The following is a 458,121-nucleotide window of genomic DNA, read 5'->3' on the forward strand; positions in this document are numbered from 1 at the left end:
CAGTGTGTACGTGACCTGACCGTCCGGCCCGGTCCGCGCGTCCTTGACGTGCACGTGGGCGACGTGGTCGATGATCTCGTCCAGCAGCGCGCGGGCGTCGTAGCCGTACGGCACTCCGTTGCCGGTGTCGAACAGCAGCCGCAGCGCGGGACCGCCGGCGCGGTCGAGGAGCTCCCGCATCCGGTCGGCCCGGGTGCCGGCCCAACCACTGCAGTTCTCGTGCAGCAGCACCAGGCCCTCCTGCTCGGCCAGCCGGACCAACCGGGCCATCCGGTCCAGCGCCCGCCTGCCCCACTCCTCTTCGTCCAGGCCGTTGTTGGGGTAGGACATCACCCGGACGAACCGGGTGCCCAGGGTGGCGCAGCGCCGGGCCAGTCGCCGCAGCTCCCGGACATCGTCCTCGAAGCGCCCGGTGATCGGGCGGCTCCAGTCGGCGATCCGGGAATCGACGCAGACGACGTCGAGACCGGCTGCCGCGATCCGGTCGGCCAGGCCGGCGAAGGCACGGTCGTCGAGGTCGGCGACCGCGACGCCGTCGACGGTGCGCAACTCGATCGCCGTCCAGCCGAGCCGGCGCAGTGCGTCCAGTTGCCCGGTGAGATCCGCCGCGGCCTCGTCCCCGATGCCCGCGAACCGGATACCGGGAGCCGTCCGCCCGCTCGGGGCGTTCTCGGTCGCGCCGCACCGGGAGTCCTCAGCGCCCGCTCCGGAAAGGTCAACGTCCATACGACAGTGCCTCCTTGTGGGGGTGCGTGCCGCCGGCGGGAGACAGGTCCGCCAGCCGTTTGGCCTCGTCGAGCAGCTCGACCGTCCGCACGTGCAGGCCAAGGTCACCGGCACCGGCTCCGTCGCCGCCCTCGGCGTAGCCGCGATAGGCGTGGGTCAGACATGCCGTGAGGGAGTCGTCGCGGAAGACCTCGCGGGTGGTGTGGCCGTCACGTGTGATCTCCAACTGTGCGAAGTCGTCGTCCTGGCCGACCGCGTAGTGCCCGACGACGCTTCCGTCCGCCATGCCGAGGACGATCCGCCGCTGACGCACCGGGGCGGACAGGTCGGACAGCACCGCGCTGCGGATCCCGCCCGTGTGCAGCAGTTCGAGGTGTGCACCGCCCATGTTGGGCACCGTCGTCGTTCCCACCCGCAGGTCGGCGCAGCGCGCGCCGCTCAACTGCGCGTCGCCCAGCAGGCGCAGGAGGAGACCCACCGCGTGCGGCGCCTCCACGTCGAAGGCGGAGGTGTGACTGCCGGTGCTCAGGGTGCGCCGGAACCGGGGCTTGTGCTGGGTGACGGACACGGAACGAACGGCGCCGAGCCTCCGGCTGCCCACCAGCTGGACGAGACGCCGGGTCAGCGTGCTGTGCAGCCAGGGCGCCACCACGGCCAGGCGCAGCTCCTGTTCCCGCGCGAGCCGCAGGACGCGCCGCAGCGTCTCCAGGTCACCGGCCAGCGGCTTCTCCATGAGGATCCGCGAGAACCCGAGCGCGGCCACCTCGCGGAGCACCTCGGCGCGCACGGCGGGGGGAGTGCACAGATGAACGACGGTCCGCGCCGGGTCGAGAAGATCGCGCGCCCGGCGCAGGGAATCGGCGATCAGCAGATCCTGCCGCTCGGCACGGGCGGTGTCACCCGGATCCACTCCCACGATGGGGTGGTCGGCGAAGGTGCCGGGGACTTGGGAGCGGGCGCGCGACAGCACCGGCACATGCAGCCCCAGTCCCGAGCGGCCCAGGCCGACGATCAACGTGTACAGCAAGGCTCGACCCCTTTTTCCGCGCGGCCTTTCCGGAATTCGCACACCGGTATGATTTCGCGTGCGAATGCGACGTGAAGTGCACCGGGTGCAGGCCGGCGAATGGAATCGAAATTCTTCTGCATACCCACCCCTTCCGTCCCTGAAACGCATGGCAGTCCTCATGGAATGCGCGAAGAAGGATTGGTCACGGCCTCAGCGGATCGTATCCGATAGTGGCGTGCCGTGTGAGGGGACGCCATTTTCGAGTCCCCGGGGAGTATGGCTGAAATTCACGGCGGAGGTGGCTGTGGCGTCCGGCCGGACCGACCGATGCGGCTCAGGCTGGCGACTCCGGCTTCCAGGCCGAACCCGTGGACGAAAACAATCGGCCGTGACCCGGTGGCCGACGAGCAGAAAAAATGTTCCTGCGCTCTTTGCGCGGCACTTCACTCCGTTGACAGGCCCGGAAGGCTGCGAGTACCCATGTATCTAGCAGCGAGGCTGAATCACCCTTGCGGAATCCGAAAAGTCACTTTTTCGGATTCCCGCTTTTTCGGGGTGCGAGACAGGCGGATCTCTCCGCAGCTTTTCGACGACGAGGAGTCAGATGTCCGACAAGACTGCCCAGGCCGAGCGGCTCCGACAGCGCTTCGCGCTGTACGACACCAACGGGGACGGGCGTATCGAGCGCGGCGACCTGGAGGCGGAGGCCCGGCGCATCGTCGAGGCCTTCGGCGAGCAGGAGAACTCCCCCAAGGCGCAGGCGCTGCTGGATGCGTACCCGAAGATGTGGGACTACATGATGGAGCAGGCCGGCGTCGACGCCGGTGAGGCCCTGACGGTCGAGCAGTTCGTCGAGATCGCCGACGCCCAGATGCTGAGCAAGGGAGCCGTCGGCTTCAGCACCGTGCTCCGGCCCAGCATCCGCGCGATGGTCGACCTGTGCGACATCGACGGCGACGGGCAGGTCGATCCACAGGAGTTCCGGAAGTGGCTCGGGGCCATCGGCGGTGACCAGATCGACGCGGACGCGGCGTTCCGCCAGGTGGACACCGACGGAAACGGGCGGCTGTCCGTCGACGAACTCGTAGCCGCTGTGGGCAAGTACCACGCGGGTGAGCTCGACGCTCCGCTTCTGGGTGTCTGACGCGCGGACCCACGGCAGGGCCCGCTGCGAAGGAGGGTCGCCCGCAGCGGGCCCCCGTTCGCCGACACTGATGAGCCCCGCGGGCGCCAAGGACGGGCTCAGGTCCGCCGAGGCCCGTGGAACCGGCCGACGGGGCGTGTCCGCGGGGCCGGCGCCGGAAACCGGGGGCCTCCTGATGCGCGCCGCACTGGTGCTGCTGTCCCTGGGGCAGGGGGTGCCCGGCGCATGGGCTCTGTTCGCGCCCCGATCGTTCCACGACGCGTTTCCTCTCCCGGCTTTCGCGTGGCTGACCAAATTCCCCCCGTACAACGAACACCTCGTGCGTGACCTCGGTGCTCTGTCACTCGGTCTGACGACGGTCCTGCTGTGGGCCGCTGTTCGTCCCGAGCGGTCTCTGGTGCGGGCGGCGGCCTTCGGGTGCCTCGCCTTCACGGTTCCGCACCTGGTGTTCCACGTGACGCATCTCGGGCGCTTCGAGACCGTGGACGTCGTCGGGCAACTCATCTCCCAGGTCGCCCCGATCGTCGTGGCGGGAATGGTCATTTTTCTGTGTCGGCGAAGTAGTGGTGCCGGCATATGAATACCGCTTTTCTTCTCACTCTTAAGAGTGGGTTGGAGAGGCTGCTTCAGGTAAGTATCTGAAGCGCACGTCCCGAAAAGGAAAACGAAAGGAAGAAGCGTGAGCACTTCCGTACCGGAGCAGCGACTGCGTCGCCGTTTCGACATGTGGGACAAGAACGGCGACGGCACCATCGATCGCAGTGACTGGGAAGGCGAGGCAAAGCGCATTCTGCTCTCGTTCGGGGAAAGCGAGAATTCTCCGAAGGGCCGGGCTCTCACCGACGCCTACCTCGGCATGTGGGATCACCTCGCGGGGCAGGCGGGGGTCGGTGGCGACGGCGCCCTGGACTTCGACAAGTTCAAGGCCGTGGCGGCGGAGGAGGTGCTCGACCGCGGGCAGGACGGCTTCGACCAGGTGCTGCGTCCGACGATCAGTGCGATCGCCGACCTGTGCGACACCGATGGTGACGGCCAGGTCAGCCCTCAGGAATTCCAGCGCTGGATCGTGGCCATCGGCAGTAACGAGACCACGGCGGGCACGGCGTTCAAGCTGATCGACACCGACGGCGACGGTCAGCTGTCCGTCGACGAGCTGATCGCGGCCGTACACCGCTACCACTCCGGCGAGCTGGAGTTCTCCCTGCTCTGACCCGTCCGGACCACCGGTCCCCGCGTCCGGCGCTCCCCGGCCCACGAGGAGCGCCGGCGTGACCCCCTGGCCGGCCGTCCGATCCGCCGCGGCGCCACGAAAGGAACCATGTCCAGCGCATCCCCCGGACCGAGGAACGGCAGGCGCGGCCGGGCGACCGGTACCGCGGACGACCCCTCGGTACAGGTGCCCTTCTTCACCCAGGCCCGGACCTTCGAAGCGCTCTGGCCGGAGATCCGGGCCCGGCTCACCGAAGTCTTCGACGACGGCAAGTTCTCGCACGGCCGTCAGGTCGCCCGGTTCGAGGAGGCACTGGCCCGGTGGACCGGCGCACGCCACGCGGTCGGCGTGAACAGCGGCACCGACGCCCTGGTGCTGTTGCTGCGCGCCTGCGGCCTGCGGCCCGGCGACGAAGTCGTCGTCCCCGCCTTCACGTTCGTGGCCTCGGCCTCCTCCGTCGTACTGGCCGGCGGCCGCCCGGTCTTCGCCGACATCGACCCCGTCACCTACACGATCGACCCCAAGTCCGTGGCCGCCGCCGTCACTCCACGCACCCGCGTGATCATGCCCGTCCACCTGTTCTGCCAGATGGCCGACATGGACGCGCTGCTCGACGTCGCGCACCACCACCGGCTGACCGTGGTGGAGGACAGCGCCGAGGCCGTCGGCATGCGGTGGAACGGCGTCCATGCCGGGCTGCTCGGAGCCGGTGGCGTGCTCTCGTTCTTCCCCACCAAGACTCTGGGGGCCATCGGCGATGCCGGGGCGATCCTCACCGACGACCCCGAACTCGCCGAGACCGCGGCGGCGTTGCGCCACCACGGGCGCTTCGGCCGGACCCTGGCCCACTTCCCGGGCATCAGCAACGAGACCGCCGTCAACGGCGTCAACAGCAAGATGGACGACATCCAGGCGGCCGTCCTCCTCGCCAAACTGACCCGGCTGCACGAGGACATCGCGCGCAGGGCCCGCCTCGCCGCCGCCTACACCGAACGGCTGGCAGGCACGCCCGGCGTCCTCCGGCTGCCCACCGTGGTGCCCCGCACCGCGCGGACCGACCCCGTCTTCTACGTCTACCTCGTCGAGGTCGAGCGGCGCGACGAACTGGCCCGGTACCTGGCCGGGCACGGCGTGGGCACCGAGACGTACTATCCGGCTCCGCTGCACCTCCAGGAGTGCTTCGCCCATCTGGGGTACCGGCGCGGCGACTTCCCCCATGCCGAGAGGGCCTGTGAGCGCACCATCGCCCTCCCGCTCTACCCCGACATGGGCCTCGACGACGTCGACACGGTGTGCGACCTCGTCCGCCGCTTCACGACGAGGAGGCAGGCGTGACGGTTCCCTTCTTTCCTCCGGACCTCTTCGAGGACGACCGAGAGCTGTTCATGGACCTCGTCCACGACATCGGCACCGCACCGGAGCAGAGGTTCCTGCTCGGCGAGCGCACCGCCCGCTTCGAGGAGGCCCTGCGCGACTCGCTCGGCGCCGCCGACGCCGTCGCCTGCTCCAGCGGCACCTCCGCGCTGACCCTCGTCCTGCACGCCATGGGCGTCGGACCCGGCGACGAGGTCGTCGTGCCGGCCTACGGCTGTGCTCCGCTGGCCAATACCGTGGCAGGGCTGGGGGCGACACCGGTGTTCGCGGACATCGACCCGTGGACGATGGTGGCCGATCCGGACGAGGTGGAACGGGCGATCACCGACCGGACCAGGGCGATCATGCCCGCGCACATGTTCTCGGTGATGGCTGACATGCCCCGCATGCGCGAGATCGCCCGGCGTCACGAAGTGCGCCTCGTCGAGGACTCGGCGGTCGCCCAGGGCGGTGTCCTCGACGGCCGCCCCGCCGGGACCTGGGGCGAGGCCGGAGTGTTCTCCTTCGTCCAGGTCAAGACCTTCGGGACAGCCGGCGAGGGCGGCGCCGTCGTCACCATGGATCCCGAACTCGCCCGTACGGTCAGGTCGTTGCGCAACCACGGGCAGAGTGAGCGGTTCGTCTACCCGCGCACCGGCTACAACAGCCGGTTCGACGAAGTGCTCGCCGCCTTCCAGCTTCACCGGCTCCCCCGCCTCCCTGAGCTGCTGGAGCGCCGGGCCCGCATCGCCGACCACTACACCGAACGCTTCACGCCGCTCGGCGAGCGTGGTGTGCTGCCCCCTCCGCCAGGCCGCAACGGCCGCTGCTTCTACGTGTACTCGCTGCTCGTCGAGGAGCGGGACGAACTGCAGCGGTATCTGGCCGACCGGGGCATCGAGAGCCACGTCTACTACCCGCTCCCGCTGCCGCACCAGGCTGCTTTCACCCGGTTCGCACCCGCGGACCGGAGCTGGCCGCACGCGGAGAGCGCCGCCCGACGCCAACTGGCCATCCCGGTCCACCCCCGCCTCACCGACGCCCAGGTGGAGCACATCGCGGACACGGTCTGCGCCTACGCCGGGCTGAGCGGCAGCCGCTGACCGAACACACTCGAAGGAGCGGAGCAGATGACGACCCGCACCGAAGCCGGACCGTTCCCGTCGGGAACGGCACGTCCCGAGAGCAAGCTGCGCAGCTATGCCCGGCTGGGCAAACTCGACGTCTACGACTACTACCCGAGCGTCGCCGTGGCACTGTCCGCGGTGCTGCTGCCCGTCTCCGGTCTGCGACCCACGACCATCGTGACGCTCACCCTGTTCCTCTTCGGCGCGGTCTGCGTCGTCGTGGCGATGGTCGCCCTCGACGACGTGACCGGATATCGCGACGGCAGCGACGCCGCGAACTACGGTCCGGACGACCCGCTGCGCAACAAGCTGCGCAAGCCGCTGGTGGCGGGGACGCTGACCCTGCGCGAAGCGCTCGGTTTCGCGTGGGCCACCGCCGCTGCCGGCGCCGTCCTGTGGGCCGCCGCCGTCGCGATCGCACCGCACCCGCCCACCTGGACCGTGGTGCTGGTCGTGGTCCTGTTCGTGGTCTCCGTCCAGTACTCCTACGGGCTGAAGATCAGCTACCACGGCTTCCAGGAGATCTTCCTCGCCGGGCTGGGCGCGGCCCTGGTGATGGGCGCGTACGGGCTCGCGGCCGGTCACTTCTCCGGGTTCGTGCTGGTGCAAGGGGTGCTCTTCGGTTTCGGACCGCTGCTGTTCGGCGTGTACTCCAACACCAACGACATCCCCGGGGACCGGGCCGTCGGGCGTCGCACCGTGGCGTGCCTGGTGTCACCCAAGGGCAACGCCCTCTTCATCGGGTCGCTCTGCGCGGCGGAGTTCCTGACCGGCGCCGTCGCCTCCGCCACCGGGATCGCCCCGTGGTGGTTCGTGTTCCTGATGCTGCCCGTCACCGCGCTGCGCGTGCGGCAGTTCCTCACCGGCTTCCGCCAGGGGGACATCATGCGGGCCCGCAAGCTCGGGTTCCCCGCACACCGCGCCGGCACCGTGCTGCTGATCACGGCGAACCTGATCGTCGGCGCGGGGGCCACCGGATGAGCCCTGATCTCGACGTGGCCGTGGTCGGCGCGGGCATGGCGGGACTGACCACCGCGCACGAACTGCGGCGCGCGGGCCTCGAGGTACGGGTCTACGAGCAGCACGAGCACGTCGGCGGCAGGATGCGCGGCTTCCGGCACGACGGATACACCATCGACGAGGGTGCCGAACAGATCTCGGAGCAGGGCTACCGCGCGACCTGGGAACTGCTGTCGCGGCTGGGCGTGCCCCGCGGAGACGTGCCACGTATCGGCAAGTCGGTCGGTGTGTGGCGCGGCGGACGGGCCCACCCCGGAGTCGCGGACCCCTCCGCGGTGCTCACCGGTGCCGGGCTCTCGCCCCGGGCCCGGCTCGATCTCGCCCGGATCCTGGCCTGGACGGGTTCGCACCGCCGGGAGTTCGACGCCGACCACCCCGAACGGACCCCGGCCGGACACCTGACGGTCAGGGAGTTCGCGCGCCGGTACCACAGGGACGTGCACGACTACCTGTTGCAGCCGGTCGCCGGAAGCTTCTTCGGCTGGGACACGGCGCGCTCCGCCGTCGCACCGATGCTCAGCCTCCTCCAGGAGGTGGGTCCGGCCACCGGCTGGCGGACGTACCGCGACGGCATGGACCTGCTCGCGCGGCGACTGGCCGAGGGACTCGACGTGGTCACCGGCCGTCAGGTGCACGAGGTCGTCACCGAGGAAGGCCGCGTGCGGCTGCGCGTCGGGAACGACAGCGTCACGGCGCGCTCGGCGGTCCTCTGCGTGCCCGCCCCGGTCGCGGCGCGCCTGCATGTCAACGCCCCCGCCGACGAGTTGTCGTTCCTGTCGGCCTGCACCTTCACCCCCACGCTCAAGGTCAGCTGCCTGCTGGACCGGCCGCTCGCACCCCCGTCCCGCAAGCCCCTGTACGTCCTGCTGACACCGGACGCGGAGGACGACGTGCTCTCCGCGATCATCGTGGACCACGCCAAACACCCGGACCGGGCGCCCGCCGGCAAGGGACTGCTGACCCTGATGGCCGACGCCCGCAGCATCCCCGAACTGCTGACCGCGCCCGAGCGGCAGACGGCCGAGCGGCTCGTGCGGGCGGCCACCCGGTATGTCCCCGGCCTGGAGAAGAGCGCCGGGCGCCACTTCGTGCACGCCTTCACCCATGGCCTGCCGGAGGCCACTCCCGACGCCCTGCGCCGACGCGGGCCGTTCATGGGGCGTGCCGTACGGCCGGTCGAGTACGCCGGGGACTGGGTGATGCTGCGGCCGGCCAGCGAAGGCGCCGTGCGCTCGGGCGCGCTTGCCGCCTCTCGCGTCCTCAGCCGGCTGCGGCCCCCGCGGTCGGCCGGACGGACCCGCCCCGCCTCCCGCCCGACCGAGGAGAACGTCTCGTGAAACCGCACGACATGGGCGTCCTGCTCGACGAGTGCGCCGAGCAACAGCTCGGCACGCGCGTCCACCTGGACCGGCCGTTCGACATCGACGCGGGCGCCCGGACCCACCACACGCTCCCGCAACTCGCCACGCTCGTACGGGAAGCGGCCGGCTGGCTGGCCGCCGCCGGGGCCGGTCCCGGCGACCGGGTGGCGATCGTCAAGGACAACCACTGGGACTACGACCTGCTGGCCTGCGCCGCCGTACGCGTCGGCGCCGTCCCCGCGCAGCTGTCCGCGCACCTGTCCGGGGAGGTGCTGGGCACGCTGCTGGCCAGGCTCGGCCCCGCCCTGCTCGTCACGACGGCACACGTGCTGGAACGCGGCCGGAAGGAGGGCACCGACCTGGCCTCGACCGCTCGGGCCACCCTGGTGCTGGACGGCGCCGTGCCGGGGACGCTGGGCATGGACGACGTACGCGGACACACCGCTCCCGGGCCGCACCGCCGCCACGACGACGAGCCGCTGGTGATCCACCACACGTCGGGCACCACCGGTGTGCCCAAGCTGGTGGTGCACTCCACCCGCACGATCATCGGGAAGCTGGCGCGGTTCGAGAGCGTGCGGTTGCCGCGGATCGGCCTGCGACGCACGGACGTCCTCGCCAACGCGAGCGCCTTCGCCCACGGCAGGACGTTCTGCTGGACGGCGAGCGCGCTGTGCATGGGCCCTGCCGCGATCTCGATCATCACCACGCAGGACCCGAACCTCGCCGACCCCGTGCTGCGCGCCCGTCCGCCGACCGTCCTGGAGGCGCTGCCCGCCTCGTTCGTGCGCTTCCAGCCGCTGACCGAAGGACTGGACAATCCGTTCCGGCGCGTCCGCATGGTCATCAGCACGTACGACGCCGTGCATCCCCCCACCGTCCGTGCCTACCTCGGCGCGAGCCGGCACAAGAGGCCCGTGTGGCTGGAGGGATGGGGGCAGACCGAGACGGGACCGCTGACCTTCCGCTTCCACACCCGGCAATCCGTCCGCCGGGCGTCGGGCGGGGCCGGAACCAGGAACCTCGGACGTCCGGTGCCCGTCAAGACACGGCTGCGGGTGGTCGACCCCGACACCTTCCGGCCCCTGCCGTCGGGGCAGGCGGGTCTGGTGCTGGCCAGGACCGCCGCCTGTGCCCTGGGCTACGTCGGAGAGGAGGAGCGCTGGTCGGCCAAGCGCCACGGTGGCTGGTGGAACACCGGCGACATCGGCGCGCGCAACCGCGACGGCAGCTTCGAGCTCCTCGACCGGGAGGTGGACCGCACCCCGCAGCTCAGCTGCCTGCGCACCGAGGACCTCCTTCAGGCCCGGCTGCCGAACGCCCTGGAGTGCGTCGTCCTCGCAGAGCCCGGCCGGGATCCGCTGCCCGTCGTGGTCACCGCCGACGGCCGTGTGGACCCGGCCCGCTGGAAGGAAGCGGTGCGTGACCTGCCGCCGCTGCGCGAACCGGTCGCCCTCACCTGGGACCAGGTGCCGCGCACCGGCACCGGCAAGGTGCGGCGCCGGGAACTGCTGCACCGCCTGACCGGACGTACCGGCACCTACGGCTCCGGCCGGTGGACCTGACACCGGGACAAGGGGGAGACGACATGCGCGACAGCCAGGGCCGGGCCCCGGGCTACGCCTTCGACAACGACAGCCTGCACAGCGACGAACTGCACCGCTGCCTCACCGAGGCCTACGACGCCATGACCTTCGCACGGCTCGCCGAGACCGGCGTCACCACCGGCTGGCGGTGCCTGGATGTCGGCTCCGGGAGCGGCAGCGTGGCCCGGTGGCTCGCCGAACGCGTCGCCCCCACCGGCGAGGTCACGGCCACCGACGTCAAGCCGCACCACCTCCAGGAAGGGCCGTGCCTGACCGCGGTCGAGCACGACGTGGTGAGCGATCCGCTCCCCGAGGCGGCTTTCGACCTCGTCGTCGCCCGTCTCGTCCTCCAGCACCTGCCCGAGCGGCTCGCCGTCCTCGGCAAACTGGTGCGCGCCCTCAAGCCCGGAGGGTGGCTGCACATCGAGGAGTTCGACGCCTCCTACGAACCGCCTCTGCTCACCCCGGACGAGGCCTCCGCGCGGCTCTACACGGCCTTCCTCGACGCCAAGTGCGCCGTCCTGCGGGCCCGTGGCGGAGACCCCCACTGGGCCCGGAACGCGCCGGCCGCCATGCGCGCCGCGGGGCTCGTCGACATCGACCCGCGACCCCGCATCGAACTGCGCACCCCGGGGTCGCCGGGCCTGCGCATGCAGCTCAACCACACGTACCACCTGCGGGACGAACTCCTGGCCGCGGGCCTGACCGAGGCGCAGCTGACGGACGTACGGGCGCTGATGCGGGACCCGTCGTTCTGCGCCGCGTCCAGCGTCGTCTACTCGGTACACGGCCGGCGCCCGCAGGCGGACGAGACGGACGACGGCCCGCGGCCGCTACCGGAGGACGCCCGATGACGCTCTGCGTGCCGCGCGCCGGAGACCCGGCCACGGCCACGGCGCCGGTGGCCGTCGGGGTCGCGGCACACCTCCTCGACCTGGTGGGCGACCCGGCCACCGCCACCGTCGGCTGGGAGATCGACTGGCAGGGCCCGCTCTCCGTCCCCTTGGCCGATGAGCGGGCCGTCCAGGCGGCCTGCGGGATCATGCACGTCCACGGCCGGGCGGCCGGACGCCCGGCCCCGCTCGCCGTCGACTACGCCTCCACGGTGGCGGGCCTCCTGGCGGCCCAGGGAGTCTGCGCGGCACTCCTCGCGCGGGCCGGCGGCGCCGACGTGACGCAGGTGCGGACGTCGGTCGGTCAGGCCGCGCTGCTGGCCCTCGCCCAGTACCTCGCGGCGGCGACCGCGGACGGCGACGACCCGGCGGAGGGCCTGCCGTCACGCGCCGGCTCGGGGGAGGAGCCCGCGCCTGCCGGCTGCTCCTTCGTCTCCGCCGACGGCGTGCGCTTCGAACTCGAAGCCCTCGACGCCGGGCGATGGCTGGACTTCTGGCGTTTGCTCGGGGCGGACCGGGCCGACACCGGACGCGGATGGCGGTCGTTCCAGCAGCGGTTCGCCACCGCCACCTGCATGCTGCCTCCCGCGCTGTCCGCGACCGTGCGGCAAGCCTCGTTCACGACCGTCCGATCGGCGGCGGACCGGTCGGGCGCCACCGTGCTGCCCGTACGGCAAGATCCCCTCCCACCCACGGTGGCGCCGCCGTGGACCCTTACACCGTTTCCGGAGCCGGGCGGCACCACGACCGCCAGGGCGTGCAGGGCTGCGGCGCCCCTGGCGGGACTGCGGGTCGTCGAGTCGGCACGACGGGTCCAGGGGCCCATGGCCGGCCACGTCCTGCGGCTCCTGGGCGCCGACGTCGTACGGATCGAACCGCCCGGCGGTGACCCGATGCGCGGCATCCCCCCGACGGCGGGCACGACGTCGGCCCGCTTCAGCGCCCTCAACGCCGGCAAAGCCGTCGCGGAGATCGACTTCACCACGGACGCGGGACGGCGGGCCGTCCGCGCACTCGTGTCCGAGGCCGACGTCTTCCTGCACAACTGGGCGCCGGGCAAGGCGGCCCGGCTCGGGCTGGACGCCGAGGACCTGCGTACGGCGCGCCCCGGGCTGGTGTACGCGTGGGCATCCGGCTGGGGCGACGCCCTGGGGCCGCAACCACCCGTGGGGACCGACTACCTGGTCCAGGCGCACAGCGGCCTCGCCGCCGCCGTGCGGCCCGCGGACGAGCCGCCTGCGCCCTCCCTGATGACGCTCACCGACGTCCTCGGCGGACTGACCTGCGCGCAAGGCGTACTGGCGGCACTGCTGGCACGGCGTCGTACCGGAAGGGGCGTTCGCGTGGACTCCTCCCTGTACTCCGCCGCCGCCCTCGTTCCCCGCGGGCGGAGACGGCCCGAAGCGCTGGACCGCCCGCTGCGCACACGGGACGGGTACATCTGGCTCGGACCGCAGGCCCGGGAGCGGCCGGAGCTCCTCGCGCGAGCGCTCGGCCTCGGCGCCTCGGCGGGCGCGGACGCGATCGCCTCCCGCGCCCGGGTGCGGCCCACCGCCGACTGGCTGCCCGGGCTGGCGGCAGCGGGCGTGGCCGCCACGCCGGTGTGCACCAGCCTCGCGGACCTGGCCCGCGACCCACGGTTCGCTCCGGCGCTGACCGTCGGGGAGTACGCGGCACCCCTCGCACCCTGGGAGTTCTCATGAGGGCCGGATGGACATCCAACGCCGGCGTCGAGATCCGTGACCTGGTGCCGGCCTCGGTGCGGCGCGCCTGGTCCGAAGCGGGCCGGTGCCCCGACCGTGACCTGTACACGCTGTTCTCCGGGCACGTACGGCGTCACCCCGGCCGGACCGCCGTCATCGACTCGGCGGGCACAGTGGACTACGCCGAACTCGACGCCCGGGTACGGCACATCGCGGCCCGGCTCGCCGAACGCGGCCTGGGCGAACGGGACATCATCGCCGTACGGATGCCGAACGGGCGCGACGCGGTGGCCGCGGAACTCGCGGTCGCCGCGATCGGAGCGGTGGCACTGCCCTATCCGCCGGGGCCCGGCAGCCGGGGGCCGGCGAGCCTGCTCGCCCGCGCCCGTGCCCGCGCGGTCATCGTCGCCGATTTCTCCGACGCGGTCACACACGCTCACCTCCGCCACCTCGAGACGGTGTTCACCTTCGGGGAAGGCCATCGGACGGCGCAGTCACTCGTGGCGCCGGCGCTGCGGCCCTTCGTTCCGCGCCCCGTCGACCCCGAGGCGCCCGCCCGGATTCTGGTCTCCTCCGGCTCGGAGGCCGAACCCAAGATGGTCGCCTACTCCCACAACGCGATGGCCGGCGGCCGCGCCGCCTACGTACGCGCCCTGCACGCCGGGGACGGCCCGATGCGCAACCTCGTGCTCGTCCCGCTGGCCTCCTCCTTCGGCTCCTGCGGCACATCCGTCACCCTCGCCGCCCTCGGCGGAACGCTGCTGGTGCAGGCGTCCTTCGACCCGGCCGCGGCCCTCCGCATGATCGTCGAGCACCGTCCCACGCACGTCTTCGGCGTGCCCACGATGCTGCACCGCATCGCCGAACAACCCCCCACACCCGGCGAGGACTTCACCGGCCTCCAGGCCGTCGTGTCCAGCGGAGCGGCTCTCCCGGAAGCCACCGCCGAGGCGTGCCGCGCCCGGTTCGGCCGCCGTGTCATCACCGTCTACGGATCGTCCGACGGCGTGAACTGCCACACCGCCGCCACCGGGCTCCGGCCCGAGGCGGGCACCGGACGTCCCGACCCGGCCGTGGCGCGGATCCGCATCACCGACGACACCGGTGCACCCCTGCCGGCCGGACAGCCCGGTGAGATCTGCGCCAGAGGCCCCATGACACCCCTGTGCTACGTCGCCGACCCCGGCCTGGACGCCCGGTACCGCACTGCGACCGGCTGGGTGCGCACCGGTGACCGCGGGTTCCTGGACGAACACGGCAGGCTCCACGTACTGGGCCGCATCAAGCAGATCGTCGTGCGAGGCGGCTACAACATCAGCCCGGCGGAGGTGGAACGCGAACTCGCCGCGCATACCGCCGTGGCCGAGGTGGCCTGCGTCGGTGTGCCCGACCCGGAACTGGGGGAGCGCCTGTGCGCCTGCATCCGAGAGAGGCCGGGCGCGCCCGTGCCCGACCTGAGCGAACTCGCTGTCTTCCTGGAGTCCCAGCGCGGCCTCGAACGCCGCAAGCTCCCCGAACTCCTGCTGCGCGTCGTGGAGATGCCCCTCGGGCCCACCGGAAAGATCTGCCGCAGCACCCTCGCGCTCCTGGCCGCCCGCGCGACCTCCGCCGGCCGCTGACCGCCCACAATCAGGGAGCGACATGAACAGCGTTGCCGTCATCGGACTCGGATACACCGGCCTCCCCCTGGCCCGCGAGGCGTGCCGCGCCGGTATGCGTGTCACAGGGATCGATGAGAACCCGTCCGTCACCGCATCCCTGAACTCGGGCCGCTCACACGTCCCCGACGTCACCGATGCCGACCTCGCCGCCATGCTGGACGACGGTTTCCGGGCCTCCGTCGACGAGAGTCCGCTGGCGGAGGCCTCGGTCGCCGTGATCTGCGTGCCCACACCACTGGACGACACGGGCGGACCCGATCTCTCCCATGTGCGGCGCGCCGCCTCCGCTCTCGGGGACCGTCTGAAACCCGGCACCCTCGTCGTCCTGGAGTCCACGTCCTTCCCGGGCACCACGGACGACGTCGTCCGTGACATCGTGGAGCAGGCCTCCGGACTCAGTGCCGGAACGGACTTCTCCCTCGCCTTCTCACCCGAGCGCATCGACCCGGGCAACCAGACCTTCGGTGTGCGCAACACCCCGCGCGTCGTGGGTGGCTGCACCCGAAGGTGCACGACGGTCGCGGCCGACTTCTTCCGGCGCTTGTGCGACCGAGTCGTGGAGGCAGGCTCCGCACGCGAGGCCGAACTGGCGAAACTCCTGGAGAACACCTACCGCAACGTGAACATCGCCCTGGTCAACGAACTCGCCGTCGCCGCCCGGGCGCTGGGAGTCGATGTGTGGGAGGCTCTGGACTGCGCGCGTACGAAACCATTCGGTTTCCAGGAGTTCCGGCCGGGACCGGGGGTGGGTGGGCACTGCATCCCGGTCGATCCCGTCTATCTCACGCACTGGGCGCGCACCGGCGGGACCCCGCTGCGGCTGGTCGAGCTCTCGCAGGAGGTCAATGCCGGGATGCCGGCGCATGTCGTGCGGCGTGCCGAGCACTTGCTGAAGGAGCGGGGAACCGCCCTGGGGGAGGCGCGGGTGCTGCTCGTCGGAGTGACCTACAAGCGCAACAGCACGGATCTGCGGGCCACCCCGGCCGCCGCGATCGTCCGGCTGATGCGGCAGAGCGGCACCGACGTCACGTATCACGACCCGTTCGTGGACGCCTGGTCGCCGGACGGCGAACCGGTGCAGCGGTCCGTCGACGCACTGGCCGCCGCCAAGGACGCCGACCTCACGATTCTGGTGCAGGACCACGACGCCGTTCCGCTCGACCGGTTGCCCGAGTACGCCCGACTGCTGCTGGACACCCGGGGCCGGCTGCGCGGCACCCGCGCCCATCAGCTCTGACACGGCCCTACAACTCGGGTACCACACACCACTGTTGTGTCATTCCAAGGGTGGAGAGGAGGTACAGCCCGGCGAGGGATCCGCATGCGCGCCCGGTTCCTGAAAGATCCTTCCTGTCCGAACACGCGACCGGAAGGATCGAATCGTGCGCAGACGACGTCTCGCGCCCCTGTTGGCCGTGAGTGTCACGGCGACGCTGGCTCCCGTATTGGCCACCTCGACGGCCACCGCCGCTCCCGCCACCCCGTCGACCGCCTCCTTATCCGCTGCCGAAGGCGGCGCGCTGGACCGGTACGTGAAGCAGAAGCCGCGGTGGAAGCGGTGCGAAGCCGACTCCCCGGCGGAGTTCCAGTGCGCCACGATCAAGGCCCCGCTGGACTACCGGGTTCCCGGGGGCAAGCGGATCGAGTTGGCCATATCCCGGATCAGGAGCACCGCGCCCGGCAAGCGGCACGGTGTCCTGTTCTCCAACCCCGGCGGCCCCGGGGGACAGGGGCTCTACATGCCGCTCGACCTGCAGGAGCTGCTCCCCGAGTCCGCACGGCGGAAGTACGACCTGATCGGCTTCGACCCACGCGGTGTGGGACGGAGCAACCCGGTCTCCTGCGACCTGGAGCCGGAGGAGGAGAACTGGCTGCGGCCGTACAAGGAGGAGACGTTCGCCAAGGACGTCTCCTGGGCACGCGTCGTCGCGGACAAGTGCCGGGACAAGGCGGGCGACACGCTCGCGCACATCACCACGCGCAACACCGCGCGCGACATGGACCTGCTCCGGGCGATCCTCGGTGAGAAGAAGATCTCGTACCTGGGCTACTCGTACGGCACCTACCTGGGCGCCGTTTACACCCAGCTCTTCCCGGGGCGGGCAGACCGGTTCGTGCTGGACAGCGCGGTCGATCCGGCGCGCGCCTGGCGAGGGATGATCCAGTGGTGGGCGGAGGGCGCCGAGCCCGCGTTCGACCGGTGGACCGAGTGGGCCGCCGACCGTTCGGAGAAGTACGGCCTCGGCGGCACCCCGAAGGAGGTCGACCGGACGTTCTGGGACCTGGTCGCGCAGGCCGACGAGAAGCCCATCGAGGTAGACGGGCAGCCGACCACCGGTGATGACATCCGCAGCGGTATGCGCAGGGCGGTCTTCAGCCCGGAGTACGCCACCGAGGTGGTCGTGGAACTGATGAAGGCCGCGACCGGCCGGCCCGCCTCCGCGGAGAAGCTCGCGGCGTTCACTGGGCCCGGGCGGACCGGGACATCACGCGCCGCCGATGCCGCCGAGGTGCCGGCCGACAACATGACGGCGAGCTTCTGGGCCGTGGTCTGCGGCGACAACTCGGCCGCCTGGTCCCGCGATCCCGAGAGCTACCGGCGGGACGCCATCGAGGACAAGGGCCGTTACCCGCTCTACGGTGACTTCGCCTCCAGCATCAAGCCCTGTGCGTTCTGGGACAGGTCCGTGGAACGGGCCACCAAGGTGAACAACAAGGTCGGCTCCCTGGTCGTCCAGAACGAGTGGGACTCGCAGACCCCGCTGCCCAGCGGTCAGGCCCTGCACGCCGACCTGAAGGGCTCGAAGATGGTCACCGTCCTCGGCGGCGAGGGCCATGGCGTCTATCCGAGCGGCAACGCATGCACGGACGGCACGGTCACGACCTACCTGCTCACCGGCAGGCTGCCGGGGAAGGACGTGACCTGTGAGGCGACGGCCGACTCGAACGCGGAGGCACGGAAGAACCAGAAGCAGGACGTGCTGCCAGGATCTCCGCTCCCGGAGCGTGCACCGGACCGTTTCTGAGCCCGGTCGCACGGCCCATCGCCGCATGACCCACGGCCGCATGACCCACGGCCGCACGACCCATTGAAGGCGGGGCGGGGCCTCCTGGCGGGGTCCCCCTCGTGCGACGGTCCGGCCTGTCGCAGGCCGCCGAAGCGCGGCATCGGCGGGCGGGGACGCGGCGCAGGACGTAGCCGGGTGGATACCTCTACCGCGCGATGAGCCGCTGTTCGAGGTCGCGCAGGTCCTTGCGGAGGGAGGAGCGCACCTGGCGGGCCAGGAGCGGCGAGGCCAGCCGGTAGAAGCCGCCTCCGCCGCCCCGGACGCGAATGCGGGCGCACGTGCCCCGGGCGTCCGGCTCGAAGGCGTACGTGACGTGCATGGGCATCGGGCCGGCCACGGAGATCATGTCCAGCAGGTGGGGCGGTTCGTACGCGGCCACCCGCAGGACGTAGTCGATGCGCCGGCCGAGGAAGAAGGCCGTCCGGGTGATCTCGGCGTCCACTCCGAACCCGCCCGCGTCCGCCTCCCGGGTCAGCTCCGCGGTGCGGATGCCCTGCGTCCACTCGGCGTCAGGGCGCCAGTCCATGGCGTACTCGGCCACCTGTTCGGGCGGGAGCGGGATCACGCGCTCCACGGACACGTCGATCGTCATGGCGCTGCCGCCCTTGTCCTCGACTGGCTGGATCCGGGGGTTGCAGCGACAGTGTTAACACATCTTGCGAGATGTTTTCCGTCCGGCGCCTGGCACGGCTGCGCTCCCGGCAGTGAGTACGCGTACTCAGTCACCCCCGCGCACCTACCGATTCGCACGGCCGGCCGCCATGAGAAGGTCCCTCCATGTCCACCTCAACGCCCGTCGGCCGTGGCCCACTTGCCGCTGTCGCCCTGGTTCTCGTCGCCGCGCTCTCCGCATGCGGTGACCTGCACGCCTCGGGCTCGACGGCCCGGGCCGCCACTCCCGGCGCGTCCGAGGGCGCCGCCTCGCCGTACGTGGAGCCGGGGGCCGGTGACGGGGCCCCGCACGACAACGAGAACAACGCGTACCGCCGCTCGCGCGAGATGTCCCCCGCCCACGCGAAGGACGCCGAGCGGGAGGCCGGCCGCATCAGGCCGGTGCTCGAGCGGCTGTGGGAGCAGCGGAAGTGGGACCCCGCGACGGTGCGGGCGGCCCTGCTGCGGCTCGGATACGAGGAGGAGCGCGTCACGAAGGACGGAAAGCTGCTCGGCGGGACGCTCACCGTCAGCGAGATGCCCTCGCGCTGGAAGGACGACGGTTACGTGACGCCCGAGGGGACACGGGTGGCGCTGCGCGTGCACCGCGACGCCTGCGTCACGGCGTTCCTGCAGAAGTCGAACTTCGACGTACGGACCAACGGGCCGTACCTGGAGACCGGTTGCTTCGAGCCGCCCTACGGCCACTGACCAGGGCGTCGCATCGCACCGGGTCCCGGGGCCGTCTCCTCAGGGGCGAGGAGACGGCCTCCGGCCCGCGCCGTCGTTCAGAGCACCTCGGCCCGCCCCGTCGTGTCGTCGAGGAACCCGCCCGACTGGTGCTGCCACAGCTTCGCGTAGGCGCCGTCGATCGCGAGCAACTCCTGGTGCGTGCCCTGCTCGACGATCCGTCCGCGGTCGAGGACGACGAGCTGGTCCATGGAGGCGACCGTGCTCAGCCGGTGCGCCACGACCAGCGCGGTCCGCCCGTCCATGAGCCGCCACAGCGCCTCCTGCACGAGGAGTTCGCTCTCCGAGTCCAGCGCGCTGGTCGCCTCGTCGAGCAGCAGGATCGGCGCGTCGCGCAGGATCGCCCGGGCGAGAGCGACGCGCTGGCGCTGACCGCCGGACAGCTTGATGCCGCGCTCGCCCACCATGGTGTCGAAGCCGTCCGGCAGCGCGTCGGCGAACTCCGTGACGTGGGCCGCCTCGGCCGCGCGGCGGATCTCGGCCTCGGTGGCGTCCGGCCGGGCGAACGCGATGTTGTCCCGCAGGGTGCGGTGGAACATCGCCGGGTCCTGCGGCACGTACGCGATCTGGCCGCGCAGGTCGGCCTGGCGCAGCCGGCTGATGTCCTGACCGCCGACGAGGATGCGGCCGCCGTCGATGTCCGTCATCCGCAGCAGCAGCCGGGTCAGGGAGGTCTTGCCGCCGCCCGACCGGCCGACCAGGCCGATCCTCGCCCCGCTCGGCACGTCCAGGTCGAGGCCCTCGAACAGCCGCCTGCCGCCCCGGTGCGCGAAGGTCACCTTCTCGAAGCGGATACCGGCGGACCGGGGCCGCAGCGGCTCCGGCGACGGCGGGTCGAGCACGGTGGGAGGCGTCAGGAGCAGCTCGGTGAACTGCGCGGCCTCCGTCATCGAGCTCTCCAGCCGGCGGTAGATCTGGTTGAACTCGAACATGATCCGGGTCGCGTTGCTGTAGTAGGTGAAGGCGACCACGATCGCCTCCACGCCGTTCCCGCCCCCGGCGAGCGTGACCGCGAGCAACAGCCCCATCGCGTTGGTCAGCACCGACATCGGCGCCACCAGCGTGTCGATGCGGAGGTTGCCGTAGTCCCACGACCGCAGCGTGAGCCGGCGCGAGGTGGCGACCCGGGAACGGTGCTCGGCGGCCTCGCGTTCCTCCGCGGCGAACGCCCGCACCGTGTCCATGTTCATCAGGCTGTCGGCGACGTGGCCCGACACCCGGGCGATCGCCTCCTCACGCAGGTCGACCAGCGCCTGACGGCGCCGGATGAGAGGCACGACCAGTACCCCGGTCAGCGCGATCATCACCAGCAGTCCGACCACGAGCAGGGGTTCGTAGCGCCACAGCACCACCGCCCCGAACGCCAGCGGCACGAAGCTGCCCACGATCTGGAACGTCAGCGTGTCCACGAACTGCTCGAAACGCGAGGCGAAGCTCAGGACGCGCTTGGTCAGCGAACCGGCGAAGTTGTCGTGGAAGAACGCGGCGTCCTTGGCGAACAGCTCGTCCATCCCGATCACGTACAAGTGCTCGATGCCCAGGGCGTCGAGGCGGTTGAGGCAGTGCAGGGCGACGCGCCACAGTGCCTCCGCGAACAGCAGGACCCCGGCGAAGCCGAGGACGTACGGCAGTGTCGAGTCGACCGTGACGTCCCTGTCGTCGGCGATGTCGCCGACGAGCTTGGCGACGATCAGCGGCGCGACGTAGTTGATTCCGATGTTGCCCAGCGCCATGAGCAGCATCGCGGGTGCCGTCAGCCGGCGCAGCCGGGCCAACTCCCGTCCGTAGTAACGAAGTGCGAGAAGCACCGAGCGTTTGCCCGGCTGAACCCTGCGCGTTCCAGGCGTTTCCATCCCACCCCTGTGTCGTTCTGTGGCCGCCCGCCACGCGCTGGTGCGGGCAGGGGCCATCGCCGCAACGGATGTGTGGAGATTCGGGTCGAGTCCGGAAGTGTCCCGCGATAGTGCCCGCGGCGTCCAAGTGTTTTCCGGCCCGGCGGTGGTGCGCAGGGAGCGCCAAGAGGCACGGTCGGCGGACTCGGGGCGGTACGGGGCGGTGGTGCGGGGCCGGCCGGGCGGTTCAGGACGTGAGTGCGCGGGGGTGTCGGTAAGGCCACCCCCGCATCGGGTGTCCAGGCCCAGGGACGGGCCGTGCCGGGGGCGGCAGCATGTGTGTCGTCGGCGACCGGCCGACGAGCGATCCGCCACCGGACTTCGGGGGGACCCCCCATGAACGAGACCTTCGCCAGGCGCCTGACGGGCCTCGCCGGCATCGCCGCCGCGGCCGCCCTCATCATCGAGGTACCGCTGTACTTCGTCTACTCCGGTCCGCCGCCGGACGCGAACGTCCTCAGCAGGCTGCTGCTCGCGATCTTCTCGCTGGCGTTCCTGATCGTGTTCGTGACGGCCTTCCGCGAGCTGGTCAAGCGGGTGAACCCGGCCTACGACTGGGTGGGTTCGCTGGCGTTCGCCGTCGGGCTGGTCTACGTGGCGGTCACCCTGGTCTCCAGCGGGCTGGAGGCCGGCGCGGTCATCGCCGCCGACCGTGCGATCGATCCGACCATCGCGGTCAGCGGCACCTACGTCCTGTACGGGACGATCGGCAAGGTGCTGATGGCTCTGTTCCTGACCGTGGTGGGCTTCGGCATCTCCCGCACGAACCTGCTGCCGCGCTGGACCGGCCGCTCCGCCTACGTCCTGGCCGGGGTCAATCTGGCCTTCGTGCCGTCCTTGTTCTTCGGCAACGACCCGGCGGACTTCTACGCGGCGAACGGCTGGGGCACCACCGCGTCGCTGGGCGCGATCCTCAGCTACTGGCTGCTCGCGCTGGGCATCACGACGTACCGCAGTGCCACTGCGCGGGCCGGTCTCCCCGCTCAGCCCAGGTAGACCGGCACCGTCGAGGCCAGATCGCCCAGTTCAGCCCGCTCCGCCTCGGTCGGCGCCCGCCGTCCTGTGCCCACCAGCAGCGCGTCCGCGTCGGAGAACGACGGGGGGAACGCGCTCCCGGCGATCCGCTCCAGCATCTCGCGGGACCGGGCGAGCCCCTCCGCGGGCGGCGGCGCGGCGTCCGGGAGGTGGGCGATCAGGTCGAGATGGTGCAGCGTCCACTCCATGACGTACGTGGAGAGGTAGTCGCCCACGGTGAGAACCTCGTCGCGGGTGCCGACCCGGAGACCGGGGTCGGCGAGCTCCGCCGCGCGGCCCGCGGCGGAGCCGACGTCGTCCAGGTGGAACTTGAGCAGGTGCGGTTCCCCGTACGCGGCGGCCAGCCGGACGGTCAGCGCGTCGAGCGGGTCGTCTCCGGTCGGCGGCGTGTCGGAGACCTCCCAGTAGGTCAGCGCGTCACGGGTCGGTTCCCCGTCGGCGGGGGTGGCGAGGGTGATCAGGACGTCCTGCGCGTCGATGACCAGATGGCACACCAGGTCCCGCACCAGCCAGCCGGTACAGCCGGACGGCCGGGCGAAGTCCTCGTCGGCCAGCTCGGCGACCGCCGCGCGCAACGCCGTCCAGGAGCTTGAGAAGAGATCCACACCGGCAACGTAGGCCGTGCCCCGCGGGCGGACAAGCGGATTGCGGACGGCAGGACCGCACGAGCGGCAGCGCCGTCGAGCACGACTGTTGACGCCGACCCGGCCGCCGCGCCACGGTGAGTGACGTGGCAAGCGCGGTGCATCACCGAAGCCTGACATCCGAAGGTGGTGAGCATGGCCATCATGGAGAGGCCCGAAACGCCGGCCGCGACGGCCGCGGACGTGGAGCGCCTCGTCTCGCCGGTCAACTCGCACACCGAGTGGGATCCGCTGGAGGAGATCATCGTCGGGCGTCTCGAGGGCGCGACGATCCCTTCGGACCACCCGGTGGTGAGCTGCAACGTGCCGCCCTGGGCCGGGCGGCTGCAGGGACTCGCCGCCGGCTTCCGGTACCCGCGCGTGCTCGTCGAGCAGGCGCAGCAGGAGATCGACGGGTTCGTCGCCCTGCTGGAGTCCCTCGGCGTCACGGTCAGGCGGCCGGACGTGGTCGACCACCGGCGCCGCTTCGCCACCCCCGACTGGTCCTCCCGGGGCTTCTGCAACACCTGTCCGCGGGACAGCATGCTCGTGATCGGCGACGAGATCATCGAAACTCCGATGGCCTGGCCGTGCCGGTACTTCGAGACCCACTCCTACCGCCCGCTCCTCAAGGACTACTTCCGCCGCGGCGCGCGCTGGACGGCGGCACCCAGGCCGCAGCTCACGGACGAACTGTTCGATCCGGACTTCCAGGTGCCGAAGGACGGCGAGCCCATGCGGTACATCCTCACCGAGTTCGAGCCGGTCTTCGACGCGGCGGACTTCGTCCGGGCCGGGCGGGACCTTTTCGTCACGCGCAGCAACGTCACCAACCGGATGGGCATCGACTGGCTGCGCCGCCATCTCGGGCAGGGGTACCGCATCCACGAGATCGAGAGCCGCTGCCGTACGCCCATGCACATCGACACGACCTTCGTCCTGCTCGCGCCCGGAAAGGTGCTGGTCAACCCGGAGTACGTCGACGTCGACCGGCTGCCCGGCATCCTGAGCTCCTGGGACGTCCTGGTCGCCCCCGAGCCCGACCCGATCGACGAGACGCTGCTCAAGGTCACGTCGATGTGCGGCCAGTGGCTCAGCATGAACGTGCTCATGATCGACGAACGGCGGGTGATCGCGGAGCGGCACCACACCGGCATGCTGCGCGCCCTGGAGAAGTGGGGTTTCGAGCCGATCCCGTGCGACCTGCTGCACTACGCGCCGTTCGGCGGCTCGTTCCACTGCGCGACGCTCGACGTCCGGCGCCGCGGCTCACTCGAGTCCTACTTCGACTGACCGAGGCCTCCGGGCGCCCCTCAGACTCCAGGCGCGCCCAGCCGTCCGGCCGCGAGGGCGGCGAGTTCCGTGGGCGTTCGCGGCCCCGGCTCCGTGCCCGTCAGCCACCCCTGCGCGCGGAGGAGTTCCGCCGCGGCGGCTCCCCACGGCAGCCGCAGGCCCGCCTCTTGGAGGAGGTCGGGGCGGGCCAGTGCCACGGGAGCGGGCCCGGTGCGGACTCCGGACGGGGTGAGGAGCGCCGCGTCGTCGGCCCAGCGCAGGGCGAGGTCGACGTCGTGGGTGGCCATCACCACCGTGGTGCCGGCCGCACGGAGTCCGTCGAGCGTGCTGAGGAGCCGTTCCTGGCCGTCGGGGTCGAGCCCGGCCGTCGGCTCGTCGAGGATGAGGACACGGGGGCGCATGGCGACCGCGCCCGCGATGGCGGTGCGTTTGCGCTGCCCGTAGGAGAGCAGATGGGTGGGCCGGTCGGCCAGGGCGGTGATGTCCAGGGCGGCGAGCGCCTCCGCCACCCGCGCCCGCACCTCCGTGTCGTCCAGGCCGAGGTTCAGCGGCCCGAACGACACGTCCTGCTCGACGGACGCCGCGAAGAGCTGGTCGTCCGGGTCCTGCACCACCAGCTGGACGGTCGTCCGCAGCCGGGTCAGGCCCTTGCGGTCGTACGTCACCGGCTGCCCGTCGACCGTCAGCCGGCCCTCGTGGGGCCGCAGTCCGCCGCTGAGGAGCCGCATCAGCGTGGTCTTGCCGCTGCCGTTGCGGCCGAGCAGCGCGAGCGCGCGACCCTCGCGGATCCCGAAGTCGAGGCCGCTGAGCACGGCCGGGCCGTCCTCGTAGGCGAAGGACGCGCCCCGCAGGGCGACGAGGGCGGGCTCGCTCATGTCAGCGGCCTTTCCAGTACGAAGGTGAGGACGGCCAGCGCCGCGAGGAGTACGCAACTGGCCGTCGTGAAGCGGACGGAGACACGGGCCTCGGGCACCAGGACGCGCAGGGTGCCGTCGTAGCCGCGCCCGGCGAGACCGGCCTGGAGGCGGACCGCCCGGTCGAAGGCCCGGACGAACGCGGTGGCGCCGAGACCGCCCAGGGAACGCCAGGCGGCGGCCCGCGTGGTGTGCCCGAGCCGGGCCGCCTGCGCGTCACGGACCCGGCGCACGGAGTCCAGCAGCAGGAAGCTCATCCGGTACGTCACGAGCGCCACGTCGACGACCGGCGCGGGCACCCCGGCCCGGACCAGCCGCGGCAACAGGTCGGACATGGGCGTGGTGAACGCGAACAGCAGCACCCCCAGGGATGCCGCCGAGGTGCGCAGCAGCAACTCCCCGGCCCGGACCGGCCCGTCACCGGCGAGGGAGACGAAGCCGCCCGGCCCGCCGACCTGCACGAGCAGCGTCAGCGCGCCGGTCACGCAGAAACCCAGCGGCACCCGGTAGGCCCGCCACAGCCGGCGCCAGGGCACGCCCGCCGGACCCAGCAGCACCACCAGGGCGGTCAGCAGCACCAGAGCCGCGCCCGGCCAGGGCGGCAGCGAGATCGCCAGCAGGGTCAGACCCAGCCCGAGCACGGCCTTGTCCACGGGATGGCGGCGGCGCCAGCGACTGCTGTGCGCCGCCGCGTCGATCGGCAGCACGCGGCTCAGGCCCCTTCGGCCGTGGACTCCTCGGCGGCGCCCCCGGCCGCACGGCTCTCGGAGTCCCGCTCCCGCGCCCGCTGCTCACCCTGCCGCCTGCCCCGGCGCAGGCCGAAGTAGTAGGCGAGGACACCGGAGCCGAGGGCCGCCTGGAGGGAGAACAGCGCCGACTCGATCTCACCGGACGGCGGTTCGTACAGGGGTGAGAACCAGGGCTTGTAGTCCGGCTCGATCTCGGTGATCGCCGTCTCCGCCTCGCCGTCGGCGCCCGTGAACGGCTCCTTCTTGTGGTCGCCGAGGCCGAGCGCGAGCGGCAGCACGGCGAGCGCGGCCACGGCGAGCAGCAGCAGAAGGTTGATCTTCGTGTTCCTGCTCATCGGGCCACCGCCTCGGTCTCGCTCCGGGACTCCTTCTCGGCCAGGAACACACCCAGCCGGGTCAGTTCGCCCTTGCTGGACTGCACCAGCAGCCGCATCACGAGCACCGTCAGCAGTCCCTCGCTCACCGCGAGCGGGATCTGGGTGACGGCGAAGATGGAGCCGAACTTGCCGAGCGCGCCCAGGAACCCGCTGCCCGGGTCGGGGAACGCGAGCGCCAGCTGCACGCTGGTGACGCAGTAGGTGGACAGGTCGGCGACGAACGCGGCGCAGAACACGGCGACCATCAGCGGCACGCCGTAGCGGCGCAGCAGTCGGTACACCGCGTAACCGGCCCAGGGCCCGACGATCGCCATGGAGAAGATGTTGGCGCCGAGCGTCGTCAGACCGCCGTGCGCGAGCAGCAGCGCCTGGAAGAGCAGGGTGATGGTGCCCAGCACCGCCATGACGGGCGGCCGGAACAGGATGGCGCCCAGGCCCGTGCCGGTGGGGTGGGAGCAGCTGCCGGTGACGGACGGCAGTTTCAGGGCGGACAGGACGAACGTGAAGGCGCCTGAGGCGCCGAGGAGCAGGGTGCTCTCGGGGTGCTCGCGCACCTCACGGGTGAGCGACCGGACCCCGTGGAGGACGAACGGCGCAGACGCGACGCCCCAGGCGACCGCGTGCGCCGGAGGCAGGAAACCCTCGGCAATGTGCATGGCTCAGCAGACCCTCTCCAGCACCTCGTGGATGGTTGACGCGCCTTGGCCGGTCTCCTGGCTCACGGGTCCCACCGCCCGTACTCCGCCTTCCCGGGTCCGTGAGGACCCAGTGGCTGCCCGCTAGGGCTGGAGCCGGACTTCCCGATCACAGTGGCGAGGGCCGCACCGGCATCACACCGGATTTCCCGTTCACCAAGGCGTGGTGACAGTAATGCCGAGATAAGGGCCATGACAAGCCAGCCGAGGGGGCGCGCGGAGGGGCGCGTGAGGGGGCGACCGCTCACACACCGGCGCAGGACGGCTCAGTCGTCACCCTCGTCGTCCTCGTCCTCCCCGTTCCCCCAGGACCGCGGAGCCTGCTCCTGCTTGGGCTTGTCCGTCTTCTCCGGCGGGCTGCTGTTCGTCTCCTGCGCCGGGCTCTCGGAGGCGGTCGTCGCTTCGGCCGGGGTCGGGGAATCGGGTGCCGTGGCGGAGGGGGTGACATCGGCCACTGCGCCGGCGGTCGGAGTCGTGGCGGCCGCCGGGGCGGAGGCCAGGGGGTCGGCGGAGGCGGCGGAGCCGCCGGGCGAGGGGGCGGCCGGGCTGCTCGCGGACGGGGACGCGTCGGGTTCTGTGCCCTCCGTCGCGGTGTTGTCGGGCGAGAACCACAGCATGCCGGCGAGCATCGCGGCGAGGAAGACGGCCGCCGCGGCCACCACCGCTGCCGTTCTCCGGTGGTCGCCGAGACCGCCTCGGGGCGCGGCGCGACGGGAACGCCCGCCGCGGGCGGTACGAGACCCCGTGGGCAGCGCGTACGTGGCCGGGGCGCCGGTGTCGGCTGCCGCGTACGGTCTCGGCCCGGCGGACGGCACCGGGGACGCAGCCTCCGGCAGCGGCTCGGGCAGCCCTCGCCAGGCGCCGCCGGCGAACCACTCGGCCGCCTGCTGCGCCGTGGGCCGGTCCTCGGGCTGCTTGGCGAGCAGGGCGAGGAGGTAGCTCTCGAAGGCGGGCGGCAGACCGGCGACACCGAGTTCCCGGGGAGGTACGGGGGCGTTGTCGAGATGCTGGTGGAGGAGCGCGACGGCGGTGTCGGCCTGGAACGGGGGGCGGCCGCTCAGGAGCTGGTAGAGCACGCACCCCAGGGAGTACATGTCGGAGGCGGGACCGGCGGGCCGGCCCAGGGCCCGTTCGGGCGCGAGGTAGAGGCCGGTGCCGACGATCTGGCCGGTGGCGGTGAGCGCGGCGCCCGGGTCGTCGAGGAAGCGCGCGATGCCGAAGTCGCCGATCTTCAGTGTGCCGCCCGCGTCCAGCAGGAGGTTGGCGGGTTTGACGTCCCGGTGCACGATGCCCTGCTGGTGCGCGGCGGCGAGTCCCGCGGCGGCCTGCGCGGCGAGTTGCGCCACGCGCTCAGCGGGGAGCGCGCCGGAGACGGACAGCACCCGGGCGAGGCTGTCGCCCTCGACCAGCTCCATCACCAGGTACAGCCGGTTGTCGTACTCGCCGAAGTCCAGCACCCCTACCAGGTTGGGGTGGTTGAGACGCCCGGCCGTCTGGGCCTCCAGGCGGAACCGGGAGGCCGCCGTGGCGTCGGTGTCCTGGGGCAGCAGCAGCTTGACGGCCACCGCTCTGGCGAGTGTCTCGTCGTACGCACGCCAGACCTCTCCCATTCCGCCGCGCCCGATCTCAACGTCCAGCCGGTAGCGGCCCGCTAGCAGCACTCGTCCTCGTCCTATGCTCGTGGGAAGGTCCTCGCCGCAGGCCGCAACTCCCCGCGTCGGAGCGGGGGTTGGTGGGGGGTGCCGCAGCCGACCCAGGATACTGGCGCCGCGTGACCACAGTTCCCCGGTGCGGTGTCGTGGGACGGTACGGTCCCGGAAATCGGGGAGCGGAGGACCGTCCCGCCGGGGTGAAGCTGCGGCGCGCGGGGTTGCCACGGCTGTGGCTGCCACGCCTTTCCCCGCTGCCGGCGGGCGCCGGATCGGGCCGCCGCGCGCCTGCCTCCCGCGTCTGCGCGGTCGTCGGGCGCGTGCCGTCGGGCCGTCGCGTGCTCCGCCCCTCTGGGCCTGGGTCAGGTTGCCGCGCCCCCGCCTGCTGCGCCTGGCCTGTGGTCGGGCTGCCGCGTGCCCGGCCCCCGCGTCTCCGCCTGCTGTCGGGTCTCCGCGTGCCCGCCTCCCGCGTCTGCGCGTGCCGTCAGGCCGTCGCGCCCGCCCCCTGCGCCCGTTCCTCCCGGCGCGGCAGCAGTGCCACCGCCAGGGCGGGTACGGCCGCGAGCACCAGCCAGGGCACGGCGGCCGGGAGGCCCGTGTCGAGCAGGGAGCCGGTGGCCGCGCTGCCGGCGAGGACGATCAGGCCCGAGACCGACGACAGCGCACCCATGTAGAGGCCGATCCGGCCCTCCTCGGCGAGGTCGGGCACCCAGGCTCGGGCGGCGGGCACGACCAGCATCTGCCCCACGGTGAGCAGTACGACGAAGCCCGCGGCCGGCAGCAGCCCGGCGGTACCGGTCCAGCCGGCGGGGCGCGCCGCGGCGACCACCGCGAAGCCGGACGCGATCAGCAGCAGCCCGGCGGTCATGGAGCGGCGCAGGCCGAGCCGGTCGCCCGCCCAGCGGGTCACCGGCAGCTGTGCGCACACCACCAGCACCGAGGACAGGGCGAACAGCCAGGACAGCGGCGCCTGGGAGCCCGCCGCGCGCTGCACCTCGTCCGGCAGGGCCAGATACAGCTGGTTGTAGGCGAGAAGGTACGTGCCGTACGCGCAGCACAGGGCCAGGAAGCGGCGGTTGCGCAGCAGCAGGCGCGCCCCGCCCCCCTCCCGGACGCGTACCCTGCCGGGGATGTGCTGCGGCATCAGCCACACGTGCCCGGCGAGGACGAGCACGAACACCGCGGCACCCGCGAGGCACGCGGTGCGGAAGTCGACGGCGAGCAGCAGCGCGCCGAGCAGCGGTCCGACGAAGGCCCCGGCCTGGCCTGCCACGCTGAACAGGCCCAGGAGACGGGTGCGTGAGCCGTGGCCTTCCTCCTCCCAGACCACCGCCTGGCGGGCCACCTCGGACTCCACGGCGGGGGAGAACAGCGCCGCGGCGAAGCCGATCACCAGCACGGCGCCGATCACCGTCCAGCTCGCCTCCGCGTACCCGAGCCACGCGAACCCGGCGATCCGCAGTACGCAGCCGGCCAGCACGACCGGGCGTACGCCGTAGCGGTCGACGAGCGAGCCGCCGACCACGAACAGGCCCTGCTGGCTGAAAGTGCGCAGGCCGAGGACGAAGCCGACCAGCCAGCCCGCCATGCCGATCGCGGTGCCGAGGTGCTCGGCGAGGAACGGCAGCACGGCGTAGAAGCCGATGTTGAAGGCGAGCTGGGTCACGATCAGCAGCCGCAGCAGCGGGGACAGGTCCTGCCAGAGTCTCCAGGTGCTCTCGCGCGCGGCCTTGGGCGTCGCGCCGCCGGGTGTCTCGTCGCCGGACGTCGGGGCGGCCCGGCGGGCCAGGACGCGGGATATGAGGCCTGTCATCGTTCTTCTCTCGGTGAGAGGGGAGCGGGGGTCAGGAGGGTGTCGCCGTGGTTCGGCCGCTGCCGCGGTGCGGGCACGACCCGGTCGCCGGACGGCCTCGCAGGGCGGTCGGCCCGCCCACGCCGCCGGGGCAGTCGTACGCCGCCGGCGGCCGTCACGGCGAGCGCACCCAGCAGGGCGAGTACGGCGGCCGGGAAGAGGACGGCCCACGGGGCGCGTTCGGCGTACGGCTGGTTCTCGGCGAGCAGCAGGCCCCATTCGGGGGACGGCGGCTGCGCGCCCAGGCCGAGGAAGCCGAGCGCGGCGAGGCTCAGTGCGACGCCGGGCAGCCGGAGCAGGGCATGCCGGGCCACCGGCGGCAGTACGGCGGGCAGCAGTTCGTGCCGGAGCAGGTACCAACGCCCGGCGCCCAGCGCACGGGTGGCAGCCAGGTGGGTGGTCGCCCGCTCCTGACGCAGCAGGGAGGACGTGTGGGCGGCCAGTGGGGACCAGGCCACGACGCCGACGGCCAGGGCGGGCGCCCAGGGGCCGCTGCCCGTGACGCCGGCGACGAGGAGCCCGGCCAGGACGGGCGGTACGGCACTGACGGTGTCGGCCAGCGGCCCGGACAGCCGCGGCAGCAGCCCCAGCAGCAACCCGGCCACGAGGGCGGCGGCACTCACCGCGAGCGCCGTGCCGAGGGTGTTCAGCGCTCCGTCGGCGACGCGGGCGAGGACGTCCCGGCCCAGCGCGTCCGTCCCGAACGGGTGTGCGGGAGAGGGGGGTTGCAGCCGGGCGAGGGTGTCCAGGGCGAGCGCGTCGCGCGGCAGGCCGAGGCCGATGACCGCGGCGAGCAGTGCCCCGTACAACAGGGGCAGGGCGCGGGGCGCGGGCGGGGCCGGCCGGTGCAGGGAGGACAGGGCGCTGTCGCGCAGCGCGGGCCCGATCAGCAGCCGGGCCGTGACCCGGGCGATGACGCCGGCGGTGGCCGCGAGTAGGACGAGGGCGAGCGTGCCGGTCTGCAGGACGGGCAGGTCCTGGGCGAGCGCGGCCTGCAGGGTGAGCCGGCCCAGGCCGGGGATGTCGAAGATCTGCTCGACGGCGACCGAGCCGCCGGTCAGACCGACCACGAACAGGCCCAGGTTGGGCAGCAGCCCGGGCACACAGCGGCGCACCGCCCGCCGCGCCAGGGACTTCGGCGGGACACCGCGGGCCGCGGCGGCCAGCGCCCAGGGTTCGGCGAACGCGCCGGGCAGCAGGTCGTCCAGCATCCGCCCGAGGACCGCGCCGGCCGGCAGGCCGAGGGCCAGCGAGGGCAGCACCATCCACTGCGGCCCGTACCAGCCCAGGGCCGGCAGCCAGCCCAGCTGCACGCCGAGCACCGAGGCGAGCACCGAGGCGACGAGGAACTCGGGCAGCGCGGCCAGCACCGCGGTCGCCGTGCCGCCGGCCCCGCGCGTGCCGAGCCGGCCCCGCGAGCCGAGCCGGAGTGTACGGGCGCACACGGCCGTCACCGTGACCGCGGCGACGACGAGGGCGCCGGACATCAGGAGCAACGACACGCCGAGCGCCTGCGCGACGGAGGGCAGCACCTGGGCGCCGGAGACCCACGACGTGCCCGCGTCCCCGTGCAGCAGCCCGCCCAGCCAGCGGCCGAGCAGCACCAACGGGCCGTCGTCGAGCCCGAGTTCGTCGCGGATGGCGCGCAGCGTCCCGGGGGCCGGGTCGCGGTCGGCCGAGCGGGCCTTCAGCACGGTCAGCGCCGGGTCGGTGCGCGACAGCCACGGCAGCAGGCCGATCGCGCCCACCAGGCCGGCCGTGAGCACGACCCGCCACAGCAGCGTCGGGCCGCCGCCGCGCACGACAACGCGCAGGGCGGCCAGGCTCTTGGTCAGGGGTGACATCGAGGGGTTCACCGTCGTCCCCGCGCCGCTCAGGCGAAGGGGATCTCGAAGTGCACCACGCCGCTGCCCCCGCCGGGCACGTCCTCCCGCTCGTCGCACACCACCTTGCCCAGCGTCCGCCACAGGCCCATCGCACCGGGCGAGTGCGGATACGTGTGCAGATACACCGACCGGTAACCACCGTCGGCCCGCGCGAAGTCCAGCAGGCCCTCCACCAGCCGCCGGGCCAGACCCCGCCGCCGGTACTCGGGGCGCACGTACACCCGCCGGAGCTGTGCGGTCTCGCCCGAGGGGAACCGCTCGGCCAGCCAGCGCGGGTTCGGCGGATGCGCCGGGCCGCGCGCGTCCAGGGCCGCCGTGGCCGCCACCGTCCCGTCCCGCTCGTCCACGGCGACCAGGAGCGTGTGCCGCGGCGGTACGACGTAGAAGGACGAGGGGTCGATGATGTCGGTGTGCCACCCTGGCACGTATCCCGTCCCGAAGTCGCGGTACACCGCGTCGAGCATCACCACCCGGGCCCCGTCGAGGTCCTCCGCCGCGGCTTGCCTGATGGTGATGTCGTGCATTTGCACATCATATGCAAGAAGCTGCTCCGGCTCGCCAGGGGGTGTCCACCGGGCTCAGCTCCCGGACGGGGTGAGCACCACGAAGTCCGCGTTCGCCGGGTCGACGCAGACGGCCAGCCGGCCGACGCCCTCCGCGTCCTCGGGCCCCATCTGCACGCTGCCGCCGTTCTCGGTGGCCTTGGCCACCGCGGCGTCGCAGTCCTCCACGGCGAAGACCGGGTGCCAGTACGGCCGGCCGTTCGTCAGCGACAGGTTCTCCTTGCCCATCTCCATGAGGCCGCCGTGCATGCGCTCCTCGGGCAGTCCCGCGGGGGTGATGAGCGTGTACGTACCCCCGCCTCCCGGCAGCTCCATGTCGCTGAACTGCCAGCCGAACAGGCCGCCGTAGAACTCCTTCGCGGCCGCCGCGTCGCTCGTCATCAGCTCGGTCCACGACAGCGAGCCCGGCTGGTCGACCAGGTCGACGCCCTTGGTCGTCCCCGGCTGCCAGACGGCGAACTGGCCGCCCAGCGGGTCGCTGTACTGCGCCATCCGGCCCCAGTCGTCGAGGTCCATCGGCGCCACCCGGACGGTGCCGCCCGCCTGCTGGACGGCCTCGGTGGTGGCGTCCGCGTCGGGGACGCTGAAGTAGAGCATCCAGGCCGAGCGCGCTCCCTCCTCCGTGAGCTTGCCGAGGCCGGCGACGATCTTGCCGTCCTTCCGGAACATGCCGCCTTCGAAGTCCTCGCTCCCGCCCATGGACTCGTAGTCCCACCCGAGCACGGCGCCGTAGAAGGCCGCGGCGGCCCGCACGTCCGGAGTGCCGAGGTCGAGCCAGCAGGGGGAACCGGGGGCGAACTCCGTGGTGATCATGGCGATGCATCCCTTCCGCAGATTCGGTGTCCCCAGCGTGGCACCGGGCACTGACAACCGCCCGTCGGCCGGACCCCGGTCGGCGGATCCCCGGCCGTCCGCCCCTGGTGGGTGGTACGGCCGTGGAATCATCGGGGGCATCGCCCGGTCGGGTGATCGCGGAATCCTGTGCGGTGAGGTGGTGGGCGGCGTGGTGACCGGCTGGGAGTGGGACGACACGTTGTTCTCGGGGACCGCCGCCTACTACGAGCGGGGGCGGCTGCCGTACGCCGCGGGGCTGGCGGACGCGCTCGCCGAGGCGCTGCGGCCCGACGGGGAGGGGCGCCTCGTCGACGTCGGCTGCGGGCCCGGGACCATCGCCCTGAGCCTCGCGCATCTGTTCGGCGAGGTCGTCGGCGTGGACCCCGACCGCGGGATGATCGCCGAAGCCGGACGCCGGGCCGCGGACCGGGGAGTGGGGGAGAAGACCCGTTGGGTGCGGGCCCGCGCCGAGGACCTCCCGGCGGGGCTCGGCACGTTCGCCGTCGCCGCCTTCGCGCAGTCCTTCCACTGGATGGACCGCGACCTCGTCGCGGCGACCGTGAGGGACATGCTCCAGCCGGGCGGGGCCCTGGTGCACATCTCGGACCTGAAGACGGAACACCTCCCCCTGGACGGCCTGCCGCACCCGGCGGTCCCCTACGCGGCCGTGGACGACCTGGTCAAGCGGTACCTGGGTCCCGTGCGGCGAGCGGGCCGCGGAGTCCTGGCGCAGGGCACACCGGGCGGCGAGGCCGAGGTGTTCGCCCGGGCGGGATTCTCCGGTCCCCGGCGTCTGGTCGTACCCGGCGGGCAGGTGCTGGAGCGGACCTTCGACGATGTCGTCGCCTGGGTGTTCTCGATGTCGTTCTCGGCGCCGCATCTGTTCGAAGGGCGCCGGGACGACTTCGAAGGGGACCTGCGCCGGCTGCTGCGGCAGGCCTCTCCGGCGGGGCGGTTCTCCGAACGCGGCCCGAGCACGGAGGTCTTCGTATGGAGGAAGGACTCCTGCGGGCACTGACCGCCACCGCGCCGGGACGGCGTCAGTGCACCGACATGCCGCCGTCGACGAAGACCGCCTGCCCGGTGATGTAGGCGGACGCGGGGCTCGCCAGGAAGACCGCCGCTCCCGCGAAGTCCTCGGCCAGTCCGTTCCGCCCGATCAGCGTGCGTTCGGCGAGGGCGGCCACCTTCTCCGGATCCGACGACAGCCGCGCGTTGAGCGGTGTCATGACGAATCCCGGCACCAGCACGTTGCACGTGACGCCGCGCGGCGACCACGCCTCGGCCTGGGACCGCGCCAGCGATTCCAGGCCGCCCTTGGAGGCACCGTAGGCACCGCTCTGGACGAACGCCCGGTGCGCCTGCTGCGAGCTGATGTGCAGGATCCGCCCGTAACCGCGCTCCGCCATGCCGGGCCCGAAACGCTGGCCCAGCAGGAAGGGCGCGTCCAGGTTGACGGCCATCGTGACGTCCCAGACGTCCTCGGTGAGTTCGTCCATGGGCGGACGCACGTTGATTCCGGCGCTGTTGACGAGGATGTCGGGTTCCCCGAACGCCTCGACGGCTCGCTCGGCGGCCGTCCGCACACCTTCGCGCGTGCTCAGGTCCGCGCTGACCCACGCGGCGCGGCAGCCCTCGGCCGTCAGCTCCTCGACCGCCGCGGTCAGTCCGGCCTCGCCGCGGGCCACGACGACCACGCTCGCCCCGGCGCGCGCGAGGGCACCGGTGATGGCACGCCCGATGCCCGAACTGCCGCCCGTGACCACCGCGGTCCGGCCGTGCAGGGAGAACAACTCGGAGAGATAAGCCTGTGTGGCCGGCGTGGCTGCTGTCGTCATGCCGAGCACTCTAGATCGCCCTCACTCCCGGCCCGATGGACGACCGTCTGATGCACGGACAGTGGTCCGGATCACATGGCGTGGATTGAGTACCCGGCACGGACGACGTCCGTACCCCTGGGTGACGGAGCGGGGCCGGGTGCGAGGATGAGGCGCCATGACAGCTGGGCGGTGTGCTCGCACGATACGGGCCGCGGTGTTCGCGGCCGTCTGTGTCGTGCTCGCCGCCCTGGGGCACGTCATGATGTCCGGCGACCACGTGCCGCTCCGGACGCTGTTGGCCGGCTGGGCCGTGACGGGCGTGGCGGGCTGGTGCCTGGCGGGCCGCGAGCGCGGACTCCGGCTGGTCGTCGCCGTCGCGGTAGCCGTCCAGACGGCCCTGCACTCGGCGTTCTCGCTCGCCCCGGCGGCGCCGGACTCCATGGACATGGGATCCGCGGAGTCCATGCCCATGCCCATGCACATGTCCGCGTCCATGTCCGCGCACATGGGGCACGCGGGACACACCCCCGACGGTGACTCGTCCCTCGGCATGCTCGCCGCCCACCTGCTCGCCGCCCTGCTGTGCGGCCTGTGGCTGGGGCACGGGGAGCGGGCCGTCTTCCGTCTCCTGCGTGCCGTGGGCGGCCGGTTGGCCGCGCCGCTGCGGCTCCTGTTCGCGCTGCCCGCACCGCCGCCCCCGCCCGTGCGCGCACGGCGGTGGTCCTCGGACCGGGCGCCGCGCCTCCTCCTGCTCGTCCACGCGATCACCTCTCGAGGGCCACCCGTGGGGGCCGCTGCCGTCTGACGGCAGCCGGTAGGTCCCGGGGCGCCCCTGCGCGCCCCGGTGCCGTACGGGTACGGCCCATCGGGTACGGCCCGTCCCTCACTCACCGGACCGCGCAGCCCCGCGCGCACGCCCGGCATCACGTACGCCCGCGTGCTCGCCCGCCCGTGGTCCCGGATTCCCGAGAAGGACATCAGGTGATCACTCCTGCCCTGCCCCTTTCGCACGAGAGAAGAGAACCGCCGGCGTCGGCCGATGAGTCGATAACCGCCTGGGCGCTGGCCGCCCGGGGCGGTGACCCTGCCGCCGTCGACCGTTTCGTGCGTGCCCTTCACCGAGACGTCATCCGCTACGTCGCCCATCTGTGCGCCGATCCGCAGGCCGTGGACGATCTGGCGCAGGACACGTTCCTGCGGGCGCTCGGCAGCCTGCACCGGTTCGAGGGCCGTTCCTCGGCACGTACCTGGCTGCTGGCGATCGCCCGGCGTGCGGTGGCCGACAGCCTCCGGAACACCGCCGTACGCCCCCGCCCGGCCGACCTGTCCGACTGGGAGCCGGCGGTCGAGCTCGCCCAGCCGCGCGGCCTGCCCGGCTTCGACGACGGCGTGGCGCTGCTGGAGCTGCTGGCCTCACTGCCGGACGAGCGGCGCGAGGCGTTCGTGCTCACGCAGCTGCTAGGCCTGCCGTACGCGGAGGCCGCCGAGCTGAGCGACTGTCCGGTCGGCACCGTCCGCTCCCGCGTGGCCCGCGCCCGGGCGACGCTGATGGCCCTGCTCGCCGAGGCGGAGCAACCGCCACCGGTCGCGTCACCGGCCCTGGCCGTGGCCTGACGCGTCCCGGCCCGCGGCGTCCGCCGGCTCCAACCCGCGCCCGCCCGATCCAACCCGCGCCCGCCGGACCCGTCCGGCGGGCGCGGGCCCGCGTGCGAGCGGTTCAGGGGGCCGGGGTGCCGGCGGACAGGAAGTGGAACCCGGGCCGGGGATGCATCAGGAAATCGTGGTGCGAGATGTTCCACGCGTATGCACCCGCCAGCGAGAACACCACCCGGTCCCCGGCCCTGAGGTCCGGCACGGGCACCCGGCGGGCCAGCAGGTCCTTCGGCGTGCACAGCTGACCGGCGAGGGTCACGCGACCGCTCTCGGCCGACGGCCGGGGCCAGGGGTGCGGCCAGGCTTCCACCGGGAGGACGGAGCAGGGCTGGTCGTGTCCCTTCGTCGCCGGGGTGCGCAGATGGTGGGTGCCGCCCCGCAGGACGGCGAACTCCTCGCCGTGGCTGTGCTTCACGTCCAGCACCTCCGTGGCGTACCAGCCGCAGTACGCGGTGAGCGCCCGCCCGGGCTCGATCCGCAGCGTCAACCCCGGGTGGGCCTCGGCGAGCCGGGCCAGGCCCTCGCCGTACGCGGCCCAGTCGAAGCGGCGCTCGGGGTCCGCGTAGTCGACGCTCATGCCGCCTCCTACGTTCACCTCCGCGATCGGCACACCGAGTCCTGTGGCCCAGCCGACCACGCCCTCCGCGACCGTCAGCAACTCGGCCGCTTCCAGCCCGCTCACCAGGTGGGCGTGTACGCCGCGCAGCCGGAGCTGTGGGTACGTCCCGTCGGCGAGGGCCCGGAGCACCGGCTCGGCCCGGGCCGGGTCCATGCCGAAGGGCGTCGGCCGCCCGCCCATCGCCAGTGAGCTCCCCGCCAGTGAGCGGTCGGGCACCGGCAGGTTGACGCGTGGCAGCACCGCGACCCGGCGCCGGGGCACGACGCGCCGCGCCAGCTCGGCCAGCACACGCAGTTCGTGTTCGCTCTCGACGTGGAACCGTCCGACGCCCAGCTCCAGCGCGGCCGTCACCTCGTCCGGGGTCTTGCCCGGTCCGCCGAAGGCCAGCGGCCGGCCCGGCACCACCTTGGCGACATGGGCGAGTTCACCGCCCGACGCGACCTCGTAACCGTCGACGCAGGGGTCCAGCGCGGCCAGGATCTCCGGCTCGGGGTTGGCCTTCGCCGCGTAGTACAGCTCGACCCGCCCGGGCAGCGCGGACCGGACCCGGGCGGCGTGCGCGCGCAGCGCCGCCAGGTCGTAGACGTAGGCGGGCAGCCGCGGCGACGGCAGCGAGAGGACTCGATCACGCACCGCCGGCGTCGGGTGGGCCGTGGTCATCGGGAGCTTCTCTTCGCCTCGTGCAGCACGTCCTCGCCCAGCGGCGACGGCAGCCGGACGTAGCCCGCCGCGCGGTCCGCCTTGCGCTCCCAGCGGGTGAGCAGATTGGCCTTGGCGGGCAGCGGCACCCCGGCGAGCAGGGCGGCCAGGCGGGGCGGGCAGCCGTGCCGCCCGGCGTACGCCCGCAGCGTGTCGCGCACCCGCGCCCACATCGCCGGCTCCGCCTGCGGATACAGGTCGGCGAGGGCCGCGAGCAACTCGGCGACATGGTTGACCAGCAGGCAGTACACGACCCGGTCCCAGCCGCGCCGCGCGTCGTACGTCAGCGGCCCGGCCACCTCGGGCGGCAGCGCGGCCAGCGTGTCCGCGTGCTGCTCGGGCAGCAGCTTGGTGCCCTCCAGGTCCCGGAAGAGGACCTGGGCGGGCCGTCCGGCGTCGTCGACGCAGAGCAGCACGTTCTGGAGGTGCGGCTCCAGCACCACGCCGTGGTCGAAGTAGGCGGCCAGGACAGGCGGCAGGAGGAGGTCCAGGTACGCCGACCACCAGTCGAGCGCCGCCGCCGCGTCCGCTCCGGCGAGCAGGCGGGAGACATGGGCGGCACTGGTCGGGTACTCGTCGGCGACGGCTGCCGCGAGCAGGGGAGTGGTGCCCGGCGCGAGCCGCCGGGACAGGCCCTCGCGGACGATCACGCCGAAGCCCTCCAGAAGGTCGCGGTCCGGTGCGCCGCCGGGCCCCGGCAGGGCGAGCGTGCGATAGGCGGGCTCGCGGAGCACGGCACTCCCGGGGAAGCGCCCGCCGAGGCCGGACAGCACCGGGGCCAGCGCCCGGGTGAGCGCGACAGCCCCCGACAGTTCGTAACTGCTGTTCTTGCGCAGACAGTTGGTGATCCGCACGTTCAGGCTGAACTTCAGGAACGTGTCCCCGTCGTACAGCGTGCGCACGGACGCGGTGGCTGCGAAGGGCCGCCCACCCGGCCCCAGGTCGAGCACGTCACCACGGTCCAGGGCGGCGCGCAGCAGCGGGTGCTCCCGGAGCGTGCCGTACTGCCAGGGGTGGGCGGGCAGCAGCCGATATCCGTCCGGGACGTCCGCGCGCTGCCGGTCCAGGACGGCCGTCGCCGACGGTTCGGCGCTCTCCTGCGCGATCAGGTGCTCCCGCACGGCGAGGTGCCGCAGCGGGAAGGAGGCGCCCGCTTCGGGCGCGTACGCGGCCCAGGAACGCGGGTCGCCGCTGCGGGCCTTGGGTGTGGGATGAAAACGGTGCCCGAAGAGCAGGGACTGCTCGGAGGCGACGTAGGCGGACCGCGGGTCGTCCGGATCGCACCGGTTCACCGGCCCGGTGGCGAGGGCGGCGGCGACGGCCGCGTGGCTGGAGTCGACCTGCTCCAGGAACTCCTCGTTGCGCACCCCGGTGCGCAGTGACAGCTCGTCGCACGTGTACTCGGCGAGTCGCCGCCAGTCCACGTCCCGCCGTCCGCCGTCCCGCTGCTCGCACACCGGGCCGGTGAACCGGTGCGCGCCGAGCAGCGACGTCCGGCGCAGGGCGACCCGCAGCAGCACCCCGCGGCGGGGCAACCGCAGCAGCAGATGCCCGTCGGCGACGACGGTCTGGCGCTCGGGCCCGGACACCTCGCGCAGCAGGCAGTTGAGCAGGGTGTGCGCCACCACGTCGTCGGCGGTGGGCAGGGAGACCGGGGCGGCGGTGGTGCCGGGCGATTCGGTCTGCGAGTGCATGGCAGGCTCCAGCGGGGGGCGCGAGTTCGATGCGGGCAGGTGGTGAGTGAGGGGGATGAGCGCGGCAGCACCGGTCCGGCTCCCGGTTCTCATGACGTGCTCCGGGAGGACAGCAGGTAGTTGGGGCCTGTGGTGTAGTGCTTGTTGATGTCGGCGGCGCCCGACCGCTGCTTGGTCAGCAGCGTCCCGGCCGTGACCATCGCCTTCACGGGCAGCTCCGGTGCGTCGAGCACCCGGGTGCGCAGGACGTCCCCCGCCTCGCCGCCGAGCCGTGCCACGGCCTCGGCCAGCCGTTCGCGCACCAGCCGAAGCAGCACCGGGAGCGGGGCGCGCCCGTGCCGGGCGAGTCCGAACGCGTAGGCGCCCGCGCACAGATGGACGGTGATGGTGGTGAACAGGTCGGCCACCGGCCGGTCGTCCGTGCCGAGGACCCGCGCGTCGTCGAACTCCCACGCGCCGGGCAGCCGGGCGCGCAGCCGCCGCGCATTGATGCGTGGCCCGTCGTTGTCCTTGAACAGCAGCCGGAGGCTGCCCGGCCGCAGGACAAGAGAGATGTTCTGCTGGTGCGACTCCAGCGCGACGCCGTACCCGAACAGTGTGGTCTGCCAGTCGAACAGCAGCGTCAGGCAGGTGTCGAGCAGCGCCATGGGATCGCCGTCGTGGAAGCGGTCGGCGAGATGGTCGAGGACCAGCCGCCCGTCCGGTGCCTCGGCGAGCAGCGCCGCCATCGGCACGACGACCGAGTCCGCGAGACCGGCCGGGTAGCGGCGGCACAGCACGGCCAGCAGCTCGTGACCCGCGTGGGCGTACGTCGTCTCGTCGGCGTGCAGGATCGTGTCCCGGAAACGCGGCTCGCGGGCGACGATCCGCTGGACCAGCCGCTGCCCGACGGCCCCGTCGACGAGGGTGCCGGGCTTGACGGACCGCTTGTTGCGCAGTCCCAACGAGGAGGTGGCCAGGGGAAGTTTGAGGTGCAGTGCCGGATCCGCCGCCGTCGCCACCGTCCGCATCGACAGGGTCGGAACGACCTCGAGGGCGCCGTGCTCGGCCAGTACCGCTTGACCACGCAGGCCGGTCGCCCGTAACGCCTCGTCGAGCGGAGGGCCGACCGTCAGCGGGTGCACCGGCAGGGCGAGGTGTGTGCGGTCCAGCCTGGGCAGACCGAGGCGCGCCGGCGTGGGCCACGGCTCGGGGAGGGCGCCCGTCACATGGACCGCGTCCCGCGGCACGGCCAGCCAGCGCAGCGGGAACCGCGGATGGAACTCGGGTGCGTAGGACCGTAGTTGCTCCTCGTGCAGTCCCGCGCGGCCGCGCCCGGTCGGATACACCGGATGGTCCAGACGGGCGGCGAGCGCGTCGAAGGCCAGGCCACCGTCGAGGCCCGTCCAGGACGCGGGGTCGGCCCCGTGGCGGGTGGTCGTCTCCGCCGCGATGTCATCGCGCGTCCCGGCGTGCAGCCGCACGGTGGCCAGCGTCTGCCGGCACTCCTCGGCGAAGGCGTCGAAGCCGGCCCGGTCCTCGGGCTCGGCGAGCGCGCGCAGCGCGTCCAGCACGTCGGCGAACGACGTCAGCTCGGTGCCGTCCGACGCGCGGCGCAGGAGCGGCAGCCTGGCGGCGTACGCGCACTGGAAGCCGTCCTCGGTGACGGGCAGCAGCAGTGCGTCGTGCCCGGCGGCGCGCCGCAGCCAGGGCCCGTCCGGGCGGTGGACGAGGGTGCTCCGGGAGCGCAGTCCGACGACGTCCTCGCGCAGCAGAGCGCTCAGCACCCGGGTGAGCAGCCCGGCCGCGCAGGTGTCCGGCGGGGGCGGCAGTACGGTCACGGCCGGATCTCCCAGCGGCAGGTGGCCAGGAAGCCGGCCGCCGCCCGGTCCACGGTCTCCTGGCCGGTGCCGGTGGCCCGCAGGACGCCGAGGTAGTCCCGGTTGGTGCGGTACAGCGCGTGCCGCTCGCCCACGGCCCGCAGGGGACGGTACGTCAGACGCACGCCGTCGACGGTGAGGTCGGTGGCGTCCGGGGCGTCGGTCAGGGTCCCGGGCCGGTCGGCACACGGGTACTGCACGAGGGCGGCGCCGTCGCGGCGGGCGCCCAGCTCGGCCGGGAGCGGTTCGCCCAGGTGGGTGCGGAGCACGAGCTCGAACAGCGGGATGCCGAGGAGCCGGGCGAGCAGCAGGTCGCACTGGTCGCCGATGTTCCGGTAGTTGACCTCGATGATCCGCGCCCTGCCCTCGTGCACCACGAACTCGGTGTGACAGGCGCCGAACCCGGCACCGAGCGCGTCGAGTTGCCCGAGGACCTGGTCCACGACCGGCTCGGGGTGGGCGGGGACGAAGGTGAGGCGTTCCTCGACGAAGTACGGCGGCGGCGACAGCTCGGTACGGAAGCCGCCCAGGACATGGCGGACCCGGCCGTCGCCCAGGGTCTCCAGCGTGTACAACTCGCCGGGGAGATACTCCTCGACCACCAGAGTGCTGCCGGGACGGCGGTCCAGGATCTCCTCGGCGCGGATCACCAAGTCCTCGGGGCCGTCGACGAGGACCACGTCCTCGCCGGCCACGCCCTCGCGGGGCTTGACGACACACGGGTAGGGCGCGTCGAGCGGGGCCGGTTCGGTGAGTTCGGCCGACCAGACGCTGTCCAGCCCGGCGGCGGCCAGCCGGCGGCGCATCTCCGCCTTGTCCTTGCAGCGCAGGGCGGCGCGCCAGTCCTTGCCCGGCAGGCCGAAGTAGGCGGCGGCCAGGGCGGCCTGGGTCTGGAGGTGGTCGCTGTTGGTGAAGACCGCGCCGGGACGGTGACGGGCCGACAGGAGCGCCACGACCGCCCGGAAGTCCCGCACGTCACACTCCAGAACCTCGATGTCCGGGCAGGTTCTGCGGTGTGGGCCGGGCTGGTCGGTGAGAACGGTGACGTCCAGGCCCAGCCGGGCGGCGGCGGGCAGGAAACCCTCGGTGACGGAGTCGGTCGGGTTGAGGGCGAGAAGGTACAGGCGCATGGCGGTCTTCCGGGAGGGGCGGGGTCGGCGGCGGGCCGCTCGGCCAAGGCGCGGACGGCGTGCCGCGGCACCCTGTGACATGGACAGCCCTTGATCGGCGGACGTTCATGAGCACGCCGACGATCTTGTACCTTAGGTTAGCCTTGCCTATCCAACCACGGGTTGCAACTGCCCGGAGGAGTGATCGATGCGCACTGTCCTGGAGTCACCGCCGGCCCTCACCTCCGTCCTCGCCGCCGCTTACCGGCGGTTGACCGGCGTCTGTGAGGCACTGGACGTCGAGGTCGCGGACCCCGGGACGGCTGCCCGCCGACACACGCTCTCCGCTGCTGAACTGACGTCTGATCAGCACACTCTCGACGCCTTCGTGGACGCCGAGGCGACACGCATCCGCACGCGCCACGGCCACACCCCGCGCCCCCACGTCGCAGCCTCACGGGCCCTGCACGACTACGCCTGGTCGATCGCCCTGCTGATGAGCGGCGTCTGGTACCTGGAGCGCCGCGTGCCCCGCGTACGCCCCCAGTCGGTGCGCCTGGACCTCGCGGCCGGGACGTACGCGATCACGCCCGAGCCCCGCGTCGCCTGTCTGCCCGGTGACCCCGTCGCCGCGCTGCCCGGGGCGGTGGCCGTCGCGGACGAGGAGGCCCTGCGGGCCGAACTGCGCGCCGCGGTCGCCGACCACATGCGCCCGCTGCTCACCGCCCTCGGCCCCGCCGTACGCCGCGGCCCGCGCGCCCTGTGGGGCCTGGTCGGCGATGATCTCGTCTCCGGGATCTGGTACCTCGGCCGCACCCTCGGCCGCGAGGACGACGCCGTACGCGCCGCCACCGCCCTGCTCCCCGAACCCGTCAGCCCCTACCCGGCCGGAGCGGACTTCCGCCTCCTGGCCGGCACCGACGGCCGCCACCACCCGACCCGCACCCGCACGGGCTGCTGCCTCTACTACGCCATCCGTCCCGACGAGGCCTGCGCCACCTGCCCCCGCACCTGCGACGCGGAACGGCTGCGCAGGCTCGAGTCCTGACGGGCCATCAGCCCCCTGCCTCCACTCCACGCCAGAACGCGTCGACCCGGCTGTTGAACACGTCCGGCACCTCCTGGAACGGCTGATGGGCCTCCCCGGGCAGCACCTCGAACGCGGCGCCCGGGATGCTGTCCGCGACCACGCGGCCCAGGCGCGGCGGCGTCGCGAGGTCGAGTTCGCCGGCGAGGACGAGGGTCGGCGCGGTGATCCGGCCGAGCCGGTCGAGCGTGTCGTGCTCGGCGAACGCCGCGAGCTGGCGCTGGAAGTCCTCGACGGACTGCGCGTGTTCGAAGGCGAGCGTCTCCTCGACGAACCGGTCGGCCATGCCGTCGGCGTGGGCGCGAGGTGTGTAGATCCACAGGAAGAACGCCTCGAGCATGGCCCGCTCGTCCGGGGCGCGTTCGACCATCCAGTGCCAGAAGCGCGTCATGGCACGGAAGTAGGGGTCCGGGCGAGCCATCGTGCTCATGAGGACGAGGCTGCGGACCACGCCGGGATGGCGGAGCGCCAGCTCCTGCGCGATGAAGCTGCCCCCGGAGAAACCGGCGACGTGGGCGGCCGGCACCTGGAGCGCCCGGAGCAGTGCCGCGGCGTCGTCGGCCATCCGCGCCACGGAGAGCGGCCCCTCGGGCAGCGGCGTACGCCCGGCGCCACGGTTGTCGAAGGCCGTGAGCCGGTAGCGGTCCGCGAGCCCGTCGAGCTGCGGCTGCCAGGCCTCGGCGGGATCCCCGAGCCCCGAGACGAGCAGCACGTCGGGTCCCTCGCCCCGTTGTTCGACCCAGAGTTCCACACCGTCGGCGTCGATCATTTGTCCCATGGCCGGCCTCCTGGAGCGGGATCCGTCGTCGTCACACCTGCGCCGGCGCGATGTTCTGGTTGGCGTGGAACAGGTTGTCCGGGTCGTACGTCCGCTTGACCCGGGCGAGCCGGTCGTAGTGGTCACGGTATGTCGCCCGGACCCGTTCCTGGCCCTCCCCGGTGCCCATGAAGTTCACGTACGAGCCGCCCATGGAGTACGGGTGCAGCTCCTCCTGGTAGCCGACGCACCACTGCCTGATGATCCCGGCGTTGGCCGGATCGGGATCGACACCTGCGAAGACGCCGGACCAGACGGCGTCCCGGTAGCTCCACGCGGTGTCGTCCGGGCCCACCCGGTGGGCGGCTCCGTCGACCGGGTAGAGGTGCATCAGCGAGAGCTGTGTCGGATTGTTCTCGCCGTACTTGAGGTGGATGTCCAGGGCGGCGTCGGGGATGTCGTCGAAGAAGTCGCCGCGCCAGTACCACTGGTAGCCGGTCGGGATCAGTTCGTCGAACATGCTCTGCAGCGCGACATAGGGCATCTGTGCCGCGAAGTGGAAGGCCGGCGGGCCGGGCTCCCGGACCACGGAGAGAGCCTCGTCGAGCCGGTCGGGATCGCCGGTGTGGCACCACACGATGCCGCACACCTTCTGCCGGTGGATCTCCTCGGGGAAGGGCGGCCCGGGCGGGACGACGAAGACGGTGAAGAACCCGTACACGTCCTCCGGCGCCTGGGGGAGGAACTCGCGGTACCACCCCAGCACTTCGCGGGTGTGCCCGACCGGCCAGACGGTCACCCCGGCCCCGACCGTGTCCACCGGGTGCAGCCGGTAGGTGAGGGACGTCGCGATGCCGAAGTTGCCGCCGCCGCCACGCAACGCCCAGAACAGATCCGGGTGTTCGGTCGCGTTCGCGGTGACGAAGCTGCCGTCGGCCAGCACGACGTCCGCGCTGATCAGGTTGTCCGCCGTCAGGCCGTACTTGCGGGTGAGATAGCCGTGTCCGCCGCCGAGGGTCAGGCCTCCGACGCCCGTCATGGAGATGATGCCCGTGGGAGTGGCGAGACCGAAGGCGTGTGTGGCGTGGTCCAGGTCGCCGAGCCGGCTGCCCCCGTCGGCCTGCGCGGTCTTCGCGACCGGGTCGACGCGCACCCCGCGCATCGGCGAGAGGTCGATGGTCACGCCGTCGTCCACCAGGCAAAGGCCCGGGCCGCTGTGCCCGCCGCCCCGTACGGCCAGTTCCAGACCGTGATCGCGGACGAAGGTCACCGCGGCCATGACGTCCGCGGCGTCCGCGCACCGCACGATGGCGGCGGGGCGTTTGTCGATCATCGCGTTGTAGATCTTGCGGGCCTGGTCGTACCCGGCGTCCCGCGGGCCCGTGACCGGCCCCCGCAATGCCGTCCGCATGTCTTCCAGAGTGGCGCTGTCCATGACGATCTCCTCCGGACGCCCGACCGTGCTGACATGACCAGCCTCCCGCCGACGGCCGAGCGGCGCATGTCCGGCGGCGTACCGCTCTCAGGCGCGATCATGCTGGTGGACCGCCCTGTTGCCGGGCGGCGCGCCCTTCCACCTCGCGAGTACGACGACTGCCTCGTCGCCGAAAGGAGAAGCCCGTGCCCGACCCCGGCCGCGTCCGCCTCTTCAGTACGACGCTCGGCGCCGCCGGCGCCCCTGCCGTGCTGCTGGTGCACGGCTGGGGCGGGGACGGCCGTGAGTGGTCCCCGCACGCCGAGGCCCTGGCCGGAGACTTCCGGGTGATCGTGCCCGATCTGCGCGGACACGGCCGCTCGGAGGTGCCGGACGAGGGCAACACACCCGCCGAGATGGCGGACGACCTGGCCGCGCTGCTGGACACCCTCGACCCAGGGCCGGTGACGGCCGTCGGCCATTCGATGGGCGGCCAGGTCGTCAACCTGCTCGCCGTACGGCACCCGCATCCGGTCCGCTCGGTCGTCGCCCTGTACCCGGCCCATGGCGCCCACGGCACCGAGGTGGCGGAGATCCCCGCCCGGCTCGCGGACTACCGGGCGAACGGCGCCCGCGCCGCGGCGGCCTTCGTCGCCGCCGCCTTCGGCCCCACCGCACCGCCCGGACTGCGCACGGCGCACCTGCGCACCCTGCTCGGCACCCCCGGCCACGTCATCGCGCAGTCCTATGCCGGCATGTACACCGTCCCCGGCGCGGTCGGCATCCGTCCGCACAGCGAGGCGTACCTGCGCCGCCGCACCCGGCCCGCGCTCACGGTGTGGACCTCGGCGGAGGCGGCCGCCTGGGAGCGCGGCACCCTGACCGTGCCCGGCTCCCGGCGTCGACCACTGGCCGGACAGCGGGCACTACCTGCACGAGGAGCACGTCGAGCGGACGATCCGGCTGCTGCGCGAGTGGATGAACCGCGTCAGACCATCGTGACCTCGACCGGCAGTTTCTTGATGCCGTTGACGAAGTTGGAGCGCACCCGCGGCACCTCGCCCGCCAGGCGGATGTCCGCAAGGCGCGGGATCAGTTCCTCGAACATGATCCGGATCTCGGTGCGCGCGAGCAGGTTGCCCAGGCACAGATGGGGGCTGCCCTTGCCGAAGGTGACGTGGTCGTTGTCCGTCCGTGTGACGTCGAAGTCGTACGGGTCGCCGAAGACCTCCTCGTCGCGGTTGCCGGAGGCGAACCACATGACCACCTTGTCGCCCTCCCTGATCCGCCTGCCCCCCAGCTCGACGTCGCGGGTGGCGGTGCGGCGGAAGTGGTAGACGGGGGAGGCCCAGCGCAGGAACTCCTCGACCGCGCCCGGGATCAGTGAGGGGTCCTCGTGGAGGCGGGCCAACTGCTCGGGGTGCTGGATGAGGGCCAGCATGGAGTGGGAGATGGTGTGGCGGGTCGTCTCGTTGCCGGCGACGACCAGGAGCAGGAAGTAGTTGTCGAAGTCCTGCGGGGAGAGCGGGACTCCGTCCCGGGGTGTGGTGTTGACCAGCCGGGAGATCAGGTCCGTGCCGTCGCCGCCACGGCGCTGCCGCGCCAGCTCCCGCCCGTACTCGAAGACCTCCAGCGACGCGGGGGAGCGGAAGGGCAGGTCGCGGTACTGCTCGCTCTCCTCGCTGTGCAGCAGGACGTCCGCGTAGTCGGGGTCGGTGTGGCCGATGATGCGGTTGCCCCAGTCGATGAGCTTCTGGTTGTCCTGCGGGGGCACGTCCAGCAGCCGGGCGAGGACGTTGATCGGGAAGTCCGCCGAGACGTCCGCCACGAAGTCGAAACGGCCCTTGGCGAGGGCGGCGTCGAGGGTCCGCGCGGTCAGTCCGCGCAGGAAGTCGCTGTAGCCGCTGATCACGCTCGCGCCGAACTGCCGCTGGATCAGGCTGCGCAGCGCCCGGTGCCGGACCCCGTCCAGTTCGAGGATGGAGGCGCGTTTCTTGATCTGGTCGTCGTCGACCTCTTCCAGGTTGACGAACTTCGTGGACGTGAAGGTCTCGGAGTCACGGTCGACCCGGACGATGTCCCGGTGCCGGGTCACCGCCCAGAACCCGGAGTTGGGCGCCTCCTCGGGCTGCCAGTGCACCGGGTCCTCGTGGCGCAGGGTGTGGAACATGCGCCAGGGGGTGACGCCGTCCGTGAAGCGGTCCAGGTCGGCGAGGTTCACGTCGGCCAGGGGCAGCGGCTCGCGCACGGCGTCGGGCGGGGTCTCGGTCGTCATCGGCAGGCTCCTCGGCGTCACGGGTGGCGTCACAGGTGGTAGGCGTACTCGGTGAACTCCCAGTCGGTGACGTGCCGGTGGAAGCGTTCGACCTCGTCGCGCTTGTAGGAGAGGAAGGACGTGGTGAAGCCCTTGCCGAGCAGGCCGGTCAGGGCGGTGTCCGCCTCCAGCGCGTCCAGCGCGCCGGACAGGGTCTGCGGCAGGACGGCGGAGCGGGCGGTGTCGTAGCCGTAGCCCTCCAGCGGCGCGGGCGGTTCCTCGCCGGCCAGGACGCCCAGCAGGGCGGCGGCCGTCGTCCCGGCGATCGCCAGGTAGGGGTTGGCGCTCGCGTCGCCCAGCCGCAGTTCGAGCCGGGCGCCGGAGCCTCGCTCGGGCGGGATGCGCACCATGGCGCTGCGGTTGTCCAGCCCCCAGTCGATCAGCCAGGGCGCGAGCGTGTCCGGGCCGAAGCGTTTGTACGAGTTCACGGTGGGGTTGAGCAGCGCGGCCAGGGCGGGCGCGTGGGCGAGGATGCCGGCGACGGCGTGCCGGGCGGTGGCGGACAGGCCGTAGGGGCCCGACGGGTCGTCGAAGGTGTTGCGGCCCTCGGTGTCGTCGCAGGAGAGGTGGAGATGGAAGCCGGAGCCGCCCGCGTCGTTGAAGGGCTTGGCCATGAAGGTGGCCAGTCTGCCTTCCTTGCGGGCCAGTTCCTTGATCGCGGCCTTGAAGCGGAAGGACCGGTCGGCGGCCGACACGGCGTCGGAGTGCGCCAGGTTGATCTCGATCTGGCCGCCGTCGAACTCGTGGTTGCCGCTGATCGCCCCGACCCTCAGATCGCGCACGTGGCGCAGGGTGCGCAGCAGGTGGTTGTCCGGGTCGGCGCGCAGCCCGGCCGTGTAGACGACCCCGGGATCGGGTGCGTAGCGGCGCCAGCCGCCGGCCGGGTCCCGTTCGCACAGGAAGTACTCCAGCTCGGGTCCGACCACCGGCCGCAGCCCGTGCTCGGCGCACCGGGCGAGGACGGCGCGCAGCAGGTCACGAGGTGACTCCGGCGCGGGTGCGCCGGTCGCCGGGTCGAGGACCTCCCCCAGACAGACGGCCACCCCCGGCTCCCAGGGCAGCGGCACCAGCGTGTCGAGGTCCGGGCGTACGCAGATGTCGGGCAGCCCCGCGTCGAGCCCGCCGCTGACCGGGACCACGTCGCCCTGCGGGCTGGTGTGGTAGACGGCCCGGCAGAACGCGAGACCGTGCTCACAGGCCCGGGGCAGCTCCTCCAGCAGCACGTCACGCGCCCGGTCGGTGCCGATGAGGTCGGGATAGGTCACCCGGACCACGTCGATGCCGTCGGCGGCGAGCCGCTCCATGTGGCGGCGGACTTCTGCAAGGTCGTGAGCGCTCACCGTTGTCTCCTCGGGCGGATGTCGGGACACCTCCGGGACCAGGAGGCCGGGGAGGCGGGTGGCGTGGGGAACGAGCGCCCGGGCGCGGCGGAGCCAGGGACCGCCCGGAGCTTTGTTTGATGCCAAACGGTAGGGGTGGGCCGAGGGTGCCGCAAGAGGGCGGGGCAAGAATTTATCCATCCGGATAGCTATTGACCAGAGCCCTGCCCCTACCTACCTTGTTTGAAGCCAAACGAGTTCGGGTTGCGGTGATCGCACCCCGTTGGCCGGGGCCCGGCCCCTTCCGGCCGGGCCCCTTTCACCCCGCTTCGACGCCCTCACATTCAGGAGGACCGGCCATGAAGGTCGTCGTCGACATGAACAAGTGCCAGGACCACGGCCAGTGCGTCTTCGCGGCCCCCGACGTCTTCCGGATGGACGACGACGGCAGGCTTGCCCACGTCCCCGACCCCGACGACGCCCTGCGCGACGAGGTCGAGGAGGCCGCGGACGTCTGCCCGCTCCAGGCCATCCGGATCGAGGACTGACATGAGCGGTCGCATCGTCGTCGCCGGCGCCTCCCTCGGCGGACTCCGGGCGGCCGAGCAGCTGCGCGCCGCGGGCTGGACCGGCGGCATCACGGTGATCGGCGACGAGCCGCACCGGCCGTACAACCGGCCCCCGCTGTCCAAGGAGGTCCTCGCGGGCAAGGCGTCCTTCGCGTCGCTCGCCTTCACCCCGAAGCCGTCCGCGGCCGACGTGGAGTGGCGGCTGGGCACGAGGGTCACCACGGTCCGGCTCGCCGAGCGGACCGTCGAGCTCCACGACGGCGCGGTGCTCTCCTACGACGGGCTGGTCGTCGCCACCGGGATGCGGCCCCGGCGGCTGCGCTGCCCCGGGCCGGTCGAGGGCCGTCACACGGTCCGGACGATCGACGACGCCCAGGTCCTGCGGGACGAGCTGACCCGGCCCGGCGTGCGCGTGGTCGTGATCGGCGCCGGGTTCATCGGCTGCGAGGTCGCCGCGACGGCCGTCGGGCTCGGTGCGGCCGAGGTGACCGTCGTCGATCCGCTGCCGCTGCCCATGGTGGGGCCGCTCGGCGAGATGCTCGCGCGTGTGCTGCTCACGCGGCACGAGGAGCGCGGGGTCGCTTTCGTGCTGGGTCAGGGTGTGACCGCGTTCGAAGGGGACGACCGTGTCACCGGTGTCGTGCTGAGTGACGGATCCGTGCTTCCCGCCGATGTGGTGGTGGAGTCCGTGGGCTCGGTCGCCAACACCGAGTGGCTGGACGGCAACGGGCTGGATCTGAGCGACGGGGTTCTCACCGATCAGCACCTGCGGGTCGGAGGCCGGCCGGACGTCGTCGCGGTCGGGGATGTCGCCCGCTTCCCGAACGCCCGCTACGACGGTGTGCCGCGGCGGGTCGAGCACTGGTCCGTGCCGACCGACTCGGCCAAGCACGCCGCGAAGGTACTGGTCGGCGGCGAGGCCGGCCTGGCGCCCTTCGCGCCGCTGCCCACCTTCTGGAGCGACCAGCACGACTTCCGGTTGCAGTCTTTCGGCGCGCCCGCCCTGGGGCTCGGTGACGTCCGGGTCCTGGACGGTGACATCGCGGGGGACGTGCTGGTCGGTTACCACCGCGACGGACGGCTGGTCGGCGTCGTCGCCCTCGGGGGGCCTTCCGTCACCCGTGCCGCGGCCCGGTTCCGCGCCGAACTGCTGAAGCAGCCCGCCCTCATCTCCCAAGGAGCCCTCTCGTGACCGGTCTTCGTGGTTACTTCCATCCCAAGACGGCGACGGGTGCGTCGTCGCTGATTCCCTCTCCACCCTGGCGGTACTCCGGTGACCTGTTGACGGTCGAGTACCGGACCGACCCGGCGCGGGTGCGTGAACTGCTCCCCGAGCCACTGGAGTTGGCCGAGGAGGATCCCGGGGCGGTCGCTCTGATCTGGGCCGACTGGCAGTCCTGCTCGGCGTCGGGGGAGGAGCTGCTGGATCCGGTGCGGGCGCAGTACAAGGAGGTGTTCGCGGTGGTGCGCTGCACGTACCGGGGGCGGACGTACTCGCGGTGCGTCTACATCTGGGTGGACAAGGACTTCGCGATCGCGCGCGGGCTGCATCAGGGATATCCGAAGAAGCTCGGCTCCATCCATCAGACGCGGCCGCATCCGTACGGGCCCGCTCCGCGGATCGAGGCGGGGGCGCGCTTCGGGGCGACGCTGGCGGCTGCGGATCGGCGTATCGCGCAGGCCGTGGTGACGCTGCGGGAGCCTTCCGAGAGCGGCGGGTTCGTCAATGCCCATCCTATGGCGCATCACCGGTGGCTGCCGTCGATCGAGAAGGGGAAGGGGCTGGCGCTCGATGAGTTGATCGAGTCGGGGGCGGCTTCCTTCGAGGGCGGCCGGCCGTGGGTCGGGGAAGCGGAGTTGGAGTTGTTCGAGGCGCCGACCGAGGAGCTGGCCCGGCTGGAGATCCGGGAGCCCATCGCCGCGTATTACAGCCAGGTTGGCGTGGTCTGGGACGGCGGGCGGCTGCTGGAGGCCGGTATGTCGGGGGCGTCTGCCGAGTGATGCCGGTGGGCGGGTGCAGGTTCGCCGTGGTCGTTCGCGCGGTTCCCCACGCCCCTGAGGGCACGAACCCGCCCCCTGTCAAAAAGAGGAGCTCATTTCATGCTTGACAAGATCACCGTCGCCGGTGTCTCCGTCGACACCCGGCACTGGATCGGCGGTCGGCGCGTTGCCTCCGCCAGTACCTTCACCGACCACTCTCCGATCGACGGCAGTGAGCTCGGCGAGATCGCCCGAGGCGGCCCCGCCGAGGCCCGGGCCGCTGTCGCCGCCGCCCGGGACGCGTTCCCCGCCTGGGCCGGCACCTCGCACGCCGAACGCGCCCGCATCCTGCACGCCATCGCCGATGGCGTCGAGAAGCGGATCGAGGAGCTGGCGATCGTCGAGACCACCGACAACGGTGCGCTGCTGCGGTCGCATCGGCGGGGCGTGATGCCCCGTGTCGCCCACAACTTCCGCTTCTTCGCCGACTGGTTGCTCACGCTCGACCACGAGGACTTCGAGACGCGGGGGCACACCAACCACGTCAGCTGGGACCCGGCCGGACCCTGCGTGCTGATCACCCCGTGGAACGCGCCCCTGATGCTGGCCACCTGGAAGGTGGCCCCTGCCCTCGCCGCCGGCGACACCGTCGTCCTCAAGCCCGCCGAGTGGTCGCCGCTGACCGCCTCGCTGCTGGCCGACATCGCCGCCGAGGCGGGACTGCCCGCCGGTGTCCTCAATGTCGTCCAGGGCCATGGCTCCGAGGTCGGTGACGCCCTCACCTCGCATCCGGACGTACGCCGCATCAGCTTCACCGGCTCGGTGCCGACGGCCCGGCGCATCGCCGCGTCGGCAGCCGCGAACCTCACCCCGCTGAGCCTCGAACTCGGCGGAAAGTCGCCCCTGTTGGTCTTCGCCGACGCCGATCTCGACCTGGCCGTCGACCTCGCCGTCGAGCAGTACGACAACGCCGGGCAGGTGTGTCTCGCGGGCACCCGGCTGCTCGTCGAGGAGTCGGTCGCCGAGGAGTTCACCCGCCGGTTCGTTCAGAGGGCGTCCGCCCTCACCCAAGGCGACCCCCGCGACGAGGCCACCGACGTCGGGCCCACCATCCATCCGCGCCAGCTGGAGAAGATCGACGGATTCGTGCGGCGGGCCGTTGCCGCCGGGGCACGGGCGGTCATCGGGGGGCATCGCAAGGACGGGCAGTACTACGCGCCGACCCTGCTCACCGACGTCGCGCAGAACTCGGAGATCGTGCAGGAAGAGGTCTTCGGGCCGGTCCTGACCCTCCAGACCTTCGCCGGCGAGGACGAAGCCGTCCGGCTCGCCGACGACACCCGCTTCGGGCTGGCCGCCACCGTCGTCACCGGCGACCGGGAACGCGCCGAGCGGGTCGGCGGGCAGCTGGTCGCCGGGACCGTCTGGGTCAACTGCTTCTTCGTACGCGACCTCCGGGCGCCCTTCGGCGGCTCCCGGCAGTCCGGTGTCGGACGTGAGGGCGGCACCTGGAGCTTCGACTTCTACTGCGACCTGAAGAACACCGTCACCGCCCCGAAGGGATGGAACCAGGACCATGGGTGAGATCGCCGGGGCCGGGCTGCTCGCCCACGTGCCCACCATCGTGCTGCCCGAGGAGGAGCGGCTGGAGCTGAACGAGGGCAAGGAGATCACCCTCGTCACCGGGCTCCGGGAGCTCCGCAGGGACGTCTTCGAGCGTGCCGACTACGACACCGTGGTGGTGCTCGACTCCCACTGGGCGACCACCGTCGAGTTCGTCGTGACCGCGCAGCAGCGGCGCGCGGGGCTGTTCACCTCGGAGGAGCTGCCGCGTGGCATGTGCCGGATGCCGTACGACTTCCCGGGCGATCCGGAACTCGCGCACAACGTGGCGAAGTTCGCGGACAGGCACGGCACCTGGATCACCCCGATCGACGACGAGTACCTGCCGATCTACTACGCCACCCTCAACCTCTGGAAGTACCTGGGCGAGGGCCTTCCCGACAAGCGGTGGATCACCATCGGGGTCTGCCAGACCGGTGACATGGAGGACCATCTGCGGCTCGGGCGGGCGCTCGCCGACGGCATCGCCGCCACCCCGGGACGCCGGGTGCTGCTCATCGCCTCCGGCGCCCTCTCGCACACCTTCTGGCCGCTGCGCGAACTGCGCGACCACGAGGCCAGCGACCCGGTGCACATCCGTACGCCCGAGGCCCGCGAGGCAGACCTGGAACGCATCGCCTGGTTCAGGGAGGGCCGTCACGACAAGGTCCTCGACACCATGGACGAGTTCTGGACGTACAAGCCCGAGGCGAAGTTCTTCCACTACCTGATGCTGGCCGGTGCCCTCGGCGAGCGGGGCTGCGTCGCCCGGGCCCGGCAGTACGGCGCATACGAGAACTCCGTCGGCACCGGCCAGGTCCACCTCTGGTTCGACCGGCCGGCCGACGGCTGGACCGCAGACCACACCCCCGCGCAGGAGTCCGCCCATGCCTGAGTACCGCCGCATCCTCCTCGACGGCGCCGCCGTCCAGGTCACCGTCGACGGTGACGAACTCGTCGCGGGGGACGGCCGCCGCGTCAAGACCGACGACGCGCGGCATCTGCCGCCGGTCGTGCCCTCCAAGGTCATCGCCGTTCATCTCAACCACCGCAGCCGGGTGGACGAGTTCCGGATCGGGTTGCCCGACACCCCCACCTACTTCCACAAGCCGGTCTCCGCCCTCAACGCCCACGGGGGCGCCATCGTCCGCCCCGAGGGCTGCAAGTGGCTCAACTACGAGGGCGAGGTCGCCATCGTCATCGGCAGGACGGCACGGAACGTCTCCCCGGCCGAGGCAGGCGAGTACATCGCCGGCTACACCGTCGCCAACGACTACGGCCTGCACGACTTCCGCGACACCGACGCCGGCTCCATGCTCCGCGTCAAGGGCTCCGACACGCTCTGCCCGCTCGGCCCCGGACTGGTCACCGACTGGGACTTCCACGGCAAGCGGCTGCGGACCTACGTCAACGGACAGGTGGTGCAGGACGGTTCGACCGACGAGATGACGTGGGACATGCACTACCTCGTCGCCGACATCGCCCGCACCATCACGCTGCAGCCCGGAGACGTACTGCTGTCCGGCACACCCGCCAACTCGCGTCCCGTACAGCCCGGGGACGTCGTGGAGGTGGAGGTCGAGGGGCTCGGGCGGCTCACCAACCACATCGTGACCGGGCCGACCGCCATCCGCACGGACGTGGGCGCCCAGCCCACCGAGTCGGAGGAGGTGCTGTCGACCGCGCTCGGCGGAGACTGGGAGTTCCGTGGCATCCGGCCACCGCGTCGCTGACGCGGGCTGCGGCCACCGCGTCGGGGAGCGGAGCGCCCCGGGTAGGGTCGCGGGCATGACCGAGCCCGCCGGCCGCCGCCCCCGCAAGCGCGTGCACTACGGCACGGGCCGCGAGGCCCTGCTGGAGGCCGCCGTGCGTGTCGTGGCCCGGGGTGGGCTGCGCAGGCTCACCTACCGGGCGGTGGCGGAGGAGGCCGGTGTCACCCACGGACTGGTCGTGCACCACTTCGGTTCCCGTGACGCCCTGATCGAGGAAGCCCTCACCCACGCCATCCGGTCCTCCCTGAGCAGCAGCGCCCTCGAACCGGGCACGGGCGAGGCCGCCGACTTCTCGGTGGGCCTGACGGACATGGTGGAGTCCGGGCCCGACCTCCAGGCGTTCCAGTACGAACTGCTGCTGGAGTCCCGGCGCCGCCCCGAGCTCCTGGCCCACCTGCGGTCGCTGTACGACGAGTACTTCGACGCGACCCGGCGCGAGCTCACCCAGATGCTGCCCGGCCCGGTGGACGAGGGCCTGTCCCGGATGGTCTTCGCCACGCTGGAGGGACTCGTCCTGCATCAGCTGGTCTTCGGCGAGCGCGAGGTCATCGACGAGGCCCTGGAGGAGCTGCGCTCGGTGCTGCGCCTGCTCGCCGAGCGCCGCGGCGACGAGGCCTGACCCGCACCGGTCCCCGCACGCCCCGCCGCGCTGGAATTCCTCGTCCCTCACCCCTTGCCAAACGGATAGTTCCGCCCCACGATGAGGCAACTCGTTTGGCCTGAAACGATCCGTCCTCCCTCTGGCAGGTGATCCGAGTGGACAGTCAGACGGTCTCCCGGCACACGGCGACCCCGGACGCGCCCACCGCAGGCACGCTCAAGCCCAACGCCCTCGGCGTCCTGGGCATCCTCTTCTTCGTCCTGTCCGCCCAGGCCCCGCTGACCGGCATCGCCGGCGCGGCCCCCATCGCCGTGGCCCTCGGCAACGGCCCCGGCGTGCCCGCCGCCTACCTGGTGGCGGGCCTGGTGATCCTGCTGTTCTCGGTGGGCTTCGTCGCCATGGGCCGCCACGTGGTGGACGCGGGCGCCTTCTACACGTACATCGGCAAGGGCCTCGGCCGCACCACCGGCACCGGCAGTGCCGGTCTCGCGCTCTTCGCCTACTGCACCATCCAGGCCGCCATGTACGGCCTCTACGGCGCCATCGCCAGCGGCCTGGTCGCGAGCCACACCGGCCTCGACCTGCCGTGGTGGGTCTGGACGCTGGCCACCATGGCCGTCGTCCAGGCGCTCGGGGCGGCCGGTGTCGAGATGGGCGCCAAGGTCCTCGCCGTGTTCGTCCTCGCGGAGTTCAGCATCCTGTCGGTCTTCGCCCTGGTCACCCTCGTCAAGGGCGGCGGACCCGAGGGGCTCGGCCTCGCCGACAGCTTCTCCCCGTCCGCGGCCCTGGACGGCGCCCCGGGCGTGGCCGTGATGTTCGCCGTGGCCTCCATGTTCGGCTTCGAGGCCACCGCCATCTACGGCGAGGAGGCCCGCGAGCCGAAGAAGACCGTGCCGCGGGCCACGTACCTCGCGGTCGCCGTCGTCACCGGCTTCTTCGCCCTGGTCTCCTGGATGCTCATCTCCTCCTACGGCGCCTCCCGGGCCACCGCGGCCGCGGGCAAGGCCCTGGAGGGCGGTGACGGTGCCGGGTTCGTCTTCGCGCCCATCGCGGCCGACTTCGGCGGCTGGGTGGGAGACGTGCTGCCCGTCCTGCTCGCCACGTCCCTCTTCGCCGGCATCCTCACCTTCCACAACTCGGCCAACCGCTACCTGTTCTCCCTCGGCCGCGACCGGCTGCTGCCGCTGCGGCTGTGCCGGCTCAACCGGCGCCACGCGCCCTGGACCGCCGGGTGCGCCCAGACGGTGCTCGCCGTCCTCCTGGTCGTGCCTTTCGCGCTGGCCGGCAAGGACCCGGTGCTGACGCTGTTCTCCTGGTTCAGCGGCGTCGCCGTCCTGGCGATGATGCTGCTGTACCTGCTGACCTCGGTGTCGGTCGTCGTCTTCTTCCGCCGCGCCCGTCTCGACACCCGCCCCTGGAACACGCTCATCGCACCCGCCCTGGGCGCGCTCGGCATCGCGGGCGCGATCTGGCTCATCCTGGCCAACTTCACCACCCTCATCGGCGGCGAACGCACCACCGCCCTGTGGCTCACGCTGTCCGTCCCGGTCGTCATGGCGCTGGGCCTCGTCGCCGCACGGGTGCGGGGCAGGGCCGCCGGCGGCTGACCACGAGCGCGGTCGTCCGCGGACAGCCCCGCCCCTATCGTTTGAGACCAAAGGAGGAACCTTCATGCCGGCCGTCCCCCACGACGAGTGGCTGCGCCGCGCCAAGGCGTTCCAGCTCTCCGGTGCCCATCACATCGACGGCGCCGAGGAGGCCGGCGGAGGGGCGGTGTTCCCGGTCGTGTCCCCGCGGGACGGCCGGGTCGTCGCCGACGTCGCGGACGGCGGCGCCGCCGAGGTCGACGCGGCCGTCGCCGCCGCCCGGCGCGCCTTCGACACCGGCCCGTGGCCGCGCCTGGCACCCGCCGAGCGCGGCCGGGCCCTGCTCCGCCTCGCCGATCTGCTCGAAGAGCGGCGCGAGGAACTCGCCCTCACGGTCAGCCTGGAGATGGGCAAACCGATCTCGGACGCGTACGGCATCGAACTGCGGGCCGTCATCAGCACCTTCCGCTGGTACGGGCAGCTCGCGGACAAGCTCACCGACTCCGCCCCGCACACCGCCCCGGACGCCCTCGCCCTGGTCACCCGGGAACCCGCCGGCGTGGTCGGGGCGGTCGTCCCCTGGAACTTCCCGCTGACCCTGGCCGGCTGGAAGATCGCCCCGGCACTGGCCGCCGGCTGCACGGTCGTCCTGAAACCCTCGGAGAACGCCCCGCTGTCCGCCCTGCTCCTGGGCCGTCTCGCCACCGAGGCCGGAATCCCGCCCGGCGTGCTCAACGTCGTGACCGGCGACGGCCCCACCGCCGGACGCGCCCTCGGCCTCCACCCGGACGTCGACGTCCTGGCGTTCACCGGCTCCACCGCCGTCGGCCGCCACTTCCTGCGCTACGCCGCCGACTCCAACCTCAAGCGCGTCTGGCTGGAACTCGGCGGCAAGTCGCCCAACATCGTCCTGCCCGACGCCCCCGACCTGGACCGGGCCGCCGCCACCGCCGCCTGGGGCATCTTCTTCAACCAGGGCGAGATGTGCACGGCCCCCTCCCGGCTGCTCGTGCACACCTCGATCGCCGAGCGGGTCACCGAGGCCGTGGTCCGGCGGGCCCGCGAACTGAAGGTCGGCGACCCGCTCGACCCGGAGACGGAGATGGGCGCTCTCGTCGGCCGGGCACACCTGGACCGCGTGGCCGGTCACATCCGTCACGGCGTCGACGAGGGCGCCCGGCTGCGCACCGGCGGCGACCGCGTCCTCGCCGAGACGGGCGGGACGTACCTGGAGCCGACCGTCTTCGACCGCGTTGACCCCGGGTCGCGCCTGGCGCGGGAGGAGATCTTCGGCCCCGTCCTGTCGGTGCTCGCCTTCGACGACCTCGACGAGGCGGTCCGGCTGGCCAACGCCACCGAGTACGGCCTCGCCGCCGGCCTGTGGACCTCCGACCTGTCCACCGCCCACCGGGTCTCCCGTGCGCTGAGGGCCGGGACAGTCTGGGTCAACTGCTACGAGGAGGGCGACCTGACCGTGCCCTTCGGCGGCATGAAGCAGTCCGGCAACGGGCGTGACAAGTCCGTCCACGCGCTGGAGAAGTACACCGAGCTCAAGACCACCTGGATCCAGCTGTGAGGCCGCTGATCGCGATCCCCGCCCGGTTCTCCGCGCGGACCTCCGCCCTCCGCTACGCCGCAGAGGTCAACGCCCGCTCCCTGATCGAGGCCGTCTGGCGGGCCGGCGGCGAACCGGTCGGCATCCACCCGGCGGACACCGGCACCGCCGCCCGGCTCGCCCGCTTCGACGGAGTCCTGCTCCCCGGCGGCGGCGACCTCGCCCCCTCCCGCTACGGCGCCACCGACACCCACGACACCGTCTACGACGTCGACACCCTCCAGGACACCTTCGACCTCGACGTCGCCCGGCACGCCCTGGAGTCGGGCCTGCCCCTGCTCGCGGTCTGCCGCGGCCTCCAGGCCGTGAACGTGGCCCTCGGCGGCACCCTGGAGCAGGACATGGGCGGCCCGCAGCGCGAGCACCGGCACCTCGTGCACCCCGTCGCCCTGGAACCCGGCTCGGTCGTCGCCCGGTCCACCGGTGTCGAGAAGACCGACGCGTCCTGCTATCACCACCAGCGCGTCGACCGCCTGGGCACGGGCCTCCACGTCACCGCCCGAGCGGCGGACGGCACCGTCGAGGCCCTCGAACTCCCGGGCGCCAGGGGCTGGTTCACCGCCGTCCAGTGGCACCCGGAGGACACCGCACACGAGGACCCCGCCCAGCAGGGCCTGTTCGACGCCCTCGTCCGGGCCGCGGCCCGGTGAGTCGCGGCGGGAGTCGGTCAGGCCCGGGGCCGCCGCCCGCTGCGCCGCGGTGCGGGCTCGGCACCGCCCAGCAGGGACTGCCGCCGCTCCTCGCCCTGCTCCTCGACCTGGAGCACCACACTCCGGAGCCCTTCGGCGAGGCTGCGGCACTCCGCGTCGCTGAGCCGGGCCGTGACGAACGCCTCCTCCGCGTTGAACGCCGGGAAGACCCGCTGCATGAACGCGTCGCCCTCCTCGGTGAGGCTCAGCAGCACCAGCCGCCCGTCGCTCGGATGGTCCGCCCGCCGCAACAGGCCCCGCGACTCCAGTGTGCGCGCCACACCCGTCAGCGTGCCCTTGGAGATCCCCGCCTCCTCCGCCACGTGCCGGGTCTCCGACTCGCCCCACACCCAGACCACCCACAGCACCACGAAGGCGGTCCACGTCAGGTCGGAGCCGCGCAGCACCGAGTTCTCCAGGTGCTGCCGCACGGCGGACGCGGCCCGGTAGATGTTCGCCACCGCCGCCATCTGCTCCCGGCGGATCGGAGCACCGCCGAGCTTCGCCGCTGCGAGCTTCTCGGCCTCGGTGATGGATCGATGGCCCGGCACGGGCGGCTCCTTCGTCTGGTCGCGAGGCGTCACACCCGGGCGGCGCATCCTCGCCGTCCGGTCGTTCGGACTCAAATTGTACGGAGACGAAAGGGAAATCCGACATGCCCACTCCCCGCATGCTCCTCGTCCTCAGCGAGAACTGGACGCTGACCGGCGGCCGGGCCGACCTGCCCGCCGCCGTCCGCTGGGCCCGCGAGGCCGAGGACGCCGGCTTCGACGCCGTCATGGTGAGCGAGCACATCGTCCTCGGCCCCGACGCGGCGGCCGCCGGAATCATGGGCAACCCCCGCGACTACGCCCTCCCGGGCAACCAGGACCCGTACACCCCCTGGCCCAACTCCCTGCTGCTGCTCGCCGCCATCGCCTCCGTCACCTCCCGGCTGCGCCTGGCCGCCGCGGCCGTCCTCGCCCCGCTGCGCCATCCCCTGCTGCTCGCCCGCGAGCTCGGCACCCTGGACCTCCTCAGTCAGGGGCGTCTCGTCGTGCAGCCCACGGTCAGCTGGAGCAAGGACGAGTACGACGCCCTCGGTGTGCCCTTCGCCCGGCGCGGGCGGCTCCTCGACGAGCACCTGGAGGTCTGGGCCAAGGCCTGGGGACCGTCGCCGCTCTCCCATGACGGGCCGCACTACCCCTTCCAGGACGTCTACTTCGAGCCCAAGGCGCACCGCCCGGACGGCCCCCGGCTCTGGTTCGGCGGACAGCGGCTGCACGGGCCCGTACTGCGCCGCCTCGTGCGGTACGGCCACGGTTTCCATCCGCTCGGCCGGCCCACACCGGAGGACCTCCAGGCGCTCAAGGAGGCGATGGCCGCGGCAGGGCGGGACGTCGCCGACCTGGAGATGATCGGCGGCACCCGGGCCGTCTTCCCCGACGACCGCTCGCCGGCCGACCTCGGCGCGGCGCTCGCCGTCATCCCCGAGCAGCTGGAGCAGGGCTTCACCACCTTCTGCGTCAAGCCCAACCAGTTCATCGACGACCCCGACGGGGTGGGGGAGTTCTGCCGGGACGTCATGCGGCGTGTGGAGAAGCTGACGTCCTGACCGCCACGGCCCGGATCACCGCTCGACGAACCGTGTCAGGTGGTCCGGGTCCGGCCGCAGCAGCCCGTCCCGGACCGCGAGCGCGGTCGCCTGCGCACGGGAGGCGCATCCGGTCTTGCGCAGCAGATGCTCGACATGGCTGTGCACGGTCCGCGGGGACAGGAACAGCGCCTGCGCGATGGCCTGGTTGGTCTGCCCCGTGGCCGCCCGGGTGAGCACGTCCAGCTCCCGTGGGCTCAGCCCGTACGGCAGTTCCGTGGGCGTCTCGTGCACCAGCACCGCCGCCGACGCGAGGCCGGGCCCCGCGGGGTGCCGGTGCAGTAGGACCCGCTGCCAGCCGCCGCCGGCCGGCCACAGCAGGCGCAGCCGCCGGCCGCCCGTGCCGGTGAAGGCGTCGAGCAGCGCGCGGAACCCGTCGGCCTCCCGCAGCACCCGCGGCCGGTCCCGGCCCGGCAGGTCGATCACCCCGCCGTCGCCGGTGACCAGGCTCGCCGCATCCTCCGCCGCCAGGCCGTGCAGGTCCCCGGCGTGGGCGAGCGGGTCGGCGAGTGCGGCCAGGGCGGGCATCACGGAGGCGAGGAGCCGGCGGGCGTCCGTGTCGTAGGCGTCCGCGCTCTCGGTGGAGAGGTGGACCAGGCCGACCAGCCGGCCCCGGTGCCGCAGCGCGCCCGTGACGCCGTCCCGGAAGCCGGCCGGCCGGACCCGCTCGGCGTAGAACCAGCCGTGCCGGAAGCGCGGCCCGGCGTCGTCGGTGTCCTCCGCGTCCTCGGAGATGGACGGTGGCAGCTCGCGCCGTACGACGTTGCGGTACCACGGCGTCGCGACGAACTCCCCGGCCATGGCCTGCGAGGCCGCGGCCGTGTAGCCGATGCTCGCGACCTGGACGTGGGAGCCGGTCAGCGGGTCGATCGTGAGCAGGGTCGCCGCGTCCAGCGGCAGGGCGCGGGCGAGTTCGCGCAGGGCCTGCGCGGAGGCCGACGTGGTGTCGCGCTCGCGGGTGAGCATGCCGATGCGTGCTGCTGCCGCGATCTGGTGGTGGCTGGGCATGGCGAGCCTCCGGGCGGCTCGGGCGCGATATCGTTTGGGGTCTAACGATAGGGGGGTCGGTCCGGCTCCGGCAAGGGGGCCACCGTCTTGTCGTGCGAAGGGCCCGTGATCCGCCGGCTGTCGTTCGCAGTCGGTATTTGTACGGATGGTGCGGCGGGCCCGGCGGGTCTTTCCTGTTCGGCACACCCGGACGCCCGCTCCAGTCGGGCCCGCCCCTCGGAGAGCCCCCGCCATGACCCCACCCCTGTCCACACCCTCACGCCGGCACTTCTTCGCTCTCTCCGCCGCCACAGCCCTGGCGGCCGCCGGATGTTCGGCGCCACGGAACACGGCCGCGTCGGCCGAGCCGTCGCCCTCCGGCGGCACGCGCCTGACGAAGATCGGACTCGACTACCCCTTCACCCAACTCCCGCTCTACTCCACCCTGGTGAAGCTCTCCACCGCCCAGGCCAAGAAGCACGGCATCTCGCTGCTCACGACCAGCGACAACGCCAGCGCCGACACACAGGCGAGCAACCTCAACACCTGGGTCGCCCGCAAGGTCCCGGCGATCGTGTCCTTCCCGATGGTCTTCGAGGCCGCCGAGCCCGTCGCCAAGGCGGCACTGGACGCGGGACTGATCTGGGTCACCTACGGTGGTTCCCTGCAACACCAGAGCGCCGACATCCAGTTCAGCTTCCGCAGGGGCGGCACCCTGCTAGGCGAGGCCGCGGCGAAGTGGGCCGAGGAGCACCTCGACGGCAAGGGCAAGATCGCCTTCCTCACCGACAGCACCATCGAGCTGGGACGCGAACGCACCAAGGGCATGATCGACGCCTTCACCAGGCTGGCGCCCGGCGTCGACGTGGTGGCGCGGGAACAGGCCATCGACCCGGACACGGGCCTGTCGAAGACGAAGGCGATCCTCGCCAAGCACCCCGACCTCAACCTCGTCCTCGGTGTCACGGACGCTGCCGCGTACGGCGGATTCAAGGCCCTCCAGCAGACGGGCCGCGCCGCCGACGACGCCAGGACCTTCGTCGGCGGCCAGGACGGGTCCGCGCCCTCCCTCCTCGCCGTCAAGCAGGGCACCTTCTACCGGGCCTCCGCGGCCCTGGCCCCGAAGGACATAGCCGCCGCCATCGTCGACGTGCCGCGCGCCGTCGCCGCCGGCAAGGCGAACCCCAGCGTCCAGGTGCCGGTCGCGCTCGTCCAGCACGCCGACACCGCCGAGATCGACGCCCTGCTCGCGCAGAACGCCTGAGGCCCCCCTCATGACGACCACGAACCTCCGCATCCGCGGCCTGACCAAGTCCTTCGGCGGCGTCCGCGCTCTCGACGGCGTGGACCTCACCGTGCCCGCCGGGCAGGTGCACGCCCTGCTCGGCCACAACGGCGCCGGCAAGTCCACCCTCATCAAGTGCCTCGGCGGCGCCTACCCGCCCGACGCGGGCACCATCGAGGTGGGCGGCACGTCGTACAGCCGCCTCACCCCGCGCGAGTCGATCGCGGCCGGCGTGGCGATCATCTTCCAGTCCCTGAGCGTGGTCGACGCTCTGACCGTGGCGGAGAACATCTTCCTCGGCCAGGAGTGGACCCGGTACGGCCGCATCGACCGCCGCGCCCAGGAGGAGGTCGCGGCCGGGCTGCTGGAGCGGGTCGCGGCCCGGTGTTCCCCGCGCGACCGGGTGGGCGATCTGCCCATGGGGCAGCGGCAGTTGGTCGAGATCGCCAAGGCCCTCAGCCGCAGCGCCGCCGTCCTGGTCCTCGACGAGCCGACCGCGGCCCTGTCCGGCGCGGAGACCGACGCCCTGGCCGAACGTGTCGAGGACCTCCGCGCGCAGGGCCTCGCCATCGTCTACGTCACCCACCTGCTGTCGGAGGTGGAACGGCTCGCGGACGCGGTGACCGTACTGCGCGACGGCCGGGTGACCCACCAGGCGACGGTGGCGGGACAGACCCGGCGCGACCTGGTCGAGGCGATCGCGGGCAGGCCGACTCAGGCCGCGCACGGGCCTCGGTGCGCCACGGGCACGGACGCGCCGGAGCCGCCGCGCAGGACCGGCCCGGACGCCCGGCGGCCGCGGTACGCGCCCGGAGCGGACGGGGACGAGACGCGTGGCATGCCGAGCCCGGACGCCCAAGGGCCGCAGCACGTGTCCGGCTCGGCGGGCTCCGACGCCGGTCGCACGCCGAGCCCGGACGCCCAAGGGCCGCAGCACGTGTCCGGCCCGGCAGGGCACGACGCGGGTCGCACGCCGAGCCCGGACGCCCAGGAGCCGCCGCGCACTCCCGACCGGTACGAGTACACGCCGGGCCTCGACACGCCCGAGCCGGGGCGCGCACCGACCCCGCCCCGGCTGATCGTCGAAGCCCTGCGCGGTCCCGGCTTCGGGCCCGTCGGTCTGACGGTCGCCGAGGGCGAACGCGTCGGTCTGTTCGGGCTGATCGGCTCCGGCCGGACCCGCATCCTGGAGACGCTCTACGGCCGGCGCCGAGCCACCGCCGGAACCCTCCGGGTCGGCGAACACACCGTCAGCCCCGCCCGGCCGGCCGACGCGCTCGGCGCCGGAATCGCGCTCGTACCGGCGGACCGGCGCGCACAGGGCCTGTTCCCGTCGCTGTCCGCGCAGGACAACACGCTGCTGCCGGCCGTCCGGACCCTGGCCCGGTGCCACGTACGGGCGTTGCGCACCGAACGGCGCGTGTTCGACGCGCTGGCCACGGCGGTGGGGCTGCGCCCGGCCCGGCCCGGGCTGCCGGTGGGCGCGTTCTCCGGCGGCAACCAGCAGAAGCTCGTCCTGGGCCGGTGGATCAACGACGCCCGGCACGTGGACGTGCTGCTGCTGGACGAGCCGACCCAGGGCGTCGACGTGGGGGCCCGTCAGGAGATCTACCGGGTGGTGTCCGGGCTCGCCGCCGAGCGCGGCACCGCCGTGCTGTTCGCGTCCAGCGACCCCGAGGAGATCGTGGCGCTCGCCGACCGCTGCCTGATCGTCGCCCGGGGACGGATCGTCGGCGAGCTCTCCGGCCCGGGACTCACCGAACAGGCCCTGCTCTCGGCGGTCCACGACGCCGATCCCGACCCCCTGCCCGCCGAAGGAGCAGCATGACCACCGCCGACCGCGTCCTCACGCGCCCGCGTCTGATCGCCACGGGCGGGCTGACCACCGTGCGCCGCAACCCCCTGCTCCTCGTGCTCGTCGCGATGGTGGTGGTCTTCCAGCTGACCACGGGCAGCTTCCTCGACCCGGCCAACCTCGGCGGCATCGCCACCGACGCCGCCACCCTCGCGATCGTCGCCGTCCCGCTGGCCCTGCTCGTCATCAGCGGATACCTCGACCTGTCGGTCGGCTCCACGCTCGCCCTCGGCGGTCTTGTCGCGGGCTGGCTGGCCGGGCAGCACCACCAGTCGCCCGCCGTCGCCCTGCTCGGGGCGCTCGCCGCCGGGGCGGTGGTCGGTGCCGTGAACGGCGTCCTGTGCTGCTACTTCGGCCTGTCCGCGTTCATCGTCACGCTCGGCATGCTGACCGCCGTACGCGGGCTGGCGCAGCAGTTGTTCCCGCTGCCGCTGAGCGGCTTCGGCTCCGGGTTCGCCTGGATCGGCGGGGCGCGGATCGCCGGGATCGCGGCACCGGTCGTCATCGCGGCGGTGGTCCTGGCGGCGGGCGCGCTGTTCCTCGCGGTCACCCCGGCCGGACGGCACGTCTTCGCCATCGGCGTCAACCGGGAGGCCGCCCACCTCTCCGGCATCCAGGTCCGCCGCACCCCGTTCGCGCTGTTCGTCGTGACCGGCGTGGCCGCCGCCCTGGCCGGTGCCGTCAAGGCGTCGGTCCTGGACAGCGTGGTGGCCGGAACCTCAGGGGCCGGTTTTGAGCTGGCCGTGCTCACCGCCGTGCTGGTCGGCGGAGTGGCCCTCAGCGGCGGTTCCGGCTCGATCCTCGGCGTCCTGCTCGGCGTGCTCTTCCTCGGCGGCCTGCAGAACGGGCTGACCCTGCTGAACGTGCCGACGTTCTGGCAGCAGATGGCCCAGGGCGTCGCGCTGGTGGCCGGCGCGGCCCTGGCGTACTTCGCACCCCGCACGGGGCGCTGATCCCCCCCATGGGGTGCTGTTCCCCTTCCCCCTGAGAAAGAGGTCACCGTGAGCGACACCGCTCCCACTCTCGTCCTGACCGGCGGCCAGGTCCTGACCGTCGACACCGGCTTCACCGTCGCCGAAGGCGTCGCCGTACGCGGCCGGGACATCCTGGCCGTGGGCAGCGACGCGGAGATGCGCGCCCTGGCCGGGCCCGGCACCCGGATCGTCGAACTGGACGGTCGGACCGTGCTGCCCGGCATCAACGACTCGCATCTGCACGGAGCCGCCTACGGGATGACGAAGCCGCCGTTCGCCATCGACGTCGGCCATCCGGCGGTGGGGTCCATCGGCGACATCGCCGCGGCCGTGGCCCGGGCGGCACGGGACGTCCCGGACGGAGCGTGGATCGTCGGCCTGGGCTGGGATCCCGGTTACCTCGCCGAGTGCCTGGCCGACCCGGGCCGCTTCCCGCACCGCCGGGACCTGGACGCGGTGGCGCCGGGCCACCCGGTCTGCCTGACCGACTTCTCCTCGCACATGGTGTGGGCCAACTCCGCGGCCCTGCGCCGCTGCGGCATCGACGCGGACACCATGCCCCCGCCCGGCGGCGTCATCGACCACGACCCCGACGGCCGGCCGACCGGCATCCTGCGCGAGGCCGCCGGGCGGCTCGTCCAGGCCGCCCTGCCCGCCCCCACCCTCGCCCAGCGCCGCCAGGCCATCCAGAACGTGATCCGCGAACTGCATTCCCGCGGCATCACCAGCTACACCGAGCCCGGCCTCGGCCCCGGCGGCTCCGGCACCCTCTTCGGCGGCCTGAGCACCGACAACTGGACCGCGTACGCGGACCTCGCGGCGAGCGGCGAACTCCGGGCGCGCGTCAGCGTCCTGCTGCTGCCCGCCCCCATGGGCGGCTCCGCCGACGACGTCCGCAAGGGCCTGGCGGAACTGCGCCGCCCCGAGTCCGCCGACCCCCGGCTGCTGCGGGCCATCGGCGTCAAGATCTTCGGCGACGGCGTGCCGCCCAACCGCACGGCCTGGATGAACGAGCCCTACCCTCAGGGCGGGCACGGCGCCCTGTGCGTGCACGGCGACACCCCGGCGCTCCAGGCCGACGAACTGCGCGAGATGATCCGGGTCGCCCACGAGGCCGGGTTCCAGCTCGGCGTGCACGTCACCGGCGACCGCGCCATCGACACGGTGGTGGACGCCTTCGTCGCCGCCGACCGGGCCGCGCCCCGACCCGACGCCCGCCACTACGTCATCCACGGAGACTTCATCGGCCCCGGCAGCCTGGCCGAACTCGCCGCGCACGGCTACGGCGTCAACATGAACCCCGCCATCAAGTGGACCATCTCCGACCTGATGGACGAGGTGGTGGGCCCCGAACGCTCCGCCTACCAGTGGCCGGTGCGCTCCGCGCTCGACGCCGGGGTACGGGTCTGCGCCAGCTCCGACGCGCCGATCACCGAGCCCGACTGGCGACAGGGCGTCGCCTCGATGATGCTCCGCGAGTCCAAGGCCAGCGGACGCGCCAGCGGTCCCGAACAGTGCGTGCCGCTCGCCGACGCCCTGCGCGCCTACACGGCCACCCCGGCCTGGCAGGACTTCGCCGACGACTGGAAGGGCACCGTCGAGCCGGGCAGGGCCGCCGACCTGTGCGTCCTGGACCGACCACTGCTGGGCCTCGACCCGCACGACATCACCGAGGTCCAGGTGGATCTCACGGTGTTCGACGGGCGGGTGGTCTTCGAACGCTGAGCCGACGCGGGCCGAGAAGCGATCACCGAGTCACGCCGCCCCCACCGCCGTCCCCCGCGACCCCCACCGCCGGGTCCGGTACGTCCCGGCCACCCGGCACACCGCGTAGATGCCGAACGAGATCGTCGTGACGTACGGGCTGATGGGAATGCTGCTGCCCAGCGCGAGCAGGATGCCGCCCTCGATCGAGGCCACGGCGAACAGCACGCTCAGCACGGGCAGCAGCACCGGCGACGCGGTGACGCGGGCGGCGGCCGCGGCCGGCGTGACGACCAGCGTGAGCACCAGCAGCGCCCCGACGACCTGCACCGACAGGGCGACCGCGAGCCCGAGCACCAGCATGAACGCGAAGGACAGGGCACGCACCGGCACCCCGCGGGCCTGAGCCACATCCGGGTCCGTGCTGGCGAAGGCGAGCGGACGCCACATGACCGCCAGGGCGATCAGCACCAGCACGGACGTGCCGAGCAGCCACGACATCTGCGGGGTGTCCACGGCGACGATCTGACCGGTGAGCAGGCCGAACTTGTTGGCCGCCCGGCCCTTGTAGAGGGCGAGGAAGAGGACGCCGAGCCCCAGTCCGAACGGCATGATGATGCCGATCACCGAGTTGCGGTCCCGGGCCCGGGTCCCCAGCACCCCGATGGCCCCGGCCGCGAGGAGCGAACCGGCGATCGAGCCCGCCACGATGTTCGCGCCCAGCAGCAACGCGGCCGACGCGCCCGCGAAGGACAGCTCGCTGATGCCGTGCACCGCGAACGGCAGGTCCCGCATCAGGACGAAGACCCCGGCCAGCCCGCCCACGAGCCCCAGTGCCACGCCCGCGATGAGCGAGTTGCGGACCAGGGCCAGGAGTTCGCCGTAGTCCGTGAAGTCGAAGATCTGGTGCCAGACCCCGTCGGCGAGCGTCATGCGCGCACTCCGTCCGTCTCGTGAACCTGCCCGGGATGGTGCGGCGGCGCGGCCGGCTCGTCGGGGGCCCCGGCGACGACGACCCGGCCCCGCACGCGCACCACGTCGACCTGCGTGCCGTAGAGCCCGGACAGCGACTCGGAGGTCAGTACCTCGTCCGGGGAGCCGACCCGGTGGCCGCCCGGGGCCAGGTACAGCACCCGGTCGACCATCCCCAGCACCGGGTTGATCTCGTGCGTCACGAAGACCACCGCCGTGCCGTGGGAGCGGCGCCGGGCGTCGATCAGACCGGTGACGGCCCGCTGGTGGTGCAGGTCGAGCGACAGCAGCGGCTCGTCGCACAGCAGAATGCGCGGTTCGGTCGCCAGGGCCTGCCCGATGCGCACGCGTTGCCGCTCGCCGCCGGACAGCATGCCGAGCGGGACGTCGGCGTAGGCCGCGGCCCCGACCGACTCGAGGATCTCGTCCACCCGGCGGCGGACCGGGCCGGTGCGCAGACGCGGGCCGAAGCGGTGCCCGTCGATGCCGAACCGCACGAGGTCCCGGGCACGCAGCATGGCCTGCGCGGACAGCGCCGCCTGCTGCGGGACGTAGCCGATGTGCCGGGCGGCGTCCCGAGCGGGCCGGCCGAGGACGGTCAGCGTCCCGGCGGACAGCGGCCGACGGCCCAGCAGCGCCCGTACGAAACTGGTCTTGCCCGCCCCGTTCGGCCCCAGCACGGCCAGGAACTCCCCGGGCCGTACGTCGAGGTCGAGGCCGCTCCACACCGTGCGGTCGCCGTAGGACAGGGCCCCGTCGCGCAGACTGACGACGGGCGTGCCGTCCTGCCGGGACACCGGGGTCACTTGGCCAGCGCGCTCGCGAGCGCGTCGACGTTGGCGGTCATCCAGCCGAGGTAGTCCTTGCCCTTCGGCAGGGTCTCGGTGACGGGCACGACGGGGATGCCGGCCGCCTTGGCCGCCGCTTCGGACTTCTCGGTCTGCGGGCCGGAGGTCTGCTCGTTGTAGACGAGCACCTTGACCTTCCCGCCGCTGAACAGGGCCAGACTCTCCTGGAGGACCCGGGGCGAGACGTCGTCGCCCTCCTCGATCGCCTCGCTGAACGCCGCGGGCGTCCTGTTCACCAGGCCGCTCGCCTCTGTCATGTACAGCGGTACGGGCTCGGTGATCGCCACCGCCGCACCGCCGTGCTCCTTCTTGATCCGGGCCTCCTTCGCCTCCAATGGCGTGAGCTCGGCCTTGAAGGCCGTGGCGTTCTTCCTGAAGGCGGACGCGTCGGCCGGGTCGGCCTTGGCGAGGGCCGCGGATATGCGGTCGGCGACGCGGGCGACGGTGGGGAAGTCGTACCAGACGTGCTCGTTCAGCTCGCCGCCCTTCGGTGCGGTCTTGCCGGACACCCGCACGGCGTTGATCACCTGGGCGGAGTCGTTGTGGCCGCTCTTGAGCATGCGGTCGACGAAGTCGTCGTAGCCGCCGCCGTTCTCGACGACGACCTTCGCCTTGGAGAGGGCCAACTGGTTCTGCGTGTCGGCCTCGTAGGAGTGCGGGTCCTGGTCGGGGTCGCTGATGACCGAGGTGACGTCGACCTTGTCGGCGCCGATGCTGCGCACGATGTCGCCGTAGACGTTCGTGGAGGCCACCACGGGCACCTTGGCCGAGGTGCTCTTGGCGTCGGCGGAGTCCGCAGAGCTGCCGCAGCCCGCGAGAAGGGCCAGTGACGCGCTGGTCAGCAGCGCCAGGCGGCGGGACGTGGACAGGGGCATGGCTCCTCCATGACGGATGTGCAGAGGGGGTGCCGGGTGTTCGGCACGCGCCACGCTAGATGGGAATGAATGTCAAGAGCAGGTTCTGGCCGAAGTCATGTGAAAACCATTGCCATTCGTTGGGGGAGATCTGGACTGGTGGTCCAGCACCTGGATCTGTAGTCTAGATTCATGAGAGAGGCTCTGACCGCGGAACGGGATGCGATCCTCGCCGCGCTGAAACCGGTCGTCGACGGGATCGCCGCGACCTTCGGGCCGGTCTGCGAAGTCGTGCTGCACGACTACCGGAAGCCGGAGCAGTCGGTCGTCGCCGTGGCCGGATCGGTGACCGGGCGGACGGTGGGCGGCGCGATGAGCGAGATCGGCATGCGTGTCCTCTCCCACGGGGACGAGGCGGCCGACGAACTGAACTACGTCACCCGCACCCGGAACGGGACGCTGGTGAAGTCCTCCACGATGGTCCTGAGGGACTCCGCGGGAGCCGTCTTCGGCGCGCTCTGCGTCAACGTGGACGTCGGCGCCGTCAGCCAGGTCCACGGCCTGCTCGGCGCCCTCGCCGGACTCGGCGCGGCCCCCGCGGAGCTGCCGACCACCACCTTCGGCAACGACATCGACTCCGTCGTCGACGCCCTCGTCGACGCCCACCAGTCGAAACAGCGGGGCAGCTGGGCGGAGCTCGACCGCGCCGAGCGCCTTGAACTGTTCGGCGGACTCGACACGCGCGGGGTCTTCGCCGTGCGCGGCGCGGTCGAGCAGGTCGCCGCCCGGCTCGGCATCTCCCGCGCCTCCGCCTACAACTACCTTTCCCAGGCCCGGGCCGCCCGCAGTGCGGCTGCCGGCACTTCCGCTGGAGGACACGCGTGACGACCATCACCCCACCGGTCACCCTCGACGACGTCCGGGACGCCGCCGCCCGGCTCCAGGGCGTCGCCCACCGCACGCCCGTCCTGCGCTCCCGCACTCTGGACGCGCTCGCCGGCGCCGAGATTCACCTCAAGTGCGAGAACTTCCAGCGCGTCGGCGCCTTCAAGTTCCGCGGCGCCTACAACGCCGCCTCCCGCCTCGCCCCAGACCAGCTGTCCCGGGGGATCGCCGCCTACTCCTCCGGCAACCACGCCCAGGCCGTCGCCCTGGCCGCCCGCGAGCTCGGCACCACGGCCGTGATCGTCATGCCGGAGGACGCCCCGCCCTCGAAGCGGGCGGCCACCGCCGGCTACGGCGCCGAGATCGTCACCTACGACCGCTACACCGGCGACCGCGTCGCCATCGCCGAGGCCCTGGCCGCCGAGCGGGGTCTCGCCGTCATCCCGCCGTACGAGCATCCGCACGTCATGGCCGGACAGGGCACGGCGGCACTCGAACTTCTCGAAGACGTGGGGGAGTTGGGGGCGCTGCTGACACCGGTCGGTGGTGGCGGGCTTATGGCCGGCAGTGCCACGGTGGCCAAGGGGCTGCACCCGGACATCCGCATGATCGGTGTCGAACCGGAGGCCGGGGACGACACCAAGCGCTCGCTGGAGGCGGGCCGGCGCATCAGTATCCCGGTCCCGTACACCATCGCCGACGGCCAGGCCCTGCACACGCCCGGCGAACTCACCTTCTCCGTCAACCGGCGGCTCGTCGACGACGTCGTCCTGGTCACCGACGACGAGATCCGGGACGCCATGAGGTTCGCCTTCGAACGCCTGAAGATCGTCCTCGAGCCGAGCGGCGCCACCCCGCTGGCGGCCCTGCTCACCGGCCGCGCGGGCCCGCTCCCGCACCGCGTCGGCGTCATCCTCTCCGGCGGCAACATCGACGCCGGGCGCTTCGCCGAGCTCTGCGGAAGCGAGGCCTGATCAGGCATTCCCCCGGTTGGCGGCCCCGGATGGACCGGCGGACGATTGAGGGGTAGGGGGCCGGCCGCCGACGGCGGTGTCCAGGGCCGCCGGGTGACCGGGCCCGGCCGCGGGGCACCGCGGCCTGAAGGGAGCGCGTCATGCTGGAAGTGAAGACGCTCGACAAGCCGGACGAGCGGCGTGATTTCCCCCGCGGTCACATGGAAGCCGTCCACATGACGGATCTCGACTTCGCCGTGGCGACGTTCGAGCCCGGCTGGCGCTGGACCGAGTCCGTGGCCCCGATCGCGGGCACCGCCACCTGCCAGATGCACCACAACGGCTACGTCCTCCAAGGCCGCATGCACATCCGCATGGACGACGGCGGCGAGACCGAGGTCGGCCCCGGCGACGTCTACGTCGTCTCGCCCGGACACGACGCCTGGGTCGTGGGCGACGAGCAGGCCGTGGTCTACGACTTCCAGGGGCAGACGGCGAGGGAGTTCGCGAAGAAGGAGTAGCCCGCGTCCACCGAGGCCGAGGGGCCGTCCTTGCTCTGAGAAACCGATCGGTTTACACTTCCCGGGAAGGGAAACCGATCGGTTTCTAGTGTTGATGATGCGAGGGAGACCCATGACCGCCATCGAAGGTTCCGTAGCCCTGGTCACCGGCGGCAGCCGCGGCATCGGCCGGGCCCTGGTCGCGGAACTGTACGAGCGGGGCGCGAAGAAGGTGTACGCCACCGCCCGCGACCCGCGCACCGTCACGCACCCCGACGCCGTGCCGCTCGCGCTGGAGGTGACCGACCCGGCGTCCATCGCGGCGGCCGCCGAGCAGGCGCAGGACGTCACCCTGCTGATCAACAACGCGGGCGCGTCGGTGAACGCGAACTTCCTCGACTCGCCCGTCGAGGACGTCCGGCGCGAGTTCGAGACCAACTTCTACGGGCCGCTCCTGGTGACCCGGGCCTTCGTCCCCGTCATCGAGCGCAACGGCGGCGGCCACCTCCTCAACGTCCACTCCGTGCTGTCGTGGATCGGACTCGCCGGCTCCTACAGTGCGTCCAAGGCCGCCTTCTGGTCCCAGACCAACTCGCTGCGACTCGACCTGAAGCCGCGTGGCATCGAGGTCACCGGCCTGCACGTCGGGTACGTCGACACCGATCTGACCGCCGGCGTCGACGCCCCGAAGTCCACCGCCGAGAGTGTCGCGGCCCAGGCCCTCGACGGGATCGCGTCGGGTGCCTTCGAGGTCCTGGCCGACGACATCTCGCGGCAGGTCAAGGCGGGGCTGGCGGCCGACCCCGCCGCCCTCTACCCGCAGCTCGCCGCCGCCTGATCACACCGGCAGCAGCCGCCCCACCAGGGCACTCAGCTGCCGGGCGGTGCGGCACTCGTGCATCTCGACCAGCTCGGCGTAGGCGGGCGCGGCGGAATCGCCCGTGCCCCAGCGCGAACGCTGCTCGGGGTTCAACCAGTAGACACGGCGGGCCCGTTCGGCGATCTGCCGGACGGTCGGCAGGTTCGGATCGCTCATGTTCGTACGGGCGTCACCGAGGACGAACACGGTCGTGCGCGGGCCGACCGCGTCGCCGTACCGCTCCGCGAACTCGCCCAGTGCCATGCCGTAGTCGCTGCTGCCGTGCCAGCCCGTGAGCGTGGCCTCCGCCTGGATACGGGCGCTGAGTCCTTCCGGGTCAGCGGTGCCGTGCCGGAGGAGTCCGGTCACCTCGTCGATCCGGTTGACGAAGGCGAACACCCGCACCTTGCTGAACTGGTCGTGCACCGCCTGCACCAGCAGCATCGTGAAGTCGGAGAAGCCGGACACCGATCCCGACACATCGCACAGCAACACCAGTTCGGGTCGGGCGGGACGCCGTCTGCGCAGCACCGGCTTCATCGGCACGCCGCCCGTCGACAGCGAACCGCGCAGGGTCCGCCGGAGGTCGATCGCGCCCCGGGAAGCGCGGCGGCGGCGGGCCGCGAGCCGGGTCGCGAGCTTGCGGGCGAGCGGCTGAACCGTCCTGCGCAGCTCGGCCAGCCGGGCCTTCCCGGCGAACAGGAAGTCGACCTGGTCGGCGGTCGGGGCCACCGCCCGCCGGGCGATCTCGTCCCGGCCGCGCCGCTCGGCGACCCGGCGCCGCGCCTCCGCCGCCACCAGCGCGCGGAAGGTCTCGATACGCCGCCGGATCTCGTCCTCCAGCAGCCGGTCCGCGAAACCGGAACTCCCGCCCTGGCCGCGCACGTCGTCGCGGACCCGGGCGAGCAGGGTCTGCGGGCGCAGCCGTTCCAGCGTCTGGTACGACGACCAGCCGTCCGACTCCGGCGCGGAACCGTAGCCGCCGAAACCGTCGACCGCCTCGACCGCCAGCCGCCCCAGCAGCGCCTGGTCGTCGGCGGCGAGTGCGGCCGCCAGCCGGTCGCGCAGATCCTCCCGTCCCGCGGCCCGCTGCTCCGGGCCGCCGACGCCGCGCGGGAAGTACAGGTCGAAGACCGGGTCGAACACCTGCCGTTGCCCGGTGCCGTGCAGCAGAGTCGCCGCGAGCCCCTCGCGCAGCAGCTCCCGGTCCGCGAGGCCGAGCGCCTCGACCGCCCGCGCCGCGTCGACCGTCTCGCCGGTGCCGATCCGGATTCCGTGCGCGCGCAGCGCCCCGACCAGGGAGGTCAGCCGCTCCGCGACACCCGCCGCCGTGGTCACAGGGCGTCCAGGTCGAGCTTGGCGGTCGCCTTGAGCACGTCGTCCTGGTGCTTGAGGAGCACACCGAGGGTGGCCCGCACGACCGTCTCGTCCAGGGTGTCCGCGCCGAGCGCGAGCAGCGTGCGCGCCCAGTCGATGGTCTCGGCGACCGACGGCACCTTGCGCAGGTCCATCGCCCGCAGCGCGCCCACGACCCGGACGATCGAGCGGGCCAGCGTCTCGTCGAGGGCCGGCACCTTCAGCCGTACGATCCGGCGCTCCAGCTCCTCCTCGGGGAAACCGATGTGGAGGAAGAGACAGCGGCGGCGCAGCGCCTCGGACAGCTCCCGGCTCGCGTTGGACGTGAGGACGACGAAGGGGCGGCGCGTCGCGGTGATGGTGCCCAGCTCGGGCACGGTCACCTGGAAGTCGCTGAGCACCTCCAGGAGCAGGCCCTCCACCTCGACGTCCGCCTTGTCGGTCTCGTCGATCAGCAGCACCTTCGGGTCGTCGCCCCGGATGGCGGTCAGCAGCGGCCGTGTGAGCAGGAACTCCTCGCTGAAGATGTCGGTGCGCGTCTCGTCCCACGTCTCGTCGCGGCCCGCGCTGATGCGCAGGAGCTGCTTGGCGTGGTTCCACTCGTACAGGGCCCGGGACTCGTCGACCCCCTCGTAGCACTGGAGGCGCACCAGCCGCGCTCCCGCCACCTCGGCCACGGCCTTGGCGAGCTCCGTCTTGCCGACGCCTGCCGGGCCCTCCACCAGCAGCGGCTTGCCCAGCCGGTCGGCGAGGAAGACGGTCGTGGCGACGGCGGGCGAGGCGAGATAGCCGGTCTCGGCCAGACGTGCGGAGACGTCGTCGACGGTTTTGAACAACGGGGGCCTCCCGGGTCGGCGGCGACAGCGGACGGAGTACCTGTCTGACGGCGTACCTATCTAAGCGCTTGTTCACCGAGGCTGTCACGGGGGTCGGCCGCCGAAGCGGCCGACCCTCGCCGTGCCGTGGGTCACGCCGCCGAGGTCACCGCCCGCACCGCGGGAGTGCGCAGCACCCGCCGGGCCGTGCCCAGACCCGTCCCCAGCGTCACCGCCGCCGCGACCGCCACGACCCCGAGCCACACGCCGAACGCCTGGTCCGGCAGCACCGCGTCGGTGCGGACCACGGTGAACGGGACGATCCCCGCCAGCGCCGCCAGCGTGCCGAAGCACACACCGGTGACCGTCAGGACCAGCCCCTCGGCCCCCACCACGCCCAGCACCTGCCCGGGGGTGGCCCCGGCGAGGCGCTGCTGCCCGAACTCCCGGTCCCGGTACGTGGTCGCCGCGTAGAGGGAGTTGACCAGCATCAGGCAGACGAAGACCACGATGATGCCGACGACCGTGAAGTTGAGCGTCTCCAGGTTCTTCGCGTCGACCGACTTCACGGACCCCGAGGCCGCGAGGGCGTCGCTCTCCACGGCCTGCATGGTCAGCGTCGCCGTGGCGACGGCGGTGAACAGGATCAGTGACATCAGGATCCCGGCGAGCTGCCCGGCCCGCTCACGCAGATTGCGCACCGCCAGCCAGCCGCTCGCGCCGCCGAGCGGCAGCCGGTCCAGCACCGCCGCCAGCAGTCGCGGTGCCTTCAGCGCGCATCCGACGGACAGCAGGATCGCCCCGTAGGCCGGCGGCGCCATCAGTGCCGCGTCCGTCGCCGAGAACACGAACGTCGAGGTCACGGACACCGCACCGGCCACCAGAGCCGCATAGGCGAGGACCCTCCGCGCCCTGCCCCGCCGCCGGCTCCCGCCCGTCGCCCGCCGCACGGCGAGGAACGCGGCACCGGCGGCGGCCAGCAGCGTGATGCCGGCACCGGTCTGCAACGCCACCGGACCGAAGGAGTGGTCGACGGACCGGGCGACCTGTCCGCTGTCCTGGAACACGCCGAGCAGCGCCCGGCCGCCGAGCATCGCCGGTCCGATCGCCAGGGCCGCGCCCACCAGGGCCACGGCCACCGCCTCGCCCACCACCATCCGCTTGAGCTGCGCCGGAGTCGCCCCCGAACAGCGCAACAGCTCCATCTCGGCGGCCCGCTGACGCACGTTCACCGTCAGCGTCGAGGCGATCGCGAAGAACACCAGCAGGGTGCCGTAGCCGCCGACCACGCCCGCAGCGGTGGACAACGTCTCCGAGCTCACCGGGTCCACACCCGGCTGCCCGGCCGTGTCGTGCATCGAGTTGAACGTCATGATGACCGCCGCGCCCAGGAACGCGGACAGCAGGGTTGCGAGGAACCGCCCCGGCCGCTGCCGTATCGACCGCATCGCGAGAACGAACACGGCTCACACCCCCGCCGGCACGTCGTCGCCCAGGTGCGCGAGCCGCTCGGCGACCGCGTCCGCCGTCGGGCCGTCCATCCGGCCCGCCAGCCGGCCGTCCGCGAGGAACAGCACGCTGTCGGCGTACGAGGCGGCGACCGGGTCGTGCGTCACCATCACCACCGTCCGGCCGTGCTCTCGCACCGCCTCCCGCAGCAGCCGCAGCACGTCCCGCGCGCTGCGGGTGTCCAGCGCGCCCGTCGGCTCGTCCGCGAAGATCACCCGCGGCTCGGTGACCAGCGCCCGGGCGATGGCGACCCGCTGGCGCTGACCGCCCGACAACTGGTCCGGTCGATGCCCGAGCCGGTCGCCCAGCCCCACGGCCGTCAGCACCTCCCGGACCCGCCGCCGGTCCACGCGCCGCCCCGCCAGCTTCAGCGGCAGCACCGTGTTCTGCGCGACGGTCAGCGTCTCCAGCAGGTTGTACTGCTGGAACACGAACCCGATCCGGCCGCGCCGGAACTTCGTCAGCTCGGCCTCACCGCCGCCCGTCAGCTCAGTGCCGTCGACCCGCACGATCCCGCTGTCGGGCCGGTCGAGACCCGCAGCGCACTGCAACAGCGTCGACTTGCCGGAACCGGACGGCCCCATCACCGCCGTGAACGTGCCCCGCCCCAGACCGAGCGTCACACCGTCCAGCGCGGTCACGGCGCTGTCGGCGCTCCCGTACGTCTTGGTGACCTTGACCAGCCGCAGCGCTTCGGCCGCGGGTCCCGGGCCCTGGTCCTGTCGTGAGCCGTTGCGCAACATCGTCGTCCCCCTTCGGCCGGCACGCCCTGTGCCTCGCCGACGACGCTACGGAGAACGAGACTCGCCCACACTGGCCGCAGAACCCGTATCGCGGGGTGTACTCAGCGACACCCCGCGGCTCGGGACAGGGTGCAGGGCCGCGAGCGGGCCCCGGCGACGAGTCAGGCCTCTCCCACCAGGATCACCTCCAGCGTGCGCGGCCCGTGCACCCCCTCGACCCGGTCGAGTTCGATGTCACTGGTCGCCGACGGCCCGGAGATCCAGGTCAACGGCCGTGCCGGGTCCAGGCGTTCCAGGCCCTGCGGTACGGACGACACGACCTGGCCGGGGACGCGCACGACACAGACGTGGTGGTCCGGGACGAGGGTGATCCGGCGGCGGCCCTGGTCGGGCGAGCCGTCCAGCACGATCGTCCCGGTCTCCGCGATCGCGACCGCACAGGCCGTCACCACGCTGTCCACCCGGTCGAGTTCGTGCGGCGTGCTCTCCGCCCGGTCCGCCACCCGCGTCACACCGGTCGCCGCCAGCCACCCCTCGTCCAGCCCGGGCGGCGCGAGCACCGACGTCGACCCGCGCTTCTCCAGCAGCCCCGCGATCAGCCCGGCCAGCCCCTCGGCGTCCGTACGGTGCACGATCGCCCGATAGTCCGCCAGGTTCTCGGCGAGCAGTTCGACGGTCTCCTCGACACTCCGATCCCCGTGCTCGCGCGCGTAGTCACGCGCAACCGCCTGCTCGTACGGCCGATCGTCCCGCGGTACGTCCGCCAGCGCGCGCCGCACCCGGCCCAGAATCCGTTCCTTGCTGTTCACTCGGCCCCGCCCTTCCCACCACGCGTGCGCTGCCACCAGTCCCGGAACGGCTCGGCCGGCACCGGCGGCAGATCCCGGGTCCCGCTCCACGCCTTGCCCGGGCCCGGCAGCGTACGGGGATGGAAGCGCCGGGTCCGGGAGGCGGCGCGCTGGCCGGTGCGCAGCGCGCCCGGGTGCGTGAACGCCCAGCGGGCCGCGCGCATCGCCGCCCGCTCGGCGGCATGCCCCTTCGCGGGCCGCAGCACGACCTTGTTGCCCTCCCGGGTGACCTCCCCGCCCTCCACGACCCGTTCCCGCAGGTGCACCAGCACCTCGGGGATGTCGATGGCGACCGGGCACACCTCGTAGCACGCCCCGCACAGCGAGGACGCGTACGGCAGCGAGGCGTCGATCTCACTGCCCGTGCCCCGCAGTTGGGGGCTGAGGATCGCGCCGATCGGCCCCGGGTACACCGAGCCGTAGGCGTGGCCGCCGGCCCGTTCGTACACCGGGCACACGTTGAGACACGCCGAGCAGCGGATGCAGCGCAGCGCCTGCCGGCCGACCTCGTCGGCGAGGGTGTCGGTGCGGCCGTTGTCCAGCAGCACCAGATGGAAGGTGCTCGGCCCGTCCCCTTCGGTCGTGCCGGTCCACGTCGACGTGTACGGGTTCATGCGCTCCGCCGTCGAGGAGCGGGGGAGGGTCTGGAGGAACACCTCCAGGTCCCGCCACGTCGGCACGATCTTCTCGATGCCGACGACCGAGATCAGCGTCTCGGGCAGCGTCAGGCACATCCGGCCGTTGCCCTCCGACTCGACGACGACCAGCGTGCCCGTCTCGGCGACCATGAAGTTGGCCCCGGAGATGCCGACCTTGGCCCGCAGGAACTTCTCCCGCAGGTGCAGCCGGGCCGCTTCGGCGAGTTCGGCGGGCGTGTCGGTGAGCCCCTCGGGGGCCGGGCGGCCCCACTCGCTCATCTCCCGGGAGAAGATGTCGCGGATCTCGCCGCGGTTGCGGTGGATGGCCGGGACGAGGATGTGCGAGGGCCGGTCCTTGCCCAACTGCACGATCAGCTCGGCGAGATCCGTCTCGTAGGCGCGGATGCCCTCGGCCTGAAGCGCCTCGTTGAGCCCGATCTCCTGCGTGGCCATCGACTTGACCTTGACGACCTCCGACTCCCCGGTCATCTTCACGAGCTGGGTGACGATCTCGTTGGCCTCGGCCGCGTCGGCGGCCCAGTGGACGATGCCGCCGGCCGCGGTCACCGCCTCCTCCAACTGCTCCAAGTAGCGGTCGAGATGACGCAGCGTGTGGTCCTTGATCCGCTTGCCCGCCTCGCGCAGCTCGGCCCAGTCGGACACCTCCGTCACGGCCTTGGCCCGCTTGGCGCGGATGGTGTGCGTGGCGTGCCGCAGATTGCCGCGCAGGGTCGTGTTGCCCACGGCCTCCCGCGCGGCCTCCGGAAACGCCGGCATCCCGACGAACGTTCCGCTCATACGGCCGGTTCCTCCTCCGTGCTCGCCAGGATCTCCGCGATGTGCACCGGCCGCATGCCGGTCCGCAGCCGGGTCATGGTCCCGCCGATGTGCATCAGACAGGAGTTGTCGGCCGCGCACAGCACCTCGGCGCCCGTCGACTCGGCGTTGCGCACCTTGTCGGCGCCCATGGCCGCCGAGACGTCGGCGTTCTTCAGCGCGAAGGTGCCGCCGAACCCGCAGCACTCGTCCGCCCCCGGCAGCTCGGCCAGCTCCAGCCCCTTCACGGCCTGCAGCAGCCGCCGCGGCCGGTCGCCGAGGCCCAGCCCGCGCAGGCCGTGACAGGTCGGGTGGTACGTCACCTTGTGCGGGTAGTACGCCCCGACGTCCGTCACGCCCAGCACGTCGACCAGGAACTCCGTGAGCTCGTACGTCTTCGGCACCACCGGCGCCAGCGTGGCCGCGAGGGTGTCCCCGTGCCCCTCGGCCCGGGCCCGCTCGCCCATCCGCGGATACAGCTCGCGCACCATCGCCCCGCACGACCCGGACGGCGTCACGATCGCCTCGTACTCGCCGAAGACATCGGAGAAGTGCCGGGCGAGCGGCTCCGCCTCGTGACGGTATCCGGTGTTGTAGTGCGCCTGGCCGCAGCAGGTCTGCGCCATCGGGAAGTCGACGTCGACGCCCAGTCTGGTCAGCAGTTTCACCACGGCGCGACCGGTGTCCGGATACAGCGTGTCGTTGACGCAGGTCAGGAACAGGGCGACACGCATCGCGGCTCCTTGTGGTCGATCATCGGATGAGTTGCAGCGTAGTCCGGGGACGGGGCCCGGGGGAGACCCCGTCAGTCCCCGGCGAGCCGGTCCTGCGCGGCGCGACCGGCGAGCCGGTCCTGCGCGGCGCGCCACCGCTCGGCCCCGCCGCGCGGCTCGTACCGCGTGAGCGGCTGGGTACGGACGAGCAGCCGCCGCATCCCCGCGAGGTCACCGGCCAGACCGTGGGCCCGCGCCTGCACGAGCACGTTCCCCAGGGCGGCGGCCTCGGTCGGCCCCGCCACCACCGGCAGCCCGCAGGCGTCGGCGGTCAGCTGGCACAGCAGCGCGTTGCGCGTCCCGCCGCCCACCACGTGCACCACGTCGACCGGATGCCCGGCGAGCCGCTGCGCGTCCTGGATCGCCTTGCGGTGGGCGAGGGCGAGGGAGTCGAGGATGCAGCGCGTCACCTCGGCCGGCGACTCCGGCACCGGTTGCCCCGAAGCCCGGCACGCCTCGGCGATCCGCTCCGGCATCCGCCCCGGCGCGAGAAACGCCGGGTCACCGGCGTCCACGACCGACCGCAGCGCCTCCACCTTGGACGCCTCCAGCAGCAGCGCGCCGAGGTCCGGGTCGCCCCAGGCCCGCACGCACTCCTGGAGCAGCCACAGCCCCATGATGTTGCGCAGATACCGGACGGTGCCGTCCAGACCCAGCTCGTTGGTGAAGTTGGCCGTCCGGCTCTCCTCGGTCAGCACCGGCGCGTCCAGCTCCAGACCGGCCAGGGACCAGGTGCCGGTGCAGATGTACGCGAACCGCTCCCGCCCGGCGGGTACGGCGGCCACCGCCGACGCGGTGTCGTGCGACCCGACCGCCGTCACGGGCACGGGCCCGGTCAGCCCGGTCTCCTCCAGCACCGCCTCCCGCAACACACCCGCCGGATCACCGGGCTGCCGCAGCGGCGCGAACAGGCTCAGGTCGATACCCAGCCGCGAGGCGACGTCGTACGACCAGTCGCGCGTCCGGGGGTCGATCAACTGGGTCGTCGAGGCGTTGGTGAGCTCGGTGCCCTGCTCGCCGGTGAGCCAGTACGTCAGGAGGTCGGGCATGAGCAGCAGCCGCCGGGCGGAGGACAGCTGGGCCGAGGAGCGGGCCGCCGTCAGCTGGTACACGGTGTTGAAGGGCGCGTACTGCAACCCGGTCGCCGCGTACAGCTCGTCCGCCGGTACGGTCGCCCACACCTTCTCCGCGACCCCCTCCGTCCGGGCGTCCCGGTAGTGCACGGGATTGCCGAGCAGCGCCCCGTCCGCGTCGAGCAGCCCGTAGTCCACGGCCCAGCTGTCGATCCCGACGGAGTCGACCTGCCCGGCCGCCTTCAGCCCCTCCAGCACCCCCGCGTACAGACCGAGCACGTCCCAGCGCAGCCCCTCGGGCACGCGCACGGGCCGGTTCGGGAAGCGGTGTGCCTCGGTCAGCTCCAGGCTGTCGGGTCCGACGCGGCCGGCCATGACGCGCCCGCTGGACGCGCCGAGGTCGACCGCGGCGTACGACATCACGGCCGCGCTCACCGCAGGAAGGCGGCCGCGACGCCGGCGTCGACCGGGATGTGCAGCCCGGTGGTGTGGGTCAGGTCGCCGCCGGTGAGGGCGAAGACCGCGTTCGCGACATGCTCGGGGAGCACCTCACGCTTGAGGATGGTCCGCTGGGCGTAGAACTCGCCGAGCTTCTCCTCCTCGACCCCGTACACGGCGGCCCGCTTGGCGCCCCAGCCGCCGGCGAAGATCCCGGAGCCGCGCACCACACCGTCGGGGTTCACGCCGTTGACGCGGATGCCGTGCTCCCCCAGCTCGGCGGCGAGCAGCCGCACCTGATGGGCCTGGTCGGCCTTGGTGGCCGAGTAGGCGATGTTGTTGGGCCCGGCGAACACGGCGTTCTTCGACGCGATGTAGACGATGTCGCCGCCCAGCTCCTGCGCGATCATCACCCGCGCCGCTTCCCGCGACACGAGGAAGGACCCGCGCGCCATGATGTCGTGCTGGAGGTCCCAGTCCTTCGCCGAGGTCTCCAGCAGCGGCTTGGAGATCGAGATACCGGCGTTGTTGAGGACCAGATCGACACCGCCGAACGCCAGCACGGCAGCCTTGAACGCCTCGGCGATCTGCTCCTCGGACGTCACGTCCACGGTCACGGCGACGGCCTTGTCCGGACCGCCCAGCTCCTCGGCGACGGCCTGGGCGTTGTCACCGTTGAGGTCCGCGACGACCACACACGCTCCCTCGGCCGCGAGCCGGTGCGCGATGGCCTTCCCGATCCCGCTGCCGGCACCGGTCACCAGCGCCACCCGCGTCGCGAGCGCCTTGGGCTTCGGCATCCGCTGGAGCTTGGCCTCCTCCAGCGCCCAGTACTCGATGCGGAACTTCTCGGACTCCTCGATCGGCGCGTACGTGGACACGGCCTCCGCCCCGTGCATCACATTGATGGCGTTGACGTAGAACTCGCCGGCCACCCGGGCGGTCTGCTTGTCCTTGCCGAAGCTGAACATGCCCACGCCCGGGACCAGCACGATCGCCGGGTCGGCGCCGCGCATGGCGGGGGAGTCGGGCAAGGCGTGCCGCTGGTAGTAGGCGGCGTACTCCTCGCGGTACTCCGCGTGCAGCTCCTTCAGCCGGGCGATCGCCTCGTCGAGCGGAGCCGTCGGCGGCAGGTCGAGGACCAGCGGCCGCACCTTGGTCCGCAGGAAGTGGTCCGGGCAGGAGGTGCCCAGCGCGGCAAGCCGCGGATGCTCGGCGCTCGCGAGGAAGTCGAGGACCACCTCGGAGTCGTTGAAGTGCCCGACGTGAGGCCGGTCCTGGGAGGCGAGGGCACGGACGTACGGCGCGAGTGCGGCGGCCCGCTCCCGGCGCTCCCCGGCACCCAGCGCGGCGTACCCCTCGATCACCGGCCCGAAGGGCTCGTCCTTGCCGCGCTCGGCGAGGAACTTCTCCGCGGTCCGGATGATGTGCAGCGAGTTCCGCTCGCACTCCTCGGACGTGTCGCCCCAGGCGGTGATCCCGTGTCCGCCGAGAATGCACCCGATGGCCTGCGGATTGGCCTCCTTCACGGCGGCGATGTCCAGCCCCAGCTGGAATCCGGGCCGCCGCCACGGCACCCACACGACACTGTCCCCGAAACACTCGGCGGTCAGCTTCTCCCCGTCGGCGGCACACGCCAGCGCGATACCGGAGTCCGGGTGGAGGTGATCGACGTGGGCGGCCTCGACCAGCCCGTGCATGGCCGTGTCGATGGAGGGAGCCGCGCCGCCCTTCCCGTGCAGGCAGTAGTCGAACGCGGCGACCATCTCGTCCTCGCGCTCCACGCCCGGGTAGACGTCGACGAGCGCCCGCATCCGGTCCAGCCGCAGCACGGCGAGCCCGGCCTCGGTCAGCGTCCCGAGATCCCCACCGGACCCCTTGACCCACATCAACTCGACGTCACCACCGGTCACGGGGTCGGTCTCGGTGCCCTTGGCGGAGGCGTTGCCTCCGGCGTAGTTGGTGTTACGCGGATCGGCCCCGAGCCGGTGCGACCGGGCCAGCAGAGCGGCAGCTTCGGGATGGGTTGCCATGACAGTTCCTTTGCAACGGAGGGTGTGTAGTTCAGGGGCGCGGGGAACTGCGCGACCAGCCACAACCGGCCCGCAGCCCGAAATCAAACAGAACCCGGCAGACGCTCACGCTCCCCAGCCGGCCTGCTGCCCACCAACCCGCTCGGCCACGATCTGCTCGGCCCACCCGGACCGCCGGTACGCCGCAATGGGCTCGGGGTCCAACCCCATCTCCTCCCGCACCTCCCGCAGCAACGGCCGCACATCCGTGTTGTACGCATCCATCAGCACGGCATTCGCCTCCAGCACATCCCCGCTGCGCTGCGCCGCACCCAACGCGTCCCCGTCGACCAGAAGCGCCTTCGCCGTCGCCTCCTGCACGTTCATCACCGACCGGATGATCGCCGGGATCTTCGCCTCGATGTTGTGGCACTGGTCGAGCATGAACGCGACGTCGGGCGAGAACCCGCCGCCCCGCACGACCTCGTACATGATCCGGAACAGCTGGAAGGGGTCCGCCGCACCCACCATCAGGTCGTCATCCGCGTAGAACCGCGAGTTGAAGTCGAACCCTCCGAGCTTCCCCTCCCGCAAAAGCGTCGCCACGATGAACTCGATATTGGTGCCCGGCGCGTGATGCCCGGTGTCGACGACGACCTGCGCCTTCGGCCCGAGCTTCAGGCAGTGGGCGTACGCGGTGCCCCAGTCCGGCACATCGGTCGAGTAGAAGGCCGGCTCGAAGAACTTGTACTCCAGCAGCATCCGCTGCCCGTCGCCCAGCCGCTCGTAGACCTCCGCGAGCCCCTCGGCGAGCCGGTCCTGCCGGGCCCGGATGTCGTCCTGCCCGGGATAGTTCGTCCCGTCGGCGAACCACAGCTTCAGGTCCGTCGAACCCGTCGCATCCATGATGTCGACACACTCCAGCAGATGGTCGACGGCCTTGCGGCGCACAGAAGCCTCCGGGTGGCAGATGCTCCCGAGCTTGTAGTCGTCGTCCTGGAACGTGTTGGAGTTGATCGCGCCGAGCTTCACCCCGCTCTGCTCCGCGTGCTTCGCCAGCGCCGCGTAGTCGTCGACCTTGTCCCACGGAATGTGCAGGGCGACCGTCGGGGCGACACCCGTGAACTCGTGCACCTTCGCCGCGTCGTCCAGTTTCTCGTACGGATTGCGCGGCACACCCGCTTGCGCGAACACCTTGAAGCGCGTGCCCGAGTTCCCGTACGCCCACGACGGCGTCTCGACTGCCTGGGTCTTGAGAGCGGCCTTCACCGCGGCGAGCTCGGTCACGTCAGGGCTCCTGAGGCATCGGGTCGTAACGACCACCGAATGAAACGATTCAGGACGCGAAGTTATGGGCCCCCCGAAGGGGTGTCAACCCCTCCGGTCGACACGGTTACTCGTGACCAGGGCGTGACCTTCTGTCCTCGAAACATTTTCGACCGGAACCCATTGACGTGACATGCGCGACCCGCCTAACGTCCCGGCAACCCAGTTGAAACCTTTCACGACGCCCACGACGCCGAGAGGCCGTCCCGCCGGCGTCGTCGAGGAGCCCTCATGACCCACCCGTCCACCACGGGTCCGGCCCCGGTTCTGGCACTGAAGGACGTCTCTAAGTCCTTCGGCGCGGTCCGCGCACTGCGGGACGTCTCCCTGGAGCTGTTCCCCGGGGAGGTGCACGCGCTCGCCGGTGAGAACGGTGCCGGCAAGTCCACCCTCATCAAGGCACTCGCCGGAGTGCACCGGCCGGACGCCGGCCAGGTGCTGCTCGACGGTGCGCCCGTCACCTTCCACGGCCCCGGCGACGCCCGCGACGCCGGCATCGCCGTGATCTACCAGGAGCCCACGCTTTTCCCCGATCTGTCGATCGCCGAGAACATCTACATGGGCCGCCAGCCCCGGCGCGCCCTCGGCCGGATCGACCACAAGGCCACGCACAACGCGACCGCCGCCCTCATGGAGCGCCTCGGAGTCGAACTCGACCCCGACCGGCCCGCCCGCGGCCTGTCCATCGCCGACCAGCAGATCGTCGAGATCGCCAAGGCCCTCTCCTTCGACGCCCGCGTCCTGATCATGGACGAGCCGACCGCCGCGCTCACCGGCAGCGAGGTCGCCCGCCTCTTCGGCGTCGTACGCACCCTGCGCGACCAGGGCGCCGCCGTGCTGTTCATCTCCCACCGGCTGGAGGAGATCTTCGAGATCTGCCGGCGGGTCACCACCCTGCGCGACGGCGCCCTGGTCGGCAGCGAGCCGCTGGAGGGCATGACCGAGGACGACCTGGTGCGCCGCATGGTCGGCCGCGACCTCGACGAGCTCTACCCCAAGCAGGACGTGCAGCCGGGCGAGGTCGCCCTGAGCGTGCGCCGCCTGACCCGCGAGGGTGTGTTCACGGGCGTCTCCTTCGAGGTACGGCACGGCGAGATCGTCGGCCTCGCCGGACTCGTCGGCGCCGGACGCACGGAGGTCGCCCGGGCCGTGTTCGGCATCGACCGCTGGGACGCCGGCGAGGTCTCGGTGGACGGCAAGGCCCTGGTCAACGGCGCCCCGTCCACGGCGATGTCCGCCGGACTCGCCCTGGTCCCCGAGGACCGGCGCGCCCAGGGCCTGGTGATGGACATGTCCATCGAGCGGAACATCGGGCTCACCGGACTGCGCACGACGGTGAAGGCGGGCCTGATGGACCGCGGCGCCGAGCGCAGCCGCTCCCTCGACTGGGCCGTCAAGCTCCAGGTCAAGTACGCCCGGATCGCCGACACCGTCAACACCCTGTCCGGCGGCAACCAGCAGAAGGTCGTGCTCGCCAAGTGGCTCGCCACCGCGCCCAGGGTGCTGATCGTCGACGAGCCGACCCGCGGCATCGACGTCGGCACGAAGGCCGAGGTGCACCGGCTGCTGTCCCAGCTGGCCGCCGAAGGCGTGGCCGTCCTGATGATCTCCTCCGACCTGCCCGAGATCCTCGGCATGGCCGACCGCGTGCTGGTCATGCACGAGGGCCGGCTCACCGCCGAGATCCCACGCTCCGACGCCACCGAGGAAACCGTGATGGCCGCAGCCACCGGGAGGGCCGCCGCATGACGGTCGTCACTCCCCAAGAGGCCCCCGTGGCCGACGTGCCCAAGTCGAGCGGCACGCGGCTGGTCGACCGCGTCTTCAAGATGCGCGAACTCGCCATCCTCGTCGTCTTCCTGGTGATGATCGCCGTCACCCAGGCCGGCAACAGCGAGTTCCTCTCCGAACAGGGCATCAAGGACCTGCTGCTGAACGCGACGATCCTCGTGCTCGTCGCCACCGGCCAGTCCCTCGTCGTCATCACCCGCAACGTCGACCTGTCCGTCGGGTCCACGCTCGGCATCAGCGCCTTCGCCGCCGGAACGTATCTCCAGGGCGGCGGCAACCCGGTCGTGGCGATCGCGCTGGCGGTCCTGCTCGGCATCGGCTTCGGACTGCTCAACGGCCTGCTCGTCAGCCTCGGCCAGGTGCCCGCGCTCGTCGTCACCCTCGGCACGCTCTACATCATCCGCGGCATCGACTCCATCTGGGTCGGCTCCAGCCAGATCACCGCGGCCGATCTGCCCGGCGGGTTCGTCGACTTCGGCTCCGGCGGCATCTCGGCGGTGCCGTACCTGGCGCTGATCGCCGTGGCGGTGCTCGTCGCCACCGCCTACTACCTCAAGCACTTCGCCAGCGGCCGCGAGCTCTACGCACTGGGCTCCAACCCCGAGGCCGCCCGTCTCGCCGGCATTCCGGTGCGCAAGCGGATCCTCGCCGCGTACACCTTCTGCGGCGCACTCGCCGGACTCGCCGGCGCGATGTACCTCGCGCGGTTCGGCAACGTCGACTCCGGCACCGGCAACGGCTACGAACTGACCGTCGTCAGCGCGGTCGTGGTCGGCGGCGTCGTCTTCACCGGCGGCTCCGGCAGCGTCTACGGAGCGGCCCTCGGCGCGCTGCTGCTGACGTCGATCAACAGTGTGCTGCCCGCCCTCGGCGTCAGCTCCGTGTGGGTGCTCGCGATCAACGGCATCCTGCTCATCCTCGCCATCGCGGTCGACCGGATCGTCGCGCTGCGCGTGGCCTCCGCCCTGAAGAAGAGGAACGCCCGCCATGGCTGACATCTCCCTGAGCCGAGCGGTCCGCTGGGACACGGTCGTCGGCGCCCTGCTGATCGTGGTGCTGCTGTTCTCCTTCGGCTTCGTCGACGGGTTCAGCAACGCGCTCAACCTGTCGTTCCTGATCGGCAACACGCTGCCGATCGCGCTGATCGCCCTGCCGATGACGCTGTTGGTGGTGTCCGGCGAGATCGACCTGTCGGTGGCCTCGACGGCGGGTCTGTCCGGTGCCGTGATGGGCGCCCTGTGGAACCAGGGCATGGCCATCGAGACGATCATCCCGATCTGCCTGCTGCTGGGTGTCGTCTGCGGGCTGATCAACGGCCTGCTGGTGACCAGGCTGGGGCTGCCGTCCCTCGCCGTCACCATCGGCACGCTCGCCGCGTACCGGGGTGTCGCGCAGATCGTGCTCGGCTCGGACGCGGTGACCGACTTCCCCACCCAGTACCTGGACTTCGCGTCCGGGCGCATCGGCGACACGTTCATCCCGTATGCCTTCCTGCCGTTCCTCGTCCTGCTCGCCATCGCCGTGGTCGCGCTGCACGCCACGCCGTTCGGGCGGTCGCTGTTCGCGATCGGGGCGAGTGAGGAGGCGGCGCGGTTCGCCGGCATCCGGGTCAAGCGGCAGAAGCTGCTGCTGTTCACGGTGACGGGGCTGATGGCTTCCCTCACGGGCATCTTCTGGGCGTTGCACTACGCGAGTGCGCGGTACGACAACGCGACGGGGCTCGAACTGTCGGTCGTGGCCGCGGTGTTGCTCGGGGGGATCGACTTCGACGGTGGCAAGGGAACGCTGGGCGGTGCGATTGCCGGAGTGTTCCTGCTCGGGGCGCTGCAGAACGTGATGAGTCTCCAGGATGTTTCCGCCCAGTCGCAGATCGTCGTCACCGGTGTGTTGCTCGTTCTTTCCGTGCTCGGGCCTCGGGTGGCTCGGCAGATCGCCGTCCTGCGTGCTCAATCTTCCGGCTGACCGTTCGTTGTGGCTGGTCGCGCAGTTCCCCGCGCCCCTGAAGAAGGGGCGCATCCCTCAACCCCGTTCAAAGGAAACCGTCATGCGTAAGTCAACGCTCCGCCGCAGCTGCGCGGCGCTCGCCACCGCCACCTCGCTCGCCCTGGCGCTCACCGCCTGCGGCGGTGGTACCACCAAGAAGGACGTCGCGAACGAGGGCGGCTCCGCCGCCACCGCCGGCAAGGCCGACCCGAACGCCGAGCTGAAGAAGGGGCTGACCGTCGGCTTCCTGCCCAAGCAGGTCAACAACCCGTACTTCACCTCCGCCGACAAGGGCGGCGAGAAGGCGCTGAAGGAGCTCGGCTCCAGCTACAAGGAGGTCGGTCCCTCCAGCGCGACCGACACCGCCGGCCAGGTCTCCTACGTCAACACGCTCACGCAGCAGCAGGTCGACGCGATGGCCGTCTCCGCGCAGGACCCGGGCGCCCTGTGCACCGCGCTCAAGCAGGCCATGAAGAACGGCATCAAGGTCGTCACCTACGACTCCGACACCACGCCCGACTGCCGCAACGCCTTCGTCTCGCAGGCCTCCGCCGAGGACCTGGGCCGTACCGAGGTGCAGCTGCTCGCCAAGCAGATCGGCTACAAGGGCGAGATCGCGATCCTGTCCGCCGCGCAGACCGCGACGAACCAGAACACCTGGATCGACTTCATGAAGGACGAGCTGAAGAAGCCCGAGTACAAGAACATGAAGCTGGTGAAGACCGCGTACGGCAACGACGACGCCCAGCAGTCCTTCCAGCAGACCCAGGGCCTGCTCCAGGAGTACCCGAACCTGAAGGGGATCATCTCCCCGACCACCGTCGGCATCAAGGCCGCCGCCCAGTACCTGTCGGGCTCCAAGTACAAGGGCAAGGTCAAGCTGACCGGCCTCGGCACCCCCAACGACATGCGCAAGTACGTCAAGAACGGCACCGTCGAGGCGTTCGAGCTGTGGGACCCGGCGAAGCTCGGCGAGCTGGCCGCCCGTACCGCCGTCGCCCTGTCCTCCGGGCAGATCACCGGCAAGGAGGGCGAGACCTTCAAGGCCGGCTCCATGGGCGAGTACACCATCGGCAAGGACGGCGTGATCAGCCTCGGCAAGCCGACCGTGTTCGACGCCAAGAACATCGACCAGTTCAACTTCTGATTCGCGGAGGGTTGTTGATGCAGCGCGTGTGCTTCCTGCTGAAGGTCAGGGCGGACCGCCTCGACGAGTACCGCGAGCGGCACGCCGCCGTGTGGCCCGAGATGCTCGACGCCCTGAAGGCGACCGGCTGGCACAACTACTCGCTCTTCCTGCGCGAGGACGGACTGCTCGTCGGCTACCTGGAGACCGAGGACTTCGCGGCCGCCCAGGCCGGTATGGAAGCCACCGACGTCAACGCCCGCTGGCAGGCGGAGATGGCGCCGTTCTTCGAGTCGCTGGACGGCGCCCGGCCCGACGAAGCCATGAAACCGCTCACCGAAGTGTTCCACCTCGCCTGAACAATGGAGTTCATGAGATGCGCAGACGTACGTTGCTGGCCGCCGCGTTCGCCGGAGCCGTGGTGACCCCCGCCCTCGCCTCCGGCACCGCGCGAGCCGCCGACCCCGGCCCCTCCGTCACCAGGACCGGCACCACGACGCTCGACAGCCAGGCCATCTTCTTCGTGTCGTACGACGGCCTGGTCAACAACAACGCGTTCCAGAAGAACGGCCTGCTGACCTACAAGGGCTACCAGTACGCCGCCTGGTACACCGCCGACCGCAACGCCGTCGTCGGACGCCGGGCCCTCGGAGCCAGTACCTGGTCGACGGTCAAGGTCGGCCACACCCTGCGGTACAACGACTCCCACAACGTGATCTCCATGGGCGTCTCCAGGGTCGACGGCCGGCTGCACCTCAACATGGACTCCCACAGCGACGGCTTCACCTACGTCAAGTCGGCCGCCGGGCTCATGGACAACCCCGGCGGGCTGAGCTGGACCGCGAGCCGCTTCGGCGCACCCCAGTCCACCCTGGACGGCCTCGCGCTGACCTCGCAGTTCACGTACCCGCAGTTCGTGTCCACGCCCGACGGCAAGCTCCAGCTCAGCTACCGCGTCGCCGTCTCCGGCAACGGCCGCAACGCCCTTGCCGAGTACGACGGCACGAAGTGGACCAACCTGGGGGAGTGGTCCAGCTCCACCGGCACGTACAGCAGCGAGCACGGCTCGTCGACCGCCCGCAACATGTACCTGCACGGCATCGACTACGACCGGAACGGCCGGCTGCACTCCTTCTTCACCTGGCGCGAGCAGAACGGCGCCGTGATGTGCAACGGCGGCGGCATCACCAACCACGACACGGGCTACGTCTACTCCGACGACCGCGGCCGCACCTGGCGCAACAACGCGGGCACCGTCGTCGGCGTCACCGGCGGCTCCGACAAGGTGTCCGTGAACGACGCCGGGCTGGTCGTCGACCCGCTCAACCCGGACCACTCCCTGATGAACCAGGAGAGCCAGTTCACGGACTCGGCGGGCCGGCCGCACGCGATCATCTCCTACGTCCCGGGCCGGTTCGGGCAGTGCACCACGAACTACGTCACCGACCGGACGCGCAACGGCCGTGCCTTCCACGTCCGCAGGAACGCCTCCGGGACCTGGCAGAAGACCGAGATCCCGGTCCCGCTGAACTCCAGCCAGCGGACCAAGCTGATCCTGGACAAGTACGACAACGCCTACGCGATCTTCCCCTTCGGGCGGATCGCCGGCGCCTCGGCGGCCTCCGGGTACACCGACTGGAAGATCCTCTTCGACGGCAGCGGACTCAACGCCTTCGGCGAGGTCGTCATCGACGAGATGCGCGTCGCGCAGGACGGGGTGCTGTCCTTCATGTACCAGGAGAAGTCCAGCGGTACGACGCCCTCGGCGCTGCACGTGATCGACTTCCGGCTGCCCGCCTGACCGCGCCCGGTTCCCGGGGCGGCGTGCCGTAATGTGAAGCCGCCCCGGCCGCCGCCCCCCTCGTCTCCCCCTGGAGGTCCCTGCCCGATGGCCCAGTCGGTGGGTATCAAGGACGTCGCCCGTGCCGCCGGAGTCTCCGTCGGCACGGTCTCGAACGTGATCAACCGCCCGGACACGGTCGCCACCGAGACCCGGGCCCGCGTGCTGTCCGCGATAGACCGGCTCGGCTACGTCCGCAGCGAGTCCGCGCGCCAGCTGCGCGCGGGCCGCAGCCGCATCATGGGGCTGCTCGTCCTCGACATGGGCAACCCCTTCTTCGTCGACGTGGCCCGCGGCGCCGAACGCGCCGCACGCCAGGCCGGACTCGGCGTGATGGTCTGCAACAGCGCCCAGAACCCGGGCGAGGAGGCCGAGTACCTGTCGCTCTTCGCCGAGCAGCGCGTGCGCGGCGTGCTGCTCACCCCGGCCGACGCCACCGGCCGCAACATCGAGGCGTTCCGCCGGCACGGCATCCCGTTCGTCCTGGTCGACCGGGTCGCCGAGGGCACCACCGAGTGCTCGGTCTCCGTCGACGACGTCGCGGGCGGCGCCCTGGCCGTACGCCATCTCGTCGACGCCGGGCACCGCACCATCGCCTACGTCAGCGGCCCGCCCGGCCTCAACCAGGTCCGCGACCGGCGCACGGGCGCCCTCGAAGCGCTCTTGGAGGCCGGGCTCGGCCCCGACGCGCTGCGCGAGCTGCCCACCGAACGGCTCGACGTCGCCGCCGGCCGGGACGCCGGCGCCCGCCTGCTGGGCCTCGCCGACCGGCCGACCGCCGTGTTCTGCGCCAACGACCTGCTGGCGCTCGGTGTCCTCCAGGCCATGTACGCGGCCGGTGTCGGCGTCCCGGACGACCTCGCCATCGTCGGCTACGACGACATCGAGTTCGCGGCGGCCGCCGCCGTCCCCCTCACCTCGGTACGGCAGCCCGCGGTCACCATGGGCGCCATGGCGGCCGACCTGCTGCTGGAGGAGACGGAGGAGGAGGGCCCGGCCCGGCCGCACGAGCACCGGCGGGTCGTGCTCCAGCCGGAGCTGGTGGTCCGCCGCTCCAGTCTGTCCGCCCGCTGAGCCTGAATCGCCGTTCAGGAAGATTTCATGATCCGAAGGGGCCACCCGCGGACGCCCGCTGTGATGAACTGGGACGCGGTCCGAAAATCCGTCCGTCCCGGGAGCCCTGTTGACCCTCAGCTACCGCCAGCCCGGAGTCGTCCTCACCGACCGCCGCTTCACCGTCCCCCTCGACCACAGCCGCCCCGGGGACGAGACGATCGAGCTGTACGCCCGCGAGGTCGTCGCGAGCGACAAGGCGCACCAGGACCTGCCGTGGCTGCTCTACCTCCAGGGCGGGCCCGGCTTCGGCGCGGACCGCTCCGTCGGCAGGCCCGGCTGGCTAGGCCGCGCGCTCAAGGAGTACCGCGTCCTCCTCCTCGACCAGCGCGGCACCGGCCACAGCACGCCCGCCAACAGGCAGACGCTCCCGCTGCGCGGCGGCCCCGCCGAACAGGCCGGCTACCTCACCCACTTCCGCGCCGACTCGATCGTCCGCGACTGCGAGGCCATCCGCGCCCAGGTCACCGGCGGTGCCCCCTGGGCCGTCCTCGGCCAGAGCTTCGGCGGCTTCTGCCTGACCACCTACCTGTCCCTCGCGCCCGAGGGCCTGGCCACCGCCGTCATCACCGGCGGACTGCCCTCCCTGGACGCCCACGCCGACGACGTCTACCGGGCCGCCTTCCCGCGCATCGAACGCAAGGTCACCGCGCACTACGCCCGCTACCCGCAGGACGCCGAACGCGCCCGCCGGATCGCCGATCACCTCCTGACGCACGACGTGGTCCTGCCGAACGGCTACCGGCTCACCGTCGAGGCCTTCCAGTCCCTCGGCATCGTCCTCGGCACCGGCGACGGCACCCACCGCCTGCACTACCTCCTGGAGAACGCCTTCGTCCGCACCCCGCAGGGCTTCACGCTCTCCGACGCGTTCCAGGAGCAGGCGCAGGGCATGCTGTCCTACGCCCGCCACCCGCTGTACGCCCTCGTCCACGAGGCGATCTACGGCCAGGACGCCCGGCCCACCGCCTGGTCGGCCGAGCGGGTCCGCGCCGAGTTCCCGCAGTTCGACGCCGCGAAGGCCCTCGCGGGCGACGAACCGCTGCTCTTCACCGGCGAGTCGATCCACCCCTGGATGTTCGACTGCGACCCGGCGCTGCGCCCCCTGCGCGAGACCGCCGACCTGCTCGCCGCCCGTACCGACTGGACACCCCTGTACGACCCGGCCCGCCTCGCCGCGAACGACGTCCCGGTCGTCGCCGCCGTCTACCACGACGACATGTACGTGGACACCGCCCACTCCCTGCGGACCGCCCGTACGATCCGCGGCCTGCGCACGTGGGTCACGGACGAGTTCGAGCACGACGGCGTGCGCACCGGCGGCGGGCGGGTCCTGGACCGGCTGCTGGCGCTCGTGCGGAACGAGGCGTGATGCCGTGCCGGACGCGTGGTGATGTCCGGGGCGCGGATTAGTCTGCCGACATGACGACCACTCAACTCCAGCCCATGCCGGACGACTGGCGGCGCGCCCTCGCGGTCGTGGCCCACCCCGACGACCTCGAGTACGGCTGCTCGGCGGCGATCGCGGCCTGGACCGACGGGGGCCGCGAGGTCGCCTATGTGCTGGCGACCCGGGGCGAGGCGGGCATCGACACACTGGAGCCCGAGCGGTGCGGGCCGCTGCGCGAGCGGGAGCAGCGGGCGAGCGCGGCGGTGGTCGGCGTGTCGGCCGTGGAGTTCCTCGACCACAAGGACGGTGTCATCGAGTACGGCACCGCGCTGCGCCGCGACATCGCCGCCGCGATCCGCCGGCACCGTCCCGAGCTGGTCATCACGCTCAACCACCGCGACACCTGGGGCGGCGTCGCCTGGAACACCCCGGACCACGTGGCGGTCGGCCGGGCCACGCTCGACGCGGCCGGCGACGCCGGCAACCGGTGGATCTTCCCGGACCTCACCGAGCAGGGCCTTCAGCCGTGGGACGGCGTGCGCTGGGTCGCCGTCGCCGGTTCCAGCACCCCCACGCACGCGGTCGACGCGACGTCCGGCTTGGAACGCGCGGTGCACTCACTGCTGGAACACCGCACCTACATCGAGGCCTTGACCGACGAGGACCCGGAGACCTACGTCCGCGGCTTCCTCACCCAGCACGCCGAAGCCACCGGGGAGCGGTTCGGGGGCAGGCCGGCGGTGGCGTTCGAACTGTTCGGCAGATGAAGCGGATGACAGGGGAGACGGGGGAGACCATGGCAGACAGCGAGGAACTGGCCGACCGGTTCGAGGAGCACCGGGGGCGGCTGAAAGCCGTCGCCTACCGCATGCTCGGATCGCTCGCCGAGGCGGAAGACGCCGTCCAGGAGGCCTGGCTGAAGCTCAGCCGCACCGACGCGGACGACATACAGAACCTTGGCGGCTGGCTCACCACGGTGACCGGCCGGGTCTGCCTGGACCTGCTGCGCTCGCGTGCCGTGCGCCGTGAGGAGCCGATGGGCGACACCCAGGACACGGTGGGGGCCTTCGTCCCGGACCCCGTGCTCAGGCCGCTGTCGCACATCGACCCGGCGGAGGAGGTGCTGCAGGCCGACGCGGTGGGCCTGGCCCTGCTCGTCGTCCTGGAGAACCTGGAGCCCGCCGAGCGGCTCGCGTTCGTGCTGCACGACATGTTCGCCGTGCCGTTCGACGACATCGCGCCGATCGTGGAGCGCAGCCCGGCCGCGACCCGGCAGCTGGCGAGCCGGGCCCGGCGCCGGGTGCGCGGCGCCACCCCGGCGGCCGAGCCGGACCTCGGCCGGCAGAAGGAGGTCCTCGACGCCTTCCTGGCCGCCTCGCGCGGCGGGGACTTCGAGGCCCTGCTCGCGCTGCTGCACCCGGACGTGGTGCTGCGGGCCGACTCGGGTGCCCTGGTGCGCGGCGCGGCCGCGTCCAAGGTCGTCCAGGGGGCGAAGACGGTGGCGGAGCAGGCGCTCATGTTCGCCCGGTTCGCAAAGTCCGCGGAGCTGGTGCTGGTCAACGGCTCGGTCGGCGTCGTCAACGCGCCGGGGGGACACGTGCAGTCGGTCATGGGCGTCACGATCGCCGACGGCCGGATCACCGGCATGTACATCCTGGCCGACCCCGAGCGGCTGGAGCGCCTGGAGGCGCCCGGACTCACGGGGTGACTCAGGCGGCCATCACCAGGTGAGTTCTCATTTCGTATGCTGAACGTCATGCGAGATCACAAGGCCGCTCGGGCGGAACTGCGCGGCGACTGCGAGCGGTGCTTCGGACTGTGCTGCGTCGCCCTGCCGTTCGCGGCCTCGGCCGACTTCGCCGTCGACAAGGACGCCGGCACCCCCTGCCGCAACCTCCAGAGCGACCACCGCTGCGGCATCCACGCCCGGCTGCGGCAGAAGGGGTTCACCGGCTGCACGGTCTACGACTGCTTCGGCGCCGGCCAGCAGGTCTCGCAGATCACCTTCGGCGGCCAGGACTGGAGGTCCGGACCGCCCGAGCACGCCCGCCGCATGTTCGACGTCTTCCCGGTCGTCCGCCAGTTGCACGAGCTGCTCTGGTATCTGACCGAGGCGCTCGCCCTGCCCGCGGCCCGTCCCGTCCACGCCGATCTGAGGGGTGCCCTGGAGAAGACCGAGGAGCTGACCGGGCTGACCCCCGAGGAGCTTGCCGGGCTGGACGTGGCGGCGCACCGCCAGGAGGTCAACGTCCTGCTGCTGAGGACGAGCGAACTGGCCAGGTCCGGCACCAAGGGCCGTAAGAAGAACCGCCGGGGCGCGGACCTCATGGGCGCCCGCCTGAAGGGGGCCGACCTGCGCGGCGCCAACCTCCGCGGCGCCTACCTCATCGCCGCCGATCTCACCGGCGCGGACCTGCGGGGCGCGGACCTGATCGGTGCCGACCTGCGCGACGCGGACCTCACGGACGCCGACCTGACCGGGGCGTTCTTCCTCACCCAGCCGCAGCTGAACGCGGCCCGGGGGAGTGCCGGGACCCGGCTGCCCGAGTCAGTCACCCGACCCGGGCACTGGACGGCGCAGGTCTGAGGCCGGCTCCCGCACCGGCGTCCGGCGCTCCGGGTGCAGCCGCAGCTCCTCCGGCATCAGCGTCAGCCGCTCGGTCACGCGCAGCCGGTACGCCGGGTCGGGCCGCAACTCGTAGCGGCGCAGCAGCAGGCCCAGCACCAGCGTCGCCTCGTGCAGGGCGAACTGGCGTCCGATGCAGGCCCGCGCCCCGGTCCCGAACGGCTTGAAGGTGTGCGGGGCCCGGGACCGTACGGCCTGCGCCTCGAAGCGGTCCGGGTCGAACCGCTCGGCGTCCGCGCCCCACACCTCCGGGTCCCGGTGCAGCATCGGCGTCAGCACCAGCGCCCACGCCCCGCGCCGCATGGGATGCTCCCCGGCCAGCACGGTGTCCTCCCGGGCCTCCCGGGCGAAGGCCGGCGCGGTCGGCCACAGCCGCAGCGACTCGTCCAGCACCCGGCGGACGTAGCGCAGCCTGGCCACCTGCTCGTAGGCCGGTTCCGCCGTGTCGCCCCAGACGCGGTCCACCTCGGCGCGCGCCCGGGCCGCGACCTCGGGGTGGCGGGAGAGGTAGTGCAGCGCGAAGGAGAGCGCGCCGGACGTCGTCTCGTGGCCGGCGACGAGGAAGGTGATGACCTGACGGCGGACGTTCCGCGGCTCCAGCCGCTCCCCGGTCTCGGGGTGGGCCGTCTCCAGCATCCGGTCGAGCAGGTCCCCGTCCCCGCGGCCGGAGGCGCGCCGGGCCCGGATCAGCTCGTCGACCGTGTGGTTGAGATGGGCGATGTCGGCGGCGTTGCGGCGGCTCGCGCTGCGCAGCAGCAGCGGGGCCAGCGGGAAGGGCACCGTGTTGAGCCGCTGCGCGTACGTCAGCGTGCCGACCATCGCGGTCACGAAGGGATGCGGCCGGGAGCGTTCGAACGACCCGAAGTCGTGGCCGAAGCCGGTGCGCGCGATCGTCTCCAGCGTCAGTTTCGTCATGTCGCCGGGCACGTCCACCGCCCGCCCGGCCGCCGCCGCCCGGTCCCAGTGCTCCGTCAGCCGCCGCGCGACGGCCAGCATCATCGGGTGGTATCCGGCCATGGCCTCGCGGCTGAACCCCGGGGCGAGCACGTCGTGCGCCAGCTGCCAGTTCGGCTCGTGGTTGTACGCCGTGAACAGGCCGTCCCCGGCGACCGGCCGCAGGTTCGCTATGCCGAGGCCCACGTGCTTGGCGAACCGCGACTCGTCCGCGAGGTCGGCCGCGTGCCGGGCGCCCCACACGAACACGAACTCCTTGCCGAAGGCCTTCCGTCGGAAGACCGGGCCCAGTTCGCGGGCGTACCGCAGCGAGTCCTGCAGGGGAGTGCGCCGGTTCACGCCCACCACGTCACCGAGCAGCGGGATCCGGCGCGGCGGGTGCGGAATGCGCTCCAGCTCCGGCCAGCCCTGCTCGGCACCGCGGAAACCCTTGGGCAGCCCGTCCCGTGTCGGCGCCTCCGTCATGACGCGATCTCCCTTGATCCAGCGGCGGGTTCGCACGTGTTGTACGTGGGTTCAATAGCGCCGTTCAGTCTGGTCCCGTTGTTGAACCGGCGTCAAGTAAAGTGCGGGCATGGCCGCGAACCAGAGCGGACGCACGCGCCGCCGGCTCAGCACCGAGGAGCGCCGTGAGCAGCTTCTGTCGGTCGGGGCACGGCTGTTCTCGGAGAGCCCGTACGACGACGTGTGGATCGAGCAGGTCGCCGAGATCGCCGGGGTGTCGCGCGGGCTGCTGTACCACTACTTCCCGACCAAGCGGGACTTCTTCGCGGCGGTCGTCGAGCGCGAGAGCGAGCGGATGCTGCGCATGACGGCGGCGGTGCCCGGCGTCCCGGTGCGCGAGCAACTCGCGGGCGGTCTGGACACGTTCCTGGAGTACGTCCAGGCCCACGCCCATGGCTACCGCGCCTTCCACCGTGCCGACGCGGCAGGGGACCAGGCGGTGCGCCGCGTCTACCAGCGGGCCCTGGCGGCGCAGGAGCGGCAGATCCTCGCGGCGCTCGCCGCGGACCCCGAGTTCGGCCCGGCCTTCCAGGAGCGGCCGGAGGTGCGGCTGGCCGTGCGCGGCTGGCTGGCGTTCACCACGTCCGTCTGTCTGGAGTGGCTGCGCGGCACGGAGTTGAGCCGGGATCAGGTGCGCGAGCTGTGCGCCCGTGCCCTGCTGGGCGTCCTCACTCCCTGAAAGGCCTCGTAAAGATCACGTGACGTGGTTGGCGCACGCCCCGATCTTCGATAGGTTAGGCAAGGCTTACCTAAGGAGGTCTGGGATGGGTGACGACAGCCACAGCTGGACGGCGGCCCCTGCCGCTGCGGAGCGGGCACGCTCGGTGCTCGCCGCCGCGTGGTCCTGCTCGGTGACCGCGGAAGGCACGCGGGAGGAGCTGGTCGGGGCGCACACGGTGACCGAGGACGGCCGGGTGCTGGTGGACGTGCCCGGGGACAGTGCCCTGCTCGGGGCGGCGATCTGCGCGCCCCGCGGCGAGCCGTCCGCGGTGCTGGAGTTCGCCGACGTGGCGCCCGTCCCCGTGCGCAGCCGGATCCGCGCCCGGCTGTGGCTCGCGGGCTGGTTCACCGTCGAGGAGGAGGGCCGGCTGGCCTTCCGGGCCACGCGCGTGGTGCTGCGGCAGCCGTCCGGGGCCGTGGTCGTGGACCTCGACGACTTCGCCGCCGCGACGCCCGACCCGCTCACCACGGCCGAGGCCCGGCTGCTGACGCACCTCGCCGACTGCCACGCGGACGCGGTCGAGCGGCTCACCCGGCTCGTCGACTCCGACAGTCTGCACGGCGCGGTCCGCGTCCAGCCGCTCGCCGTCGACCGGCACGGACTGACCCTGCGCATCGAACGCGCCCGCGCCCACGGCGACGTACGACTCGCCTTCCACACACCCGCCGACGACGTCTCGCAGCTCACCGAGCGCATGCACGTCCTGCTCAGCCAGGCGACCGCCGCGGCCTGCCCGCGGGCCCTACAGTGGCAGCGCACAGACGGCGACCGGTGACGGAAACGGTTCACCGGTGCGCCGCAGCGCGCCGCTCGCCTCGTCCACGCCGAAGACGGTCACCGTGCCGGACCTCTGGTTCGCCGCGAACAGCAGCGTGCCCTCCGGCGAGAGGGCGATCTGGCGCGGGAAGTCCCCGCCCACCGGCACGGTGTCCAGCAGCTCGAGCCGGGCGCCGTCCGCCTCGACGGCGTAACGCGTGAGGCTGTTGTCGCCGCGGTTGGCGAGAAAGGCGTAGCGGCCGTTCGGGGTCACCAGGAACTGCGCCGGGTAGTTGGTGCCCGGGCCGGTGCCCGTGGACTGCGGCTCACCGACCGTGACGCGGCCGGAGGCGGGGTCGTACGCGCAGACCGCCACCGTGTTGTCGACCTCGTTCGCGAGGTAGGCGTACCGGCCGCCGGGGTGGAACGTCAGGTGACGCGGGCCCGCACCGGGCCGGGTCCGCGCCTGGGCGACCTCCGTGAGCGTGCCGGCCTTCGCGTCCAGCCGGTACGTGTAGACGGTGTCCGTGCCCAGGTCCACGGCGAGCACGTGCCCGCCGTCGGGGCTGGTGAAGATCTGGTGGGCGTGCGGACCCTCCTGGCCCGGCCCCGGCGCCGGACGGGAGTGCCGGACGAGATCGGTCCGCTCGCCCAGGGTGCCCGAGGCGTCGATCGGATGCACCGCCACACTGCCCGAGCCGTAGTCCGCGCTGAACAGCCAGCGCCCGCCCGGATGCACCGACAGGTGGCAGGGGCCCGCGCCGCCGGTGCTCCGGCTGCCCAGGATCTTCCGGTCGGACAGCCGGACGGCCGTCACGGCGCCGTCGTCGCGCTCGTTCACCGCGTACAGCGTGTGGCGGTCCGGGTGGATCGCGAGGTACGAGGGGTTGCCGACGCCGGTGAGCGTGCCGGTGCCGGTGATCCGGCCCGTCGCCGCGTCGTACGTGGCCAGGCCGATGCCCTTGCCGCCGCCCTCGACTGAGGTGTACGTGCCGAGGTAGAGGGGGCGCGGGCCGGACGGACGCCGGGCCTCGCGGGACGGGCTCACGCTCGCCCCGGGTGCCGTCGGACTCGTCGGGTCCGCCGGCGCGGGCGCGTCGTCACAGCCGGGCAGCGCCGCCGCGGCGGCTCCACCCGCCAGCGCGCCGACGAACCTGCGCCTGCTCCAGCCACCACTGCCCATATCGCCCCTCAGGTCGTCACTCGTCCCCGCCGCGACAGCCACCTTGGCGTGGATCACCCGCCGGGTGCAACAACGGCACCGGGCGTTGCGCGGGACGCAATCGACTCCAGCTGGCCGCTCAGCGATAACGCCCGCCGACCCCCGTACGGTTCCGCCACATCTGCTCCTGAACGCCGAGGCGCTCCCGCAGCCGCGTCAGGCGCGGCAGCCGCACGCGCTGCTCCCGCGACACACGGTCCAGTTCCTCGAACAGGCGCCGGGTGCGGTGCTCGGTGTCGAGCTCGTCGAGGATCCGGTTGACCTCCGTCAGGACGGCACCGAGCAATTGCCAGTGCTCCGTCTCACGCTCGGCCTCCTCGCGCAGCAGCAGGGCCAGCTTGTCGCGGGTGCCCGCCGCGGTGCGCAGTTCCGCGGCGAGACGTTCCTCCGCCGACTCGGCGCTGGCACTGAGGTGAGTGGTCACCAGCACCGCGAAACTCACCACGGCGTCGGCGATCTCGGACAGCAGCTGCTCCAGCGCGGCACCCGTCTCGGAATCGAACAGCGGCTCCGGCTCGCGCTCCTTCGCGAGGTCGGTGAAGGAGCGCGCGAGCACGCGCAGGACGACCGTGCAGATCTCCAGCGTGTCCAGGCCGGTGCGCAGCACCACCCGGTGCAGCAGGCCCTCCCGCACGCGCGGATTCAGCCGCAGGCTGTCCTCCGCCTGCCGGAGCGCCGCGTCCACCTCGACGATGTCGTGGTCCAGGCGCCGCGCCTCGTGCAGCCGCTCCACCGCCTGGTCCGGGGGCGTACCGCCGGCGGCCTCCTCGCCCATGCGCAGCATCAGCTGCCGCAGTCGGCGCGCCAGCCCCTCGATCGACTCGCCCGCCTCCTCCACCCACACCGGGGGAGCCAGCAGCAGATTGCAGCCGAGCCCGACGACCGCGCCGATCAGCGTCTCCACCACCCGGGCCCAGGCGGTGTCCCCGACGGTGGTGACCCCGAGCACCAGCATCGCGCTGATCGCGACCTCGGGTACGTACTCCTCCACCCGGACCAGCCGTCCCACGGCCAGCGAGGCCACGAGGAGCAGTGCCAGGCTCCACCAGGTCAGGCCCACCAGAAGGCTGAACGCGATGGCGACGAGGACGCCGGTCACCACGGCGTTCACCCGCCGGAAGCCGTTGGTGAGCGTGGCGTACAGGGTCACCTGGACGACCAGCAGTGCCGTCAGGGGAGCGGTGAGCGGTGCCGGCTCGGGGCTCAGCCGGAGCGCGATGACGTACGCGATCGTCGCCGCGAACGCGGACCGCAGCGTCTGGACGACCACCGGGTCCCGGCGCTTGTGCAGGATCCGTCTGGCGTGCGCCGTCCACTCACGTACCTCTCGCATCCTCGGGCTGTTCCCCTTCCCCTGGCGCATCGAACGCGTTCATGAAGGACGTTAACGCCGGGGGAAACCGCGGGCGACCGAGGGCCTCAGGCGTGCACCTTGTCGAGGAAGGCGGCGAGATGGCTCCGGGTCCGCTCGATCTGCTCCTGAAGGGTGAGGCTCTCGTCGAAGCGGGTCCCGCTCTCCGGCACCTTCTTCCCGCGCAGGTACAGCGAGCAGGCGAGGTCGGTGCACATGTACGCCCCGACGGAGTTGCCCTCACGTCCGGCCGCTCCCGCCTTCCGGGCGGTCATCAGCGACACACCGCCGCGGGGATGCGTCGTCAGGCACAGCGAACACATGCTGCGCTGCAGAAAGCCCCGCTGCGCCGCCTGGAACCGCATCGCCAGCCCCACGAGCCGCCCCTCGCGCTCGGCGACCAGATAACTCCGGTCGGGCGCCCCCGGATCGCGCCACCCGAGGAAGCCGAGATCGTCCCAGGGCCGCTCGGCGAGGTCCCGGGGGACGGTCAGACGCTTGGCCTCTCCCTTGGAGCAGTTGACAAACGAGTTGCGGATGTCGTGTTCGGTGAGTGATCTCATGGGAGGGCTCCTGGTCGTCGTCGGGCGAAACCTAGGGGTCCTAGGTTTTGTGGTGTCAGGGTAAAAGCATCGACGGAGGGGGAGCCAGTGGATTTTCGTGAGGTCGCGTCGGTTCGGGCCCGGGCGGCGCTGCGCCATGTGGCGGGCGGCTCGTCGGGGCCCGCCGTCGATCCGGACGTGCGGATCACACTGAACTTCCACCCGGACCGGTCGGCGGGCGGGGTGCCGATCCTCGTGGCGCTCGCCCGGGACGGCGCCTACCACTCGCAGTTCGTCACCGGCACCGGCAACGGCGGTCTGACGGCCCGCCCCGGCGGCGACCGGTGGCGCTGGGAGAGCCGTATCTTCGGCGGGGTGTACGACGAGGCGACCGCCCACGAGCGGCCCGTCTACGGCGCCCTGAACTTCCGCCGGCAAGTGGTCGGCGCGGCGCCGCGCTTCGGCTCCTCGCACTTCCGGCTGCGCGCCGGCGCCCTGACCCGCGCCACGTTCTGCTACCCCGACAGCGCCGCCGAGCCCGCCGACTTCGGCGTGGCGGCCGGCATGTCGCTCATCGCGCTGGCCGAGGCGGACGAGCGGGACGCCCTCGACGACTACATCGAGGCGCACGTGCACGGCGGCGTCGACCTCGCCCGGGACGTGGAGGCACTGGTGCTGGACGCCTGCTACCGCGGCACACCGGTCGAGGCCGCGGCCCGGCGCCTGCCCTGCCCCGTCGAGTGGCACCCCGGCTACCGGATCACGGTGGCCGGACTGCGGCGCCACGCCGACTACCGCGGCCGGGAGTACGCCGAACTGGGGGCGCGGATCGCCCGGGACGGCCTCGTCGACCCGCGGGTCATCGGCGACGCGGCCCGGACGGGCCGGTACGAACTCCAGGACCTGAAGAAGGTGTGGCACACCCTCGCCCGCTTCGGAGCCCCGGAGGGAGCGGGCACCGCCTACTCCGCGGCCGGGGCCTCCGGCGGCCAGACCCCCGGGGTGAGCACCCCCAGCGCATAGGCGCGGGCCACCAGCTGGGTGCGGTTGGCGGCGTGCCAGCGGGAGGACAGGCGGCGCAGGTGGTAGGTGACGCCGTCGGTGGTGAGGCCGGTCTCGCGGGCGGCCCGGGCCGTGGTGGCGCCGGCCGCCAGCAGGGCCAGGATGCGGGCCTCCATGGGCGTGACCCGGTCCTGCTCGGCGGGCGGGGCGGGGGAGGGGGCGCGCTCGCCCTCCACGCGCAGCATCACCAGCAGCGCCGGTGTGTCCTCCGCCGTGTCGCTCACCGGGTCCGCCGTCAGCTCCCCGTACCGCTCCGTGCCGCCGGGTGCCTCCCAGCAGACCGACACCTGGTAGCGCGAGCGGTGCCGCAGCCGCAGGGCCTCGGCGATGCGCTCCACCTGTGTGGCCTCCCGCGGGCTGAACAGGTCCAGCACGTCACGGCCGCGCAGCCGCCCCGGCGTCGTACCGCACTCCGCGGCCATCGCCGGATTGGCCAAAAGCACCGCGCCGTACACATCGCACACCGCGACCGGCATCGCGATCCGGTCGAAGAGGAGCAGGGCGCGGTTGCGCCATGTCACGGCCTCCTGCCGGGGCTGGTCCACGAGCTTCTCCTGCCATGCCGGGCCGCCCCGCGCAAGAGCGACGCATCTGCTTGTACTACACAATCATGTAGGGGGGCGGCGCGGCCCGCCGGGTCCCGTGGATCACGCTGGATCGCAGTACTTCCGTACCGCGAAAGGCAGTTGTCGCGTCATGCGCCCCACCGCACAGACCCCCCGGCCCGCAGACGGCCTCTCCGGCGTCCCCGTCGCCGACATCTCCGGCACCGGACCCGGGGACGCGCCCATCCAGCAGGCCATGGACCTGATGCGCGAGCACGGGCCCGTGTTCGTGCGGCGGCTGTACGGACGCGACACCCTGTTCGTGGGCGACCTGGACCTCGTGGCCGAGCTCGCGGACGAGCAGCGGTTCGCCAAGCACATCGGGCCCGGCCTGGAGAACGTCCGCGAGTTCGCCGCCGACGGCCTGTTCACCGCGTACAACGACGAGCCCAACTGGGCCAAGGCGCACGACATCCTCATGCCCGCCTTCGCGCTCGGCTCGATGCGGACCTACCACCCCGTGATGCTGAAGGTGGCCCGCCGGCTCATCGCGTCCTGGGACCGCGACGCCCGCGCCGGGCAGCCCGTCGACGTGCCCGGCGACATGACCCGCATGACCCTCGACACCATCGGACTGTCCGGGTTCGGCTACGACTTCGGCTCCTTCGAGCGCTCCGAGCCGCACCCCTTCGTCGAGTCGATGGTCCGCTGCCTGGAGTGGAGCATGACCCGCCTCGCGCGCGTCCCGGGCAAGGACTACTCGGCGCAGGACGCGGCCTTCCGCGACGACTCCGCCTATCTCGCCCAGGTCGTCGACGACGTCATCGCCGCCCGCACCGGCACCGACCAGAGCCAGGCCGACGACCTGCTCGGCCTCATGCTCACCGCCGAGCACCCCGCCGACGGCAGCACGCTGGACGCCGCCAACATCCGCAACCAGGTCATCACCTTCCTCATCGCCGGCCACGAGACCACCTCCGGCGCCATGTCCTTCGCCCTGTACTACCTCGCCAAGCACCCGACCGCACTCCAGCTCGTGCAGCGCGAGGTCGACGAGCTGTGGGGCGACCAGGACGATCCCGAGCCGACGTACGACGAGATCGGCCGGCTCACCTACACCCGCCAGGTCCTCAACGAGGCGCTCCGGCTGTGGCCCACGGCCGCCGTCTTCTCCCGGGAGGCCCGCGAGGACACGCTGCTCGGCGGCCGCGTCCCGCTGCGCGCCGGGCAGTCCGCCCTGGTGCTCACGCCGATGCTGCACCGGCAGCCGGTGTGGGGGGACAACCCCGAGCTGTTCGACCCGTCCCGCTTCTCCGCGGAGGCGGAGGCGGAGCGCCCGGTGCACGCCTTCAAGCCGTTCGGCACCGGCGAGCGCGCCTGCATCGGACGGCAGTTCGCCCTGCACGAGGCGACCATGCTGCTGGCCATGCTCGTCCACCGCTACCGGCTGAGCGACCACGCCGACTACCGGCTCCACGTCAAGGAGACCCTCACCCTCAAGCCCGAGGGCTTCACCCTCACGCTCACCCCGCGCACGGCCGCCGACCGTGCCCACACGCCGCTGCCCGGCGCCGCCCCGGCCCAGGACTCCCGGTCGGCCGAACCGCAGGGCCTGCCCGCGCGCGTCCGTCCCGGCACCGCCGCCCTCTTCCTGCACGGCAGCAACTACGGCACCTGCCGCGACTTCGCCGCCCAACTCGCCGACGAAGCCGCCGCCGTCGGCTGCGAAACCCACGTCGCACCCCTGGACGCCTGCGCGGGCGGCCTGCCCACCGACCGGCCCGTCGTCATCACGGCCGCCTCCTACAACGGCCGCCCCACCGACGACGCCACCGCCTTCGCCGCCTGGCTGGAGGAGACCCACGACCTGTCCGGCGTGACGTACGCCGTCCTCGGCGTCGGCGACCGCAACTGGGCCGCCACCTACCAGCACGTCCCCACCCGGATCGACGAGCGGCTCGCGGAGTCCGGCGCCGCCCGGCTGCTCGACCGCGCCGCCGCCGACGCCTCCGGTGACCTCACCGGCACGGTACGGGAGTTCACGACGGCCCTCCGCATCGCCCTGCTGGAGCGGTACGGCGACCCGGACGCCACGACCCCGGAACCCCAGCCGACGGCCGCCTACGAGGTCCGCGCCCTGACCGGCGGCCCACTGGACGCCCTCGCCGAACGGCACGAGCTCGTCCCCATGCGGGTCACCGAGGCGTACGACCTCACCGCACCCGGCTACGCACGCCGCAAGCGGTTCGTCCGCGTCGCGCTCCCGGACGGCGTCACCTACGGCACGGCCGACCACCTCACCGTGCTGCCCGCCAACCACCCGGACCTCGTCACCCGCGCCGCCGCCGCGCTCGGCGCCGACCTCGACACCGTCCTGGACATCCGCGCCACCCGCCCGCGCCGCGACTCAATCGCCGTCGACCGCCCCGTGACGGTACGTCAGCTCCTCACCCATCACGTGGAGTTGCAGGAGCGCCCCAGCGCCGGGCAACTGGCCGTGCTCGCCGCCGCCAACCCGTGCCCGCCGGAGCGCACGGCCCTGGCCGCCCTCACCGACGACCCGCGCACCCTCGTGGAGATCATCGAGGACCACCCGGCCCTGCGCGGCGCCCTGGACTGGCCGCAGCTCCTCGACCTCCTCACGCCGCTGCGCCCCCGCCACTACTCCATCTCCTCCTCGCCCGCCGTCGACGCCGGCCACGTGGACCTGATGGTGTCGCTGCTGGAGGCACCGGCCCGCTCGGGCAGGGGCGTATACCGGGGCACCGGATCAGGCCACCTGGCCACGGTCGAGCCCGGCGACACGGTGTACGCGCGCGTGCAGCCGTGCCGCGAGGCCTTCCGCATCGACGCCACCGGCGGATCCGCACCCGTCGTCATGGTCGCGGCGGGCACCGGCCTCGCCCCGTTCCGCGGCGCCATCGCCGACCGCGCGGCCGCCCTCGCGGCAGGTGCCGAACTCGGCCCGGCCGTCTGTTACTTCGGGTGTGACGCGCCCGACGCCGACTTCCTGCACGCCGACGAGCTGCGCGCCGCCGAGACCGCCGGAGCCGTCTCGCTCCGCCCCGCCTTCAGCGAGACCCCCGAGGGCGAGGTGCGGTTCGTGCAGCACCGCATCGCCGCCGAGGCCGAGGAGGTCTGGGCCCTGCTGGCCGCCGGAGCGCGGGTGTACGTCTGCGGTGACGGTTCGCGGATGGCGCCCGGAGTGCGGGAGGCGTTCCGTACGCTGTACCGCAAGCACACGCCCGGCGCCGACGAGACGGCCGCCGAGCAGTGGCTCGACGGGCTGGTCGCGGACGGGCGTTACGTCGAGGACGTGTACGCGGCCGGCTGACCGGAGGCGAAGGGGAGGGGTGGGCACACAGTGGTGGACTCCTGGGAACGGGCCCGGCACATCCTGGAGGCGGCGGGCCTTGATCCCGGCCACCTCGCCCACCTCGCCCCGCTGACCGGCGGCACGTACAACACCGTCGAGGAACTCCGCCTCACCGACGGCACCCGCTATGTACTCAAGATCCCGCCCGCCGCGGCCACCCCCGGCCTCCGGCACGAGCGCCGGCTCCTCGTCTCGGAGGCCGAGTTCTACCACTCGGCCGCCCAGGCCGGAGTCCCCGCACCGCGGCTGGTGTCCATGGGGGACGACTTCCTGCTCATGACGGCCTGCCCGGGCGACACCTGGGACGGCACGCTCACCGACGCGGAACAGACCGCACTGCGCAGGGAGCTGGGAAGCCGGACGGCCCGGCTGCACCGCGTGACCGGCCCCGGCTTCGGCTATCCCTCCGGCGCCCTGGGCCCGCTCGCCCCCGACTGGCGGACCGCGTTCACGACGATGTTCGACGCCGTCCTCGACGACGCCCGGCGCTACGGGGCGCGGCTGCCCCGCCCCGTCGACGCGGTGGCCCGGACCGCCCGGTCGGCGTACGGCGCCCTCGACGAGGTCACCGTCCCGTGCCTCGTGCACTTCGACCTGTGGCGGGGCAACATCCTGGTCGACCGCTCGGGCGGCGACGCCCGCATCGGCGGCCTCATCGACGGGGAGCGCATGTTCTGGGGCGATCCCCTGGCCGACTTCGTCTCCCTGGCGCTGCTGGGTGACATCAGGCAGGACGAGGCGTTCCTGGCGGGCTACCGGGAGGCCGGCGGCAGGGCCCGCTTCGACACTCCGGCCCGCCTCCGGCTGGCCCTGTACCGCGCCTACCTGTACCTGATCATGCTCACCGAGACGATTCCGCGCGAGGTCGGAGAGGAACAGGAGCGCTGGGTGCAGGAGGCGGTCGCTCCGGAGCTGGTCGCGGCTCTGGACGAGATCGAGGGGGCCTCTCGGCCTCCCCGTGAGCGGACATCGTGAACACCCTGCTGGAGCGGGCTCCGCGCTGAGGTTTCTCAGGTCACCGCGGAGGTACTCGCGTGGCGCCCGGACCAGTGAAGGGAGCACGCCGTGACCGACCACCGCTTCGAGGGACCCGGCGAGAACGGTGACCCCGTGCCGCGGGACATGCCGGACCAGCAGGCCGACGCCGGCGAGGACCCGTGGGAGGTCGCCCCGCGCTTCACGGGCACCGGCAAGGACCGCGAGGACGACGGGGACGAGGCCGACGAGCCTGTCGACGATGTTCCCGACACCGACGAAGCGGGGACGGGACGGCAGGGAGAACCGCGCTCGGGAGCCGTCCACCCCGAGCATCCGGCGCCGGACGAGTCCTCCGCCTGATCCTCCGCCTGAGCGCCGATGGCCGCAGCCGACCGTGAGGGCCGGCTGCGGCCATCGGTCGTCTCGGTGGCCATCAGCCGTCTCGGTGGTGGCGGGGACCTGCGGTCAGCCCACCTTGCGTCCCCGCATCGGTTCCGTGCGGGCGCCCGCGCCCTGCTGGAGGCCCTGGAAGAACTCCTCCAGCACCTCCGTCGCCGTACGCTCCGGCCGCCAGCCGAGTTCCGCACGCGCACGCGTGCAGTCCATCAGGGGCAGCCGCAGCACCGCGTCGAACAGGTGCGGGGAGGCGGGCAGCAGGTGCAGGCCCCAGGCGGCGGCGATCGCCGAACGGGCCGCGGTGCGCGGCAGTCGTACCGGGCGTGCACCGAGCATCTCGCCCAGCACCTGTGCGTCGACCGACGGCTCGGCCGCCAGGTTGAAGGCACCCCGGGCGTCGGAGTGCACGGCCAGCCGGTACGCGTTCGCCGCGTCGTCCGTGTGCAGCGCCTGCACTCGCAGCCCCGGGATGTCGGGCAGGAAGGGCAGCAGTTCCGGGCGGACGAGCGGGCCGGGCAGGAAACGCCCGCCGAAGATCCGGCGCTGCTCGCTCGCGGACTGCCGCTTGAAGAGGAAGGCGGGCCGCATCCGCACCACCCGCGTCTCGGGGTGGTCGCGCTCGAACGTGTCCAGCGCGCGCTCCAGATAGGCCTTCTCCCGGCAGTACGCGGCGTCCGGCCAGCCGTGCGTCGGCCACGACTCGTCCACCGCCCGGTCCTTCGGGCCCGGTGAGTACGCGCCGACCGACGAGGCGTGCACCAGCGCCGGCACGCCCGCGGCGGCCACCGCCTCGAACACCCGCATGCTGCCGAGCACATTGGTGCGCCAGGTCGCCGCCGGGTCGTGCGTCGGCTGGAACGCCCAGGCCAGATGGACCACCGCGGCGGCACCCTGGAACTGCTCGTCCAGATCGGACTCCTCGGAGGCCAGGTCGACCGCCGACCAGTCCGTCTTCGGCGGCGACCAGTCGGGGATCCGCCGGGCCAGGCCCAGCACGGACGTGACCTCCGGATCCTCCGAGAGGAGGCGCACGACGCTGGTGCCCACGTTGCCGGTGGCGCCCGTGACGACGATCCTCATGCCCGTTCCGCTGCTCACGATCCGCTCCTCTCGGCCGCGACCGTCCTCGGGGATGACCGAGTACCCGGGTCGGGCCGAATGCACCTGCGCAGCCGATCGCGCGCGGGCAGAGGAAAGCCCCGGCCGGACGGGGGAATCACGGCCGGGGCGGCTCTGGAGGTGGGCGTGAGTCCCGGGACACTGTCCCGTCCACACCCACGTGTTGTTCAACGAGGAACTACCTTGGGGTGTTCCGGGCTCGGACCTCCTTAGCGGTGATGTGTGTCACCGCTCCTCGTGCCCCGGAAGGATCTCGGCCCACAGGTTCTCGGCCTGGAGCAGCAGCGTGCCGAGCACCGCCGTGTGCGCGGCGCCCAGCCCGGCGTGCTCCCGCAGCCTTTCCTGCAAGTATTGGTGCAGCTCCCGCATCCTCTCCTCCCTCTCGTCGTCCGGGCGGGGGTCCACGCTGCCGTTGAGCAGGCGGTCGGCCTCCGCGTTGCAGACGCCCCCGAGCAGGTCCAGCAGATCCGCGTACGAGCGAAGGGCCGCGGCCTCGGGCGGGGCGGGCGTGCGGTTGTCGTCCACGGCCACCGCGAGCGCCCGGGTCAGGGCGGTGACGTGCCCGGTGACGCGGCCGAGGCGTTCGTCCTCGTCCGGCGGCGGCAGGGGCATGTGCGGAACGCGGTGCAGGGCGCGCAGCGGGCCGTAGGTCAGGCGCAGGCTCTCCTGGCTCCAGCGGCGTGCCGAGCGCAATGCGTCCAGATGGTGCTCCAGCCGTGCCGAGGCGTTGAGCCAGCCTGCGGCGGTCTGTGCGTCCCAGTCGCCGTCGTACAGGTCCGCGGCGACGGAGCGCAGCACGTCGCCCGACTGCCGGGCGAGGGTCGCCAGGTTCTCCCGGACGTCCCGCAGATGGATCGGCGGCAGGACGATCGCGTTGACGGCGACGCCGATGACCGCGCCGAGCGCCGCCTGCCCCACCCGGTGTCCGACGCCGTCCAGGCCGGCCATGCCCGAGGTGAGGGTGAACAGGGCCGTGGTCGCCGCGTAGATGCCCTGGTCGCCGAAGCGGGGCCAGTTCGAGAGCAGCATCAGCACCGGGACGGACAGGGCGAGCGCGCCCGTCGTGTCGCCGGTGAGGGCCAGCGCCGCCGAGGCCAGCACGGTGCCGACGCAGATCGCCCCGAACTGCCGTGCGCCCTGCACCAGCGAGCTGTAGACGGTGGCCTGCACCAGCACCAGCGCGACCCACGGCGCCATCAGGGCCAGCGGGTCGCCCATCCAGACGCCGCCCACCAGCCAGGCGATCACCGCCGCAGCGGCGGCCTTGAGCGACTGGACGACCAGGTCCCGCTCCCGCCCGGGCTTCCGCCAGGCGGCCCGCACGGCATGCACGGCCGTCCGCGCCTCCCGCCGCACGGCATCCAGCGGCCGCATGGAGCGGACCCCCTGCCCGAGATCCTCCATACGCGCCCGCAACGCATCGGCGGTCACCCGGCTGTCCGCCGCCGTCCGGGCCCGCCCCTCCCGGGCCGACGAGCTGTCCGTCACCCGGCCGGACGACGCCTCCCCGGCCGCCCGGCCGTCCGTCGCGTTGTGGGGCCGTGTCCCCTGCGCCGTCCGGCTGCCACGCGTCTCGTCGCGCTCCGCCCCCCGGGCCGAGGGGTTGGCTGTCGCCCTGTCCGGCCGTTCCTCCGGGGCCGTCCGGCTGCTGTTCGTCTCGTGGGGTCCCGCCTTGCGGGCCGAGGGGTTGGCTGTCGCCCTGTCCGGCCGTTCCTCCGGGGCCGTCCGGTCGCCGCTCGTCCCGTCGGGCCCCGTCTCCCGGGCCGACAGGCTGTCCTCCGGGTCGTCGGACCGCTTCCCCCGGGCCGTCCGGCTGTCCGTCGCCTCGTCGGGTCCCGCCCCCCGGGTCGGCCCCCCGGAGGGGCCGGTGTCGTTCGCCGTCGCGGATTCGTCCTTGCGGCGGCCGAAGGCGTGAGCCGCCCGTCGAACCACACTCCTCACACGCGTCATGCGCGGCGAGTATCCGCGTGACCGGGGGTTTCACGCCGCCTCATGCAAGCGGACCGTCCCGCAGGGACGACAGCAGGTGCGCGGGGTCGGCGTAGACGGCGTCCGCGCCGGACTGCTCCAGGTCGGTGCGCGGGATGCCGCCGCACAGGACGCCCACACAGCGCACCCCGGCGCGGCTGCCCGCCCGCATGTCCCACACGGTGTCCCCGACGAAGACCGCCCGCTCCGCCGGCACCCCGGCCAGGCCCAGGGCGTGCTCGACCGGCTCGGGCGCGGGCTTGCCCGCGTCCACGTCGTCGGCGCTGGCCGTGGCGGTGATGGCGTCGTCCGCGTCGATGGCCCGGCGCAGCGCGCTCAGCTCCGCGCCACCGGCAGAGGTGGCCAGCACCACCGTCCAGCCGTCCCGGTGCAGCCGCCGCAGCAGCGCCCCCGCCTCCGGCAGCGCCGGCAACCGGTCGAAGTACTGCCCGTACAGAGCCTTGTGCGCCGCGCTGATCCCCGCGTCCTGGTCCGTGTCCCGGTCCTCGCCGAGCAGGTGCGCGACGAGGTCGGTGGAGGCCAGGCCCACGGCCCGGTGAATGGCGTGCATCGGCACGTCGTGGCCCGCCTGCCGGAAGGCCTCCCACCACGTCACGACGTGCAGGTGGTTGGTGTCGACCAGTGTGCCGTCGACGTCGAACACGGCCGCCCGTCCCGACTTCGCCATGCCTACGATCCCTTCCTCTCGGCCCGCTCTCCGGCCCGCCCGGGTACCACCTCAGCCGCCCGTCACGCCGGACGGCACCCGCCGCTCACGGGTCCAGGCCAGCAGCTCCTCCAGGGACCACGTCGTCACCACCCGCTCCGACGGCACCCCGCACTCCTCGGCCCGCGCGCACCCGTTGATCTGCCAGTCCAGCTGCCCCGGCGCGTGCGCGTCGGTGTCGACGGAGAACAGCACTCCCGCGTCCACCGCCCGGCGCAGCAGCCGCCGCGGCGGGTCGAGCCGCTCCGGCCGGCTGTTGATCTCCAGGGCCGTGCCCGTCTCCGCGAGCGCCGCGAACACCTCGTCCGCGTCGAACTCCGACTCGGGCCGCCCCCGCCCGGTCAGCAGCCGCCCCGTGCAGTGCCCGAGCACGTCCGAGTGCGGATCACGGACGGCGGCCACCATCCGCCGGGTCATCGAACGGGCGTCCATGCGCAGCTTGGAGTGCACGGACACCACGACGACGTCGAGCCGGTCCAGCAGCTCCGGCTCCTGGTCGAGCGAGCCGTCCTCGAGGATGTCGCACTCGATGCCGGTCAGCAGCCGGAACGGCGCCCAGGTCTCGTTCAGCTCCGCCACCACGTCCAGCTGCTCCCGCAGTCGCTCGGCCGACAGCCCGCGGGCCACCGTCAGGCGCGGCGAGTGATCGGTCAGCGCCGCCCACTCGTGCCCCAGCGCCGCCGCGGCCCGGCCCATCTCCTCGATCGGGCTGCCGCCGTCCGACCAGTCGGAGTGCAGATGGCAGTCGCCGCGCAGCAGCGCCCGCAGCCGCTCGCCGCCCCGTACGGCCGGCGGCTCCTTGGCCTCGCCCTCCAGCTTGCGCAGATAGCCCGGCACCTCACCGGCCAGGGCCTCCCGCACCACCTGCGCGGTCTTCGGGCCGACCCCCTTGAGCGACTCCAGCGAGCCGGCGTCCGCCCGTCGGCGCACCTCGTCCGCGCCCAGTTCCTTCAGCACCCGGGACGCCGTACGGAAGGCGCGCACGCGGTACGTCGGTGCCAGGGACCGCTCCAGCAGGAAGGCGATCCGGTCCAGTGCCTCGACGGGATCCATCGCCACCTCCACCGTCAAGGGTTCCCCAGCGCCCGGCGGGCCGCACGACGGGCGCGCGGTTTGCCCGGTAGGCACCCGGGTACTGCGATGCCTCGTCCCGAACGCCCCGACGAGGAGGCCCCGCCATGTCCGCTCCCACCGCGCCGCCCAGCAAGGTCGCCGTGATCACCGGCGCCGACTCCGGCATCGGCAGGGCCACCGCCGTACGGCTGGCCCAGGCGGGCATGGACGTCGGCATCACCTGGCACAGCGACCACAAGGGAGCGGAGGAGACGGCCGAGGAGGTCCGGGCGTACGGGCAGCGGGCCGAGGTCGCCCGGATGGACCTCACCCGGCTGCCCGACGCCGCCGACACCGTCGACGAGCTGTGCGAGCGCCTCGGCCGTCTCGACGTGCTGGTCAACAACGCCGGCACCGGCACCATGACGCCCTTCCTCGACCTGGAGCTCTCCGACGTGCGCGAGGTCCTGGACGTCGATCTGGTCGGGCCGTTCCTGTGCGGGCAGAAGGCGGCCCGGCAGATGATCCGGCAGGGCGACGGCGGGCGGATCGTCAACGTCACGTCCGTGCACGAGCACCAGCCGCGCGTGGGCGCCGCCCCGTACTGCGCGGCCAAGGGCGGTCTCGGTCTGCTCACGCAGGTCATGGCGCTCGAACTCGCGGAGTACCGCATCACCGTCAACGCCGTCGCCCCCGGCGAGATCTCCACGCCCATGACCGGGCAGGAGGACACCGACCCGCACACCGAGAACCGCCCCGGCGTGCCGCTGGGACGGCCCGGCGACGCCCGCGAGGTCGCCGCCGTCATCGCCTTCCTCGCCGGCCCGGACGCCTCGTACGTCACCGGCGCCTCCTGGAGCGTCGACGGCGGCATGCTCCGTATGGGCCCGCAGGCCGGCTCGCACCTGACGAGCGACGACTGGCGCCGCCCCTGACTGAACCCGGCACTACCGCCGGTTGCGTTCTACGCTCGATGCATGACCGAAAGCTGGAGCCCGTACATATCCCACCCGCGGATCATGGTGCTCGGGGTACAGCCGGGCACACCGCCGTTCCGGATCGTGCAGATCGACGGCCAGGTGGTCGGGGAGGCCAAGGCCATCACCGACGTACTGTCGGCCGCCGCCGCGTTCGGCATCACGGTCCACGACCTGGACGATCCGGACGTGGTCCGCTGGGTCGGCGGCGACAAGTTCACCTGGACAGTGCACTAGGCCCCGACAGTGCACCAGGTCCCCACCGTGCACCAGGCTTCGACCGTGCGCTAGGACTTCCCGGGCGCCGGCTTCCGCCCCGCCCGGCCGCGGCGCGGCCCGCGCGCGTGGACCACGCGGCTCAGCCGGCGGCCCAGGAGCAGGTAACCGATCAGCGCGCCCGCGGTGTTCAGGATGACGTCGTCGATGTCGAAGGCGCGGCCGGTGACCAGCGCGCCCTGGGCGAACTCCACCAGCAGCATCACCACGGCGGTCAGCAGCAGCACGCGCAGGATGCCGCGCGTGCGCGGGGCGACGACGGGCACGAGCACGCCGAAGGGGACGCCCAGCAGGATGTTGCCGCCGATCTGCCGGACGGCGTCCCGCAGTTCCGGCTGGTCGAGATAGGCCCTCAGCGAGCGGCCCGGATGAAGATTGGTGTGGGTCAGCGCCTCCGACGCGGGCGAGGGCTGGAGCGTGAGCCGGGCCAGCACCACGGCGAAGGCCACCATGAACGTGAAGGCGCACAGCATCGCCAGCAGCCGGACGGGCAGCGGCAACTGGCGTCGCTCGCGGCCGGAGCCGGCCGTACGGGGACGTGAGGCTGCACCGGCCATTGTGTCCTCCAGTCTTCAACTTCCCTGCGTGATAAGGCGGTTACCCACGGGCGCCCCGACGATGCCGCCGGGGGCCGTTCCCAGCCACGGTTTCCCCGCCTTCCGCCGGGGCACTCCGCCCTGGGAGCCGCCGCGCGCCGTCGCGTCCCGCAGCCGGGGCGGTGCTTGGATGACCGCCACAACGATCAGCGCCCGTGGAGGTGGCGTGTGAACCGGCGCACGACGCTCCTCGCCGTGGCCGAGGTACCGCTGTGGTGGGCCGCGCTCACCGCGCTGTGGCTGGTGTTCGTCACCACCGTCGACCCGCTGGAACTCGCGGTCGGCGCGGGCGCGGCCCTCCTCGGGGCGCTCGCGGCGCGCGCCGCGCGACGGGCGGTGACCGGACGGTGAACGGCTGGATCCTTGCCGCGACGCTCACCCTCGCCGCAGGCCTGACGGCGGCCCTGTGGGGCGTCGCCACCGGACCGCTGCGGCGCCGGGTCGTCGCCCAGAACCTGTCCACCGCGGTGGCCTGCCCGGGGCTGCTGCTCCTCGCCCAGGGCTACGACCGCCCCTCCTACGTCGATCTCGCCCTGGTTCTCGCCCTGCTCGGCCCGGTCGGCACGCTCGTCTTCGCCCGGCTGCTCGCCGCGGAACTGGCCGAGGACCCGCCCCGCGCCCGGGGCGTGACCTGGGCGGCGGCCGGCCTCGGAGCCGTGGTCGTGCTGGCGCTGTGCGCGGTCACCGGGCCGGGCCGGGCGATGGCCAAGCTCCTGGTGACGGGAGCCCTGCTGATCGGCGGCAACCTCGTCGGGGGCGGGCACGGCACCGTCGACCCCGACGAACTCTCCGAGCTGCGCGGCTGATGCACCACCTGCTGCCGCTCCTCGTCGCCGTCCCGCTGCTCGGTGCCGCCCTGCTGGCCGCCGGGGGCCGCCGAGTGCCCCGGGCCGTCGCCGAGTCCGCCGGCTGCGCGGTCTCCGCCGCAACCGCGGCCCTCGCGGTCGTGCTCCTGCTCGACTCCTTGCCACCGCAGGTGGAGTGGGTGGGCGGCTGGGTGCCCGTGCGCGGCGAGAGCGTCGGGATCGTCCTGGTGGGGGACGGGCCGGGGCTCGGCATGGCAGCGCTCGCCTCGACGCTGACCCGGGCCGCCCTGGTGTACTCATGGCACTACTTCGAGGAACCGCCGCGCGGGCATCCCGGATCGTTCCCGGCGCTGCTGCTGCTCTTCCAGGCGGGCATGTGCGGTTTCGCGATGGCGGGCGACCTGTTCAACGCGTTCGTGTGGTTCGAGCTGATGAGCGTCGTCGCCTACGCGCTGACCGGCCACCGGGTCGAGGAGGCCCGGGCCGTGCAGGGCGCGCTGACCTTCGGTGTCGTCAACTCGCTGGGCGCGTACGCGATGCTGATGGGCATCGGGCTGCTGTACGCCCGCACCGGCGAGCTGGGCATGACGCGGATCGGGCAGGAGCTGGACGTGCACGGCCCGCCCGACGCGCTGGTCCTCGCGGGATTCGTCCTGGTCCTGACCGGGCTGCTGGTCAAGGGCGCCGCCGTCCCGTTCCACTTCTGGCTGCCGGACGCGCACGCGGTGGCCCCCACCCCCGTCTGCATGCTGCTGTCGGGCGTCATGGTGGAGCTCGGCGCCTTCGGCGTGTGGCGGGTCCACGACACCGTCTTCTCCGGACCGGGCGGGCTGCCCGCCGCCGACGTGGAGCGGGCCCTGGTGGCACTCGGCGTGCTGACGGCGGTCGTCGGCGCGGTCATGTGCTGGTACCAGCGGCACGTCAAACGGCTGCTGGCCTACTCGACCGTCGCCCACATGGGGCTGTTCCTCACCGGCATCGGCACCCTCACCCCGGAGGCGGACGACGGGGTCGCCCTGTACATCCTCGGGCACGCCGGTGTGAAGGCGGCGCTGTTCGCCTGCACGGGCATCCTCCTCGACCGGTACGGCTCGGTCGACGAGCACGCGCTGTACGGCCGGGCGCGGCGGCTGCGCGGAGTGGCCGTCCTGTTCGCCCTGGGCGGTCTCGGCCTCGCCGGGCTGCCGCCCTTCGGCACGGTGCTCGGCAAGTCGGTCACGGAGGAGGCCGTGGGCGGCCCGCTCACCGTGCTGTACGTCCTGGCGAGCGCGGTGACCGCCGGGGCGGTTCTGCGGGTCGCCGCGCGCGTGTTCCTCGGCCTCGGCCCCAGGCCGGAGGAAGGGGACGCGTACGAGACGACCGGCTCCGGGCGAGGAGCCCGAGACCCGGCAGCGGCTGAGCCGGATCCCGGACACCATGACGGCGGTCCCGGCGGTGCTGCTCGCCGGATCCCTCGCCGTCGGTGTGGTCCCCGGCTTCGGCGGCGCGGTGGGTCACGCCGTGCAGGAGGCCGGAACCGGCGGCCTGGTGCACGTCTCCGTGCACTGGACCCCGCCCGGCGTCCTGCTCGGCCTCGCCTCCACCGCGCTGGCGCTCGCCCTCGCGGCGGTGGCCGTCACCCGGCCGCGGCTGCTCGCCGCGCCGGACCGGGCGCTGCCGCTGCGGCGCCTGCAGTCCGGGCACGTCGGGGACTACGTGGCGTGGCTGCTGGTGGGCACCACGCTGCTGGGCGCGCTGGCCCTGCCCGGGGTCCTCGGGAGCTGATCAGTTCCCGTACGAGACGCGCACCTCCTTGAAGCCCAGGGAACGCAGCAGGCCTTCGAGCATGCCCCTGGTGTTGGTCTCGGCGCGGGCGGTCAGCTCGCTCTCCTTCGCCGCGTCGCCGATGTGCCGTACCGCGAGTTTCTGCACGGCCTGTTCGCCGTTGGGATTGTCCGAGAAGAGGTCGCCGAGGCGGTCGAAGAGACCGCGCTGCTTGGAGACCGCGTAGGAACGGTCGGGGTCCAGGGCCGGCTTGCCCAGTCGCGCGTGCGGCAGCCGGAGCGTGGCGGACGTGCGGTCGCCGTTGACCTGCACGTCGTCGTCGCCGACCTTGCCCAGGTCGACGTAGGCGTCGACGGTGCCCGCACCGACGTACAGGGTGCGGGTCCCGCGGATCGCGTCGGGGAGGAACTTGGCGTCCTTCTCCAGGTCCACGACGACCTGGAAGTTGCCGGAGGCGGCGTCGTAACGGCTGAGGTCCTGGATGGACTTCAGCAGCGCGGGGCCGGACCGGTCGTGGGTCTCGGTGCCGAACAGGTCCTTCAGGCCCGGGATCACGCTCAGCCGGATCCCGGCGAAGAACACCACGAGCACCAGCACGAGCGCGCCCACGACCTTCGCCCAGCCGGGCACGCGCCGGGGGAGACGCTTGACGGGAGTCGTCATGCGACGGCCCTCCTTCCTACTGTCCGGATGCCCGCCACGGGCCTTGCCAGACCGGCGGGTTGAGGACGGGAGGACGTCAGCGGAAGCACGGGAGGGCGCACCCGGGCATCACACCGGGCCGGACGCGGCCTCCGGCTGCTCCAGGGCCGCGTCCAGCGTCGGCTGCGGGGGCAGCAGCCGGGACAGGCCGGTGATCCGCAGGACGCGCAGCGTCAGCGGGTGGGCGCAGACGAGGAGGAGCTGCCCGTCCCGGTCGAGCACCCGGCTCCTGGCCCGGTACAGCAGCCGCAGGCCCGAGCAGTCGAAGAACTCGATCCGGCTGAGGTCGATCACGACCCGGGCGGCGCGGCGGTTCGTCTCCCGGTCCAGGTGCGGGGCGATCTCCGTGGCCGCGGCGAGATCGATCTCGCCACGGAACTCCAGCACCGTGTGTCCCCGTTCCTGGCGGACGCGCAGATGCCGGGTGAGCGGTGCAGGTTCCTGCCGCACGACGAGATCGCCTCCAGCCTGCTCCGTGCGTGGGGAGGGGCCGCGGTCCTCAGAACCGTTCCCCGCCCTGCAAGTTACCCTCCAACGAGTGAATTTGAGCATGTTCGATTGACATATGTCTCTGAATTGCGGCCGAGTTGGCCGAGGTTCGCGCGGGGGCGTGCGCGGGGGCATGCGCGGGCGTGATTCCCGGCGTGCGCCTCGGGCTCCGACAGGGCGTCTCCGGGTTGCGACAGGACGTCCCCGTGCTACGAAAGGGCGTGCCAGGCCTTGATCAGGGCCTGGCGGAACTGCTCGGTCTGGTGTGCCGTGAGGTCGCGCACCATTCGCTCCTCCAGCTCCCGGACGGGCCCGGCGTACTGTGAGAGCAGCTCCCGCCCGGCGTCGGTGAGCAGGATCAGCAGCTCGCGGCGGTTGCGGGGGTTGCGCTCCCGGCGCACCAGCCCGCGGCCCTCCAGGGAGCGGACGAGGTCGGCGATGGACTGCGCGGTGACGAAGGAGTCGCGCGCCAGCTGGGCCGCCGACAGTCCGTCGTGCCGCTCCAGGACGGTCAGAGCGGTGTACTGCAGAGCGGTGATCCCGGAGGGTCTGACCAGGTCGTCCAGGTGGGAGCGCACGACGAGCTCCACCTGCTTGACCATGTAGAGCAGGGAAGGGGGCGCCTTGGTCACCTGTGCCTCGAGCATGGATGCAGGTTAGAGCATTGACAGGAAACCTGTCTGTAATGAGACTGCGAACCAACAGGAATCCTGTTTGTTGAAATCTTGGCGACGACGCTGAGGAGCGGCGATGACCACCTTCGAGAGGGAACCCGGACAGCTGTTCATCGGGGGACGGTGGCGCGAGGCCGCCGACGGAGCGCGTACCGAGGTGGTCGACCCGTCCCGGGGCACGGTCGTCACCACCGTCGCGGAGGCGGGCCCGGCCGACGTCGACGCGGCCGTGCGGGCCGCCCGCGAGGCCTACGACGACGGCGCCTGGTCCGGCCTGAGCGGCCGCGAGCGTGGCCGGGTGCTGCACCGCGTCGCCCAGCTGATCCGTGAGAACGCCGACGAGATCGCCGCACTGGAGAGCCTCGACGTCGGCAAGCCGATCACACTGTGCGGCGCGGTCGACGTGACGAACGCGGCCAACGACTACGAGTACTTCGCCAACCTCGCCCAGAGCCAGGACGGCGCCCTGCGCGACACCCCCATGAACGCCCTCGCCTACACCAGGCGCGAGCCGCTCGGCGTGGTCGCCGCGATCACCCCGTTCAACTTCCCGCTGATCCTCGCAGGCAGCAAGCTCGGCCCCGCGCTGGCGGCCGGCAACACCGTCGTCCACAAGCCGGCCGACGAGACCCCGCTGAGCGCCCTGTACATGGCCCGGCTGTTCCAGGAGGCGGGGGTGCCCGACGGCGTGGTCAACGTCGTGACCGGCAGCGGCCCGGTGGCCGGCGAGGCGCTGCTGCGCCACCGCGGTGTCGACAAGGTCGCCTTCACCGGCTCCACCGCGATCGGCCGGCACGTGGCGAGCGTCGCCGGCGAGGCCCTCAAGCCGGTCACCATGGAGCTCGGCGGGAACGCGGCCCACCTCGTCTTCGAGGACGCCGACCTGGAGAAGGCGGTGGGCGCGGTCATCAAGGGCTTCGTCTTCAACACCGGCCAGTTCTGCATGGGCGGACCGCGCCTGCTGGTGGCCCGCTCGGTGTACCCCACGCTGCTCGGCATCCTCGCTGATGCCGTGCCCGGTGTGCCGGTCGGCGACCCGCGCGACCCGGCCACCGTCATCGGCCCGATGGCGGCCGAGAAGCACCTGAAGAAGGTCGAGGAGTACGTCGCCCTGGCCCGCAAGGAGGGCGCCCGGATCGTCTGCGGCGGGGAGCGGCTCGACCTGGACGGCGGCTACTACTACAAGCCGACCGTCATCGCCGACCTGTCCAACGACTCCCGGGTGATCCAGGAGGAGATCTTCGGCCCGGTCCTCACCGTGCAGCCCTTCGACGACGAGGACGAGGCCGTCGCCCTAGCCAACTCCACGCCCTACGGCCTGGCCTCGGGCGTCCAGACCACCAACCTCGCCCGCGCGCACCGGGTCGCCGACCGGCTCCAGGCCGGCATCGTCTGGGTCAACGACTGGGCGATGCTCGACCCCGCGGTGCCCTTCGGCGGCGTGAAGGACTCCGGCTACGGCCGCGAGTACGGGCCCGAGGCCCTCGCCGGTTACACCAAGGTCAAGTCCGTCGTCGTCTCGCTCGACTGAGACAGTCGTCAAGGAGTTCTTGCGATGCCCACCACCACCCGTGCCGCGGTCGTCGAGACCGGCGGCGCGCCCTTCACCCTCTCCGACGTCGTCCTCGACGAACCCGGCCCGCACGAGGCGCTGGTCCGCATGGTCGCCACCGGCCTGTGTCACACCGACCTCGGTGTGGCGAGCGGCGGACTGCCCTTCCCGTTGCCCGGGGTCCTCGGCCACGAGGGCGCGGGCGTCGTCGAGGCCGTCGGCTCCGCCGTCACCGGCGTCACGCCCGGCGACCACGTCCTGCTCTCCTTCACCTCCTGCGGGGACTGCCGCAACTGCCGCGGCGGGCACCCCGCGTACTGCGCGACCTGGCTGCCGCTGAATCTGCTCGGCGGCAGCCGGGCCGACGGCACGAACACCATCAGCCGCGAGGGCCAGGCCCTGGGCGGGCACTTCTTCGGCCAGTCCTCCTTCGCCGAGCGGGCGCTGGCGGACGAGCGCAGCCTCGTCAAGGTCGACCCGGACGTGCCGCTGGAGTCCATCGCCCCGCTGGGCTGCGGCGTACAGACGGGTGTGGGTGCCGTCTGGAACGTCCTGAAGCCGGACACGGGCAGCACGGTCGTCGTCCTGGGCGCCGGGGCGGTCGGCCTGTCGGCCGTGATGGCGGCGGCCCTCACCCCGGCCACGCGGATCGTCGCCGTCGACCGGGTCGCCGAACGCCTCTCCCTGGCGACGGAACTGGGCGCCACGCACACCGTCGACACGAGCGGGACGGACCTCGCCCCGGCCCTCGCCGAGATCACCGGCGGCCAGGGCGCGGACGGTGTCGTGGAGACCACGGGCAACGTCGGCGTCCTGCGCCAGGGCGTCGACGCGCTCGCCGCCCGCGGCACCCTGGTCGTGGTCGGCGCCCCGCCCTTCGGCACCGAGGTCGCCCTGGACGTCAACGGACTGCTCGGCGGCAAGCGGATCGTGGGCCTCACCCTCGGAGACAGCGAGACCCAGACCATGATCCCCGCGCTGGTCCGCCTGGTGAAGGACGGCCGGCTGCCGCTGCACCGGCTGATCGGTACGTATCCCTTCGGGGACATCGACCGCGCGGTCCAGGACATGAGGTCGGGCAAGACGATCAAGCCGGTTCTGATGTTCTGACGCGGCCGGCCTTCATGGCCGGTTCGCATGAGAGCTCGGGGGGCGCGGTGGACCGGCGTGTGCGGCTTTGCCGTGACTTGTCGCGCAGTTCCCCGCGCCCCTCTGGGGCCTCTCGCCTCAGTCGTTCACCAGGACCAGCTTGCCCGTCGTCCGGCCCGTGTCGCCCGAGGCGTGGGCCTGCGCGGCGGCGGACAGCGGGAAGGTTCCGGCGATCGTGGCGCGGAGCCTGCCCGTTTCGGCGAGTTCCGCGACCGTCTCCATACCGGCGCGGTCGGCGTCGACCAGCATCCGGACCGCGCGTACACCGAGCCGCTCGGCCTCCTCGTAGAAGTCGTCCGAGCCTCCCGGCAGGATCGACACCACGACACCGCCCGGGCGCAGCACGCGCAGTGAGCGCAGGGCGGTGTCCCCGCCGATCGTGTCCAGGACGACGTCGGCGTCCTTCACGGCCTCGGCGAAGTCCGCCTCCCGGTAGTCCACCGTCTCGTCCACGCCGATCCCGCGCAGGAACTCGTGCTTGCCCGCGCTCGCCGTGCCGATCACGTACGCGCCGCGCGCCTTCGCGATCTGCACCGCCACATGCCCGACCCCGCCCGCCGCGGCGTGGATCAGCACCCGCTGCCCGGACTTCAGGTCCGCGTGCTCGACGAGCGCCTGCCACGCGGTCAGCGACACCAGCGGCAGCGCGCCCGCCTGGACGTGGTCGATCCCGGCCGGCTTGCGGGCCAGGGCCCGCACCGGGGCGATGACGTACTCGGCGTGCGAGCCGTGCCCGTACGGATACGGCAGCATGCCGAAGACCTCGTCACCCGGTGCGAACGCCGCGACGCCGATGCCGACCGCCTCCACCACCCCGGAGACGTCCCAGCCGAGGACGAAGGGCGGCTCGCCCAGGAAGCCGCCCGTGGCGCGGTGCTTCCAGTCGGTCGGGTTGACCCCGGCGGCCCGCACCCGGACCAGCACCTCGTTCGGCCGGGGCGCCGGGCGCTCGACTTCCACTTCCTTCAGGACCTCGGGACCGCCGAGGACGTCCTGGCTGATGGCTCGCATCGTGTTCTGTGTGCTCATGGTCATCCAGCGTGCCCGCCCGCGCCCGGCCCGCCAATGGCAGGATGGTCAACCTTCGATAGGATCGTGCCATGCGACGTGAGCGAGTGGTGGTCCTGGCCCTGGACGGCGTGTACCCGTTCGAACTGGGCATCCCCAGCCGGATCCTGGGCGCGGCCGACGGCCGGTACGAGGTGCTGACCTGCTCGGTCGACGGCGGTCCGGTGCGGACGAACGCGGACTTCGGCGTCACCGTGGAGCACGGCCCCGAGGCCCTGGCCACCGCCGACACCGTGGTGATCGCGCCCGTCGCCCCCGCCCACCTGAGCGACGAGGTGCCCGGCGACGTCCTGGCCGCGCTCGCCCTCATCCGCCCCGGGACGCGCATCGTCTCCATCTGCACCGGCGCCTTCGTCCTCGCCGCCGCCGGGCTCCTCGACGGTCGCAGGGCGACCACCCACTGGCAGGTCGCCGACCGCTTCCGCCGCATGTTCCCGCACGTCGACCTCGACCCGGACGTGCTGTTCGTCGACGACCACCCGGTCCTCACCTCCGCCGGAGCCGCCTCCGGCGTGGACGTCTGCCTGCACCTGGTCCGCAAGGACCACGGCAGCCGCCTGGCCAACACCGTCGCCCGCTGCTGCGTGGTCCCGCCGTTCCGGGACGGCGGCCAGGCCCAGTACATCGAACAGCCCGTCCCCGAACAGGGCGCCGCGAGTACCGCGGCCACCCGCTCATGGGCCCTGGAACGCCTCGGCGAACCGCTCACCCTGGCCGACCTCGCCGGCCACGCCCGGATGAGCCTGCGCACCTTCGCCCGCCGCTTCCACGACGAGGTGGGTCTCAGCCCCGGCCGCTGGCTGATCCAGCAGCGGGTGGCCCGGGCCCGGCATCTGCTGGAGTCCAGCGATCTCACGGTCGACCAGATCGCGGGCCGGGTCGGCTTCGCGACCGGCGCCTCCCTGCGCCAGCACCTGAACGCGGCGATCGGGGTGACCCCGCAGGCCTACCGCCGCACGTTCCAGACCACCCGCTGACCCGGCCCCGCCAGGCATCCGCTCAACTGGGCGGGCAGCAAAGCCATTTGTCGACCTGTTGCTTCCTGTCGGAGCGTGATGGAACCCTCACCTCCGCCAAGGGGACGAGGTTGATCCTCTCGGGTTCAAACCCGATAAGGTTCCGAACGGCGCTGCGAGTTGACGCGATCGCGTCCGGTCGACTCGCGGTGCGTACTCATGAGTGCGGTCCACACCCCCCTGTTCGATCGTGTTGCCTCGAAGGATGCAGATGGAACTCGCCACTCCGCCACCGGCGGCGCGGGCCCCTGTCGCCTGGTACAGCTGGTGGTTGATGCCGCTGGGCTTGGGAGGCGGGACCGTTGCCGCCACGTTCATGAGCTCGGAGCGAATAACCACGGCCGTCGCCGGTGTCGCGGCGACGGCGGCCGGTGCCGCGTGCGTACGCCTGCTGCTGCGTACCCGCGCCCAACTGCACCGGGCGGAGGGCTCCTTCCGCACCACGCAGGCCGAGCACAACCAGCAGTGGCAGCAGCATGTCGCGGGCCTGGAACGGAAGTTCTCCGCCGAGCGCGCCACCCTGGAGTCCCAGCTCTCCGAGCAGAACGCCTCGTACGAGCGGCGTCTCGCCGAGCAGAGCGCCACGTACGAGTCGGAGCTCGCCGACCGCTCCCGGGCCTACGAGGAACGGCTGACCGAGCAGGCCAGGTCCTACGAGGCCCAGCTCGCCGACCAGGCCGAGGTCTGGCAGGAGCAGCTCTCCCACCAGCTCGCCGCGGTCGCCCGGCTCGCCGACGAGCAGCTGCCCGACGCCATGGAGAAGCTGCGCTCCGGCGAGGCCATCGACGACGTCCTGCCGACCGTCAACCAGTGCGCGAAGGTCAGCGCCGACCTCCAGGCCGAACTGCGCAAGCTGCTGCGCACCGCCCTGATCGGCCTGGAGGCGGAGTTCGACCGCTCCACCACCGCCGAGCAGGCCGTGATCAGCATCGGCAACCGCATCCACGTCCTGACCAGCAAGCTGCGCGGCCGGCTGCACGAGATGCAGGGCGAGCACGGCAGGCTCCCGGCCGTCGCACGCGGCCTGATGGAGCTCGACCAGGAACTCGGCCCCGCCGACTCGCTCGCCGCGAGCATCGGTGTGCTCGGCGGCTCGGACCGCCCGGGACGCCAGTGGCAGGAACCGCAGCGGCTGCTGAGCGTGGTGCGCGGCGGCATCGGCCGCATCAAGGACTTCCACCGCGTCCAGGTGCGCCACCTGCCCGAACTCGGCGTCGACGGCGGACTGGTGGACCACCTGACGCTGATCTTCGCCCACCTCCTGGACAACGCGGCCCGCTACTCGCCGCCCACCGAGCCGGTGCTCATCTCCGGCAAGGAGGTCCCCAACGGCGTCGGCATCGAGATCCAGGACTCCGGCAAGGGCCTGAGCGAGGAGAAGAAGCGCGAGGCCGAGCACGCCCTCGCGGGCACCGCGCCCGGCGCGGGCCTCGGCGGCATCACCGAGGACGCCAGCATCGGCCTGCGCGTCGTCGGCGCCCTCGCCCGCCGCTACGGCATCCGGGTCACCTTCGCGGACTCGCCCTGGCTCGGCACCTCCGTGGTGGTCGTGGTCCCCCACAAGTACTTCAGCCCGCTGCCCGCGGCCCCGGCCGCGCAGGCCGCGCCCGCCCCGGAGACGCGCACCGCCTCGGCCGCCCCGGCCCGCGAGACGGTCACCGCACCGGCGGCGGCCGCGCAGACGGAAAACGTGGAGACCACACCCGGCGGACTGCCCCGGCGCCGCAGCAAGCGGAACGAGACGGACGCGCCCAGGCAGGCCGAGCGGACCGACCGGAGCACCGTCTCCGCCGTTCCGCCGGACGCCTCCTTCTCCGGCCTCGCGGCCTTCGCCACCGCCGGACGCGACGCCGCAGCGGCTTCCCAGGCGGCCGACGACCGCGAGACCCCCGCCGGACGCGAGTCCACCGAGCACCGCACCGAAGAGAGCGACTAGTCCTCATGACGCAGCAAGGAACAGATGTGAGCTGGGCGCTCCGCGATCTCGTCGAGAGCATCCAGGAGATCCGTTTCGCCCTCGTGGCCTCCAGCGACGGCAAGGCCATCACCTCCTACGGCGCCGAAGACCCCGACGACGTCGACCGCTTCGCCGCGGTGGTGGCCGGCCTCCAGGCCCTGGCCCAGCCGGTCGCCGAACAGTTCCCCAAGTACGCCGGGCAGTTGCGCCTCGCGATGATCGAGGTCGACGGCGGGCACCTCTTCGTCGTCCGCGCCGGTGTGGAGACGTACCTCGGTGTCCTCGCCAGGGAGGGCCTCGACCAGGGCCTGCTCGGACACCAGATGAGGGACCTGGCCCGCAGGATGGGTGAGCTCCTCGGCACCACTCCGCGCCTGGAGGAGCACTCTGGATGAGTGCTCCCCGCAGGCCGTCGGACCCGTCCGGTCTCGAGCGCTACTACGTCCTCACGGGAGGGCGCAGCGGACCGGGCGGTTCGGCGTCGAGCCTCGACGTGGCGACTCTCGTCGTTTCCCGCGCCGCCCCGTTACCGGGCATGCAGCACGAGCACGAGGAGATCCTCCGGCGCTGCCGCGATCCGCTGTCGGTCGCCGAACTCGGCGCCCACCTCGGGCTGCCCTTCAACATTCTCGCGGTGCTGCTGTCGGACCTGCTGGACGCAGGTCGTGTCGAAGCCCGTGATCCCATCCCGGCGCACGACGCCGGCCGCGGGCCCGACCTCGCGCTCCTTGAGGAGGTACTCAGTGGACTTGAAAGGCTTTGACCAACCCGGAGGGCGGGCGGCCGGGGACACCCGCTCGGTGAAGGTGATGATCGCCGGCGGGTTCGGCACCGGGAAGACCACCATGGTCCGGTCGGTCAGCGACATCAAGCCGCTCACCACCGAGGAGACCCTCACCCAGGCCAGCGTCGACGTCGACCACCTCATCGGTGTAGCCGACAAGACGCAGACCACCGTCAGCCTGGATTTCGGCAAGATCGGCATCAACGAGAGCCTGGTGCTGTACCTGTTCGGCACGCCGGGCCAGGAGCGGTTCTGGTTCCTGTGGAACGGGCTGTTCAAGGGTGCGCTCGGCGCGATCGTCCTGGTGGACACGCGCCGCCTGGAATCCAGTTTCCGGGCGATCGAGGAGATGGAGCGGCAGGACGTCCCCTTCGTCGTCGCGCTGAACGTCTTCCCGGACTCCCGGAACTATCCGGTCGAGGAGATCCGGGACGCCCTGGACATCCCCGAGCACACCCCGGTCGTGGCCTTCGACGCCCGCGACCGGGCCTCCAGCCGTGACGTCCTCGTCGCCCTGATCCACCACCTGAAGGAACGCTCGGCCGTGGCCCTGGAGCCCCGATGAACGATCAGACCGAAAACCCCCTCCAGGCACCGAGCGGCTGCCCCGTCGCCCACCACGCGTCCGAACTCACCCGGCTCTACGGGCCGGAGGCCTCGACGGATCCGGTGGGTATCTACGAGCGGCTGCGCAAGGAGCACGGCTCGGTCGCGCCGGTCCTGCTCGAAGGCGACGTGGCCGCCTGGCTGGTCCTCGGCTACCGCGACAACCGCCGGGTGCTCGACAACCCCCGCCAGTTCAGCCGGGACGCGCGGATCTGGCGGGACTGGGCGCAGGGGCGCGTCGAGGAGACCTCGCCGCTGATCCCGATGCTCGGCTGGCGGCCGGACTGCGTCTCCCAGGACGGCGAGCCGCACCGCAGGCTGCGGGCCGCCGTCACCGACGGACTCCAGGCGGCCTCGGCCCGGGGCATCCGGCGCCACGCGACCCACTTCGCGAACAAGCAGATCAACGCGTTCGCGGACACCGGACGCGCCGACCTCGTGTCCGACTACGCCGAGTACCTGCCGATGCTCGTCCTCTCCCGCATCCTCGGGCTGCCCGAGGCGGAGGGGCGGGACCTGGTCGAGTCCTGCGCCCAGGTCCTCAAGGGCGGTGAGGACGCCCTCGCGCACAACGACCGCATCATGGCGATCCTCGGGGAACTGGCCGAGCGCAAGCGGGCCGAGCCCGGTGGTGACTTCACCACCGCCCTGCTCGGGCACGCGGCCGGCCTCGACGAGGAGGAGGTGGTCAGCCATCTGCGCCTGGTGCTGATCGCAGCGCACACCACGACCAGCAACCTGCTGGCCCGGGTCCTCCAGCTGATCCTCACCGACACCGCCCGGCTCTCCGGTCTGATCAGCGGGCAGCTGAACATCTCGGCCGTGGTGGAGGAGGTCATGTGGAACAGCCCTCCGCTGGCCGTGCTGCCGGGCCGGTTCGCCGCCGGCGACCTGGAACTCGGCGGCCACCAGATCCAGGAGGGCGACCTGCTGGTCCTCGGCCTCGCGGCGGGCAACACCGACCCGGAGATCCGGCCGGACACCGGCGTCTCGGTCCAGGGCAACCAGGCGCATCTGGCGTTCAGTTCCGGTCCGCACGAGTGCCCCGGGCAGAGCATCGGCCAGTCCATCATCGAGATCGCCGTGGACGTCCTGCTGCACCGCCTGCCGGGCCTGACCCTGGCCGTGCCCCCGGAGGAGCTCACCTCGACCGCCTCCACGTGGGAGTCGCGGCTGGACAGCCTGCCGGTCGAGTTCCCCGTCTGACGCCGTGCCCGGCCGGATGTCCGGCCGGGCACCGGCCCGTCGTCACACGGTCAGCAGGTCGTCCACCGAGCCCCGCCCGGCCAGCTCGGCCGTCGCCACCGCGCCCTCCTTCGCCGCCGCGTAACGGCCGCTGGTCAGCGCCCACTCGTAGTTGCCGTTGATCCAGTGCTGGATGGCCTCGACCCCCATCCGCACCCGGTCGCGCTCCGCCTCGTCGAGCCGCAGTTCGTCGCACATCTGCGGGACGCGCTCCTGGAGTTCGAGGTACTCGTCGAGACAGGCGATCGTCATCCGGTACGCCTCGTCGGTGGCCTCCTGCCAGGAGCAGCCCCGCTCCCGGCGCAGCACGGCGATCAGGTTGTGGCCGTCGCCGCGCCGCTTCTCCCGCTCGAAGGAGTGGATGTCGTTCATGAAGCCGATGGTGTCCGCGGCCAGGTCACGCATCCGCTCCATCACCGGATGCCCCATGGCCTGAGCGGGCACCTCGAAGCCGCGGCTGCGCTCGCCCGCGTCGATGCTGTGGTGGATGCCGACCGTACGGCGCCGGAACTCGGCGTACTCGTCGAGCCCGAGCGTGCCCTCCAGACCCCGGGCCGCCAGGTCGACCTCCTCGCAGTGCGCGACCAGGAACCGCCCCCACGAGGCGGCGAACCGCGTCTGCCATGTCAGGGACATGCCATGCGAGAGATGTTTCCAGACCTCCGCCCACGCCAGGGTGATCGGGCAGACCACCCGGGGCGGACTGCCCGCCGGTCGCAGGGGAGTGACGATCAGCTCCCGGGCGACCTCCGCTATGCGGTCGGCGCGGTCGGGCCGGCTGGCGTCGAACTGGTCGTCGAAGAGAAAGGCCAGCGAGAACCAGTTCATCAGGACGACCATGTCGTCCGCCGACGCGTGCGGATAGGTGCGCGCGGCGGCCTGAGGCAGGTCCCAGGACTTGTACTCCTCGAACCCGTCCCGGCTGCGGACCAGGCGCATCTCCCACACCCAGCGCAGATGGCGTGCCCGGGCGTACTCCAGATGCTCGCTGACCGGGGTGTCGAAGGGGAGGTCGAACCGGACGTCCTGAGGCATGTGCTTCCTTTCGGGAGACGGACCGCAGAGTCCCCCCACCCCTGCGAACGGACGGCGCCGTGGACCGCCCGCACACTCGAACTCGGCTTCGCAGTCCGAAAGTTGAACCGAGAAGCGGTACGAGGCTGCCCAGGGCGGGAATCAGCCATTCCGTGACCCTGCCGTGATCTCCGTTACTGCCCAAACCGCTTGAGCTGCGTACACTCCCTCCTCCCTCACCCGGCATCTGCTTGTCCGGCGGGCCTGCGCAGCCTCGGAACGTCACACTGGTAGGCGTCCGTCGACCACGTTTCAGGAGGACTGCCGACGATGACGTCCGCACCCGTACGCAGCGCTGAGCAGCGCAAGAAGGACACCCTGCACCGTCTGGAGCACGACGTGGACGCCTGGGTCGCCACGGCCGGCAGCGCGTCGGGGACGCCGTACCTCGTCCCGCTGTCGTTCCTGTGGAACGGCTCGTACCTGCTGTTCGCCACCCCCGCGTCGAGCCCCACCGGACGGAATCTGGCGGCGACCGGACGGGCCCGCGTCGGAATCGGACCGACCCGTGACGTCGTCCTGGTCGACGGCTCCGTCGAGACCGTCCAGCCCTCCGACCTGACCGAGCAGGACGCCGAACTCTTCGCAGCCAAGACCGGGTTCGACCCGCGCCGGCTGGCCACGCCGTACCTCTACTTCCGCGTCGTGCCGCAGCGCGTACAGGCCTGGCGGGAGGCCGACGAGCTGGACGGCCGCGAACTCATGCGCGACGGACGGTGGTTGACGGCCGACTGAATCGGCCCGGCCGGGATAACCGCAAGGTACGGGTCCGCGGGGCACGACCGCCCCGCGGCCGGAATCCTGCGGAGGAGACATGGCACTGGTGAAAGCGGGTGTCCTGGTGCTCGACTGTGCCGAGCCCGAGAAGCTCGCCGTGTTCTACAAGGAGCTGCTGGAGGGGGAGGAGGCGGACGCGACCGCCAACCGGGTGGAGATCAAGGGCGCGGACGGCTTCCGCATCGCCCTGCGCCGGGACGTCAACGCGACCCCGCCCAGCTGGCCCCGCCCCGAGAACTCCCTCCAGGCCCACCTGGAGTTCGTGGTGGACGACCTCGACGCGGTGGAACGCCGGGTCATCTCTCTCGGCGGCCGCCCCCTGGAGGCCAAGGAGGCCTCGGGCCCCCTGGAGGAGCGCGGCTACGCCGACCCGGCAGGCCACTCCTTCACCCTGCGCCGCACCCCACCGACCGCACCGAAGCAGGGCTGACCGGGGCGGCGGAGGGCGCGGGGCGCGCGATACCCGCGCAGGCGGTCCTGCCCCGCCCGCCGCACCGGCGGGCGGGGCCGTGCCGTTCTCAGTCGCGGCCGCCCTTCTCCCCGGCCGGCCAGGTGCCGGTGGAGCGCTCGATGGCCTTGGCGCCCGCGCGGTCCACGGCGCTGCGCACCACGGCGAAGATGGCGCCCTGGACCGCGGCGGCCAGCAGGATCTCCCCCCAGCCGCGGTCCTTGTCCAGCGCGTCGGGCGCGTCTTCCTCGTGACGGATCGCCATCCATGTCTTGCGGAAGGCCAGCCCGGCCAGCCAACCGCTCGACCAGCCCAGCACGAACCCGAGGGGCTGGTAGGCGAAGGGCAGCTTCTTCTTCTTCTTGGCCACGTGAATCTCCTTGGTCGGTGAGGGGTGGACGGTGGTGGTCAGGGGGTGTGGGCTGCCGGGACCCGCTCCTCGGCGCGTACCGGCCCGGGCGGCGTACCGTCACCGAACGGCCGCCCGCCCAGCTCCTCGCGGTGGTGCGGGGTCAGCCAGCCGGACAGGTCCGGGCCCAGCGGCACGACGCGGGTCGGGTTGATGCCCGTGTGCACCTGGTAGTAGTGGCGCTTGATGTGGTCGAAGTCGACGGTGTCCCCGAAGCCGGGCGTCTGGTAGAGGTCCCGGACGTATCCCCACAGCGCCCGGTTCTCCGTCAGTTTCCAGCGGTTGCACTTGAAGTGACCGTGGTAGACCGCGTCGAAGCGGACCAGCGTGGTGAACAGCCGGATGTCCGCCTCGGTGATGGTGTCGCCGACGAGGTACCGCTGCCGCTCCAGCCGGTCCGCGAGCAGCTCCAGCCGCCGGAACACGGCCGCGCAGGCGGTCTCGTACTCCTCCTGCCCGGTGGCGAAACCCGCCCGGTACACGCCGTTGTTGACGTCCTCGTAGACGTCCGCCATCACCTCGTCGATCTCGTCGCGCAGCTTGTCCGGGTACAGGTCGGGCGCGCCCTGTCGGTGCAGGGCCGTCCATTCGGTCGCGAGGTCGAGCGTCAGCTGCTGGTAGTCGTTGGTGACCAGCTTTCCGCTGGGCACGTCCACCATCGCCGGCACGCTGACCCCGCCGGGGTAGTCCGTCTCCCGGCGGTCGTACGCCTCACTCAGATAGCGGATGCCGAGGACCGGGTCGCGGCCGTCCTCGTCCAGCGTGAAGCGCCAGCTGCGGTCGTCCTGGATCGGGTCGGCGACGGCCAGGGACAGCGCGTCCTCCAGGCCGAGCAGCCGCCGGGAGACCAGCGACCGGCTCGCCCACGGGCAGGCGCGGCTGACGACCAGACGGTAGCGGCCGGCCTCCACCGGCCAGCCGTCCCGGCCGTCGGCGGTGATCCGGTCCGTGAAATGCGCCTTGGACCGCTTGAACCTGCTCCTTCCGTAGGCGCTGTTGCCGTCGTCGCCGTCGTCGCGGCTCATCGGGATGACCTCCTTCGGCGTGCGTGTGGCCTGCTTGTCGTGCGTGTGTCCTGGTGAACGCGTTCCCCTTTTTCCGCCGACGGCACGGTGTGAGCACCGCCGACCGGGGCAATCGGCGTGGGTGAGTGCAGAAGGATCTGATCGGAGGACACGCGTCACCGTGCTGGTGGCGCTCGCTGCCAATCTGGTGATCGCGGCAGCCAAGGCGGTCGGCGGCCTGGCCGCGGGATCACCGGCACTGCTGTCGGAGGCGGCCCACTCGGTGGCCGACAGCATGAACGAGGTGTTCTTACTGGCGGCACTGCGCCGCAGCCGCCGCCCCGCCGACCGGCGTCACCCCTTCGGCTACGGCAAGGAGCGGTTCTTCTGGTCGCTCCTCGCGGCCGTCGGGATCTTCGTCATGGGCGGGTGCTTCTCCTTCTTCCAGGGCATCGAGGCCCTCGTGAGCGGAGGGGAGGAGAAATTCGGCGGCTATGTGGCCGGTCTGGTCGTGCTCGGTATCGCCCTCCTCGCGGAGGGCGCCTCTCTGCTGCGGGCGCTGTACCAGGTGCGCCGGCAGGGCGGCGCGCGCGCCGGGATGCGCGACCCCGCCCTGCGTACGGTCGTCGCCGAGGACGGCACGGCGGTGCTCGGCGTCACGCTGGCCATCGCCGGCATGGCGCTGCACATGGTCACGGGCCAGGTGGTGTGGGAGGCGTCCGCGTCCCTGGCGATCGGCGCGCTGCTGGTCTACGTCGCCTACCGGCTGGGCCGGGACGCCCGCGACCAGCTGATCGGGGAGGCGGCCGACCGGGAGGCGAGCGGGAAGATCCGGGAGTTGCTGCGGGCACAGCCGGAGATCGACAGCGTGGAGGCCCTGTTCACCATGAAGACGGGCCTCGACTCGGCCCTCGTGGCCGCCCGCGTCGACCTCGTGCCCGGTCTGGACAGCGAGCGCGTCGAGGACGTCGCCGTGCGCATCAAGCGCTCCATCGCCCGGACGGTCCCCGAGGCCGACCAGATCTTCCTCGATGTCACCGACCGTCGCGCGGAGGAGGCAGCAGAAAGCCCCGCCGCGACGGGGGAACGCGGCGGGGCCTGACCCACGCGTGCCCCGTCGCCGACGGTTCATGCACGCCCTCGGGGAAGTTTTTTCGCCGACCACCCGGACGGGGCGGCAGGCTCCTCCGGCCCGCTCCGTGCGGTCGTCGTTCCGGCGGGTCCGGAGGAAGCGACTACGGGGGGGGAGAACCCGGAGTTCCGGTGCCTCGCCGCAGGGGCGGCGTTTCGCGGGCCCCGGCGGCGTGCGGCGTTCCGGGTCTCACCGGGGGGTTGGGCTCCCGTGTCCGGCGGGCGGTCGGCGTCCCGTGTCCGGCGGGCGGGCGAGGGCCGCTTCGCCCGCCTTCGGCCGGAGACCGGGTGCCTGGCCGCTGTCGGCCCGCCCGGAAGGCCCACCCTCACCCGGCCGGAGTGCACCCGGGGGCGCGCCCGAACGTCTCCCGCGTCACCCGCCGTCAGCCGGCTCCAGCACGAACACCGGGATCTCCCGGTCCGTCTTCTTCTGGTAGTCGGCGTACGGCGGATACGCCGCGACGGCGCGTTCCCACCAGTCGGCCTTCTCCTGGCCCGTGACCTCCCGGGCGATCATGTCCTGCTTCACCGGACCGTCCTGGAGCTCCACGTGCGGATCGGCCTTGATGTTGAAGTACCAGACCGGGTGCTTGGGTGAGCCGCCGAGGGAGGCGACCGCGGCGTAACGCCCCTCGTGCTCCACCCGCATCACCGGCGTCTTGCGCAGCTTGCCGCTCCGGGCACCCCGTGAGGTCAGGACGACCACCGGCATCTTCGAGCCCTGGAGGGTCGTGCCCTCTGTGCCGCCGGAGCTCTCGTACAGCTCCACCTGCTTGCGCACCCACTGTGTCGGGCTGGGTTCGTACTCGCCCTGGAGAGGCATGGCATCCGTCCCATCGTGTCGCGGCTGACCGGCATCCGCCTTCAACACCGATACGCCCGCGAATCATCCGCACCGCGACAGATCCCGGCCGACCCGCGCGTCTCACCCGGGCGCCATCGCCATCCGCACGGCCAGGACCGTCATCACCGCGCTCGCCACCAGCCCCGTCCCCAGCCGGCCCCGGTGGCCGGTCAGCGCCCGCCCCAGCAGGGCTCCGCTCCCGGCGAGCAGCACCTGCCAGCTTGCCGAGGCGGCGAAGGCGGCGAGCACGAAGACGCCCTGCTCCAGGGGGCCGGACGGGCCCGCAGCCCGGGAGCCGAGCACGAGTACCGCGAAGTAGATCACGGTGGTGGGGTTGAGGAGGGTGACGCCGAGCAGCCCCAGGTAGGCCCGGGCGGGCCCCGGGGGAGCGGGGACCGTCCGCGTGGGGAGCCGGTGGCCGCGGTACTCGCGAACGGCGGTGACCGCGCCCCAGGCCGCCAGCGCGAGCAGCACCAGGACACAGACCCACCGCAGCGGCCCGAGCACCGGCCGCAGCGCACCGGCCAGGGCCGTGCCCCCGAGCGTGGCCGCGAGGGCGTACAGCCCGTCGGCGGTGGCGACGCCGAGCGCCGCGCAGACACCGGTGCGCAGGGACGTACGGGAGGTGAGGGAGACGAGGTACGTCCCGACCGCGCCGACGGGGACGGCGATGCCGTACCCGGCGAGCAGCCCCGCGAGGAGCGCGGCCGTCATGACCGCGGCGGCGTCGGCCCTCCACGGCGGCCGGACCGCTGCTGTCGGCGCGCGGCGGGAGCGGCGGCGGACAGCGGCAGGAGGACGGCGAACGCAGACATGGCTGGATCCTGGGGCCTGTCCCGTCCACCGGCAACCGGTTTTCGAACCGGCACCGGCGCACCCCCGCTTCCGGTAAGGGGCCGGCTCCCGCTGCGGCCCCCGACGCCGCGGCGTTCGAACGGGAAGACGGCGTTCCTCGGCCATGTTGCCGCCGCCACCGATCTGGCCGAACTTCACGTCGCCCCATAGGTGCCTGGGGCATCTAATGAAGATCGGCACGACGCACACTTCGTCTGCGAGGTCTTCATGACGGAAACGACCGCACCCGTCGCCTTCCCCCAGAGCCGGACCTGCCCCTACCAGCCGCCCGCCGCCTACGATCCGCTGCGCGGCGAGCGCCCCCTGACCCGTATCACCCTCTTCGACGGCCGTGAGGCGTGGCTGGTCAGCGGGCACGCGACCGCCCGCGCGCTGCTGGCCGACCCGCGCCTGTCGTCCAACCGCAGCCGCCCCGGCTTCCCCGCCCCGACCCGGCGATTCGCCGGGATCACGAACCGCAGAACAGCCCTCCTCGGCGTCGACGACCCCGAGCACCGCACCCAGCGGCGGATGGTCGTCGGCGACTTCACCCTCAAACGAGCCGTCGAACTCCGGCCACGGATCCAGCAGATCGTGGACGAACGGCTCGACGCGATGATCGCCCAGGGCCCGCCCGCGGACCTGGTGAGCGCCTTCGCGCTGCCCGTGCCGTCCATGGTGATCTGCGCGCTGCTCGGCGTCCCGTACGCCGACCACGACTTCTTCGAGACCCAGTCACGACGGCTGCTGCGCGGCCCGGAGACCGCCGACGTGGAGGATGCCCGCGACCGGCTGGAGGCGTACTTCGGCGAGCTGATCGACCGCAAGCAGCAAGACCCCGGCACCGGCCTGCTGGACGACCTGGTCCACCGGCAGCTGCGCGAGGGCGCGCTCGACCGCGAGGGCCTGATCGCCCTGGCGCTCATCCTGCTGGTCGCGGGCCACGAGACGACCGCCAACATGATCTCGCTCGGCACCTTCACCCTGCTCCAGCACCCCGAGCGGCTCGCCGAGCTGCGCGCCGACCCGCGGCTGCTGCCGGCCGCGGTCGAGGAGCTGATGCGGATGCTGTCGATCGCGGACGGCCTGCTGCGCCTGGCCGTCGAGGACATCGAGGTGGCCGGGACGACGATCCGCAAGGGCGACGGCGTGGTCTTCGCGACCTCCGTCATCAACCGCGACGAGACGGTCTACCCCGAGCCGGACACGCTCGACTGGAGCCGCCCGGCCCGGCACCACGTCGCCTTCGGCTTCGGCATCCACCAGTGCCTCGGCCAGAACCTCGCCCGCGCCGAACTGGAGATCGCCCTGCACAGCCTCTTCGACCGGCTGCCCACATTGCGGCTGGCCGCCCCGGCCGAGGAGATCCCCTTCAAACCGGGCGACACGATCCAGGGGATGCTGGAACTCCCCGTGACCTGGTAAGAGGATTCCGGACATGCACATCGACATCGACAAGGACGTCTGCATCGGCGCGGGCCAGTGTGCCCTGACCGCCCCGGACGTGTTCACCCAGGACGACGACGGCTACAGCGCCCTGCTGCCCGGCCACGAGGACGGCGGCGGCAGCCCCCTGGTGCGGGAGGCGGCCCGGGCCTGTCCGGTGAGCGCCATCACCGTGTCGGAGACGGTGAGCTGACGCCCGGCCTCACAGGGTCCGCAGGAGCAGCCGGGCGGCCTCCCGCGCCTCGGCCGCGGGCTCGGCGCTCCTGGTGACACCCGCCGTGACCATGGCACCCTCGGCGAGCAGGAACAGCTGTCCGGCCAGCGCGCCGGGCAGCCCCGCCGCGTCGACGAGCGAGGCGAGGTAGTCCCGGAAAGCCCGCTTGTGCGCGCGCACCTGGCCGGCCACGCGCGCGGACGTCGCGCCGAGCTCCCCGTAGGCGTTGATCCACGCACAGCCCCGGAAGCCCGGCTCGCCGAACCACCGGCCCAGCCAGTCGAACACGGCCAGGATCCGCTCCCGCGGCTCCCCGTACTGCTCGACGTACTCGGCCAGTCGGCCGCGCCAGCGCCCGTCACGCCGCTCCAGATACGCCTCCACCAGCTGCTCCTTCGACGGGAAGAGCTGGTAGAGCCGCTTGAGCGAGACTCCGGACGCGCTGCGGACGTCGTCCATGCCGACCGACTGCACACCCCGCCCGTAGAACAGCTCCTCGGCGGCGTCCAGCGCCCGATCCCGGATCCCTGCGCTGTCCATGTACGACCACTCCTTGACGCGAGAACGAGCGTTCTCCTACCGTAGCAGCCGCTGCGGAGAACGCGCGTTCTCCAGCTGCTGACCAGGGAGGATCCATGACCGACCGCCCGCCGCTGCCGCCCTTCGACCGGGACACCGCCGCGCAGAAGGTCCAGGCCGCCGAGGACGCCTGGAACACCCGCGACCCGCACAAGGTCGCCCTCGCCTACTCGGAAAACTCCGTCTGGCGCAACCGCGAAACCTTCCTCACCGGACGCGCCGAGATCGTCGAGTTCCTGACCGGGAAGTGGGAGCGGGAGCGGGAGTACGCGCTGCGCAAGGACCTGTGGGCCTTCGACGGCAACCGCATCGCGGTCCGCTTCCAGTACGAGTGCCGGGACGCGGAAGGCCGGTGGTGGCGCTCCTACGGCAACGAACTGTGGGAGTTCGACGAGCACGGCCTGATGACCCGCCGCGAGGCGAGCATCAACGACGTACCGATCGAGGAGCGGGAGCGCCGCATCTTCGGCCCGCGGCCGGAGCGGGAGCGCGGAGCCACGTTCCCCGTCCGGTGAGCACGGCGGAGTGACTAGGGTTTCCGGGATGACCGAACAGGCCGCCCGGAAGCCCTTCCTCTACATCGTCGTCTGCGCCGCCGGTATCGCCGCGGACGTGAGCAAACTGATCACCGCCGCGCAGGAGCGCGACTGGGAGGTCGGTGTCATCGCGACGCCCGTCGCCATGAACGGCTTCTTCGACACCGCGGCCGTCGAGGCACAGACGGGCCGCCCGATCCGGTCCGCCTGGCGCACCCCGGGCGAGCCGCGCCCGTTCCCGGCGCCCGACGCCGTGGTCGTCGCGCCCGCCACCTTCAACACCGTCAACAAGTGGGCGGCCGGCATCGCCGACACCCTCGCCCTGGGCACCCTGTGCGAGGTCGCGGGGCTCGGTGTGCCCGTCGCCGTCCTGCCGTGCGTGGCCGGCGCGCTGGCCTCCCACCCCGCCTACCGGGACAGTCTCGAACGGCTGCGGGGGATGGGCGTGCGGTTCGGGCAGCCGTACACCGGAGAACCGGACGAGGACGGCGGGCGGCCGGAGTTCGGCTGGGAACGGGCGCTGGACCTGGTCGAACGCGGCTGACGCCTTCGAGTGCGCACGAGCACGTACGCTCGCCGTGGAACACCTCCCGAAGGCAGGAGCAGCAACGATGCAGTACGTGAAGCTCGGTTCGACGGGCCTGGACGTCTCGCGGATCTGTCTGGGGTGCATGACCTACGGCCTGCCGGACCGGGGCCGGCACGAGTGGACCCTCGACGAGGAGGCCTCGCGTCCGCTGATCCGGCAGGCGGTCGAGGCGGGGGTCAACTTCTTCGACACGGCGAACGTCTACTCCGACGGCACCAGCGAGGAGATCGTCGGCCGGGCCCTGCGCGACTTCGCCCGCCGCGACGACATCGTGCTCGCGACGAAGGTGCACGGCCGGATGCGGCCCGGGCCCAACGGCGGCGGACTGTCCCGCAAGGCGATCATCACCGAGCTCGACCAGAGCCTCACCCGTCTCGGCACCGACTACGTCGACCTCTACCAGATCCACCGCTTCGACCCGCACACGCCGGTCGAGGAGACGATGGAGGCGCTGCACGACGTCGTCAAGGCCGGCAAGGTCCGCTACATCGGGGCGAGTTCGATGTACGCCTGGCAGTTCTCCAAGGCCCAGTACACCGCCCGGCTGAACGGCTGGACCCGCTTCGTCTCCATGCAGAACCACTACAACCTCCTCTACCGCGAAGAGGAGCGCGAGATGCTGCCCCTGTGCGCGGACCAGGGCGTCGGCGTGCTGCCCTGGAGCCCGCTCGCCCGCGGCCGCCTCACCCGCGACTGGGACACCACGACCGAGCGCAGCGCCACCGACACCTTCGGCAGCAACCTGTACCAGGAGGGCGACCGCACCATCGTCGAGGCGGTGACCCGCATCGCAGGGGAGCGCGGCGTGCCCCGGGCCCAGGTCGCGCTCGCCTGGCTCCTCCGCCAGGACACGGTGACGGCACCGATCGTGGGAGCGTCCAAGCCGCAGCACCTGGAGGATGCGGTGGCAGCGGTGGAGCTGGAGCTCAGCGACAAGGAACTCGAGGAACTGGAGCGGCCCTACACGCCGCATCCGATCGCGGGCCACTAGGAAAGCAGGGGCGCCCTTCAGCCGAGCGCTCAGTGGGGCCCCTGCGGCGCGAACTCCGTCCCGCAGGGCCCCGCCCCCTCGCTCTCCGGGAGCACCACCCGCGCTCCGCTCATCGTCAGCGTCCGGTAGAACCGCCCGATCCGCTCCGCCGACCGCCCCACGTAATGCCCGATGAACGACCGCCGGAACCGATCCACCGCACGGTTCGGCTGCGACCCGTGCACCAGACTGCCGTTGAAGAACAGAACATCCCCCGGCTCCATGTCCACGGGCACGGCGGCCAGACCGGGCGGCGGCGGCACGTACTCCCGCGCGAAGGACACCCCCGCGTCCGCCTCCTCCGGGCAGAACAGGTCCATCCGGTGCGTGCCCGGCACGACCTCCAGCCCGCCGTTCTCCCGGTCGATCACCTCACAGGCCAGCCACGCCGCCACACACGTGCCCGGCTCCACCCGCAGATAGAAGTTGTCCTGGTGCAGCGCCTGCCCCCGGGCACCCGGCGGCTTGAAGTAGAACATGCTCTGCGCGGCCAGGACGTCCTCCCCGAGGAGCTCCTCCAGAACCGTCCGCAGCCGGGCGTCCAGCAGGACGTCGCGAGCGAGGTCGTTGATCTCGTGCGGGTGCATCACCCGCGGCCAGACGTGCAGCGGATCGGCGCCCGGCCCGGAGGCGCGCGGCTCGAAGTGTCCGGGAACCGGGCCGGCCGCACGCAGCGCCTCGAACTCGTCGCACAGCCGCTCGGCCTCGTGGGCCCCGAAGAGCCCGCGCACGACCGTGAAACCGTCCTCCTCGAAACCCTCCCGGTGTCGCCGGAGCGCGGCAGCGTCCAGGATGGGAGAGCCGGCGGCGCCGTTGCCCGTGACTGTCATGAGCGCACTCCTCGGTCAGTGGTCCCCGGCACGACACGCTAGGCCACCGAGCCGCCGAGGGGGATGCCCGTGCGTGCTGACGGATTGCCCGGTACTGCTGAGCCCGAGTCCGACGGGGACCCCGCACCGCCGCCCGGTCTGGTCGTGCTCGGCCACTTCGACCAGCCGCCCGGATACGGCGTCAACCGGCCGGGCGGATCTGCGAGTTGGCTCTTCACCTGGACCACCGGAGGCCGGGGGCGGCTCTGGCAGGGCGGGGTGGAGACCTCGGCGGGCGCGGGCCACCTGGTGGTACTCGCCCCGGGTGCCCCGCACCGTTACGCCGTCGAGCCCGGTGCCCGGCGCTGGCGGTTCTGGTGGGTGCACTGCCAGGCCCGCCCGTCGTGGGCCGCGTGGCTGCGGCCGTACGACGCCGGTGACGGGGTGTACGCGGTCACGTCCGCCCCGGCCGGAGTGCACGGCCGTGTCGAGGCGGCGTTCCGACGGATGCAGGCCGATGCCCGCTGGACCGGGGGCGGGGCAACACCGCCCGAGGCGGTGGCCTCGGACGACGCGGCCCCGCCCTACGCGTCCGCCCCGCCCTACGCCGCGCCCGTAGACGGGCAGATCGCCGTCGCGCACGGCAGTGCCGCCCGCGAACTGGCCCTGTGCGCTCTGGAGGAGATCGTCCTCCTCACCACCGCCGGTGCCCGGCCGGCGGCACCCCGTCCCGGCCTCGACGCACGGATCCAACGGGCCCAGGAGCTGATCGACGCCGACCCGGGCGCCCCCCACACCGTCCGCTCGCTGGCCGAGCAGGTCTCCCTGTCGCCGTCCCGCTTCGCCCATCTGTTCAGCCGGCAGCGCGGCCGGTCGCCCATGCGCGCCCTGCGCGAGGCGCGGCTGCGCCACGCCGCCCGGCTGCTGGAGGGCACCGACCTGCCCGTGGAACGCGTCGCCGCGGCCTCGGGTTTCGCCAGCCCGTTCCACTTCAACCGTGTCTTCCGCGAGCGCTACGGGACACCTCCCGGGGCGTACCGGAACGCCGCTCACGGCGGCCCGTGGGGCTGAGCGGCGGTGTGGTCATTGGTTCCGGGCGGAGTCGCCGAAAGGGCCGTGCCGGGAAGGCCCGAGGGCGTGAGCTGCTGTGCAGGCGGCAGTTCAATGGTTTTGGGTCGACGCCCGAAGCCGGGCGAAAACGCTCCGCAAAAAACAGAACGGACAGTGCGGAAATCCCTTTCGCACCGCACATTGACGTTTTGTCAAAAGGCCCTGGCCGACTACACAATGCACGAAACCGTGAGATCCCTTGTTCCCTGTCGCTGACCTGTGCAAAGGTGTGCCTTGTCGGCGTCCGGACAACACGCCTTTCTTCGCATGCGCGGGGCCACCGGGCCGACATACCCCTTGGTATGGACTTTATTCCGCATGTCCTTGAGAGGAATGCAGCCGTGAACGACGCAGGCCCGCCGAATTCTCCGGGTCCGGCCCGCAGGATCGGCGCGACGGACGAGCAACTGAGCGCCGAGCTCAGGAAGTGGACGGGCGCGACCCCCGCACTTCACCCCGTCGGCGAACTGCTGGACCGGCACTGGGAGGCGGCCTCCGCCTACGCCCGGCTGTGCACCGACGGGCCGCGTTCCGCCGGAATACTCACGACTGCCGCATTCACCCGGATCTTCGGCGAGACCCTGCGCCAGACCGGCCCCACCTCGGCGTGGCGGCCCCATCTGCTCGTCACCGTACGGCGTATCGCCGCCGAGTGGGCCACCGACCACCGACGCGACATGCTCCACCCGGAACTGCTGTCCGGGGCCGGCGAGGGGGAGCGGGTGGCCGCCCGGCTGCTGCCGCAGCAGCACCGGCGCCTGCTGTCCGGCGCCTTCCAGCGGCTGCCCCAGTCGGCGCGCTGTCTGCTGTGGCACGTCGAGGTCGAGACCGAACCGCTCACCGCCCCCGCCGGGCTGCTCGGCCTGGACGAGGAGGGCGCCAGTGTCGAACTGGACCGGGCCCGTGACCGGCTGCGCGAGGAAAGCCTCCAACTGCACCGCGAACTCGCTCCCGACGAGGAGTGCCGGCGCTATCTCCGCCTGCTCGACGTGACGTACCGGCGTGGCGCCCTCGACATCGACCCCGATCTACGCGCGCATATCCAGGGCTGTGGGCACTGCGCCGCTGCCGCGGACCAGCTCGGCCGGTTCAACCACGGGCTCGGCGTCGCGCTGGCGGAGGCGGTACTCGGCTGGGGCGGGCGGGAGTACGCGGAGAGCAGATCGAGCGGCGCCGCGGAGAGAGACATGACGGACGCCCCGGGGCCCGGCAGGGAGGCGGCCGCGACGGGGACCGGACTCCCCGGACGTGTGGCCGTCGAGGAAGCCTTCCCCGACCCCGTCGTCCTCGCGGGCATGGCCGGGGAGTCGTTCACCGACCCGGTCGGCACGTCGACCGCGCCGCCCGCCCCCGTGACAGCGGAAACGGCGCACGCTCGCGACGGCTTCCCGACTCCGCCCGATGCCCCGCCGTCCGGTGGAACCACTCCCGGCCGGCGTGCCGCAGGTTCCCGTCCCGGCCGGCGTGCCGCGGGCCCCCGCACCGCGGCCCGCAGGTCCGCCCACAAGGCGGCCCGCGGTGCCGCACGCCGCCGCAACCTCACCGCGAGCATCCTGACCGTCAGCGGCCTGGTCGTCATCCCGCTGGTCCTGTGGTCCCTGGGCAACTCCGGCGAGGGCCCCCAGGCCGGTGCGGGGCGGCCCTCGGAGACGCCCGGCTCGGGCGCGGGCGAGTCGACGGGCGACCCGTCCTGGATCGGGTCGGGCGACGCCGAGAAGGGTGCCCTGCGCGGCCGGCTGCACAACGTGGACTCGGGACTGTGCGTCGGTGTCGAGGACAACAAGGCCGTCGAGGACGCGGAGGCCGAGCTCACCGCCTGCTCCTCGGCCGCCGCCCAGCAGTGGACGTACGAGACCGACGGCCTGCTGCGCAACGGCGCCGCTCCCGGCCTGTGCCTGGACTCGCAACTCGGCTACTCGGTGCGGCTGGCTCCCTGCACGGGCGCGTCCCGGCCGGACTCCAAGAACATCCGCTACGACTTCACCCTCCAGGGCGCTCTGGTGCCCCGCTGGAACCAGGACCTCGCCCTGGCTCCGGCCGCGACCGACGGCTCGGGGGCCCTGGTCCTCAAGACCCGGGCGGACGACGAGGACCAGCGGTGGGCTATCGACACCTCCAAGGCGGACCTCCAGATGGAGGCCGTCAACTGGAAGGCCGCCGCCCCGGCGCCGCGCCCCACCCCGACACCCACACCCACACCCACGCCCTCGAAGACCCCCACGGCGTCACCGACACCGACCCCGTCCGCCACCCCGTCGGCAGCGCGGCCGACACCGACCGGCGCGGCCCCCACCGAGTCGGCCTGCTACCGCTACGGCTATCCCTGCGACGGGGACGGCCAGAACGGCTATCCCGGCTACGGCTACGGCTACCCCGGTTACGGGTACGGCGGCTACGGCTACCCCGGCTACGGCGGCTACGGCGGCTACGGCGGCTACGGCGGCTACGGAGGCGGCCGCCGCTGACCGGACGCGCGCTCAGCCCCCGACGACACGCAGCGACAGCCACAGCGCCACCACGGCCGGCACCAGCGCCGCCGGTACCGCGAGCAGCCCGAGCCGGGTGAACTCCCCGACCCCGACCCGGTGTCCGTGCTGCTGCACGATCCGCCGCCACAGCAGGGTCGCCAGCGATCCGGCGTAGGTCAGGTTGGGGCCGATGTTGACGCCGAGCAGCACCGCCAGCACGGCACCGGGACCGGCCCCCGCGGTCAGCGGCAGCAGCACCAGGACCGCGGGGAGGTTGTTGACGATGTTCGCCAGGACGGCGGCCAGCGCGGCCACGCCGAGCAGCGTGAGCAGGCCCGAGCCGTCGGGCAGCACCCGGTGGAGCGCGTCGGCGAGCCCGTGGTCGACGACCGCCCGCACCACGACGCCGAGGGCGAGCACGAACGCCAGGAACGCCGGGGCCGCGGACCGCACCACCGTCAGCGGGGTGGCCCGCCGCCGCAGCAGCGCCCGCACGGCCAGTACGAGCGCGCCGGCCAGGGCGGCCCACGCCGGTGCGATCCCCAGGGCGGAGGCCACGACGAACCCGGCCAGCGTGCAGCCCACGGTGATCAGGGCGAACAGGGGCAGCTCGGGAGGTCGCGCGGGGTCGGGTGAGGGGAGCGGGGCGGTCAGTTCCTCGTCGAAGAAGCGCCGGAACACCAGGTACTCCGCGCCGATCGCCACCAGCCACGGCAACGCCATCAGCGCCGCGAACCGGGTGAAGCTCAGCCCGCTCGCCGTGAAGGCCAGCAGGTTGGTGAGGTTGGAGACCGGCAGCAGCAGCGAGGCGGTGTTGGACAGATGGGCGCACGCGTAGAGGTGCGGCCGGGCCTGGACGCCCATCCGGGTGGCCGTGGCGAGCACCACCGGTGTCAGCAGGACGACGGTGGCGTCCAGACTGAGCACGGCCGTGATCACGGAGGCCAGCGCGAACACCGCGGTCAGCAGCCGCGCGGGACGCCCCGCCGCCCAGCGGGCCATCCACGCCCCGCACGCCGTGAACAGCCCCTCGACGTCACAGAAGTGCGCGAGCACCAGCACGGCCGCGAGGAAGCCCACCACGGGCCCCAGCCGCTGGATCTCCTCCCAGGCGTGGTCCGGCGAGATCACTCCGACGGCGACCGCGAGCCCGGCGGCCGGAACCGCCAGCACGGCCTCGGGGAGCCCCCGCGGACGGAGCACGGCCCAGACGAGCACGGCGGCCAGCAGCGCCACGGACAGGACTTCGGCGAGCGGGGTGTTCAGGGCGGAGTCCTCCGGGGCGTGATCACAGCGTGCCCGCCCATGAAACCAGGGGCTGGTAAGAAAGCTACGAGAACCCCGTCGGCCTCACGGCCCGCTGCCCGCCTCGAACGCCGTCAGGAACACCGAGGACGCGTTCCCGCCGACCGGCACCTCACCCGCCGTCCACCGCACCTTCAGCGGCTTGCGTTCGTCCGGGGGAGTCACCAGCAGCGCCGCCGGAGTGGCGGCGTGGGCGCCGCTGACCTCGGGGTCGGCATACCGCAGCCCCGCCCAGGCACTCCTGCCCGGCGCCAGGGTCACGGTCGCCGGCTCGCCGGGGGTGCGCTTCGGATCGGGGCCCAGCTGCCGGCCGGACGCGTCCACGAACGCGGCACCCGGATAGCCGTGCAGGGTGCAGGTCCGCGAGGAGACGTTGGTCAGCACGACCGGGAAGTTGCGCTGCCCGGCGCCCGGATCCATCCGGCCGACAAAGGCACGCAGCTCGTAGGTGTGACAGCGGGTATCGGTGTCGGCGGCGGACACCTGTTGCGCGGCGGTCTCCGCACGGTGCTCGGTGCCGCAGGCGGTCAGTGAGCCGAGAGCCGCGAGCGCGCTCCCGAGTAAGGCCGCCCGGCGTACGGACTGAGATGTTGTGGCCATGCCTCGCGGGTGTCCGCCGCGGTACCGGGGAAACCGCGTCCGCTCACAGCTCGTCGAGCAGTGCCAGCTCGGCCCAGATCGTCTTGCCCTCGGTGGTGTGCCTGCTGCCCCAGCGCTGGGTGAGCTGCGCGACCAGGAGCAGACCGCGGCCCCCCTCGTCCCAGGTCTTGGCGCGGCGCAGGTGGGGCGCCGTGTGGTTGGTGTCGGACACTTCGCAGATCAGCGTGGACGCGTCGTGGATCAGCCGCAGCCGGATGGGCTGGGCGCCGTAGCGGATGGCGTTGGTGACCAGCTCGCTCACCACCAGTTCCGCGGTGAACGTGGCATCGGTGAGCTGCCAGCGGTCGAGCTGGTCGACGACCTGCTTGCGGATGGGGGCCACCAGCGCCGGGTCGGCGGGAATGTCCCAGGTCGCCACCTGGGAGGACGGCAGGCCGCGGGTGCGGGCCAGCAGCAGGGCCACGTCGTCGGCGGAGCCGCTCGGCGGGAGCAGCGCGTGCAGCACGCGGTCGCAGATCTCGTCCAGGGAGTCGGAGGGAGCCGACAGGGCCTCGCGCAGCATCCGCTGGCTCGCGTCGAGGTCCCGCTCGCGGCTCGCGAGCAGCCCGTCCGTGTGGAACGCCAGGACGCTGCCCTCCCGCAGCTCCACCTCGGCGGACTCGAACGGCAGCCCCCCGACCCCGAGCGGGGGCCCCGAGGGCAGGTCGAGCTGGTGGGCCGGGCCGTCCGGCGGGACGACGAGGGGCAGCGGGTGCCCGGCCCGGGCCAGCGTGCAGCGCCGCGACACGGGGTCGTACACCGCGTACAGGCAGGTCGCGCCCACCTCCCCGGTGCCGGCGTCGACACCGGACTCCTGGGACAGCCGGACGACCAGGTCGTCGAGGTGGGTGAGCAGCTCGTCGGGGGCCAGGTCGATGTCGGCGAGGGTGCGGACGGCCGTGCGCAGCCGGCCCATGGTGGCCGAGGCCTGGATGCCGTGCCCGACGACGTCGCCGACGACCATCGCGATGCGCATCCCGGACAGCGGGATCACGTCGAACCAGTCGCCGCCCACGCCGGAGCGGGTGGCGGGCAGATAACGGGAGGCCGCCTCCACGGCGGCCGTGCGCGGCAGCGTGCGGGGCAGCAGGCTGCGTTGCAGCGTGAGCGTCGTCTCACGCTCGCGGGAGTAGCGGCGGGCGTTGTCGATGCAGACGGCGGCGCGTGCCGTGACCTCCTCGGCCAGCAGCACGTCGTCGTCGGTGAAGGGCTCGGGGCGCCGGAAACGGGTGAAGACCGCGACTCCGAGCGTCGAACCCCTGGCCTGGAGCGGCACGGACATCGTGGAGTGGATGCCGTACTCGCGTATCCGCCGGAACCGGACCGGGTCCCAGGCCAGCCACTTCTCGAGGTCGCCGTTGTCCACTCCTGACGCCACGACCGCGCGCCCCGCGATGAGCGAGGCGGCCTGCGGGGAGTTCTCCGGATAGACGTCCACCTGCCCCGGTTTGGCGACGGCCTCGGGGCTGCCCGAGTTGACCGACTGGTGGGCGGCCCTGCGCAGGCTCACGGGTGGGGTCGGCGGGCCGGCGGACTCGCCACCGTGCTCCTGTACGTCGAGCAGGTCGACGCTGACGAAGTCGGCGAGCGCCGGGACGCACACGTCCGCCAGCTCCTGGGCCGTACGGGTGACGTCGAGGGTGGTGCCGATGCGCACGCTCGCCTCGTTGACCAGCTGGAGCCGCTCCCGTGCCCGGTACTGGTCGCTGAAGTCGTGGGCCGTCACGCACACGCCGCGCACCCGGCCTCCGTCGTCGGTGAGCGGTGCGAGCCGGGCCAGCCAGGCGTGCGCACCCCGGCTCTCGCCGCTGGCCTTCATGTACGTCTGCATGTCCTGCCGCCGGCCGGTGCTCAGCACGCGGCGCAGATACTCCTCCAGCTCCGTGTTCTGCGGCCGGCTGCCGACGTCGGTGGGCCGCAGGCCCCGCAGCCGGTCGGCGGGCAGCCCGAGGAGGTCCGCCATGGCGTCGTTGACGCCGCGCAGCCGCAGCCGCTCGTCGAAGATCATCGTGGCGCAGGGCGACTGCGTGAGGGCCGCCCGCACCAGCGGGTCGTCCGGCAGCTCCGGGCCAGGGGCCTCCGGCGGGGACACGGCGAGCCACTCGGCGGTCTCGGGGCCGTCCGGCGGTCTGCGGTGGGCGAGCACCCACGCCGAGACCGTGTGCCCGTCACGGTGACGCAGCGTGAGCGTACCGTTCCAGCGGGCGTCCGCGGGCACGGGCGGCGGGGCCGCCCCGTCGGCCAGCAGCTCGACGGCCGGGCGGCCCAGGACTTCGGCGGCCGTGTGGCCCAGCAGACGGTGTGCGCCCTCGCTCCACTCGGTGAGCGTGCCGTCGGCGGCGATGACGGCACGGGCGGCCACGTCATCGTCGAACAGCTCGTCCGGGCTCATCGTCGCCACTCCATACGGACACTCACAGTGATCAGGGAGGTCGCTTGAGTTCCAGACTAGTGCGTGGGCGCCCGACGTGGCCCGGTAACCCCTGCGCCGCCCGGCCGCGTGCGGTCAAGGCGCAATTCCGGCCGATGTGACCCGTGAGGCAGAACGACGCTGCCGCACCCTTGACGGCCCTGTGTGACACCTCGACAGAATCTGTTTGTTCACGATCAGTTGTGAGTACTTCTGGGATTTAATGAGGGAGAGCCGCCATGTCGGTCACGCGCAGATCGGTCCTGCTCGCCTCCGCCGCCGCGCCCGCGGCCGGAACACTGCTGGGCGCCCCCGAGGCATGGGCCGCCGATGCGGCGCGCGGAGGGTCCGGCCGCCGCACCGTCGCACTGCGCGACGGCTGGCGCTTCGCGCTGGTCAACCCGGGCGGGATCACCGACCCTACCGGCGCCTATGCCGACGCCGCGCAGCCCGGCTACGACGACTCCCGGTGGCGCGAGGTCGCCGTCCCGCACGACTGGAGCATCGAGCAGACCCCCACGACCGACCACGGCACCACCAGCGGCACCGGCTTCCTGCCCGGCGGCCTCGGCTGGTACCGCCTCGCCTTCACCCTGCCGCCCGCGCTCGCCGGCAAGCGGATCTCGGTGGAGTTCGACGGCGTCTACATGGATTCCACCGTCCACTGCAACGGCAAGGAGGCCGGGCGCCACCCCTACGGCTACACCGGCTTCGCCCTCGACCTCACCGATCTGGTGCACACCGACGGCACCACCGAGAACGTGCTCGCCGTCAAGGTCCAGAACCGGCTCCCCAGCAGCCGCTGGTACTCGGGCAGCGGCATCTACCGCGAGGCCCGCCTGGTGATCACCGAGCCGGTGCACGTGGCCCGCTGGGGCACCCGTGTCACCACACCCGAGATCTCCGCCGAACGGGCCGTCGTACGGGTCGACACGTCGGTCGTCAACGCGTCGGGCGCGGGCGCCGACGTTGAGGTCGTGTCCCGGATCGTCGACCCGAAGGGCCGGACGGTCGCCCGTGCCTCCTCCACGGCCGCCGTCACCGGTGAGAAGACCGAGACCCACGAGCTCACCGTCCGGCGCCCCCTGCTCTGGGACATCGCGGCCCCGCACCGCTACACCCTGCACACCGAACTGCGCGTCGGCGGCAGAACCACCGACACCTACCGCACGCCCTTCGGCTTCCGCACCTTCCGCTTCGACCCGGACGAGGGCTTCTTCCTCAACGGCACCCACCACAAGCTCAAGGGCGTCGACCTCCACCACGACCTGGGCGCGCTCGGCGCCGCGGTCAGCATCGACGCCGTCCGCCGCCAGCTGGAGATCATGCGGTCCATGGGCGTCAACGCCCTGCGCACCTCCCACAACCCGCCCGCGCCCGAAGTGATCCAGGTCTGCGAGGAGCTGGGCGTCGTCATGCTGGTGGAGGCGTTCGACTGCTGGCGCACCGGGAAGAACCGGTACGACTACGGCCGGTTCTTCGACGAGTGGTGCGAGAAGGACGCCACCGAGATGGTGCTCGCGGCCCGCAACTCGCCCGCCGTGCTGATGTGGTCCATCGGCAACGAGGTCCCCGACTCCACCTCCACCGCCGGCCTCGCCATGGCCGACCGGATCATCGCCGCGATCAGGGCCGCCGACGACACCCGTCCGCTGGTCATCGGCTCCGACAAGTACCGCCGCCTCCCCGCCAAGGGCTCCGCGGCCGACCTGATGCTGGCCAAGCTGGACGGCCTCGGCCTCAACTACAACACCGCCAAGTCGGTGGACCAGCTGCACGCGGCCTACCCGCACCTCTTCCTCTTCGAGTCCGAGTCCTCCTCGGAGACCTCGACGCGGGGCGAGTACCAGGAGCCCGAACACCTCAACACCGGCGAGAACTACACCCCCGGACGGCGCGGCACCTCCTCCTACGACAACAACCTCGCCTCCTGGACCATGAGCGGCGAGTACGGCCACAAGAAGGACCGGGACCGCAAGTGGTTCGCCGGGCAGTTCCTGTGGTCGGGCATCGACTACATCGGCGAGCCCACGCCGTACGACGTCTTCCCGGTCAAGGCGTCCTTCTTCGGCGCGGTCGACACCGCGGGCTTCCCGAAGGACATGTACTACCTGTTCCAAAGCCAGTGGACCAGCGAGCCGATGGTCCATCTGCTGCCGATGACCTGGAACCACGCCGAGGGCGACACGGTCGAGGTCTGGGCGTACGCCAACGTCGACACCGTCGAGCTGTTCCTCAACGGAAAGTCCCTGGGCGTACGGCGGTTCGACACCAAGAAGACCGTCGACGGCCGCACGTACCTGGAGACGACCGAGGCGACCGGCGACGACAAGACCTTCACCGACGGCCCCTACCCCGGCAGCTACACCAGCCCGAACGGCAGCGCCGGCAAGCTCCACCTGACCTGGAAGGTGCCCTACCGGCCGGGCGAGCTGAAGGCCGTCGCGCGGCGGGACGGCAGGGTGGTCGCCACCGACGTGCTGCGCACCGCCGGCGCCCCGCACGCGATACGCCTGACACCGGACCGCGACTCCGTCGCTGCCGACGGGCGTTCGCTGGTCTTCGTGACCGCCGAAGTGGTCGACCGGCGTGGAGTGGTGGTGCCGGACGCGGAGCACCTGCTCTCCTTCGAGGTGGCGAACGGCTCCCTCGCCGGGCTCGACAACGGCCGCCAGGAGAGCGCCGAGCGCTACCAGGCGAGCACCCGCACCGCCTTCCACGGCAAGGCCCTCGCCATCGTCCGCTCCGGCACGAAGACGGGCGCGGTGAAGGTGACCGCCCGCGCCGACGGCCTGCGCGCCGGCACCGTGACCGTACGCGCCACCCGGGCAGCGGACCGGGCAAAGACAGCCCCGCCCGCTTTCGCGCCGGAGCACCCGGCGCCCGTCGACTACCCGCACGCGGACGCCAGTTACTCCGGCCGCCCGGACACCCTGCCCGCCGCCATGCTCGACGGCGACCCGGCCACCGGCTGGTCCAACGGCTTCTTCAAGCAGGCCACGGCCCTGCTGCCCGCCTTCGACGGCGCGCGCACCGAGGACTGGGTCACGGTCGATCACGGACGCACCCGCGGCTTCGACCGGGTGGACGTCTCCTTCACCGTGGACGCCACGCACAGCCTGCCCGCGGCGATCGAGGTGGCGGTGTGGGACGGCCGGACGTGGCGGGCCGTGGGGGACACGGCGATCGACTGGGCCACCGCCTCCGACACCCCGACCGTGATCACCTTCAAGGCAGTCCGGGGGTCCCGGATCCGGCTCACGATGACGAGCCGCCACCCCGACGAGGCCCGGGGCGCCCTGCGCATCAGCCGGCTGGAGACCCCGGCCGCCTGAGACCCCTTGCCACGACGGTCCGGACGGGCGGCGAACAGCCAGTCCCGTCCGGACCGTTGACGGCATGTCACATCAGCAACAACCATGGCGGGCATCCACATCTGGGAGCGCTCCCACGCATCGAGCGCCACCCGCACCTCTCCAGAGGAGCCCGGACGTGAAACGACGCAGAACCGCCCTGTTGTCCCTGACGGCCCTGCTGGCGACCGCGCTCACCGCGCTGCCCTCCGCACCGGCCGGGGCCGAAGAGGCCGAGCAGGTCAGGAACGGCACCTTCGACACCACCACGGACCCCTGGTGGGCCACCAGCAACGTCACCGCGGGGCTGTCCGACGGCCGGCTCTGCGCCGACGTCCCCGGCGGCACCACCAACCGCTGGGACGCCGCCGTCGGGCAGAACGACATCACCCTCGTGAAGGGGGAGTCGTACCGCTTCTCCTTCAGCGCGACCGGCACACCCGCCGGGCACGTCGTGCGGGCGATCATGGGCCTTTCGGTGTCGCCCTACGACACCTACCACGAGGTGACACCGCAGCTCAGCGTCTCCGGCGACACCTACTCCTACACCTTCACCTCGCCCGTCGACACCACCCAGGGCCAGGTCGGCTTCCAGCTCGGCGGCAGTGCGGATCCCTGGCGCTTCTGCATGGACGACGTCTCCCTGCTCGGCGGGGTGACGCCGGAGCCGTACGAGCCCGACACCGGGCCCCGGGTCCGCGTCAACCAGGTCGCCTACCTGCCCGCCGGGCCGAAGAACGCCACCCTCGTCACCGACGCCACGGCGAAACTGCCCTGGGAGCTGAGGACCTCCGGCGGGAAGACGGTCGCCCGGGGCACGACCGTGCCGCGCGGCGTCGACGCCTCCTCCGGGCAGAACGTCCACTCGATCGACTTCGGCGCGTACCGCAAGAAGGGCACGGGCCTCACGCTCGTGGCCGACGGCGAGACCAGCCGCCCCTTCGACATCGACGCGAGCGCCTACGAGCGGCTCCGGCTGGACTCGGCGAAGTACTACTACCCCCAGCGCAGCGGCATCGCGATACGAGAGGACCTGCGGCCCGGCTACGGCCGCCCGGCCGGGCACGTGGGCGTGGCGCCCAACAAGGGCGACACGGCCGTCCCCTGCCAGCCCGGCGTCTGCGACTACACCCTGGACGTCAGCGGCGGCTGGTACGACGCCGGCGACCACGGCAAGTACGTCGTCAACGGCGGCATCTCCACCTGGGAGGTGCTGAGCACCCACGAACGCGCGCTGCACGCCCGCACCGGCGACCCCGCCAAGCTCGGCGACGGCACGCTCGACATCCCCGAGAGCGGCAACAAGGTCCCCGACATCCTTGACGAGGCCCGCTGGGAACTGGAGTTCCTGCTCAGGATGCAGGTGCCCGACGGCAAGCCGCTGGCCGGCATGGCCCACCACAAGATGCACGACGAGCAGTGGACCGGACTGCCGCTGCTGCCCGGTGACGACCCGCAGAAGCGCGAACTGCACCCGCCGTCCACCGCGGCCACCCTGAACCTCGCGGCCACGGCCGCACAGGCGGCCCGCCTCTACCGGTCCCACGACAAGGCGTTCGCCGACAGGGCGCTGGCGGCCGCCCGCAAGGCCTGGTCGGCGGCGCTCGCCCACCCCGACCGCTACGCCTCCGAGAGCGACGGCGTCGGCGGCGGCGCCTACGCCGACAGCGACGTCACCGACGACTTCTACTGGGCGGCGGCCGAGCTGTACCTCACCACGGGCGAGAAGCCGTTCCAGGAGTACGTCCTGAAGTCGCCGGTCCACACGGCCGACATCTTCGGGCCCATCGGCTTCGACTGGGCCCGCACGGGCGCGGCGGGACGGCTCGACCTCGCCACGGTGCCGAACAAGCTGCCCGGCCGTGACAAGGTCCGCGAGTCCGTCGTCAAGGCCGCCGACCGCTACCTGGCCACGCTGAAGGCACAGCCCTACGGCATGCCGTACGCCCCGGAGGGCAATAAATACGACTGGGGCTCCAGCCACCAGGTCCTCAACAACGCCGTCGTCCTCGCCACCGCGTACGACATCACCGGCGCCTCGAAGTACCGCGACGGCGCGCTCCAGAGCATGGACTACATCCTGGGCCGCAACGCGCTGAACATCTCCTACGTCACCGGCTACGGCGAGGTCAGCGCCCAGAACCAGCACAGCCGCTGGTACGCCCGCCAGCTCGACCCGAACCTGCCGAACCCGCCGAAGGGCACCCTGGCGGGCGGGCCGAACTCGAGCATCCAGGACCCCTACGCACAGAGCAAACTCCAGGGCTGCGTCGGCCAGTTCTGCTACATCGACGACATCCAGTCCTGGTCGACCAACGAGCACACGATCAACTGGAACGCCGCCCTGACCCGCATGGCCGCCTTCGTGGCGGACCAGGGATGACGAGGGGGTGACCCCGCCGCGTGCCGGGGGAGTCCACCGACAGGACGCCCCCGGCACGTGCGCGTAGCCTGGTGTCATGCCAGCGGTGCGGGTCGACGGCATCGAGGTCGCGTACGACCGGGTGGGCCAGGGCCCGCCCCTCGTGCTCGCGCACGGCGCCACGACGGACGCCCGCTTGTTCCGTCCGCAGACCGAGGACCTGGCCGACGAGTTCACCGTCGTCGCCTGGGACGAACCGGGTGCCGGCCGCTCCGCCGACGTACCGCCGTCCTTCACACTGGCCGGCTACGCCCGCTGTCTGGCGGCCGTCATCGAGGACGTGGACCTCGGTCCGGCGCACGTCCTCGGCCTGTCGTGGGGCGGGACCGTGGTGCTGGAGCTCTACCGGCACCACGCCGAGCTCGTCCGGACGCTGCTCCTCGTGGACACCTACGCGGGCTGGAAGGGCTCGCTTCCCCCGGCGGAGGTGCGGTCGCGGGTCGAGGGGGCGGAGCGGTTGCTCGCGGTGCCGGCCGAGGAGTTCGCGCCGACCGTTCCCGGCCTGTTCGCCGGGCGGCCACCGGCCGAAGCCGTCCGCCTGCTGTCCGTGATGTCCGCCGAGACCCGGCCCCGGAGCATGCGGACGCAGCTCACCGTCATGGCCGAGGCCGACCAGCGCGACCTGCTGCCCGGGATCACGGTGCCGACCCTGCTGCTGTGGGGCGAACTCGACGCACGCTCGCCGGTGGACCTCGTCGCCCGTCCCCTCCTGGAGGCGATCCCGGAGGCCACCCTGGTCGTGCTGCCCGGCACCGGGCACCTCAGCAACATCGAGGCCCCGGAGCCGTTCAACCGGACTGTTCGGGAGTTCTGTCGGGCTCATTCCTGAGCACGAGTTCCGGGGGCCGCTCGTGGGCGGTCAGAGTGTGCAGCCGGGCCCGGTCGAGCGGCTCGTGCACCTCGACGTACTCGCCGTGCGGCAGCCGCTTGATCACGCCGGTCTCCCGGCCGTGCAGCACCAGCTCCCGGTCGCGGAGCTGCAGCCCCAGGCAGATCCGGCGGGTGACGACGAAGACGGCCGCCGGGAGGGCGAACATCGCGATCCGCACCGCCCAGGTCACCGTGTTGATCGACAGGTGGAGGCGGGTCGCCACGATGTCGTTGCCGCCGCCCGCCAGCAGCACCAGGTAGAGGCTGATCCAGGCCGCCCCGATCCCCGTGCGGACCGGCCGGTTGCGCGGCCGGTCCAGCAGATGGTGCTCGTGCCTCGCGCCCGTGAACCTCGCCTCCAGGAACGGGTACACGCCGATGAAGAGCAGCAGCAGCGGGAACACCACGATCGGGATGAACACGCCCAGCACCAGCGTGTGGCCCCACAGCGTGATCTCCCAGCCGGGCATGATCCGCACCAGTCCCTCGGCGAAGCCGAGGTACCAGTCGGGCTGGGCACCCGTCGACACCTGGTCGGCGCGGTAGGGGCCGTACGACCAGACGGGGTTGATCGTCGCCACCGCCGCCATCAGCGCGAGCACCCCGAACACCAGGAAGAAGAAGCCGCCCGCCTTCGCGAGGTACACCGGCATGAAGGGCGCGCCCACGACATTGCGTTCGGTGCGCCCGGGGCCGGCGAACTGGGTGTGCTTGTGGTAGACGACCAGCAGCACGTGGACCACGATCAGCGCCGCCATCACCCCGGGGATCAGCAGGACGTGCAGCGAGTAGAAGCGGGCCACGATGTCGTCGCCGGGGAACTCGCCGCCGAACAGGAACATCGCCAGGTACGTCCCCACGATCGGCACCGACAGCAGCGCGCCGTGCACGAACCTCAGGCCCGTGCCCGACAGCAGGTCGTCCGGCAGCGAGTAGCCGAACAGGCCCTCGAACAGGCCGAGGAAGAGCAGCAGCCAGCCGAACAGCCAGTTGACCTCCCGCGGCTTGCGGAACGAGCCGGTGAAGAAGTGCCGCATCATGTGCGTCAGCATCCCGGCGACGAAGACCAGCGCCGCCCAGTGGTGGAGCTGCCGGATCAGCAGACCGCCGCGCACGTCGAAGCTGATGTCCAGCGTGGACGCGTACGCCTCGGACATGCGCACGCCGTTCAGCGGCGTGTAACTCCCCTGGTAGGTCACCTCGTTCATCGACGGATGGAAGAACAGCGTCAGGTACACGCCGGTGAGGACCAGCACGACGAAGCTGTACAGGCAGATCTCGCCGAGGAGGAAGGACCAGTGGTCGGGGAACACCTTGCGCAGGTACTTCCGGCCGAGCGTGTGGGTCCCGAGCCGGCCGTCGAACCAGTCGGCGATGCGCTCGCCCCTCCCGGGCCGCCCGGCTGCGCTCACGCCGCCTCCTTGGGCAGGTGGGCGAGCTTGTCCGGGTTGGCGACGACGTAGATCCCGCACACCCGGTCGCCCTCCGGGGTGAGGTCCAGGACCAGGACGGCGTACGGCGCGTCGCCGTCGAACAGCACCGCCGCGTCGTCGCCGTTGACGCGCCGGTAGCGGAACACGGGGTTGCTCGGGCCGCCCCGCCCGGAAGTGAGCAGGCGGGCCACCTTGTCCCGGCCGTGCACCGGGCGCAGACTCGCCGGCCTGCGCTTGCCGCCGGCGTCCGTCCACGCCGTGACGTCCGGCGCGAGGACCTCCATCAGCTCGGCGATGTCCCCGCCGAGCGCCGCCCGCACGAACCGCTCGGTCGCCTCCCGCCGCACCCGCGGATGCGCCTCGTACCGGGGCCGCCGCGCATTGACATGCTCCCGGGCCCGGTGTGCCAACTGCCGTACGGCGGCGGGGGAGCGGTCGATGATCCCGGCTATCTCGGCGTGCGGATAGCCGAACACCTCGCCCAGGACGAACACGGCCCGCTCCAGCGGGGTCAGCGACTCCAGGACCACCAGCATCGCCAGCGACACCGACTCCGAGCGCAGGGCCGGGCCGTCGGCGGTGTCGGCGCCCTCGTCGGCGACCAGGGGTTCGGGCAGCCACGAGCCCACGTACGTCTCCTGCCTGCGGCTGATCACGGCACGGCGCCGCAGCGCGTGGTTGACCGCCACCCGGACGAGATAGGCCCGGGGGTTGTCGACGCCGGCCAGGGGAGCGCCCCCGCCGCGGGCCGTCCAGGACAGCCATGTCTCCTGCAGGACGTCCTCGGTGTCGGCGACGCTGCCCAGCATGTTGTAGACGACGCCGAACAGCAGCTCGCGGTGGTCGACGAACACCCCGGTCGCCTCGTCGAGCGGGGCTGCGGTGCCGGGTACGGGGATCTCGGTCATGCGTGGTCCTCCCAGAGACGCGCTCACTACTGCGAGCCGGGCAGAGCGCCGGAATGTGACATCACGCGGTGCGATGTGATGCAGATCTCAGCGGACGGCCAGGGGTGCACCCCCTTCGGTACCGTCAGCCCACCCCTCTGACCTGGTGATATTTACGAGTCAGTACCCGAGCGGTACCGTGAAGGCATGCCAGCTCTCAACGTGGAGTTCAGCGACCGCGAGCTTGAGGACCTGCGGCAGATCGCCAAGGAGCGCGGTACGTCCATGAAGGCGCTCGTGCGGGAGGCGGCCGCCGCCGACATAGCCCGCCACCGGGCGCTGCAGGAGGGCGCGGAGGCCTTCCGCAGGTTCTTCGCGACCCACGCCGACGAGTTCGCCGCCGCCTTCCCGGACGACGAACCGCCCGCCAAGGGCGAGGGGCGGGCTGCCTGACCGATGGCACCCGTCCTCCATATCGACGTGCCCTGGCTGCTCCAGCGCCACGAAGAGGTCCTGCCGGACCAGCCCACCATCAATGACTTCTCCGCGTTGGTGGCCGCAGTCGCCCGGCACCGTGTCGACCCGCCACGCCTCGGCGTGAACTCCGACCCGGCCTGGCGAGCCGCCGCGCTGCTGCACACCATCACCCTGCTTCGGCCGCTGCCCTCGGCCAACGCACGCTTCGCATGTGCGACGGCCGTGGCGTACATGTTCGTCAGCGGCGTCGGCATCGACCCGCCCTACGGTGCCCTCGTCGACCTCGCCCGCGATCTGATGTCCGGCGCGACCGACGTCTACGGCGCGGCGGACCGGCTGCGGTCATGGCAGATCTGAAATGTCGAAAACCGGTGCGATCGGCGCGCGTCCGTTCCTATTTCTGACTTTCTGTCAATGGGCTTGATTTGCACCGGCGCCTTGTTGGTCGTGTGGGGGTTGTGCAAGAGTGAAACACACGTGCGGGGGGAATGGCCGGGTGTCGCACGCGCTTTGCAGACCGGGTCCGATTCGCCGTCGGTGAATTCGCACCTCCCGCGCCGCGCCAAAAAGGTACGCACCAACCGGGCTCCTTTTTCGGCGTCAGGACTTCTGTGTGCCACATGCGCGTGGGAAGGAACCATCTCAGTGCCCACCCCCACCCCCTCGTCCCCCGTATCCCCCGCCCGGCGGGGATCCCGGGGAATCCGATGAATCTCTCGCCGCCCCGCTGAGAGGCAGCCCGGAAGGCGGGGTCGCCGCCCATTCCGTCGCGCTTCTGATGGCCCGGCACTGGCAGCCGGTGTACGAGTACGCGGTCATCTGTCTCGCCTCGTCGGCGCAGGTCGCCGAGATGGTGACGGGGACCGCCTTCCACCGGACCCTGAACCGCCTCGCCTTCGGCGAGTCGGCCGTCGCGCTGCGCCCGGCGCTTCTGGTGACCGTGCGCGACACGGTCCGGGAGTGGTCCGGCGACGATCGAATATCCGCCGTACTGCCGGCGTTGCAGAAACCGGCCGGAGGGCGCGGGCTGCGCGCGGCGACGTCCATGACGCCCGAAAATCGCGTCCTCGCGGAGCGGGCATTTCAGGCACTTCCCGCAGCCGCGCGCTGTTTGCTCTGGCACGTCGAGGTCGAGGCCGATCCTTTAAGCGTCCCGGCCGGTCTGCTGGGCATGGATACCGACATCGCGTCGGCCGCACTCGAACAAGCGCGTGACACATTCCGTGAGGGTTGTGTACATGCCCATCGTGAACTCGCTCCGACCCAGGATTGCCGCTTCTACAACCGCCTCCTCGATGTGCCGATCCGCCGGGGTGGCGCTCTGCTGCCCGACGTCCAGGAGCATCTGGCGGAGTGCCGCTACTGCCGCAACGCGGCCGAACAACTGAGCCATTTCGAGGGCGGGCTGGGCCCGTTGATCGCCGAAGCGGTGCTCGGCTGGGGCGTCCGCCGCTACCTCGACTCGCGCCCGGGCCGGTCCTCGCAGGGCACGCGGGGCGGACGCGCGGGCCGGCGCGGCGGAGGGCGCGGTGACGGGCGGCTCGGGGCCGGACGCCACCGCCTGCTGTCCCGGATCCCCGCGCAGGTCCGCCGGGTGCAGGGCGTGCGCATCCCGGACGCGCTGCGCTCCTCACGGGCGCTGCTCTCGGGTGTCGGCGCGGTGTCGGCCGGGGTGCTGGCCACCGTGCTCATCATCAGCGCGTCGTCCTACGACGGGGGCCAGGCCGACCCGGCCGGCTCCAACAGCGCCGCCGGCGGCAACGGCGCCGGGTCCGCGACCCCGCCCGACACGGCCGGGCTTCCCACGGCACCGGGCGTGACACGGCTGCGCAACGCCTCCGCCGACCTGTGCCTCGACGTCCGGGACCTGCCGAAGGAGGGCTCGGGGACGAAGCTGGCGGAGTGCTCGACGGCGTGGACCCAGCAGTGGACGTACGAGAACGACGGGCTGCTGCGCAGCGTCGCCGATCCCGGCCTGTGCCTGGACTCCCACAAGGACGCCGGCGTCGTCGTCCTCGGCACCTGCGCCGAGGAGGACGCCGAGCGGGCCGACGACGTGCGCTACGACCTCACCGTGCAAGGGCAGTTGCTGCCCCGCTGGGACGAGCAGCTCGCCCTCGCCTCCACCACCGGCGATCCCGGAGCCGACGTCGTCGTCAAGGTCCGCGACCGCTCCGACGAACAGCGCTGGCAGGCCGAGCCCGTGCCGACGACGGCGGGTTCCCTGTCGATCGAGGAGCAGGAGGGGCCGACGGCCCGGCAGGTGACCGCGCTCCGCGGCCGGACGATGTGACCACCGGCCCGGGGGCCTGAGCGGGGCTGCGCGGCGCACGGGTCGCGCAGCCCGCTTGTCAGGCCGCGTCCTCGATGAGGTCGGCCGGACCGATCGTGCCCGGCGTGGCGTGGCCCGACAGGGCGAGGGTGAGGTCGAGTTCGGCCAGCAGACAGCGGATGACGTGTTCGACGCCCGGCCGGCCGTCGAGGCCCAGACCGTAGACGTACGGGCGGCCCACGAGGACGGTGCGGGCGCCGAGGGCGAGCGCTTTGAAGATGTCGTCGCCGGTGCGGATGCCGCTGTCGAACAGGACGGTGAGCCGGTCGCCGACGGCCTGCGCGACGCGGGGCAGCGCGTCGGCCGCCGCGACGGACCCGGACACCTGGCGCCCGCCGTGGTTGGAGACGACGACGCCGTCCATGCCCGCCTCCGCGGCCTGCCGGGCGTCGTCCGGGTGCAGCACGCCCTTGAGGACGATCGGGCCGTCCCAGTTCTCCCGCAGGAACGCCAGGTCCGGCCAGGTCTTCGCCGGGTCGGCGAACATCCCGACGAAGTGCATCACGGCCGCGTTCGGATCCTCGTGCACCGGCTTGGCCAGACCCGCCTGGAAGGCCGGGTCCGAGAAGTAGTTGGCCGTGCCGACGCCGTGCAGGAACGGCAGATACGCCTGGTCGAGATCGCGCGGCCGCCACGCCAGCAGCGGCGTGTCCAGGGTGACCACGAGGACGCTGAACCCGGCCGCCTTCGCCCGGTTCAGGAAACTGCGGGCCACTTCCGGGTCCCTGGGCCAGTACAGCTGGAACCACCGCTCGGCGTCGCCCATCGCCTCGGCGACCTGCTCCATGGGCGTGCTCGACGCGGACGACAGGATGAACGGCACGCCCTGCGCGGCGGCGGCCCGGGCCGCGGCGGACTCGGCGTCCGGGTGCATGATCGACAGCACACCGACCGGGGCCAGCGCCAGCGGGGCCGGCAGGGCACGGCCCAGCACCTCGACCGACAGGTCCCGTTCGTGCACGTCCCGCAGCATGCGCGGCACGATCCGACGACGCTCCAGGGCCGCCCGGTTGGCGCGGGCCGTGCTGCCGTTGCCCGCGCTGCCGGCCACATAGCCGACCGGGCCGGGCCCGAGCCGCTGCTCGGTCAGCTCCTCCAGCCGGGTCAGATCGGTGGGCAGCCGCGGTACGGCACCCGTCATCCCGTTCAGATAGATCTCGTACTGGAAGTCCGCCCAGTGCTTGCCCACCGTACGCAGCCGCCTCTCGTCGTCTCCTCGCTGAGACCGTGCTCCACGGGCGACGATACCGAGCGGTATGCGCGACGGCGGATCAGGGGCGGACCGCCGCGTCCAGGAGGCGGGCCAGTTCGCGCGGTTGCGAGAACATCGGCCAGTGGCCGGTGTCCAGCTCCACCAGCTCCCAGCTGTCGCTCTTGAGCAGCTCGGCCACCGCCGGCATCGGCTCGTCCCCGTCGAGGAGGCACTTCACATACGTCGCCGGGAGCTCGGCCAACGGACGGGTGAGCACGGCCGGTTCGGTGAGTGCGGCGCCCGGATGCGGGGAACCGTCGACGATCCGGGCGATCTGCTCGTCCGTCAGCCCCTGCCCCGCGTACTCCGGCGCGCCGAGCGGCGGCCAGAACCCGTCGTGCTCTGCGATCGACTGCCGAACGTGCTCGCTCGGCCAGCCCGACAGGAACGACTCCCCGTCCACGGGCACGTTCGCGTCGACGAACACCACGCGCCGCAGCCGGTCCCCGATCCGCTCGGCGGCCTGCCCCACCGGTATGCCCGCGTAGCTGTGCCCCACGAGGACGACGTCGCGCAGGGCGAGGCGCTCCACCTCGCCGACGATGTCCCGCACGTGCGTCTGCTGCCCGGCCGCCACACCCTGCTTCTCGGCGAGGCCCGACAGCGTCAGCGGATGGACGTCATGCCCGGCGCCGCGCAGCTCCGCGGCCACCTCGTCCCACGCCCACGCCCCGAGCCATGTCCCTGCCACCAGTACGAAGTTGGTCATGCCGGCAACCTAGCCGAAGGGTCTGACAACGCCCCCTCGGCGCCGGGCCCGGTGATCGGCGGCACCGGCGCCTCGACGGTCCTGGCCAGCCGTGCGCCCTCGGGCCCGTACACCGCCCGGGGTTCGGGGAACAGCCACAGCAACGTCAGGAACAGCACCGCCGCCACGACCAGCGACACGGGCAGTCCGATGTCGACGCCGTTCGCGAGGTCGCCGAGCGGCCCGACGAACTGCCCGGGCATGTTGGTGAAGAGCACGCCGGTCAGCGCCGAGATCCACCAGGCGGTCATGCCCCGCCAGTTCCAGCCGTGCGCGAACCAGTAACGGCCGCCGCGCTGGCGGCGGTTGAAGACCTGGAGCGCCTCCGGGTCGTACCAGCCGCGCCGGGTCCAGTAGCCCAGCATCATCACGACCATCCACGGCGTGGTGCAGGTGATGATCACTGTGGCGAAGGTGGAGATGGACCGGACGAGGTCGAGCCCGAACCGGCCGGCGAAGATGAACCCGGTCGACAACGTACCGACCAGCAATGTCGCCTGGACCCGGGACAGCCTCGGGAACACCGACGAGAAGTCGAGCCCGGTCCCGTACAGCGCCGTCGTGCCCGTCGCCATGCCGCCGATCAGCGCGAGCAGGCAGACCGGCAGGAAGAACCAGCCCGGCGAGATCGCGAGCAGGCCGCCCACGAAGTCGGGGGCCGCCGGATCGACGTACTGCGGCGCCTTGTCCGCGATGATGCTCGCCGTCGTCAGGCCGAACAGGAACGGCAGCAGTGTCGCGAGCTGCGACAGGAACGCGGCCCCCATCACTTTCCGGCGCGAGGTGCTCGCCGGGATGTAGCGCGACCAGTCGCCGAGGAACGCCCCGAACGACACCGGGTTCGACAGCACGATCAGCGCCGCCCCGATGAACGACGGCCAGAACAGGGCCGTCGTCGCCGCGTCCGCCGAGTCGGTGAAGACGCCCGCGTACGAGGGGTCGAAGTCACCCGCGAACGCCACGGCGCCGAGCAGGAACAGCGCGCTCGCCGAAATCACCGCGATCTTGTTGACGAACAGCATGAACCGGAAGCCGTAGACGCACACCGCGAGGACCAGCACCGCGAACGCCGCGTACGCGACGGCGTAGGACAGGTCGCTCCGGTCGAGGCCGAACAGCCGGTGGGCGCCGCCGACCAGGGCGTCGCCGGAGCTCCACACCGAGATGGAGAAGAACGCGACGGCCGTCAGCAGGGAGAGGAACGAGCCGACCACGCGGCCGTGCACGCCCAGGTGCGCCGACGACGACACGGCGTTGTTGGTGCCGTTGACCGGGCCGAACACCGCCATCGGGCACAGGATCAGCGCGCCCGCGACGACGCCGAGGAGCGTGGCCGCGAGGCCCTGCCGGAAGGAGAGGCCGAACAGGATCGGGAAGGCGCCGAGGACGCAGGTGGAAAAGGTGTTGGCGCCGCCGAAGGCGAGCCGGAACAGGTCCAGCGGGGTGGCGGTGCGCTCGGCGTCGGGGATGCGGTCGACACCGTGGGTCTCGACCTCCGTCAGGGACGGGGGAGACGCGGCGGGGGAGGGGAGGTCGGCGCCCGGGGGACGTTCGGCCGGCGAGGACAAGAGGGCTCCAGCGGGGACGGGGCGGTGGAGCGCGGGATGGCGCGGCGGCAAGCGGACGGCCGCTCGCCGGCGCGAGGGTGTGCGACGGCGTGCGGATCCCGTCCTCTGGGGTGCTGCCGACGGTAGGGCGCCGCGGGCGGGCGACACCAGAGGACGGTTCATCCATTCTCGGTGCTGTGAGTGGACCAATCCTCCACTCTGTGGTCACTCCTCGTCATCCGTGTGCTCAGCGTGATCCGCTTGATCCGGCTCGGCGTCCGGTCCCTGGGCCCGGACCCGCTGCACGTGTTCCAGGGAGTCGCGCAACTCCGCGAGCCAGTCGTCGGTGTGGCGCTGGACCAGGCGCACGCACCAGGCCAGCGCGTCACTGCGGCTGCGGGCGACGCCGCCGGCGATCAGGGTGTCGAGGACCTGGCGCTCCGGCTGGCGCAGCCGCGTCATGACGGGTGCGGCCACGTGCGTGAAGAGCGTCCGCCGCCCGCCGCACTCCACACCCCAGGACACCTTCCGGCGGAACCGGTGCTCGGCCTCCCGGGCCACGGCCATCCGGTCCTCACGCGTGCGTTCCCGGAAATCCTGCACCCGGCTCTCCAGGGCCGCCTCCCGCTCGGCGGCCGGGGCGTCCTCGGCCAGCCGCGGTTCGGGGATGCGGCCGATGACGGTGATCTCCTCGCGGTCGACCGTGACCTCGGTCAGTTCCTCGAAGAGGTCGTCCGGAAGGCGGCCGGCGAACCAGCCGCGCAGTTTCTCTCGCTGCTCTGTCGTAATCATGTAATGACGATTACTCGACCCGAGCATGAACACAAGGGGCAACAAAGCAGTCGGCCGAGAGCGGAATCGGAATGTTTCAGGCCTATTAACGAGCATGCGGGAATCGGCCATCTGGCCGCTTCGTGTCCCTGTGGCCCGTGCGGTTACGGGCTTCGCGCGGGCGGATTCCGTAACTTCGCGCCACTGATTCAATACGCAAGGTTACTGAAACCCGTGGGGTCGATGTGTGCTTCGGCGGCGGACTCGGCAGACTCGCGTTCGCCGTCCCGGGCACCGACCGAGCACGGGCCGGCACACCCTGTAATCGAGCGGAAGGATGCACACAATGCGGAACACCGCGCGCTGGGCCATGACCCTCGGACTGACGGCCACCGCCGTCTGCGGACCCCTCACCGGGGCCGCCCTCGCCACTCCGGGTCAGGCCCCCACCGCGCTCTACGCCCCGTCGGCCCTCGTCCTCACGGTGGGCCACGGTGAGAGCGCGGCCGCCGCGACTCCGGAACGCGCGGTCACCCTGACCTGTGCCCCGACGCCCTCCGGCACGCACCCGGTCGCCGGCTCCGCCTGCGCGGAACTGCGCGGCGTCGGCGGCGACATCCACGCCCTGACCGCGAGGGACGGCGTGATGTGCACCAAGCAGTACGACCCGGTGGTCGTCACCGTCGACGGTGTCTGGCAGGGCCAGCGGGTCTCGTACGAGCGCACGTTCTCCAACGAGTGCGTGAAGAACGCCTACGGTTCCGGCGTCTTCGCGTTCTGAGGGACCGGGATCGCGCTGTTCCCGTGAGGTACAGCGGTTCGAGGCTGGGGAGCCGGGCCGCTGTCGCGGGGACCTGCGATCTCGTACAAGGGGGCCGGCGGGCGGAGTGGGGCCATCCGCCGGCCCCTGGACTCACCGGCCACCGCGCACCGGGCTCAGGCCCGGTCGCGGTGGCTCGTGTCGCACCAGGGGTAGCGGCGGCTGCGGCGGCAGGTGCACAGGGCCACGCGGAAGCGGTCCGAGGTGACGACGGAACCGTCCTCCAGCTCCACCTCGACCGGGCCCTCCATCAGCAGCGGGCCCTTGCGCTGGACCGTGACGCGGCGCGGCTCCGCGGACCGGTCAGACGGGGAGTTCGGCACGGACGACCACCAGCTCTTCCTTGTTCTCGGCGGCGGACAGCAGCCCCCGCTCCCGCAGCCAGCGTTCCCGGCCGCGCAGCACCGGGCCGAACGCGATCCGCCGCCGGCACGTCACCGCGGCCTTCAGGCCCGACGAGCGCAGATGGCCGACGGTCAGGTCCGGGCCGCTGAGCGCGGACTGCACCAGCAGCAGCACCCCGCCCGGACGCAGCAGGTCAGGTGCCTCCCGGCAGATCCGGTCCACGACCAGCCGTCCGTCGCCGCCCGCGTCCCAGGCACGGGCCGCGCCACGCGGCCGCCCGGTGCCGTCCGGCGCCGGCACGTACGGCGGGTTCGCCAGGACCAGGTCGAACGACTCGCCACGCACCGGATCGAAGAGGTTCCCGTGCCGGATGCGGACCGGGAACCCCGCCCGCACGGCGTTCAGCCGTGCGGCCCACACCGCCCTGCGGGACACGTCCACCGCGGTCACACGGAAACCCCGGCGCGCGGCCTCCAGGGCCAGGGCACCGGTGCCGGTGCCGACGTCCAGGACCTCCGCGCCGGGCGGCAACGGCTCGTCGGACAGGGCACCGGCCAGCAGCTCGGTGTCCTCCTGCGGGGCGTACACGCCCGGGGGTACCAGTGGGTTCACGGCGCTCGGGTACCCGGGTATTCAGGAGATATGGGTGGTTTCACGCTCAAGCGGTGCACACAATGACGAACGTGACGCACGCCAGTCGGCGAGCAGCCGGGCGCCGAAGCGGTCCTCGACGAACCCGGTGGCATCGATCCCGAATGCGACATCCGGGGCGAGGTGCGGCTCGGCCTCCAGCAGACCGCCGATGACCTCGTGGCGCACCACCTGCTCGTGCACCGCGTCGGCCTCGACGTGCTCGTCGTAGAAGTGCTCGGCCGCCCGCCCGGCGCCGGTGCGGCGCATCGCCTCGGCAAGCCGCCGCGAACCCGGCGACGAGGTGATCTCGACCGTCGCGAAGTGGCCGACCAGGCCGCCCCTGAGTGCCCGGTGCAGGCCGAAGAGGGACATGAGGTTCACCGTGACCAGGGCTTCCGCGGACGCCGCGTCGAGATAGCGGCCGTACGTGGTGTCCAGGCCCAGGTCCGTCATCAGGTCGGCGAACAGCCGGGCGTGCACGCGCTCGGCTCGGCCACCGCCCCACTCGTCGAACTCCACCGCAGCCATTCCCGCCTTCGCCCGGCCCCACAGCCGCGGCAGCACCCAGGCGTGCGGGTCCGCCTCCTTGAGGTGGTACAGGGAGCGCTGGGCCGCGTACTCGCGCAGGTGCCACAGCTCGCCCTCGTCGCGCAGGAAGTGGCTGACGCCCGTGCCGTCGACGGGCTCGACCAGGAGGTCCGCCAGCGCCTCGTCCACGCTGTCGTGGACCCGGGCGTCGGAGCGCAGGGCGGACAGGAAGCGGTGCTCCAGGGCCGCCCGGGTGCGCAGCAGCTCCGGGTCCCACTCGTGGTCGGGGGACACCCCCGCGAACCCGCGGTAGTGCAGCTCGTAGCACAGGTACAGGGCCAGCTGGAGATCCTCGCCGTACACCGCGGCCCTGGCGACGTCCTCGAGGCGGGGCAGCCGGCCCGCGCCCCGCAGGTAGTCCTCCACGCCCCCGCTCAGCGGGCCGCGCGGGGCGGGCAGTGCCGGTTCTCCACGGTCGTGCTCCATGCGCGCCGGGTACCCGGCCGGCGTCCGGAGTCACCTACCCGCGTAGTTCCTGCGCGGAAGAGGGACTCGGGCAGGCCATGAAGGGGCCGGACCGGGCCCGGCCCCCTCCGCTCAGTCCCCGTGGGACTCGTCCTGGGCGCGCCTGTTGGGGGTGATGGCCTCTCCGGCCTCGCCCCGGTGGCGTCGCTGCTCGGCGGAGTCCTGCGTGCGGTTCTCGGCCTCCTCGATCTCGCGCAGGACCTCCTCCAGCGCCGTCTCGGGCTTCTTGTCGGAGCCGTCGTGGTTGTTGTCCTGGGACACGGGGGTCTCCTTTCTGCGTTCGGTGTGTCCGCTGCCGTCTGCCGGCGATCAGGTGGAGGCGGTGGCGATGCGCAGCGGCACCGGGTCGGGAGGGGCCGCCTCCTCGGTGCGGCGGGTGACCTCCGCCCACCAGGCCGGGCCGTCCTCGATGTGCCGCAGCAGCACGCCCTCGCGGATCGCCCAGGGGCAGACCGTGACGGACCTGAGGCCGGTCAGTTTCATCGCGGTGTGCGCGACCACCGCCCCGGCCAGGCTCTGCGCGGCCCGCGGGGCGGAGATGCCGGGCAGCAGCGCGCGTTCGGCGGCGGGCAGGGCGGCCAGCCGCGGAATCGCCTCCCGCAGCGCCGAGCGGTGCAACTGCCGGTCCACGAACGGGCCGTGGCGTCCGGGCGCCGTACCGCACAGCCGTCCCAGCTGCTGGAAGGTGCGTGAGGTGGCGACCGCGGTGCGCGGGCCCTCCCAGCGGATCCGCGCCGCGACGTCCCGCAGCTGGTGGCGGACCTTGCGGCGCAGTGCCCGCACCCGCTCCGGCGACGGCGGGTCCTCGTCCTGGAAGAACTCGTGCGTGAGCCGCCCCGCGCCCAGCGGCAGCGAGGCCACGAAGTCGGGCAACCGGCCGCGCCCGAAGGCGACTTCGAGCGAGCCGCCGCCGATGTCGAGCAGGGCGAGCGGCCCCGACCGCCAGCCCATCCAGCGCCGGGCCCCGAGGAACGTCAGTTCCGCCTCGACCTCGCCCGGCAGGGTGCACAGGTCCACGCCGGTACGGGCCCGGACGGTGTGCAGCACCTCGTGCCGGTTCGACGCGCCGCGCACCACGGCGGTCGCGAACGCCGGTGGGGGCGCCGCGCCCCACCGGGCGGCGGTCCGGCTCGCCTCGGCGACCGCGTGCACCAGCTGTTCGACGGCCTGCTCAGGGATGGGTCCCCCCGGTGTGACCTGCTCGGACAGCCTGAGCCGCCACTTGGCGGTGTGCACCGGAAGCGGTACGCCGCCGTCCGCGTCCGCGACCACCAGTCTGACCGTGTTCGATCCCACGTCCACCACGCTGATTCGCATGGGCCGTGGGTACCCACTTCCGGCAGAGCCCAACGGTCAGGGCCCCGGGGTACGGCGAAGTCACGCCACCGGGCGGAGGGGGCATCCTCACGCCATCTGGCGCCGCACCAGCTCGTGCAGCCGGCCGCCGGTGTCGGCGAGCAGCTGGGCGGGCGGGCCCTGCTGGACGACCTTGCCGTCCTCCATCACCACGACCCGGTCGGCGTCCATCACGGTCGACAGCCGGTGGGCGATGACGATCCGGGTGGCGTTGAGGGCCTTGGTGCTCTCGATGACCGTGCGCTGGGTCTCGTTGTCGAGGGCGCTGGTCGCCTCGTCGAAGAAGAGGATGCGCGGCCGGCGGATCAGCGCCTGGGCGATCATCAGCCGCTGGCGCTGGCCGCCGGAGACGGCGCCGCTGCCCGAGACGATGGTGTGCAGGCCCATCGGCATCCGCTTGATGTCCTCGGCGAGCCCGGCCATCTCGGCCGCCGCCATCGCCTCCTCCGGCGTGTACGGCTCGGTGCCGCAGATCACGTCCAGGATCGAACCGGTGAACGGCTGCGCGTGCTGGAGCACCACACCGCACTGGCGGCGCACCGCCGACTGGTCCAGCGCGGCCAGGTCCTGACCGTCGTACAGGACGCTGCCCGACACCGGGCGGTCGAAGCCGATCAGCAGGCGCAGCAGCGTCGACTTGCCGCAGCCGCTCGGGCCGACGACCGCGACGAACTCGCCCGGCCGCACCTCGAACGACACGTCGTCCAGCACCAGCGGACCATCGTCCGAGTAACGGAAGGACAGCCGCCGCGCCTCGAGCGCCCCGGACAGCGGGCCCGGACGCGTGCTCGCCGTGCGCACCTCCGGCGTCGCGTCCAACACCGGCTTGATCTCTTCGAACAGCGGCAGCGCCGCCACGGCCGAGACGAACGCGCCCGTCAGCTGGGTCACCGAGGTCAGCACCATCGTCACCGAGGTGTTGAAGGTGAGGAACGCGGCCGCCGACATCGAGCCCCGGGCCGGACCCGCCAGCAGCATGAACATCAGCAGCGTGCACAGCGGCAGGTACACCGCGCCCAGCACCGACGTGAGGTTCTTGATGCGGCCGACCTTCTGCTGGAGCTCACGGCTGCGCGCGAACTGGGACGCCCACGCGGCGTACGCGTAGTTCTCGGCGGCGGCCACCCGCAGCTTGGGCAGACCGCGCAGCGTCTGGAACGCCTGGTTGTTCAGCTTGTTGCTGAGCACGACCAGTCGCCGCTGCCACCGCACCTGCCACAGCCCGAGCCCCAGGAACACGGCCGCGATGACCACGAGCATGCCGATCGCGGCCATCGCCATCGGCACGCTGAACCACAGCAGCAGCCCCAGGTTCATCGCCCCGACCGTCACCGACTGGGCGACCGTCGGCCCGACGCCCGCGAGCAGTCTGCGGATCGAGCTGATGCCCATGGCCGCGCTGGCCAGTTCGCCGGTGGAGCGCTCGGTGAAGAACCTCGTCGGCAGCCTGAGCAGCCGGTCCCACACGGCCGGCTGGAGCGTGGCCTCGACCCGGCCCTCCAGCCGCAGGATGGTGAGGTTCTGCAACAACATGAAGGCCGCCGACACCACGCTGCTGAGCATCACCGCCATACAGACCTGCACGATGAGGTCCGTCTGCGCCTTCGGCACGAACTCGCCCAGCACCTTGCCGGTCGCGATGGGCACCAGGGCGCCGATCGCCACCGTGACCAGTCCGCTGAGCAGCAGCCCCGTCAGGTCCCCGCGCGTGCCCTGCATGCAGAACCGCAGCAGCCTCAGCGGGCTGAGACCGCGCTCGGGCAGCGGGCGGTAGAACATCACCGCGCGCGGCTCGAACTCGTCGGCGTTGGCCTTCTCGATCGGCGTCTCACGGCCGGTGGACGGATGGACGGCGACGTATCCGCCGCGCCGCCACAGCAGCGCCACCGGCGCGCCGGACAGGGCCCGGTGACCGACCAGCGGCCCGACGTTGTCCCGCCACCAGCGGCCGTCCAGGCGCACGGCCCGGGTGCGGACGCGGGAGGCCAGCGCCACCTGCTCGACCGGGTCGAGGCGGTCGCCGCCCGTGCCCTTCTGGGTGGGCTCGGTGAGGCTGATCCCGGCCGCCTGCGCGACGAGCTTGCACGCCGCGTACGTGGCGTCGGCGTCGGCCGAGGTCGTGCGCTTCGACGACCGCTTGCCGATGGAGGCGAGCAGGGTCCGGTCGGCCTGGGCGCGCACCGCCTCACCGGCCTTGATGCCCTCGGCCGTGCGCGACTCGTGGGTGCGCTCCAGCTGCTCGATCCAGCGGTCCAGCGTGGTGAGCAGCCGGTACTGCTGGTCGACCATGCTCTGCCACAGCGCCGGGTCCATCAGCAGGTCGGCCGCGGCCTCCGCGCCGTACAGCGAGCCGTACTGCACGCTGCCCGGCGGCACCTGCATCCAGAACACGTCGTCGTCCGTGGGCGCGGCGGCCCGCTCGGTGGCCATCGGCGCCTGGAAGAGGATCGACAGGCTGCGGCCGACGCCCAGGGCGAGGGCGTACTCCAGCGGGCTCGTCGTCGGCGGCACGTACTGCGGGTTGCCGTACTCGTCGTACGACCAGGTGGCGGTGTTGGCGGGCTGGTACAGCTCGCGCAGGCCGATGCGGTGCACCACGCAGTCCCGCAGCGGGCGGGCCACCAGCGTGTGCTGGGGTCCCGGCACCGGCCCGAGCACCAGCGAGCCCGCCTCCAGGCGGCCCAGGTGGTGCCAGTGGCCCTGCTGGCCGGCGTCCACCGCGAACAGGTCGACGGCACCCGAGGCGACCAGCCACAGCACCTGCGGACCTTCCAGATCGAGGCGGTTGAACCCGGCGCAGTCGATGCGCGAGCCCATCTGCCCGAACGCGTTGAGGACGAGGTCGCCCTCGTGTCCCTGAACGGCCGTCATCTCACCGCTCCCTGACCAGTGCCGCGTACGCTCCGCCGCGCGCCACCAGGTCCTCGTGCCGTCCCCGCTCCACGACCGTGCCGTGCTGGAGGACGACGATCTCGTCGCTGTCGCGGACGGTGCTGAGCCGGTGGGCGATCACCACACAGGCACAGCCGCGCCTGCGCAGGTTGTCCATGACGACCAGCTCGGTCTCCGCGTCCAGCGCGCTCGTCACCTCGTCGAGCACCAGGATGCTCGGCCGGCGCACCAGCGCCCGCGCGATCTCCAGGCGCTGGCGCTGCCCGCCGGAGAAGTTGCGCCCGTCCTGCTCGACCTTGCTGTGGATGCCGCCGGGGCGCCGCGTGATCACGTCGAGCAGGGCGGCGTCCCGCAGCGCGTCCTCCACTGCCTCGTCCGGGATGGACGGGTCCCACAGCGCCACGTTGTCGCGGACCGTGCCCTCGAAGAGGAACACGTCCTGGTCGACGAAGGAGACGGAGGCGGCCAGCGCCCCGCGCGGGATGTCCTCGATGCGCTGCCCGTCGATGCGGATCACGCCCTCCCACGGCGCGTACAGACCGGAGATCAGCCTGGACACCGTGGACTTGCCGCTTCCGGACCCGCCGACCAGCGCGACCTGCTGCCCGGGACCGACGGTGAGGTCGAAGCCGGTGAGCAGCGGCTTGTCGAGCGGGCTGTAGCCGAAGGTGATGTTCTCCAGCTCGACATGGCCCTGCAGACGGCGCGTCGACTCGCCGGACTCGGGGCGGCCGTAGAGCGGATCGGCCTTGAAGTTCTCCACGTCCTTCAGCCGCGCCACGTCGGCCGCGAAGTCCTGGATGCGGCCCGCGACGCCGTTGAGCCGGGTCAGCGGGGCGGTGAACCGGGTGACCAGGGCCTGGAAGGCGACCAGCAGACCGACCGAGATGTGGCCCTCGATCGCCCGCATGCCGCCGATCCAGAGGATCAGCGCGCTGTTGAGGGTGGCCAGCGTCGGCGCGACCACGCCCAGCCAGGCGCTCGGCACACCGAGCCGCTGCTGCTCCTCCAGCGTGGTGGCGTGCTGCCCGGCCCACTTGCGGAAGTAGCCGTCCTCGCCGCCGGTCGCCTTCATCGTCTCGATCAGCTGAAGGCCGGTGTAGGCGGTGTTGGTGAGCCGGGCCGTGTCGGCGCGCAGCTTCGCCGTGCGCGTGGCCCGCAGCCGGATGACGACCCGCATGGCCACGACGTTCAGCAGCGCCACGCCGATGCCCACGAACGTCAGCTGCGGGTCGTACGTGTACAGCAGTACCGCGTACAGGACGACGACGACCGCGTCCACGCCCGCCGCCGCGAGGTCGCGGGACAGGGTCTCGGCGACCGCGTCGTTGGACTGCAGCCGCTGCACCAGGTCGGCCGGGCTGCGCTGGGAGAAGAACGTCACCGGCAGCCGCAGCAGATGGCGCAGGAAGCGGGCGCTGGAGAGGGTCGAGGAGATGATGCGGCCGTGCAGCAGGTTGGCCTGCTGGAGCCAGGTGAGGAGGACGGTGAGCAGGACGCACGCCGCCATCGCCGTGAACAGCGTCGGCAGCAGTGAGGTCTGGTTGCCGATCAGGAACTCGTCGATGTAGGTGCGGCTGAGCGCGGGCACCGCCGCGCCGACCGCCACCAGCAGCAGACTCGCCAGGACGGCGGCGGGCATCGTGCCCGCGGTGCCACGCAGCCGGGCGGGCATGGCGCCCAGGATGCCGGGCTTGCGGCCGCCCCGGGTGAAGTCCTCGCCGGGTTCCATGACCAGCACGACACCGGTGAAGCTGCCGTCGAAGTCCTCCATGGGGACGAAGCGGCGGCCCTTGCCGGGGTCGTTGATGTAGACGCCACGGCGGCCGAAGCGGCGGCCCATGCCGTCGTAGACGACGTAGTGGTTGAACTCCCAGAACAGGATGGCCGGCGACTTCACCTCGGCGAGGGCGGCCAGGTCCATCTGCATGCCCTTGGCCGTCAGGCCGTAACTGCGGGCCGCCTTGAGGAGGTTGCTGGCGCGCGAGCCGTCGCGGGAGACGCCGCAGGCGATCCGCAGCTCCTCCAGCGGGACGTGCTTGCCGTAGTGGCCGAGCACCATCGCCAGGGAGGCGGCGCCGCACTCCACGGCCTCCATCTGGAGCACGGTGGGTGTGCGGACGGTCTTGGCCGCGGCCTTGGGAACCTTGCGCTTGGGCGGGGCGGCGCGGCGCCGGCCCCGGGTGTCCGGTGCGGTCGCGGTCACGGCAGCAGCCAGTCGACGGGACGCTGGTCGGCCAGCCGGATCGACCCCGATGCCAGCGTCATGGAGTTCAGCTTGAACGGCGGCCCGTCCGCGGACGACCACTTGTAACCGCTCTTCGTGGCGGAGGACTTGTCCAGCCGGACCGTCACGGCCACCGGCCTGCCCTTCTTCGTGAACTGCTCGCCCAGCTGGCTGTCCCCGAGGAACGCGGCGATCTGCTGCGGGGACTGGGCCGAGCGGTCCACCGACTTCACATGGCCGCGCAGTACGCCGTACTCCTGGGTCGGCACCGACTGCACGGTCAGGTCGACGGCGGCGTCGTCAGGGATCGAGGCGGCGTTCTCGGCGGGGACGTAGACCGTCGCGTACAGCGCGTCCTTGGTGTGGGCGACCTTCTCGACGGAGGCGACGTTCGCGCCGGTCTGGATGATCTGCCCGACGGTCGCGGCGAGCGCGGAGACACGGCCCGCGTCGAGCGTGCGGACGACGGTTTCGCCCTTGGGCGTACGGACCTTGAGCACCGGGGAGTCGGCCGGCAGCGTCTCGCCCTGCTTCGCGAGCACCGCGGTGACCTGGCCCGCGACGGGGCTCTGCAGGAGGTAACTGCCCTGCCCGTGCGTGAGGATGGCGGGTGCGCTGACCGTGGAGGTCACCGAGCCGGTCACCGCCCACACCGAGGCGGCCGCCATCGCGACGACCGTCACCGAGAGCACCAGCCAGCCCTGCGGGCGGGCGAAACGCACCGGAAGGTCGAGTTCCTCCGGTGACTGGAGCTTGGCGAGGGCCTGTTGGCGGAACTGCAAGGAACTTCCCTCACCCGTAGAAGAGGTTCTTACGGCCGCAGCAGAAGCTGCTACGGCACCCGAAGATCCCGGAACCGCCGGCTGCGGCTCCGGGAGTCAACGGCACTGGGGCTCGATCAGAGACCGGAGACCAGGTTGGTGACCGGGGCCGTGTTCAGGCCGGTGACGCCCTCGACCGTGCCGACGGCGGTGTCGACCAGGCCGGAAACCGGAGCGATGCCGTCGACGGTGTCGGTGACGGTGTTGACAGCGTTCACGGACAGGCCGCCGGAGATGGCGTCGAGCTGGGCGTCAGCGATCTCGACGGTCTCAACCTGGGGGGTGGAGTTCATGATGGAACTTCCCTTCGTATGGATATCTCACAAGGGGGGAGCGGCCCCCTCTGGGGACAGATGACGGCCGCGACCGCGGGTGCCGGACTCTCGTTTCCGAGTGCCCTGTGCGGCCCCCGCGGTGCGATGGATCAAAGCACGCTGCGGGCGCGGGCTTCCAATCAACCAGCCGTCTCACCAGGCAACTTGCGCCCCAGCCGCACCGAAGCGTGCAGGTCTGCGCACGCCTTCGTGGCCAGTTCTTCACATGCGCCACGGCATCGGCTCATCCGGCCCCTTGTTCCGGGGGGCGGCGAATCCGGCACTCCCGCCCCAAAGGCATGACCGACGCGGTCGGCGCGATGCCAACCCTCGACTCGGTGACCGGGTTGAGCATTCGGTGTGCAGATTCACTGAAGGTGGGATTCGACTCCGCGATCACAACAGATCGTTTCCAGACGGATACGGATCGTGTTCGTTCGGCGGGTCGTCACTGGAGCTGTGGCTGAAACGCCGTCATCCGGCCATGGGTGGTCGTGGGCCGTCGCGCGTCACCTTCTCCGGAGTGCCGCTGCGACCAGGACCGTCGCAGACCGTGCGGTCGGTGCGCGGGCGGCGGGAGTTGGCTGATTCCGCGATGCGAACGGATCACTTGCAAACGGAATTGAACGCCTCAGGAAGCCCGTGCGTACCAACAGCCATCCAGGCGCCCCCAAAGCTGCCGGACGGCGGCACCTACTCCGTTCCCCAGGAGGAGAGAAGTTTGAGTCACAAGCGAATTCCGAAGCGCAAGGCCGCGATAGCGGCGGGCAGCGTGGTGGCGCTCGGCGCGGCCGCGATCCTGCTCCCCAACGCCAACGCCTCGCAGGACGGTTCGTCCGACGACGCGGCGGCCGCGCCGAAGACCCTGAAGGCGGGCGACGCCTCGGATCTCGCCTCGCAGCTCTCCGGGCTCCTCGGTGAGGCGTTCGGCGGCTCCTACTACGACAGCGACAGCCAGCAGCTCGTCGTCAACGTCGTACCGGGCGACAACAACAACGTGGTCGTGCAGGCGAAGGCGGCGGGCGCCAAGGTCCGCGAGGTCGACAACAGCTGGTCGGAGCTCCAGAGCGGGGCGCAGACCCTGAAGTCGGACGCGACCATCGCGGGCACCTCGTGGTCGATCGACCCGGTCACCAACAAGCTCCTGGTGACGGCCGACAGCACCGTGACCGGTGCCAAGTGGGACAGACTGGAGTCCACCGTGCAGAGCCTCGGCTCCGGCATGGCGACCATCAAGAAGTCCGCGGGCACCTTCAAGCCGTTCGTCTCGGGCGGTGACGCCATCTTCGCGGGCGGCTCGCGCTGCTCCCTCGGCTTCAACGTCACGGCGGGCGACGGCTCGCCGGCCTTCCTGACGGCCGGTCACTGCACCCTCGGCGGCAACGAGTGGTCGGACACGCAGGGCGGCCAGCCGATCGCCACCGTCGACCAGTCGACCTTCCCGGGCGACGGCGACTTCGCGCTCGTGAAGTACGACGACCCGGCGACCGAGGCGCCCAGCGAGGTCAACACCGGCGACCAGACCGTCCAGATCACCGAGGCCGCGGAGGCGACCGTCGGCCAGGAGGTCTTCCGGATGGGCAGCACCACCGGGCTCAACGACGGCCAGGTCCTCGGCCTCGACGCCACGGTGAACTACCCGGAGGGCACGGTCACCGGCCTCATCCAGACCAATGTCTGTGCCGAGCCCGGCGACAGCGGCGGCTCGCTGTTCACCCAGGACGGTCTCGCGATCGGCCTGACCTCGGGCGGCAGCGGCGACTGCACGGCCGGCGGGGAGACGTTCTTCCAGCCGGTGACCACCGCCCTGGAGGCGGTCGGCGCGACCCTCGGCGCGGGCGGCGCGGCCGGCGGCGCGGGTGAAGAGGCCGGTGCCGGTGAGGAAGCCGGTGCCGGTGAGGAAGCCGGTGCGGGCGAGGACGCCGGCGCCGGTGAGGAGGCCGGAGCCGGCGCTGGTGCCGGTGCGGGCGAGGAAGCAGGTGCCGGTGAAGAGGCCGGTGCCGGTGCCGGTGAGCAGGCCGGAGGCGAGGAAGCGGGCGCCGGAGCCGGTGCGGGCGCCGGTCAGGACACGGGCCAGGGTGTCGAGGACAACTCCGGTCTGACCGAGTCCCGCTGACCCGAAGACGTCGGCAGCCGGTCCGACGATGCCGGCCCGGTTCCGCCCCCTTCCTGGCGGGACCGGGCCGGCCCACCGGCGTTCCCAGCCACCCACCGGCCCCAGCAGTGACTCCGGCCGGTCGGTGGACCGGGCCGGCCCTCCGGCGGGAGGACCGGCCCGTCCGCGCGTCAGCGGAGCTCACCGGAAGAACGGAACGTCCGGGGCCCTACCCCACGGCCCTGAGCAGCAACAGGGCGATGTCGTCGAGCCGTTCCTCCCCGTCCGTGCGGTGGCGCTCCGGGCGGACGAGGCTGTCGGCCAGTTCGTCCAGCGGCTGGTCCCCCGCGTCGGCCAGGCGACGGCCCAGGCCCGCGAGGGCCTCCTCGAAGTCGGTGCCGGGGGACTCGACCAGCCCGTCGGTGTAGAGGACGAGCAGGGAGCCGGGGGCGAAGGCGACCTCGGTCGTCGGGTACACCGCGGAGGCGTCGATGCCCAGCAGCGGGCCGCCGGCCAGGTCGAGCACGCGCACCCGCCCGTCCGGGCGCCTCAGCAGCGGCGGCGGATGACCCGCCCGGGACATCACGGCCCGGCCGTGCGCCGGGTCGAGCCGCAGGTACAGGCAGCTGGCGAACAGGTCGGACCCCAGGTCGAGCAGCAGCCGGTTGGTGCTGCGCATGACCTCCTCGGGCGCCTGGCCCACGGCCGTGTACGCGCGCACCGCGGTGCGGACCTGCCCCATCAGCCCGGCCGCCGTGACGTTGTGGCCCTGCACGTCCCCGATCACCGCCGCCGCCATGCCCTGGGTGCGCACCAGGTCGTAGAAGTCGCCGCCGATGTCCATGCCCTGCGTGGCCGGCACATAGCGGGCGGCCGCCTCGATGCCGGGCAGCGACGGCAGGGAGTGCGGCAGCAGCGCCTCCTGGAGGCCGTGCGCGAGCCGGTGCTTGGCGTCGTAGAGCAGCGCCCGCTCCAGCGCCTGGGCGATCAGTCCGGCCAGGCTGGTCATCACCGCCCGTTCCTCCGTCGGGAAGGGGTGCGGCTCGGCGTAGGAGAGCACGCACGTCCCCACCGGCCGGCCCTGGGCGATCAGCGGCAGATACGCCCAGGCCGCGAACCCGTCGGGCGTCGCGCCCCGCGCCGGGTAGAGGCGCTCCAGCTCTTCCTGCGACTCGAAGAACGCCGGTACGCCCGTCCGCAGCACCTGTGTGCCGGGGGTCGGTTCGGTCAGCGGCATCCCGTCGAACCGTTCCACCACGGTCGCGTCCCGGTACCCGCGGTGTCCGAGCACCCGCAGCCGGTTGGCCCGCGAGCCCAGCACGACCAGGGCCTGGCTGCCCACGGCCGGGGCGATCTCGTCCGCGACCAGCTGCACCACGTCCTGCACCCCCACCGCCTCGGTGAGCGCACTGGCCAGGTTCAGCACCTGCGTGATGGTGACCAGCCGGGTCGGCGTCCCGTCGGGCGGCGGTGCGGTCCGGTTCATCTCCGCCACGGCCCGGGCCCTGGTGATCCGGACGCTGAGGCCCGTCGTGCTCGGATACAGCCGGAACGACAGCCACTCGCCGGGCGGGCGCAGCGCCACGAACGAGGCGGTGTGCTGGCTCATCAGCGCGGCCCGGTAACGGTCCTCGTACACCGGGTCGTTGAGCCACGGCACCGACGCCCACAGCTGCGTGCCGAGCAGCCGGCTGACCGGGACGTTCAGCAGTTCGGCCGCCGCCGCGTTGACGAACCCGATCCGCCCGTGCAGATCCAGCGAGACCAGCCCGTACGGCAGCCGGCTCACCATCCGGGCCGCCTCGACCGTGCCGAGCGTGCCGGCCATCCCGCCGACCAGGGGCGAGGCGACCAGATCCGTCTCGGGGTGCGGCGGGATGCTGTGCTCGGCGGCCCGCTCCAGCCGGACCGCCAGCCGCCCGCAGGCCGCCGTCAGATGCTCGCGCTCCCGGTCGGACAGCTCCGGAGGATGCCCGCCCGGCCAGGTCACGAACACCGCGCCGTACACCGTGGACTCGGTGGCCACCGGCACCGCGGCCAGGGCGAACGGATACGGCAGCACCATGGCGATCCGCGGGTAGCGGCGGGCCATCTCCTCCTCGCCGCCGACCCACACCAGCCGCCGTTCACGCGCCGCGTCGGCGACCGGGATCGGCGCGCTCAGCCCCACCCGCTCCCAGGGCGCCGCGAACGCCCGCGGCAGCCCCGCCATCACCGCCATCTCCAGCACCGGGTGGTCCCGCGCCAGCAGGTACACCGCGCCGGAGTGGGCGTGCACCTCGTCCATCATCGAGGCCAGCGCCAGGGACAGCAGGGGACGGCCGACCGGCGTCCTGGCGGCTGCCGGCGCCTGCGCGGACGACTGTCCCTCGGACACGCCGACCACCTCCTCGCACGGCCGCGCGACCGGACTCAGGAACAAATGTCCCCCCTTGCGGGGCGTCGCGCACGACGAGCGGCCCGGGGGACAGACTTGGTTACCGTCGGTCACACTCACGCGGCCCCGTTGCAGGCGCCCGCGTACCCCGACCGCCGCGTCCCATGCCGCCGAAGTCGAAGCGCGGCAGGGTGTAAGGGCGCCGCGCGTGCGCCCCCACGCACCCTGATGGCTGGATCATCGCGCCCACGCAGGGTCACGGTCGCGAACAATGGGGCACGCGCCCAACACGACGACGTGGCGTACGGCGAGCCGAGGGGGTGGCAGTGATCCGGGTGCTTCTGGTGCACGACGAGTGTCTGGTGCGATCGGTGCTGGCGGAGTGGCTGCGGGGGGAGTCCGATCTCGTGGTGCACGACACGTCGTGGCGGGGCGCGCCCAAACTGCTGCCGTCCGTGCGGCCGGACGTGTGTGCGGCGGACCTGGAGTGCGCGGACTCCTACGGCATCCCTCCGCTGGGCGAGCTGTGCCGCCCGGGCCCGGACCGGACGCGCCCGCGCTTGCTGGTGCTCGCCACTGCGAACAGACCCGGGCTGCTGAAACGGGCGGTCGAGGCGGGGGCGCTCGGCTACGTCGACAAGGAGGGCTCGCCGCAGAACCTGCTGCGCGGAATCCGCCGGGTCGCCGAGGGGGAACGTTTCGTCAACGACTCGCTGGGCTTCGGTTTCCTCAAGGCGGCCGAGATGCCGCTGACCCGAAGAGAGCTGAGCGTGTTATCCCTCGCGGCCGAGGGAGCCTCCATCGCGGAGATCGCCGGGAGCCTGCACCTGTCCCACGGGACCGTGCGGAACTACATGGCGGCCATCACCCGCAAGACCGGGGCCCGCAACCGCATCGACGCGATCCGCATCTCGCAGGGCCAGGGCTGGCTCTGACCGCCGGGCCGGCACCGGCGTCCAGCTCCCGACGAGGTCCCGGTACAGCGGCGAGCACCGCATCAGCTCCTCGTGACCGCCGCAGGCCGTGCTCCGGCCGTCCATGACCAGCACGCGTCCGGCGCGGCGGGCCGAGCTGATGCGGTGGGCGACGACCACCAGGGTCCCGCCCGGCCGCGCGGCGAAGGCCCGCTCCGCGCGCTCCTCCGTCTCGGCGTCCAGATGGCAGGTCGCCTCGTCGAGCAGGGCGAGCGGGGCGTACGACAGGTAGGCCCGGGCCAGCGCGACCAGTTGCCGTTCGCCGGCCGACAGGGCGGCCGGATCGAGCCGGGCGCCGAGGCCGCCGAGCCGGTCGGCCAGCGGGGCGAGCCCGACCGCCTCGGCCGCGGCCCGCAGTTCCTCCTCCGGCACGGGGTCCGGACGCAGGTACGCGAGGTTCTCGGCCAGGGTGCCGCCGAAGACGTAGGCCTCCTGCGGGATGAGCACGCGCGCGGCGGCCGCCTCCGGCCCGGGCACGGGATGTCCGCCCACCGTGATGGTGCCCCGCTGCGGGGTGAGAAGCCCGGCCACGAGGGCGGTGAGCGTGGACTTGCCTGCGCCGCTGGGCCCGACGACGGCCAGGTGCGAGCCGGCCGGGAGGGTGAGGTCGAGCCCGTTGACGACGGGAGTGCTGGCGGGGCCGTAGGCGAAGGTGACGGAGGAGAGGGACAGGGCCGGGGGAGAGAGGGAGGGCGAGGGCGAGGGGGCGGCGGGGTCGGTCCGGCCGGTGGCGGAGGACCGGCGGCGTGTGCCGTCTGTGGCGGTGGGCGTGCGGGATGTGTCCCCGGTGACGATGGCGGTGGGCGTGTGGCGTGTGCCGTCGGTCTCGGAAGGCGTGTGGCGTGTGTCGTCGGCGGCCCGTACCGCTCCCGGGAGCGCGCCGCGGGGCCCGTCGGCCCGGGTGCCGGGACCGGGGCGTGGCCCCTCGTGCTGCTGTGTCGCGTCCGCGGGGCGGCGGGGTTCCACGCGCCGGCCCGACCCCGACCGCCGTCCGTCCTCGCCGGCGCCCTCGGTCTCGACGCCATCCGCCGCGGTCAGCCTGCGCAGCACCACCGTCAGGCGGGAGCCGCTGGTGCCCAGGCCGTGGACAAGGTTGCGCAGGGCGGGCAGCAGGGACTGGGTGACGTAGGCGAGGGCGCCGACCAGGGCGCCCGGGGTGACGTCGTGGGCCAGGAGCCACGGGGCGGTGGCGAGCAGCAGCACGATCGGCAGCTGGCCGCCGATCGCCAGGGACGCCACCCGCGGTACGCCCCAGCGGGCCAGGGCACGCGCCGCCCGCAGTTCGGCCTCGACCCGTTCGCCGGTGCCGGCGGCGATGTGCGACTCGGCGCCGGTCGCCGTGACGTCCCGCAGGCCCGGGCAGACGGCGCCCAGGTGTCCCGCGAGGGCCTCGTCGGCGACGAGGAACGCCTCCTGCCGCCGGGCGAGGGGCCGCAGTGTCGCCGCGAACAGCGCCACTCCCGCGGCCAGGGGCGGCCCGACGACCAGCAGGAGCGGCGGGGCGAGCGTGAAGAGCCCGGCCAGGGCACCGGCGGCGGTGAACACGAACGAGCGGGAGACCATGACCAGCCCGGCGAAGGTGTCCCGCGCGATCTCCACCTGCTGGGTGAGCCCCGACAGGGAGCCCGCGTCACCCGTCCGCACCCCGCGGGACACCACCCGCTCCACGAGCCGGTCCCGGAACGGTTCGACCAGCGCGGCGACGGCGGCGTACACCCGCGCGGTCCCGTACGCCCCGGCCAGGACACCGAGCCCGGTCACCGCCAGCCAGGCCAGCCCGACACCCGGCCGCCCCCGCAGGAACCCCTCGTCCAGGGCGCGGGCGGGCCCGTACCCGATGAGGAAGGTCTGCCCGGTCTCCAGTACCGACCAGGCGGTGAGCCGCAGCAGGACCCGCCACCGGGCGAGCAGGAACCGCAAGCCCCGCGAGGACAGTCCGCCCCGCACGGGGCTGTCCGTCATGCCCGTCACGCCTCCGCCCCGCTCCCGGCCCCGGCGGGCGCCGGTTCCGCCCCCTCCCCGAACACCGCGCGGTACTCCGCGAGCCGCCACAGCTCCTCGTGCCGTCCCACCGCCCGCACCCGCCCTGCGTCGAGCCAGGCCACCGCGTCGGCGCACGCGGCCGTGGCGCTGCGGTGGGCGACCAGGAGCCGGGTGCCGGCCGGGCCGTCGCCGAGGAGGGCGTCGGTGATGTGGCGTTCCGTCACCGTGTCCAGGCTGGAGAGGGCGTCGTCGAGGATCAGCAGCCGGCCGCCGTGTGCGAACGCCCGGGCGAGACCCAGCCGTTGGGACTCGCCGCCGGAGCGCGGGGCGTCGGCGACGGCCGTGTCGTATCCGTCGGGGAGGCGGCGGACGAAGTCGTCGGCGAGGGCCGTGCGGGCCGCCTCGCGGATGCGGTCGGGCGAAGGGGACGCCAGGCCGAGGCCGATCGCCTGCTCCACCGTGTCGCCGAGGAGGGCCGGGCGGGCGAAGGCGTAGCCGACGGCGCGCCGCAGGCCGTCGTGCGGCAACTCGCGGAGCGGCACACCGTCGAGGAGCACCTCGCCCGCGTCCGGGTCGGCCAGCCGCCCGGCGAGCGAGGCCAGCAGCGACTTGCCCGCGCCCGAGCGGCCCACCACGGCCAGGGTCGTTCCGCCCGGTACGACAAGGTCCACCCCGTCGAGCACGGTGCGTCCGCCGCGCCGGGCCGTCACGCCGCGCAGCTCCAGCCGTCCGGGCCCGTCGGGCAGCCGCCGTTCGCCGAACCCGGTGGCGGGCTCGGCCCGGATCTCGCCGAGGCGCCGGGCCGCCGCACGGGCCCGGGCCAGGCCCGCGAGCCGGCCCACCAGGACGCCGACGCCCGTCGCGAGCACGGCGTACCGCGAGGCCGCGAGCACCTCGCCCACCGACAGCCGGTCCCGGGTCAGCAGCACACCGGCCACGGCGACGACCCCGAGCTGGAGCAGCGGCGCCACGGCGACCGCCTGTGCGGCGGCGCGCCCCTGCACCCGCCACATGCGGTGCCCGGCCTCCGACAGGCCGGGCAGCGGCCGCAGCACCCGGGCCGTCTCCCGGCCCTCCGTACCCGCCGCCCGGACGGTGCGGAAGCCCTCGACGGCCTCGGCCAGCGCGGCGGCGATCCGGCCCTGGGTCCGCTGGTAACGCGTCGCGCTCTCAGTGGTGTCCCGGGCCACGGCACGCAGCAGGAACGTCAGAACGGGCGCCCCGGCGAGAAAGACCGCCGCGAGCCGCCAGTCGATCAGGCCGAGCGCGACCACACCCCCGAGCGGACCGGCGAGGGCGGCGAGCAGCGCCGCACGGGCCGCCGGAGTGGTCCCCGCCTCGGCGGCGTTGCCGACCAGGCGCGCGACGAGGTCACCGGAGCCGAAGCGGTCGGCGGCCCGCGGGCCGACGCCCAGGACGTGCCCGGTCAGACGGTGGCGCAGCCACGCGGTGCTGCGGGCGTCGACGGTCCCGGTCAGGACGGTCTGGGCCGCGTCCAGCAGGGCGAGCAGCAGAACGAGGCCGGCGCAGTACAGCACCCAGCGGGTCGCCGGTGCCTGCGCCAGCAGAAGATCGAGCGCGCGGCCCAGCGCGGTCGGCAGCAGCAGTCCCGCACCGGCCGCGGCGGTGCTGACCAGGCACAGCGCCGCACAACGGGCCCCGCTGTACCGGGTGGCCGTACGCAGCAGCGCGCGGGCGTGTCCGGTCGCCGGGTCGTCGTCACCACGCGTGGTCATACGGGCCTTTCGGGAAACGGGAGGACCCCGGGCGGCCCCTCCCCGAAGGGAGCGAGCCGCCCGGAGCCATGCCGCGGACCGTCGGTCAGAGACAGAGCAGGACGCTCGCCGCGCTGATGCAGGAGAGCAGGCTCACCGTGCTGGCGCCGCCACCGTCCGTCCGCTCCTCGGACTCGATGGTCTGCAGGTCGAGAAGTGCCATGGTGTGTCCTTCCGTTGGGTGTCCGTCCGTGGTCATCCGTGGGGACGGGGTGGTGTCACGACTCCGCCGGATCGCGGAGCCGCGTATCGGTGGGCCGCCGGTGCGGCGGCGGGAGGAACGGCAGGTGGGCGTCGGTCGCCGGGTCGAGGGCCGCGCCGAGCGCCAGCAGGCACCCTGCCGTTCCGGTGGCGAGGTCCATGGACAGCCGCATCATCTGGTGGCCCGGGAAGGCGAGTTGGCCCTCGTAGGCCATCGCGAACCAGCCGAGCCCCGCGATCTGTCCGGCCAGCCGGTCCGCGGTCGCGTCCGGCGTGGTCGTGCGGCCGAGGTGCAGGATCATTCCGGCGCGGCCCTGGAACAGCCCGGGCTGCGCGTAGAAGCGTGAGGTGGCCGCGGTGAGCACACCGGAGCGAGCCGGCCCGAACTCCCCGGCCAGGTGCGGGGCGTGGGCCACGAGGTCGTCGAGGACCATGCCGATCCCCGCGCTGCCGTCGCCGAGGTAGGGCAGGGTGCGCCAGCCCTCGTCGACCTCCAGCGCACCGCCCTCGCGGGTCACGCACGACTCCAGGTCCCGGCGCAGTGCCACGGCCGCCGCCTGAAGCCATTCGGCCCGGCCGGTCCACTCGTACTGCCGCAGCATCAGGAGCGCCGGACCGGTCGCGCCCCGCAGCAGCCCGGCGCGCCGCCGGGGCGTGGCCGGGAGCGGCTCGGCGAGCCGTCGCACGAGGATCCGGGCGGCCTCGTCGGCCCGCTCGCGCAGCACCGCTTCCCCGGTGGTGCGCGCCAGGTGGCCCAGGACGAGGCCGAGTCCGGCCAGTCCGCCGTGCAGGTCGGAGGAGAGGTTCTGCCAGCGCTCCGCGAGGATGCCCTCGACCAGGTCCAGCGCCCGCTGCCGGTGCCCGAGCCGGTCCAGGACCAGGGCGACCCCCGCGAGCCCGTCGTACAGGCCGAGCGGCGTGCCGACCGGGGCCGGTGCCGTCCGGGCCAGCAGCCAGCGCTCGCCCTCCTCGTACCGCTCGGCGCCGATCGCGTCCAGCGCGTACAGCACCCCGGCCGCGCCGTGGGCGATCCCCAGCCCGCCGCCGTCGGAGAACTGGGCGACGTCGCCCGGGAAGAGCCGGTCGTCGCGCTCCGGGGTGGCCGAGGCGAGGATCGCCTTGACCATCGAGTCGCGGCTGTACGGCCAGTCGGCGGGGTCCACCGGCGAGGACGGAGCGGCCACCGTACGGCCGGACACCTCCCGCGTGATCTCCGCGACCGCCTCGTCGAGGAACTCCCGCGGCACGTCCGGGAACTGCTCCGTGATCACCTCGGCCAGATGCGCCGCCTTGCCGCGGTCGACCACGAACAGAGTGGTCACGGGCAGGAACAGGGCCAGCCGCAGACAGGCCAGGGCGTAGCGGTCGACGTCGGCGCCCCGGCGGTCCGGCGGCGCGAAGAAGCCCGGATGGGCGACGACCTGGCGGCCGTTCTCCCCGACCGGGGCCGCGGCCTCGAAGTCGAGGAGGAAGACCGTCTCCTCGTCCGGCGCGACCATGATGTTGAAGACGTGCAGGTCGTTGAAGACGATGCCGCGCGCGTGCACCGCCGCCACGGCCTCCTCCACCCTGCGGTGGATGCGCAGCGCCCACGCCGTGTACGCGGCGACGGCCTCCGGCTCGGGATCCTGGGCCAGCAGCGGATGCCGCTCGGCGAAGAACGAGTTGAGCGGACGGCCCTGAAGGAAGTCCATCACCAGGAAACGGTGGCCGCCGAGCTCGAACCAGTCGCGCACCTCCGGGACCACACCCGTGCCCGCGACCTGCTCCAGCGCCCGCTTCTCCCGCTCCAGCCGGGCGATCGCGTCCGCGCCGTCCGAGGCGAGCCCCGCGTGCGGCCGGCCCTCCTTCAGCACGACCTTGCGCCCGTCGCGCGTGTCGGTGCCCGCGTACACACCGCCGCCGTTGGAGAAGTGCAGCGCCTTCTCGATGCGGTACGGCAGGTCGCCCGTCGTCGTGTTGTTGCGCGCGTCCAGATGGGGCTTGAGGAACTCCGGCAGCGTCACCCACTCCGGCACCTGGAAGGACGGCGTCCGCCGGTCCGGCACCAGCCGTCCCTCGCCGTCCCGCACCGCCGGCACCAGCGAGCCCCGCTCGTCCACGACGAACGAGCGCGCGAAGGCGCCGTACCGGACGTACAGCGGACCCTCGCCCCACCGCAAATCGGTCAGGATGTACGGCCCCTCGAACCCCGCCAGCAGCGCGCCCAGCTCGCGCAGCACCTGGTGCAGCTGCTCCTCGCCGGCCGGATAGACGGTGACGAACTTGCCGCTGCCGTCGCGCGGCGCGTATTTGGTGTTGCGCAGGTGCAGCAGGTGCGGTCCCGGCACGAACTTGAAGGGGATCCGCCGCTCGACGCAGTAGTCCCACACGGTCCCGGCGATCTGCTCCGCGTTCGCCCGGGTCGCCGAGGCGTGGATCTTCCAGCCCTGCGCCGGGCCCTGCACCGGCTCGCCGTCCGGGCCGAGCGGCGTCATCGTCAGCCAGTCGCCGATCCGTGCGGCCTCCCAGCCCTCGGGCACCGGCCGGCGGGCCGTCTCGTAGAGGTGTGCGGCCGCTCCCTGCGCGGCCTCCTGCCCGCCGCGCGCCAGCCGGTCCGGCGTCTCGTAGAAATGCCGGTCGGCGAGCGCGTACACCTCGTACCGCTTGTCCATGCGTCCCCCTGTCGTGACGGGCACCGAGCTTTCCAGCCACGCGACGGGCCCGGACAGTCACGGCTGTCACGAGAACACCGTGCGGAACGCATGGGTCAAGACATGTTCGGTGGCTTTCGAGCGTCCGTGCCGCTTGGGCTCCACGGAACGCTCACAGGGGCTGCGCAGGTGTCTCATAAGCGCTGTAATGGCCAACGTGGTCAGTGAGGGCGCCGAAGAGCGCGGAACGCGAACGCTGCGTGCCGAAGGTGCCCTCAAAGCGATCGCGGTCGATCAGGAGTCGCCCGAACGGGTGCACCGCGCCCTCGAACAGGCACTCGTCTTCGCCGGTGCCGCGTTCGTCGCCGTGTACACGCCCGGTCAGGACGGCGAACTGCTCTGCCTCGTCGAGTCGGCCGGCGTGCCCAGGACGCTGTACGGGCTGCGCGACAGCTACCCGCGCGCCGGGCGCTCTCCGGTCGCCGAGGCCCACCGCGGCGGACGGCCGGTCTCGATGGGCCCGGCGGAACTCGCCGGGCACGCCCAGGCGCGGCGCGTGCCGTCCCGGGATTTCCATCTGGTCGCCCTGCCCGTGCAGGGGGACGGCGGCGGCTGCCTGCTCGCGGTGAGCGAGCGCCCCGCCGGGTTCGACACCGACGACCGCACATGCCTGGAACTCATCTCAGAGGCGATCGCCTTCACCGCCCCGGCCGCGGCCGCCGAGGGCGGTGAACTGCCGCCGGGCGCCTTCAGCCTCGCCATGGACACCGGCCGCGTCCGGGCCGGCGACGATCTGCTGGACCTGTTCGGCCTGGACCCCGTGGAGTTCGACGGCCGCGTCGAGACCCTGCTCGGCCTGACCGTGCCCGAGGACCTGCCCTCGCTGATGTCCGTCGTGGAGGCGGACCACATGTCCATCGGCGACCGGGAGCTGGAGTTCCGCGTGCTCCAGCCCACCGGCCCGCCGAAGTGGCTCCGGCTGACCGGGCGTCTCCTGCCCGGCGGCGAGGGCCACCCGGCGCGGCTCGTGGGCACCGTCGCCGACGCCTCCACGCTGCGCTCCGACGTCACCGACGTGGCGCGCGTCCAGCGCCTGGCCACCGCGCTGGCCACCGCCGTCACCGTCCGCGACGTCGGCAACGCCGTGGTCGCCGCCCTCCGCCGGCCGCTCAGGGCCGACCGGATCGCCCTCGCCGAACTGGAGAGCGACCGGCTCGTCGTCACCGTCCTCGACCCGCCCGAACCCGACGTCTGGCCCGAGCTGTGGCGCAGGGAGTGGCGCAGCGAGTGGCCCGACGCGCCCGTGCGCGCCATGCCCACCCTCGCCGCCGCGCTGCGCGAGGGCCGCGCCCGGATCTGGCCCGCCGGCAGCCCCCTGGAACGCGCCCTGGCCGAGGTCGGCCCCGGCGGCCTCGCCGTCCTGCCGCTGCCCGCCGGGAACCGCATGGCCGGAGCCTGCCTGATCGGCTGGGACACCCCGCACGACTTCGGCACCGACGAACGCGCCCTGCTCACCGCCTGCGCCGGCCTCGCCGGACAGGCCCTGGTGCGGGCCCGGGCCTTCGACGCCGAGCACGAACTCGTCGGCATGCTCCAGCGCCAGCTGCTGCCGCGCCGACTGCCCCGGCTGCCCGGCGCGGAGGCCGTCGCCCGCTACCTGCCCAGCACGGCGGGACTGGAGCTCGGCGGCGACTGGTACGACGTCATCCCGCTGCCCGACCACCACGTCGCCCTGATCATCGGCGACGTCCAGGGCCACAGTGCCGGCGCCGCCACCCTCATGGGCCAGATGCGCACCGCCCTGCGCGCCTACGCCGTCGAAGGGCACCCGCCCGACGTGGTGGTCGCGCACGCCAACCGGCTGCTCATGGACATGGAGAGCGACCTCTTCGCCACCTGCGCCTACGTCGACGTCGACCTGGAGGAGGGCTCCGCCTGGTGCGTGCGCGCCGGGCACCTGCCGCCGGTGCTGCGGTACCCGGACGGCCGGACCGAGATCGCGGAGGCCGAGGGCGGGCCGCCCCTCGGGGTGATCACCCAGGCCGACTTCCCCATGAGCCCGCTGCGCCTCCCGCCCGGCACGGTGATCGCCCTGGCCACGGACGGGCTCGTCGAGACGCCCGGCACCGACATCGACGAGAACATGGACCGCCTCGCCGAACGGCTGGCCGAAGCCGCCCCCGCCGACCTGGGGCTCGTCGCCGACGCCCTCCTCGGCAACGCCCCGCGCAGCGACGACGTCGCCCTGCTCCTCATGCGCTACGACGGCATGGACCTGCGCCCGCTGCGGGAGAGCTGGACGGTGTGGCGCGTGCCGCAGGCGGTCGGGCACGCCCGCCGCTTCGCCCGGCGCACCCTGCGCTCCTGGGGCGTCACCGAGAACGTCGACGCCGTCCTGCTCGTCGTCTCCGAACTCGTCACCAACGCCCTCGTCCACACCGACGGCCGGGTCCGCATGGACCTCACGCTCATCAACAACCGCCTGCGCGTCGCCATCGCCGACGCCTCCCCGCGCAGCCCGGTCCGGCCGACCAGCATCGGCTGGGAGGCCACGGGCGGCCGGGGCATCCTCCTCGTCGAGGCCCTGTCGGCGACGTGGGGGACTCTGCCGGTCAGCGGCGGCAAGCAGGTGTGGGCGGAGATCGTGCTCGGGCGGTGAACACCGTCCACGATCACCTGGTGACCTGGCCGGTTCGCCGGGTACCCGGGCGGCGCAAGACGGAGAACCCGCAACGAGCCGAAGGAGGAGGAACGTCATGGCTCAGCATGTCCGCGACATCATGACCAGCGATCCGGCCATGGTCGAGCCGCAGACCTCCGTCGCCGAGGTGGCCCGCATCATGCGCGACGAGGACCTCGGCGTCGTCCTGGTGACGGACGGCGACGATCTGCGCGGTGTGGTCACCGACCGTGACCTGGTGGTCCGGTCGATCAGCCAGGGCGGGGACCCGGAGCGGACCACCGTGGCCGGCGCGTGCAGTGACGACCTGGTCACCGTCAGCCCCGACGACGACCTGGACCAGGCGGTGCAGCTGATGCGCGAGCACTCCGTGCGCCGCATCCCGGTCGTCGACCACGGCCACCCCGTGGGCATCGTCTCCCTGGGCGACATGGCCATGGAGCGCGACCCGGACTCGGCGCTGGGCGACATCAGCGCCGCGCGCCCCAACACGTGACGAGATACCCGGCAGGCCGGTCCCGCGCACGCACGGTGCGCGGGACCGTCGTCTGGTGGCGGGCAACAGCCTTGGGGCGCGCGGGACTTCGGAGCCCGGCCGGGACATCACGACCCGGGTTTGTCCGGATGGTTCATGGGGACTCGAACGGCAGCGGATCCGGAAGGAAGATGATGAGCCGTGACGACCATGGAGACCAGTGACAAGCCCCTCGCCCGTCGGCCCGAGACCGGCTGGTCGAAGGCACGCCGCCTGCGCGGAAAGGCCGCGCTGCGGACCTGCCTCCCCGCCGTGGAGGACCGGGCCACCACCAGGACCGCGCGCTCCGAGCCGGACTGGAACATCGTCAGGGGCGAGGACTGACCGCTCCCCGGGGGGCCGCGCGGTGACGAGGGGCGTAACTGCGCGCATCGACAACTAAAAGAAGTGATGTTCACATCCGCCGGATCACGACTAAGGTGAACCGAATGAAGGCTCTCGTGCTGTCCGGCGGCGCAGGAACAAGACTGAGGCCGATCACACACACGTCGGCCAAGCAACTGGTGCCAGTGGCCAACAAGGCCGTGCTTTTCTATGGGTTGGAGTCGATCGCCGAGGCCGGCATCACCGACGTGGGCATGATCGTCGGGGACACGGCCGCGGAGATCGAGGAAGCGGTGGGCGACGGGTCGCAGTTCGGCCTCAAGGTCACCTACATCCCTCAGGAGCGGCCCCTGGGGCTGGCCCACGCGGTACTGATCGCCCGGGACTACCTGGGCGACGACGACTTCGTGATGTATCTCGGCGACAACTTCATCGTCGGCGGCATCACCGACCTCGTCGACGAGTTCCGCGGCAACCGGCCCGACGCCCAGATCCTGCTCACGCGCGTGGCCGACCCACGCGCCTTCGGTGTCGCCGAACTCGACCCCTCCGGCCAGGTCATCGGCCTGGAGGAGAAACCCGACCGGCCCAAGAGCGATCTGGCCCTGGTCGGCGTCTACCTGTTCACCCCCCTGATCCACGAAGCGGTCCGCGCCATCGAACCGTCCTGGCGCGGCGAACTGGAGATCACCCACGCCATCCAGCACCTGATCGACTCCCGCGCCGACGTGCGCTCCACGGTCATCACGGGCTATTGGAAGGACACCGGCAACGTCGGCGACATGCTCGAGGTGAACCGCATGGTTCTCGAGGGCATGGACCGCCGGATCGACGGCGACGCGGACACCGCGTCGGAGACCATCGGGCGCGTGGTGGTGGAGGAGGGCGCGCGGATCGTCAACTCCCGCATCGTCGGCCCCGCCGTCATCGGTGCCGGAACCGTCATCAGCAACTCCTACGTGGGTCCCTTCACCTCCATCGCGGAGAACTGCCGGATCACCGACAGTGAACTGGAGTTCTCCATCGTGCTGCGGGACTCCTCGATCCAGGGCGTCGGCCGGATCGAGGCCTCGCTGATAGGCCGGCACGTCGAGGTGACGCCGGCCCCCAGTGTCCCCAGCGCCCACCGCTTCGTCCTCGGAGACCACAGCAAGGTGCAGATCACTTCATGAACCTCCTCGTCACCGGCGCAGCCGGGTTCATCGGCTCCCGCTACGTCCGCACAACTCTCGCCTCGGACGCGCCCGACGCGCCGCGCATCACCGTGCTGGACAAGCTCACCTACGCCGGCACCCTCGACAACCTCGAACTCGGCCATCCCAGGCTGGAGTTCGTGCAGGGCGACATCTGCGACGCCGAACTGGTCGACAAACTCATGGCCGACGCGGACCAGGTCGTGCACCTCGCCGCCGAGTCCCATGTGGACCGCTCGATCACCGGCGCGGCCGACTTCGTCCGCACCAACGTGCTGGGCACCCAGACCCTGCTGGACGCCGCCCTGCGCCACGGCGTGGGCCCCTTCGTGCACGTCTCCACCGACGAGGTCTACGGCTCCATCGAGACCGGCTCGTGGCCGGAGGACCACCCGCTGCAACCCAACTCCCCGTACTCGGCCTCCAAGGCCTCCTCCGACCTGCTCGCCCTGGCCTACCACCGCACCCACGGCCTGGACGTGCGCGTCACCCGCTGCTCCAACAACTACGGCCCGCACCAGTTCCCCGAGAAGGTCATCCCGCTCTTCGTCACCAACCTCCTCGACGGCCACAAGGTGCCGCTGTACGGCGAGGGCCGCAACGTGCGCGACTGGCTGCACGTGGACGACCACTGCCAGGGGATCGACCTCGTCCGCACCAAGGGCCGGCCCGGCGAGGTCTACAACATCGGCGGCGGCACCGAGCTCACCAACAAGGAGCTCACCGGGCTGCTCCTCGACGCCTGCGGCGCGGACTGGGACCGGGTGGAGTACGTCGAGGACCGCAAGGGCCACGACCTGCGCTACTCCGTCGACTGGTCCAAGGCCCGCGACGAACTCGGTTACAGTCCCCGCCACGACTTCACCACCGGCCTCGCCGAGACCGTCGCCTGGTACCGCGACAACCGTGCCTGGTGGGAGCCCCTGAAGCAGCGCGTCGCCCAGGAGCGGGCATGAGGTGGCTGATCACCGGGGCGGGCGGGATGCTCGGCCATGACGTGGTCGAGGAACTCACCCGGCGCGGCGAGGACGTGGTGGGCCTGGACCGGGCGGCCCTGGACATCACCCGGCCCGCGGCCGTCGACACGGCTGTCCGCGAGCACCGGCCCGACCTGGTCGTGAACTGCGCCGCGTACACGGCCGTCGACGACGCCGAGAGCGACGAGGCACGCGCCCTGGGGATCAACGGCGACGGACCGCGACTGCTGGCCCGGGCCTGTGCCGCGCACGGCGCCCGCATGATCCACGTCTCCACGGATTACGTCTTCTCCGGCGAGGCCCGCACCACCCCCTACCCGGAGGATCATCCGACGGGTCCGCGCACCGCCTACGGCCGCACCAAGCTGGCCGGGGAGCGGGCCGTGCTGGAGGAGCTGCCCGGGTCGAGCGCGGTCGTGCGCACGGCTTGGCTCTACGGGGTCCACGGCGCTAACTTCGTGCGGACCATGATCGGTCTCGAAGCCCGCCGCGACACCGTCGACGTCGTCGACGACCAGTGCGGGCAGCCCTCGTGGAGCGCGGACGTCGCCGAGCGGATCGCCGACCTCGGCGTACGGCTCGGACCGGACGCGCACGGTGTCTTCCACGCCACCAATTCCGGCGAGGCCACCTGGTACGAGCTGGCCCGCGAGGTGTTCGCCCTCGTCGGCGCCGACCCGGACCGGGTGCGCCCCACCAGCAGCGCGGCCTTCCCCCGGCCCGCGCCCCGCCCGGCGTACAGCGTCCTCGCGCACCGCCGGTGGCAGGAGATCGGCCTGCCGCTGCCGCGTGACTGGCGCTCCGCCCTGCACGAAGCACTGCCCCGTATCCGCAAGGAAGGTCCCCTTCGTGAAACGCCATGAGTTCCTCCGGGAACTGCACAAGGTCAGCGCCAATCGCAACTACCTGGAGATCGGCGTCAACGACGGCCGCAGCCTGACGTTGTCCCGCGTCCCCAGCATCGCGATCGACCCCGCCTTCAAGGTGGTCTCGGAGCTGAGGTGCGACGTCCACCTGGTGAAGGCCACCAGCGACGACTTCTTCGCGCGCGACAACCCGCTCCAGCACCTCAAGGGCGGCCGCCACCCGCTGCGCAACCTGCGCCGCGGCCGCAGTCCGATCGGCTACTGGCGCAAGACGACGCTGGACCTGTCGTTCATCGACGGCATGCACCTGTTCGAGTTCGCACTGCGCGACTTCATGAACGTCGAGAAGTACTCGGACTGGTCCAGCGTGATCGTCCTCGACGACATGCTGCCGCGCAGCGTCGACGAGGCGGCCCGGGACCGGCACACCAACGCCTGGACCGGCGACGTCTTCAAGATCACCGAGGTGCTGGCGCGCTACCGCCCCGACCTGGTCACGGTCCAGGTGGACACCGCGCCCACCGGCCAGCTCGTCGTCTTCGGCGCCGACCCGAACAACCGGGTCCTGCACGACAAGTACGACGAGATCATGGCCGAGTACAAGATCCCCGACCCCCAGAAGGTCCCCGAGGCGATCCTGGAACGGGCCGGCGCGGTACGCCCCGAGGCCCTCGTGGAAGCAGGCTTCTGGCGTCCCCTCGTCCAGGCCCGCAACCGCGGCCTGCCCCGCTCCATCGGCTGGGAGCCCCTGCGCAAGGCCCTGGAACAGGTGGGCGTCAGCCGCTGAGGCCTCCGGCGCCTTGCGGATCCGGGCCCGGGCGCTGCGTGCGCCCGGGCCCCTCGAGCATCGCCCCCCGAGGGGCGTCGTTACGTCAGCCGTCCTGCCGCCGGCCCCGCAGTTCCTCGTAATACGCCAGGCAGGTCTCGTACGAGGGCAACAAGCCCTGGTGTTCCGCCTCGGCCAGGGTCGGGGCCTGGTCGTCCTTCGGGGAGAGGAGCGGCTCGATTCCCTCGGGCCATTCGATGCCCAGGGCCGGGTCGAGCGGGTGGATGCCGTGTTCCCGTTCCGGGGCGTAGCCCGCCGAGCACAGGTACACGACCGTCGCGTCGTCGGTCAGGGCCATGAACGCGTGGCCCAGCCCCTCCGCGAGGAACACCGCGTGCCGGGTGTCCTCGTCGAGCCGTACGGCCTCCCACCGCCGGTAGGTGGGGGAACCCACGCGGATGTCGATCACCACGTCCAGGACGGCACCGCGCACACACGTGACGTACTTGGCCTGGCTGGGCGGCACGTCCGCGAAGTGCACGCCCCGCAGCACGCCCCGCCGGGAGACCGAGCAGTTCGCCTGGGCCAGGGACAGGTCGTAGCCCGTGGCCTCACGGAACTCCGCGCCCCGGTACCACTCGTGGAAGCTGCCCCGGTCGTCCGGGAAGACCTTGGGCTCCAGAACCCAGGCGCCCTCTATCCCCAGTGGTCGCATGCTGTCACTGCCCTCCGATCCTGAGACGGGAAACCTTCCGGCGCGCGGCACCGAGCACGCGCCGCGCACGCCGCGCCACCCGCAGTGCGACACCGGGCTGCGGCACGGGCGCCACCTGCACACTCCCACCCGCGGCGCGCAAGGCGAACGGCAGCCCGGTGTACAGCGGCCGGGCGGCGTCCGGGGCCAGGCACAGGGCCACCCGCCAGACCCCGCCCGAGTGGCTCTCCGCGGGCGGCGCCGCCGTCAGCACCGCCTCTGTCCCGCCCGCGGCGGGGGAGAGCGTGCCGGGCGCCTCGAGGATCTGCTGGGCGGAGACGAACCGCAGCCGCACCTCCGTGTCGCCGGGGACGTACAGCGGAAGCCGCGCCCGCACCTGGTCCCCGGTGACGGTGACGGCGGACGGCTGCACGCGGCCCAGCCCGAGGCGCTTGCCGCGCGGGCCGAGCTCCAGGGAGAGGTTGCCGTGCGGCTGCGTCCAGTACGGCAGCGCCGTACGGCCTGCGACGACCCCGGCATCCGGCGTGGGCCGGCTCTCCGTCGGCGCCGGGCCCAGCCGGCACTCCTTGGTCCAGCCGCCCAGCTTGACCCGGACGAGCGCGTCCCAGACGCCGTCCCGCGGCAGGCCGGCCGGATCGACGGTGGCGGTCGCCCGCAGCACCAGCCGGACCTCCTCGCCGTCCCCGACGGGCACGGTCTCGCGGGTGAACCGCACGGGCTGGAAGTACTGCGCGGCACTGGACCGCTCCCGCAGCAGCAGGTCGGCGGTGGCCTGGCCGAAGCGCGCGGCGGTCTGCGCGGCCACCCACTCCACCGCCTCCGTGACGTCCTTGGGCGCGTCGTCCAGCGGTGTCGCCTCGGCGTCGGCCGGGAAGGTCATCGGCTCGCCGCCGGAGGTGTACTCGGCCGTGAAGCCGATGCTGAGGGAGCCGTCCCGCCACTCCACGTGCCCGGGGGCCGCCTTGGGGGCGACACCCGCCTCCCACTGGGCGAAGGACACGACGTCCTCGTACCGGTCGGCCGCGGTCAGCGCGGCGACGACCTGCTGCGTCGGCTGGAGCCCGGCCGCGACGCCCGGACCGAACCGCTCGACGACGACCTCGTGGATCTCGGCGAACAGCTCCCTGCGGTAGTCGTCCGGCAGCTTCAGCAGGCGCCGGGCCCGCAGCCGCTCGACCATCTCCACGCGCAGCCAGCGCCGGAAGAGCTTGTCCCGCACCGGCCCCGGCTCGGTGTACCGCTCGACGACGTCGAGGGCCTCACGGAGGTTCTTGAAGTAGCCGACCGGATCGAAGCGTTCGAAGCCGGCGTTGGAGCTGTCCTCCCGCCGGAGGTGGTAGTAGCAGACGTAGTCGCTGAGCACGGAGACGTTATCCGCGCGCAGATACGCCTCGGCGATGAAGACGTGGTCCTCCAGGCGCCGCCGGCCCTCGGGGAAGCGCAGGCCGATGCGGTCCAGGAAGGCACGGCGGAACATCTTGTGCGGGGTGAGACTGTCGATGAGCGGGGCGTTCTCGACGGTGGCGCGCGGATGGTTGCGGCGGAACAGCTCCACCGGCACCCCGCGGCCCTTGCCGGCCATCTTGCCCACGATGACATCGGCGCCGTTGGCGACGCCGTAGTCGTACATCCGCTCCAGGGCCTCGTCGCCCAGGTAGTCGTCGTTGTCGACGAACATGACGAACTCGCCCCGGGAGGCCTCGATGCCGACGTTGCGGGGCTTGCCCGACCAGCCCGAGTTCTCCTGGTGGATGACCTTCATCCGGGAGTCCTCGGCGGCGAGCGCGTCGAGCCGGGCCGGTGTCTCGTCGGTCGAGCCGTCGTCGACGAAGATCACCTCGAACTCTTCGGGAGGCAGGGACTGCCTCTGGAGCGAGGCGATGCAGTCCTCGATGTAGATCCCCGGGTTGTACACGGGGACGATGACGCTGACCTTGACCGGCATCGGGTTTCCGGGCCCCTTCGGGTCGCTTGCCGTAGACGTCCTGTTGTCTTGCGTGATGCCCGATGCTAACCCGGTCGGCGATGCCGCCTCACCTTTCGAGACCTGGCCGTGATCATCTCCGGCCACGAGGCAACTGAGCTGCGGAGTCGGCATGTTCGAAGATCGGCCGGGTTCCCGGGCGCGGCGGCGGTAAGCCTCTAGGGTGAGGACGTGCGCCTGCTTTTCATGTCCGATACTCACCTGCCCAAGCGGGCCAAGGCCCTGCCCGCCCCGCTGGTGGCCGAACTCCCGCACGCGGACGTCGTGTTCCACGCCGGCGACTGGGTCGACACGGCCACCCTCGACCTGCTGGAGGACCGCTGCCGCAGGCTCGTCGGCGTGTACGGCAACAACGACGGACCGGACCTGCGCGCCAGGCTGCCCGAGGTGGCGTACGCGGAGCTGGGCGGGCTGCGCTTCGGCGTGGTCCACGAGACGGGCCCCGCGCAGGGCCGGGAGAAGCGCTGCGCCGCCCGCTTCCCCGACCTCGACGTGCTGGTCTTCGGCCACAGCCACATCCCCTGGGACACCACGGCACCCACCGGCCTGCGCCTGCTCAACCCGGGTTCCCCGACGGACCGCCGCCGCCAGCCGCACTGCACGTACCTGACCGCCACGGTCGCCGACGGCCGGCTCACCGATGTCGAACTGCACCGGCTGCCGCCCCGCACCCCCGGCTAGGGGGTGTCCGACCGCCGTACGAACCGCCATGCCATGATCGGCGCATGGCTCGGGATGACGGATACCTCCTGGACAACCGGCAGGCCGAGGCCGGTACGCGCTTCGACGCGCTGGCCGCCCTGTTCGACGCCTCGACGTTCCGGCACTTCGAGCAGGTCGGGATCGCCGAGGGGTGGCTGTGCTGGGAGGTCGGAGCCGGCGGGCCCAGCGTCGCCGCGTGGCTCCGCGAGCGCGTCGGGCCGCGCGGACGCGTGCTCGCCACCGACATCGACGTGTCCTGGACCGAGGCGGCCGCCACCGAGGGAGTCGAGGTGCTCCGCCACGACGTCGGCCGCGACGAACCCCCGGCCGGGCCCTTCGACCTGATCCACGCCCGCCTCGTCCTGGTCCATGTGGCCGAGCGCGACGCCGCGCTGCGCACCCTGGTCCGGGCCTTGCGCCCCGGCGGTTGGCTGCTGGTCGAGGACGCCGACCCCGCACTCCAGCCGCTGATCTGCCCCGACGAGTACGGACCCGAGCAGGAGCTGGCCAACCGGCTCCGCACCGGCTTCCGTGAGCTGCTGCGGCAGCGTGGCGCCGATCTCTCCTACGGACGCAGGCTGCCGCGACTGCTGCGCGAGGCCGGACTCACCGAGGTCGAGGCCGACGCCTACTTCCCGATCACCTCGCCCGCGTGCGACCGCCTGGAGGCGGCCACCGTCCGGCAGGTGCGGGACCGGCTCGTCGCCGAGGGTCTCGCCACGGACGAGGAGATCGAGCGGCACCTCGCCAACGTGGAGGCCGGGCGCCTCGACCTCGCCACCTCGCCGATGATCTCGGCCTGGGGCCGACGGCCCGCCGACGACGGCCCGCGGTCCTGACTCACCGGGGCGGATGCACCGCTCCCTCCGTGGCGGTGAGCGGGGCCCCGCTGCCGCCCCAGCGCAGCGCGACGATCTCCGCGGCGACGGACACCGCCACCTCCTCGGGCGTACGGGCCCCGAGGTCGAGCCCGACCGGTGAGCGCAGCCGGGACAGCTCCCGCTCGGTGAGCCCGGCCTCGGCCAGCCGCTCCGCCCGATCGGCGTGGGTACGGCGGCTGCCCATCGCCCCGATGTAGGCGGCGGGCCGGCGCAGTGCCTCCTGGAGCAGCGGCACGTCGAACTTGGGGTCGTGCGTGAGGACGCAGACGACCGTGCGCTCGTCGGTGTCCGTGTCCCGCAGGTAGCGGTGAGGCCACTCGGCGACCACCTCGACGCCCTCGGGGAAGCGGCGGGGCGTGGCGAAGACGGGGCGGGCGTCACAGACGGTGACCCGGTAGCCCAGGAAGTCACCGATGCGGGCGACGGCCGCCGCGTAGTCGATCGCGCCGAAGACCAGCATCCGCGGCGGCGGAGCGAAGGACTGCAGGAAGACGCTGACCGAGTCCTCGCGGCGCTGCCCCTGCGGCCCGTAGTGCCGCAGTCCGGTGGCACCGAGGGCGAGCTCGCCGCGCGCGTCGGCGGTGACGGCCGCGTCCAGGCCGCCGGCGCCCAGCGTGCCGGCCACCCGGTCCGGCCGGACGGCGAGCGTCGCCCCGCGCGGGGCCGGACCGTCGGTCACCGTCGCCACGGTCACCGGCTCACCGGCCGCGACGCAGTCCACGACCGAGCCGAAGGCGGGATCCAGCTCGGGCGTGACGGGCCGCACGAGCAGCGTGATCTCACCGCCGCAGGTCAGACCGACGGCGAAGGCGTCCTCGTCGCTGTAGCCGAAGGTCTCCAGCCGGGCCTCACCGCTCGCCAGGACCTCCTGCGCCAGCTCGAACACCGCACCCTCGACACAGCCCCCGGACACACTGCCCACGACCTCCTCGTCCGGACCCACCGCCATCGCCGCGCCCGGGTCGCGTGGCGCACTGCGGCTGACCTCGACGACCGTCGCCAGGCCGAACGGGAGCCCGGCGGCGTACCAGCGGCCGAGCACCGGGAGGATGTCACGCACGAGCAGCTCCTTCCAGACACCCCACGGGTACCCCGTCGGCGGTAATTCCGTTGTGGCCCACCGGGCCGGTCTGCTGCACTGCACGGGTCCACGACGTCATCGAGTCACAAGAGGAGCAGCAGATGCGCCCTGCGTCCATGTCCCCCCAGACAGGAACGGCTCTCTCTCCGAAGGACATGACGCTTCGTGCAGTTGCTCAACCTTGGAATCCTCGCCCATGTCGACGCAGGTAAGACCAGCCTGACCGAGCGGCTCCTCCATTCGGCCGGGGTGATCGACGAGGTCGGCCGTGTCGACGACGGGAACACCCGCACCGACACCCTCGCGCTGGAGCGGCAGCGTGGTATCACCATCAAGTCCGCCGTCGTCTCGTTCCCGCTCGACGGTGTGACGGTCAACCTCATCGACACACCCGGTCACCCGGACTTCATCGCCGAGGTGGAGCGCGTGCTCGGCGTGCTGGACGGCGCCGTCCTGGTGATCTCCGCCGTCGAAGGGGTGCAGGCGCAGACGCGGGTGCTGATGCGGACCCTCCAGCGGCTGCGCATCCCGACCCTGCTCTTCGTCAACAAGATCGACCGGCGCGGGGCGCGGGACGAGGAGGTGCTGCGGTCGGTCGCGGCCCGCCTGACACCCGCGATCGTGCCGATGGGAACGGTCACCGGCCTCGGCACGCGCGGAGCCCGCTTCACCCAGGGGCCCGGCCCGGCCGCCGCCCTCGACGTCCTGACAGAGAACGACGACGCCCTGCTGTCCGCCTACGTCGAGGGCACCGTGACGGACGCTCTCCTGCGCGGGTCGCTCGTCGCGCAGACCCGGGAGGCCCTGGTCCACCCGGTCTACTTCGGCTCCGCCGCCACGGGCGCCGGCGTGGACGCGCTCCTGTCCGGCATCGAGGAACTGCTGCCGGCCGCCGACGGGGACGCCGACGGGCCGGTCTCCGGCACCGTGTTCAAGGTCGAGCGGGGCCAGGCGGGGGAGAAGGTCGCCTACGCCCGGATGTTCTCCGGCACCCTGCGCACCCGTGACCGGATCCCCTGCGGAGCGGACGGCGCCGAGGGCCGGATCACCGGGATCAGCGTCTTCGGCCACGGCACGGACACCCGCGCGGACACCGTCCACGCCGGACAGATCGCCCGGCTGTGGGGTCTCGCCGACATCAGGATCGGCGACGCGATCGGCGAACCCCGCAAGGCGTACGAGCACGTCTTCGCCCCGCCCACCCTGGAGACGGTCGTCGTCCCGGGGCCCGGTGTGAACAGAGGCGCACTGCACCTCGCGCTCACCCAGCTCGCCGAACAGGACCCGCTGATCGGCCTGCGCCACGACGAACGCCGGCAGGAGACCTCCGTCTCCCTCTACGGCGAGGTGCAGAAGGAAGTCGTCCAGGCCACCCTCGCCGACGAGTACGGTCTGCACGTCAGCTTCCGCGAGACCACCCCGCTGTGCGTCGAACGGCTCGTCGGCACCGGGCATGCCGTGGAGTTCAACAAGAAGGACCCGAACCCGTTCCTCGCGACGGTCGGCCTGCGCGTGGAGCCCGCACCGGTCGGCTCGGGTGTCGCCTTCCGGCTGGAGGTGGAGCTCGGCTCCATGCCGTACGCCTTCTTCAAGGCCGTCGAGGACACCGTGCGCGAGACCCTCGGCCAGGGGCTGCACGGCTGGCAGGTCCCCGACTGCACCGTCACCATGACCCACAGCGGCTACTCACCCCGCCAGAGCCACGCCCACCAGGGCTTCGACAAGAGCATGTCGAGCACCGGAGCCGACTTCCGGGGCGTCACCCCGCTGGTGCTCGTCGAGGCGCTGCGGCGGGCCGGCACACGGGTCCACGAGCCGATGCACCGCTTCCGCGTCGAGGCCCCGGCCGACACCCTCGGCGGCCTGCTGCCGGCCCTCGCCGCCCTCGCGGCGGTACCGGAGACGACGCGCAACCGTGGCGACCTCTGCGTCCTCGAAGGCACCGTGCCGGCCGCCCGGGTGCACGCCCTCGGACACCTGCTGCCGGGACTGACCCGCGGTGAGGGAGAACTGGAGAGCGCCTTCGACCACTATGCGCCAGTCACGCACGGCACGATTCCCGAGCGTCCGCGCACCGACCACAACCCGCTGAACAGGAAGGAGTACTTGTTGAACGTGACACGAAGGGTGGGCGGTTGAGGTGTGCGCGTTGGCCGAGAGGGAACTTACTCCAGAGTCAGGGGTGTTGACGGTGTCCTGAAATCACCGGACTGTAGTGGACATGCCGACTATCCGAGTACGTCTGCTGGTTGTCCTGGCTGTCCTCTTCGGCTCCCTGTCGGTGGCGGGCGTCCCGCCCGCCACCGCCGCGCCCCCTCCCGGCTCCCTCTGGTTCGACGACCCAACCGTCACCGTGAAGAACGGCCGCTTCACCGACGCCTCCGGACGCGAGGTCGTCCTGCGCGGCTACAACGTCTCCGGTGAGACCAAGCTCGCGGAGAACAAGGGCCTGCCCTTCGCCTCCGTCGCCGACGCCCGCAAGTCGGCGACCGCCCTGCGCGCCCTCGGCGGCGGCAACACCGTCCGCTTCCTGCTCTCCTGGGCCTACGCCGAGCCCGAGCGCGGCACAGTGGACACCGCCTATCTGGCCGCCGCCACCGACCAGATGAAGGCATTCCTCGACGCCGGCATCCGCGTCTACCCCGACTTTCACCAGGACCTCTACTCCCGGCACCTCTTCGACGCCGACAGCTGGTACACCGGCGACGGCGCGCCCAAGTGGGCGGTGGACGCCGGGAACTACCCGGACGAGTCCTGCGGGATCTGCCTCTTCTGGGGGCAGAACATCACCCAGAACGAGGCCGTGAAGCGTGCCACCCACGACTTCTGGCACAACGCGCACGGCGTGCAGGACGCCTTCCTCGCCACCGCCGAGAAGACCATGGCATACGTCGAACAGCACCTGAGCGCCGACCAGTTCAAGGGCGTCGCCGGCTTCGACCCCTACAACGAGCCGCACGCCGGCGTCTACGACTCCGGGCAGACCAGCCGCGCCTGGGAGAAGGACGTGCTGTGGCCGTTCTTCGAGAAGTTCCGGGCCCGCATGGACGCGGCCGGCTGGCGGGACAAGCCCGCCTTCGTGGAACCGAACCTCTTCTGGAACGCCAACATCGACTTCCAGAAGCAGGAAGGCGGCCTGCTCGACGCGGGCAAGCTCGGACCCCGCTACGTCTTCAACACCCACTTCTACGACCAGAAGGCCATCTCCGGCGTCTTCATGTGGGGCAAGGCGGCCGACGGCCAGTACGCGAACGACTTCCGCACGGTCCGCGACCGGGCCGCGGCCGCGCAGACCGCCGCCGTGGTCAGCGAGTTCGGGCATCCCCTGGCGGGCAACGTCTCCGACAAGGCGCCGACCGTCCTCAAGGCGATGTACCAGGCGCTCGACTCCCGCCTGAAGGGTGCCGACTGGTGGTCCGACCCCGCGGCCTCGGGGCCGGTGCTCTCCGGTTCGCAGTGGCAGTGGGACATCTACAACGGCCGCCACCGCGAGCTGATGAACGGCAACCCCGACAAGGTGCTCACCGCCGGTGACGCCTGGAACGACGAGGACCTGTCCGCCGTACGCCTCGACGACTCGGGCAAACCGGTGCTGCGCCAGGACGCCCGGCTCCTGGACCGCCTCTACCCGAGCGCCACGGCCGGCACGACCGTCGGCTTCACCTACGAGGACCGCTCCCGCGACGGCTCGACGACCCTGACCTGGAACCCGGTGCCCGACACACTGCCGAACGTGAAGCGGCTGGTGGGCTCCGGACAGTACGGGCTGCTGCTGTGGCGCTCGGACGGCGGCCGGGCACCCACCGAACTGCACCTGCCGGCGAGCTTCCCGACCGCGTCCACCACGGTCGTCTCCGACCTGGGCACGGTCCACGCCCCGCCCGCGTACACCTCGACCACCCCGGTCGGCGTCGCCCAGGAGCCCGGTGGCACGGGAAGCCGCCGCCTGCTGCTCACCGCGCCGGACTCGGGCGTCCTGCACTACGCGCTGGTGACCAACGGGGCGACGGCTCCCTCGGCGGACCTGCTGAAGGCGGCCCGCTCCGAGCTGGCGGCGTGGGCCGCGAAGGAGGTCAGCTAGCGGACGGGCTCGTCCAGCCGGCCTCCACATGACCGAGCCGGACGCGCTGCGGGTGGTCCCCGACCGGCACGGACACGGTCTTCTTCCCAGTGGCGAAGTCGATGGCCGTGACCTGGTCGGATCCGCTCTCGGAGACGACGCAACTCTTGCCGTCACCGCTGACCGTGGCCCAGTAGGGCTTGGCGGCGGTGACGAGCGGGCCCTCCTGGAGGGTGCCGCGGTCGACGACCGTGGCGTAGTCGTCCATGGTCCCGGCGACGCACAGCTTCTTGCCGTCCGGGCTCATCGAGAGGCCGTGGTGGCGCGAGTCGTTGACGAAGCTGGTGCGGTCGTCGCTGGTCGCCGGGTTCTTCGGCAGGGTCTTCGTGCGGGTGATCTTGTCGGAGGCCAGGTCGTACTCGAAGAACCCGTTGAAGAACGACACCTGGAAGTACAGCTTCGACTCGTCCGGCGAGAACACCGCCGGCCGGACCGCGTCGGAGAAGTCCTTCAGACCGATCGCGTCCAGGCGCGAGCGCATGTCGATGACCTTGACCTGCTGATAGGTGGTCGCGTCGATGACCGTGATGCGGCGGTCGCCCTTCGTCCAGTCCAGCCACGGGGCGTCGGTCTGCGTGTTCACGTCGCCGATCGACATGTTGTAGATGTACTTGCCGTCCTTGGTGAAGATGTTCTCGTGCGGCTTGTCACCGGTGGTGGCCTTGCCGAGCTGCCTGCCGGTCACGATGTCCAGGACGTGCACCGTGTTGCCGGTGGACGCCGACACGGCGACCCGCTTGCCGTCGGGGGAGACGGCCATGTGGTCGGCGCGGAAACCGGACACCGGGAAGCGCCAGTTGATCCGCCCGGAGGCGAGATCGATCGAGACGACGTCGGCGAAGCTGGGCCGGGAGACGACCACCGACTTCCCGTCCGGCGTGGAGTACATGTCGTCGACGAACTGGTCGTGTCCCTCGCCGACGCTGTTGCGGATCGTCATGAAGGCGATCCATCTGATCGGATCGGCGTTGATCTCCGCCATCCGCTCGTCCTTGTCGGGAACGACGTCGATCCGGCCGATCTTCGCGAAGTCCCCGGTGGACTTGATGACTTCGGCAGTGCCGTCCCAGTTGTTGCCCACGAACAGCACCTGGCGCAGCGCGGCGGAGGCGTCGGGGGCGTCCGCGTGGGCGGCGGTCGCGGGAACGGTGGCGGTCAGGGCCAGGGCGGCGGTCAGGGAGCACAGGTGCCGTCGTCGGAATGCAGGCATGGCTGATCCCTCCTCTGCGGGTGGGGTGAGGAATCTGAACACACGTACTTTCAGAGTCAACTTACTGCAAAGTAAGGAAGGGGTGGCCTTCTCCACAAGACCGCGGCCACGACAAAATCGCGTGCGAGCGAAGACGGGTGTTCGGGCGCAGATGGTGTTCGAGTGACAGAGGGGGAGCCGGTGCCGGGCAGACTCAGAGCGCCGACCGGCCGCTACGGCGGCAAGACCGCCGAGGAGCGGCAGGCCGAGCGGCGCCGGCGGTTCCTGGACGCCGCGCTCCAACTGTTCGGCGACACCCCCGGCTTCCGCGCCACCACCGTCGCGGCGCTCAGCGAAGCGGCCGGGCTGTCGACCCGTCAGTTCTACGAGGAGTTCCGCACCCTGGAGGACGTGCTCGCGGCGCTGCACCTCCAGGTCAACGACTGGGCCGAGACGGCGGTGCTGGAGGCGGCGGCCGGTGCGGCGGACCTGCCGCTCGTCGAGCGCGCTACCGCCATCTTCCGGGCCTACGCCGGGAACGTCACCGCCGATCCGCGCCGGATCCGCATCACCTTCGTCGAGATCATCGGCGTCAGCCCGCGCCTGGAGGAGCAGCGGCTCGCCCGCCGGGCCGGCTGGGTAGACCTCATCTGCGCCGAGGCCCGGGCGGCCGCCGCGCGCGGGGAGGCGGCCCCCCGCGACTACCGCCTCGCGGCGACCGGTTTCATCGGCAGCGTCAACGGCCTGCTGCACGACTGGAGCGCCGGCTGGGTCGACGCGACGCTGGACGAGGTCGTCGACGAACTGGTCCGGCAACTGCTGGGGATCCTGCGGCCCCCGGGGTGGAGCCCGGGGCGATGACTCAGACCCGTGTGCGTGTACGTCCGGTTCCGTTCGCCCGGGCTCCGGGGAAGGCCCGCCGGTAGTCGCCGGGTGACACCCCGAGGTGCCTGAGGAAGTGGTGGCGGAGATTGTTGGCCGTGCCGAGGCCGCTCAGCTCCCCGACCTTCTCGATGGGCAGGTCCGTGGACTCCAGCAGTGACCGGGCGCGCCCGAGGCGCTGGTCGAGAAGCCACTGGAGCGGTGTCGTCCCGGTGGCGGCCTGGAGCCGCCGGTAGAACGTGCGGGGGCTCATCGCGGCCCGGCGCGCCAGGTCGGCCACGGTCAGGGGGCGGTCCAGGTTGGCCCGCGCCCAGGCGAGGACGGGCGCCAGGCCCTCGTCGTCGTCGGCCGGCACGGGCAGCTCGATGAACTGCGCCTGTCCGCCCGGCCGGTGGGCGGGCACCACCATGCGGCGCGCCAACTGGTTGGCGACGTGCGCCCCGAGATCGCGCCGCACCAGGTGAAGGCACAGGTCGAGTCCGGCGGTCAGTCCCGCGCTGGTGAGCACGTCGCCGTCGTCCACGTACAGCACCGACGCGTCGACGTGCACCTTCGGGTAGCGCTCGGCCAGCTGTGCGGTGTGCATCCAGTGGGCGGTGGCGCGCCGCCCGTCGAGCAGCCCCGCCTCGGCGAGCGCGAAGGCACCGGTGCACAGGGAGACCATGCGGGCGCCCGCCTCATGAGCCCGGCGCAGGGCGGCGATCAGTTCCCACGGCAGCGGCCTGCCCTCTTCGACGCACGGGTCGGGCACCGACGGCACGATGACCGTATCGGCACCGATCAGGTCGTCCAGCCCGTAGCGGGTGCGCAGGCTCAGTCCGTGGCCGCCCGCCGTACCGTCCCCCTCCTCCTCAGGCCCGGCCCCGGTCCCGCACAGCCGCAGGTCGTACCAGGGATCGGCCAGATCGGGCTGCGGCTTGCCGAACACGGTGCACGGGATGCTCAGTTCGTACAGATCCCACGAGGGGACCCCGATCTCCTCGGTCACGACCACGGCGACAGAACCGGCACTCATGCCCCGCAGCCTATGGCAGGAATTTGGTGGAGGCCGTCACTGCTGTCACTGTTCCCGATCTTCGTGCCCTGCGACCGTGGTCCTACGTGATCACACGTCATCTCGTCATCATCTACGAGGAGTTGAGCATGAACGCAGGACACCGCCCGCCGGTCACCGTCGTCGGACTGGGCTCGATGGGCTCGGCACTGGCCGCCGCGCTGCTGGACCGGGGACACCCCACCACCGTGTGGAACCGTTCCCCGGACAAGGCCCGCCCCCTCGTCGACCGCGGCGCCCGCCTGGCCGGCACCCCCCAGGAGGCGATCGCCGCCTCACCCCTGACCATCGCCTGTGTGCTGGACTACGAGGCGCTGTACACCGTCCTCGACCCGGCCACCGGCGAGCTGGCGGGCAGAACCCTGGTCAACCTCACCTCCGGGTCCCCCGAGCAGGCCCAGGAGGCGGTCAAGTGGGCCGACTCCCACGGGGCCGGTTACCTCGACGGCGCCATCATGACCACCCCGCCCGGCGTCGGCGACCCCGCCATGATGTTCCTCTACAGCGGCTCGCAGGAGGTCTTCGACGCCCACCGCTCCACCCTGGCGTCCCTCGGCGACCCCCTCCACCTCGGCACCGAACCCGGCCTCGCCTCCCTCTACGACGCCGCCCTGCTCGGACTGATGTGGTCCGCCATGACCGGCTGGCTGCACGGCACCGCACTGGTCGGCGCCGAGGGGACGTCCGCCACCGCCTTCACCCCGGTGGCGATCCGCTGGCTGGGCGCGGTGGCGGGCTTCCTCACCACGTACGCGCCCCAGGTGGACGCCGGCCGTTACCCGGGCGACGACGCCACCGTCGACGTGCAGATCGCGGCCATCGACCACCTCATCCACGCGGCGGCGGCCCGCGGCATCGACAACGCGCTGCCCGAGCTCCTGAAGGCCGCCATGCAGAAGGCCGCCGCAGCAGGCCACGGACAGGACAGTTACGCCAGCCTGATCGAGGTCCTGAGGAATCCCGCAGGCAGGGGGGCCTGACGCCGCTACAGCGACACCAGCACCACGAGAGTCACCGCGACCAGAACCGCGCATCCCAGCAGCAGACCGGCCAGCAGCCGTGCGCGAAGCATGCGGTACACCTCCTCGTACTCGCCCCGCAGTTCCTGTCCCCGCCGCGCCGTCCGCTCCCACGAGGCCCGGGCGAGGGCGAGGTGCTCCGCCGCGAACAGCCGCTCCACCTCCTCCCGTTGGGCTTCCGGCAGCCGGTCGAGCCGGGCGGCGAAGCGCGCGGCGGCCGCGCGGGCCTCCTCGTGTGCGGCGGCGGCGAGCAGATGGCCCTCGACGTCGTTGTGGAACGCCCGCAGGTCCACGTCCGCGGGCAGACCCTCCATCGCGGTCATCGGAGCGTCAGTTCCCGCTCCGCCGCCGCGCCGTCCGCATGGTGCAGGTCGAACGCCGGGGACTCACTGCGGATCCGCGGCAGGGTGATGAAGTTGTGCCGCGGCGGCGGGCAGGAGGTCGCCCACTCCAGGGAACGGCCGTAGCCCCACGGGTCGTCGGCCGTGACCCGCTCGCCGTACTTCGCCGTCTTCCACACGTTGTAGAAGAACGGCAGCATCGACATGCCGAGCAGGAACGAGCTGACCGTCGACACCGTGTTCAGCGTCGTCAGGCCCTCCACCGCCAGGTAGTCGGGAATCCGCCGCTGCATGCCCTGAGCGCCCAGCCAGTGCTGGACGAGGAACGTGCCGTGGAAGCCGGTGAACAGCGTCCAGAAAGTGATCTTGCCGAGGCGCTCGTCCAGCATCTTGCCGGTGAACTTCGGCCACCAGAAGTGGAAGCCGGAGAACATCGCGAACACGACCGTCCCGAAGATGACGTAGTGGAAGTGCGCGACCACGAAGTACGAGTCGGAGACGTGGAAGTCGATGGGCGGCGAGGCGAGCAGCACGCCCGTGAGCCCGCCGAACACGAACGTGATCAGGAAGCCGGTCGCCCACAGCATGGGCGTCTCGAACGAGAGGCTTCCGCGCCACATGGTGCCGATCCAGTTGAAGAACTTCACACCGGTCGGGACCGCGATCAGGAAGGTCATGAAGGAGAAGAACGGCAGCAGCACACCGCCGGTGACGTACATGTGGTGCGCCCACACCGTCACGGACAGACCCGCGATCGCGATGGTCGCGCCGATCAGACCCGTGTAACCGAACATCGGCTTGCGGGAGAAGACCGGAATGACCTCGGAGATGATGCCGAAGAACGGCAGCGCGATGATGTACACCTCTGGATGGCCGAAGAACCAGAAGAGGTGTTGCCACAGCAACGCGCCGCCGTTGGCGGAGTCGAAGACGTGCGCACCGAACTTGCGGTCCGCCTCCAGGGCGAACAGCGCCGCGGCCAGGACCGGGAAGGCCAGCAGGACCAGCACACCGGTCAGCAGCACGTTCCAGGTGAAGATCGGCATGCGGAACATGGTCATGCCCGGGGCGCGCATGCAGATGATCGTGGTGATGAAGTTGACCGAGCCGAGGATGGTGCCGAAGCCGGAGAAGGCCAGACCCATGATCCACATGTCGGCGCCGATGCCCGGGGAGCGGACCGCGTCCGAGAGCGGGCTGTAGGCGAACCAGCCGAAGTCGGCCGCGCCCTGCGGCGTGAGGAAGCCCCCGACGGCGATGAGCGAGCCGAACAGGTACAGCCAGTAGGCGAACATGTTCAGCCGGGGGAAGGCCACGTCCGGCGCGCCGATCTGCAGCGGCATGATCCAGTTCGCGAAGCCGGCGAACAGCGGCGTCGCGAACATCAGCAGCATGATCGTGCCGTGCATCGTGAACGCCTGGTTGAACTGCTCGTTCGACATGATCTGCAGACCGGGCCGGGCGAGCTCGGCGCGCATGAACAGCGCCATCACGCCGCCGATGACGAAGAACGCGAACGACGTGGCCAGGTACAGCGTGCCGATCGTCTTGTGATCCGTGGTGGTCAGCCACTTCAGGTGCCTCATGCCCCGCCTGTGTCCGAGCCCCGCCCGGACGTCACACTTCATGGACGCGACGAGCATCACGAGAACCGGGTGTGACGATCGGGAAGGTGCCGGACACGAACGGGACATGAGCAACGACGAGATCTTCGCCGCTGCCTATCGCGAGCACTACTGGGCGGTCAGCCGCTATGTCGCGCGGCGACTGGACGGGCGGGCCGGCGAGGTGGAAGAAGTGGTGGCGGAGGTGTTCACGGTCGCCTGGCGGCGCCGGGCCGACCTGCCCTCCTCCCCGCTGCCCTGGCTGTACGGCGTGGCACGCAACTGCCTGGCCAACGCGGTGCGCGGCCACGGACGCCGCCGCCGGCTCGTCGACCGGCTCGGCAACGAAGACACGGCGCACGGACGGCACATCGCGGCGGGCCCCGAAGCCGACACGCCCGGCGGCTGGGTGCACGAGGCACTCGCGCGGCTGTCCGCGGCCGACCAGGAGGTGCTGCGCCTGACGGCCTGGGAGGAACTCGGCATCGACGAGGTCGCGATCGCCCTCGGCTGCGGCAGGCGGGCCGCCGCGATGCGGCTGCACCGGGCCCGCCGCCGCCTCAGAGCCGAGATCGACGGGATGCGTCCCGCGGGCATGGCGGGCATGGCGGGAACGGGACGCTCACTGGGCGAGGGAGAACGACGATGACCGACGTCCACTCCGCGCCCGGCGTCGCGACGGATGACTGCCCACCGACGGCACGCCTTGTCAGCGCATCGCACGCGCGTGCGCTGCCCGGGGCCGGGGTTGAGTGCGCCGCGTGCCTGCTGTCCGGGACCGGGGTTGAGTGCGCCGCGTGCCTGCTGTCCGGGACCGGGGTTGCTTGCTCCGTTGGCTCCGTTGGCTCCGTTGGTGCCGTTGGTGCCGTTGGTGCCGTTGGTGCCGTTGGTGCCGTGGGTGCGGTGGGTGCCGTGGCCGGGGCCGGCCGTGTCGCACGCGCCCTGTCCGGACATGTCGCACGCGCCCTGACCGCGCCCCCGGCCGGCCGCCGCACTCGGGCCCCGCGCCCTCTGCCCGCCGCCCACGTGAACGCCCCTAAGGAACACGGCCATGGCTGACGAACTCGAACTGCTGCGCGGTGCCAACCCGGTGCCGTCCGACGGCCCCCACTTCGGCGACGGCCCCCTGGACCACGGCGCCGAGCGCCGGCTGGAGCGGCTGCTGCGTGAGCGGCCCTCCCGGCGTCTGCGGGACCGGCTGCTGCCCGGCTCCGGCCGGCCCCGGCCGGCCTGGGGGCTCGTCGCCACGGCCGTCGTCGCCGCCCTCGCGCTGACCCTCGTACTGAGCGGCCCGAACACCACACCGGCGGTCGCCGCACCCCGACCGCTGGTCGTGCAGACCGGATCCACACCCCTGCCCCTGGGCCGGCTGGCCGAGCGCGCCGAACAGGCCGCCGCCGACGGCTCGCCCCGTCTGCGCAAGGGCACGCACGTGCAGTCCTGGAGCATGGGCATGTCGGACGACAAGGCCCCGATCACCCTGCCCGAGGAGCGCATCGTGCGCTGGCAGGCCGACGGCAGTCACACGGAGCTCGTCGTCGCGACCGACCCGAGACACCCGGGTCGCCCCGTCCTCTCCGGCGCGGGCGGCGAGCCGCACCTCGTCGACGACGGGCACGTCCTCAGCGACCAGACCTATCCGCCGAGCTGGAGCGACGCCCCGCCCCAGTCCCCGCCGCCGCACGACCCCGCCCGGCTGCGCGCCTATCTGACGGAGGCTCAGTACACGGACACTCCGCTGACCACGCCGCAGCTGCTGGACGCCGTCAAGGTGCTGCTCGACCACTGGACCCTCGGCGCCCGGGAGACCGCGGCCCTGGCCCGTCTCCTTGCCGGCGCCGAGGGGCTGCGGCCCGTCGGCCAGGTGACCGACCGCCTCGGGCGACGCGGTCAGGCGTACGTGTACGACGGCCCCGGCGCCCACCACATGCTGATCATGGACCCGGTCACCGGTGCCGTCCTCGGCCTGGAGACGACCTTCTCCACCGCCGAACCCGAGTACGGCGTCAAGAAGGGCGACGTCATGTCGTACAGCGCATGGATGCGCTGATCACACCCGGGCGGCAGCGTCGCGATGGCCATCGGGCCGGCGGTGACCCGGGCTCTGTCAGGCCGACGAGCCGTGACTGCCTACGAGGGGGTGGCGAGGAACTCGAGCGTGTCGATCACGCGGTTCGAGAAGCCCCACTCGTTGTCGTACCAGGCGACCACCTTGACGTGGCGGCCGTCGACGCGGGTGAGGGCCGAGTCGAAGATCGACGAGGCGGGATTGCCCGTGATGTCGGACGACACGAGCGGGTCGTCCGAGTACTCGAGGATGCCGGCGAGCGGCCCCTGCGCCGCGGCGCGGTATGCCGCCAGCACGTCGTCGCGCGTCACGTCGCGGGCGACGGACGTGTTGAGTTCGACGATCGAGCCCACCGGCACCGGCACGCGGATCGAGTCGCCCGACAGCTTGCCTTCGAGGTTCGGCAGCACCAGGCCGATCGCCTTGGCGGCGCCGGTCGTGGTCGGCACGATGTTGACGCCTGCGGCCCGGGCGCGACGGGCGTCGCGGTGCGGACCGTCCTGCAGGTTCTGCTCCTGCGTGTAGGCGTGCACCGTCGTCATGAACCCGTGCTCGATACCGGCGAGTTCATCGAGGACCGCGGCCAGCGGCGCGAGTGCGTTGGTGGTGCAGGAGGCGTTCGAGACGATCGTGTGCAGGTCCGGGTCGTAGGCGTCGGTGTTGACCCCGAACGCGAGCGTGACGTCGGCGCCGTCCGACGGCGCGCTGACGAGGACCTTCTTCGCGCCCGCGTCGAGGTGGGCCCGGGCGGCCTTGGCCGAGGTGAAGCGGCCGGTGGCCTCCAGGACGATGTCGACGCCGAGTTCGGCCCACGGCAGCTGCGCCGGTTCGCGCTCGGCCAGCACCGTGATCCGGCGGCCGTCGACGACGAGGGCGTCCCCGTCGGCGGTCACCGGGCGCCCGAGCCGGCCGGCCGTGCTGTCGTAGGCGAGCAGCCGGGCGAGAGTGGCGGGCTCCGTCAGGTCGTTGACGGCGACGACCTCGAGGGCGCTGTCGCGCTCCAGCAGTGCGCGCAGCACATTGCGTCCGATGCGGCCGAACCCATTGATGGCGATGCGAGTCATGTGTGATGTCCCTTCCCTTCCCCACCAGGCTCGCCCGCGGCCGGCGCCGCTGACAGTGGCGGAATCGCCACGGTTCAAAAGGATCCCGCCACAGCCCGCCACACGACCGCCACACCCCGTCACACGGTGCCGGGCGGGTCACTCACCCCGGGTGAAGGTCCGCCGGTACTCACTCGGTGTGGTGCCGAGGATGCGCTGGAAGTGCAGGCGCAGGTTCGCACCGGTGCCGAGCCCGACGTCGGTGGCGATCTGTTCGACACTGAGCTGCGAGCGCTCCAGCAGTTCGCGGGCCAGGTCGATGCGGGCGCGCATCACCCACTGCATCGGCGTGTAGCCGGTCTCCTCGACGAAGCGCCGGGAGAACGTGCGCGGCGAGACCCCCGCCTGCCGCGCCAGTACGTCGAGGGTGAGGGGCTCGCCGAGCCGGTGCAGCGCCCACTCGCGGGTGGCGGCGAACCGCTCGCCGAGCGGCTCGGGGACGCTGCGCGGCACGTACTGGGCCTGGCCGCCGCTGCGGTAGGGGGCGGCGACCAGACGCCGGGCCGCGTGGTTGGACGCGGCCACTCCGAGGTCGCCGCGCAGGATGTGCAGGCACAGGTCGATGCCGGAGGCGGCGCCGGCCGAGGTGAGCACGCTGCCCTCGTCGACGAACAGCACGTTCTCGTCGACCCGGACGAGCGGATGCCTGGCCATGAGGGCCCGCGTGTAGTGCCAGTGCGTCGTGGCACGCCTGCCGTCGAGCAGGCCCGTGGCGGCGAGCGCGAAGGCACCCGTCGAGATGGCGGCGAGCCGGGCGCCCCGGTCATGGGCGGCGATCAGTGCCTCGACGACGGCCTGAGGCGGGTCGTCGCGGTCCGGGAACCGGTAGCCGGGGACGAAGACGATGTCGGCCCACGCCAGCGCGTCGAGGCCGTCGGCGACGTAGTACGCGAGGCCGTCGCCGCCGGTCACGAGACCGGGTGTCGCCCCGCACACCCGCACCTCGTACGGCATGCTCGCGCGGGTCGTGAAGACCTGCGCGGGAATTCCGACATCGAGCGGCTTCGCACCCTCGAGCACAAGGACGGCGACGCGATGCAGGCGGGAGGCTGGCACAGGAAGAGGTTACGTTGATCTCCTCCTGCTCCTACTCGTCCCAGGCCTGGACCAGGGTCTGCTCGGTGATCTTGCCGTCCCGCAGCGACAGCATGGACTCGGACAGGACGCGCACACCGTCCGCGTACTCGCAGCTCTCGCTGTAGGCGGCCTCGTCGCCCTGGATGACGCAGCGCTCCAGCTTGTGCGTCATGTCGCGGCTGTAGACGTCCTCCAGCATCCGGCTGATCTCGTCCCGGCCGTGCAGGACCTTGGGGTGGCTGGGCTGGGTCGTGTGGTCGACGATGCGGAACTCCGCGTCGTCCGCGTAGAGCGAGAGCAGAATGTCCGGGCTCTGTTCGACACCCTGGCGCAGGGTCTCTCTGTCGAAGGCGGGGTCTGCCGCGGTTCCCATGATGACCTCCTTCGAAGGGCCGCGACCCGGTCGGAAGCGGGCCGCGAGGGGTCCCTCCTGTCGAGGCTCCTCCCGTCCGGCGGGCTCGGCAAACGGAGCCGGACCACTGAGCCTGAGAGGGGAGCGGAACCGCCCGCCCGTGTCCCCGCCCGCAGTCTCAGTCCTCCGCGGCCAGGAACTGCGTCGCGGCCAGCTCGGCGTAGAGCGGGTCGGCGGTCACGAGCTCACGGTGCGTGCCGACCGCCCGGACCCGGCCCGCGTCCATCACCACGATCCGGTCGGCCATCGTCACCGTGGACAGCCGGTGCGCCACCACGAGGACCGTGGTCGTACGGGCCACGGCCGCGACGGTGTCGCGCAGCGCCGCCTCGTTGACCGCGTCCAACTGCGAGGTCGCCTCGTCGAGCAGGAGCAGCCGGGGGTGGCGCAGCAGCGCCCGGGCGATGGCGACCCGCTGGCGCTCGCCGCCCGACAGCTTGGTGCCACGATGCCCGACGAGCGTGTCGAGGCCGGCGGGCAGCCGGGAGACCAGACCGTCGAGACGGGTCGTCTTCAAAACCCGCGCGAGGGCGTCGTCGTCCGCCTCCGGGTTGCCCAGCAGCAGGTTGTCGCGCAGGGAGCCCGACAGGACCGGCGCGTCCTGCTCCACGTAGCCGATCGCGGCGCGCAGTTGCGTCAGCTCCCAGTCGGCGAGGTCGCGTCCGTCGAGCGTGATCACCCCGGAATCCGGCTCGTAGAACCGCTCGATCAGCGAGAAGACGGTGGTCTTGCCGGCGCCGGACGGGCCCACGAACGCCGTCATGCCCTGCGCGGGTACGGCGAAGGTCACGCCGTGGTGGACGTACGGCAGATCGTCGGCGTAGCGGAAGCGGACGTCGTCGAAGGCGAGGGCGGCGGGCCGCGCGCCGGGGGAGGGGAGCGGGGCGGACGCGGTCGTCGGCTCGGCGGGCAGCCGCAGCGCCTCCTGGATGCGGGTGAGGGCCGCGGCGCCCGTCTGGTACTGCGTGACGGCGCCGACGACCTGCTGTATCGGCGACATCAGGTAGAAGACGAACAGCAGGAACGCGACCAGCGTGCCCACGTCGATCGCGCCGGTCGCCACGCGCGCGCCGCCCACCGCGAGCACCGTGATGAAGGCGATCTGCATGGCGAGCCCCGCCGTGTTGCCCGCGGCCGCCGACCACTTGGCGGCCCGCACGCTCTGCCGCCACGACTCCTGCGCCGCCTCGTGCAGCGTGCGTTCCTCCCGGTGCTCGGCACCGGACGCCTTCACGGTGCGCAGGGCGCCGAGGATCCGCTCCAGCGAGGCACCCATGACACCCACCGCGTCCTGCGCCTGCCGGCTCGCCTTGTTGATACGCGGCACGATCACGCCGAGGATCACGCCCGCGCCCACGATCACGGCCAGGGTGACGCCCAGCAGCACGGGCTCCACGAGGCCCATCATCACCACCGTCGCGACGAGCGTGAGTCCGCCCGTGCCCAGCCCGACCAGCGAGTCGGTGGTGACCGCACGCAGCAGGGTGGTGTCCGAGGTGATGCGGGCCATCAGGTCGCCGGGTTCGCTGCGGTCCACGGCCGTGATCCGCAGCCTCAGCAGATACGACGACAGGGCGCGCCGCGCGCCGAGCACCACCGACTCGGCGGTGCGCTGCAACACGTACGAACCCAGCGCGCCGACCGCCGCGTTGGTCACGACCAGGGCCGACATCGCCAGCAGCGCGCCGGTGATCGCCCTGTCGTGCGCCAGATCGTCGATCAGGCCCCGCGCCACGAGCGGCAGCATCAGCCCGGTCGCCCCGGTGACCAGCGAGAGCACGGCACCGGCGAACAGGGAACGGCGGTGCGGCCGTACGTATCCGAGGAGCAGCCGCCAGGCGGGTGTCCCGGTCTCGGTCTCTGCGATGCTCACGTCGCTCCTTCGGCGTCGGGCGGAGCTGTCAGGTTACGGGGCCCGCCAGGGGCGGTGCCCCGCCTTTTCGGGCACCGTGTGAGCTGGGGATACGGCGCCGCGGGTGGCCGATCCTCATCCCTTACCGATCAGTCGCGCGTAGGGTCGGAAAGGAAGGCATCCGGGCCGACGAAGGAGTCAGCATGGCGCAGGAAGTACGCGGTGTGATCGCACCGGGCAAGGACGAGCCGGTACGGATCGAGACCATCGTCGTGCCCGATCCCGGCCCGGGGGAGGCGGTGGTGCGCGTCCAGGCCTGCGGGGTGTGCCACACCGATCTGCACTACAAGCAGGGCGGCATCAGCGACGACTTCCCCTTCCTGCTCGGCCACGAGGCCGCGGGCGTGGTCGAGGCGGTCGGCGACGGCGTCACCGACGTCGAACCCGGTGACTTCGTGATCCTCAACTGGCGTGCCGTGTGCGGGAAATGCCGCGCCTGTCTACGCGGGCGGCCCTGGTACTGCTTCGACACCCACAACGCCGGGCAGAAGATGACCCTGAGCGACGGTACCGAGCTGTCCCCTGCCCTCGGCATCGGTGCCTTCGCCGAGAAGACCCTCGTCGCGGCCGGGCAGTGCACCAAGGTCGACCCGACCGTCGCCCCGCAGGTGGCCGGGCTGCTCGGCTGCGGCGTCATGGCCGGCATCGGCGCCGCGATCAACACCGGGAACGTCGGCCGGGGCGACACGGTCGCCGTCATCGGCTGCGGAGGCGTCGGCGACGCCGCCATCGCCGGCTCGCACCTGGCCGGAGCAGCGAAGATCATCGCCGTCGACATCGACGACCGCAAGCTGGAGACCGCCCGGACCATGGGCGCCACCCACACCGTCAACTCCCGCGAGACCGACCCGGTCGAGGCGATCCGCGAACTCACCGGCGGCTTCGGCGCCGACGTCGTCATCGAGGCCGTCGGCCGCCCGGAGACGTACAAGCAGGCCTTCTACGCCCGCGACCTCGCCGGCACGGTCGTCCTGGTCGGCGTGCCCACCCCCGAGATGAAACTCGAACTGCCGCTGCTGGACGTGTTCGGCCGGGGCGGGGCGCTGAAGTCGTCGTGGTACGGCGACTGCCTGCCCTCCCGCGACTTCCCCATGCTGATCGACCTGCACCTGCAAGGACGCCTGGACCTCGGGGCGTTCGTCACCGAGACCATCCAGCTCGACGAGGTGGAGAAGGCGTTCGAGCGGATGCACCACGGCGACGTGCTGCGCTCGGTGGTGGTGCTGTGATGGCCCCGCGCGTCGAACACCTCGTCACCTCCGGGCAGTTCAGCCTCGACGGCGGCACCTGGGACGTCGACAACAACGTCTGGATCGTCGGCGACGACCACGAGGCGATCGTCATCGACGCCGCGCACGACGCCGACGCCATCGCCGCGGCTGTCGGGGACCGCCGGCTCGCGGCCATCGTGTGCACCCACGCCCACAACGACCACATCGACGCCGCCCCCGCCCTCGCCGAGCGCACCGGGGCCACCATCTGGCTGCACCACGACGACCTGCCGCTGTGGAAGCAGACCCACCCGGACCGCGAGCCCGACGCCTGGCTGGTCGACGGCCAGGTGATCGAGGCCGGCGGCGCCGACCTGCGCGTCCTGCACACCCCGGGGCACGCGCCCGGCGCGGTGTGCCTGTACGACCCCGGGCTCGCCACCGTCTTCACCGGCGACACCCTCTTCCAGGGCGGCCCCGGCGCCACCGGCCGGTCCTTCTCGCACTTCCCGACGATCATCGACTCGATCCGCGACCGCCTCCTCACGCTGCCGCCCGAGACGAAGGTCCTCACCGGCCACGGAGACTCCACGACCATCGGGGCGGAGGCCCCCCACCTCCAGGAGTGGATCGCCCGCGGCCACTGACCGCGTGTCGCCCGTAAAAGGCGACAGAAGATGTCGGGCTTACCCGTCACCCTGGAAGCGACAAGCAGCCACGGTCACGGGAGGTCGGACATGTCAGCTCCACTGAAGGGCAAGGTCGCACTGGTCGCCGGAGCGACCCGGGGCGCGGGACGGGGCATGGCGGTGGAACTCGGAGCGGCAGGCGCCACCGTCTACGTCACCGGCCGCAGCACCCGCGCCCGCCGCTCGGAGTACGACCGGCCCGAGACCATCGAGGACACCGCCGACCTGGTCACCGAGGCCGGCGGGCAGGGCATCGCCGTACCCACCGACCACCTCGACCCGGCGCAGGTCCGCGCCCTCGTCGACCGCATCGCCGACGAACAGGGCCGCCTCGACGTCCTGGTCAACGACATCTGGGGCGGCGAGAAGCTCTTCGAGTGGGAGAGCCGGCTCTGGGAGCACGACCTCGACAACGGCCTGCGCCTGCTCAGACTCGCGGTCGAGACGCACGCCATCACCAGCCACCACGCCCTGCCCCTGCTGCTGCGCAACCCCGGCGGCCTGGTCGTCGAGGTCACCGACGGAACCGCCGACTACAACGGCGACCACTACCGCGTGAACTTCTTCTACGACCTCGCCAAGGCGTCCGTCCTGCGCATGGCCTTCGCCCTCGCCCACGAACTCGGCCCGCGCGGCGCCACCGCCGTCGCCCTCACCCCCGGCTGGCTGCGCTCGGAGATCATGCTGGAGACCTACGGGGTACGCGAGGACAACTGGCGCGACGCACTGGAGCGCGTCCCCCACTTCGCCATCTCGGAGACCCCGCGCTACGTGGGGCGGGCCGTCGCGGCGCTCGCCGCCGACCCGGACGTGGCGCGCTGGAACGGCCGCTCCCTCTCCAGCGGCGGCCTCGCCCAGGAGTACGGCTTCACCGACCTCGACGGCAGCCGCCCGGACGCCTGGCGCTACCTCGTCGAGGTGCAGGACGCGGGCAAGCCGGCCGACACGACCGGCTACCGGTGAGAAGCCGGCCGAGTGGTGAGGTATGTCACCGTTTCGTCGCAGGCTGGAACACCGCACAACCGAACGCCCCGCACGCCCGTCTAGCTGGCAGGGATCGCAGACCATGTGACCACTTCCGAAAGGGCATGACCAACCATGGGGGACGTACGCAGACGGGGCGCCGTCGCACTCGGGATCACCGCGCTGGTGGCACCGCTCACACTCGCACTCGGTGCCAGTCCGGCCGCGGCCGCGAGCTGCACCACGCAGACCGGGCCGTACCAGAAGCAGGTCGAGAAGTTCCTGGGCCGCCCGGTCGACGGCAAGCAGTCCGCCGCCGACTGCAAGGCGATCCAGGCCTTCCAGACCAAGCACGGCATCTCCCCGAACGCCGGCTACGCCGGGCCCGTCACCTGGGGCGTGATGGACCTGATGCAGAAGCAGAAGGCCGTCGGGAAGAACCCCAACAAGGACGGCAAGTGCCCGGTGAACAAGGGCCGGATCGCCTGTGTGAACCTGAGCCTCCAGCTGAGCTGGATCCAGGACGGCAAGAAGCTCGTCTACGGCCCCGTCCCCGTCCGCACCGGCCGCAACGGCTACGAGACCCGCACCGGCCTGAAGAAGATCTACTGGCGCAACATCGACCACGTCTCGTCCATCTACGACGTGCCGATGCCCTACGCCCAGTTCTTCGACGGCGGCCAGGCCTTCCACTCGGTCGGCGTCAGCATGTGGAACCCGCCGGGCTCGCACGGCTGCGTCAACATGACCAAGACCGACGCGAAGAAGTACTGGTCGCTGCTGAAGAAGAACGACGACGTCTTCGTGTACGGCCGCAAGCCGGGCACCTGATCCAGGCACCCGGCTCGGACCGGCCCCTTACTGCGGTGCGTCCCCGAAGTCCGGGATGTCCAGCCGTACTCCACCCTGCCGCGCGGACTCGTGCGCGATGATGCCCGGCAGGGTGTAGCGGGCGGCCACCCACGCGTTCACCGACGGCAGGGTGCGCGTGTTGACGGCGGTCACGAAGTCGTCCACCAGGAAGTGGTGGCTGCCCTCGTGGCCGTTGTGGAGATTGTCGAACTCCCTCGGCAGCCGCGCACGGTCGTGCACGGGAGCCGATCCGGAGGTGAACGCGGCCCGCAGCTCCGGCGCGATGTGCTGCAGCGACGGGTCGTCGGGCGCCATGGTGGGCTTGGGCTCCAGCAGTTCGCTGATGTCCTTCACGCCCTGTTTGTCCTGCCACAGGGCGACCGTGGCGAGCTGCTCCATGCTCGCCTCGGTCCCGAAGAAGCGGAAGCGCGACTCCCGTATGTGCGAGGGGTAGCCGACCCGCCGGAACTCGTTCGTCCGGAACGAGCCGCCGCCCGCCACCTCGAACAGCGCCGTGGCGTTGGAGAAGTCGTTGCCGAACTGGCTGATCTCCTTGTCGAAGACGCCGTCGCCGCGGTCGTCGACGACACCGATCGCGGACACGCTGACCGCGTGCGTCCGCCAGGCGCCCAGCACCCCGCCGACCGCGTGCGTCGGGTACAGCAGTGGGGGATAGCTGGCGGTGGCCTTCCAGTTCTCGCCGCCGCTGTACTGGTATGCCTCGTAGAACCCGAGGTCCATGTCGTGGACGTAGTCGCCCTCGGCGTAGAACAGCCGCCCGAAGGCGCCCTCGGCGATCTGGTTGCGGGCGTGGACCGTCGCCGGGTTGTACTCGCTGGTCTCGCCCATCATGTACGTCAGCCCGGTGGCCTTGACGGCGTCGATGATCGCCGCGATCTCCTCCGTGCTGATCGCCATGGGGACCGCGGAGTACACGTGCTTGCCGGCGTTGAGACCCTGGATCACCAGCGGCCCGTGCGTCCACCGCTGGGTGAAGATCGCGACGGCGTCGACGTCCTCCGACTCCAGCATGGCCTGGTACGACGGGAAGGTGCCGGCGAGGCCCTGCGCGGCGGCGAGTTGTTCGGCCCTCTCGGGCAGCAGGTCGGTGACGTAGACGGCGCTGACGCCGGGATGGGCCTGGAACAGCGTGGCGAACTGGCCCGAGAACTGTCCGGCGCCGACGATGCCGATGGAGAACGTCATGTAAGGCGTGCCCTTCTTAGGTCGGTGGTGATCACTGCGAGAGGATCAGGTTGATCTGTTCGTTGGTCTCGTCGAGGCTGCTGACCGGCTTGCCGTTGCCGTAGATGTCCTCCATCGCCGGTGACATGAGCGCCGTCATGTCCGCCGAATAGCTGGCGATCGGGTAGGAGAAGGTCCGGAAGTTCTCCTTGTCGGCCACGGGCTTCGTGAACGACGAGACGTCGATGCCCTTCTTCCGGTACGCGGCGACGGCGGCCTCGGTCCCGGCCTTCGTCGCGGGGAAGACCACGCCGTAACGGCCGACGACCTTCTGGCACTCGTCCGAGGCCAGGTACTTCACCCACTTCTTGGCGCCCGCCTTGTTCTTGGAGGCCTTGGTGACGGAGTCGGCGAGCCCGTTCATCATCGTGGCGCGCTTGCCGGTCGGGCCGACCGGCGTCAGGGCGGTCTTGATGTCCCGGCCCTTGAAGCCCGCGTACGTGGAGATCATCCAGGCCCCGTCGAAGGCGGTGGCGGCCTTGCCCGCCGCGACCTGGGTGTTCGCCTGGTTGGACTGGACGTTGTAGTCGGACAGCGGCGGCATGTAGCCCTTCTTCGCCAGACCGAAGTACCACTGGACGACCGACTGGAAGGTCTTGCTGTCGTACTGGTACTTCGTGCCCCAGCGTGGCTTGTCCAGGTAGCTCCACCCGGCGGAGGCGGCGAAGTTGCTCCACTGGGTCTGGCCGTCGCCGAACCCGCCGCCGTTGGAGGCCAGGCCGTACACCTTGACGTTGTTCTTGTCGAAGCCCGGCTCGTCGCCCCGCTTGCCGTTCCGGTCGATCGTGAGGTGGGCGATGGCCTTCTCGAAGGTGCCGCCGTCCTTGGGGTTCCAGGCGAGGTTGTTCAGCTGCTCGGCGGTGAGCCCTGCTTCCTCCGTCATCTTCGAGTTGTAGAACAGCGCGACGGTGTCCCAGTCCTTCGGGGCGCCGTAGCGGTGGCCGTCCTTCCCGATCCAGTTGGCGGCGAGGCCCGGCTGGTAGTCGGAGTTCTCGATGCCGAGGTCGTCGAGCGGTTCGAGGACCTTCAGGTCGGCGTACTGGCCGAAGTTCTGGATGTGGTCGGTGAACACGTCCGGCTGGGTGCCGGCGATGAACCCGGCGGTGAGCTTGGTCCAGTAGTCGCTCCAGCCCAACTGGGTGATCTTGACGTTCAGTCCGGGGTTCTCCTTCTCGAACCCCTTGGCGCAGGCCTGGTAGGCGGGCAGCTGGTTGGCGTCCCACAGCCAGTACGTGACCGTGTGCGCGGAGGATCCGGCGGCCCCTCCCTGCGCGCATCCGCTGACCAGGGACAGCGCCAGCGCTCCGGACGCCGCGACGAGCGTACGCAGACGAATTCGCATCACAGTCCCCTTACTTGATCCCGGTGAAGCCGATGGAGCTGACGATGCGGCGCGCGAAGCAGGCGAACAGCACCAGCATCGGCAGCGCGGCGATCAGCGTCGCCGCCATGAGCCCGGACCAGTCGACGCCGGTCGCCGGGGTCTGCGCCCGGAAGATCGCCAGCGCCACGGTCAGCACCCGCGAGCTGTCGCTGTAGGAGACCATCAGCGGCCAGAAGTAGTCGTTCCAGGAGGTGATGTACGTCAGCACACCCAGCGTGACGATCGGCGTGGACGCCATCGGCAGCACCACCCGGAAGAAGATCTTGATCTTCCCGGCGCCGTCCAGCAGCGCGGCTTCCTCGACCTCCTGAGGGATGTTCATGAAGAACTGCCGCAGGAAGAACACCGCGAACGGGGTCATGAACATGGTGGGCAGCGCTATGCCGAGGAGCGAGTCCACCAGGTGCAGTTGCTTGATGAGCACGAAGTTCGGCAGCAGGGTGAAGATGGTGGGCACCATCATCCCGGCCAGGAACAGGCCGAACACCTTGTCCCTCCCGCGCCAGCGCAGCCGTGAGAAGGCGTACGCGGCCATCGCGGAGAAGAAGAGCTGACAGCCGGTGATCAGGGTCGATACCAGCACGGAGTTGAGCAGATAGCGCCAGAAGTCGAGCCCGCCGCCGGCACCACCCTGTTTGACGGCCTCCTCGGCCGACTGCATGCCGAGGGCCCGTTCGAAGCCGCTCGTGGTGAGGTCCACGGGCAGGGGGTTGGTCGGATCGGCGTTGAGCCCCGCGTTCGTGGACAGCGCGGTGCGCAGGATCCAGTAGAACGGCAGCAGGGTGATGAGGACGATCAGCCCCATCACGGTCCAGGCGGCGGCCCGCCCGAAGGGGAACCTGCGCCGGACCGGTCGCAGGGTCGTCGACGTCGTTGCCGTCACGGCAGCCATACCGGTGTCTCCTTTCCGTCAGCCGAGGTCGGTCCGGCCGGCCCGGGTGAGCCGGTACTGGAGGACGGTGATCGCGCTCAGCACGACCAGCAGGGCGACGGACATGGCCGAGGCGTAGCCGAACTGGAAGCGCCCGAAGGCGGAGCCGTAGATGTAGTACTGGAGCACGTTGGTCGCGTTCGCCGGACCGCCCGCGGTGGTCACGGCCACGGTGTCGAACACCTGGAACGAACCGATCACCGTCATGATCAGCACGACCGCGAGCACCGGCCGCAGCAGCGGCATGGTGATCCGCCAGAACATCCGCCACTCGCTCGCGCCGTCCACCCGGGCCGCCTCGTACATGTCGCCCGGGATCGCCTGGAGACCGGCGAACAGCAGCAGCGCGGTGTACCCGACGTGCCGCCACACGTTGATGAGCGCGATCGTCGGGATCGCCCAGGTCTCGTCGGCGAGGAACGGGATGCGTTCGACGCCCACGGCGCTGATGATCTCGTTGCCGATGCCGAGCTGGGTGTCGAGGATCCAGAGCCAGACGAGGCCGGCGACGACGTTCGACATCAGGTACGGCGTGAGCACGATGCCGCGCAGCATCGCCGACTGGGTCAGCCGCTGGAGGAGGACGGCGATGGCGAGCGCCGCGACCGTCTGCACACCGATGTTGATGACGACGTACTCGACGGTGACCGTCAACGAGTCCCAGAAGATGGGGTCGTTGACCATGCGGACGTAGTTGTCCAGGCCCACCCACTCGGCCGGCGTCAGCAGGTTGAAGCGGGTGAAGCTCAGGTAGATGCCCCGGAGCGTCGGCCAGAGCAGGAAGACGACGAAGCCGAGCAGCGCCGGCGCGATGAAGAGCGCGGCCAGCCGTCCGTCACCCCGGTTCTCGCCCGTCTCGGTCCGTCGTGTCCTGGGCTTGCTGTGGGCCTCCGCCGCGCCGCCCACGGGCAGACGCGACGGAGGGCTGCTGGAGGCGATGGTCATCGGGAGACTCCCTCGCTGCGGCGGCTCGTCCTCTGGCGGGACTTACTTTTGGCGCGAAACAATTGCCGCGTCAAGAGGGGTGCAAACATCTTTTCGCAGGAACCATCATCGCCTTAGAGTGGTCATGTTGGTTTCAGTGCGAAAGAAAAGGGCGAGGGGAGTCGCACCGACATGACCGCAGGCATCGCCAGCTGGCCGCCGCTGAGCCCGGGGGAGCGCTCGGTGGCGATCGAGGTGCTCGTGCACGGCCCGCTGTCGCGTACCGAACTCGCCCGCAGGCTGGGACTGTCGGCCGGCAGCCTCACCCGGCTGACCAAACCGCTGATCGAGTCCGGCCTGCTGGTCGAGGTGGCCGAGGCGGGCGTGCCGGCCGAGGCGCGCCAGGGCCGCCCCTCGACACCGCTGGACGTCGTCGCCGACTCCTGGTCCTTCCTCGGCTTCAAGATCACCGAGGACATGGTCTACGGGGTCGTCACCACGCTCAGAAGCGACATCGTCGCCCGCCACGACCGTCCGCTCACCACCCACGACCCCGCCGAAGTCGCCGACGTGCTCGGGGGGATGACCGCCGAGCTGCTCCGCGACCACCCCCGGCTCGCCGGGATCGGCATCGGAGTCGGCGGTTTCGTCCAGGACCGCGCCGTCGTCGGCGAGTCCCCCTTCCTGCTGTGGCGGGACGTCCCCCTGGCCGAACTCGTCGAGGAGCGCACCGGGCTGCCCGTGGTCGTCGAGAATGACGTCGCCGCCCTGGTCGAGGCCGAGACCTGGTTCGGCGCCGGACGCGGCCTGGACCGCTTCGTCGTCCTCACCATCGGCGCCGGCATCGGCTACGGGCTCGTCCTGGGCGGCGAGCGGGTGGCCTACGCCGAGGAGGACCGCGGCTTCGGACGGCACTGGATCGTCGACCCCAACGGCCCGCTCACCCCGGACGGCCGGCGCGGCAGCGCCGTCTCGCTGCTGACCATCCCCAACATCCGCTACCAGGTCCAGGCCGCCACCGGCCGCGACCGGACCTACGAGGAGATCCTCGCGGCGGCCGCCGCCGGGGACCCGATGCCCGCCCGGGTCGTCGACGAGGCGGCCCGGGCGCTGGGCACGCTCGTCGCGCAGATCTCCAACTTCGTGATGCCGCAGAAGATCCTGCTCGCGGGGGAGGGGGTCGGGCTGATGGACGTGGCCGGCAAGACGGTCGAGGACACCGTCCGCGACAACCGGCACCCCCTGGCCGCCCCGGTCGAACTGGAGACGAAGGTGTCCGATTTTCACGACTGGGCGCGCGGCGCGGCCGTGCTGGCCATCAAGGTGCTGGTGCTGGGATCGGCCGAAGCGTGAACAGGCTCACGTTTACTGGGAGATGGACGTGATCAGCAACACTGTCCGGAATGCCCGTTTAACTCACGATTACTCACATCGTCTTCACCTGCGGCGACGTATGCTTCACAGCATGTCCACCACTGTTGAATCCTCTTCCCAGCGCACGGCTGACGAGGTCAACGAGGAGATCCGGGCCCTGTGGCGCCGGTCGGGCGGGACACTGAGCGTCGAGCAGCGTGAGGAATACCAGCGGCTCGTCCTGGAGTGGGCCGCCGCGGCCCCGCAGTCCGCGCCCGCGGCCTGAGCGTCAGCCAGGTCCGCTGACGCATCGGACCCTCGTCCCTGGGCACCCCTGATCGAATGGGTGCCCTTCTCGCACTTTCCTCGGCCGTCGTCTACGGCATCGTCGACTTCGCCGGCGGCCTGCTGTCCCGGCACATCCACCACGCCGCCGTCACCTTCCTCGGCCAGCTCGGCGGACTGCTGCTCGCCTGCGCCGCCGCGCTCCTCATCCCCGCCGACACCGTACACACCGCCGACCTGCTGTGGGGGGCACTGTCCGGCGTCGGCAGCGGCGTCGCCATGCGGTTCCTCAACCGCGGGCTGAGCAGCGGCGCGATGAGCGTCGTGGTGCCCGTGAGCGCCGTCACCGGCGTCGCGCTGTCGGTGCTGTGCGGGGTGCTCGTCCTCGGCGACCGCCCGGGGGCACTGGCCTGGCTGGGCATCGGCGTCACGGTGCCCGCGCTGTGGTTCGTCTCCGGAGGCAGGCGCGGTTCGGGCAAGGGGACGGCGGACGGGCTGCTCGCCAGCGCGGGCGTGGCCGTGCAGTACCTCGCCCTCGGGCAGGCAGCCTCCGCGAGCGGACTGTGGCCCGTCGCCGCGGGCCGTGCCGCCGCGGTCCTCGTCCTCCTCCCGGACGCCGTCCGCCACGCCCGCCGGCTGAGGCTGCCGCCGGGCCGCTGCGTCCAGGCCCTGCTCATCGGGGCCGGGGCGGCCCTCGGCCTCGTGCTGTATCTGCTCGCCGCGCAGCGCCAGTTGCTCGCCATCGCCGTCGTCCTCGCGTCCCTCTACCCGGCCCTGCCCGTCATCCTCGGCCTCGCCCTCCTGCACGAACGGATCAGCCGCCGCCAGGCGCTGGGGCTGCTGGGAGCGGGGGTGGCGACAGTGCTGCTCACGCTGGGGTGAGGCAGAGCCGCACCGGTGTCGGCGTGCTCACGCGTCACCCTCGTCCTGCGGCCGCGCGTGGAACCGGAAGCCGACGCCGACCCCGTCCCGTAGCGCTGCCTCGTAGGCGGCCCAGGAGAGTGCGAGATCCTGCCAGGGCAGACCGACCGGGGTGTAGACGGTCACCTGCCCGGCATCGGTGCGCGCCGGGACGGTCCCGTCGACGACCCGGCCCAGTACGGCCGCGGCATCCTCCCGGCGCAGGCCCGCACTGCCCAGCGCGCCGGCCGTCATGGCCAGGTCGAGGTCGTCCACGATGACTCGCGCATGCCGCAACAGCCCGGCATCCAGTTCCGCCTTGCCCGGTTCGTCCGCGCCCAGTGAGGTGATGTGCGCGCCCGGCCGGACATCCGGACGGTGCAGCAGCGGGCGGCGGGACCAGGTCGCCGTGAAGATGCAGTCACAGGTCCGGGCGACCTCCCGCGCACTGCCGACGACCTCGCATGCGAGTCCGGCCCGTTGCCAGACCTCGGCCATCCGGTGGGCCCGTTCGCCGTCGACATCGTGGATGACGAGTCGCTCGACCGTGCGCAACCGGGTCAGCCCGCGCAGCGCCATGTCCGCCTGGGCCCCGGCCCCGACGATCCCCACGGTGCGCGCTCCGGCCGGGCTGAGCAGGTCCGTGGCCAGCGCCGCCGACAGCCCGGTCCGCCACGCGGTCACGAAGGCGGAGTCCAGCAGCGCGAGCAACTCCCCGGTCTCCAGGTCGTGGAGACAGACGACGCCGGAGATCGCCGGGTCGGAGCCCGGGAACTTGGCGTTCACCTTGACCGTGTAGGCGGGGATGTCCGGCAGCAGCCCCGGAAGCAGCACGGCGATGCTCCCGGCGGACGTCGGCAGGCTCTGGCGCACGCGCTGCGGGGCCGTCTGAACGCCGAGGGCCGCGACAAAGCCCTGGCGCAGAGCTCGTAGCATGTCCTGCGGTCTTACCACCCGCTGAAGCTCGGTGGCATCGAGCAGTACGGTCATGAGGCGTCCTCACCCGCAGCGGGCGGCGTCATCCCCAAGTGGCCGAGTAGTGCTGCCGATACGCCTTGCGGTCCTGCTCCGCGCGGATCCACCGGGTCGCCACCAGGGCGACGAGGCTGCCCGCGATGACCAGCAGGCCGGGGCCCACGTTGCGCGGGTCGGTCAGGCGGGTCAGCAGGCCCGACACGTCCTCGCCCGTCACCGGCGCCGACGAGCCGGGCGAGGCGGCGCCCTGCGAGGCCGCCGGCGCGGGGGAGGCGCCTGTGCCGCCGGCCTGCTTGGCCACGATCAGCTTGACGCCCAGCTCGGTCAGCGCCTTCGTCACCGGTTGGAAGAACGTCGTACCGCCCGCCGTGCAGTCCCCGCTGCCGCCCGACGTCACACCGAGCGCGACGCCGTCGGCGAACATCGGGCCGCCGCTGTCGCCGGGTTCGGCGCACACGTTCGTCTCGATGAGGCCGGTGACCGTGCCCTCCGGGTAGTTGACCGTCGCGTTCAGCGCGGTCACCTCCCCCTCGCGCAGCCCGCTCGTGCTGCCGCTGCGGAAGATCTTCTGACCGACCTCCGCGTCGGCCACGCCCGTGATCCGCACACCCTTGCCGTCACCGACCGCCACGACGTCCGCACCCTCGCCCGCGCGGCCGCTGTCGTACTTCACCAGGGAGTAGTCGTCACCGGGGAAGCTCCCCTTGAGCGACGAGCCGACCTGCTCCCGGCCCCGGTCGTCGGCGAACCAGACGGAACCGTCGGGCCCGCAGTGCCCGGCCGTGAGGATGTAGTCCGTCGTCCCGTCGGTCACGTTGAAGCCCGCCGAACAGCGCCCGGCGGTCGACAGGATCGGCTGCGCGCCGTTGACCCGCGTCGTGAACGTGCCCTCGGTGCGCTCCATGCGCACGAAGCCGCCGATGTCCTCCGCGACATCGGTCAGCCGCGACCAGTCGGAGGCGGAGACGGTGCTGTCGCCCCGGACCACCACCTCGTTGCTCTTGTAGTCCAGGGCCCAGGCGGTACCGGGCACCCGGCGCGCCGAACGCAGCGTCGCCGTGGCGGACTTGAGGTCGCTCATGCTGTGGCGCACCATCTTCGCCCGCGCACCGGCGCGCTCGACCTCGTCGGCCGCCTTCTCGTCCGTGACCGCGACGACCGGCCGGCCGGCGGAGTCGACCCAGCTGCCCGCCGTACGGGAGGTGCCGAGCCGGGACACGAGATCGGTGCCCATGCTCGTGGCCGGTCGCGCGGAGTACGGGACGCCGATCGATGGGTCGGGGGGCTCGCTCGCCACGGCGTTTGTGACCATCGCTCCTCCGAGAAGGAGTCCGCCGACGGCCGCCAGCCGTGTCACTCGCCGGACGACCCGTCGTCGTGCGTGCCTCATGCATGGCTCCCGAACCCGAACATCACGGTGTGAACACCGCGGGGCACTCCTTGAGTTGAGTGCCCTCTTCCCATACGGGGCGCGGCCGCACCGTGTTCACCGCACGCGTGATCTCTTCACCGCCGGCCGGCAGCGGGAACGGTCGGATCCAGGTCCGCCGGGGCGGCGAGCAGGGCCCGGCTGCGCGCGTCGCCCCACACCGAGCCCGGATCGACGTAGGGCCGCAGCAGGGCGGTGAGCACGGGGTCCCCGCGTCCGTTCAGCACGTCGGAGGCGATCTTGCGGGCGATCCCGGCGAGGAAGTCCGCCACCTGCACGCGCGCGTCCTCGCGTGCGACGACCAGCCGCAACCCGGCCAGTCCGACCCCCGATCGCCGGGCCGTCTCCTCGATCCAGGCGATGCGGTCCGGCGTCAGCATGTTCTGCCGGTCGTGCACCAGACGGACCGGCCGCCCGTCGCCGCTCCACAGCGCTGCCGTCCGGACGATCGCCGGCAGCAGCGGGTTGAGCACCGGGATCAGGGGCGGCCCGTCCAGGAACGCCGCCCGATAGGACACCGCGCGGGCCCGGGTCGCGGCCAGCCGCTCCAGGATCGCTGTTGCGTCCGAATCCGGACGGGCCCGCCGCAGGGTGTCGACCGTGCCGTAGAAGACCTCCACGGGGGCGCCCGGTTCCCCGTTGTTGCGCACCCGCAGCAGCTGGTTGGCCGCCTCCAGGAACGCCCGCCAGCCGTCCTCGCCGAAGGTCCGGCGACCCCCGCGGAACAGGGTGAGGGCCGCGCCCGGGTCGCCCAGCAGCACACCGACGGCCCGGTCCACCACGAAGAAGGACTTCTCCATGAGATGCACCCGCGCCCGACCGTGGATCGGCCCGTCCGGCGCGAGCAGCCACTCCAGCACCGCGCGGTGCTTCTCCCGCAGCAGGTGGTTCGCCTTGTACTCCTCGGCCGGCGAGCGGATCCGGTCCCGGATCTCCCGCACGGCCGCGGCTGCCGTCGCCACCGACAGCGACACGCTGGCGTGCGCGAACACGTCGGTGTTCCCGGCGGTGAGGTTCTCGCCGTCCGACCCGGACTCGTCGCAGGCGATCTCCAGGAACGGGCCTTCGGCCCGTCCCCGCTCCCCGTCCTCACGATTCCCGCTCACTGCACAGCCCCCTATCGTGTGCCCATGACCAGGATCCCGCACGAGACGTCCGGTGAACCGAATCCCCTGCAAGCCCTCACGCTCGACCATCTGCGCCGCCGCACGAGCATGAAGTGGCGCACCTATCCCGAGGACGTGCTGCTGGTCTGGGTGGCGGAGATGGACGTGCCGCTCGCCGAGCCCGTCGTGCGCGCCGTCACCGACGCGCTCCGCCTCGGCGACACCGGCTACCCCGCCGGTACGGATTACGCGCAGGCGCTGGCCGGCTTCGCCGGGAAGCGCTGGAACTGGGACGGGCTCGCCGTGGAGCGCACCGCGATCGTGCCCGACGTCATGCTGGGCGTCGTCGAGATGCTCAAGCTGGTCACCGGACACGGGGACGCGGTGGTCGTGAACCCGCCGGTGTACCCGCCGTTCTACCACTTCGTCGAGCACATGGACCGGCGCGTGGTTCAGGCCCCGCTCGGGGCGGACGGGCGCATCGACCTCGGCGCCCTGGAGGAGACCTTCCGCCAGGTGGCCGCGGGCGGAGCACGGGCCGCCTACCTGCTCTGCAGCCCCCACAACCCGACCGGCACCGTGCACACCGCAGAGGAACTGTCCGCCGTCGCCGCACTCGCCGAGCGGTACGGCGTCCGCGTCGTCGCCGACGAGATCCACGCGCCGCTCGTGGTCGGCGGCACCGGCTTCGTGCCGTACCTCAGTGTGCCCGGCGCCGAACGCGGACTGTCGCTGATGTCGGCCTCGAAGGCGTGGAACCTGGCCGGGCTCAAGGCCGCCCTCGCGATCGCCGGTCCCGGGGCCGCCGACGACCTGGCCCGGATGCCCGAGGAGGTCGGGCACGGCCCGAGCCACGTCGGCATCATCGCCCACACCGCCGCCCTGCGCGACGGCGTCGCCTGGCTGGCCGCCCTGCTGTCCGGCCTGGACGCCAACCGGCGGCTGCTCGCGGACCTGCTGGCCGAGCATCTGCCCGAGATCCGCTACCGCCCGGGCGACGCCACCTACCTCGCCTGGCTCGACTGCCGCGCCCTCGGCCTCGGCGACGACCCGGCGGACGCCTTCCTGCACCGCGGCCGGGTGGCCGTCAACTCCGGCCTGCCCTTCGGCAGGGGCGGTGCCGGACACGTCCGATTCAACCTGGCGACCTCGCCCGAGGTGATCGGGGAGGCGGTACGGAGAATGGCCGCCGCGCTGCACTGAAAGCCGGGGGCACGCCGCGCGGGACGCGCTCGTAGACTGCCCGCCATGGACGACAGTGCGCTGGACGACCTGGGCGCGGGCAAGTACCTGCTGATCACCAGCTACCGCAGGAACGGTACGCCGGTCGCCACCCCGGTCTGGGTGGTGCGCGACGGGAGCGCGCTCGGCGCCTGGACGCCGGCCGACTCCTGGAAGGTCAAGCGGATCCGCAACCGCGCCGACGTCCTGGTCGGCCCCTGCGACCTGCGCGGCAACCCCACCGGCGAGCAGGTGCCCGCGACGGCGGAGATCTGCGACGCGGCCACCACCGCCCGCTACCGGCAGCTGATCGCCCGCAAGTACGGCCTCGTCGGCCGGCTCACCCTGCTCGGCAGCCGGCTGCGCCGGGGCGTGGACGGCACGGTGGGCATCCGCCTCACTTTGACGCGCTGACCCCGGCTTGGGCACGCGCCTTCCCGCGCTGACCCCGGCATCGGCGCGCGGGATTCCCGCCCCGCCCGCCTGCCCGGCCCGCCTGCGGTGACGCCGTACGAGGCGATGCCGTACGGGGCCCCCGGCTTCGCCGCACGCGCCCTGTCGCGCTGCCCCCGGCTTCGGCACCCGCCCTGTCGCGCTGACACCGCTTCGGCACACACTTCCGGCAAGCGCTTTCCGCGCCGAGGGAGTGGACGGCCCGCCCCCGGGACAGATCACCTGTCATGAGCCGAAATCCCGTCCTGCGCGCAGCCGTCGTCGGCACGGGCCACCGGGCCCAGCTGTTCACCAGGGGCCTCGCCGAACGCCCCGGCCACCGCGTGGCCGCGCTGTGCGACCCCAGCCCGACCCGGATGGCCTTCCACAACCGGCTGCTGGCCGAGGCCGGCGCACCGCCGGCCACCGAGTGGGAGCCCGACCGCTTCACCGACCTGCTCACCGAGGAGGACATCGACGAGGTCGTCGTCACCACCGTCGACGCCGAGCACGACCGCTACATCGTCCCGGCGCTGAAGGCGGGCTGCCGGGTCGTCACCGAGAAGCCGATGACCGTCGACGCCGAGCGTTGCACCCGCATCCTCGACACCGTCCGCGAGACCGGCAACTGTCTGACCGTCGCCTTCAACTACCGCTTCAACCCCGTGCACGAGCAGGTCCGCGCCCTGCTCGCCGACGGAGCGATCGGCGAGGTGCTCTCCGTCCACTTCGAGTGGCTGCTCGACGTGCGGCACGGCGCCGACTACTTCCGCCGCTGGCATCGCGAGAAGCACCACAGCGGCGGCCTGATGGTGCACAAGTCCTCGCACCACTTCGACCTGGTGAACTGGTGGCTCGCCGACGAGCCCCGGGAGGTCTTCGGCTACGGGCGGCTCGGCTTCTACGGCCGTGAGGCGGGGGAGCGGCACGGACTGCGCCGGGAGTACGACCGCGCCCACGGCGCCGACCGGGCCGCCGACGACCCCTTCGCCCTGGACCTCGCGGCCAACGACACCCTGCGCGCCCTCTATCTGGACGCCGAACGCGACGACGGCTACCTGCGCGACCGGAACGTCTTCGACGGGCCGATCACCATCGAGGACGACATGTCCGTCCTCGTGCGCTACGCGCGCGGCGCGACGATGACGTACCACCTGACCGCCTACTCCCCGTGGGAGGGCTACCGGGTGATGTTCAACGGCAGCGCGGGCCGGCTGGAACTGGAGGTCGAGGAGAGCCGCTGGCAGCCGCCGCTGACCCGGGTCACCTCGGCCGCGGGTGCCCTGCACGGGGACACGGCGGCGGAGCACGCGGGCGGCGCCCGCCTCACCCTGCGCCCGCTGTGGCAGCCCCCGGTGGAGGTGCCGCTCGCGGTCGCCCACGAGGCCCACGGAGGCGGCGACCCGCGCATGCTCGACGCGCTGTTCGGCCCCGCCGACCTCACCCGTCCGGCGCACACCGGGGCGGCGACCCACCCGACGGCCACCGAACGCGACGGGGCACTCGCCCTGGCGGTCGGTCTCGCCGCCAACCGCAGCTTCGAGACGGGACGGCCCGTGCGTACCGGCGAACTGCTCCCCGGGATCCGGTGACCGGACCGCCCGTCAGGTCCAGGCCCGGTACGGCTCGTCGATCAGCTGGAAGACCGGCTCACCCCGCACCGGGTCCTTGGCGGTCGACAGCCGCACCCGGTCCCCGCTGTGGATGCCGATGGGCGGGCCCATGACCCGGCCGCGTACGACGAAGCCCTCGGCCATCTCGACCAGGGACACGTTGCGGGCCGCCGGGGTGTTGCGGTGCACCACCGTGGAGTGGCGGACGGTGCCCACGCCCTCGCTGCGCTCCGTCCGCAGCTCGCTGCCGCGGCAGACCGGACACAGCACCCGGTGGTACATGGCGGTGCCGCACCAGGTGCAGCGCTGGTAGAGGATGGCCTCGGTGTCCGGGCCCCTCGGGTCGAGCAGACCCGTCGAGGAGCCGGCTGCCTGCTGAGTGACGGTTCCTGAGTGGTGGTACACGCTGGTCAACTCCCTGCACTCGGCCGGAATCCCGTGTGCGAGGTCACCCGCGCACACGCGTGCCCGGTTCGCCGTGCCACCGTGCACGCAGCACAGAGTATGGCACTCAGTGCCACTCGTAAAGGCACTCCGTTCCCTCAATGTGTGGACCTTCAGCCGCGCCCCAGCGTCGCCTCGATCTCCTGCACGACCCGCCACAAGGGCGCGTCACGCCGGGACACGACGACCACCACGTCCTCGGGCTGCTCCCCGGCCGGGGGCACCGGCGTGCCGCCGAACGCGGACTGCACGTACGCCAGTGCGTGGTCCACCGTGGCGCCGGCGTCGTCCTGGCCGTCCGAACGCAGCCAGGAGCGCAGCGCGTTGTTGTGCGCCGCGACCACAGCCGCCGCGATCACATCGGCCTGGAGGGTCCCGTCCCGGCGGGCCGCGAAGCGCCGGCGCAGATACTCGGCGAGGGCGCGCTCGTAGCGCCACACCACCGACAGCTCGTAGGCGCGCAGCCCCGGGACCTGCTTGGTGAGGCGGTAGCGCTGCACGGAGAACGTCGGGTTCTCGGCGTACATCCGCAGCACGAGCCGGGCCGCGTCGCAGACCCGCCGCACGGGTTCCTCGTCGCCGGATCCCGCCGCCAGGAAGGCGGTCATGTCGGCCAGGCACCGCTCGTGGTCCGGGAAGACCACGTCCTCCTTGGACGGGAAGTAGCGGAAGAACGAGCGCCGTCCGACCCCGGCCAGCGCCACGATGTCGTCGATGGTGGTCTGCTCGTAACCCCGCTCGAGGAACAGCTGGAAGGCAGCCGCCACGAGGGCGTCCCGCATGGGCGGCTTTCCGGTCCCGGCGCCGGCTTTCTCGGAGCTCATGAGCGGGAACGTAGCACCCGGAAGGGTACGCATGGCACTCAGTGCACTCCTTGGGAGGAACCGAGTTCCCTCTGAACCCGAGGCGCGCAAGCCGCGTATCTAGCGGCAGCCGCGCATGCGGCGGCAGGACGATCCCCGAAGACGGGCACCCCCGAGCCCGGACGGAAGGAGAGCAGCGTGTCGACACCGTCCGAGCCCCGGCAGTCGCCCGACGGCCCGGCCCTCGAGCCCATCCGCGTCCTGCGGCCCCGCCGCACCGACGCACTCGCGGAACTGATGCGGGAGTACCGGGAGGAGATCGGCTACGCACGGGACGGCGACGAGCCCGGCGGCCACGAACCCGGCGGTTACGGAACCAGCGGTCACAGGCCCGGCCGTCACACGCCCGGCGGTTACGAGTCCGTCGTACTGCCCCGGCGGCCGGCCGGCTCCGAGGACCTGACCCAGGAACTCCCGCCCCTCACCCGCGCGAACGGCGACGGCCGTGCCGGGCCCGGACCGGGACTGCGCCGCGCCGCCGTCGCGGTGGCCGTCGCCGCGGCGGCGGTGATCGGCTTCGGCGGCGCCGCCCTCCTGCTCCCCGGCGCGAAGACCGAGGACAACGCGGCACCCGCTCCCCAGCCCACCGCGTCCGCCCCCGCCCCGACCTCCACGCCCACCCCGCCCGCCGCCGATCCCGACGGGCCCGGCACTCTGCGCGAGGGAGCCACCGGCCCCGAGGTGACCGAGCTCCAGGAACGCCTCCTGCGCATCCCGGACGTCTACCGGGACGGCTCCACCAGTGGCAGCTACGACCCCACACTGACCGCGGCGGTCGCCCGCTTCCAGCTCTGGTACGGCATCCGCGGCGACGAAACCGGCGTCTACGGCAACGACACCCGGCTCGCCCTGGAGTCCCGCACGGCACCCGGCGCCGGCTGACCGCCCCCTCGGGACGGCACCCGGGATGGCAACCGCACCCCCGGCATGGTGAGGTGATGGGTGGTGAGGAGTCAGTGGCCGCGCGGGTCGAGGGAGTGGTGTGGGCATGGCGGGCATGGACGCGTTCATCGGGCGGCTGGACCCCGACATGTGCGTCGTCACGGCCGTCGCGGGCGGTGAACGGGCGGGGTGCCTGGTCGGATTCGCCTCGCAGTGCTCGATACAGCCCGTGCGGTTCGTGGTGTGGCTGTCCGAGGTGAACCACACCTTCCGGGTGGCGCGGGACGCCGAGGTGCTCGCGGTGCACCTGCTCGCCCGTGACCAGCACGGCCTCGCGGAGCGGTTCGGCGGCCGGACCGGCGACCGGACGGACAAATTCGAGGGCATCCCGCTGCGGGAGGGCTACGGCGGGGCCGTCGTGCTGGCGGACGCGCCGGCCTGGTTCGTCGGCCGGATCGTGACGCGCGCGGGCGGCGGTGACCACATCGGCTTCGTCCTCGACCCGGTCGAGTGGGGCGGGGACGAGACGTACGACGGGCCGCTGCTGCGCCTTTCCGGCGCCCACACCATCAAGCCCGGTCACCCGGTCGACTGAGCCGCATCCCGCCTCCCGAAGCCGCCAGGGTCTGTCCGGCGGATCAGGTCGCAGGGAATCGGCGGTGCCTTGTCCACGCCGCAGATCGGCGCACCAGGCCCCGCCTCTGCGGCATGATCCGCCGGACAGGCCCTAAGCCTCCGGAACTCTCGGCACCCGGACGTCCACGACACACACGTCGTCCCGCCGCTCGTCCGGCAGCATCCGCGCCAGCAACGGCCCCAGTGCCCCGGGCCCGTCCGCGTGCGAGGCCGCCACGGCCTCGGCGAGACGGTCCATACCCCGGTCGATGCTCTCCGGAGGGTGCTCGACCAGACCGTCGGTGAACAGGATGAGCCGGTCACCCGGTTCGAGACGGCACTCCGCCTCCTCGAAGACCGGCATCGTGGTCGCGCCGAGCAGCATGCCTCTGGGTCGGCTCAGATACCGCGCCTCGCCGTTCCGCAGCAGCAGGGGCGGGGGGTGCCCCGCCTGGGCCCAGACCAGACGGCGCGGTCCGGGGTCGTACCGGGCCAGCACCATGGTGGCCGTCGCGTGGGAATCGCGGGAGTGCAGCAGCAGCGTGTTCAGCCGGGCCAGCGCGCCCGTCAATGACGAACCCGTGATGACCATGCCCTTCGCCGTGAAGCGGAGCTGGGCCATCGTGGCGACGGCGTCGACGCCGTGCCCGGCGACGTCGCCGACCACCAGCAGCGCGTCCCGGTCGGGCAGTTCCACGGCGCTGAACCAGTCACCGCCGACGTGCACCCCCGACTGGGCGGGCAGATACGCGACCTCGACGCGCAGCCCCGCCAGGTGCACGGGCCGGTTCGCCAGTGGCAGCAACGCGTGCTGGAGCCGGGAGGCCAGGGTCCGCTCGGCCTGGAGCACGTCGTGCTGCGTGAGGATCGCCTGCTCGCTCTCGACCAGGGCCAGCTCCGCCCGCCGCCGGGCCGTCATGTCCTGGACGACACCGTGCACCTCGACGGGCGTGCCGTGCATGTCGGTCACGGCCTCGGCCACGAGCCGCAGATGCCGGATGCCGCCGCTCGTCCTGACCCGGAACGGCAGGTCGAACGCCCGCCCCTGGCGGACGAGTTCGCGCACGGCCCGGGTCAGCGCGGGCGCGTCCTCGGGCAGCGCGAGCTCCGGCATCCCGGTGAGCCGGACCGGACCGAGCGCGGGGTCCCGGCCGAAGATGGCGAACACCTGGGTCGACCAGGAGGCCTCCTGCGTGGCCAGGTTCCAGTTCGCCCAGCCGAGGTTGCCCAGCCGCTGGAGGTCCGCCAGCCGCTGCTCCTGCCGGTCGGAGGAGCCGTGCCGGATCCAGCTGACGACCAGCGCGTCGTCCAGCCGCGCCACCCGCGCCGAGTACGTGGACAGCGCCGCGATGCCGGCCACGACCTCCTCGTGCGCGAACGGTTCACTCTCGTACGGCTCCCGGGTGGTCAGGGTGCGCAGGCAGCCCTGCCACAGCGGCTCCTCCGTCAGGGCGGGCCGGAACTCCAGCAGCCGCCGGCCGGCCAGCTCCTCACCGGGGCGGCCCAGCAGGTCACCCGCCCGCGCGGTCGCCGCCTCCACCCGGAAGTCCTCGGTCTCGCCCGACGCGGCCCGCAGCGGGCTGAGCAGCATCGCGGCGATCGGCAGCGCGTCGAACAGTGTCTGCACCGCGTCCGTGGCGGCGTCGCCGGCCCGCTCGGGCGGTGCGTCGAAGGCGCGCAGCCGGCCGGCGCACAGCCCGGTGACGCCCCGCAGATGTGCGCGGTCGCGGGGCGTGAACGCCCCGGCGCGGGTGCGCAGCACACCGATGCAGACCTGGGCCGAGCCCGCCGTGAGCACGGGCAGCCAGGCGCGCGACCCCCACCGCTCGGGCGGGTCACCGATCAGCAGTTCCCGCCGCTCGTGCGAGGCGACGTCCTCCAGCCAGCACGGTTCGCCCGTCCGCAGCGCGTCCAGCGCCGCGATCCCGCTCAGCGGCGGCACCTGGCTCCACTGGGCGGCCAGCTGGTCGTCGATGCCGGCGTGCCCGATCAGTTCGAGTCCGCCGTCGGGCCTGCGGGCGTACATCATGATCGCGTCGGCCGCCATGTCGGGCGCGAGATGCTCCAGCAGACACCGGGCGAGGTCGTGCGGTGTCATCACCCGAACGAGGGCCTGCCCGAGGCGGGCCAGGGCGGCGGAGACGTCGTCCGGCGCGGATGTCTCCACCAGGGCGGCGGTGCCGGAGCCGGGGGTGTCGGCATCGAGGGGCTCGGTCGCCTCGCCGGGTCCGGGTGCCGTGGGCGCCAGGGACCCGAGCGTGATCCAGCACTCCTCCAGCAGGGTGTGACGCGCCGCCTTGGCCCGCTGGAGCAACCGCTCGTCCGCCGCGTCAGCGGAACACCCGGTCAGCGCCATCACGGCACCCTTGGCCCGTTCGACGACAGCCGACGTCGCCGCCTGGTCGCGCAGCCGGTCCAGTTCCGCGCGCTGCCGGGCGACGATTTTGGCCAGTTCGACCAGGTCCGGTGCGGCACCGGGCTCCGCCGGTGTCACGGGCTCGCTCGTCACGGGTTGAGCATCGCACACGCGGGCCCGTTCGAAGACTGCCTTGTACGCACGGGCAGCTCCCGCTTCCCAGGGGCCACGTCCGTCACAGCAGCCCCCGGGCCCTCAGTCGCCGTCGCGCGGATACAGCCACAGCCGCAGCAGCCGGCTGAGCCTCGGCATCACCAGATAGGTCAGCACCGGCAGCAGTACCAGCGGGAACACGGCCGCCCGCAGCGGCAGCGGCCACCCGGTGGTGTGCGGCGTCACCAGCCACTGGATGAGCAGCGTGAAGGGATAGGCGCCGAGGAACGTCGTGAGGACCATCTTCCACCGGGGCGGGGCCTGCACGGTGGTGCCGGGCAGGCTGAACCACGTCTCCATCCCGGTGGTCGACTGGCGTTCGCTGCTGACCTCGGTGGCGATGTCCTCGATCCGCCGGTGCCAGTGCGCGCGCTCCTCGGACTCCAGCCAGGCGGCCAGCCGGTGCCGGTCGGACCAGCGCAGCACCGCGTGGTAGCGGTGGCCGTCCTCGGGCGTGAGCCAGGAGACGCCCTCGTTGCCCGGGAACTGTCTGGCGCAGCGGGTGATGCCGCGCGTCCACTCCTCGAACTGCCGCTCCCGGCCGGGACGCACCTGCCAGGTCAGAACCGTTGTCACCGGCTCGGCGCGCCGGATTTCGGTGGTGCTCATCCCTCTGCGGGTGCCACGCCTGACGCGCGTCATGCCCCGAGGCTCACGGCTGGCGATTGGCCTCCACGAGCGCCGTGGTGACCGCCCGGACGCTGCGCGCGATGTGCTGCAACTGCATGACCTCGGCCGCGTACAGCTTGATGGTGTGCTCGATGACGCCCTCGTGCAGACCGAGTCCCGGCAGGTCGGCGCGGGCGGTCTGGAGGGCGGTGCGGGCCACCCTGAGCTCCTGCTGGACCTGGATCTGGGCATGCCGGGCGAGCAGGACGGGGTGGCGGACGAACACGGGGTAGCCGGCGTAGCGCGCGGGCACCAGCTCGCGCAGCCACTTGGCCGCCGAGCGCTCCCAGTCGTAGCTGCCGGGGGTTTTGACCTGGCAGGGCCAGTCCGGGCTGATGCGCGTGGACGTCAGGGGCATGATCATCGCTTCCGGGTGTGCGGCGTCGTGAGGGTGGACGACGGGTCGGGGCGGCCCCGGCCTAGGGGATGACCGGGGCCGCCACGGACACCCGGGACGCCGAGGCGGGTAGGAGCCGGCCCCTCGGGTGCGGAACGGAACCGGAAGGCCGGGTCGCGATCCGTGTGCAGTATTTATATATGCCATCCGGTTTTCAAGCCGCATGAAAACATTCATGCGCGCTTTGTTGTGGACTGCCGCTCAGTCCCGCAGGAAGAAATGGTGCTGGTCGGCGACCTGTTCGTACTCCTCAAGCCGGGCCTGCGTCCGTTCCGGGTCCGCGTCCGTCATGGCCTGGAGCAGCGCCGAGCACATCACGCCCGGGGCGGCGTAGGAGTCGAAGACCAGGCGCGACCCGGTCCCGAGGGCGAAGGCGACGTCGGCCTCGTCCGCGAGCGGCCCGAGCGCCAGGTCGGTGATGAGAGCGACCTTGAGTCCGGCGCCCCGCGCGACCCGGACGGCCGTCAGGGTCTCCTGGGCGTGCCGGGGCATGGAGAACGCCAGCACCCAGGTGCCGCCCGCCTCGCGCGACTGGAGCAGCGCGTCGTAGGCGACGCTGCCGCCCCGTGTCACGAGCCGTACGTCCGGGTGGATCCGGCGGGCGGCGTAGGCGAAGTACTCGGCCAGCGAGACGGAGATGCGCAGGCCGAGGACCGTCAGCGGGGTCGAGGACGACAGCTTGCGGCCGATGTCGATCACCAGGTTCGGGTCGGCGAAGTCCCGCCGCAGGTTCTCCAGGTTCTCGATCTCCGCGTCGACCGCCGCCTGCAGCTCGTTGCCCCGGTTCTCCTCGGCCGGGCCGCCGCCCGCGAGGGTGCCGAGCGCGATGGACTGGAGCTTCTCCCGCAGCGCCGGGTAGCCGCTGAAGCCGACCGCCGAGGCGAAACGCGTCACCGAGGGCTGGCTCACGCCGACCCGGTCGGCGAGATCCGTGATGGACAGGAACGCCGCCTCGGTGATGTTCTCGATCAGGTACTGGGCGATGCGCCGCTGGCCCGGGGACAGCCGGGGCCGGTCGAAGAGCGCTCTGAGCTGGGCGGACGGGGAGACCTCCGCTTCCGGGGCGGCCTTCCCCGAGGTGATCGCGGATGCCTGTGCGCGTGCCTGCTGCGGCGATGGCACCGGTTCGCCTCCTTCGTCTCCCAGGGACGTTCAACATAGCTCACGCACCGTGGTGACCAGGGCTTCTCCGTACAGCACATGAGGTGCCCGGCAGGGGGATACCCGGACGCCGGGCGGGAACCCGCCGCGGCAGAAGATCGACACGACCGACGAGGAGCCGACGTCATGACCGTCCCCGAGGAGAACCGGCCGAAGACGCAGACCACGGACGAGGTCCTGGAACAGCAGGACGAGAACCAGCCTCGGCCGCCGGGCGCGACCGGCCGCACGATGCGTGAGGCCCTGGAGGAGGCCGAGGTGCGACCCGACGACTACGACGAGCATTAGCACGCTCCAGGCCGCCGCAACCGAACCGACGACGCTTCCGGCAGGTGAGACCGCATGGGCGCACTGAGTGCGCTGGAGGAGACACTGGAAAACCGATGGGAGGCCCTGTGGGCACGGGTCCTCGACAAGGAGCCGGTCGAGGTTCTCGACGCCCTGCGACACGAGTGCGACGACAACGCCGTGGTGTGCCGGGCGGGCCGGATCATGGTCCCCAACGCCTACGACGTGGAACTCGCCGATGAGGTGCACGACCAGTTGACGCGCCACGGCACCAGCGTGGGCCAGGCCCTCACCGACAGCCTGTCCCGTCACGCGGAACGCAGGGGATACGAGTTCGCGGGCCCGCTCGCGGTACACGTCGCGAGGTGCCCCGACGTGCCCAACGGCCGTTACCGAGTGGCGAGTCGCGTCATGCAGCACGTGAGCACGGACGGCTTCTTCCACGCGGCCCACTGAAGCGCCCCAAAGGGGCGCGGGGAACTGCGCGAGCAACCACGATGCACCCGCGGACGACCCGGAACGGACGTTCAACGGCGATAGATCGTGATCGAGTGCCCCACATCGTCGACCGGGCGGCTGCTCCCGATCAACTCGGCCAGCCGCCCGGTCGCTTTCGCGGCCGCGGAGTCCGACACCACCAGCACCCCCCGCACGTCACCGGCCGGCACCTTGCGAGGATCACCGGCCCGGATGCCGTAAAAGGACGGCACACCGCTGCCCTTGTACACGAGCCACACCCGCTCACCCGGATACCGCTCGCGCAGCCGCTGCGCGAGCCGCCCCAGATCCTGCCCCCAGTCCACGTTGGAGTCGTGCAGGAACTCCCGCGTCCTGCCCGGCCCGCCGAACGCCTCATTGGAGTACGGCAGGTAGTAGGGGTACGTCCGCAGCGAACTGACCGCGACGAACGCCACCAGCACCCCCACCCCGACGGGGACCCACCGCCGCCGCACCACGAGGACGCACCCCGCCGCCACCCCGAGAGACAGCGGCAGGAAGACGGCGTACCGCGTGCCGAAGTCCCGCGCCCCCTGCATGGCCGCCGCCAGCAGCACCAGGGGAGGAGCCAGCACATAGGGTGCGGCCGGACGCAGGCGGCGCACCGCGACCACGACGACCGCCCCGGCGACCCACAGCGCCAGCGTCCCGAGCGGTGTCTTCACCAGCAGCGCGGCCGGCAGGTAGTACCAGAGCGAGCCCGAGTACAGCCGGCCGAACAGAAAACCCTGCCAGGGCCGGTTCTCCAGCCCGAACTGGACCCGCATCCCGTCCCGGTACGCCTCCGGGAACGGCAGGAACCGGACCAGCAGCCCGCGCAGCCCGCGCACCACGGGAACATGCTGCTCCGGAGTCCAGCGCAGCCGCGGATCGACCAGCAGATACGTGACCCACACGACCGCGATCGCCACCAGAGCCACCACACCCGCCCCGACGGCCGCACGCACGAGGCGCCGGCCTCCTCCGGACGCGTGCCACACCGAGACGGCGGCCAGAGCCATGAGGACCGGTACGGCCGGGAGCGTGCTCATCTTCGTGGCCAGGGCCGCCCCCAGCGCCACGCCGGCGAGCGGCACGTACAGCCGGGGCCTGCGGCGCGCCCGCCACAGCAGCCACGCCGACGTCAGCACGAACCCGGCGGCCGGCACGTCGAGCGTGGCGAGCGAGCCGTGCGCGATGACGTCGGGGGAGCAGCAGTACAGGGCGAGCGCGGCCAACGCCCCCGCTCTCGCGGCCAGTTCACGGGTGAAGGCGAAGACGACCAGCCCGAAGAGCAGCGTCAGCGCGATCACGGGGAGACGGGCCCACAGCATCAGCCGCCAGGGGTCGTTGCCCGTCTCGTAGAGCAAGTGCCGCCCCACCGCGCCCTGGTCCCCGGTGAAGGACGGGTCGACGCGCGGATGTGCGAGGGCCACCCCGGCGCCGATGAGGAGTTTGCCGAGGGGCGGGTGCTCGGGGTTGTGGCGCAGCCGGTGCTCGTGCGTGTACTCGGCGGCCGCGCCCACGTACACCGGTTCGTCGATCGTCGGGGTCTGCCGCACGGCGGTGGTGACCATCGCGAAGGCCATCGCCGCGAGCAGCACGGACACCAGGAGCGGCAGCGGCCACCGTGCGCCGGGCCGCCGGGTGGCCCCCGCCGTCGCCGGCGGGGGGAGCGACAGCGGACGCGGGACGGCGGGAGCGGTCCAGAGGTCCCTCATGGAGCCACTCTGCACCAGCCCCCGCCGCTCGGGGTGTCACCGCTTCACGAGTCGCACCGACAGACCGTCAGCGGTGTGCACGGGCACGGCCCGCAGCGTCGTCGAGTCCAGTTCGACACGGTCGAACCGGCCGCGCAGCGCCGGAGCCGACAGGACCGGGACGGTGGTCCCCGCGACCGGCGGCCGATCGGCGTCGAGCCGCAGCGACAGCACGCTGCCCCGGCCGAGCACCACGCGCCGGCTCACCGTGAGCGCCGGGCCGTGGTTCCCGCGCAGCCCCAGCTCCAGCGTCGACTCGCCCTCCTGGACGTACGAGCCGCGCACCCGAAGGACCTGGTCCGCGCGCAGGGTGCCGCCCGTGACCCGGACGTCGCCCTGCCCCAGGGCGTTGGGGGACGCGGCGACCAGCGTGCCGTCCTCGACGACGGTCCCGCCGCGGTAACGGTTGTGGCCGGTCAGCGTGAGCGTGCCCGTGCCGCGCTTGGTCAGCCCGCCGTCGCCCTCGATGTCGTTGCGCCAGCTGTCCGCCGCGTGGAAGCCACCGGCCGCCGCGTCCAGCGTCACCGTGACGTCGGTGTCGAAGGCGCCGTACCCGTCCGCCGCCGCGAACAGGTTCAGCCGGCCCCACTGCTCGAAGGCGTCCAGCAGGACGTATCCGGAGGGCAGCGCGGTCGTGCGCAGCACCTCGCGGCGCTGGGCCGCGCTCAGGTACGGCAGCCGTGTCTCCAGCAGGACCTCCGCGCCCTTCGGCACGGTGAGCGGGTCCTTGCGGCCGCGGCGGGGCAGGACGTACGTCAACCGGTGCCCGACCGCCCGGGCGTTGGCCTCGCGGTCGGCGTACGCGTCGTCGGCGTCCGAGTGGGCGTAGGTGTACAGCGTGTCCGGCGTCGTGCCGGTCTTCCCGGTGAAGTAGGCGAGGGCCTGGGCGCGTGCCGCCGCCTTGAGCTCCGCGTTCGCCGGGTCGGCCAGCGTCGCCGCGGTCAGGGCGGTCGCCATGATCCGGCCGCCGATGACGTCGACGGTGGAGTGCATGCCCGACATGATCCGGGTGTGGCTCAGCTCGAACGCCCGCGTCACCAGCTCCTGGAAACGCTCGGGCACCGCGTACGCGTAGGCCAGACCGGCCAGATGGAAGGCGTTGGTGTGGCCGCTCGGGAACCCCCCGTCCTCCTCCGGGGTCTCGGAGCGCTGGCGCAGCAGCTGCGGGGCGACCACCACGTCCGAGTCGTACACCGGGTAGCCGAGGGCGTCCTTCTTCCCGGTGTCCACGACCTCGCTGTCCTCGTTCATCCGCCACGGACGCGGGTACTGGAAGGCGAACTTGGCCGGGTTGCCCGAGGCGAACGGCCCGCGCACGGTGTCGACCAGCTTGGCCACCTTGCCGAGGTCCGAGTCGTAGGAGCCCGCGCCGAGCGCGGATCCGGCGGGGGCGTCGGCGGGCAGGGTGTCGTTGATCTTCCCTGCGGGCGTGCCGTCCGGAGCGGTGGTGATGGACGTGACCGCCTTGGCACCCGACCTGTACAGGCCGGCGAGCGGGCCCAGGCCGCCGATCATGGCGTAGCTCTGGTGCTGGCGGTCGTAGAGGAAGGCCTCCTTCGCCTGCGCGTCGGTGCGGGACGTCGTGATCCGGGCGCAGTAGCGCATGTTGGCGCGCAGCACCTCGCGGTCCAGGACGCGGCCGGTGTCCCAGGCGCCGCCGGTCTTCCACACCTTTGCCATGCCGCCCAGGATCCGGACGACGGCGTTGGTCTCCGGGGTCTGGTTCGCGACGACGTTCGACTTGTAGTCGTCGACGAACGCGGCGGGGCCCGTGGCGGCTTTCGCGTCGGCGGCGGCGAGCCACGTGGCGAAGGTCGGTGCGGCGAGCAGACCCGCCGAGGCACCGAGGGAGGTCCTGAGGAAGCCCCGCCGGTCGACGGTGGCGGGGGAGCGGTGCCCGGCTGATGACGGCATGGGTGCGCCTCTCTGGAGTTCAGCGAAGAAGGTGTCGTGCCGTTGTGCGACGTGCTTCGGCCGTGTGCGGCCGGAAAGGTGATGCAGCGTGTGCGACTTCTGGTGCCTGTGATGGCTTCTGTGGCACCTGGTGCCTACGAGCGAAGATCTACTGCCGTGCTGTGACCCTTCGGAGAGGGTCCGGCCACCAGCCGGTGTCCGGCACGTGAACGGCGCCCGCCCGGCTCACAGCAGCGAACGGGCCAGCGCCACCGCGCCCTCGACCGGCGGCACCCGCAGCGGCTGCGGCCGGGCCCCGGGCAGGGACTCGGCGAGCGCGGAGGTGAACGCCTCGTACAGCGCGGGCTGGGCGAGGACCGTGCCGCCCGCCACCACCACGTCGTCCACCGGGACCCCGCGCGCGGCGAGCCGTACGACGAGCGCGGCGAGCGCCCGCCCGCCGTCGGCGATCACCGCCCGGGCGAGTGGCGAGCCCGCCTCGGCGGCGTCGAACACGGCGGGGGAGCGGCGGCCCCACTCGGCGGAGACGTCCGTGGCGGCCTCCAGCGCGGCGCCGAGTGCGGGCACCTCGGCCACCCCGAACGCGGCGACCAGCCCGGTCGCCAGCGCGTCGGGCTCCTCGCCCCGGTCGTGCGCGGCCCAGACGGCACGCGCGGCCTCACGGACGAGGCCGGCCGCGCCGCCCTCGTCCCCGAGCACCGCGCCCCAGCCGCCGACCTGGACCGCAGCGCCGTCGGGCAGCCGCCCCACCGCGACCGAACCGGTACCGGCGACCAGTCCGACGCCCTTGTCCAGCCCCGCGGCGGGAACGAGCAGTTCGGCATCGCCCACGACGAGCGCGGGCACCCCCAGCCGCTCCTGAAGGGCGGCGCGGATGCCCGCGCACTGGCGTGGGGTCTCGCAGGCGTGACCGCCCACGGCGAGAGCGGACGGTCGTACGTGAGAAGGCAGGGCGCCGGCGACCAGAGCGGCCAGCCAGTCGGCGGCGGCCCCGGGGTCGTGCGGCCGCCATCCCGAACTGCTGCGGACATGGTCGACGACGTCCTCGTCGCCCGCGAAGGCGCGCAGATGTGTCTTGGTGCCGCCCACGTCGATACCGACCGCGTAAGGCGTGGAGTCCTGCACGGGTCCTCTTTCGTCGTTGCGCGGTCACGACGACGGCAGGCGAACCGCCCGTCGGACCACGGCAGTTGAAGAGGTAGGGAAGCCCCGGGACGGGCTTCTGCGGAACACGGCAGGCGAGTACCGTGAAGTTCGTTAGGAAGTTAACTAACGAAGTAGGGTGCGCGTCAAGAGGCACGGAATCCCGATGCCGCGCGACCCCTGCCGCCGCCTTTCACGGCCGCAGCACGACCTGGGGAGACCATGCACCTGAGCGAGAGTGCCCGTGTGGTGTTCGACGTACTGGCCGGGACGGGCACGGCCACCCGCCCCCAGCTGGCGGCCGGTGCGGGCCTTTCCAAGCCGACCGTCTCCTCCGCCGTGGCCGAGCTCGAAGCCGTCGAGCTCGCCGCCCACTCCGGCAGGGCCTCCGGCGGCACCGGCCGCAGCGCCGCGATCTACCGTCTCGGACCGGCCGCCGGTGCCGTGCTCGCGGTCGACCTGGGACCCGCCGTGACCCGGGTGCGCGGCTGCGCCCTGGACGGCACCCTGCTCGCCGAGGGCACGGGCTCCCGCCGGGACGCGGCCGACACCGTCCGCAAGGTCCTCGACGCCCTGCCCGCCGGGGCCCCGCTGCGGGCCGTCGTCGTCGCCGTCGGTGACGTCCCTACCCGGGACCGCGCCGGGGAGCGCCCCGCGACCGCCAAGGCCGGCCCCGTCTTCGACGCCATGGCCGTCGCCCTGCCCGAGGGTGTCCCCGTCCACCTGGAGAACAACGTCAACTGCGCCGCCCTCGCCGAGCTCCACGAGGGCGCCGCCGTCGGCCGGGACACCTTCGGCTACCTGCGCATCGGCGTCGGCATCGGTCTCGCCGTCGTCATCGGCGGCCGGGTGCTGCGCGGCGCGAACGGCGCCGCCGGTGAGGTGGCCCGGCTGCCCTACCCGTGGGACGACGACCACGCACCGCGCCACGAGGGCCTGGAGCGGCGCATGGGCTCGCGCACCCTGCTGCGCCGGGCGGCCGAGGCGTGGCAGGAGACCGACGGTCCTCGCCCGCGCACCGCCGAGCGGCTCCTCGCCCTCGCCGGGCAGGGGCATGCCACGGCCGGTGCCGTGGTCGCCTCGCACGCCGCCGACGTGGGCCGGCTAGCCGCCGCCGTCGCCGCCGTATTGGACCCCGGGCTGATCGTCCTGGGCGGCGGTACCGGAGCGGATCCGCAGCTCCTGCCCGGGGTACGGGCCGAGCTGGCCCGGCTGAGCTGGCCCACCGAGGTGGTCAGCAGCGTGGTGGGTGACACCGGCACGGTGGCGGGCGCCAGCAGGCTCGCGGTCGCCCATGGAATTCAAACCGTGACCGGAGCTGTGCGGGCGAAGCATTGACGGCTGCGCCATCGGTCTGCCAATGTCCGGACAAGCGCTTTCTGAGTCGGCCGGGACGCCGACTCCGGGTGAGCCTCCCGCCCGTACGAGAAGTACGGCAGCCGCACGAGGGCGTGCTTGTGCGACGCCGGCCGTCATGGCCGGGGACCCCACCCGTCAAGGCGTCGCGGCCGGGCGAGGCCGTGCCCCCGGAAAGCGAATTTTCCCGCAAACTGCACCCGTGCCGCCTCGGCTGGCGCCGTGCTTCCTCCGCTACGACGAAAAGGGATCGAAGATGACCAGTGTGGGTGTGCGGCGCTCCCGCCGACTCGGCCGCGGCGGCATACGCCGCGTGGTTCCCCTCGCTGCCGTGGCCACGGCAGGTGCCCTTCTGCTCTCCGCCTGCGGGTCGGGGTCCGACTCGGGCGGGACCTCCAAGTCGCTGACGTTCTGGATCTCCACCGTTCCGGGGCAGGACGCGGGCTGGAAGAAGATGGTGGCGCAGTACAAGAAGGAAACCGGCGTCAAGATCAACCTCGTCAACATCCCCTACGACGGGTACCCGACGAAGCTGCACAACGCCGCGCAGGCGAACTCCCTGCCCGACGTGGCGGCCGTGCCGGCGCTGGACCCGATCTGGGCGAACAAGCTGATCGACCTCAGGTCCATCGCCAACAAGAAGAGCAACAAGATCAACCCCAACTTCCTCGCCAAGGACTCGTCCGGGAAGGTGCTGTCCATCCCCTCGGACGTCACCGCGTCCGGCATGTTCATCAACAAGACGCTGTTCAAGAAGGCCGGTGTCTCCTTCCCGACCTCGCCCCAGAAGACCTGGACCTGGACCGAATTCATCAAGGCGGCGGACAAGGTCCGGGAGAAGACCGGTGCCAAGTACTCCCTGACCTTCGACCAGTCGCCGTCCCGGCTCCGCGCCATGGTGTACGAGCTCGGAGGCAAGTACGTCCACGCGGACTCCTCCGGCAAGTTCTCCGTGGACGCCGCGACCAGGAAGGCCGTGAAGCGCTTCGTCGGGCTGAACGACGACAAGACCATGCCGAAGTCGGTGTGGACCAGCGGCGCCGACCCGTCGGCCATGTTCCAGAGCGGTGACGTGGTCGCCTACTGGTCCGGCGTGTGGCAGGTGCCCGCCTTCGCGGAGAGCATCAAGAAGTTCGACTGGGCGAGCGTCCCGACTCCCGCCGAGCCGGTGCAGGCCAGCGACGTCAACAGCGGCGGCATGACGGTGGGCTTCAACAACAACGCCGCCGCGGCCGACGCCGCGACGAAGTTCCTGACCTGGCTGTACGAGCCGGCGCACTACCAGGAGCTGTGCGAGACGTCCGGCTTCCTGCCGGTCGAGAGCGGCCTGAACCCGAAGTACCCCTTCAAGTCCGAGGCGGCGCAGGCGGCGTTCAAGCTGTACAACGAGTCGATCCCGCTCTACGCCCCGATCTCCGGCTACTTCAACACCGCGCAGACGAAGTGGGTGCTGAAGGGCAAGAGCCTCCCCGAAGACCCGACCAAGACGGAGCTCGGCAAGGCGATCAACGGCCAGCAGTCGGTCGACAAGGCGCTGGACAACATCGTGGACGTCTACAACCAGCAGGTCGGCGGCTGAGCGCAGCCCGGCAAGCCCGGGCGGCGGGGTCGAGACACCGCCGCCCGGCCTCGGGGCCCCGCGTGATGCCGGGCTCGTGGCCTGAGCCCACAGGAACCCATTCCACCAGCACGGAGTCAGGAAGATGACCAAACGCGCCCCGGACGTGTCCGCGAGCCCGCCCAGGAGACGCAGCAAGTACACCCTCGCGCCGCTCGTGCTCATCGCGGCCAATGTCGTGCTCTTCGCGCTGTTCTTCGTCTGGCCTGCGGTGATCGGGCTCGTCTACTCGTTCACGAACTACACGGGCGTAGGGGTGTTCCAGTTCGTCGGACTGGACAACTACCAGAACCTGTTCGGGGACTCCACCTTCTACGACGCGCTGACCCGGACGCTGCTGTACGCCGTGCTCTTCGTCCCGCTGAACTTCGCGTTCTCGCTGCTCATCGCCAACATGGTGGTGAGCAGGCACGCCAAGGGCGCCTCGGTCGCCCGCGTCATCTTCTTCATCCCGTGGCTGCTGTCGCCCATCGTCGTGGGTGTCCTGTGGCGGTGGCTGTTCGGTGAGAACTTCGGACTGGTCAACTACCTCATCCACGAGCTCGGCGGGAGCGCCGTGCCCTGGCAGTCGAACGCCGACCTGTCGCTGCTGGTGGTGGTGATGGCGGCGTCCTGGGCCTGGACGGGCTTCTCGATGCTGCTGTTCATCGCGGCGATCAAGAACGTACCGGTGTCGTACTACGAGGCGGCCTCGCTCGACGGCGCCGGTCCGTGGCGCCAGTTCTTCCACATCACGCTGCCGAGCATCGCGCCCACCTCGTTCATCGTCATCCTGCTCAACACGATCAACGCGATGAAGGAATACCCGGTGTTCGTCGCCCTCAACAACGGCGGACCCGGAACGTCGAACAACCTGATGGTCCAGTACATCTATGAGACCGGCTTCAAACGGGGCCAGATCGGCTACGCGAGCGCCGCGTCATTCGTGCTCATGCTCATCCTGATGGCCGTCGCGATCATCCAGCTGATCGTCAACCGGCGGGTGGAGAACCGATGACAACCACAGACATGCCACGCCCGGTCGACGCCGGATCCGGACGGCCCGTCTCCAAGAAGCGACCCCGCGGCGCGGCCACCGGTGGGCTCCGGCAGGCGGTGTCCGCGACGACACTGCTGTGGCTCCTGGCCTGCCTCTACGGGCTGCCGGTGCTGTGGTTCATCCTCAGCTCCCTCAAGCCGGCCGGCGACCTGTTCTCCTATCCGCTGACGCTGGTTCCGCACGACCCCACCCTGTCGGGTTTCAAGGCAGCGTGGAACAGCGCCAACTTCTCCCAGTACTTCATCAACACGACCATCGTGTGCGTGATCACGACGATCCTCACGGTGGGTGTCAGCTGCTGCACCGGGTACGCGCTGGCCAAGTACGACAACAGGTGGCTCAAGGTCTTCTTCCTCTGCATCCTGGCCACCACGATGCTGCCGTCCGAGGTCATGCTCGCCCCGGAGTTCCTCGTGGTCCGTGACCTCGGCCTCTACAACTCGTTCGCCGGCATCATCCTCCCGGCCGTCCTCACCGCGACCGGATGCTTCATGTTCCGCCAGTTCTTCCTGACGGTTCCCGACGAACTCGTGGAAGCCGCACGCATCGACGGCGCCCGCGAACTGTCGATCTTCCTGCGGATCATGGTGCCGCTCTCCCGGCCCATCATGCTGACCCTCGCCATCCTGTCCTTCCAGTGGCGGTGGAACGACTACATCTGGCCGCTCCTGATGCTGAACGACCCCAACAAGTTCACCGTGCAGATCGGTATCCAGAGCATCGTCGGGGCGCAGAACATCAACTGGTCGGTACTGCTCGGCGCATCGGTCATCTCCATGATCCCTCTGATCGCCATCTTCCTGGTCTTCCAGCGTTACGTCATGGGCGCCGACATCAATGCCGGACTGAAGGACTGACCCCAGGCATGAAGGGCTGATCCACCCGTGCACCTCCCTCACCAGCGCGGCCCGTTGCACGACCTCCCCGACACCCCGGAGGCGTACGACGCCGTCCTCGCCGACGTCACCGAGCAGGCCCTGGCCCGCATGACGCCGGAGGGCAACCTCGAGCACCCGGACTGCGTCGACGACATCGGCGACACGTCCCTCGGCGTCACCTCGCTGCTGGCCCTCGCCTGGCAGCGGGGCAAGGACCCGCGGCTGCCCGACGCGGTTCGCCGCAGTCTCGCCTTCCACCTGGACGAGCGGGTCTACACCGAGGACAACCCGGGCTACCCCAACCTCCGGGTGCGCAACTCCGGCCTGCCGTATGCCCGTTACACCCTGGCGGCAGGAGCGCACCCCATCGGTGACTGGCCGAGCACGGTGTGGGCGCTGCTCCAGGCGGTCAACGTCCTGGACGCGGCGGAGGGCCTCGTCGACGACGCACAGCGCGCCCGGCTCCTCGAAGTGGCGCACGGCTACTGGCGCTGGCTCACGGAAGCCACGTTCTTCAACCCGCAGGAGGCCGGCAACCAGGCGATCGGCTGCATCGTCGGCGGCCTGATGCTGGCCCGGCACCTGCCGCCCGCCGAGGGCGACCCGGTCCGCCGGGAGGCCCTGCGGCTGTACGAGGACGAGATCCGCGCCCACCGTGTCCGTGACCGCGGCGCGCTCCTGCCGCCCGAGCACGGCGGCGCCTACGACAACAACTACGGCCCGATCTCCCTGTCCTTCCTCGCCCAGGCCCACCGGGTCAGCGGCGCGCAGGTCTTCGCCGAGGACGGCGACGCGCTCGCCCGCTACATCGACGCCCGGCTGACGAACGGCGGCTTCGACAACGGCGGCCCCCGCTACAGCGAGCAGCACTCCGCCTTCGAGTCGGTGCTGGGCCTGCGCTACTTCAGCGCCCGCATCGGCTCCGACCTGGGCCGCTACCGGGGCGACAGCCGCTGGGCCCGGCACGCGGTCAAGGCGGACGGCGGCGTCGACGGCCACTTCGCGTGGATGCTGGTCTGGCAGATCCAGGACACCACGCCCTGGCACCGTGCCCCGTCCACGGCTCCGGCCCGGCACCAACTGCGCGCGGGTACGGTGTCGGTGGCGTTCGACGACCGGATGACGCCCGCACTGGTCGAGGCCGCGGGCACCTACTACCTGCCGGCCGCCGTCAACCGCCAGCACGGCTTCGGACCGGTGACCGACGGCTTCCTGCTGACCCGCCCGATGGGCGAGGTCCGCGTCCGGGACGTCACCGCCGACGGACTGGCGGCGAAACTGGTCACCAAGCCGGTCGTCGGCCGCGACCACGTCCTGCGGCACGTCCGGTCCCTGTACGTCACCGACGGCACGAGCCTGTGGACCACGGTCGCCGTGGAACGGCTCCCGGGCGTGCCGTACCTGCTGGCCGGCCTGCCGTACGCCGCCGACGACGGCGACCGGGTGCGCAGGACCGCCGAGCCCCGGGTGACGTCGGCGGGCACTCTGCGGCTGACCCACCCGGGCCCGGACGACCCGCACCACTTCGACGCCCGCACGGACACCACCCAGGAGCAGGCCGCCTTCGCCCTGGCCCTCGACCCGCGCGGCTACGGCAACCCCGACGAGGGCTGGCGCCACCTGGTCGCCTCGACCGCCCTGGAGGCCGGACCGGCCCCCGGCGCACCCGAGGACCTGCACGTCTTCGCGGTCCGCTACGGCCAGGGCGACGACGAGTTCACACCGGCGTTCGAGCGTGAGGGCACGGCTCTCGCGGTCCGCACCGAGGCGTTCACGGCGGTGATCGGCGAGGTGGCGGGCGACGCGAACGCCGAACCGGAGCTGACGCTGTCCTGCGGAACGGACGCCTGAGAGCGGTTCCTTCGGAAGGTCACCGGACGGACGAGGTGGGCCTGCTACGCGTCGGGGGCGGGGCGCCCGACGTCCGGTGCCTGAGCGGCGAGTTCACTGAGGGGCTCACCGCTGAGCCGGCACACCTTCCACTCCTCCATGAGTTCCACCCCGAGCGATTTGTAGAAGTCGATCGTCGGTGTGTTCCAGGCCAGGACCCACCACTCGAAGCGGTCGTAGCCGCTCCGCCGGCAGGTCGCGGCCAGGGCGGCGAGGAGAGCCTTCCCGTGTCCCGCGCCGCGCGCCCGCGGCCGTACGTAGAGGTCTTCCAGGTGCATGCCGCGCGTGCCCGTCCAGGTCGAGAAGCGCGGGAACCACAGGGCGTAGCCCACGGCCTCACCCGTGCCGTCGTCCTCGGCGATCAGCGCGTGGGCGGCCGGGTGCTCACCGAACAGCGCCTCACGCAGCTGCTCCTCGGAGGCCCGGGCCTGCTCGGCGGCCCGTTCGTAGGCGGCGAGTTCGCGGATCATGGCCCGGATCTCGGGGACGTCGTTCACAGTGGCGGACCTGATCATGCGACCGATCATGCCTCATCGCGACGCGGCCGGGAATCGGGTTTCCGGGCACCGGTGACTCCGGGCCGCTGCTCGCCCCTCGGACGGCCAGGGGAGGCCGTGGGCAGTGTTCACGCCCGCACCCGCGGCAGTGCCGACTCCGGCACCACCAGGTCGGCCCGCGCCCGGGTCGTCTCGACCAGTTCGGCGTTGCGCTGGTCCGAGCGCAGCACCCACGCCACGGCCTCCTCGTGGTCCTTGCCGAACTCCTCGTGCCGGGCGACAAGTCGCCGCAGCCGCTCCGGCTCGGGGAGTTCGCAGAACCACACCTCGTCGAGCTCGGGGCGGACCCGGGCCCAGGCGCCGGTCTCCAGCAGCAGGTAGTTCCCCTCGGTCACCACGAGCCGGGCCGTCGGCGGCACCGGGATCGCCCCCGCGACCGGCTGCTCCAGGACACGTTCGAAGCCGGGCGCGTACACGACGTCGTGCGTCTCCTCCCGCAGCCGTCGCAGCAGCGCCGCGTACCCGGCCGCGTCGAACGTGTCGGGCGCGCCCTTGCGGTCGCGGCGGCCGAGCCGCTCCAGTTCGGCGTCGGCCAGATGGAAGCCGTCCATGGGGACGTGCGCCACCCACGGGTCACCGGGTCCGTTCAGTTCCCGCACCAGCCGCTCGGCGAGCGTCGACTTGCCCGCACCGGGGCTGCCGGCGATACCGAGGAGCGCGCGCCGGCCGCCCCGGGGCAGAGTTCGGGCGCGGCGGACGAGGTCGTCGAAGGTGAGCGGCACACAGCAGAGTCTGTCACCCCGCCGAGTGTGGCGTGCGCCACTCACTGGACATCGCCGGCCGGGGAACCGGACCTGTATGACGCAGCTCGGTCTTCCCGAAGACATCCACGCCTGCCTCTTCGACCTCGACGGTGTCGTCACCAAGACGGCCGTCGTGCACGCGGCCGCCTGGAAGGAGATGTTCGACGCGTTCCTGCGCGAGCGCGACGGCGCGGACTTCCGGCCGTTCGACGCGTCCGACTACGACGAGTACGTCGACGGCCGGCCACGCGCTGACGGCGTGCGCACCTTCCTCGCGTCCCGCGGCATCGACCTGCCCGACGGCGACCCGGACGACCCACCCGGCGCGCAGACCGTGCACGGACTGGGCAACCGCAAGAACGAGCTGGTCCTGGAGAAGATCCGCACCGACGGCGTCGAGGCCTACGACGGCACCCTGCGCTACCTGGAGGCGGTCCGCGCCCATGGACTGAGCACCGCGATCGTCTCCTCCAGCGCCAACTGCCGGGACGTGCTGCGCTCGATCGGCGCCGAGCACTTCTTCGACGTACGCATCGACGGCGTGGTCGCCGCCGAGCGCAAACTGCCCGGCAAGCCGCACCCCGACACGTTCCTGGCCGCCGCCGAGGACCTCGGCATCGAACCGGCCGAGGCCGCCGTCTTCGAGGACGCCCTGGCCGGCATGGACGCGGGCCGCGCGGGCCGGTTCGGGTACGTCGTCGGCGTCGACCGGGTGGGACAGACCGACGCGCTGTACGCACACGGCGCCGACGTCGTGGTGAAGGACCTCGCCGAACTGGGGGGCACGGAGTGATCACACAGCGGGCGTACAACGTCGAACCCTGGACGGTGCGCGAGACGGAGCTCAACCTCGACGTCCTGGCCCAGAGCGAGTCCGTGTTCGCCCTGTCCAACGGCCACGTCGGCTGGCGCGGCAACCTCGACGAGGGCGAACCGCACGGCCTGCCCGGCTCCTACCTCAACGGCGTCCACGAACTGCACCCGCTGCCCTACGCCGAGGCCGGATACGGCTACCCGGAGTCCGGCCAGACGTCCATCAACGTCACCAACGGCAAGGTGCTGCGCCTCCTGGTCGACGACGAGCCGTTCGACCTGCGCTACGGGCGGCTCGTCACCCACGAGCGGACCCTGGACCTGCGGCGCGGCGTGCTGGAACGGGTCTGCGAGTGGACCTCCCCGGCCGGCTCGACGATCCGGGTGCGCTCCACGCGGCTGGTGTCCCTGACCCAGCGGGCGATCGCCGCCGTGGCGTACGAGGTGGAGCCCGTCGACAGCCGTACCCGCGTGGTCGTGCAGTCGGAGCTCGTCGCCAATGAGAGCCTGCCCGAGCCGGACGGCGACCCGCGCGCCGCACGGGCGCTGAAGTCGCCGCTGGAACCGGAGGAGGACCTCGCCTCGGGCAGCAGGCTGCGCCTGGTCCACCGCACCCGGCGCAGCGGCCTCAGGGTCGCCGTGGCCGCCGACCACCTCGTCACCGGCCCGGAACGGACCACCACCAGCAGCGAGAGCAATGTGGACGTGGCCCGGCTGACCATCACCTCCGTCCTGGAACCGGGGGAACGGCTGCGGGTGGAGAAGCTCGTCGCGCACGGCTGGTCCAGCGCGCGCTCCCGGCCCGCGATGAGCGACCAGGTCGAGGCGGCCCTGGCGGCGGCCGCGCAGAGCGGCTGGTGGGGGCTCCTGAAGGACCAGCGGGCCTACCTCGACGACTTCTGGGGGCGCGCCGACGTCGAGGTCGACGGCGACGAGGAGATCCAGCAGGCCGTCCGCTTCGCCCTCTTCCACGTCCTGCAGGCCGGCGCCCGCGCCGAACAGCGCGCCATCCCCGCCAAGGGACTCACCGGCTCCGGCTACGACGGCCACGCCTTCTGGGACACCGAGGCGTTCGTGCTGCCGCTGCTGACCTACACCGCGCCGGCCGCGGCCGCCGAGGCCCTGCGCTGGCGCCTGGACACCCTGCCCGCCGCCCGGGAGCGCGCGGCCCAGCTCGGCCTGCGCGGCGCCGCGTTCCCCTGGCGCACCATCGAGGGCTCGGAGGGCTCCGCGTACTGGCCGGCCGGCACGGCCGCCTTCCACGTCGGCGCCGACATCGCGGACGCCGTGGCGCGGTACGTGGCGGCCACCGGCGACGAGGAGTTCGAGCGCGAGGTCGGCGTGGAGCTGCTGGTGGAGACCGCCCGCCTGTGGCGCTCCCTCGGCCACCACGACGACCGGGGCGTCTTCCACATCGACGGCGTCACCGGACCGGACGAGTACAGTGCGATCGCCGACGACAACACGTACACCAACCTCATGGCCCGGGCGAACCTGCTGGCCGCCGCCGACGCCTGCAAACGCCACCCCGACGAGGCGGCCCGGCTCGGCGCCGACGAGGAGGAGCGGGCCGCCTGGCGGGACGCCGCCGAGGCCGTGCACGTCCCCTACAACGACGAACTCGGCGTGCACGAACAACACGCCGGTTTCACCCGCTACCAGCGCTGGGACTTCGACCGCACCGGCCCGGACCAGTACCCGCTGATGCTGCACTTCCCGTACTTCGACCTGTACCGCAAGCAGGTGATCAAGCAGGCGGACCTGGTGCTGGCGATGTACACCTGCGGCAGCTTCTTCGAGGAGTACTCCGACGAGGAGCAGATCGCCCGCAACTTCGCCTACTACGAGCCGCTGACCGTACGGGACTCCTCCCTGTCGGCCTGCGTCCAGGCCGTCATGGCCGCCCGGACCGGCCATCTGGACCTGGCCTGCGCCTACACGGCCGAGGCCGCGCTGATGGACCTCGGGGACCTGGAGCACAACACCCGCGACGGACTGCACATCGCCTCGCTGGCCGGCACCTGGATGGCGCTGGTCGCCGGGTTCGGCGGTATGCGGTGCGCCGACGGCAGCCTGCGGTTCACGCCGCGCCTGCCCGAGAGGTACAGCCGGCTGGCCTTCTCGGTCGGGTTCCTCGGCCGGTGCCTGCGAGTGGAGCTGACCGCCGGTCAGGCCACGTACACCCTGCGCTCGGGCCCGCCCCTGACGATCCGCCATCACGGCACGGAGGTGACGGTGCGTGAGGACGCCCCCGTCACCCGCCCGGTTCCCCCGGAGCCCCGGCGTCCGGCCCTGAATCAGCCACCGCACCGCTCCCCGAACACCCGCTGACCTCCAGATCGCGTCAGGCACTTGGCCGAATTCCGGTCTGCACGTCCCCACCCCGCGGGTTAGCTTGACCATGTTTTCCGATCATCGGACCTCCGTCTTCGGCCCGCGGGCCCTGGAGGTCGCAGCGGCCCTACGCGCGTAGTAGGGGTAAGGGGTGGACGATGTCCGACGGAGCGAACGCCATTCTCGTTCGCAGACGAAGACGCGCACAGACGGCCGCGTCGGGCACCCGCCGCAGGATCCGCGTCGACGGACCGCTCGCCGCGGTGGCCGCCGTCTTCACCGTCGCGCAACTCGTCCTCGTCCGGCCCGTCCTCGGCCTCGGCTGGGACGAGATCGTCTACGTCAGCCAGGTCACCTCCCACACCCCGGCGGCCTTCTTCAGCGCGCCGCGCTCCCGGGGCGTCTCCCTGCTCGTGGCGCCGATCGCGTCCTGGTCGTCGTCCACGCCGCTGCTGCGCGTCTACCTCGCCCTGCTGTCCGGCCTCGCCCTCTACCTGGCCCTGCGCGCCTGGCGCGGCCTGTTCCCGACCCGGGTCCTGGCCGCCGGCGGTGCCCTCTTCGCCTCCCTGTGGGTGACCCTCTTCTACGGTCCGCAGGCGATGCCCAACTACTGGGTCGCGATCGGCGCCCTGATCACTGTGGGCTGCTTCCTGCGGGCCCGGGCGCAGCCCTCCGCCCGGGCGGCACTGTGGGGCATCGCGGCGGGCGCCGCCCTCATGGCGTGGATGCGGCCCACCGACGCGGTCTGGGTGACCGTGCCGCTGCTCGTCCTCACCCTGGTCCGCCGCCACTGGCGACTGCTCCTCGCGCTCGCGGCAGGCCTCGCGGCCGGCGCCGTCGAGTGGGTGATCGAGGCCTACCTCGGCCACGGCGGTCTCGGACAGCGGCTGTCGGACGCCTCCCGCATCCAGGGCGGACTGGGCTGGCAGATCGCCGTCGACGACCAACTGCGCAGCCTGGGCGGACGCGCCCTGTGCCGGCCGTGCACCGTGCCGATGCCCAACCCCCTGGTCACCGTCTGGTGGTTCGCCCTGCCCGTCCTGGCCGGACTCGGCCTGCTCGTCGCGGCCCGGGCCCGGCGCCTGGGACGGACCCTGATCCCCCTGGCCTGCGCCGCCACGGCCGCACTGCCGTACCTGTTCATGATCGGCTACGCGGCTCCCCGCTTCCTCCAGCCGGCCTACGCGCTGCTCGCCATCCCGGTCGCCGACGCCCTGTGGCACCTCGTCAGGACCCCGGGCCGGAAGTGGCGGCCGGTGGCCGCCACCCTGGTCGCGCTCGGCCTGGCCGGCCATCTGGCGGCGCAGATCGCCGTCCTGGAAGGCGCCGTCTCCCGCAACACCGAGAGCCGCCGCGACTGGGACCGCACCGCCGGAGAACTGCACCGCCTCGGCGTCCGCCCGCCCTGCCTGCTCACCGGCCACGAGGCCATCCCGATCGGCTACTACACCGGCTGCTCCTCGGGCGCGACGGCCGGCCACAACGAGAACACCACGGTGGCGGACATCGTGCGCACCGCGGACCGTCTCCCGGTCGCCCACATCGCACCGGCCGGCGGCACCCCGCCCCGCTACGCCCGCGCCTGGCCCGTCCACCGGATCTCGGATCTGGACGTCCGCGTCGCACCGCCGGCGCCGGGGAACAGCGGCCACTGAGGCATCAACTCGCGTTTCCCGCCCGCCTGGTGCAGGTAGGAGTCGGGAGACGAGCGTCGCGGACGAGGGGGGAACGCCATGACGGGGATCGACCACGAGGGCCGGCTGGGGGAGGAGTTCTTCACACCGGGCTCCTCGTCCTTCACCGAGTTCCTGGCGGCCCACCGTCCGGAACTGCTGGGCACCCGCCGGATCCTCCCGGACGGCGTCCGCGCCGAGGGCGCCCCGCACGGTACGACCGTGCTGGCCCTCACCTTCGGCGACGGGGTGCTGATCGCGGGCGACCGGCGGGCGACGATGGGCAACCTGATCGCCCAGCGGGACCTGGAGAAGGTGCACCCCGCCGACGACCACACGGCCGTGGCCTTCGCCGGTTCCGTCGGGCTCGCGCTCGACCTGGTCAAGCTCTACCAGGTCGAGCTGACGCACTTCGAGAAGGTCGAGGGCATCCCCATGACCCTCGCCGCGAAGGCGACCCGGCTGGCCACGATGATCCGGGGCAATCTGGGCCAGGCCATGCAGGGCCTCGCCGTCGTCCCGCTGCTCGCCGGCTACGACCCCGCGGCTCCCGAAGGCGGGCGTGGCCGCATCTTCGGCTTCGACGTCGCCGGCGGCCGCTACGAGAAGTTCGGCTTCCACGCCGAGGGATCCGGATCGCCGTACGCCCGGGGCGCGTTGAAGAAGCTGTTCCGTCCCGGCATGGCCCGGCGCGAGGCCGCCCTGGCCGCGCTCCAGGCGCTCTACGACGCGGCCGACGACGACTCCGCGACCGGCGGCCCGGACCTCACCCGCCGCATCTATCCCGTCGTGTCCGTCATCACCGAGGACGGCTTCGAGCGGCTGCCGGAGACGGAGACGGAGGAGCTCAGCCGCGAGATGGTCGAGCAGCGCCGCGGCCGGCCGGACGGACCGAACGCCGCGGTGTGACGTCCCCGGCCGCGGGGTGCCCGGCTCGACGGAGCCTGCGGTCCCGCCGGAGTTTTCGGTTCCATGGACAAGACCTGTCGCGGCCTTTACTGCACATGGATTGCAGGTACCGGAGGATGGCGCGAGGCTGTTCCCCGCAGCCGTCCGTCCGACAGAAAGACCATCCTCCCGATGACGGCCGCCCCTGAGTCCACTCCGCCCCTCCCCGCCCCGGCTGCGGCCCAGCGCACGGCCCGGCACCGCGTCCGCACCTCCATGACGCGGCAGGAGTGGACCAGGGTCGGGGGGATGGCCGCCGTCATCGTGGCCCTGCACGTGATCGGCTGGTTCACCCTCGTCGCGATCGTCGCCCCCGAGCACCGCGCCATCGGCACGCAGACCTTCGGCGTCGGCATCGGCGTCACCGCGTACACGCTCGGCATGCGGCACGCCTTCGACGCCGACCACATCGCCGCCATCGACAACACCACCCGCAAGCTGATGGGCGAGGGGCAGCGGCCGCTGTCGGTCGGCTTCTGGTTCTCCCTCGGCCACTCCAGCGTCGTCTTCGCCCTCGCCTTCCTGCTCACCCTCGGCGTGAAGACCCTGGCCGGACCGGTCCGAGACGACGGCTCCTCGCTGCACGACGTCACCGGCCTGATCGGCACGACCGTCTCCGGGACGTTCCTCTACCTCATCGCGGCCGTCAACCTCGTCATCCTCGCCGGCATCTGGAAGGTGTTCCGCGGCATGCGCTCGGGCCGCTACGACGAGGCCGCCCTGGAGGAACAGCTGAACAACCGCGGCTTCATGACCCGGCTCCTGGGCCGTGTCATGAAGTCGGTCTCCAAGCCCGGCCAGATGTACCCGCTGGGCCTCCTCTTCGGCCTCGGCTTCGACACCGCCACCGAGATCGCCCTGCTGGTGCTGGCCGGCTCCGGCGCCGCGTCCGGTCTGCCCTGGTACGCGATCCTGTGCCTGCCCGTCCTCTTCGCCGCCGGGATGTGCCTCCTCGACACCATCGACGGCTCGTTCATGAACTTCGCCTACGGCTGGGCCTTCTCCGAGCCGGTCCGCAAGGTCTACTACAACCTCACGATCACCGGCCTGTCCGTCGCCGTGGCCCTGCTCATCGGGACCGTCGAACTCCTCGGTCTGCTCGTGGAGCAGCTCGGGCTGCACGGGCCCTTCTGGAACTGGGTCTCCGGCCTCGACCTCAACGTCCTGGGGTACGTCGTCGTGGCGCTGTTCGTGGCCACCTGGGTCGTCGCGCTGCTGGTGTGGAGGCTCGGGCGCATCGAGGACAAGTGGACGGGTGGCCTGGCCCGGACGGGGCGGGAAGGTTAGAGCCCGCGTAACGGGAAACGCGGAACGGGCACATGAGACGAACGAGTCGACGCAGCGCGACAGGGAGGCAGAAGTGATGGGCACGGAACCGATGCGCCCCGAGCCGATGGCGGACGACGCGTACCAGCCCACCGGGAGCAACGAGGAGCAGGAGGACGCCGCGCCTCTGGACCTCCAGGACGCCGTCGACGAACGGACCTACGACGACACCCTCGACGAGGGCTACTCCCCGCCGGAGAAGCCGCTCGGCGTCACCAAGCGCGGCACGACCGCCGCCGAGCAGCACGAGGGCGAGACGCTCGACGACCGCCTCTCCCAGGAGGTCCCCGACGTGTCCGCCGAGCCTGCGGGGGACGGCGTGGGCGACACCCCCGACAGCGACGGCGAGCCGGTCGACCCCGAGGCGGGCACCGCCCGTGCGGGCCGCCTGGTCGCCCCGGACGAGGGCGCCCACCCGGACACGACGAAGGAGACCGTCGCGACGGACATCGGCATCGACGGGGGTGCGGCCGGTGCGGAGGAGGCGGCGGTGCACGTGGTCGAGGACGACAGCGCCCTCCCGGAGGACGACGACAGGGCGTGACCCCCGGCCGGGGGGGCTACGGCAGCAGCTTCTCCAGCGCGGCCGGGCCCTCCGCGGCCAGCTTGCGCCTGGCCCATTCCAGGGTGCGCGGGGTGAGGTCCTTGCCCGAGGCGAGGACGAGGTCCTCCGGCGACACGTCGGTGCCGGTGCGGGCGTGGAGCAGGCGGTCCGGGGTGGTGCGGTCCTCGGGCGGCCGGGACGCGGCGGGCTGTGAAGTCGACATGTTCTCTGCTCCTAGGGTCCGGATCGCTGGTGCGGCCCCGGTGCTGAAAAACGGGTCCGAGACCACCATTCAACGTGAGAGCCCGGAGTGCATCCGGAGAGCCCGCCCCCGGCACCGGAACCCGAGCTCGGCCCGCCGCGGGCCGCCGTCAGGGCCCGTCCCGCGGACGGGGTGCCAGCACGAGCATCGTGACGTCGTCCCGCACATCGGGGCAGTACCGGACGAGGTCGGTCCACACCCGCTCGGCCAGCTCGGCCGGATCCTCGTCGGCGAGGCCCGGCAGCCGGTCGGCCAGGGGATAGAAGACCCCGCCCGCGTCCCTGGCCTCGGTGACACCGTCGGACGCGAGGAACAGCCGGTCACCGGCCCGCACCGGTACCGACACGACCCTCGGCGCAGTGATCTCGGCGAGACCCAGCCCCAGCGGCGTGCACGGCTCGACGTCCAGCTCGACGACCCGCCCGTCCCGCAACAGCAACGGCCCGGACTGCCCGCACGCCACGATCCGCACCACACCCGCGTCGGGGGAGAAGTCCAGCAGCACAGCCGTCGCGAACAGCTCGGCATTCGGCTCGCCCGCGGAGTCCACCGCCAGCCTCCGGTCGAGCCGGGCCGCCACCGCCTCCGGCTCCGGCTGGTCCAGCACCGCCTCCCGGAACGCCCCCAGCAGCGACGCGACCGTCGCCACCGCCGACAGCCCGTGCCCCTGCACATCGCCCATGACCGCCCGTACGCCGTAGGGGCCCGCACGTACGTCGAAGAAGTCACCCCCGACCAGCGTCCCGCTCTGCGCCGCCCGGTACAGCCCCGCGCACCGCACCGGCCCGACCCGCTCCGGCAGCGGCGGCACCACGGCCCGCTGCGCGGCCTCGGCGACGGCCCGCTCGGTGACCAGCTGCGCGTCACGCCTGCTGCGCACGTACGACAGCAGCACGCTCAGCACCGCGACGAAGCACACGGTCAGCACATCGGTGCTGCCGGGGTCGTTCAGACGGAAGACCGGGACCGTCAGCACGACCACCGCCAGCGCACCGAGCACCGCAGTCACGACCGGCCCGTGCGCCAGCACGGCCAGCGGCGGGATCGCACCCAGCAGGAAGCCGATGTCGAGCGGCTCCGGACTGATCAGCTCAGCCGTGCAGACGCCCGCCAGGAGCACGGACGGCAGCACCCGCGCCCACACCGGCGGCGGCGCGCCGCGCAGCCAGCCCCGTCGGTCCAGGTCCCGGCCCCTGTCCCGGCGCGGCAGCCGGGCGTGCACACTGCTCACACCACCACGCTGCTACGCCCCACCGGGCGCCGCACTCCAGGCCCCGCCGGAGGGGCGTGCGCGCCCGCTGGAACGGCGTGAGCGCCAGCCGCAGCCCCGTCGGCGCGGTGTCCTGGATGTACGAGGCGAAGTCGGCCATGTCGTCGAAGGCGAAGCCGTACGCCGTGCCGTCCTGCGCGGCCGCGTGCATGGCCTTGGCGTAGTGGTTGGTGATCCGTGTGATGGATGGTTCGGAGGGGCCATGTCCTCGCCAACCCGTCCGTCAGGCGGAAATCCCTTGCTGAAGTCGCCACTTGGGGACAGCGTTGATCGCTTAACCGGCTCTTGAGAGCCACTTGGGGCGCGTCGGAGAGCGACGGCGCTCCGCAGCATGCATCCCGGAGGAATTCCGTGACCGATGTGGTCATCCGAGCGCTCGACGCGAGCGACGCCGATCTCTTCGACACCCTGCCCGATCCGCTGGGCGCCCGTGAGGGCCACCGGCTGACCCGGCACCGCCCCGACTGGAAGCGGGTGGCCCTGCGCGACGGCAGGGTCGTTGCCCGCGGCGCCTGGTGGGGCGGCCCCGACGACACCGAGCCCGTCAACCTCAACTGGTTCGACGTGGCGGAGGGCGAGGAGGAAGCGGGCGCGGCCCTCCTGCGCTCCGCCCCCTGGCAGGTGGAACTGGAACTGAACCTGCCCGCGGGCTGGCGCGACGACCCGGCCCTGCACGCCGCGGCCGAGACTCGGGTCGCCGCCGCACGCAAGGCCGGCTATGACCTCCTGGTGGAGCGCCTGTTGTACCGGTGGACGCCCGACCATGGTCTGCCCGAGCGGCCCGGGCGCCTGGTGTTCCGCGCCGAACCGGACGACGCCGTGTTCTTCGACGCGCTGCGCCGCATCCACTCCGCCACGCTGGACACCCACGCGCTCAAAGCCGTCGAGCAGGGCGGTCTCGACCAGGCGGCCCAGGAGGAACTCGACTTCTTCCACTGGTGCCCGTCGCCCCGCGAGTGGTGGCAGGTCGCCGCCACACCCCAGGGCGAACCGGTCGGCATCCACGTCCCGGCCCACAACCCGTCGGGCCCGTGCATCGGCTTCATCGGAGTCCTGCCCGAACAGCGGGGCCGCGGCTACGCCTACGACCTGCTGGCCGAGTGCACCCACTTCCTGGCGGAGCGGGGCGCCGAGTTCGTCGCGGCCGCCACGGACCGGGGCAACTTCCCCATGGCCGCGAACTTCACCAAGGCCGGTTTCCCGGTGGTCAGGGAACGCCTCAACTTCGCACCGGCGTAAACCTGGCCGTTTTCCAGGACTAACGCACGTCGCCGTTCAGCAGGTCGTCGGCCGCCGACAGGATCTCCGTGACCCGCAGGCCGAACGCCGCGTCACACGCGTGCGGACGGCCCGTCCGGGCGGCGGCGAGCAGGGCGTCCGCGGCCCGCATCAGCGCGGGGACCGCTCCGTCGGAGCCCTCCGGCAGGACCGCGACCCCGGCCTCCCCGAGGAGTTCCACGGCGGCACCGGACGCGGCGGGCGGTGCCGTCAGACTCAGAGTGAGGGTGCTCGACGCGCCGCCGGTGTGGTCGAGGACGACATGGGCCGTGTCCCCGGGGCCGTACGCGGCCGCCGTCACGCGCTGCACATCGCCGAGCACCGGCAGCAGGACGGACAGGGCGTGCGGCCCGACGTCCCACAGGGCGCCCTTCTCCCGCCGCCACGGCGTGGCGAAGGGGCTCTCGCTGCTGAACACCGCCCCGAGCCACTGCGCCCGCCCCGTGAACCAGCCCGGCACTGCCGCCTGCTCGGTGATCCACGCCTCCGGCTCGGGCTGGAAGCGGGCCGTGAAGAACACGACGGAGGCGACCGAGGCCTCCTCGACGGCCTCGACCACCGCCCGCCCCTGCTCCACCGTCGCCGCCAGGGGCTTGTCGAGGAGCAGATGACACCCGGCCCGTGCCGCCCGAGCGGCGAGCCCGGCCTGCACCTCGGGAGGCAGCGCCACGGCGACCGCGTCCACGTCGGCGAACAGCGCGTCCACGTCGTCGTACGCCCGGACACCGTGCCGCTCCGCCAGCTCCTTCGCAGCCTCGGGACGGCGTCCCCACACCCCGGCGAAGTCGAGTTCGCGGTGCCCGCTCAGGGCGGGTGCGTGGGCCATCTGCGCCCAGGGGCCGGTGCCGAGCAGTCCTATGCGCATGCCGCCGCCTCTCCACGGTGCCCTGAATAGCCGACGGCCGTTCCCCGGCCGCCCGCTCGCCGAAGAGCGTGTCATACGGAACCGGTCGCAGGGGAGTCCGGGCCCCTACCCACCTCAGTCGCCGGGAAGGGACTGCTCAGCCCAAATGGTCTTGCCGTCGGTCATCTGACGGGATCCCCAGCCCTGGGTGAGCTGAGCGACCAGGAGCAGCCCGCGTCCACCTTCGTCGAAGGTGTGAGCCCGACGCAGGTGGGGCGCGGTACTGCTGCCGTCGGACACTTCGCAGATGAGGGTGCGTTCGTAGATCAGTCTGAGCTCGATGGGAGGCCGTCCGTACCGGATGGCGTTGGTGACCAGTTCGCTGACGACCAACTCGGTGACGAACACGGCATCGTCCAAGCCCCACTCGGACAGTTGCCGGCAGGCGGCCTTGCGCACCTCCGCGACTGCGGCGGGGTCCGGCGACACCGGCCAGGTCGCCACGTGCGAGGCGTCGAGGGCCCGGGTGCGGGCCACGAGGAGCGCCACGTCATCGGAGGGGCGATCCGGGAGCAGGGTGCGCAACAGGGCATCGCACACGGCCTCCAGATCCTGAGCCGGCCGCCGCAGCACCTCGCGCATGGCGGCGACACCTTCGTCGATGTCGCGGCCGCGGATCTCGACGAGCCCGTCCGTGAAGAGGACGAGGAGGCTTCCTTCGGCCAGTTCCAGCTCGGTCGACTCGAAGGGCAGGCCGCCCAGGCCGAGGGGAGGGCCTGCCGGAACCTCGAGGAACTCGACAGTGCCGTCAGGTGCCACAAGGGCCGGCCCGGGGTGGCCCGCGCGGGCGATCGTGCAGTGGCGCGAGACGGGGTCGTAGACGGCGTACAGACAGGTGGCGCCGATGTCACCGTTGAGCGGGGCCGTGGTGTCGCCGCCGCCGGCAGCATGGTTGACCAGGTCGTCGAGGTGGGTCAGCAACTCGTCGGGGGGAAGGTCGACATCGGCCAGCGTGCGTACGGCGGTGCGCAGCCGCCCCATGGTCGCCGAGGCCTGGATGCCGTGACCCACGACGTCGCCGACGACCAGAGCGACCCGGGCGCCGGAGAGCGGAATGACGTCGAACCAGTCGCCGCCGACACCGGCCCGGGCGCTGGCGGGCTTATAGCGGGAGGCGACATCGAGAGCCGCCTGCTCGGGGAGACGTTGCGGCAGCAGGCTGCTCTGCAGCGTGAGGGAGGTGTCGCGCTCGCGGGTGTACCGCCGGGCGTTGTCGATGCACACGGCGGCGCGAGCGGTGATCTCCTGGCCCAGCAACAGGTCGTCCTGCTGGAAGCGCTGGGGCCGGCGATGGCGGGAGAACGTGGCAACGCCCAACGTGAGGCCACGCGCGCGCATGGGTACCGCCAGCACCGAGTGGAACCCGAAGCGCCGCATGCGTTCGGCCCGGTCCGGGGCCGTCCGGTCCAGATCCTCCAGGGCGGCGGGCGTGATGTGCTCGATGAGCGGCCGCCCGGCGGCCAGGCACTCCGCCGCGGTGGAGCCCTCCGGGTAGGGCGTTACCGTCCCGAACGGCACCACGGCTTCGGGGCAGCCCTCCAGCACCGACTGACAGGCGACCCGGCGCAGCATCACAGGGCCGTGCGGAGAACCCTCCGGCGGATCCTCGCCCCCCTCGATCACCGGCAGAAGATCGACCGTGACGAAGTCCGCGAACCGCGGGACGGCCACGTCGGCGAGTTCCTGGGCGGTACGGGGCAGGTCGAGGGTGCTGCCGATCCGCACGCTGGCGTCGTTGACCAGGACCAGTCGCTGCCGTGCGAGGTGCTGCTCCGTCACGTCGTGTGCCGACAGCAGGACACCTTCGACCCGGCCGTCGGAGCCCCGTACGGGGACGAGGGACACCGACCACACGCTCTCCCGCTCATGACCGGCGAGGTGCAGCGCGGCTCCGAGCTCCTGCAGACACCCGGTCTCCAGCGCGGTTCGCATGCCCTGCTCGGTCCGTTCGCTCTCCGGGTCGAGGACGATCTCCGTCACCCGCAGGCCGCGCATCTCCTGCTCGGACAGGCCCAGCACACGTTCCATGTCCGCGTTCGCCCACCGCAGCCGCGGTCCGGTGTCGTACAGAGCCATGGCGTAGGGAGCCTGGGTGAAACTGCGCCGCACGAACGCATCGTCCTCAGGCGTCGGTTCCGGTCGCGTCACCGGTGACACCAGCAGCCAGTCGTCTCCGTCGCCCGTCCGGTGATGGGCCAGCAGCCCGACGGTGATGCGGTGGCCGTCCCGGTGCAGCAGCGTTGCCGTCCCGCTCCACCTCCGCAGACCGGCCAGTGAGTCCAGCACGTCGGCCGGAGCGGCGTCCGCGAGAAGCGCGGCCGCCTTCCGGCCGACCACCTCGGGGGCCCGGTAACCGAGCAGCCGCCGCGCCCCCTCGTTCCACGCGGTCACGACGCCGAGGTCATTGACGACGACCCTGGCCGTCGCCGCACCGTCGAAACGTTCCTGCGACCCGGCGCTCGGGCCGCCGTCCGAGGCGGACACGGATCCGGTCATGACGTCATCTGCCCTCAATCCCGCCCTGGCGGCCATCTGCCCAGGAGCGCCCCGCGCCGGAGGTGCGTCGCACCATCACCATTACGACACTAGACAACAAGAGTGACAGACAGGCGTGTATCGGTCCTCATGTCAGGACGGCGGCACCGACCCCGGACGGAGGGCGGCACCCATGAAGGGCAACGGCACGAGGTGGCCGGACCGGGCCGAATGGACCGGGAAGATCTACAGCGAGGGCTGGCGTGCATCCGAGGGCGGCACACGCCAGGTGATCGAACCGGCCACGGGAGATGCGCTGGCCGAGGTCGGCGTCGCCTCCTCCGCGGACGTCGCCCGGGCCGGCGCCCGGGCCGCCCGAGCCGCCGGGGACTGGGCCGCGGCAGCTCCTTCCGACCGTATCGAGGTCCTGTTGCGCGCCTCCTCCGCGCTGCGTGAACACAGCGCTGCGATCCGCGACTGGATCGTCCGCGAGTCGGCCGGCGTCCCGGCCAAGGGCGACTACGAGATCACCGCTGCCCTCGCCCAGCTGACGCACGCCGTGGGACTCGCGTCCCTGCCCAGGGGCGAGGTCCTGGCCCCGCAGGCTCCCGGTGGAACGAGTCTGGCGTGGCGGGTGCCCCTCGGCGTCGTCGGCGTCATCAACCCGTGGAACGCGCCGCTGCTCTTCGCGGTGCGCGTGCTGGCGCCCGCACTGGCGCTGGGCAACACCGTGCTGCTCAAGCCCGATCCCCTCACTCCGGTGTCCGGGGGCGTCCTCGTCGCGCGGCTCTTCGAGGACGCCGGACTGCCCGACGGGGTGCTGCACGTCCTGCCGGGCGGCGCGCAGACCGGGCAGGCGGTCGCGGCGGATCCTCATGTCGCCATGGTGGCCTTCACCGGCTCCGCCGAGGTCGGACGCGTCGTGGCCCGTGTGGCGGGCGAGGGGCTGAAGCGGGTTGCCCTGGAGCTCGGCGGCAAGAACTCGCTCGTCGTGCTCGAGGACGCCGATGTGGACGCTGCCGCCCTGGCCGGAGCCGTGAGCACCTTCGGATACCAGGGACAGGCGTGCGTCGCCGCCGGCCGCCACCTGGTCCATGCCGACCTGGTCGAGGCGTACACCGACGCGCTGATCGGACACGCACGGACCCTGCGCGTCGGTGACCCCCGCGTGGAGGGCGTCAGCCTCGGCCCGATCATCAGCGAGCGGCTGGCCACCAGGATCGAGCGCATCGTCGACGAGAGCGTGGCCGGCGGGGCGCGGGTGCTCACCGGCGGCCGACGCGACGGACTCTTCTACCCACCCACCGTCCTGGACCGCGTCGACCGGGCCATGCCCGCGTTCACCGAGGAGATCTTCGGTCCCGTCGCCCCCGTCATTCCCTTTCACAGCGAGGCGGAGGCCGTCGAGATCGCCAACGACACCGCGTACGGCCTGACGGCCGCCGTGCACTCCGGCTCCGTACCGAGGGCGACCGCTGTCGCCGGGCGACTGCGCACCGGCATGGTCCACATCAACGACGTCTCCGCCAAGGACGCCGCGAACGCCCCCTTCGGAGGCATGGGCATCTCCGGCAACGGCTCCCGCATCGGCGGCACGGCCAGTCTGGAGGAGTTCACCCAGTGGCGCTGGATGACGGCACCCGGACCGGCGTGACCTCGCACGAACGGCGGCCCGAAACAAGAAAGGCAAGGAGTCCTCTCCTTGCCACTCTCAAGCTATAACACACAGGGGGTCTTGCGGCAAGGCCCCCCGTCTGCCGCAAACTGTCCGGCCTAGGCCCAGGACCTGCGGAAACGGGAGCATGACGTGACCCCCCTGACCACGAGCGCGTTCGACCTTCCCGACCGCCTCTCGCACAAAGCCGACCCGGCACTGATCGCCGGGGACGAGCGGCACTTCGCGGCCGTCGCCGACTGCCTCGAGCAGTCGATCGCCGAACTGTCCGACCGTCTCGAAGCCGAACGCAAGGCGCCCGGCGGCAAGGGACGGCAGGCGATGGACCGGGACGCCGAGATCTACCGCCTGACCGCCCGCCTGCGCGCACTGCGCCGCTTCGGACTCGACCTGTGCCTCGGGCACATGGTCGCCACCGACGACTCCGAGCCCGTGTACGTGGGACGGCTCGGCCTCACGGACCGTGAGGGGCGCCGCCTGCTGGTCGACTGGCGATCCCCGGCGGCCGAGCCGTTCTTCGGGGCAACCCATGCCAACCCGATGGGGCTCGCGAGCCGTCGCCGGTACCGCTGGACCGGCGGCCGGGTCAGCGACTACTGGGACGAGGTGTTCACCGCCGACGCCGTCGACGGGCACGCCGCGCTCGACGACCAGTCCGCCTTCATCGCCAGCCTCGGCACCAACCGCTCGCCCCGGATGCGGGACGTCCTCGGCACCATCCAGGCCGACCAGGACGCCATCATCCGCGCCGGTTCGCGCGGCGCCCTCGTCGTCGACGGCGGACCGGGCACCGGAAAGACCGTCGTCGCCCTGCACCGCTCCGCCTACCTCCTCTACTCCGACCCGCGCCTCGGGCAGCACCGCCGTGGCGGCGTGCTGTTCGTCGGCCCCCACCGGCCCTACCTGTCCTACGTCGCCGACGTCCTGCCGAGCCTCGGCGAAGAGGGCGTGCAGACCTGCATCCTGCGGGATCTCGTCGACGAGGGAGCGACGGCGGAGGAGGAGACCGACCCGGACGTGGCCCGGCTGAAGTCGTCCGCGGACCTGGTGCGCGCGATCGAGAAGGCAGTCCGGTTCTACGAGGAGCCGCCCACCGAGGCCATGACGGTCACGACCCACTGGTCCGACATCCGCCTGAGCGCCGCCGACTGGGCCGTGGCGTTCGAGGCCGCGGAACCCGGCACACCGCACAACGAGGCCCGCGATCAGGTCTGGGAGGAACTGCTCACGATCCTCGTGGACAAGCACGAGGGCGAGGTATCGGAGGCTCTGCTGCGCAAGTCGCTGTCCCAGGACCGGGAGTTGCTCACGGCCTTCAACCGGGCCTGGCCGATCCTGGAGGCGACCGACCTCGTCGGGGACCTCTGGTCGGTGCCGGCCTATCTGCGGATGTGCGCTCCCTGGCTCAGCCGCGACGAGGTGCGCACGCTGCAACGCGCGCAGCCCCAGGCCTGGACCGTGTCCGACCTGCCGCTGCTGGACGCCGCCCGGCAGCGGCTCGGCGACCCGGAGGCGTCCCGCCGCGCGCGCCGCAGGGAGGCCGCCGTCGCCGCCCAGCGCGAGCGCATGGCCGACGTCATCGACGACCTGCTGGAGGCCCACAGCTACGACGACGGCGAAGGCGTGCTGGTCATGCTGCACGGGCAGGACATGCGCAACTCCCTGGTCGACGAGAGCGCCCTGCCCACCGCCGACCCGGACCGGCTCGCCGGACCGTTCGTGCACATCGTCGTGGACGAGGCACAGGAACTGACCGACGCGGAGTGGCAGATGCTGCTGCAGCGCTGCCCGTCCCGCAGCTTCACCATCGTCGGGGACCGCGCCCAGGCCCGGCACGGGTTCACGGAGTCGTGGCAGGAACGGCTGGAGCGGGTCGGGTTCGACCGGGTCGGCCTGGCCTCGCTGAGCATCAACTACCGGACGCCGGCGGAGATCATGGCGGAGGCCGAGCCGGTCATCCGGGCCGTGCTGCCGGACGCCAACGTGCCGACGTCGATCCGTAGCGGCGGCGTTCCCGTCGCGCACGGCTCCACGGCGGAGTTGCACTCGGTCCTCGACACCTGGCTCGCCGCCCACGCGGACGGGATCGCCTGTGTCATCGGCGATCCCACGTTCCGCCCAGCGTCCTCCCGCGTGCGGTCGCTGACCCCGGAGCTGTCGAAGGGGCTGGAGTTCGACCTGGTCGTCCTCGTCGACCCGCAGGACTTCGGCACGGGCATCGAGGGAGCGGTCGACCACTATGTCGCCATGACCCGGGCGACCCAGCAGCTCGTCGTCCTCACGAGCTCCTGAGGCGGGCTCCGGCCGGGACCCTCCCGCAGTGGGGGCCCCGGCCGGAGGTTCAAGGACGCCTCTCAGGCGGCGAGCTCCTTGCGGATGCGGTCCAGCATGAACGCCGACGACTCCCGGGCCCGCTCCTCCCAGGCGAAGACACAGGACGTGGCGACACCGTCGAAGCCCAGCTCGCGCAGCGTGCCGAAGAAGGCGTCCCAGTCGACCTCGCCCTGGCCGATGTCCAGGTGCTGGTGGATACGGGCCGGGGTGCCCGGCGGGTTGAGGATGTAGCGCAGGCCGGACGAGCCCTTGTGGTTGAAGGAGTCCGCGATGTGCACGTGCTGGAGCTTGTCACCGGCGTAGCGCATCATCGCCGCGATGTCGGCGCCGACCTCCGAGGCCCCGGAGAGGTGGAAGGAGTGCGGGGCGCAGTAGAGGTAGTTCACCCACGGCTTGTTGATCGCGCGGACGAGATCGACGGCGGCGGTGTTCTCCTCGCAGAAGTCGTCCGGGTGCGCCTCCAGGTTCAGAGCGATGCCTTCGCGCTCGAACACCGGCAGCAGCTCCTCCAGCGAGCGCCAGAAGGCGGCCTCGCTCTCGGCGGCGTGCTCGGGGCGGCCGTTGAACTCCGAATTCATCAGCGGGCATTCGAGCTCGACGGTGATCTCGATCGTCCGCTTCCAGTAGCGGACGGCGGCCTGCCGCTCGGTCTCGTCCGGCGAAGACCACTTGTACAGCGGCAGCACCGAGGACAGCCGCACGCCGTGCCGGCGCAGCGACTGCTTCAGCTCCGCCACCCGCGCGTCGTCCGCACGCGGGTGCAGGAAGAACGGCATGAAGTTCGCGCGCGGCGACAACTCGATGTACTCGTAGCCGAGTTCGGCGACCGTGCGCACCATCTCGTCGATCGGCAGGGCGCGGAACATATAGGGGTCGAGGGCGATCTTCACGCGGTCCCTCCGTAGAACGCGGGGCGGGGCTTCATGTCGACGGTGACGGTCTCGCCGCCGGTCTCCAGGGACCGGACTGCGGCGTCGGTGATGACGGTGGCGGCGTAACCGTCCCAGGCGGACGGGCCGGTGGGCTCGGTGCCGGCGGCGATGCCTGCGACCCACTCGCGGAACTCGGTGTCGAAGGCCTCCGCGAACCGGTCCTTCCAGTTCTGGAGCACACCCGTGCCGTGCCGGGCGGCGGTGCGGATCCCGACGGCGGCCGGGTCGGGCAGCCGGACCAGGCCGTCCTCGCCGACGACCTCGCACTGGATGTCGTAGCCGTACTGGCAGTTGACGAAGACCTCCAGGTCGATGCGGACGCCCTCGGCGGTCTCGAAGACCATGATCTGCGGGTCCTTGAGATGCGCGAAGCGCTTGCTCGTGGCGCGCGGGGTGACCACCTGCGCGGAGACGATCTCGTCGTCGAGCAGCCAGCGCAGCACGTCGATCTCGTGCACGGCCGTGTCCTGGGCGGCCATGGCGGAGTGGTACGACTCCGGCACGGTCGGGTTGCGGTGGGCGCAGTGCACGATCAGCGGGGCCCCGAGCGAGCCGGTCGACAGGACCTCCTTCATCTGGCGGTATCCGGCGTCGAAGCGGCGCATGAAGCCGACCTGCACCAGGCGGCGGCCGTGCGCCCGCTCGGCCTCGACGATCCGCAGACAGTCCTCGGCGGTCGTGGCGAGGGGCTTCTCGCAGAACACCGGCTTGCCGGCCGCGATCGCGCTCAGGACGTGCTCGGCGTGGGTGGGCCCCCAGGACGTGACGAGGACGGCGTCCACGTCGGGGGAGGCGATCAGCTCCGCGCCGGTGGGCAGCGCGGTGGCCCCCACCCGCGCCGCCACCTCGGCGGCGCGCCCGGCGTCGATGTCGGTCACGGCCGTGACGGCGGCCCCGGTGACGACCTCGGTGAGCCGCCGGATGTGGTCCTGGCCGATCATTCCGGCGCCGATGACGCCTACACGTACGGTCATGGTCGTTCCTTCGAAGGGAGGGTCAGGAGAAGCGGGTGCGGAGTTCGGCTTCGAGGGTTTCGAGGGTGCGGCCCTTGGTCTCGGGGACGTAGCGCTTGACGAAGGCGAGCGACAGCAGGCCCGCCACCACGAACAGGAAGAAGGTGTTGGAGATCCCGATCCCGGAGACCAGGGACGGGAAGACCAGCCCGATCACGAAGTTGGTCAGCCACAGGACCACGGCCGCGATGCCCATGCCGAAGCCGCGCATCCGCATCGGGAAGATCTCCGACAGCATCAGCCAGGTCACCGGGGAGATCGCGCCCTGCTGGAAGGCGAGGAACGTGACCGTCATGGCGAGCACCGCGAACGCCCGCGCGTCACCCGAGGGCAGGACCAGGGAGAAGACGCCGATGAGCAACAGGGCGGCGGTCGTGCCGGCCTGGCCGGTCATCAGCATGGGGCGGCGCGGTACCCGGCCCAGCAGCCAGATGCCGACGAAGGTGGCCAGCACCGAGATCACACCGTTGGCGATGTTCGCCGTCAGCGCGCTGTCGGCGGCGAAACCGGCGTCGGTGAGGATCTGCGTGCCGTAGTACATGATCGTGTTGACGCCGGTGATCTGCTGCACGATCGCGATGCCGAACCCGACGAACATCAGCTTGCGCACCCACGGCGTGCTCTTCATGTCCTGCCAGCCGCCGAGCTTGGCCTGCTCGTCCTTGACGGCTAGCGCGGACACCTCCTTCAGCTCGGCCTCGGCCCGGGCCTGGGAGCGCACCTGCCTGAGGACTTCGAGAGCCTCCCCGAAGCGACTTTGGGAGGCCAGCCAGCGCGGGCTCTCCGGCATCACCAGCATGCCGAACCAGAGCACCACCGCCGGCACCGTCGCGATGACCAGCATCCAGCGCCACACGCCACCGGACTCGCCGCCGACCTGGGCGATGATCGCGTTCGACGTGAAGGCCAGCAGCTGACCGCTGACGATCATCAGCTCGTTGCGGGTGACGAGAGCGCCGCGCCGCTCGGCGGGGGACACCTCCGCGAGATACACCGGCACGGTCACCGACGCGCCGCCGACCGCGAGGCCGAGGACGAACCGCGCCACGATCATCACCTCGGTCGTGGGGGCGAGCGTGCAGCCGAGCGCGCCGACGAAGAACAGCACGGCCAGCAGCAGGATGTTGCGCCGCCTGCCGCGCGCGTCCGACAACCGGCCGCCGGTCACCGCGCCCAGGGCGGCACCCAGCAGCAGCGAGCTGGTGACCATGCCCTCGGTGACCGGGGTCAGGCCGAGGTCCTCGGTCATGTAGGGCAGGGCGCCGTTGATGACGCCGGTGTCGTAGCCGAAGAGCAGACCACCGAACGTGGCGATGATCGTGATCAGCCTCAGCCGCCGCCTGACCGCCGGGGGAGCGTCGTCCGCGACGGCGGTGGCGGGGGGCGGGACGGGGGCCGGTGTCGTGTCGTCCGTGACGTCCATGGGCCGCTCCTTACCTGTCGATGTTCGGGCGCCGGGTACCCGACAGTCCGCAGCCGGCCAGGTGTTCACGGGTGCTGACCGCGATCGGCAGCGGCACCCCGGGAGCACACGGGTACAGGTCCTGCTCGACGATCACGAACAACTCGGCGTCGAGCCCCGCGAGTTCGCCCACCACGTCGGCCGGCTTCGGCACCCCGGCCGGCGGTGACACGCACACCCCGCGCTTCACGGCCTCGCCGAAGGACAGGTCCTCGGCCGCGACCTGCGCCAGGATCTCCGGGTCCATCTGCTTGATGTGCACGTAGCCGACGCGCTCACCGAAACGGCGGATCAGATCCAGGTTGTCGCCGCCGCCGTAGGCGACGTGCCCCGTGTCCAGGCAGAGGTTGGTGTAACGGCTGTCGGACTCGTTGAGCAGCCGTTCGATCTCGGCTTGCGTCTGGATGTGGCTGTCGGCGTGCGGGTGGACGACCAGCCGTACGTCGTACTCCTCCAGCAGCAGCCTGCCCAGCCGGTCGGCGGCCCGGCCGAACCCGGCCCACTGCTCGGCGGTCAGCTCGGGCGACTCGGTGAACGCACCCGTCTTCTCGTCCCGGTACATCGGCGGGATGAAGACGAGGTGGTGCGCCCCTGCGGCGGCGGTCAGCGCGGCGACCTGCCGGACATGGGCGAGCATCTCGTCCCACGCCTCGGGCCGGTGCAGCGCGCCGAACGCGGTACCGCCGGAGACCTTCAGCCCCCGGGCGTCCAGCTCGGCCTTCAGCCGCTGCGGGTCGGTGGGGAGGTAGCCGTACGGGCCGAGCTCCAGCCACTCGTACCCGGCCTGGACCAGCTCGTCGAGGAAGCGGGTGTACGACACCTGGTGCTCGTCCTCGGGGAACCAGACACCCCATGAGTCGGGGGCGGAGCCGAGGCACAGGTTGCCGACGGTCGTACGCAGCGGGGCTGGCACCGTTGCCATGGTGAGAGTCCTTCGGGGAGAGGAAGGGGGCGGGCGTGAAGCTGATGCGCTCTACTAGCGCGCTCTAGTTCGAGTACGATGACCCCTGTCCAAATGTCATGTCAATAGGTTGTTGCCGGGAGATTGCCGAGTCCTGGTACGGGCCCCGTGCGGGACACCCGTAAGGTGGTCGGCGTCGGAGGGTGGGTTCACACGTGGATGCATCGGGCAGGCAGCGGCCCACGATGGCGGACGTCGCCGAGAAGGCGGGCGTGTCCCGCGCGCTCGTCTCGATCATCTTCCGCAACCAGGCGGGGGCCAGCCAGGAGACCCGGGAACGGGTCCTGCGCGTCGCCGACGAGATCGGTTACCGGCCCGACAGCGCGGCCCGGCTGCTGGCCCGTGGCCGCAGCCGCACGCTCGGCGTGATGTTCACCGTGCACCAGACCTTCCACACGGACCTCATCACCGGCATCTACCCCGAGGCCGAGCGGCTCGGTTACGACGTCCTGCTCTCCGGCGCCACCCACGGCCGCAGCGAGGCCAAGGCGGTCGAGGCGCTGCTCAGCCACCGCTGCGAGGCGGTGATCCTGCTCGGCCCGGACGCCGACCCCGCCTACCTCGCCGAACTCGGACAGCGCACGGTCACCGTCTCGGTCAGCCGCCGGGTGCCCCAGGCCCATGTCGACTTCGTGCACTCCGCCGAGGGCAAGGGTGTCCGGCAGGCCATGGACCACCTGGTGGAGCTGGGGCACCGCCGGATCGTGCACATCGACGGCGGACGCGGCCCCGGTTCGGCGGAGCGGCGGCGTGCCTACCGCGCCGCGATGCGGCGCCACGGGCTGGAGGACCGGGCGCGGGTGATCCCCGGTGAGCACACCGAGGAGTCCGGCATCGAGACCGGCCGGCTGCTGCTGGCCGAACGCGACAGCGGGCGGCCGCTGCCGACGGCGGTCCTCGCCGGCAACGACCGCTGCGCGATGGGGCTGCTGATGGCCTTGACCCGGGCGGGCGTCGAGGTCCCGCGCGACCTGTCCGTCGTCGGCTACGACGACAGCCACCTCTCCCACCTGATGCCCATCGGCCTGACCACCGTCCGCCAGGACGCGGTCCTCATGGCCGAGCACGCGGTCCGCTTCGCCGTCGAACGACTGGAGAACGGCGAACTGCCGCCGAGGGAGGCGGTGCTGGACCCCAAGCTGGTGGTGAGGGGGACGAGCGGGCCTGCCCCGGCGGAGGGTTCCCAGGGAGTGTCCGCCTAGCGCGTGCCCTTCTTCGCGAACTCGGCGACGCTGTCGACGTTGTCCTTCGTGACGAAGGCCGGTCCGGTGAGGACGGGAGCCGTGCTGCCGCCGCTGAAGTTGCCGTTCGTCCTGTACAGCCACAGCCCGTCGACGGCGAGGTAGCCCTGGAGGTAGGGCTGCTGGTCGACGGCGAACTGGATGTCCCCGCCCTGGATGGCGGCGACGAGGTCCTTGTTGAGGTCGAAGGTGGCGACCTTGGCCTTGCTGCCGGCGTCCTTGACCGACTGCCCCGCGGTCATGGCGATCGGGGCGCCCAGCGTGACCACCTGGTCGATGCTGGAGTCCTTCTGGAGCTTGGCCGTCAGGGTCGACTTCACGGAGGGCATGTCGGTGCCGTTGACGTACAGGTTCTCCGTCGTGCCCTTGAAGCCCTTCTTCAGGCCGGCGCAGCGCGCCTCCAGCGCGACCTGGCCCTGCTCCTGGATCACGCAGACGGCGTGCTTGGCGCCCTGCTGGTTGAGGCGTTCGCCGAAGGCCTGGCCGGCGATGTTCTCGTCCTGGCCGAAGTACTCGAGCATGCCGAGTTCCTTCCAGTTGTCCAGGCCGGAGTTGAAGCCGACGACCGGAATGCCGGCCGCCTTGGCCTTGGCCACGACGGCCTTCATGGCGTCGGGCTTGGCGGCGGTGAGCGCGATGCCGTCGACCTTCTGGTCGATGGCGTTCTGCACCAGGTTGGCCTGGTTCCCGGCGACGGGGTCGCTGGAGTAGACGAGCTTGATGTTGTCCTTCGCGGCAGCCGCCTGGGCGCCCTTGCGGATCAGGTCCCAGAAGGTGTCGCCGGGTGCCGCGTGGGTGACCATGGCGACGGTCATCCGCGGGGTGGTGGCCTTGCCCGCGGCGGCGTCGGTGCCGCCGGACTCGGACTTCTTCCCGCCGGCGCCGCTGGAGCAGCCGGCGGCGAGCAGGGCGCCCACGAGGACGGCGGTGGTCAGGGCGGCGGATCTGTGGTGTCTGCGCATGTCGGGTGCACCTCGATGTGCTGGGGAGAGCGGGCCGTGCCCGGTCCTGGGAGGCAACTGGAGCGCGCCACTAGCGCGCTCTAGTGGCAGGTACTATGCGGGCGCCTCCGGGTGATGTCAACAGCTTTGTCAGGACGTACCAACAAACGTGACGTTCCGACGAACCGGACGGTCCGACGCACAGGGTGCTCCGACATGACGGGGCCGCCCGCACACACCGTGCACTGCCGGTGTGTGCGGGCGGCCCGCGCAGCGGACGGTCCCTGACCGTCCGGTCGGTGCTGCTCAGCTCTCCGATCCGCTGATGTTGACCATCCATGGGACGCCGAAGCGGTCCGTGCACATGCCGAAGACGTCGCCCCACATCTGCTTCTCCAGCGGCACCGACACCGAGCCGCCCGCGGAGAGCTTCTCCCAGTAGCCGCGCAGCTCGGCGTCGTCGTCGCCGCTCAGGCTCACCGAGAAGGGCTGGCCCGGCGCGGACTCCATGCCCGGCGGGTTGTCGGCGCCCATCAGGGTGAAGCCGCCGGGGGTCTCCAGCATGCCGTGCATGATCTTGTCGGCGTTCGGGGCTTCCGCCTGGCCGAAGTCGCCGTAGGTGTTGAGGGACAGGGTGCCGCCGAAGACGTCCTTGTAGAACTCCAACGCCTGCCGGGCGTCGCCGTTGAAGGACAGGTACGGGTTGAGACGCGAGACCATGAGAACCTCCGTGACGGGGCCGTTGTCATGTGGACGGCGCTGAAGGCTCACGCCTCGTCGGACGACCCGTTGTTCCAGTCGTACGGGCCACCGCCGCGCCACTCGATCAGCTCGGTGTCGTCGACGGCCGTGTCGGTGGTGGGCAGACCCTCGCGGTGCAGCAGGTCCAGCACGTCGAAGAGGCTGTAGGCGACGCCCATGCGCTCGCCGTGGATGGTCACCAGCCGTCCGCCGTCCGACGCGGGCGGCTGCACGACCACAGGGGGTTGACCGTCCATAGCCCCACCATGCTCCCGAAACCGCCGGTTCGCAGCTCGACTGGCCCATAAGGGGTCCTCGTGCGGGCGCCGGGGCCCTGTGCGCCGGTGACAAGGCACGATCCGGAAACTGAGTTCTCATCAGCACCCCCTGAGGGAGCTCGCGCCGTGGCCCTAGCGTCCGTGGCATGGACATGAACCTTGCGAGAAGAGGGAAGTGGCGCGGCGCCGCACTGGCGGTGCTGCTCACCGCCGGGACGCTCACGGCCGCCGCTCCGGGTGCCCGGGCCGACGGCGCGCGGACCGAGACGCCGGTCGCGTCGACGTCGCCGGTGACCGGGGTGACGGAGTCGGTGGTGCGGGTGAAGGTGCCGCTGCCGGAGTCGGCCGGGCCGCGTCCGGCCGCCTGCGACTGGCTGTCGTACCTGCGCTACCGCTCCGCCGACGGTCCGGCCGCCTCGGCCGACGCGGACCGCGTCCTCGTCGCCCAGCCCGGCATCCTGGAAGGAGCCGGGGCGTTCGACAGCGTCGCCCGCAACACCGTGGCGCGAGCCGCCGAGCAGGGCCTGCACATCGAGTTCTGGGCGCTCGACCGGCGCTCCAACTGCCTGGAGGACCGCACCGGCATCGCCTCGGGCGACCAGCACACCGCCGTCGACTACTACCACCGCGGCAAGCAGGTCGACGGCCGGACCTTCGGCGGCTACGCCCGCAACGCGGAACTGGGGTGGATGGCGAAGCTCGGGATCGAGCAGACCGTACGCGACCAGTACGACCTGCTCACCGCCGAGTTGCCCTCCCAGGCGCAGCGCAAGCGGAAGGTGCTGTGCGGCGGGCACTCGCTGGGCGGTGTGATCACCGGGTACTTCGCCGCCGCCGACTTCGACGGCGACCGGGCCACGACGGCGGACGCCGGCTACAACCAGTGCGCCGGCTACTTCGCCCTCGACACCACCGTCTCCACCTCGCTCGCCGACCTCAGCGGCAGCCTGCCGGACGACACCAACCTGCCCGACATCGGCCTCGGTTACGGCGTGGTGCAGGCCGGGCTCGACACCGGGGTGCTGCCCCGCACGCTGTCCGCGCCGGTGCTGCTCAACCCCGAGACCATGACCCTGCTCGGCATCGCCGGGATGGGCGCCCTCAAGGACCCGGACGCCGAGGCCGACCTGCCCCGGTACCTGCCCTCCAACCTCAACATCGAGGCGACCCACCGCTTCCTGTTCTCCAAGGACACCGCCGCCTTCCTCACCGGCAAGCCCGCCGTGAAGGACTTCCGGCTCACCAACGGGGCGGTGCTCGGGGCGCTGCTGGACGACAACTCCGTACCGCTGGCGTTCCTCCAGACCAGCGTCGGCTTCTTCGACGGCGGGCCGATCGCCGACAAGAGCTTCCCCGTGGCCAACGGCGGTGAGCAGCAGCCCGGGCTGTACGGCACCGCGTACAAGGCCATCCCGGACCGGCCGCAGGGACCGCTCTACACCTGGCGCAACTACGACCGCGTCGGCGACCCCGACGACCCCGGCCACCGGTCGGCCGACGGCACCCCGTTCACCGGCCCCGGCGAGGAAGTCACCGATGTCCGGCAACTGGCCCGCAGCCTGGCCGAGCAGCCGCTGGACTTCACCGAGCAGTACTTCCCGACCAAGCTGGTCACCGACATCCAGATGGCCGGCTCGCCCCAGGTCAAGAAGCTCGTCGTCCACCCCGGCGGGCTCACCGCCAACCCGGTGCTCACCGTCCTCGCCGGTGAGGGACTCCTGGCCGGCCGGGTCCCGGCCGAGCTCCATCCCGTGGTCGCCGACGGCTATCAGCACCTCGACGTACTGACCGCCGCGCCCGTCCAGAACAACGGCCGGCCCGAGATCGTCTCGACCGGTCTCGCCGGGTTCGCACGATCGCCGCGCTGATCCTCCGCGTACGCACACAAGGGGCCCGGGAGGAGAACCTCCCGGGCCCTTCGGTGTGCTGCCGGGGTCAGAGCCTGCCCGCGGCGAACGTGGCCGCCTGGTCGGCGTTGTCGCGGTAGCCGAGGTGCGCCCCGACGTCGCCGCCGCCGCTCTCGCAGACGGGGTCGCCCTTGGCGCAGATGTCCAGGGTGCGGCTCTGGTACGTGCCGGTGACGCTCTTGCCGAGGGCCCGGATCGGGTTGCCGAACAGCAGCACCGCGGCGACCTTCGGCTCGACCGCGGCGGGCAGCGTGGCCACGATGGGGCTGCCGACCACCGCGCCCGCGCTGCTGATGCCGATCGAGTTGTCTACGACGTTCGCGCCCTGCGAATAGCCGACGAGTACGAACCGCTGATTCGGGCAGGCGGCGGCCTGGCTCTTCACATGGTTCACCAGGTCCCTGTTGCCCTGCGCGGCGGACGTCAGGGAAAGGTCCGCCGGATAATTCACCGCATAGCTCGACAGGCTTTTGCCCGCCGCTTTCTTCTGCAGTGCGGAATACACCGGGTCGCCGACGATGAAGCCGAGCGTGCCCGGCTCGAAGGTGCCGCGCGCCGAGACGACTTCCACGTCCGAGCAGGCCGCGGCCGTGGCCGAGGGAGCCGAGAGGGTGGCCAGACCGGCCCCGCCGGCCAGCGAGAGCGCGGCGAGACACAAACGGATACGCATGGGGGATCCTCCGCGGGTGAGGCGCGTGGAGCGCCTGCGAAAAAGGACGGCCCGAACGTATTCGCTGTGTCTCCCTGAGTGTTATGGACGGGATTATGGAATCGCCGCAGTTTTTTGTCGCCGAATGAGTGCGTCGCCGATTGAGTGCCGGCATTCACTTCTGTGGTGTGCGCAGTGACTCCGCTCGCAACGCGAGAATCAGGTCGAGGCGGGTTTCCGGATCGTGCAGGGCGTCGCCGAAGAGCTTCTCCAGCTGGCGCAGGCGGTAGCGGACCGTCTGCGGGTGGATGTGCAGCCGGGTGGCGACGTCCGGCACGTTGCTGCCGCTGAGCAGCCACGCCAGCAGCGTCTCGGCCAGCCGGTCGCGCTGCCCGGCCGAGACCGTGTCGAGCGGCGCGAGAACCCGCGCCTCAAGCCGTTCCAGCAGCGGCTCGTCGCCGTACAGGAGCAGCGTCGACAGATGGTCGGCGCACCGCACCACGCCCTGGCGGGGCAGGACCCCGCGTCCCATCAGCCCGAGCGCCCGGGTGGCGAGGTGCAGCGACTGCGCGGCGTCGGTGACCGCGACCGTCGGGCCGATCGCGGCGGGCCGGCCGCGCAGCGCGAGCGTGAACGCCCGGCCGCCGAAGCCGCCGGAGCCGTCCGGGTCGGGCACCAGCATGCGTGGCGGCCGGGACTCCATGTCCACCAGCGCGCCTGCAGCGGCCAGCGGACGGTCCTCCTCCCGCCGGTCCGGCGCCGCCGCGAGCGCCACGACGGCGACCGTCCGGGGCACCGGCCAGCGTGCGCCGTGCGCCAGGTCCTGCACGGCCTCCAGCGCCACCGGCCCGTCCTCCAGCAGCAGGTCGAGCAGCCGTCTGCGCCGCCGCTCCAGCTCGTCCGAGCTGCGCAGCTGCGCTTCCGCGTAGCCGGCCGCGGCCGCCTCGGCGACCTCGTGCACCGTCCGGAACGCCAGCTCGCCGAGCGCCGCGACGACCGTGGAGTCCAGGCCGAGTTCCTCCGCCGTCTGCCCCATCAGCCGCCAGGCGTGCAGCCCCCCGACCCGCAGCGCGGACTGCAACGCGTCCAGGCTGCGGCCCTCCAGGGCCTCGCCGCGCCCCAGTTCGTAGTATGTCGCCGCGATCGCGCCCCCGTCGTCGCGCGGGTCGGCGATGTGGTCGACGAACAGGGTCAGCGCCTGCACCACCCCGGCCCGCAGGTTCCTGCCGTACGGCCCGTCGGCGGGCCGGGCGTACTCGGGAACCTGCCGGCGGACCTCCTCCTCCACCTGGTCGGCGACGGCCGCGAGCTGGGCGCGCAGCAGCTTCGCCAGCTCGGGTGGCATCGGTGGCATACCGGGGCGCTCCGGCACGCCGTGCTGGGCGGGCACAGCCATCACGGACACTCCTTTCGAGCGGAAGCGGCTCGTCCGCGGACTGTAACCGCTGAGACGAGAGGGAAGTCCTGTGTTGGACGGACGACCCCTGCGCTCCGTTCCGTGCCCCGACGGCACCCCCGTCACTCCGGCACGCCCAGCGCTTGGGCGAGCATCGGCCACGAGGCGGTGAACTCCCGCTTCCAGTAAGGCCAGTCGTGTCCTCCTCCCGAGTAGAGGTGTGTGGTGGCCCGGATGCCGAGACGGGCGAGCGTGCCGGCGAAGCCCTGCGCCGAGGGCCACAGGGCGCTCTCCAGCACGCCGGGCAGCGGATCGCCGCCGCTGCCGCCGCCCACTCCGCTGCCCTGCGAGACGTACAGGGCGGTGCCGCGCAGCCCGGTGGCGTGGGCCCGCGGGTTGAAGTCCCGCCAGGTCAGGAGGTTCAGCAGCGGATGACCCCACAGGGAATGGGCCGGCAGGTTCTCGCGGGCCACGATGGCGTCCACGATGGGGGGAACGCCGGGCGCGGTGGTGTCGAGGATGCCGCTGAAGGAGGCCGCGGCCTTGAACGCCCCGGGGTGGCGGGCCGCGTGGGCCATCGCGCCGTAGCCTCCGGTGGAGACCCCGGCGACTGCCCGTACCCCGGAGGCCCGGTAGTCCCGGGCGAGCAGCGCCGGCACCTCCTTCACCTGGAACGTCTCGTAGTCGGGGCCGCCGCGCCAGACGCTGGGGATGCCCGTGGGGCCCGCGTCCGGCATCGCCACGATCAGGTCGCGGCCCTCGGTGAAGGCCTCGATGTCGGTCTCCCGGGTCCAGGAGGTGTAGTCGTCGTGGGCGCCGTGCAGCAGGTACAGCACGGGATACGTCCGCTCCGGCCGCGCACCGAAGTCCGACGGCAGGATGAGGCGGACCGGCGCGCTGCGGCCGAGCGCGGCGGAGGGCACGGACACGTCCAGCGTGCGCGGCCCGAGCCGGGTGGCGGCCGCGGCACGGGCCGTGCCGCCCGCGGCCCCGAACAAGGCGGCGAGGCCGGCGGCGGCCGTCGCTCTGGCGACAGTGCGCCGGGACACTCCGGCAGCGGGCTTCGACGGCTGGTCGGGCATGGCGGCTCCTCGGTTGGCGGTTCAGGGGGCCCGTTCGGCGAGCACCCGGCTCAGGTGGGCGGCGATCTCGTCGACGTGCGGCGGATCGAGCAGCGACAGATGGTGACCGGGTACCGGCACGACCTCCAGGCGCGGGCACACCTCGTCCCAGCCCAGCGCCTCGTCGTCCCGTTCGTACGCCGGGTCGCGCACGGTGTGGGGCGCGGGCTCGGTGGCGCGGTAGAGGACGACCGGCCCGTCGTAACCGCCGGGCCGGTGCGACTCCCCGATGCCCATGTCCAGGTAGGAGGCGCGCTGGTGCTCCAGCGCCGCGGGCGGCACGTCGGCGGCCTCGCGCAGCGCCCGCAGCACGGTGTCGATGCGCTCCCGGTCGTCGTCCATGGCCACGAGCTCGTCGTACGGCAGCTCCAGCCGCACCCCGTAGGCGTCGGAGACATGGCCGGCGAAGCCCTCGAAATGTGCCCGGATCCGGTCGGCGCGCGTCAGACCGGGCCGGGGGAGGGGGCGTACGGAATCGAGGAGCACGACCAGCGGCACGTCCCGTCCGGCGGCGGTCAGCTGCCGGGCGGTCTCCTGGGCGACGAACCCTCCGAAGGACCAACCGCCCAGCAGACAGGGCCCTTCGGGGTGGGAGGCATCGATCGCCTCGGCGTAGCGCCGCGCCTTCTCCGGCACGGTCCGGGCCTCCTCGATCCGCTCCAGCCCGTACACCGGCCGGTCCTCGCCGAGCCGCTCGGCGAGCGTCCGGTAGACGGTGACCGGGCCGCCGGCGGCGTGGACGAGGAACAGCGGGGGCCGGGAACCGGTGGCGCGCAGCGGGCGCAGCGGGGTGTCCTCGCGGGGGAGGGCATGCCGGATCCGGGCGGCGACGTCCTCGACCGTGGCGGCGGCGAACAGGTCGCGCAGGGGCACTTCGACGCCGAACTCGCGCTCCACCGCCGTGCGGACCCGGACGGCCATCAGCGAGTCCAGGCCCAGGTCCGCCAGCGCGGTGCCCGGGGCGACACGGTTGGGCGGATGCCCGGTGACGGCGGTGATGTGGTGGGTCAGCCGCGCCAGGACCGATGAGGGCTCCGCCACCTCGCCGTCAGGCTCCGCCGGTTCCGGCACCGGCTCGGTGCGGGCCCGGCCGTCCGTCCACCAGTGCCGTACGTGCCGCCACCGGGGCACCGGCAGGTCGACGACCCGGCCCGGCGGCACGGGCAGCCGCTGGCCCGCCACGTACAGGGCGCCCAGCTGCCCGGCGAACGCCTCCGCCCCGTCGGCGTCCCGGCGCAGGGTGGCCAGGGCGAGGGCATCGGGCACGGTGTCGGCGATTGCCCCGGTCAGCACCGGATGCGGCGAGATCTCGACGAACGCCGTGTGACCGTCGGCCGCGGCCGCCGCGAGCGCCCGGTCCAGACGGACGGGCCGCCTGAGGTTGGCCGCCCAGTGGGCCGCGTCGAACACGCTCTCGCCGCGCGGGTCGTCCAGGACGGTCGAGTACACCGGGACACGCGGCCGTCGGCCCCGGATGCCGGACAGCGCCTCGGCGAGCTCCGGCAGCAGCGCGTCGACCTGGGGCGAGTGCCCGGCGCCGACGACCCGCATGGCCCGGGCCGCCCGGCCCTGCCCCTCCAGCCGGCGCACGAGCAGGGCCACCGCGGTCTCCTCGCCCGTGACGACCTTCTGCCGCGGGGAGGAGTGCACGGCGACGTGCACACCCGGGAAGTCCCGCTCCAGGGACTCCAGTTCGGCGTCGTCCAGGTCCACGACGGCCATCGCGCCGCCGCTCAGCCCGCTCAGCAGCCGGGCCCGTTCGGCGATGACACGCGCCCCGTCCGCCACGTCCAGCGCGCCCGCGCACACCGCTGCCGCGACCTCGCCCATCGAGTGGCCGACCACCGCGGCGGGCTCGACCCCGTACGAACGCCACAGCTCGGCGAGTGCCAGCTGAAGGCCGAACAGCACGGGCTGGGCGACGTCCAGTCGGTCGAGGCCGGCCCCGGAGGACAGGTGGTCGTACAGGGACAGGCCGCACTCCGGGGCGAGTTGCGGGTCGAGTTTCTCCACGACGGCGGCGAACGCGGGCTCCTCGGCCAGCAGCCTGCGGCCCATGCCCGGCCACTGGCTGCCGTAGCCGGAGAAGACCCACACCGTGCCGCGCCCCACCCGGTCGCGGTCACCGGTCACCACCCGGGCGTCCGGGTGTCCCGCCGCCAACGCGCCCAGGGCATCGGAGAGTTCGGCGCGATCGCGGGTGACCACGGCGGCGCGTACGGGACCGCGGCCGGTGCGCCCGGCCAGGGTCCGGGCCACGTCCGCGGGGTGCGCGGTGCTCTCGCGCAGCCAGTCGGCGAGCCGGCCCGCCGTGTCGCGGACGCGCCCCGCGTCGAGGTCGGACAGCACATGCAGGCGTGCCACGGGCTCCTCGGCGGGCCGCACGGGGACCAGGCCGGGCGGCCCCTCCTCCAGCACCACATGCGCGTTGGTGCCGCCGAAGCCGAACCCGGAGACGCCCGCGAGGGCGGTGCCGCCGTAGCGAGGCCAGGGCTCCGGCTCGGTCACCACCCTCAGCCGCTCGTCGGCGAGGGACGTGCCATCCGCGCAGTGCAGGGACGGCGGGATGCAGTCGTGGTGCAGGGCCAGCACCGTCTTCACCAGGCCCGCGATGCCCGCGGCGGACTCCAGGTGCCCCAGGTTGCCCTTGACGGAACCCAGCAGCAGCGGCTGGTCCGGGTCGCGGCCCGCGCCGAGCACCGTGCCCAGCGCGCCCGCCTCGATCGGGTCGCCGAGCGGGGTGCCGGTGCCGTGCGCCTCCACGTAGTCGACCTGGGCCGCGGCGAGGCCCGCCCGCGTGTACGCGCTCTCCAGCAGCGCCTGCTGGGCGGCCGGGTTGGGCGCCATCAGGCCGTTCGAGCGGCCGTCGGAGTTGACCGCGGTGGCGCGGACGACGGCCAGGACACGGTCGCCGTCCCGTTCCGCGTCGGACAGCCGCTTCAGGATCACGGCGGCGCAGCCTTCGCCGCGTCCGATGCCGTCGGCCGCCGCCGAGAACGGCTTGCACCGCCCGTCCGGGGCGAGCGCGCCCGCCCTGCGGAAGGCGACGGTGACGGCCGGCGACAGCAGCAGGTTGACCCCGGCGGCGATCGCGAGGTCGCTCTCGCCCGTGCGCAGGCTGACGCAGGCGTGGTGCACGGCGACCAGCGAGGACGAGCAGGCCGTGTCGACGGCCAGGCTCGGCCCCCGCGTGTCCAGGACGTAGGCGAGCCGTCCGGCGGTGACGCTCAGGGCGCCCCCGGCCGGCGCCCAGGGATCGACGGCGGCCGGATCGGCACCCGTGAGCTGCCCGTACTCGGGGGCCGACACCCCGACGAACACCCCCGTGGCGGTGCCCGCCAGGGACCCGGCCGGCACGGCGGCGTGGTCGAGCGCCTCGTGGACGACCTCCAGCAGGATCCGCTGCTGGGGATCCATCACCGCCGCCTCGCGCGGGGTGATGCGGAAGAAGTCCGCGTCGAACCCGGCGATGTCGTCGAGATAGCCGCCGTACGGATGCGCGTCGGCGGGCGGGAAAGCGGTGAAGTCGCGCCAGCGGTCCTCCGGGACGCGCCGGATCGCGTCGACGCCCTCGCTCAGCAGCCGCCAGTAGCCGTCCGGGCCGTGCACCCCGCCGGGCAGCCGGCAGCCGACCCCGACGACGGCGACCGGTTCGGCCGTCACGCCCGGCAGGCCGGCTCGCGGCCCGGGCGCTGCCCCGGCTCCCGGGGCCTTCGAGGCTCCTGAAGCGTCCAGGGCCGCAGAGGCCTCCGAGGCTCCCGAGGCCTGCGTGCCGCACAGCCGCGCCACCAGGGCCTGACCGGTGGGCGTCTCCCACAGCAACGTCGTCGGCAGCTCCCGGCCCGTGGCCCGGGACAGTTCACCGGCCAGGGCGACCGCGTCCCGCGAGGACATGCCGAGGTCGGCGAGCGGCCGGTCCATCGGGACGTTCTCGGGCGGGGCGCCGTACCAGACGGCCACGCGTTCGGCGATCAGCCGGCGCAGCGCGCCCTCGTCGAGGGGCCTCATCCCGCGGCACCCGCCGTCGCCGCAGCGGCCTGCCCGCCGTACGCGCCCTCCAGATAGCGGGCCCGGGTCAGCGCCCGCGACACCTTCCCGCTGGAGGTACGCGGCACCGTGCCCGGCGGCACCAGGACGACGTCGGCGAGCCGCAGCCCGTGCCGGGCGGAGACGGCACCGCGCACGGCCCGCACCACGGCCGGCACGTCGAGCTCGGCGAGCCGCACGGTCCGCGCGTGTTCCGCCACGATCACCACCCGCTCACCCGCGCCGCCCGGCACGGCGAACGCCGCGAGCCGGTCCCGGCGCACCGCCGGGTCCGAGTCCTGGGCCGTCGCCTCGACGTCCTGCGGATAGTGGTTGCGGCCGTCGACGATGATCAGGTCCTTCAACCGGCCCGTGACGACCAACTGCCCCTCCAGCACCGTCCCCAGATCGCCCGTCCGCAGCCAGCCGCCCGGAGCGGCTTCGGCGTCCGCGAACTCGGCGCCGAACACGTCCCCCGGTCCCCGGTTCCAGTAGCCCCGGCCGACATTCGGCCCCTGCACCCAGATCTCGCCGACCTCGCCCTCCGACAGCAGGGCCCGGGTCACCGGGTCGGCGATACGGACCCGCTGGCCCGCTGGGGTGCCACAGCCCGCCAGCAGCACCGCCCGGGGATCGTCCGCCCGCGCCGGCAGGGCCTTCCCGGCGGCCAGGGCGTCACGGTCGAGCGAGAACCGGCCGATCGGCTCACCCGGCCGGGCCGCGCAGACGAACACGGTGGCCTCGGCCAGCCCGTACGACGGGCAGTGCGTCCGGGGTGCCAGGCCCTGACCGGCGAACGCGGCGTGGAAACGGTCGGCCGTGCCCGGGCGGACCGGCTCACTGCCGTTGATCAACGCCGTCACCCGGTCCAGCCGCAGCCCCTCCTTCTGGTCCTCGGAGACGGTCGCGGCGCAGTAGTCGTAGGCGAAGTTGGGCGCGGCGCTCACCGCGTTCGGGTGCGCCGAGAGCAGCCGCAGCCAGCGCACCGGCTCGTGCAGGAAGGCGGCCGGGTCCATCAGCACCGACAGCGCCCCTCGTGTCACGGGGGCCGCGACGCTGAGCACCAGCCCCATGTCGTGGTAGAGCGGCAGCCAGCCCACGCAGGTCACCGGGCGGGTGTCGGCACCGTAGGCGGCGAGTGCCTGGCGGGCGTTGGCGACGACGTTGCCGTGGCTGATCTCCACACCGGCCGGGGCGCGGGTCGAACCGGAGGTGTACTGGAGGTAGGCGGTCGCCCCGGCGTCCGGAGGGACCGGGCGCCAGTCCCCGGCGTCGTCGTCGGGCACCTCGTCCGCCACGACGATCCGCGGTCCGTCGGGGCCGAGGAAGTCACGCACCTCGTCCCGGCAACGGCTCGTGGTCACGACGACCGAGCAACGCGCGTCGGCCAGGACCCCCGAGAGCCGGTCCGCGTGCCCGGGCAGGCCCGGTGGATACAGCGGCACGGCGACCAGCCCGGCGGCCAGGGCCGCGAGGAAGGCGGTCACGTACTCCGTGCCCTGCGGACACAGCAGCGCGACCCGGTCGCCCGGACCGGCCTGACCGGCGAGGCGCGCGGCCAGCGCCCGCACCCGCACGTCCAGACGGCGCCAGGTCAGGGTGCGGTGGACGCCGCGCGAGTGCGGTGCCGGGTGCTCGACGAAGGTGAACGCCCGGCGGCCCGGGGTGTTTTCGGCCCAGTGCCGGACGTACTCCGGCAGCGTCGGGCACACGGGCGCGAGCGGGGGGCGGCGGCTGTCCATCAGGCGGGGCTCCTCACGGCGCGGATCGGCCTAGGGGTCGCAAAGGGGGAGAGGGGGCGGCTAGGGGCTTGTGATGGATCTCCGCGGCGTCGCGACGCCCGGCATGCCGAGAGCACGCACCGAACGCCGCTCCTTCTTCCGCGGAGATCCATCAGAAGCCCCCTAGAGCGGGATGTTGCCGTGCCGGCGTTCCGGCATCGGCGCACGTTTGCCGCGCAGGGCGCGCAGCGCGCGGCAGACCTGCTCCCGGGTCTCGCGCGGCGCGATGACGGCGTCGACATAGCCGCGTTCGGCGGCGAGATAGGGCGTGCCGTGGGTGCGCTCGTACGCGCTGAGCAGGCGGGCGCGCAGCGCCTCGGGGTCGTCGGCCGCGGCGAGTTCCCGCCGGTGCAGGACGCCCACGGCCCCCTCGGCGCCCATGACGGCGATACGGGCGGTGGGCCAGGCGAGGTTCACGTCGGCGCCCAGATGCTTGGAGCCCATCACCGCGTATCCGCCGCCGTACGCCTTGCGCACCACGACCGTGACCTTGGGGACGGTCGCCTCGGCGTAGGCGTACAGCAGCTTCGCGCCGCGCCGGATGATGCCGGCCTGCTCCTGCCGTACCCCGGACAGATACCCGGGCACGTCGGCGAAGGTCAGCAGCGGGATGCCGAACGCGTCGCAGAACCGCACGAACCGGGCCGCCTTCTCGGAGGCGTCGATGTCGAGGACCCCGGCGGCGTGCAGCGGCTGGTTGGCGACGACACCCACCGCGCGGCCGTCGATCCGGGCCAGGGCGCAGATGATGTTCGGCGCGAACAGCTCCTGCACCTGGAGCAGTTCACCGTCGTCGACGACCGCGTGCAGGATCGCCCGCATGTCGTACGCCTCGCCCAGCCGGTCCGGGACGACCTCGTCGAGATCGGCGCCCCGCGGCGGATGCCCGGGGGCGTACTCCGGGGGACGTTCCAGGTTGTTGGCCGGGAGGTACGACAGCAGGTCGCGTACGGTGTCGAGGGCGTCCTCCTCGTCGGCGGCCAGGAAATGCGCGTTGCCGTTGACGGTGTTGCTGGTGCGGGCGCCGCCCAGTTCCTCGGCCGTGGTGCGCTCGCCGGTGACCGTTTCGATGACGTCCGGGCCGGTGACGAACATGTGGGAGGCGCCGTCCACCATCACCGTGAAGTCGGTGATCGCCGGTGAGTAGGCGGCGCCGCCCGCGCACGGCCCCAGGACGACCGAGATCTGCGGGATCACCCCGGACGCCTTGACGTTGCGGCGCACCAGCTCGGCGTAGAGGGCGAGCGAGGCGACGCCCTCCTGGATGCGGGCCCCGCCGGAGTCATTGAGGCCGATCACCGGGCAGCCGGTCTTCAGGGCCAGGTCCATCAGCGCCACGGTCTTCTCGCCGAAGGCCTCGCCCATGCTGCCGCCGAACACCGTGGAGTCCTGGGCGAACACGCACACCGGGCGGCCGTCCACCGTGCCGTACCCGGTGACCACGCCGTCGCCGTAGGGGCGGCGGGCGTCTTCCCCGGCGGGGCGGGCCCGGACGAACAGGCCGGTCTCCGTGAAGGAGTCCTTGTCCACGAGCCGTTCGATCCGCTCCCGGGCCGAGAACTCCCCGCGTCTGCGCGGCCCGCCCGGGGCCACCCCCTGCTCGCGGCGGCGTTCCAGGCCGGCGACGCGCTCAGCTGTGCTCCCGGGCACGTGCGTCGTTTCCCCCGGACCGGATGCTGTCACCTCTGTGCTCACAACCACCTCCGAAGCGGTTCTCGAATATGGCAGTGAGGTGGGGGAGTGCCGTGCTGATCGCGGCTCTGTGTGGGGGAATTGAGTCCTCCGGCGCGGGGTTTCATCCCCGGGTGACAAGGGACCGCCGACCCGGGCGGCGAGGAGCGGGCGCGATTCAGCTGCCCGAGCGCTGAATGCGTTCTCCTTCTTCTATTGGACCTCGGGCCGACCGGCGTCCAGGCTGGAGTGCACCATCGCACGACAGCCTCAGCGACAGCCGGAAGAGGTCACGAGCACATGCACACCCGCCGCATCGGTGATGTCGACGTCAGCGCCATCGGCCTGGGCGCGATGCCCATGTCCATCGAGGGACGACCCGACGAGGAACGCTCCCTCGCCACCGTCCACGCCGCGCTCGACGCCGGAGTGACCCTGATCGACACCGCGGACGCCTACCACCGGGACGCCGACGAGGTCGGTCACAACGAGACCCTGATAGCCAAGGCCCTCGCCTCCCACGACCGCGGCGGCGACGTCCTGGTCGCCACCAAGGGCGGCCATCTGCGCCCCGGCGACGGCAGCTGGACGCTGGACGGCAGCCCCCGCCACCTCAAGGAGGCCTGCGAGGCGTCCCTGCGCCGGCTCGGCGTCGAGGCCATCGGGCTCTACCAGTTCCACCGCCCCGATCCGCGCGTCCCCTACGCCGAGTCCGTCGGCGCGATCCGGGACCTGCTGGACGAGGGCAAGATCCGCATGGCCGGCATCTCGAACGCGAACCCCGAGCAGATCCGGTTGGCGGGCGAGATCCTCGGCGGCCGTCTGGTCTCCGTGCAGAACCAGTTCTCCCCGGCCTTCCGCTCCAGCGAGCCGGAGCTGGACCTGTGCGACGAACTCGGCATCGCCTTCCTGCCCTGGAGCCCCCTCGGCGGAATCTCGAAGGCCGGTGAACTCGGCTCGGGGCACGCGGCGTTCGCCCGTGTCGCCGAGGCGCGCGGCGTGAGCCCGCAGCGGGTGTGCCTGGCGTGGATGCTCGCCAAGTCGCCCGTGGTCGTCCCGATCCCGGGCGCCAGCCGCCCCGAGACCATCCGCGACTCGCTCGCCGCGACCGAGCTCACCCTGACGCCGGAGGAACTGGCGGAGCTGGACGCGGCCTGAGCAGACCACGGGCCAGCCCTCTGACGGGCAGTCAGAGACGATCAGTTTTTCGTCAAATCCGCCCCTGGTGAGAAAAAGGTGTGAATGTTTCCGCGTGGTTCGGGCATACGCAGCGAAAACAGAGAGAGGGGCGCTACGTGCTCGTACCGGACCGGAAGGCCGTCAGGGAGTTGCTGACGCGGTATGCGTCGCTGAGGATCGCTCAGGCGGAGAGGCACGTGCCGACGGCGGCACGCGAGCTTGAGGACGTCAGCTACACGCTGTGCGTGATGATGGGAACGTCCGACATCACCGACGCCATCGCCAAGGCCGACACCCTGCTGCTCACCAAGGAGCGGTCCGAGAAAGCTGACGCGGACGGGGAGAACGGGCTGACACTGGTCGGCTGACACCTCGTCACATCACGTGAAGCCCGGCCTGACCGGGTACCGCCCCGGCGGCCTGTGAACGGGCCGCCGGGGCCTTGGTCTTCCCGTGGAACGCCGTGCGATACGCGTACGGCGTCGTGCCCACCACCTTGCGGAACCGCTCGCGGAACGCCGTCGGCGAGCCGAACCCCGCCTGCCGCGCGATCCGTTCCACGGAGTGGTCGGTGTTCTCCAGCAGGTACTGGGCGCGCCGCACCCGCGCCCGCAACAGCCACTGCAACGGCGTCGTGCCGGTCTGTTCCCGGAAGCGGCGGCTGAACGTCCGCTCGCTCATCCCGGCGCGCTCCGCCAGCGCGCTCAGCGTCACCTCGTGCGCGAGGTTGTCCTCGATCCACTCCAGCAGCGGCTCCAGCGCCGATCCCCGGGGTACCGGTGGGTGCTCGTGCACGATGAACTGGGCCTGCCCGCCCTCCCGTTCCAGCGGCATGACCGACATCCGGGCGATGTTCGCCGCGACGGCCGACCCCAGATCCCGCCGGATCATGTGCAGACACAGGTCCAGCGCGGCGGCCGCACCGGCCGAGGTGAGGATCTGTCCGTTGTCGACGTACAGCACGTCCGGCTCCACCTCGACCCGCGGGAAACGGCGGGCCAGCTCATCCGCGGCCACCCAGTGCGTGGTGGCGCGCAGCCCGTCCAGCAGCCCGGCCTCCGCCAGCACGAAGGCCCCCACGCACACGGACGCGATCCGAGTACCGGCCTCGGCGGCCTGCCGCAGGGCCGCCAGCACCCGGGCGGACGGCGGCGGGGCCTCGGGGGAGCAGCCCGGCACGATGATCGTGTCGGCCTCCGCCAGCGCATCGAGGCCCCGGTCGATGCGCAGGGTGAAACCGCCGTCCGCGCGCACCTCCGGCGTCTCGGCGCACAACCGGACCCGGTAGGCCGGCCGCCCGTCCGGCATATGGGTCCAGGCGAACGTCTGCTGGGGCGCCGCCATGTCGAACGGCACCACACGGTCGAGAACCAGGATCGCAACGGAGTGCATGACCGCCACCCTAGGCGCATTCCCGCCAGGCGCACGAACCGCCCAAGCGCCGGCCCGCGGTACAAGAGAGCAGGTCAGACGAGTTGGCGGGAATCCGTTGGAAGCTGTCGTTTCAGCCCATGGGCGATCACGTCCGGGCTCCCTAACGTGGGCCCGCCACCGTCGATCGCATCATGGAAAGAGTCCCGGTGACCAAGATCCTGCTGTCCCTGCACGTGCTCGCAGCCATCGTCGCCATCGGTCCCGTGACCGTGGCGGCCAGCATGTTCCCGCCCGCGGCGCGCCGCGCCGTCCCCGCGGGCGGCCACGCCCCCGACGCGTCGGCGGTGAGCACGGTCGCGCTGCTGCACCGCATCTGCCGCGTCTACGCCGGCATCGGGCTGACCGTCCCGCTCTTCGGGTTCGCCACCGGGGCCGCGATGGGCGTCCTGGGCAGCGGATGGCTCGTCACTTCCATCGCGCTGACCGCCGCCGCCGCGGGCATCCTGGTCGCCTTCGTCCTGCCCCGCCAGGAAGAGCTCCTCGGCCAACTGAAGCGCGAACAGGTCGTCGAGCACCGGAACACGGCTCAACTCGCCATGTTCACCGGCATCTTCAACCTCCTGTGGGCGACGGTCACCGTCCTGATGATCGTCCGGCCGGGCTCCACGACAGGAGCCTGAGCCCCGGGCGCCCGCATGTCACGGATGTCCGGTCTGCGTCAAGTCCACCCGGGTAATTCACACTCCGGGTCACCGGTCCGCCTACACTCGGCTCTCTCGCCCCCGCACGGGGCCGACGAGCAGAAAGGCGCGTTGACGGGTGTTCCAGGATTCCCCTATCTACGACCGACTCATCGCGGAGTGCGGCGATGTGCCCACACAGGTTCGCCGCGAGGCCGAACGCGTGAGCAGGGAACTGGAGCTGGTCATGCGGCCCGCGCAGTCCCCCGGCTACGACCGCCCGCACTCCCCGGGCACCGGATGGCAGCGGACGGCCATGCTTCCCGGGCCGCGGCAGCAGTGAACCAGGACCGGTGGACGGCCGGTCCCGGTGCTCAACAGGCCGTCCTGTTCGCGCCGTTGACGTGCGACGGCTCCGCGGGGACGGGGCGGGCCAGCCACTCGGCGATGGTGCGGGCGATCGGCTGGCCCGTCTCCACCTCGACGAACCCGAACTGCCCCGACTGATTGCACTCCAGGAACCACCAGGTCCCGTCGGCGTCCTCGACGAAGTCGAAGGCCCCGTACGCCAGTTCGGCCTCCCGCAGATAGGCCCGGACGCCCGGCGCGATGCACGACGGCACGTCCGTGGGCCGCCACGGCGCGCCGGGCGCGGCGAACCGCACGTCCACCTCGTCGGGGTCCGCGTCCGCGGCGGCCGCCTTGCGGGCCGCCAGCATCCGGTCACCCACCACGGTGAGACGGATGTCGGCCCGCTTGGAGATCCGCCGCTGAAACAGCGTCGGCCCGAACGCGACGGCGGAGAAGTCCGTGTCCGGCGCGACCCGGCTGGTCGGCACGGCCCGGGGCGGATCCTGCGGATGCGCGCCCGACACCGGTTTGACCACCAGGTCCGGGTAGCGCTCCGAGAACTCGCGCGCGGCACGCGGGAAGGTCGTGATCAGCGTCGCCGGCACGGGCAGGCCGCACCGCTGGGCCAGACGCAGCTGCCAGGGCTTGTGCCGGGCCCGACGGGCCGCGTCGGGGTGGTTCATCCAGCGCGCGTCCGAGCCCCGCAGCATCCCGTAGAGCGCCTGGGCGGCCTCCTCGGTCAGCCACGCGGACGGCTGGGCCGCCCGCCCCGCCGGGGTGCCCGGCCTGCGTACCCAGACCGACCGCAGCCCCCCGATGCTCACCAGCCGCCCCCCGGCGGACAGGTGGCCGCGGAATCGGCCGTGGACGTACTCCCCGGACAGTGCGACACCGCCGGTCAGGTCGGCGGGGTCGACGCGGACCACCGGAATCCCGGTCGCGTTCAGGTGCACGACCACCATGTCCGCGGTCACGTCCTCCTCGCAGGTGAGGATCAGTACCGTCATCTTCGGCGGCCCGCGGTCAGTCGTCGAAGTGCGTCTTGGAGCCGGCGGTGGACGTCGTGGTGCCGACCTCCCTCAACAGGGCGAAGTCGGAGGCGGCCACCCGGCCGTCGTGGAGCACGTTCAACTGCTGTCCGGCGTCGTACACGTACGGAATGGCAGCTTCCAACTCCACTGCCGGGCGCGCGTAGTTGAGCGCGAACGGTTGCATCGTCTCTCCCTCGTCGGTGCTGCGCCGATCGAGCCGGATCCAGGGGCACGGCCACCCGGTCCGCCGACTCGTTTCGGCTCCCAGAGACTTATACGAATCGAACGGGTGGTTGGTTTCCTTACTTTCCGTAGTCATCGGGCCGGTTGGCGGTCCGGCCGGTGTGCCGTACCGCGCTCCCGCTCGCCGAGGGAGCCGCGCACGGTGCGCAGAGCGAGCAGCAGGACGCCGATGTCGTCCAGGTACACCGGATCGGGCAGCACGTCGGCGGGCAGCACGAAATAGAGAACCGCGCCCCAGAAGACCCAGCGCGGGCCCGTGGGCAGTCCCGCGCGGCGCAGCTCGCGCCGCGTCCTGACCAGTCGCACGAGGATGCCGACGGCGAAGGCGAGGACGATGGCCGCGAGAACCGCGGCCATCGTGATCACCGTTGTGGTCGTATCCACGGGCTGCCCTCCTCCTGGCGTGCCGCGACACGGGGTGTCCCTTCCTGGATTCCCGTTTCCGGCGGCTGTATTGCGGCCGGGGCCCGACATATCGGCGCGTCGGCGGATTTTCCGTGCCGCCGCAGTGCGGGCGGTCATCCCGGTGGCTCACCCGAGTGGCACGGTGTGACGGGGGCGCCTAGTAATGGTCAGCGTAACGTCGCTCGTCAGACGACGGGGGGCGCAGGAGCGGCCGCACTCTTCCCCATGGAGGCGAGTATGACCACCTGCTCTTCATCACCCCGATCGAACGAATCTGCCATACCCGACGAGTCGAACGGGTCCGCCCAGCCGTCCGCCGAGACGACCGTCGTCACCGGCACGTACCAGGTGGAGCAGACGAGCACGCAGCCCGCCCCCGGTTCGCACGAGACCTACGGCGCTTCCGACCGGCGGGGTGACGAGCCCGGTGCCCTCGGAGCTCACCCGGCGGCCGGTGCGGACGCCCAGCCCGCCGCCCCGGGCCCGGACCGGCCCGCCACGCCGGTCTCGGCCGAGGCGGACACGAGCTCCGCCCGGCCCGCCGCGACCGGCTTGGACCAGTCGGAGCGGGTGTACGAGACCGCGCAGGGTCCGGCGCAGGCTGCCGCCCCTGGCTCGGACCAGGCGGACCCGGCGACCCGGCCCGAGGCCCCCGGCTCGCGCACGGCGACCGGCTGGTTTGCCACCCCCGCCCCGGGCGATGAGAGCACGCTGTCCGCTCCCTCCGTCTCGAACCCGGCGGTCGAGCGGCCCCCCGCGCCGGGCCAGGACTGGATGGACCCCGCGGAGGCGCGCCCGGCCCCGCCCGCACAGGATTGGCTGGATCCCGCTGAGGCACGGCCTGTTGCTCCCGCCCCGGACCCGACGGACCAGGCGCCGGCCGAGCCCGCCCGGCCCGCCGCCTCCGGCCCGGACGAGGCCGCGCAGCCTCCCGAGCCCGAGCCGGGCGACCCCGCTCAGCCCGCCGCGCCCGGCCAGGACGAGACGGACCAGCCGAGCACGCGGCCGTTCGTCGTCCGCTCCCTCGACGACAACCCGGTGGAACTCCGGCCCGGCACCGCGCAGGGCGCCGCGGTGCCGTACGGCGACGCCGTCAGCGACCTGGTGCACGCCGCCGTGGCGGACCGGCCCCTGGAGGAGGTCGTCGCCCTCATCACCTCGCTGGAGGAGTCGCCCGACCACGCGGAGGCGAGGGTCGACGCCCTGCGCACGGCCGGAGTGGCCCGGCCCGTCGAGGACGTCTCCCGGCTGATCGCCCTGCTGACGAAGCCCCCGCGCGCCGCCGACTGCGCGGACGAGGCGATCCGGGCCGCGGCCGCCCACCGCCCGGTGGAGGAGGTGACCCGGCTGGTGACCCTCCTGCACAAGGAGCCGCAGATGCCCCACGTCCGCGAGGAGGCACTCCGAGCAGCCGCCACCCGCCGGTCCGTCGGGGAGCTGGTCGAGCTGATCGACCGCCTGGGCCTCGAACGTCTGGACCGCAACGGCCGCCTGCCGGCCGGGACGTCACGTCCGGACGCGGCGACCGGGAAACCCGAGAAGCCCGGCCGGCCGGGCAAGCGCCGTGCGGCACACCCGGCTCCGGCCCGTGAGGCCCGCCGGACGCGCGACGACCCGCCTGCGGACCGCGCCCGTGCGACGGACCGGCTGGCCAGGTCCGTGTCGTGGTCGGGCTGGCTCGCGGCCCTGGCGCTGGTCCTGTGCGCGGTGGCCCACTTCCCGCTGCAGCGCGGCGGAGCGTCCCTGCACCTGCACGCGTTCGCCCTCGGACTGTCGGTGCTGTGCACGGTTCTGGCCCTGCTGCTGGCGCTGCGCCCCGTCGCGGTGGTGCTGGCCGGGGCGGTGGTGGTGCCCACGGTGCTGGCCGCGGCCCAGGCGTACAGGAGCTCCTTCCCGTCGGGGGCCCTGTCCCGGGCCGTGGACCTCGCACTCGCCCCGCCATGGCTCGCCGCAACGGCCGCCGTGTGTGCGGCACTGCTGGCCCTCGTCGCGCTGGTCTTCCGTATGGTGGCGCCTCTCGCGGCCAGACAGTGGGCGCCCGCACCGGCCCCCGAGGCACGCCAGATGGCGGAGTGACGACTACCCTCCCCGCACCGGACCGGATCCGCCCACTGGGGAGCCGGTCCGGGCGTCGTTCGCCGCCCGGTGGTCGAGCAGCCCGGCCAGTACCCGGTCGGGCGTCAGCGGGAGTTCGCGGAAGCGGACGCCGGTGGCGTGGTGGACCGCGTTGCCGATCGCCGCGGCCGTCCCGACGATGCCGATCTCCCCGATCCCCTTGCTGCCCATGGGGTTGAGACGGGGATCGTCCTCGTCCAGCCAGTGCGCCTCGATCTCGTCGACGTCGGCGTGCACCGGCACGTGGTACGACGCCAGATCCGACTCCGTGAAGTCACCGAACGCCGCGTCCATCGTGCTGCCCTCGGTCAGCGCCATGCCCAGGCCCATCGTCATGCCGCCGACGAACTGGGAGCGTGCCGTACGGGCGTTGAGGATGCGCCCCGCGGCGTACACCCCGAGCAGCCGGCCGACCCGGACCTCGCCGGTGACCGAGTCCACGGCGACCTCGGCGAAGTGCGCCCCGAAGGCGTGCCGCGCCCAGTCGCTCTCGGCGTCCGCCGCGCCCCGGGTGTCGGCGCGGGCGTCGAGGCCCTGCCCGGGCAGCGGCCCGGCGTGTTCGGTCAGCCGCCGCGCCAGCCGGCTGCAGGCCTCGTGGACGGCCCAGCCCCAGGAGGCCGTGCCGGACGAGCCGCCGGCCAGTGGCGCCGACGGGAGTTCGGTGCTGCCGACCTCGATCCGCACCCGCTCCAGCGGCGCGCCGAGGGCGTCGGCGCCGACCTGCGCGAGCACGGTCCGGGCCCCCGTACCGATGTCCGTGGCGTTGACCCGCACCAGGAACGTCCCGTCGGGCAGCGCGCGGGCCGACGCCGTGGCGGGCCACACCATCACGGGATACGTCGCCGCCGCCACACCCGTCCCCAGCAGCAGGGGCCCGTCCCGGCGGGAGCCCGGGCGGGGATCGCGCCCGGCCCACCCGAAGCGGCGGGCGCCCTCGCGCAGGCACTCCACGAGGTGCCTGCTGCTGAACGGCTTCCCGCTGTCGGGTTCGACGTCCGGCTCGTTGCGGACGCGCAGCTCGACCGGGTCCATGCCCAGCTCGGCGGCGAGCTCGTCCATGGCGGACTCCAGCGCGTACATGCCCGGCGCCTCGCCCGGCGCCCGCATCCACGACGGCGAGGGCACGTCCAGCGCCACGACCCGGTGCTCCGTACGACTGTGGGGCGTCGCGTACATCACCCGCGCCGGCACCGCCGCCTGCTCCACGAACTCCTTGATCCGGGAGGTGTGCGTGGTGACCTCGTGCACGAGGGAGGTGAGGCGCCCGTCCGCGTCGGCGCCGAGCCGCAGCCGGTGCAGGGTGGGCGCACGATGCCCGACGACGGCGGGCAGGTACCTGCGGGGCAGCGCCACGGTGACGGCCCGCCCGGTGTGCCGCGCCGCCATCGCGGCGAGCACCACGTCGGGCCGTGGCGTGCCCTTGGAGCCGAAGCCGCCGCCGACGTGCTCGGCGGTGACGACGATCCGCTCCGCGGGAACGCCGAAGAGCCCGGCGAGCACGCCCTGTACGGCACCGGAGCCCTGGCTGGAGGTGTGCACGGTGAGCCGGCCGTCGTCCCAGCGGGCGGTGCTGGCGTGCGGCTCCATCGGGTGGTTGTGCAACGGCGGCACCCGGTAGGCGGCATCGACCCGGGCGGCCGAGGAACCGAACGCCCCGTCCGGGTCGCCCTGTTCGCGGACGGCCGGATACCCGCCGTTGGCCTCCTCGGGGACGTACACCCCCGGGTGCGAGGCGGTGAGGGCCACGTCGTGCTCTTCGGCGGCGTAGTCGACACGGACCGCGGCGGCACCGGCCCGCGCCGCCTCCAGGGTCTCGGCCACCACCAGGGCCACGAACCAGCCGCGGTGCGGAACCCTCGGGTCCTGGAGCACGGCGAGCGTGGGATCGTCCGGCTCGGCGAGCCGCGGGGCGTTCTCGTGGGTGAGGACGGCGAGCACACCGGGCACGGCCAGCGCGGCCGCCGTATCGACGCCGGTCATCCGGCCCCGGGCGACGGCCGCCGGCACGGGCCAGGCCTGGGCCCGGCCGGGGAAGTGGTACTCGGCGGCGTAGCGGGCGGTGCCGCTGACCTTCTCCCGGCCCTCCCGGCGCTCGGCAGGGGCTCCCACACTGCCGGTCATGAAGTCCTCCTCGTCAGCGCCGTGTCCGCGAGCCGGGACAGCACGTCCAGGGCGATTCCCCGGGCCAGCGGCACCTTGTAGGCGTTGTCGCGCAGCGGCCGCGCGGCGGACAGTTCCAGGTCTACGGCGTGCTCGAACGCGGCGGCGGTCGGAGCCGCACCCAGCAGCGCCTCCTCCGCCCGCCGGGCCCGCCACGGCCGGTGCGCCAGCGCACCGAACGCGAGCCCCACGCCGCCGACCACACCGTCCGACACCCGCAGCACGGCCGCGACGGACGCGAGCGCGAAGGCGTACGAGGCGCGGTCGCGGGCCTTGCGGTACGCCGACGGCAGCCCGGCCGTCGCGGCAGGCAGCACCACGCCCGTGACGAGCTCGCCGGGCCGGATCTCGGTGTCCTGCTCCGGCCGGTCCCCGGGCAGCCGGTGGAAGTCCGCCGCCGCGACACTCCGGGCGCCCTCGGGGCCGTACAGCTCGACACGCGCGTCGAGAGCGGTCAGCGCCACCGCCATGTCCGACGGATGGGTGGCGATGCAGTGCTCGGAGTGGCCCAGCACGGCGTGATCACGGTGGACGCCGTCCCGCGCGCCGCAGCCGCTGCCCGGCTCGCGCTTGTTGCACGGTTTCGACAGGTCCTGGAAGTACGGGCACCGGGTGCGCTGGAGCAGATTGCCGCCGGTCGTCGCCGCGTTGCGCAGCTGCCCCGACGCCCCCGCGAGCACCGCCTGCGACAGGGCCGGGTACCGGTCGCGCACGAGGGGGTGGGCCGCGAGGTCGCTGTTGCGGACCATCGCCCCGATCCGCAGGGCGCCGTCCGACAGCTCCTCCACCGCGTCCAGCGGCAGCCGGGTGACGTCGACGAGGGTGGCGGGCCGCTCGACACCGAGCTTCATCAGATCGACGAGGTTGGTGCCGCCGCCGAGATAACGGGCGCCGGCGTGGGAGGCGTACGCGGAGGTCGCCTCCTCGACGCTCCCGGCGCGGACGTAGGCGAACTCCTTCACGGGATCACGTCCTCCACGGCCTCGGCGATCCGCGGATACGCACCGCACCGGCACAGGTTGCCGCTCAGCCGCTCCCGGATCTCCTCCCGGTCCAGTGGCACCGGCTCGCCCGAGGGCGTCGCCGGGTCGGTGACGTGCGAGGGATGGCCGGCCGCCGCCTCGGCGAGCATGCCGGCCGCGGAGCAGATCTGGCCCGGGGTGCAGTAGCCGCACTGGAAGGCGTCGCGCTCCAGGAAGGCCCGTTGCAGGGGGTGGGGTTCCTCGCCGTCGCCGGACAGCCCCTCGATCGTGGTGATCTCACAGCCGTCCAGGGCGACCGCGAACAGCAGACAGCTGTTGACGCGCCGCCCGTCCACCAGGACCGTACAGGCGCCGCACTGGCCGTGGTCGCAGCCCTTCTTGGCGCCCGTGAGGTCCAGATCCTCCCGCAGGAGGTCCAGCAGGACCCGCCGGTGGTCGACGGTGAGGGTGTGGGGTTTGCCGTTGACGCGGAGCGTCGTCTCCGAGTGATGCTGGTCGTTGCCCATGGCGTGGAGGACCTTCCCGGACGGGCCGTACTGCCGTACGGACCGCGTATCCACCAGACCACGACTGACACGTGCGCCCCGTGAGGACGGCTCTAGTGCTCGTCCCGGGACGGGGCCACCGGACGCTGGGACCTGCTCTTCAGGCGTTCGAACGTGCGGGTGAGCTGTTGCAGCGGAGACGCCGTGGGGGCATCGGGGGACTGCTGCCGCACAGGAGCGGCCTCGGCGGACTCCTGGTAGGCGGCCAGGGCCTCATGGGCGCGTTCGGCCGCCTCCCGGTACAGGTCACGGGACTTCGTCATGGCCTCCAGCGCCTCCGCGTACATGGCCACCAGACCGCGCTGGCGCTCCAGCTCCTCCTCGAGGGTCAGCAGGTGCCAGTCCTCCCGCAGCGCGGTGAGTGCCTCCTCGGCTCCTTCGGGCAGCGGCCGCGGGAGCGCGGCGTACCGCGTCACCGCGTCGACGAGATCGGCCGGCTCCGAGCCGTCGAGGAAGACCGCGCGGACGGAGAAGTCGTCGGCCTCGTAGCCGTCCGGCGCCGGGGTGCCGGGCAGCACCACGGCTCCGCCGCGCGGCACCTGCACCCCCGCATCCCGCAAGGCCCAGTTGACCCCCCGCAGCTGCTGCGGCGTGGCCCGGTGCTCCACCACACGGTGCCGCAGCCCCGTCGGCAGCCACCGTGCCACCGGCAACCGGCCCCGCTCGTCCGTGGACATCGCCTCGTGGACGACCACATGGATGTGCCACCCACCGGGCACCGCGTTCCTGAACAGGCGCCGCGTGTCCTTGTCGTCCTGGGGGAGCGGATTGATCTTCCGCAGGGACAGCTCCACGGCGCCGTCCCGGTCCCAGGCGACATCCGGGTCCTCCGGCCAGAACAGCGCGGCCGGCGACGGCCAGTCGTCGTTCCACGGCCGCTCGGCCTCCGCGACCAGAAGCCACTCCTGCCCGCCGTCCGGCCCGGGCGTCACGCCGATCCGGGCCCGCACGGTCACCGTCTCCTCCACCCGCCAGCGGGCCTCGAAGACCCGCTCCGCCGGGGCGGCCTCCGTCCCGGCACCGGTACCGGCCTCGGTTCCGGCCTCGGGCAACTCGAGAAAGTCGTCGATGGCCCGACTTCGCTTGCGCTGCTCCAGCGAACGCCGGAGTACGTCTTCCGCGGCGCCTTCGGCATGGCGGCCGCGAGCCAGCCACACCGTGGCCGGAGTCAGGGGACGGGCGGTGGGGGAGGTCGGCATGGGTCCAACTGTGAACGGGGGCAGGTGCGCCTGCCAGTATCGTCGCCGCAGGCCGACGGGCATAACCCGGGGTCACACACGGGGCAGCGCCCGGCGGCGCCCGGCAGCGCCAGGGGCAGTGCCGGGTGCGCGGAGGCACGCGGCGCGCACGGGGTGTGTGCGCCGCGCGCACACCGGCGGATCACACTCGTGGCCCCACCGGCCTCCGGTCCCGACAATGGTCCGCACGAGCAGGGCCCGCCCACCATCCGCATCGGGGCGGGTCCTGCTCGCCCGCATGATCTTGCCGATGTCGTCGTCGCCCTCGACGGCGATGTGCTCGATGCGGGTCGAATGCCGATCGATGATCAGCGCTGGGCGGTCAGCCTCTCGTAGCCGGCGAGCCGCACGCACACGGTGATGCCGTAGGCGATCTGCTCCAGCTCCTCGAGCGTCGGGTAGGTGGGCCCGATGCGGATCACACGGTCATCCGGATCGTTGCCGTGAGGGTGCGTGGCCCCGGCCGGGGTGACGGCGATGCCGGCCTCGGCGGCCAGGCGGACCACCTGACGGGCACAGCCGTCGGGAACCCTGAGCGCGACGAAGTAGCCGCCCTTCGGCCGGGTCCACGTGGCGAGCCCGGTGTCGCCGAGCTGCTCGCTGAAGACGCGGTCCACGGCCGCGAACTTGGGCGCCAGGATCCCGCGGTGACGGCGCATATGTGCGCGCAGCCCGTCGGTGTCCTTCAGGAAGAGCGCGTGACGGAGTTGGTTGACCTTGTCCGGGCCGATCGTCCGCTTCCCCGAGTTGGCGCGCCACCAGGTGACGTTCGCGGGTGAAGAGCCGAAGAACGCGACCCCTGCCCCGGCGAAGGTGATCTTCGAGGTGGAGCCGAACACGAACGCCCGGTCCGGGTGGCCGGCCTCGCGGCACGCGGCGAGGATGTCACCGACCTCCGCCTCGCCGTCGAGGTGGTGCACCGCGTAGGCGTTGTCCCAGAAGATCCTGAAGTCCGGCGCGGCCGTCTCCATGGCGGACAGCCGGCGCACGGTCTCGTCGCTGTAGCAGGTGCCGTCGGGGTTGCTGTACTTGGGCACGCACCAGATGCCCTTGATCCGCGCGTCGGAGCGCACGAGGTCCTCGACGACACCCATGTCCGGTCCGCCGTCGGTCATCGGGACGGGGATCATGTCGATGCCGAAGCGTGCACACAGGGCGAAGTGCCGGTCGTAGCCGGGCACCGGGCAGAGGAACGCCACCCGCTGGTCGGCCCAGCGGCCTTCGGCCCCGGGCAGTTCGCCGAGGAGGGCGTGCACGAGGCAGTCGTGCATGAGCTCGAGGCTCGAGTTGCCGACCGCCAGCAGCTGGTCGACGGGGACCTGGAGGACGGGCGCGAAGATGTCCCGCAGCTCCCGCAGCCCGTCGCTCGGGGCGCCGTAGTTGCGGCAGTCGGTGCCGTCCAGTGCCGTGTAGCGCCCGCCGGGCAACGTGAGCAGTTCGGCGGACAGGTCGAGCTGCTCGGGCGAGGGCTTGCCCCTCGTCAGATCCAGCTTGAGCCCGCGGTCCTTGAGGCCGGCGTAGTCACGACGCGCCTCGTCCAGGCGTAAGGCGAGGGCGTCGGCGTCACGGTGAGCAATGGTTGTCATGGTGTCCTTCGGTCAACGCGGTGACGGGCGGCGCCGTGGTGCCGCCGCCCGGGCCGACGCTAACAAGCGACAACCGGCCGGCTCACCGTTTTTGCTGCTCGAGGGCCTTCTCGTGGAAGGCCGCTGTCAGCCGTTCACCGGGTGTGACCGGCGCCGCGGAGGACCGGGCGCAGGACCTCGATGACGCCTGGGTCGTCCACCGTGGACGGGATGGGTTCGTCGTGCCCGTCGGCGATGCCGCGCATGGTCTTGCGGAGGATCTTTCCCGAGCGGGTCTTGGGCAGGGCGGCGACGACCGTGACGTCCTTGAGGGAGGCGACGGCGCCGATGCGGTCGCGTACGAGCTGGACGAGTTCGGCCTCGACCTCGCCCGGTTCGCGGTTGCTGCCGGCTTTCAGGACGACGAAGCCGCGCGGGATCTGGCCCTTGAGTTCGTCGGCGACGCCGATGACGGCGCATTCGGCGACGTCGGGGTGGGCGGCCAGGGCCTCTTCCATGCTGCCGGTGGACAGGCGGTGTCCGGCGACGTTGATGACGTCGTCGGTGCGGCCCATGACGAAGACATAGCCGTCGTCGTCGATGTGTCCGCTGTCGCCGGTCAGGTAGTAACCGTCGAAGGCGGAGAGGTAGGAGGCGACGTAGCGGTCGTCGTCGTTCCAGAGCGTGGGGAGCGCGCCGGGCGGCAGGGGGAGCTTCACGACGATCGCGCCGTCGACGCCTGCGGGCGCCGGCTCGCCCGAAGCGTCGAGGACCCGGACGTCCCAGCCCGGCAGCGGGCGGGTGGGGGAGCCGGGTTTGACGGGAGCGGCTTCGATGCCGACCGGGTTGGCGACGATGGGCCAGCCGGTCTCGGTCTGCCACCAGTGGTCGATCACCGGCACGCCCAGCAGGCCGCTCGCCCAGTGATACGTCTCCGGGTCGAGGCGCTCGCCGGCCAGGAAGAGATAGCGCAGGTGCGAGAGGTCGTGGCCCGCGGTGAGTGTCCCCTTCGGGTCCTCCTTCCTGATCGCCCGGAAGGCGGTGGGTGCCGTGAACATGGTCTTGACCCGGTATTCGGCGGCGACCCGCCAGAACTGGCCCGCGTCCGGCGTGCCGACCGGTTTGCCTTCGTAGAGGATCGTCGTGGCGCCCGCCAGCAAGGGTCCGTAGACGATGTACGAGTGCCCGACGACCCAGCCGACGTCGGAGCCGGTGAACATCGTCTCGCCCGGGCCCACGTCGTAGACGGCCCCCATCGACCAGTGGAGGGCGACCGCGTAGCCGCCGCAGTCCCGTACGACTCCCTTGGGCTTTCCGGTCGTTCCGGACGTGTAGAGGATGTACAGGGGATCGGTGGCGGCGACGGGAACGCAGCCGGCCGGCGGCGCGGCGGCGACCAGGTCGGCCCAGTCGAGATCGTCCGGTCCCAGCGCGGCCGGCTCCTGCGGGCGTTGCAAAATCACCTTCTTCTCCGGCTTGTGGCCGGCGAGTGCGATGGCCCGGTCGAGCAGGGGCTTGTACGCGATGACACGCTTGCCCTCGATGCCGCAGGAGGCGGAGACGACCACCTTGGGGGCGGCGTCGTCGATGCGGAGGGCGAGTTCGTGCGGGGCGAACCCGCCGAAGACGACCGAGTGGACCGCGCCGATGCGCGCACAGGCCAGCATCGCGACGGCGGCCTCGGGGACCATCGGCATGTAGATCACCACGCGGTCGCCGTGCCCCACACCCAGCTGCGCGAGCACTCCGGCGAAGGCCGCCACCTCGTCCCTCAGCAGCGCGTAGGTGTAGGTGCGACGGGTGCCGGTCACGGGGGAGTCGTGGACCAGCGCGGGCTGATCGCCCCGGCCTGCCTCCACGTGCCGGTCGAGCGCGTTGAAACAGACGTTGAGCCGTCCGTCGGGAAACCAGCGGTAGAACGGTGCGCCGGAGGAGTCCAGGGCGCGTCGCGGAGTGACATCCCAGTCGATGCCCTCTGCCGCCGTCAGCCAGAAGCTCTCCGGGTCCTCGGTACTGGCGCGGAAGACATCCTCGTACGCTCCCATCGCGCACTCCTTTGTGGCATCGGGGGACGGTGGTGGGGCTGTGTGCGGAACGGTGCCGACACACGTACCGTATGTCGGCCGGCAGGGTCCGTCAGGTGCGGTTCGCCTCCGCGCCCTGTGTCAGGATCTTGAGGTCCCCCTCAGAGCCCACGGCATCCACAAGGACGAGAGATGACGACCGATGACTGATACCGCTGCCGTCGAGGTTCTCGCCGACGTCCACCGCGGCGTCGGCCGCATCCTTCTGAACCGGCCCAAGGCGCTCAACGCCCTGACGACAGACATGGTCGCCGCCATCGACCGAGTGCTCGCCGAGTGGGAGCACACACCGCTGTCCGCTGTGGTGCTCGCCAGTACCAGCACGAAGGCGTTCTGTGCCGGTGGAGACATCCGCACGATCCGCGAGCACAGCCTCGCCGGGGATGCCGAGGCCAGTGAGCGGTTCTTCGCCTCCGAGTACCGGCTCAACGCCCGGATCGCCGAATATCCCGTGCCGGTCGTGTCGCTCATCGACGGCGTGTGCATGGGCGGCGGTCTCGGTCTGTCCGTCCACGGCAGCTTCCGCGTCGTCACCGAGAGCGCGGTGCTGGCGATGCCCGAGACCGGGATCGGGTTCTTCCCGGACGTCGGTGCCAGCTACTTTCTGCCGAGGCTGCCCGGCGCGATCGGCATGTACCTGGGACTGACCGGGCACCGGCTCGACGCGGCCGACGCCCTGTACACGGGGCTGGCCACGCACTTCGTCCCCAGGGACGGGCTCGACGCGGTCGCCGATGCCCTGGCCGACAACGCCGGCGACCCGGTGGACGTCGTCCTCAACCGCCTGGCCGGCCGCTCCCCGGTGGCGGAGAGCGGGTTGGCCAAGGTGCGCGGGGACCTGGACCGGGCGTTCGGCGCGGCTACCGTCGGCGAGATCGAGAAACGCCTGCGCCACCTCGACACCCCCTGGGCGGCAGCCGCGCTGGTCGCCTTGGAGTCGGCCTCGCCGCAGAGCCTGGAGATCACGCACGCCCTGCTGGCCCGGGGCAGGCAGCGCACCTTGCGCGAGTGCCTCGGCGCCGAACTCGCCCTCACGCGCACGACCATCCGCACGCCGGACTTCCTGGAGGGCGTCCGTGCGGCCCTGGTCGACAAGGACCGCACTCCCGACTGGCAACGTGCGTCGCTCGGCGAGCGGACGCTGCCGTCCTGACGTGTCCGCAGTGATCACACTCCTGAACGGGATCAGTCGTTGTCGGGGACCATCGAGACCACGACCTTGCCGGCCTTGGTGCGGCCCTGCTCGACGTGGGCCATCGCCTCGAGCGTCTGGTCGAACGGGAAGGTTCTGTCGATGACCGGGCGGAGCTTCCCGCTGTCGTAGAGGGCGCCGAGTCTGCGCAGCTGGGAGCCGTTGGCCTGCATGAAGAGGAACTGGTAGCGCACGCCCAGCGCCTTCGCCTGTTTGCGGATCTTGCGACTGAGCGTATTCATGACCAGACCGAGGAAGGAAGGGGCGCCGAGCTGCTTGGCGAAGCCGGCGTCGGGCGGGCCGACGACGCTGATGGCCAGGCCGCCGGGCTTCAGCACGGTCAGCGACTTCTCGAGGTTCGCCCCGCCCAGGGAGTCCAGCAACGCGTACATATCACTGGGACGATCCCGCGATCTCGGCGGAGGCCGCCGGGCACATGGCCGGCATCGACTTCCTGCGCGAGGTGCAGGCAGGGCGGCTGCCGAGGGCGCCGATCAGTCACACCGTCGACTTCGCCCTGGACGAGGTGGAGCCCGGCAGGGCCGTCTTCTCTCTGAATACCGGGGGAGGAGCACTGCAACCCGATCGGCAGCGTCCACGGCGGCGTCTTCGCCACCCTGCTCGACTCGGCGGCGGGCTGCGCCGTCCAGTCCCTCCTCCCGCCGGGCGTGGCGTACACCCCGCTCGACCTGACGGTGAAGTTCCTGCGGCCGATCACCGTGGACACGGGCCCGGTGCGCGCCATCGGCACGGTCGTGAACAAGGGCCGCCGAACCGCCCTCGCCCAGGCTCGGTTGGTCGACGCGAAGGACCGTCTCCTCGCCCACGCCACCAGCAGCTGCATGCTCTTCCCGGTGCCCGCCCGTCAGGTGTGACCACGCAGCCGGCCGGCTCTTTGGATTACGTTCGCAATCCCATAGAATTGCGAAGCCGGTGAAGGGCAGACGGCCCTTCGGGGCGGCGAAGGAGCGTGTGCCGTGGTGCGGTACGGAAAAGAGCACAAGGCGGAGACGAGGCGGCGGATCATCGAGACGGCCGGCCGTCGGTTCAAGCAAGACGGTATCGACGGCTCCGGGGTCTCGACGCTCATGAAGGACGCGGGGCTGACCAATGGTGCCTTCTACGCTCACTTCGAATCCAAGGACGACCTCGTCGCCACGGTAATCGCCGACCAGGTGAAGGCGCAGGCCGAGAGCGTCGTCGCGCGGGCCGCGCCGGGCCGTGCCGGACTCGAGCAGATCGTGCGGGGGTACCTGTCGCCCCAGCACCGCGACAGCCTCGGCGACGGCTGCCCCAACGCCGCTCTGCTCGACGAGATCGGGCGTTGTACCGACGCGACCAGGCAGGCGTACACCGACGGAGTGCTGGTCCTCATCGAGGGCATTGCCGCCCGCATGGCGCCCGAGGCCCCGTCCTCCGCACGCGTGAAGGCGCTCAGCCTCCTCGGCCTGATGGCAGGGACACTCCAGCTTTCCCGCGCCCTGACCGACACGCAACTCGCCGACGAGCTCCTCGAGCAGGGGATCGACAACGCCCTCGCCCTGCTGGACGCCGGGCAGCGCGTCTGACGCACCACCACATGCCGTTCCGCCTCCGTCATGTCGGAGACGGAACACCGCACGCGCTCGGGCTCGTCCGCCGCGTTGCCGAACCTGTGGGCGAGGCAGCCACACGACAGGGACGGCGAGTCGGACTCCCCGCACCGAACCACCAAGAGGCCGGCCGTCATGCGCCGGCTCTCGCGCGAGAGAGTCCGATCGGGAACCCATGGAAAGCCGGACCGGGGCGTCAGGTGGGCATGCGGTTGTTCTTGCGGATCTGCTTGTCGAACGTTCCGGCGGGGACGAGGCGACGCGCCGTGGTGACGCGTGAGGCCAGCGGGCCGGCGGTGTAGCGCAGCTTCGGCTTCTTGTCGGTGGCCGCTGTGACGATCACTTTGGCGACGACGGCGGGGTCGTCGCCGTTCTTCATCGCTTCCGCCATCACCTCGTCGAAGACGCGCCGTCGCTCCGCGTACAGAGGCAGCGGGGTGTCGGGCTGCGCGGCGTTGGTGTCGAAGCTGGTCCTGGTGTGGGCGGGCTGGACGAGGAGGACCCGGACACCGTGCTCGTGGACCTCGTGGTCCAGCGACTCGGAGTAGCCCTCGACGGCGTGCTTCGACGCGACGTACAGGGCCATGAAGGGCTGGGGGGCGACCCCGAGGACGGACGAGATGTTGATGACGCGTCCGTACCCTGGGCGCGCATGTGCGGCAGGACGGCCTTCGTCATACGGATGACACCCAGGACGTTGACGTTCAGCACGCTCTGGGCCAGGGCGACGGAGTTCTCCTCGACGGCGCCCGCCGCACCGACGCCCGCGTTGTTGACCAGGACGTCGATGCGTCCGAACCGGTCGATCACCTCTCCGACCGCGGCGGTGGCCGAGTCGTCACCGGCTATGTCGAGATCGACGTACGTTCTTCACCCGCACCGCGGGCGGACGCCGAGCCGGAAAGCAGTTCCTGGCCCGTCTCAAGGAGCGCACCCACGACCGGGACAAGGCGATCTCCCTTACCTCGTACTTCGCCCAGCTCAAGGCCATCCACCGCTGGGGGCTGGCGCAGCCGCAGGACCTCTCCGTCATCCATCAGCCCGTACTCGTCGCCAACGGCGAGAGTGACAGGATGGTGCCGACGAAAAACTCCTTCGACCTGGCCCGGCGGCTGCCGAATGCCGACGTGGTCGTCTACCCCGACGCCGGCCACGGAGGAATCTTCCAGTACCACGAGCAGTTCGTGGCGGAAGCCCTCGACTTCCTTCAGCGGTAGCGGGCGTCAGGGGCGGACGGCATGCCTGTTGCGGCTCGGTCGTAACTCTCAGTGTATGATCGAGCTGAGTATCTAAAAGTAAACTAAACTCGGTTAGAATCGCTCGCATGGATGCGTGGACCGAAGTTCTCCAAGGCACCGGCATGGACCCCCGGCTCGACCGGGACACGTCCAACTGCTCGATCGCGCGGACCCTTGAGATCGTGGGCGAGAAGTGGACGATCCTGATTCTGCGTGAGGTGTGGTACGGCTCGTCCCGTTTCGGTGACTTCGAGCGTGTCCTGGGCTGCCCTCGTAACCTGCTGGCGACGCGGCTTCGGATGCTCGTGGAGGAAGGGATCCTGGCGACCGAGACGTACAAGGAGCCCGGTTCGCGGAGTCGGCCGAAGTATGTGATCACCCCTAAGGGCATGGATCTGGTGCCGGCCGTGATGGGGCTGCTGCAGTGGGGTGACCGCTACCGCGCCGACCCGGAGGGGCCGGCGGTACTGGCGCGACATCGCGGGTGCGGTGCACACGTCGACGTCCAGATTCGCTGCGAACGGGGCCATCCGGTGGAAGCCAAAGACATCGAGAGCGTTCCCGGCCCGGCCTTTCGTATGAGGTCCGCCCGAGTGAGCTGAGGACTCCTCCGTCAGCTTTGGCGTCGCAGGTGCGTCGTAACCGGACAGCGCGCGATTTCCGCGAGACGCTGCCTCTGGCACCCGCCTCGCCCCCGCCCGCTGTCCCCCGGAGTCCGCCATGGCAGCACCGCCGGTCCCGTCCACCGAGGACGGATACCGCTTCGACGACCTGCGCGCTCTCTTCATCAACTGCACGCTCAAGCCGTCGCCCCAGCTCAGCCACACCCAGGGGCTCATCGACAAGAGCCGGGCGATCATGGACGGGCAGGGGGTGAGCACGGAGCTCGTCCGCGCGGTCGACCAGGACATCGCGCCGGGCGTCTACCCGGACATGACCGAACACGGTTTCGCCACGGACGCCTGGCCCGCGCTGTACGAGCAGGTGATGGCAGCGGACATCCTGGTCCTGGCCGGGCCCATCTGGCTGGGCGACAACAGCTCCGTCACCAAGCAGGTGATCGAGCGTCTGTACAGCTGCTCCAGCCTGCTCAACCCCCAGGGACAGTACGCCTACTACGGACGGGTCGGAGGGTGTCTGATCACCGGCAATGAGGACGGCGTCAAGCACTGCGCCATGAACGTCCTCTACAGCCTTCAGCACCTCGGCTACACCGTCCCGCCACAGGCGGACGCAGGCTGGATCGGTGCCGCGGGCCCCGGACCCTCGTACCTGGACCCCGGCTCGGGCGGCCCGGAGAACGACTTCACCAATCGCAACACCGCCTTCATGACCTGGAACCTGATGCACCTGGCGGCCCTGCTCAAACGCGCCGGAGGGATTCCGGCCCACGGCAACCAGCGCACGGAATGGGACGCGGGCTGCCGGCCCGGGGCGGACAACCCGGAGCACCGCTGAGCCGGACCGGGAGCCCACTGCTCTCGGTCCCCTGATCCCCGTCCCCGTCCCCGTCTCCGTGACCGACGGTGCGACGGAGCGACGGTGCGACGGTGCGACGTAAGGATTCCGTCATCAGCTGCGGGGTGCTGCCCGGCCGCCGATCTCCGTTGAATGGGGAAAGCGACGGGAACTCTCAGGAGGCGATCGGGGATGGGGCGCGTGCGAAAGGCATTGACCGGGCCGTTGGTCATCGCGGTGTTGGTGGTGGCGGTCGTCGGGGGCGGCTTCGGGCTGTACTGGTTCCAGCCGTGGAAGCTGTGGCAGGACGAGACCGTCCGAGAGGGCCTGCCTGGGGTCGCGGAGACCTCCGCTCCTCCTGCCGCAGCGCCCTCCGACGAGCCTTCCGCGCCGTCCTCCCCGGCCACCGGTCCGCAGACGCTGGCCAGCGGTGAGCTGATCAGCCACGAGCACGCGACATCGGGCACGGTAAAGCTCGTACGGCTGGCCGACGGCTCCCACGTCGTCCGGCTGGAGAACCTCGACACCAGTAACGGGCCGGACCTGCGTGTCTGGCTGACCGACGCGCCGGTGAAGCAGGGGAAGGCCGGGTGGCATGTCTTCGACGACGGGAAGTACGTCAGCCTCGGCAAACTGAAGGGCAACAAGGGAAGCCAGAACTACACCCTGCCCCCCGACGTGGACCCGTCGACTTACGGGAGCGTGAGCATCTGGTGCGACCGTTTCGACGTGTCGTTCGGCGCCGCCGACCTCACCCGAGTCTGACAGCGGTCCGGTCATAGCCGGGCGCGACAGGTGAGACGGTCAGAGTTGACCCCGATGTCAGCGGCTGTCCCCTCCAGCGGGCGGGGCCGGGGCGGTCTCGCGTACGACCACGTAGACCGCGTGCACGGTGAGTATGCGCTCGATCTCGTCGATGATCGGGGCGAAGAACTGCTGTCGGTGGTCCGCGTCCGTCATCGAGGTGACCGCGAAATACATGCTGCCGAAGCCGGCGAGGAGCGTGGCGTTGCGCAACATCGCGACCGGGACCGCGGGCAACAGGACCGACGTCTCAGGTTTCTCACCGATCCACTGTTCCGCCGTCTCGGGCGTGACCACGAGCAGGCCGAGGGCGATGAAGAAGGTGAACAGGGCCAGGCCGACCACCGCCGCCTGTACGAGCTGCCGGCTGGCCAGCATCAGCAGCAGGTTGCGCTCCTGCCGTGCGGTCAGCGGCAACGCGGGCAGCTGACCGTCGGGCGCCAGGCGTTGGACCGGCACACCGTCCAAGGGTGTGCCCTGGCATGCCGCCGACAGTGTGGGCAAGCTCAGGTCCTGTTCGACGCGGCCGATCTCGTCGCGCAACCGGGCGGCGGCCGCGAGCACGGTGATCGCGCCGAACAGGACGACGACCAGCAGGACCCGCCACCACGCCAGGTGGTTCATGGCCTGCCACAACTCGCCGGTGAAGAAGAGGAACAGCGTGACGAAGAGCAACGCGGGCAGCGCGCGGCCCAGTAGGTGCACGCTGTTGCGCAAGTCGAAGACCGAGTGCCGGACCGCCCGGCGCAGCAGGGTGCCGAAGCCGTACGTCGTGCCCAGAAGCGTGGCTACGAAGACGGTGGCGAAGAAGATCACGAACCCCAGCAGCCCGACCACGCGGCCTCCCGGCGCAGTGACCGTTCCGTCGACGGCGAGCTGGAGGAGAGGCACCGCGACGGGCATCGCGGCGTAGGCGACGAGGACCGCGACAGCGGTGGTGCGCGAGAAGCGAGGGAGTCGGCGGACGCAGGCGGTCACGACGCGCCAAACGGCCAGCGTTGTCACGGCTACGCCGCCGAGGAGGAACCACGCCCCTGACCCGGCGGATCTGAGCGGGACGAGCCAGGCCAGGCCGGCCAGCGCCGCGAAGACAAGGGACGGCAGCATCCGCGGCAGTACGTGATCGACGAAGCCGTACCCCTCGATCATGATGGGCGTACCTCGCCGGACGAACCAGTGCTCGGTCCGGCGCACCACCGCTTCAGACACTGTGAACGGCATGGCCGGTCGCCCCCTGATCACCGCGTGACGGACCCTCTGAGCAGCAGGGCGACCGCACTCTACGTCAAGATGTGTGGCTGGTGAGAGGAGCATCGGCCCCGGCGAAGCCGGGTGACGCCAGACCGTGACCTGCTCCGGGCGGTGGGCAGAGAGCAACGAGCCCGGGGTGCCGCTACCCGGAGGGCAGCCCCGCGGGCGGCGGTCAGGGCTGTCGCCAGGGTGATCACTGATTCGAATCCGTGAACTCCGGCTCTTTATCCGAGGCGACCGAGGGCCTGATCCCTTCCACGGGCTTGGACTCACTCTCCGCCCCGGTCCCTGCGGTGCGGCCATTGCCCGGGAGCAAGAAGGCCACACAGACCGCCCCTACCCCAAGGATCGCCGCGCCCACCAGGCTGGTGTGAGCCACTGCGTCCGCGAAGGACGAGCTGACGGCGTCCGCCATCTGCTGGGCCCCGCCCGAGAGTTGCCCGGCCTGCTCCTTGAGCTGCGCGGCCTGCTGCGGGTCGGTCGCCCGCGCCGCCTGCTCGGCGAGCTGCTGTGCCTGGTCGCCGATGCCCTGGGCGACCCCGTACCCCGCGGCGACCGAGTCCTGCGCCTGGCTCAGCGCGTCGGCCGGGAGTTCGCTGCCCGCTGTCGCATCCGCCAGACCCGACGAGTACGAGGTCGACAGCAGCGAACCGAGTATGGCGATGCCGATCGCCCCGCCCAGTTCCTGCGAGGTGTCGTTGACCGCGCTGCCCACGCCCAGCTCTTCCTCAGGGAACGCACCCATGATCGCGTCGGTGCAGGGCGAGAGCGCCAGGCCGATGCCGAGTCCGAGTGCGAGGAGGGGTGCCACGAAGTCGCCGTACGACGACGACTTGTCGACCTGAGTGAGCAGCGCGAGTGCTGCCGTGCCGCCGACCATGCCCGCGACGATCGTCGCCTTCCGGCCGAAGCGCGGGGTGAGGTAGCCGGTCAGCGCGGAGCCGGCGAAGACCGCGCCGGCGAGCGGCAGCATGCGTATGCCTGTCTCCAACGCGTCGTATCGCAGGACGAACTGGAGGTGCTGGGTGAGGTAGTAGAAGGCGCCGAACACCGCGAGGAGGAACAGTACGACGGCGATGTTGGCACCTGTGAACGCGCGGTTCGAGAAGCGGCGCAGGTCGAGGAGGGGGTGCGGGTGGTGCAGTTCCCAGAGGGCGAACGCCACGAGCCCCACGAGCCCGATGACCGTGCCCGTGACCGCCTCGGCGTCCCAGCCGTGCGGGGCCTCGATGAGCGTGAAGACCAGCGCGGCGATCCACACCACCGACAGCAGTCCACCGACGTAGTCGATCCGCGGCGCGTGCGTGGCCTTGGACGGTGGTACCAGGACGAAGGCGCCGACGATGGCGAGGGCGATCACGGGAACGTTGATCAGGAAGGTGGACTGCCAGCTGGAGCTCTCCAACAGCATGCCGGCGATCAGCGGTCCGGCGGCGATGGCGAAACCGGCCGTGCCCGCCCACAAGGTGATCGCCTTGGTCCGCTCGGCGCGTGGGAAGGTCGCGGCGAGCAGGGAGAGCGTGGCGGGCATGATGAGCGCCGCGCCGACGCCCATGACGGCTCGGGCCGCGATGACCCCCGCCGCACTGCCGACGAGTGAACCTCCTATCGCTCCGCCGCCGAACAGGACGAGCCCGAGAACGAGCGCGCCGCGTCGGCTGTACTTGTCGCCGATCGCGGCGAACAGCAGCATCAGGGCGGCGTAAGGGATGGTGTAGCCGTCGATGACCCACTGCAGGTCGGTGCTGGTCAGGCCGAGGTCCTGGGTCATGGAGGGCGCCGCGACCGTGAGGGCGGTGTTGGCCATCACGATCATCAGCAGGCTCAGACAGAGCACGAGCAGAGCCCACCAGCGCCGGGCGTAGGGCCGGTCCATCCTCTCGACCGGTTCGTTCATGAACACACGCATGGGAGGGCGGTCCTTCCGTATAAGGGACCCGCGCAAATCCCCTGCGGACAGGGGCGGGTGCACGGAGCGACAAGGCATGCCGCGAGCTTCCGTTCACTAGACTTTATCACTCGACAAAGTCGAAAGATCGAGTCTCGTGCTGCGTGGCTGTTGTGAGATGGGGCGCTCAGCAGCGAGTCGCCGCTGGGTGAGGAAGTCCCGCCGGCTCACGCCGCGAGGTCGCCGGTGACCGACCCCGCCGCGTCCCCCGTCTCGCGCAACGGAACGGCATCCGGCTCGTCGGCAGGTTCGGACTCGGCGGATGCCATCCTTCTCCGCCGCCTCGACGGCGTCCTCGACTTGCGGCCGTGTCGTCTGCGTGAGGGGTCGCGGCGCACCGCGCCCCGCTGGAGCGAATGACCTGCGGGCGTCGCTTCCAACTGCGGTCCTTCGCCGATGCTTCAGCATGCGGCGCGGGTACTGGTTCATCCCCAAGCACCAGTTCGGCCGCCCGGCCGGTGGACCCCATCGCCAACAGCGGGCCGCACCTGCCGATGTGGCTGGCGCAGCGGGTCTTCGGCACCCTCCTGCGGATCATCAACGGCGACCCGACGCGGCTGGGGCTGCCGAAGCCGGACATGCTGTTCGAGACCCATCCGGCCATCAACTCGATGCTGATCCACCACCTCCAGCACGACGACCTCACCGCCAAGCCCGGATCGCCCGCACCGAGGGCAGGGCCGTGTACTTCACCGACGGCACGAGCGACCACTTCGATCTCGTCCTGCTGGCCACCGGCCATATCCACAAAGTGCCGGTCGCGCAGCGGTACTTCGACGACGACCAACACCCGGACCTGTACTTGTCTCGTTCTCGCGCGAGCACGAGGGCCTGTTAGGCATCGGCTTCATCGAGGCCAACTCCGGTGCGTGCCAGCGCTTCGACTCTCAGGCGCAGCTGATCGCCGGGTACATCCATGACGCGCGGCACCGGCTGCCGAAGGCGGAGCGGTTCGCCCGCTTGACTGCGCCGACCGCCCGGATCTGTCCGGCGGGCTGAAGTTCGTCGACTTGCCCCGCCACACCGGCTACGTCGGCAGCGGCGCCTTCGTGAAGTACCTGGGCAAGGTCGCGGGCGAGATGGGCTGGCGCAGCGCGGTGGAGTACCCGGCGTGCGCGCAGCACGAGGTTCTGATCAACGCCGCGTTCGAGGGCCGGGCGGTGACGATCCTGTACCCCTGCGACGAGGTGCGGCTGGCCCCGGAGGTGATCGCTGATGCGAAGGTCACCCACCCGACCGTCATCAACGGGGATGGACGTGAGTCGGTCAGCGACGCCTACGGCTGGCAGGCGGTCGTCGATCGGTACAACCAGGTGCTTGCGCCTGCACCGGACGCCGCGGCCTTCTCCTACGGTGGTGAGGACCTTCCGGCGGCCGAGCAGGGGCAGCTGGTGTGTGAGGTCCGCGATGCGGACCGACTGATCGATCCGCTGGCCGGCCGCCGCCCGCCGGAGCACGGCCGGCTGGGCGGACGGGGCCTGATGCTGGTCCACTATGCGTGGTCGTCCGGCGCGCTTCTGCTTTCGCACCGCAGCGAATTACGATTCCAGACGGCGCCGGGCCCACGCAGCCACGTGCGGTGACATCCCCAGCACCGTTACCGGGTCGGGGAGTGCTTGTGGTGGGGGTTCAGCCGGTAGTCGGGACAGTCGCGGTTTTGACATGCGCCCGGGCCCCACATGGGGACGAATACGCCGAGGGTCTTGTGGCGGTGGACTGCGGCTGGTACGGATTTCTTGCAGGTCGGGCACACGTACGCGTCGGGCTTAGGCTTCGTTTTGACCATTTTTTTACGATATGCCCGTACTGGCGTGTCGGGAAGTGCCCTGCTCCTGCGCCGCCCCGAGCGCTGGCCGGCTCCACCCTCCTGGCCCGGTGAACCGGCTGGAGGCTCAGGGGCATCCGTCACGGGCAGTGAGCTGGGCGTCGCGGGCTGCTCAGTGGCGTCCTGTTCGTCGGTGTGTTCCAGGACGCCTGCCGGGGCGGGCCTCTTGAGGCTGAGCACCACGGAACCTGTCAGGACGACGACGATGACCGCGAGGCTGATGGGTGAGGGGATTTCCGGGATGCTGGGGCTGATCAGCTTGTGGGATGCCTGGAGGATGAGCTTGACCCCGATGAAGGCGAGAATGATCGCCAGTCCCTTGTTCAGGTAGTGGAAGCGGTCCAGCAGGCCGGCGAGCATGAAGTAGAGGGCCCGCAGGCCGAGGATGGCGAAGGCGTTGCTGGTGTAGACGATGAAAGCGTCGTCGCTGACCGCGAGGACGGCGGGCACGCTGTCGACGGCGAAGATCAGGTCCGCGGCCTCGATCGCGGCGACCACCGCGAGCAGCGGGGTCGCCATCCGTATGCCGGCTTCCTTGACGAAGAATTTCGCTCCGGCGTACTCGTCGCGCACCGGGATGAGCTTGCGGAGCATCCGTACGGCGAAGCTCTTGCCCGGGTCGAAGCTCTCCTGCTCGTCCTTGAGGAGTTTGTAGGTGCTGTAGAAGAGGACCGCGGCGAAGGCGAACAGCACCGCGGTGAAGCGGCTGACCACGGCCACGCCGAGGGAGAGGAAGATCCCGCGGAAGACGAGCGCGCCGATGACGCCGAAGAACAGCACGCGGTGCTGGTAGGCGCGGGGCACCTTGAAGTAGGCGAAGATCACGGCGAAGACGAAGAGGTTGTCAACCGACAGGCTCTTCTCCAGCAGCCACGCCGTCGTGTACTCGGTGCCGGCAGTGGTGCCGAGGACGAGGAAGACGACCGCGCCGAAGATCAGGGCGAGGCTCACCCACAGACCGCTCCAGGCGGCGGCCTCCTTGAAGCCGATGACGTGCGCGGTGCGGTGGGACAGCAGGTCCACCGCCAGCGACACGACCACCGTCGCGGCGAACGCCCCCCACATCCAGAGCGGCACCTCAAGCACGCCGAACACCCTCACTGCGGCCCGCGCGAACACACCGGCCCTATACAGGAGTGTCCGGCATTGCGCCCTTGAGGGCATGCGGAGCGGGTGACGCCGACCGGAGGCATCCGACCGCCGTGACGACAGCGCCCCGCAAGGACGGACCGGCCTGGGGGGAGTGACACGCTCCTAGTCACCGGTGCCCTGCCGGTGCTGCACACCTGAGGTCCCTCCGGTGCCCGACCCGGCTCCTCCTCGGTCCCCTCCGGGCGAACCACGGCGGCCGCCTCTACGGCCGCCGCGGCCTGCGCGGTGCCCGCAGTCATCGTGGCCATCGAACGCGTGCAATCCGACGCCCACTGTCCCAGTGATGTCGCCACCGGCGCGGCGATCGGCCTGGCCAGTGCCTGGCTTACCCGGCACGCCCCGCACCTGATCCTGCGCCGCTGGACTAGCTACGCGGGGATGTCGGTTCGGTGCCGGGTATGGAGGCAGGTCACCAGTAGTGTCGGCGGCCGGCGACTGCGTGTCCCATGGATCCCATGATCCACAGGATGGCGCCGATGACCGCGAGGATGATCCCGATCGTCCACAGGATCGATATGCCGGTAATGAAGCCGACAACCAGCAGAATGATGCCGAGCAGGAGCATGACCGCCTCCGTTCCGCAGTAGTGCTGGTTTCACTGTGGACCTCGCCACGGCACTAGGGAAGCCCTGGCTTCTCCTTAGCTCGCTGCGTGGTGTGACACGGCCGGCTCCTACGCATCCAGTGTGGTTGCGGTTGGTATCGAGCCGGGGGGGGCGGCCTGCGACGGCTGGAGCACGGCGGCCAGTTCCTGGGCGCATCCGCAGATGTGCACAGCCGCGTTCGCCGGGCTCTGCTCGACGTCGAGGGCGTGTTGCAGATCGAGCAGCGGCGCGCCCTGCGGGGCCTCTTCGCAGTCCGGGGCGTGCAGCACCCCGCCGGGACGGGCCGCGACTGTCGCCCGGCTTCTGCAGCACCCATCCCGACGGCCGGCGGGCACGGCCCTGGCTGCCTGTTCTCGCCTGTACGGCCCGTGAAGTGTGAGCGCGGACGCGGTGGCCACTCGCAGGACAAGGGTTGGGTCTACAGCCCTCGGGAGCTCTTCGCCGTTCTTCGGACGGCGAAGAGCAGTCCTCCTGTGTGATCTTCACGCAGCAGTGAGGGCGTGCATCTTCACGGTGGAAGCATCCGCATCACGAGCTTCAACGGCAACCCGCTCTTTCGTCGCGCAACCTTGGCTGCTGGTAGTCCGGCACGTGGGGGACTACCGCTGGGTGAGTGGTTTTGAACCTCGGAACCGCAGCTCAGTGCCATCGCGCCAACGATGACAGCAGGGGCAGTGTTCGCGTATTGGTGCAGTGACCGATACGCGAACATGAAGTACTGCCATCCTCGAAGAGTGGGGATGATCCGCTCACACTGGCAGATCGAGGCCCTGCACCATGCGAGTGCTCAGGCCGGCCGAGCCGTACGGACAGGACGGTGCACGCAGTCGGGGCCCGAGGACTTGCATGCCTTGCGCATTGGAACCGCGCCGGGTGACAGCAGGCTGTGTGGAGAGGACGAGGAGGCACACATGCGCGTGGGGATGACGGTATTGCCGGAGTATTCCGGAGAAACCGCCCGGAAGATCTGGGCCAGCGTCGAAGAGTACGGGTTCGACCACGGCTGGACTTTCGACCATCTCGGCTGGGACGGGCTGCTCGACGGCCCGTGGTACGGCACGGTGCCGACGCTGACCCTCGCCGCACTGGTCACGTCACGGCTGGAGATCGGCACGCTTGTGGCCAGCCCGAACTTCCGCCACCCGGTGGCCTTCTCCCGCGACCTGATCGGCCTCGACGAGATCAGCGAAGGGCGTCTCACTCTCGGCGTCGGCGCCGGCGCGGAGGGCGGGTACGATGTCGACGTTTTCGGGGCGGGAGCGCCGAAGAGCCGGGTTCGCAGGTTCGGCGAGTTCGTAGAGCTGCTGGATCGGCTCCTCCGCGAGGACCATGTCTCCTTCCAGGGTGACTACTACTCCGCCGTCGACGCTCGTTCGGTGCCCGGGTGCCGGCAGCGGCCGCGGCTGCCGTTCATAGTGGCGGCCAACGGTCCCGGGGCAGCGTCTGTCGCGGCGCGGTATGGGCAGGGGTGGGTGACGATCGGAGGGACGGCGGAGCGGCTCGACGCGTGGTGGGGTCTTGTCTCGGAGGCGAGCGACCGGATGACGGCTGCCCTTGCGACGCACGGACGCGAGGCCGATCCGGAGTTCCGGCGGGTGCTGCAGACCGATGCCGCACCGGTGCTCAGTATCCAGTCGGCCGACTGCTTCGACGATTTTCTGGGCCGGGCCGACGAGCTGGGGTTCACCGATGTCGTCGCCCCGTGGCCGCGTGCGCAAGGTCCCTTCTCCGCGCCGCGGTCGGTGGTCGACCGGATCGCCGCGGACGTTCTTCCCCGGTGGCGGACTTCGCAAAACGACTGACGGTGTCACCTGAGACGGTGCGCACGTGCCATCCTCGAAGAGTGGGGACGATCCGCTCACACCGGCAGATCGAGTCCCTGCACCATGTGAGGGACGCCATCTGCTCCAAGGAGATGACCACAGGCGAACAACGCAGGCTGACGGAGACAGTGGCCTCCGCTGGGTTGGGGTGCGGCGGTGTACCGCACCACCTGGAACGGAGTCTGCTGGACGCCGTGGAACTGAGCACAAGGGCCGTTGAGTAGTTCATCTTGTCCGTCTCCCGTCCTAGCGCCGGGGGACGATCACAACAGCGACGAGAACCTGAACAGGGTGCGGATGTCCGCAGAGCGGGACGCTCCAGGCGCCTGCCCAGCGAACTCCCCCTCCACACTCGCTCGGCGCTCAACATCCGGGCATAACCGGAAGACTGGGTGGTGACGACAGGGCAGGCTTTCTCGCTCATTCCCTTCGGCATGCGGCAGTAGTGGCGGTGGGCCATCCGCGATGCGTGGGATCGCGCTGTGTTGTTTCGCCTTCGACCTCATAGCGGTAGGGACCTGGCGCCGCCGGTCCGAAGTGACTCATTGCGGGTGGAACTGCCGTGCGGGCGCCCTTGGCCTGGTCCCGATGACGCATCACATGGAGTGCGTTGCCTTCTTGAACCGGCGGTTCTTGTTATGCGCGAGGCGTTCAGTCGCTCACGGCAGACAAGGGATAAACCCAATGGACTGGCTCCTGCATCGGAAGCGTGCCAACCCCACGCCCGTCGCAATGCGGCGGCAGTGGATCCTAGGGGTCGTGGTCAAACTCGGCTGCAATGAGCGGAAGCACGAGACCGGCTCAAGCGACCGGCGGCTTGATGGCGGGTTGTTCACGCAACGGGGATCGTCGGGAGCTATCCGCTGTTTTTCGTTCAAAACTGGTCCGTTTCTTGAAGGTGGTCGGAGTTCGAGGGCGGTCCGCATGAGGGCGTCCGCCGAGTGCCAGCATGCTGGTGAGGTCAAATGATCATGGGAGTCGCCGGTTTGGCCAGCCGCGTGTCCGGCTGGGCGAGTGAGGTCGTCATCCCGACCTGATGACGCGACCTGATGACGCGTCAGTAAAGTCAGCAAGTGGTCAGCATGAGTCCGGATGAACTCTGCGAAGACTTGCCGAACATGTGACTGGTCGCAGGGGGGTGAATGTGGGCCCTGCGGCGTCCTCGCGCACGTAACCGCAGGCCAGACCAAACCTGGCCTGCGCCCAGCCCCGAGACTACGACGCTTCCTGTTCGCTTCCGTCCGACCATGCTCACCTCTCGCTCACTTCCGGCACATTCATTTGGAAAATGCCAAAGCCTTCACCTGGGCCAAGTACTTTCCGTAGTGTCGTGCTCACGTTCGCGGGAACGGCCGTGCAGGGGAGGGGGATCCGGCGTGCCCGGAATCGACGAGAGTCTGCTGGAGGCCATGCGGCTGCCCGGTGCGCGAGGGGCGGCGGTGGTCGACTGGATCAGCGGTCTCGCCCTGGGCGCGGTGGGTGACGCGCCGGGCGGCGACCTGGAGGCGGCGGCCGCGGAGACCGCCGAACTCGCCCGTCTCGCCACGGAGAGCGGCGTGCTTGCCCCGGCCGGCGGCGACGCGGGCGGAGCGTCCGGCAAGGAACCACCCGTACAGGACCTGATCATCACGAACAGCGACTCGTACCACCTGCTCAGGTTCGTCACCACGACCTTCGACAGCACCGTGTTCCTGCACTTATGGCTCGACCGCGGTGAGGGCAACCTCGCCCTGGCCCGCATCCGGCTGGCCGAGATGGCGGACAGACTGGTGCTCGGATGATCACGCCGACCCGGACCGCACGCACGGACGAACCGGCCTCGGCCCTGCTCGGCACACTTGCCGCCCAGGGCGCGAGCGGCGCCCTGTCCACCGAGGCGGGGATCGTCTACCTGGCCGCGGGACACGTCGTGCATGTCGAATCCGCCCTCACCCCCGACATCGGCGATCTGCTCACGCACAGCGGCGCGCTCGCCCCGGACGGCTGGTGGGAGGCGATCGACCAGGCCGGCCGCCGTTGCCGTGTCGGCCGTCAGCTGGTGGACAGCGGCCACCTCGCCGTCGGCGCGCTCGAACTGTGCCACCTGGGCGCCCTCTTCGACGCTGCGTACTTCGTCCTCGCCCACGACGGACCGGCCCTCCGCTTCCGCCCCGGAGCCGCGCACTGGCTCGGCGCGGTCCGTGCCGTGCCGGTGGACACCGTCCTGCGCGAGTCGAGACGCCGCCGCGAACTGCTGCACCGCATATGGCCCGAACCCGCCATCGACCTCGCTCCGCTCGCCCGCGTGCCCGACGCCGACCCGGCGGACCTGCCGCACCGCCGCAGCCGCACCCTCGCCCAGGTCGACGGCGTCCGCACCGCCGCCCAGATCGCCACCGTCCTCGCCTGCCGCACCTTCCACACCCTCGTCGAACTCCGCCGCCTGGCCGCCGCCGGGCTGGTCGTTCCCAAAGTCCCCGCCCCTGCTCCAGGTTCTGCCCCCGCTCCTGCCCCCGCCCCCGCACACGTGTCCGCCGAGCCGGGCCCCGCCCCTCGTCCCACGGCACCGGACGAGCCCGACACCGCACTGCTGCGACGGCTCCTGCACGCCTTGGAGGCACTGTGATCCGCGCGCGACGACAGCGTGCCGAAAGGAGACTGCTCATGGCCGTCGAGACCGACGTCCTCGACGAACTGCGTCGGCTCCGCACCCGCATACCCCGCCTGACCGGTTCGCTCGCGGCCACCGTCGACGGACTGGTCCTCGCCCACGACGTCCCGGACACCGAACCGGAGGGACTCGCGGCGCTCACCGCCGCCGCCCTCGGCGTCGCCCACCGCATGACCGACGCCGCGGCCCGCGGCGACTTCCGTGAACTGCTGGTGCGCGGCTCCACAGGCTATGTCGCCACCTACGCGGCCGGGGCGACCGCCGTCCTCACCCTCCTCGCCGAGGACCGCGTCAACGTCGGCCGCCTCCACCTCGAGGGCCGGCGCGGCGGCGCCCGGATCGCCGACCTGGTGGCCACGCACGTCGGCCCGGGCACCGGCCGCCACGCCGACCGGCCCGCGCCCGCCGAACACCTCGCGGCGGCGCCCCCGGCCACGGCCCGACCCATCGGCACCCTCCCGGTACGCACGCCGCAGCGGCCCACCCACCAGCCGCGCCCGCAGACCGGCATCTGAGCCACCCGACCCACCAGAACCACCCGACCCACTGAAGAACACCGAACGAAAGGAACCGCCCGCATGGCCAACACGGAGACCGCGCTGAAGGAATGCCTGAGCTCCATCGACGGAGCGACGGCCGTGGCACTCGTCGACTACACCAGCGGCATGGCGCTCGGCACCCTCGGCGGCACCAAGGACTTCAACCTGGAAGTCGCCGCCGCAGGCAACACCGATGTCGTACGGGCCAAGCTGCGCACCATGGAACTCCTGGGCCTGAAGGAGGAGATCGAGGACATCCTGATCACCCTGAACTCCCAGTACCACCTCATCCGCCTGCTCAAGGGACGCGGCGGCAGCGGACTGTTCCTGTACCTCGTGCTCGACGCGAGCCGCGCGAACCTGGCGATGGCCCGCCACCAGCTCCGCCGGATCGAAACCGACCTGGAGGTCTGAGCCGGCACCACCGGACGGGAGCCCTCCGCCACGGACACGTCGCGGAGGGCCCCGGCATGCCGGGAGACGGGCGCCTACGGTTGGTCCCATGACGGCACCCCTGGACGTGCTCGTGGTGGGCGCGGGCCCGACCGGACTCGCACTCGCGACCCAGCTCCGCGCGTACGACACCCTGTTCCGGATCGTCGACCGCTCACTGGACCGAGCGCGGGAGTCACGCGCCCCGGCCATCCAGCCCCGCACCCTGGAGATGCTGGCAGCATTCGGAGTGACGGACGAACTGGTCGACCGGGGGAACGCAGCGGTCCGGCTGCGCCTGCACTTTCCCGGACGGGTGCTGCACGTGCCGGTGTTCGACGTCGGCTGCGACGACACGCCGTACCCCTTCCTGCTCTTCCTCCCGCAGTCGGAGACGGAGGCGGTCCTGACGGCCGGTCTCGCCGCACGGGACGTCACCGTCGAGCGGGGCACGGAGCTGGTGAGCGCCGATCCGGAGGGCGGGTACGTCACCTGCCGCCTGCGCCACGGGGAGGGCGGCGAGGAGACGGTGCGGGCCCGCTACGTCGTCGGCTGCGACGGCGCCCACAGCACCGTGCGCGACGAAGCGGGCATCGCCTTCGAGGGCCGCGCCTATCCCCAGACGTTCCTGTTGGCCGACCTGGAGGTCGACGGACTGGAGACGGGTGCCGCGCACACCTTCATGACCGCCTCCGGTCTGCTGTTCTTCTTCCCGCTCGGCACCCCGGCCACCTGGCGGTTGATCGCCATGCATCCGCAGCGAGCCCGGTCCGACGAGGTGACGCTGGACCTGCTCCAGCAGATCGCCGACGACTGGACCACCGACCGGCTGACTCTCCGGGACCCGGTCTGGATGACTTCCTTCCGTATCCACAACCGCGGCGCCACCCACTACCGGAAGGGCCCGTTCTTCCTCGCCGGGGACGCCGCGCACATCCACAGCCCGGCCGGGGGGCAGGGCATGAACACCGGCATCAAGGACGCCCTCAACCTGGGCTGGAAACTCGCCCACGTCTGCCGCGGGGCAGCGCCGGAGGAGTTGCTGGAGACCTACGAGGCGGAGCGGGCCCCGGTCGGCCGCCGCGTACGGCGCCTCACCGACCGCGCGTTCACCGTCGGCACGAGCAGCCACCCGGCCCTACGGCTGGCCAGGACACGCCTTGCCCCCCGCTTCGCTCCGCTGTTCCTGCGCGCGACCGGCCCCCGCGCACGCCTCTTCCGCACGGTGTCCGAACTCGGCATCCACTACCGCCGCGGCCCCGTCTCCACCACGGGACCGACCCGGCCCGGGCGCGGCCCGCAGGCGGGAGACCGGCTCCCCGACGTCCCACGCGGCCTCCAGCAGCGGACCGCCGGCCCGGGCTACGACCTCCTGCTCACCGGCTCCTGGCCCGAGATTCCGCCGCTGCACCACCTGGTCGGCGTCCGCCGCCTCGGCACGGAAAGTCCCTGGCCCGGCCCCACCCACGCCCTCGTACGGCCCGACGGATACGTGGGTTACGTCGCCCGAGGGACCGACCTCACGGGCCTGCGCACCTACCTCGACCGCTGGCTGCCCAGCCCCGAAACCTGAGCGGGGAGACCCTTCAGCCACTCGATCAGCAGCCGGTTGGTCTCCGCGGGACGCTCCTGCTGGAGGAAGTGTCCGCAGCCGTCGAGGATATGAGAGGCCGTCAGTGCGGGCAGCGTGGTCGGGTACGCCTCGATCGCGTCGGCCAGCCAGGTCGTGGACGCGTCCAGGCCGCCGCCGATGAACAGCGACGGCTGGGTGACGGGGGCTCCTGCGAAGTCCGCCAGGTCCTGCCAGTCCCGGTCCATGTTGCGGTAGCGGTTCAGGGCGCCGGTCATGCCCGTGCGTTCGAACTCCCCGGCGTAGACGTCGAGATCGGCGTCGCTCAGCCAGTGCGGCAGGCGGCCTACGGGGAAGCGGTCGCGCAACCGGCCTCCGCGTGCCACGAAATGCGGGTCGGCTTCGGGCATCGTGTCAGCCGACAGGGCCGCGTAGAAGCCGGCGAGCCAGCCGCGCACGTCGGGCTCGATCTCCGCCTCGGCCCGGCCGGGTTCCTGGAAGTAGGAGACGTAGAACTCCTCCTCGCCGCCCATCCGCGCGAAGACCTCGCTGGGTTTGGGCCCGCCGGGCGGGGTGTAGGGCACGCTCAGCAGCGCGACCGCGCGGAACACGTCGGGCCGGACCAGCGCGGACGTCGCGGCGATGGTCGCACCCCAGTCATGCCCGACCAGGACCGCGGACCGCTCGCCCAGCGCCTCCACGACGGCCACGTTGTCCGCCACCAGTTCGAGCATCCGGTACGCGTCCACCTCTGCGGGCCGGGACGAGCGCCCGTAGCCGCGCACGTCGACGGCCACCGCGCGGTAGCCCGCGGCGGCCAGGGCCGGCAGCTGGTGGCGCCACGCGTACCAGGACTCGGGGAATCCGTGCAGAAGCAGGACCAGCGGCCCGTCACCCTGCTCGACGAGATGAAGGCGGCCGGCCGGTGAAGGCACCAGGCGATGGGTGTGGTCGACGGCGGACGTCTGCGGCATGGATCCTCCCGCGTTCCGGAAAGGGGCGCTCGGTCCATCGATCATGCAGCGCCCGCCGCGACATACACGAAGCCTGTTGCCGGTTCGGCAAAAGGCTCAGCCGTGGTACGTGATGTACCCGTTGCCGTCCGGGTCGGAGCCGCTCTTGGTGTACGAGTGCACGTCGGCGCGGCTGCCGGACGGCTTGTACACGTAGATCGTGTCCTTGTCGTTGTTCCACATGAAGTTGCAGTTGTCGCGGTACACGACGTTGTTCGCGTCGGAGTCGGACCCGTTGCCACCGCGCAGCTTCACGTAGTCACCCGGCTGGAGGGTGTGGCTCGCGGTGAAGGTGAACTTGTTCCCCGCGGCGTCCTTCACGACATACCCCTTGAGGTTCACCGTCGTCGACCGCGAGTAGTTCTTGATGGTCAGGTACTCCTCGTCGGTGTTCCCCGTCGAGCAGCGGTTGGAGTCCCTCCCGGGAGCGTCGTACTGGATACCGCGGATCTTCAGCGCGGAGTCGTACTCGGCGGCCTGGGCCGGAACCGCCGTCAGGGCGGTCAGTGTTCCGGCAGCGACGGCCGTGGCCGCGACAAGGCGTATACGCATGGACGTTCGTCCCCCCTGCATGGCCCTCTGGTGAAGGCAATGTGATGGTTCGGTGAAGCATCCGGATCGTACACGGTTCAAGCACGCATAAGGGCGGGTCCGGTGACATTGCCACCGGACCCGCCCACGGGGTGTATGAGACGTCAGGCGCCGCTGGCCCGCAGCATGTCCTCACGCTCGACGAGCTTCACGCGCTCGCGTCCTTCCGGCTCGCCCAGCGCCTTCTCGGCGGCGTCCAGCTTGTACCAGCCGTCCCAGGTGGTGAAGCGGACGTTCCGCTCGGCGAGGAACGCGTCCACGGCCTCGGGGCCGGGGGAGGCGGGCGTGTGCAGGCGGCCGTTCGCGTAGTCGTCCAGGAGGTTGGCCACCGTTTCGTTCGCGTCGCCCTTGGTGTGGCCGATGAGGCCCACCGGGCCGCGCCGGATCCAGCCGGTGACGTACGTGGACTGCAGGTGCTCGCCGGTCTCCTGCATGACCCGGCCGCCCTCGTCGGGGACGGTGCCGGAGTCGAGGTCCCAGGGCAGCTTGGGGAGTTTGTCGGACAGGTAGCCGACGGCACGGTAGACCGCGCCGACGTCCCAGGTCTTGAACGTGCTCGTGCCCTTGACGTTGCCGGTGCCGTCGAGTTCCGTGCGCTCGGTGCGCAGTCCGACGACCTTGCCGTCCTCGCCGAGGATCTCCACCGGCGACTCGAAGAAGTGCAGGAAGAGCTTGTGGGGCCGGTCGCCGACGTCCCGGATCGCCCAGTTCTCCAGGGTCTTGGCGACCATGTCGGCCTGCTTGTTGCCGCGCCGGGTCGCGATCGAGCCCTCGTCGTAGTCGATGTCCTCGGGGTCGACGATGACCTCGATGTTGGGGGAGTGGTCCAGCTCCCGCAGTTCCATCGGGCTGAACTTCGCCTGCGCCGGGCCGCGGCGGCCGAACACGTGGATCTCCTTGGCGCGGTTGGCCTTCAGACCCTCGTAGACGTTCGGCGGGATCTCCGTCGGGAGCAGCTCGTCCGCCGTTTTGGCCAGGACGCGCGCGATGTCGAGCGCGACGTTGCCGACGCCGAGCACGGCGACCTTCTCCGCCTCCAGCGGCCAGGTGCGCGGCACGTCCGGGTGACCGTCGTACCAGGACACGAAGTCCGCGGCGCCGTACGAGCCGTCGAGGTCGATGCCCGGGAGGGACAGCGTCCGGTCGGCCATTGCTCCGGTGGCGAAGATCACGCCGTCGTAGAACGCGCGCAGGTCGTCCAGGCTGATGTCGGTGCCGTAGTCCACGTTGCCGAACAGCCGGATCTGCGGCTTGTCGAGCACCTGGTGCAGGGCGGTGATGATGCCCTTGATCCGCGGGTGGTCGGGGGCGACGCCGTAACGGATCAGTCCGAACGGCGCCGGCATGCGCTCGAAGATGTCGATGGACACGCCGGGTTCGGCGGCCACCTGGGACTTGAGCAGGGCGTCGGCGGCGTAGATCCCGGCGGGGCCGGATCCGACGATGGCTACCCGCAGGGGGCGGGGCATGGTCAGGTTCCCTTCGAGCGGCGACAAGTGATCTCGCCGTGAAGCCTAAACTGAGGCATGCCTAAGTTGGTACGCGGGTCCGGTCTATGAGCTCATAAGGCGACTTTATGACTGGTCGTAGACGGCCTTATGGCCGCTCACGGCAACGGCTGCTCCGCCCAGATCACCTTCCCGGCGGGCAGATAGCGCGTCCCCCAGCGCTCGGCGAGCTGCGCGACCAGGAACAGCCCTCGCCCGCCCTCGTCCGTCATCGTCGCGTACCGCAGACGCGGAGACGTGCTGCTGCTGTCGGACACCTCGCAGATCAGGTTGCGGTCGCGCAGCACCCGGACGTGGATGGGGCCGCCGCCGTAGCGGAGCGCGTTGGTGACCAGCTCGCTCAGGATCAGCTCCGTGGTGAACGTCAGCTCGTCCAGTCCCCACTCCGCCAGTTGCCGGGTGACCGCCGCCCGTACCTCGCCCACGGCCGCCGGGTCGGCCGGCACCGGCCACTCGGCGACCTGGTCGGGGGCGAGTGCCCGGGTGCGCGCGACGATCAGGGCGATGTCGTCGCTGGAACGGGCGGTGAGCTGCGAGTCGAGGACGGTCCGGCAGGTGTCCTCCGGGGACTGGCCGGACCGGCTCAGCGCCTCGCGCAGCATGTCCAGCCCGACGTCGATGTCCCGCTCCCGGTCCTCGACCAGCCCGTCGGTGTAGAGGACGAGCCGGCTGCCCTCCGCCAGCTCCAGCTCCGCCGTCTCGAACGGCAGACCGCCGAGACCGAGCGGGGGACCGGCGGGCACGTCGGCGAACTCGACACTGCCGTCGGGGTGGATCAGCGCTGGCGGGGGATGCCCGGCCCGTGCGACGGTGCAGCGCCGGGAGACCGGGTCGTACACGGCGTACAGGCAGGTCGCGCCGGTGACCGGGGCGCTGCCCTCCTCCTCCGTCTCGTCCTGGTCGATGCGGCCGACCAGCTCATCCAGCAGGGCGATGAGTTCGTCGGGCGGGAGGTCGAGGGCGGAGAAGTTGTGCACGGCGGTGCGCAGCCGCCCCATGGTCGCCGCGGCGTGCAGCCCGTGCCCGACGACGTCCCCGACCACGAGCGCGACCCGGGCCCCCGACAGCGGCAGCACGTCGAACCAGTCGCCGCCCACCCCGGCCTGCGCGGGCAGATAACGGTAGGCGATCTCCAGAGCGTCCTGCTCGGGCAGGTTCCGGGGAAGCAGGCTGCGCTGGAGCGTCACCGCCATGCTGTGCTCGCGGGTGTAGCGGCGCGCGTTGTCGATGGAGACGGCGGCCCGCGCGACCAGTTCCTCCGCCAGGGTCAGCTCGTCCGCGTCGAAGGGCTCCGGCTTCTCGCAGCGCCAGAAGCTGACCACGCCGAGCAGCAGGGAGCCGGCCCGCAGCGGCACGGTGATCAGGGAGTGGATGCCGTACTCCACGATCTGCGCGGAGCGCTCGAGGTCCTGTGCCTGCCAGCCGGGGGCCTCGCTCAGCCGGGGTTCCAGGACGGGCCGACCGGTGTCGAGGCTGCGGCCCTGCGGAGAGGAATCGACGAACCTGATCCGCTCGCCGACGGGGTAGAGCGGGGCGTCCTTGCGGATCCCGCTGAGCGCGGCACGGCTGAGCGCGGCCGCCGCGTCCGGCTGCCCGCCGCCCAGCACCGCGTCGAACAGGTCCACGGTGGCGAAGTCGGCGAACCGGGGCACCGCCAGCTCGGTCAGTTCCTCGGCCGTACGGGTCACGTCCAGGCTCGTCCCGATGCCCACCCCGGCGTCGTACAGCATGTTGAGCCGTTCCCGCGCGGTCTCGGCCCGGCCGGACAGGGCACGCAGCTCGGTGGAGTCGCGGAGCGTGGCGACACTGCCGGGCGGGACGCCCGCACGGTCCGTGGTGCGCTGGTTCACGGCGAGGAGCCGGTCCCCGACGAGATGCACCTCGTCCGTGGCGACGCGCCCGGAGGCCAGCAGCTCGGCGGTGCCGGGGTCGAGCCCCAGGCTGAGCACGTGCCGGCCCTCGGCGTCGGCGGGCAGTCCGAGCAGCCGGTGCGCCTCGTCGTTGGCGAGCAGCAGGGTGCCCCCGTCGTCGACGATGAGCACGCCCTCGCGGACGGCGTGCAGCACGGCGTCGTGGTGCTCGTACATCCGGGTCATCTCGTGCGGCCCGAGCCCGTGCGTCTGGCGCAGCAGCCGCCGGCTCACCAGCGCGGCACCGGCCGTCGCCAGGGCGAGCGCCGCCGCGGCGGCGGACAGCACGAGCGGCAGCTGACGGTCGGCGGTTCCGCCGATGTTCTTGGTCGTCACCCCCGCGGACACCAGCCCCACGACCTGCCCGTCGGCGTCCTTCACCGGCACCACGGCCTGGACGAGGTGGCCGATGGTGCCCTCGATCTCCTCGGTCACCGCCTCTCCGGCCAGCGCCGGCGCGATCGTCCCGACGAACTTCTTCCCGATGCGGTCCGGCTTGGGGTGCGTGTAGCGGATCGCGTCGGTGTTCATGACGACGATGAAGTCGACCTTCGACTGCTCACGGGCGGCCTCGGCACGCGGCTGGAGCACCGCCGTGGGGTCGGGGCTGTCCAGCGCCTCGGCCGTGCCCGGCGCGTTGGCGAAGGTCTCGGCGACGGCGAGGGAACGGTTGCGGGCCTCCTGGGTCGTGTCGTGCCGCACCTGCAGGACCAGCGCCACGACGGCCGCCACCACCAGCAGCAGCACGATCACCACGACGAGCAGGAACACCTGTCCGGCGACACTGCGCCCGCCCAGCACCGACCGCAGCCCCGCCACCGGTTGCCACCGCGACGGGCCCGCCTCCCGCCGCTGCCGGGAGGGCGGCGCAGCGCCGGGCCGCAGGGGCGATCGAGTCCCGGATCGACCCAAGAGTCGGACCATGTGCCATGTCTACACTGCCCGGCCGCGCGAGGCGAGGGGCATCACCCATGGTGACAGGGGGCCCTCACCGTTTCGTCACGACTCCCGGCGCCCGGGCACCCGCATACCGTCAGGCGCCCAGGGAACGGGCGAGCTCGGTCGTGGCCCGGGCGATCTCCGTGTCCTCGTCCGCCATCAGCCGGCCGAGCTCACCGCGCCGGGCCCGGACCGCCTGACGCGCCGCGCGTTCCCACACCACCGGGTTCTCCCGGCGGTTCAGCAGCTTCGGATAGACGGCGGCGGTGCTCTCCCACTGCCGGGCGTCGGCGATGTTCTTGAGCAGCCGGATGATCTGGGCGCGGCAGGTCACCTGCGGCAGTTTCGCCAGCTCCCACAGGAAGGGAACCGTGGCGGCCGTCGCCTGCTCCACGACGAAGCCGAACTGACAGATCCGCCTGCGCAGGTCGTCGAGTGCGGAGCGGGCGGTGTCGGCGTCACCCCAGGCGATGCCGTTGAGCAGGAGGGGAATGGCCGCCGCCGAACCGGTGGAGTCCTGGATGTCGCCCCAGGGCACGCGGTCCAGGGCCGTGAGCGGCGTGGTCCGGGCGACCCCGGACGGGGCGTCGGGGCGCTGTGGGCGCTCGCTGCTCGGGTGTTCCGTCGAAGCGCTGCGCATGGCGGGGGGCCTTTCCGCGGCAGTCGTGTCAGATGGGTGGACAGGTCGACAACCTGGCCCAGACCGTCTTGCCCGCCGGAGGGCAGGGGGTCCAGCCCCACTCCTCGGACAGGGCGTCGACGATGCACAGGCCCCTGCCGTGCTCCTCCAGAGCGGAGCCGGTGGGGGCGTACACGGGCGGGTGGTCGTCCGGGTCGGAGACGGTGACCAGCAGGTGCGTGGGGTCCAGGAGGAATCCGAGCCGGATCTCCGCAGCGCCCGGCGTACCGGTCGTACCCGCCGTCCCCGGCGCCGCGTGCGTCGCGGCGTTGGCGGCGAGTTCGGTGATGACGAGGGTCGTGTCGTCGCAGCGGTGGTCGAGCGACCAGACGTGCAGCGTGTCGCGGGTGAAGGACCGGGCGCGCGCGAACCCCTCCCTGCTGCACTCGACGCGCAGGGCGGCCGAGGCGGACAGGGCACCGGAGGGCTGCGGCATCGTCTCCGGCATCGGGGGCGGGGTCCCGTACGGCGCCACCTCGCACGACGTCAGCGTGCGCGGGCCGGGCGGGAATCCGGTGCTCGTGGCGGGTGCGCCTGCGTGCGCCGCAGCCCCACCACTGGGCGGCCGGAGCACGTGATGCGCAGCTGATGACACGGCATCTCCCCGATGCGAGGTCAGGACGCGGCGCCGACAAGGGGGTTGACGCCGCGGCTATTATCCACGCTGATGGCGCTCGCGTGCAATTGCACGCGAAATTGCGTGAAAATCAAGCCGTGTTGGGTACGCGAGTCGGGACATGAACGAGAACAGCAAGGAGACCGCGGTGCCACCAGTGCAGAACGGAGTGCAGGCAAGCTCGTTGGACGCCTGCTGGATCAAGAGCCGGCACAGCAACGCCGAGGGCAACTGCGTCGAAGTCGCCCCTCTCGTCGACGGCGGGATCGCGATGCGCAACTCCCGAGACCCCGACGGGCCCGCACTCGTCTACACGGCGGCGGAGGTGGCGGCGTTCCTGGCCGGGGCGAAGGACGGCGAGTTCGACCACCTGCTGTGAAGCCCGCGTGGTGAAGCGGAGCTCAACTCACCACCTTCATGGGGCCGCTCCGAGGGATGCGAACACGCCCGGCGGAGTGCGATAGTGTAAATCGCCCTTGTGCCGGTCTGCTGGGAGTCAGGATGTCCGCCGCGTCGCATCGCATCTCCCGTCTGGAACCCTATCTGGACAGGCCCGAGCCGGCGCCGACTCTGCTGAAGATGCTGGTCGGTGTACAGCTGGCAGGCTTCCGCGAGGACGCCGGACTCGCCCAGGACCAGGCGGCCCGCGCTGTCGGCTTCAGTGCCGCGAAGCTGTCCCGCATCGAGTCCGGCAAGGGCCGCCGCCCGCCGACGGAGAACGACGTCCGCGCGCTGCTCCAGCTGTACGGCACCGACGACTACGAGGCCTCGGTGCTGCTCAAGCTGTTGCAGCGCGCCGGCGAGCCGGGCTGGTGGCAGCGGTACGACAAGCGGCTGATGCCCGAGTGGTTCGACCGGCTGGTCGGACTCCAGGAGGCCGCCGCCACCATCCGCACCTTCGAGATCCAGTACGTGCCCGGCCTGTTGCAGACACCCGCCTACACCAGGGCCGTGGTGGAGCGGGGCCTGCCGAACGCGCCGGCCGCCGAGGTGGAGCGGCGCGTCGAACTCCGCCGGCACCGGGCACGGTTGCTGCTCCGGCCGGACGCACCGCAACTGTGGGCGGTCATCGACGAGTCCGTGCTGCTGCGCGTCCTGGGCAGCACCGAGGTGATGCGGGAGCAGCTCGCCCACCTCGTCGAGATGGCCCAACGCCCCAACGTGACCCTGCAGATCGTCCCGCTGAACGTCACGAACGCCTCGGCACCCGCCATCCCGGTCACGTACCTGCGCTTCGGCGGCCTCGACCTGCCCGACGTGGTCTACCTGGAGCACATCAAGAGCGCGAACTTCCTCGAGGACCGCGACGAGACGGAGGAGTACCGGATCGCGCTGGACCGCCTCGCGGACGAGGCGCTCAAGCCCCGTGACTCCCTGGAACTGCTGCGCACGACGATGGAGCAGCGCTACGCCTGACGCGCGAGTGCCCCGCGCGGGACGAGGCGCGTCCCGCGCGAGGTACCTGCGTCACTTCCACCGGTGTCACGTCTCCACGGGGATCAGCGTCACTTCGCCAGGGGAATCCGCCCCACACCGCCGAACTCGATCCACTCGTGCGTGAGCTGACGGGGTGCCACCTCGGTGTCCGGACGCCACGTGGACACCTCCACCAGCCCCGGCTCCAGGATCTCCAGACCCTCGAAGTACGTGGCGACGTCCTTCTCCTCACGCACGCGGCCCCAGTGCCCCTGGGTCGCCTGGTCCATGAAGTTCGTGACGAAGGCACGGACCTCGGGGTCCTCGCTGACCAGCTGGCACATCACCATGAAGCTGCCGGGCGCGAGCCGCTCCCGCACGCGGCGGGCCACCGCGAGCGGCCCGTCGGTGTCGCTGTCCGGGATGCAGTGGAACACCGAGTTGAACAGCACGCACACCGGCTCGGAGAAGTCGATCAGCCGCTTGGTGTCGGGGTGGTCGAAGATCAGGTCGGTCTCGCGCATGTCCGCGTGGATGACGCTGGTGCGCTCGTCCTGCTCCAGCAGCGCACGGCCGTGGACCAGCACCATCGGGTCGTTGTCGACGTACACCACGTGGGTCGTGGGGTCGATGCGCTGGGCGACCTGGTGCACGTTGTCCTGCGTCGGCAGGCCTGATCCGTGGTCGAGGTACTGCCGGATGCCGTACTCCTCGGAGAGGGTCCGCACGACCCGCTGGAGGAAGCGCCGGTTGTTCAGGGCCAGGCGGCGCGTGCTGGGCACGACCTTGTCGAGTTCCTCGCACGCGGCACGGTCGGCCGCGTAGTTGTCCTTGCCGCCCAGGTAGTAGTCGTACATGCGCGCTGCCGTCGGCACGTTCGCGTCGATCTCGGTGGACAACTGCTTCTCGGAGTGCATCGTTCCCCCTGCGTGGTGCCGCGCCAACGGACTGGCTGGACAGGAAGTACATCCTAGGGAGGGGGAGTTGGCCGCTGCCAGCCCAGTGGCGAAGGTGCCCACGATCGAACGACCGGGTGATCGCCTCCCGCGACGGTGTGTGCCCTCTGTGGCATGCTTGTGTACGCAGCGTCACCGGACTTCGGGGGTCACGGGTGGGGTACTCGCCACGGGACGATCTCCTGTGGGAGGTGGGACCATGGACACCTCGACCGACCGGATCGCGGATCCCTGGGGTGCGCGCACCCCATACGCCGCCGGCACGCCCTGGCTGTCCCGGACGGACACGCACCTGCGGGCCGGGACCGCCGAGCAGGACGTGGAGCGGTGGGTGCAGTCCGCCTCGCTGCTGCACTCCAACGGCGACGCGATGGACATCGCGGTGCGCGAGGGCCGCATCGTGGGAGTGCGGGGCAGGGCCGCGGACCGGGTGAACCGTGGGCGCCTGGGTCCCAAGGACCTCTACGGCTGGCAGGCCAACGCCTCTGCGGACCGGCTCACCAGGCCACTGGTCCGTGAGCAGGGCCGGCTCGTCGAGTCCGACTGGGACACCGCCATGGACCGGATCACCGCCCGGACCCGGCACCTCCTGGACGACAAGGGCCCGGGCTCGATCGGCTTCTACACCACCGGGCAGCTGTTCCTGGAGGAGGAGGGAAGCGACCCGCCCCGCCTCGTGTGCGTGGACCCGCGGTACACGCAGGTCGCCCGGCGCGCCGACGTCCACCTGGCCCCGCGCGCGGGCACGAACGTCGCCCTCCTCAACGCGCTGCTGCACGAGATCATCCGCACCGGCACTCGGCCGGCGCCCCGCGACCGGTCTGCTCCTCCTGCACGACCTGCACGACCTGCGCGACCTGCACCTGGCGGCCGCGCGCAACTCCCTGCACTGGGAGAAGCTCGCTCAGGCGGCGCAGGCCACCCGGGACGAACGGCTGCTGGCGCTGGTCACCGACTGCCACCCGCAGACGCTCCGGCAGCTGCGCTGGACCAACACCCAGATCAAGATCCTCTCACCGCAGGTCCTGACCAGCGTCTGAGCGGCCTCCCCCCAGGTGTCCTCCCGCCACTCAAAGATGCCCCGCTCATCTGGAAATACGAGAATTCATCGGTGATCGAGGGTGCGTCCGCAACCGCTATTCTCACGGCTCCCGGCCGCTTTCCCAGGAGAAACCCATGGGCGACTATTACGACCTCGGCCCGCACAGCCGTCCCGTCACCACCTCCTTTGCCGAGGCCCAACTCTGGTTCGACCGCGGCCTGGTGTGGACGTACGCCTTCCATCACGAGGAAGCCGTCGCCTGCTTCGAAAAGGCGGCCGAGGCTGATCCCGAGTGCGCGATGGCGTATTGGGGCATCGCCTACGCGCTGGGCCCGAACTACAACAAGCCCTGGGAATTCTTCGACGGCGAGGAACTGGCGCGGACGGTGGAGCGTACGCATGCCGCAGTGGAACGAGCCCATGAGAAGGCCGTCCGGGCCACCCCGGTCGAGCAGGCTCTGATCGGCGCGTTGCGAGCCCGCTACCCGCAGCCGGAGGCCGTCGAGGACTGCTCGGTGTGGAACGAGCCGTACGCGGACGCCATGCGCGCGGTGTATGAACTGGCGCCCGAAGACCCGGACATCGCGACCCTGTACGCCGACGCCCTGATGAACCTCACCCCCTGGCAGCTGTGGGACCTGGCGACCGGGCAGCCCGCCGAGGGCGCACGGACCCTGGAGGCCAAGGCCGTGCTGGACGGCGCGCTCGGGACCGACGCCGGTGTGCGGCACCCCGGGGTGCTGCACCTCTACATCCACCTGATGGAGATGTCCCCGGCACCGGAACAGGCCCTCACCGTCGCCGACCGGCTGCGCGGCATCGTGCCCGACGCCGGGCACCTGCACCACATGCCCTCGCACCTCGACGTCCTGTGCGGCGACTACCGCCGGGTCGTCGCGGCCAACAGCGACGCGATCGCCGCCGACGAGAAGTTCCACCGGCGGGCCGGCGCGATGAACTTCTACACCCTCTACCGGGCGCACAACTACCACTTCAAGATCTACGGGGCCATGTTCCTCGGCCAGGCACAGGTCGCCCTCGACACCGCCGCCCAGCTGGAAGCCGCCATCCCCGAAGACCTGCTCCACGTGCAGAGCCCCCCGATGGCCGACTGGCTCGAGGGCTTCCTCGCCATGCGCGTCCACGTACTGATCCGCTTCGGCCGCTGGGCCGACATCCTCGACCTGCCCGCTCCCGCCGACCCGGAGCTCTACGCGGTGACCACCGCCATGCGCCACTACGCGCGCGGCGTCGCCCTCTCCGCCACCGGCGAAATCGCCCGGGCGGAGGCCGAACGCGAGCTGTTCCGCACGGCGGTGGGCCTGGTGCCCGAGACGCGGATGCTGTTCAACAACACCTGCCGCGACATCCTCGCCGTCGCGGCGGCCATGCTGGACGGAGAGCTCGAATACCGCAGGGGCAACCACGACCTCGCCTTCGCGGCCCTGGAGCGGTCCATCGAGCTGGACGACGGCCTCCCCTACGACGAGCCCTGGGGCTGGATGCAGCCCACCCGCCACGCCTACGGCGCCCTGCTGCTGGAACAGGGCCGGGTGGCGGAGGCCGAGGCGGTCTACCGCGCGGACCTCGGCCTCGACGACGCCCTGCCCCGCCCCCTCCAGCACCCCGGCAACGTCTGGTCCCTGCACGGCTTCCACGAGTGCCTGCTCCGGACGGGCAAGACCGCCGAAGCGGCCCTGGTGGCCCAGCAGCTCAAGATGGCGACCGCGCTGGCCGACGTCCCGATCCAGGCGTCGTGCTTCTGCCGCCTGGACACGACGCCGCCCGGTCCTCAGCCGGCCGACGGCTGCTGCCACTGAAGGCCGCTGCGGTCAGAACCAGTGCAGGCAGTGCGGGGGACGGTCGGCGCGGAAGAGGGCGTCGGCGAGTGGGGCCGCGTTCGGGCGGTGGGCCAGGACGTGTCCGGCACGCACGAGCGTGCTCGGGGCGGTGCCGCCGAGGTAGATCGAGCCCAGGTCGCACACGTCCAGGGACAGGTCGGGCTCCCGGTCGGTCGGGATGCAGTCGGCCTTGCCTTCCTGGACGGTCAGCAGGTAGCGGCCGTGTTCGCCGAGGAACGGGTCGTCGACGTCGAGGACGAGTTCGCCGTCCGTGAACCAGCCACGTGCGGTCAGCGCTTGCGGGATGTCAAGGAGCCGTACGTAGAGCCAGTCCATCTCGTCGCTCACCTGGCCGGCGCGGAAGTCCGCAAGCTGCCAGCGCAGCGGGTGCTCGGGCGGGACGTGCTTGAACACCACCTGCGCGACCAGGTCGTGTCCGAGTACGAATCGGGCCAGGGCCGTGTAGACGGTGTCGTCGGTGGCGATGGTCTCGTCGACCGTCAAGGTCTTGGCTTCGTCGATCGAGTAGCTGGCGTACCCGTCCGGGACGCCGTCGGCGTCACGGTGGACGGCGACGTAGCGCGGCGCGGGCGAGATCGGGGGCTGCCCCGCGCGCAGGGCCCACCAGCGGTGCGGCCGGGACAGCGCGCCGGGCTGGGCGCGGCGATACCGGTCGTACACCTCTTCCAGGATCTCGCCGCACTCGGCACGCCGCAGTACCTCGACCGAGCCGTTGTCCGAGCCGGCCGCCGGGGCGCCCGCCACGGTGCGGGCCCGGGGAGCGGCGAGGGCGGCCCGGTGGCGCGGCACCTTCAGCTGCTGCGTGTAGGTCGCCGGTCCGTAGCCGAACCTGCCGTAGATCGGGGCCTCGGAGGCCAGCAGCACGGAGAGGAATTCTCCTCGGGCCCGGAACTCGGTGAGCTGGTGCCGCATCATCGTGCCGAGCACGCCTCGGCGCCGGTGGGAGGGCAGGACGCCGACGGCGGTCACCCCGGAAGTCGGGACGATGGCCTCACCGGGCAGGGTGAGTTCGAAAGGGTGCGCGGCGGCGGTGCCGACGGGCTGTCCGTCCGCCGTCAGGGCGAGCAGGCAGCGGTCCATGTCGAGCGCCGACCACCAGAGCCCGCCGCCCTCGACCGGGGTTTCCGGGAAGAGCCCGAACGCGGCATGGACGGTGTCGACGAAGACGTCGAGATCCTCGTCGGTCGTGGAACGGATCTCCATAGCTGCCGCTGCCTCCTCGGATACCGGCACCACGACTCGTGATGTCCCGCCACAGTGCAGCGTTGACCCGAGGCCCGGTCAAACGAATTACGGCTCAGCCCGCGCCCGGAGGGTCCAGGCAGGCCCGGCCCGATCTCGTCGAAGCGGTGGATCACGTCACGAAGGATTGGCAGAATCCCGGATTGTCCACCGCCCGGGGCGGGGCGAGGATGGCCGGTCATGGGCAGAGAGGGTCCGTTACCGAGGGAGGCGCGCAGCGCCTCCGAGTTTGTGGCGTGCATGCGCCGGCTCAAGGAATGGGCCGGCCTGACCTACCGCCAGTTGGAGGCGAACGCGGAACGGCGCGGGGACGTGCTCGCGCGCAGTACCGTGGCCGACGCGCTGCGCCGGGACTCGCTGCCGCGCGCGGAGGTGGTCGCCGCGTTCGTCCGCGCGTGCGGGAGGGGTGAGGACACCGACACGTGGCTGGAGGCCAGAGACCGGCTGGCCGCCGCCGAGCCGCCGCCGCGGGCGGAGAAGGGGCCGACGGCAGCTGGCGAAGGGCCGAAGCCTGACGGGGAAGGGCCGACGCCTGACGGTGAAGGGCCGGCGCCCGAGGAGACGCCGGAACACTCCGCGCCATCAACAGCCGAGATCCTGGCCGCGAACCCGGCCCCGGTCGTCGGCCGGGTCCGAAGCCGACGAACTCTCGCCGCCACCGCCACCGCCGGGTTGCTGCTCGCCGCTGTGGGGGCCTGGGCGCTGCTGCCCGGCGAGGACGGCGGCCGGGACGCGGCGGCGCGTGGGGCCGGGGCCGCAGCCGGCCTCGCTTCCTCCTCGGCGTCCACCCCGACCACCGGCGTGGACGGCCCGGAACCAGGCCAGTCCAGGATCCGGCCCGCCCTGGCCCCCACGCTGTGCGTCACCGAAGGCCACGACCGCAAGGGGCGCTACCGAAGCCAGGTCGCCGTCCAGCGCCCCTGTGCCGACGCCACACCACCGGACCTCTCACTGGTGTCGGTCGGGAACACAGGCTCGTACTACATCCAGTGGCGCCACCCGGTGTACGGCGACGGCTGTCTCACCGCGCTCGGCAGCGGCCATGTCGTCGAGGGACTGCTCGAACCCTGGCCCTGGGAGAGCTGCTCGGCGGACCGCACCAGCCAGCACTTCTTCTTCGAACCCCTTGACGGGTCCACGGGGGCGAAGGGGAACGAATACCGGATTCACGTGGTGCAGAACGGGATGTGTCTCGGCGTCAACGGCGCCGACGACCGTGCGGCGGGTGCCGAGATCACCCAGCAGCGCTGCACGGGGGCACGGGACCAGGAGTTCCTGGTGGATGCCGTCGGCTGACGAGGGCACCGCCCTCACACAGCCACCGGCGGTGTCTCCTCCAGAGGGAAGTGGCATGCCGCCCCGTGGACGGGCCCCCGGGGCGGAGGCGCGGGGACCTCCTCGGCGCACAGCTCCCGCACCCGCCGGCACCGGGTGCGGAACCGGCATCCGGAAGGAGGGTCGGCCGGTGAGGGGATCTCACCGGTGAGCACGATGCGCTGCCGTTCGCGTCCGCCACCGGCCGCGGGGGAGGGCGCCGCCGACAGCAGCGCCTCCGTGTACGGGTGGCGCGGCCGCTCGTAGACCTCCTCCGTCGGACCCGTCTCCACGATCTTGCCGAGGTACATCACGGCGACCCGGTCGGCGAGGTGCCGCACCACGGACAGGTCGTGCGAGATGAACACGTACGACAGCCCCAGCTCGTCGCGCAGGTCGCACAGGAGGTTGAGCACCTGCGCCTGCACCGACAGGTCCAGCGCGGAGACGGGTTCGTCGCAGACGATGACCTCCGGCTCCAGCGCCAGGGCGCGGGCGATCCCGATCCGCTGCCGCTGTCCCCCGGAGAACTCGTGCGGATGACGGCTCGCGTCCGACGCGCGCAGGCCGACCATCTCCAGCAGCTCGGCCACGCGGGCCGCCCGCTTCGACGCGGGGACGAGACCGCGGTGGGTCAGCCAGGGCTCGCCGATCAGATCCGCCGCGCACAGACGGGGGTTGAGCGAACCGAACGGGTCCTGGAACACCATCTGCACCTTCCGGCGCCAGGCGAGCAGTTCCGCACCCGACAGGGCGAAGGGGTCGACTCCCTCGTACCGCACGGTGCCCGCGTCCGGCCGCTCCAGCCGCAGGAGAACCCTGGCCAGTGTGGACTTGCCGCAGCCGGACTCGCCGACCAGACCCAGGGTCTCCCCGCGCCCCAGCGTCAGGTCCACTCCGTCCAGTGCCCGCAGCCGCGTGCCGCCTCGCACGGTCCGCCGGACCGCGAAGCTCTTGGCCAGGCCGGTGGCCTCCAGCAGTGCCCCGTGCTCAGGCATCGGCCAGTTCCTTCCCGAAGTGACAGGCGGCGGCCCGGCCGTCACCGGTACCGGTCAGCGCCGGACGGTGGGTGGCACAGCGCTCCCGGGCCATGGGACAGCGCGTACGGAAGGCACAGCCGGCCGGCACCGCACCCGGGTCCGGCGGGCTCCCCGGGATGGAACTCAGCCGGGAGCCCCGGTGCTGCTCGGCCGGGACCGACGCCAACAGGCCCTGCGTGTAGGGGTGGTGGGGCTTGCCGAACACCTCGGCGACGGGCCCGGTCTCCACCACGGTTCCCGCGTACATGACGGCGACCCGGTCCGCGTGCTCGGCGGCGAGTCCGAGGTCGTGGGTGATGAGGACGAGCGCCGTGCGCTGTTCGCCGCGCAACTCGCCGAGGAGGTCCATGATCTGCGCCTGCACGGTGACGTCCAGTGCCGTCGTGGGCTCGTCGGCGATCAGGACCTTCGGCCGCAGGGCGACCGCCGTCGCGATCAGCAGACGCTGGCGCATCCCGCCCGAGAACTGGTGCGGATAGGCGTCCGCCCGGGACCGGGCCTCCGGGATGCCCACGCGTTCCATCAGCTCTACCGCCCTGGCCTTCGCCGCCCGCCGGGACATGCCCTCGTGGATGCGGAACGGCTCGGCGAGCTGGGTGCCGACCGTGAGGACGGGGTTGAGCGCGCTGAGCGCGTCCTGGAAGACCATGGCCACACCGGGGCCGGCCAGCCGGCGTCTGGCCCGGGCACCGAGCCCGAGCAGGTTCTCGCCGTCGAGGCGCACCTGCCCGCCCACCACCTCCGCGACCGGGTCGAGCAGGCCGGCGACGGCGTGCGCGGTCATGCTCTTGCCGCAGCCCGACTCGCCCAGCAGCGCCAGCGTCTCGCCCGACCGCACGGAGAAGCCGACCCGGCGGACGACATGGACGGGCCCGGCCGGGGTGTGGACGTCGACGGACAGGCCCTCCACGACCAGGACGTCGGCCGCCGTCGACTGCCCGGTGCCGGCGGGACGGCTGCCGACGGGAACGGCGGTCGTGTCCGCCTCGGCGACGGCAGAGCCACGCGCTGCCGGGCCCGCGCTCGCCCTGCGCGACCACCGGGCACGCCGCCCACTCCGCCGTACGCCCTCCCGCCACCGCTGCCCCGGGTCCGTCGCCATCCGGGCCCAGGAGGCGAGAACGGTCGCCGAGACGGTCGTGAGGACGATCGCGAGCCCCGGGAAGAGCGCGATCCACCACGCGCTCTGCAACTCCTGCCGCCCCTGGGCCACCATCAACCCCCAGCTGACGTCGGGCGGTTGGATGCCGATACCCAGGAAGCTCAGCGACGACTCGGCCAGCATCACGAAGCAGAAGTCGAGCGCGGCTACGGTGAGCAGCGTCGGCAGCACACTCGGCGCGACATGCCGGCGGATGGTCGCCCAGCTGCCCGTGCCGAACGTACGGGCCGCGTCCACGAACAGCCGACTGCGCAGCTCCGCCGCCTCGGCCCGGGCCGTGCGCAGATACACGGGTATCCGGGCGACGGCCAGCACCAGCACGATGCTCGCCGCACTCGGCGAGAACACGTACAGCACCACCACGGCCAGCAGCAGGGAGGGGAAGCTGAGGATCACGTCGGCCACCCGCAGCGACGCGTTCTCGCGCCAACCGCCGTGATAGCCCGCCCACATGCCCCATACCGAGCCGATGACCAGCGAGCACAGCACGGCGGGCACCGCCACGGCCAGTGTCGTCCCGGCGGCGGTCAGCAGCCGCGCGGCGACGGGCCGGCCGAGGGAGTCGCTGCCGAGGACGAAGGCCCAGCCGTGGTCGAGGCTGAAGGGAGGCCGGCCCGGGGCCCGCAGGTTCTGACTGGTCGCCAGGTCCCCGGCCAGCAGCGGTCCCAGGACGGCGCACAGCGCGACCAGGACCAGGACGAGGGCCGCTGCGCAGGCGAACCGGTCCCGGAGCAGCAGGGCGAACCACCGGCGGCGTACGGGCGTACCGCCCGTCTCGGGTGTGGCTTTCTGAAGCATGTCCCGTCCTCGGCTCATGCCGCCGCCCGCTGCCGTACCCGAGGGTCGACAAGCGCGTGGCAGAGGTCCACCAGGATGTTGAGGGCGAAGATCGCCAGAGCGGTCAGGAGCACCGCCGCCTGCAGCACCGCGAAGTCGCGCTGGAGCACCGAGTCGATCATGAGCTTGCCGATGCCGGGCCAGCCGAAGATCGTCTCGACGACGACGGCTCCGTTGACCAGCCCCACGGCCAGATCGCCCGCGACGGTCAGCGCCGGTGCGGCCGCGTTGCGCAGGGCGTGCCCGAAGACCACCCGGGGCTCGGACGCCCCCTTGGCGCGGGCCACCTTCACGTACGGGGCGGACAGCGCGGAGACCATGGCGCCCCGCACCACCTGGACCAGTACGCCGAACGGGCGGATCAGCAGCGTGGCCACGGGCAGCACCCACGCCGCCGCGCCGCTCGTGCCGGAGGTGGGCAGCCAGCCCAGGGTGACCGCGAAGACCAGCACGCCCATGATGGCGATCCAGAAGTCCGGGACGCTGGCCGCCGTGGAGGACAGGAAGCTCGCGATCCGGTCGGTCGCCGAGTCCGGGCGGTAGGCCGCCAGGCTGCCGATGACCACGGCGCCCACGATGGCGAGCAGCATCGTCCAGCCGGCGAGTTGCAGGGTGGCGGGGAAGGCCCGCAGGACCGCCTCGCCGGCCGGCTGGGCCGTGCGCAGCGACTCACCGAAGTCGAGATGGGCGACCTGGCCGAGGTAGTCGCCGAACTGGCTGATCAGCGGGTCGTCCAGGCCGTTGCGGGCGGCGAACTCGGCCCGCATCTCGGGTGTCGCGCTCAGCGGCAGGTACAGGTTGGCGGGGTCGCCGGTGAGGCGGGCCAGGAAGAACACGCCGAGCACCACCACGAGCAGTGGGACGACGCTGGAGACCGCGCGGCGGCGCAGCAGGGTCAGCACGTGATGTCCTCCCTCAGTCCGCGCGCCGCATGTCGGCGAGCCGCATCTCGTCGTTGGTCGCCGAATCGGGCCGGTAGCGGACCTTGGGGGAGAGGGCCAGCAGGCCGGTCATGTTGGCCATGACGGCGTCCCGTACGACCTTGTCGTTCTGGTGGGCGAACGCGTCCGCGAACGCCTTCTGCCGTTTTCCGCCCGAGGCGAGCTCGGCCTGTTCGATGAGCGTGTCGAGCGCGCCGGTGCCGTAGCTGCTCTGGGCGCCCTCGCTGCCGTAGATCTGCCCCATCGTGAACGCGGCGTCCCCCGCCTGGTTGCCGTGCTGCGCCTGGAGCAGGGTGGGGCCGGTGTCGCCGGCGGGGAAGGGGCGCAGCAGGTACTCCAGCCAGGCGTTGACGTCGAGCATCTTGATCCTGACCTTCAACCCGGCCTTGATCAGGCCGTCCTGGACCACCTCCATGGCCTCGGCGGCCTTCGGGTAGATGCCGTTGCGGCCGATGATGGTGAGGGTGGTGCCGGTGCGGACTCCGTCGGCGCGGGCCTCGGCGACGAGCTTCCGGGCGCGTTCCGGGTCGTAGGGCCACGGCCGCAGGCGCGGGTTGTGGCCGGTGACGCCCTTCGCCACGAGCTGCCCGGTGGGCCGGCCGGCGAAGACCGCCGTGACCAGTCCCTCCCGGTCGATGGCGTAGTTGACGGCCTGCCGGATGCGGATGTCGTTCAAGGGCGCCTTGGTGGCGTCCATCCGCAGGTACGAGACCTCGTTGGTGGTGAACTCGACGGCCCGGTCACCCGCCCCGTCCTCCGGCGCGAGCCCGATCGCGACGTCCGCCTCGTCGTTCGTCACCATCGCCGCGCGCACACTGCCCTCGGCGCGCCAGACATACGTGGCGGCGGCGAAGTCGGGGGCCTTGCCCCAGTAGCGGGGGAAGCGCTTGAGCCGCAGATACCGGCCCTGGTTCCACTCGTCGATCCGGTAGGGGCCCGTGCCGACCGGCTCGCGCACGCGGGAGTCGGGGTCGGTGCTCGTCGGCACGATCTCGACGAAGGACAGGCGCAGCGGCAGGATCGGGTCGGGCTTCGCCGTGGTGACCCGGAGCGTGGTGTCGTCGACGGGCGTGGCGGTGAGCTCGCTGTCCGCGAAGATGTAGCCGTCGACGTTGCAGTCGATCCCCGACTCCGTGGCGCGCTTCACGGAGAACGCGGCCGCGGCCGCCGTGAACGGCGAGCCGTCGTGGAAGGTGACACCCCTGCGGAGGGTGAAGGTCCACGAAGTGGCCGAATCGCGGGTCCACTTGGTGGCGAGGGCGGGTTCCAGGCGTCCGGTGGACGGTTCGCGCTCGGTGAGTGCCTCCGTGATGTTGGCCCGAGTCACCCGGCCCGTCGCGGTCAGCGAGGCGTCGCAGGGTTCGAGCGTCGGCGGCTCCTCCGGCAGGACGATGCGCAGGGTGTCCGGGCCGCCCCCGATGGGGTCGGCACCGGCCACCGAGCAACCGGAGGCGGCGAGCAGGACGGCGAGGGACGCGACGATCGGACGACTGCGGGATAAGCCTGAACCGGTCACTGCGCCTGCCGCGTTCACTACGCCTCCCGCGTTCGCTCGCGTACACAACAGAGAACGTCGTTTAGATATGTGGACGACATGTGGGCGATCATTATTGGGCTGGCGAGGCGGAGCGCGTCAAGGGGTGTGCGTCGGTTCCCAACTCGTCGAACCTCTTGACGTGTTGATTGCCGTCCTAAAACATTCGGGAAACTCGATTGGTTCTGCGCGGTTCTGTTCGCTCTCGAAGGGAATTCATGTCCAGCAGACATCGCCTCGCCCGGGCACTGGCGGCCGGCGTCCCCCTGGTACTCGGTGCGGGACTCGTGACCGCACCTCCTGCCGCTGCCGCCGAACCGCCCGGCAGCGCGGTCACGGTACGGATCGACCCGTCCTACCGGCAGCAGGAGTTCGAAGGGTGGGGGACGAGCCTCGTCTGGTTCGCCAACATCACCGGCCGCTATCCGGAACCCATCCGGCAGAAGCTCGCCGACATGCTCTTCGGTGAGGACGGCCTCCGCCTCAACATCGCGCGCTACAACATCGGCGGCGGCAACGCCCCGGACGTCCGCAAGGACTACATGAAGACCGGCGCGACGATGGACGGCTTCTGGAAGGCCCCCGAGGGCACGACCAGGGAGGACACCGACTGGTGGAACCCCGACAACCCCGACCACTGGGACTGGTCCGCCGACCCGGGCCAGCGCTGGTGGGTGGACCGCGTCAAGAAGAAGGTCACCCGCTGGGAGGCGTTCAGCAACTCCCCGCCCTGGTTCCAGACCGTCAGCGGCTACGTCTCGGGCGGCTTCGACGCCAACACCGACCAGATACGGCCCGACCGCGTCGACGACTTCGCCACCTACCTGGTCAAGGTGACCGAGCAGCTGGAGAAGAAGCACCGCATCAAGTTCGACACCATCGCCCCGCTCAACGAGCCCAACACCAACTACTGGGGAACCCAGATCGGCCCCGACGGACAGCCGACCGGCGGCCGCCAGGAGGGCGCGCACGCCGGCCCGGAACTCCAGCAGAAGGTCGTCCTGGCCCTGCGGCGCGCACTGGAGAAGTCGAGAACCCGCGCGACGATCTCCGCGATGGACGAGACCAACCCCAGCACCTTCGTCCGCAACTGGAACGCCTACGACAGCTCCGCCCGCGCCGCCGTCGACCAGCTCAACGTGCACACGTACGGCACCGGCATGCGCACCAGCGCCCGGGACAGCGCCAAGGCCGCGGACAAGCCGTTCTGGATGAGCGAGGTCGAGGGCACCTGGGGGACCGGCACCGACTTCACCGGCATGGAACCGGGCCTCGGCATCGCCACCCGGGTCGTCGACGACATCCGTGAACTGGAGCCGTCCGCCTGGGTGTTGTGGCAGCCCGTCGAGGACTCCATCCCTCAGGCAGCGGCCGGCAAGAACTGGGGCAGCATCCACATCCCGTTCAACTGCACCGCGAAGGACACCCTGGAGACCTGCCCGGTCCGGGCCAACACCAAGTTCCACACCCTGCGCAACTTCACCCACCACATCCGGCCCGGCGACCACTTCGTCAAGGCCGACGACCCCTCCAGCGTCGCCGCCGTACGCAAGTCCGGCCGCGGGGCGACCGTCGTGCACGTCAACAACGGCACGACCCCGCGCGCCGTGACCCTGGACCTCTCGCAGTTCGAGCGCGTCGCCCCCGGCGCCACCGTGACGCCCGTGGTGACCAGTGCCGGCGGAGCGCTCGTCCGCGGCACACCGGTGAAGGTGAAGGACGACTCCGCCACCGTGACCGTCCCGGCGAAGTCGGTCACCACCCTCCTCGTCGACGGCGTGTCCGGCACCTCTGAGGACGCCGCGCTCGTCCAGCCAGGCCACGTCTACCGGCTCCAGGGAGCCCAGGGCGGCAAGTCCCTGGCCCCGGCCTCCGACGGCAAGGGGGTCGTCGTCCGTACGGCCGACCCGGGTGCCAAGTCCCAGCTGTGGTCCGTGAAGCAGCTGACCCGCGGGGACAGCAACCGTGAGCGCTACGCCCTCGTGAACGCGGAGACCGGTGACCGTCTCGCCGTACGGGACGACGAGGCCGTTCTCGAAGACACCGACACCCCGGCCGGGCAGTGGATCATGTCGACCACCGGGGACGGCACCTGGACCTTCGTCAACGCCGCCACGGGCCGGCTGCTCGACGTCGTCGGGCAGTCGACGGCGGACGGCGCCCGCGTGTCGGCCTTCCTCCCCACCTCCAACGCGAACCAGCGCTGGGCCGTGACCGACGAGACGGTGCTGCGTACGCAGCCGGCCGAGGCGTTCACCGTCCCCGGCCGCGCGCCCGAACTGCCCGGCACCGTGACGCCCGTCTTCCGGGACGGCGCCCGGGGCGCCCTCCCCGTGCAGTGGGCACTGCCCTCCGAGGCGCGCTGGAGCAAGCCCGGAACCGTGCGGGTCAAGGGCAAGGCGACCGACACCCTCGGACGGACCGTCCGCGCCGAGGCGGTCGTCACCGTGGACACCATCGCCTCCACCCTCCCGGCCCGCGCCAAGACCTACACCGGCGGACGGCCCGACCTGCCCGCCACCGTCACCGGCGTCGGACGCCACGGCGGCACCGCCGAGCTCCCGGTCACCTGGAACCCCGCAGCCGACGGCGCGTTCGACGACGCCGGAGTGGTGACCCTGCGCGGCACCGCCCACGTCCCCGGCGGCACCGATGCGGCGGCGACCGTACGCGTCCAGGTCACCGCACCCCGGGAGAAGAACGCCGCGCCCGACGAGGGCGTGACGGTCGGCGCCACGTACACCGAGAGCGGCTACTCCGCCGAGGGCCTGCGCAACGGCAACACCTCCGAGAAGGCCTGGTCGAACTGGAGGTCCGGCACGAAGAACCCGTCCGACACCATCACCTTCACGCTGCCCGAGGCGCGCGATCTGACCCGGGTCGTGACCCACTTCCACCGCGACGGCACCAACGTCAGCTTCGCGGAGTCCCTCAAGGTGCAGGTCCGCGGGGCCGACGGCACCTGGACCGACGCGAGCGAGACCGTGCCCGTCGGTACCGAGGGCACGCCCGTCGTCGACGTCCCGGTGCGCGCCTCGGGCCCGGTGACCGGGGCACGCGTGGTCATGACGGCCCGGCCGGGCGGCTACATCACCCTCGGGGAGATCGAGCTCTTCGCCAGGACACCCGGCGCCTCCGCGGACGCCGCCGCCGCGTCGGTCGAGGTGGACGGCCTGGCGGTCGGCGGCTTCGACCCGGACCGGACGGACTACCGCGTGAGCACCGACCGCCCGGACCGGGCGAAGGTCACCGCCACGCCGCGCGATCCGTACGCGAGCGTGACCGTCCGCAGGGAGACATCACGCATGGCCGTCGTCACCGTGAGCAGCGAGGACGGCTCGCAGACACGGCAGTACAAGATCGAGCTGACCCGCTCCTGACACACGGGAACGCGGGGCGTGCCAGCCGGACACGCCCCGCGCCGTCCCCAGGGGTCAGACAGAGGGATCAGCCAGAAGGTCAGACCGCCGGAGCCGGGAACGTCGGGTACTCCACCCCGGACACGTGCTGCACGACACGGATGACCTGGCAGGAGTAGCCGAACTCGTTGTCGTACCAGAGGTAGAGGATCGCGTTGTCGCCCTCGACCTTGGTGGCGCCGGCGTCGACGATCGAGGCGTGGCGCGAGCCGATGAAGTCGCTGGAGACCGCGTCGGGCGCGCTGATGAAGTCGATCTGGCGCTTCAGCGGCGAGGTCAGCGACACCTCACGCAGGTAGTCGAGCACCTCCTGGCGGGTGGTCTCCCGCGCGAGCTGCAGGTTGAGGATCGCGATGGAGACGTCCGGCACCGGGACCCGGATGGAGCTGCCGGTGATCTTCGCCTTGAGGTCGGGCAGCGCCTTGGCGACGGCGGAGGCGGCACCCGTCTCGGTGATGACCATGTTGAGCGGCGCGCTGCGGCCGCGGCGCTCGGACTTGTGGTAGTTGTCCAGCAGGTTCTGGTCGTTGGTGAACGAGTGGACGGTCTCCACGTGCCCGCGCTGGACCCCGAACTCGTCGTCCATCGCCTTCAGCGGCGGCACGATCGCGTTCGTGGTGCACGAGGCGCAGGACAGGATCTGCTCGTCCGGCTTGATGGTGTCGTGGTTGACGCCGTGCACGATGTTCGGGACGTCGCCCTTGCCGGGCGCGGTCAGCACGACCTTGTCGATGCCCGGGCGCAGGTGCTCGGACAGGCCCTCACGGTCGCGCCACTTGCCGGTGTTGTCGATGAGGATGGCGTCCTTGATGCCGTACGCCGTGTAGTCGATCTCCGACGGGTCGTTCGCGTAGATGACCTTGATCGCGTTTCCGTTGGCGACGATCGTGCTGTTCGCCTCGTCGACGGTGATCGTGCCCTGGAACTGGCCGTGGATGGAGTCGCGGCGCAGCAGCGAGGCGCGCTTGACGATGTCCTGCTCACCTCCGCCGCGCACGACGATGGCGCGCAGCCGCAGGCCGTTGCCCGAGCCGGCCTTCTCGATCAGCAGCCGGGCCACGAGCCGGCCGATGCGGCCGAAGCCGTAGAGGACGACGTCCCGGCCCTCGCGGCGCTCGATCTTGTTGGCCCCGGTGGCACCGGCGACGGCCTCCGCGGTGAACTCCGCGACCGACAGACCGCGGTCGTCCTCGCGGTACGTCGCGGCGAGCATGCCGATGTCGATCTGGGACGGCCCGAGGTCGAGCTCGGCCAGGGTCTGCAGGAACGGCAGCGTCTCGGTGACCGAGAGCTCCGCACCGGCGATCTGACGGGCGAACCGGTGGGTCTTGAGGATGCTGACCACCGACTTGTTCACCAGGGAGCGGCTGTGCAGCAGGACGGTCACGTCCCGCTCCCGGTGCAGCTTCCCGATGATCGGGATCATCGACTCCGCGATCTCCTCGCGGTTCTTCCAGTTGGTGAACGAGTCGTCGTTGACAGTCACAGATCCATCTTTCGAGCTAGGCGGCGCTCATATGTTAAACCGTCGATTTCTGGATCATGAACGGGGTGCCTCCGAAGCGTTCCGCCCCGCCGTAACGCCGCGCTCCACGCGCCCCTCGCGCCCTCGCCTGGGATGATCGGAACAGCGCCGCCACGCGAAAGGGACGCTCATGGACTTCGACGCTGTGGCCGACGAGCTGTACGCCCTGCGGCCGGAGGAGTTCACCGCCGCCCGCTCCTCGGCCGTGGCCGCCGCCCGCACGGCCGGCGACCGTGAACTCGCCGACCGGATCGGCACGTTGCGCAAACCCAGCCTCGCCGCCTGGGCCAGCAACCTCCTGGTCCGCAGCCGGCCCGGCGATGTCGAGCCCCTGCTCCGCCTGGGCGAAGGACTGCGGCAGGCCCACCACTCCCTGGACCGCACACAGCTGCGCGAACTGAGCCGGCAGCAGCACGCGCTCATCCGCGCCCTGTCGGCTCAGGCCCGGCAGCTCGCCGTGGAGGCCGGCCATCCGATCGGCGAAGGCGTGCAGCGCGAGGTCGAGAACACCCTGCACGCCGTCCTGGCCGACCCCGAGGCCGCGGAGGCATGGGCGAGCGGCCGGCTGGCCAAGCCGCTCAGTGCCGCCGTCGGATTCCCGGCCGCCGCCGCGAGCGCCGTGGCGGAGGGCACCGTCCCGGAAAGTGCCAGGACACAGGGTCGCCCATCCGCCGCGACGGCTCCCTCCCGCCCGGACCGGAAGGCCGGCGAGCAACAGCGGCGACGGCTGGCGCAGGCCCGCCGGGACGCCGAGGCCGCCGACCGGGAGCTGGGGGCGCTCAAGGACGAGGCGGCGGCCGCCGGCCGGGCCGCGGAGGAGGCGAAACAGCAGGTGGACCGCCTTCAGCGGCGCGTCGGCGAGCTCACCGAGGAACTGGCCCGCACCAGGGAGGAGCACCAGCAGGCCCGCTTCGCCGAGCGGTCGGCCCGGGAACGGGCGCGCACGGCCGACCGCCGGGTCCGCGAAGCGGATCGCAAAGCCGCGGCGGCCGCCGCCCAGCTCGAACGCCTGACCTCGTCGGACAGCCGATAGGCGGGAGGGTTCTCAGTCGGGCACCTGGACCGCACCCGACCGCACGCCGATGCGGTCCCCGGGCGCGGGTGACGCCGGGATGGGCGGCACATTGGCCCGGGTGAGCGCGGGCGCGTGACCGGGCTCGCCCCCGCGCGGCACGGTCCGTACGACCTGGCTGGGCGGCAGCGGACGGCCCTCGGTGAGCCGGGCCCACATCAGGTCGAGTGCCTGCTGGAAGTAGAAGCCGAGCGGGACGTAGCGGTTGTCGTAGCCGGGCGCGGTGCTGTCGCTGTGGTGGGCGTGGGTCACCTCCACGTAGGACAACGCGCTCCTGCCATGCTCGGTACGGGAGTTGAGCCCGAGGTAGGGCCGGGAGCTGTGGTTGACCGGGACCCGGGTGTCGTCGCGGCCGTGCACGATCAGGGCGGGTTTGCCGTGCAGGTCGCCGTCGCGCCGGGTCGCGTCGAGGCCCTGGCCCACCCGGCGCGCCCACGCCCCCTCCTCGGGGCCCGCGGCCTTGCCGGGGAACGCCAGCCGGTAGGCGCACAGCTCCCCGTCGAGGTTGTAGTCGGGTGCGCCGTCCGGCCCGACGGACCGCCGGTCGGCGACCGGCCCGCCGAGCGAGTCGTCGTCGACGAGGGTGCCGGGGGAGGGCGCCCGCCCGCCGCTGGTGGCGTAGGCAGTGGCGAGTTGGGCCCGGGTGTAGGGAGCGGGTCGGCCCGAGGCGTCGGTCGCCGCCCAGCTGTAGCCGCACAGCGCGTCGGTGACCGAGGCGCGGGCGAAGCTCATCTCGTACGAGACGGGCGTCTGCGGATCGTAGTGCGAGGCCTGCAAGTACGCGGACCGCGCCTGGAACCCGGCCCGGACCAGCGCCTGTTGCGCCAGTCCGGGCAGCCCTCGCACCCCGGCCCGTTCCGCGTCACGCCGCAGGATCAGCCGGGGGTCCTCGCCCACCAGGTCAGAGCAGCGCCGCCGTGCCGTTCGCGGATCGAAGGACGAGTAGCCCGGCGCCGAGGGCTCGGTGAGCACCGCGCACGGCTGGAGGAGCGAGGCCAGCGACGCGTACCGCACGAGCGGCAGCCCGGCGTTCCGCACCCGCTGACCGCCCTGCTGGACGGTGACGCCGCGCAGGGGGGCGAGGTTCATCTGCGGTTCCGAGGCCACGACCGCGTCGATCAGGCCGTGCCGGTCCTCCTCTCCGGCGGCGACGGCGGCACCACCGCCGTTGGAGACACCCGCCGCCAGTACCTTCGTCGTCGCGGGCGTGTACCCGGCGGCGGGCGCACCCTCCCGCCAGTCGTGGTTGAGCAGCGCGAGGGCGAGCTCCACCGAGCGCAGGACGTCGCGGCCCCAGCCGGCCTGGGGGTTGTGCCGGGAGTGCGCCTGCTTGAAGGCGACCCGGTAGGGGCGGCGCGCGTCGTACCGGCGGCGTGCGGAGTCGTCGAGGCCGCTGTCGAAGGCCGCCCGGGGGCCGGTCCGCGTGCGGGGGCCGGTCGTGCCGTCGGTGGCCATGACGGTGTCGGAGTGCAGGTCGTGGAAGGCCGGGCCCATGCCCTTGTCGGTGAGGGCGACCGCGCAGCGGTGGTGCAGCCCCCAGGCACCCGCGCCGCTGACGCCGTTGTACACGTTCGCCAGACCGGTCGCCGGCGCGGCCACGACACAGGGCCGTGCGCGGTCGAAGTCCGCGGGGACCTGGACGACGAAACCGACGCTCCGCACGCCCGTTCCGACGGTTGCGGTGTACTCGGTGCCGGCGACCTTCCCGTCACCGGGAACCGGTCTGCCGTCGGCGCCGATGTTGGGCCCGTACAGCCGTCCCAGCCCGCCCGCGTCGCCACCGGAGAGCCCCGCCGCCGCCCACACGGCCCACCGCCGCAGCTCGGCCGGCGTGGGACGGGCGGGGTCGGCGACGGCCGGGGGAGTGGCCCGGCGCAGTCCCGCGAAACCCAGCCCGGCGGTGAGCAGGTCGTCGTCGCGGCCGTCGTACTCACGTGAGGTGACGGAACCGGCGAAGGACGGCAGACCGCTGCCCGGGTCCGCCCGGGCGGTGGCCGCCGGCAGGGCGGAGGCGGCGAACGACACGGCGAGCAGCAGCGGGACGAACCGTGAGGGGCGGGCGGGCATGCCGATCCTCCGTCAGAGGGAGAAGGCGCCGGTGAGGACGGCACCGGCGGTCATCACGAGCGTGGTGGCGAAGGCCCAGCGGAAGATGAAACGCTGGTGCTCGCCGAGCTGGACGCCGCTCATGCCGACCAGGATGAACGTGGCGGCGGTGAGCGGGCTGAGCGGGAAACCCGTCGTCATCTGGCCGAGAATGGCGGCCCGGGCGACCTCGGCCGGGTCGGTGCCGAAGCCGTGGGCCGTCTCGGCGAGGACGGGCAGGACACCGAAGTAGTAGGCGTCCGGGGTGAAGACCAGACTCAGCGGCATGCCCGTGACGGCCACGAGGACCGGCAGATGGCCGCCGAGGGAGTCCGGTATCACGGACACGAGCGCCTCGGCCATGTCGTCGATCATCCCGGTCCCGGTGAGGACCCCGGTGAACACACCGGCCGCGAAGATCATGGTGGTCACGAGGACGACGTTCTTCGCGTGCCGGTCGAGCAGCGCCTGCTGCTGTTCCCACGTGGGGTGGTTGACCAGGAGAGCCACCGCGAACCCGAGGACGAACAGCACCGGCAGCGGCATGACCTCCAGGATCAGCGCCACGACGAGCACGACGGTCAGCAGCAGGTTGAAGAGCGCCAGCCGGCGCGGCGCGGGCGCGGCGACCCGGACGGCACCCGGCCCGTCGCCGGGCGCCGGGGCCGTCGCGGGGACCGTCTCGTCACCGGGCGCGGATGCCGTCGCGGGAACCGGCTCGCCGTCGGTGGCTTCCTCGCCCGGCCCGGTGAGAGCGCCGAGCCGCTGCCGCTCCCGACGGCCGATCAGCCAGGACGCCACCAGGACCCACGCGATCCCGAACCCCATCGCGGGCAGCACGGGCGTGAAGACGTCCGAACTCTCCAGCTTCAGTGCCGCCATGGCACGCACCGTCGGCCCGCCCCAGGGAATCATGTTCATCACGCCCGCCCCCAGGCAGACGACCCCGGACAGCACCAGCGGACTCATCCCCAGCTTCCGGTAGACGGGCAGCAGCGCGGAGACGGTGATGAGGAACGTGGAGGCGCCGTCGCCGTCCAGGGCCACGCAGAGCGTGAGAACGGCCGTGGCGACGGTGACGCGCATCGGATCACCCTTGGCCAGCCGCAGCAGACCGCGGATCAGCGGATCGAACAGACCCGCGTCCACCATGAGGCTGAAGTACAGCACCGCGAAGGCGATCATGATGCCGATCGGCGCCACCTTCGACAGCCCGTCGAGCACCATCCCGCCCAGCTCGCCCGCGAACCCGCCCGCCAGCGCCGCGAGCACCGGAAGCACCACCAGCGCGACCAGCACCGAGACCCGTTTGGTCATGGTGAGCAACAGGAACAGGGCGATCGTGGCGAAGCCCAGGGCTGCCGGCATGGTGACGCTCGCTTTCTCGGGTCGCGGTCCCCGGCGGCGGAGAGCGGGGCGTACGGGGATAGCCGAGAGTGTCCGAGCGCCGGATGATCCCTGTCCAGCATCAAACCGGCATCTGTCCATGCGATCCCCGCATCAATCGGCTTGCTCTGACGTACGCTTCCCGGCCATGGATGCCACCCTGCGTCAGCTGACGGCCTACGCGGCCGTCGCCCGGGCGACGAGTTTCACCGCGGCGGCCGCCCAGTTGGGCGTCTCGCAGTCCTCCCTCAGTCGCGCGGTGGCCGACCTCGAGCGGCAGGTCGGCGCCCAACTGCTCGAACGCGACACGCGCAACGTACAGTTGACCGCCGCGGGCGCCGAGGCGCTGCGGATCGCCGAGCAGATCCTCAGCGCCCACCGGGCCGGGATGAAGGAACTGGACCGCTTCCTGCTCGGCGAGTCCGGCACCGTTGCCGTCGCCACCCTGCCCTCCGTCGCCGCGGTGCTGCTTCCGCAGGTCATCTCCGGCTTCCGCACGGACCGGCCGCGCGTCGCCGTACGCCTGCTGGACGGCCTGGAACGGGCCGTGCTGAACCGGGTCCTGTCCGGCGACGCGGACTTCGCCATCACCACGGTCGGCGTGCCGCCCGAGCGGCTGGAGCACCGCCCGCTGGTGCGCGACCGTTTCGTCGCGGTCCTGCGCGAGGACCATCCGCTCGCCGCCCGCGACGAGGTCGGCTGGGCGGACCTGGCCCGCGAGCCGTTCCTCGCCGTCGGACGGGACTCGAGCGTGCGGCGGCTGACGGACGCCGCGTTCGGCCAGGTCGATGCACGCGCCGTACCGGCGGCGGAGGCCGGCAGCGTCGCCACGGTGGGCGGACTGGTCGCCGCCGGCCTCGGAGTGAGCGCACTGCCCGCCCTGGTGCTGCCGCTGCTGGGCACCGGCCCCTTCGTGTTCCGGCCGCTGGTCGACCCCGTGGTCGACCGGCGCCTCGACATCGCGCTGCGTGCCCGCCGCACCCTCCCGCGCGTCACCGAGCACTTCCTGGAGACGCTCGAGGACTTCCGGGCCCAGGGCAGGGACCTGCCGCCGGGAGTCTCCTGGGCCTGAGCGCCGATGGGGGCCGATTCATGCGCCAACCGCATGGATTGATGGCCTTCTTTTGCTGGACAGGCATTTCTGCGCCTCGGCAGTCTGAAGAACCGACCAGCTGAGCCGAGGGGACGCATCCGTGCCGGACAAGGACATGCCGAACGCCACCGGACAGGGGCAGTTGCGCGGACTGAAAGTGGTCGAGTTCGCTCATGTGGTGGCCGGCCCGCTCGCGGGTTCGATGCTCGCCGACCAGGGCGCGGACGTCGTCCACGTCGAGCCCCCGGGCGCCGGTGACGCCGCCCGCGCGATGGGGCCCCGGCGCAACGGCGTGCCCCTGTGGTTCAAGGTGGCCGCCCGCAACAAGCGCTCCGTCACGCTCGACCTGCACCACGAGGCGGGCCGGGCGGTCGCCCACCGGCTCGTCGCCTGGGCGGACGTCGTCATCGTCACCCTGCGTGCCGGGCGCCTGCGCCGCTGGGGCCTCGACTGGGAGTCCGTGCACCGGATCAACCCGAAGGCCGTCCTGCTGCAGATCTCCGGCTTCGGCGCCACCTCCAGCCAGGCCGACGCCCCCGGTTTCGGCAAGATGGGCGAGGCCCGCAGCGGCGTCGTCCACCTGACCGGTTCCCCCGACGGGCCGCCCGTCCACACCGGCTTCTCGCACGGCGACGCCGTGACCGGCCTGATGGGCGCCTACGCCGTCCTCGCCGCCCTCCACCGGCGCGACCACGACCCCGGCTTCGACGGCGAGTGGATCGATCTCGCCCTGTTCGAGCCCCTGTTCCGGCTCGTCGAGTGGCAGGTCATCGTCCACGACCAGCTGGGAACCGTGCCGCAGCGCTCCGGCAACCAGCTGGCGGTCGCGCCCGCCGCCGTGATCAACACCTACCGCTCCCGAGACGAGCAGTGGATCACCGTCACCTCCGCGACCCTGCGCTCGGTGCGCAACGTGGCCCGGCTGCTGGGGCTGCCGGAGGAGGAGTTCGCCACGTCGGAGCAACAGCACGCACGGCGCGGGGAGTTGGACGACGGATTGCGGGAATGGGTGGCCGGCCGCAGCGCCGCCGAGTGCCTGGAGGCCTTCGCCCGCGCCGAGGTGGTGGCCTCCCGGGTGTTCGACGCGGCCGACATCGCCGCCGACCCGGTCTACGCGGAACGCGGCGACATCGTCACCGTGGCCGACCCCGACCTGGGCGACGTCCGGATGCAGGCGGTCATCCCGCACTTCCGGCAGCGCCCCGGCCGCGTCTGGCGCACCGGACCCGCGCTGGGCCAGGACAACGACCTCGTGTACCGGGACTGGCTCGGGCTGAGCGACCGGGAACTGGCCGAGCTGGAGAAGAACGATGTCGTCTGAGCCTCACAGTCGCCCCCCGCTCCGCTCCCTCCTCTTCGTGCCCGGACTCCGCACGGACTGGCTGCCCAAGGCGCGCGCGGCCGGTGCCGACGCCGTCGTCCTCGACCTGGAGGACGCGGTGCCCGCCCCCGACAAGCCGCTCGCCCGCGCCCGGGTGGCCGAGGCCGTGGCGGAGGCCGCTGCGGAACCGGCCGGTGGCATGGCCCTGTTCGTCCGCGTCAACCCGCTCGACGACTGGACCGCCGCCGAGGAACTGCGTGCCGTCGTACGCCCCGGACTGGCCGGGGTGGTCCTGCCCAAGGTGCACACCGCCGCCGACGTACGGTTCGCGGACCGCCTCATCGGCTGGTGCGAACACGAGCACGGTCTGCCCGCCGGCGCGACGACCCTCGTCCCGCTGCTGGAGTCGGCCCGCGCCCTGCACGACGCCTACGACATCGCCGCAGCGGCTCCCCGGGTCGCCTACGTCGGTGCCCTGACCGCACCTGGCGGCGACGTGGAACGCGCCGTCGGCTACCGCTGGAGCCCGCAGGGCACCGAGACCCTGGCCCTCCGCTCCCGCGTCCTGCTCGACGTCCGCGCCGCCGGAGCGCCCGGCCCGGTCACCGGACTGTGGACGGACATCGCCGACCTGACGGGCCTGCGCGCCTTCGCCGAGCAGAACCGCGCCCTCGGCTACGAGGGGATGATGGCCGTCCACCCGACCCACGTCCCCGTGATCAACGAGGTCTTCGCGCCCACCCCCGAAGAGGTGGACCGCTGTGCGCGCCTCGTCGCAGCCGTGGAAGCGGCCCAGCGCGACGGCGTCGGCGCCCTCACCTTCGAGGGCCGGATGGTCGACGAGGCCATGGCCGAAACCGCGCGGGCGGTGCTGGCGCGACACGGACACGGCTGACACCATCCCGCCACCGCTCCGAAGCGCGATCATCGACGCTGTGACGGAGCTCACAGTGCGCCAACGAGGCTGCCGCATCAAGCCGCACAGGCGCCACACCGAGCCGCACCAGCGCGACACGAAAATTGAACCCTTCGTTTTCTTGAATCATTCGTGTTTGTGCGGCTAGGTTGTCCGCCATGACCGCATCCCGGAACCCCACCGTCGCCGAGGAACTGCGCGGCGCCGGCCTGAGGGTGACGGCCGCCCGCGTCGCACTGCTCCAGGCCGTGCGGGACGGCGACCACCTCGGCGCCGAGGCGATCGCCTCCGAGGTACGCGGGCGCGTCGGCCACATCTCCGTCCAAGCCGTGTACGAGGGGCTCCACGCACTCACCGCGGCGGGACTCATACGCCGCCTCGAACCGCCCGGCAGCCCGGCCCTGTACGAGGGACGGGTCGGCGACAACCACCACCACCTCGTGTGCCGGTCCTGCGGGACCGTCGCCGACGTCGACTGCGCGGTCGGCCACGCCCCCTGCCTGACCGCGTCCGACGACCGCGGCTTCGCCGTCGACGAGGCCGAGGTCATCTACTGGGGCCTGTGCCCCGCCTGCTCCACCGCCCGCAGTACCTGAGCGATGTGATCCACCCGAGCACCGTGATCCACCCCGTCCGGAAGGATTTCCATGACTGAGAACCACGACGCGATCGTCACCGACGCGAAGCAGGAGGAGACGAGCGGCGGCTGCCCCGTGGCGCACGGCCGCGCCCTGCACCCCACCCAGGGTGGCGGCAACCGTCAGTGGTGGCCGGAGCGCCTCAACCTGAAGATCCTTGCCAAGAACCCCGAGGTGGCCAACCCGCTCGGTGAGGAGTTCGACTACGCCGAGGCGTTCCAGGCCCTCGACCTCGCGGCCGTGAAACAGGACATCGCCGAGGTGCTGACCACCTCGCAGGACTGGTGGCCGGCCGACTTCGGCAACTACGGCCCCCTGATGGTCCGTATGGCCTGGCACAGCGCGGGCACCTACCGCATCAGCGACGGCCGCGGCGGCGCCGGCGCCGGCCAGCAGCGCTTCGCCCCGCTCAACAGCTGGCCGGACAACGGCAACCTCGACAAGGCCCGCCGCCTGCTGTGGCCCGTGAAGAAGAAGTACGGCCAGAGCATCTCCTGGGCCGACCTCATGATCCTCACCGGCAACGTCGCCCTGGAGCAGATGGGCTTCGAGACCTTCGGCTTCGCCGGCGGCCGCGAGGACGTCTGGGAGCCCGAGGAGGACGTGTACTGGGGCCCCGAGACCACCTGGCTCGACGACAAGCGCTACACCGGCGACCGCGAGCTGGAGAACCCGCTCGGCGCCGTCCAGATGGGCCTCATCTACGTCAACCCCGAGGGCCCGAACGGCAACCCGGACCCGCTCGCCGCGGCCCGCGACATCCGTGAGACGTTCCGCCGCATGGCGATGAACGACGAGGAGACCGTCGCCCTGATCGCCGGTGGCCACACCTTCGGCAAGACCCACGGCGCCGGCCCGGCCGACCACGTCGGCGCCGACCCCGAGGCCGCCTCCATGGAGGAGCAGGGCCTGGGCTGGCGGAGCACCTACGGCACGGGCAAGGGCGGCGACGCCATCACCTCCGGCCTGGAGGTCACCTGGACCTCGACGCCCACCCAGTGGAGCAACGGGTTCTTCAAGAACCTCTTCGAGTTCGAGTACGAGCTCGAGCAGAGCCCGGCCGGCGCCAACCAGTGGGTGGCCAAGGACGCCCCGGAGATCGTCCCGGACGCGCACGACTCGTCGAAGAAGCACCGCCCGAAGATGCTCACCACCGACCTGGCGCTGCGCTTCGACCCGATCTACGAGCCGATCTCCCGCCGGTTCTACGAGAACCCGCAGGAGTTCGCGGACGCCTTCGCCCGCGCCTGGTTCAAGCTGACCCACCGTGACATGGGCCCGAAGTCGCTGTACCTCGGCCCGGAGGTCCCGGAGGAGACCCTGATCTGGCAGGACCCGCTGCCCGAGGCCGAGGGTGAGCCCATCGACGCCGGGGACATCGCGACCCTCAAGACGAAGCTCCTCGAGTCGGGTCTGTCCGTCTCGCAGCTGGTGACGACCGCCTGGGCCTCGGCTTCCACCTTCCGCGGCAGTGACAAGCGCGGCGGTGCCAACGGCGCCCGCATCCGCCTTGAGCCGCAGCGCGGCTGGGAGGTCAACGAGCCCGACGAGCTGGCCCAGGTGCTGCGCGTCCTGGAGAACATCCAGCAGGAGTTCAACGCCGGCGCCGGCGCCAAGAAGGTCTCCCTGGCCGACCTGATCGTCCTCGGTGGCACCGCCGCCGTCGAGAAGGCCGCCAAGGAAGCCGGCTTCCAGGTGGAGGTCCCCTTCACGCCGGGCCGTGTGGACGCGACGGAGGAGCACACCGACGCCGAGTCCTTCGAGGCGCTCGAGCCGACCGCCGACGGGTTCCGCAACTACCACGGCAAGGGCAACCGCCTGCCGGCCGAGTACCTGCTGCTCGACAGGGCGAACCTGCTCACGCTGAGCGCCCCCGAGATGACCGTCCTGGTCGGCGGCCTGCGGGTGCTGGGCGCCAACTACCAGCAGTCCCAGCTCGGCGCCCTCACCGCGACGCCCGGCTCGCTGACCAACGACTTCTTCGTCAACCTGCTCGACCTGGGCACGACGTGGAAGGCGACCTCCGAGGACCAGACGACGTTCGAGGGCCGCGACGCAGCCACCGGCGAGGTCAAGTGGGCCGGCAGCCGCGCCGACCTGGTCTTCGGCTCGAACTCCGAGCTGCGCGCGCTCGCCGAGGTCTACGCGAGCGACGACGCGAAGGAGAAGTTCGTGAACGACTTCGTCGCCGCGTGGGTCAAGGTCATGAACCTGGACCGGTTCGACCTGGTCTGACTGGTCTGATCACCTCCGCATGACAGCACGCCCGGGCCGGGAGGCCCGGGCGTGCTGCCGGTTGCCTGAGGGACCGTCAAAAACCGTTCAAGGTAAGAACATCACTTACCCAACTCTCACCATGAAACGGCAAGGACCGCGGTCGGGCGCCCCGTCGGGCATACGTTCTGGCCGTGAACTCACATGCCACCGCCCACAGAGGCACCGGCCCTGAACCGCACCCCTTCGCCGGTCCACGGCCGACCACAGGCGGCACCGTCCGCCGCACTCTCCTGCGCACCGCGCTGACCGGGGCCGCGGCCCTCGGTGCGGGCCTCACAGCCGCCCGCCCGGCCACCGCCGCCACGAGCGCACCCGCCGCCACGAGCGCACCCGGCACCGGACCGCGCCCGAGCACCCCGCAGGAGGCCCTCGCGGAACTGGCCGCGGGCAACCGCCGCTGGCGCGCCTTCCGCGAACGCCATCCGCACGAAACCCCCGCGATCCGACGGGAGTTGACCACCGCCCAGCACCCCTTCGCGGTCGTGCTCGGCTGCATCGACTCCCGCGTGCCCCCGGAGCTGGTCTTCGACCAGGGACTGGGCGACCTGATGACGGTACGCACCGCCGGGGAGGTCCTGGACGAGGCCGTACTCGGCAGTGTCGCCTACGGCGTCCTGGAACTGGGCATACCGCTGGTCGTGGTGCTCGGGCACCAGTCGTGCGGCGCGGTACGTGCCGCGGTCGAGGCGGAGCAGTCCGGGGGGCACCTGCCCGCCCACATCCAGTACCTCGCCGACCAGATAAGCCCGGCCATAGACCACGGCACGGTAGGGGACGCGCGGATCGACGCCACCGTCGACGCCAACGTCCGCCTCGTCCGCTCCCGGCTGGCCGCGGAACCCGACCTCGCCGCCAAGGTCGGCACCGGCAAGCTGGCGATCGTCGGCGCCCGTTACGAACTGACCAGCCAGGCGGTCCACCGCGTCGTCTGAGAGCCGGCCCGGCTCGCGATACGCCACCGCGGGCCGGGCCGCCCGTCTCACGCCCGCAGCGGATTGAAACGCGCCGCCGCCATCAGGTACCAGGCGGTCGCGCCCGTGTGCCGGTACGGGTAGTAGCCGAAGCCGAACCCGGTGTCCAGCGGACTGCTCGCGGACACCACCCCGGCCCGCTCGGGCAGCGCCCTTCCGCCGACGGTCTGACCGGCGCCCAGCAGCTCCTGGGCGCGCTCGGCCGACGCGAGCAGCCGCCGGGCACGCGCCTCGTCGCCACGCCGCCCGCGGTCCCGCAGGGCGAGCGCGAGATGCGCCGTCCCCTCGAACCACACACCGTTGCGGTCGGGTCTGGGCTGTCCCTCCGCGATCGGCGCGTCCTCGTTCGCCACCAGGCTCGCGGAACTGAAGGTGACGCCCTCGTACGACTGCCCCGCGGGTACCGTGCTGTTCGTGCGGCCGGAGTGATCCAGGACGGCCAGCTCCGCAACGGCCCAGTCCAGGGAGCGGGCGTACCCCCTCGTGCGGGAGCCGAGCGCGAGATGGGTCCAGGTCTGGGTGTCCTCCGGAATCGGGGACTTGTTGACGGTCACACCGTCGTTGGTGCCGGTGTAGAAGAAGCCCCCGGCCGGCTCCCACATCCGGCGCACGAAGGCCTCGGCCCGCGCACGGCGCTGCAGCCACACCCTCTGGCCGGTCAGCCGGGCGAGCCGGCCGAAGAGGCACACCAGGTCGGTGTTGTGCTCGGTCGAAGTGAACGGCAGCCGCTGATTCGCCCCGTCGACCCCGAACTTGTAGCCGCCGAGCGGTTCGTCGGTGCGGCCGGTCCGCTCGATCCACTCGCCGATCCGTACGGCACCGGTGAGGAAACGACGCGCCCCTGTACGGCGGGCGAGGGCGCTCAGCGCGATGCCCGCCCAGGCCATGTCGCCCACCGCCGTGCCGGTGAAGCCGAACTGCGTACCGACGTTGGCGGTGCCGTCCGCCCGGACGAAGCCGTCGGGCTGGAGCGAGCCGTCGTAGAAGGTGTACGGCCCGACGTTGTAGGCCTGCCGGAGCCTGAAGTCGTCGTACGCCGGGTCATGTGTCTGCGCGTAGAGCAGGGCGTCGCCCAAGGCCGTGGCCCTGGCCAGGCTTTCGGGCCCGCGGGCCGCGAGGTGGGCCAGGATCGCCAGGGCGTTGTCGTAGGTGAAGGCGGTACTGAAGAGGCCCGCCTGGTCGGTGTAGCTCTGGGTCAGGCGGATGTCGCCGTGGTCGGGGTAGGTATCCATGGCGGCGGCGAGGAAGGCGCGCCCCCGGGCCGGGGCCGACAGCGGGCCGGCGCCCTCCGAGCCCGCGACACCGTCCCGGCCGGCGGCGTCGTCCGAACTCGCCGCCAGGGCCTGCCCGGAGCCTGCCGCGGCGATCCCCGCGGCAGTGATGCCGAGGCCGGCACCGATGAGCGAACGCCGGCTCACAGCCGGGCCTTGTCTGCCAGTCATGGATCTCCTTTGAGAGCGCTCTCAGCACTGGGCGCTCATTGTGCTGGGGCCCTGGGGACGGGTCAACGCCCCGGCGGGAAAGGAGAGTTCCACGGGTGGGCGAACAGCGGGTGGATCACTCGCACACGATCTCGTCACGTGGCGTGTAGTGCGTGCGGAACGGCTCCCGCTTCACTTCCCTGCCGTCGTTGTAGAAGACCCGCTCCACGGTGACGTCGAACCCTTCGAGCGGCGTCTGCGGCACGCACTCCTTGTCGTCGCTCACCTTCTTCTCGGGCTTCTTCACCTCGGTGCGCGGGCCCTTGACCGACTTGATCTCGTCGTACTTCCTGGTGCCGAGGAAGGAGACGGTCACGGACGTGTCCGTGGACTCGGCCTGGATGTAGATCGCCTTGCCGGAGTCGTTGGTGAACCTCAGATCCAGGCTGCCCCAGGCGACCGTCGCCTCGCGGCCCTCCGGGTAACGCTCGATGTAGAAGGAGTGCGCGCCGTGTTCCACGGGCTTGACCCCGGCGAAGAACAGCGCGTTGTACACGGTCGTCGCCACGGACGAGACGCCGCCGCCGGACGCCTTGGTGAACTGGTCGTTGAGGATGATGATGCCCTCGACGAAGCCGTTGGCCTCGGTGCGCTCGCCGACGGTCCGGTTGAAGCTCCAGGTCTCGTCGGGCCTGACCAGGGAGCCGTTGATGAGTTCCACGGCCCGGCCGATGTTCTTCGTGCGGTACTCCGCCGGTTCGAAGTGGACGGTGAAGGAGGACATCTTCTCCGTCAGCCCCAGGTCGGCGGCGTTTTCGCGGGTGACCTCGGGCTGGGTCCTGTCCACCGCCACCTCACCGCTGCGGTCAGCGCCCGACTTGGTGAGCAGCGGCAGCACCGCCTTGCCCAGCGCCTTGTCGGTGACCTTCTGGCCCACCGTCGCGTCCTCGGCCACCACGGCCTTGTCGCCGTCCGGCCGGAGCTTCGCGTTCTCGGCGGTCCTGGTGACGTCGTTGAGCGGTCCGGCCACGGCGGGATCCTCGCGCAGCCCCTCGGCGTCCAGCTCCGGTCTCAGTCTTCCACCGCCGTCCGGCCGCATCGCCAGGTGCTCGCCCAGGACGGCCGGCCCGACCGCGAACCGCTTGCCGCCCGCGGTGAGCGTGACGGGCGCCGACATCGCCGGCTCGGCGAACGTGCGCACGGCCCGCCGTACCTCGTCGGCCGTGACCTTCGGCCGGGTCTCGCGGGCGGGCAGCGGCGTGACCGAGCGGGTGTCGCCCCGCAGGCCCCGCAGGAAGGAGGAGCGCAGCGGGCCGACTGCGCCGGCCACGTCCAGTGTGTACCCCGTGCGCGGTGCGACCACCTCGACCCGCCCGTCGTCGAAGGCCACGGCACCGTCCCGGACCTTCTGGTCGAGCCCCTTCGCCACCTGACCGAGGGCGGCCCGGGCCTTGTCCTCGTCGAGGCGTACGACCGGCTCGACGGCACCGCCCGAGCGGAAGAACCCGCCGATCACGCTGACCGGGCCGGCGCCGGTGCGCGCCGCCCGGTCGACGGTCTCCTCGGCATCGAAGGAGAGCCCGGCGCGCCGCGGATCGACCGTGCCCGTGCGGTCACCGATCCTCACGGACAGCTCCCGTTGTCCGGCCGCGTCCAGGTGCCGCTCCAGCTTCCGTACCGCCTCCGCACGGCTCAGGCCCCCGATCTCCACCCCGCGCACCGTCGTACCGGAGTCGATCTCCCCGCCCGTCAGCATCAGCCCGGCGAGATACAGCCCGCCGACACCCACGGCCAGCGCGCCGCCGGCCAGGGCCAGGGGCGGGAGGGACGTGATGCGCGGGACGGAGGTTATGCGGGGGCGCATGGGTCTCCTGGAGATCGATGACGACAGTGCACCCGATGACGCGACGCTGCTGCGGGCAAACACATCAAGCTATGCATATTCGGGCGGCAGACCGGTATGGCCCAGACCACTTATGTCCGAGATCACTCGGGAACCGGCCGGTCCGTACCCGTATTCCTGCAGGCCACAGAGTGATAACGGCGAACAACTGTCGGGTGGTTGGCGCCGTCTACGCCGACATGAAGATTTCTTTCCTGATTCACAACGCCTATGGAATCGGAGGCACGATCACCACCACGTTCAACCTCGCCGGGGCGCTCGCCGAGCGGCACGACGTGGAGATCGTCTCCGCGTTACGTCACCGCGAGCACCCCAATCTCGTCCTGGACCCCCGGGTGCGGCTGCGCGCGCTGGTGGACCTGCGCAAGGAGGCCGACCATCCGCTGCACCAGAGACCGGCGACGGTGTTCCCGTCCGCCGAGTACCGACACCGCCAGTACAGCGAGCTGACCGACCAGCGGATCGGCGAGTGCCTGGAGGCGATCGACACCGACGTCGTCATCGGCACCCGCCCCGGCCTCAACGTGCACATCGCGCGGCAGGCCCCGCAGCGTGTCCTGCGCGTCGGGCAGGAGCACCTCACCCTCGACAACCACCCGCCCGCCCTGCGCACCGCGCTGCGCCGCGCCTACCGCCGCCTCGACGTGATCACCACCGTCACGGAAGCGGACGCCGCGGCCTACCGGCGCAAGATGTGGCTGCCCGGCGTCCACGTCGAGGCCCTCCCGAACAGCGTCCCCGACCCGGCGCTGCCTCCCGCCGACGGCACCGCCAAGATCGTCATCGCCGCCGGCCGGCTGGTTCCGGTGAAGCGCTACGACCTGCTCATCGAGGCGTTCGCCCAGGTCGCCGCCGCCTTCCCGGACTGGCAGCTGCGCATCTACGGCAAGGGCGAGGAACAGCCCAGGCTGCGGGAACTCATCGAACGGCTCCAGCTGTGGAACAACGTGTTCCTGATGGGGGCCGCCACGCCCATGGAGGCCGAATGGGCCAAGGGCTCGATCGGCGCGGCCGCGTCCAACTTCGAGCCGTTCGGCATGACCATCGTCGAGGCGATGCGCTGCGGACTGCCCGTCGTCAGCGCCGACTGCCCCTACGGCCCCGGTGAGATCATCGAGGACGGAGCCGACGGCCGGCTCGTGCCGGTCGGTGACGCCGACGCCCTCGCCTCGGCCCTGCTGGAACTCGTCGGCGACGACGAACGGCGCCGCCGCATGGGCCGCACCGCCCTGGAGAACGCCCACCGCTTCGCCCCGGGCCCCGTCGTCGCCCAGGCCGAACGCATCCTCGAGGACGCCCTCACGGCCCGGACCACGGACCGACCGACCTCCACCACCCAGAACCACCGGAGCAACAGCGCACTGATCGGCCGGAGCCACGCCGCCCGTGACGCGGTCCACGCCGCGGCCGCCGGCGCACTCCGCGCGATACGCAAGGGACGCCGATGACCACGCACCTCGACACCCACCTGCGCACCCACTGCGCGATCGACACGGACGGCCGCATCACCTTCCGCCTCCCATCGGCCCCGTCCTCCCGTCCTCAGCTGCTGCTCCGGCTGCGACCCAAGAAGGGCCGCCCCGAGACGACGCTCCACCTCCTCGACCTGGAGCCCGGCCGGGCCGACGGCGGCCTGCACGCCGTACTGGAACCGCACCCGGCCCTCGACGAAGGCCGCTGGGACCTGTACCTGCTGCCCGAACCGGAAGCCGAACGACAGCGGCTGCGCCCCGGCCTCAAGGACCTGCGCGCCCTCGTCGACGGCCACCTCCGCGACCGGCCGTCACCGGTCGCCGTCAGAATCCCGTACGTCACGAAGGACGGCTTCCTCGCGCTCAGGGCATGGCGGCGCACCGCCCACGCGGAGGCCCGCACCATCGACGTCACGGCACAGGCCCTGACGGTCGAGGCCCGCCTGCACGGCGCCGAACTCCGTGCCGACGCCACCGTACGGCTGCGCCTGCGGGGGACCGACACCGTACGGGAACTGCGCCCCCGGATCGACGACGACGGCAGAGGCTTCTCCTTCACCGCCGGCCCGGAGGACCTGACGGGCGACGGCGAAGCGCCGGGCCGGATCTGGGACGCCTTCGTCCGGCCCACCACCGGCGCGCCGCCGGTCCGCATCGGCCGGTTGCTCGACGACGTGGCGGACCGCAAACACGTCTTCGTCTACCCGGCACTCACGGCGGCCGGGTCCTCCTCGCGCCCCTACTACACCGTCGACAACGACCTCGCGATCGAGGTGACACCGACCGAATCGCCGATATGCCCGAAATGAAAATCCCTGGACTCCCGGATGGTTATTTCGTCGGTATGTCGCGACAGGCGTGTGTGGATTCTGTGCAAAGCGGCGGCAAAAAGGTCAGGTGCTCGTCCGCAACAGCCGTAAACGCCAAGGGGACTTGCGGCAATAAGCAAACTCAAGTACCTAGATGAATCATGAACCTGTTCAACCGCGTCGTGCCGTCCCGCCGGCAGGCGCCGCCAGTCCCCCCACAGCGTCCCGCCGGCGCGCCGGCTTCCCCCACCGCGGTCCTGCCCGACCCCGACCTGGCGAATCTCACCGGCGAATGGGTCGTCGACCCTGCTCACAGCAGGATCGGCTTCTCCGTCCGGCATGCCATGGTGACCACCGTGCGCGGTTGTTTCCTGGAGTACGAAAGCCTCCTCTACTTCGACGCGCGCAACCCCGCCCGATCACGGGCCGACCTCACGCTGTTCACCGCCAGCGTCGACACCGGGGTGGAACAACGCGATGCCCACCTGGTCGGCCGGGACTTCCTGGATGCCGCGACTTATCCGCGTATGCGCTTCACCAGTACCGCGGTGGAACAGATGGGCGCCGACCTCTTTCACATGTCGGGTGAGCTCACCATCAAAGGCATATCGCGGCCGGTCGTCCTGGAGATGACCTACATCGGACACGTCACCGACCCCTTCGGATACGAAAGGGTCGGATTCGACGGCACCACCACCATCAACCGCTCCGACTGGGGCCTGACCTACAACAGCAGGCTGGCCGAGGGAGGCGCGATGGTGAGCGAGAAGGTGCGCCTGCAACTCGACATCGCCGCCATCCGCACGCCCCCGACGGCCGGCTGACCGCGCCGGGCCCGGCCACGACGCAGAACGTCGCCGGGCCCAGCGTGATCACCCCGTCGCTCAGCGGTGTGCACCGCACACCGCCCCGCCCGAGAAGAGCGCGCTGGGCGCCGGGGCCGATGGTCACGTCCATCCAGGCGCACGGCCGGGCCGGCCGGTTCACCTGAGGGACGCGCTCGTCGGACGGGCCGGGGAAGGGGCTGTCCGACGGCCGTCCGGTCAGCCGGTGCGCGGGCGACACCAGCAGTTGCAGCACCTCCGCCTCGGTCATGGCGTCAACCCTGTGCCTCGGTCACCACCGCCCGGCGGGCCCACTGGAGGCGTACGATCACTCGTCCTGTCTCCGCCTGATCCCACTGTCCTCCAGAGGGCTGCGGCCGTCCGCCGATTCGCCGGCGGTGAGGTGCTCCAGGACCTCGACCAGTTCCTGGCACGCGCGCTCCACCGAACGCCGGGTGTGGATCTGCTCGGTGATCACTGCGGACAGGATCAGCGCCGTCAGGGCCATCGCCCCGTTGAACGCCTGCAGCTTGATCATCACCTCCACCCTGGTCAGCCGCTCGAACGGACCGGCCCGGTCGGTCGCCGCCACCGTGGTCATGACTGACGCGAAGAGGGCGCACAGCATGCTGCCGGCCAGCTGGAAGCGCAGAGCCGCCCAGATCAGCAGGGGATAGACGAGGAAGAGCAGACTGACCGAGCTGTGCGCGGTCAGGGGAACGACACAACAGACGATCAGCGCCAGGCCCGAGGCCTCCTTCCAGCGCGACAGGCGCAGCGGCGGGCGGACGCGGGACAGCAGGAGCAGCACCGGGGTGACGATCAGCACGCCCATTGCGTCACCCACCCACCAGGCCAGCCACACCGCCCAGAAGCCCGGCCATTCGAGCCTGCCCGTGGCGAGCAGGATGCCCGCACCGGTGGTCGAGCTGATCAGCATGGCGGTGAACGCGCCCAGGAACACCAGGGCGAGACCGTCCCGCAGACGCGCCAGATCGGTACGGAAACCCGTCCGGCGCAGCAGCAGGTACCCCACGACGGGGGCCACCGTGTTGCCCGCCAGCACGCCGAACGCCCAGGGGCTCAGGGACGTGAGAGACAGGATCACCAAGAAGGCGCCCAGGGCGATCCCCGGCCAGCAGCGCAGCCCGAAGATGAGCAAGCAGGCGACCGAGACGCCGGTGGGGGGCCAGATCGGAGTGACGACCGAGCCCTCGACGACCAGTTCCCGCAGCAGGCCCAGCCGCCCCGAGACGTAGTAGCAGGCCGCCACGGCCAGCGTCTGCAGAGCGACGACGGCCGACGTACGCAGATCCCGGCTACCCACCACAGCAGCCATGAGACACCGGGACCGCCGCGGCGGCGAGGTGAGAGCGGGGCCCCTGCGGCCCTATGGCTGAGGCTCCGGTGCGTCGAGGCCGACGACCAGCACGGCGGCGTCGTCGTCATGCCCGACCCGCTCCGCGCCCTTGATCAGCGCGGCCGCGAGCGCGTCCACGTCCATGCCCGCCACCGCCGCGATGCCCGCGAGCCGCATCACCTGGTCGAGGCCCTCCTCGAGCCGCAGGCAGGGCCCCTCCACGACACCGTCCGTGAGCAGCACGAACATGCCACCCGTCGTCAGCTCGTACCGGGTCACCGGATACGACATCCCCGCCAGGATCCCCAGCGGCGGCCCGCCCTCGTCCTCGGCGACGCCGGACTTCCCGTCGGCCGTGGCCCAGACGCAGGGCAGGTGCCCGGCCCGCGCGCTCTCCAGTACGCCGGCACACGGGTCGAGCCGCATGAACGTGCAGGTGGCGAACAGATCGGAGCCCAGGGACAGCAGCAGCTCGTTGGTCCGGGCCAGGACCTCGCCCGGCTCGCTGGTGACGGAGGCCAGGGCCCGCAGCCCGGCCCGCACCTGTCCCATGAAGGCGGCGGCTTCGATGTTGTGGCCCTGGACGTCACCGATGGACAGACCGATACGGCCGTCGCCCAGTGTGAAGGCGTCGTACCAGTCGCCGCCCACGTTGAGCCCCTGGTACGCGGGCGCGTACCGCACGGCGAGATGCAGCCTGCGGGCTACGGGCAGGTCGCGCGGGAGCATGCCGCGCTGAAGCGCGATGGCCAGCTCGACCCGCGAGCGCTGCATCTCGGCCTGCGCACGCGCCTGGGCCGTCAGCGCCCCGAGCCTGGTCAGCAGCTCGTCGCCGTCGTCCGTCGGGCCGGTGCGGGACATCGATCACTCCGGCGAGGATGGCCACGGTCGGTGATCATCCTCGAATGCAAATCATCTAATTTGTGTCCATAGGATGATACGTGGCTGGCGCCTTGTCGACGACTCGCGCTCCTCGCGCCCGCCCGACCGCCGCCAGGACGAAGGTGACGCTGATCAGCAACGCCCAGGCGCCGAACTTCTCCACCCCCACCGGCTCCCAGCCGTGCTCCTGGTACGGATAGCGCCACGCACCGACGAATGTGGCGAGGTTCTCCGCCACCCACAGGAAGAACCCGATCAGGACGAACGACAAGGCCAGCGGCATCCGCCGGCGCACGCCCCGCACCGTGAAACACACCGACGTCCCCGTGGTGACGGTCAGCAGCAGGCCGGCCAGGACCCAGCGGGCGTCGGGCAGCCAGTGGTGGCTGAAGAAGTTGACGTATATGGCCGCGGCCACCACCGCCGTCGCCCGCGGCCGGTAGCGCACCAGGCGGAGGTCGAACAGCTGCCAGGCCCGGCACACATAGCTGCCCACGGCCGCGTACAGAAACCCGCCGTACAGCGGAACGCCGGCGAACTTCAGCACGCCCGGCTCCGGGTAGCTCCACGAACCGAGCGACACCTTCACCAGCTCGAAGGCGAGACCGATGACGTGACAGATTGTGATGACGGCGACGTCCCGCCCGTTCTCCCAGCCACGCAGCCAGAACACCAGCGTGAGCAGCACGCCGTAGACCACCAGCAGGTCGTAGCGCGCCACGGGCAGGTCGGGCAGCAGGGTGGACACGGCCACGCCGGACAGCAGCGCGATGGCGAACGCGCACGCCCGGGTCTGCGTCCAGGCGAAGTCGAGCAACTGCCGAACAGGTGCGGCCCGGGGGCCGGCGAGACGTGTAGGGATCATGGTGCCCTGTAGGACGGGCCCACGCGCCTACCGGTTGCAGCGACCCTTCCCGGCCGACATCCGCCCATCCCGGGCCACGTCGTCCCGGGCTTCGGACACGGCCTTCCGCAACAGCCCGGCAAGAAGCTGATCCGCGTCAGGCGCGGCACACAGAACCCGGAGTGCGTCTTCGAGGTACCGCCGCCCCGGGCCACGCCACCACAGCAGATCGGCGACACTGCTCGGCATCCCGCCGGCACGGAGATGAGCAAGCTTCTCGCTCCGCCGACGGCACGCACGGCCGTGCCGCGCCAGACGCCGGGACGCTGGTCGCAGCACGCGTGCCGCGTCCACGACCGTGCCGACGAGCAGCGGCGCGTACGCCCGGTCCAGGGGACGGGCGTCGGCGAGCTCGGCGGCCAGCGGCCACAGGGCATGCCGCGTGGCGTCAGCGACGCTGTCGTTGACCACGCGGGCCAGTGCCGCAAGCGCCGGATGGGTACCGGCCGGGCTGTCGGTGAACCCACGGCCGGCCAGCAACGCGGCGCTCTCCATCAGGCAGGCGCCGTCGTCGGGGTGCAGATGCGCGAAACGCCCGGGCATCGGAAGGCCGTCCGGCGGGTGTGGCGGAAAGGCGGTCATGGGGCCTCCGGGCCGGGATCACAGACCGGTGACGGCGTGCAGAAGGAGGTAGAGCGCGGCGGCGGGAATCCCGGCGCCGAAGAACGTGAGCACCCAGGCCGTGACGATGGAGCGGGCCACTTGCCAGCGTACGTCCGAGGCACGCCGGGTGGCACCGGCACCCAGAATGGCCGCGGTGATCGTCTGCGTGGTGGAGATCGGCGCCTTCACCAGGAACGCGGTGGTGTAGAGGACGGTCGCGGCGGCGGTCTCGGCGGCGAACCCGCGCGGCGGATCGAGGTGCACGATGCGCCGGCCGAGCGTGGTGATGATGCGACGCCCGCCGGTGTAGGTACCGGCTGCCATGGCGGCCGCCACGGTGGCGATCACCCACACCGGAACGGAGAAGTCGTCCTGCCAGCCCGCCGTGACCAGGGCGAGCACGATGACCCCCATGGTCTTCTGCGCGTCCTGCAACCCGTGCCCCAGCCCCATCGCGGCGGCGGAGACGGTCTGCGCCATGCGGAAGCGGTGCGTGGTCCGACGGGGCGTCGAACGACGGAACGTCCACAGGATGGCGACGTGCAGCAGATAGCCGAGGGCCACGCCGACCAGCGGGGACAGCAGCATCGGCAGGACGACCTTGTCCACGATCCCGGACCAGTGCACGGTGGCCGAAGCGGCGAGCGCGGCACCGACCAGCCCGCCGATCAGCGCGTGCGAGGACGAGGTCGGCAGCCCACGCCACCAGGTGAACACGTTCCAGCCGATGGCCCCGAGGAGCGCGCACAGGACCAGCAGCAGACCCGATTCGCCCTCGGGCGCGCCGATGATGCCGCTACCGACGGTCTGGGCCACCTCCGTCCCCAGGAAGGCGCCGCAGAAGTTCATCACCGCGGCCATGGCCAGCGCCACGCGCGGTGTCAGGGCCCTGGTGGAGATGGAGGTGGCGATCGCGTTCGCGGCGTCGTGGAAGCCGTTGGTGAAGTCGAAGGTCAGCCCCACGATGATGATCAGCACCACCAGGGTGAGCTCCATGACCGATCACCTTTCCGCGGGCAGGGCACCGGACCGCCACACGCGCCGTCGGCGCACGGATCCATCGTGCCGCGAAACCCCCGGACGGACCCGCCCGGAGCAGCGGTAGTGGGACGGGGAGTTCCGGTGATCCGTTCTACGGTGTCCTGGTGCGATCTGTACCGAAATGGGTCCTGTTGTCGTCGACGTGCGCCCCAGCCGTGTTGATCATCGGCTGGATGGCGGCTGCGGCACTGCAAGGACCCGCCTACGACCCGGCCGCTCAGACCATCAGCGTCCTGGCGGCCCCCGGAGGCTCGGGCTACTGGGTGATGACAGGCGCGTTCATCACCCTCGGCGTCTGCCACCTGCTCACCGCCTGGGGGCTGCGCCCGGCCGCGACCCCGGGCCGGCTGGCCCTTGCGGCAGGGGGAGTGTCCGCCCTCGTGGTGGCCATGGTCCCGGCGCCGAGCAGCGGCGGCTCGCTGGTCCACGGCTCGGTCGCCGTCGTCGGCTTCACCGTCCTGGCGGCATGGCCCGTTCTGGCCATCCGGACCGGCGACAGCGTCCCGTGGGCCCTGCGGCCCTTACCGTCCCTCGGAGCCACCGCGGTGATGGCGGTGGGCGCGGCATGGTTCCTGCTCGAGACGCATCTCCACGGCGTCGCCGGCGTCGCCGAGCGTGCGGTCACGACCCTCCAGTCGGTCTGGCCGTTCGTGGTCGCGCTCTCGTGCCTGCGCCACTCCGCCCACGTGGGCCGTTGAGCGTCGGTAGGGTGACCGACGTGACCGTGGGCAGCGAGGAATCCCGGCTGATCGTCCTGCGCGGCAACAGCGCCTGGACGTACCGCTCGACGAAACCCTGGCCCGCCATGGCACCAAGCCGATCGCCGACGAAGTGAACGAGACACAACTGCGCGACTGGTACCGGCCGCTCGATCTGCTGCCGGGCGGAGTCGAAACGGTCATCGGCGCCGACAGCACCCTCGCCGCGACCATCGACCGCATCATGCACGACACCGGCCTGTGTCGTCAGACGCGGCAGCGCGGCATCTGCTCGCCGAATCCGAGCCCTGCACAGACACACTTCGTAGACCTCGGGGACGCTGTACGTACGCGCTTGGTACGCGAAACCTACGCTCCACGCTAGGGTGACGGACCAGGAGGTGCCCCGATGTCGGAGCTGTTCGACGCGGTCGACGCGCTGGTCGCGTCCCGCTCCCCGCTGCCGCCCCCGGCGGAACGCAAGCGGCTGCGCCAGGCCCACGGCCTGACGCTGGACGAGGTGGCCGCCGCGCTGCAGGTGCGGCGTGCGACGGTCAGCGGCTGGGAGGCCGGCAAGACCGAACCGCGCCCGCCGGAGCGCGACGCATACGCCCGCATGCTGAAGCAGCTCGCCCAGCTCTACCCTGCCACCCACGCCGCGGTGCCCCCGAAGGACACGTCGGTTCCCGAGACATCGGCCGCCCCTGCTGCACCGGCGCCGCCCGCAGCCGCACCGCCCCAGGCCCGCACAGGATCCGCAGACCCGGCCCCGGAAGCTGCTCCCGGGAACGCCGCACCTCACCCCGTCGGCCCCGCCGGTCCTGCCGCTGTGCCGCGCCCGGCGGCATCGACGACCAGGCCGTCGTCGACGTCGCGCCGACCCGCCACCAGGAAGGCGGCTCCGGCGAACCCCCCGACGACCGACACCGATCCACGGTTCGCGAACGGCCCCCTGCTCGTCATCGACGCCGACGACAGCTCCCAGGTGACCGGGTACGGCATCGGCGGCCTGGTCCTGGACGTGCCCGCCAAGTCGCTTCCCGCGCTGGTGGAGTGGACGCTGACGGAGGCTCAGCTCGGGGCGGAGAGGCTGCACGGCTCCGGCAGGGATGCCGACCCCCTGCTCGTGCTCACCGAGCGGGCGTGCGAACGGTACGGGCTTCCGGTGGCGCTGTCGGACGCCGAGCGGCTCACCGGACGCCTCCCGGACGGCCGCAAGGTCCTCAAGCAACTCGACCGTGCCGGCTGGCAGTTGACCAAGCGCGGGTTCGGGCCGTGGGCGCGGATCTACCGCCCCGCCCAGGGCCGCCGACGCCAGTGCGTGCAGCTGTGCATCCCGTCGTGGGAGGCGCTCGACGCCCGCACCTGGGGCCACGCCGCACAGCTCGAGCCGGCGGAACTCGCCCGCGTGCTCGGTACCTACGCGGCCCGCGTGATGACACCGTGCGGCTCTACGGCCGTCACCGGCCTGGAACTGATGACCGCACTCAACCCGCCGACCCGGGCGAGCGAGGCGGACGAGACGGGGAAGCGGCACAGGGAACACCGGCCCGGCTCCCTGGGCGAGCACCCGATGGACTGCGCGCCGTGCGAGGCCCCGGACGGGCATCCGCTGCTCGCCGGCCTGCCCCGCTTCCACCAGCGGGGCCCGGACGAGATGCTGTTCGAGGAGGCGTACGACTGGGCGCGTGAGCTCACCGACGCCGAGTGCATGCAGCGGTACCTGGTCGGCATCGACGTCAACCTCGCCTTCGGCGCTGCTGCCAACGGTGCTGTCGTCGGCCTGGCGACGCCGCCCGTGCACGTCGCCAACCCCGCCTTCGACCCGGCGCTGCCCGGGTCATGGCTGGTCGACCTCTCCCACGTCGACCTCTCCCGGGTCCTGGTCGGCAAGCAGTGGCGCCGGCTCGAGAGCGCGTTGCTGCCCAGCCCGTTCACGCCGACCGGCGAGCGCCCGGAGGGACCGGCCTGGTACGCGACTCCGACGGTGGCGTACGCGCTGGAACTCGGCTACGACGTCGCCCCGGCCGAGGCCTGGGTGCGGGAGGACAAGGGCAGGTTCCTGGACGGCTGGTACAAGCGGCTGCGTAACGCGTACGTCGACACCATGGGGGACCTGGGCGTGGGTGAGAAGCTGGGCACCCGGGAGTTCCTGGAGGCGATGGACGGCTGCAAGCAGCGCGATCCGGAGATGGCGATCGTCCTGGACGCGGTCAAGTCCACGGTGAAGGGCGGCATCGGCAAGCTGCGCGAACGGGCGCGTGGCGGCGGCTGGAAGCCCGGACAGCCCTGGCCGGCCCTCTCCCGCCCCACGTGGCGGCCGGACATCCGCGCCACCGTCATCTCCCGGGCCCGGATCAACATGCACCGCAAGATGATCAACCTGGCCGCGGCGACCGGCCGGTATCCGGTGGCGGTCCTGTCGGACTGCGCCGTCTACGCGGCCGACGGCCCCAGCCCGCTCCACGTCCTGCCGTACGACGCCGACGACAAGACGGTGCCCGGCAGCTTCCGGCTCGGAGTGTCACCGGGGATGGTCAAGCACGAGGGCACCCAGACCACCCTGTGGGCCGAAGCGGTGCGGGAGAAGTACGGCGAGGTCCTCAACCTCGCCCGCTACGTCAAGACCGGCGAGGTCACGGCCAAGGACGACGGAGAGTAGGGGAGCGAGCCGATGGACACGGTCGGGGACGGTCTCGACGCCGCGCTGCGGAAGGCGTTCACGCGCCCGATCCCCAAGAGCGCGGGCGCGCAGATGCGCTACCTGGTCAGACAGCTCAAGGGCACCAGGCCGGTCGCCGAGTTGCTCGGCATCACTCAGCGCACCGTCGAACGCTATGTGAAGGAACAGATCAAAAGGCCCCGGCCCGACCTCGCGCAGCGCATGGAGAGCGAGGTCAGGAAGCGGTGGCAGCCCCAGGTCCGGGCCCGGGCCAAACAAGCCGCGGCCACCACCGGCGGCATCGTGATCGACACCCGCGCCCGGTTCGGCTACACGGCCGCCCCCGGCTCCACCGACGACGCCCGGCTGCGCCATCTCACCGTCGCTCTGCCCCCGCAGTACGCCGCCCGTCTCTTCGAGACGAAGGAAGCCGGCGGCACGGAACAGCAACTGCGCGACATCGCGGCCGAGGCGCTGGGGGAGGTGTACTTCCGCGACAACGGCCGCCGCGCCCATGGCCTCGAAGTCGAGTTCACCGACGTGGAGCACCTCGAGTTCGACCTCTGACACCGTGTCGGCCGACGTCGATCGCGAGTTGCCGGTGGGCGCGGGCCATGTCGGTCAGATCGTCGCGCAGCTCGCCGAGCCAATCCGGTTCCTGCGGGGCGGGTTCGCCCAGCGCGCGCGTGATACGCACGAGAGAAGCCGCGGCATGCAGGCCGGCGAACAGCGGCAGGCGCCCCCAGTCCTCGTCGTCGAAGGGGCGCACGCTGCGGTATCCGTCGAGGAAGGCGTCGAACCGCGCCCGGTGCACGGGCGCGGGCCGGCCGGTGTGGTCCGTCAGGTCGCGCACGGCGTAGGCGATGTCTGCGGCGTACCAGGAGAGGGCGGCCTCGTCGAAGTCGTAGGCGATCGGCCCGTCCGCTTCCCAGGCCATGTTGTCCAGCTCGAAGTCGCCGTGCACCACACCCCAGCGGTCCCGGCAACGCGGTAACTCGCGCATCACGTCGGCGAGCCGCGCAGTCGCTTCGACCAACTCGGCGTCATCGGCGAACAGCGCCCCGACAGAGGGGAGTTCACCGAAGGACTCGGGCAGCCCGGCAGCAAACCCCGCGGCATCGCGATGCAGACGGGCCAGCGCCCGCCCCCACTGCCATGCTTGCGATGCGGTGAGTTCACCGACGTCGTGGCCCGCGCCGGGCGCCGGTTCGACCACCATGGCGTGCACGGCACCGAGACCGGTCGGCACGGTCACGGTCAGGGCGCCGGACTCGGCGGCGACCGGCCGCACCACCGCCGATCCGCCGTCGCTGAGCCGCGCCATCAGCTCGGCCACCGCGGCCAGGGACTTCGGTCCGCGGCAGGAGTCGGGCACGAACCGCAGATAACGCCGTCGGCCGTGCTCCGGGAGCACGAACACATGGGAGGCGCTGGAACGCCACCACTTGGCAGTGCCGGCCGGGTAACCCCACTGGGCGGCGACATCGTCGGCGATCGGGCTGTCCCACCCTTCGGACACGGTCTGCTTGAGTCGATCGATCTCAGTCAAGGGCATCATCGCGAGTCAGCCTTGGCCATGCGGCCGGCAGTCACAAGCGGATTACCGAACCGATGCGAACTGTGGTCCGTTTCGGAGTTCGAGGTGTAACACGGCGCCGCTCGCGTGGCGCAGTAGTAGGCAGGAACGAGCCAGTCCGAGGCTGAATCCCACTGCCTGGGGCGACCCCTGTAAATCTCTCACGCGCGAGATGGGAATTTCCTGTGAACAACACCGACCCGGTTTCCGGATACCAGACATACGACCAGCCGCCGGGCCATGGCCGCCCCGGGCGCGACCAGGCCACATCGCGGCGCATAGCCCTTTCCGTCTGCACGATCGCCGACGTGGCGGCCGGTTTCCTGGGTCTGTGGATCGTGCTCTACCTGCTCGATGCGAACCAGGGGAATTCCTTCGTCGAGTTCGTCCACGGAGTGGCGGACTGGCTCTCCGGATGGGCGCAGGACATTTTCACGATGGACACAGAAGGGCTACGCGTCATCCTCAATTACGGCCTTCCGGCGGTCATCTATTTGCTGATCGGCCACGGAATCGCCGCCCGGCTCAACCGGGCCTGAGGGCTTTACGCCATATCACTCCTCGTCGCGCAGCCGGGCCGCCAAGGACGTCAGCGGCTCGGTCTCGTCGGTGTGCCCCAGGGCCGTGAGGCGGACGACAGCCGCGTCCAGGCGGGTGAGGGCGGGGGCGGGGCGTTCCAGGTAGATGCCCTCCACGACACCCGCGAGACGGACGCACTCGGCCCACTCCCCGGCGTGATCCTGCTCCGCTCCCGGCTCGCCGAGCAGAGCGAGGGCCTTCTCCAGGGCGGCCAGGGCGTCCTCGTACTCACCGGTGTAGGCGTTGACCCGCCCGTGCTCGTAGGCCAGTGCGGTGTCCAGGGAACGGCCGCGGGCCTCGTACCCGGCGGCGCGGGCCTCATCCGCGATCCGGCCTGCGTCGGCGAGGAAGTCGAGGGCGCCGGCCAGTCCGTCGGGGCCCTGCTGCTGGCCCTGGAGCCGGGCGAGTTCGCGCAGGCAGTTGCTGAGCTGCTCGTAGCGCGCGTCCCGGGCGTGGGCGGCCAGTGCCTGCTCCGCCGCCTCGCGGGCCCGGACGAACTCGCCGGATTCGCCGAGGAGTACCGCGGTCTCCGCGGCGATGATGGCGTGGCTCCCCGGGTCGTCGTCCCAGCCTGCCGACTCGGCCGCGAGGGCGAGGAACTCCGCAGTGGCGGCCTTGAGATCGTCCCCCGCGTGCAGCGCGCGGGCGCGGGTCAGGCGCAGTTGGGCGACGAGCCGGTCGTCCAGTTCTCCGGCGGCGACGTCCGGTTCGGCCAGCAGGGAGTCGAGCAAGGCGATGCAGTCCTCGACGCGGCCCAGGTCGAGGCTGAGCTGTGCCGCGTTGCTGTACGTGCAGAACGCGTCCGTCCGACTGCCGCCGCGAAGCTCCACCTCCGCGGAGCGCGTCAGATGCCGCAGTGCCTCGTCGGGGCGGCCCAGATGCATGCACGCCTCGGCCAGATCACCGTGGAGGCGGCTGGTGTCGACCGCGTCCGCGGGCCAGTCGGCGGCCAGTCGCAGCCCCTCGGCCAGGTCCGCGTACGCGGCCTGCGCGTCCCGGAGAGCGAGCTGGAGCCGGCCCCGCAGGCCGAGCGTGCGGGGCAGGTGCCACGCGGGGCCGTGCGCCCTCAGCCGGTCGAGGAGGACGTCGATCCCGGTGACCGCGGCGGGCAGGTCGCCGGAGATGGCGTACGTACTGGCCCGCAGCAGCAGAGCGCCGGAGATCTGCCCGACGACATCGTGCCGGGTGGCGAACTCGTGCAGCAGGTCCACCTCGGCGAAGGCCGGCGCGATGTGCTCCTCGCTCCTCGACGTCTGAAGCCGCAGGCCGAGCGCGGTCGCCCGCAGCCGCAGCAGGCGGGCCTCCTGGTACGGGGCGAGGCCGGAAGTCTCCTCGTGCAGGCGGACCATGGATGCGTGGGCGGCGGTCAGCGCGGCGGCCTGCGCCTCGGCCGCGTCGTCGCCCGGTGCCGGGATCTCGGCGCAGGCGAGCAGGGCACTGGCGCGGGCGACCGCCGCGTGACCCGGCAGCCCGGCGTCGTCGTACAGGCCCGCGGCCTCCTCGTAGAGGTCGGCGGCGAGGGCGAACTCGTCCTTCTCGCCGGCCCGGCTCGCCTCGTCGGCCAGCAGGTCCGCGCGCAGCTGTACGAGCGGGCCCACGGCCGGGTCGTCGGGGTGGGTGTAGCCGCGGGCGGCGACGAGGGTCCGCAGCCGCGACCAGCAGGCGTGGGTGTCCGGGTGCCCCTGCTCCTCCGACTTCCTTGCGTGGAGGATGAGTTCGGGCAGCTCATCGGGGACGGCGGCGGCCGTACGGCCGGCGGTCGCGGCGACGGGGGCGGCAGCCGGGGCCACGTCGTCGAGGCTGCGGCTGCGCAGCGTCAGTTCCAGCGCCTCCAGGAGCGGGGCACGGTCGAGGCGGGACCGGCGGCGGTCGGTGTGGGCCGTGGTGCCGTTGCGCGCGTCGAAGCGGGCGGCGAGGTCGTCGGCGCGGCCGCGCACCTCGGCGCGCAGCCCGGCCACCGTCCAGGTGCGGCCCGCATATCCGGCGGTCGGCAGTTCACCGTGGCCGAGGTGCTCGACGCGTTGGAGGAGGACCTCCACGCCGGTGAGGAAGCCGAGCAGGTCCAGCGGCGAGTCGACCTCCTCGAACAGGTTCCGGTTCTCGGAGAGCAGTTCCAGGCCGCGGGCCTCGTTGCCGGTCAGCGCGCAGAACTCCAGGTGCCGGCCGACCTCCTGCGCCATCGAGGGGTTGCGGCGGCAGCCGCGGTACCCGGCGAGGTGCAGGTCGCGGGCCCGGTCGGTACGGCCGGTGCGCAGCAGCGGCAGCAGGGCGTACGACACCGAGCGGGCCGGCTCCTCCTGGCAGGACTCCTTCCCCGCCAGGACGGGCTCCCAGGTGCGCAGCGCCCGCTCGTCGTCGCCCGCCGTCAGGTGGTACAGGGCGCGCTCGCAGGTCTCGCAGGCCTCGCAGTCGCTCAGCCGGGTGCGGGTGCGGGCCGCCCACAGCTCGTAGGCGGGGGTGGTGTCCTCGCCGACGTGGGCGGCGAGCTGGTACGCCTGTCCGTAGTACGGCTGGAGGCCCAGGCCGGCCTTCTCGTACCGGTCGCGCATCTCGGTGAGCCACTGGCGCAGGCTGGCCAGCGGTATCTCGGGCAGCTGGCGCAGGGCGTGGGCCACCCACTTGAACCGCCAGAACAGCATGTGGCGCAGGCGCTCGTCGAAGACCTCGGGCTGCTCGTCGAAGAGGGTGAGCAGGCGGGCGAAGACGACGGGCGATTTGCGGGGTTCGGCGCCGTAGGTGTACGCCTCCTGCAGTTCGAGGAGCGCGTGGACGAGCGGGACGGGCTCCGCGAACTGCTCTGCGGCGTCGGCGAGTTCCTCGGCGGTGACGGTACGGGTGCGGCCGTAGGGGCGCCGGTCGTTCTCCTGGAGCGCCCGGTACAGCTCGTCGGTGGTCTGGGGTGCGGTGGGCATCGTCAGCTGTCCTTGCGGAGGGCGTGGGCGAGGAGGTCGAGGAAGGAACGGTTGATGAGGCTCGATTCGGCGGGCCTGAGCGGGCGCCGGGACAGCATCGCGGCCTGCCCGTAGAGGGCTTCGGCGCTGGTGCGGGCCAGCTCGGGCTCGTCGATGGCGACGGCGGTGCGGACCAGCGGGTTGAGCTGGTTGAGGATCAGCTGGGCCCGCGGGGCCTCCTGGCGCAGGGCGCCCAGGATGTCGCCCCACAGGCCGCCCTCCTGCTCACGGGCGAGCTGGGAGCGGGTGCGTTCGTGCCGGGCCTCGCGGCTGTCGACGAGGAGAGCGGGTGCGGAGGCGGGCTGGAAGGTGCGCAGCGCGACGTCGCAGTCGAACACAGCGAGGGCGTCCCGGGCCTGGGCGAGGTAGGCCGCGGCGGCGAGTTCCGTCTCCCGGTCGACGGGATCGAGGTGGGCGGTGAGGGTCGCCGGGTCGAGGTCGGCGACGGTGGCCTCGGGCCGGATCTCGGGCAGCCGGTGGACCAGCTCACGGTCGTAGGTGTAGCCGCCGTTGACGACGCCGAGCCCGGCCGCCGAGGCGATCGCGGCGACCTGCCGGAACTCCTCCACGGTCGACGTCACGAGGACGGTGCGGTGGGTGCGCGCGAACTCGTCGAGGGTGCAGTGCCCGTCGGTGGTCTCGAACGGCAGCCAGGGCAGCAGCATCCGCAGGATCTCGTCGTCGTGCACCGCGAGCGACTTCACGGCCAGGTGGTGGGCCTGGAGGAAGCGGCCGAGCAGGTCCGGGTCGCTGGCCGCGGCCCGGGCGATCCACGCGCGCAGCCGCTCGGCGAGGGCGTCACGGACGGCGGCGAGGGTGTCGTCCTCGTACAGGGACTCGCGGGACGCCGTCGGGCGCAGGCTCTCGGCGTCGACGACGCAGCGGACGAAGAACGCCCACTCGGGCAGGATCTCCTCGGCCTGCTCGGACAGCAGCATGCCCTTGACGTGCACGCGGTGGCCGTGGCGGCGCCCGGCCGGCACCGCCTCGGGCAGCACGCACGCGATGCCCTTCAGGCCCACGGCAGGCAGGTCCAGCTCGATGGTGTCCAGCGGCGTGAACCCGAAGACCTCCTCGCCGTACGCGGCCAGCGCGCGGGAACGGGCTCCCGGCGTGGGGTACGTGCGCGCCCAGGGCGCGGGCTCGGGGTTGACGGGCACCCCCGGACCACCCGGACTGCCCGAGCCGCCTGTGCTGCCTGTGCCGTCGTCGAAGGTCACCGGGTGGCGCAGCAGGGAGCCGAAGTGCCGGGCCAGCGCGTGCACCTGCGCCGGCCGGGTCCACTCGCCCGCGTCGGCGCGCGGCGTCAGGGTGACGGTCGTGCCGGGCCTGGGACGGGCGGAGGCGGGCAGGGTGCGGACGGTGTAGCTGCCGTCGCCGCGTCCCCGCCACTCGACGGCGGGTGCGTCGGGGGTGCGGGCGGACCGGCTCAGGACGTGGATCTCGTCCGCGACCAGGAAACAGGAGAGCAGGCCGATGCCGAACTGGCCGATGAAGTCCGCGCGTTGCTCGGCGACCTGCTCGGCACGCTTGCTGCTGCGGCCGATCGTGGCGAGGAAGGTGTGCACGTCGGCCTCGGTGAGACCGACACCGTCGTCCTCGACGCGTACCACCGAACCGTCGGCGTACAGGCGGATACCGAGGGCGCCGGAGGATGCGGACGGTTCGACGCCGTGCCGGGCGGTCAGCGCGTCCACCGCGTTCTGCATCAGTTCACGCAGGTAGACGCGGGGGCTGGAGTAGAGGTGGTGGGAGAGGAGGTCGACGAGGCCGCGCAGATCCACCTGGAAGGTGCGGTCGGCGCCGGCCGGGTTCGCGGCGGTGTCGGGCAGAGTCATCGGGCAGTCCGGAGTGGGAGAGATGGCGGGCGGGATCGGGGCCGGCGCGCTCAGGCGCGGCGGTGATGGCGGACCGGCGTGCGCTCAGGCGCGGCGGTGGTGGCGGGCGAACTGCTTCTCGGGCTCCGCGAAGTAGGTCCAGGGCCAGCTGGTGTAGGCGCCGTCGAGCGTCTGGAAGACGCGCCGGACCGTGTGGCGCTCACCGGCCAGGGCCAGCGCCATGGCGAACATGTTGAAGTCGTGCTGCCAGCCCGGGCGATACGCATAGGCGGGGTGCAGGATGCTGTGGTCCGCCGCCTCCCGCAACTGCGCCCGGATCTCGTCGGTTTCGAGGTAGTCCCCGCGCTCCGACTCGACCCACTCCTCGATGTACGCCATGGCGATCACGCAGCCGAGGCGGTGTCCCTGCGGGGCGCGGGCGACCGCCTCCTGGGCGAACGCCAGGGCCTGGCCCGGCTCGCCGCCCCAGCGGGGCTGCAACTGCGAGACCCACTCCAGGTGGGTCTCCAGGTCCAGCGGGTCGCGGCGCAGGGCGGCGTCGAGCCGGGTCTCGTTGACGGCGCGGCCCAGCGACATGCCCCGGCCGGAGGTGAGGAGACGACGCCACGGAGTGACCCACTCCGGCCGCAGCTCGGCGGCCTCCAGCAGCTGCTCCTCGGCGATGTCGAGCCGCTCGTGGAAGACCCGCCACTGCTCCTGCGTGACGTTCACGGCGCGCTCGGCGGTGCGGGCCTCCCAGCCCCAGATGATGTGACGCGCCCCGGATATCAGCAGGGCCGTCGCCCGATGCTCCTTGTCCTCCTCGACGGCCCGGCCGATCCAGTCCTGCACACCGTCGACGTCGGCCAGCTCACCGAGGACTTGGTGGTCGCGGCCGAGGTCGAACGGAGCCAGCGCCGCCTTGACCGCCGTCCAGTCACCCGCGTCGGCGGCCTCGACCAGCGCGAGCACCCGGGCGTCCCCGAGCGCACGCAGCGTGTACATCCCGTTCTTCTGCCTGCGCGGGACGGGCAGGGCATGCGGATCCGCCACCGGTCTCTCCGCACCCCTGCCGAACAGCTTGCCGAACATGCCGCGCCCTCCCCTGAGCCCACGTGATCGTCCGGTGCAGCATATGCGGCCTCACTGACACCGCTTCCACAGGGTTTTCACCGGGGTTTCACGGGTCTCGTCCGGGGTCAGGACACGGTCGGCCGGTCGGCGTACGCCGTGCTCGGGTCCCCGCCGACCGGCTGGTCGTGTCAGCCGGCGAGATCGGCCTTGCCGAACAGGCCGGCGTAGCCGGAGGGAAGCTGACTGAGGACCTGGTTCAGCTCGCCGCCGCTGACCGCCTCGGCCAGGGTGGTCAGGACGGCGCTGGCGTCCCACTCGGCGGTGCGCGGCCGGGCGCCGATGCGCTCGGCGACCCTGCGGCAGAACTCCTCGATCCCGAAGCTCTCGGCCTGCTGAGGCTTGGCATCCGCGAGTGCCTGTCCGAGCGGTCCGGGCAGCTGGGAGGCGAGGTCATCGACCTCGCCCGGGCTGATCCTCTGGGCCAGCACGCCCAACACCGCCTCGGTGACCTTCGCGGCCTCGTCCTGGCTGCCGTACTCGCCGAGCTCGCGTACGCGGGCGAGGTACTCGTGGTGCTGCATCGTTCGTCACCTCCGCTTGCTGGAGCGTCGACGGCATCGGTGCGATGCCCTCTTTCCCGGTACCCAGGTATGCGACATGTGCGCCGGTCACCGCGGGCCGTGCCGCGCGTCAGCTTCGCGCGATGGGGAACGGCGGCGCACCACCGGCGGTGGAAGGGCGTACGCCTCGGTCGTCCCCGTGCGCGCTCCTCGCCGGCGGCGCCGGCCCCGAGACCTCCACATGGGCCGGGCGCAGCAGGTGGTCGCCCAGGCGATAGCCGGGCCGGAGGACCGCCGAGCAGACCAGGCGGTCCCTGCCGGGGGAGGCGTGGTGCGCCACGGCGTCGTGGCAGGCGGGGTCGAACGGATCGCCCACCTCGCCGAACGACGTGACGCCCAGCGAGCCGAGCTGCTCCTTCAGGCTGTCGGCGATGTCCTCCAGTCCCGGCGTGAGCGGCTCGTGCGCACACGCCCGGTCCACTGCGTCCAGCACGGGCAGCAGCGCCCGGAGCACATTGGCCACCGCGATCTCACGTACGGCCAGGCGGTCCCGCCGGACCCGTTTGCGGTAGTTGTCGTACTCGGCCTTCACCCGCTGCAGGTCGGCGGTCCGCTCCTCCACCAGGCGCCGCAGCTCCGCCAGCTCGGTGTACCGCGGCCCGCTCCTGGTCATCGTCAGCCAGCCTCCGGCTTGTCATCGTCGACGATCTCGGCCTCCACCACATCATCCTCGGACGAGCCTCCGGTCGCATCGTCGCGATCGCCTGCAGGATCACCCTGGTGTCCTCTCCCTTCAGCTTCTCCTTCTCGCCCGTCACTGTCTCTCACGTGTCCTTCGGGGGTATCGGGACCTCAACGGGACGTCCGCTCCCACCGGACGGGACCGGCGCGCAGCGCGGGCTCGGGGCGGGCGGCCCCGAGCAGGACGACGTAGCGCCGCGCGGGCCGTACGGGCGGAGCCGGGGCGCGCCCGCGGTCGTACGCCCGCTCGCAGGACTGGTCGTAGGCCGCGCGCAGGGCCGGGTCGCGCAAGGTCTCGTAGGCCTGTCGCACCTCACCGAACCGTGCGGCGGTGGCCGCGTCGACACGGGTGTCGGGGCGCAGTTCACGCACCCGGGCGCGAAAGGCGGAGGTGATCAGCTCGGCCGACGCCGAGGGCTCCACCCCCAGCACCGCGTACAGGTCCGCTCGCTGCTCCCGCGCCTGCATCCCGGCCACCTCCTCGCCGCTGCGAGCTGCGCTTTCACCCTTGCTTGCTCACAGTCCTGAAATAAAACTTGAGTCTTCTCTTGTCAAGCACCGCTGTCGGGTCCCCGATGGCTCGACCGAGGATCGAGCACTCCCGCTGCCGCTGCGGGGCCACCTGGACCAAGGTGTTCGACGCCGACGGCGGACAGCCCGAACAGCCTTCCCGGTAGCACCCCCCGCCCACTGGCCCCGGACCGGTGCCGAGGCCCGCCGCAACCCCGGCCCGCCCGACCGCGATGACGTACCCTGAATCCTCCAAGGAAGATAATTCTTCGGAAGATGAGTGATGGCTGACCTGAAGCGGCTGTACCGGGAACTGGTCTCGCTGGAGATCGAGTTGTGGAACGGCATCGAAGGGCGGCTGCGGGCCGAGTACGACCTGCCCCTGACATCGTTCGAGGTGCTGCACCTGCTGCGGCAGCGGCCCGGGCGGCGGGTCCAGGACATCGCTGAGGAGTTCTCGATCACGGTGGGCGGCACGAGCAAGGTGGTCGACCGTCTGGAGGCGGCGGGCTTGTGCGAGCGGCGGGCCAATCCGGACGACCGCCGTTCCTCCATCGTCGGGCTGACGCCGGAGGGGCGGAAGCTGGTGGACGGGGCGGTCAAGGTCTTCGAGGAGGAGCTCGAACTGCGTATCGGGTCGGTGATTCCCGAGCAGTCCGTACGCGAGCTGACCGCGGTCCTCGGCGCGCTGCGGGCCGCCGGACGCACCCTGGACGCGGAGCGGAAGGCCGCCGGGCAGACGCCGGTGCAGGGCGCGCGGGCGCCGAAGCAGCCCCGTCGGCCGGCATCGTGAGCCACGACGACTCCGGTATGTCCGTGGGCTGATGGCCGGGCCGGGGATTGAGCCGGCCCGGCCATCAGCCCACGCTCATGCAACGGCCGCCGAGGGGGCCGCCCCGGCGCAGCATGTCGTCGGGGTCCTCGGAGACCGCCACGTGGCCCTGGGGTCGGCCCCTGACGATGCCCGAGGGCTCAGCTTCTGGCACCCATGGGTTCAGCGGCCCCAGAAGGCGTCTTCGGCGGCCTGGTCGGCGGAGAAGAGCCACATCTCGGTGATCTTGCCGTTCTCGATGCGCAGGACGTCGACGCCGTCCATGCTCATCGACGCCTCGTCGCGGCGGCCGCTGAAGCGGATGGTGGCCGCGACCAGGTCGCCGTTGCCCATGAGCGTGTGGATCTCGTCGATGGCGAAGGTGCCCCGGCTGGTCTCCATCATGCTGCCGAGCATCTGGAAGACGGCGCCCTGGCCCTTGTGGTCGCCGGAGAACTGGTTGGCGCCGGGCTGGTGCCAGACGATGCCGGCGTCGAGGAGTTCGCCGAGAGTGGCCATGTCTCCTGTCCGGACAGCCTGGAAGTAGGTGCGGGCGATGTCGATGTTCGCGTTGCTCATGGTGCTTGCTCCTGGGTTCTCGTACTGGCGTGGTGGCTATCGGGCGAAGTCGAGGCGGTCGGCCAGGCCGGCTTCGGTGAAGGCGGCGTTGATCTCCTGCCGGCCTTCCTTGAAGTGGGCCCAGCTGTCGAAGTGGGCGGGGACGACCCGGCGGGCGCCGAGCATCACAGCGGCGTCGGCGCCTTGGGCGCTGTCGAGGGTGAGCAGGGCGTTGTCGAAGGCGAAGGCCATGCGGGCGCCGCCGAGGAAGAGGATCGCGGTGTCGACGGGAGCGAACCTCTCGGCGATCTCCTTGACGTGCTCCAGGGCGGCGTTGTCGCCGCTGACGTAGACCGAGGGCAGGTCGTCGGAGGTGAGTACGAAGCCGACGACGTCACCGGAGACCGGTTCGCAGCCGATGGGGCCGTGGCGGGCGGGCACGCCCGTGACGGTCACGGTGCCGCCGTCGGGCCGCTGGAGTTCGACGGTCTGCCAGAAGGCGAGACCGCGGGCGTTGCCGCCGAGGCGGCCGGCGCCGCTGACAGTGGTGAGGACGACGGGGACCTCGGGCAGGAGAGCGCGCCCGGAGTTGTCGAGGTTGTCGTCGTGCTCGTCGTGGGAGAGCAGGACGGCGTCGACTCGGCCCAGGTCGGCGGCGGTGACGGGCGGCGGGTCGGTCTTGACGAGCTTGTGGTCCCCGGGAAGAGGCATGGGGTACTCGCCGGGCGGGTCGAACGTGGGATCGGTGACGAACCTGAGTCCGCCGTACTCGATCAGGGTGGTCGGGCCGCCGTAGACGCGGACGGGAATCTTTTCGCTGAGGGTGTCGGCGCCGGACATCGAGGGCCTCCCGGTCGGGGACAGTGCAGACGCGGTCCTGGACTCCGGCAGGAGGCAGGACGCAAGCAGTGGATCGGCTGCTGTCCAGCAAACCATTTACATTCCATGGAAGCAACTTCTGGCGATTATTGTTCCGTGTTGCGTAGTGAGCTCCTCGATGCGCCGTCGCCCGTACGCCGGTCTCGCGAGGCGTCTTCAGAACCGGCAGAAGCACGTGTTGCCGGCGCCCCCGTCCCATAACCTCGTGCCTGGATACGTCAGATGCCATGTGGACCCGCATTGAGGAGGCGTTGGTGTTCGGTAGGGGCATGCGGTTGCTCGCGGGCGCCATGACAGTGGCCTGCATGGTGCTCGTCGGCCCCAGTGCGCCAAGCGGTGCCCTGTCCGGCAGATCGCTGCCTGTCACCGCCGTCCGGGAGGCCGTACCGAACCGGGTCATGACCTGGAACATCTGCAACCCCTGCAATGTGAGCAACGCTGGCCGGGCGGCGGAGATCGCGACGTATGCGCCCCAGGTCATCGGCCTGCAGGAAGCGTGCGTGCGCGACGTCGAGAGGATCCGGGAGTACCTGGAGAGCCTTCACGGGCTCGTCTACCACGTCGAGTACGGCACGGTTCTGCAGGACTGGAGCCGTTGCGGGGGAGTGCCGTGGAGCCCGGGGGCCTTCGGCCAGGCGGTCCTCTCGGCTGCGCCGATGACCGACCGCGTCAGCGTGGAATACCCCGACGGCGGATCCGAGGACCGTGGGTACATGGCAGTCACCACCACGGTCGACGGCCAGCGCGTCCGGGTCTTCAACACGCACCTCGCGCAACGGCGTCAAGAGGAAGTCCGGGCGGACCAGGTGGGCGTACTCGCCGCAGAAGTCGCCCGGTACGACCGCGCCGTCGTTCTCGGCGACTTCAACGCGGTGCCGGATGCTCCCGAACTCGCCCCCATGTGGGAGCTGGCCGCGGACACCGACCCCGGGTGCCGTCCCTCGCCCGCCGGCACCTGCGAGCCGACCACCGACTGGCAGAGCAAGTTCGACTACGTCTTCCCGCGAGGCATGGCCCCGCTCGAGCACGGCGTGCGACCCACCTCGTACTCGGACCACCATCTGGTGCACGCCGACCTGGGCCCGGCTTAGGGTCTGTCCGGCGCACCAGGCCCCGCGTCTGCGGCATGATCCGCCGGACACGCCCAAAGGCGCTCCGGGATCGCCGGCACCGCATGTGACGGCCCGTCAGCCTTCAGTCTTCCCGCAGGCGTGCGGTCTGTTCGCTGCCGACATCGGTGATGCGCCGCAGATACCGCTCGATCACTGCGAGTTCGGCGTCGGTGAAGTCGTCCAGAGCGCGGTCGAAGGCCCTGCCGGGCGTGTCCCAGGCGGCCTCGAGGTCTGAAGTGCGCGCGGTGGTGAGGCGGACGAGCGTCTTGCGCCGGTCGTGTGGGTCGGGCCGGCGTTCCACGAGGCCGGCCTTCTCGAGCCGGTCCACCAGGCGGGTGGCCGCCCCGGAGGTCAGCCCGGTCAGTTTCGCGATCTCGCCGGTGGTGTGCGGGCCGGGCTCCAGGCCGAGCAGGCTCACGCACTGCAGGTCGGTGGGATGCAGGCCGAGCCGTTCGGCCATGGCTTGGTTGAACAGGGTGTAGGCGGCGTGGTGGCGCCGGGCCGCCGCGGTGACCGCCGCGATCGCCGACGCGCGGGTGGACCGGTCTGACATGACGTCACCTCTGGCTTCTTACTCGTCAATATCTGTGTTGCGCAGATACCGTGTGATGCAGCATCTTTCTATCATGACAACACAGCCAGAACCCACGACCGCGCACAACCCCGCGAACCTGCGCGCCCTCTACGACCGTTGGAGCCGGATGTGGCGAGGTGATCTCCGTCAGGCCGAGGACATCCTCGCTCCCGGCTTCCTCGTCCACCAGGCGCGCCCCGACGGCAGCGACTCCGAGGCGGTCACCGGCCCTGCGCGGCTGGTGCCCGAGATCGAGCAGACCATGGCCGCCTTCGGTGACATCACCATCACCGTCGACCTCGGACCGATCGTCGACGGCGACCTGATCGCCGCGCGCTGGACCATGCGCGCCACCTACACCGGCGGCATCCCGCAGGCCACCGCCCCCGTCGGCACGAAGATCTCCTTCAGCGGCCACGACATCCTGCGTGTCGCCGACGGCAGGTTCGTGGAGTACTGGACGTGCACCGACATCCTCGACGGCCTGGCCCAGCTCGGGGCCGTCTCCGGCCCCAACGGACCTGCTCGGAACTGAGCGGGAACAGCCGTCGTCCGTCACGCAGGTGCCGCTCTCCGCGACCGGCACGCCCACCGGTGCCTTCCGGGCAACGCACCTGCTGTTCGGCCCCCATGACCCCGGGGACGTTCCGGCCTGAGGAGGAGCCCTCCATGCTCCCACCTGCCACAGCATTCCCTCACTGTCCGTGTTCACCGTGCGATTCGCTGGTGTGGGCGAAGCGGCCCTGGGTGTTATTCAATGAGGTGTGCGGTCAGGGATCTCCGGGCCCCGCCGCACGGGTCCGAGTACTGCCCCGGTGCCGTCCCGGGGATTGCTGAGAGAGCCGCATGGACTCCACACCCTCCCCTTCGTCCTCTTCGGCGTTCGACCTGGTCAGCAGCGCCTTGGAGCGCTACATCCCGCGCGGGGGAGCGGCAGCGGCCGCCGCTCTCGCCGACACGGAGGGCGACCGCACCACGCCCCGGCGCGTACCCGACACCCCGGCAGCCGGCCGCCAGGAGCAGATCCTCGGCGCGGTCGGCCTGGACAGGGATCTGATCATCACCCGCTGCAACCTGGACGCCCCCGTGTTCACGGGTCTGGACGCCGTGGTCGGGAGGCCGTTCGTCGATCTCCTGCCCCCCGGGGACGTACCGACGGTCACACGGCGGCTGCGGCAGGTCGTGGAGACCGGTGAGGCGCACGTCGCCCGAATCCAGCGCCTGCGGCGCGGCGACGGGTCGGAGCTGGTGGTCTCGATGAGCATCCTGCCCGCCGCCGCACTTGAGGAGGGCCTGACCGTCTCCCTGATCGCCATGGCGAGGAGGCTGCATCTTTACGCCGCCGAGACCGCGATCGGCACCTCGCTGGACATCGGCGAGACCGCGCAGTCGCTGGCGGAGTCGCTGTTGGCCTGGGGAGACGTGGCCGCCGTCGACCTCGACTTCGCCGTATGGACGGGTGAGGGGGTCACCCCGCGGGCGAAGGGGCCCATCCGACTGCGGCGGGCGGCCCTGGTGCCGGACCGGGCGTGGCCCGAGGGCTACGTGACTCCGGGCGACGATCTTCCGGGCGACGCGAGTCGCCTGCTGGCGCAGGCGGTACTGCGGGACGATGCTCCGCAGACCATCGTCATACCCGACCGGGAGGCGGTCGAGCGGGTATTCGCCAGTCCACGAGTGGTACGTGCCCTGGTGCCCGGCGAACGGGCGGCGGGTGTGGCGTGCATACCCCTGGTCCTGGACGGCGCGCCGCCCGTCGTCCTGGGCGTGGCGGAGGTCTGGCGGCGGGCGGACTGCCCCTTCCGCGACAACGAGCTGTTCGACCTGCAGGAACTGGTGGCCAGGACCGCCCATCACGTCGACCTGGCGCGTCAGCACCAGCGCGAGCACACGCAGGTGCTGGCGTTGCAGCGTCGCCTCCTGCCCCGGACCGGTGGCGACACGATCCAGATCGCCAGCGTCTACCAGCCCGCCACCCCCGACAGCGCGGGCGTCGGCGGAGACTGGGTGAACAGCTTTCCGCTGCCTGACGGCCGTACCGCGCTGGTGGTCGGTGACGTCGTCGGGCACGGCCTGGGAGCCGCGGCAACCATGGGCCAGCTGAGCATGGAGGCCCGCGCGCTGCTGTCCGCGGGACTCGCGCCCGACGAGGTGCTGGAGCACCTGGACGAGACCGTGACGCTGCTGGACGACGCGGAGTCCGGGCTGGCGGCCGGCTACAGCGCCCTGGGTTCGACGTGCTGCATCGCCCTCTACGACCCGGTCAGCCACCACGTGACGCTGTCCAGCGCCGGCCACCCCCCGCCGGTCCTGGTCTCTCCGGACGGGCACCCGGGCCCGCTCCCGGTCCAACCCCACCCCGGTCTGGGCGCGGAGTTCGCGTTGCGGGAGCCGTTCGACGTGTACACGTTCGACACGCCCCCGGGATCCCTGCTCGCCCTCTACACCGACGGCCTGGTGGAGGATCCGGCCGTGTCGATCGACGAGGGCATCGGCAGGCTGGCGGACGCCGTGTCCACGGTGCACCCCTGGGACGCCCTGCAGCAGGCCGCACGGCACGTCGTATCCGCGCTGGCGCCCGCGCGCCAGCGCGACGACGTGACCCTGCTGCTCGCGCGGATGATCGGCTACCGCAAGGGGGACACCGCGACCTGGCGGCTGCCCGCCCGCTACGACGCCCCCGCCCGTGCCCGCGCGCAGGTCTCCGCGCTGCTGAGGCAATGGCGCACCAGGGACGACACCCGGGACAGCGCGGTGCTGCTGGTCAGCGAGCTGGTCACGAACGCGGTGCGCTTCGCCACCGGACCCCTCACGATACGGCTGATCAGGACCGGTCACGGCCTGGTGTGCGAGGTGGGCGACACCGGCAACGGCAGACCGCGTCTGAGGCGGGGCGGCCCGCTCGACGACGGCGGTCGCGGCCTGGGCATCGTGCACAGGCTCACCACCCGCTGGGGGGTGCGGTGGACGGACACCGGGAAGGTGGTCTGGGCGGAGGTCGCTACAGCCACTCCCCTTCCAGGGCGGTGGCGGTGAGACCCGGTGCCGCCGCGTACAGCACGGCGCGGTCGCCGGGCTTCAGCCGCCCCGCGTCATGCGCCCGCCGCAGGATGTCGAACACGGCGGCGCCTCCGCGGTTGCCGCTGGTGTAGCTGTCCCGGCTGTAGTCCAGCAGCCCGGACGGCCAGGCGTCGGGCATCGTCTGCTCCATGTACTCCAGCACCCGGGTCCCGCCGGGGTGCGCGAGCAGGACGTCGGGGTGCCAGGAGCCGGGCTCGTCCTGGTAGCGGACGCGCAGCCAGTCCCACATCGCGGTGACCGTCTCCTGTACGGCGCGCGGTCCGCGCCGGTCCATCACGAAGTGGGTGCCGTCCGCCCGTGTCTCCAGGCGGTGCAGGTCCTGGGTGCCGGGCAGGGTGTGGTGCCAGGCGGCGTCCAGCCGCAGCACCGACTCGGGCCTCGGGCGGCCCGTGACCACAGCGGCGACCGCGGTGTCCGCGAACAGCAGCCGGACGATCAGCGACTCGAGGGTGTCGTCCGCGGGCTGGTAGGTCGTGCTCAGCGCCTCCGCGATGACGATCAGGACCACCCGGTCGGGGTCCGCGGCCACGAGATTCGCCGCGAGCGCCAGGGAACGGGTGCCCGCGATGCAGGCCCACTGCGTCGCCGGCAGCAACATCACGTCGCTGCGGAGCGGAAGCTTGTTGGCCAGGGCGATGTCCAGACCCGGCAGCGCCGGGGTGGTGGAGTTGCTGGTGATCACGCAGTCGATGTCCGCGGCGTCCAGCCCGGCGCTCTGCAGGGCCCCGCGCGCCGCGTGCTCCCCGTAGGACTGCACGGCCTCCCAGGCCGGAGCGGTGCGCTCCTGGACGGTCTGCGGCGCGGGTATGGTCTCGAGGGCGGCGATCACGCGCTCCACGTCCTGCTGGGTGAACCCGTCGCGTGCCAGCGCCTGTTGGGCCGACTCGATGCCGACAGCCCGCAGGCCGCTGCCGTTGCCGGGCGCGACGGCGGTCTCCAGCGGCAGCATCCAGCCGCGGGTCTCGATGCCCGTACTGGCAGCGATGCCGTCGATCCGCGGCGCCCACGCCGCGTGCGGGTGCCGGTCGCTCACCTCTGCCACGATCTGGCTGGTCGTTACGGCGTGCTTGCCGTGTATCACGGTAGGAGGGCAGAGGTAAGCGGCCATATTGGGGCACCTTCCAAGGGGGAACAGGGGGTGACAGGGGAACGTCGCTAGTGCTGTGTCTTGGGTCACTTCGGAGCTTCGCGCCCAGAGGGTGTCGATGGGCTCTACTTCGGGCGCCGATGTCCGTTTCGAGCATGGACGCTAAATGGACATTTCCGCTGTGATGGACGCAACTTAGGCGCCTTGAGTCGCGTGATACGGCACACACCGCCGCATCGAGCTGCACGGCCCGGGGCGCAACTTTCACGACACCTCGCGCATCAAACGTGTATGAACCCTCAGCGCACGGTGTTCGGGGCAGTACTGGCTGCCTCGGTGCTCGCCCTGGCGCCCAGCGCACCCGGTGCAGCCGCCGTAGGCGACGACCCCTCTGCAACACCGTCCCCCCTGCCGACTCAGGCGTACGCGACGATCAGCGCCGAGAAACAAGTCAACGTGGGACCGGGGGCCCAGTCGGCCGCCGTGGGCTGGATGTTCTGGGACGGCGGGGCACAGGTCCCCGTACCCACGAACGACTCGCTCGTCATCGATGCGCGTGACCTGGCGGGCATCGCGAGCGTCACGGTCGACGACCCGCGGTGCACAGCAGACGGGCGAGTCTTCACCTGCGTCAACAAGGGCGCCTCGCAGAGCCGTTCGGTCGACTTCACCCTGCGTACGGACGCGGGCGCCAGACCCGGCGTCAGCGGCACGATCGCGTACACCCTCACCGCCGACCGCGCCACCGGCGCCACCGCGAAGGCGGAGGTGGTCGTGGGCACCCCGAAACTGGACGTCGGCAGGGTGTCCGACGTGACGCACGCCAGGGTCGGTTCCCGTATCGATGTGCCGCTCCGGCTGCGCAACACCGGGGATCTGGCCACCGACCGGCGCATCATGCTGCGTTGGGAATCGGAGGGCAGTCTGGTCTTCGACCGCAAGTTCTCCAACTGCGCCTACGGCGAAGGCGATGACCCCCGGGAGCCCGGCGGCCGGACATCCGTCACGTGCGTCTTCCCGGTTTCCTCGGACTCCGTGCCCGCGGAGGGCACCGTGGAGCTGAGCAGCCCCCTGACCGCCACGGTCGGCAAGCGCGTCCTGACCGCCGTGACCGACTACTCGGCCAGGCTGCTGAAGCCGCTCGAACAACCCGGCGGCGGCAGCCACCGGGGCACCGGGCCGGCGCTCACCCTGGTACGGGCGTCCGGAACGGGAGGCGGATTCGAGCACGGTGCCGAGGGCCGGTTCACCGTCGCGGCCGACAACTCCGCGGACCTCGCGGCCGAAGCCGTGACAAAGCCGAGCCGCAGGGCGGGCGAATGGCTCCTGGACATCAACGCCGTGAACCACGGACCGGCCTCCGCGTACGGGATCGACGACAAGTCCGTCGCCGTGGTCGACGTCGTCCTGCCCAAAGGTGTGGTCGCCGGCGGCACCGCGCACATGGAGGAGGAGGACAGCCCGTACGGCCCCTGCCTTCTCCGCGTCGGCAGCACCACGACAGCACCTTTCGAGGCAGGCCACCGGCACTACGTGTGCAGCGTGCCGTTCGGTGTCGCCGCCGGCAAGGGCCAGCTGTTCGAACTGTGGGTGAAGCGGGCCAAGGGCTACGACGGCGCCAAGGGCAGGGCGACGGTGCGTCCCGGCCCGGCCGGCATCCCCCTTCACGACCCGGACGCCTCCAACGACAGCATCACCTTCGCCTTCGGCAAGCCGTCCACCCCGACCGCGGCGGCACCGTCCGGCGACACCCTGACCGCCACGGGCACGGGCCGCACGCTCATCGCCACCGCAGCCGGGGCCGCTCTGCTGGGCGCCGTCGTCCTCGCCGTCCGCCGCCGCGGGCGTACCCGCTGAAACGCCGAGTCAGCTGACCTGCGGTGTCGGTGCGACGTCGGAGCACTGTCGGTCGCTGTCGGTGGCCCGTCGGTGAGGGCTGGCACCTTTCGAGAGACGGCCGACCGGAACTCACCGGGCGGCCCGATCCCGAAGGAGCCACCATGCACACCCCAGTCACGATCATCGGCGCCGGACTCGGCGGACTCACGCTGGCCCGCGTCCTGCATGTGCACGGAATCCCGGTCACCGTCCACGAGGCGGAGTCCTCCCCCTCGGCACGCGCGCAGGGCGGACTGCTCGACATCCACGACTACAACGGGCAACTCGCACTCAAGGCGGCCGGACTGATGGACGAGTTCCACGCCATCGTTCTGGAGGGCCGCCAGGCGCTGCGGATCCTCGACCGGGACGGGACCGTCCTGCTCGACCAACCCGACGACGGCATGGGCGGACGCCCCGAGGTGCAGCGCGGCGACCTGCGACAGCTGCTGCTCGACTCACTCCCGGCCGGCACCGTGCGGTGGGGGCACAAGGTCAGCCGCGTCCGTGCCCTCGGCGGGGGACGCCACGAGGTCACCTTCGCCGACGGCGGCCCCGTCGTCACCAGCCTGTTGGTCGGCGCGGACGGCGCGTGGTCACGGGTCCGGCCGCTGCTGTCCGCCGCCACCCCCGAGTACATCGGCAAATCGGTCGTCGAGACCTACCTGTTCGACGCCGGCACACGACACCCGGCCGCCGCGAAAGCCGTCGGCGGCGGGATGCTGATCGCTCCTTCGCCGGGCAGGGAGATCTTCGCTCACCGGGAAAAGAACGACACTCTGCACGCCTACGTGGGCGTGTCCGAACCGCAGGACTGGTTCGCCGCCATCGACTTCACCGATGCCGCCACGGCCACCGCGCGGATCGCCCAGGAATTCGACGGCTGGGCGCCGGAGCTCACCGCGCTGATCACCGACAGCGACGTCGCGCCGGTGCTGCGCCCCCTGCACGCGCTGCCGGCCGGGCACCGGTGGGACAGGGTGCCGGGAGTGACCCTGCTCGGCGACGCCGCCCACCTCGCGGCTCCCAACGGCGAGGGCGCCAACCTGGCCATGCTCGACGGCGCCGAACTCGGTGAGGCCCTCGCCGCCCACCCCGACGACATCGAGACGGCACTCACCGAGTACGAGCAGGCCATGTTCCCCCGCAGCGCCGAGACCGTCATGGGCGAGATGCCCGAGGTCGACGCCCACGGCGCGATCGACTGGTTCACCGGGAAGGGCCGATGAGCCACTCAAGCCTCGAACTGGTGCTCAGGAACCCCCATCCCGGGCCATCAGGCTGAGTAGCCTCGCAGTGTGGACGACCGGGAGCAGTACGTGAGGTACCGAGAAGACGCGAAGGTGCTCGCAGCGATCGGGGAGTGCATCCAGGCCCAGGCCGGCCGGGTCACCGTGCGGTTGCCCAGGACTGTGGCCGAGGCCGCGGTTGCGGCTTGGGAGCGTGACGATTCGGCTGGGCCGGGTGAGGAGAGCCGTGAAGAGTACGCACTGCGGGACCAGGCCGCGGAGCTGGCGTTGATCGGCCTGGCAGTCTCGGAGCGTGGCCGCTGGGAGGGGGAGGAGGTCGTCATCGTCCTGGACGTCGCCTCCGCCGGGGCTGCCGTGCGGGCGATGCCGTAAGCCCGACGCCGAGCATTTCCGCGATGACGGTGGTTGATTCCTCCTGCCTGGCTGAACCGCGCCGGTGCGGTTGGATGTGCCGGGATGCGCGGCCGGCCTTCAGCGGGGAGCCAGTCCGCGCTCCTGGGCCGCCGCTCCGAAGTAGTCGCCACCCTTGCGCTTGGCGTCGTCGGTGCCCCAGGCCCGCTCGTCGTCGGCAGCGGAACGGTCCGCACTGTTGGTGTTCTGCCGGAGCGGTGCTCTGACCAGCCTCGGTATGTGCTTCGAGCAGTGGATGTACGCCTCTTCGACCTCGACCTCCACCCACAGGTGCGGGCGACGGCCGGGTACTGGATCGACCGGTAGGTCCGGAATCCTCTGGCGCATGGTGCCATCGGTGACCAGCTGTGCGCGGCCGTTGACATGGAGGCCGATGCGGTCCCGGGAAAAGTCGATCATCAGCATGCCGACGTGCGGGTTCTCCCGGATGTTGCCGAGCGAGGCCATGACGCCGTTCCCGCGGTACTCCGGGTAGGCCAGAGTCGCGTAGTCGAGTACCCGGAGAAATCCCGGTGGGCCGGCCCGGAAGGTGCTGTCGCACTCGCCGTGACGGTCCGCGGTCGCGAGGAAGAACATCTCCTGGCGGGCCACGAACTCCTTCATACGCGCGTTGAGCCGGTCCAGAACCTGCTCGTCGTAGAACCGGTCGGCGCGGCCGACCGTGCCCAACTCGTGTTGCATCTGGTGCTCGCCGTGGCTACCGGGCCGGTCTGCCCGTTCATCGTGGTGCAACGGTCCTCCTGACAGGGATGTCGGCAGGGCAGCGGCTCGTCGAGCCGTGGGATCGGGACTCGTGTCTGTGTTCCGGCCCTGTTTCTCGGTGTTCACCTCGGCCCACGTGACTGATTTCGTCACCTGGCAGGCCGAAAATCGCCACCGGCCATGGCTGACAGACTAGACGTGTTCCGCAAACGATCTACGGACTGGTCGAGGTGTGCTCCTCGCCCCGACCACCAACCCTGCCCAAGCCGCCCCTGCTGTCGCAGAGGCGGCGAGGTCGCATCACGCGACGGCGGTTCCCTCCAGCTCGACCAGCTGGCCGGGGATCGCCAGCCGCGTCACACCGAGCATCGTGGTGGTCGGCGCCACCCCGGCCGCGCCCAACCGCCCCGCCAGCACGCCGTAGTGCTGGAACAGCAGATCGACGTCGGTCGTGTAGACGTTGAGCCGGACGACGTCCGCGAGGGACATGCCGGCCTCGCCGAGCACGGCCTCCAGGTTGTCGATGCTCAGCGCCAACTGCGCCGCCATGTCACCGTCGTGCTGGGGTTTGCCCTCGTTGCTCATCGCGGTCTGCCCCGAGATGTACAGGGTCCGGGTGTGCCCGGAGACGACCTCACCCTGGTTGAATCCCAACTCCACCGACCAGGTCACCGGGTTGACCGCTGTTCGTTCCACTGCCACGTCAGCTCCGTTCGAATCATCGGGAGTACGTACGGCCATCGGCTCGGCAGCCGCCGGCGTCGCCGTCGTGTCGACGAGCCTCGCAGCGAATCACGACACCCATAGTCATGTATTCCGATAGAGTTTTCGCATGCGTGCCGACCGGTTGGTCTCGCTGGTGCTGCTGCTGCGTCAGCGCGGTCGGCTGACTGCGGACACGCTGGCCCGCGAGCTGGAGGTGTCCACCCGCACCGTGCTGCGCGACATCGAGGCGCTGTCCGCCGCCGGCGTCCCGGTCTACGCCGAGCGCGGCCGGCACGGCGGTTTCGCCTTGTCGCCCGGTTTCCGCACCGAGCTCACCGGTCTGAACCACGACGAGGCCCTTGCCTTGCTGACCGCCGGATCGGGGCGCGGCGAGCTGGTGTTCGGCCTCGGCTCGGCGCTCGCTTCGGCCATGCGGAAGGTGGTCGACGCGCTGCCCGAAGGCCACCGGGCCACCGCGAGCGACGCGGCCCGGCGTTTTCTCGTCGAGCCGGAGACCGACCTGCTCGCACGTCGGCCGGCCACCGAGGAGGTACCCGACGCCACCATGATCGAGGTCCGGCGCGCGGTGCTCGCCGGCCACAAGCTGCGTATCCACTACGCGGCCACGGGCCGGACACCACAGTGGCGCACGGTGGACCCGATCGGCCTGGTCACCGTGCGCGACCGGGTCTACCTGCTGGCCACGAGATCCGGCGCGGACCGCACTTACCGGCTGTCGCGGGTGCTGGCCGCCGAGGAACTCCCCGAAACGGCACAGCGACCGAACCAAGTCGATCTGGACCGGATCTGGCGGGAACGCTCCGCGCGGTTTCTCTCCGACAGCGACCACATCACCGTGCTCGTACGGGTGGACCCGGCGCGGCGGGAGGACCTGCTGGACACCGCGCTGGCCGTCCGCGCGGAGGAACCCGACGCACACGGGTGGCTGCGGCTGGAGGTGACCTTCCAGGACTCACGACACGCCGAATGGGCGCTGTGGCAGCTCGGCATGGACGCGGAAGCCCTCACCCCGCGGTCGTTGCGCACCTCCCTGCGCAACCGCGCCGCCGCGATCGCCACCCGCTACGCCGAGGACCCCCAGAAGTGAGGTGCTCGGGGACGAGAAGGACGGGCCCAAGGCCCTGGAGGCGACCGAGCGGGCGCTGGCGCTGGACTCCGAGGACACCGGAGCGCTCGTCATGCACGCGCACGCCCTGCGCGCCACGGGCCGCTTCCTGGAGACCGAGGGCGTACTGCGCGAGGTGATCCGCCTCGCCCCCGACCACTGGTACGGCTACGCGCTGCTCGCAAACTGGCTCTGGCGCATCAGGGCGATCCGCTCCGGACAGGCCAACGGCGGCCAGGTCCGGCGTCAGGACCAGGACGCCGCCCTGCGGGAGGCCGGCGAACTGGCCCAGGAGGCCATCCGGCTGGGCCCCGAGGCGGTGTTCGCCTACGAGGTGGCATGGCTGATCGCCGACATGGCGGGCAACCGGACCGTCGCCGATCAGCTCGACGAGGCCATCCTGCGGCTCGACCCGCAGCACGAGCAGGCCCTGGCCCGGCGGACGAAGAAGGCGGCGACCGCTCCCGGCGTCAACGCGGCGCAGGCCGCCACCCTGTACGCCGACGCGCTGGCCGCCGCCCCGACTCCGCGCCGATGCGCAGCGGCCTGGACGACGCCTCCTACCGTCTGCTGCGCGGCATCCGCTGGCTGGCCCTGCTCTGCCTCGCACTCGCCGGCGTGGGCATCGACCTGTTCGCGACGGAGGGCCAGACCCAGCGGGAACTGCCGCTGCCGCTGGGCCGGCGGCTCTGGGACCTCGTCCCCATGGCCGTGATCTGGACCTTGGGCGCCCTGCTGAGGTACCGGCGGCTGCGCGCAGGTGTCCGGGGCAATCGGCGCTCGCTGCTCCGTCGCCGCACCTGGCCCCGTGTCGTCCTGGCCCAGGCGGCCTGGGCCATGGCCTGCGCCCTGCTGATCACCCAGATCCCGTGGACGGGCCGCACGGTCCCGCAGGTACTGTTCTGGGCCGGTCTGCTGCCGACGGTGGCGACGGTGTGGTTCGACCGGCGCAAGGACGGCTGAACGGACCTGTGCGAGGGGAACGCACGGACGCGTTGCCCCTCGCCCCGTTTTCGCGGTCAGCCGTACATCGCCACGCGGTGGAGAGCCGCGAGTGCGTCGTCGATGGGATGGGGCTGAGGCCTGCCGGAGGAGTCGAGCCTGTTCCACCGCTGCAGGTTCACCGCGACGGACATCTGCCGCTTGCCGTCGGCTCGGATCATGGCCAGCGTTCCAGCACCCCACACCGTGCCGCCATGACCCCAGAAGGTGCCCTGGCCGGGAGCCTCCATCGGGTGCAGGCCGAGCCCGTAGTCGATCGTCTTTCCCTCTTGGGAGACGACCGGGACGGTGCGCTGCATCTGCTCCAGCGACGACGGGCTGACGATCTCGCCGGCCAGCAGCATGCGGAAGAAGCGGTTGAGGTCCGCGACAGTCGATATCAGCGCGCCGGCCGGCCCCACCCATGACATGTCGAAGACGCTGTAGTCGCGCGGCGGGTCGATCATGCCGAACCACGCCTCGTAGATCCGCGAGTGCGGTCCCTCGACGTACGGTTCGGCGGGGAGCTCGGTGTCCCGGAGCCCGGCGCGCTCGATGACGTTCCGGGTGATGTACCGCTCGGCCGTCGTGCCGGTCACGTGTTCCAGGAGTTCGCCGAGGAGCAGGTAGTTGGTGTTGGAGTACACCCCCGGAGTGCCGCCCGGCGCCCCGACTGCAGGTGCGGTGACCCCCATCTCGATCAGTTCGGTGGAGTGGAACCGCGTGAACCGGTTGTCGTCCATGCTCTCGGGCCCGGTGTCCGCGAGGGCGGGGAACGCCTTGAGGGAGGGATAGGCGTAAGGGAGGTACTCGGCGAGGCCGCTGGTGTGGTTGATCAGCATCCGGATCGTGATCGCCTCACCGCGCTCTCCGGGAACCAGCCTCGGAAGGTACCGGCCGATCGGCTCGTCGAGACCGATCCGACCGCTCTCGGCCTGCTGCAGCACCGCTGCGGTGGTGAAGGTCTTGGTGATGCTGCCGACGCGGTGCCGCATGTCGGCGGTGACGGGGCGACCGGTGGCGACATCGGCGACCCCGGCGGCACCGCGCCAGACCTCGTCGCCGTCGCGCACCTCGGCGAACAGGCCCGGCATGCCGGCACGGTGGACGTTTTCCATGGCGGCGTTCAGCTTCGCGGGGTCCAGTGGGTTCCTCATGACGTGCGTCCTCTCATTCCCGGGTCGCTCGGCAGGCGCAGGCGCCCATGCCCCCATTATGCACGCGGTGCGTGCAACAGTGAGTGCATAAGTTAGGCTGAGTCTCGACGAAAGAGGGTGAGATGGCAGGCCGAAGGCGCTGGTCGACCGAGGAGATCCTGGACGCGGCGGCGGAACTGCTGCGCACGAGCGACGCCGAGTCGTTCAGCGTGCGCAAGCTCGCCGCGGTGCTCGGGACCGACTCCTCCAGCCTCTACCGGCACTTCCGCAGCAAGACGGAACTGCTGCGGGCGGTCGCCGACCGGATCCTGATGGCTGCCATGGACGGTTACCGTCCCGAGGGCGACTGGAAGCAGCGCATCACCGCCCTGGCCCTGCGCGTGCGGGAGGCCTTCGGCCGGCAGCCCCAGCTCGCCGCGGTCTGGGGACGCTACGCGTCAGGCGGCGCCGGTTCCCGGCTGGTCATGGAAGAGGTGCTGCAGGCCCTGCGCGCGTCGGGGCTGCCCGACGAGGAGATCCCGGCGCGCTACCACCGGCTCGCGGTCCTCATCGCCGCCTTGATCGCCTCCGAGGCCGGGGTCAGCACCATCACCCCCGAGGAGCACGAACAGGGCATGGAGCTGTTCCGCGTCGCGGTACTCGGCGCCGACCCGGAACGCTTCCCCGCCCTGGCCCACTTCGCCCGTGACGTCCGCCCCCTGGGCGCGGACCGCCGCGCCGCGTTCGAGGAGCTCCTCGCCGCCCAACTCGCCGACGTCGAGGCCGCACTTCGCCGCAGTTAGCCCGTCGACACCGCCGCCATGGAGAGCCACGCTATGTTCGGGATGCTGTGCGCCGCCATCGGGCGGTGAGTCCGCGTATGAGGAGGCTCTGTGGCGGTCCTGCTGTACTACCCGCTCGTGAAGCCGCCGACGGAGATCCTGCACCAGGCGCTGCTCTACTGGGACGGCATCGCGTCCATCGTGCCGCAGGAACGCCGGGAATACGACGTCGCCGTGCCCGCGGAACTGCAGGAGCTCCAGGAACGGCGCCTGTACACGCCCGTCACCTTCGAGCTGGGCGATATGGAGGAGCTGGACGATCCTGAGTGGCGCCGGGACCGCGGCCAGGCTTCCCGCGTTCTGTTGCAGGAGCTGCGCAGGATGGCCGTCCCCCCGAACCGCCACCAGCTGTCCTTCCCGGACGCGTACCTCTACGGTTCGAAGATGAGCCTCTGGCTGGAGCGGGAACTCCTCTCACTCCGCCTGGCCCGGCCGTTCCAGGGGGACTACTGGAGCCTCGTCGTCCCGCAGGAAGTCCAGCAACTGGTCATCGGCACCCTGGCCCGCGAGATCGCCGCCGGCCGTCGGGTCTCGTACATCCCCTGTACCGACCGCGTGGACGCGCACGCGTGGGCCCTGCGTCCCGCCGGCGAGGACCGGCTGCCCGCCTGGGAACTGGAGCTCGGCAAGCTGCTGCCCCTGCCCGTCCCGGGCACCCCGACCGCCGACGTCGTCGCCTTCCGCGAGCGATACGCCGACGAGCGGCACCGCCTGATGCGGGCTGTGCACCGCATGCTCGGGGACCTGCGCCGCGACTACGAGCACCCCGCTGACGTCCTGGCCCAGTTGCGCCGGGAGATCGAGGAGTCCGTCGACGACTACCGGGCCGCCGCCAGGAGCAGCCGGATGGCATGGGTCGACCGGTCCGTCATGGTGACCCTGGCCCTCGCGGCCGCAGCCGGAGGCGTGGTGCAGCCTGGCCTGACCTGGGTGCTCGGAGCGGTGGGCGGCTACGCGCTGAACGTGGCCACCCGCGAGATCCGCCCGCTCAGCAGGGCCCGCCGGGACCACGACTTCAGCTACCTGCACCGGGTCGGCGAAACGCTGACCTGAGGCACGCGCGGGGGCGGCGTCACTCCGCACCGGCTCTCCTTCCCGGCATGTCCGTTCCACCGGATGCCGGACCACCCCGTGTGAGCGGGCGGGCAACGTGGGACCGATCCTGCATGCGCAACGTGATCACCGGTGACGACGGGCCGTGGTCCTGGGCGACCGGAAACAGAGCGGGGGAGGGGCGCAGCGAAAGGACAGTGCTGCACCCTCGTACGGTGTCCCGCGCCCTCGGCGATGCGGTCAATCGGGCGCCGGACGCGGTGGGGCGATGCCCGTGACTGCCGGCACGGCCCCCGCGCGCCCCGGACCACCGCGTGCGCTCGCGCTGCTCGCCGCCGCCCACGGCGGGCCCGCTCTGGCCGTCACCGCCGGCACGGGCCTGCTGGCGCTCCGCGGCGGCCTGCACCCGCCGGCCGCCGTCGCCGTCACCGCGGCGGTGTTCACCGGCCAGCTCACGATCGGCTGGGGCAACGACCTGCTCGACCGCTCGCGTGACCGCGCCGTGGGCCGCACCGACAAGCCGCTGGCCGTGGGTTCCCTCCCGGCCGGCTGGGTGGCACGCGCCCTCGTCGTGGCCGCTGTCGCCTCCCTCGTGCTGTCCGCGCTAGCAGGCTGGCGCAGCGCACTGGTCAACACCGTCCTCGCCACCGGCGCGGGCCACGCCTACAACTTCGGCCTCAAGGCGACCCCCTGGTCATGGGTGCCGTACACCTGCGGCTTCGGGATGCTGCCCTCGGTCGTCACCCTCGCCGCCTCACCCCCTCACTGGGCGCCCTGGTGGATGACCGCGGCCGGCGCCGCGCTCGGCGTCGGAGCTCATCTGCTCAACGTGCTGCCCGACCTCGCCGACGACGGAGCCACCGGGATCCGCGGCCTGCCGCACCGGATCGGCGAACGCCCCTCGCGCGTCCTGGCCGCCGCGCTGCTCACCGTCGCCTCGGTGCTCGCCGTGACCGGTCCCGCCGGACCCCCTCCGGCGTGGGCATGGACGGCCCTGGCACTGGTCACCGTCCTCGCGGGGCTCACCTGGTTCGGCCGCGGGCGCACCCCCTTCCGTGCCGCGGTGACCATCGCCCTGCTCGACGTCGTGCTGCTGACGGTCGCCTGATGGCACCGGCAGACACCGCTCCGTCCGGCGCCGGCCCGCCCCGCGCCACGACCGCCCCGGCAGTCCCGCCCCAGCCCCTGCGCTCACCGTCACGGTCGAGCTCGCGCTCGGCCTCGGCCGGGTGCTCCCCGCGCCCCACCGTCCCGTCCCAGGAGCCAGCATGACCATGCGCGTCCTCAGCGTCCGCGGCACCCTGCCCGAGCACTGCCACCGGCAGCAGGAGATCACCGAGTCCTTCACCACCACGCTGGTCGGGAACACGGTCGATCGCGGCGTCGTAGAGCGGCTCCACCGCAACGTGTGTGTCGAGACCCGGCACACCGTGCTGCCGCTGGAGGAGTACGGCCGGATCGAGGACTTCGGCCAGTCGAACGACGTCTTCATCCGGGCCGGCGTCGAACTCGGCGGCCGGGCGGTCGTCGACGCGCTCAAGAGCGTCGACCTCACACCGGCCGACGTCGACTACATCGTCTCCTGCACGGTGACCGGCCTCGCCGTGCCCTCCCTGGAGGCCCGCGTCGCGGCGGAGATCGGACTGCGCCCCGACGTGGTGCGCCTGCCCCTCGTCGGCCTCGGCTGCGTCGCCGGCGCGGCCGGCATCGCCCGCCTCAACGACCTGCTGCGCGGGCGCCCCGACGCCGTCGCGGTGCTGATGTCCGTCGAGTTGTGCTCCCTCACGCTCCAGCGCGACGACACCTCGGTCGCCAACGCCGTGGCGAGCGGCCTGTTCGGGGACGGCGCCGCCGCCGTGGTCGCCGTCGGGCGCGAGCACCCTCTGGCACAGACCGACGACCCAGCCGCTCCCGAAGTACTCGCCTCGCGCAGCCGCCTCTACCCCGACTCGGAACGCATGATGGGCTGGGACGTCGGCTCCGGCGGGTTCAGAGTCGTCCTCGACTCCGCCGTCCCCGACCTGGTGCGCCGGCACGTCGGCGACGACGTCCGCGGCTTCCTCGCCGATCACGGGCTGACGGGCCGTGACCTCGACTGGTACGTCGCGCACCCCGGCGGCCCCAAGGTCCTCGAGGCGTTGCAGGACGCCCTCGGCGTCGAGCGGGACGCGCTGAGCGTCACGTGGGAGTCGCTGCGCCGGATCGGCAATCTGTCCTCCGCCTCGGTGCTGCATGTCCTGGCGGACACGCTCGCCGACCGACCGCCCCCGCCCGGCTCCTACGGGCTCATGCTCGCCATGGGCCCGGGTTTCTGCTCCGAACTCGTACTCCTGCGCGCCCCGGGTGGTGGACTGTGAGCGGCGAGGCCTGGTTCACCCTCCTGGTGCTGGCCGTCGGTCTGGAGCGGGTCGCCGAGCTGGCCGTCTCCCGGAGCAACGCCGCCTGGAGCCTCGCGCGGGGCGGCGTGGAGTCCGGGCGGGGGCACTATCCGTTCATGGTGGTGCTGCACACCGGCCTGCTCGTCGGCGCGCTCGCGGAGGTGTGGCTGCGCCGGCCGGACGTCGTACCGGTCCTGGCCTGGTCGATGCTCGCCCTCGTCGCGCTCGCGCAGGGGCTGCGCTGGTGGTGCATCGCCACGCTGGGCCGGCAGTGGAACACCCGGGTGATCGTCGTACCCGGCGCCGCGCGAGTGACCGGCGGACCCTACCGCTGGATCCCGCACCCGAACTACGTCGCCGTCGCCGCCGAAGGGCTCGCGCTTCCGCTCGTCCACTCGGCCTGGATCACGACGGTCGTCTTCACCGCGCTCAACGGGCTCCTGCTCGCCACCCGCGTCCGCGCCGAGGACGCCGCCCTGACACGGCTGGCCTGAGGAGGCACGCATGGATCTGCTCGTCGTCGGCGGGGGACCCGCGGGCCTGGCCACGGCCTTGCACGCGGCCCGGGCAGGCCTCGACGCCACCGTCTGGGAGCAGCGCGCCGGCGTCGTCGACAAGGCGTGCGGCGAGGGCCTGATGCCGGGCGCCGTCGCCGCGTTGGCCGCGTTGGACGTGCACCCGCCGGGGCACGACCTGCGAGGCATCCGCTACGTCGCCGGACCCCGCCGCGTCGACGCCGACTTCGGAGTGGGCCCGGGGCGCGGAGTGCGTCGTACGACGCTGCACGCGCTGCTGCGCGAGGCGGTGCTGGCAGCGGGCGTACGCGTCGACCAGCGCACCGCGCGTCACGTCGAGCAGGACCAGGACGGGGTGGTGGTCGACGGCATCCGCGCCGGCCATCTCGTAGCGGCCGACGGCCTGCACTCGCCGATCCGCCGCGCCCTCGGGCTGAACCGGCCGCGTCGGTCCCCTGCGCGGCACGGGCTGCGGCGCCACTACGCGCTCGCTCCCTGGAGCGACCACGTCGAGGTGCACTGGGCCCGCGAAGCGGAGGCCTACGTGACCCCGGTGGCCGACGACCTCGTGGGCGTGGCGGTGCTCACCACCGCCCGCCGGCCGTTCGACGACCATCTCGCCGCCTTCCCCGAGTTGCGCGAGCGGCTGGCCGGGGCCGGCCTCGCCGGACCGGTACGGGGGGCAGGCCCGCTCCGGCAGGTCGCGAGCGCGCGCACCGCCGGCCGGGTGCTGCTCGTGGGCGACGCCGCCGGGTACGTCGACGCGCTCACCGGCGAGGGCATCGCGCTGGCACTCGCGCAGGCACCCGCCGCGGTGCGGGCCATCACCAGCGGTGACCTGGCGGCCTACGAGCGCGAGTGGCGGCGGCTCACCCGGCGCTACCGCTGGCTGACGCACGCACTCCTCAACGCCACGCGGAAGCCCCCGCTTCGCGCGGCGCTGGTGCCGGTCGCGCAACGGCTGCCGTGGCTGTTCTCCGCGACCGTCGCCCTGCTGGCGGGCCCGGTGGGCTCTCGCGGAGTGACACACAGCGGCGCGGCACGGCACCTCGACTCACCGCACCAGGGATGGCACCGTAAATGACCATGAAGCGGACCGAGTCAGGGCAAACAGTGCGATCGGTGCGCTGGAGGCTCGTACTGGCCAGCACCACCATGCTCTTCGTCGAGCTGGCGCTGATCAGATGGGCGGGTGCCAACGTCGTCCACCTGAGCTACTTCTCGAACTTCATCCTGCTGGGATCGTTCCTCGGTATCGGCATCGGCTTCCTGATCCCCGCCCAGCGCGGACAGTGGCTCAAGCGCTGGACACCCGTTCCGCTCGCGCTGCTGGTCATTCTGGTGCGCGAATACCCGGTGCAGGTGCGCCAGAACAGCAGCGAGGTCCTCTACTTCACCGCCGTGAAGACCACCGGCCTTCCCGAGTGGGTGACGCTGCCGGCCATCTTCCTGCTGACCGCGGTGATCATGGCGGGGATCGGGAAGATCACCGCGGATCTCTTCCGCCAGCTGCCCTCGCTCGACGCCTACCGCTACGACCTGCTCGGCAGCATCACCGGCTCCCTGTCCTTCGCCGTGCTGTCCTGGCTGCGCGCTCCGTCGGTCGTGTGGGGCGTACTCGCCGCCGCGGCCCTGCTCGTCCTCGGAGGGCGGCGCAACACCCTGCTGTACGGCATTCCCCTCACGGCGATGGTCGCCGCCCTGTTCCTGGAGACGACGACGAGCGGCATCTCCTGGTCGCCCTACTACAAGATCGAACTCGAACCCTCGCCGACCACCACCCGCACCTGGTACATCTCCGCCAACGGCGTACCTCACCAGAGCACCGCCCCGCTGGACGTGCTGATGCGGAAGGACTCGCCCTACCGCCAGGCGTACGACCAGACACCCCGCAACCCGCACAAGCGCGTGCTGATCATCGGCGCCGGAAACGGCAACGACGTCGCGGTCGCACTCGCGTACGGAGCCCAGCGCGTGGACGCGGTCGAGATCGATCCCCGGCTCCAGGAGATCGGCTCGGACCTGCACCCCGCCAGGCCCTACGACGACCCGAGGGTGCACGTGCACATCGACGACGGGCGCGCCTTCCTGGAGCGGACGAAGACGAAGTACGACCTGATCGTCCTGGCCCTGCCGGATTCGCTCACGCTGGTCGCCGGTGCGAGCAACCTGCGCCTGGAGAGCTACCTGTTCACCCGGCAGGCCTTCGAGGCCGCACGCGAACACCTGGCGCCGAACGGCGCGTTCGCCATGTACAACTACTACCGCGAGAGCTGGCTGGTCGACCGCTTCGCAGGGAGCCTCGACGACGTCTACGGTCACGCCCCCTGCATGACGACGTTCAAGCGGAACGCCGCCGTGCTGGTGGCCGGGATGACACCCGCCGACCAGTCCTGCGCGAAGAGCTGGCAGCCCAGCGGTGAGGTCCCGGCGGCCGCGAGCGACGACCACCCCTTCCCGTACCTGCTGCACCGGAGCATCCCCACGCTCTACCTGGGCGCCCTGGGCGCGATCCTGCTGGTGACGCTCCTGTCGGTGCGCCTGACCGGGGTCCGCATCCGCAGCACGCTCCGCTACACCGACATGTTCCTGCTCGGTGCGGCCTTCCTGCTGCTCGAAACGAAGAACGTGATCGGCTTCGCCCTCTACTTCGGCACGACCTGGCTGGTCAACGCCCTCGTCTTCTTCGGCGTCCTGGTCGCCGTCCTCGCGGCGGTGGAGGTCCGGCGCAGGCTGCGGAAGGTCAACCAACGGCTGCTGCAACTGCTGCTCTTCGGCTCCCTCGCGGTGGTCTGGCTCGTCCCCGTGGACGCGGTGCTGTCCCTGCCCTTCGCCGCCCGGCTCGCCGCCGCCATCGCCCTGGCCTTCACCCCGATCTTCTGCGCCAACCTCATCTTCTCGGACCGCCTCGCGCTCGCCCCGGACCCGACCTCCGCGTTCGGCGCGAACCTGCTCGGCGCGATGACCGGGGGAGCGATCGAGTACCTCGCCCTGGTGACGGGCTATCAGGCACTGCTCCTGGTCGTCGCCGCCCTGTACCTCGGGGCGTTCATCGCCATGCGCTTCGCGGGGCGGGATCAGACGGCTGCTGTCACCTTCGCACCGCCGCCTGTGAGCCGACGGTGATGCCCAGCCGCTCCGCCACGGTGGTGAGCGCCGCTCCCAGCGAGAGCGAGACCCGGGTGAAGGCGTGCCGGTCGCCCCTGGTCGGCTCCCGGTTGACGATCAGCACCGGCTTCCCGTCCTGAGCCGCCTGGCGCACGAAGCGGAGCCCGGACATCACCGTCAGCGAGGAGCCGAGGACCAGCAGCGAGGCCGACTCACGGACCAGTTCGCGGCAGTGCTCGACCCGTCGGGGCGGAACGTTCTCACCGAAGAACACCACGTCCGGTTTGAGGATGCCGCCGCAGCTCGCGCAGGGCACCACGCGGAAGTCCGCGACCTGCGCGTCCGTGAGGTCGGCGTCACCGTCCGGGTTGATTCCGGCGGCCACGGGCGCGAAGCCCGGATTGGCCTCCTCCAGCCGCTCGGCGAGTTCGCGGCGCGGGCTGAAGGCACCGCAGGCAAGGCAGACGACCCGGGCCAGGCTTCCGTGGAGTTCCACCACGTCCTCGCTGCCGGCGACCTGGTGCAGGCCGTCGACGTTCTGGGTGATGACCCCCGAGAGCAGGCCGTGCCGCCCGAATGCGGCCACGGCCCGGTGCCCGGCGTTGGGCAGGGCGCGGCCGAAGGTGCGCCAGCCGAGATGGCTGCGCGCCCAGTACCGGCGCCGGGCCTGGGCGCCGGCGGTGAAGTCCTGGTAGGTCATCGGTGTGTGCCGGCTGAGGCTCCCGCCCTCGCCCCGGTAGTCGGGAATGCCCGACTCCGTGGAGATGCCCGCGCCGCTGAGCACCAGCACACCGCCGGTGCTCAGCGCATCGGCGACCGGCGCCGGATCCGTGGTGCCCGGCGGCAGGTCATCGGTAGGCGTCCAGCTCAGAGTGGGGCGCATGCGCATGCCGTCAGGGTACGCGCGAGCTGAACGGCAGTTGGCGGGCAATCGTCTTTCCTGCGATCACGTGTACAGATCACAGTCTCCTGCGCGCAAGGTTTCCCCCACACGATCGGCATGTCCCCGACATCGACCAAGGAAGTGGCTGTGAGAACGCACCGCACTCCGCGCAGAACCGCCGCCCTCGTCCTGGGCACCGCCCTGCTCGCCCTCCTGACCCCCGCCCGGGCCGGGGCCGACGACGAGGGACTGCCGACGGTCACGCCCGTCAGCGAGACCCCCGCCCTGCACGACGACGAGGCGGGCGGCAACTCCGACGCGGACGATCCGGCGATCTGGCGCAATGCGGCCGACCCCGGCCGCAGCCTCGTCATCGCGACCGCCAAGGAGGGCGGCCTGCGGGTGTACGACCTGGACGCCCGCTTGGTGCAGTCGCTGCCCGCGCCCCGTCCGCCCGCCGAGGACGACGCCCCGGGCCGGTACAACAACGTCGACCTGGTCACGGGCCTGCGCACCTCCACCGGCCGGGCCGATGTCGCCGTGGTCAGCGACCGCGGCAACGACCGGCTGCGGATCTACCGCATCGACCCGTTGAAGCCGGGCGGCCCGCTGACCGACATCACCGCCCCGGCGACCGCCCCGGTCTTCTCCACCGACCAGGCCGAGATCAACGACCAGCGCACCGCATACGGCCTCGCCACCTGGCAGGACAAGTCCACCGGACGCTCCTACGCCCTGGTCAGCCGGCGGGAGCGGACCCGCCTGGCGCTGCTCGAGCTGAAGCCGACCGCGAGCGGAACCGTCACCTATCAGCAGGTCCGCACACTCGACCTGCCCGCATCCTTCCGCCTCCCGAACGGCACCACCTGGTCCCCCTGCGCGGAGCCCGGCGAGCTCCCGCAGGTCGAGGGCATGGTGGTGGACCCCGCCACCGGCACGCTCTACGCCGGCCAGGAGGACATCGGCATCTGGCGGATCCGCGCCGACCTCACCGGCAAGCCGGTCCTGGTGGACAAGGTCCGCGAGTTCGGCGTCCCCGGCGTCTACGACGAGGAGACCGAGGAGTGCGCGGCGGGCGCCGACCCCGGCTACGGCGGTGAGCGGCTGTCGGCCGATGTCGAGGGCCTGACCCTCTTCCAGGAGTCCGACGGGGACGGCTACCTGCTCGCCTCCAGCCAGGGCGACGACACCTTCGCCCTGTACGACCGCGAGGTGAGTGAGGACAACGAGTACGAAGGCGGCTTCCGCGTCGGCGCGGCCTCGGCGACCCTCGACGGGGCACAGGAGTGCGACGGTGCCGCCGTCCTGAACGCCCCGCTCGGCAGCCGCTACCCGAACGGCCTGCTGGTCGTCCAGGACGGTCACGAGACCCCCGAGATCCCCGACGACGAGGGCGGCACGCGCACCGCGACCGGCTTCAAGTTCGTCGACCTGGGCGACGTGGTGGACGCCGCCGACCTCTGAGTCGCTGCGGCGCACAGACCCCACGTTCCCGCGCAGCGCCACCCGCGCGACTCATGTGCCCGGGCCGTGCGCCTCCACCATGCCCACGTCACCGGCCTCGACGCCCGCGCGCTGCAGAGCCAGACGGTAGAGATCGATCTGTGCGGGCTCCGAGGGCGCGCTCAGCCGCGTGCCCCGTCCGTTCTGGTCGACCGCCGTGCCGCGCACCACCGCCAGTACCCGGTCCCCGTCCCGTACCGCGTCCGAAAGGCGCTTGAGCACCACGACGCCGCAGCCCTCCCCGCGTACGCAGCCGTCGGCGGCGGCGTCGAAGGTGTGGCAGCGACCGGTGGGGGAGAACACCCCCCACAGCGCCGGAGCGATGACGCCCTCCGGCCCGAGACAGCATGGCGGCCCCGGCCACGGCGAGGTCCGACTCGCCGGTCGCGAGGCTCTGGAGCATGAACCCCACGCGGCCCGGCCCGATGCTGTCGAAACCGGTGTACATCGCGTAGGCGTTGACCTCTTCCAGAGGCCGCTGCACACGCAGGCCGGAATACCGGCGTGCTCGATGGCCTCCCAGACCACCTCGGACGGCAACCGGTGCTCCGGGTCCACCCAGGGCGCTTCCTGCGCGTTGATGCCGAAGAACTCCGGCTCGTAGGCGTAGACGTCGTCGTCCGGGAAGCAGCCGTAGCGCAGCCGGGCCGCGACCTGCGCGGGAAGACCGGCCGGCTCGGCCTGCTCCCACCGCTCGGCGGGCACCTCCCGCACCGTCTCCCGACGCGCCATCAACAACCGTCACAGTGACTGGGAACGGTAGCGCGCAGGGCGACGCCACATGTCCCTGTGCATCGGGTTCATCCGCTTGGGCGGGCGCGTCGAGGATTATCGGCGTCGAGACCGCGAAGGCGGGGTGGTGCCGCGACCCCGGTTCGCGCTCCCACCGCCGTGTCGGCAGGATGGGACGATGACCGAGATCCGCACCCCCCGTCTCCTCCTGCGCCGATGGCTTGACGACGACCTCGTCCCCCTGTCCGAGATCCAGGCGGATCCGGTGGTGATGCGGGGCGTCGGCGACGGCAGGCCGCGCTCGTTGGAACAGACGGCCGAGGACATCGAGGCGTGGGAAGAGGAGTGGGACGAGGAAGGCTTCGGGATGTTCGCGGTCGAGCTCCTGGGATCCGGTGAGTTGGCGGGCGCCGTCGGACTGTCCGTGGCCGGCACTCCGGCCGAGGTCGCCGGCCAGGTGACGATCAGCTGGCGGCTCGGGCGGGTGTTCTGGGGGCAGGGGTACGCCTCCGAAGCGGCGCACGCCACCCTGGAGTTCGCGCTCCAGGACCGCGGCCTCGACCGCGTGGCCGCCGTATGCCGGGCGGGCGACAGGGCATCCGCGAACGTCCTCGGCAAACTCGGTATGCAGGCGGAAGGCACCGCACAGCACCCGGTCCACGGCCACGACCTCGCGGTGTACGGCATCGACCTCACGCAGTACCAGGAGTAACGCTCGGTCTCGGGGCGGGCCGAGATCTCAGTTGCGGTCCGTGGTCGCCGGTCCGTCCTCAGCGCTCGATCCCCGTGCCGGCCCGGAGGCCAGGACCCTGGTGGTGAAGTTCGCCAACTGGGCACGCGCTGTTTCCCGCGGCACGCGCTCGTGTCCGGCCAGGTGCTCGACGAGGTCGGCTCGGGTGGCGGCGAGCAGGGCGTGGGCGGTGAAGTCGCTGTCGGTGAGGCCGGGGACCTGGTCCAGTACGGCTCGGAGCAAGCCGTGCCACCACGCGTAATGCTCCGCCTGGTACGGGCTGCCGCTCCCGCTTTCCTCCAGAGCCAGCGCCAGACGCCGGTTGTCGAACTTGAAGCACAGGATCGCATCGAGCAGGGCGGTCGCGCGCTGCTGCGGTGGGGTGCCGGGCCCCAGGGGCGGCGGGCCGGCTTCGGCGGCCTCCCGGATCGGCTCGAGCCGCGCCTCGTACAGCGCGCGGAGCAGCCCGGCGCGATCGCCGAACGCTCGGAAGAGCGTGCCCTTGCCGACCCCGGCCGCTGCCGCGACGTCGGCCATGGTGACGTCCTCGGGACGTCCGCAGCGGGCGAAGAGGGCGTCGGCGGCCGCGAGCACGGCCTCCCGGTTGCGGACGGCGTCCTTGCGGGACTTGCGCTCGGGCATGCTGCTCCTCCACTTGAAAAGCGGACCGCTGGTCCGTATCTTCAAAACGGACCCAAGGTCCGGATTCTATGAGATGGAGGATACCCATGCCCGAGCCGACTTCTCCGGCGGATCTCTACCGCCACAGCCTGCGGCTGCTACTGGACAAGGACATCGCCGGCTGGGTCGGCCTGTGGGCCGAGGACGGCGTGATGGAGTTCCCCTTCGCCCCCGAGGGCTGGCCCCGGCGCCTGGAGGGCAAGGAGGCCGTCGCCGCCTACATGCGCCACTACCCCGACCACATCGACCTGCACGACTTCCCCGCCCTGCGGATCCACCAGACCACCGATCCGCAGACCATCGTGGTCGAGATGCGCGGCGTCGGCCGCCTGGTGGAGACCGGCGCCCCCTTCGACATGACCTACATCGCGGTCGTGACCGTTCGAAACGGGCACATCACGTCCTACCGCGACTACTGGAACCCCCTCGCCGTCCTCGAAGCCGGTACCGACTTCGCCGGGAGCCGCCGATGACCACCGCCGGCACCACTTTGGTCATCGGCGCCACCGGCACCACCGGCAGCCGCGTCGCCGCGCAACTGACGGCCGCCGGCCACAGCGTCAAAGCCGCCAGCCGTCTGGCCGGCCCGGTAGCCGGCGCCGGACCGGTCCGCTTCGACTGGTACGACCCCGCCACCCACGCCACCGCCCTCGACGGCGTCGACCGCGTCTACCTCATACCACCCTTGGGCGACCCCGACCCCGCGGCGATCATGCTGCCGTTCCTCCATCAGGCCCGCACCGCCGGCGTGTACCGCGCGGTGCTGCTGAGCTCCTCGGCCATCCCCGCGGGCGGCCCTGCGGTGGGAACGGTGCACCAGGCCCTGCCCGATCTGTTCGAACAGTGGGCGGTACTGCGGCCCTCGTGGTTCATGCAGAACTTCACCGGCACGCACGCCCACGCCCGCAGCATTCGCGACGACGGCACCATCCGGACCGCCACCGAAGGCGGCCGGGTCGGCTTCGTCGACGCCGAGGACATCGCGGCCGTCGCCGTCCGCGCCCTGACCGACGAGCAGGCCCCCGACACCGATCTCGTCATCACCGGGCCCGAGGCACTCAGCCACGACGACATCGCCGCGATCATCACCGAGGTCACCGATCGGTCCGTGGTCCACCGCCGTCTGTCCTACGAGCAGATGCGCGATCGGCTCACGGCGGAGGTCCCGGTGGAGTTCGCCGCAATGCTGGCCGCCATGGACCGCGCCATCGCCGCAGGGGCGGAGGACCGCGTCACCGACACCGTCCAGCGCCTCACCGGCCGGCCCCCGCGCACGTTCCGTGCCTTCCTCGAAAGGGAGATGGGAAGGACGGGCATTCCCGGCTCAGGCCCGCGCGCCGCCGTCGACCCGTAGGACCGTGCCGGTCACGTAGGAGGAACGGTCGCTGAGGAGCCAGGCGGCGGCTTGCGCGATCTCCTGCGGGTCGGCCGCGCGGCGCAGTGGGGTGTGCGCCGTGAGTCGCTCCCGGAGCCCGGGGGAGGCCTGCTCCCAAGTGCGGATCATCTCGGTCGGTGTCTGGCCGGGGGCGATGGCGTTGACGCGGATGCCTTCGGGGCCGTAGGTGATGGCGGCCGACTCGGTGAGGCTGTTGACCGCTCGTTTCATCGCGCCGTAGGCGGGCAGCTCCGGGTTGCCCATCAGGCTGCCGACGGATGAGTTGTTGACGATCGCGCCCGTCCCGGCTGTGGTCCGGATGGCGGCGATCTCGGCGACCATGGCCAGCCAGACGCCCTTGAGGTTCACGTCGTAGATGCGGTCGAAGTCGGCCTCCGGCATCTGGTCCATCGGGCCGGGTTGCTGGATCGTCGCGCCGTTGTTGAAGGCGATGTCGAGCCGGCCGTACAGGCGCACGGCGCGGTCCACGGCGGCGCGCACGCCGGCCGCGTCGGCCAGGTCGCACACCACGTACTCCGCGGTGCCGCCGGCCGCCCGGATCTCCTCGGTCACCGTCTTCAGCTGGGCCTCCGTCCGGGCCGCCAGAAGCACTCGTGCGCCCTCGTCGGCGAAGAGCCGGGCCGCCGCGGCTCCGATGCCGCGTCCGGCACCGGTGATGAAGGCGACCTTGTCGGCCAGCAGGCCCAGGGCGGCAGGGGTGGCAGGGGCGGTGGATGGGCTGGTGGCAGGTGTGTTGTCCATGGCACTGAGCCTGCGCCCGTCCGCGAAGCCGAGCCAGGCACCGACGGTACCTGGCTGGGCCGGCCGGCGTCCGTACACACTGGGCAGGTGGATCGACGAGAACTGGCGAACTTCCTGCGCAGCCGACGGGAGCGGATCACCCCTGCCGAGGTCGGTCTGCCCGCCGGCCCACGCCGCCGCACCCCGGGGCTGCGCCGCGAGGAGGTGGCGCAACTGGCGTTCATCTCGACCGAGTACTACACGCGGCTGGAGCAGGCACGGGCACCGCACCCGTCGTACGAGGTGCTGGCCCAACTGGCACGGGCACTACGCATGTCGGACGCCGAACGTGACCATCTCCACCACCTCGCCGGTGCCCCGCCGCTCCCGTCGGCCGGGCCTTCGCGTGAGGTACGGCAGAGCATCCTCGACCTGCTGCACCGACTGCCGCAGGCGGCGGCAACCGTAACGTCCGCGACCTTCGAGGTACTCGCCTGGAACGATCTGGCGGCAGCCCTGATGGAGGACTTCTCCGCGCTGCCGCGACGCGACCGCAATCTCGTCCGCCGTGCCTTTCTCGGGCCGCACACGCACGGGCAGCGGCTGTACGGAGTGTCGGACGCGGACGCGTTCGCCCGCACCTCGACGCAACGGCTGCGCGCCGCCGCCGCCCGCTACCCCGACGATGCGGAGGTGGCCGAGCTGGTGGCCGAACTCCTCGACGGAAGCGAAGAGTTCACCCGCCTGTGGGAGTCCCACGACGTGTCCGCCGAGCCCACCCTGTGCAAGACCTTCCAGCACCCGGTGGTCGGTCCGGTCACCGTCAACTGCGACGTCCTCGACATCACGGACCGCGACCAGCAGGTCGTGATCTACACCGCGGACCCGGGCTCGCCGTCCGAGGAGGCGCTACGGCTGCTGTCGGTCATCGGCACACAGCGCATGGACACCACCCACTGAGTCTCGACGTGCTCAGGGACGTCACGCACTGCCTGCGGAAGGCTGCTGTTTCGTGCGGGCGGCTGAGGCTTGCCGGGTGTCCGCGCCGGAGCTGACATGCCCCTGGGTCTCGTGGACCCCGTGCCAGTCCAGGCACATGGCGGTGGCATCGTCCTCGAGCCGGCCGCCGGCGGCGTCGCGGACCGCGGATGTCAGTGCCGGTGCGGTCTCCCGCGGGCGCAGGTCCCGGGTGTCTTCGAGCAGGGCGGGCAGGTCGACCTTCTCCCCATGGCGCTCGAGCATGCCGTCGGTGACCATGAGCAGACGGTCCAGTCCGAAGGGGTGGTCCACCTCGCAGGTGATCACCTCCGCAGTCCCGTCGCGCAAGCGCAATGGCCAGGGATGGCCGGCATTGACGAGCTGGGCCTGACCGGTACGGAGATGGACGCGCAGCAGCTGCCCGGTGGCGTGACCTTGACCGTGGTCGATCAATGCCTGGTCGGCCCGGTGGGCTTGCTCGGCCAGACCGGCTCCCGCGCGGCGGGCGCCGCGCAGGGCGCTGACCAGGACGATGGCGGCCAGGGCGCGGCTTCCCCGACCGCATCGAGGACGTCCGCGCCGGGGTCGGCCGGAAGGAGCAGTTCCAGCAGCCGCATGGGAGCCGCCGAGGTGGGCGTCAATCCGTGCGACTTGATATGCAAGTGAACACTTGCCTATTGTGTGGTCGTGGCCGATGACCTTTTCAAAGCTTTGGCCGACCCCACCCGCCGTACCATCCTCGACGAGCTCACGGAGAAGTCCGGACAGACGCTGTTCGAGATCTGCTCCCGACTGAGCATGAAGCACCAGCTCGGCATCTCGCGCCAAGCGGTCTCCCAGCACCTCGCCGTGCTGGAGGCTGCCGGGCTCGTCGAGACCCGGCGGGAGGGCCGCTACAAGTTCCACGAGCTGAACACAGCCCCGCTGCGGCAGATCACCGAGCGGTGGCTGGTGGCCGATACGTCCGGACCGGAGAAGAGCACCCCATGAAGATCCATCTGACCAGCGTTTTCGTCGACGACCAGGCCAAGGCCGAGCACTTCTACACCGAGATCCTCGGCTTTGTGAAGAAGCACGACGTCCCGGTGGGCGAGAAGGACCGGTGGCTGACCGTCGTCTCACCCGACGAGCCCGACGGCACCGAACTCCTCCTGGAGCCCGCCGGCCACCCGGCCGTCAAGACCTTCCGCGACGCACTCGTCGAGGAGGGCATCCCACTCGCCCAGTTCGCCGTCGACGACGTGAAGGCGGAGTACCAGCGCCTGCGCGGCCTCGGAGTCCGCTTCACCCAGGAACCCCTGGAGATGGGCCCCGTCACCACCGCCGTCTTCGACGACAGCTGTGGCAACCTGATCCAGATCGCCACCAAGCCGCAGTAGGCGTTCCTCGCAACCCGGACGGATTTACTCCTGGTGCAGAGACGCGAGCCAGCGGTCATCCTGGAACTCGGCAGGCACCTCGTCCTCCCAAGGATCGATCCCGCGGCGCTCCAGCTCGTCGAACCATCGGTCGCGCTGCGACTCGGGGAAGCGCCGTCCGCACCAGGGGCAGAAGTCGATCGTGACGCTCGACGTGCCGCCGTCATGGATGATCAGCCCGTACTCCTGGAACTTGGCGCTGAAGTCAACCAGCGCGTCCGGGCAGGCGAAGGGGTCATCGTGCTGGTCGCAGTCCACGTTCACGCGGCTGGTCATCGCTTCGCAGCAGTGATTGGTCATGACCTCGACTTCTCGTTGATCGGCATCGCGACCTGAAGTATCCCGTGGCATCAGCTGCACCCTTGTAGCCTCATCCGGATGATGATCGAGGCAGGCGTGATCGAACGGATCTGGCGGTATCCGATCAAGTCGACAGGGGGCGAGTTGCTCCACCGGGCGGAGGTCGAGGCGAGGGGATTCGTCGGCGATCGTCTCTTCGCGGTGCGCGACGCGCAGGGCAAGTTCGGTTCGGGGAAGAACACTCGTCGCTTCCGCAGGATGCCGGGCCTGCTGCAGCTGCGTTCCCGCTACGTGGACGACGTCGGTGAGCCTGAACTGCTGGACACGCGAGGCGCGGTGGTACCGGATCCGAGTGCCTACCTTCGTCGCTACCTCGGTCGTGAGGACGTCGAGTTGGCTCGCGAGGCGGCAATTTCTCACTTCGACCAGCTGCCTGTCAGCGTGTTGACCACGGCCACCCTTGACTGGGTGCGTTCGGCGGTGCCCGAGGTTCCCGTCGATGAACGACGCTTCCGGCCGAACCTCCTGGTACGGACACCACCAGGCACCCCTCCGTTCGTGGAGGACGAGTGGTTCGGGAGCAAGGCGCGGATCGGCGACTCGGTGTGCATCGAGTTCGTGCGATCGAGTGAGCGATGCGTGATGACCAACGAGGCTCAGCAAGACCTCCCCCACTCCCCGCTGGTATTGCGGGCCATCACGAAAGCGCACGACATGCGGTTGGACGGGCTTGCCACGGTCGTGTCCCCAGGACAGGTGCAGGCCGGAGACCCCCTTGTTCTGCTCTAGGGTCCAGGCTCCCGGTGGTCGGCCCGGCGGCCGCTTCCTACGATCGAAGGAGGACCCGAAGAGGGAGCAGGGGCATGGACACCACCGAGATGCGGCGCCTCTTCGAAGCCCACCGCGAGGCGGAGACGGCACGGGACATCGACGGCATTCTCAGAACGTTCGTCGAGGACTGCTTCCTCGAGACGAAGGCGCTCGGGCTGCGCAGCCGGGGAAGGGACGCGGTGCGCGCCGCGTACCAGCAGCAGTACTTCACCGCGTTCCCGGACCTCACTCCCGAGGACGAGGGCATCACCTTCGGCGATGGCGTCATCGCCGTATGGGGGACCCTGCGCGGCACCAGCCGCGGGGAGTGGCTCGGGGTACCGCCCGGAGGGGGCGCCTTCGAGGTGCCCTTCGCCAACGTCGTCCCCTTCCAGGACGGGCTGATGGCGGGCGAGGCGATCTACTTCGACCTGGCCACCCTGTGCGAGCAGGCCGGTATCCCGCTGGACCGGATCCGGGCCGCCGCCGCGGCGCGCCGGGCGGGTACGGCCGCAGCCACGGAGTGACCCGCCCGGCGTGTGCACGCCGAGGCGGAGTACGACCTATCGGACAGGCCTTTCGGGGATGGTCGGAAGAACCTTCTCAGCGATGCCGAGGAGAACGCTGTCGTTCGGGAGGGCTCCGGACGTGCTCCACACGGTGATTTCGTAGTAGCCGCCCCGGTCACTACGGTCGAGGGCCACGGACAGCGTCCTGGCCAGGGGGCCTTGTTCGACCGGTCCGCCGGATCCGCCACTTCCGAGGTCGATCTCGATCTTCATGGTGTGATCCGAGGAGAAGACCGCGGGCCGTCCGAGAACCGTGAGCGTCTTCGTGTCCTCCGCATCCCCGAACTTCATCAGCTTCACGTACTGGTCGGTCGACAGCTCGTTGTAAGTGGCCGAGACATTCACGGTGTACGTGTCGAACGTGACCTCGGCCTCCGGCTGGGCGACCTTCCCGTCCGTCAGGGGAGCGGTGTTGCTGGTGCCGGAAGCAGTGGTCGCGGTCTCTGCAGGCGTTCCGAGGAGCGTGGCCAGGTCCGGCCGGTTGAGCGCCTTGCACAGCTCTTCACCGGTCACAGGCTGGGGCTTCTCTTTGTAGGCCTTCGGCAGTTCCCCGTGTTCCCCGTCCGAACACGAGGCGGGCTGCGGGGTGCTGTCGTCGGACGGCAGCACGCGTGGGCCCAACCACAGCGCGGCCGCGAGTGCTCCGAACACGGCTACGGCCGCGATGGCCTGGCCCCATGCGTTGGGCTCCTTCTCCGGAGTGTCCGGGCCGGGACGCGGCTCAGTCACGGCCTGAGCCTGGGCCACGGTTTGCACTTGGGCTTGCACACTCGGATTCCGGCGTGCGCGCAGGGCCCGGATCACCGCGTAGACGCGTATTGCGGTGAACACGAGGAACACCACTCCGAGACCGGCCGCGACCCGATCGTGGTCGTGGACGGCGAGATACATGATGCGTACGCCGAGAACGGACCCGACCGCGATGAGCAGGGGTTCGCGGACCCAGAACGGCAGGAGACGGAGAAGGAAACCGAGCATCCGGTGATCTCACCAGGAGTAGACCACATCCGCCGTGGTGGAAGCCACAGTTCCGGGCACGTGCAGGGCCTGCCGAAGAGCGTGGCGGGGACTCAGTTGCCGACGCCGAGGCTGGACATGAACGCGGACGGGTAACGGTCGCCGCGCGCCGCGCCCGGCGGCACCGCCTTCTCGATCCCGGCGAGGTCGTCCGCGGTGAGGAGCAGCTCCATCGCGGGCAGCGCCTCGGCCAGCCGCTCGCGGGTGCGAGCGCCGACCAGCGGCACTACGTCGTCGCCCTGTGCGGCCACCCAGGCGATGGCCAGTTGAGCGACCGTGCACCCCTTCGCGTCGGCGACCCGGCGCAACGCTTCCACGAGGGCGAGGTTGTGTTCCACGTTCCCGCGCGAGAAGCGCGGGCTGAAGCCGCGGCTGTCGCCGGGGCCGGCCGTGTGGCCGACGGACCAGTGCCCGGAAATGAGGCCGCGGCTGAGCACTCCGTACGCGGTCAGGCCGATGCCGAGCTCCCTCAGCGTAGGCAGAATGTCCGCCTCCACGGCGCGGGAGATCAGCGAGTACTCGATCTGCAGGTCGGATACGGGGTGCACGGCATGCGCCCGGCGGATCGTCGCCGCGTCGACCTCCGAGAGGCCGAGGTGCCGGACGTACCCGGCGTCGATCATCTCCTTGATCGCGCCCACCGTCTCCTCGATCGGTACGGCCGGGTCCAGCCGGGCAGGGCGGTAGATGTCGATGTGGTCGGTGCCCAGGCGAGTGAGCGAGTAGGCCAGGAAGCTCTTCACCGCCTCGGGACGGCCGTCCATCCCGCCGAACTCCGGGCCCGGCCCTCGCAGCATGCCGAACTTGACGCTCAACTGGTAACTGTCCCGGTCCCGGCCACGCAGCGACTCGGCGATCAACAGCTCGTTGTGGCCCATGGCGTAGAAATCACCGGTGTCGATCAGCGTGACCCCGGCCTCCAGCGCAGCGTGGACGGTGGCTATACTCTCCGCGCGGTCGGCCTCGCCGTAGGCGCCCGACATGCCCATCGCGCCCAGTCCCAGCGCGGAAACGGCCGGGCCGGTGGTGCCCAGGGTTCGTGTCTGCATCGCGTTCTCCTTCATCGTCGATCTGCCACCCACCCTGCGCCGGCCCCACGACGCACGGGAGCGGAGCGTTCATCCTGGGAGAGGCGCTCCCTGGATCGGCCCGGCCGCTGCGAGGACCATGAGGGCCATGGGGACCATGCAACGTGACCAGCTCGCCGACTTCCTGCGCCGCCGCCGCGAGGCGATGCGTCCGGCCGAGGTCGGCATCGCCGAGGGCCCCCGCCGCCGCACCTGCGGCCTGCGCCGGGAAGAGGTGGCCACGCTCGCGGGCATGTCAGTGGACTACGTCGTACGCCTCGAGCAGGGCCGCAGCAGCCAGCCCTCGGTCCAGCTGCTCGGCGCGCTGGCCCGGGCGCTGCGCCTCTCCGACGACGAGCGCGACCACCTGTTCCACCTGGCCGGCCACCAGCCCCCACCCGCCGACGGAGTGGCCCGCCTGGCCCGCGCCGGCCTGATCCGCATGCTCGACCTGCTCGGCGACACCCCGGCCCTGGTCCTGTCCGACCTGGGCGAGGTCCTCGCCCAGAACCAGGCCGCCCTCCTGCTCACGGGCAACCACACGGGCTTCTCCGGCGACCGCCGCTATGCCGTGTACCGCTGGTTCACCGACCCCCCGGCCCGCGCCGTCACCCCGCCCGAGGAACGGGAACGCCACGCCCGCCGGCTCGTGGCCGACCTGCGCGCGGCCGCCGGCCGCCGGACCGGAGACTCCATGGTCGCCGGACTCGTCGACCGGTTGCAGGCCGCGAGCGCCGACTTCCGCCGGATCTGGGCCGAGCACGAGGTGGCGGTCCGGCGTGCCGACCGCAAGACTCTGCTGCATCCGCGGGTCGGCCGCCTGGTGCTGGACTGCGAGACCCTGGTCACTCCCGACCAGGGCCAGCAGCTGCTGGTGCTCACCCCGGCGGACGCCGAGACCCGCGAGCGGCTGGAGCTGCTGCGGGTCATCGGTGTCGAGGACTTCCCCGCGGAGGCAACGGATCCGACGACACGGTGAAGCGGCCGGCCATCGCCGTCGACGACCAGGCGCCCGCTGAGAGCGGCGTCAGCCGCCGGCGAGTCGTGCCGTGAGGTGGGCCGTGCCCGCGGATACGGCGAGAAGAGTGCCGAGCGCCGTCCGCTCGGCCGACGCCGACGATCCGGCGTCGCCTGGTTCCGCCTGCGCTCCGACCAGCAGCACCTGCCACGGTCCGGGTGCCCCCTCCGCGTCAACCGTGACCGTGTCGCCGTGGCGAGTCGTCCGGAAGACGGCCGCCGAGCCGTCCCGGACGCCCGGGGCCGGGATCCGTGTCACGACCGTCGCACCGTCGACGGGCGCGTGGACCCGCAGTGTCACCCCGTGCGCCCAGTCGTACTCCGCCGCGTCGTCGCTCGAGCCGTAGGGGATGACCGAGCCGGGCCGGGCGAGCAGGGGCAGGCTGTCGTAGCCGTACCGCTCGCGCCGCCAGCCCGACCCCTGGACCTGTTCGCCCGACAGCAGATGCGTCCAGGTGCCGTCGGGGACGTAGTAGTCGACGAAGCCGTCGGCCGAGAACACGGGGGCGACGAGCAGGTCCTCGCCGAGCATGTACTGCCGGTCGAGGGTGTGGCAGGCCGGGTCGTCGGGGAACTCCAGGACCATCGCCCGCATCATCGGCGTGCCGCGCTCGGCGGCCTGCTGTGCCGCACGGAACAGATAGGGCATGAGCCGGTGCTTGAGGCGCGTGAAGTCGCGGGTGACCGCGACCGCCTCCTCGTCGTAGTCCCACGGCACCCGGTACGACTTGCTGCCGTGCAGCCGGCTGTGCGACGACAACAGCCCGAACTGCACCCACCGTTTGAACACCTCGGGCGTCGGCGTCCCCTCGAAGCCGCCGATGTCATGGCTCCAGAAGCCGAACCCGGACAGGCCGAGCGACAACCCGCCGCGCAGCGACTCGGCCATCGCGCCGAAGTGCGACTCGCAGTCGCCGCCCCAGTGCACCGGGAACTGCTGTCCGCCCGCCGTCGCCGACCGGGCGAAGAGCACGGCCTCACCGGCGCCCCGGGCCTCGCTCAGCACCTCGAAGACCGTCTCGTTGTAGAGCTGTGTGTAGTAGTTGTGCATGCGCTCAGGGCCGGAGCCGTCGTGCCAGACCACATCGGTCGGGATCCGCTCGCCGAAGTCGGTCTTGAAGCAGTCGACGCCCTGCGCGGTGAGCGTGCGCAGCTTGCTCGCGTACCACTCCCGCGCGTCCGGATCGGTGAAGTCGACCAGGGCCATACCGGCCTGCCACAGGTCCCACTGCCACACGTCGCCGTCGGCCTTGCGGACCAGATAGCCGTGCCGCTTGGCCTCCGCGAACAGCGCGGACTTCTGTGCGATGTACGGGTTGATCCACACCGACACGCGCAGGCCGTGCTCCTCCTTCAGCCGGCGCAGCATGCCCTCCGGGTCCGGGAAGACCTCCGGATCCCAGGTGAAGTCGCACCACTGGTACTCGCGCATCCAGAAGCAGTCGAAGTGGAAGACGCCCAGCGGGATGTCGCGCTCGGCCATCCCGCGCACGAACCGGTTCACCGTCTCCTCGTCGTACGAGGTCGTGAACGACGTCGACAGCCACAGCCCGAACGACCAGGCAGGCGGCAGCGCCGGGCGGCCGGTCAGCGCCGTGTAGCGGTCCAGGACGTCCTTGGGCGTCGGACCGTACAGCACGAAGTACTCCAGCGACTGGTCCTCGACGCTGAACTGCACCTGCCCGACGGCCTCCGAGTCGACCTCGTAGCTCACCTTGCCGGGATGGTTGACGAAGACGCCGTAGCCGCGGTCGGTGAGGTGGAAGGGGACGTTCTTGTACGCCTGCTCGCTCGCGGTGCCGCCGTCGGCCTGCCAGATGTCCACGCTCTGGCCGTTCTTCACGAACGGCGTGAACCGTTCACCGAGCCCGTACACCAACTCGCCGACATTGAGCGTCAGTTGCGCCAGCGAGTAGTGGCTGCCGTCGCCCAGGACCGCGAAGCCGGTGCCGCGTGCCTTCGCCGAGGTGAGGACGCGCCCGTTCGCGGTGAAGTCCAGCCGCCACGGGGCCGCGGTGTCCACGCGCAGGGACAGCTCCCCGGCCGTGAGTTCCAGCAGCGAGCCCTCCCGGGTGACCCTTGCCGTGTGGCCGGGTTCGGTGTGCAGGGCGAACTCCGGGCCGCGCTCGGCAGCGCCCGCGTGGTGGGTCGAACGGATGCCGATCACGCCCTCGGCAGGGGACCAGCACTCGACGGTCAGCAGCGGGCTGTTGAGGGTCTGGCCGCGGCGCGTGACGTGGCGCACGGGCGCGTAGAGCGTGAACCGGTCCTCGTCGACGCGGACGTCGGCGACCTCCGCGGCGTACGACGCCCGGACGCCTTCGCGCATCATCCAGTAGCCGTCGGTGAACTTCATCGAGGGTCCTCACCAGGGGTGGTACGGGCGCGGTGGGCGGCGATCAGCCGCTGGTACCAGCGGTAGCTGTCCTTGGGTGTGCGTACTTGCGTGTCGTAGTCGACCCGGACGATGCCGAAGCGCTGGCCGTAGCCGCGGGCCCACTCGAAGTTGTCCAGCAGCGACCACACGTAATAGCCGCGCACATCGACGCCCGCGCGCAGGGCGGTGGCGAGCGCCTCCAGATGGCTGCGGAGGTAGTCGACCCGCTCCACGTCGCGGACCCGGCCGTCGGCGTCGCGGGTGTCCGCCTCCGCCGAGCCGTTCTCGGTGATCAGGAGCGGCGGCAGCGCGGGATAGCGCTCGGCCAAATCCACCAGCAGGTCCGTGAAGGTGTGCGGGACGACGGGCCAGCCCATGGTGGTGTGGCGGACATCGTCGCGCCAGGTCTCCTCGGCCCGGACGTCGACCGCGGTGCGGGTGGCCGGGTCCGCGTCGCGGTACGGGGCGTCGGAGACGGTGATCGGCCGGTAGTAGTTGATGCCGACGAAGTCGAGCGGTACTCCGATGAGACCGAGGTCGCCGTCGAGGCGGTACGAGCCGTCGCCGGAGGGCAGCAACTCACCCCAGGTCTCGGCTTCGTGCTCCGGGTAGCGCCCGGCGAACAGCGGCTCGAACCACACGTCGTTGTGGAGCGTCCCGACGCGGCGTACGGCGGCCATGTCGGCGGGGGAGTCCGTGGCCGGCAGCAGCCGGTCGGGGTTGAGCGTGATCCCGACCTCCCGTGTCCCCGCCGCGCGCAGCGCGCGCACGGCCAGCCCGTGGCCGACGAGCAGATGGTGTGCTGCGGCCAGCGCTCCGCGTCCCTCGCGGGCGCCCGGGGCGTGGGCGCCCGCCGCGTAGCCGACGAAGGCGCTGCAGAAGGGCTCGTTGAGCGTGATCCAGCGGTCCACCCGGTCACCGAGCCGGGCGGCGACCACCCCGGCGTACTCGGCGAACCGCTCCGCCGTCTCGCGTACCCGCCAGCCGCCCCGGTCCTCCAGGGCCTGGGGCAGGTCCCAGTGGTAGAGGGTGGCGGCGGGGGAGATGCCGGAGGCCAGCAACTCGTCGACGAGCCGGTCGTAGAAGTCGAGCCCCGCCGAGTTGGCGGGGCCGGAGCCGGCCGGCTGGATACGCGGCCAGGCGATGGAGAAGCGGTAGCTGTCCACGCCCAGCTCGCGCAGCAGCGCGATGTCCTCGCGGTAGCGGTGGTAGTGGTCGCAGGCGACGTCACCGGTGGCGCCGTCCGCGACGCGCCCGGGCTCACGGCAGAAGGTGTCCCAGATGGACGGTCCCCGGCCGTCCTGGTCGTACGCGCCCTCGATCTGGTAACTGGCCGTGGCAGCACCGAAGAAGAAGCCGGCGGGGAACTCGGGGAACTCGACGGACTCGGAGACACTCACTGAAGGCACCTGCCTACTTGGCCGACCCACCGGTGATCCCGGCAGCGATGTACTTCTGGGCGACGACGAGCAGGATCGCGGCCGGTACGGCGGAGAGCACCGCGGTCGCCATGACCGCGCCCCAGTCGCTGACATGTGCGCCGACGAACTGGTAGATGCCGAGCGTGATGGGCTTGACGTCGTCCGTGGTGTTGAGGGTGAGCGCGAACATGAAGTCCGACCAGGCGAAGAGGAAGGTGAAGAGTCCCGCCGTGATCAGGGCGTTGCGGCTCATGGGCAGCACGATCCGCACGAACGCGGTGAAGCGGTTCGCACCGTCCACCATCGCGGCCTCGACGACCTCGCTGGGAATCGACACCATGAACGCCCGCAGCAGCACGACCGCGAACGGCAGACCGAGCGAGGCGTCCGCCAGGATCAGCCCCAGGTAGGAGTTGACGAGGTCGAGCTGGGCGTAGGCGCTGTAGAGGGCGTTGGCGATGACGATGCCCGGAACCATCTGCGTGATGAGCGTCGCGAAGACGATGCCCTGCCCGCCGCGGAGTCCGAACTGGGCGAGACCGTACGCGGCGGGCGCGGCGAGCGCGAGACAGACGACGACGGCGCCGAGCGCGACGACGAAGCTGGTGAGCAGCGAGCCGCCCTGGGTGCTGATCGCCGTGTCGAAGTTCTTGAGGGACGGTGATACGGGGAACCACTCGGTGGCGGCGATGCTCGACTCGGGCTGGAGGGCGGTGTTGAGCATCCAGTACACGGGGAAGAGCAGCACGGCGAGGATCAGCAGCGCGGCGGCGGTGTTCCACACCGAACGAACGCGCAGCAGGCTCGCAGGTCGTTTCATCGGTCGGTTCATCACCGGTCACTTCCCCTTGCCGAAGTCGGCGCGGTTGGCCCGCAGGTACAGCACGGCGAAGACCGCGCTGATGAGGATCAGGACGTTGCCCACCACGGCGCCCTGGCCGAAGTCGAGCTGAAGGAAGGAGAGCTGGTACGTGACCGTGCCCAGGGTCTGTGTGGAGTCCGCGGGGCCGCCCGAGGTCAGCGCCAGGATCAGGTCGAGGATCTTCACCGTCGACATGAAGCCCAGCACGAGCACGACGGTGATCACCGGGCGCAGCATCGGCAGCGTGATGCTGCGGAACGTCCGCCATGGGCCGGAGCCGTCGAGCGACGCGGCCTCGTACAGGTCGCGCGGGATCTCCTGGAGACCGCCGTAAAGGATGACCATGTTGAACGGGATGCCGATCCAGATGTTGACCAGGACCGCCGACAGCAGGGCCACGCCGGGGCTGCTCAGCCACGGCACGCCGTCCTGCGGGGCCAGGCCGACCGCGTGGAGGGCGGTGTTCAGCATGCCGTGGTCCTGGTCGAGGATGCGCCGCCAGACGACGGCGGAGACGACCATGGGCACGAGCCACGGCAGCAGCAGGACGGCGCGCACGAAGCCGGAGAGCCGGAAGCGTCGGGAGAAGAAGACGGCGAGGGCCAGGCCGAGGGTGAACTGGCCGAGCAGCGAGCCGACGGTGAACAGGGCCGTGTGCCACAGGGCGTCGGTGAACAGCTCGTCGGCGAAGACGGCCCGCCAGTTGTCGAGGCCGTTGAACGGTGCCTCGCCGGTGAAGTACGTCTTCGGCGTGTAGTGCTGGAAGCTCATCACGATGTTGCGGACGAGCGGGTAGCCGAAGAAGAGCGCCATGTAGGCGAGCGCGGGAGCGACGAAGAGCCAGCGCAGCAGCCCGCGGCGCAGCGGAGCGCGGCCGGTTGCGGACTTCACAGGGGCGGCGCCGGCGGCGGGCGCCGGGGAGGTGATGGTGGTCATGGCCGGTTCCTCACTTCCCCGCCGAAGCCTGCTGCTGGGCCCGGCGCAGGGCCTGTTCCGGACTGGTCCGGCCCGTCAGCACGGACTGGAAGGCGCCCGCGAGCGCGTCGCCGACGACCGGCCAGCCGGTGCCGACCTTCGCCGTACGGGAGCGGGCGGTGGTGACGAGCTCGGCGAAGGCGGCGAGCTTCGGGTTCTGCTTCGCGTACGCCTGCGCGGCCGTGGCGCGGGTGGGCACGTTGTTGACCGACACGCCCCATTGCAGCTGGTTCTTCTCGGAGTTGAGGCAGTTCAGGACCTTGCCGGCGTTCTTCTCGCGGGCCGGGTCCTCGTCGTTCTTCGGTACGGCCATGACGGTGCCGCCGATGGGCGGCACCGCCGGCTTGCCCGCCTCGGGCACCGGAATGCTCGCGACCGCCCAGTCCACCTTCTTCTGGGCACTGAGGACCGGCACCTGCCACGGCCCGTTGATCATCATGGCGGCGCGGCCGGCGACGAACTGGTCGTTGACGTCCTGCTGGTTCCAGTTGACGACGGACCTGGAGGCGGAGCCGTCCGCGACCAGGTCCTTCCAGAGCTGGAGGGCGGCCTCGCCCTTGCCGTTGTCGATCTCGGCCTCGTCACCGCCCGCGGACCAGAAGAAGGGAAGGAACTGGTAGACGCCGTCCGCGTTCGGGCTCGCGCTGAAGGCCATGCCGTACGTGTCGCCCGCGGTCAGCTTCTTCGCGGCGGCCCGCAGCTCCTTCCAGGTGGTGGGCACGGCGATACCCGCGTCCTCGAGGAGCTTGGTGTTGTAGATCAGCGCGAGGGAGTTGACGGAACGGGCGATGCCGTACTGAGTGCCGTCGTATGAGCCCAGGGACTTCGCGCTCGCGGAGAGGCCGGAGGTGTCGACCCCGACCTCGTCGAGCGGCCGCAGGCCCTCGGTCTGCGCGAACTGGGGCAGCTCCGAGCCGTCGAGCTCCAGGATGTCGGTGAGCGAGTCGGACGACGCCATCCGCAGCGCCTTGGAGGCGATCTGGTCGGCGGGCACACTGACCTGCTCGACCTTCAGGCCGAGCGGCTTGCCGCAGCGGTCGAAGAACCGCTGGTTGGCGGTGTGTTCGGCGGTGTCGGTCGCCGAGTTGAGCACGGTGACGGTGCCGGGGTCGGGCTGCGCAGCACAGCCGGTCAGCCCCGGCGCGACGATGACACAGGCAAGGGTGACGGCCAGCGCGGGAACGCGTCCGCGTCTTGTTCCGATGCGTCCTGCTGAGAACGGCAAGGCTGGTCCTCCGTAACATGTGCGGCTCTGGACATGCGGTGTCCGGCGATGGGGCGTCGCCGGCCGTGCCGTACGGGCGGTCCGAGTGCTCAGCCGGGCGACGGCGGGGCGATGACGGGCCCGGCCATCCGCGGCTGGATCAGGTGGTGCGGAGCGCCGGAGGGCATGCTCGAGACAGGTGCCGCGAAGGGCTCCCGCGAAGTCGATGACCGGTCGTCGCGGCCGGAGCCGATCGCGTCGATGGCGAGCCGGGCCACGGCCGTGGACATCTCCGCGACGGGCAGATCGATCCGCGGCAGATGCCGGATGCCCATCTCGTCCGGGAGGCTGCCGACGAGCACGACGGTCAGATCGTGGGGGACCCGCAACCCGGCCGCCGCCACCGCATCCAGCAGGCGGGGGAGGAGAATCAGGTGCTGGACGACCAGCGCGGTCGGGACGGGCCGCGCGGTCAGCGCCTCACTCAGCCGCCCCGTGAGGACGTCCGGGTCGCGGTGGGAGGGGATCACGCGGACGTCGGCCCCGGTCTCGACGGTCGCTCGCCGGGCGCCGTCGAGGCCGTGCAGGGCATAGCCGCGGCGTGCGGCGACCTCGTGCTCGGCCGACGAGAGGAAGAGGATCCGCCGGTGGCCGGCCGCGGCGGTCTCGCGCACGGCGAGGGCGACGGCGGCCTCCCAGTCGAGGTCGGTCCAGGGCAGCGCCGCGTGATCGTCATGACCGAGCAGCGCCCCGGGGAAGCCCAGTTCGCGCAGGACCTCGACACGGGGGTCGCGGTCCTCGACCGCCATCAGCACCGCGGCGTCCGCGAGCCTGCTGCGGGCCACCCGGCGCAGCCCACCGACGCCGTCGCCGTCCGTCATCAGCAGCACGTCGTACCCGTGCACACGGGCGGCGTCGGTGACGTCGATCGCGAATCGCCCGTCGATCGCCCGGTACGCCCCGGGCACGCGCGGCGCGGCCAGCGCGAGCACCCGGGTCCGCGCGCTGCGCAGCGTACGGGCACTCGCGCGCGGATGGTATCCGAGCTCGTCGATCGCGGCCTGCACCGCGCGCCGGGTGTCCTCGGAGATCTTGCGCGACCCGCTCAGAACGTACGACACGGTGCTCGGCGCGACGCCTGCGCGCTCGGCGACGTCCTTGATCGTGGTCATCCCCACCTCCACCCGGGCCCGTCTTGGGCCCCGTTGGGCTCGGTCGAACCAATCGAATCGATTCGACAAACGGGGTGACCTTAAGCACGGCGGGTCGGGAAGGGCAATACCTTGTGCCTCCTGCCGTCAGCTCTCGGTGGGTTCGGGCTGTGCCTCAGCTTCGGGCGCAGCCGTCGGCTTCGGCCCAGGCGCGCTGTAGAAGACGGACCTTCCCTGCTTGGTGCGCTCGGCCTTGCTCTTGGCCACCAGCCCCTCGAGGGTGACGCGCACGACCTTCGTCGCGATGTCGCGATCGGGGTGAGCCTGGCCGAGCGCTGTGGAGATTTCCGCAGCGGAACGCGGTTCCGTCTGCTCGGCGAGGTGGCGCCGAATGAGCTCGACCAGGGTGGGCTCGGCGGTCTTTGTGGTGTCCGCCGTCTTGGCCTTCGGCTTCCGGGCTGTTTTCTTCGCCGGCGCGGCAGGTGACTTGTGCGCCTTCTGCTTCCCGCCGGCCGCAGTGCCGACCTTGTTCCGTCGTGGGGAGGGCACCGACGCACTCTTGGGCTCGGCTGCAGACCCGGTCGGCGCCTGTGTGATGCCGAGTGCCTGCTGCATGCTCACCAGCACGCCGTGGTCATGTTGCAGAGCGGCAAGCTGCTCCTGAAGGGAGGCGATTTCCGCACCGATGCGTTCCTGCTCCTTGAGGTTTGCCTCAAGGTCGCCTGTCACCTGGGCGATGTACTGCGATGCGAGTTCAGTGGCGGGAGCCGTTGTCTCGGGCATGGTGTTGAACCTTTCCTGGCATGTGGGGACGCCGCATGCGCCGCAAGATGCCTTGGTGAGAGATGGTACGGACAAGAGGAGCCGGTTGTTCCCAGTCAGTAATGTTCTTTTGCCCGGCTCAGGCCTCAGGGCCGCGATGGTCAGGGTCGCTGCCGTGGCCATCAGCTTTGCTGCTGGTCGATCTCAAGTTGTACCCACGGTGTTGGTCGTCAGCAGCAGATGCGACCGGGGCACTGTCCCGGCGCCATCCCGGTGTCGGACCGTCGCCTTATGTTGTCCCGATGACTCGTGATGTGTTCGACCACCGGGTGATTCAGGCCGCAGCCGCCGATGTCCGGCTGGCGAGAATCCAGGTCGACTACGCCCACCAGGGCCCTCTCGCCGACGTGGTCACCACGAAGTCGGCCCTGCACCAGCTCCCGGACTTCTGGAAGCAGCAGGCACTGCTCAACGCAGCAGGGATGCTCCGTCCCGGCGGGTCCTTCTACCTGTGGGACGTGATCTTCAGTTTCGAGCCCTCCAGCGCAGAGGCACATCTGCAGCAGTGGATCGATACAGCGGGCCGCCCGGCCAACGAGGGTTTCACCAGGGCCGACTTCGAAGCCCATGTCCGGGAGGAGTTCTCCACCTACACCTGGATCGTCGAGGGCATGCTGCAGCGAGCCGGGTTCGACGTCGTCTCCCGCGCCTTTCCCCGTCCCACTCATGCAGAGTTCTGCTGTCGCCGCCGGTAGCCGCCCAGACCACGCCTCGTTCCGCCCGCCGTGGCCACCACCTTTCTTGACGCTCACTCAGTCACCCGCGATGTCCCAATGCGGTCCAAGTTCTGCACCTGTGAGGTGGATTGTCTGCGGGGTGCGAATGCGAGGTGAAGATCACAGAAGCATATAGGACGTTTCGGTCTTCGATCTTCACGGAAGGCTCACAAGTTGGCTAAGTTGACCACTGCGTGCACGACTTCTTCCGACAGGCAGGTGGTTTCGTGCACTCGGACGGAAGGAGCGCCCTTATCCATGGCGTCGGAACGAACCTCGCGCCCCGAAGCGACCGACTTCGCGGACAGGACCAACTCCCTTGCCCCGGCGGCTTTCACCGTCCAGGCCCGGCTCTCGCAGACTGCTGGATCCCGCGTTGGTGAGTGAGAGCGAGGAGCCGAGCCCTGACGAGGTTCGGCGGTTGATCGACAGCCTCTACGACCGGGCAGAGAGCGACACGGGTACCTTCAACGCGACCCGCGCCGCTGCGATCCCGCGCCAGCGGGGCGCGGCCGCCCGCAGCCGGTCCCAGGGGGACAGGGAGCCCGCGGTCGGAACCTTTGCCCGACAGTGGTTCGAGGCTGCCCGTGCCAAACTGGGCCCGACCGTGCCGGCGTCGCAGCCGGACAGGAGGTTGCCGGCCCGTCCCGACCGCGCGCCCCAGGCGGTACGACCCATGCGCCCGGCGGAACGTCCCGCGGAACCCCGCGCTCTCGAAGCGCCCCCGGCGCCCACCGGTGTTGCGTGGGAGCTGACCGGCGGATCAGCTCAGGCCCCGGCCACTGGACTTCTCCCGGAGCTCCCCGACCAGCGTGTCGCACCGGCTGCGGCAGGCGAGTCCCGTCGGGACGAGAGCGCCTGGCAGGCCGACGCGCAGCCGGCCCTCGGCGACCAGCCGGCGCGGCCGCTGTACGAGCCCGCACCAGCGCCCGCCCCGGAGTCCGGCCCACTGCCCGGCCCGCAGTCCGCCGCGGCGCTGCCCACCGTCCCGCACCCCAGCGTGGGTACTCACCATGCGGATCCTCCAACAGGCGGGATGGAGACGTACGGTGCCGATCCGGCGAGCGGCGCGACCGCACCGTACGCCACGGCTTTCTCAGCCGATCTCACCGCTTACTACACCTCCGGCCCACCGGCCGACGGCACCACCGCGACCTATGGTGCTGGTCTGCCGAGCATCTCTGCTCCTGCCCTGGCGGCCCCTCGTCCGGCGGTGCCCGCCGAGCCGGCCACCGCACCCGCCCCCGCTGCGCCGACCGCGGCTGCCGCCCCGGCGGAACTGGTTACCTTCACGGCACGCGAAACTCCCTCCACCGCCTTCTCACCCGGTGTCTACGGTGGATCATGGCTGCCGCAGGACGCCGGCCACAGCACCCAGGCCGAGCGAGTGGTCGCCTTCGCCCGAGCGCAGATCGGTCGGCCCTGCGTATGGGGCGCGGTCGGGCCGGGATCGTACGACGCCCCCGGTCTGACCCAGGCCGCGTGGAAGGCTGTCGGCGTCACGCTTCCCCGGACCATCCAGGACCAGTGGGGAGCGGGGGTGCAGGTCTCGCTCGCTGACGTCCAGGTCGGAGACCTGGTCTTCTTCCACGACGACCTCGGCCACGTCGGCATCTGGAGCGGCGACGGCATGATGATTCATGCCCCGGGCCCCGGAGCGCTCATCCGTGAGGAGTCGGTGTTCTTCGCCGGCCAGTCGGCGATCAAGGGCGCGGTCCGCCCGGCCTGACGTCCCCCACCGGCCGATTGCCGTCTGCCACGGGGACGGCTATGTACTTGTACTCGAGGAACTCGTTGATGCCGACGCGTCCGCCTTCGCGGCCGAGGCCGGACTGCTTGACGCCGCCGAAGGGGGCGGCGGGGCCGAAGACCTCGGTGTCGTTGATGGCGGCGTCGGGGGTGATGCCGGTGAGGACGGTGGGCGGGTAGAAGCAGCCGGGGCCTTCGGGCAGTTCTTGAGGTTCTGGGGCGAGGTCGGCAGCGTGGCCAGGACAGCTCGGGGCTGATGAGGGTGCCGCGCGAGACCGGGGAGAGAGGAGAGAACGCTGCCATGTGCAGCGGTGTTTCGCGCGCTATCAAACAGCGGCTATGACGCGACAGCGTATTTCCTGTCGCTTTGCTTGCCGCCGGAGCCCGCGGTGACTCTGTCACACAGGTGCGGAAGGCACCGGATTCTTGTCCCGCACGGCAAACACAAACCGCGGGAGAAACCGGGGTGTGTGCCGTGCGGGACGGGTGTTGTCTCGGGTCAGATGCCGAGCATGGTGTTGAGCTCGTCCAGGGACTTCACCGTCACGTAGTCGTAGCCGTGGGTCACGGGGTCGTAGCCGCGGTCCAGCAGGATGAGGTTGCGGAAGCCCATGTCGTGCATCGACATGTGGTCGTAGCGGGTGTGCGAGGCGACGTGCACGAAGTCCTCGGGGGAGGCGTCGAGCTGGTCGAGCATGTACTCGAACGCGGCGTAGCGGGGCTTGTAGTAGCCGGCCTGCTCCGCGGTGAAGACCGCGTGGAAGTCCGCCCCCAGGCGGGGCACGCTCTCCGCGAGGAAGGAGTCGTCGGCGTTGGAGAGGATCACGAGCTTGTAGTTCTCGCCCATCTTCTTCAGCGGCTCCACGACGTCCGGGTGGGGGCCCCAGCTGCGGACGCCGTCGGCGAACCGCTTGCCCGCGTCCGGTGCCGCCTTCACACCCCACTTGCGGCAGACCCGCTCGAAGGAGTCCTGCAGCACCTGCTCGTAGGGGTAGTACTTGCCGCGGACCTGGTCGTAGCGGTAGCCGCGGAACTCCCGGACGAACTGGTCCCAGTGCTCGGCGGGGATCTGGTCGCCGACGAGTTCATGCGTGATGGGCGTGATCGGGTACTCGATCAACGTGCCGTAGCAGTCGAACGAGACGTACTTCGGGCGGAACTGGAGCGAGGGAATGGGCATGAGGATGTTCCTGTCATGTCATGGGAAACTGCACATGTTCGGGACTGGCTTTCAGGAATGCCCGTGACGGGCTTCCCTGAGGTGCGCGACGACGTCGTCCAGGCTCACGGTCAAGGAACGCTCGATATTGATCCAGTCGTCCTTGGCGTGGCCGAGGAGGTACTCGCGCCGTTCGGGTGCGCGCTCCGCGCGCCAGTTCGTGATCAGCGCACGCAGTGTGAGCCGTGCCAACGCGGCAACCGGGAGCAGCGGAAGTTCCGAGGCCTGGATCGGCCGCTTTCGTTGGTAGCCGGCAGCGAAGGCGCAGGCGTCCCGCCAGGGATGATCCGGCGTCCTGCCGAGCAGGTTCGCCATGGGAACGGCGGGGTCGAAGATCACCGCGCTGCGCACGGTGTCGCCGAAGTCGATGACTCCGGTGACGAAGTGATCGCTCTTTGGGTCCACCACGATGTTGTAGGGGCTGAAGTCGCCGTGGAGCACTTGCGTTTCGAGATCGCCCAGCCTCGGGACGATGTTTTCGCCGAAGAGCCGGAAGATCGACCGGGCCAACTGGCGGTGCTCGGGGCTCGGCGTGTGGTCGACCAGTTCGGTCATCTGGTGGAAATGTTGGATGTCCCATGCCAGACCTCGTCGGTCCGCCGGGTGCGTGAACGGTCTGAGCGCCACGTCGATCAGCCCCAGCATCTCGCCCGCCTTGGCGAGCCGCTCCGCGTCCGGGTTCGCATCGGCCAGGACCTGGCCTTCGACGAAGTCGAACACCCGCAGGACTCGGGTCCTGCCGTCGTTCAGCCTGATCGTGACATGGTCGTCTCCGCCGGCGGTCAGCTTCACCCGCTGGACGGGCAGGTGCGCAGCGGTGGTTTCGAGGTAGCGCATCGCGGCGGTCTGGAGGGCGACAACGGCCTCCGTCTCGTCAGGTGGTGAGACCTTCACGAGGTAGGTGCTCGAGTCGGTGCCGAGTTGGAACGTGTCGTCCTTCTCGGTCGCCAGTCGCCCCAAGCGCCCGGTGAGGCGGTAGTGCTCCTCGAGGAGAATGCTCACCAGCATCACGTCGATGGGCTCGTGGGACGACGTCAGGCCGCTCTCCTCGAGGAGCCGCTGAGCATGGTTCGCAGCTGGTGAGGTGGTCACGGTCAGTCCCTTCGGCCGGCCTGTCACAGACGGTTTTTCGCGACCTCGGCGAAGGTCTCCAGGAATCGGGTCACATCGGCGGAGTCGAAGGCCAGCGGAGGGCGGATCTTCAGCGTGTTCGCCGACGTGCCCGTGCCGCTGATCAGGATGCGGCGATCGCGCATGTCGTTGATGACGTCTTCGGCAAGTGCGCGGTCGGGTTCGAGGGTCTCCCGGTCCTTGACGATCTCCACGCCGACGAAGAGACCGGCGCCGCGGACTTCGGCGACGTAGGGGGAGTCCTTGGTGATCTCCCGCAGTCCCGCGCGCAGAGCGTTGCCGTTCTCCAGGACGCGTTGCTGCACGTTCTCCTTCTCGAAGACGTCCAGCACCGCGGCGCCGGCGGCCACGGGGATGGAGCTGCCGCCGAAGGTGTTGAAGTAGCGGACGTTGCGTCCGAACTCCTCGCAGACCTCGGGGCGGAAGACCACACCCGAGATCGGCATTCCGTTACCCATCGGCTTGCCCATGGTGACGATGTCCGGCAGCACGCCGTGGCGGCTGAAGCCCCACATCGAGTCCCCGAGCCGGGCGAATCCCGACTGGACCTCGTCCGCGATGTAGACACCACCGGCCGCGTGCACCTCCTCCACCACGGCCTGCATGTAGCCGGGCGGGTCCGTGAAGATGCCGTCGCTGCTGTAGGCGCAGTCGGTGATCAGCGCCGCCAGGCGGTAGCCGTGGCGCTCGAGGTCGTCGATCGCGCCGCGCACCTGCTGCCGCATGTGCTCGTCGAGCGTGGAACCGGGCGCGGCAAGGCGCGGGTCCGGCGGATCGATGAGCCGGACGTTCGGGCCCAGTGGTGATCCCGCGCCGAGGGTCGGTGAGAAGCTCGCCACCTCCCGGGTGACGCCGTGGTAGGCCCAGCGGGTGACGATGATGCCCTCGCCGCCGGTGTGGAACCGCGCCACCCGCACGGCCAGGTCGTTCGCCTCGGAGCCACTGCACGCGATGCTCAGCCTGGACAGCTCCTCGGGGAACGTCGAGAGAAGCCGCTCCGCGTAGTCGACGAGTGCTTCCTGGACGTAGCGCGTGTTGGTGTTGACCGCCGTCATCTGGCGGGCGACGGCCTCGGCCACGTGGGGGTGGGCGTGACCGACGCAGGGGACGTTGTTGTAGGCGTCGAGGTAGTCGTTGCCGTCACGGTCGATCAGGTGGGCGCCGTGACCGGAGACGAACTCGACCGGCTCCCTGTAGATCAGTGTGTAGCCAGGGCCCAGCACCTCGTTCCGGCGCTGGATGGTCTCTCGGAGGTGTTCGGGGAGCTCGCTCAGTACCCCGGGGTCGAACCGGTTGGGGTAGTGGGCGATTGCCCGACTCAGCGTCGAAGTCATCGGCAGGCACACCTTCAGTCTGTTCCGGGTTGCTCGCTGTGTTGGCCGAAACCATACCATCATTTATTCCAGTTCCAATCTGAAACTAGAAACTTTTCTGAGGGGCTTGCAGGGGCACCTGCGGGCCGCTCCGCGTGCGCGGGAGGGCACGGGTGCCTGGGTGTCTGGGGCGGGTCCATCCATGCGCGAGAGGGGACGCAGGGGGAGGGGAGTGGGGCCGGCCCGAACTGCTTGACCCGCCGAGCGGGGCTGAGGGGCTGGAGCGAGGCCGGTGTTCAGGCTGTCTGCAGATGCTCGCTGACGCGCAGGCCGCAGTCCAGCCCCAGGGCGAAGACGCACGTAACTGATGAGACCCAAGGGCGTGTCGCTGGCGTGGCGCAGGACCTTGTCCTCGTCGTTGAAGGTACCGAAGATCGTTGGCGTCTCCAGGACGGTGACCAGCTGGTACTCGGCCACGGCCTCCAGGACGCGCCAGCCTTCACCCCGACCGGCTGGCCCGGGTGTGTCCTGGTTGATCGGCGGCGGGGCGAGGGGTTCCGTGAGGTGCTGGGCGGGCGCGGATGCTTCGGTCACGGGGGAGGTGGTCGATCCGGGCGGCTTCGCCCACCGCCCGCATCATGTGATGCGTCCAAGGAACGCGAGGGCATCACTGGCGTCCGCACCAGGAAGCCGGCGGAAAGCATCGAAGCAGGAGGCGTGCGGCTGCGCCAGGGCCCGGAGGCGGTTGCCGACCGGGCCCCCGATGAGACCAGCACGGGGGAGCTCCGCAGTGGTCCCCGCGGGTGCTCAGCGTCTCCACCCCATGCCTACTTGATGATGTCCAGGAACTTGTAGAAGGCGCCTGCGAAGGGCAGGAACCACGGCGGGCCGAAGTGGCCCGGAATCCGCTTCAAGGGCAGGTCGCTCCAGGGATTGGCAGCCGGAGTCCCGTTCATGTACGAGGCCATCTGCTTGCCCATGTGCGTCGCCATCTGGACGCCGTGGCCGGAGTAGCCGAGCGAGTAGAACAGCCCGTCGTGCTCGCCGGCGTGCACCATCCGGTCCATGCTCATGTCGACCAGGCCGCCCCAGCAGTGGTCGACGCGCGCGTTCGTGAGCTGCGGGAAGACCTCGGTCATCGCCTTGTGCAGGATGCGGCCGCTCTTCGCGTCCGACTGCGGGCCGGACATCGCGAACCGGGCGCGGCCGCCGAACAGCAACCGGTGGTCCGGGGTGATCCGGAAGTAGTTCAGCAGGTTCATGGACGTCGACGCCATCCGCCGGGTCGGCATGATCTGGTCGCAGACGTCCTTGCCCAGCGGTTCGGTCACGATGATGAAGCTGCCGACGGGCGCGATCCTGACCTGGAGCCAGCGGAACGGCCGGCCGGTGTAGCTGCTGGTCGCGACGAGCGCCTGATCGGCCCGGACGGTACCGCGCGCCGTGACCACCTCGTGCTTGGTGCCGCCCAGCCGCCGGACCTGCTCGACCGGAGCCTTCTCGTGAATCGTCACGCCGATCCGCGCGGCCGCCTCTGCGAGCCCCTTGGTGAACTTACCGACGTGCAGCCCCGCGCTCCTGGCCTCGACCAGTGCACCGTGGTAGCAGTCGGAACCGATCTCCGAGTGGAGCTCGCTCCTGGGTACCAGGTGGGTCTCGAGCCCGAGCCGGCCGGACATGATCTCGTGGGTCTTGCGCAGACCCTCGAAGTGAGCCGGCTTGGACGCCAGGTTCAGCTTGCCCGTGCGGGCGAAGTCGCAGTCGATGTTCTCTTCCTTGACGAGGGTTTCGATGGTGTCGACCGCGTCGTGATAGGCCAGCAGGTACGCCTTCGCGGTATCGAAGCCGTAACGGGAGACCGCGGAGCGGAAGCCGATCGACATGCCCGTGGTGGCCATGCCGCCGTTGCGGCCCGACGCGCCGAATCCGACCGTGTCCTTCTCGAAGACGTGCACGTTCGCGCCCTTCCGCGCCAGGTGCAGTGCCGCCGAAAGGCCGGTCAGGCCGGCCCCGATGACCGCCACGTCGACGTGTCCACCGATGTCGGTCCGGGAGCGGTCCGGACCCTGGGGAGCGGTGTCGAGCCAGTAGGGGGTGAACTTCATGTCGCTGCTCTCTCCTGCCATTGCTGTCAGCCGCTCTGGGGGTACGTGAGTCAGGCACGTCGGAAGGTGCTCGCTGCTGGGCTGGGACCTTAACAGTATTTGTTGCAGTTCCAGCCTGAAACTAATACTGGTATGCTCGCGGTATGCGGTCAAGCCGTCCCGAAGGAGGGGCGGCGACCCGGCGACGTCGAGGTCGTTCCGGCAGTCAGTTGGTCGTCGGCCCCGGCTTCCAGGCTTCGCCGCGACGTGGTGCTGCGCTCCTGGAGTGCTTCGGAAACCCTGCGGAGTGCATGACAGATGAGTCGAGAACCGTCCGGCGAGGCGGAAGACGCCGACACGGACCCCTTCGAGCGCGCCCAGGCGGGAACGACAGATCCGTCGAAACGACCACCTCTCACCGCGCCGAAACCCTTGGGCGTACCGCCCAAAGCGGTCCCTGCCCGGTCGGCGCACCGGGCTCGCTATGGTCATCACGTGACCAACCCGACCTCACGCGACTACAACAAGGCATCAGTCCTCGACGTGCTCCTCTCTCACGCGCCCTTGACGCGGAACAAGCTCATCGAGCTGACGGGCCTGAGCAAGGCCACCGTGTCCAGAGCTGTGGAGGAGCTCCGTGCCGACGGCTTCGTCGTCGACGGCGGGGTCGACGAGATCACCGGCCGCGGCCGCCGTTCCACCTATCTGGACCTGCCCCGCACGACCGGTCACGTCGCCGGTGTCAGCTTCGGCGCCCAGACCACCGGTGTGCTGGTGACCGACCTGAGGGGGCGTGAGATCCAGCACGTGACGGTGCCCACCGCCGATCACCAGGAGGTCGAGGAGGCCGCGCGATGGCTGGTCGACCTGATCGCGCAGGCCGCCCGGTCTGCGCAAGGTCCTCTGCGTCAGATCGTCGCCGCGGTGCCCGGCCGGGTCCGGGGTGGCACGGAGATCTTCGGCCCCGCGGAGTCGATGAAAATCTTCGCGGGATCAGGCCTCCATCAGGCCGTCGAGAACCTTGTCGAGGCCCCCGTGCTCCTCGACAGCGATGCCAACGCGTCCCTGCTCGGAATCCTCACCGACGACGCGACCATCAGGAACGCCGCGCTCTTCAGCGTCAGCACCATACTGAACTTCGCCAGCTGCACGGATCACGAGCTCGCCCGGGGAAGTACACCCGCGTTCGGCGACATCGGTGTGCTCTCCTGCGGAGTCGGCGACGAGAACCTCGACGAGCTGCTGAGCACCAGGGGTCTGCTCCGGTTCGCTCGCAAGCGGGGGCTCGACCTGGAGCGCGTCGAGGATCTCTGGCTGCAACCGCACACCGAAGCGCCGCACGCCGAGGTGCTGCAGGCGTTCACCACGGCGATCGTGACCGCTGTCAGTGTCGTCGCGGTGACGCTCGACCCGGAGTCGGTCTACTTCGTGGGCCGGCTGCGCCCGCTCGTCGACGTCGTCCTTCCTCAGGTGCGTGAGCGGCTCGGCCAGAGCCTTCCGGCGGTGCCGGAGATCAGGACGGGTCCGCATCGGATCGGCCTGTCGACGGCACAAGGAGCGGTCTACGCGTGCCTGACGATGGCTCAGGAACGGTTGAGGGAAGCCGTGCTCGGTGCGCGGCGCCAGAGTCAGGCCGCCGAGCAGGCAGCACCGGCCTTCTGAGCCCATCGGCAGGCGACACCCAGAATGATCGAGATCGAAAGCGGGCTGCTCGGCAACGATCAATCCGCTGATCTGGGGGTTTTGCGCTGGTTGGCGTTGAAGCGCGCTTTCTTCTGACGATTCCCGCACGTGTTCATGTCACACCACTTGCGCGTGCGACTCTGGCTGGTGTCGAAGAAGGCGGCTCGGCAGGTCGGCGATGCGCACAAGGCCAGTTTTCCGTCTCGATCGCCAGCGATGATGCTGATCGCGTCGGCGGCGATCACGCCGAGGGCATCTTCCACGCAGGAAGCCGAGCTGAGCCGCCATCGCCGCTCACCCTCGGGTGTCAGGATGGCCGCGGCCCGGCCCTGGGCGCTGCAGTCGTTGATGACCTGGACAGCTGACGCAGGGAGAGCGTCCTGGAGCGCGGCCGCTGTCGCGGCGGCGTGAATCGACTCCCTCAGTTCCCGAGCGAGGTCGAGCTGGGCAGGGGTGCAGGAGTCCACGGTGAGGCCGTTCACCGCCAGCCAGTCGATGAGTCGCTGCGGCACGGGAATGCGCTCCACGGCGTCGCCGTGACGCTCCGACAGAGTCCCCGTGAAGCTGGTCGCCAGCACGCTGCCGAGGCGGAAGTCAGGAAACCCAGAACGCATGGAACCACCTTAGCTGGTTGCAGGCCGACATGGAGGCCTGCTAGAACCGTCTTAGCCGGTTCGCGATAGTTCGCAGCCGCTTCCACAATGGCCAGGAGGTCTCATGCCCCGTCGAACCAGCGACGTGCAAGCATTTGAAGCCCACGCAACTGACGCTGACCTCGACGATCTGCGCGCTCGACTGGCCGCGGCCCGACTACCGGAGGCCGAGACGGTCTGTCGCGCCGCGCCCGGCCCTCGCCGATGGGAACAGGGCGTTCCTCTCGCCGACCTCGTCCATGTCGTGAACTACTGGCGCACCGAGTACAACTGGCGGTCGTTCGAAGAGCGCCTCAACCGCATGGGCCAGTTCCGCACGACCATTGACGATCTGGGAATCCACTTCCTGCACCGCCGATCCGCGCGCGCCGATGCCACTCCTCTGATCATGACGCACGGCTGGCCAGACAGCATTGCTCGGTTCGTCGATGTAGTGGACGAGCTGGCAGATCCGAAAGATGCAGACGCTCCGGCGTTCCACGTCGTGGTCCCGTCGCTACCAGGCTTTGGTTACAGCGACAAGCCGGCCACCACCGGGTGGGGAACCGAAAGGATCGCGGCCGCATGGGTGGAACTGATGGGAAGGCTCGGCTACAGCACGTTCGTAGCCCACGGCGGCGACTGGGGAGGAAATATCACCACGGTCCTCGGCGGCAGGTTCCCGGCGCACGTTCTCGGTATCCACACCACGTTCGCGGAGGGACCGCCCGGGTTGACAACGGACGGGCTGACGTCGGTCGAGCGCAAGTGGACCGAGGAAACCCGCGACTTCTGGCGCCACCGCGCGGCGTACGCGAAGCAGCAGGCGACCCGACCGCAGACCATCGGCTACTCGCTCGTCGACTCACCGGTCGGGCTTCTCGCCTGGATCCTCGACAAGTTCGCCGAGTGGTCAGACACCGAAGACAGCCCGTTCGAGACGATTTCCAAAGACAGGGTTCTTGACGACGTCACCCTGTATTGGCTGACCCGGACCGGCGCTTCGGCGGCCCGCATCTACTACGAAAGCCACAACTCTCTGGACCCCGAACTGCGGGTCGACGTCCCGTCAGCACTCACCATGTATCCCCGCGACGTCGAGAAGTGTCCGCGCCCCTGGGCACAGGAGCGGTACCGACAGATCGTCCGATGGAGGACGCCCGAGAGTGGGGGACACTTCCCGTCGCTGGAGGTCCCCGAGTATTTCGTCAAAGATCTGCAAGAAGGCCTCGCGGCAGTGCTGGCCGCCAATCGGTAAAGCGGCCTGAAAGCCCCAGACGTTGGCGCATTCTGCGAGTGCCTGCGGGCCGTCGCCGTCTCGGATCGGCCACGGCCGCCGAGTCCAGCTGCTGCTCGACGCTCCGTGCTTCGGACGGCCGGTGTGGATCCAATTCAGGCCCCGCTCCGGCCCAAGTCGGCCTGTAGTGCGTACGCACCAGGACACGTGACTGGCTGGTCCGGGTGCACCAGGGAAAGACGGTGACGGGGGGTGATGCCCGCCACGGCGCTGGAGCGGAGGGTTGGAGGCGCGTGAAATCTCGCGCATTCCCCTTGCCTAGCGGTGTCTGGAGTGATCAGCGATGGCAACTTGCCTTGACCGGATCGGACAGTGGGCTTTCCGGCGGCGCAGGCTCGTGGGCGGCCTGTGGCTGGGTGCCCTGGTGCTGGCCGTCGCAGCCGCCGCCATGGCGCCGGCCGGGGAGGAAGAGGACCTCTCCACGCCCGCCACCGAGTCGCAGAAGGCGTACGACCTGCTGGACGAGCGCCGGTGAAAACGACGTCCGTACCCGAAGCCGTGGTCTCTCCGGTCCGCATCGGTTGGCTGTCGATCAGCGCCCTCGGCATCCTGGCGCTCGCTCTCGGCACCCTGCAGTCAGTGGTGGAGCCTGCGCTCCCGCTGCTGCAACATGAGCTCGGGATCAGTCCTGCCGAAGGAGCTTTGATCGGCAACGCATTACTCATCACCGGCGCGGTCATCACCCCCGTCGCGGGCAAACTCGGCGACCGCTACGGCGGAAAACGGGTGCTGGTCCGGCTGATGGCCGTGGTCTCCGCCGGTGGTCTGATGGCCGGCCTGGCGCCGAACCTGCCGGTCTTGTTGCTCGGTCAGGTATTGCAGGGCGTCATGGTGGGTGCGCTGCCCCTCTCCTTCATCCTGGTGCGCAAACACCTCACGGCAGGACAGTCGCAAGCGGCGATCGGGCTGGTCGTCGCGCTGTTCACGGGCGGCAGCATGGTGGGAATGGTGTTTGCCGGGCCGATCGCGGAAGGCCTGTCCTGGCAGTGGATGTTCGCGCTGCCGACGATCGCGATCATCGCCACGACGTTGGTCGTGACTCGGCTGCTGCCGCATGATCCGCCGATCCAATCAGGCGACGGGATCGACTGGCCTGGCACGGTTCTGCTGAGTGGCACGTTGCTCGCGTTCATGCTCGGGCTCGTGACGGTGACGAGGGACGGCGGCGTGCCGCCACTCGCGGTCGGTGCCATGGCGGTGGCCGTGGCCGCCCTCGCGACCGGATGGGTCGTCGTCGAGCGCCGGGCAGCCTCGCCGATGGTCGATCTGCGCATGCTGGCAAAGCCCGCGATGTGGAACGCATGCGTGCTCACCTTCGTCATCACCGCCAGCTCCGGGATGGTGCTCTTTCTCCTCCCACAGCTGTTCGCGGTATCGGCCGACGGCTACGGCTTCGGAGCCGGCACCACCGATATCGGACTGTTCCTGCTGCCCGGCGCCATCGCCGGGGCGGTCAGCGATTCGGTCGGCGGGATCGCGGCGCGGCGTTTCGGTCCGCGCGCGGTGGTCATCGTGGGCACCGTCGTCACGGCGACCACGATGATCGCCCTGGCGTCGCTGCACACTGCGGAATGGCAACTCGTCCTCGCGAAGGTGCTGACCGCGTTCGCCGCGGGCGTCGGTACCACGGCGTTGCTTGCCGGCACCGCCACCGCCATCGAGACCAAGGACATCGGCATCGCCACCAGCTTGCTCGTGGTCACTCGCGTGATCGGCGTCGCCCTGGGCGCCCAGGTCGGCGGCGCGATCCTCGACGCCGGGGCCGAGCCGACGACGGGCCGGCCGACTGATTCGGCCTTCGCCACAGGGTTCGCCGTGGCGGGCCTCGTCGCCGCGTTGTCACTTCTCGTTGTCCGTATGACGAAAAAAGGAGTCCAGGCATGACACCGGCCGGCCTGTCGATGGGTGTGGGTACTACCGCGAAGCGCAATGTTCTGATCTCCGGGGCAAGTATCGCCGGACCCGCACTGGCGTACTGGCTGCACCGGTCCGGATTCGCGGTCACCGTGGTGGAGAAGGCAGGCGCACTGCGCGACGGTGGTTACCCGATCGACGTCCGCGGTACCGCGCTGGAGGTGGTCCGGCGGATGGGGATACTGCCGCAATTGCAGGACGCGCACATCGACTCGCGGCGCTGCACTTTCCTCAACGCCGATGGCAGTGAAGTGGCCTCGCTCACCCCGCGTGCCGTTGCAGGCGGGGTCGAAGGACAGGACCTCGAGGTACATCGTGGGGAACTGACCGCGATCCTCTACACGATGGTGCGCGACGACGTGGAATTCCTCTTCAACGACTCCATCGACACCCTCGACCAGTCCGGACAAGGGGTCGACGTCACTCTCCGCAGTGGGCAACGGCGCACGTTCGACCTGGTGGTCGGCGCCGACGGTATGCACTCACATACCCGGGAGTCCCTGTTCGGCCCAGAAGACCAATTCCACCGCTACCTCGGCTACTGCTTCGCCATATTCACCATGCCGAACACCTTCGGGCTCTCCCGCGAGGTCATGGTGTGGAACACCCAGGGGAAAGCCGCGGCCCTCTACGCCGTCGGGGACAACGACGAGCTGCACGCCCTCCTGAACTTCCACCAACCAGAACCGCCGTTGCATACCCTCCGGCACCCTGACGCCCAGCGGGACCTGGTCGCCACGACCTTCGCAGGCGCGGGATGGGCGGTCCCTGACATGGTCAACGCCATGCGCGACGCGGATGACCTCTTCTTCGACACGGCCGGTCAGATCCGCATGCCCCACTGGTCCAGCGGCCGCGTCGCGCTCGTCGGCGACGCCGCATACGCACCCTCGTTCCTTACCGGACAAGGCACAAGCCTTGCACTGGCCGGTGCCTACATGCTCGCCAACGCCCTGGCCGCGAACCGGGACCACACTGCGGCCTTCGCCGCGTACGAACGCGACATGCGCGAGTTCGTAGCCATAAATCAGGCCCTGGTCGACAACGGTGCGGCCACGCTCTTCCCCACCACAGCGCGAGCCCTGGAGCAACGCAACACCATGCTGCGCGCCCTCGTCACCATGCCCTCGGCGACAGCACGACCGGCCCACTCAGCCCTTACGCTGCCCGAATTCGCCCCGATGCCGTGACTCTCGCCGACTGGAGCGGCGCCGTCCAACTCCGCGGCCGGTGACGCCGAGAGCCTGGGGGCGCCATCGGGGACCGACTGACTCGATCACCGGATTACGACAGGCGATCCGTACCACCGTCGGGGGCGGCGTGGGCCAGGCCCGTCCGGTAGGCGATGACGACGAGTTGAGCCCGGTCGCGGGCCTCCAGTTTCGTCATGGCGCGCTGGACGTGGGCGCGGACGGTGAAAGGGCTGAGGAACATCCGCTCGGCGATCTCCTGGTTGGACAGGCCGGTCGCGACCAGGGCCACCATCTCGCGTTCGCGCGGGGTGAGCACGGCGAGCTGTTCGGCGTGGTGCGGCGTGGCGTTGTCCGGCGTGGCCAGGAAACGGGCGACCAAGGAGCGGGTCGCCGCCGGGGACAGAAGAGTGTCGCCGGCGGCGATCGTACGCACGGCGTCCGCCAGGTCCTCCGCGCCGATGCCCTTGCCGATGAAGCCACCGGCCCCCGCGCGCAGGGCCTGAGCGACGTACTCGTCGGTCTCGTACGTGGTGAGGATCAGGATGCGGCTGGTGCGCAGTTCCGGGTCCGCGCAGATCTCCGACGTGGCGGTGAGACCGTCCACCTCGGGCATACGGATGTCCATGACCACCACGTCCGGGCGCAGCTCCCGGGTGAGTCTCACCGCCTCCCGGCCGTCGCCGGCCTCGCCGACCACGGTGATGTCGCCGGCGCTGTCGAGAAGCATGCGGAAGGCCCCGCGCAGCAGGGCCTGATCGTCGGCGAGGAGCACCCTGAGCGTCACGGCGTGTCCCTGGCCTCTCCGTCGCTCGTCCGTCCGTCGCCTGTCGTTCCGTCAGCCATCCGTCCCTCCCCGTTGGTTGTGGCTTCGTCGGTGCTCCGTGTCGTGTCCTTGACGGGCGGGAGGCGCAGCAGGGCGGAGACGAGGAAACCGCCCTCCGGACGCCTGCCCGCGGAGAGGTGCCCCCCGACTGCGGCGGCACGTTCACGCATCCCGATCAGACCGTGACCGGGCGGACGGTCCGGCAGCGTGGACGCACTCGGTCCCGTGGCCGCGGTCGGCGCCGTACGGGCGTCCCGGCCGTCGTCGGCGACGGTGATGGTCACGCGATCGCGGTTCCAGACGAGGCGGACCCGGGCGCTGCCGGTGCCGGCGTGCTTGGTCACGTTGGTCAGGGCCTCCTGGACGATGCGGTAGGCGGTGAGGTCCACTCCCGGCGGCAGCGGCCTGGCCGTGCCCTCCTGGTGTACCGACACCTCCAGACCTGCGCGGCGGAAGGACTCGAGGAGCGTGGGAAGCCGGGACAGCCCGGGCGCCGGTTCGGCGGGCGTGGCCGCGTCCCCGGACTGACGCAGCAGACCGACCGTGGCCCGCAGGTCGTCGAGCGCGTCGGCGGTGGTTTCGACGAGTTCCTTGAGGCTCTTGCGGGTCTGCTCCGGGCGGGTGTCGAAGAGGTGGGCGGCGACCGTGGCCTGCGCGTTGGCGAGGGTGATCTGATGGGCCACCAGGTCGTGCAGTTCCCGGGCGATGCGCACCCGTTCCTCGGCCACTCTCCGGCGCGCCTCGCTGTCCCGGCTCTCCTCGGCCCGCCGGGCCCGCTCCTCCACGGCCCCCAGGTAGGCCCGCCGGTTGCGCACCGAGTGACCGAGTACGCCGGCCACCAGCGGGAACACCGCCACCACTCCCATCCTGCTCGCGTCCTTCCACGAGAGATCCCCGGACAAGGAGATGGAGGCGACCAGAGCCACGGAAGCGAGCAACACCGCGCTCGCCGCGCGCCGTTCGGTGCGCGCGGTGAGTGAGTAGGAGTAGGCGGTGATCACAGCGGGGGCCACGATGAGCGGGGTGAGGAGGAGGCCCAGGGGCGTGACCAGCACGCCGACCGCGGTCGTGGCCGCCAAGGCGGCCAGGGGTGTCCTGTGCCGCACAGGCAGCACGGCACAGGACACCACGGCGATGATGTAGGCGGCGGCACGCGGCGCTGACAGCGTGTCGTCGACCTGCATCACCCCGCCGAGCAGACAGAACGCGAACGCCGTCGCCGTGAGCGCCGCCTCCCGCCACCACGCGCCGCGTGGTCGCGGGCCACCGCTCCCCGTGTTCGTCATGGCCAGCTCAGCCCCCGCCGACCGGGAGCCGCCGCTCCGCTGCGTCCGGTCCGGTTGCCGAAGCCGGGACTCGCCTGCTCCGTGCCTCACCCTCGATGTCGATATTCGGCAGCACACAGTCAGGATACGAGGCAGCCACCGGGCCCGGTGGCCGAGCAGCGCCAGGACCGCGGGTGCGATCGCCATCCGCCCACGAAGGCGTCGAAGGCGACGGCGACGGCCAGACCGGCG

At 71.7% G+C, this 458,121-nt stretch carries 398 protein-coding genes, 19 pseudogenes and 1 riboswitch (2 of these 418 running past the window's edge); of the genes and pseudogenes, 210 read left to right on the forward strand and 207 right to left on the reverse strand.

The features are described 5' to 3' along the window. A protein-coding gene (locus MQE23_RS40020) for a sugar phosphate isomerase/epimerase family protein (RefSeq protein ID WP_020277127.1) crosses the window boundary here: on the reverse strand, positions 1-726 show its 5' portion. It extends 234 nt beyond the left edge of the window; only the first 726 of its 960 coding nucleotides appear in the window; the start codon lies at positions 724-726; the stop codon falls past the left edge of the window. Continuing rightward, entirely contained in the window at positions 716-1,753 is a 1,038-nt protein-coding gene (locus MQE23_RS40025; protein ID WP_243381717.1) for a Gfo/Idh/MocA family oxidoreductase, read from the reverse strand. Before MQE23_RS40025 ends, MQE23_RS40020 begins: the two co-directional genes overlap by 11 nt. 586 nt (positions 1,754-2,339) lie before the next feature. Between MQE23_RS40025 and MQE23_RS40030 the strand changes: the two genes are divergently transcribed. From MQE23_RS40030 to MQE23_RS40090, 13 genes are all read left to right on the forward strand, one after another. Further along, the gene (locus tag MQE23_RS40030) at positions 2,340-2,879 is read left to right on the forward strand and encodes an EF-hand domain-containing protein (protein WP_243381719.1); all 540 of its coding nucleotides are present in this window, start codon (positions 2,340-2,342) and stop codon (positions 2,877-2,879) included. A 175-nt stretch (positions 2,880-3,054) separates the two neighbouring features. Then, on the forward strand, positions 3,055-3,459 hold the full coding sequence (locus MQE23_RS40035; protein WP_020277130.1) for a hypothetical protein: 405 nt from the start codon (positions 3,055-3,057) through the stop codon (positions 3,457-3,459). Positions 3,460-3,558: 99 nt separating this feature from the next. Beyond that, the gene (locus tag MQE23_RS40040) at positions 3,559-4,089 is read left to right on the forward strand and encodes an EF-hand domain-containing protein (RefSeq protein ID WP_243381721.1); all 531 of its coding nucleotides are present in this window, start codon (positions 3,559-3,561) and stop codon (positions 4,087-4,089) included. A 108-nt stretch (positions 4,090-4,197) separates the two neighbouring features. Next, positions 4,198-5,424, forward strand: a complete 1,227-nt coding sequence (locus tag MQE23_RS40045; RefSeq protein ID WP_243381723.1) for a DegT/DnrJ/EryC1/StrS family aminotransferase — start codon at positions 4,198-4,200, stop codon at positions 5,422-5,424. After that, entirely contained in the window at positions 5,421-6,545 is a 1,125-nt protein-coding gene (locus MQE23_RS40050) for a DegT/DnrJ/EryC1/StrS family aminotransferase (RefSeq protein WP_243381724.1), read from the forward strand. Before MQE23_RS40045 ends, MQE23_RS40050 begins: the two co-directional genes overlap by 4 nt. A gap of 27 nt (positions 6,546-6,572) precedes the next feature. Beyond that, positions 6,573-7,550 carry a UbiA family prenyltransferase gene (locus MQE23_RS40055; protein ID WP_020277134.1) on the forward strand — a complete coding sequence of 326 codons (978 nt, stop codon included), beginning with the start codon at positions 6,573-6,575 and terminating at the stop codon, positions 7,548-7,550. Continuing rightward, positions 7,547-8,926: an NAD(P)/FAD-dependent oxidoreductase gene (locus MQE23_RS40060; protein WP_243381726.1), complete on the forward strand. Its 1,380-nt coding sequence runs from the start codon at positions 7,547-7,549 to the stop codon at positions 8,924-8,926. Before MQE23_RS40055 ends, MQE23_RS40060 begins: the two co-directional genes overlap by 4 nt. Beyond that, a complete protein-coding gene (locus MQE23_RS40065; protein WP_020277137.1) occupies positions 8,923-10,515 on the forward strand; it encodes a class I adenylate-forming enzyme family protein in 1,593 nt (530 codons plus the stop codon). The genes MQE23_RS40060 and MQE23_RS40065 overlap by 4 nt, the downstream gene beginning before the upstream one ends. Before the next feature lie 23 nt (positions 10,516-10,538). Next, on the forward strand, positions 10,539-11,390 hold the full coding sequence (locus MQE23_RS40070; protein WP_020277138.1) for a methyltransferase domain-containing protein: 852 nt from the start codon (positions 10,539-10,541) through the stop codon (positions 11,388-11,390). After that, on the forward strand, positions 11,387-13,132 hold the full coding sequence (locus MQE23_RS40075) for a CoA transferase (protein WP_020277139.1): 1,746 nt from the start codon (positions 11,387-11,389) through the stop codon (positions 13,130-13,132). The genes MQE23_RS40070 and MQE23_RS40075 overlap by 4 nt, the downstream gene beginning before the upstream one ends. Continuing rightward, the gene (locus MQE23_RS40080) at positions 13,129-14,751 is read left to right on the forward strand and encodes a class I adenylate-forming enzyme family protein (protein WP_020277140.1); all 1,623 of its coding nucleotides are present in this window, start codon (positions 13,129-13,131) and stop codon (positions 14,749-14,751) included. Before MQE23_RS40075 ends, MQE23_RS40080 begins: the two co-directional genes overlap by 4 nt. 22 nt (positions 14,752-14,773) lie before the next feature. Then, on the forward strand, positions 14,774-16,030 hold the full coding sequence (locus MQE23_RS40085) for a nucleotide sugar dehydrogenase (RefSeq protein WP_020277141.1): 1,257 nt from the start codon (positions 14,774-14,776) through the stop codon (positions 16,028-16,030). Between the two features lie 145 nt (positions 16,031-16,175). After that, positions 16,176-17,819, forward strand: coding sequence for an alpha/beta hydrolase (locus tag MQE23_RS40090; protein ID WP_037673773.1), 1,644 nt, complete (start codon positions 16,176-16,178; stop codon positions 17,817-17,819). A 187-nt stretch (positions 17,820-18,006) separates the two neighbouring features. On the opposite strand, the gene MQE23_RS40095 is transcribed toward MQE23_RS40090, so the two are convergent. Then, complete coding sequence (locus tag MQE23_RS40095; protein ID WP_020277143.1) at positions 18,007-18,453, reverse strand: SRPBCC family protein; 447 nt, start codon at positions 18,451-18,453, stop codon at positions 18,007-18,009. A 185-nt stretch (positions 18,454-18,638) separates the two neighbouring features. Here MQE23_RS40095 and MQE23_RS40100 point away from each other — a divergent pair, with 185 nt between their 5' ends. Then, a complete protein-coding gene (locus MQE23_RS40100; protein ID WP_020277144.1) occupies positions 18,639-19,223 on the forward strand; it encodes a hypothetical protein in 585 nt (194 codons plus the stop codon). Positions 19,224-19,300: 77 nt separating this feature from the next. Here MQE23_RS40100 and MQE23_RS40105 read toward each other — a convergent pair whose 3' ends face one another. Further along, the gene (locus MQE23_RS40105) at positions 19,301-21,115 is read right to left on the reverse strand and encodes an ABC transporter ATP-binding protein (RefSeq protein ID WP_082320083.1); all 1,815 of its coding nucleotides are present in this window, start codon (positions 21,113-21,115) and stop codon (positions 19,301-19,303) included. A gap of 375 nt (positions 21,116-21,490) precedes the next feature. On the opposite strand from MQE23_RS40105, the gene MQE23_RS40110 reads away from it, so the two are divergent. Next, positions 21,491-22,150: a hypothetical protein gene (locus tag MQE23_RS40110; RefSeq protein WP_020277147.1), complete on the forward strand. Its 660-nt coding sequence runs from the start codon at positions 21,491-21,493 to the stop codon at positions 22,148-22,150. Here the strand turns inward: MQE23_RS40110 and MQE23_RS40115 are convergent. Further along, positions 22,138-22,794 (reverse strand): maleylpyruvate isomerase N-terminal domain-containing protein, encoded by a 657-nt coding sequence (locus MQE23_RS40115; RefSeq protein ID WP_020277148.1) that lies wholly within the window; start codon positions 22,792-22,794, stop codon positions 22,138-22,140. The two genes, MQE23_RS40110 and MQE23_RS40115, sit on opposite strands and share 13 nt — an antisense overlap. Before the next feature lie 183 nt (positions 22,795-22,977). Between MQE23_RS40115 and MQE23_RS40120 the strand changes: the two genes are divergently transcribed. Beyond that, entirely contained in the window at positions 22,978-24,105 is a 1,128-nt protein-coding gene (locus MQE23_RS40120; RefSeq protein ID WP_128092706.1) for an amidinotransferase, read from the forward strand. 20 nt (positions 24,106-24,125) lie between these two features. Here the strand turns inward: MQE23_RS40120 and MQE23_RS40125 are convergent, their stop codons facing one another. The 9 genes from MQE23_RS40125 to MQE23_RS40165 all read right to left on the reverse strand — a co-directional run bounded on the left by MQE23_RS40125 (position 24,126) and on the right by MQE23_RS40165 (position 33,603). Further along, the gene (locus tag MQE23_RS40125; protein ID WP_020277150.1) at positions 24,126-24,980 is read right to left on the reverse strand and encodes an ATP-binding cassette domain-containing protein; all 855 of its coding nucleotides are present in this window, start codon (positions 24,978-24,980) and stop codon (positions 24,126-24,128) included. After that, positions 24,977-25,726, reverse strand: a complete 750-nt coding sequence (gene cbiQ / locus MQE23_RS40130; protein WP_020277151.1) for a cobalt ECF transporter T component CbiQ — start codon at positions 25,724-25,726, stop codon at positions 24,977-24,979. The genes MQE23_RS40125 and cbiQ overlap by 4 nt, the downstream gene beginning before the upstream one ends. A gap of 5 nt (positions 25,727-25,731) precedes the next feature. Beyond that, positions 25,732-26,103, reverse strand: coding sequence for an energy-coupling factor ABC transporter substrate-binding protein (locus MQE23_RS40135; protein WP_020277152.1), 372 nt, complete (start codon positions 26,101-26,103; stop codon positions 25,732-25,734). Continuing rightward, entirely contained in the window at positions 26,100-26,801 is a 702-nt protein-coding gene (locus MQE23_RS40140; protein ID WP_020277153.1) for an energy-coupling factor ABC transporter permease, read from the reverse strand. The genes MQE23_RS40135 and MQE23_RS40140 overlap by 4 nt, the downstream gene beginning before the upstream one ends. Positions 26,802-26,830: 29 nt before the next feature. Beyond that, positions 26,831-27,038: riboswitch (cobalamin riboswitch) on the reverse strand. Positions 27,039-27,106: 68 nt separating this feature from the next. Next, complete coding sequence (locus MQE23_RS40145) at positions 27,107-28,501, reverse strand: serine/threonine-protein kinase (protein ID WP_037673778.1); 1,395 nt, start codon at positions 28,499-28,501, stop codon at positions 27,107-27,109. A gap of 472 nt (positions 28,502-28,973) precedes the next feature. Further along, positions 28,974-30,302, reverse strand: coding sequence for an MFS transporter (locus MQE23_RS40150; protein ID WP_243381728.1), 1,329 nt, complete (start codon positions 30,300-30,302; stop codon positions 28,974-28,976). After that, on the reverse strand, positions 30,299-32,185 hold the full coding sequence (locus tag MQE23_RS40155; protein ID WP_051185751.1) for an ABC transporter permease subunit: 1,887 nt from the start codon (positions 32,183-32,185) through the stop codon (positions 30,299-30,301). The genes MQE23_RS40150 and MQE23_RS40155 overlap by 4 nt, the downstream gene beginning before the upstream one ends. Positions 32,186-32,214: 29 nt before the next feature. Then, on the reverse strand, positions 32,215-32,751 hold the full coding sequence (locus tag MQE23_RS40160; protein WP_020277158.1) for a GNAT family N-acetyltransferase: 537 nt from the start codon (positions 32,749-32,751) through the stop codon (positions 32,215-32,217). Positions 32,752-32,805: 54 nt separating this feature from the next. Continuing rightward, positions 32,806-33,603: a VOC family protein gene (locus MQE23_RS40165; RefSeq protein ID WP_037673805.1), complete on the reverse strand. Its 798-nt coding sequence runs from the start codon at positions 33,601-33,603 to the stop codon at positions 32,806-32,808. Positions 33,604-33,793: 190 nt separating this feature from the next. On the opposite strand from MQE23_RS40165, the gene MQE23_RS40170 reads away from it, so the two are divergent. Further along, a complete protein-coding gene (locus tag MQE23_RS40170) occupies positions 33,794-34,642 on the forward strand; it encodes a class I SAM-dependent methyltransferase (RefSeq protein ID WP_243382912.1) in 849 nt (282 codons plus the stop codon). Positions 34,643-34,664: 22 nt separating this feature from the next. Here the strand turns inward: MQE23_RS40170 and MQE23_RS40175 are convergent, their stop codons facing one another. Next, a complete protein-coding gene (locus MQE23_RS40175; RefSeq protein ID WP_037673814.1) occupies positions 34,665-35,462 on the reverse strand; it encodes an SDR family oxidoreductase in 798 nt (265 codons plus the stop codon). A gap of 157 nt (positions 35,463-35,619) precedes the next feature. On the opposite strand from MQE23_RS40175, the gene MQE23_RS40180 reads away from it, so the two are divergent. Then, on the forward strand, positions 35,620-36,249 hold the full coding sequence (locus MQE23_RS40180) for a hypothetical protein (RefSeq protein WP_243381730.1): 630 nt from the start codon (positions 35,620-35,622) through the stop codon (positions 36,247-36,249). Positions 36,250-36,425: 176 nt separating this feature from the next. Then, complete coding sequence (locus MQE23_RS40185; protein ID WP_020277164.1) at positions 36,426-37,058, forward strand: sigma-70 family RNA polymerase sigma factor; 633 nt, start codon at positions 36,426-36,428, stop codon at positions 37,056-37,058. Between the two features lie 103 nt (positions 37,059-37,161). On the opposite strand, the gene MQE23_RS40190 is transcribed toward MQE23_RS40185, so the two are convergent. From MQE23_RS40190 to MQE23_RS40205, 4 genes are all read right to left on the reverse strand, one after another. Then, positions 37,162-38,376, reverse strand: a complete 1,215-nt coding sequence (locus MQE23_RS40190) for a type III PLP-dependent enzyme (protein WP_243381731.1) — start codon at positions 38,374-38,376, stop codon at positions 37,162-37,164. After that, positions 38,373-40,109 (reverse strand): IucA/IucC family protein, encoded by a 1,737-nt coding sequence (locus MQE23_RS40195; protein WP_243381732.1) that lies wholly within the window; start codon positions 40,107-40,109, stop codon positions 38,373-38,375. Before MQE23_RS40195 ends, MQE23_RS40190 begins: the two co-directional genes overlap by 4 nt. A gap of 89 nt (positions 40,110-40,198) precedes the next feature. Continuing rightward, entirely contained in the window at positions 40,199-41,929 is a 1,731-nt protein-coding gene (locus tag MQE23_RS40200; protein WP_020277168.1) for an IucA/IucC family protein, read from the reverse strand. Continuing rightward, positions 41,926-43,098 (reverse strand): ATP-grasp domain-containing protein, encoded by a 1,173-nt coding sequence (locus MQE23_RS40205; RefSeq protein ID WP_020277169.1) that lies wholly within the window; start codon positions 43,096-43,098, stop codon positions 41,926-41,928. The genes MQE23_RS40200 and MQE23_RS40205 overlap by 4 nt, the downstream gene beginning before the upstream one ends. 187 nt (positions 43,099-43,285) lie before the next feature. On the opposite strand from MQE23_RS40205, the gene MQE23_RS40210 reads away from it, so the two are divergent. Then, positions 43,286-44,125, forward strand: a complete 840-nt coding sequence (locus MQE23_RS40210; RefSeq protein WP_243381734.1) for a (2Fe-2S)-binding protein — start codon at positions 43,286-43,288, stop codon at positions 44,123-44,125. A gap of 7 nt (positions 44,126-44,132) precedes the next feature. On the opposite strand, the gene MQE23_RS40215 is transcribed toward MQE23_RS40210, so the two are convergent. Next, positions 44,133-44,942: an alpha/beta fold hydrolase gene (locus tag MQE23_RS40215; protein WP_037670190.1), complete on the reverse strand. Its 810-nt coding sequence runs from the start codon at positions 44,940-44,942 to the stop codon at positions 44,133-44,135. A 31-nt stretch (positions 44,943-44,973) separates the two neighbouring features. After that, positions 44,974-46,356, reverse strand: a complete 1,383-nt coding sequence (locus tag MQE23_RS40220; protein WP_243381736.1) for an FAD-binding oxidoreductase — start codon at positions 46,354-46,356, stop codon at positions 44,974-44,976. 257 nt (positions 46,357-46,613) lie between these two features. Between MQE23_RS40220 and MQE23_RS40225 the strand changes: the two are divergent. After that, positions 46,614-47,153, forward strand: a pseudogene (locus tag MQE23_RS40225) (alpha/beta hydrolase); the annotation flags it as partial. 170 nt (positions 47,154-47,323) lie between these two features. On the opposite strand, the gene MQE23_RS40230 reads toward MQE23_RS40225, so the two are convergent. Continuing rightward, entirely contained in the window at positions 47,324-48,610 is a 1,287-nt protein-coding gene (locus MQE23_RS40230; RefSeq protein WP_243381738.1) for a cytochrome P450, read from the reverse strand. Positions 48,611-48,639: 29 nt separating this feature from the next. After that, the gene (locus MQE23_RS40235) at positions 48,640-49,989 is read right to left on the reverse strand and encodes a glutamine synthetase family protein (protein WP_037670185.1); all 1,350 of its coding nucleotides are present in this window, start codon (positions 49,987-49,989) and stop codon (positions 48,640-48,642) included. 338 nt (positions 49,990-50,327) lie between these two features. Here MQE23_RS40235 and MQE23_RS40240 point away from each other — a divergent pair, with 338 nt between their 5' ends. From MQE23_RS40240 to MQE23_RS40285, 10 genes are all read left to right on the forward strand, one after another. Continuing rightward, positions 50,328-50,516 carry a ferredoxin gene (locus MQE23_RS40240; RefSeq protein WP_020273690.1) on the forward strand — a complete coding sequence of 63 codons (189 nt, stop codon included), beginning with the start codon at positions 50,328-50,330 and terminating at the stop codon, positions 50,514-50,516. Between the two features lies 1 nt (position 50,517). Next, a complete protein-coding gene (locus MQE23_RS40245; protein ID WP_243381740.1) occupies positions 50,518-51,729 on the forward strand; it encodes an FAD/NAD(P)-binding oxidoreductase in 1,212 nt (403 codons plus the stop codon). Then, the gene (locus tag MQE23_RS40250) at positions 51,726-52,538 is read left to right on the forward strand and encodes an acetoacetate decarboxylase family protein (RefSeq protein ID WP_243381742.1); all 813 of its coding nucleotides are present in this window, start codon (positions 51,726-51,728) and stop codon (positions 52,536-52,538) included. Before MQE23_RS40245 ends, MQE23_RS40250 begins: the two co-directional genes overlap by 4 nt. A 99-nt stretch (positions 52,539-52,637) precedes the next feature. Next, positions 52,638-54,101: an aldehyde dehydrogenase gene (locus MQE23_RS40255; RefSeq protein WP_243381743.1), complete on the forward strand. Its 1,464-nt coding sequence runs from the start codon at positions 52,638-52,640 to the stop codon at positions 54,099-54,101. Then, a complete protein-coding gene (locus MQE23_RS40260; protein ID WP_020273686.1) occupies positions 54,094-55,014 on the forward strand; it encodes a 3,4-dihydroxyphenylacetate 2,3-dioxygenase in 921 nt (306 codons plus the stop codon). The genes MQE23_RS40255 and MQE23_RS40260 overlap by 8 nt, the downstream gene beginning before the upstream one ends. Then, complete coding sequence (locus MQE23_RS40265) at positions 55,007-55,852, forward strand: fumarylacetoacetate hydrolase family protein (RefSeq protein WP_243381745.1); 846 nt, start codon at positions 55,007-55,009, stop codon at positions 55,850-55,852. Before MQE23_RS40260 ends, MQE23_RS40265 begins: the two co-directional genes overlap by 8 nt. Before the next feature lie 55 nt (positions 55,853-55,907). After that, positions 55,908-56,510: a TetR family transcriptional regulator gene (locus MQE23_RS40270; RefSeq protein WP_020273684.1), complete on the forward strand. Its 603-nt coding sequence runs from the start codon at positions 55,908-55,910 to the stop codon at positions 56,508-56,510. A 137-nt stretch (positions 56,511-56,647) separates the two neighbouring features. Then, positions 56,648-58,099 (forward strand): APC family permease, encoded by a 1,452-nt coding sequence (locus MQE23_RS40275; RefSeq protein ID WP_020273683.1) that lies wholly within the window; start codon positions 56,648-56,650, stop codon positions 58,097-58,099. A 64-nt stretch (positions 58,100-58,163) separates the two neighbouring features. Then, entirely contained in the window at positions 58,164-59,654 is a 1,491-nt protein-coding gene (locus MQE23_RS40280; RefSeq protein ID WP_020273682.1) for an aldehyde dehydrogenase, read from the forward strand. Beyond that, positions 59,651-60,343, forward strand: coding sequence for a gamma-glutamyl-gamma-aminobutyrate hydrolase family protein (locus MQE23_RS40285; RefSeq protein WP_243381747.1), 693 nt, complete (start codon positions 59,651-59,653; stop codon positions 60,341-60,343). The genes MQE23_RS40280 and MQE23_RS40285 overlap by 4 nt, the downstream gene beginning before the upstream one ends. A gap of 17 nt (positions 60,344-60,360) precedes the next feature. Here the strand turns inward: MQE23_RS40285 and MQE23_RS40290 are convergent, their stop codons facing one another. Next, positions 60,361-60,933 (reverse strand): MarR family transcriptional regulator, encoded by a 573-nt coding sequence (locus MQE23_RS40290; RefSeq protein ID WP_020273679.1) that lies wholly within the window; start codon positions 60,931-60,933, stop codon positions 60,361-60,363. A gap of 104 nt (positions 60,934-61,037) precedes the next feature. Between MQE23_RS40290 and MQE23_RS40295 the strand changes: the two genes are divergently transcribed. Next, positions 61,038-61,976 (forward strand): TIGR03619 family F420-dependent LLM class oxidoreductase, encoded by a 939-nt coding sequence (locus MQE23_RS40295; RefSeq protein WP_037670181.1) that lies wholly within the window; start codon positions 61,038-61,040, stop codon positions 61,974-61,976. Positions 61,977-61,991: 15 nt separating this feature from the next. On the opposite strand, the gene MQE23_RS40300 is transcribed toward MQE23_RS40295, so the two are convergent. Further along, positions 61,992-63,023 carry a LuxR C-terminal-related transcriptional regulator gene (locus MQE23_RS40300; RefSeq protein ID WP_020273677.1) on the reverse strand — a complete coding sequence of 344 codons (1,032 nt, stop codon included), beginning with the start codon at positions 63,021-63,023 and terminating at the stop codon, positions 61,992-61,994. Positions 63,024-63,255: 232 nt separating this feature from the next. Between MQE23_RS40300 and MQE23_RS40305 the strand changes: the two genes are divergently transcribed. From MQE23_RS40305 to MQE23_RS40320, 4 genes are read left to right on the forward strand one after another with little or no spacing between them, the layout of a single operon-like run. Next, positions 63,256-64,266: a sugar ABC transporter substrate-binding protein gene (locus MQE23_RS40305; RefSeq protein ID WP_020273676.1), complete on the forward strand. Its 1,011-nt coding sequence runs from the start codon at positions 63,256-63,258 to the stop codon at positions 64,264-64,266. Positions 64,267-64,276: 10 nt separating this feature from the next. Then, on the forward strand, positions 64,277-66,115 hold the full coding sequence (locus MQE23_RS40310; RefSeq protein WP_243381749.1) for an ATP-binding cassette domain-containing protein: 1,839 nt from the start codon (positions 64,277-64,279) through the stop codon (positions 66,113-66,115). Continuing rightward, positions 66,112-67,095, forward strand: coding sequence for an ABC transporter permease (locus MQE23_RS40315; RefSeq protein WP_020273674.1), 984 nt, complete (start codon positions 66,112-66,114; stop codon positions 67,093-67,095). The genes MQE23_RS40310 and MQE23_RS40315 overlap by 4 nt, the downstream gene beginning before the upstream one ends. A 48-nt stretch (positions 67,096-67,143) precedes the next feature. Then, positions 67,144-68,841, forward strand: coding sequence for an amidohydrolase (locus tag MQE23_RS40320; protein WP_243381750.1), 1,698 nt, complete (start codon positions 67,144-67,146; stop codon positions 68,839-68,841). A gap of 30 nt (positions 68,842-68,871) precedes the next feature. On the opposite strand, the gene MQE23_RS40325 is transcribed toward MQE23_RS40320, so the two are convergent. The 3 genes from MQE23_RS40325 to MQE23_RS40335 are packed head-to-tail and all read right to left on the reverse strand — an operon-like array spanning position 68,872 to position 71,515. Continuing rightward, positions 68,872-69,753 carry a metal ABC transporter permease gene (locus MQE23_RS40325; RefSeq protein ID WP_020272433.1) on the reverse strand — a complete coding sequence of 294 codons (882 nt, stop codon included), beginning with the start codon at positions 69,751-69,753 and terminating at the stop codon, positions 68,872-68,874. Continuing rightward, positions 69,750-70,598 carry an ATP-binding cassette domain-containing protein gene (locus MQE23_RS40330; RefSeq protein ID WP_243381751.1) on the reverse strand — a complete coding sequence of 283 codons (849 nt, stop codon included), beginning with the start codon at positions 70,596-70,598 and terminating at the stop codon, positions 69,750-69,752. The genes MQE23_RS40325 and MQE23_RS40330 overlap by 4 nt, the downstream gene beginning before the upstream one ends. After that, positions 70,595-71,515, reverse strand: coding sequence for a zinc ABC transporter substrate-binding protein (locus tag MQE23_RS40335; protein ID WP_020272435.1), 921 nt, complete (start codon positions 71,513-71,515; stop codon positions 70,595-70,597). The genes MQE23_RS40330 and MQE23_RS40335 overlap by 4 nt, the downstream gene beginning before the upstream one ends. A 171-nt stretch (positions 71,516-71,686) precedes the next feature. Between MQE23_RS40335 and MQE23_RS40340 the strand changes: the two genes are divergently transcribed. From MQE23_RS40340 to MQE23_RS40355, 4 genes are all read left to right on the forward strand, one after another. Continuing rightward, positions 71,687-72,379: a PAS domain-containing protein gene (locus tag MQE23_RS40340; protein WP_243381753.1), complete on the forward strand. Its 693-nt coding sequence runs from the start codon at positions 71,687-71,689 to the stop codon at positions 72,377-72,379. After that, a complete protein-coding gene (locus MQE23_RS40345) occupies positions 72,376-73,353 on the forward strand; it encodes a pyridoxal-phosphate dependent enzyme (RefSeq protein ID WP_020272437.1) in 978 nt (325 codons plus the stop codon). Before MQE23_RS40340 ends, MQE23_RS40345 begins: the two co-directional genes overlap by 4 nt. 140 nt (positions 73,354-73,493) lie before the next feature. Beyond that, positions 73,494-73,853 carry a cupin domain-containing protein gene (locus tag MQE23_RS40350; protein ID WP_020272438.1) on the forward strand — a complete coding sequence of 120 codons (360 nt, stop codon included), beginning with the start codon at positions 73,494-73,496 and terminating at the stop codon, positions 73,851-73,853. Positions 73,854-73,965: 112 nt separating this feature from the next. Further along, positions 73,966-74,670 (forward strand): SDR family oxidoreductase, encoded by a 705-nt coding sequence (locus MQE23_RS40355; protein ID WP_243381755.1) that lies wholly within the window; start codon positions 73,966-73,968, stop codon positions 74,668-74,670. Here MQE23_RS40355 and MQE23_RS40360 read toward each other — a convergent pair whose 3' ends face one another. The 10 genes from MQE23_RS40360 to rhaI form a co-directional block, all read right to left on the reverse strand. Then, the gene (locus MQE23_RS40360) at positions 74,671-76,029 is read right to left on the reverse strand and encodes a VWA domain-containing protein (RefSeq protein WP_243381756.1); all 1,359 of its coding nucleotides are present in this window, start codon (positions 76,027-76,029) and stop codon (positions 74,671-74,673) included. Beyond that, entirely contained in the window at positions 76,026-76,883 is an 858-nt protein-coding gene (locus MQE23_RS40365; protein ID WP_243381757.1) for a MoxR family ATPase, read from the reverse strand. The genes MQE23_RS40360 and MQE23_RS40365 overlap by 4 nt, the downstream gene beginning before the upstream one ends. A 131-nt stretch (positions 76,884-77,014) precedes the next feature. Then, on the reverse strand, positions 77,015-78,325 hold the full coding sequence (locus MQE23_RS40370; RefSeq protein WP_243381759.1) for an FtsX-like permease family protein: 1,311 nt from the start codon (positions 78,323-78,325) through the stop codon (positions 77,015-77,017). A gap of 3 nt (positions 78,326-78,328) precedes the next feature. Next, entirely contained in the window at positions 78,329-79,114 is a 786-nt protein-coding gene (locus MQE23_RS40375) for an ABC transporter ATP-binding protein (protein WP_020272443.1), read from the reverse strand. 161 nt (positions 79,115-79,275) lie between these two features. Then, entirely contained in the window at positions 79,276-79,923 is a 648-nt protein-coding gene (locus MQE23_RS40380) for a lactate utilization protein C (protein WP_243381761.1), read from the reverse strand. After that, on the reverse strand, positions 79,920-81,398 hold the full coding sequence (locus tag MQE23_RS40385) for a LutB/LldF family L-lactate oxidation iron-sulfur protein (protein ID WP_243381763.1): 1,479 nt from the start codon (positions 81,396-81,398) through the stop codon (positions 79,920-79,922). Before MQE23_RS40385 ends, MQE23_RS40380 begins: the two co-directional genes overlap by 4 nt. Then, positions 81,395-82,150 carry a (Fe-S)-binding protein gene (locus MQE23_RS40390; protein ID WP_243381765.1) on the reverse strand — a complete coding sequence of 252 codons (756 nt, stop codon included), beginning with the start codon at positions 82,148-82,150 and terminating at the stop codon, positions 81,395-81,397. The genes MQE23_RS40385 and MQE23_RS40390 overlap by 4 nt, the downstream gene beginning before the upstream one ends. Before the next feature lie 71 nt (positions 82,151-82,221). After that, entirely contained in the window at positions 82,222-83,697 is a 1,476-nt protein-coding gene (locus tag MQE23_RS40395) for a rhamnulokinase family protein (RefSeq protein WP_243381766.1), read from the reverse strand. Continuing rightward, complete coding sequence (locus tag MQE23_RS40400; protein ID WP_243381768.1) at positions 83,694-85,733, reverse strand: bifunctional aldolase/short-chain dehydrogenase; 2,040 nt, start codon at positions 85,731-85,733, stop codon at positions 83,694-83,696. The genes MQE23_RS40395 and MQE23_RS40400 overlap by 4 nt, the downstream gene beginning before the upstream one ends. Positions 85,734-85,838: 105 nt before the next feature. Continuing rightward, on the reverse strand, positions 85,839-86,999 hold the full coding sequence (gene rhaI, locus MQE23_RS40405) for an L-rhamnose isomerase (protein WP_020272449.1): 1,161 nt from the start codon (positions 86,997-86,999) through the stop codon (positions 85,839-85,841). 270 nt (positions 87,000-87,269) lie between these two features. Here rhaI and MQE23_RS40410 point away from each other — a divergent pair, with 270 nt between their 5' ends. From MQE23_RS40410 to MQE23_RS40460, 11 genes are all read left to right on the forward strand, one after another. Continuing rightward, a complete protein-coding gene (locus MQE23_RS40410) occupies positions 87,270-88,787 on the forward strand; it encodes a sugar ABC transporter ATP-binding protein (protein WP_243381770.1) in 1,518 nt (505 codons plus the stop codon). Continuing rightward, positions 88,784-89,824 carry an ABC transporter permease gene (locus tag MQE23_RS40415; RefSeq protein ID WP_243381772.1) on the forward strand — a complete coding sequence of 347 codons (1,041 nt, stop codon included), beginning with the start codon at positions 88,784-88,786 and terminating at the stop codon, positions 89,822-89,824. Before MQE23_RS40410 ends, MQE23_RS40415 begins: the two co-directional genes overlap by 4 nt. Further along, complete coding sequence (locus MQE23_RS40420; RefSeq protein ID WP_020272134.1) at positions 89,817-90,791, forward strand: ABC transporter permease; 975 nt, start codon at positions 89,817-89,819, stop codon at positions 90,789-90,791. The genes MQE23_RS40415 and MQE23_RS40420 overlap by 8 nt, the downstream gene beginning before the upstream one ends. Before the next feature lie 82 nt (positions 90,792-90,873). After that, entirely contained in the window at positions 90,874-91,959 is a 1,086-nt protein-coding gene (gene rhaS / locus MQE23_RS40425) for a rhamnose ABC transporter substrate-binding protein (RefSeq protein WP_243381773.1), read from the forward strand. Positions 91,960-91,976: 17 nt separating this feature from the next. Continuing rightward, positions 91,977-92,297: an L-rhamnose mutarotase gene (locus MQE23_RS40430; protein ID WP_020272132.1), complete on the forward strand. Its 321-nt coding sequence runs from the start codon at positions 91,977-91,979 to the stop codon at positions 92,295-92,297. A gap of 17 nt (positions 92,298-92,314) precedes the next feature. Beyond that, complete coding sequence (locus MQE23_RS40435) at positions 92,315-93,739, forward strand: BNR repeat-containing protein (protein ID WP_020272131.1); 1,425 nt, start codon at positions 92,315-92,317, stop codon at positions 93,737-93,739. Between the two features lie 87 nt (positions 93,740-93,826). Next, complete coding sequence (locus tag MQE23_RS40440) at positions 93,827-94,852, forward strand: LacI family DNA-binding transcriptional regulator (protein WP_020272130.1); 1,026 nt, start codon at positions 93,827-93,829, stop codon at positions 94,850-94,852. 109 nt (positions 94,853-94,961) lie between these two features. Next, positions 94,962-96,263: an alpha/beta fold hydrolase gene (locus tag MQE23_RS40445; protein ID WP_243381775.1), complete on the forward strand. Its 1,302-nt coding sequence runs from the start codon at positions 94,962-94,964 to the stop codon at positions 96,261-96,263. 50 nt (positions 96,264-96,313) lie between these two features. Then, positions 96,314-97,048 carry a PIG-L deacetylase family protein gene (locus MQE23_RS40450; RefSeq protein WP_020272128.1) on the forward strand — a complete coding sequence of 245 codons (735 nt, stop codon included), beginning with the start codon at positions 96,314-96,316 and terminating at the stop codon, positions 97,046-97,048. Between the two features lie 29 nt (positions 97,049-97,077). Continuing rightward, entirely contained in the window at positions 97,078-97,989 is a 912-nt protein-coding gene (sigJ, locus tag MQE23_RS40455) for an RNA polymerase sigma factor SigJ (RefSeq protein WP_243381776.1), read from the forward strand. A 36-nt stretch (positions 97,990-98,025) separates the two neighbouring features. Beyond that, positions 98,026-98,868, forward strand: a complete 843-nt coding sequence (locus MQE23_RS40460) for a pentapeptide repeat-containing protein (protein ID WP_243381777.1) — start codon at positions 98,026-98,028, stop codon at positions 98,866-98,868. On the opposite strand, the gene MQE23_RS40465 is transcribed toward MQE23_RS40460, so the two are convergent. Then, a complete protein-coding gene (locus MQE23_RS40465) occupies positions 98,830-100,326 on the reverse strand; it encodes a cytochrome P450 (RefSeq protein ID WP_020272126.1) in 1,497 nt (498 codons plus the stop codon). The two genes, MQE23_RS40460 and MQE23_RS40465, sit on opposite strands and share 39 nt — an antisense overlap. Before the next feature lie 109 nt (positions 100,327-100,435). Here MQE23_RS40465 and MQE23_RS40470 point away from each other — a divergent pair, with 109 nt between their 5' ends. Then, on the forward strand, positions 100,436-101,044 hold the full coding sequence (locus tag MQE23_RS40470; protein WP_020272125.1) for a TetR/AcrR family transcriptional regulator: 609 nt from the start codon (positions 100,436-100,438) through the stop codon (positions 101,042-101,044). 85 nt (positions 101,045-101,129) lie between these two features. Beyond that, a complete protein-coding gene (locus tag MQE23_RS40475) occupies positions 101,130-101,861 on the forward strand; it encodes a DUF2470 domain-containing protein (protein ID WP_020272124.1) in 732 nt (243 codons plus the stop codon). Here the strand turns inward: MQE23_RS40475 and MQE23_RS40480 are convergent. From MQE23_RS40480 to MQE23_RS40490, 3 genes are all read right to left on the reverse strand, one after another. Next, entirely contained in the window at positions 101,829-103,025 is a 1,197-nt protein-coding gene (locus MQE23_RS40480; protein ID WP_243382914.1) for a lactonase family protein, read from the reverse strand. The two genes, MQE23_RS40475 and MQE23_RS40480, sit on opposite strands and share 33 nt — an antisense overlap. A 118-nt stretch (positions 103,026-103,143) precedes the next feature. Then, complete coding sequence (locus tag MQE23_RS40485; RefSeq protein WP_243381778.1) at positions 103,144-104,397, reverse strand: FUSC family protein; 1,254 nt, start codon at positions 104,395-104,397, stop codon at positions 103,144-103,146. A gap of 86 nt (positions 104,398-104,483) precedes the next feature. Next, a complete protein-coding gene (locus MQE23_RS40490; RefSeq protein WP_243381780.1) occupies positions 104,484-104,978 on the reverse strand; it encodes an FBP domain-containing protein in 495 nt (164 codons plus the stop codon). Between the two features lie 87 nt (positions 104,979-105,065). Here MQE23_RS40490 and MQE23_RS40495 point away from each other — a divergent pair, with 87 nt between their 5' ends. Next, on the forward strand, positions 105,066-105,980 hold the full coding sequence (locus MQE23_RS40495; protein ID WP_020272119.1) for a DUF3626 domain-containing protein: 915 nt from the start codon (positions 105,066-105,068) through the stop codon (positions 105,978-105,980). Here the strand turns inward: MQE23_RS40495 and MQE23_RS40500 are convergent. Then, on the reverse strand, positions 105,920-106,564 hold the full coding sequence (locus tag MQE23_RS40500; RefSeq protein ID WP_243381781.1) for a PAS domain-containing protein: 645 nt from the start codon (positions 106,562-106,564) through the stop codon (positions 105,920-105,922). The two genes, MQE23_RS40495 and MQE23_RS40500, sit on opposite strands and share 61 nt — an antisense overlap. 151 nt (positions 106,565-106,715) lie before the next feature. On the opposite strand from MQE23_RS40500, the gene MQE23_RS40505 reads away from it, so the two are divergent. From MQE23_RS40505 to MQE23_RS40515, 3 genes are all read left to right on the forward strand, one after another. After that, a complete protein-coding gene (locus MQE23_RS40505) occupies positions 106,716-109,898 on the forward strand; it encodes a cytochrome P450 (protein WP_243381783.1) in 3,183 nt (1,060 codons plus the stop codon). 30 nt (positions 109,899-109,928) lie between these two features. Then, positions 109,929-110,915, forward strand: a complete 987-nt coding sequence (locus MQE23_RS40510; RefSeq protein WP_020272116.1) for an aminoglycoside phosphotransferase family protein — start codon at positions 109,929-109,931, stop codon at positions 110,913-110,915. Between the two features lie 90 nt (positions 110,916-111,005). After that, on the forward strand, positions 111,006-111,278 hold the full coding sequence (locus MQE23_RS40515) for a hypothetical protein (RefSeq protein ID WP_020272115.1): 273 nt from the start codon (positions 111,006-111,008) through the stop codon (positions 111,276-111,278). A 105-nt stretch (positions 111,279-111,383) separates the two neighbouring features. Here MQE23_RS40515 and MQE23_RS40520 read toward each other — a convergent pair whose 3' ends face one another. From MQE23_RS40520 to MQE23_RS40535, 4 genes are all read right to left on the reverse strand, one after another. Next, on the reverse strand, positions 111,384-112,412 hold the full coding sequence (locus MQE23_RS40520; protein WP_243381785.1) for an SDR family oxidoreductase: 1,029 nt from the start codon (positions 112,410-112,412) through the stop codon (positions 111,384-111,386). Between the two features lie 246 nt (positions 112,413-112,658). Continuing rightward, the gene (locus MQE23_RS40525; RefSeq protein WP_243382916.1) at positions 112,659-113,807 is read right to left on the reverse strand and encodes an aromatic acid exporter family protein; all 1,149 of its coding nucleotides are present in this window, start codon (positions 113,805-113,807) and stop codon (positions 112,659-112,661) included. A 616-nt stretch (positions 113,808-114,423) separates the two neighbouring features. Next, positions 114,424-115,089, reverse strand: coding sequence for an HAD family hydrolase (locus MQE23_RS40530; protein WP_020272112.1), 666 nt, complete (start codon positions 115,087-115,089; stop codon positions 114,424-114,426). Positions 115,090-115,140: 51 nt separating this feature from the next. Continuing rightward, positions 115,141-116,181 carry a PHP domain-containing protein gene (locus tag MQE23_RS40535; RefSeq protein ID WP_037668724.1) on the reverse strand — a complete coding sequence of 347 codons (1,041 nt, stop codon included), beginning with the start codon at positions 116,179-116,181 and terminating at the stop codon, positions 115,141-115,143. 125 nt (positions 116,182-116,306) lie between these two features. Here MQE23_RS40535 and MQE23_RS40540 point away from each other — a divergent pair, with 125 nt between their 5' ends. Together MQE23_RS40540 and MQE23_RS40545 are read left to right on the forward strand one after the other, a co-directional pair. Continuing rightward, complete coding sequence (locus MQE23_RS40540; RefSeq protein WP_020272110.1) at positions 116,307-117,116, forward strand: SDR family oxidoreductase; 810 nt, start codon at positions 116,307-116,309, stop codon at positions 117,114-117,116. A 42-nt stretch (positions 117,117-117,158) separates the two neighbouring features. Next, positions 117,159-117,395, forward strand: coding sequence for a hypothetical protein (locus MQE23_RS40545; RefSeq protein WP_020272109.1), 237 nt, complete (start codon positions 117,159-117,161; stop codon positions 117,393-117,395). Positions 117,396-117,445: 50 nt separating this feature from the next. Here MQE23_RS40545 and MQE23_RS40550 read toward each other — a convergent pair whose 3' ends face one another. Further along, positions 117,446-117,991 (reverse strand): VanZ family protein, encoded by a 546-nt coding sequence (locus MQE23_RS40550; RefSeq protein WP_037668717.1) that lies wholly within the window; start codon positions 117,989-117,991, stop codon positions 117,446-117,448. Positions 117,992-118,198: 207 nt separating this feature from the next. Here MQE23_RS40550 and MQE23_RS40555 point away from each other — a divergent pair, with 207 nt between their 5' ends. From MQE23_RS40555 to MQE23_RS40565, 3 genes and pseudogenes are all read left to right on the forward strand, one after another. After that, positions 118,199-118,381 (forward strand): hypothetical protein, encoded by a 183-nt coding sequence (locus tag MQE23_RS40555; protein ID WP_020272104.1) that lies wholly within the window; start codon positions 118,199-118,201, stop codon positions 118,379-118,381. Next, positions 118,378-118,836 (forward strand): monovalent cation/H+ antiporter complex subunit F, encoded by a 459-nt coding sequence (locus MQE23_RS40560; protein ID WP_243381787.1) that lies wholly within the window; start codon positions 118,378-118,380, stop codon positions 118,834-118,836. Before MQE23_RS40555 ends, MQE23_RS40560 begins: the two co-directional genes overlap by 4 nt. Continuing rightward, positions 118,836-120,600: pseudogene (locus tag MQE23_RS40565) on the forward strand (complex I subunit 5 family protein). Before MQE23_RS40560 ends, MQE23_RS40565 begins: the two are co-directional and overlap by 1 nt. On the opposite strand, the gene MQE23_RS40570 reads toward MQE23_RS40565, so the two are convergent. The 3 genes from MQE23_RS40570 to MQE23_RS40580 all read right to left on the reverse strand — a co-directional run bounded on the left by MQE23_RS40570 (position 120,601) and on the right by MQE23_RS40580 (position 122,438). After that, a complete protein-coding gene (locus tag MQE23_RS40570; RefSeq protein WP_037668715.1) occupies positions 120,601-121,263 on the reverse strand; it encodes a DUF4230 domain-containing protein in 663 nt (220 codons plus the stop codon). Between the two features lie 108 nt (positions 121,264-121,371). Continuing rightward, positions 121,372-121,752 (reverse strand): anti-sigma factor antagonist, encoded by a 381-nt coding sequence (locus tag MQE23_RS40575; RefSeq protein ID WP_020272099.1) that lies wholly within the window; start codon positions 121,750-121,752, stop codon positions 121,372-121,374. Between the two features lie 248 nt (positions 121,753-122,000). Further along, complete coding sequence (locus tag MQE23_RS40580) at positions 122,001-122,438, reverse strand: MarR family transcriptional regulator (RefSeq protein ID WP_020272098.1); 438 nt, start codon at positions 122,436-122,438, stop codon at positions 122,001-122,003. A gap of 103 nt (positions 122,439-122,541) precedes the next feature. Between MQE23_RS40580 and MQE23_RS40585 the strand changes: the two genes are divergently transcribed. Both MQE23_RS40585 and MQE23_RS40590 read left to right on the forward strand, forming a co-directional pair. Then, positions 122,542-123,996 carry an aldehyde dehydrogenase family protein gene (locus MQE23_RS40585; protein ID WP_243381789.1) on the forward strand — a complete coding sequence of 485 codons (1,455 nt, stop codon included), beginning with the start codon at positions 122,542-122,544 and terminating at the stop codon, positions 123,994-123,996. A gap of 24 nt (positions 123,997-124,020) precedes the next feature. After that, positions 124,021-125,127, forward strand: a complete 1,107-nt coding sequence (locus tag MQE23_RS40590; RefSeq protein ID WP_020272096.1) for an NAD(P)-dependent alcohol dehydrogenase — start codon at positions 124,021-124,023, stop codon at positions 125,125-125,127. A 117-nt stretch (positions 125,128-125,244) separates the two neighbouring features. On the opposite strand, the gene MQE23_RS40595 is transcribed toward MQE23_RS40590, so the two are convergent. Beyond that, positions 125,245-126,195, reverse strand: a complete 951-nt coding sequence (locus MQE23_RS40595; RefSeq protein ID WP_037668713.1) for an NADP-dependent oxidoreductase — start codon at positions 126,193-126,195, stop codon at positions 125,245-125,247. A 71-nt stretch (positions 126,196-126,266) separates the two neighbouring features. On the opposite strand from MQE23_RS40595, the gene MQE23_RS40600 reads away from it, so the two are divergent. The 6 genes from MQE23_RS40600 (at position 126,267) to MQE23_RS40625 (ending at position 131,803) form a co-directional block, all read left to right on the forward strand. Beyond that, entirely contained in the window at positions 126,267-127,211 is a 945-nt protein-coding gene (locus tag MQE23_RS40600; RefSeq protein ID WP_037668711.1) for a helix-turn-helix domain-containing protein, read from the forward strand. Positions 127,212-127,461: 250 nt separating this feature from the next. Continuing rightward, a complete protein-coding gene (locus MQE23_RS40605) occupies positions 127,462-129,186 on the forward strand; it encodes an ATP-binding protein (protein ID WP_243381791.1) in 1,725 nt (574 codons plus the stop codon). A gap of 5 nt (positions 129,187-129,191) precedes the next feature. Then, complete coding sequence (locus MQE23_RS40610; RefSeq protein WP_003994857.1) at positions 129,192-129,602, forward strand: roadblock/LC7 domain-containing protein; 411 nt, start codon at positions 129,192-129,194, stop codon at positions 129,600-129,602. Next, positions 129,599-129,970 carry a DUF742 domain-containing protein gene (locus MQE23_RS40615; RefSeq protein WP_037668707.1) on the forward strand — a complete coding sequence of 124 codons (372 nt, stop codon included), beginning with the start codon at positions 129,599-129,601 and terminating at the stop codon, positions 129,968-129,970. The genes MQE23_RS40610 and MQE23_RS40615 overlap by 4 nt, the downstream gene beginning before the upstream one ends. Beyond that, positions 129,951-130,556 (forward strand): ATP/GTP-binding protein, encoded by a 606-nt coding sequence (locus MQE23_RS40620; protein ID WP_029181224.1) that lies wholly within the window; start codon positions 129,951-129,953, stop codon positions 130,554-130,556. Before MQE23_RS40615 ends, MQE23_RS40620 begins: the two co-directional genes overlap by 20 nt. Then, positions 130,553-131,803, forward strand: coding sequence for a cytochrome P450 (locus MQE23_RS40625; protein ID WP_020272090.1), 1,251 nt, complete (start codon positions 130,553-130,555; stop codon positions 131,801-131,803). Before MQE23_RS40620 ends, MQE23_RS40625 begins: the two co-directional genes overlap by 4 nt. 42 nt (positions 131,804-131,845) lie before the next feature. Here the strand turns inward: MQE23_RS40625 and MQE23_RS40630 are convergent, their stop codons facing one another. Then, positions 131,846-132,877, reverse strand: coding sequence for a 7-epi-alpha-eudesmol synthase (locus MQE23_RS40630; RefSeq protein ID WP_243381792.1), 1,032 nt, complete (start codon positions 132,875-132,877; stop codon positions 131,846-131,848). 309 nt (positions 132,878-133,186) lie between these two features. Between MQE23_RS40630 and MQE23_RS40635 the strand changes: the two genes are divergently transcribed. Both MQE23_RS40635 and MQE23_RS40640 read left to right on the forward strand, forming a co-directional pair. Beyond that, positions 133,187-133,651, forward strand: coding sequence for a pyridoxamine 5'-phosphate oxidase family protein (locus MQE23_RS40635; protein WP_020274283.1), 465 nt, complete (start codon positions 133,187-133,189; stop codon positions 133,649-133,651). A gap of 79 nt (positions 133,652-133,730) precedes the next feature. Continuing rightward, a complete protein-coding gene (locus MQE23_RS40640; protein WP_020274282.1) occupies positions 133,731-134,123 on the forward strand; it encodes a VOC family protein in 393 nt (130 codons plus the stop codon). 88 nt (positions 134,124-134,211) lie between these two features. Here MQE23_RS40640 and MQE23_RS40645 read toward each other — a convergent pair whose 3' ends face one another. Continuing rightward, entirely contained in the window at positions 134,212-134,511 is a 300-nt protein-coding gene (locus MQE23_RS40645) for a DUF4235 domain-containing protein (RefSeq protein WP_243381794.1), read from the reverse strand. A 38-nt stretch (positions 134,512-134,549) separates the two neighbouring features. Beyond that, a complete protein-coding gene (locus MQE23_RS40650; protein WP_243381796.1) occupies positions 134,550-135,575 on the reverse strand; it encodes a glutathione S-transferase C-terminal domain-containing protein in 1,026 nt (341 codons plus the stop codon). A gap of 34 nt (positions 135,576-135,609) precedes the next feature. Here MQE23_RS40650 and MQE23_RS40655 point away from each other — a divergent pair, with 34 nt between their 5' ends. After that, positions 135,610-136,656: a cation diffusion facilitator family transporter gene (locus tag MQE23_RS40655; protein ID WP_243382918.1), complete on the forward strand. Its 1,047-nt coding sequence runs from the start codon at positions 135,610-135,612 to the stop codon at positions 136,654-136,656. Positions 136,657-137,058: 402 nt separating this feature from the next. Here MQE23_RS40655 and MQE23_RS40660 read toward each other — a convergent pair whose 3' ends face one another. Both MQE23_RS40660 and MQE23_RS40665 read right to left on the reverse strand, forming a co-directional pair. Then, positions 137,059-137,508 carry a nitroreductase family deazaflavin-dependent oxidoreductase gene (locus MQE23_RS40660; protein WP_243381797.1) on the reverse strand — a complete coding sequence of 150 codons (450 nt, stop codon included), beginning with the start codon at positions 137,506-137,508 and terminating at the stop codon, positions 137,059-137,061. Between the two features lie 102 nt (positions 137,509-137,610). Further along, positions 137,611-138,243: a LysE family transporter gene (locus tag MQE23_RS40665; protein ID WP_243381799.1), complete on the reverse strand. Its 633-nt coding sequence runs from the start codon at positions 138,241-138,243 to the stop codon at positions 137,611-137,613. A gap of 348 nt (positions 138,244-138,591) precedes the next feature. Between MQE23_RS40665 and MQE23_RS40670 the strand changes: the two genes are divergently transcribed. Further along, the gene (locus tag MQE23_RS40670) at positions 138,592-139,788 is read left to right on the forward strand and encodes a cytochrome P450 (protein WP_243381800.1); all 1,197 of its coding nucleotides are present in this window, start codon (positions 138,592-138,594) and stop codon (positions 139,786-139,788) included. Positions 139,789-139,801: 13 nt separating this feature from the next. Next, complete coding sequence (locus MQE23_RS40675) at positions 139,802-140,002, forward strand: ferredoxin (protein WP_020274275.1); 201 nt, start codon at positions 139,802-139,804, stop codon at positions 140,000-140,002. Positions 140,003-140,011: 9 nt separating this feature from the next. Here the strand turns inward: MQE23_RS40675 and MQE23_RS40680 are convergent, their stop codons facing one another. Then, a complete protein-coding gene (locus MQE23_RS40680) occupies positions 140,012-140,563 on the reverse strand; it encodes a TetR family transcriptional regulator (protein WP_020274274.1) in 552 nt (183 codons plus the stop codon). A gap of 95 nt (positions 140,564-140,658) precedes the next feature. Here MQE23_RS40680 and MQE23_RS40685 point away from each other — a divergent pair, with 95 nt between their 5' ends. From MQE23_RS40685 to MQE23_RS40695, 3 genes are all read left to right on the forward strand, one after another. Further along, a complete protein-coding gene (locus MQE23_RS40685) occupies positions 140,659-141,117 on the forward strand; it encodes a nuclear transport factor 2 family protein (RefSeq protein WP_020274273.1) in 459 nt (152 codons plus the stop codon). A gap of 28 nt (positions 141,118-141,145) precedes the next feature. Next, positions 141,146-141,682, forward strand: a complete 537-nt coding sequence (locus MQE23_RS40690; RefSeq protein ID WP_243381802.1) for a flavoprotein — start codon at positions 141,146-141,148, stop codon at positions 141,680-141,682. Between the two features lie 67 nt (positions 141,683-141,749). Continuing rightward, complete coding sequence (locus MQE23_RS40695; protein WP_243381804.1) at positions 141,750-142,718, forward strand: aldo/keto reductase; 969 nt, start codon at positions 141,750-141,752, stop codon at positions 142,716-142,718. Positions 142,719-142,747: 29 nt separating this feature from the next. Here the strand turns inward: MQE23_RS40695 and MQE23_RS40700 are convergent, their stop codons facing one another. Then, positions 142,748-143,587, reverse strand: coding sequence for a phytanoyl-CoA dioxygenase family protein (locus MQE23_RS40700; RefSeq protein WP_020274270.1), 840 nt, complete (start codon positions 143,585-143,587; stop codon positions 142,748-142,750). 63 nt (positions 143,588-143,650) lie between these two features. Here MQE23_RS40700 and MQE23_RS40705 point away from each other — a divergent pair, with 63 nt between their 5' ends. Together MQE23_RS40705 and MQE23_RS40710 are read left to right on the forward strand one after the other, a co-directional pair. Then, a complete protein-coding gene (locus MQE23_RS40705) occupies positions 143,651-144,637 on the forward strand; it encodes a helix-turn-helix domain-containing protein (RefSeq protein WP_243381805.1) in 987 nt (328 codons plus the stop codon). Between the two features lie 380 nt (positions 144,638-145,017). Then, a complete protein-coding gene (locus MQE23_RS40710; RefSeq protein WP_243381807.1) occupies positions 145,018-147,141 on the forward strand; it encodes an RICIN domain-containing protein in 2,124 nt (707 codons plus the stop codon). 12 nt (positions 147,142-147,153) lie between these two features. Here the strand turns inward: MQE23_RS40710 and MQE23_RS40715 are convergent, their stop codons facing one another. The 3 genes from MQE23_RS40715 to MQE23_RS40725 form a co-directional block, all read right to left on the reverse strand. Further along, the gene (locus tag MQE23_RS40715) at positions 147,154-148,410 is read right to left on the reverse strand and encodes an arsenic transporter (protein ID WP_243382920.1); all 1,257 of its coding nucleotides are present in this window, start codon (positions 148,408-148,410) and stop codon (positions 147,154-147,156) included. 84 nt (positions 148,411-148,494) lie between these two features. Next, positions 148,495-149,049: a DUF4232 domain-containing protein gene (locus MQE23_RS40720; RefSeq protein WP_243381809.1), complete on the reverse strand. Its 555-nt coding sequence runs from the start codon at positions 149,047-149,049 to the stop codon at positions 148,495-148,497. Positions 149,050-149,092: 43 nt separating this feature from the next. Next, positions 149,093-151,480 (reverse strand): SpoIIE family protein phosphatase, encoded by a 2,388-nt coding sequence (locus MQE23_RS40725; RefSeq protein WP_243381810.1) that lies wholly within the window; start codon positions 151,478-151,480, stop codon positions 149,093-149,095. Between the two features lie 257 nt (positions 151,481-151,737). On the opposite strand from MQE23_RS40725, the gene MQE23_RS40730 reads away from it, so the two are divergent. The 3 genes from MQE23_RS40730 to MQE23_RS40740 all read left to right on the forward strand — a co-directional run bounded on the left by MQE23_RS40730 (position 151,738) and on the right by MQE23_RS40740 (position 158,102). After that, entirely contained in the window at positions 151,738-154,833 is a 3,096-nt protein-coding gene (locus MQE23_RS40730) for a glycoside hydrolase family 2 TIM barrel-domain containing protein (RefSeq protein WP_243381811.1), read from the forward strand. 157 nt (positions 154,834-154,990) lie between these two features. Continuing rightward, positions 154,991-157,234, forward strand: a complete 2,244-nt coding sequence (locus MQE23_RS40735; protein WP_243381813.1) for a glycoside hydrolase family 9 protein — start codon at positions 154,991-154,993, stop codon at positions 157,232-157,234. A 76-nt stretch (positions 157,235-157,310) separates the two neighbouring features. Beyond that, positions 157,311-158,102, forward strand: a complete 792-nt coding sequence (locus MQE23_RS40740; RefSeq protein WP_037674076.1) for an alpha/beta hydrolase — start codon at positions 157,311-157,313, stop codon at positions 158,100-158,102. On the opposite strand, the gene MQE23_RS40745 is transcribed toward MQE23_RS40740, so the two are convergent. Together MQE23_RS40745 and MQE23_RS40750 are read right to left on the reverse strand one after the other, a co-directional pair. After that, positions 158,062-159,555 carry a cytochrome bc complex cytochrome b subunit gene (locus MQE23_RS40745; RefSeq protein ID WP_020277362.1) on the reverse strand — a complete coding sequence of 498 codons (1,494 nt, stop codon included), beginning with the start codon at positions 159,553-159,555 and terminating at the stop codon, positions 158,062-158,064. The two genes, MQE23_RS40740 and MQE23_RS40745, sit on opposite strands and share 41 nt — an antisense overlap. Then, a complete protein-coding gene (locus MQE23_RS40750; protein WP_020277363.1) occupies positions 159,552-160,484 on the reverse strand; it encodes a sigma-70 family RNA polymerase sigma factor in 933 nt (310 codons plus the stop codon). Before MQE23_RS40750 ends, MQE23_RS40745 begins: the two co-directional genes overlap by 4 nt. Before the next feature lie 186 nt (positions 160,485-160,670). Between MQE23_RS40750 and MQE23_RS40755 the strand changes: the two genes are divergently transcribed. The 3 genes from MQE23_RS40755 (at position 160,671) to MQE23_RS40765 (ending at position 163,233) form a co-directional block, all read left to right on the forward strand. Next, positions 160,671-160,916, forward strand: a complete 246-nt coding sequence (locus MQE23_RS40755) for a hypothetical protein (RefSeq protein ID WP_030845137.1) — start codon at positions 160,671-160,673, stop codon at positions 160,914-160,916. A 3-nt stretch (positions 160,917-160,919) separates the two neighbouring features. Next, on the forward strand, positions 160,920-161,297 hold the full coding sequence (locus MQE23_RS40760; protein WP_020277365.1) for a hypothetical protein: 378 nt from the start codon (positions 160,920-160,922) through the stop codon (positions 161,295-161,297). A gap of 421 nt (positions 161,298-161,718) precedes the next feature. Continuing rightward, on the forward strand, positions 161,719-163,233 hold the full coding sequence (locus MQE23_RS40765) for an RICIN domain-containing protein (RefSeq protein ID WP_020277366.1): 1,515 nt from the start codon (positions 161,719-161,721) through the stop codon (positions 163,231-163,233). A 58-nt stretch (positions 163,234-163,291) separates the two neighbouring features. Here the strand turns inward: MQE23_RS40765 and MQE23_RS40770 are convergent, their stop codons facing one another. The 4 genes from MQE23_RS40770 to MQE23_RS40785 form a co-directional block, all read right to left on the reverse strand. Further along, positions 163,292-164,461: a lactate 2-monooxygenase gene (locus MQE23_RS40770; RefSeq protein WP_020277367.1), complete on the reverse strand. Its 1,170-nt coding sequence runs from the start codon at positions 164,459-164,461 to the stop codon at positions 163,292-163,294. An 82-nt stretch (positions 164,462-164,543) separates the two neighbouring features. Further along, a complete protein-coding gene (locus MQE23_RS40775) occupies positions 164,544-165,233 on the reverse strand; it encodes an alpha/beta fold hydrolase (RefSeq protein ID WP_243381814.1) in 690 nt (229 codons plus the stop codon). Continuing rightward, complete coding sequence (locus MQE23_RS40780) at positions 165,230-166,840, reverse strand: cytosine permease (RefSeq protein ID WP_020277369.1); 1,611 nt, start codon at positions 166,838-166,840, stop codon at positions 165,230-165,232. The genes MQE23_RS40775 and MQE23_RS40780 overlap by 4 nt, the downstream gene beginning before the upstream one ends. A gap of 204 nt (positions 166,841-167,044) precedes the next feature. Then, positions 167,045-167,611 carry a hypothetical protein gene (locus tag MQE23_RS40785; protein ID WP_020277370.1) on the reverse strand — a complete coding sequence of 189 codons (567 nt, stop codon included), beginning with the start codon at positions 167,609-167,611 and terminating at the stop codon, positions 167,045-167,047. A gap of 325 nt (positions 167,612-167,936) precedes the next feature. Here MQE23_RS40785 and MQE23_RS40790 point away from each other — a divergent pair, with 325 nt between their 5' ends. Then, a complete protein-coding gene (locus MQE23_RS40790) occupies positions 167,937-168,371 on the forward strand; it encodes a protease inhibitor (RefSeq protein ID WP_243381816.1) in 435 nt (144 codons plus the stop codon). A gap of 155 nt (positions 168,372-168,526) precedes the next feature. Here MQE23_RS40790 and MQE23_RS40795 read toward each other — a convergent pair whose 3' ends face one another. From MQE23_RS40795 to MQE23_RS40835, 9 genes are all read right to left on the reverse strand, one after another. After that, complete coding sequence (locus MQE23_RS40795; protein ID WP_037667658.1) at positions 168,527-168,733, reverse strand: CDGSH iron-sulfur domain-containing protein; 207 nt, start codon at positions 168,731-168,733, stop codon at positions 168,527-168,529. Next, a complete protein-coding gene (locus tag MQE23_RS40800) occupies positions 168,714-169,367 on the reverse strand; it encodes a HemK2/MTQ2 family protein methyltransferase (RefSeq protein ID WP_243381818.1) in 654 nt (217 codons plus the stop codon). Before MQE23_RS40800 ends, MQE23_RS40795 begins: the two co-directional genes overlap by 20 nt. 21 nt (positions 169,368-169,388) lie before the next feature. After that, entirely contained in the window at positions 169,389-170,402 is a 1,014-nt protein-coding gene (locus tag MQE23_RS40805; RefSeq protein WP_020270756.1) for an iron-containing redox enzyme family protein, read from the reverse strand. Between the two features lie 111 nt (positions 170,403-170,513). Continuing rightward, positions 170,514-170,702, reverse strand: a complete 189-nt coding sequence (locus MQE23_RS40810) for a hypothetical protein (protein WP_020270757.1) — start codon at positions 170,700-170,702, stop codon at positions 170,514-170,516. Between the two features lie 48 nt (positions 170,703-170,750). Then, positions 170,751-171,758, reverse strand: a complete 1,008-nt coding sequence (locus MQE23_RS40815) for a hypothetical protein (protein ID WP_037667659.1) — start codon at positions 171,756-171,758, stop codon at positions 170,751-170,753. A gap of 87 nt (positions 171,759-171,845) precedes the next feature. Beyond that, complete coding sequence (locus tag MQE23_RS40820) at positions 171,846-174,668, reverse strand: NHLP bacteriocin export ABC transporter permease/ATPase subunit (protein WP_020270759.1); 2,823 nt, start codon at positions 174,666-174,668, stop codon at positions 171,846-171,848. A 1-nt stretch (position 174,669) separates the two neighbouring features. Further along, a complete protein-coding gene (locus MQE23_RS40825; protein ID WP_020270760.1) occupies positions 174,670-176,895 on the reverse strand; it encodes an NHLP family bacteriocin export ABC transporter peptidase/permease/ATPase subunit in 2,226 nt (741 codons plus the stop codon). Beyond that, positions 176,892-177,698, reverse strand: a complete 807-nt coding sequence (locus MQE23_RS40830) for an HlyD family efflux transporter periplasmic adaptor subunit (RefSeq protein WP_243381819.1) — start codon at positions 177,696-177,698, stop codon at positions 176,892-176,894. Before MQE23_RS40830 ends, MQE23_RS40825 begins: the two co-directional genes overlap by 4 nt. A 116-nt stretch (positions 177,699-177,814) precedes the next feature. Continuing rightward, a complete protein-coding gene (locus MQE23_RS40835; protein WP_020270762.1) occupies positions 177,815-178,030 on the reverse strand; it encodes a hypothetical protein in 216 nt (71 codons plus the stop codon). Between the two features lie 742 nt (positions 178,031-178,772). Between MQE23_RS40835 and MQE23_RS40840 the strand changes: the two genes are divergently transcribed. Beyond that, positions 178,773-180,167 carry a S1 family peptidase gene (locus tag MQE23_RS40840; protein ID WP_051185496.1) on the forward strand — a complete coding sequence of 465 codons (1,395 nt, stop codon included), beginning with the start codon at positions 178,773-178,775 and terminating at the stop codon, positions 180,165-180,167. Positions 180,168-180,375: 208 nt separating this feature from the next. Here the strand turns inward: MQE23_RS40840 and MQE23_RS40845 are convergent, their stop codons facing one another. Next, on the reverse strand, positions 180,376-182,523 hold the full coding sequence (locus tag MQE23_RS40845) for a SpoIIE family protein phosphatase (protein ID WP_082319771.1): 2,148 nt from the start codon (positions 182,521-182,523) through the stop codon (positions 180,376-180,378). 326 nt (positions 182,524-182,849) lie between these two features. On the opposite strand from MQE23_RS40845, the gene MQE23_RS40850 reads away from it, so the two are divergent. Next, entirely contained in the window at positions 182,850-183,458 is a 609-nt protein-coding gene (locus tag MQE23_RS40850) for a response regulator transcription factor (protein WP_082319768.1), read from the forward strand. Positions 183,459-183,698: 240 nt separating this feature from the next. On the opposite strand, the pseudogene MQE23_RS40855 reads toward MQE23_RS40850, so the two are convergent. The 4 genes and pseudogenes from MQE23_RS40855 to lanKC all read right to left on the reverse strand — a co-directional run. Continuing rightward, positions 183,699-185,459 (reverse strand): annotated as a pseudogene (locus tag MQE23_RS40855) (ABC transporter ATP-binding protein/permease); the annotation flags it as partial. 5 nt (positions 185,460-185,464) lie between these two features. Further along, entirely contained in the window at positions 185,465-187,216 is a 1,752-nt protein-coding gene (locus tag MQE23_RS40860) for an ABC transporter ATP-binding protein (protein WP_243381821.1), read from the reverse strand. Positions 187,217-187,301: 85 nt separating this feature from the next. Continuing rightward, complete coding sequence (locus tag MQE23_RS40865) at positions 187,302-187,418, reverse strand: SapB/AmfS family lanthipeptide (protein WP_010040504.1); 117 nt, start codon at positions 187,416-187,418, stop codon at positions 187,302-187,304. A gap of 55 nt (positions 187,419-187,473) precedes the next feature. Beyond that, positions 187,474-190,110 (reverse strand): class III lanthionine synthetase LanKC, encoded by a 2,637-nt coding sequence (gene lanKC / locus MQE23_RS40870; RefSeq protein WP_243381823.1) that lies wholly within the window; start codon positions 190,108-190,110, stop codon positions 187,474-187,476. Positions 190,111-190,297: 187 nt separating this feature from the next. Here lanKC and MQE23_RS40875 point away from each other — a divergent pair, with 187 nt between their 5' ends. The 7 genes from MQE23_RS40875 (at position 190,298) to MQE23_RS40905 (ending at position 197,451) form a co-directional block, all read left to right on the forward strand. Then, positions 190,298-192,748, forward strand: coding sequence for a SpoIIE family protein phosphatase (locus tag MQE23_RS40875; RefSeq protein ID WP_020272068.1), 2,451 nt, complete (start codon positions 190,298-190,300; stop codon positions 192,746-192,748). A 97-nt stretch (positions 192,749-192,845) separates the two neighbouring features. Beyond that, complete coding sequence (locus MQE23_RS40880; RefSeq protein ID WP_020272069.1) at positions 192,846-193,265, forward strand: CBS domain-containing protein; 420 nt, start codon at positions 192,846-192,848, stop codon at positions 193,263-193,265. A gap of 180 nt (positions 193,266-193,445) precedes the next feature. Continuing rightward, the gene (locus MQE23_RS40885) at positions 193,446-193,628 is read left to right on the forward strand and encodes a hypothetical protein (RefSeq protein WP_020272070.1); all 183 of its coding nucleotides are present in this window, start codon (positions 193,446-193,448) and stop codon (positions 193,626-193,628) included. A 104-nt stretch (positions 193,629-193,732) separates the two neighbouring features. After that, positions 193,733-194,800, forward strand: coding sequence for a glucose-1-phosphate thymidylyltransferase (locus MQE23_RS40890; RefSeq protein WP_037668685.1), 1,068 nt, complete (start codon positions 193,733-193,735; stop codon positions 194,798-194,800). Continuing rightward, complete coding sequence (rfbB, locus tag MQE23_RS40895) at positions 194,797-195,777, forward strand: dTDP-glucose 4,6-dehydratase (protein ID WP_020272072.1); 981 nt, start codon at positions 194,797-194,799, stop codon at positions 195,775-195,777. Before MQE23_RS40890 ends, rfbB begins: the two co-directional genes overlap by 4 nt. Next, positions 195,774-196,661: a dTDP-4-dehydrorhamnose reductase gene (gene rfbD / locus MQE23_RS40900; RefSeq protein ID WP_243381824.1), complete on the forward strand. Its 888-nt coding sequence runs from the start codon at positions 195,774-195,776 to the stop codon at positions 196,659-196,661. The genes rfbB and rfbD overlap by 4 nt, the downstream gene beginning before the upstream one ends. Further along, positions 196,648-197,451, forward strand: a complete 804-nt coding sequence (locus MQE23_RS40905; protein WP_020272074.1) for a hypothetical protein — start codon at positions 196,648-196,650, stop codon at positions 197,449-197,451. The genes rfbD and MQE23_RS40905 overlap by 14 nt, the downstream gene beginning before the upstream one ends. A gap of 85 nt (positions 197,452-197,536) precedes the next feature. Here the strand turns inward: MQE23_RS40905 and rfbC are convergent, their stop codons facing one another. Both rfbC and MQE23_RS40915 read right to left on the reverse strand, forming a co-directional pair. Further along, the gene (gene rfbC / locus MQE23_RS40910; protein ID WP_243381826.1) at positions 197,537-198,145 is read right to left on the reverse strand and encodes a dTDP-4-dehydrorhamnose 3,5-epimerase; all 609 of its coding nucleotides are present in this window, start codon (positions 198,143-198,145) and stop codon (positions 197,537-197,539) included. A gap of 4 nt (positions 198,146-198,149) precedes the next feature. Further along, a complete protein-coding gene (locus tag MQE23_RS40915; protein WP_243381828.1) occupies positions 198,150-200,090 on the reverse strand; it encodes a glycosyltransferase family A protein in 1,941 nt (646 codons plus the stop codon). Positions 200,091-200,300: 210 nt separating this feature from the next. On the opposite strand from MQE23_RS40915, the gene MQE23_RS40920 reads away from it, so the two are divergent. Both MQE23_RS40920 and MQE23_RS40925 read left to right on the forward strand, forming a co-directional pair. Beyond that, positions 200,301-200,810, forward strand: a complete 510-nt coding sequence (locus MQE23_RS40920) for a metallophosphoesterase (RefSeq protein ID WP_020272077.1) — start codon at positions 200,301-200,303, stop codon at positions 200,808-200,810. Positions 200,811-200,854: 44 nt separating this feature from the next. Continuing rightward, positions 200,855-201,670, forward strand: coding sequence for a methyltransferase domain-containing protein (locus MQE23_RS40925; protein ID WP_243381829.1), 816 nt, complete (start codon positions 200,855-200,857; stop codon positions 201,668-201,670). Position 201,671: 1 nt separating this feature from the next. Here the strand turns inward: MQE23_RS40925 and MQE23_RS40930 are convergent, their stop codons facing one another. Next, positions 201,672-202,772 (reverse strand): XdhC family protein, encoded by a 1,101-nt coding sequence (locus MQE23_RS40930; RefSeq protein ID WP_020272079.1) that lies wholly within the window; start codon positions 202,770-202,772, stop codon positions 201,672-201,674. Between the two features lie 186 nt (positions 202,773-202,958). Here MQE23_RS40930 and MQE23_RS40935 point away from each other — a divergent pair, with 186 nt between their 5' ends. Together MQE23_RS40935 and MQE23_RS40940 are read left to right on the forward strand one after the other, a co-directional pair. Next, positions 202,959-204,932, forward strand: a complete 1,974-nt coding sequence (locus MQE23_RS40935; protein ID WP_243381831.1) for a TetM/TetW/TetO/TetS family tetracycline resistance ribosomal protection protein — start codon at positions 202,959-202,961, stop codon at positions 204,930-204,932. A gap of 82 nt (positions 204,933-205,014) precedes the next feature. Beyond that, positions 205,015-206,874: a cellulase family glycosylhydrolase gene (locus MQE23_RS40940; RefSeq protein WP_243381832.1), complete on the forward strand. Its 1,860-nt coding sequence runs from the start codon at positions 205,015-205,017 to the stop codon at positions 206,872-206,874. On the opposite strand, the gene MQE23_RS40945 is transcribed toward MQE23_RS40940, so the two are convergent. Beyond that, entirely contained in the window at positions 206,867-208,123 is a 1,257-nt protein-coding gene (locus MQE23_RS40945; RefSeq protein WP_020272082.1) for a YncE family protein, read from the reverse strand. The genes MQE23_RS40940 and MQE23_RS40945 overlap by 8 nt on opposite strands. 180 nt (positions 208,124-208,303) lie before the next feature. Between MQE23_RS40945 and MQE23_RS40950 the strand changes: the two genes are divergently transcribed. Beyond that, positions 208,304-208,963 carry a TetR/AcrR family transcriptional regulator gene (locus MQE23_RS40950; RefSeq protein WP_243382923.1) on the forward strand — a complete coding sequence of 220 codons (660 nt, stop codon included), beginning with the start codon at positions 208,304-208,306 and terminating at the stop codon, positions 208,961-208,963. A 1-nt stretch (position 208,964) separates the two neighbouring features. Here MQE23_RS40950 and MQE23_RS40955 read toward each other — a convergent pair whose 3' ends face one another. Beyond that, positions 208,965-209,999, reverse strand: a complete 1,035-nt coding sequence (locus MQE23_RS40955; RefSeq protein ID WP_243381833.1) for a helix-turn-helix domain-containing protein — start codon at positions 209,997-209,999, stop codon at positions 208,965-208,967. 128 nt (positions 210,000-210,127) lie between these two features. Here MQE23_RS40955 and MQE23_RS40960 point away from each other — a divergent pair, with 128 nt between their 5' ends. Next, positions 210,128-211,018, forward strand: coding sequence for an NAD(P)-binding domain-containing protein (locus tag MQE23_RS40960; protein WP_243381835.1), 891 nt, complete (start codon positions 210,128-210,130; stop codon positions 211,016-211,018). Positions 211,019-211,023: 5 nt separating this feature from the next. Here the strand turns inward: MQE23_RS40960 and MQE23_RS40965 are convergent, their stop codons facing one another. Beyond that, the gene (locus MQE23_RS40965) at positions 211,024-211,380 is read right to left on the reverse strand and encodes a hypothetical protein (protein WP_020272086.1); all 357 of its coding nucleotides are present in this window, start codon (positions 211,378-211,380) and stop codon (positions 211,024-211,026) included. Beyond that, complete coding sequence (ctaD, locus tag MQE23_RS40970) at positions 211,377-212,984, reverse strand: cytochrome c oxidase subunit I (protein ID WP_243381837.1); 1,608 nt, start codon at positions 212,982-212,984, stop codon at positions 211,377-211,379. The genes MQE23_RS40965 and ctaD overlap by 4 nt, the downstream gene beginning before the upstream one ends. A gap of 106 nt (positions 212,985-213,090) precedes the next feature. Between ctaD and MQE23_RS40975 the strand changes: the two genes are divergently transcribed. Then, entirely contained in the window at positions 213,091-213,651 is a 561-nt protein-coding gene (locus tag MQE23_RS40975; protein WP_020271190.1) for a sigma-70 family RNA polymerase sigma factor, read from the forward strand. Between the two features lie 402 nt (positions 213,652-214,053). After that, a complete protein-coding gene (locus MQE23_RS40980) occupies positions 214,054-215,052 on the forward strand; it encodes a CU044_5270 family protein (RefSeq protein WP_243381838.1) in 999 nt (332 codons plus the stop codon). An 80-nt stretch (positions 215,053-215,132) separates the two neighbouring features. On the opposite strand, the gene gap is transcribed toward MQE23_RS40980, so the two are convergent. The 4 genes from gap to MQE23_RS41000 form a co-directional block, all read right to left on the reverse strand. Further along, entirely contained in the window at positions 215,133-216,134 is a 1,002-nt protein-coding gene (gap, locus tag MQE23_RS40985) for a type I glyceraldehyde-3-phosphate dehydrogenase (protein ID WP_020271192.1), read from the reverse strand. A gap of 138 nt (positions 216,135-216,272) precedes the next feature. Next, entirely contained in the window at positions 216,273-217,229 is a 957-nt protein-coding gene (locus MQE23_RS40990; RefSeq protein ID WP_243381840.1) for a helix-turn-helix domain-containing protein, read from the reverse strand. Between the two features lie 31 nt (positions 217,230-217,260). Next, positions 217,261-217,623 carry a nuclear transport factor 2 family protein gene (locus MQE23_RS40995; protein ID WP_020271194.1) on the reverse strand — a complete coding sequence of 121 codons (363 nt, stop codon included), beginning with the start codon at positions 217,621-217,623 and terminating at the stop codon, positions 217,261-217,263. Between the two features lie 157 nt (positions 217,624-217,780). Next, the gene (locus MQE23_RS41000) at positions 217,781-219,535 is read right to left on the reverse strand and encodes an ABC transporter ATP-binding protein (protein WP_020271195.1); all 1,755 of its coding nucleotides are present in this window, start codon (positions 219,533-219,535) and stop codon (positions 217,781-217,783) included. Between the two features lie 182 nt (positions 219,536-219,717). On the opposite strand from MQE23_RS41000, the gene MQE23_RS41005 reads away from it, so the two are divergent. The 4 genes from MQE23_RS41005 to MQE23_RS41020 all read left to right on the forward strand — a co-directional run bounded on the left by MQE23_RS41005 (position 219,718) and on the right by MQE23_RS41020 (position 223,268). Beyond that, positions 219,718-220,803 (forward strand): S-(hydroxymethyl)mycothiol dehydrogenase, encoded by a 1,086-nt coding sequence (locus tag MQE23_RS41005; RefSeq protein ID WP_243381841.1) that lies wholly within the window; start codon positions 219,718-219,720, stop codon positions 220,801-220,803. After that, entirely contained in the window at positions 220,803-221,432 is a 630-nt protein-coding gene (locus tag MQE23_RS41010; RefSeq protein ID WP_243381843.1) for an MBL fold metallo-hydrolase, read from the forward strand. The genes MQE23_RS41005 and MQE23_RS41010 overlap by 1 nt, the downstream gene beginning before the upstream one ends. Positions 221,433-221,522: 90 nt before the next feature. After that, the gene (locus MQE23_RS41015; RefSeq protein WP_020271199.1) at positions 221,523-222,437 is read left to right on the forward strand and encodes an SDR family oxidoreductase; all 915 of its coding nucleotides are present in this window, start codon (positions 221,523-221,525) and stop codon (positions 222,435-222,437) included. A gap of 135 nt (positions 222,438-222,572) precedes the next feature. Next, positions 222,573-223,268 carry a L,D-transpeptidase gene (locus MQE23_RS41020; protein WP_020271200.1) on the forward strand — a complete coding sequence of 232 codons (696 nt, stop codon included), beginning with the start codon at positions 222,573-222,575 and terminating at the stop codon, positions 223,266-223,268. 27 nt (positions 223,269-223,295) lie between these two features. Here MQE23_RS41020 and MQE23_RS41025 read toward each other — a convergent pair whose 3' ends face one another. Genes MQE23_RS41025 through MQE23_RS41040 form a run of 4 tightly spaced genes read right to left on the reverse strand, consistent with a single transcriptional unit; the run spans position 223,296 to position 227,794 of the window. Beyond that, positions 223,296-224,495, reverse strand: coding sequence for a Gfo/Idh/MocA family oxidoreductase (locus tag MQE23_RS41025; protein ID WP_243381844.1), 1,200 nt, complete (start codon positions 224,493-224,495; stop codon positions 223,296-223,298). 31 nt (positions 224,496-224,526) lie between these two features. Beyond that, positions 224,527-225,876, reverse strand: coding sequence for a sugar ABC transporter substrate-binding protein (locus MQE23_RS41030; protein WP_037667952.1), 1,350 nt, complete (start codon positions 225,874-225,876; stop codon positions 224,527-224,529). A 10-nt stretch (positions 225,877-225,886) separates the two neighbouring features. Beyond that, a complete protein-coding gene (locus MQE23_RS41035; RefSeq protein ID WP_243381845.1) occupies positions 225,887-226,810 on the reverse strand; it encodes a carbohydrate ABC transporter permease in 924 nt (307 codons plus the stop codon). 18 nt (positions 226,811-226,828) lie between these two features. After that, a complete protein-coding gene (locus MQE23_RS41040) occupies positions 226,829-227,794 on the reverse strand; it encodes a sugar ABC transporter permease (RefSeq protein ID WP_037667953.1) in 966 nt (321 codons plus the stop codon). 171 nt (positions 227,795-227,965) lie between these two features. Here MQE23_RS41040 and MQE23_RS41045 point away from each other — a divergent pair, with 171 nt between their 5' ends. From MQE23_RS41045 to MQE23_RS41055, 3 genes are all read left to right on the forward strand, one after another. Beyond that, the gene (locus tag MQE23_RS41045; protein ID WP_243381847.1) at positions 227,966-229,126 is read left to right on the forward strand and encodes an ROK family transcriptional regulator; all 1,161 of its coding nucleotides are present in this window, start codon (positions 227,966-227,968) and stop codon (positions 229,124-229,126) included. 100 nt (positions 229,127-229,226) lie between these two features. Beyond that, positions 229,227-229,412, forward strand: a complete 186-nt coding sequence (locus MQE23_RS41050; protein ID WP_037667954.1) for a hypothetical protein — start codon at positions 229,227-229,229, stop codon at positions 229,410-229,412. A gap of 56 nt (positions 229,413-229,468) precedes the next feature. Beyond that, entirely contained in the window at positions 229,469-230,293 is an 825-nt protein-coding gene (locus MQE23_RS41055) for a DMT family transporter (RefSeq protein ID WP_243381849.1), read from the forward strand. 27 nt (positions 230,294-230,320) lie between these two features. Here the strand turns inward: MQE23_RS41055 and MQE23_RS41060 are convergent, their stop codons facing one another. The 3 genes from MQE23_RS41060 to MQE23_RS41070 form a co-directional block, all read right to left on the reverse strand. Further along, entirely contained in the window at positions 230,321-231,301 is a 981-nt protein-coding gene (locus tag MQE23_RS41060; protein WP_243381851.1) for an ornithine cyclodeaminase family protein, read from the reverse strand. A gap of 28 nt (positions 231,302-231,329) precedes the next feature. Then, positions 231,330-232,676 carry a S1 family peptidase gene (locus MQE23_RS41065; protein ID WP_037667955.1) on the reverse strand — a complete coding sequence of 449 codons (1,347 nt, stop codon included), beginning with the start codon at positions 232,674-232,676 and terminating at the stop codon, positions 231,330-231,332. Between the two features lie 116 nt (positions 232,677-232,792). Continuing rightward, positions 232,793-233,821 (reverse strand): hypothetical protein, encoded by a 1,029-nt coding sequence (locus tag MQE23_RS41070; protein WP_020271211.1) that lies wholly within the window; start codon positions 233,819-233,821, stop codon positions 232,793-232,795. Between the two features lie 24 nt (positions 233,822-233,845). Between MQE23_RS41070 and MQE23_RS41075 the strand changes: the two genes are divergently transcribed. From MQE23_RS41075 to MQE23_RS41085, 3 genes are all read left to right on the forward strand, one after another. Next, on the forward strand, positions 233,846-235,024 hold the full coding sequence (locus MQE23_RS41075) for an aminotransferase class I/II-fold pyridoxal phosphate-dependent enzyme (protein WP_243381853.1): 1,179 nt from the start codon (positions 233,846-233,848) through the stop codon (positions 235,022-235,024). 45 nt (positions 235,025-235,069) lie between these two features. After that, the gene (locus MQE23_RS41080; RefSeq protein WP_020271213.1) at positions 235,070-235,456 is read left to right on the forward strand and encodes a PPOX class F420-dependent oxidoreductase; all 387 of its coding nucleotides are present in this window, start codon (positions 235,070-235,072) and stop codon (positions 235,454-235,456) included. 266 nt (positions 235,457-235,722) lie between these two features. Beyond that, complete coding sequence (locus MQE23_RS41085; protein WP_243381854.1) at positions 235,723-237,066, forward strand: Gfo/Idh/MocA family oxidoreductase; 1,344 nt, start codon at positions 235,723-235,725, stop codon at positions 237,064-237,066. Between the two features lie 12 nt (positions 237,067-237,078). On the opposite strand, the gene MQE23_RS41090 is transcribed toward MQE23_RS41085, so the two are convergent. Next, the gene (locus tag MQE23_RS41090; protein WP_020269655.1) at positions 237,079-237,492 is read right to left on the reverse strand and encodes a zinc ribbon domain-containing protein; all 414 of its coding nucleotides are present in this window, start codon (positions 237,490-237,492) and stop codon (positions 237,079-237,081) included. A gap of 152 nt (positions 237,493-237,644) precedes the next feature. Continuing rightward, positions 237,645-238,355, reverse strand: a complete 711-nt coding sequence (locus tag MQE23_RS41095; RefSeq protein WP_037666795.1) for a TetR family transcriptional regulator — start codon at positions 238,353-238,355, stop codon at positions 237,645-237,647. A gap of 177 nt (positions 238,356-238,532) precedes the next feature. Between MQE23_RS41095 and MQE23_RS41100 the strand changes: the two genes are divergently transcribed. Together MQE23_RS41100 and MQE23_RS41105 are read left to right on the forward strand one after the other, a co-directional pair. Then, positions 238,533-239,276 (forward strand): peptidoglycan-binding domain-containing protein, encoded by a 744-nt coding sequence (locus tag MQE23_RS41100; protein ID WP_243381856.1) that lies wholly within the window; start codon positions 238,533-238,535, stop codon positions 239,274-239,276. A gap of 106 nt (positions 239,277-239,382) precedes the next feature. Next, positions 239,383-239,871 carry a flavin reductase family protein gene (locus MQE23_RS41105; RefSeq protein ID WP_037666788.1) on the forward strand — a complete coding sequence of 163 codons (489 nt, stop codon included), beginning with the start codon at positions 239,383-239,385 and terminating at the stop codon, positions 239,869-239,871. Positions 239,872-240,003: 132 nt separating this feature from the next. Here the strand turns inward: MQE23_RS41105 and MQE23_RS41110 are convergent, their stop codons facing one another. The 4 genes from MQE23_RS41110 to MQE23_RS41125 all read right to left on the reverse strand — a co-directional run bounded on the left by MQE23_RS41110 (position 240,004) and on the right by MQE23_RS41125 (position 244,648). Further along, positions 240,004-242,400 (reverse strand): SpoIIE family protein phosphatase, encoded by a 2,397-nt coding sequence (locus MQE23_RS41110; protein WP_243381858.1) that lies wholly within the window; start codon positions 242,398-242,400, stop codon positions 240,004-240,006. A gap of 102 nt (positions 242,401-242,502) precedes the next feature. Beyond that, positions 242,503-243,069, reverse strand: a complete 567-nt coding sequence (locus tag MQE23_RS41115) for an antibiotic biosynthesis monooxygenase (protein ID WP_020269649.1) — start codon at positions 243,067-243,069, stop codon at positions 242,503-242,505. A gap of 43 nt (positions 243,070-243,112) precedes the next feature. After that, on the reverse strand, positions 243,113-243,487 hold the full coding sequence (locus MQE23_RS41120) for a hypothetical protein (RefSeq protein ID WP_037666791.1): 375 nt from the start codon (positions 243,485-243,487) through the stop codon (positions 243,113-243,115). 240 nt (positions 243,488-243,727) lie between these two features. Beyond that, complete coding sequence (locus MQE23_RS41125; RefSeq protein WP_020269647.1) at positions 243,728-244,648, reverse strand: MurR/RpiR family transcriptional regulator; 921 nt, start codon at positions 244,646-244,648, stop codon at positions 243,728-243,730. Between the two features lie 165 nt (positions 244,649-244,813). Here MQE23_RS41125 and MQE23_RS41130 point away from each other — a divergent pair, with 165 nt between their 5' ends. Together MQE23_RS41130 and MQE23_RS41135 are read left to right on the forward strand one after the other, a co-directional pair. Continuing rightward, on the forward strand, positions 244,814-244,975 hold the full coding sequence (locus MQE23_RS41130; protein WP_020269646.1) for a hypothetical protein: 162 nt from the start codon (positions 244,814-244,816) through the stop codon (positions 244,973-244,975). A 54-nt stretch (positions 244,976-245,029) separates the two neighbouring features. Next, on the forward strand, positions 245,030-245,431 hold the full coding sequence (locus MQE23_RS41135; protein ID WP_020269645.1) for a DUF3662 domain-containing protein: 402 nt from the start codon (positions 245,030-245,032) through the stop codon (positions 245,429-245,431). A 71-nt stretch (positions 245,432-245,502) separates the two neighbouring features. Here the strand turns inward: MQE23_RS41135 and MQE23_RS41140 are convergent, their stop codons facing one another. The 3 genes from MQE23_RS41140 to MQE23_RS41150 all read right to left on the reverse strand — a co-directional run bounded on the left by MQE23_RS41140 (position 245,503) and on the right by MQE23_RS41150 (position 250,251). Next, entirely contained in the window at positions 245,503-247,041 is a 1,539-nt protein-coding gene (locus tag MQE23_RS41140) for a phospholipid carrier-dependent glycosyltransferase (protein WP_243382926.1), read from the reverse strand. A gap of 168 nt (positions 247,042-247,209) precedes the next feature. Continuing rightward, positions 247,210-249,126: a phosphatase PAP2 family protein gene (locus MQE23_RS41145; protein WP_243381860.1), complete on the reverse strand. Its 1,917-nt coding sequence runs from the start codon at positions 249,124-249,126 to the stop codon at positions 247,210-247,212. A gap of 225 nt (positions 249,127-249,351) precedes the next feature. Beyond that, positions 249,352-250,251, reverse strand: coding sequence for a BadF/BadG/BcrA/BcrD ATPase family protein (locus MQE23_RS41150; RefSeq protein ID WP_243381862.1), 900 nt, complete (start codon positions 250,249-250,251; stop codon positions 249,352-249,354). A 240-nt stretch (positions 250,252-250,491) separates the two neighbouring features. Here MQE23_RS41150 and MQE23_RS41155 point away from each other — a divergent pair, with 240 nt between their 5' ends. From MQE23_RS41155 to MQE23_RS41175, 5 genes are all read left to right on the forward strand, one after another. After that, positions 250,492-251,607 carry an ROK family protein gene (locus MQE23_RS41155; protein ID WP_243381864.1) on the forward strand — a complete coding sequence of 372 codons (1,116 nt, stop codon included), beginning with the start codon at positions 250,492-250,494 and terminating at the stop codon, positions 251,605-251,607. Between the two features lie 274 nt (positions 251,608-251,881). Then, positions 251,882-253,204 (forward strand): extracellular solute-binding protein, encoded by a 1,323-nt coding sequence (locus MQE23_RS41160; protein WP_243381866.1) that lies wholly within the window; start codon positions 251,882-251,884, stop codon positions 253,202-253,204. 124 nt (positions 253,205-253,328) lie between these two features. Beyond that, entirely contained in the window at positions 253,329-254,240 is a 912-nt protein-coding gene (locus tag MQE23_RS41165; protein ID WP_020273671.1) for a sugar ABC transporter permease, read from the forward strand. Next, a complete protein-coding gene (locus MQE23_RS41170) occupies positions 254,237-255,139 on the forward strand; it encodes a carbohydrate ABC transporter permease (RefSeq protein WP_020273670.1) in 903 nt (300 codons plus the stop codon). The genes MQE23_RS41165 and MQE23_RS41170 overlap by 4 nt, the downstream gene beginning before the upstream one ends. A gap of 27 nt (positions 255,140-255,166) precedes the next feature. Beyond that, positions 255,167-257,011 (forward strand): hypothetical protein, encoded by a 1,845-nt coding sequence (locus MQE23_RS41175; protein WP_243381867.1) that lies wholly within the window; start codon positions 255,167-255,169, stop codon positions 257,009-257,011. 44 nt (positions 257,012-257,055) lie between these two features. Here MQE23_RS41175 and MQE23_RS41180 read toward each other — a convergent pair whose 3' ends face one another. Together MQE23_RS41180 and MQE23_RS41185 are read right to left on the reverse strand one after the other, a co-directional pair. After that, positions 257,056-257,565 (reverse strand): GNAT family N-acetyltransferase, encoded by a 510-nt coding sequence (locus tag MQE23_RS41180; protein WP_037670176.1) that lies wholly within the window; start codon positions 257,563-257,565, stop codon positions 257,056-257,058. 110 nt (positions 257,566-257,675) lie between these two features. Further along, on the reverse strand, positions 257,676-258,329 hold the full coding sequence (locus MQE23_RS41185; RefSeq protein ID WP_020273667.1) for a nucleoside/nucleotide kinase family protein: 654 nt from the start codon (positions 258,327-258,329) through the stop codon (positions 257,676-257,678). A 76-nt stretch (positions 258,330-258,405) separates the two neighbouring features. Between MQE23_RS41185 and MQE23_RS41190 the strand changes: the two genes are divergently transcribed. The 6 genes from MQE23_RS41190 (at position 258,406) to MQE23_RS41215 (ending at position 265,988) form a co-directional block, all read left to right on the forward strand. Further along, a complete protein-coding gene (locus MQE23_RS41190; RefSeq protein WP_020273666.1) occupies positions 258,406-259,143 on the forward strand; it encodes a beta-phosphoglucomutase family hydrolase in 738 nt (245 codons plus the stop codon). Then, positions 259,140-261,494, forward strand: a complete 2,355-nt coding sequence (locus tag MQE23_RS41195; RefSeq protein WP_020273665.1) for a glycosyl hydrolase family 65 protein — start codon at positions 259,140-259,142, stop codon at positions 261,492-261,494. Before MQE23_RS41190 ends, MQE23_RS41195 begins: the two co-directional genes overlap by 4 nt. Positions 261,495-261,655: 161 nt before the next feature. After that, entirely contained in the window at positions 261,656-263,152 is a 1,497-nt protein-coding gene (locus MQE23_RS41200) for a hypothetical protein (RefSeq protein WP_020273664.1), read from the forward strand. 78 nt (positions 263,153-263,230) lie between these two features. Further along, positions 263,231-264,079: a proteasome subunit beta gene (gene prcB / locus MQE23_RS41205; protein WP_020273663.1), complete on the forward strand. Its 849-nt coding sequence runs from the start codon at positions 263,231-263,233 to the stop codon at positions 264,077-264,079. A 171-nt stretch (positions 264,080-264,250) separates the two neighbouring features. Beyond that, a complete protein-coding gene (locus MQE23_RS41210) occupies positions 264,251-265,405 on the forward strand; it encodes a HoxN/HupN/NixA family nickel/cobalt transporter (protein WP_243381869.1) in 1,155 nt (384 codons plus the stop codon). Between the two features lie 91 nt (positions 265,406-265,496). Next, on the forward strand, positions 265,497-265,988 hold the full coding sequence (locus tag MQE23_RS41215) for a DUF5709 domain-containing protein (protein WP_037670172.1): 492 nt from the start codon (positions 265,497-265,499) through the stop codon (positions 265,986-265,988). A 16-nt stretch (positions 265,989-266,004) separates the two neighbouring features. Here MQE23_RS41215 and MQE23_RS41220 read toward each other — a convergent pair whose 3' ends face one another. The 3 genes and pseudogenes from MQE23_RS41220 to MQE23_RS41230 form a co-directional block, all read right to left on the reverse strand. Continuing rightward, complete coding sequence (locus tag MQE23_RS41220; RefSeq protein ID WP_020273660.1) at positions 266,005-266,211, reverse strand: hypothetical protein; 207 nt, start codon at positions 266,209-266,211, stop codon at positions 266,005-266,007. 148 nt (positions 266,212-266,359) lie between these two features. Beyond that, a complete protein-coding gene (locus MQE23_RS41225) occupies positions 266,360-267,481 on the reverse strand; it encodes a PP2C family protein-serine/threonine phosphatase (RefSeq protein WP_243381871.1) in 1,122 nt (373 codons plus the stop codon). Between the two features lie 70 nt (positions 267,482-267,551). Further along, positions 267,552-267,701 (reverse strand): annotated as a pseudogene (locus MQE23_RS41230) (beta-1,3-glucanase family protein); the annotation flags it as partial. A 170-nt stretch (positions 267,702-267,871) separates the two neighbouring features. Between MQE23_RS41230 and MQE23_RS41235 the strand changes: the two are divergent. Continuing rightward, positions 267,872-268,759, forward strand: coding sequence for a GNAT family N-acetyltransferase (locus tag MQE23_RS41235; RefSeq protein ID WP_243381873.1), 888 nt, complete (start codon positions 267,872-267,874; stop codon positions 268,757-268,759). A 19-nt stretch (positions 268,760-268,778) separates the two neighbouring features. Here MQE23_RS41235 and MQE23_RS41240 read toward each other — a convergent pair whose 3' ends face one another. Then, complete coding sequence (locus MQE23_RS41240; protein ID WP_243381875.1) at positions 268,779-269,663, reverse strand: Gfo/Idh/MocA family oxidoreductase; 885 nt, start codon at positions 269,661-269,663, stop codon at positions 268,779-268,781. A 114-nt stretch (positions 269,664-269,777) separates the two neighbouring features. Beyond that, the gene (locus MQE23_RS41245) at positions 269,778-272,198 is read right to left on the reverse strand and encodes a SpoIIE family protein phosphatase (protein ID WP_243381876.1); all 2,421 of its coding nucleotides are present in this window, start codon (positions 272,196-272,198) and stop codon (positions 269,778-269,780) included. Between the two features lie 172 nt (positions 272,199-272,370). On the opposite strand from MQE23_RS41245, the gene MQE23_RS41250 reads away from it, so the two are divergent. Both MQE23_RS41250 and helR read left to right on the forward strand, forming a co-directional pair. After that, entirely contained in the window at positions 272,371-273,831 is a 1,461-nt protein-coding gene (locus MQE23_RS41250; RefSeq protein ID WP_243381879.1) for an aldehyde dehydrogenase family protein, read from the forward strand. A 153-nt stretch (positions 273,832-273,984) separates the two neighbouring features. After that, entirely contained in the window at positions 273,985-276,144 is a 2,160-nt protein-coding gene (gene helR / locus MQE23_RS41255) for an RNA polymerase recycling motor ATPase HelR (protein ID WP_243381881.1), read from the forward strand. Positions 276,145-276,206: 62 nt separating this feature from the next. Here the strand turns inward: helR and MQE23_RS41260 are convergent, their stop codons facing one another. Genes MQE23_RS41260 through MQE23_RS41275 form a run of 4 tightly spaced genes read right to left on the reverse strand, consistent with a single transcriptional unit; the run spans position 276,207 to position 280,515 of the window. After that, positions 276,207-277,076: a sugar phosphate isomerase/epimerase gene (locus MQE23_RS41260; protein ID WP_243381884.1), complete on the reverse strand. Its 870-nt coding sequence runs from the start codon at positions 277,074-277,076 to the stop codon at positions 276,207-276,209. After that, complete coding sequence (locus MQE23_RS41265; RefSeq protein ID WP_243381887.1) at positions 277,073-278,092, reverse strand: Gfo/Idh/MocA family oxidoreductase; 1,020 nt, start codon at positions 278,090-278,092, stop codon at positions 277,073-277,075. The genes MQE23_RS41260 and MQE23_RS41265 overlap by 4 nt, the downstream gene beginning before the upstream one ends. 22 nt (positions 278,093-278,114) lie before the next feature. Next, positions 278,115-279,554 carry a sugar porter family MFS transporter gene (locus tag MQE23_RS41270; RefSeq protein WP_020272626.1) on the reverse strand — a complete coding sequence of 480 codons (1,440 nt, stop codon included), beginning with the start codon at positions 279,552-279,554 and terminating at the stop codon, positions 278,115-278,117. A 10-nt stretch (positions 279,555-279,564) separates the two neighbouring features. Then, entirely contained in the window at positions 279,565-280,515 is a 951-nt protein-coding gene (locus MQE23_RS41275; protein ID WP_037669181.1) for a TIM barrel protein, read from the reverse strand. A 224-nt stretch (positions 280,516-280,739) separates the two neighbouring features. Here MQE23_RS41275 and MQE23_RS41280 point away from each other — a divergent pair, with 224 nt between their 5' ends. Continuing rightward, on the forward strand, positions 280,740-281,756 hold the full coding sequence (locus tag MQE23_RS41280; protein ID WP_243382929.1) for a LacI family DNA-binding transcriptional regulator: 1,017 nt from the start codon (positions 280,740-280,742) through the stop codon (positions 281,754-281,756). On the opposite strand, the gene MQE23_RS41285 is transcribed toward MQE23_RS41280, so the two are convergent. The 3 genes from MQE23_RS41285 to MQE23_RS41295 form a co-directional block, all read right to left on the reverse strand. Then, positions 281,753-282,757 (reverse strand): substrate-binding domain-containing protein, encoded by a 1,005-nt coding sequence (locus MQE23_RS41285; RefSeq protein ID WP_243381889.1) that lies wholly within the window; start codon positions 282,755-282,757, stop codon positions 281,753-281,755. The two genes, MQE23_RS41280 and MQE23_RS41285, sit on opposite strands and share 4 nt — an antisense overlap. A gap of 285 nt (positions 282,758-283,042) precedes the next feature. Beyond that, complete coding sequence (locus MQE23_RS41290) at positions 283,043-283,456, reverse strand: VOC family protein (protein WP_020272621.1); 414 nt, start codon at positions 283,454-283,456, stop codon at positions 283,043-283,045. A gap of 47 nt (positions 283,457-283,503) precedes the next feature. Then, positions 283,504-283,734: a hypothetical protein gene (locus MQE23_RS41295; RefSeq protein WP_029181052.1), complete on the reverse strand. Its 231-nt coding sequence runs from the start codon at positions 283,732-283,734 to the stop codon at positions 283,504-283,506. Positions 283,735-283,901: 167 nt separating this feature from the next. Here MQE23_RS41295 and MQE23_RS41300 point away from each other — a divergent pair, with 167 nt between their 5' ends. Continuing rightward, positions 283,902-285,623: a hypothetical protein gene (locus MQE23_RS41300; protein ID WP_020272620.1), complete on the forward strand. Its 1,722-nt coding sequence runs from the start codon at positions 283,902-283,904 to the stop codon at positions 285,621-285,623. 67 nt (positions 285,624-285,690) lie between these two features. Here MQE23_RS41300 and MQE23_RS41305 read toward each other — a convergent pair whose 3' ends face one another. The 6 genes from MQE23_RS41305 to MQE23_RS41330 form a co-directional block, all read right to left on the reverse strand. Further along, on the reverse strand, positions 285,691-286,332 hold the full coding sequence (locus tag MQE23_RS41305; protein WP_243381892.1) for a cutinase family protein: 642 nt from the start codon (positions 286,330-286,332) through the stop codon (positions 285,691-285,693). Positions 286,333-286,486: 154 nt separating this feature from the next. Next, positions 286,487-287,707 carry a PucR family transcriptional regulator gene (locus MQE23_RS41310; RefSeq protein ID WP_243381894.1) on the reverse strand — a complete coding sequence of 407 codons (1,221 nt, stop codon included), beginning with the start codon at positions 287,705-287,707 and terminating at the stop codon, positions 286,487-286,489. A 122-nt stretch (positions 287,708-287,829) separates the two neighbouring features. Then, positions 287,830-288,789: an alpha/beta hydrolase family protein gene (locus MQE23_RS41315; protein ID WP_020272617.1), complete on the reverse strand. Its 960-nt coding sequence runs from the start codon at positions 288,787-288,789 to the stop codon at positions 287,830-287,832. A gap of 21 nt (positions 288,790-288,810) precedes the next feature. Then, positions 288,811-292,836: a type I polyketide synthase gene (locus MQE23_RS41320; RefSeq protein ID WP_243381897.1), complete on the reverse strand. Its 4,026-nt coding sequence runs from the start codon at positions 292,834-292,836 to the stop codon at positions 288,811-288,813. Beyond that, entirely contained in the window at positions 292,833-294,596 is a 1,764-nt protein-coding gene (locus MQE23_RS41325) for a fatty acyl-AMP ligase (RefSeq protein WP_243381898.1), read from the reverse strand. Before MQE23_RS41325 ends, MQE23_RS41320 begins: the two co-directional genes overlap by 4 nt. A 162-nt stretch (positions 294,597-294,758) precedes the next feature. Beyond that, positions 294,759-296,285, reverse strand: coding sequence for an acyl-CoA carboxylase subunit beta (locus MQE23_RS41330; protein ID WP_243381900.1), 1,527 nt, complete (start codon positions 296,283-296,285; stop codon positions 294,759-294,761). A gap of 321 nt (positions 296,286-296,606) precedes the next feature. On the opposite strand from MQE23_RS41330, the gene MQE23_RS41335 reads away from it, so the two are divergent. Next, complete coding sequence (locus tag MQE23_RS41335; RefSeq protein WP_020272613.1) at positions 296,607-297,464, forward strand: aldo/keto reductase; 858 nt, start codon at positions 296,607-296,609, stop codon at positions 297,462-297,464. 137 nt (positions 297,465-297,601) lie between these two features. Next, positions 297,602-297,853, forward strand: a complete 252-nt coding sequence (locus MQE23_RS41340) for a DUF5133 domain-containing protein (protein ID WP_020272612.1) — start codon at positions 297,602-297,604, stop codon at positions 297,851-297,853. 7 nt (positions 297,854-297,860) lie between these two features. On the opposite strand, the gene MQE23_RS41345 is transcribed toward MQE23_RS41340, so the two are convergent. Beyond that, positions 297,861-298,877 carry a helix-turn-helix domain-containing protein gene (locus MQE23_RS41345; protein ID WP_243381903.1) on the reverse strand — a complete coding sequence of 339 codons (1,017 nt, stop codon included), beginning with the start codon at positions 298,875-298,877 and terminating at the stop codon, positions 297,861-297,863. Positions 298,878-299,065: 188 nt separating this feature from the next. On the opposite strand from MQE23_RS41345, the gene MQE23_RS41350 reads away from it, so the two are divergent. Both MQE23_RS41350 and MQE23_RS41355 read left to right on the forward strand, forming a co-directional pair. Further along, on the forward strand, positions 299,066-299,539 hold the full coding sequence (locus MQE23_RS41350) for a membrane protein (RefSeq protein WP_037669512.1): 474 nt from the start codon (positions 299,066-299,068) through the stop codon (positions 299,537-299,539). Between the two features lie 139 nt (positions 299,540-299,678). Further along, positions 299,679-299,882: a hypothetical protein gene (locus tag MQE23_RS41355; RefSeq protein ID WP_037669514.1), complete on the forward strand. Its 204-nt coding sequence runs from the start codon at positions 299,679-299,681 to the stop codon at positions 299,880-299,882. Between the two features lie 31 nt (positions 299,883-299,913). On the opposite strand, the gene tgmB is transcribed toward MQE23_RS41355, so the two are convergent. The 3 genes from tgmB to MQE23_RS41370 all read right to left on the reverse strand — a co-directional run bounded on the left by tgmB (position 299,914) and on the right by MQE23_RS41370 (position 301,548). Beyond that, positions 299,914-300,897 (reverse strand): ATP-grasp ribosomal peptide maturase, encoded by a 984-nt coding sequence (gene tgmB / locus MQE23_RS41360; protein ID WP_020272988.1) that lies wholly within the window; start codon positions 300,895-300,897, stop codon positions 299,914-299,916. Positions 300,898-300,913: 16 nt separating this feature from the next. Continuing rightward, entirely contained in the window at positions 300,914-301,105 is a 192-nt protein-coding gene (tgmA, locus tag MQE23_RS41365) for a putative ATP-grasp-modified RiPP (RefSeq protein WP_037669517.1), read from the reverse strand. 131 nt (positions 301,106-301,236) lie between these two features. Then, positions 301,237-301,548: a YkvA family protein gene (locus tag MQE23_RS41370; protein WP_037669519.1), complete on the reverse strand. Its 312-nt coding sequence runs from the start codon at positions 301,546-301,548 to the stop codon at positions 301,237-301,239. 258 nt (positions 301,549-301,806) lie between these two features. On the opposite strand from MQE23_RS41370, the gene MQE23_RS41375 reads away from it, so the two are divergent. Beyond that, positions 301,807-303,645 carry a hypothetical protein gene (locus tag MQE23_RS41375; protein WP_243381906.1) on the forward strand — a complete coding sequence of 613 codons (1,839 nt, stop codon included), beginning with the start codon at positions 301,807-301,809 and terminating at the stop codon, positions 303,643-303,645. Between the two features lie 3 nt (positions 303,646-303,648). Here the strand turns inward: MQE23_RS41375 and MQE23_RS41380 are convergent, their stop codons facing one another. The 6 genes from MQE23_RS41380 to MQE23_RS41405 form a co-directional block, all read right to left on the reverse strand. Beyond that, complete coding sequence (locus MQE23_RS41380; protein ID WP_020272993.1) at positions 303,649-305,805, reverse strand: xanthine dehydrogenase family protein molybdopterin-binding subunit; 2,157 nt, start codon at positions 305,803-305,805, stop codon at positions 303,649-303,651. Continuing rightward, on the reverse strand, positions 305,802-306,806 hold the full coding sequence (locus MQE23_RS41385; RefSeq protein WP_243381909.1) for a xanthine dehydrogenase family protein subunit M: 1,005 nt from the start codon (positions 306,804-306,806) through the stop codon (positions 305,802-305,804). The genes MQE23_RS41380 and MQE23_RS41385 overlap by 4 nt, the downstream gene beginning before the upstream one ends. Then, on the reverse strand, positions 306,803-307,333 hold the full coding sequence (locus MQE23_RS41390; RefSeq protein WP_243382931.1) for a 2Fe-2S iron-sulfur cluster-binding protein: 531 nt from the start codon (positions 307,331-307,333) through the stop codon (positions 306,803-306,805). The genes MQE23_RS41385 and MQE23_RS41390 overlap by 4 nt, the downstream gene beginning before the upstream one ends. Positions 307,334-307,425: 92 nt before the next feature. Further along, positions 307,426-308,571 carry a hypothetical protein gene (locus MQE23_RS41395; RefSeq protein ID WP_243381910.1) on the reverse strand — a complete coding sequence of 382 codons (1,146 nt, stop codon included), beginning with the start codon at positions 308,569-308,571 and terminating at the stop codon, positions 307,426-307,428. 347 nt (positions 308,572-308,918) lie between these two features. Continuing rightward, positions 308,919-310,196, reverse strand: coding sequence for an aminotransferase class I/II-fold pyridoxal phosphate-dependent enzyme (locus MQE23_RS41400; RefSeq protein ID WP_243381913.1), 1,278 nt, complete (start codon positions 310,194-310,196; stop codon positions 308,919-308,921). Positions 310,197-310,330: 134 nt separating this feature from the next. Further along, a complete protein-coding gene (locus tag MQE23_RS41405) occupies positions 310,331-312,220 on the reverse strand; it encodes a propionyl-CoA synthetase (protein ID WP_243381916.1) in 1,890 nt (629 codons plus the stop codon). A 181-nt stretch (positions 312,221-312,401) separates the two neighbouring features. On the opposite strand from MQE23_RS41405, the gene MQE23_RS41410 reads away from it, so the two are divergent. Continuing rightward, the gene (locus tag MQE23_RS41410; RefSeq protein WP_020276913.1) at positions 312,402-313,412 is read left to right on the forward strand and encodes an enoyl-CoA hydratase/isomerase family protein; all 1,011 of its coding nucleotides are present in this window, start codon (positions 312,402-312,404) and stop codon (positions 313,410-313,412) included. Positions 313,413-313,444: 32 nt separating this feature from the next. Here MQE23_RS41410 and MQE23_RS41415 read toward each other — a convergent pair. After that, positions 313,445-313,834, reverse strand: a pseudogene (locus tag MQE23_RS41415) (zinc-binding dehydrogenase); the annotation flags it as partial. 29 nt (positions 313,835-313,863) lie between these two features. Between MQE23_RS41415 and MQE23_RS41420 the strand changes: the two are divergent. Further along, positions 313,864-314,326 (forward strand): annotated as a pseudogene (locus MQE23_RS41420) (PaaI family thioesterase). Between the two features lie 102 nt (positions 314,327-314,428). Next, positions 314,429-315,019, forward strand: coding sequence for a TetR/AcrR family transcriptional regulator (locus MQE23_RS41425; protein WP_243381921.1), 591 nt, complete (start codon positions 314,429-314,431; stop codon positions 315,017-315,019). 220 nt (positions 315,020-315,239) lie between these two features. Here MQE23_RS41425 and MQE23_RS41430 read toward each other — a convergent pair. Beyond that, positions 315,240-315,892: pseudogene (locus MQE23_RS41430) on the reverse strand (oxidoreductase). Between the two features lie 11 nt (positions 315,893-315,903). On the opposite strand from MQE23_RS41430, the pseudogene MQE23_RS41435 reads away from it, so the two are divergent. The 4 genes and pseudogenes from MQE23_RS41435 to MQE23_RS41450 form a co-directional block, all read left to right on the forward strand. Further along, positions 315,904-316,260, forward strand: a pseudogene (locus tag MQE23_RS41435) (alpha/beta hydrolase); the annotation flags it as partial. A gap of 143 nt (positions 316,261-316,403) precedes the next feature. Further along, a complete protein-coding gene (locus MQE23_RS41440; RefSeq protein ID WP_037673503.1) occupies positions 316,404-316,883 on the forward strand; it encodes a helix-turn-helix domain-containing protein in 480 nt (159 codons plus the stop codon). A gap of 118 nt (positions 316,884-317,001) precedes the next feature. Continuing rightward, positions 317,002-317,739 (forward strand): flavodoxin family protein, encoded by a 738-nt coding sequence (locus MQE23_RS41445; RefSeq protein WP_020276906.1) that lies wholly within the window; start codon positions 317,002-317,004, stop codon positions 317,737-317,739. Between the two features lie 192 nt (positions 317,740-317,931). After that, on the forward strand, positions 317,932-318,504 hold the full coding sequence (locus MQE23_RS41450) for a DM13 domain-containing protein (protein WP_037673500.1): 573 nt from the start codon (positions 317,932-317,934) through the stop codon (positions 318,502-318,504). Between the two features lie 57 nt (positions 318,505-318,561). Here the strand turns inward: MQE23_RS41450 and MQE23_RS41455 are convergent, their stop codons facing one another. Continuing rightward, the gene (locus MQE23_RS41455; protein WP_020276904.1) at positions 318,562-319,764 is read right to left on the reverse strand and encodes a hypothetical protein; all 1,203 of its coding nucleotides are present in this window, start codon (positions 319,762-319,764) and stop codon (positions 318,562-318,564) included. A gap of 223 nt (positions 319,765-319,987) precedes the next feature. Continuing rightward, on the reverse strand, positions 319,988-321,703 hold the full coding sequence (locus tag MQE23_RS41460; RefSeq protein WP_243381923.1) for an MFS transporter: 1,716 nt from the start codon (positions 321,701-321,703) through the stop codon (positions 319,988-319,990). A gap of 442 nt (positions 321,704-322,145) precedes the next feature. On the opposite strand from MQE23_RS41460, the pseudogene MQE23_RS41465 reads away from it, so the two are divergent. Continuing rightward, a pseudogene (locus tag MQE23_RS41465) lies at positions 322,146-322,836 on the forward strand (NAD(P)/FAD-dependent oxidoreductase); the annotation flags it as partial. 884 nt (positions 322,837-323,720) lie between these two features. On the opposite strand, the pseudogene MQE23_RS41470 reads toward MQE23_RS41465, so the two are convergent. Further along, positions 323,721-324,653: pseudogene (locus tag MQE23_RS41470) on the reverse strand (TerC family protein); the annotation flags it as partial. A gap of 288 nt (positions 324,654-324,941) precedes the next feature. On the opposite strand from MQE23_RS41470, the pseudogene MQE23_RS43710 reads away from it, so the two are divergent. Continuing rightward, positions 324,942-325,178: pseudogene (locus MQE23_RS43710) on the forward strand (hypothetical protein); the annotation flags it as partial. Here MQE23_RS43710 and MQE23_RS41475 read toward each other — a convergent pair. Further along, entirely contained in the window at positions 325,129-325,284 is a 156-nt protein-coding gene (locus tag MQE23_RS41475; RefSeq protein WP_020276898.1) for a DUF6131 family protein, read from the reverse strand. The pseudogene MQE23_RS43710 and the gene MQE23_RS41475 overlap by 50 nt on opposite strands. Positions 325,285-325,392: 108 nt before the next feature. Further along, a pseudogene (locus MQE23_RS41480) lies at positions 325,393-325,654 on the reverse strand (DUF6233 domain-containing protein); the annotation flags it as partial. A gap of 581 nt (positions 325,655-326,235) precedes the next feature. Here MQE23_RS41480 and MQE23_RS41485 point away from each other — a divergent pair. The 6 genes from MQE23_RS41485 (at position 326,236) to MQE23_RS41510 (ending at position 332,341) form a co-directional block, all read left to right on the forward strand. Further along, a complete protein-coding gene (locus MQE23_RS41485; protein ID WP_243381926.1) occupies positions 326,236-327,126 on the forward strand; it encodes an LLM class flavin-dependent oxidoreductase in 891 nt (296 codons plus the stop codon). Positions 327,127-328,523: 1,397 nt separating this feature from the next. After that, positions 328,524-328,928 carry a hypothetical protein gene (locus MQE23_RS41490; RefSeq protein WP_243381929.1) on the forward strand — a complete coding sequence of 135 codons (405 nt, stop codon included), beginning with the start codon at positions 328,524-328,526 and terminating at the stop codon, positions 328,926-328,928. Further along, a complete protein-coding gene (locus MQE23_RS41495; protein ID WP_020276895.1) occupies positions 328,925-329,752 on the forward strand; it encodes a hypothetical protein in 828 nt (275 codons plus the stop codon). Before MQE23_RS41490 ends, MQE23_RS41495 begins: the two co-directional genes overlap by 4 nt. Positions 329,753-329,790: 38 nt before the next feature. Further along, the gene (locus tag MQE23_RS41500) at positions 329,791-330,312 is read left to right on the forward strand and encodes a roadblock/LC7 domain-containing protein (protein WP_243381931.1); all 522 of its coding nucleotides are present in this window, start codon (positions 329,791-329,793) and stop codon (positions 330,310-330,312) included. Between the two features lie 63 nt (positions 330,313-330,375). Then, on the forward strand, positions 330,376-330,750 hold the full coding sequence (locus tag MQE23_RS41505) for a hypothetical protein (protein ID WP_020276893.1): 375 nt from the start codon (positions 330,376-330,378) through the stop codon (positions 330,748-330,750). 88 nt (positions 330,751-330,838) lie between these two features. Next, positions 330,839-332,341: an FAD-dependent monooxygenase gene (locus MQE23_RS41510; protein WP_243381933.1), complete on the forward strand. Its 1,503-nt coding sequence runs from the start codon at positions 330,839-330,841 to the stop codon at positions 332,339-332,341. Here the strand turns inward: MQE23_RS41510 and MQE23_RS41515 are convergent. The 6 genes from MQE23_RS41515 to MQE23_RS41540 form a co-directional block, all read right to left on the reverse strand. After that, entirely contained in the window at positions 332,305-333,312 is a 1,008-nt protein-coding gene (locus MQE23_RS41515; RefSeq protein ID WP_243381935.1) for an alpha/beta hydrolase, read from the reverse strand. The genes MQE23_RS41510 and MQE23_RS41515 overlap by 37 nt on opposite strands. Positions 333,313-333,408: 96 nt before the next feature. Next, positions 333,409-333,903 carry a lamin tail domain-containing protein gene (locus MQE23_RS41520; RefSeq protein ID WP_020276890.1) on the reverse strand — a complete coding sequence of 165 codons (495 nt, stop codon included), beginning with the start codon at positions 333,901-333,903 and terminating at the stop codon, positions 333,409-333,411. A gap of 143 nt (positions 333,904-334,046) precedes the next feature. After that, positions 334,047-335,411: an FAD-dependent oxidoreductase gene (locus MQE23_RS41525; protein ID WP_243381937.1), complete on the reverse strand. Its 1,365-nt coding sequence runs from the start codon at positions 335,409-335,411 to the stop codon at positions 334,047-334,049. Positions 335,412-335,548: 137 nt separating this feature from the next. Further along, on the reverse strand, positions 335,549-338,284 hold the full coding sequence (locus tag MQE23_RS41530; protein WP_243381940.1) for a SpoIIE family protein phosphatase/ATP-binding protein: 2,736 nt from the start codon (positions 338,282-338,284) through the stop codon (positions 335,549-335,551). Between the two features lie 109 nt (positions 338,285-338,393). Next, the gene (locus MQE23_RS41535; RefSeq protein WP_020276886.1) at positions 338,394-338,939 is read right to left on the reverse strand and encodes a hypothetical protein; all 546 of its coding nucleotides are present in this window, start codon (positions 338,937-338,939) and stop codon (positions 338,394-338,396) included. 28 nt (positions 338,940-338,967) lie between these two features. After that, positions 338,968-339,426, reverse strand: coding sequence for an ATP-binding protein (locus MQE23_RS41540; RefSeq protein WP_020276885.1), 459 nt, complete (start codon positions 339,424-339,426; stop codon positions 338,968-338,970). 316 nt (positions 339,427-339,742) lie between these two features. Here MQE23_RS41540 and MQE23_RS41545 point away from each other — a divergent pair, with 316 nt between their 5' ends. Then, positions 339,743-339,973 (forward strand): DUF397 domain-containing protein, encoded by a 231-nt coding sequence (locus tag MQE23_RS41545; protein WP_037673508.1) that lies wholly within the window; start codon positions 339,743-339,745, stop codon positions 339,971-339,973. Positions 339,974-340,095: 122 nt separating this feature from the next. Then, positions 340,096-341,010, forward strand: a complete 915-nt coding sequence (locus MQE23_RS41550) for a helix-turn-helix transcriptional regulator (RefSeq protein WP_020276883.1) — start codon at positions 340,096-340,098, stop codon at positions 341,008-341,010. Between the two features lie 89 nt (positions 341,011-341,099). Here the strand turns inward: MQE23_RS41550 and MQE23_RS41555 are convergent, their stop codons facing one another. After that, positions 341,100-341,927 (reverse strand): SAM-dependent methyltransferase, encoded by an 828-nt coding sequence (locus MQE23_RS41555; RefSeq protein WP_243381943.1) that lies wholly within the window; start codon positions 341,925-341,927, stop codon positions 341,100-341,102. Between the two features lie 238 nt (positions 341,928-342,165). Here MQE23_RS41555 and MQE23_RS41560 point away from each other — a divergent pair. From MQE23_RS41560 to MQE23_RS41570, 3 genes and pseudogenes are all read left to right on the forward strand, one after another. Then, a pseudogene (locus MQE23_RS41560) lies at positions 342,166-342,759 on the forward strand (molybdopterin-dependent oxidoreductase); the annotation flags it as partial. Beyond that, positions 342,752-343,006: pseudogene (locus MQE23_RS41565) on the forward strand (hypothetical protein); the annotation flags it as partial. The pseudogenes MQE23_RS41560 and MQE23_RS41565, both read left to right, overlap by 8 nt. Before the next feature lie 136 nt (positions 343,007-343,142). Continuing rightward, positions 343,143-344,828 (forward strand): hypothetical protein, encoded by a 1,686-nt coding sequence (locus MQE23_RS41570; protein ID WP_243381946.1) that lies wholly within the window; start codon positions 343,143-343,145, stop codon positions 344,826-344,828. Positions 344,829-344,840: 12 nt separating this feature from the next. On the opposite strand, the gene MQE23_RS41575 is transcribed toward MQE23_RS41570, so the two are convergent. Next, positions 344,841-346,073, reverse strand: a complete 1,233-nt coding sequence (locus MQE23_RS41575; RefSeq protein WP_243381949.1) for a GNAT family N-acetyltransferase — start codon at positions 346,071-346,073, stop codon at positions 344,841-344,843. A gap of 279 nt (positions 346,074-346,352) precedes the next feature. Between MQE23_RS41575 and MQE23_RS41580 the strand changes: the two genes are divergently transcribed. Further along, positions 346,353-347,408, forward strand: a complete 1,056-nt coding sequence (locus MQE23_RS41580; protein ID WP_020276877.1) for an RICIN domain-containing protein — start codon at positions 346,353-346,355, stop codon at positions 347,406-347,408. Between the two features lie 14 nt (positions 347,409-347,422). On the opposite strand, the gene MQE23_RS41585 is transcribed toward MQE23_RS41580, so the two are convergent. The 4 genes from MQE23_RS41585 to MQE23_RS41600 are packed head-to-tail and all read right to left on the reverse strand — an operon-like array spanning position 347,423 to position 352,940. Next, positions 347,423-348,424, reverse strand: a complete 1,002-nt coding sequence (locus tag MQE23_RS41585) for an oligopeptide/dipeptide ABC transporter ATP-binding protein (RefSeq protein ID WP_020276876.1) — start codon at positions 348,422-348,424, stop codon at positions 347,423-347,425. Continuing rightward, the gene (locus MQE23_RS41590) at positions 348,417-350,426 is read right to left on the reverse strand and encodes a dipeptide/oligopeptide/nickel ABC transporter permease/ATP-binding protein (protein ID WP_243381952.1); all 2,010 of its coding nucleotides are present in this window, start codon (positions 350,424-350,426) and stop codon (positions 348,417-348,419) included. The genes MQE23_RS41585 and MQE23_RS41590 overlap by 8 nt, the downstream gene beginning before the upstream one ends. Before the next feature lie 14 nt (positions 350,427-350,440). After that, positions 350,441-351,367: an ABC transporter permease gene (locus MQE23_RS41595; RefSeq protein ID WP_020275365.1), complete on the reverse strand. Its 927-nt coding sequence runs from the start codon at positions 351,365-351,367 to the stop codon at positions 350,441-350,443. Positions 351,368-351,380: 13 nt separating this feature from the next. Continuing rightward, positions 351,381-352,940, reverse strand: coding sequence for an ABC transporter substrate-binding protein (locus tag MQE23_RS41600; RefSeq protein ID WP_243381955.1), 1,560 nt, complete (start codon positions 352,938-352,940; stop codon positions 351,381-351,383). 218 nt (positions 352,941-353,158) lie between these two features. Here MQE23_RS41600 and MQE23_RS41605 point away from each other — a divergent pair, with 218 nt between their 5' ends. Next, complete coding sequence (locus tag MQE23_RS41605; RefSeq protein ID WP_020275362.1) at positions 353,159-356,320, forward strand: glycoside hydrolase; 3,162 nt, start codon at positions 353,159-353,161, stop codon at positions 356,318-356,320. A gap of 79 nt (positions 356,321-356,399) precedes the next feature. On the opposite strand, the gene MQE23_RS41610 is transcribed toward MQE23_RS41605, so the two are convergent. Next, complete coding sequence (locus MQE23_RS41610) at positions 356,400-357,845, reverse strand: glyceraldehyde-3-phosphate dehydrogenase (protein ID WP_020275361.1); 1,446 nt, start codon at positions 357,843-357,845, stop codon at positions 356,400-356,402. Between the two features lie 169 nt (positions 357,846-358,014). Between MQE23_RS41610 and MQE23_RS41615 the strand changes: the two genes are divergently transcribed. After that, positions 358,015-358,917 carry a hypothetical protein gene (locus MQE23_RS41615; protein WP_020275360.1) on the forward strand — a complete coding sequence of 301 codons (903 nt, stop codon included), beginning with the start codon at positions 358,015-358,017 and terminating at the stop codon, positions 358,915-358,917. Between the two features lie 12 nt (positions 358,918-358,929). Here the strand turns inward: MQE23_RS41615 and MQE23_RS41620 are convergent, their stop codons facing one another. Then, entirely contained in the window at positions 358,930-361,023 is a 2,094-nt protein-coding gene (locus MQE23_RS41620; protein ID WP_243381957.1) for a D-(-)-3-hydroxybutyrate oligomer hydrolase, read from the reverse strand. 12 nt (positions 361,024-361,035) lie between these two features. Continuing rightward, positions 361,036-362,409, reverse strand: coding sequence for a citrate:proton symporter (locus tag MQE23_RS41625; protein ID WP_243381960.1), 1,374 nt, complete (start codon positions 362,407-362,409; stop codon positions 361,036-361,038). A 166-nt stretch (positions 362,410-362,575) separates the two neighbouring features. On the opposite strand from MQE23_RS41625, the gene MQE23_RS41630 reads away from it, so the two are divergent. From MQE23_RS41630 to MQE23_RS41655, 6 genes are all read left to right on the forward strand, one after another. After that, the gene (locus MQE23_RS41630; RefSeq protein ID WP_243381962.1) at positions 362,576-363,499 is read left to right on the forward strand and encodes a LysR family transcriptional regulator; all 924 of its coding nucleotides are present in this window, start codon (positions 362,576-362,578) and stop codon (positions 363,497-363,499) included. Between the two features lie 121 nt (positions 363,500-363,620). Beyond that, positions 363,621-364,841, forward strand: coding sequence for a CoA transferase (locus MQE23_RS41635; RefSeq protein WP_243381965.1), 1,221 nt, complete (start codon positions 363,621-363,623; stop codon positions 364,839-364,841). A gap of 37 nt (positions 364,842-364,878) precedes the next feature. Continuing rightward, the gene (locus tag MQE23_RS41640; RefSeq protein ID WP_243381967.1) at positions 364,879-365,736 is read left to right on the forward strand and encodes a CoA ester lyase; all 858 of its coding nucleotides are present in this window, start codon (positions 364,879-364,881) and stop codon (positions 365,734-365,736) included. A gap of 179 nt (positions 365,737-365,915) precedes the next feature. Continuing rightward, on the forward strand, positions 365,916-366,353 hold the full coding sequence (locus tag MQE23_RS41645) for a Fur family transcriptional regulator (RefSeq protein ID WP_020275352.1): 438 nt from the start codon (positions 365,916-365,918) through the stop codon (positions 366,351-366,353). Between the two features lie 51 nt (positions 366,354-366,404). After that, positions 366,405-368,630 (forward strand): catalase/peroxidase HPI, encoded by a 2,226-nt coding sequence (gene katG, locus MQE23_RS41650; RefSeq protein ID WP_020275350.1) that lies wholly within the window; start codon positions 366,405-366,407, stop codon positions 368,628-368,630. A 173-nt stretch (positions 368,631-368,803) separates the two neighbouring features. Continuing rightward, positions 368,804-369,604 carry a carbonic anhydrase gene (locus MQE23_RS41655; RefSeq protein ID WP_243381969.1) on the forward strand — a complete coding sequence of 267 codons (801 nt, stop codon included), beginning with the start codon at positions 368,804-368,806 and terminating at the stop codon, positions 369,602-369,604. Positions 369,605-369,651: 47 nt separating this feature from the next. Here the strand turns inward: MQE23_RS41655 and MQE23_RS41660 are convergent, their stop codons facing one another. Then, on the reverse strand, positions 369,652-371,085 hold the full coding sequence (locus MQE23_RS41660; protein WP_243381971.1) for a Tat pathway signal sequence domain protein: 1,434 nt from the start codon (positions 371,083-371,085) through the stop codon (positions 369,652-369,654). A gap of 115 nt (positions 371,086-371,200) precedes the next feature. Then, the gene (locus MQE23_RS41665) at positions 371,201-372,928 is read right to left on the reverse strand and encodes a VanW family protein (RefSeq protein ID WP_243381974.1); all 1,728 of its coding nucleotides are present in this window, start codon (positions 372,926-372,928) and stop codon (positions 371,201-371,203) included. Positions 372,929-373,146: 218 nt separating this feature from the next. Here MQE23_RS41665 and MQE23_RS41670 point away from each other — a divergent pair, with 218 nt between their 5' ends. The 3 genes from MQE23_RS41670 to MQE23_RS41680 all read left to right on the forward strand — a co-directional run bounded on the left by MQE23_RS41670 (position 373,147) and on the right by MQE23_RS41680 (position 376,072). After that, positions 373,147-374,415, forward strand: coding sequence for a glycosyltransferase family 4 protein (locus MQE23_RS41670; RefSeq protein WP_243381976.1), 1,269 nt, complete (start codon positions 373,147-373,149; stop codon positions 374,413-374,415). Beyond that, on the forward strand, positions 374,412-375,248 hold the full coding sequence (locus MQE23_RS41675; protein WP_243381979.1) for a transferase: 837 nt from the start codon (positions 374,412-374,414) through the stop codon (positions 375,246-375,248). Before MQE23_RS41670 ends, MQE23_RS41675 begins: the two co-directional genes overlap by 4 nt. Before the next feature lie 161 nt (positions 375,249-375,409). Then, entirely contained in the window at positions 375,410-376,072 is a 663-nt protein-coding gene (locus MQE23_RS41680; protein WP_020275344.1) for a YceI family protein, read from the forward strand. A gap of 328 nt (positions 376,073-376,400) precedes the next feature. On the opposite strand, the gene MQE23_RS41685 is transcribed toward MQE23_RS41680, so the two are convergent. Genes MQE23_RS41685 through MQE23_RS41705 form a run of 5 tightly spaced genes read right to left on the reverse strand, consistent with a single transcriptional unit; the run spans position 376,401 to position 380,817 of the window. After that, positions 376,401-377,411, reverse strand: coding sequence for an MASE1 domain-containing protein (locus MQE23_RS41685; protein ID WP_020275342.1), 1,011 nt, complete (start codon positions 377,409-377,411; stop codon positions 376,401-376,403). 51 nt (positions 377,412-377,462) lie between these two features. Continuing rightward, complete coding sequence (locus tag MQE23_RS41690; protein ID WP_020275341.1) at positions 377,463-378,293, reverse strand: PP2C family protein-serine/threonine phosphatase; 831 nt, start codon at positions 378,291-378,293, stop codon at positions 377,463-377,465. A 55-nt stretch (positions 378,294-378,348) separates the two neighbouring features. Next, entirely contained in the window at positions 378,349-379,179 is an 831-nt protein-coding gene (locus tag MQE23_RS41695) for a DUF817 domain-containing protein (RefSeq protein ID WP_243381982.1), read from the reverse strand. 27 nt (positions 379,180-379,206) lie between these two features. Further along, entirely contained in the window at positions 379,207-379,800 is a 594-nt protein-coding gene (locus MQE23_RS41700; protein WP_243381984.1) for a DUF5308 domain-containing protein, read from the reverse strand. 18 nt (positions 379,801-379,818) lie between these two features. Beyond that, complete coding sequence (locus tag MQE23_RS41705; protein WP_020275338.1) at positions 379,819-380,817, reverse strand: inorganic phosphate transporter; 999 nt, start codon at positions 380,815-380,817, stop codon at positions 379,819-379,821. A 149-nt stretch (positions 380,818-380,966) separates the two neighbouring features. Between MQE23_RS41705 and MQE23_RS41710 the strand changes: the two genes are divergently transcribed. The 4 genes and pseudogenes from MQE23_RS41710 (at position 380,967) to MQE23_RS41725 (ending at position 384,789) form a co-directional block, all read left to right on the forward strand. Next, positions 380,967-381,560: a DUF998 domain-containing protein gene (locus tag MQE23_RS41710; RefSeq protein ID WP_243381987.1), complete on the forward strand. Its 594-nt coding sequence runs from the start codon at positions 380,967-380,969 to the stop codon at positions 381,558-381,560. Positions 381,561-381,633: 73 nt separating this feature from the next. Beyond that, positions 381,634-381,822, forward strand: a pseudogene (locus tag MQE23_RS41715) (kinase); the annotation flags it as partial. Positions 381,823-381,969: 147 nt separating this feature from the next. Beyond that, positions 381,970-384,222, forward strand: a complete 2,253-nt coding sequence (locus MQE23_RS41720; RefSeq protein WP_243381990.1) for a helix-turn-helix domain-containing protein — start codon at positions 381,970-381,972, stop codon at positions 384,220-384,222. A gap of 12 nt (positions 384,223-384,234) precedes the next feature. Next, on the forward strand, positions 384,235-384,789 hold the full coding sequence (locus MQE23_RS41725; RefSeq protein WP_243381992.1) for an XRE family transcriptional regulator: 555 nt from the start codon (positions 384,235-384,237) through the stop codon (positions 384,787-384,789). Here the strand turns inward: MQE23_RS41725 and MQE23_RS41730 are convergent. After that, positions 384,755-385,777, reverse strand: a complete 1,023-nt coding sequence (locus tag MQE23_RS41730) for a phosphotransferase (RefSeq protein WP_243382935.1) — start codon at positions 385,775-385,777, stop codon at positions 384,755-384,757. The two genes, MQE23_RS41725 and MQE23_RS41730, sit on opposite strands and share 35 nt — an antisense overlap. Positions 385,778-385,983: 206 nt before the next feature. On the opposite strand from MQE23_RS41730, the gene MQE23_RS41735 reads away from it, so the two are divergent. Further along, the gene (locus MQE23_RS41735; RefSeq protein WP_020275330.1) at positions 385,984-386,337 is read left to right on the forward strand and encodes a hypothetical protein; all 354 of its coding nucleotides are present in this window, start codon (positions 385,984-385,986) and stop codon (positions 386,335-386,337) included. Positions 386,338-386,352: 15 nt separating this feature from the next. Here MQE23_RS41735 and MQE23_RS41740 read toward each other — a convergent pair whose 3' ends face one another. The 6 genes from MQE23_RS41740 to MQE23_RS41765 form a co-directional block, all read right to left on the reverse strand. After that, a complete protein-coding gene (locus MQE23_RS41740; protein WP_243381994.1) occupies positions 386,353-389,289 on the reverse strand; it encodes a hypothetical protein in 2,937 nt (978 codons plus the stop codon). A 2-nt stretch (positions 389,290-389,291) separates the two neighbouring features. Then, a complete protein-coding gene (locus MQE23_RS41745) occupies positions 389,292-391,166 on the reverse strand; it encodes an HSP90 family protein (protein WP_243381997.1) in 1,875 nt (624 codons plus the stop codon). An 84-nt stretch (positions 391,167-391,250) separates the two neighbouring features. Beyond that, positions 391,251-392,237: a hypothetical protein gene (locus MQE23_RS41750; RefSeq protein ID WP_020275326.1), complete on the reverse strand. Its 987-nt coding sequence runs from the start codon at positions 392,235-392,237 to the stop codon at positions 391,251-391,253. A 170-nt stretch (positions 392,238-392,407) separates the two neighbouring features. Continuing rightward, on the reverse strand, positions 392,408-392,800 hold the full coding sequence (locus MQE23_RS41755) for a DUF2267 domain-containing protein (protein ID WP_020275325.1): 393 nt from the start codon (positions 392,798-392,800) through the stop codon (positions 392,408-392,410). Between the two features lie 109 nt (positions 392,801-392,909). After that, the gene (gene grpE, locus MQE23_RS41760; protein WP_020275324.1) at positions 392,910-393,452 is read right to left on the reverse strand and encodes a nucleotide exchange factor GrpE; all 543 of its coding nucleotides are present in this window, start codon (positions 393,450-393,452) and stop codon (positions 392,910-392,912) included. Positions 393,453-393,631: 179 nt separating this feature from the next. Continuing rightward, positions 393,632-393,988: a J domain-containing protein gene (locus tag MQE23_RS41765; RefSeq protein WP_037671744.1), complete on the reverse strand. Its 357-nt coding sequence runs from the start codon at positions 393,986-393,988 to the stop codon at positions 393,632-393,634. Positions 393,989-394,310: 322 nt separating this feature from the next. Between MQE23_RS41765 and MQE23_RS41770 the strand changes: the two genes are divergently transcribed. Next, the gene (locus MQE23_RS41770; RefSeq protein ID WP_020275321.1) at positions 394,311-394,823 is read left to right on the forward strand and encodes a MarR family transcriptional regulator; all 513 of its coding nucleotides are present in this window, start codon (positions 394,311-394,313) and stop codon (positions 394,821-394,823) included. A gap of 201 nt (positions 394,824-395,024) precedes the next feature. Here the strand turns inward: MQE23_RS41770 and MQE23_RS41775 are convergent, their stop codons facing one another. Continuing rightward, positions 395,025-395,420, reverse strand: coding sequence for a nuclear transport factor 2 family protein (locus tag MQE23_RS41775; RefSeq protein WP_243381999.1), 396 nt, complete (start codon positions 395,418-395,420; stop codon positions 395,025-395,027). 36 nt (positions 395,421-395,456) lie between these two features. Then, on the reverse strand, positions 395,457-396,239 hold the full coding sequence (locus MQE23_RS41780) for an MBL fold metallo-hydrolase (RefSeq protein WP_243382002.1): 783 nt from the start codon (positions 396,237-396,239) through the stop codon (positions 395,457-395,459). A 266-nt stretch (positions 396,240-396,505) separates the two neighbouring features. Here MQE23_RS41780 and MQE23_RS41785 point away from each other — a divergent pair, with 266 nt between their 5' ends. Then, entirely contained in the window at positions 396,506-397,369 is an 864-nt protein-coding gene (locus MQE23_RS41785; RefSeq protein WP_243382005.1) for an endonuclease/exonuclease/phosphatase family protein, read from the forward strand. A 103-nt stretch (positions 397,370-397,472) separates the two neighbouring features. Here the strand turns inward: MQE23_RS41785 and MQE23_RS41790 are convergent, their stop codons facing one another. Next, the gene (locus MQE23_RS41790) at positions 397,473-397,943 is read right to left on the reverse strand and encodes a MarR family transcriptional regulator (protein WP_020275316.1); all 471 of its coding nucleotides are present in this window, start codon (positions 397,941-397,943) and stop codon (positions 397,473-397,475) included. Between the two features lie 73 nt (positions 397,944-398,016). Here MQE23_RS41790 and MQE23_RS41795 point away from each other — a divergent pair, with 73 nt between their 5' ends. After that, positions 398,017-398,499 (forward strand): ester cyclase, encoded by a 483-nt coding sequence (locus tag MQE23_RS41795; protein ID WP_243382007.1) that lies wholly within the window; start codon positions 398,017-398,019, stop codon positions 398,497-398,499. A 311-nt stretch (positions 398,500-398,810) separates the two neighbouring features. After that, entirely contained in the window at positions 398,811-401,000 is a 2,190-nt protein-coding gene (locus MQE23_RS41800; RefSeq protein ID WP_243382010.1) for a SpoIIE family protein phosphatase, read from the forward strand. Here MQE23_RS41800 and MQE23_RS41805 read toward each other — a convergent pair. Then, a complete protein-coding gene (locus MQE23_RS41805; protein ID WP_243382013.1) occupies positions 400,966-402,153 on the reverse strand; it encodes a type III polyketide synthase in 1,188 nt (395 codons plus the stop codon). The two genes, MQE23_RS41800 and MQE23_RS41805, sit on opposite strands and share 35 nt — an antisense overlap. 270 nt (positions 402,154-402,423) lie before the next feature. Here MQE23_RS41805 and MQE23_RS41810 point away from each other — a divergent pair, with 270 nt between their 5' ends. The 3 genes from MQE23_RS41810 (at position 402,424) to MQE23_RS41820 (ending at position 405,632) form a co-directional block, all read left to right on the forward strand. Beyond that, on the forward strand, positions 402,424-403,989 hold the full coding sequence (locus tag MQE23_RS41810; RefSeq protein WP_243382016.1) for a hypothetical protein: 1,566 nt from the start codon (positions 402,424-402,426) through the stop codon (positions 403,987-403,989). 143 nt (positions 403,990-404,132) lie between these two features. After that, a complete protein-coding gene (locus tag MQE23_RS41815) occupies positions 404,133-405,239 on the forward strand; it encodes an NAD(P)/FAD-dependent oxidoreductase (RefSeq protein WP_243382019.1) in 1,107 nt (368 codons plus the stop codon). Positions 405,240-405,308: 69 nt separating this feature from the next. Continuing rightward, on the forward strand, positions 405,309-405,632 hold the full coding sequence (locus MQE23_RS41820) for a hypothetical protein (protein ID WP_020275309.1): 324 nt from the start codon (positions 405,309-405,311) through the stop codon (positions 405,630-405,632). Positions 405,633-405,731: 99 nt separating this feature from the next. Here the strand turns inward: MQE23_RS41820 and MQE23_RS41825 are convergent, their stop codons facing one another. After that, positions 405,732-406,352 (reverse strand): pyridoxamine 5'-phosphate oxidase family protein, encoded by a 621-nt coding sequence (locus MQE23_RS41825; RefSeq protein WP_243382021.1) that lies wholly within the window; start codon positions 406,350-406,352, stop codon positions 405,732-405,734. Between the two features lie 321 nt (positions 406,353-406,673). Next, complete coding sequence (locus tag MQE23_RS41830; RefSeq protein ID WP_020275306.1) at positions 406,674-407,069, reverse strand: RidA family protein; 396 nt, start codon at positions 407,067-407,069, stop codon at positions 406,674-406,676. 136 nt (positions 407,070-407,205) lie between these two features. Here MQE23_RS41830 and MQE23_RS41835 point away from each other — a divergent pair, with 136 nt between their 5' ends. From MQE23_RS41835 to MQE23_RS41845, 3 genes are read left to right on the forward strand one after another with little or no spacing between them, the layout of a single operon-like run. After that, entirely contained in the window at positions 407,206-408,186 is a 981-nt protein-coding gene (locus MQE23_RS41835; protein ID WP_243382023.1) for a WYL domain-containing protein, read from the forward strand. A gap of 1 nt (position 408,187) precedes the next feature. Beyond that, positions 408,188-408,919, forward strand: coding sequence for a hypothetical protein (locus MQE23_RS41840; RefSeq protein WP_243382025.1), 732 nt, complete (start codon positions 408,188-408,190; stop codon positions 408,917-408,919). After that, positions 408,910-409,167 carry a hypothetical protein gene (locus MQE23_RS41845; protein ID WP_020275303.1) on the forward strand — a complete coding sequence of 86 codons (258 nt, stop codon included), beginning with the start codon at positions 408,910-408,912 and terminating at the stop codon, positions 409,165-409,167. The genes MQE23_RS41840 and MQE23_RS41845 overlap by 10 nt, the downstream gene beginning before the upstream one ends. A 56-nt stretch (positions 409,168-409,223) precedes the next feature. On the opposite strand, the gene MQE23_RS41850 is transcribed toward MQE23_RS41845, so the two are convergent. Continuing rightward, positions 409,224-410,342, reverse strand: a complete 1,119-nt coding sequence (locus MQE23_RS41850; RefSeq protein WP_020275302.1) for a serine hydrolase domain-containing protein — start codon at positions 410,340-410,342, stop codon at positions 409,224-409,226. A gap of 122 nt (positions 410,343-410,464) precedes the next feature. On the opposite strand from MQE23_RS41850, the gene MQE23_RS41855 reads away from it, so the two are divergent. The 7 genes from MQE23_RS41855 (at position 410,465) to MQE23_RS41885 (ending at position 418,235) form a co-directional block, all read left to right on the forward strand. Beyond that, positions 410,465-411,124 (forward strand): TetR/AcrR family transcriptional regulator, encoded by a 660-nt coding sequence (locus MQE23_RS41855; RefSeq protein ID WP_020275301.1) that lies wholly within the window; start codon positions 410,465-410,467, stop codon positions 411,122-411,124. A 90-nt stretch (positions 411,125-411,214) separates the two neighbouring features. Then, on the forward strand, positions 411,215-412,216 hold the full coding sequence (locus tag MQE23_RS41860; protein ID WP_243382027.1) for a DUF6236 family protein: 1,002 nt from the start codon (positions 411,215-411,217) through the stop codon (positions 412,214-412,216). A gap of 268 nt (positions 412,217-412,484) precedes the next feature. Then, a complete protein-coding gene (locus MQE23_RS41865) occupies positions 412,485-413,324 on the forward strand; it encodes a UbiA family prenyltransferase (RefSeq protein WP_243382029.1) in 840 nt (279 codons plus the stop codon). Positions 413,325-413,484: 160 nt separating this feature from the next. Beyond that, positions 413,485-414,573, forward strand: coding sequence for a 3-oxoacyl-[acyl-carrier-protein] synthase III C-terminal domain-containing protein (locus MQE23_RS41870; protein ID WP_020275296.1), 1,089 nt, complete (start codon positions 413,485-413,487; stop codon positions 414,571-414,573). Next, positions 414,570-415,088, forward strand: coding sequence for an isoprenylcysteine carboxylmethyltransferase family protein (locus MQE23_RS41875; protein WP_243382031.1), 519 nt, complete (start codon positions 414,570-414,572; stop codon positions 415,086-415,088). The genes MQE23_RS41870 and MQE23_RS41875 overlap by 4 nt, the downstream gene beginning before the upstream one ends. Positions 415,089-415,098: 10 nt before the next feature. Next, the gene (locus tag MQE23_RS41880) at positions 415,099-416,193 is read left to right on the forward strand and encodes an NAD(P)/FAD-dependent oxidoreductase (protein WP_243382032.1); all 1,095 of its coding nucleotides are present in this window, start codon (positions 415,099-415,101) and stop codon (positions 416,191-416,193) included. Between the two features lie 38 nt (positions 416,194-416,231). Next, positions 416,232-418,235 carry a spermidine synthase gene (locus tag MQE23_RS41885; RefSeq protein WP_243382034.1) on the forward strand — a complete coding sequence of 668 codons (2,004 nt, stop codon included), beginning with the start codon at positions 416,232-416,234 and terminating at the stop codon, positions 418,233-418,235. Here the strand turns inward: MQE23_RS41885 and MQE23_RS41890 are convergent. Then, the gene (locus MQE23_RS41890; protein WP_020272786.1) at positions 418,201-419,106 is read right to left on the reverse strand and encodes an NAD-dependent protein deacetylase; all 906 of its coding nucleotides are present in this window, start codon (positions 419,104-419,106) and stop codon (positions 418,201-418,203) included. The two genes, MQE23_RS41885 and MQE23_RS41890, sit on opposite strands and share 35 nt — an antisense overlap. Positions 419,107-419,247: 141 nt before the next feature. Here MQE23_RS41890 and MQE23_RS41895 point away from each other — a divergent pair, with 141 nt between their 5' ends. Then, positions 419,248-420,564 (forward strand): phytase, encoded by a 1,317-nt coding sequence (locus tag MQE23_RS41895; RefSeq protein WP_243382036.1) that lies wholly within the window; start codon positions 419,248-419,250, stop codon positions 420,562-420,564. 51 nt (positions 420,565-420,615) lie between these two features. Here MQE23_RS41895 and MQE23_RS43560 read toward each other — a convergent pair whose 3' ends face one another. Further along, entirely contained in the window at positions 420,616-421,335 is a 720-nt protein-coding gene (locus MQE23_RS43560; protein ID WP_279345175.1) for a polyketide synthase, read from the reverse strand. A 178-nt stretch (positions 421,336-421,513) separates the two neighbouring features. Here MQE23_RS43560 and MQE23_RS41910 point away from each other — a divergent pair, with 178 nt between their 5' ends. Beyond that, positions 421,514-422,047 (forward strand): GNAT family N-acetyltransferase, encoded by a 534-nt coding sequence (locus tag MQE23_RS41910; protein WP_020272783.1) that lies wholly within the window; start codon positions 421,514-421,516, stop codon positions 422,045-422,047. 27 nt (positions 422,048-422,074) lie between these two features. Here the strand turns inward: MQE23_RS41910 and MQE23_RS41915 are convergent, their stop codons facing one another. Further along, positions 422,075-422,707 (reverse strand): TetR/AcrR family transcriptional regulator, encoded by a 633-nt coding sequence (locus MQE23_RS41915; RefSeq protein ID WP_020272782.1) that lies wholly within the window; start codon positions 422,705-422,707, stop codon positions 422,075-422,077. Positions 422,708-422,793: 86 nt separating this feature from the next. On the opposite strand from MQE23_RS41915, the gene MQE23_RS41920 reads away from it, so the two are divergent. Then, positions 422,794-423,219, forward strand: coding sequence for a nuclear transport factor 2 family protein (locus MQE23_RS41920; RefSeq protein ID WP_243382038.1), 426 nt, complete (start codon positions 422,794-422,796; stop codon positions 423,217-423,219). Further along, positions 423,216-424,100: an NAD(P)H-binding protein gene (locus MQE23_RS41925; RefSeq protein ID WP_020272780.1), complete on the forward strand. Its 885-nt coding sequence runs from the start codon at positions 423,216-423,218 to the stop codon at positions 424,098-424,100. The genes MQE23_RS41920 and MQE23_RS41925 overlap by 4 nt, the downstream gene beginning before the upstream one ends. Here MQE23_RS41925 and MQE23_RS41930 read toward each other — a convergent pair. Beyond that, positions 424,071-424,883, reverse strand: a complete 813-nt coding sequence (locus MQE23_RS41930; RefSeq protein ID WP_020272779.1) for a glucose 1-dehydrogenase — start codon at positions 424,881-424,883, stop codon at positions 424,071-424,073. The two genes, MQE23_RS41925 and MQE23_RS41930, sit on opposite strands and share 30 nt — an antisense overlap. An 87-nt stretch (positions 424,884-424,970) precedes the next feature. Here MQE23_RS41930 and MQE23_RS41935 point away from each other — a divergent pair, with 87 nt between their 5' ends. Continuing rightward, positions 424,971-425,822, forward strand: coding sequence for a helix-turn-helix transcriptional regulator (locus tag MQE23_RS41935; RefSeq protein WP_020272778.1), 852 nt, complete (start codon positions 424,971-424,973; stop codon positions 425,820-425,822). Between the two features lie 21 nt (positions 425,823-425,843). On the opposite strand, the pseudogene MQE23_RS41940 reads toward MQE23_RS41935, so the two are convergent. Next, positions 425,844-426,386, reverse strand: a pseudogene (locus MQE23_RS41940) (PP2C family protein-serine/threonine phosphatase); the annotation flags it as partial. 141 nt (positions 426,387-426,527) lie between these two features. Between MQE23_RS41940 and MQE23_RS41945 the strand changes: the two are divergent. Both MQE23_RS41945 and MQE23_RS41950 read left to right on the forward strand, forming a co-directional pair. Continuing rightward, positions 426,528-426,830 (forward strand): metalloregulator ArsR/SmtB family transcription factor, encoded by a 303-nt coding sequence (locus MQE23_RS41945; RefSeq protein ID WP_243382040.1) that lies wholly within the window; start codon positions 426,528-426,530, stop codon positions 426,828-426,830. Continuing rightward, entirely contained in the window at positions 426,827-427,219 is a 393-nt protein-coding gene (locus MQE23_RS41950; RefSeq protein WP_037669353.1) for a VOC family protein, read from the forward strand. Before MQE23_RS41945 ends, MQE23_RS41950 begins: the two co-directional genes overlap by 4 nt. 24 nt (positions 427,220-427,243) lie before the next feature. On the opposite strand, the gene MQE23_RS41955 is transcribed toward MQE23_RS41950, so the two are convergent. Beyond that, positions 427,244-427,558, reverse strand: a complete 315-nt coding sequence (locus MQE23_RS41955; protein ID WP_037669333.1) for a hypothetical protein — start codon at positions 427,556-427,558, stop codon at positions 427,244-427,246. A 78-nt stretch (positions 427,559-427,636) separates the two neighbouring features. On the opposite strand from MQE23_RS41955, the gene MQE23_RS41960 reads away from it, so the two are divergent. Both MQE23_RS41960 and MQE23_RS41965 read left to right on the forward strand, forming a co-directional pair. Then, the gene (locus MQE23_RS41960) at positions 427,637-428,347 is read left to right on the forward strand and encodes an MOSC N-terminal beta barrel domain-containing protein (protein ID WP_020272773.1); all 711 of its coding nucleotides are present in this window, start codon (positions 427,637-427,639) and stop codon (positions 428,345-428,347) included. A gap of 74 nt (positions 428,348-428,421) precedes the next feature. Further along, positions 428,422-428,895 carry an ester cyclase gene (locus MQE23_RS41965; RefSeq protein WP_020272772.1) on the forward strand — a complete coding sequence of 158 codons (474 nt, stop codon included), beginning with the start codon at positions 428,422-428,424 and terminating at the stop codon, positions 428,893-428,895. Positions 428,896-428,931: 36 nt separating this feature from the next. Here the strand turns inward: MQE23_RS41965 and MQE23_RS41970 are convergent, their stop codons facing one another. Together MQE23_RS41970 and MQE23_RS41975 are read right to left on the reverse strand one after the other, a co-directional pair. Beyond that, entirely contained in the window at positions 428,932-429,915 is a 984-nt protein-coding gene (locus MQE23_RS41970) for a DUF6215 domain-containing protein (RefSeq protein ID WP_243382042.1), read from the reverse strand. Between the two features lie 92 nt (positions 429,916-430,007). Beyond that, on the reverse strand, positions 430,008-431,003 hold the full coding sequence (locus MQE23_RS41975; RefSeq protein WP_243382044.1) for an aldo/keto reductase: 996 nt from the start codon (positions 431,001-431,003) through the stop codon (positions 430,008-430,010). Between the two features lie 136 nt (positions 431,004-431,139). Here MQE23_RS41975 and MQE23_RS41980 point away from each other — a divergent pair, with 136 nt between their 5' ends. Further along, entirely contained in the window at positions 431,140-432,000 is an 861-nt protein-coding gene (locus tag MQE23_RS41980; RefSeq protein WP_243382938.1) for a helix-turn-helix transcriptional regulator, read from the forward strand. A 48-nt stretch (positions 432,001-432,048) separates the two neighbouring features. Here the strand turns inward: MQE23_RS41980 and yicI are convergent, their stop codons facing one another. The 7 genes from yicI to MQE23_RS42015 all read right to left on the reverse strand — a co-directional run bounded on the left by yicI (position 432,049) and on the right by MQE23_RS42015 (position 440,811). Then, positions 432,049-434,394: an alpha-xylosidase gene (gene yicI, locus MQE23_RS41985; protein WP_243382046.1), complete on the reverse strand. Its 2,346-nt coding sequence runs from the start codon at positions 434,392-434,394 to the stop codon at positions 432,049-432,051. After that, positions 434,391-435,815, reverse strand: a complete 1,425-nt coding sequence (locus tag MQE23_RS41990; protein WP_243382048.1) for a GH1 family beta-glucosidase — start codon at positions 435,813-435,815, stop codon at positions 434,391-434,393. The genes yicI and MQE23_RS41990 overlap by 4 nt, the downstream gene beginning before the upstream one ends. A gap of 13 nt (positions 435,816-435,828) precedes the next feature. Continuing rightward, positions 435,829-436,656 (reverse strand): carbohydrate ABC transporter permease, encoded by an 828-nt coding sequence (locus MQE23_RS41995; protein ID WP_243382050.1) that lies wholly within the window; start codon positions 436,654-436,656, stop codon positions 435,829-435,831. Between the two features lie 18 nt (positions 436,657-436,674). Then, entirely contained in the window at positions 436,675-437,634 is a 960-nt protein-coding gene (locus MQE23_RS42000; RefSeq protein WP_020272765.1) for a sugar ABC transporter permease, read from the reverse strand. A 10-nt stretch (positions 437,635-437,644) separates the two neighbouring features. After that, a complete protein-coding gene (locus MQE23_RS42005) occupies positions 437,645-438,898 on the reverse strand; it encodes a sugar ABC transporter substrate-binding protein (RefSeq protein ID WP_243382052.1) in 1,254 nt (417 codons plus the stop codon). Positions 438,899-438,987: 89 nt separating this feature from the next. After that, on the reverse strand, positions 438,988-440,049 hold the full coding sequence (locus tag MQE23_RS42010) for a LacI family DNA-binding transcriptional regulator (protein ID WP_243382054.1): 1,062 nt from the start codon (positions 440,047-440,049) through the stop codon (positions 438,988-438,990). A 126-nt stretch (positions 440,050-440,175) separates the two neighbouring features. Continuing rightward, the gene (locus tag MQE23_RS42015; RefSeq protein WP_243382056.1) at positions 440,176-440,811 is read right to left on the reverse strand and encodes a hypothetical protein; all 636 of its coding nucleotides are present in this window, start codon (positions 440,809-440,811) and stop codon (positions 440,176-440,178) included. A 281-nt stretch (positions 440,812-441,092) separates the two neighbouring features. On the opposite strand from MQE23_RS42015, the gene MQE23_RS42020 reads away from it, so the two are divergent. Further along, entirely contained in the window at positions 441,093-441,545 is a 453-nt protein-coding gene (locus MQE23_RS42020) for a class I SAM-dependent methyltransferase (RefSeq protein WP_243382057.1), read from the forward strand. A 784-nt stretch (positions 441,546-442,329) separates the two neighbouring features. Here the strand turns inward: MQE23_RS42020 and MQE23_RS42025 are convergent. Then, positions 442,330-442,578 (reverse strand): hypothetical protein, encoded by a 249-nt coding sequence (locus MQE23_RS42025; protein ID WP_128092558.1) that lies wholly within the window; start codon positions 442,576-442,578, stop codon positions 442,330-442,332. Positions 442,579-442,923: 345 nt separating this feature from the next. On the opposite strand from MQE23_RS42025, the pseudogene MQE23_RS42030 reads away from it, so the two are divergent. Further along, a pseudogene (locus tag MQE23_RS42030) lies at positions 442,924-443,295 on the forward strand (C40 family peptidase); the annotation flags it as partial. Here the strand turns inward: MQE23_RS42030 and MQE23_RS42035 are convergent. The 5 genes and pseudogenes from MQE23_RS42035 to MQE23_RS42055 form a co-directional block, all read right to left on the reverse strand. Next, positions 443,270-443,515, reverse strand: a pseudogene (locus MQE23_RS42035) (aldehyde dehydrogenase family protein); the annotation flags it as partial. The pseudogenes MQE23_RS42030 and MQE23_RS42035 overlap by 26 nt on opposite strands. A gap of 299 nt (positions 443,516-443,814) precedes the next feature. Further along, positions 443,815-444,495 carry a haloacid dehalogenase type II gene (locus MQE23_RS42040; RefSeq protein WP_243382058.1) on the reverse strand — a complete coding sequence of 227 codons (681 nt, stop codon included), beginning with the start codon at positions 444,493-444,495 and terminating at the stop codon, positions 443,815-443,817. A 51-nt stretch (positions 444,496-444,546) separates the two neighbouring features. Further along, positions 444,547-445,542, reverse strand: coding sequence for a phosphotransferase (locus MQE23_RS42045; protein ID WP_243382941.1), 996 nt, complete (start codon positions 445,540-445,542; stop codon positions 444,547-444,549). Between the two features lie 107 nt (positions 445,543-445,649). Continuing rightward, entirely contained in the window at positions 445,650-446,999 is a 1,350-nt protein-coding gene (locus MQE23_RS42050) for an aspartate aminotransferase family protein (RefSeq protein WP_243382060.1), read from the reverse strand. Between the two features lie 806 nt (positions 447,000-447,805). Continuing rightward, complete coding sequence (locus tag MQE23_RS42055; RefSeq protein ID WP_243382062.1) at positions 447,806-449,083, reverse strand: FAD-binding oxidoreductase; 1,278 nt, start codon at positions 449,081-449,083, stop codon at positions 447,806-447,808. Positions 449,084-449,557: 474 nt separating this feature from the next. On the opposite strand from MQE23_RS42055, the gene MQE23_RS42060 reads away from it, so the two are divergent. Further along, a complete protein-coding gene (locus tag MQE23_RS42060) occupies positions 449,558-450,724 on the forward strand; it encodes an ROK family transcriptional regulator (RefSeq protein WP_243382063.1) in 1,167 nt (388 codons plus the stop codon). A gap of 59 nt (positions 450,725-450,783) precedes the next feature. Here the strand turns inward: MQE23_RS42060 and MQE23_RS42065 are convergent, their stop codons facing one another. Beyond that, positions 450,784-451,359 (reverse strand): CGNR zinc finger domain-containing protein, encoded by a 576-nt coding sequence (locus MQE23_RS42065; RefSeq protein WP_037669329.1) that lies wholly within the window; start codon positions 451,357-451,359, stop codon positions 450,784-450,786. A 103-nt stretch (positions 451,360-451,462) separates the two neighbouring features. Here MQE23_RS42065 and MQE23_RS42070 point away from each other — a divergent pair, with 103 nt between their 5' ends. From MQE23_RS42070 to MQE23_RS42085, 4 genes are all read left to right on the forward strand, one after another. Next, positions 451,463-452,635: an epoxide hydrolase family protein gene (locus MQE23_RS42070; RefSeq protein WP_243382065.1), complete on the forward strand. Its 1,173-nt coding sequence runs from the start codon at positions 451,463-451,465 to the stop codon at positions 452,633-452,635. A 322-nt stretch (positions 452,636-452,957) separates the two neighbouring features. Then, on the forward strand, positions 452,958-453,149 hold the full coding sequence (locus tag MQE23_RS42075) for a hypothetical protein (RefSeq protein ID WP_243382067.1): 192 nt from the start codon (positions 452,958-452,960) through the stop codon (positions 453,147-453,149). Then, positions 453,146-454,558 (forward strand): MFS transporter, encoded by a 1,413-nt coding sequence (locus MQE23_RS42080; RefSeq protein ID WP_243382069.1) that lies wholly within the window; start codon positions 453,146-453,148, stop codon positions 454,556-454,558. The genes MQE23_RS42075 and MQE23_RS42080 overlap by 4 nt, the downstream gene beginning before the upstream one ends. After that, positions 454,555-455,778 (forward strand): FAD-dependent monooxygenase, encoded by a 1,224-nt coding sequence (locus tag MQE23_RS42085; RefSeq protein WP_243382071.1) that lies wholly within the window; start codon positions 454,555-454,557, stop codon positions 455,776-455,778. The genes MQE23_RS42080 and MQE23_RS42085 overlap by 4 nt, the downstream gene beginning before the upstream one ends. Before the next feature lie 94 nt (positions 455,779-455,872). On the opposite strand, the gene MQE23_RS42090 is transcribed toward MQE23_RS42085, so the two are convergent. The 3 genes and pseudogenes from MQE23_RS42090 to MQE23_RS43715 all read right to left on the reverse strand — a co-directional run. Beyond that, the gene (locus MQE23_RS42090; protein ID WP_037669325.1) at positions 455,873-456,565 is read right to left on the reverse strand and encodes a response regulator transcription factor; all 693 of its coding nucleotides are present in this window, start codon (positions 456,563-456,565) and stop codon (positions 455,873-455,875) included. Continuing rightward, positions 456,562-457,890, reverse strand: a complete 1,329-nt coding sequence (locus MQE23_RS42095) for a histidine kinase (RefSeq protein ID WP_243382073.1) — start codon at positions 457,888-457,890, stop codon at positions 456,562-456,564. The genes MQE23_RS42090 and MQE23_RS42095 overlap by 4 nt, the downstream gene beginning before the upstream one ends. A 7-nt stretch (positions 457,891-457,897) precedes the next feature. Further along, a pseudogene (locus tag MQE23_RS43715) lies at positions 457,898-458,121 on the reverse strand (MMPL family transporter); its annotated part runs 482 nt beyond the window's last position; the annotation flags it as partial.

The organism is Streptomyces sp. HP-A2021, from assembly GCF_022807935.1.
Lineage (GTDB): Bacteria > Actinomycetota > Actinomycetes > Streptomycetales > Streptomycetaceae > Streptomyces > Streptomyces afghaniensis.

Bases quoted from the DNA above. Each gene is read 5' to 3' on its own strand.
- MQE23_RS42070 (WP_243382065.1), top strand. From the start codon at position 451,463: ATGCCCCGTCGAACCAGCGACGTGCAAGCATTTGAAGCCCACGCAACT.
- MQE23_RS41060 (WP_243381851.1), bottom strand. From the start codon at position 231,301: ATGACCGTACTGCTCGATGCCACCGAGCTTCAGCGGGTGGTAAGACCG.
- MQE23_RS40540 (WP_020272110.1), top strand. From the start codon at position 116,307: ATGTCCGCTCCCACCGCGCCGCCCAGCAAGGTCGCCGTGATCACCGGC.
- MQE23_RS40045 (WP_243381723.1), top strand. From the start codon at position 4,198: ATGTCCAGCGCATCCCCCGGACCGAGGAACGGCAGGCGCGGCCGGGCG.
- MQE23_RS41040 (WP_037667953.1), bottom strand. From the start codon at position 227,794: ATGACCATCGCCTCCAGCAGCCCTCCGTCGCGTCTGCCCGTGGGCGGC.
- MQE23_RS41970 (WP_243382042.1), bottom strand. From the start codon at position 429,915: ATGCTCGGTTTCCTTCTCCGTCTCCTGCCGTTCTGGGTCCGCGAACCC.
- MQE23_RS41955 (WP_037669333.1), bottom strand. From the start codon at position 427,558: ATGACCAATCACTGCTGCGAAGCGATGACCAGCCGCGTGAACGTGGAC.
- MQE23_RS41800 (WP_243382010.1), top strand. From the start codon at position 398,811: ATGGACTCCACACCCTCCCCTTCGTCCTCTTCGGCGTTCGACCTGGTC.
- MQE23_RS41030 (WP_037667952.1), bottom strand. From the start codon at position 225,876: ATGCGAATTCGTCTGCGTACGCTCGTCGCGGCGTCCGGAGCGCTGGCG.
- MQE23_RS41890 (WP_020272786.1), bottom strand. From the start codon at position 419,106: ATGCGCATGCGCCCCACTCTGAGCTGGACGCCTACCGATGACCTGCCG.
- MQE23_RS41575 (WP_243381949.1), bottom strand. From the start codon at position 346,073: ATGGAGATCCGTTCCACGACCGACGAGGATCTCGACGTCTTCGTCGAC.
- MQE23_RS40740 (WP_037674076.1), top strand. From the start codon at position 157,311: ATGCCAGCGGTGCGGGTCGACGGCATCGAGGTCGCGTACGACCGGGTG.
- MQE23_RS41785 (WP_243382005.1), top strand. From the start codon at position 396,506: ATGTGGACCCGCATTGAGGAGGCGTTGGTGTTCGGTAGGGGCATGCGG.
- rfbC (WP_243381826.1), bottom strand. From the start codon at position 198,145: ATGCGACCACTGGGGATAGAGGGCGCCTGGGTTCTGGAGCCCAAGGTC.
- MQE23_RS41810 (WP_243382016.1), top strand. From the start codon at position 402,424: ATGAACCCTCAGCGCACGGTGTTCGGGGCAGTACTGGCTGCCTCGGTG.
- MQE23_RS40430 (WP_020272132.1), top strand. From the start codon at position 91,977: ATGCAGCGCGTGTGCTTCCTGCTGAAGGTCAGGGCGGACCGCCTCGAC.
- MQE23_RS40490 (WP_243381780.1), bottom strand. From the start codon at position 104,978: ATGAGATCACTCACCGAACACGACATCCGCAACTCGTTTGTCAACTGC.
- MQE23_RS40175 (WP_037673814.1), bottom strand. From the start codon at position 35,462: ATGACGACAGCAGCCACGCCGGCCACACAGGCTTATCTCTCCGAGTTG.
- MQE23_RS41665 (WP_243381974.1), bottom strand. From the start codon at position 372,928: ATGCGCCCCCGCATAACCTCCGTCCCGCGCATCACGTCCCTCCCGCCC.
- MQE23_RS42040 (WP_243382058.1), bottom strand. From the start codon at position 444,495: ATGCCCATTCCCTCGCTCCAGTTCCGCCCGAAGTACGTCTCGTTCGAC.
- MQE23_RS41065 (WP_037667955.1), bottom strand. From the start codon at position 232,676: ATGAGGCACGCACGACGACGGGTCGTCCGGCGAGTGACACGGCTGGCG.
- MQE23_RS40220 (WP_243381736.1), bottom strand. From the start codon at position 46,356: ATGGACAGCGCCACTCTGGAAGACATGCGGACGGCATTGCGGGGGCCG.
- MQE23_RS40475 (WP_020272124.1), top strand. From the start codon at position 101,130: ATGGGTGACGACAGCCACAGCTGGACGGCGGCCCCTGCCGCTGCGGAG.
- MQE23_RS40295 (WP_037670181.1), top strand. From the start codon at position 61,038: ATGCCCACTCCCCGCATGCTCCTCGTCCTCAGCGAGAACTGGACGCTG.
- MQE23_RS40190 (WP_243381731.1), bottom strand. From the start codon at position 38,376: ATGACCACGGCCCACCCGACGCCGGCGGTGCGTGATCGAGTCCTCTCG.
- MQE23_RS40435 (WP_020272131.1), top strand. From the start codon at position 92,315: ATGCGCAGACGTACGTTGCTGGCCGCCGCGTTCGCCGGAGCCGTGGTG.
- MQE23_RS41035 (WP_243381845.1), bottom strand. From the start codon at position 226,810: ATGGCTGCCGTGACGGCAACGACGTCGACGACCCTGCGACCGGTCCGG.
- MQE23_RS40385 (WP_243381763.1), bottom strand. From the start codon at position 81,398: ATGAGCGGAACGTTCGTCGGGATGCCGGCGTTTCCGGAGGCCGCGCGG.
- MQE23_RS41315 (WP_020272617.1), bottom strand. From the start codon at position 288,789: ATGCCCGACCAGCCGTCGAAGCCCGCTGCCGGAGTGTCCCGGCGCACT.
- MQE23_RS41505 (WP_020276893.1), top strand. From the start codon at position 330,376: ATGGCCAACACGGAGACCGCGCTGAAGGAATGCCTGAGCTCCATCGAC.
- MQE23_RS41775 (WP_243381999.1), bottom strand. From the start codon at position 395,420: ATGAGCAACGCGAACATCGACATCGCCCGCACCTACTTCCAGGCTGTC.
- MQE23_RS40625 (WP_020272090.1), top strand. From the start codon at position 130,553: ATGAACGATCAGACCGAAAACCCCCTCCAGGCACCGAGCGGCTGCCCC.
- MQE23_RS40600 (WP_037668711.1), top strand. From the start codon at position 126,267: ATGCGACGTGAGCGAGTGGTGGTCCTGGCCCTGGACGGCGTGTACCCG.
- MQE23_RS40035 (WP_020277130.1), top strand. From the start codon at position 3,055: ATGCGCGCCGCACTGGTGCTGCTGTCCCTGGGGCAGGGGGTGCCCGGC.
- MQE23_RS40055 (WP_020277134.1), top strand. From the start codon at position 6,573: ATGACGACCCGCACCGAAGCCGGACCGTTCCCGTCGGGAACGGCACGT.
- gap (WP_020271192.1), bottom strand. From the start codon at position 216,134: ATGACTCGCATCGCCATCAATGGGTTCGGCCGCATCGGACGCAATGTG.
- MQE23_RS41250 (WP_243381879.1), top strand. From the start codon at position 272,371: ATGAAGGGCAACGGCACGAGGTGGCCGGACCGGGCCGAATGGACCGGG.
- MQE23_RS40660 (WP_243381797.1), bottom strand. From the start codon at position 137,508: ATGCCTCTCCAGGGCGAGTACGAACCCAGCCCGACACAGTGGGTGCGC.
- MQE23_RS40550 (WP_037668717.1), bottom strand. From the start codon at position 117,991: ATGGCCGGTGCAGCCTCACGTCCCCGTACGGCCGGCTCCGGCCGCGAG.
- MQE23_RS40230 (WP_243381738.1), bottom strand. From the start codon at position 48,610: ATGACGACCGAGACCCCGCCCGACGCCGTGCGCGAGCCGCTGCCCCTG.
- ctaD (WP_243381837.1), bottom strand. From the start codon at position 212,984: ATGAGGCACCTGAAGTGGCTGACCACCACGGATCACAAGACGATCGGC.
- MQE23_RS40610 (WP_003994857.1), top strand. From the start codon at position 129,192: ATGACGCAGCAAGGAACAGATGTGAGCTGGGCGCTCCGCGATCTCGTC.
- MQE23_RS40580 (WP_020272098.1), bottom strand. From the start codon at position 122,438: ATGCTCGAGGCACAGGTGACCAAGGCGCCCCCTTCCCTGCTCTACATG.
- MQE23_RS41690 (WP_020275341.1), bottom strand. From the start codon at position 378,293: ATGTCCCGCACCGGCCCGACGGACGACGGCGACGAGCTGCTGACCAGG.
- MQE23_RS41685 (WP_020275342.1), bottom strand. From the start codon at position 377,411: ATGGCTGCTGTGGTGGGTAGCCGGGATCTGCGTACGTCGGCCGTCGTC.
- MQE23_RS41705 (WP_020275338.1), bottom strand. From the start codon at position 380,817: ATGGAGCTCACCCTGGTGGTGCTGATCATCATCGTGGGGCTGACCTTC.
- MQE23_RS41960 (WP_020272773.1), top strand. From the start codon at position 427,637: ATGATGATCGAGGCAGGCGTGATCGAACGGATCTGGCGGTATCCGATC.
- MQE23_RS41200 (WP_020273664.1), top strand. From the start codon at position 261,656: ATGTCCGACGGAGCGAACGCCATTCTCGTTCGCAGACGAAGACGCGCA.
- MQE23_RS40110 (WP_020277147.1), top strand. From the start codon at position 21,491: ATGAACGAGACCTTCGCCAGGCGCCTGACGGGCCTCGCCGGCATCGCC.
- MQE23_RS41750 (WP_020275326.1), bottom strand. From the start codon at position 392,237: ATGTTCGGCAAGCTGTTCGGCAGGGGTGCGGAGAGACCGGTGGCGGAT.
- MQE23_RS41920 (WP_243382038.1), top strand. From the start codon at position 422,794: ATGCCCGAGCCGACTTCTCCGGCGGATCTCTACCGCCACAGCCTGCGG.
- MQE23_RS40440 (WP_020272130.1), top strand. From the start codon at position 93,827: ATGGCCCAGTCGGTGGGTATCAAGGACGTCGCCCGTGCCGCCGGAGTC.
- MQE23_RS41765 (WP_037671744.1), bottom strand. From the start codon at position 393,988: ATGCAGGCGCGGGAGCAGCGAGCGGACCTGTACGCGGTGCTGGGGGTG.
- MQE23_RS40705 (WP_243381805.1), top strand. From the start codon at position 143,651: ATGCCCGTGCGTGCTGACGGATTGCCCGGTACTGCTGAGCCCGAGTCC.
- MQE23_RS41525 (WP_243381937.1), bottom strand. From the start codon at position 335,411: ATGCCCCGCCCCCTGCGGGTAGCCATCGTCGGATCCGGCCCCGCCGGG.
- MQE23_RS41550 (WP_020276883.1), top strand. From the start codon at position 340,096: ATGTCCGCCGCGTCGCATCGCATCTCCCGTCTGGAACCCTATCTGGAC.
- MQE23_RS40375 (WP_020272443.1), bottom strand. From the start codon at position 79,114: ATGTTGCGCAACGGCTCACGACAGGACCAGGGCCCGGGACCCGCGGCC.
- MQE23_RS41120 (WP_037666791.1), bottom strand. From the start codon at position 243,487: ATGCCCCTGACGTCCACGCGCATCAGCCCGGACTGGCCCTGCCAGGTC.
- MQE23_RS40865 (WP_010040504.1), bottom strand. From the start codon at position 187,418: ATGGCACTTCTCGACCTGCAGACCATCGAGTCCGAGGAGCGGACGGAC.
- MQE23_RS40975 (WP_020271190.1), top strand. From the start codon at position 213,091: ATGAGCAACGACGAGATCTTCGCCGCTGCCTATCGCGAGCACTACTGG.
- MQE23_RS41500 (WP_243381931.1), top strand. From the start codon at position 329,791: ATGGCCGTCGAGACCGACGTCCTCGACGAACTGCGTCGGCTCCGCACC.
- MQE23_RS40265 (WP_243381745.1), top strand. From the start codon at position 55,007: ATGCCTGAGTACCGCCGCATCCTCCTCGACGGCGCCGCCGTCCAGGTC.
- MQE23_RS40630 (WP_243381792.1), bottom strand. From the start codon at position 132,877: ATGCCTCAGGACGTCCGGTTCGACCTCCCCTTCGACACCCCGGTCAGC.
- MQE23_RS40085 (WP_020277141.1), top strand. From the start codon at position 14,774: ATGAACAGCGTTGCCGTCATCGGACTCGGATACACCGGCCTCCCCCTG.
- MQE23_RS40650 (WP_243381796.1), bottom strand. From the start codon at position 135,575: ATGAGCCGCGACGACGGCGACGACGGCAACAGCGCCTACGGAAGGAGC.
- MQE23_RS41675 (WP_243381979.1), top strand. From the start codon at position 374,412: ATGACCACGCACCTCGACACCCACCTGCGCACCCACTGCGCGATCGAC.
- MQE23_RS41165 (WP_020273671.1), top strand. From the start codon at position 253,329: ATGACCAAACGCGCCCCGGACGTGTCCGCGAGCCCGCCCAGGAGACGC.
- MQE23_RS40925 (WP_243381829.1), top strand. From the start codon at position 200,855: ATGGCTCGGGATGACGGATACCTCCTGGACAACCGGCAGGCCGAGGCC.
- prcB (WP_020273663.1), top strand. From the start codon at position 263,231: ATGACGGGGATCGACCACGAGGGCCGGCTGGGGGAGGAGTTCTTCACA.
- MQE23_RS41755 (WP_020275325.1), bottom strand. From the start codon at position 392,800: ATGCAGCACCACGAGTACCTCGCCCGCGTACGCGAGCTCGGCGAGTAC.
- MQE23_RS41180 (WP_037670176.1), bottom strand. From the start codon at position 257,565: ATGATCAGGTCCGCCACTGTGAACGACGTCCCCGAGATCCGGGCCATG.
- MQE23_RS41390 (WP_243382931.1), bottom strand. From the start codon at position 307,333: ATGGGCAACGACCAGCATCACTCGGAGACGACGCTCCGCGTCAACGGC.
- MQE23_RS40310 (WP_243381749.1), top strand. From the start codon at position 64,277: ATGACGACCACGAACCTCCGCATCCGCGGCCTGACCAAGTCCTTCGGC.
- MQE23_RS40815 (WP_037667659.1), bottom strand. From the start codon at position 171,758: ATGCGAATCAGCGTGGTGGACGTGGGATCGAACACGGTCAGACTGGTG.
- MQE23_RS40070 (WP_020277138.1), top strand. From the start codon at position 10,539: ATGCGCGACAGCCAGGGCCGGGCCCCGGGCTACGCCTTCGACAACGAC.
- MQE23_RS41455 (WP_020276904.1), bottom strand. From the start codon at position 319,764: ATGCCGTTCACAGTGTCTGAAGCGGTGGTGCGCCGGACCGAGCACTGG.
- MQE23_RS41050 (WP_037667954.1), top strand. From the start codon at position 229,227: ATGCTTCACAGCATGTCCACCACTGTTGAATCCTCTTCCCAGCGCACG.
- MQE23_RS40155 (WP_051185751.1), bottom strand. From the start codon at position 32,185: ATGTCACCCCTGACCAAGAGCCTGGCCGCCCTGCGCGTTGTCGTGCGC.
- MQE23_RS42050 (WP_243382060.1), bottom strand. From the start codon at position 446,999: ATGACTTCGACGCTGAGTCGGGCAATCGCCCACTACCCCAACCGGTTC.
- MQE23_RS40415 (WP_243381772.1), top strand. From the start codon at position 88,784: ATGACGGTCGTCACTCCCCAAGAGGCCCCCGTGGCCGACGTGCCCAAG.
- MQE23_RS40160 (WP_020277158.1), bottom strand. From the start codon at position 32,751: ATGCACGACATCACCATCAGGCAAGCCGCGGCGGAGGACCTCGACGGG.
- MQE23_RS41520 (WP_020276890.1), bottom strand. From the start codon at position 333,903: ATGCGTATACGCCTTGTCGCGGCCACGGCCGTCGCTGCCGGAACACTG.
- MQE23_RS41115 (WP_020269649.1), bottom strand. From the start codon at position 243,069: ATGAGCACCACCGAAATCCGGCGCGCCGAGCCGGTGACAACGGTTCTG.
- MQE23_RS40180 (WP_243381730.1), top strand. From the start codon at position 35,620: ATGACAGCTGGGCGGTGTGCTCGCACGATACGGGCCGCGGTGTTCGCG.
- MQE23_RS40100 (WP_020277144.1), top strand. From the start codon at position 18,639: ATGTCCACCTCAACGCCCGTCGGCCGTGGCCCACTTGCCGCTGTCGCC.
- rfbD (WP_243381824.1), top strand. From the start codon at position 195,774: ATGAGGTGGCTGATCACCGGGGCGGGCGGGATGCTCGGCCATGACGTG.
- MQE23_RS40135 (WP_020277152.1), bottom strand. From the start codon at position 26,103: ATGAGCAGGAACACGAAGATCAACCTTCTGCTGCTGCTCGCCGTGGCC.
- MQE23_RS41910 (WP_020272783.1), top strand. From the start codon at position 421,514: ATGACCGAGATCCGCACCCCCCGTCTCCTCCTGCGCCGATGGCTTGAC.
- MQE23_RS41585 (WP_020276876.1), bottom strand. From the start codon at position 348,424: ATGCCTGAGCACGGGGCACTGCTGGAGGCCACCGGCCTGGCCAAGAGC.
- MQE23_RS41395 (WP_243381910.1), bottom strand. From the start codon at position 308,571: ATGCCGACCTCCCCCACCGCCCGTCCCCTGACTCCGGCCACGGTGTGG.
- MQE23_RS41460 (WP_243381923.1), bottom strand. From the start codon at position 321,703: ATGCGTGTGTTCATGAACGAACCGGTCGAGAGGATGGACCGGCCCTAC.
- MQE23_RS41135 (WP_020269645.1), top strand. From the start codon at position 245,030: ATGGGCGCACTGAGTGCGCTGGAGGAGACACTGGAAAACCGATGGGAG.
- MQE23_RS40030 (WP_243381719.1), top strand. From the start codon at position 2,340: ATGTCCGACAAGACTGCCCAGGCCGAGCGGCTCCGACAGCGCTTCGCG.
- MQE23_RS41745 (WP_243381997.1), bottom strand. From the start codon at position 391,166: ATGACTCTGCCCGACACCGCCGCGAACCCGGCCGGCGCCGACCGCACC.
- MQE23_RS41130 (WP_020269646.1), top strand. From the start codon at position 244,814: ATGACCGTCCCCGAGGAGAACCGGCCGAAGACGCAGACCACGGACGAG.
- MQE23_RS40720 (WP_243381809.1), bottom strand. From the start codon at position 149,049: ATGGCCACAACATCTCAGTCCGTACGCCGGGCGGCCTTACTCGGGAGC.
- MQE23_RS41555 (WP_243381943.1), bottom strand. From the start codon at position 341,927: ATGCACTCCGAGAAGCAGTTGTCCACCGAGATCGACGCGAACGTGCCG.
- MQE23_RS41535 (WP_020276886.1), bottom strand. From the start codon at position 338,939: ATGCGCAGCGCTTCGACGGAACACCCGAGCAGCGAGCGCCCACAGCGC.
- MQE23_RS40335 (WP_020272435.1), bottom strand. From the start codon at position 71,515: ATGCCCCTGTCCACGTCCCGCCGCCTGGCGCTGCTGACCAGCGCGTCA.
- MQE23_RS40750 (WP_020277363.1), bottom strand. From the start codon at position 160,484: ATGACCGAGATCCCCGTACCCGGCACCGCAGCCCCGCTCGACGAGGCG.
- MQE23_RS41295 (WP_029181052.1), bottom strand. From the start codon at position 283,734: ATGGACGGTCAACCCCCTGTGGTCGTGCAGCCGCCCGCGTCGGACGGC.
- MQE23_RS41835 (WP_243382023.1), top strand. From the start codon at position 407,206: ATGCGTGCCGACCGGTTGGTCTCGCTGGTGCTGCTGCTGCGTCAGCGC.
- MQE23_RS42000 (WP_020272765.1), bottom strand. From the start codon at position 437,634: ATGACCACCATCACCTCCCCGGCGCCCGCCGCCGGCGCCGCCCCTGTG.
- MQE23_RS41285 (WP_243381889.1), bottom strand. From the start codon at position 282,757: ATGCGCAGACACCACAGATCCGCCGCCCTGACCACCGCCGTCCTCGTG.
- MQE23_RS41695 (WP_243381982.1), bottom strand. From the start codon at position 379,179: ATGATCCCTACACGTCTCGCCGGCCCCCGGGCCGCACCTGTTCGGCAG.
- MQE23_RS41140 (WP_243382926.1), bottom strand. From the start codon at position 247,041: ATGGCCTTCGCGATGGTCACCACCGCCGTGCGGCAGACCCCGACGATC.
- MQE23_RS40505 (WP_243381783.1), top strand. From the start codon at position 106,716: ATGCGCCCCACCGCACAGACCCCCCGGCCCGCAGACGGCCTCTCCGGC.
- MQE23_RS41485 (WP_243381926.1), top strand. From the start codon at position 326,236: ATGCGCGTGGGGATGACGGTATTGCCGGAGTATTCCGGAGAAACCGCC.
- MQE23_RS42075 (WP_243382067.1), top strand. From the start codon at position 452,958: ATGGCAACTTGCCTTGACCGGATCGGACAGTGGGCTTTCCGGCGGCGC.
- MQE23_RS40205 (WP_020277169.1), bottom strand. From the start codon at position 43,098: ATGCGCCTGTACCTTCTCGCCCTCAACCCGACCGACTCCGTCACCGAG.
- MQE23_RS41280 (WP_243382929.1), top strand. From the start codon at position 280,740: ATGGCGGACGTCGCCGAGAAGGCGGGCGTGTCCCGCGCGCTCGTCTCG.
- MQE23_RS41085 (WP_243381854.1), top strand. From the start codon at position 235,723: ATGAGCCGAAATCCCGTCCTGCGCGCAGCCGTCGTCGGCACGGGCCAC.
- MQE23_RS40730 (WP_243381811.1), top strand. From the start codon at position 151,738: ATGTCGGTCACGCGCAGATCGGTCCTGCTCGCCTCCGCCGCCGCGCCC.
- MQE23_RS40680 (WP_020274274.1), bottom strand. From the start codon at position 140,563: ATGGACAGCGCAGGGATCCGGGATCGGGCGCTGGACGCCGCCGAGGAG.
- MQE23_RS41725 (WP_243381992.1), top strand. From the start codon at position 384,235: ATGGACACGGTCGGGGACGGTCTCGACGCCGCGCTGCGGAAGGCGTTC.
- MQE23_RS41720 (WP_243381990.1), top strand. From the start codon at position 381,970: ATGTCGGAGCTGTTCGACGCGGTCGACGCGCTGGTCGCGTCCCGCTCC.
- MQE23_RS40165 (WP_037673805.1), bottom strand. From the start codon at position 33,603: ATGATCACCACGGAGTTCGCCCCCGGTTCCCCCTGCTGGCTCGACCTC.
- MQE23_RS41540 (WP_020276885.1), bottom strand. From the start codon at position 339,426: ATGCCGGAGACGATGCCGCAGCCCTCCGGTGCCCTGTCCGCCTCGGCC.
- MQE23_RS40255 (WP_243381743.1), top strand. From the start codon at position 52,638: ATGCTTGACAAGATCACCGTCGCCGGTGTCTCCGTCGACACCCGGCAC.
- MQE23_RS41660 (WP_243381971.1), bottom strand. From the start codon at position 371,085: ATGACTGGCAGACAAGGCCCGGCTGTGAGCCGGCGTTCGCTCATCGGT.
- MQE23_RS41915 (WP_020272782.1), bottom strand. From the start codon at position 422,707: ATGCCCGAGCGCAAGTCCCGCAAGGACGCCGTCCGCAACCGGGAGGCC.
- MQE23_RS41405 (WP_243381916.1), bottom strand. From the start codon at position 312,220: ATGGGAGCGTACGAGGATGTCTTCCGCGCCAGTACCGAGGACCCGGAG.
- MQE23_RS40325 (WP_020272433.1), bottom strand. From the start codon at position 69,753: ATGACGCTCGCCGACGGGGTCTGGCACCAGATCTTCGACTTCACGGAC.
- MQE23_RS40570 (WP_037668715.1), bottom strand. From the start codon at position 121,263: ATGACGACTCCCGTCAAGCGTCTCCCCCGGCGCGTGCCCGGCTGGGCG.
- MQE23_RS40690 (WP_243381802.1), top strand. From the start codon at position 141,146: ATGACCGAACAGGCCGCCCGGAAGCCCTTCCTCTACATCGTCGTCTGC.
- MQE23_RS41700 (WP_243381984.1), bottom strand. From the start codon at position 379,800: ATGACCGCCTTTCCGCCACACCCGCCGGACGGCCTTCCGATGCCCGGG.
- MQE23_RS40355 (WP_243381755.1), top strand. From the start codon at position 73,966: ATGACCGCCATCGAAGGTTCCGTAGCCCTGGTCACCGGCGGCAGCCGC.
- MQE23_RS40095 (WP_020277143.1), bottom strand. From the start codon at position 18,453: ATGACGATCGACGTGTCCGTGGAGCGCGTGATCCCGCTCCCGCCCGAA.
- MQE23_RS43560 (WP_279345175.1), bottom strand. From the start codon at position 421,335: ATGGCGCGTCGGGAGACGGTGCGGGAGGTGCCCGCCGAGCGGTGGGAG.
- MQE23_RS40725 (WP_243381810.1), bottom strand. From the start codon at position 151,480: ATGAGCCCGGACGAGCTGTTCGACGATGACGTGGCCGCCCGTGCCGTC.
- MQE23_RS40245 (WP_243381740.1), top strand. From the start codon at position 50,518: ATGAGCGGTCGCATCGTCGTCGCCGGCGCCTCCCTCGGCGGACTCCGG.
- MQE23_RS40875 (WP_020272068.1), top strand. From the start codon at position 190,298: ATGGCCAACGTGGTCAGTGAGGGCGCCGAAGAGCGCGGAACGCGAACG.
- MQE23_RS42095 (WP_243382073.1), bottom strand. From the start codon at position 457,890: ATGACGAACACGGGGAGCGGTGGCCCGCGACCACGCGGCGCGTGGTGG.
- MQE23_RS40790 (WP_243381816.1), top strand. From the start codon at position 167,937: ATGCGGAACACCGCGCGCTGGGCCATGACCCTCGGACTGACGGCCACC.
- MQE23_RS41345 (WP_243381903.1), bottom strand. From the start codon at position 298,877: ATGCACTCCGTTGCGATCCTGGTTCTCGACCGTGTGGTGCCGTTCGAC.
- MQE23_RS41590 (WP_243381952.1), bottom strand. From the start codon at position 350,426: ATGCTTCAGAAAGCCACACCCGAGACGGGCGGTACGCCCGTACGCCGC.
- MQE23_RS41170 (WP_020273670.1), top strand. From the start codon at position 254,237: ATGACAACCACAGACATGCCACGCCCGGTCGACGCCGGATCCGGACGG.
- yicI (WP_243382046.1), bottom strand. From the start codon at position 434,394: ATGAAGTTCACCGACGGCTACTGGATGATGCGCGAAGGCGTCCGGGCG.
- MQE23_RS40450 (WP_020272128.1), top strand. From the start codon at position 96,314: ATGACGACCACTCAACTCCAGCCCATGCCGGACGACTGGCGGCGCGCC.
- tgmA (WP_037669517.1), bottom strand. From the start codon at position 301,105: ATGCAACCGTTCGCGCTCAACTACGCGCGCCCGGCAGTGGAGTTGGAA.
- MQE23_RS41300 (WP_020272620.1), top strand. From the start codon at position 283,902: ATGGACATGAACCTTGCGAGAAGAGGGAAGTGGCGCGGCGCCGCACTG.
- MQE23_RS41730 (WP_243382935.1), bottom strand. From the start codon at position 385,777: ATGCCCTTGACTGAGATCGATCGACTCAAGCAGACCGTGTCCGAAGGG.
- MQE23_RS41975 (WP_243382044.1), bottom strand. From the start codon at position 431,003: ATGCAGACACGAACCCTGGGCACCACCGGCCCGGCCGTTTCCGCGCTG.
- MQE23_RS40960 (WP_243381835.1), top strand. From the start codon at position 210,128: ATGAACGCAGGACACCGCCCGCCGGTCACCGTCGTCGGACTGGGCTCG.
- MQE23_RS40470 (WP_020272125.1), top strand. From the start codon at position 100,436: ATGGCCGCGAACCAGAGCGGACGCACGCGCCGCCGGCTCAGCACCGAG.
- MQE23_RS40605 (WP_243381791.1), top strand. From the start codon at position 127,462: ATGGAACTCGCCACTCCGCCACCGGCGGCGCGGGCCCCTGTCGCCTGG.
- MQE23_RS40785 (WP_020277370.1), bottom strand. From the start codon at position 167,611: ATGATTACGACAGAGCAGCGAGAGAAACTGCGCGGCTGGTTCGCCGGC.
- MQE23_RS40315 (WP_020273674.1), top strand. From the start codon at position 66,112: ATGACCACCGCCGACCGCGTCCTCACGCGCCCGCGTCTGATCGCCACG.
- MQE23_RS41240 (WP_243381875.1), bottom strand. From the start codon at position 269,663: ATGCGCATAGGACTGCTCGGCACCGGCCCCTGGGCGCAGATGGCCCAC.
- lanKC (WP_243381823.1), bottom strand. From the start codon at position 190,110: ATGGACAAGCGGTACGAGGTGTACGCGCTCGCCGACCGGCATTTCTAC.
- MQE23_RS40820 (WP_020270759.1), bottom strand. From the start codon at position 174,668: ATGACGGCCGTTCAGGGACACGAGGGCGACCTCGTCCTCAACGCGTTC.
- MQE23_RS41965 (WP_020272772.1), top strand. From the start codon at position 428,422: ATGGACACCACCGAGATGCGGCGCCTCTTCGAAGCCCACCGCGAGGCG.
- MQE23_RS41845 (WP_020275303.1), top strand. From the start codon at position 408,910: ATGGCCGTGATCTGGACCTTGGGCGCCCTGCTGAGGTACCGGCGGCTG.
- MQE23_RS41305 (WP_243381892.1), bottom strand. From the start codon at position 286,332: ATGCGTATCCGTTTGTGTCTCGCCGCGCTCTCGCTGGCCGGCGGGGCC.
- MQE23_RS41155 (WP_243381864.1), top strand. From the start codon at position 250,492: ATGCACCTGAGCGAGAGTGCCCGTGTGGTGTTCGACGTACTGGCCGGG.
- MQE23_RS41825 (WP_243382021.1), bottom strand. From the start codon at position 406,352: ATGCAACACGAGTTGGGCACGGTCGGCCGCGCCGACCGGTTCTACGAC.
- MQE23_RS40150 (WP_243381728.1), bottom strand. From the start codon at position 30,302: ATGACAGGCCTCATATCCCGCGTCCTGGCCCGCCGGGCCGCCCCGACG.
- rhaS (WP_243381773.1), top strand. From the start codon at position 90,874: ATGCGTAAGTCAACGCTCCGCCGCAGCTGCGCGGCGCTCGCCACCGCC.
- MQE23_RS40525 (WP_243382916.1), bottom strand. From the start codon at position 113,807: ATGCGGCCGCTGGATGCCGTGCGGCGGGAGGCGCGGACGGCCGTGCAT.
- MQE23_RS41275 (WP_037669181.1), bottom strand. From the start codon at position 280,515: ATGGCAACGGTGCCAGCCCCGCTGCGTACGACCGTCGGCAACCTGTGC.
- MQE23_RS41145 (WP_243381860.1), bottom strand. From the start codon at position 249,126: ATGCCGTCATCAGCCGGGCACCGCTCCCCCGCCACCGTCGACCGGCGG.
- MQE23_RS41645 (WP_020275352.1), top strand. From the start codon at position 365,916: ATGACCGCATCCCGGAACCCCACCGTCGCCGAGGAACTGCGCGGCGCC.
- MQE23_RS40635 (WP_020274283.1), top strand. From the start codon at position 133,187: ATGACGTCCGCACCCGTACGCAGCGCTGAGCAGCGCAAGAAGGACACC.
- MQE23_RS41880 (WP_243382032.1), top strand. From the start codon at position 415,099: ATGGATCTGCTCGTCGTCGGCGGGGGACCCGCGGGCCTGGCCACGGCC.
- MQE23_RS42085 (WP_243382071.1), top strand. From the start codon at position 454,555: ATGACACCGGCCGGCCTGTCGATGGGTGTGGGTACTACCGCGAAGCGC.
- MQE23_RS40210 (WP_243381734.1), top strand. From the start codon at position 43,286: ATGCGCACTGTCCTGGAGTCACCGCCGGCCCTCACCTCCGTCCTCGCC.
- MQE23_RS41850 (WP_020275302.1), bottom strand. From the start codon at position 410,342: ATGAGGAACCCACTGGACCCCGCGAAGCTGAACGCCGCCATGGAAAAC.
- MQE23_RS40390 (WP_243381765.1), bottom strand. From the start codon at position 82,150: ATGCGTGTCGCCCTGTTCCTGACCTGCGTCAACGACACGCTGTATCCG.
- MQE23_RS41475 (WP_020276898.1), bottom strand. From the start codon at position 325,284: ATGCTCCTGCTCGGCATCATTCTGCTGGTTGTCGGCTTCATTACCGGC.
- MQE23_RS41290 (WP_020272621.1), bottom strand. From the start codon at position 283,456: ATGGTCTCGCGTCTCAACCCGTACCTGTCCTTCAACGGCGACGCCCGG.
- MQE23_RS40125 (WP_020277150.1), bottom strand. From the start codon at position 24,980: ATGAGCGAGCCCGCCCTCGTCGCCCTGCGGGGCGCGTCCTTCGCCTAC.
- MQE23_RS41530 (WP_243381940.1), bottom strand. From the start codon at position 338,284: ATGGTCCGACTCTTGGGTCGATCCGGGACTCGATCGCCCCTGCGGCCC.
- MQE23_RS41680 (WP_020275344.1), top strand. From the start codon at position 375,410: ATGAACCTGTTCAACCGCGTCGTGCCGTCCCGCCGGCAGGCGCCGCCA.
- MQE23_RS41160 (WP_243381866.1), top strand. From the start codon at position 251,882: ATGACCAGTGTGGGTGTGCGGCGCTCCCGCCGACTCGGCCGCGGCGGC.
- MQE23_RS40350 (WP_020272438.1), top strand. From the start codon at position 73,494: ATGCTGGAAGTGAAGACGCTCGACAAGCCGGACGAGCGGCGTGATTTC.
- MQE23_RS40195 (WP_243381732.1), bottom strand. From the start codon at position 40,109: ATGCACTCGCAGACCGAATCGCCCGGCACCACCGCCGCCCCGGTCTCC.
- MQE23_RS40105 (WP_082320083.1), bottom strand. From the start codon at position 21,115: ATGGAAACGCCTGGAACGCGCAGGGTTCAGCCGGGCAAACGCTCGGTG.
- MQE23_RS40400 (WP_243381768.1), bottom strand. From the start codon at position 85,733: ATGGCAACCCATCCCGAAGCTGCCGCTCTGCTGGCCCGGTCGCACCGG.
- MQE23_RS40775 (WP_243381814.1), bottom strand. From the start codon at position 165,233: ATGACCAACTTCGTACTGGTGGCAGGGACATGGCTCGGGGCGTGGGCG.
- MQE23_RS41020 (WP_020271200.1), top strand. From the start codon at position 222,573: ATGGGGGACGTACGCAGACGGGGCGCCGTCGCACTCGGGATCACCGCG.
- MQE23_RS40805 (WP_020270756.1), bottom strand. From the start codon at position 170,402: ATGGAGCACGACCGTGGAGAACCGGCACTGCCCGCCCCGCGCGGCCCG.
- MQE23_RS40765 (WP_020277366.1), top strand. From the start codon at position 161,719: ATGGCCCGGCACTGGCAGCCGGTGTACGAGTACGCGGTCATCTGTCTC.
- MQE23_RS42065 (WP_037669329.1), bottom strand. From the start codon at position 451,359: ATGCGTTCTGGGTTTCCTGACTTCCGCCTCGGCAGCGTGCTGGCGACC.
- MQE23_RS41380 (WP_020272993.1), bottom strand. From the start codon at position 305,805: ATGACCGGCAGTGTGGGAGCCCCTGCCGAGCGCCGGGAGGGCCGGGAG.
- MQE23_RS42015 (WP_243382056.1), bottom strand. From the start codon at position 440,811: ATGCCCGAGACAACGGCTCCCGCCACTGAACTCGCATCGCAGTACATC.
- MQE23_RS42055 (WP_243382062.1), bottom strand. From the start codon at position 449,083: ATGAAGTTCACCCCCTACTGGCTCGACACCGCTCCCCAGGGTCCGGAC.
- grpE (WP_020275324.1), bottom strand. From the start codon at position 393,452: ATGACCAGGAGCGGGCCGCGGTACACCGAGCTGGCGGAGCTGCGGCGC.
- MQE23_RS41805 (WP_243382013.1), bottom strand. From the start codon at position 402,153: ATGGCCGCTTACCTCTGCCCTCCTACCGTGATACACGGCAAGCACGCC.
- MQE23_RS40595 (WP_037668713.1), bottom strand. From the start codon at position 126,195: ATGAGCACACAGAACACGATGCGAGCCATCAGCCAGGACGTCCTCGGC.
- MQE23_RS40585 (WP_243381789.1), top strand. From the start codon at position 122,542: ATGACCACCTTCGAGAGGGAACCCGGACAGCTGTTCATCGGGGGACGG.
- MQE23_RS41445 (WP_020276906.1), top strand. From the start codon at position 317,002: ATGGCAGCACCGCCGGTCCCGTCCACCGAGGACGGATACCGCTTCGAC.
- sigJ (WP_243381776.1), top strand. From the start codon at position 97,078: ATGGCAGACAGCGAGGAACTGGCCGACCGGTTCGAGGAGCACCGGGGG.
- MQE23_RS41740 (WP_243381994.1), bottom strand. From the start codon at position 389,289: ATGCCCACCGCACCCCAGACCACCGACGAGCTGTACCGGGCGCTCCAG.
- MQE23_RS40140 (WP_020277153.1), bottom strand. From the start codon at position 26,801: ATGCACATTGCCGAGGGTTTCCTGCCTCCGGCGCACGCGGTCGCCTGG.
- MQE23_RS41045 (WP_243381847.1), top strand. From the start codon at position 227,966: ATGACCGCAGGCATCGCCAGCTGGCCGCCGCTGAGCCCGGGGGAGCGC.
- MQE23_RS40480 (WP_243382914.1), bottom strand. From the start codon at position 103,025: ATGGGCAGTGGTGGCTGGAGCAGGCGCAGGTTCGTCGGCGCGCTGGCG.
- MQE23_RS40670 (WP_243381800.1), top strand. From the start codon at position 138,592: ATGACGGAAACGACCGCACCCGTCGCCTTCCCCCAGAGCCGGACCTGC.
- rfbB (WP_020272072.1), top strand. From the start codon at position 194,797: ATGAACCTCCTCGTCACCGGCGCAGCCGGGTTCATCGGCTCCCGCTAC.
- MQE23_RS40545 (WP_020272109.1), top strand. From the start codon at position 117,159: ATGACCGAAAGCTGGAGCCCGTACATATCCCACCCGCGGATCATGGTG.
- MQE23_RS41210 (WP_243381869.1), top strand. From the start codon at position 264,251: ATGACGGCCGCCCCTGAGTCCACTCCGCCCCTCCCCGCCCCGGCTGCG.
- MQE23_RS41400 (WP_243381913.1), bottom strand. From the start codon at position 310,196: ATGACAACCATTGCTCACCGTGACGCCGACGCCCTCGCCTTACGCCTG.
- MQE23_RS40420 (WP_020272134.1), top strand. From the start codon at position 89,817: ATGGCTGACATCTCCCTGAGCCGAGCGGTCCGCTGGGACACGGTCGTC.
- MQE23_RS40215 (WP_037670190.1), bottom strand. From the start codon at position 44,942: ATGGGACAAATGATCGACGCCGACGGTGTGGAACTCTGGGTCGAACAA.
- MQE23_RS42045 (WP_243382941.1), bottom strand. From the start codon at position 445,542: ATGCTGGTGAGCATTCTCCTCGAGGAGCACTACCGCCTCACCGGGCGC.
- MQE23_RS40615 (WP_037668707.1), top strand. From the start codon at position 129,599: ATGAGTGCTCCCCGCAGGCCGTCGGACCCGTCCGGTCTCGAGCGCTAC.
- MQE23_RS40080 (WP_020277140.1), top strand. From the start codon at position 13,129: ATGAGGGCCGGATGGACATCCAACGCCGGCGTCGAGATCCGTGACCTG.
- MQE23_RS40340 (WP_243381753.1), top strand. From the start codon at position 71,687: ATGAGAGAGGCTCTGACCGCGGAACGGGATGCGATCCTCGCCGCGCTG.
- MQE23_RS41095 (WP_037666795.1), bottom strand. From the start codon at position 238,355: ATGAGCTCCGAGAAAGCCGGCGCCGGGACCGGAAAGCCGCCCATGCGG.
- MQE23_RS40675 (WP_020274275.1), top strand. From the start codon at position 139,802: ATGCACATCGACATCGACAAGGACGTCTGCATCGGCGCGGGCCAGTGT.
- MQE23_RS41055 (WP_243381849.1), top strand. From the start codon at position 229,469: ATGGGTGCCCTTCTCGCACTTTCCTCGGCCGTCGTCTACGGCATCGTC.
- MQE23_RS40995 (WP_020271194.1), bottom strand. From the start codon at position 217,623: ATGGGAACCGCGGCAGACCCCGCCTTCGACAGAGAGACCCTGCGCCAG.
- MQE23_RS41855 (WP_020275301.1), top strand. From the start codon at position 410,465: ATGGCAGGCCGAAGGCGCTGGTCGACCGAGGAGATCCTGGACGCGGCG.
- MQE23_RS40260 (WP_020273686.1), top strand. From the start codon at position 54,094: ATGGGTGAGATCGCCGGGGCCGGGCTGCTCGCCCACGTGCCCACCATC.
- MQE23_RS41440 (WP_037673503.1), top strand. From the start codon at position 316,404: ATGGACCCCCGGCTCGACCGGGACACGTCCAACTGCTCGATCGCGCGG.
- MQE23_RS40945 (WP_020272082.1), bottom strand. From the start codon at position 208,123: ATGCCTGCATTCCGACGACGGCACCTGTGCTCCCTGACCGCCGCCCTG.
- MQE23_RS40760 (WP_020277365.1), top strand. From the start codon at position 160,920: ATGGCACCCGTCCTCCATATCGACGTGCCCTGGCTGCTCCAGCGCCAC.
- MQE23_RS40980 (WP_243381838.1), top strand. From the start codon at position 214,054: ATGGCTGACGAACTCGAACTGCTGCGCGGTGCCAACCCGGTGCCGTCC.
- MQE23_RS40240 (WP_020273690.1), top strand. From the start codon at position 50,328: ATGAAGGTCGTCGTCGACATGAACAAGTGCCAGGACCACGGCCAGTGC.
- MQE23_RS41010 (WP_243381843.1), top strand. From the start codon at position 220,803: ATGGCCCCGCGCGTCGAACACCTCGTCACCTCCGGGCAGTTCAGCCTC.
- MQE23_RS40465 (WP_020272126.1), bottom strand. From the start codon at position 100,326: ATGACGGAGGCGCCGACACGGGACGGGCTGCCCAAGGGTTTCCGCGGT.
- MQE23_RS41190 (WP_020273666.1), top strand. From the start codon at position 258,406: ATGACGCAGCTCGGTCTTCCCGAAGACATCCACGCCTGCCTCTTCGAC.
- MQE23_RS40860 (WP_243381821.1), bottom strand. From the start codon at position 187,216: ATGACCACGCGTGGTGACGACGACCCGGCGACCGGACACGCCCGCGCG.
- MQE23_RS41450 (WP_037673500.1), top strand. From the start codon at position 317,932: ATGGGGCGCGTGCGAAAGGCATTGACCGGGCCGTTGGTCATCGCGGTG.
- MQE23_RS40535 (WP_037668724.1), bottom strand. From the start codon at position 116,181: ATGGATCCCGTCGAGGCACTGGACCGGATCGCCTTCCTGCTGGAGCGG.
- MQE23_RS40300 (WP_020273677.1), bottom strand. From the start codon at position 63,023: ATGCCCAGCCACCACCAGATCGCGGCAGCAGCACGCATCGGCATGCTC.
- MQE23_RS40880 (WP_020272069.1), top strand. From the start codon at position 192,846: ATGGCTCAGCATGTCCGCGACATCATGACCAGCGATCCGGCCATGGTC.
- MQE23_RS41950 (WP_037669353.1), top strand. From the start codon at position 426,827: ATGAAGATCCATCTGACCAGCGTTTTCGTCGACGACCAGGCCAAGGCC.
- MQE23_RS41980 (WP_243382938.1), top strand. From the start codon at position 431,140: ATGCAACGTGACCAGCTCGCCGACTTCCTGCGCCGCCGCCGCGAGGCG.
- MQE23_RS41515 (WP_243381935.1), bottom strand. From the start codon at position 333,312: ATGCCGCAGACGTCCGCCGTCGACCACACCCATCGCCTGGTGCCTTCA.
- MQE23_RS41105 (WP_037666788.1), top strand. From the start codon at position 239,383: ATGGCGGGCATGGACGCGTTCATCGGGCGGCTGGACCCCGACATGTGC.
- MQE23_RS41580 (WP_020276877.1), top strand. From the start codon at position 346,353: ATGCGCCGGCTCAAGGAATGGGCCGGCCTGACCTACCGCCAGTTGGAG.
- tgmB (WP_020272988.1), bottom strand. From the start codon at position 300,897: ATGACGGTACTGATCCTCACCTGCGAGGAGGACGTGACCGCGGACATG.
- MQE23_RS40485 (WP_243381778.1), bottom strand. From the start codon at position 104,397: ATGCGAGAGGTACGTGAGTGGACGGCGCACGCCAGACGGATCCTGCAC.
- MQE23_RS41795 (WP_243382007.1), top strand. From the start codon at position 398,017: ATGACAACACAGCCAGAACCCACGACCGCGCACAACCCCGCGAACCTG.
- MQE23_RS41075 (WP_243381853.1), top strand. From the start codon at position 233,846: ATGACCAGGATCCCGCACGAGACGTCCGGTGAACCGAATCCCCTGCAA.
- MQE23_RS40665 (WP_243381799.1), bottom strand. From the start codon at position 138,243: ATGACGGCCGCGCTCCTCGCGGGGCTGCTCGCCGGGTACGGCATCGCC.
- MQE23_RS40685 (WP_020274273.1), top strand. From the start codon at position 140,659: ATGACCGACCGCCCGCCGCTGCCGCCCTTCGACCGGGACACCGCCGCG.
- MQE23_RS40915 (WP_243381828.1), bottom strand. From the start codon at position 200,090: ATGCCGGTCAAGGTCAGCGTCATCGTCCCCGTGTACAACCCGGGGATC.
- MQE23_RS41005 (WP_243381841.1), top strand. From the start codon at position 219,718: ATGGCGCAGGAAGTACGCGGTGTGATCGCACCGGGCAAGGACGAGCCG.
- MQE23_RS40460 (WP_243381777.1), top strand. From the start codon at position 98,026: ATGCTGAACGTCATGCGAGATCACAAGGCCGCTCGGGCGGAACTGCGC.
- MQE23_RS40940 (WP_243381832.1), top strand. From the start codon at position 205,015: ATGCCGACTATCCGAGTACGTCTGCTGGTTGTCCTGGCTGTCCTCTTC.
- MQE23_RS41630 (WP_243381962.1), top strand. From the start codon at position 362,576: ATGGATGCCACCCTGCGTCAGCTGACGGCCTACGCGGCCGTCGCCCGG.
- MQE23_RS40755 (WP_030845137.1), top strand. From the start codon at position 160,671: ATGCCAGCTCTCAACGTGGAGTTCAGCGACCGCGAGCTTGAGGACCTG.
- MQE23_RS40695 (WP_243381804.1), top strand. From the start codon at position 141,750: ATGCAGTACGTGAAGCTCGGTTCGACGGGCCTGGACGTCTCGCGGATC.
- MQE23_RS41325 (WP_243381898.1), bottom strand. From the start codon at position 294,596: ATGGACAGCCGCCGCCCCCCGCTCGCGCCCGTGTGCCCGACGCTGCCG.
- MQE23_RS41620 (WP_243381957.1), bottom strand. From the start codon at position 361,023: ATGCCCGCCCGCCCCTCACGGTTCGTCCCGCTGCTGCTCGCCGTGTCG.
- MQE23_RS41320 (WP_243381897.1), bottom strand. From the start codon at position 292,836: ATGAGGCCCCTCGACGAGGGCGCGCTGCGCCGGCTGATCGCCGAACGC.
- katG (WP_020275350.1), top strand. From the start codon at position 366,405: ATGACTGAGAACCACGACGCGATCGTCACCGACGCGAAGCAGGAGGAG.
- MQE23_RS41335 (WP_020272613.1), top strand. From the start codon at position 296,607: ATGCACACCCGCCGCATCGGTGATGTCGACGTCAGCGCCATCGGCCTG.
- MQE23_RS41410 (WP_020276913.1), top strand. From the start codon at position 312,402: ATGACTGATACCGCTGCCGTCGAGGTTCTCGCCGACGTCCACCGCGGC.
- MQE23_RS40965 (WP_020272086.1), bottom strand. From the start codon at position 211,380: ATGACCGCGATGGAGGGTCTGCCCGCGGACGTGGACCTGCGGGCGTTC.
- MQE23_RS41790 (WP_020275316.1), bottom strand. From the start codon at position 397,943: ATGTCAGACCGGTCCACCCGCGCGTCGGCGATCGCGGCGGTCACCGCG.
- MQE23_RS41615 (WP_020275360.1), top strand. From the start codon at position 358,015: ATGGACTTCGACGCTGTGGCCGACGAGCTGTACGCCCTGCGGCCGGAG.
- MQE23_RS40700 (WP_020274270.1), bottom strand. From the start codon at position 143,587: ATGACAGTCACGGGCAACGGCGCCGCCGGCTCTCCCATCCTGGACGCT.
- MQE23_RS41265 (WP_243381887.1), bottom strand. From the start codon at position 278,092: ATGACCGTACGTGTAGGCGTCATCGGCGCCGGAATGATCGGCCAGGAC.
- MQE23_RS41270 (WP_020272626.1), bottom strand. From the start codon at position 279,554: ATGGACGTCACGGACGACACGACACCGGCCCCCGTCCCGCCCCCCGCC.
- MQE23_RS40305 (WP_020273676.1), top strand. From the start codon at position 63,256: ATGACCCCACCCCTGTCCACACCCTCACGCCGGCACTTCTTCGCTCTC.
- MQE23_RS41925 (WP_020272780.1), top strand. From the start codon at position 423,216: ATGACCACCGCCGGCACCACTTTGGTCATCGGCGCCACCGGCACCACC.
- MQE23_RS40270 (WP_020273684.1), top strand. From the start codon at position 55,908: ATGACCGAGCCCGCCGGCCGCCGCCCCCGCAAGCGCGTGCACTACGGC.
- MQE23_RS41625 (WP_243381960.1), bottom strand. From the start codon at position 362,409: ATGCCGGCAGCCCTGGGCTTCGCCACGATCGCCCTGTTCCTGTTGCTC.
- MQE23_RS41025 (WP_243381844.1), bottom strand. From the start codon at position 224,495: ATGACGTTCTCCATCGGCATCGTCGGCGCCGGACAGTTCTCGGGCCAG.
- MQE23_RS41495 (WP_020276895.1), top strand. From the start codon at position 328,925: ATGATCACGCCGACCCGGACCGCACGCACGGACGAACCGGCCTCGGCC.
- MQE23_RS41570 (WP_243381946.1), top strand. From the start codon at position 343,143: ATGGGCGACTATTACGACCTCGGCCCGCACAGCCGTCCCGTCACCACC.
- MQE23_RS41310 (WP_243381894.1), bottom strand. From the start codon at position 287,707: ATGGCTGTGCCCGCCCAGCACGGCGTGCCGGAGCGCCCCGGTATGCCA.
- MQE23_RS40410 (WP_243381770.1), top strand. From the start codon at position 87,270: ATGACCCACCCGTCCACCACGGGTCCGGCCCCGGTTCTGGCACTGAAG.
- MQE23_RS40640 (WP_020274282.1), top strand. From the start codon at position 133,731: ATGGCACTGGTGAAAGCGGGTGTCCTGGTGCTCGACTGTGCCGAGCCC.
- MQE23_RS40060 (WP_243381726.1), top strand. From the start codon at position 7,547: ATGAGCCCTGATCTCGACGTGGCCGTGGTCGGCGCGGGCATGGCGGGA.
- MQE23_RS41670 (WP_243381976.1), top strand. From the start codon at position 373,147: ATGAAGATTTCTTTCCTGATTCACAACGCCTATGGAATCGGAGGCACG.
- MQE23_RS40120 (WP_128092706.1), top strand. From the start codon at position 22,978: ATGGAGAGGCCCGAAACGCCGGCCGCGACGGCCGCGGACGTGGAGCGC.
- MQE23_RS41995 (WP_243382050.1), bottom strand. From the start codon at position 436,656: ATGAAACGACCTGCGAGCCTGCTGCGCGTTCGTTCGGTGTGGAACACC.
- MQE23_RS40890 (WP_037668685.1), top strand. From the start codon at position 193,733: ATGAAGGCTCTCGTGCTGTCCGGCGGCGCAGGAACAAGACTGAGGCCG.
- MQE23_RS41780 (WP_243382002.1), bottom strand. From the start codon at position 396,239: ATGTCCGGCGCCGACACCCTCAGCGAAAAGATTCCCGTCCGCGTCTAC.
- MQE23_RS41865 (WP_243382029.1), top strand. From the start codon at position 412,485: ATGCCCGTGACTGCCGGCACGGCCCCCGCGCGCCCCGGACCACCGCGT.
- MQE23_RS41870 (WP_020275296.1), top strand. From the start codon at position 413,485: ATGACCATGCGCGTCCTCAGCGTCCGCGGCACCCTGCCCGAGCACTGC.
- MQE23_RS40530 (WP_020272112.1), bottom strand. From the start codon at position 115,089: ATGGCGAAGTCGGGACGGGCGGCCGTGTTCGACGTCGACGGCACACTG.
- MQE23_RS41930 (WP_020272779.1), bottom strand. From the start codon at position 424,883: ATGGACAACACACCTGCCACCAGCCCATCCACCGCCCCTGCCACCCCT.
- MQE23_RS41815 (WP_243382019.1), top strand. From the start codon at position 404,133: ATGCACACCCCAGTCACGATCATCGGCGCCGGACTCGGCGGACTCACG.
- MQE23_RS41605 (WP_020275362.1), top strand. From the start codon at position 353,159: ATGTCCAGCAGACATCGCCTCGCCCGGGCACTGGCGGCCGGCGTCCCC.
- MQE23_RS40835 (WP_020270762.1), bottom strand. From the start codon at position 178,030: ATGAACTCCACCCCCCAGGTTGAGACCGTCGAGATCGCTGACGCCCAG.
- MQE23_RS40955 (WP_243381833.1), bottom strand. From the start codon at position 209,999: ATGAGTGCCGGTTCTGTCGCCGTGGTCGTGACCGAGGAGATCGGGGTC.
- MQE23_RS40075 (WP_020277139.1), top strand. From the start codon at position 11,387: ATGACGCTCTGCGTGCCGCGCGCCGGAGACCCGGCCACGGCCACGGCG.
- MQE23_RS41015 (WP_020271199.1), top strand. From the start codon at position 221,523: ATGTCAGCTCCACTGAAGGGCAAGGTCGCACTGGTCGCCGGAGCGACC.
- MQE23_RS41080 (WP_020271213.1), top strand. From the start codon at position 235,070: ATGGACGACAGTGCGCTGGACGACCTGGGCGCGGGCAAGTACCTGCTG.
- MQE23_RS40280 (WP_020273682.1), top strand. From the start codon at position 58,164: ATGCCGGCCGTCCCCCACGACGAGTGGCTGCGCCGCGCCAAGGCGTTC.
- MQE23_RS41220 (WP_020273660.1), bottom strand. From the start codon at position 266,211: ATGTCGACTTCACAGCCCGCCGCGTCCCGGCCGCCCGAGGACCGCACC.
- MQE23_RS42010 (WP_243382054.1), bottom strand. From the start codon at position 440,049: ATGACCACGATCAAGGACGTCGCCGAGCGCGCAGGCGTCGCGCCGAGC.
- MQE23_RS41375 (WP_243381906.1), top strand. From the start codon at position 301,807: ATGACCACCTGCTCTTCATCACCCCGATCGAACGAATCTGCCATACCC.
- MQE23_RS42020 (WP_243382057.1), top strand. From the start codon at position 441,093: ATGACTCGTGATGTGTTCGACCACCGGGTGATTCAGGCCGCAGCCGCC.
- MQE23_RS41510 (WP_243381933.1), top strand. From the start codon at position 330,839: ATGACGGCACCCCTGGACGTGCTCGTGGTGGGCGCGGGCCCGACCGGA.
- MQE23_RS41245 (WP_243381876.1), bottom strand. From the start codon at position 272,198: ATGACCGGATCCGTGTCCGCCTCGGACGGCGGCCCGAGCGCCGGGTCG.
- MQE23_RS41215 (WP_037670172.1), top strand. From the start codon at position 265,497: ATGCGCCCCGAGCCGATGGCGGACGACGCGTACCAGCCCACCGGGAGC.
- MQE23_RS40590 (WP_020272096.1), top strand. From the start codon at position 124,021: ATGCCCACCACCACCCGTGCCGCGGTCGTCGAGACCGGCGGCGCGCCC.